The organism is Pandoraea pneumonica, from assembly GCF_049918595.1.
GTDB lineage: Bacteria > Pseudomonadota > Gammaproteobacteria > Burkholderiales > Burkholderiaceae > Pandoraea > Pandoraea pneumonica_A.
In genome coordinates this window covers 691,901-1,152,271 of record NZ_JBNCRZ010000002.1, presented here as the reverse complement: position 1 = coordinate 1,152,271, position 460,371 = coordinate 691,901, and the positions used below count along the sequence as shown (strand labels likewise).

Below are 460,371 nucleotides of genomic sequence, written 5' to 3'. Positions count from 1 at the left end.
TGAAGCCTGCCAACGACTTGGTTGCTGCCACGCATATTTATCCGTATGGCAAACGGGATGCGGCCACGCCGATGAAATTCCCGAACGGCTCGACCGATCCGGCCAACATGCTGTTTGCGCACGATGGTGCGTACTTCGACATGTTGGCGCGCTTTGTCGAGCAGGAGCGTGTCGACCCGGCGGATATGGATTGGCGCGGCATGATGGCGGCGATCGGTATACAGAAGGGAAAGCCGTTCCAGCCGACGGCACGGCAACGTGAGCTGCTGGATAAGGCCGCGCGGACGGCGTTCAAGATGAGTAAGACGGAGATCTGGGATGGCCTGAGCACCCAGCCGGGCGGGCGCTACTATCCGGACCGGCAATGGGAGAACGTGTTCGCGGGGCAGAATCCGAACTTCCAGGCGAGCGGCACGTTCACGAACCTGATTCAGCGCAATGCGTACTTCACGACGGCTTATGCGGCCAGTCCAGGCATGGTGGTGGACATGGTGGAGAAGGGCGCCAAGTACCCGTCGACGTGGCGTGACTCGGACGGCAACTACTTGCAAGGCGGCGCGACGTACCAACTGCACTTGCCGCCCAACGTGCCCGCCGCCAACTTCTGGTCGGTGACGGTCTATGACCCGATCACGGCGTCGGGTCTGGATAACGGGCATCCGTTGCCGTCCCTTAATTCGATGGATAAGCCGGCGCCGAATGCCGACGGCTCGTACGACCTTTTCTTCGGGCCCAAGGCACCCGCCGGGAAAGAAGCGAACTGGGTGCCGACCGTGCCCGACAAGGGCTACTTCATCATCCTGCGACTGTATAGCCCGAAGCAGGCGTTCTTCGATCAAACGTGGAAGCCGGATGACGTGAAGCGCATTTCGCAGTAACTCGTCAGAACCGATGCCGGATGCCCAGACGAACCAGCGTCTGGCTTCCGGTAGTCGACGGTGACGACTGGTTATTGATCGAGGCCACCGCTGGCAAGTTGCGTGAGTCCGTGCCGGAGGCCTGTTGATAAGTGCCGATCAGATACACATCGGTGCGGGTCGACAGCAGATAATCGGCCCCGGCCTGGACTTGCCGATAGATCGCCCCGTTGTTACCACCCGCAGCGCTGGCAACGCGACTGCCCGATGTATACGTATAGGCGACGCCCAGTGACAGGGCTGGTGTCAGCACGTATCGAAGATTGGCCTCCACGAGATTGAAATAGGCACTCCCGCTATATTTGGACGGGTTCGGGCCGTTTGCCGAACTGCCCAAGCCGTCGAAGCCGACGTTGGCGTAGACGAGGCCGAAGGTGAGCGGCCCGAAGGTATAGCGTCCGCCAGCGGAGAACACCTGATACGAATTCGCCGACAGGTAGCCGCTGTAGATCGGATAACTGCTGTTCGACACCGTCGCCGACGGCGTGCCGGTGGTGGCGTTGCCGAAGAACGCCACGTTGGGATTGCGTACGTTCAGGTAACCGACGGCCAACGCCAGCGGGCCGCCGTCGTACCCTGCGCCGAGCGACCATACCTGATTGCGGGCAAAGCTCCCCGCCACGCCGCCGAAACTGTACATCGCGCCGAATGAGGCTCCGTTGAACGAGCGACTGCGGAATTTGACGGCATTGTTTGTGCGCACCGTGTTGTTCAGGTTGTCCAGGTCGCCCGGATGGGCGCCGATATTGCCTGACCATTGATTGCCCGATTCGAGCGGGCCGACGAAATCGGCGCCGCTGTCGTTTTGGCGGCCGATGGTCAGCGTGCCGAAGCCGTTCTGCAAGCCCACGTAAGCCTGTCGCCCGAACAGCAAACCGCCCTGACTTGCCTTACCCGACGAGAGATCGAAGCCGTTCTCCAGCATAAACACGGCGCTCAGACCGCCGCCGAGGTCTTCGCTGCCGCGCATGCCCCAGCGGCTGCCCTGCATCACGCCGCTTTGTACGGCCACCGAGCGGGCACCCCCGGCATTGCTGTTGTAATTCACCCCCTCGTCGAGGATGCCGTAAAGGGTGACATTGGACTGCGCACGTGCGTTCGACGCGACCGCGAGCGTTGCCGCGAGCGTCAGCATGACGGTTTTGTTCATGATTGTCGTTGTCGTTGTCGTTATGGGAGTGCCGGGGCGGTCGGCACGAGCGTGCCGATCCGTCCTGTTTTTATAGGAGTCCTACGGGTTTGCCCGATAAAGGGCCGGTGAAATTGCGCCTCGCTTTTAGCGATTCGCGGGGGTGACCGACGTGACTAGCGCGCCCTTACGTGTCATGTAAAGCATGCACGTGACCGCGGCAACAGCCAGAAAAAGCAGCGGCGTCATGGCCGTGGAGTAGCTGCCGGTGTGCTGTTTGATCTGTGCGACGGCGTTGACCATCAACCCGCCGCCGACCAGATTCGCCGTGGCATTGATACCGGCCAGCCCCGCCGCCATGGTGCCCGGCGACAAGATTTGTGCGGACATCGCCCAGAACGGTCCCTTGAACGAATAGGCGCCTACGAGACAGCACGTCAGGCAAACCAGGACCAAGGGCAACGACGACGGCCCGACACTGATCACCGCAAACCCCGAAGCCGTCAGCAACAGCGGTATGGCGGTGTGCATCCGGCGCTCGCCGGTCTTGTCGGAGTGACGTGACCAGAACACCATCGCCACGATCGTGATGGCATACGGCACCGAGTTGATGAAGCCCGTTTCCACATTTGTCAGGCCGAACGACTTGAGAAACTGCGGTTGCCAGACGGCGAGCACGCTGCTCGTGGCGGAAGCCACCGAAGCCAGCAACGCCATCATCATGAAGTACGGGTTGCGCAGCAGTGCCCAAAACCCGATGTGACCCACGGCCCCCGTTTGCGATCGCTCGCGGGCCAGCGTGGTTTCCAGCCACTCGCGCTCTTCGGTCGTCAGAAAGCGGGCTTTGGACGGACGGTCGACCAGTACGTACAACGCCGCGATGCCGAGCAGAATGGCGGGAATGCCCTCGATCAGGAACAGCCACTGCCACCCACGCAGATCGCCGATGCCGTGCATCTTCAGCAACGCCACCGACAACGGACCGCTGATCAGACTGGCCATGGCGTTGGCTGTCGTCAGAATGCCGAGCACGCGGGCGCGGTAGACCTTGGGCATCCAGTACGTCAGATAGAGGATCGCGCCGGGGAAGAAACCTGCTTCGGCCAGGCCCAGCAGGAAGCGCATCGAATACAGGGAGTACGGACCCGTCACGAACGCCATTAGCGAGGAAATAATCCCCCAGGTGATCATGATGCGGGCGATCCAGCGCCGTGCGCCGACACGCTCGAGTGCCAGATTGCTCGGCACTTCGGCAATGAAGTACGCGAAGAAATACAGACTCGCGGCAAAGCCGAACATGGCGTGGGACAGCCCCAGATCGGCATTCATTTGCAAGGCGGCGAAACCGATGTTGACCCGGTCGAGCAGCGCCATGAAATAGGACAGCATCAGGAATGGCACCAGACGCCAAATCACCTTACGCATTGTCGTCCGCTCGATTGCGGCGACTTGAGAGTTCGCTTGCATTGTCTCCTCCAACTTGTTGTTTTCGCGGACGACACGTCAAGGCGTCATCTCGCGGGCAGCCTTAAACTTCGATGCGCAACGCACGTGGGTCTTTTTTCGCGAGCCTTGCCAGCAGCAGCTCGACCTCGGCCATCGCGGCAGGTGTCAGTTGGCTGGCAGGACGCCGCTGCGTGGCATGGCTGAGCAGACCTCGGCGAGCGAGCACGTATTTGCGCACCGCCAATCCGACGCCCGGTTGTTGCTCGTAACGAAGCAATGGCAGATGCGCATCGAACAAGTCGTGCATCTCGTCGTGGCGCCCTTCGGCGTGCAGGCGGACGGTGTCGCACAACATGTCCGGAAACGCATAGCCGGTGTTGGCACCGTCAGCACCGCGTTCGAGTTCGTGATTGAGGAAAAGGCCACCGTTTCCGCAAAGGATCGCAATATCGCGCATCTCGCCGGTGGCGGCAAGGCGGCGCAGGGCGCTGATCTTCTCCAAGCCTGGCCAGTCCTCGTGTTTGAGCATCACGCACGACGGCAAGGCCGTCACGATGCGGCGAATGACGTCCACCGACATCTGCACGGAAAACGTCAGCGGATAGTCTTGCAAGATGAATGGCACGTCGTCGCCGATGGCCTCGACGGCTTGCCGGTAGTAAGTGACGATCTGGTCATCGGTGCGCAGCGTATTCGGCGGCGCGATCATGACGCCGGCCGCACCGAGCGCCATGACCTCGTGGGTCAGCGTGCGCATGGCCGCGAAACCCGGCGCAGACACGCCGACCACGACCGGCATGCCATGACTGCGCGCCACCGCGCGCGAGGCGACTTGCAGCGCTTCGGCGGCGTCGAGCTTGGCGGCCTCGCCAAGTTGACCCAGCACGGTCACGCCTGTGCAGCCCGACGCGTGATAGAAATCCATCAACCGATCGAGCGACGCGTAATCGATGGCACCGTCTTCGAAGAATGGCGTCGGGACGATGGGAAAGACGCCCTTGGCGTCGGCACTCAACAGCATGGTGTCTCCTCAGTAACGCAGGGCGGAACCCGCGACCCAGCCCGGTAATTGGTCAATGCGCGAGGGCGCGGAAAGCTCGTAATAGCGGGCACCTTGCGGACCCACACCGACGACTGCGTGACGGCTCAGCGACCGGAAGTAGACCAGCTGCCCCGGTCCGGCATGGACCACGTCGTCTTCGATTTGGACCGATACCGTGCCCTCGACCACCAGCAACATCTGCTCGTGCGGGTGATGGTGCAGGCGCCCATCGAAAGGCGTGTCCGGCGAGGCGTCGACCCACATGGCAGACATCTGCTCGCCGCAGACGGTCTTGCGCGACATGCCGGGACGCGGCGCGCTGGCCTGTGGCAATTCATCCCATTGAATCAACATGATTTGTGCGTCTCCCCGGTCAGATGCTGGCGATCAGACCGCCATCGACACGAAGCGTCGTACCGGTGATGTAGGCGGCGCGTTGGCTGGCGAGGAACAGCACGGCGTCGGCGTATTCCTCGGGCAGACCGTAGCGGCCCACCGGAATCGACCCTGTGCTTTCCGTGCGTACGCTTTCAATGGCTCGGTGCTCTCGGGCGGCTTTTTGTTCGTCGAGGAACTGGATGCGGTCGGTCGACACTCGCCCCGGCAGCACGATATTGGCTGTCACGCCGTCGATGCCGACTTCCCGTGCGAGCGTCTTCGACCAGCCCACTAGCGAGAGGCGCAGTGCGTTCGAGATGCCAAGGTTCGGGATCGGGGCAATGACACCGGATGAGGTGCTGGTGATGATGCGGCCCCATCGGCGCGAGCGCATGCCGGGCAACACGGCGTCGGCGATGCCGATGACCGACAGCACCATCGATTGGAAATACTGCTGCCACGCTTCGCGCGATTGTCCGTGGGCGGGCGTCGGGGGTGGCCCACCGGTGTTGTTGATCAAAATGTCGACTGAGCCTAAGCGCGCCGCGATCGTCTCCAGATGCGGCGCTACGATCGTCGGGTCCGCCAAGTCCCACGTCAAAGGCAGGGCGCTGCCGCCCTCGGACACTATCGATGCCGCGGTGCGATCGGCTGCCGCCGGATCGAGGTCTGCCACTGCGACGCGAACGCCTTCACCGGCCAGTGCGCGAGCGATGGCAGAACCTAGTCCGCCGCCACCGCCCAACACCAACGCTGTCTTGCCCTGAATTCCCAAATCCATACGGTGTCGTCTCTCTGTGTTGATGCGCATGTCTTGCGCTTACAGCGAACATTAGCGACACTTCCGGCATCCGTAAAACGCATTTATCGACGCAATTCTTCTGATTTTCAGATTAATGGAATGACCGCCATGACCACCACGACCAAGCCGTTGCCGGGCGCTATCACCGAAATCAACTTGCGATTGCTCCAGACATTCATGTTGGTGGGCAACACTCTGAGCTTCCGGGCGGCGGCGGAGCAGACCCATCGTTCTCAGTCGGCGGTGAGCACGCAGATCAAGCAATTGGAAGCGCAGTTGGGCATAGCACTACTGCACCGGACAACGCGCAGCGTCGAGTTGACGGAGGAGGGCATCGAACTGTTGGCCGGGACGCGGCTTGCCATGCACGAGGTCAACCAGCGGTTGCGCAAGATCCGGGAATCGGCAGACATTCGGCGCGGCCGGGTCTCGCTGGCTTGCTCGCCGTCGGTCGCGGCCACGCAGATGCCGCACATTCTGTCGGCGTTTCAGGCGATGCATCCGCAGGTCAGCATCGCTTTGCTGGAGTTGCATTCGGACGAGATCTTTAAGGCGGTTCGCGAAGGGCATGCCGATTTCGGCATCGGGCCGCGCGTGGCGTCGGCGGGGGACGACATTCGTTTCGAGCCGATTCATGAAGACAAGATCGTAGCGCTCGTGCCGCGAACGTTGCTTCCCAACTTCCGTAAAACCATTTCGCTGGCCGAGTTGTCGGCGATGCCGCTGGTGATGCATGCGAATGGCACCGCCATGCGGAAGATGATCGAGGAGGGGGCCAGCGCGCGAGGTCTCATCATCGAGAGCGCGTATCAATGCATGCAGATGCAAACGCTCGTGTCGATGGCGGCTGCGGGACTGGGGGCTGCGATCTTGCCCGCATCGGTGATCGTCGATGGACCGCCAGCCGGGACGCAACTGCTACGACTGGTCGAGCCGACGATGAGCCGCGACATTTGCGTGAGCACTGTGCGCGGCCGGCCGTTGTCGCCAACCGCTGAGCAACTGCTGGCGCTGGTGCGCGAGCGGGTGGGGCGCATTGATGCCGATTGATTTGATCGTTTGGATGATCTTAAAAACAGAATAATCACTAGATATTTTGCGATTATCAGATCAATGAAATTGCGTCACGCTAGGGTCCTGCGTGTTGCCTGACAGGTTGGCGCACGAACAACACCAAAGGACCCGTTTCATGAAAATCGTACGTTTTGAAGCTCACCACTTAGCCAATATTCCGATTCAACCGCCGCCGTTCCGCAAGTTGCCGAACGTCGAGCACGCGTTGATTTTGGAAATCGAAACATCGGATGGTCACATTGGCTACGCGATGGGTGGCTATACGCACCCGGTCATCGTCGACTTCTTGAACAACCACGCGGCGGCCTTGATGGTGGGCCAGGACGCGACTTGTATCAATCGTGTGACGGCACGGTTCGATCGTCACTCCGTTGTGCGTTTTATGGGGCGTGCGTATCTGTCGGCACTGGGGCTGGTCGACGTCGCCCTCTGGGATTTGCGCGGCAAGGCGCTCGGCGTGCCGGTTCACAAGTTGCTGGGTGGGTCGCGCGACAAGGTCGAGGTCTACATCACGCACGGTGCGGCCTATGGTGGCGCACCGGTCTACGACATCGAGGAACTGGCGGCTGAAGCTAAGCATCTGGCCGAGTTGGGCAATCTGCACCTGAAGAACACGGTGGGTCGCCAGCAGGTACCGGATCCGGCGGACGACTATCGCCGTATGAAGGCCATGCGCGAAGCCGTTGGGCCAAACGTCAAGCTGGCGATGGACGGCAATGCGCGTATGACGGTTTCCGAAGCGACGCGTCTGTGCCAGATGACTGAGGAGCTGGGAATCTCGTTTATCGAGGAGCCGATCATCGATAACGATCCGGTACAGTTGCGCGAGCTGCGCGAGAAGACGTCCATTCCGGTCGCGGCGGCCGAAAATCACAAGTACTCGGCGCGCGACTTGCTCGTGAACAATGCCGTGGACGTGCTCCAGCCCAATGTGACCAACGATGGCGGCTATACGGCTGGCTTGCGCATCGGCATGTTGGCGCAGGCGTTCGGTCGCGGCATCAGTCATGGCAACGGCAGTGGGCCGCACAACATTGCATTGCAGGCAGGGCTGGCCAATGGCGGGCTGGTCGAATACCACTTTCATAAGTGGATGGCCTACAACGCGATCTTCGAGAGCGTGCCGCAACCGGAGAACGGCTATCTGCACGTTTCGCAGGCGCCCGGGCTCGGACTGAACCCGAAGCCGGGTCTGATCAAGGAGTTCAAGCAGGTCGATCGCACGTCGTTGTTGTTCACACAGCCGGGCGCGATGTAATCGGTGGCGGGTGCAATGTTCGTTGGGCGACGCGCGGAGGTGGGCGAGGAGGGCGGGGGGCCCTGTTTGCACTTGGCGTTACCCGGATGTGGCACCCGCCGATGACGTGCGTTTCAAAACCGGGTGAATGGTGACAAAACCTGTCCTCGTCATGAAGTAACTTAGGCGCTCCATCCAACGGACCTAACGACGATGACCGGCGACAACATAGTACGAACGCTGATCCAGCATGGAACCGCCGATTCAGCCATTAAGCCGATACACGTGGCGATCCCCGATGAAGTTATCGATGATCTGCACGCGCGCCTCGGGCAAATTCGTTGGCCCGATCAGATCGAAGGGCAGGATTGGCGGCAGGGGACGGAACTAGGTTTCCTTCAGCGCCTTTGCGAGCACTGGAAGGGGCGCTTCGATTGGCGTTCTGCCGAGCGTGCGCTTAACGCTTTGCCGCAATTCCGAGCGACGATTGACGGGGTCGGCTTATATCTTGTGCATGCCCGATCGCAGCGTCCTGATGGCGTGCCGTTGCTTCTAGTCAACGGGTGGCCAAGTTCAATCTTTGAGTATCTTGAGGTTGTCCCGCGCCTGACTGAGGCTGGCTTTCACGTTGTAATCCCTGCGCTGCCAGGCTATGGATTCTCTGACCGCCCGACGACGTTTGGAATGAATGGCAGTCGGATTGCGGAGCTATTTACCGCACTGATGCGCGAGCTCGGGTACGAGCGATTTTTGGCGCACGGTAGCGATATGGGCGCCCAGGTGGTGAATGCGGTACGGCAGTATCAACCGGATCGCCTGCTTGGCGCGCACTTCAGCAATGTTTACTGGGGCTACCCACGCCCAAGCGATCCGACACCTGAGGAGCAGGCTTTCTTTGGTCGAGCGCAAGGCTGGCAGTTCGTTGAAGGCGCTTACGCCATGCTTCATGGAACCAAGCCACAGACCTTAAGTTACGGACTCAATGACAGCCCAGTTGGGCTCGCGGCTTGGATCGTCGAGAAATTTAAATCTTGGAGCGATGGCGATCTCGAAAACGTCTACGGACTCGATGGCCTATGCGCAAACCTCACCCTATATTGGGTAACCCAAACGCTCGGATCGTCGATTCGGTTGTATGCCGAGTCATTCAGTGACAAAAAGCTCAAGCAGCCACCCGAGCGCGGCGCGGTACCCGTGGGTGTGATTGTGTTTCCGAAGGACATTCTGCCGGCACCAAGAGCTTGGGGCGAGCGCTGGTATAACATCGTTCACTGGACCGAAGCTTCGTCGGGCGGCCATTTTGGTGCCTGGGAAGTGCCCGAACTATTCGTACAAGACTTGCGTGCGTTCGCTAACCAAGTATTCAGTCGCCCAGAGTAAGAGACGCCCACTGGATGTCCAAAAGCCATCGCCTGTTTGATCTCATGCAAATGCTCCGACGACACCATTTGCCGGTGCCGGGACATGAACTTGCGCGTGAAGCGGGCGTTTCGTTGCGAACCATTCGCCGCGATATTGCGAGTTTGCAGGCTTTGGGAGCCGATATCGAGGGGGAAGCCGGGGTCGGCTATGTGTTGAAGCCGGGCTTTTTGCTTCCGCCGCTGATGTTCACCGTGGAGGAGCTTCATGCTTTGATGCTTGGTGGCGAATGGGTTCGTAGACAAACTGACGACAGTTTCGCGCTGGCTGCGCAGAACGCACTCACCAAAGTAGAAGCGGTACTGCCGGCCGAATTGCGGCTGCAACTCCATGACAGCCCGTTTTACATCGATCGTGGGGAGACGCCACCGGAGTCCGTGGACTTAGCAGTGCTACGGCAGGCCTTGCGCGAACAACGTAAGGCGATGATTTCCTATCGGGACTTCAACGGCAAAGCCACGAAGCGCACCATCTGGCCGATTACGCTTGGATTCATCGAAAACGTTCGTTACCTGGCGGGCTGGTGCGAGCTACGGAAGGATTTCCGGATTTTTCGCACCGAACGTATAGAACATTTGGAATTGCTGGCGGATCGTTATCCTGGCCGCAGACGAGATTTGGTTAAGACGTGGCGATCACAGGTCAACGAAGCCGAACGTATGTCTGATGGTCCGCACGAAGGTTGATTGCACTGATTCGTTGGCAATCCTTTATTCGCATAATGTACATTATGTTAAATCGTGTATTTGTGCTGTTTTTGAACACCCACTACTCACTATTAAGGCGGCGGCACGCCAACCACGGCCCCCACGCCTCCCACGGGTAACCCTGCGGCCGCGCCAGGCACCGCACCGCCTGGGACTGCACCCACCGGTGCCACCGCGGCCGGAACCACCGGAGCGACCAGCGGCGGCGCGATGGGCGGTACCGGTCCGCCAGCGATACGGGCGCGAGTATCTGCTGCCCGCTCAGGGAAATCGGTTAAGACGTGGGTTCTGTTGGCCGGTGCCGTCGGTATCGCATGTTGTGCCGCCAGGTGCGTATCCCGCTTCTGTCGAGCCAGCTCCACTCGCATCGCGTACTGAAACTTGGTCTTGCGGGAGCGCCGCTTGCTCGCGAGATCCGGTGCCACGAGGTCCGCATTGATCGCATCTCGATTCGCTGCGTAAATAGCATCCTCATCAGCGGCGCTCGATACATTCAAGCCAATAATGGCATTGACTGCCGCCGGCAAATCCGGCCACAGGAGCGGCGTCACCACCGCCCCGTTGAGCAACGAATTCTCCGCCCCCAGGACATAGGTCGAAACGTGCCGTGAAACTTGGTCGTCACGTACCTGCGCGGCAGTCGCCAGCGAACCGCGATATTCGTCAATTCTGTCGTCGGCCACAGCGCCAGGGGGCTTGCCCAATCCGACGATCAGGCCGCCAAGTTGCGATTTGGTCGATCGCTTGGCGGCGTGCAGTTCGACGGCAGCAGGGTCGCCGTTGAACATAATGATCTCGAGATTGTGGGAAGTGGGATTCGCCTTTTTGAACTTGCTGACGGTCTTGGCGGTGACGTCGATGACGTCGTGCGCGCCGACGTTATGGCCCTTCATCTCGATTTCGACGCGGAAGGCCTTGCGGGTGTGGGCCGCATAAGCCGTCGCCACAGGTAAGGCTGCCGTGAGCAGACCGTTCAACGTCATGAACGCCGAGGCGTCCTCGGCCTCACCGGCGACGTGCACGCGCCGCTTCATGGCCCCTAACTCGGCAGCCGTGTAGTGCTCGATCTTTGCGTTGTGCGCCGTCGTGCCGCCGGGGGCATCGGCAGGTACCGCTTCGGTCTCAAACACCGCGCGTCTGGCGGCCGACATTTGATCGTGGATATTGCTGTCGTGACTGAGCATCGCCACGCCATCCTTCGACAGGAAAACATCGCACTCCACGCCGTCGATGCCATCTAAGTTGTCCGCACTCGCCGCATACGTTAGCGCCGTACGAAACGCCGCCGGCGAGTTTTCGGTCGGACGTGCACGTTCCGGATCGTCATCCGGGATTAACCCCCCGAACGTACGATTGGTCGCTCCCATCGCACGATGCGCAATGATCGACATGCGTGCTCGTTGCATCATCGCGAATCGCAAGTCTTTCAGCTTGGTCGTGATCGCCGGAGTGGGTGTCTCCAGATTGCTCCAATAGTCCAGCGGCCCGAGCATGGCGCATTGGTCCGCTTGCTGTGCCGTTTTGTCGGGATTCGCGATGACTTCATCGAGCACTGTCTCGGAGGCGGCACGAATCGCCCCCTTCTGCGCACCGGCGCCAATCGATGCGGCCGCTACGGGGCTGGCATTGATTTCTGCGATGGCTGCTTCGAGCGGTGCCCTAACGCGGGCCATGATGTCGATGGGAAACAGCACGCCCGCAATCCGGTTGATCTTGTGGTACGACTTATGCGCCATGTGACGCTGGTCGATCTGATGCCCCGCCGGACCCTGGTTCTGTTTCTTCGCCCGGCCATCCGCGTCAAGGCCGGGGTTGTATCGGTCCGCCGCTAATTGCAGTACCGGCTCGCCACCCCTCGCTCGCTGTTGAATGACTTGAGACCCGCGCGGGACGTGAGCGTGCATCAGCGCTCTTAATTGCGCAGTATGTTGCGCATGCGGTGCGCTGGCGGACATTGCATTCAACTCGCGTTGCGCACCCGATGTCGGCCGATTATCGACGAACTGAAATGCCTCGCCGTCACCGCTACGGGCGCCACCTTCCGTCGTCTGTTCAGCTATCGATGCTTGCGGCTTATGTTCGTAGGTACTCATCAGAACCCCATACGTTATTCTTTTGCGCGATCTGGGGCATGATGCCCGACTTCGCTTTGGTATCGCAACCTAACAGGCGCCCTATCCGACATCCCGGCTCGCCACCCTGCCGTGTGCCCGCCCACTATTGACCTGAACTAAAAATGAAATGATAATCAATCGCGTTTAATTTCTATGTTCGGTACCCCGAACCATTCCGTTCGGCCGCAGGCTCTCCGTGCTTTTCTTTGACTTTCGTCGTCTTGTCGCCTTCCGGGCCGGTTCATCCGAGCGCTTTGCGCTGCTCGTTTGATGGCAAGTTCCGCACGCCCTCGGGGGATCTTCGCGTACTACGACGAGTTACTACGTACGTGGACAGGAAAGCTCAGTAACCGGCATCAGGCTGAAGATCTGGCGCAAGACTCGCTGCTGCGGGTGCTGGAGTTGGATAAGCCACCGGATCAACCACGCGCTTACCTGCATCAGACAGCGCGCAACATCGCCATCGATGCCTACCGTCGCGACGGCGGCCGTGAGCAAACGACGCTCGACGCACTCGCGGAATTCGAGGCCACGACTGGCAACCCCGAGGACGAAGTTCACGCCTCGCAGCTCGCGCATGCCATTGAAGCCGCGTTGTCCGAACTTCCCCTGAAGTGCCGACAAGTTTTCATTTGGCAGCGAATCGACGGTTGTACGCAGCAGGAAATCGCCGAGCGGCTCGATCTGTCGAAAAATATGGTCGAGAAGTATATGATTCGGGCGATGAAACATCTGCGCGAACGTCTCGGCCCCTTGGCGCCGCAATGAAGCGCTCGGTCATGTTCCACCTCCCCTATTTCCGGCGGCCCAGCCAACAGCTCTCTCAAATGCGCGGCGTTTTCCCTGCTGATTCCCCTGCCCTTTTCGATGCCAGCCTCTGACCGTATCCGCGAGGAAGCCGCGCTGTGGTTCACCAGAGCGTGCAGCGGCGAATTCTCCGACGCCGACCGCGCGTCGAGAGACGCTTGGTTAGCGGCCGACCCTTTGCACCGCGCGGAATATGTAGCACTAGAACGTGTTTGGCGTGCGGCTGCCACCGTGCCAGCTGAGCGTCTGCGCGCGTTGACCGAACCGGCGCTCGGCGCGTCGGGCATGCCCCGGCCGAATCGCGGCACCGCAACCCGATGGGTGGCCGCCGCATGCGTTGGCATCGTTGGCATCGCACTCGGGACCCTGTTGTTGACTACCACGCGCGACTTGCCGGGAAGTGTCGCCAAGGTTGCACCACCGAACACCTCGCTGGCACGCGTCCAGGAGATGTCGACCCGACCCGGCGAAAGGCGCTCCGTGACGCTCGACGACGGCACAGTCGTGGAGCTCAACACGCGTACACGCATTCAGGTGAACTACACCACTGCGCTGCGCGAGGTGACGTTGCTTAGCGGTGAGGCGATGTTCTCCGTGACGCACGACGCCTCGCGTCCATTTGTCGTGGACGCCGGCTCGGGGCGCATCACGGTCACCGGGACCCGCTTTGACGTACGCCGCGTCGCGACCCAGGTGAGCGTCGCGGTCGAGTCGGGGGCGGTCAAGGTGCAAGGCGTGCCATCACAAAATGCGCCCACGCCAGCGTCGACGTATGTGTTGCTCACGAAGGGCCTCGGCACCACGGTTCGTCCTGATGGCGCCGTGGCCTCGGCCAGTCCGGTCGATCTCTCGACGGCGCTTGCCTGGCGCGACGGCAAATTGGTCTTCCGCAACGCCACGCTCGCCGACGTCGTGAGCGAAGTGTCGTTGTACCGACAATCTCCGGTGATCGTCGACAGCAACACGGTCGGCCAACTTCGCCTCACCAGTGTGTTTAGCGCAGACAACACCGACGAGCTACTAGCCGCATTACCGCAGTTCCTGCCGGTCAAGGTGCAGACGCTTGCCGATGGCAGCGTAAAAATTTCGTCGAAGTGATTCAGGTTTTGGTCCGGCGTTTCGTCTTCTGAGAGTTCGCCTTCGTTGCTGAGTGGCGACTCCATCAAAATTCGAAACGAGACCAATAGCCGTGACAGGTTCTACACACGCCCGCCGTTCCCGATCGCGCCGTCCGCAGACGGCCGCGTCGCTGATTTTCCTCGCCGCACTGGCAACGTTGAGCAGCCAACCCGAGCGTGCCGCAGCGCAGAGCGCGAACTCTGGGACCGCAGCAAAGGCTGGGGCCGCCGTCGAAGTCAACGTACCGGCACAATCGCTGTCCGACGCGCTCGTGCTATTCGGACGTCAAGCGAACCTGCAACTCTTCTTTTCTCCCGACTTGGTGAGCGGCAAGCGCGCACCGGCCGTGCGCGGCGTCATGACCGCAGAAGCTGCCTTGTCGGCGTTGCTTCAGGGTAGCGGCATCGATTTTCGGCGTAGCGGTAATCAGGGTTACGTGCTCGTGCGGGCCTCGGAAAAGCAAGCCGAGGCGCCGGTTTCCGCCCCCCAAAGTCCGATGGCATTGGCACCCGTCGAGGTGACAGCGTCGCGTACGTCGAGCGATCTCGTGCGCCCGACGCGTCAGGCGACCGTCATCGAGCGAGCAGAACTCGACGAGCTCAAGACCGCTTCGGGCAACCTTGCGACCGTGCTCGCCAAAGTCGTGCCGGGGATGGCCGATTCCAGTCATACCGTGACCGATTACGGACAAACGCTTCGCGGCCGAGGAATGCTGGTGCTGCTCGACGGCGTGCCGCTCAACACCAACCGAGACTCGGCTCGCAATCTCGCTAACGTCGATCCGGCGCTCGTCGAGCGCATCGAAGTTTTGCGCGGTAGCAGCTCGATTTATGGCGGGGGCGCTACGGGCGGTATCGTCTCCATCACGACGCGGCCCGCCGGTGGTGAGCCCAAAGCGGATACCACGGTATCGTTGACCTCCCCGCTATCGCGGTTGCGCGCGGACGGCTTGAGCGCCGATATTCAGCAGCATTTCTCCGGCAGCTACGACATGCTCGACTATGCGTTCGACGTTGGCGGCCGTCGTATCGGCAACAGCTATGACGCCCGTGGCAATCGCATTGCGCCGGAGCCGAGCCAGGGCGACCTGTTCTCGTCGAACAATTACAACGTTGGTGGAAAACTCGGCCTGCGATTCGCGCCGGACCAGCGGGTGCAATTGTCGGTGAGTCATATCAATTCGTCGCAGGACACAAGCTATGCGTCCGATCCGTCAGTGGCACGACTGCCGGCTGGCAGCGTGCCTGCCCGCGGCATCGATGGGCTGGTGCTCGACGACCAGAACCAGATTCGCAATACGCTGGTGAATCTCGAGTACGAACACCGCGACCTGCTAGGAAGTCAGGTGTCGGCGCAGTTCTACTATCGTGATTACTTCACGCGGTTCACGCCCTTCGACGCGCGTGCGGTGGCCACGCGGGGTGGCAACGTCGATCAGACGATGCAGGACTCCATCGTCTTCGGCAGTCGTCTGACGATCAAGACCCCCTTTGGCGCCGAGAAGAAGACGCGATTGGTGTGGGGCATGGACTTCGAGCAGGAAAAGAGCGACATGCCGCTCGATATCTTCGACCCAAAGCTGTATGACGCGAGCGGTGGCCGCGTCTTCCGCAAGATTGGCGAAGCGACCTATCTGCCGCCGCTTACCACGCGCAGCTTGGGCGGCTTCGCGCAGCTTCAGCACAAGTTCAACGACCATTGGTCTGCCGAGGGCGGCCTGCGCTATCAATACGCGACGGCGAGCTATAACGACTTCGTGCCGTTGTCGCAGTCCAAAGTCGCGAACCCTGTGAGCGTGCAAGGCGGCACGGTGAACTACAACGCCGTGCTCGGCAATGTCGGCGTGACCTATTCGCCGATCAGGGGCCACGAGTTTTATGCGGCGTTCAGTCAGGGATTCAGCCTGCCGGATATCGGTGTGCAGGTTCGCAACGCGCGTCCTGGGTTCGACATCCATTCGTCCGACCTGCGTCCGGTCAAGACGAACAACTACGAGCTGGGGTGGCGTGGTGTTTTCGGCACCACGCTGACATCGCTGGCGGTGTTCTATACGACATCGGACCTGGGCGACGTGCAGAGCTTCAACAACGGCTTGATACTCACGCGTACCGCCGAGCGGATCGTCGGTGTCGAAGGCGCGGCCGACTATTTGTCGGAAGACGAGCGCTGGGGTTTGGGTGGGACGTTCACCTGGATGCAAGGCCGTGAAACCCCACAGGGGGCGAATAGCCAAGACATGAGTGGCTACCGCATTCCGCCGCTCAAGCTAACCGGTTATGTCCAATTCAAACCCGATCCGAAGTGGAGCAACCGGCTGCAAGTCACCTACTTCTCCGGGCGCGACTATCGCCTGAACGGCGCGAACAGCTTTGGTCGAATGGACGCCACGAGCTACACGACGGTCGACGTGATCAGCCGTTATGAAGTCACAAAGCGAGACACCGCGACGATCGGCATTCAGAATCTGTTCAACCGGTACTACTACCCGCTGTATAGCCAGCTTCTGCGTAACAGCAACAATACGAGCCATCTGCCAGCGCCGGGCATCACGCTTACCGCGACGTATCAACACCGGTGGTAAATCAGCGACCACGCCGAGACCCGGCGTGGTCACACGATCAAGCCGATACCGTCTTCGTGTCGGTCCGGCCGGTGTTCGGGCCCACGCCCGGACGCACTTGCAGCATGGCGAACACGCCCACCGCCGTTGCCACTGCGGTGGCGACGAACATCGATGAATAGCCGTACTTCGCCGACAAAATACCGGCCAGCGTCGGGGCAAGCACGGCGGCGATGTTCGCGATGAAGTGCATCAAACCGCTGAACGTCCCCACGCGCGTCGGCGCTGTGTCGATCACCACCGCCCAATACACCGAGTTTGGCAGCGCGTTGAGGGCGTTACCCAGCGTCATCAGTGCAATCACGGCCCACACGCTCGTCGCCTGCGAAACCATCAGGAAGCACAACGTCGTGCACGTCAGCGCCGCTGCTGCGAACCAGCTACGTGCGATGACCAGCTTGCCCGTCTTGCGATACAACCAGTCGGAAATGCGCCCACCGAGCAGCACCGTCACGCACGCGCCCGTCCACGGAATCATGCCGATGTACCAAAGCGACGACAGCGTGAAGTGAAACTCGTCGGAGAGGTATTTTGGGGTCCAGGTGAGCAGCATGAAGTTCACGTAGACGAACGCGAAATAGCCGATCGAATTGAACACGAGCGTTTTGCTCTTGAAGAAGCTCCACCACGGCATGTCAGTGGCAGCCGTGGCGGCCGACAGCGTCTGCGCCGGACGCCCTGCCCGAATCAGCGCCGCTTCGGCCGCGTTCACACGCGGATTGTCTTCCGGACGGTTCGTATAAACGCGTGCGAACAAGGCGATCAGCACGAAGCCGGCCAAGCCGAGCACGACATACATCGTTCGCCAGCTATCGGTGAGCAGCAGCAGACCGACGGCAACCGGGGCCGTAAGCAGCGCGCCGAGCGGCGTGCTCAACAGCCCGATCGACACCGCGAAGCCGCGCTCCGACGGCGACGCCCACGCGGCCATCGTCTTGTTGATGATCGAGTACGCCGGTCCTTCGGCGAAGCCAAACAGCACGCGAATCGTGGCGAAGCCAGTCAGTGCCGAGCCACCGAATACCGCAATCCCGAGGTCGCCCGCCCAGATCATGGCAATGGCGAACACCGACCACGCGATGCCCGCAATCACCCATACGGTCTTGGCGCCGACGCGATCGGCCAGTGCCCCGCCGAACAGCGCACCGAACATATAGCCGTAGCCGAAGTAGCCAAGGACTGCGCCCCACCCTGCCCGATCGAATCCGTATTCCGACGTGATTTGTGCGGCCGAGTACGAAATCGCGCCGCGGTCGATGTAGTTCACGAGGGCGATCACCACGATCAGCGCAAATATCGCGAACCGATATCGCGTCGCTGCGGCGCTCGGGTGCCCTGCTGTTGTTGGTTCCATGAAGTCTCCTAGGTGTTGATTTCTCTGCAAAGCGCCCGATGCCCTTCGCAAACGATTGTCGATTATATATAATGCACAATGCATATCAACTGAAATCAAAAACCTCTTCTCCTTGCCAACCATGTCCAACTCGCTTCCCGTAGTCGCCGTCGCCTCGCTGGGCGGGACGATCAGCATGACGCCGTCAGACGCTGCCGGTGGTGTCGTCCCTACCCTCGACGCTGCGCAGTTGACGAACTCCGTCCCCGGCTTGTCCGCTGTGGCGACCATCAAGGCAACATCGCTTCGTCAACTGCCGAGTGCATCGCTGGGTTACGGCGATCTGATGGCCGCCCTCACCTGGGCCGAGCAGCAGATCGCTGACGGCGCCAGCGGTGTGGTGCTCACGCAAGGCACCGATACGCTCGAGGAGACGGCGTTCCTGCTGGATCTGTTCTGGACGTTGCCGCAACCGCTGATCGTGACTGGCGCGATGCGTGCGCCTCAAGCCGCCGGCGCAGACGGTCCCGCGAATCTTTTGGCAGCGGTGCGCACGGCTTCGCATCCCGACAGCGTGGGACGTGGCGTGCTCGTGTTGATGAACGACACCGCTCACTACGCGCGTTGGGTCAGCAAGGGCGATGCACTGGCCGTGCAGGCGTTCGTGTCGCACGACGGTGGCTTCGCGGCGCGAATCGTCGAAGGACGCCCGACGTTTTTCCACGCCAAGCCTGCTCGCCCGCAACCGTTGGCGCGCCCGGTGCGTGATTGGCCCAAAGTCGCACTCGTGACGGCGGTGTTGGGTGACGACGGTGAAGTGGCGGAGATGGCCGTCAACGGGGGCTACGAGGCGGTTGTGATTGCCGCGCAGGGTGCGGGCCACGTCTCGTTCGGATTCGCCGAACGTATTAGCCGCCTGACGGCGCAAGTGCCGGTGGTGATTGCCAGTCGTGCGGCAAGCGGGTCGACGGCGTCGCAGACGTATGGCTATGTCGGTGCCGAAATTGATCTCGCCCGGCGCGGTGCGCATCTGTCCGGCTGGCTGTCTGCGCTCAAGGCGCGTTTGTTGGTTGTGGCGTTGCTGGCGTCGGGCGTTGCGCCCGGAGCGCTCGGAGAAGCGCTGGCAAATTGGAGTAAACTCACGCGTCAATAATCTTCACATGGCACCCCTTTGAAAAGCATGTCCACCGCATCTGCCAGCGCGTCCGGCTCGTCTGGCCGTCGTCGACTCACGGCATATCAATATGCCATCGAGACACTCCGCACCGAGATTCTGCAAGGCAAGTTGAAGGCGGGAGACCGCCTTCGGCAGGACGATCTCGCGCGCCGTCTCGAGATGTCGACGACGCCGGTGCGTGAAGCGTTGCGCACGCTGGTCTCCGAGGGGCTGGTGTTTTTCGACGTTCACCGTGGTGCCGTGGTGCGTGGTCTTACGATCGACGACGTCAACGAGTTGTACCACCTGCGTAAAACCCTCGAACCGATGATGGCCGAGCAAGCGATGGCCACGATTCGGGAAGAGGATATTGCGCATGCCGAAGCATTGCACCTCGAGATGGCAGCGACGTCGGACGTCGTCAAATGGACCGAGTTGAATCAGGCTTTTCATGCGGCGCTTTGGGCGTCGCAAGACGATTCGCGTCTGGCCCACCTGATTAAGACGTTGCGTGACGCGTCGGGGCCGTACATCGCACTGTCGTTGTATATGCGCCCCGTGCACGTCGATGTCAGCAATCAGGAGCATCAGAAGATGCTCGACGAATACCGTGCGCGTGATGTTAAAGCGGCTCGGCGTCACACGATCGATCACCTCGACGCCACGCTGCACATCATCATCAAAGCCATCGAGCAGACCGAGGCGGAAGCTGAAGCGGCTGCGCAAAACTGACATCCGGCGGATGTGTGCGACCCAAGGGGATGAGACGGTATTGGAGCAGGTGCAGTCGGTCTGTTTGATCTAGTTAGATACGAAGATCTGCGCTACGCCCGTCCGGTGTGCGACTGACGAAGCCGACTGCCGTCCAAAAGGCGATGATGGGTCTCGTCGAGTCTTCCTCGTCCGCGACCTTTTCCACGCAAACCTTCTGCTTATTCATCTCCCGCGCCGCGTCCACTACTGCGTTACACAGGGCTCTCGCGTTCCCCTTCTTGCGCTCCTTTCGGCGAACGAAGATAGACACTATCTCGATTGCATCCTGCCGAATTTTTAGACGAACCGGCTCGAAGAATGCGCTGTGCTCGACCGAACATAACAGGTTCCCCTGCGCGTCGGTTCCGGTCAGGTTTGCCTGCGCGGTTGCAAGCCGGGTTTGCAAATGGTTTTGAAGTATCTGTAATTGTTGTTGACTCAAGATAGTTCCTTGCGGCCCTGGATTCTTAACCGTGGTGTGCTTGGTTCGGCGCGTCTCACGTTTTCGGGAGTATCGAAATCCCGCTAGCGCTGTGAATATTGCTTTTGTGGCAAGTTGAACACATCACCGCCCCGCATCCCGCCGGCTTTGCTCCTCGACGGTCAGAATCGCCTCCGGCGCCACTTCAAGCCGCCCTTGCGGAATCGGGTCGCCGCTCTCGTCGGAGAGTCCGTAGGTACCCTCCGCGATCTTCGCCAACGCCCGTTCGATATCGGCGATACGGTTGTCGTTGACGTTGCGCAGGTTCTGGTTGACTTCGTCTTGTGCCAGATCCTGCGCGTCGTCTTCGAATTCGTGGGCTTCGTCGCCGTGCTCGGATTGCAACGATGCCTCGTCGGCGATCGTGTTTTCCTCGCCGCCAAGCAATTGCTGGCGCATGGCTTCGAGTCGCTTTCGCTGCTGCTCAATGAACGCGGGGCTGAGTGTCGATGAAGGCTGGGACATGAGGCTCTCCTATCGTCTTACACGGCCGAGAATGGCCTAGTTCGCCGGCAGATATCGGCGGAAATCGCTATCGAGCGACGCCAGCGACCGGTCGATGGTCTGACGGTGCGTATCGATCCATTTGCCGTCGGCATCCAATTCGCTATCGGTACGCGCCAGCATACGCTTCATTTCAGCCGGTTGCGGTCCGCCGGACGTTGCGCGATGCATGACGATTGCCGTCGGGTCGAGCGTCGCGCGGAACTGCGCCTCGGTCATCGGCAGATCGCCGCCGCTCACCTGCATTTCCGTAAGCGTCTGTTTGTAGATGCGCTGCGCTTCGGCGTAGGGGAAGTTGCTCGGACGGAGGTCGTGCGCCTTCGCGTAGTCGACGATCTCCGACGCAAAGTGATGCCCCACGCGGAACGGCAGGCCATGCTCGCGCATTAGCACGTCGGCAACCTCCTGCGACGCGGTCCAGTCGCTGTCAAGCTCTTCGAGTGCGCGTTGCGGATCGATCACCAGCGCGTTCAGCACACGGTCCCAGCGCTTGAGCAGCGCCGTCGTCCGATCCAGCACCGCCATGTTTTCATCGATATGCTTCGCATCGTTCATTCCGGGCGGGATGTTGTGTGCGGCGATCGCACGCCCCACACCGAGCGTCACGACCATCGACGCGGCGGTGCGCGTGTCGTTGAGCAACCCGGGGTTGCGCTTTTGCGGCATCGCGCTTGAGACATAAGTATTGCCTCCCCCTTCACGCAGCAAAATCCATGGCCGCGGCTGCGCGTACTGCACCATCACGTCTTGCACGAAGGCCGACGTATGCAACGCAATGCTCGTCGCCACCGCACCGATCTCGACCGGCAAGTCCGTTGCCGCGATCTGCGACGCATCGTAGGCGTTGTCGACCTTGTCGGCAAAGCCGAGCGCATGCGCCATCTTGTCGCGATCGAGCGGCCAGCTCGTGCCATTGAGCACCGTCGTGCCCATCGGCGATAGGTCGACGCGCGCGTACAGCTCATGCAATCGCTGCGCATCGCGCTGAAGCCCTGCCACATACCCCAGCAGGTAGTGGCCGTAGCTATTCGGTTGCGCAGCTACGCCATTGGTGTAGTTTGGCACGATGGTCGCTTCATATTGCTGGGCAAGCTGACGCAGTGTTGCCGTTGTGGTGCGCAACTGCGCAGCGAGGACGAGCAGTCGGTCGCGATACATCGCCGCACGCACTGTCGCCAGCATGTCCTGACTGGAACGCCCGGCATGCAACAGCGTCGCCTCGACACCCGCCGCCTTGATGAGCAGCGGCTCGAACGTGATGACCAAGTCCGGGCGCGCCCCGCCGGGCTGGTCGCCTGCGCGCAGCACGGCGTCGAGTCCGGATGCGATGTGCGGCGCGAGTGTTTTATCCAGCAATCCCTGGCGGGTATTGATGACCAACGACGCCTTGTTAATCTCACCCAACCAGAAGAATGCATCGCGCTGAGGCGTCGCAGTCGCAGGGGTGGTCGCGGCGGATGCGGTGCCATTGGGCGCGTTCTGCGCCAAGGCGGGAACGGAAACCATCGTCATCAGGCACAGCCCGAACCCAGCAATTTTTTTCTTGTGCACCACATGTCTCCTGATCGTCGAGGCGTCCGAAGGGGGATCGGCGCCGGCGTTATTGTGCAGGCGGATACCTTACTCCGGTCGTCGTCTATGCGCTACATTCGGGGATCTACGAATCGATGAGAACCGCGCAACGCTTAGCGCGAATCGCCGACACCGCGTGCCTCATGAGTAAAATACGCATCTGCCCTGTTAGCGTGCGGTGCGTAAGACCGCCCCATCCAAAAATATGACGCAAAAGAAACGGACGACTCTGAAAGCGCTGGCCGACTCGATTGGCGTTCACTCGTCCACGATCTCGCGGGTGATGAATCCCGAGACGCGACACCTGATCAGCGACGACGTCGTCGAAAAGGTGCTCAAAGCCGCGCGTCAGCTCAATTTCTCACCTAACCGGGTGGCCTCTGCCCTGCGCACCAAGCGTTCCGGAATCATTGGCGTCGTGCTGCCGGATATCGGCAATCCGGTGTTTCCGCCGATTTTGCGCGGTATCGAAGATGAACTAGCCAAGAAGGGCTTCATTCCGTTGATTGCCAACGCGGAAGGCGGAAAAGAGCGACAGCGTTTCGTCATCGACCAGATGGCCGGGCGGCAAATCGACGGCCTGATTCTCGCGACGTCGGGCCGCAAGGACCCCATCCTCGAGCACTGTCTCGAAGAGGGAATTCCGGTGGTCGTGGTCAACCGCAGCGAAGACAGCGGCCGCGCTTCGTGCGTCGTAAGCGACAACCAATTGGCGATGCTCCTCGCGGTCAAGCACCTTGTGTCGCTAGGTCACTCAGCAATTGCGCACGTGGCAGGCCCCAAAGACTTGTCGACGGGTTACGAGCGAAAGGTCGGCTTTCTCGATGCACTCAAGGAGCAAGGTCTCAAAAAGACAAATTGCCCCGTAGTCGAATCCACCGCCTTCGCACGCGCCGAGGGGCGCACAGCATGCGATACCGTACTGGAACGCTATCCCGGGACGACGGCTATCGTCGCCGCCAACGACTTGCTAGCGCTCGGCTGCTACGACGCGATTCGCGCACGTGGCCTCAAGTGCCCGGACGACATCTCCGTGGTCGGCCACAACGATATGCCGCTGATGGACTCCGTTTGGCCACCCATGACGACGGTGCACATCCCCCTCTACGAAATGGGTGTTCGGGCCGCCGCACTGATGCTCGACAGTCTCGACGCCAGTTCGAAGACGCAAATCAACGTCGTGCTGCGCCCCGAGCTCGTCGTGCGCGAATCGACGATCGCACGATAATCTTTGACTGGCGCGACCACCTGTCGCGCTTTTTTGTGCATTGAAATGCAAACGTTTGCGGCAATTTCCGCAGAAGTTGCCGTGGCACGTCCGAGTTTCCCGTCATATTTCCGAATAAACAGCCTTTGACAAACGAAAAATCACCGAATACTATGCAAACGTTTGCATGAACAGGCGAATGAAAATGGAATCTGGACAAAGCGGCAGCATCGTCAGCGATGTTGCGTCGGTAACGGGCATCGTGCTCGCTGCCATGAGCAAGACCGAAGATCCGCGGCTCAAGGAGATCTTGGGCGCACTCGTCGTACACGGCCATGCCTTCCTCAAGCAGGTGAAGCTGACCGACGAGGAGTTCGAGCAAGGGTTGGATTTCTTGCGTCGGGTCGGGCTGACGTGTAACGACAGTCACAACGAGGTGGTGCTGTTGGCCGATGTGCTCGGCATCTCGACCTTGGTCAAGGTACTGAACAACTCCATGCATGAGGAACATACGGGCGGCGCCCTGCTCGGTCCGTTCTTCCGTGGCGGATCGCCCCACTACGCCTTGGATGCGTCGATCGTGCAAGACGACGCGCCTGGTGCACCGATCTTCGTGAGCGGGCAAGTCCTCGATATTCGGCAGCAGCCCATTCCCAACGCGAAAGTCGACGTTTGGCAGGCGTCTCCGGTGGGTCTTTATGAGAACCAAGACCCCGACCAGCCGGACATGAATTTGCGCGGCCACTTCTTCACCGACGGCAGCGGCGAGTTTCGTTTTCGCAGCGTGCGCCCCGCCGGTTATCCGGTGCCCACGCACGGGCCGGTCGGTGATCTGCTGCGCGCGCAGCATCGCCATCCCTATCGTCCGGCCCATCTGCATTTCGTGGTGATTGCCGAAGGTTGCGCGACGCTTATTTCTCAGATCTTTGCCGACGATGCCGAGTATCTCGACTCGGACGTCGTCTTCGGCGTCACGCGCGATTTGGTGGGCAAGTTCGAGCGCCACGAGGCTGGCACCGGTCCGCACGCCGAGCAAACGGTGCCGTATTACACGCTGTTTTGCCGATTCGTACTCGCTGAAGGCGTGCCCACGCACCCGACACCGCCCATCAAATAGGAGCTTCGTATGACAAACGCATTGCATCAAAAGGTTGCCGTCGTGATCGGCGGGACGGGTGGCATCGGCAAAGCCACGGCAAACCGCCTGGCGCAAGCTGGCGCGAGCGTCGTCGTCGTAGGGCAAGACGACATCGCTCAGGCTGAAGCGCTCGCCCAGCAACTCCCCGGCGCGGGACATAGTGCCCAACTGGCCTCGATTACCGACAGCGCGACGCTCGCAGCGGTCGCGGCTGCCGTGCGCGAGCGCTATGGCCGTGCCGACATTCTGGTCAACGCCGCTGGCTTCACTAAGCCGATCAAGCACAGCGACCTCGACGCACTGACGGACGAGTTGATCGACGACATGTTCAAAGTGAACTGGCGTGGCCAGTTCGCGGCGATCCGGGCGTTTCGCGGCTTGCTCGCCGACTCGGGCGATGGGCTGGTCGTCAACGTGTCGTCCATCTCGGCGACGACGGGCGTCGGCAGCAACGTGGCGTACTGCGCCGTGAAGGCTGGCATCGACATCATGGCCGCGTCGCTGGGCCGCGCGTTGGCCCCGCAAATTCGCGTCGTCAATGTCTCACCCGGCGTGGTCGACACGACCTTCGTGCCGGGACGCGGTGCCGACTTCAACGACAAGGTCGCGGCAACCACGCCGCTAGGCCGGATCGGCACGCCGGACGACATCGCCGCCGCCATCGAGGCCTGCGCCACGCATCTGACATTCACGACGGGTGTGACGCTCGTCGTCGATGGCGGCCGCCGCCTGAGCTAACGACACCCCGTTCCGGAGCCTCACATGCACTCACGCAAGACCATCCTCACCTGCGCGGTGACCGGCAATCTGACCAAGCCCGAGCAGCATCCGGGCCTGCCGGTCACGCCGGAACAAATCGCGACCGCATCGCTCGACGCTGCCCGCGCCGGTGCCGCTGTCGTCCACATTCACGTGCGCGACCCCAAGACGGGCCGCCCGTCGATGGACATTGGGCTGTATCGCGATGTCATCGAACGCATCCGCGCAGAAAACACCGACGTCATCATCAACCTGACGACCGGCCCCGGCGGGCGCTTCATTCCTAGCGAGGACGATCCCAAAGTTGCGGCCCCGGGTACTACGTTGATGCGCCCGGAAGATCGTGTGGAACACATTCTTGCGCTGCGTCCGGACATTTGCAGCCTCGATTTGAACACCATGAATTCCGGTGGCGACGTCGTCATCAACACGCCGAAGAACGTCACGCGCATGGCGGCGGTCATCCGCGAGGCCGGTGTCAAACCCGAGTTGGAAATCTTCGATTCGGGCGACATGCATCTCGCATTGGATCTGATCAAGTCCGGCGTTCTCGACGGCCCCGGCCTGTGGACCTTCGTGATGGGCGTGAAGTACGGCTTCTCCGCCTCGCCGGAAACGTTGATGTACGCCCGCAGTCTTTTGCCTGCCGGTGCGCAATGGGCGGCTTTCGGCATCGGGCGTTTCGAGTTTCCAATCGTCGCGCAAGCGTGGCTGGCCGGTGGACACGTCCGCGTGGGCCTTGAAGACAACATCTACATCTCGAAGGGCGTCCTTGCCGAGAGCAACGCGGCGTTGGTGAAGCGCGCCCGCGACATCGTGGAGTCGCTTGGCGGCGAGTTGGCGAGCGCGCAAGAAGCGCGTGAGCAACTGGGGCTGACGCGGTGAATAAGCCTCAGCCCTCCCCGTCCCTTGCGCCGTGGGTCGCCCCGAGCGCCTTCGTCGGTCAAGGCACGCAGCTAATTGGTGACGTGCGCATCGGCACCCAGTCGTCGATCTGGTTCAACTGCGTGTTACGAGGCGACGTGCAGCCCATTGTGATTGGCGAGCGCACCAACCTTCAAGACGGAACCATCGTTCACGGCACCACCAACGGGCTGCCGACGATCGTGGGCGATGACGTCACGGTCGGACACGGCGCAATTCTTCACGCGTGCACGCTGGAAGACGGTGCCTTCGTCGGCTTCGGTGCCCGGGTGCTCGACGGCGCCGTCGTCAAGTCGGGCGGCATGTTGGCGGCGGGAGCCGTACTGACGCCTCACAAGGTGGTCGGTACCGGTGAGCTATGGGCCGGAAATCCGGCTCGCCTGCTGCGGATGCTGTCCGACGACGAGTGCGCCGGGCTGGGTGTCGCCAGCGCGCGTTACGTCGCACTGATCGAGCGCTACAAGCGCAACCAATTCGTTACTTTGACCTTCTAGGAGCAACAAGCATGAAAGCAGTTCGTGTCACGGCGCCGAGCGCCAGTCTGGATGCCCTCGACCTGAACATCGCCTCGCAAACGGTGCCGAGTGTGGGCGAAGGGGAATGTCTTGTTCAGGTGCACAGCGCGGGTGTGAATCCGAGCGATGTGAAGGCGGTACTCGGTGCCATGCCGCATGCCGTATGGCCGCGCACGCCGGGTCGTGACTTCGCCGGTGTCGTGTTGGATGGTCCTGCCGATCTGGTCGGCCAGGAAGTCTGGGGCAGCGGCGGCGAGCTGGGTATTCGCCGCAACGGATCTCACGGGCATTTCCTGAGCCTGCCGGTCGGTGGTGTACGGAAAAAACCGGCCAACCTGACCATGGAAGAAGCCGGTGCGGTCGGTGTGCCGTTCGTCACGGCGTTCGAGGGGTTGCGTCGTGCGGGCGGTGTGAAGGCGAGTGATGTGGTGCTGGTCCTTGGCGCCAACGGCAAGGTCGGTCAAGCGGTCGTGCAATTGGCGACCCACGCCGGTGCGAAGGTGTTCGGCGTCGAGCGTACCGCCCAGGGGTACCTCGGACATGCCAACGGCGAAGTCATCATGATCGACGCGTCGTCGCAAGGCATCGCCGACGTCGTGCGTGAAATGACGGGCGGCCACGGTGCCGACATCGTCTACAACACCGTCGGCAGCCCGTACTTCGAGCAGGCCAACGCCGCGATGGCGAAGCGTGGCACGCAGATCTTCATCTCCACGTTCGAGCGCGCTGTCCCGTTCGACATCTTCACGTTCTTCCGCGGGCAACACACCTATCTCGGCATCGACTCGCTGGCGCTGGATAGCACCGACGGTGCACAGATCCTCGATCAGCTCTATCCGCTGTTCGCGAACGGCACCTTAAAGCCGTATCCGATCCTTAGTGAAGCGATTTTTTCGATCGACGATGCTGCAACGGCCTATCAGGCGGTACTGCGCGGCAGCACCAACCGAGTCCTGCTCAAGCCATGAACATTACGCGATTCGAATCGGCGCCCGAGTACTTCCCGGAGAACCATTTCTCGATGCGCTGCGTGAGATTGCAGGGGCATGAAGCCGGGGAATCGAAGTCGCTTTGGCTCGGCGTCTCGACGATCGAACCCGGTGGGTACACGACACTCTCGGCGTCGGCGCTCGAGAAGCACTACGTCGTACTGTCGGGCGAAGTGACCGTGGAGACTGAGACCGGCAGTGCGATCTTGCGGGCCAACGATTCCTGCCGTCTGGCCCCCGGCGAGGCGCGAGCATTAAAGAACCTCTCCGCAAGTCCCGCGGCGGTGTTACTGGCAATGCCGCTGGCTTAACTGACGGAAACCCGCGCCTTGGGCGGGGCTTCAGGCGTCATCAGCGAGACACATCGACAAGGCAGCCTCTCCCTCACACGGGCGTGTGAGGGAGCGTGCAGATGATCAAGGTGCGAGAAGTCAACGGCAGTCTGGTCGCTTGTGCTTACCAAGGCGATGCCAAGACCCTTTTGGCCTTCAATATCACAGCGCCACAGGATCGTGAGCGCCTCGCGGGGTTCACGATTCAGGTCAAGCCCGACGGCCGCGCGGCGTATTTCCTGTGGAACAAATTGCAGTTCGCGCATCCGGCGCAGCATGCGCAAGATGCCGCGGAGCCAGCGTACTCCACGGTGAATGCGCCGTTACACCGGTTTCGTTGGGTACACGTGCCGGGCAGCGATCATCAAGGATTGACCCCTCCCTTCGGGCGCTATGCGTACACGGCCACGCCGCGGTACTTCGACGACCAACGGCGGCTGATGCCGCTGGACCCAGCGCGCGGAGCCACGGTGGAAATCGAACTCAAGCCGTTTCAGCAGGGCCCGGTTCGACTGGGGTTCACGCGGGGATACGCGCAGTCGCAAGCGTATGTGAACCATTTTGGTCATGATCTCGTGCTGAAACCGCCTTCAGCGCCCTTAGTATTCGATACGCACCAAATCGCAGGGCAGAACGCGCAAGGCAACAACTTCACCTATCTCGATGTTTATAGCTGGGCCGGTGCAAGCACTCGAGAGCGCATCGTCGACGTCTTGAATCTCGTACACGACGGGCCCAATCGCCAGTTGGACGTTTTCGCCTACGACCTGAACGAGCCCGACATCATCACTGCCCTGCTCTCGCTCGGTCAGGAAAAGCGCGTGCGCGTGATACTGGACAACGCCTCGCTGCACAAATCCACCGCCGAGAAACCATCGACTGAAGACGAGTTTGAGGCGCGCTTCGTCGCCGTTGCCGGTCAAGACGCCATGCTGCGCGGCAAATTCGGCCGTTACGCTCACGACAAAGTCTTCGTGGTGTACGCCGACAAGGCTCGCCAGCAGCCGGAACTCGTGCTGACCGGCTCCACCAACCTCTCGATCACAGGCTTGTACGTCAACGCCAACCATGTGCTCGTATTCGACGATCCGGCTATCGCGGGTGTCTACGCGAGCGCTTTCCAAGCGGCCTGGACGACGAAGGTGCAACGTGCGGCCTTCGCCGAATCGGCGCTAGCGACGACCACGCACAGCTTTACGCCAGCGAACACCGGGGCCGTCGACATCGATTTTTCGCCCCATTTGCCCGCAGACAAAGACAAGGTGCTTGGCCGCATCGTTGCCCGTATAGAGCAAGAGAGCCAAATCGCCGAGAACGGCAGTGTTCTGTTTGCTGTGATGACGATGGACGGCGCGACGGCAAAGGGGCAGCCCGCTAAGCCGAACATGGTGTACGACAGCCTGAAGTCGCTGCATGAGAGCGAGACGATTTTCAGCTACGGCATTTCGGACAGTCCCGGGCAGGTGTGGCTGTACGGGGCCGACACCCGAGGCGGTGTGCTGGTGAGCGGTAAGCCGGGCCAGCCGCTGTTGCCGCCACCGTTCGAGCAGGTACCGAGCATCGGCAGCGGCCACGAGATTCACCATAAATTCGTGGTGTGCGGCTTTGGGCGGCCGGATGCGGTGGTGTTCTGCGGTTCGTCGAACCTGGCTGAAGGCGGGGAACTGGAAAACGGCGACAACTTACTGGGTATCCACGATCCGGCCATCGCTACCGCGTTTGCCATTGAGACACTGCTGCTGGTGGACCATTACAACTTCCTCAACCGGCTCAGCACGAAAACTACCGACAGTCATACCTTGCGAAGCGCCGCCGACAATCGTACGGCCGCGAAGGCCGCCGAATGGTTTCTCGGCACCACCGACCAATGGGCACGGCCCTACTTCGTCGAAGGCAGTACCCGCAGTCGCGACCGGCAGCTCTTCACGGCGTGAGTTTGGCGGGGGCGCCGCGCCCCGGCGCGCGGTTTCGTCTGCGTCGATTTGTCTCCGCCGTTTTGTCTCATTTCTCTCACCGTTTTGCCTCAGGTCGTCACCCTCCCCGTCCTTCGCAAGCGGCCCCGGCGTACATTCCGGGTGCCCTTGCCCTAAGACGGAGAAGTGAATGCTTTTCAACCGCACTGGCGGCCTCGTCGCCGCCACGCTCATCGGGGCGCTCTTTGCCCCAACCGCCCACGCGCAGAAGGCCCCCGAGGGCGCCAGCCCAACAAAGGGCTTCAATACCTACATTCCCACGGATGTCCTGACGCCCGCCACGGTGCAGACGCGCATCGGCAAGCTTGATTTTGTCGATGGCGTGCCGACGGAAGACACGGCCAAACGGGCCTTCGACAACCTCGATTTCCTGCGCGGTGTGGAGGTCTTCCTCAACCTGATGCCCGCTGCGAGCATCGAAGCCATCCGTCGCTCGAGCGTCGCACTCGGCGCGACCAAGAGTCATCAAGCTACGATCTACGATCAGCTCGCCGACTCCAATCCGCTCCTGCTCACCGCCAACACCGACACGGTCTATGCCTTCGGTGTGCTCGACCTCGAGACCGACGGCCCCACGGTGGTCGAAGTGCCGCCCGGCAGCGGCCCGGGAACCGTCAACGACGCGTTCTTCCGCTACGTCGTCGATATGGGCGTGCCAGGGCCAGATCGCGGCAAGGGCGGCAAGTATCTGATCGTGCCCGCCGACTACAAGGGCAAGCTCCCGAAGGACGTGAAGGATGGCGGCGAGTACTACATCGCCCGTTCGCCGTCGTACGTAAACATCGTCGTGTTGCGCGGTTTTCTGGTGGATGGCAAGCCGGACGTGGCGTCGAAGATGTTCCGTGACGGTTTCAAGGTCTATTCGCTCAGTCAAGCGAAGCACCCGCCGAAGATGGAATTTATCAACTCGTCGAAGCAGGCGTTCAACACGGTGCACGCCAATAACTTCGCGTTCTTCACGGAGCTGGACCACGTCATCCAGAAGGAGCCGGTCGACTTTATCGACCCCGAACTGCGCGGCCTTGTCGCCTCGATCGGTATTCGCAAAGGCAAACCCTTCGCGCCTGACGAGCGGATGAAGAAGACGCTGACCGAAGCCGTTGCCGTCGGCAACGCCACCGCCAGATCGATCAGCTTCCGTAATCGCGACCCGCGCGCGTGGCTCTATCCCAATAGCCAATGGCGCGTCGGCTTTATCGGCGACGACTATCGTTGGCTTGGCGGCGACGGTGCTGCCGGGCGCGATCTCGATGCACGCACAAGCTTCTTTTACGTCGCCACGGTCAACACGCCCGCGATGGCAGCGAAGTTGGTCGGCAAAGGATCGCAATACGCGCTCTCCAGTGCCGACGCGACGGGCCAACCGTTCGACGGCGCGAAGACCTATCGACTTCGCATTCCGGCGAACGTCCCGGCGAAGGACTTCTGGTCGGTGGTCATCTACGACCCTCAGACCCGCTCCGAGCTACAGACCTCGCAACCGTTCCCGAGTAAGAACAACAAGCGCGACAAGCTGCTGACCAACGCCGATGGGTCGGTCGATCTGTACTTCGGACCCGTGGCACCCAACGGCAAGGAAGCCAACTGGATGCAGACGGTGCCGGGCAAAGGCTGGTTCACGATTCTGCGGCTCTACGGCCCGCTGGAACCTTGGTTCGACAAGACGTGGAAGCCGGGCGAAATCGAAGCAATGGAGTAATATTCTTGCGGACGCAAAAGCGCGCCATCTCAAGCGCGCTTTTGCCATTACCGTTAAGAAAATCCATCGATGACATCCACCCCTGGGTCTGTTGCACAGACAACCACTGGCGTCGCCGCAGGTCTGGCACTCTTGTACTTTCTTCGCCCGGTACTGATCCCGTTTTTTCTCGCCGTCCTGCTGCGCATTTTGATTTCGGGCATCGTCCTGGTGGTCGTTCGACTACTTCCGCGCGCGCCGAAATGGTTGATTCTGTTGGCAACCGCGTTGATTGTGGGCTTCAGCGCCTACAGCATCTTCATCATTACGCTCCAGGGCATCAGCGATCTCATCAAGCAATCCCCTGATCTCCCCGCGCGGCTCGATCACCTCATTCGGACGGCCACGGTAGGCTTCGGGCGAAAGTTCGATCTGGCCTCGGTGCTGGCGTTGATCGATCTGCCCCATTTCGAGCACGCCATCGCCGCTTGGCTGGGCGACGCCGTATCGATGGCGTTTCTGACGCTGATGTTTCTGGTGTTCATGCTGCTTGGGTCGTTGCGAAACTCCGATCCCAAGATTCTGCGCATCACGACCAGCGAGGCTCGCGCGAATTCTCAGCGTCTCGTGCTCAATAAGATCGTGCACGGCGTCCAGGCGTATTTGATTTCGCAGACGGCGATCAATCTGGCGATTGCCGTGATCTCGGCTTTGGTGTTTCGTCTTGCGGAATTGCCGGATACGGCATTCTGGGCAGTGACGGTCTTTCTTCTGGCCTTCATGCCCGTCGTAGGGCCGTTCGTTGCCAGCGTCGTCCCGGCCCTATTCGCGGCGATTCATAGCGAATCGATTTCCGTCCCGCTCGCCGTGTTTGTCATCACGCTGGCCATCTTCCAGATTGCACACAATCTCGTACAACCCAAACTCCAGGCGAAAAGCACCAACACCGATCCCTTGGTGGGCATTTTCGCGCTGGGGATATGGACACTGGTGTGGGGCGTGCCCGGGGCGATTCTCTCGACCCCGTTGACTGTGCTCGTGATGGTGGTCGCCGCCCAGTTCGAGAGCAGCCGGTGGCTGGCCATTCTCATCTCCCACGACGGTGCGCCTGACGTCGTCATAGCACCATCCGCCGACGGGAAATGAGTCCTTCGTCAGCGGATCAATACACCGATGCCATGCCCGCCGGGCGGTGCTTGAAGCGTCGGTGCACCCAGTAATACTGCTCGGGAATTTTGGCGATCTGCTCTTCGAGGAACGCATTCATGCGGCGCGCGTCGACTTCGTCGCTCGATGACGGGAAGTCGGCGAGCGGCTCGAAAATCGTCAACTTGTACCCTTGATAGTCAGGCAGCACCTCGGTCACGAAAGGCACGACCCGGGCGCGTCCGAGTTTCGCCAGACGCGATACTGCCGTCAGCGTGCAAGCGGGTACGCCAAAGAACGGCACGAACACGGAATTGTCGACACCCTGATCCATATCCGCTGCGATCATGACCGGTTTGCCGGAGCGCAACAGTGCAATGATCTTCTTGGCACTGGTGGCGCGCTCGATCATCTCCGCACCGAATCGGCCGCGTTGGCGCTTGGCCAAGTCGCATAGCGACGTGCTCGACATGCGGGTGTACAGCGATGCCACGGGCAGATGCGTCGAATAACGCATGCAGCCGACCTCGATGCCGACAAAGTGAAACCCCATGAAGATCGTAGGCGGCGCGTCGGGATCGTCGAGATCGATCTTGCTGTCGAGTTGCACGATATTCTGGATCGCCTGCGCACTGCCAAACCACTGAATACCCCGCTCCAGATAGCTGCGAACCACGTGACGAAAGTGGGTTCTGGCGAGCTGCTGGTGTTCGAGGGCAGTTTTCTCGGGGAAGCAAAGGCGCAAGTTCACGAGGACGATGTGCTTGCGGCGGCTCGGCAGTGCAAACAGCACCGTGCCGACAGCCATCCCGAGCCTTGCGACCAGTGGATACGGCAGCACGGCGAATACGCGTAGCAACGCCACGACGAGCGAAAAGCTGAGGCGTTTCAAGGCGGGTTCCCTATAACGGGTGAAGTTACGAAGCGAATTCGATTGCCAGGCTGGCGACCTATTGCGGGTCGCTGCTTCGTGGGAAGGCTTTCGCAGGAGCGGCTGAACGCGGATTGCGCAATATTGGGGTTGGTCAGAGGGTGACCAAGTGACCGTTATCGAGGTGACTCGCGAGCCCGGGCAGTGTAACAGGTCACCCGGTGAGAACTTGCCTAATTGTGCGGCTGTGCAGTGCGCCGTTGTATTTCAAAGTCTTGCGGCGTCACGTCATGCGCCCGTGGCAGTGTGCAGTCGATCTGTCGGCGTGTCGCCCAACAGCGTGGTGATGCGCTCGGTCACCAATGCGGCCCAGTGGCGATATTGCCCAAGTCCAGGGTGAAACCGGTCGCGTGCCATGTCGTCAGGCTTTGCCGCCCATTGCAGTGAGACGTAACGGGCTGCCGCATCCCCATTGAGCCAAGCGATGAGCTTTTGATCCAGATGTGCCGCGTATCGGCCGAGATACCAGCGCAACGGATGGGGTGCCGCGGGAAGAATGCGCAACGGCGGCAGACCGGTGACCACCAGACCGACCGCGCCCGTGCGGCGGCGCAAATCATCCACGAGATGGGCGTAGTCGTCCAAAAACTGGCGAGCGGTGCGCTGGGATGTCACGTCGTTGGTGCCGAGGGCCGTCACCAGAATGTCTGCGGGCGCGAGCGCTGCGTTAGAAAGCAATGCCCGCGCTTCCTTGGTATTGACGCCCGACTTGGCGACCAACTGCCACGACACGGGGCGCCCCGTCTGGGTCGCCAGCAACCGTGCCACCGGCTGCGCCAGTGCCTGCGCCTGCTCGTCCACGCCAACCCCCGCCGCCGACGAATCGCCGACCACGAGAATGCGCAATACGGGCAGCGCCGCCGTGTCCCCGACAACTTCCAACCCGCTGCGCGGGCCAGCGGCTTCAGGCAACCGCAGGGCAGTTTGACGCAATCGGCGCGCCTGCATCAGAAGCACCGGGCCGAGCAGGACTTTGTAAAGTGTCAGCATTTGAAGCGGGAATCCTTCGTGATTCCTTATTTGGCATAGCCGAGCATTATGCCTCGTGATTCCCCGCCTTGCGCCCCACTCGCCATGCCGTCAGCACGCCTGCCAGCAGTAGCGCTGCCGCCACGGCAAACGTCACGCGCATCCCGCCGCTAATGGCTTGTGCGGAGGCTGTCTCTAACGACACGCTTCCGCTCGCGGCACTAAACACAGCCCCCATGACGCAGACGCCGGTCACCAAACCGAGGTTGCGGGCAAGGCTCAACATCCCGGCGACGACCCCGCGTTGTGCCGTATCGACCTGGCGCATCACCGCCGTATTGTTGGCACCTTGAAACAAGGCGTAGTGGATCGTCATCCCGACTAGCGGCACCAAATACCCCGCCACGCCGAAGCGCGAAGGCATCACCGCCAGCAAGCCAGCGCCCAGCGACATGCCGGACAACCCGACAACGGTCATGCGTTTTGCCCCGAAACGGTCGACTAGACGCCCCGTCGGCACTCCGGAGAGCGCCGCCGACAGTGGCCCCACCGACATGGTCAGCCCCACCACCGTCGTGGCCAGCCCCAGCCCGTGCGACAGGTAGAACGGGCCAACCACAAAGGTGGTCATGATTACGCAGGCGACCAACGCGCTCATGATCAGGCTGCCGACGAACTGCGGCTGACGCAGTAGCGCTAGTTGCACAAGTGGCGCACGAGCCCGACGTTGTACCCACACGAACACGGCCACGCCGACTAGCGCCACCAGCAACAGCAGTAGATTGAGCGCACCGAACTGCCCGCGTCCCAACGTCATGGCCAATGCGTAGGCAGCCAGCATCAACGCCAGGACCAGCGTACCAGCATGGTCGAAGCGCGGGCGCGGCGTCGTGCGGCGTGCATCTGCCGCCAGATAGCGATACGCGAGCCATCCGGCCAACAGTCCCAGCGGAATTTGAATCAGGAAGATCGCCCGCCAGCCGAGCGCGCCAATGACGATACCGCTCAGCGATGGCCCGAGTGACGTCCCCGCGGCGGACATCGTGCCCAGCAGCCCCATGGCACTTCCCGTGCGTTCCTTGGGAACGGTGGCCCCGACCAGTGCCATGGTCAGCGCCATCATGACCGCACCACCGACGCCTTGGAGCGCACGCGCCGCGATCAGCAGCGGCAGATTGGGTGCGAGTCCGCAGCCGACCGAGGCGAGTGTGAACAAGCCGATACCGCCTAACAGCAAGCGCCGCCGTCCGACCATATCCCCCAGTCGCCCGGCACTGACGATCAGCGACGTGATGGCCAGCAAATACGCCAGCACCACCCACTGCACCGCCTGAAAGCTAGCGTCGAACGCCTGCGCCAGCGTCGGCAGGCTCACGTTGGCGATGCTGGTATCGAGCGACGACATGAGCATCGACAGCGATAAGGCCGCCAATGCCATGCGCGTGCTGGCAGCGACGGGAGGAACAATCGAGGAGGCGGGACTGGCGGTATTGGGTTGCATGGTCAGGTCTGGATCACATTGACGATGCAACAAAGCTTATCGACACCTAAGATATGGCGGAAGACGCAGCATTTGCACTTTATCAATGCATCAGACGCCATATATCAACGCACCGGCAGCACGCTTCAGGTCCCAACCATGCAAAAACCTGACTTCAACCTCCTGCATACCCTCGACGTTTTGCTGGCCGAAGGCAATGTGGCCCGTGCCGCACGCCGGTTACAGCTAAGCCCTTCGGCGATGAGCCGAGCACTGGCCCGCTTGCGTGAGACCACGGGCGACCCGTTGCTGGTGCGCGCCGGACGCGGACTGGTGCCGACACCGCGCGCTCTCGCCCTTCGCGATCAAGTCAGTCAGTTGGTGCAAGACGCGACCATGGTGCTGCGCCCGGCACGTCAGGTCGATCCGGCCCAACTGGAGCGTCGCTTCACCCTTCGCTGTAACGAAAGCTTTGTCGAAACCTTCGGCCCCCAGTTGATCGCCCGCGTGGGTGCCGTCGCGCCGGGCGTGCGTCTTCGTTTCGTGCCCAAGCCGGACAAGCAAAGCACCTCGCTGCGTGAAGGCAGCGTGGATTTGGAGACGGGAGTGATTGGTACAGACACCGGGCCGGAAATCCGCACGCAGGCGCTGTTCCGTGACCGCTTTATCGGCGTGGTGCGCGCGGGGCATGCGTTGACCCGAGGGGCGCTCACCCCAGAGCGCTATGCCGCGGGCGATCACGTGCTGGTGTCGCGCCGTGGACTGGAACGGGGTCCCATCGACGATGTATTGGATGCGATGCACTTGCAGCGGCGCGTGGTGGCCGTTGTCGGCAGCTTCTCAGCCGCGTTGGCGATAGCGCGTGCCTCTGATTTGATCGCGAGCGTGCCGGAGCGTCACACGAACAGCCTGCGTGCCGATATGCACAGCTTTGCGTTACCGGTGTCCACGCCGACGCTTACGGTTTCCCTCTTGTGGCACCCGCGTATGGATGCCGATCCGGCCCATATCTGGCTCCGTGCGCTCGTGCACGACGTCTGTGCGACCCCCTAAGTCCGCGTCGCCAAAACGAGAAAAGGGTTACGAAATCATCCGTAACCCTTTGATTTTCTGCTGATCGCGTCGGTGTTCTGACGCTGCGCTGAAGTTACAGCGCCATATCCGGCACCTTCTTCACCACACCCGGGTTTGCGACGGGGGCGGTGTTCGGGACCACGCCATCGAGACTCGGCGGCGCAATCGCCAACTGCAACGTTTCCGCCGTGCTAGCCCATTCCTTGGCCAGCAGATCCGGGTTCTCGTTGAGCTTCTTGCCGTAGCTGGGCACGATCTCGCGGATCTTCTGCTGCCAGGCGGGCGTTTTCATCTGCTCGGGGAAGACGCGCTCCAGCAGCGACAGCATGATCGCCGGCGAGGTCGAGCCGCCCGGCGACGCGCCCAGCAGTGCGGACACCGAACGGTCTTCCGACACCACGACTTCCGTGCCGAGCTTCAAGATGCCGCCCTTTTGCGGATCGTTCTTGATGATCTGCACGCGCTGACCGGCTTCCCACAGGCGCCAGTCTTCGTCCTTGGCTTCGGGCATGTAATGACGCAGTGCTTGCATCTTTTCCGACGTCGACAGCGCCAATTGCTGCGCAAGGTACTTCACCAGCGCAAATTCATGAGCACCGACTTGCAACTGCGGAATGACGTTGGACGGCGTGGTTGCCTTGGCCAAGTCGAAATAGGAGCCGTTCTTGAGGAACTTGCTCGACCACGTGGCGAACGGTCCGAACAAGATCACCTTCTTGCCGTCGAGCACGCGGGTATCCAAGTGCGGCACCGACATCGGGGGCGAGCCGGTATCGGCAAGACCGTAGACCTTGGCCAGATGGCGCGACGCAATTTCCGGCTTGTCCGTAACGAGGAACTCGCCGCCGACCGGGAAACCGCCATATTGCTTGCCTTCCGGAATGCCCGACAGTTGCAGCAACGGCAACGCCGCCCCGCCCGCGCCGATGAACACATTACGTGCGTCCACGGTCTGGATCTTGGAGCTGTCGTTCATATCGAATGCCGACACGCGCCAGGTGCCATCTTCGTTGCGCGTGATCGAGCGCACTTCGTAGCCCGTCGTGACCTTCACACCCGCGTTGCCGCTGAGGTGCTTGTAGAACTGGCGCGTGATCTCGCCCAGATTCACGTCGGTGCCGAGCGGCGAGCGCGTGGCGGTGACGACTTCGTCGGGCTTGCGCCCTTCCATCATGATCGGAATCCACTCGGCGATCTTTGCCGGGTCCGTCGTCATTTCCATGCCAGCGAACAGCGGCGACGCCTTCAGGGCTTCGACACGCTTCGTGATGAACTCGCGGTTCTCCTGTCCGAAGACAAGGTTCATGTGCGGCGTGGAGTTGATGAATTCGCGCGGATTGCCCAGCACGCCCTTGCGCACTTGATGCGACCAGAACTGGCGTGAGACTTGGAAATTCTCGTTGATGTTGATGGCTTGGGTGATGTGAACGTTACCCTTGTCGTCCATCGGGGTGTAGTTCAGTTCGCACAGCGCCGAGTGCCCGGTGCCTGCGTTGTTCCAGCCATTCGAGCTTTCTTCAGCGACTTTGTCCAGACGCTCGAACACTTCGCACGTCCAGTTCGGCTCCAACTCGGACAGGTAGACACCTAGCGTTGCGCTCATGATGCCGCCACCGATGAGCAGCACGTCGACCTTGCGATCCGCTTTCGCGGCGCGGTACTGGCTGCCGAACAGGTAGGAGTATCCGCCGTATACCGCTGCTGCCCCTACTGCGGCAGCAATGAACTTGCGGCGAGAGAAGGGCTTGCGGCCGCCCGCAGGCGCCGGCTTGTTGTCGGTTTGAGCCATGTAAATCAGTCACCTTCAAAAATTCTGTGTTGCGTCTCCGGACCCAACAGGCCCCGGGGACAACCGATCTCCTCTCACAAGCGTTCTCCTCACATGCGCCCGCAGCGTGTTGGCCTAGCGGGCGTCATAGGGTCGGCGGGTCAAATGCAATGCCAAATGCCGAGTGACGCGAAGGGCGGATTGTAACGCAGACCGATGACAGAACGCTGGGAAGCCGCAGTCGCTAAAAGGGATTCAACGGCGCCAGTGCTGAGGTCGCGGATGCGCGTGCCGTGCCGGAGGGTGTCGCGTCGGCGCATTTTTCGAACGCATTCGCCAGTGGCATGCCGTTCCAATGTGGCGCATCCGCAGTGGTAGCCGAGGCCGAACGGGAGAGCCGAGCAAAAAGGCAGGACTCCAGCGCAGACACGGCATCAATCAAGGCGACATCCCCTGTCGAAGTCGCCCATTCGGCGATCCCGCTACCTTTGAACTCCCGGCTCCAATGCTGCGCCGAACGATACGCCGCCGCGGCGTCGTTCGAGCGGCATGCCTGCATCACTTCGGCGTGCAGGGTTTTCGCGCTGACTTGTGCACTTGAGCGACGCTCACGGTATCGATGACGCAGGGTGCGCCATCGCGGGAGGGTTCGCCAGATTACGAGCCCGAGTACGCCTAGTCCGGCCACGCCAGCCAATACGATCCCGATCGATTCGGCATCCTGAGGTACGGATATCACCCCTTTGCCCGGCGCCAGATCACCGGCGGAGGCCCCTGCCGCCACAACCACGCGTATTGGCGGCGCATCGGAGTGGGATGCGTGGCCTGTCGCGGGATCCGTCCAGTCAAGCGTGATCGCGGGCAAGGTGTAAGTGCCCTTGCGCTCGAACACATACGAGAAGGTATCGATACGCAGCCCGCCTGCCGTGGAACTCGCTGAACTCGCTGAACTCGGTAACACGCCGTCCGATAGCTTTGGATCGGCGGCGAACACGCGCACGCCACGGGGCGGCTCCGATTTTGGCGGCTGGATCAGCATGGCCTGCGTGCCCGTGGCGAATGTCGCTACGGTTCGCACCAGCGTATCGCCGACGCGAAGTTGCACCACGTCGTGCTCGGCAGGTGGCGAGAGTGTTTGCGTGACGTTCAGCGCAGCCACTGGGAGAAGCGCCCCGCCATTCGATGCGCCGCTCGACGAGACCTTGGGCACGCCCCCTGCCCCGACCCGGATTCGCGTTGCCGGGAGTGTGACCGTGGCTTGTTGCGGTGCGCCGTCATTCCCGGCGTAGGTGAGCGCAATCGTCGCCTGTGGCAAAGCGTAGTCGCCGTCTTGTCCGGCAACGAACGCATAGGTCTTGCTGATCGTCGCGAAGGTCACCCCGTCGATGGTCTGCGTGCCATTCAGTGCCCGCGCGTCTGGGAGCGTCACGATGGCACCAGGCACGTCCAACGTGGGAAATACCGGCGCGGACATGAAAAAGTTAGGCGCGAGCACCGTCACATCGACACTGACCTGCTGCCCGGGGCGTATCGGCTGGGGCGCTGCCACATCGACCCGGGCCATGGGCGCGGACGCTGCCATGGCATTCCCGAGCGCCAGCAGCCACATGGCGCAAACGCCGGTCGCCATCGCGCGTCGCCACAGGGTGACGAATCGACTGGAGAAGCGACGCGAGACATGGAGCGCGTCTCCCCCGTACGATGCCCGGATCACTGTGCGTGCCCTCCGCCTGCGCCCTGCCCGTGTTGCAAGGCGAACTCGCGCTGCAATAACGCGGTCGGCGTCGTCTGGATCGTGCGCATCCACGCTTGCGTCTCGAGCGACGGCCCCACTTTCGTCGAACGTTCGCCGGGACCGGTTGGGCGTTTCGCGTCGTACTTGATCTCGTCGGGCGAGACATCCGGCGGAATCTCGTCGTCCCCGGACTTTTCCGGCGGCTTCGGCAATGCCGCGATGAGCTGTCCCATCAACGTCAGATTGGCCCGCGCCGCTGCCCAGTTGGGCGAACGCTTGAGCGCTTGGGTATAGCGAGCCTGCGCCGCCTCGTACTTCCCCATGCGCGCCAGCGCATTGCCTTGATTGAAGTCCGCTTGTGGGGAGTCAACCAGTGCGAAAGTCTGCGCCGCCTGTGCATACTGACCCGCGCGATACTGCGCCACGCCGCGCCACATGGGATCGTCGAAGCGCTCGGCGGCGGTTGCGTAGTCGCCGCGCTCGAAGGCCAGCCGTCCTTGCTGGTCATGCGTTAGCCAGAGATCGGCAAAGCGCCATCGCCGCGGCGTGCTCGCAGGGTCTGGGGTGTCGGGTGTGGCGGTGGCGCTGGTAAGCGACTGTGCGTACGACGGTGTGACGCTCACGTGGAGCGACACGGCGAGCAGCAGACCGACCACCCACCGCACCGACCACCCCTTGCGGAACCAGAGCGCCCCGAGTACCACGAGTGGCAGCGTGAGCCACCATCCCTCGTCACGCCAGCGTGCCGTCGTCCCCGCTTGCGACTGCTCGAGGTGCGATTGCACATGGCGTTGCACCCAGTCGATATCGGCGTCGCTGTCGGGCGTGAAGGTGGCGACCGGCACGTCGCTGTCTTGAGAAAACCGCTTGAGCGCCGTCTCATCGAGACGTGCGAAGACGCGTGCGCCATCGCGTTCCACATAGCTGCCGTCGGGGTTACGCAACGGTCCGCCTTGTGGTGTGCCAATGGCAAGCACGATGGGCTGACTGGCCGATTGACCACCGGCATGCTCGTGAAACGCGCGTGCCGCGCCAAGATCGACCGCGTCGGTGATAAACAGAATGGTGCCTGGGACGGGTTCACGCCGCAGGTCGTTGTCGATCACCTTCAAGGCTTGCCCCATGTCTCGACCCGGCGCGGGCATGATGCTCGTCTGCAACGCGTCCACATAGGTTTGCAGCAAGGCACGGTCATCGGTCAGCGGAATCACCCGATGGGCCGAGCCTGCATAGGCATAAATAGCGGTACGTGCTCCCTCGCGTCGCGCGAGCAGTGCCTTCACTTTGAGCTTGGCTCTCTCCAGCCGGGAGGGCGTGACGTCGACGGCGTCCATGGTCGGCGAGAGATCGATGGCGATGGCCAGCGGCGCTTTGTCGTCGAGAAACGGCGGCAGCTCGCGTTTCCACGCGGGGCCTGCCATACCGATACCGCCCAGCACGAGTACGAGCGCAATGAGATGCACCGGACGTAGCCGAAGCCCGCGCCGTTCATGGATCATCAGCGCGTCGAGCAGGTGCGGTGCGATGGTCTTGCGCCAACGCCTGCGCGCATCGGTTCTCCGACCGACCGCCCAGAGCAGCCATGCGGCGGCCAGCACAAGACACAGCCAAAGCGGTCGCAGGAAGTGAAAATCGGCAACGCTCGAGAAGACGCCGGTCATAACGCCCCCTCGGCACCGATGCCCCCTGCCTTGGGTGTGTCGTCCGGTGCGTCGTCCGTGTCGGCGGCGGCCGGTCCACGTGTGACGTAGGCGGCATGTATCGCGAGCGCGATCTCGTAGAGCAACACGATGATGAGCGCCGCGCCCAAGGGCCACATGAAGAGCTCTCGTTGCGGCCGCCATGAGAGCGTCTTGTGATCGTGCGGTGTGATGCGATCGAGCGTGGCGTAGATCTCGGCCAGCGCCGACTGGTCGGCGCCGAAGAAGTACCGCCCGCCGGTAACCTTGGCCATGCGCTGCAACAGCCCGAGATCGACACGAGCCTCGCCTTGCGCGGCGGGGTCACCGATGCCTACGGTATGTACGATGACCGATTGTTCGTGGGCGACGTCTGCCGCGCGATCGGGCGGCATGCGGCTCGCGGTGTCGTTACCGTCCGTGAGCACGATCATGACCTTCTGCGGCGCTTCGCTGTGCTCGAACATCCGCACGCCTAGTCCGATGGCATCCCCCAGCGCGGTACTGTTGCCCGCCATGCCCGGCAACATATCGTCGAGCAGCGTGTGGATGAGATCGTGATCTTGCGTGAACGGTGCGAGCGGATAGGCGGCGTCGCCGAAGATGACCAGCCCGATGCGATCGTCCGGGCGCTGCGTCACGAAGTCGCCGACCACTTGTTTGACCGCTTGCACGCGCGCGATACGTTTGCCTGACGCATCCGGGAAATCCGGCGTGTCCATCGACTGCGAGAGATCCAGCGCGAGCAGAATGTCCCGCGACGGTTGCATCTTCTCTATGGGGGCTTCCAGCAGTTGGGGCCGTGCGAGCGCGGTGATGACCAATATCCATGCCACCGGGGCGAGCACATGCTGTACCCAGTTGCGCCGGGGTACCACCGCACCTGCCGCTGGGCGCAGGCCCGCCGCTTCGGCCACTTCACCGAAGAACGGCAGCCTCACCGACGGACTCTCCTCCCGATAAGGCGGCATCAACCACCACAGCAACACGGGCAGTGGCAGCAGAGCAAAGGCCCATGGGTATTCAAACTGGAACATGATGGCGCTCGATCCAGTCGCGGCAGGCGTGCACCAGCGCGTCAGTGCGGGGGCCGTCCCATTCGCGACATAGCGATTCGTCGGACCGATATTCGGCACCGGTCACGAGCGACGCTATCGTGTCGGTTCCGGCGCTTCGGTTGTCATGACTCGCGCGCAAGAACGAGGCCCAGTCGTTGCCGGTGAGGCTGGCGACCGCCTCACGCGGCCACGCGCTCAAGGCCACGCGCTTGAGCAGCGCCGCAATCTCGCGCAGTGCTTGTGCGCGTTTTGCGGTATCGCCACCCACAGCGGCATTCGGATTGGATGCACCGAGCGTGACAGCCCACTGCCGCAACTGTGCCAAGGCTTCCCGGCGATAGCGGTTGGCACGATAACGCCGCCATGTCCGCCACGCATACCAAATCAGTCCGACGCTCAGCAATACGGCGACAATCGGCCAGCCGATCGTCTGCGGCATCCACGAGGGCGCGGGCGGTGTCACGATATCGGCCAGCGTCTTAAGCGTCGGCATATCGGCGGCAGGTGCGGCCGTGGCAGCACTGGCCGTCATCGCCCGCCTCCCGCCTTGGCGCGCCTGAAGGCATTGCCGGACGTGGGTGGCCCACCCAGCAGACGCCGCACTTGCGCCGTCGTATCTTCTGCCGCCGAGAGCGGCAGCATCGGCACACCAATCGCCTCGTGCCAATCCACCAAATGCTTGCCGTGGGCCGTGAAGAAGTCGGCGATGCTGCGCCGGAGCGATGTTTTGCCGAAGCTGAGTTCGACTTGAAGCTCCCCGTCACTCACGACGAGATTGCCTGACGTGGGAAGTGCACTCAGAAACGGATCGTGCACCAGCACCGTCAGCACGTCGTTGCGTGCGGCGATGCCGAGCAGCCGTTCGCGTGTGGTCTTGTCGTGCCCGTCGAAATCGCTGATGACGATGACGAGGCTGTCGTGCGTCACCATGCGTGCACACCGTTCCAGCGCTAGATTCAGTTGCCCGGCAGAGCGCCGCGCCTTCGTGTCGGCACGCAACGCGGCATTGTGCCGGGCAATGCCGCCGAGCAATTGTTCGACGGCCGCGCGGCTGCGCTTCGGGGGGAAGGTATCGATCGTCGTGTCGCCGAAGACGACGCCCCCGACGCGATCGCCGTCGGCCAACACTCGCCACGCGGCCAAGGCGGCCGCTTCGGCTGCCGTGACCGACTTCATGGCGCGGCGGCTGCCGAAGAACATATTGATGCGCTGATCGACCACGAGCACTACCGGCCGGTCCTTTTCCTCGGTGTACACCCGCACGTAAGGCTTGCCGGTGCGCGCCGTGACACGCCAATCCATGCTGCGGATGTCGTCGCCCGCCACATACCGCCGCAGTTCCTCGAACGCCAGACCCCGGCCTCGCACGCGCGAGCCATGTCGGCCCGCCAATACGCTATGCACCGGCTGGCCGGGTTGGAAGTGAAAGTCGCGCGCGGCGCCCTCCAGCGCATTGAGGGCCGCAACGTCGATGGTCACGCCCGGCAGCGCGGTATTCGAGGTCGGGTCCGAGCCAATATCCGTGGCCATATGGGAATGCCGTATCAGGCGACCGCGACCCGCTCGACGAGCCGGTCGATCGCGGTGTCGGCGTTGATGCCTGCGGCGTGCGCCTCGTACGAGAGGATCAGGCGATGACGGAACACGTCGTGCACGATGGCTTGCACGTCCTCGGGTGTCACATAATCGCGGCCCCGCAGCCACGCATAGGCGCGCGCCACCTTGTCCAGTCCGATGGCACCGCGCGGGCTGACCCCGACCTGAATCCATCGGCCAAGTTCGTCGTCCAGTGTGCTGGCGACGCGCGTCGCCTGCACCAGCGCAACGAGGTAACGCTCGACCGGGTCACTCACATGGATCTCATGGATTTCGCTGCGCGCGCCCAAAATGACCGCCGGGGCGAGCCGCAGTGTATTGGCCGAACCCGACACTTCACCCTCTTCCGAGCGCGCCAGCCGAACGATCGCTTGCTCGGCGTCCTGCTGCGGATAGCTCACGCTGACGTGCATGAGAAAGCGGTCCATCTGCGCTTCGGGCAACGGATAGGTGCCCTCTTGTTCGATCGGGTTCTGCGTCGCCATCACGAGAAATAACGGATCGAGCTTGTGCGTCACCCCACCTACGGTGACCTGTCGCTCCTCCATCGCTTCGAGCAGCGCGGCCTGCACTTTGGCTGGTGAACGGTTAACTTCGTCGGCGAGTACGAGATTGGCGAAGATAGGACCGGCCTGAAACCGGAACTCGCCTTTGCCGCCTTCCGAGAAATAGACCTCCGAGCCGGTGATGTCCGAGGGCAGCAGGTCCGGCGTGAACTGAATGCGCGAGAGGCGTGCATCGAGATGCCGTGCCAGCACCTTGATCGCGCGCGTCTTGGCCAGACCGGGCAGCCCTTCAACCAGCAGGTGCCCGTTGGCAAGCATGCCGAGCAGCAGCCGTTCGATCATGGCCTTCTGCCCGACGATGGCTTCCCCCATCGCTTGCTCGAGCGCGAGAACGTCGTCGTGATAGCTCATGTGCCGGTGCTCTTCGAGGAAGGTGTCTGACGCTCAGCCGGGCGCTGTACCGAGCGGCCGATGAACCACGCGTAATACGGGTTCTCAGGATCGGCCCCCACGGCGGCCGCGATATGTTCCGCCCACGCCTGACGATCACCACGATAGGCGTCGAGCCCTGCGCGGTAGAACGTGTGGAGCACTTCCCGTTCCGCCCGGATGCTGCGCCACATCGCGTCATCCGCCCCGCGCAACGGCGGCTCGTTTTGCAGCGCCATGAGATTGGTCAGCGTCTGGGGAAAGGCGTCGCGCTTCACCCATCCGGCGTATTCGATACGCGGACGGTCGTCGGTCACTGGCAGTGCATCGGCGGCGTACCATTCCAGCCCGGCCCGATCGGTCACCCAAGTGGCGAGCAATGCTTCGGCCGAGCGCACGCCAACCGCCTGAAGGGCGTCTCGCGTCTTCGGGTCGGCAAATCGGCGCTGAATGCGCTGCACGTCGAGATCCAAAGGCGTGAGAGAACCGATCAGCATGGTTTCGTGCAACTCGGTGGTCCAAAGCGAGGCATAGGGAAACACGTCGAGGAAGCTACGTACAAGTGAGCGCGTGTCTTCGTCGTTCTGCGTGGGCAGCGGCAGCCACTGCGCGACCAGCCCGCCGGGTTGCAGACGTTTGGCGGCCAGACGGTAGAAGTCTGTCGAATACAGACTCGCAACCCCGGCGGCGGACGGCGGCGGCGGCTCCAGCGTAATCAGGTCGTAGGTCTGCTGGCTTTGCAGCAACTCGCGGCGGCCGTCACGCAGTCGAATATCGACACGCTTACTGGACGCTACGTCGAAGTTGCCAGAGAAGTTAGGCGCCGCGCGAGCCACCGCAGGCAGCAGCTCAGCGACGACACGGTACTGGAGCCCCGGGTAGGCCAACATGGCGCCCGCCGTGATACCGGTGCCCAAACCGATCACCAGCGCGGACTTCGGCTCCCCGTTGTGCACGATCAACGGGAGCAACGTCTGCAACCGCATGTAGCGCAGCGACGTCATTGCGTCGCCCGAATTGGAAACGCCTTGAATGTAGAGGCGACGGAAGGTGTTGGACGACGAGCGCTGTTCGAGCACGGCCACCGTGGCCCCTCTTCCCTCTTCGTAAAACACGGCGTCGCCGCCTCGCGACTGGGTGAGTAGCGAAGCAAAGCGTTCGGGCGAGGCGCCCAGCGATGCCACGACGACGGCTGCCGTGAGTCCGGGCACGAGCCAGCGTGAACGCGTGCGCGTGCCTGGGCCCCGCCACACGGCCAGCAACCCGATGGCGCACGCGCTACCGGCCAACACGGCGAGCGTACGAACCAGCCCGATCGAGGGCACCAGCACAAACCCGGCCACCGCTGAACCGGCAATGCCGCCGACGGTGTTCCACGCCACGACGCGCCCGACATCCGTTCCGACACGGGTGCGGTCGACACCGATGCGAAGCACAAACGGAAAGGCCGCACCGAGCAGCAGCGTGGGGACGAACACCACGCAGGCAGCCGCGAGCGCGAAGCTCGCATACATGGCCCATGAGGTCTGCGACGTCGCTGCCAGCACCCACGCTTGAAGTGCCAGTTGCGTGCGCATGAGCCATCCACCGAGCAGAACGATCTCCAACAACGCGACAAGTCCGGCGGCGCTTACCAGCGCGCCAAACACGCTCCACGGATCTCGCACACGGTCGGCATAGCGGGCCGCAACAGCGCTTCCTAACGCCAAACCCGCAAGGTAAGTCGCGAGCACCACCGAAAACGCGAAGGTGCGCGTGCTCATGAACTGCACGATGCTTTGCGACCAGACGACTTCGTAACCCAACGCGATGCCACCGGCAACGGCATATAGGGCGAGCGCGAGGCGCGCTTGGCTGTTGGTGGTTTCGGTCGTTACCGGGTCAATCGCGACGTTAGGCACGGTCGAGCGCTCTTGTTCACCGGTGAAGCGAGGCGAAAGTCGCCATGCCAGCAAAGCGGCGAGGCCGTTCAAACCGCCCGCCACCAACGCGCTGCCAGTCATGCCGAGCGAAGGAATCAAGACGAAGCCGACGAGCAGCGTGCCGACGATGGCGCCGACGGTGTTCGCTGCGTAACAGCGTCCGCCAGTGCGCCCGATCCCGTGCGCCGGTGCCGCGACCAACCGCATGATGACCGGCAACGTGCCCCCCATGCCGATGGCCGGGACGATGACCAATGCGAGCGGCAGCCCCCACGCAAGTGCGCCAAGATGGGCGTCCATCCATGCAAAGGGTGCTGCGGCATACGGGAGCGCGAAGGTCGCGGCCACACCCAGCAGCAGCACGGCGCATTCGAGTTGCGCGTACAGCCGCAGCGGATTCGGCAAACGGTCGGCAACCTTGCCGAAGTACCACCCGCCGAGGGCTAAACCGCCGAAGAAAGCCCCCACCACGAGCGCCACTGCGTGAACGTCCACGCCGACGACGAGGGAGAGCTGCCGAATCCAGACAATTTGATAGATCAGTCCGGCCGCGCCGGAAATGAACAGCAGCGTCGCCGCGACCAGTGTCGCGTTAAGCCAGCTAAAGCGGCTTCGTTCGCGTGAGCGCACCGCCGCCTTCGACACGGCTTTCGATGCTTTTGACGAGCTAGACAACGAAGGGCTTGCCGGGGTGCTTCGCATAGGTCTGCCTTGGTAGAGCGGCGGACGACCGAGGCAATCGGCCGTCCGCCCGGGAACGACAAAGTGATGCGTTGCTTGACGTCTACCGCACTACTTCGATGTCTTCTTGCTCATCGCCGCGGCGATTTGCTTGTCGACCTGCTCGCGCACCTGATCGATGCTGAAGCTAGCTGGACGCTGGCTCGGCGGATAGTCGACGAACGTTTGCAGGAACGCGCTGGCCTTGGCGGTGCCGAGGAACGCCAGATAGTCGTTCTTCGTGAGCCAATCGTCGTATTGATTGGACACGACGTCAGCGCGTTCGTACGGGTCCATTCGCAGGTTAAAGATCTTCGGCACCCGCAGGCACGTGAACGGCTCTTGCCAGACAGCGAACCCGCCCGGGGCCTTCATCTCGCAATAGACCAGCTTCCAGTCGCCAAAGCGCATCGCCACGAGCACGCCGTCGTCGTTGAAATAGTAGAACTCGTCACGCGCGCCCTTCTTCGTCTGGCCCGTGAGATACGGCAACTGGTTGTAGCCGTCCAAATGGACCTTGAACGACGTGCTGCCCACCGACGATCCCTTGAGCAGCTTGTCCTTGATGCCCGTGTCGCCGGCAGCGGCCACCAGTGTTGGGAACCAGTCCAGACCAGAGAACATTTCGTTGCTGACCGAACCTGGCTTGATCTTGCCCGGCCAACGCACGATCGCAGGCACGCGGAACGCCCCTTCCCAGTTCGAGTCCTTTTCGCTGCGGAACGGGGTCGTCGCCGCATCGGGCCAGGAGAACTGGTTCGGACCGTTGTCGGTCGTGTACACCACGATGGTGTTATCCGCAATCTTCAGATCGTCGAGCGTCTTGAGCAGCTTGCCGACGTCGCCGTCGTGCTCGAGCATCCCGTCGGCGTATTCATTGCCGGGCATGCCGCTCTGTCCTTTCATCGAATCGCGCACGTGGGTGTACATGTGCATACGCGTGGTGTTCATCCAGACGAAGAACGGCTTGTTCGCCTGCACCTGCTTCGTAATGAAGTTTTGTGCGGCGGCCGTCGTCTCGTCGTCGATGGTCTCCATGCGCTTGGTAGTCAGCGGGCCGGTATCTTCGATCTTCCCGTCCGCGGTGCTGTGCAGCACACCGCGTGGCGTCATGGCCTTGACCATCGGGTCGTTCTTGTCCTTCGGCCAGTACGGACGCTGCGGTTCCTCCTCGGCGTTGAGGTGATACAGGTTGCCGAAGAACTCGTCGAAGCCGTGTTTGGTCGGCAGGTATTCGTCACGGTCGCCAAGGTGGTTCTTACCGAACTGCCCGGTGGCATAGCCCATCGACTTGAGCACCTGTGCCATGGTGACGTCACGGTCCTGCAACCCGACGGGGGCGCCTGGCACACCCACCTTCGACAAGCCGGTGCGCAGCGGCGACTGGCCCGTAATGAACGACGAACGTCCCGCCGTACAGCTGTTTTCCGCGTAGTAGTCGGTGAACATCATCCCTTCGCGGGCGATCCGGTCGATGTTCGGCGTGCGGTAGCCCACCAGCCCCATGCTGTACGCGCTGATATTCGTCTGGCCGATATCGTCGCCGAAGATCACGAGAATATTCGGCTTAGCGCCGTTGTTGCTGGCCGTGGTGGTCGCGGCACTCGCGTCGGATGCCTGCCCGGACGCCGCTGGCAGATTCGATTCGGCAGGCGGTTGGGCCGGTGTCGCATTGGCGTTCGCCGAGGTGTCAGGTGCCGCAGCAGGTGCTGGGGCCGCCGATGTTTGAGGCGCTTGGGTCTTCTGTTCATCCGACTTTCCGCACCCTGCCAGCACTGCGACTGCCAGCGCCAGTATGGCCAGAGTGCCGCGTGGGATACGCGTGCGCTCACTGAAGCTTCGCATAGGAATCATTACCGCCTCCACAGGAGTTGTGGCGGCCGCTGGCCGCCGGATCGTGCTGACTTGCCCGATTTCTTTGGTTCGCAATCGTCTGACCGGTCTGCCTTGCCTGCGATACGCGCGCTAGTTGGCCGAGCCGCCGTTACGGCTTGCCACCGCGGTGCCGCGGCGCACGGCGGCCCACTGCGCGTCGTCCATCACGAGACGGAAGCCCAGATGCGACATGCTGTTATAGGGGTCGGTGCCGCGACGGGCGCTGGGCCGGTAGCTCAGGCAGTAGTCGACGTTGCACAGGAAAGAGCCGCCACGCGTGACGCGCCTCGGGGCGTCCACGGGCACGCCGGGTTCGCTGGGGTCCCATGACGCCGTCGGACCGGCCGGATCGACGATGGCCTGCTTCTGGCCCGCCTCGCGCCGGAATTGATCGGCGCGGTACCAGTCGGCGACCCACTGCCATGCGTTGCCGGTCATGTCGGAGAGCCCGTAGCCGTTCGGGGGGAACGTGCCTACCGGGCTCGTATCTACGGCACCGCCGGCCTTCGGGCTGACCACCGGGAACGGACGGTTCTGCTGACCCTGCCAGACGTTCGCCATCTGCTTGCCGTCGGGGGTGAACTGGTCACCCCATGCGTAGGTGGCTTGCTCCAACCCGCCACGTGCGGCGAACTCCCACTCGGCTTCTGTTGGCAGCCGTTTGCCGACCCACTTGGCATAGGCCTGCGCATCCTCGTACGAAACCTGTACGACAGGGTGATTCTCTTTGCCTGCGATCGAGGTGCGCGGGCCGCCCGGGTGTTGCCAGTCTGCCCCGGGCATGTAGCGCCACCAACGCGAGTAATCCTGCAACGGCACCGGCGCCGACGTGCCCACGAAGACCATGCCGCCCGCCACCATTGCGCTATCAGGCGGACGCGGCGTGCCCGGCGGGAGTTGCACGCGCAAGGTCTCCCAATCCGGTTTGCGTTCTGCCGTGGTGACGTAGCCGGTGGCCTCGACGAACTTACGGAACTCGGCGTTCGTGACGTGGTGCGTGTCCATCCAGAAGCCGTGCACGCGCACTTGATGCGCGGGACGCTCGTTGGCTTGTGCCAGACGGCTGTCGCTGCCCATCAGGAACTGACCGCCCGGGACATGCACCATACCGATCGGACCGCGTACGCCATCGCCAGCGACCACCGTCGGCACGGCGGGTGCCGCAGTGCGAAGTTTCCAGACGGTGCCCGCCGCGACGGCCATGACGACGGCTGCGAGAGCGATGAACTTGCCGTATCGGGGAATGCGCGGCGCGGTGTCGACCTTCGGAGTGCCAGCTTTCTTCGGCGATGGCGACGATCGCGAGGATTTTGCTTTGGGGGCCGATCCACTGCGATTGGCGTCGACATAGGGCTTCATTGCGCACCTCATAGAAAGCGGACGGCTTCATCAGCCCGGTGAAAGCATCATGTTTTCATCACCCGCGTGGCGCAATTGGTGAGAGGGGCAACCGCATTGCCCTTTCGGGCAGTGTCTGCATTCATCGGCGTCATCCGTAGTGCTACTTGTCTTTGGCCGTGGACATTTCAAACGGGAAAACCACCTTCCAGTCCTGTTGCATGCTCACGACGACCCACCCTGCCCGCTTGGCCTGATCCCATGCTTTGTCGAGTTTTGCGGTCTTTGACGCGCGGTCGTAAGCGAACTCGCGCACGCTGTCGTCGTGATGAATCAGCACGCCCAGCGACGGGCCGTCGCCGCTCGTGGTGTACTCGATCATTTCTCTGTCGCCGTCCGAATTGCCGACCGCGAGCACGGGCCGCCGCCCAATCGCCCGGACGATGCTCACCGGTTTGACCGGGCCGTCGTTGTAGACGTCGAAGCCGGGCTTGCGAATCAGAACCGGTTTGCCGTTCGTGGCCTGGTATTGGAGTTTTTCTTCGCTGCCGACGATTCGCTCGCGCGCGATGCCATAGGCGTCGCTCGCCCAGACACGCATGAATTCGGCGGTGCCGCCCGAGACGATCCATATCTGGAAGCCATTCGCCCGCAGCAACGCCAGCAATTCGCGTTGTGGCTGATAGACCAAATCTGTGTAAGCGCGGCCGAACTTGGGGTGCTTCGCTCGCGCCAGCCAATCGCGGATGGCGGCGTCGTACACCTCGGTCGACATACCGCTATTCGCCTCGGCGATCAGGGCGAACGCGTCCTTTTGGTTGGCGGCGAGCGCTGCGGCGTCGTTGGTCATCAACGCTTTGTAGGCCGGGCGCTTTTTCCACTCGGGATGGTCCGGTGCGGCCGCCTTCACCTGATCGATCATGAAGATCAACTGAAACGGTATGGGCTGCTCACTCCATAGCGTGCCGTCGTTATCGAACACGGCAATGCGCGATTCGACCGGCAGAAAGGCAGGCCCACCCACACGGGTGACGTCGCTCACGAACTTGAGGATGGCGTCACGCGAGGCACCATCGCGCCACGACGGCAGCGATGCCGCCACGGGTTCGACCGGTGACACCGGGGCAACCGAGCGCACTTCCGGCGGCGCGGTGCTCGTCGCGACGTCGGGTGGCGGGGCGGCGCTCTGCGTTGCACAACCTGCGAGCGCGATGACGAGCCAGCCCGCCGCCACGGTTGCCGCGAGGGTGCTGTGCCGTGCGAGTGCACTACGGGAGAGAGTCACCATGGCGAGTTTCCTTGGGGATGACGTTTGTCGAAGCCTTCGGACAGATAAAAAAGCCCGTATGCGGAGTCGCACACGGGCACCGGAGACACACTACGCATCAGAACTCGTCATCGATCAGGGTTCAGCGATCGTGAACCAGAAGTCGAACTTGTCATACAGGCCGAGCATTTCCTTGAACTTCGCCCGGTCGCCGTCGAACTGCACCTGCCCGCTGTCGGCGAGGTTGCCCAGCTTGAGCTTGCCCAGTGCAATGTCGTCGAGCGTCGAACGATTCAGCGTGATATTGGCGTCAGCCTTCTGCAACGTCGCATCCTTGCTGTAGTTCATCACGCCGTTCTTGACCGTCAACGCATACTTTTCCTTCGTGTCCGGGAAGTTGACGTTGAAGGCATAGGCTTTGCCAGCAGCCTTCGGCCCGTTCAGGTGGATGGCGAGGAAGTCCAGGAACATATCGGTGGTCATGCCACGGATGATGTCCGGCGACGAGGTATTGGGCGTTGCGACCTTGTGCACACCACCGCGCAGCTCCTGCGCACCGCTCAGGTAGAAGTTGCGCGCCGGGCCGGATTCGGCCTGATAGCCCAACTGCTCCAGCGACGCCGCTTCGAGGTTGCGGGCGGCCTGATTGGTCGGTTGTGCAAAGACGACCTTGTTCGTCAGTTCCGCTGCCCAGCGATAGTCACCCTTGTCGAAGGCGGCTTTGGCACCCTTGAGCATCTTGTCCGCACCGATCAGGTCCACATAGCGCTTGGCCTCGTCCGTCGGCGCATACGGGTCGAAATTCGCCGGATTGCCGTCCCACCAGCCAAGGTAGAGCTGATACGTGGCGCGCACGTTGTGCTTCAGGTTGCCGTAATAGCCGCGGCTGTAGAACTCCTTGGCCAGCGAGTCCGGTAGCACGAATTTGTCGGCAATCTCGTGCATCGTCATGCCCTGATTGGCCATGCGCAGCGTCTGGTCGTTGATGTAACGATACAGATCGCGCTGCTTTTCCAGATGCTCGACGACACGGTCGTTACCCCATTGCGGCCAATGATGGCTGCTGAATGACACAACGGCGTCATTGCCCCAGAGCCGGATCGTTTCGTCCAAATAGTGCGACCACTTCTGCGCACTGCGGACCTTCGCGCCTCGCAACGTAAGAATGTTGTGGAGCGTGTGGGTGGCATCCTCAGCCAAATCGATGGCTTTGAACTGCGGGAAGTAGAACAGCATTTCCGCAGGCGCTTCGGTGCCCGGTGCCATCTGGAAGACGATGTCTACGCCGTCGATCGTCAGCGTCTCGCCCGTCTTCTTGATGAGCTTGCTGGGTTCGAACAGCGTGATCGTGCCGGCTGCGGTCGTCAGACCGAGGCCGCCGCCGACATTGCCTTTCGGGTCTTTCGGCAGCAGGTTGCCGTACATGTACGAAGCGCGGCGGCTCATCACCGTGCCCGCGAACACGTTTTCGCTGACGGCCTCTTCCATGAACCCTTCTGGTGCAACCAGCGGCACCTTGCCGGAGCGGACATCCTTTTCGTCGACCACACCGCGTACGCCGCCGAAGTGGTCGACGTGGCTATGCGTGAAGATCACGCCGGTGACCGGCAGGTTCTCGACCTTGCTATTGACCAGATCGAGTGAGGCCTTCGCCGTTTCGACCGATGTCAGCGGATCGATGACGATCCAGCCCGTTTTCCCTCGCACGAAGGTGATGTTCGCGAGGTCGACGTTACGTACCTGATAAATGCCGTCCACTACCTTGAACAGCCCTTGCGCCGAGAGCAACTGCGACTGCCGCCACAGACTGGGGTTCACCGTTGGCGGCGCCGTGCCTGCCATATCCTTCTTGAGAAAGTCGTACGCCGAGAGGTCGATGACCGTATTGCCTGCGGCGCCCTTCACTACCGGGTTCGGCAATGCTGCGATAAATCCGCGCTGAATGTCCTCGAAATCCTGTTTGTTTGCGAAAGGAAGGAAGTTCAGCAGTTTCTGATTAGCATCGCGCGTCGCTGCCGTCGCGTCGGCAGGCTGTGGCGGAGACGACTGGGCGTGCACCACTGGCCCACTAAGGGTTGCGGCAACTATGGTAAAGACGGCAAACACAGACGTGCGTTTCATCGAACCCTCCGCAAAAACGCTGTATGCGTGATGCAACATTTGAAAAACGTACGGGAGTCATTTTCAACACCGCGGGCGTTTGATGACATAGGGACTTGGGGCAATCATCACGTCCCTTTCGGGCAAATGAAAAGAAAATTGGCTTTACGAAGGAATTCGAAAGTGCTATCAATTTGTCATTGCGGAGAAATCTAGATTTCCCTGAGAAATCATGATGGTTGGTTGAGGAATAGTTATTTAATTGATTTAAGAAAGTAATTTAAATTACCCGCGTCGGAATTATTCCTACAAGTCGACCGGACATTGATCGCACCGGGGGAGTTTTTTAACGAATCGCGTACTACGCGGACATGCCATGAACGCAAGTCGTGAATCGGTGGTGCACGTCGTTGACGACGACGCCTCCCTGCGCACAGCGCTCACGCGCCTGTTGAGCGCATCGGGTTATGACACGAAGGAATATGCGTCTGCGGGAGAGTTTCTGGTCAGCGAGCCAGATGAACGTCCGGGGTGCGTGCTATTGGATCTGGAACTTGGCGGACCTAGCGGTCTCGACTTGCAGCGCGCCTTGCGCCGTCAGACACCCGCCTTGCCGGTTGTCTTTATGAGCGGTTATGGCGACGTTGCGCGTTCGGTCGAGGCGATGAAGGCGGGTGCCGTGGACTTTCTCATCAAGCCGTTCGGGCGCGACTCGCTGGTCGGTGCCGTGGAAACGGCACTGAGTCTCGTGCAGAAACCGTCGTCTGCCCCTGCGGCCGATTTGACGGAGTCGGCGCTCAGCGGTAGAGAGCAGGTGGTGTTGCAAGGCATTGCCAGGGGACTGCGCAATAAGCAGATCGCCGCCGAACTGGGCCTATGCGAACGGACGATTAAAACGTGCCGGGCCGAGCTCATGCGCAAGTTCAGCGCCACGTCGCTGGCCGAACTGATTCGCAACGCCGATAAACAAACGCCATCCGCTGTTGCACAGATGTCGTGAGCGGTAGATTCACACGCCAGCTCAGAGGCGCCGTCGCGCTAGCGGTATTCGCTGTATACGGTCTCGTCGCGCCCGAAGCCAGCAGTGCCGAGCCGCCCAGAGTCGTACTGCTCACGGGCGGCGATCCCATGCAGGCGGCGGTGTTGATGCAAACACAGGCGATACGCAACGTGTTGAACAACGCGTTGCCGCTTGGTGCCGAGACGTTTCTCGATAGTGTGGACGGCCACCGCTTCAGCGTCGAGCTTCTGACGCCGGAGCTTTTTGCGTTGCTGCGCAAGAAATACGAAGGTCAGCACATCGACCTCGTGATCGCCATCGGCAACTACGCCGCGGAATTCGCGCGTGCGCACCACGACGCTATCTGGCCGGGCACGCCCGTCATTGTGACGAGTGTGCCGGAGGCGTGGCTGGCGATGAACGGGGCGTTCCCGTCGACGTTCGTCGTGATCCCCTACCGCATCGAGATCGAGAAAACGCTCGCCATTGCGCAAAGGCTTCAGCCGGACGCGACCCGTTTAATCGTCATCGGCGGGAGTGCTGCGCTCGATCGGCACTTCTCGGATGAAATTGTCGAAGCGGCACAAATGGGCGACAGAAAGTGGGGGGCCATCGAGCGATGGGAGGGGTTGCCGGTGCCGGAGCTGCGCAGTCGGCTGGCCAAGCTCGATAAGCGCGAGAGTGCCGTGCTCTACGGCACCCAGTACCTGGATCGCGACGGCCGCCGTTACTTTCCCTTCGAAGTCGTCAACAAGATTGCGAACGACGCGCCAGTGCCCATCTATGGCTGGTATGCGAACTATCTGATTCACGGCGCCGCGGCTGGCGCGGTGTACGACATGGAAGAGAACGGCCGTATGACCGGGGCGATTGCCGCACGGATGCTCTCGGGCGACAAGTCTCGGCACGCCGACATGACAGGGCCAATGCTACCGGCGCGATGTATGGCCAATATCGCCGTCCTCAAACGTCTGGGCATCTCCGAACGCTCGCTAGGCCCTGACTGTAAGTGGCTCAATGCGCCGCTTCCCCCGTACCGGGAGTACTGGAAGGAAATTGCGGTCATTCTGTTCGTGATCGGCGCGCAGGGATTCACCATTTTTGCCATGCTCAGGCAGCGACGCGAACGGCGTGCCGCCGAGCGGGAGGCCGCGACACGCCGGGCCGATCTCACGCGCGCCTCACGTATCGCGACGGTCGGCGAACTTAGCGCTTCCATTGCCCATGAGGTCGGCCAGCCACTCGGTGCGATTCTCAGCAATGTCGATGCCGCCGACCTCATGATGCAAAGTGCGGGACACAACGACCCGGAGCTTCAAGAGATATTGAGCGACGTCAGACGCGACGCCTTGCGTGCCAACGACGTCATCGTGCGCTTGCGCACGCTGCTGCAAAAGCAGGCCATTACGTTCACCCCTGTCGTCTTCGACGCCGTGCTCGAACGGGCGACTGCGCTCGTACGACCTGAAGCTCGCCGTCGCGGTATCGTCTTGCGCACGGCTTTCGGCACGCACGACGCCGAGGTGTTGGCCGATCAGGTGCAGTTGCAGCAAGTGCTGCTCAACCTGGCGATCAATGCGATGGATGCGATGGAAAATGCCGAGCAGAAAGATCGCGAACTCACCATTAGCACGCGTGCTGCTGACGACGGCGTGGAACTGGTGGTCGCTGATCGTGGCATTGGCATTGCTGAGGAGAACTTCGAGCAGCTATTCGAGGCTTTCTACACGACGAAAGAGCGTGGTACGGGCCTCGGCCTGTCGATTGTGCGCTCCATTGCAGAGGCGCATCGCGGCAGCGTGGCCGCACGCAATAGAACCGGCAAGGGCACCGAATTCGTTCTCTGGCTGCCGCTGGCACCGGCGATGCCGGAGCCGGTGCATCGCCGCCTGAGTGAGGAAGCGAGCGCCTGATGCGGCGGCAAAGCGAGATAACACCGCCCTGCCCTCAGACGCTCGCATTCTCGTTGCCGCCTTAATACGGGGCGGTAACCACCACGAACTGGCTGCCCTGCGGTTGATACCACGTACTGCCGCACTGCTGGTAGATCATGCCCCGATAGTTCACCGGCACGCAGTTGGCAGGTACCGAGCGCACGATCGAGCCAACCACCGCCGACGTCACAGCCACCGTAGCCGTCACTGCTGCTGCGGTGGCGATCGGGTGATAGTCGTCGTCCCAGCCACCGTGATAGCCGCCGTGATTATCGACGTTGACGTTCACGTTTTTGTTGACGTTGACGTTGTTCGAGCTGGTGTTACGCACGTTACGCGTACGGGAATCGGGCTGCCGGTTACCGGCGTTAGGACGCTGTGCGGCGTGCTGCCCCGCGTTTTGCGCGCGTGCGTGTCCACCACCGCCACCGCCATGCCCGCCGCCACCGCCGCCCCGGCCGACGGCCATCGAGGGCGACATGACGGCGATAGACGCACCGAGTACCGTTGCTGCCACGCAAACGCTCAGCCAAGGGGAGAATCGATTCGTCATGTTGTCACCCCTTGTTGGCAGGAATCTGAACCGCTTCGATCTTCTTCGCACCTGCCGGTGGTTTGAACTCGAAGGTCGCAGGGTTGATCGGAGCGCCCGTCTGCCACGTCACGAGAGACACCGACTGTGGGCGAGCATCGTCATCGGTACGCGTAATGACAACCTTGCGCGGTAACGGCTTATCGCCACTGGTGATCCAGATTTGCCAGTCGACACCGGCTTGCCGGTAGGCGTAGTGGTCACACAGATCGTTGCCCACGTAGTCTTGCCCCGCGTACATCGCCGAGTTGAACTCCGGCGTCTTGGCCTCTGCGTTTCCCCAAAGGAACATGTCGGCCAGGGGTAACTCCACCCCGTAGCGCGAGCGCAATTCACCGATCAACTGCGCCAGTGTCCCGTGATAGGGAACGCTGGAGTAGTACTTCTGTGCAGGCGAATACAAGGTCGCGGTCTTGCCGTCGTAGATGATCTCGCGCTCGTTGCGCGCGCTTTTCATGACAGCGCGGATATGGTCGGGACGGTCGACATCGAGCGTAGCGCGCGCGCTGTGCTGGAGTTTCTGTCCGTCGGCGAGTACGCGCTCGCCCGTGAGATCCGTGGTGACACGAAATCGCTTGAGCGTTTGCAGATAAGTCCCCATCGTGTGCAGTGCCTGCACCGCTTCGGGGTCCACGCTATCGGCTGGCGCGGCTTGCGCGGCAGGAGCGCTCGCTGGCGCACCTTGCGCCCACGCGCTCGTCACTGTCGACGCCGCGCCTGTCGTGAGCAGCATCAAAACGGCTAACGCCTGTCGTCTCATCGTTGTGCCTCGATTCAAGGGGATGTCCATGGCGGGAAGGTACCGGGAGGCATCAACATGAGAAGCGCAATGCGCTGCCGGCACCTTGGATTCAATGTAGCGGGCCTGCTTGGCGAAGCAAAGACCATTGCCCCAAATTGCCCGATGGGGAACCGGCGTTGCCCCAACTCCCGATGGCGGTTCGCGTGGAATCCAAAGAAGAATGCAGCCATATGGACACGGGCATTTCATGACCACTTCAAAGAATCTCATCGCGATTCTGGAGGACGACACAGGGATGCGTCGCGCGGTCGAGCGGCTGCTCAATATCTCGGGCTACCGCACGTGTTCGTTTGCCAGCACCGATGAGATGGGCGTGGTCGAGTCCGTCACGATCGCCTATTGCATGGTGGTCGACGTGGAGTTACCGGGGGCGTCCGGGCCAGCGTTCTACGAGGCGTTGGCGCAGCCCCGCCCGCCGGTGGTGTTCGTCACGGCCCACGACAGCGAAAAAACGCGAGCCGCCGTGCTTCGCGTGGGCGCCAGCGAGTTGCTGACCAAACCCTTTCTAGGCCGCGACCTGCTCGACGCGATCGAACGCGCGACGCGGGTCGCGCATTGACCCGCCCGCGTGCGTGGCACGGCTAAACGCGAAAGTCGGCGGCCATGTCCTCATCGCTACGTGCCACGAGCTTGCCGGAGCGGCAGGCGCGCATAAAGGCGTCGTAGTCTTTATTGTTCTGCACCGCGTAAGCCAGTGCGTAGTCCGTCATGGCGTCCGCCAGGCGCTTCCCATCCCCGATGTAGGACGAAATCTCCAGGGCAAGCCCACCCGACTTCGCGTGAGCGCGTGCGAGCGTCCAACCGCATAACCGGGCATAGCCCTGCAAGATGGTGTCGCTCATGCGCTCGACTTCGGCCGAGATCTTCATGTCGCGCAATTGCCGGAAATAGAAGTGCCGCCCGTTCGGCCCGGTTGTCCAACCAAGGAACGCGTCGCTGGCCGCTTGCAACAGCCGCTGTCCCGCCACGACGCGCAATCCCTGTTGATGCACCTTGCCAGTGGGGAAGTACCGGGAGATGACCGACTCGCGTGCTTCTTTGACTTGCAGAAACAACGGCTTACCGTGCACATCGACAAACAGCATCACGAGACAGAACGTGCCGACGCTGCCGACGCCGACGACCTTGAATGCGATGTCCTGAAGCTGGAACTGCTCGATCAACGCGCGCCGATCCACTGGGAGCGTACCGACATATTCGTTGAATGCCTGTGCCAGCTTGCCTTGCCAGGCTTCGGTGTTCGACCAGGCATGCGCATTGCCCAATAAGGAGTTCGGTCCGGCGGGATGAAACAGTGCGGGCGGCGCATCCTGAATGACCCATCTGTCGTTCTCTCGCTTTGCCATCTTGTCGAGCATCGCTTCGTGCGAGCGGCCGGCGGCTTTCTCGGCTGCCTTGCGAATCATGCGACGCCCTTCTGCGGTGACGGCGGCCTCGGTCATGCGCTCGAACGTGACGATCTCGTGCCAGAGATCGAGCGCGCTATAGTCGGCGTACTCTTGCATGCGTTTGCCGTACTCGAGCACCGCCGTGGCGACGATATCGCGGATCGTGCCGCGATCGACGCTCATGTGTTCCCCGGCGATCGCAAAGCTCGCCACGAGCCGCTTCAGGTCCCATTCCCAAGGCCCCGGCGCCACCTCGTCGAAATCGTTGAGATCGAAGACCAACTGGCGCTCGGGCGTGGCGAAACCGCCAAAGTTCATCAGGTGCGCGTCGCCGCAGATGGGAAAGGTGAAGCCCGTCGTCGTGGTTCTGGCGAGATCGTGCGCCTGAAGCACCGCGCTGCCCCGGTAGAACGTGAACGGCGATACGCCCATTCGGCCATACCGCAACGGCACGAGGTTTTCGACCCGCCCGGCACTGTTCTGACGTAACAGCGCGACCGGATCGCGATCGACATTCCCCATGTCGGACTGCTTCGAACGAGGCGCCCGTTCGCGGGCCAGTTTTCCTGCGGCTTTGCGTTGGTCTAGCGTCATATCGCCGGGCATGGGTCACCTCCTGAATTTGCGTGAATATGGACGCGATCGCGCCCTTCGTGCTTGGCTGCATAAAGCGCTTCATCGGCCGCTTGCAGCAACCGCTCGGGCGTCCCCGTCGGAACAGGGCCGGTCCCCGCGACGCCGATGCTCACGGTGACATGCCTGTGCTGGCTATCCTCATGCGCAATGGCCGCGGCATGCACTGCCGTGCGTACCCGCTCGGCGACATCGCGGGCGCCCATGGCGTCGGTGTTGGGCAGCACCACCATGAACTCCTCACCGCCGTAACGCCCGGCAAAGTCGCCGGGGCGCCGGATCGAATGCGTGATCGCGCCCGCGACGGCAATCAGCGCATCGTCGCCTGCCGGGTGACCGTAGCGATCGTTGAATTGCTTGAAGTGGTCGACGTCGATGAACAGTAATGACAGCGCCGTGCGCTCGCGCAACGCACGCCGCCATTCCCTGTCGTAGGCTTCGTCCAACGTTCGCCGATTGGCTAGCCCCGTGAGCGGATCCGTACTCGCCATGCGCTGCAATGCGGTCTCGGCGACCTGTCGACGCTGGCGCTGGCGGCGCAGCAGGACAGCAAGGATCAGGCACGACACCCCGAGCGTCGCGGTCATGGCGGCGACCCAATACGCCCGCTTACGCCATTCGGCATAGATGTCGCTCTTCGGGGCGCGAATGTCGACCGTCAGCGGCAACCCCTCGATGGATTGCCGAACATAGAGGAAATCGCCGTCGGCACCCGCGCTCGCCCCGGCTTGCGAGGACGTCGCGGGAAGTGCCGGTATCGCCGATGGGGCGGCGTCGCGTGGCGCGCTCCCGCTCACAGGGTTTGAGGTGACAAGCACTGCACCGTCGTTGCGCAAGAGTGACAGCACGCCATGCTCGCCGGGCGTCAGATCCGCAAAGAGACGGGTGAAATAGCGGGCGTCGATCGTGACGATGCCGACCCCGGCAAAAGCGCCATCGTCGCGGTGAATGCTTTGCGCCAGCATCAGGCCGTTGGTCTCCCCGGTGGCGGCTGGGCAAAGTGCCGTCGACGTGGAGACCGACAGGCCGCTAGCGTGGCTTTGCTTGTGGGCGTCGACGATCCGTTGAACGAGCGGCAGGTCGAGACACGCCGTCGAGGGCAATGCTTCGAAAACTGCTTCGCCCATCTCATTGACAATGACGGCCTGTGCGTCGGTCGGGGGGTCTGCGCTGGACGACGGCGCTGCCTGCGCGTATGCGCGAAACCGCTCAAGGCAGTTCGAGAGCTGCTGACTTGGATCCGACCGTCCGGCGACCGCCAGCGCATCAAGCGCGCGCGTACACGCCGAAAGGTCGTCACCGGCCACGCGCGCGGCAAGCAGCGCCACACGCTGGTTCGCTTCGCGGGCGTCGTCTCGTACGGCGACACGGCCTTCATAGAGCAAAGCCGTGCGCACCCCGATCATGATGATCGCCGCCAAAATGGCTGCCACGAGCGTCAAGCCGAGCGCGCCGAACCATGCGCTCGATGTGGGTGACGACGGTGGTGAAGTATTCGGCGAATTCATGGTCCCGCGGGCCCCTTGGCTGACGCGTCCTCATTCTTTTCGTTATCGGTGCGCGCAGCTATCGGGAGAGTGGGCAAGTCCATTGCCCAGTGGGGCAATCCCGTTGCCCCCGACACTAATGGATCACGCCGGTCGCAGACCCGACAATGTCGCTCGATAGCCGGTCAATCGCGATATCAACGACGTGAGTTGGGTATGTCTGTCAACGGACGCACGAGAACGCAATCCCGTCGCAACGTAGCCCGGCACGTCCGTAGGATGGCGCTGTCGGCAACGCTATCGTGCCTCACTGTGGCGCCACTTACGGTGTTCGCCCAGGCACCGCCGCTCCGTATCGGCGGCGACGTGAAAAGCCATGCCAATAGCGTGCTGGCGATCATGAGCTACACCACGGTGCCCGACGTCACGACCAGTTCGCTGTCGATCAATAACGGCTCCACGGGAAACCCCGGTTTCTGGCAAACGCAGTTGGGCGGCGGTTTCACGCTCAGCCGCTCGTTTCCGCTCTATCTGGAAGGCACGCTGGCTTACAGCCGCTACGACCCGACATTCGTGGCGTCTGACGGCACGGAGCATCGGACCTTGCCGGTGCGCTGGAACACGCTGAGCACCACCGTCGGCGTGGGCTGGGATATTCGCCTGGCCGACGAACTCGTGCTGCGCCCGATTCTCAATGGCAGCATTGGCCGGGTGGCGAGCGATTTGCGCATCGGCGAGACGCTGGTCAATCGTGCGGCCGATCTCAATCTGCAATTCCTCGAGAACGGCGCGTTGAACGCTTACGGACTGGGCGGCTCGCTGATGCTCGATTTCGAACACTATCGCGAGTCGTACGAGATCGACGTGGAGCTGCGCTTGACCGATATCCATCTGCACAGCTTCGGTGGCACGTCGGCGGGTGTTCAGGGCAGCGCTAATGCGCAGCAACTGAGTTTGTGGTCGCGCTGGCGTGCCCCGACCGGCTTGAGAGCGCTCGACCGTCCGGTGCGGTATGTGCTGGAAGCGGCCTACTCTCAGTATTTTGGCGACAGTGCCGGTGTGCTTGGCTTCAACAACCTGACGTCGCTCGGCGTCGGTCTGGAACTCGACAGCAGCAAATATCCGGTCGTGGTGACGCGCACCCGTTTGATGGCCCGCTACGTGTTCGGCCATAACGTGCAAGGGGTGTCGCTCGGCTTTGCGATGAGTTTCTGAGCGGCGCCCCGTTAGCCGTCAAATCAGCGCCTTAGCGACCTTGCCTAATATGGCGGACAGCGGCAACTGCATCGCGGCAACGTAGAGCATCGGTAACGCGGCGGGTATGGCGATCGCCGCCACCGACAGTTTGCTGATCGGAATCGAACGCATATGGACGACAGCGTCGTAAATGGCATGCACATCCGCCACGGGGCCGAGCTCCGGCGCATCCAATATCGCGGGCTCACCGATGTCCCGGCGCAGGATCCAACGTTCGTGCACCAGCCGGTCGTGATGTGCGACAAGACTGCCGTATTCGAACGCGGCACGGCGTTTTAGCTGGGCTAATGGCAAAGCGAGCGGCAGTAGCGGAATCAAAAAGATCACGGAGATCAACACCGCGCTCGCAATGAGGAGCCCCTTCATCTGCATGGCACTCGCGCCGTGATACGCCACTTCATGGGCGAAGGACGAGGCGACGACGGCAGAAATGGCGAACGCCACCGGGCTGAACATAAAGGCCATGCGCTCGACAAAGCTCAGTCCGCCCACACGGTCGGGGTGCGATGGCACCAGCGCCAGCGGGAGCTTGCCAATCCTGAAAAGCAGCATGAAGAGCATGCAAGCACGCCAGAGCCACGCCAGCAGCATGACCGTGAACAGTGGGCGAATGACAAGGATGAACCACCAGCCGCCGAAGCTGATGTCGGCAAGCGTGTCGCCATGATTCATCCACGTCATGTCCTCCGAGCGTCCGACGAGCGCCCCGACGGTCGACCACGCCAGCGTCGCGCCAAAGATCACCACCCAAGGCAAGACACGGTCCCGTATGGCGACAAAACGCGCCAACTGTCGGCGGAACTCGGGAAGTGTCTCCTCGGTGACGATGCCGCAATCGACAAAGTACTTGAGCAGTGGCGGAATCAGGTTTTGCGCGACCCCTTCGGCCACCACCATCAATGGGATCGCGACCAGGCAACGCACGTGGATGCCGAAGTGAGCGGCAAGCGTGTCGTCGCCGCCGTGTAACGGCCGTCCTGTGACCAGCGCCCACACGACGAGCGGCAGCCAGCTAACGCCTGCAAAGATTAACGCGCGTCGCAGTGTCCCCATATTGCCGTCGGGGATCAGTCGCATGCGCCGCTGAAGATGGAAGCCGACGTCGCCATGGACGATCGACACATCGTCGTCCGCCTTTGCGCTGTCGCCCGAGCGATTCGTGCTCGGCACCGGACCGCCTTTTTCCATGAGTGTCTCCTTGCCGGTGCGCACGTCGAATCGACGCAGGCTCGTAGTTTTGCGCCGGATGGACGCGCGCACCATCGGGGTTTCGGGCAACGATTTTGCCCCTCGGGGCACGCCGGTTCGCGCGAAAATCGCCAGCAAGCTGGTCGCGCATTGCCGCAAGGAGCCGCCATGTTGACGCGCATCGCACTGCCAAAATATCTATCCGTCATCCTCGGCACTTTTCTCGTGCTACTGACCATGACCTGCGCATGGGCGCAACCGGCCCCGGCATCGGCGCCCGCGCCCGCAGTCGCGGTGTCCGGCCCGCCTGCGGCAGACGTGCGGTTCATGGATCGCCCCATCACGACCTTCCGCGCCTCGTTAAGCGGCGCGACACCACAACAGCGTGCCGATCGCACCTTCGCGGTGCTCGACGGACTGCCCGAAAGCATTCTCGTACTGCCCACGGTCATGGTGCACGCGTCGATGGGCGAGACGCGTGGCGTCGTGTTCCGGCGCGGCGACCGCATTCTCTTTGCGCTGCTCGAGGGTGATGTCGACGCGGCGGACAACCGTCCTTTCGACGTGGTTGCGAACGAGGTACAAGCACAACTCGATACCGCGCTCGCCGCGCGCCAGGCGCAATTGCATTGGCCGAACATCGTCCGAGGGGTGCTGTTCTCCTTGCTGGCAACCGTCATCTTGGCCGCGTTGGTTTGGCTGGTAGGACGTTTGCAAACCCGGCTTCAGACGCGCATTCAATACGCCGTCGAAGCCCATGTCCTTCGGCGCACTTCCAAGACGTTCGATTGGACGGGGTCCGCTTTCCAATTGGCACGGCAGATCGTGCAGTTGCTGTTTCTCTTCTTCGTCGCGGCGCTGATCTATATCTATCTGATCTACGTGCTGGAGCGCTTTCCAGTCTCTCAGCCGATGGGCGACCGGCTCAGCGGTTTTCTGTGGGCGCTGATCAATACGTTTGCTCTCGGTGTGGTCAATGCCATTCCGGGGCTGATTGCTGTGATCGTCATCTTCTTGCTCACGCGCGCGCTCCAGAACCTGATCAACAACGTCTTCGCCGCGATACGCCAGCGTCATTTGAACGTGCCGGGCATGCACCCGGACACGGCAGACGCTTCTCGGCGCATCGTGACCATCGTTGTTTGGGCACTCGCACTTACGTTCGCTTACCCCTACTTCCCCGGTGCGCAAAGCGATGTGTTCAAAGGGCTGAGTGTGCTGCTGGGGTTGATGGTGTCGTTAGGCTCTGCGGGGATCGTGAATCAGTTGATGAGCGGCATCGTCGTGACATACAGCCGAGCCTTCCAGGCGGGCGACATGGTGCAAATTGGCGAGACCGCAGGCGTGGTCGTCAGTGTCGACACACTGTCGGTCAAGCTGACGAACGTCCGGCAAGAGGAAGTCACCATTCCCAATGCCGTGGTGGTCGGTGCGATCGTCCACAACTTCTCCAGCCGCGATGGGAAGGCACCGGCGCTGGTGGTGACGTCCGTGACGATCGGCTACGACACCCCGTGGCGTCAGGTGCAAGCGATGTTGTGTCTGGCCGCAGCCCGCACGTCCAAGGTTGCGCAAACCCCGGCACCGTTTGTGTTGCAGCGCGCGCTCTCTGACTTCTACATCGAGTACGACCTGCATGTGGCCCCCGTCAACCCTGCGCAGCGCCTGATCATGCTCAGCGAGCTGCATAGCAACATCGTCGACGTGTTCAACGAATACGGCGTGCAGATCATGTCGCCGCATTTCGAAGAGCAGCCGGAAACGCAACTCGTTATTCCGCGCGAAGGCTGGGCGCCGGAACCGGCCGCGCCCAATGGCAAACCTGATCCGGTCGCAGGGGCTTAGCCCGGCAGATATCGAGTGCACCACGGGGCAAACGATGTTGCCCCAACTACCTATGGCGATGTGACGTCACAAATCCGACACTCAATCGGCAGTTCATCCACCACGCGGAGACAAACATGCAAACACGTCGTCAATTCTTCAGGGCTGCTGTTGCTACCGGGGCTTTTGTTGTAGCGCTATCGGGATGTTCGACGACGGGGAACACCCCGGCCACGCCGGAGGCGAACAACTCACGCAAGCAGTCGATCGATGCGGCGGCCGACGGCACGCTCTCCCGGCTGTTCTCGACTGTGCCGGGATCGCGCGAACTGGTGGGTAAAGCCCGCGGCGTACTGGTGTTCTCGGGCGTCATTCAGGCGGGTGTGATCGTCGGCGGGCAACACGGCGACGGCGTGCTACGCGTCGGTGGCAGCCCGGCGGGCTACTACAGCGTTTCGTCGGCATCGTTCGGTGCGCAACTGGGGATGCAGTCGAAGGACATGGTCTATCTGTTCATGACGCAGGATGCGCTCGACAAATTCCGTAGTTCGAACGGCTGGTCGGCCGGCGGCGACGCCTCGGTCGCGCTGGTGAAGGTCGGCGCGAACGGTCAGGTCGATACGACAACGTCCACGCACCCGGTCGAAGTCTTCGTACTCACCAACAGCGGGTTGATGGGCGACCTGTCGCTCTCGGGCACGAAGATCACCAAGCTGGATATCTGACGCGCTGAGCGCCTTCTGGACAGACAAGCCGGGCTACGCGCCGAGTGCAAACATTCGGCGCGTAGGTCCCGGGCAGACCGATTACAGCGCGCCCTTCAGTTCGCCAAGATGACCAAGCCGCAGAACTTCCGTCACGGGAACGTCACACAATTGCCATAAAGTCTCCGGCCATCTACCCGACCTGAGACGACCCCATGCGCACGACGCCCGTTGAACCCGCTGGCGCGAGCCTTCCCGCGAGCGCCAGTCGCGTTCTGGTAGTGGAGGACGACGCCAAGGTCGCTCACGAGTTGGTCTCGGCGCTCGGTGAGCACGGCTTTGCCGTCGACCTGGCCTGTGCTGGTGGCGACGGCTTGCAACGGATGCTGCACGGCGAATACGACTGTGTGGTGCTCGATCGCCTGCTGCCCGAGATCGACGGCATGTCGATTCTCACCACCGCCCGCAACGTCGGCATCAAGACCCCGGTGTTGATTCTTTCCGCCCTCGGCGCGACCGACGAGCGCGTGCGCGGCTTACGCAACGGGGCCGACGACTACCTCACCAAACCCTTCAGCTTCGACGAACTGACCGCGCGCATCGACGTGCTACTGCGCCGCCATAGCGACACCGACACGAGCGCCAGCCTACGCGTCGGCGATCTGCATCTGGATCGGGAGAACGGCACGGTCACGCGCGCAGGTGTTCCCGTCGCCCTCAAACCCCGCGAGATGCGCCTGCTCGAATACCTCATGCGCAACGCCAATCAGATCGTCACACGCGCCCTGCTCTTCGAATCGGTGTGGAAATACCAGCACGACGTACAGACCAACGTCATCGACGTGCACATCGCGCGGCTGCGCAAGAAGATTTCGCTCGACGGCACCTACTCGGCCATGATCGACACTGTTCGCGGGACCGGCTATGTTCTCCACGCCAATGACTGAGCGCAGCTTTCTGCGCAGCCTGTGGGGTGCCGGGCCGATCTTCGCGATCTTCATCGTGTCGGTCGTCTCGCTCTTCGCCGTCGTGTATTGGCTCACGATGAGCTATCTGACCGATCTCGTCGACGCCCGCCTTCAGCGCGAAAGCACCCAACTGATCCGTCGAAGCCCTGAAGACGCTCGCACGAACATTACAGAACGCAGCCGCCGTGAAGCCGCCAACATGCGCCCTTACGGCCTGTTCACCGCGAGCGGGCAGCGGCTGGCCGGGAACATCGAGGTCTTGCCGAAGCATCAACCGGACTGGCATGCCTACCGTTACACCCAGACCGTTACGGACAAAGACGGCGATTCCTGGGCGCGCCCCTATCGCGCCATGGTCGCCACCATGCCCGACGGCAACCGTGTGATCGTCGGGCAGTCCGTCGACGATATCGACCGCTTCGACCACATGCTGGTGCGCGTCGCCCTAGGCGGCCTGCTGGCAACGATCTTGCTCGGTGCCTTGTGCGGCTACGCACTGCATCGCGCTGCCAACCAACGCGTTCGCCAGTTGCGGGAGTCGTGTCAGGAAATTATCTCCAGCCACTTCACGCGGCGATTGCCAACACGTGGACGGCGTGACGATATCGATCTGCTGGTCGGCTTCGTCAATACGATGCTCGACGACATCGAGCGTCTGGTATCGGAACTCCGTGGTGTTTGCGCCTGGATCGCCCACGATTTGCGCACGCCGATGACCAGCTTGCGTGCCGGACTGGAGCGCGCCCGCCGGGGTGCGACCTCGGCGCAGGCGTACGACGTGGCCGTCGAGCGGGCGCTTGAGCAGACCGATCACGTGCTCGACCGCTTCTCTGCGCTGCTGCGAATCGCCGAGATCGACGCCCACGCTCGCCGCGAGCATTTCCGGCGGGTGGATCTGGCCCGCATCGCCGAAGACGTCGTGGACCTCTACGAGCCGTTGGCCGAAGAGCGCAAGGTCGTGCTGTCGGTACAAACGCAACGCAGCGCCCCGGTGATGGGCGATGGCGATCTGATCTTCGGCGCGATTCAGAACCTGCTCGATAACGCGCTGAAGTTCACACCCGCCGGGGGTACCGTGCGCTTGCGTGTCATGGCGACACCGGAGCACGCCGTGGTGGAAGTGTGCGACACCGGACCGGGGATTGCGAGCGTCGAGCGTGACGCCGTGCTGCGACCGTTCTATCGCGGTGCGGGCGTGAGCGGTATGCCGACGCCCGGCCATGGGCTCGGGCTGAGCGTCGTCGCGGCCACCGCACGTATTCACAACGCCGTGATGCGCATCGACGATGCCGAACCCGGCTGCCGTGTGGCATTGCGTTTCGCCGCAGCCCCGGCGTCGCACGAGACGCCCACAACGCCCGATTCCCAAGACGCGACGCCCATCGGTACGCAGCCGGTCAGCGTCGCGAGTGTCTGACGGGTTATGGCAACGCAGGCAAGCCGAGCGCGTCGCGCGTCTCACGCGTGGCGCGAACAAGGTCCTCGCGGAAGGCCGGATTGCCCAGCATGGCGGCAGCGATCACCGTGCCGCTGACCTTCCCTGCCTCGACATCGCTCACGTAGTGCACGCCACCGATGGCGCGGCCTTGGGCATAGGCGTCGGCACGCGCAAAGATATCCGCGCGCTTTTCCGGCACGATCTTCGCCAGAATCACCGCACTCAGGTAAGCAAAGGTGGCATGGCCGCTCGGATACCCCGGCGTCACGCCTTCTGTGACGATGCCCGGGTGCACCTCGTTGCTGACGTTATACGGGCGCGGACGCTTCCAGTAGTCCTTAGCCGCTTTGAGCGGCCCGGCGCCCTCTTTCGCCAGACGCTTGAAAAACGCTTCGGTGAACGGCAGACGCTCGGCGCGAAAGTCCGGACCGACGACGTCCGCGAAGCGGAATACGCTCTTGTGCGTGTCGCCATCGGCCAGCGCCAATTGCGCTGCCGTACGGGTCTGTTGAAGTGCCAACACCTGACGCAGGTCGTCTGCTGCCGCAACGCTGCCAGCGACCGGCGGCGGTGCGACCAACACGGTCAAATCGGGTGCTGTCCCGCGCAGATAGTCAGGGTTGGCGGCATCGGCAGCATGCGCGACTTGAAGCGCGCCCAGGAACAGCAGCGCTGCGATGAATGGCCGCGTGGCGCGAGGGGAAGCAGAAAGCATCGGTCGGTTCCTCAGAAGAACGGTTCTTGGGTGATTAAGCGGATGGAGGCTACGAGCCTCTTATGACCCGCCCAAGGCGCAAACCTTTCCATTCAGACAGCTTCGACATTCGCGACATCGGCGGATGTGCGATCTGTTCATGTTGGCAAGTTTTGCTTCATCTGTGCATCACGGGTGGCGCATAAAGTTCGCCTCGCTGATCACCGGCGAGCGAGGCCGGTCCACTCAACCGAGCGCACCGCGCCGAGGATGCATCATCTCCATGAAGCCCAAGAATTTCCGCATCTCCCCGCAGATGACCGCCCGCGTCGTCACCCATGCCGCATTGGCATGCGCCATGCTGGCCGCGACGGCTGCGCAAGCCGACCCACTGGCGCGTGCACCGGCCATCGCACCGGCTGAACGCATCCTGCTGATCAGCATCGACGGGATGCATGAGCAGGATCTCGCACGTTACGTCGCGGCGCATCCCACGTCGGCACTCGCCACCCTTGCACAGCACGGTGTGATGTATCGCAACGCACTGACGCCGGTGCCGTCCGATTCGTTCCCGGGCATGGTGGCGTTGATTAGCGGTGCCAACCCCGTGACATCGGGCGTGTACTACGACGACAGCTTTGATCGCCACCTGTCGCCAGCGGGCGCAGACTGCACCCACGAGAAGCACCGTCTCGGTGCAGAAGTGGTCTACGACGAATCGATCGATCGTGATCCGAAGCGCATCGACGGTGGCGGCGCCATCGACCCGGCCCGGTTACCCCGCGACCCTGCCCGCCAGTGCGCCCCGGTCTACCCGCACAACTATCTGCGTGTGAACACGGTGTTCGAAGTCGTGCGGGCCGCCGGTGGGCGCACCGCTTGGGCTGACAAACATCTGGCCTACGACTTTGTGCACGGCCCGAGCGGGCGTGGGGTCGACGACCTTTACACGCCGGAGATTGCCGCCGTCGGTGAAAAACTGGCCGCCTTCCCTGCCTACGACAACCTGAAGGTCGACGCCCTGCTCCGGCAAATCGATGGCCGTGACAGCAGCGGCAATGCGACACCCGGTGTGCCGCGCCTGTTCGGCATGAACTTCCAGCAATTGAGCGTGGCCCAGAAATCGGGCGACGGCTATCTCGACACCCATGCGATGCCCGGCGTCGCCATTGGCGCCGCACTCGACCAGATCGACGGATCGCTGCAACGCTTGCTCGATGCGCTGAGCGCACGCCATCTCGACGCATCGACGCTCGTGGTGATTGCGTCCAAACATGGCCAATCGCCCATCGCGCCGGGGCAACTTCGCCGTATCGACGGCAAGCGCGTGCTCGATGTGGTGACCCAAAGCGCACCCGATGCCCTCGCCAAGGCCACGCTCGACGACGTGGGCCTCTTGTGGCTCAAGCAGCCGCGCGCGACGCAGGCGGTTGCGGGCGCCCTGCGTGCGAATGCCGATGCGCTGGGTATCGAACACGTCTACGCGGGCAATGACATGCCGCCGGGCTGGGGCCGTGTCGGCCGCGACAGCCGCGTGCCGGACATCGCCATCGAGACGAAATACGGCGTGATCTACACGCATGGCAGCAAGGTCGCCGAACACGGGGGCTTTCATGACGACGACCGTCATGTCGCGTTGCTGATCTCCCGTCCCGACATAGCGCAGCAGGAAATAGACACGCCAGTGTCGACGCGTCAGGTGGCGCCGACGCTGCTCCAAGCGCTGGCGCTCAAGCCGACCGCCCTCGACGCAGTTCGCAGCGAAGGCACGACATCACTCCCGGGGTTGAATTTCAGCAAACGCGCGAATTGAACGGCCCTTGTCTGCCCGTAACGATTTAGCACCCATCCGCACGACCAATCAGGGTTGCCGGCCATACCCGGCCGGCACAACTTCCAAAGAGAACGAACCCAAGTCATGAAACTTCAGTCGACGCATGCACCGCGCCTCAACCGCAAAGTAACGCCGCATCTGACGCTCACGGCCATCGCGCTTGCCGTGCTGGCGAGCACGGCGAATGCCCAGACCACGCCTGCCACCGACATCGGCGACGTCTCGGCGTCCGACGTCGGTGCACCGGTCAACGTGAGCGCTGCCAAGTCGCGCAAGGCACCGACCGCCGCCGCGGCGAAGGCGCTCACGCAAGCACCGCTGGAAGCGACGTCGCCCCAGACGCAGATCAGCAGCGACTACATCGCCAACCAGATCAACCCGCAAGCCGACTACGGCACGATCTTGCGTATTGCGCCGAGCTACAGCAGCTCGTCGCCCAACGGCCTCGGTTTGTCGGAAGCCAAGAACCAAACGCTGCGCGGGTTTCCGGACGGTCAGTTCAACGTCACCTACGACGGCATTCCGTTCGGCGACACGAACGACTTCTCGCACCACACCACCTCGTACTTCCCCGCAGCGACGATCGGCAGCGTGACCATCGACCGCAGCCCGGGCAATGCCACCACGCTCGGCTATGCAACGTTTGGCGGCTCGGTGAACCTGTTCTCGCCGACGCTGAGCCCCACGCGCAAGATCGAGTACTCGCAGACCATCGGCTCACACGCCACATGGCAGGAAAACCTGGGCATCACCACCGGCATCATGCCCGGGCTGCTCGACTCGAACGTCTTCCTGAACATTCAGCGAACCGACTCGAACGGCGCGTTGAGCAACAGTGGCGTGGGTAACACCAACATCTTCCTCAAGGGCGTTACCCCCATCGGCAGCAACACCCTGGTGACGTGGGTCTACGCGTACGACAAGATCCACTTCAACAATCCGGGCGGCGCCACGCTCAATCAGGTGGCGCAGTACGGCTACAACTACGGCCTGAATGCCGACCCGAAGAGCCCGAACTACTACGGCTACAACTATCAGGACAAGAACACCGAGTTCGCGTACATCGACGTCAAACACGACTTCGACAACGGCTGGGGTCTGAGCAACAAGCTGTACACGTATTACTACTACAACCTGAGCCACGAGCTGAACGGCGATAACACCTCGTCCCCGCTCTCGGCATTGAGCGCCGCCAAGCCCTTCGCTGCGGGCCAGTCGGGCACCGATATCGCCGCCGCGGTGAAGCTCAACGAGTACCGCACGTACGGCGACACGCTCGCGGCAACGCATACGGACGCGTACGGCACGTTCACGGGCGGGTTCTGGTTCGAGCACACGCGCAATCCGCGCAATCGTTTCGCCTACGACGCCACGACCGGGCAGTCGGTCAAACAGAACGCCACGTACGGCAACACCTACTACGACATGGTCGACGAGGTGAATACGGCGCAGGCGTTCACGCAGTACGCATGGAAGGCGACCAATGCCCTGACTGTCACGCCGGGCATTCGCTATCAGCACTTCGAACGTTCGTTGACGGCCAACGTGCTTCAGAACAACTTGCCCGGCACCTCGGCCACCAAGTCGTGGGACAGCGTGCTACCGAGTCTTGACGTGAACTATCGCTTCACGTCGCTGTGGTCGGGCTACGCGCAAGTGTCGCGCGGCGCGCTCGGCCCGAACTTGAACACGATGTACTCGGCCAATCCGTCGGGCAACAACAATGTTCAGCCGCAAACGTCGATGGCCTACCAGATCGGGACGGTGCTCAAGGCCGATCGATTTACGTTCAATGCCGATGCCTACCTGATCGAATTCAGCAACTACATCACCAAGAACGGATCGGGCGCGAACGCGACCTACTTCAATGCGGGTGGTGTGCGCTACACCGGCCTTGAAGCCGAGGGCAACGTGTTGCTGGGCAGCGGCTTCTCGTTCTACGCGAACGGCTCGCTCAACAACGCCACCTACACACAGAACGGCACCGGCTCGCAGATTTGGAAGTCCGGCCAGCGCATCTCGTTCGTGCCGCAGTACACGGCCGCCATCGCCCTCAATTTCGATCAGGGGCCGTGGCACGCGGGTATCAACACCAAATTTGTCGGCTCGATGTATCAGGGCAGCAACGGTGCGGCAGACGGCTCGATCTACAAGGTGGGCCCCTACAACGTCACCAGCATGATGATCGCGCGCGACTTCAACAACCTCAGCTCGGTCGTCAAGAAGGTGCGTGTGTCGTTCGGCATCGACAACCTGTTCGACACGCACCGCATCACCGACAACCTCGGCCCTGCCGCGACCGATACGAGCAAGGGGACGGATCCGAACCAGTTCCTCTACTACTTCGTGCCGGGCCGCAGCTTCTACGTCAACCTGCGCGCCGAAATCTAACTGGCAGCCCATTTACCGGCCGCCTGCGCCTGCGCTTGCGGCCGGTGCGCGTTACCTCGAAAGGAGAATTTGCATGGATCTGAGTCAATTCAATCAACTGGCGATGTCGTCGGGCGGCACGCTCTATTTGATGGTGCTGCTGGCATTCGTCGGCATCACTGTCATCGTGGATCGCGGGCTGCGGCTGCGCCGGGCATTCCGTGGCGGTGCCCGGATCGTGACGGCAGTCGGCGCACTGCCGGTGATCGACGCGCACGATGCCGACGAGCTGCGCGCGGCCGCTTCAGGTTTGCCGCACGGCCGTCTGCTCGACGCCTATGCGCACAATCTCAAGCGCGTGCATCACGGCGACATGGAAGCCGCCATCGACGAAGCGATCTATCTGGAAGTGCCGCGTATCGATCGTGGCCTCTGGGTGCTCGACACGGTGATTACCGTCGCGCCGCTGCTGGGTCTGTTCGGCACGATCGTCGGCATGTTTCACGCGTTCGACGTGCTGGGTGCGGCCGGTGGCGACCCCACACAAGTCACCTCGGGTGTGGCTGAAGCGCTGATTGCCACGGCCTGCGGCCTGGCGATTGCCATGACCCATATGTGGTTCTTCAACGGTATGCAAGACACTGTGCGTCAGACCGTCCATCAGATGGATACGCTCAAGCGTCTGCTGCTCAATCGCCACAGCGTCGCGCAGCAGGCGACCGAGCCCACTGGCGTGGTGCTGCGTCACGAACGCGCTTCGGCCTGAGAGCCCGCGATGCGATATTTCGAAACGAAGAAGGCGCGCATCGAAGTCGTGCCGATGATCGACATCATGTTCTTCCTGTTGGTGTTCTTCATCATGATCACACTCAAGATGATGCCGTCGATGGGCATGTCGGCCAAGCTGCCCGGCAGCTCGACCGCTCAGGACTTGCCGCACCCGAAAGTGCTGGTGGCGCTCCACGCCGACGGCAGCATCGAGACCGACCAGCATCCGATCACGCTCGACGCCCTGAGCGCCACCCTGCGCGCCCATGACCCCGCGCACACGGTCGTGACCATTGCCAGCGACAAAGCGGCCAATGTGCAGCAGTTGACGCAACTGATGGACGCTTGCCGTACGGCGGGAGTCACGCAGATCGGCATTGCCGCGAAAGAGGCCCCATGACGACGATTTTGCATTCGGAGGCCTTGCCCGGCACACGCGGCGTAAGCGCTAGGTCGCAATTCCACGATACGGCGGCGCCTGCGCGTTGGCCATGGCGCGCTATGGCAGCGGCGCTGGCACTGGAGGCGATCCTGCTTGGGTTAACCGCAGGATGGCTCGCGCGCAGTACGTCGACACCGAAGCCCGCTCGCGCCGATGCGCCGGTGATGCTGTCGATGGCGGAACCTGAGCCGGTCGCAGCGCCGGTGCCAACGGTCAAACCACCAGAACCGATCAAGGCGCACCCAAAGCCGGTGACGCCGGTGAAGCATGAGCCAGCACCCAAGCCGCAGGCGTCGCACGCCCGTGAGCCGGTCAGCGCCGAGGCACCGCCGATAAAAACGGTGGCCGGTGCCGACGCCCCGCCTGCGCCGTCTGCCGTGGCTGTGCCCGAGCCCGCGATCCCCCCGGTTAGCGCATCGTCGGGACCGGACGAGCGATTTATCGCGAAGCTGCGTGCGGCCGTGCAAGCGGCGGTGGTTTATCCGACAGCCCTTCAGGGGATGGGGCTGGCCGCGAACATCGACGTCGAGTTCGGTTATCAGGACGGGGCTGTGTCGAACGTGCACGTCACACGGCCGGGCCGCGTCGCGACGCTTGATCAAGCCGCCATTGCTGCCGTGCAACGTGCGGCAATGCCGCCACCGCCGCCCAATCTGGCGGGCGCGCTTCATACGTTCAAAGTGAGAGTGATCTTTAGCGAAAATTGACGGGGCAAACTCGCGGGGCTAGACGCCCCCGACCGCTGCTGGGCTGCTTCGCCGATCGCGACCGGTCGACTGCGCGGGTGCCTGATTGCGTTTGGCACGCGCGGTACAGCCTAGTTTGGCCTTGAAGAATGTGGAGAATGCCGAGCCGCGAAATCCGAGGGCATCGGCAATGTCGGTGACCGATTGCCCATTCTCAAGCGCACAAAGCGCGGTGGCAATTTGCACGTCGCGACGCCAATTTGCCATCGACGTCCCCAGTTCCTGATTGAACAGTCGGCTCATCGTCCTCGTGCTCATGCCCGCCGCTGTGGCGGCTTCCATCGGCGTGTGCGTCCGGGTCGGTTCACGCAGTACCGCATCGCACAGCGGCCCAAGCCGGCTGTTTTGCGACGGCATGTCGACAGTCAGTGCCGACGGGCTGAGCGGTGCCGCACGCAACTCGGGGGCGAGCAGGATGCCCAATGCCTCCTTGGCATGGTCGCTGGTCTCGCCGGCGGCATAGGCCGAAAATACGCTGCGCAGTAGCTCGGATCCGTGCAAAAGCGTGACGCTGTCAGGTAAGTCGAGGCACGCCTCACCGGCGATCTGAAGCTCGACGATCGTCGGGTCACCGAGCGCGCAGACCGTGGTGAGGACCCCGGGCGGTACCCAGGCGCCCCACCCTTTCATCACGCAATACGCCCGCCGTCCCGTGCGCAGCCACACGCCACCCTCTGCAACGAATAAGAAGCGTCCTTCGCTGGCAAGGGTTTGCTCGGGAGAAAATGCAATCGTTTGCATCAAAATTCGCTATTTGGCCGGTTTGATCGAGGTATGGGGGGAGCATACGACAGATCCAAATCGGACAAAGTGAAAATAATGGCGCCGAACGTTTGCATTTTTCGATGTTGGCAGCGCGATCGGTAACGTCGGTGTGCCACGGATTACGGCGATGCGGGCGCTGTCGTCGCGGCCAGTTCAGTCGCCAGATTGCGGCGCAGCGTCTCGCGGCTCATCTCCCCTTCCCAGCGCGCCATGACGAGCGTCGCCACCCCGTTGCCAATCACGTTGACCAAGGCACGCGCCTCGCTCATGAAGCGGTCGATACCCAAGATCAGCGCCATCCCGGATACCGGAATCGCAGGCACCACGGCCAGCGTGCCGACCAGCGCGACAAACGAGGCACCTTGTACGCCGCTCGCCCCCTTGGACGTCAGCATCGCCACGCCGAGCACCATTAACTCTTGCGTGAGCGTGAGTTCCGTATTGGTGGCTTGCGCTACGAACAACGCCGCCATCGTCATATAGATGCTGCTGCCGTCCGTATTGAAGACGTAGCCCGTGGGCACCACGAGCCCGACGAGCGGTCGCGAGCAACCCAGCCGCTCCAGCTTTTTCATCAGCGTGGGCAGTGCCGGGTCGGACGAACTGGTGCCCAGCACAATCAACACTTCCTCGCGGATGTAGCGCAGGAACGCAAGAATGCTGAATCCGGCGCCCCACGCAATGAGGCCGAGAACGATGAACACGAAGAAGGCCGACGTCAGATAGAACGCCCCGACAAGTTTCGCGAGCGGCGCCAGCGCGGCAAAGCCGTACTTGCCCACGGTAAAGGCCATTGCCCCGAAGGCACCCAACGGCGCGGCCCGCATCAGCAAATTCACCATGCCGAAGACGACGTGAGACACGCCGTCGAGCACCTCCACCACGGGTTTGCAGCGCTCACCCGCGATTGACAGTGCGAGGCCGAACAACACGGCGACCACGATGATCTGAAGAATGTCGCCAGTGGCGAACGCGTCGATCACGGTGTTCGGGATGATGTGCAGCAGAAAATCAGTGACGTTCTGCGCTTTGGCTTGCGTCGCGTAGTTCATGACTGCGCGCGCGTCGAGCGTTGCGGGATTGACGTTGAAGCCGCTGCCCGGCTTGAGCCAATGGGCGACCACGATGCCGCAGAGCAGCGCCAACGTCGAGACGACCTCGAAGTACAGCAATGCTTTGCCGCCGATACGCCCGACGCGCTTCATGTCGCGCATGCCAGCAATGCCGGTGGCGACGGTAAAGAACACGACCAGTCCGATCACCATACGGATGAGTTTGATGAAGCCGTCGCCAAACGGCTTCATCTCGGTGGCCAGCACCGGCGACGCAACGCCAAGGGCGACACCAAGCGCCACGGCGATCAGCACTTGCACGTAGAGAATGCGATACCAGGGTTTGCGTCCCGGTGCCGTGACAGGCACCTCGAGCGCGTGATCGGGTTGAGTCATCATGTTGTTTCTCCGGAAGGGGCGCCTTAGAAGGCGTGCTTCATGCCCAGGGCGACGAGCGAGAGACTGCCGCCGGTAACGTTCGGAACACTGTTGATCGCCCAGTTGTAAGAGGCGCGCGAACCGTTGGTGATGTGGCTGTAGAAGGCGACGAGCGACGTGCGACGCGAAAGCGCGTAGTCATAGCCGAGGGTGTATTGCATGGCCCCCGTCTCCGAGCCGCTGGAGATGAAGCCGATCGGCGTTTTCGTATTCCCCACGCCGTTGCCAGCCCATGTCACACCGGCCATCAGGTTGCCGGGGCCGAGCCGCTGCACGAGCGACAGGTAGACAGCGTCGCGCCGCACGGCAGTGGTTGGCGTCTGATAGCGCAAGCGCTCGTAAGCCGCAGACACGACCGTGCCTGCGAATAGCCGGTACGACGCGCCGATCTTCGTGCCGTTGTCTTCGGTGTGGTTGCCTTGGTAGTCGCGGTGGTTTTCCTGCGCCGCAGTCAGGACAAGCGGCCCCGCCGTGTAGGTCACCGAAAACGACAAGAGCATCGGGTTGCGTGAGAGCGCGACGCGCTCCTGATTCACCCCCCATTGCGCGGCAGCGGACAGCCCGCGCCAGGTCGGTGAGACGTAGTTCACCGAATTTTGCTGTCTACGGTCGAACGACGTGGTGTTGCTCACGTTATCTGCCGACGGTGCGGAACCGTTCCCCATGAGCGACATATAGCCCGCCGTTGTGGGATAAAACGGATCGAACGCCTTGGTCGATTCGGTAAACGGCGTCGTCCAGTTACCGAGGAAGAACGTGCCGAAGGGGCCGTCGAGGCCGACGCGACTATCGCGTGATGCCATACCGCCCGCGCCGTTCGGCAATGTCAGGTCGCTCTCGATTTGCCAGATGGCGCGATAGCCGCCGCCAAGGTTCTCGTTGCCTCGCAGTCCCCATACGGAGCGGTCGTTCGTCATGCGCGTCGTACTCGGCGTGGACTGGCCGTTATTGCCCGAGCTTTGCCAGTTGTACTCCAGCGTCGTGTAAAGCCTGCCGTAGATTTGCACCTCATCGGCGCAAGCCATGCCGGCAGCTACCACGCCCCCCACCGCCATGACTGCGTGCGCGATCGTCCGTCGTCTCATTCCGTCTCCTAAGCTATCGATTTATGCAAACGTTTGCATTATCGTTTTCAAAATTACGGATGGTCAAACGGTTGGACGTTGGGGTTAACACGCGAGAACGTCGCCGCATCGGAAGCGGCGCATCTGACTTTCGAATCCCGGCCAAATAGGCAGCCGGATTGGGGGATGCGAGCGATCCGGCACGACAGCCGAGGATCGCTCGCGTAAAGATCAGCCGACGGTTGCAGGTTGAGACGTAGGTCCGGATTAGTTCGTCAGCGACACGAACCAAACCTTCTTCACGAATGCATCGACTTCCCAGTGTCCCTTGTAGCCCTCGGGCATCACGAACGGATCGCCAGCGCGCAATGCATGCACGGTGCCGTCCGGGTCGACCACACGGCATTCGCCTTCGAGGATGTAACCGAATTCGATATACCCGGTGGTATCTGCACGAAACTTGCCCGCCGTGCTTTCCCAGATGCCCGACGACGCGCGTCCGCCGTTGCCCTCGAAGCCCGTCATGCTACGAAATACCGTGTCGCCTTCCATCGGGCGGCGCGGCTTGCCGATCTCCGGATTGACCAGCGGACCCGCGCTAAAGCGCACCAATTGCGAATGACTTTCTGCCACAACTCACCTCGTTACGTGATGGAATCAATGTCGGTCGTACTTCGTCAGACGGAAGGCATGCGGATCGACTAACGGCGTGTTCCCTTGCACAAGGTCCGCCATCAGCGCGCCTGCGGCTGGGCCGATGCCAAAGCCGTGCCCCGAGAAACCGGACGCCAGATAAAAGCCGGGCACGCTGTCGACACCGGAGATCACCGGAATCGCATCGGGCGTCACGTCGATGAAACCCGCCCATGCGTGGGCGACCTGCGCTGGCTGGAATTCAGGAAATGCCTGCTTGAGCTTGTCGAGCGCCACACCAATCGACTTCATCCCCGGCGCGGGGTCGAGCGTGCGATGCGCTTCGAAAGGCGTGGCGTCGTCGGCGCTGAAGCGTGTCGGCATCATCAGTTCGTCGAGAAAGCGTTTGCCGACGCGCAGCTTCAGATACTTCTTCTCCGAGAGCCATGCCGGAAAGAACTGGCGGCACAGGCGAATGCTGTCTGGCGTGAGATCGGCGACCGATGCCCCCAACTGCGAAACCGAATAGCCACCGTCGGCGCGCTTGCGGCACGTGAAGTCTTTGCCATTGATCGCAAGATCCAGCCCCGCATCCACCGGCGTGGTGCGCAGCACCGACGCATGCACTTTCAATTGCGGAAAGTTCACCCCTGTATTGCCGCAGAACAGACGCGACCACGCACCGCCTGCCAGCACGACTGCGTCGGCCGACACCCGCCCCTGCTCGGTGACGATGCCGCTCGCGCGTCCGCCTGCACGATCGAGGCAGCGCACGGCGGTTTGCTCGAAGACCTGCGCACCGGCTGCGATGGCCAGCTTCGCAATCGCCTGTGTCGCGCGCTCAGGTTCTGCCACACCATCCACAGGACAATGCAACGCCCCGACCCAGTCGCGCGCCGAGCGCGTCTTGAACAGTTCGGGCAATTGATCGCGCGCCAGCAATTGCGCAGGCACGCCGAGTGGCAACGCCTTATCGAGCCACTTACGGTAGCCGTCCATGTCAGCTTGTGATTCGGCCAGATACGCCACGCCTGTCTGACGGTAGCCCACGTCGTGCTGCGCCTGAATCTCCGTCCACAGGCCAATCGCCTGCATGGCCAGCGGCAGCTCTTTATGGTCGCGGCCGACCGTGCGAATCCAGCCCCAGTTGCGCGACGACTGCTCGCCCGCGATCACACCCTTTTCGAACACCGCGACGCGCAAGCCTGCTTTGGCCAGCGCCCACGCGGTACTCATTCCGATGATGCCTGCCCCGATGATCGCGACATCGACCTGCTTGGGGAGAACGCTAGCCATAAATTACCCATCGACAATTGAAGGAAAAAACGGAGGTCGGCGCGCGAGCTGCGCTCAGACGTAGAAGTGGTTGCTGTTCACGACCATGAACACCGTGGGTTCATCCCACGCGTTCTCCCAACGGTACGGCCGGTTGCCCGTAAAGCCGTAGGTGTCGCCGGGGCCGAGGACCAGCGTGGTGTCGTCGATGAACACGCGCAACTTGCCGGAGAGCACGTAGCCCACTTTGTCGCCGCTTTGCACCAGCAGATTCGAATCGGACGCCGCGCCCGGTTCGAGCTCCATCATGAAAGCTTCGAGCGACGCGCAGTTCGACGGCGTAATGCGTGCCTTCGTCACCCCAGACCCCGCGAGCCGCAGCGGCTTGCGCTGGCTAGCCCAGACGACGAACTCATTGGGCTCGGAGGTGTTCGGGGCGTCCGCTGCCTCAGCCGGTGTCGAGGCGAACAACGCCGCACCATCCACCCCCAGCGCATGGCACAACTGCCGCAGCGAGCGCATCGACGGCGAACTCACGCCACGCTCGATCTGGCTGAGCATGCCGATCGACATGTTGGTGCGCGCTGCAAGGTCCTTGAGCGTGAACTTGCGTTCGGTGCGCATCGCTCGCAAGCGCATGCCCAGCTCCATGTCGCTGGCTTGCACGGCAGGGTCGACCGGCGGGTCGCCATTCAGGCGCGTATCAGGCTCGGAATCGGCGAACGCGGTGGGCTCGGTGGACACGGCGGGTGCTAAGGAATGCGAGGCGGTGACAGTTTTCGGCTTTGAAGGCATGGCGAAGCGGCATCGGGGACACGAAGAGACGCAAACGAGGCGTGTGAAACGTACGCCTCACGAATTTCAATCACACTTCAAAAAGCTTAGAGTGATTTCGATATAGCGTCAATCCGGTACCTTCCCCCATGTCGCATGCGAGACGTCACGCTTTATGCCGCTAGCGGACTGCTGCGCGCGTACGTCCGACCATGCCAGAGCAAGCACCCGGCGTCCGGTGCATTGCCGAGCCGCGTGGCAGCGACGGCCCCCACGATGATCGTGTGCGAATAGCCGTCGTGCGTATCGAGCAACGTGCAATCGAGCGCCACGGCAGCGTCCGCAAGAATGGGCGCGCCCGTCTCCAACTGCGTCCAGCGGCTAGGCTCGAAGCGTGCTGCGCCGCGCTGCTGCTGGAACCGAACGACCAAATCGCGATGTGCGGTCGACAGCAGATTCACGGCAAAGCGCCCGGCGTCGAGGATGGCGTCGTGCACGGATGCACTCTTGTGAACGCAGACGAGAATCGACGGCGGCTCGGCAGACAGGCTGCACACCGCCGTGGCGATGATGCCGATGGGGCCGTCGACGCTGCGCGTGGTCACGGCGGTAATGCCGCCCGGGAACGACGCCATTGCCTGCTGAAAATCCGGGATCTGTACGGTGGAAGTCATGGTGTCGGCCTGCTGGTCTCGTGAAATGGCGACGGAAGGCATTCCGGTCTCAGCCCTGCCGGTAGGTCAGCGGCTTCAGCCCGAGGTTCGCGCGAAGCGTGGTGCCTTCGTACTCGGTACGGAAGAGTCCGCGGCGGCGCAGTTCGGGTACGACCAGTTCTGCCATATCGTCGATGCCGTGCGGCAGTGTGGCCGGGCAAATATTGAAACCGTCGGCGCCCTCGTTGCGGAACCATTCCTCCATCTGATCGGCGATATCGGTCGGCGTACCGATGACCATGCGCACCGTGTACGTGGCTGCCACGCGCTGATATAGCTGGCGGATCGTCAGGTTTTCCTCGCGCGCCATCGCGAGCAGGTTCTCGGCAATGCTGCGGATATTGCGGCTGGGTTCCACGTGCGGCACAGGGCCGTCGACGGGATAACCCGACAAATCGCCCAAGGCGTTGTACAGGCTGGCCAGCCCACTGATCGGGTCGATTAGTTCCTGCAACTGGTCAAACTTGTCCTGCGCTTCCTGCCGGGTGCGCCCGACGAATGGCGTGATGCCGGGCATGATCAATAAATCGTCAGGCGCGCGGCCATGCGCAGCGAGCCGCCCTTTCAGATCGCGGTAGTACGCTTGCGCGTGCTCAAGGTTGTGCGAGTTGCTGTAGACGAGATCGGCTTCGCGTGCCGCCAATGCGCGCCCGGCTTCCGATGCGCCCGCCTGCACAATGAGCGGCCGCCCCTGCGGCGTGCGTGCCGAGTTGAGTGGGCCGCGCACCTGAAAGTGCTTGCCCGCGTGATTCGGCACGTGCAGTTTGGCTTCGTCGTAGAACATGCCGCTCGCCTTGTCGCGCACGAATGCGTCGTCCTCCCAGCTTTGCCAAAGCGATTTGACCACTTCGACAAACTCGTCGGCGCGTTCATAGCGCTCTTCGTAGCCCAGATGTTCATCCCGGCCAAAGTTGCGGGCTTCCTCGTTCGACCATGACGTCACCACGTTCCAGCCTGCCCGTCCGCCGCTGATGTGATCGATCGACGCGTACTTGCGCGCGACATGGAATGGCTCGTTGTAAGTCGTCGACGCCGTGGCAATCAGGCCGATATGGGACGTGTGCGCGGCAATGGCCGCCAGCAGCGTGAGCGGCTCCAGTTCGGCATTGCGCATGTCGCGCGCCAGCGCGCCACGCGGGTTGTCTTCCGCGCGGATGCCCAGCCCGTCGGCGAAGAAGATCATGTCGAACTTGGCCGCCTCGGCCTTCTGCGCGTTGGCGAGGAAGTAGCGATAGTCGAGTGCGCCAGCGGCGGGCACGTCGGGGTGACGCCACGCGGCCACGTGATAGCCGAGGTAGCGCATCGACAAGCCGAGTTTCATTTTGCGATCAGTCGTCATGGGGTGTCTCTTCAAGGGCTGACGGAGGGACGGAGGCAGCGTTCAGCGCGGTGGCTAAACACCGCAGCGCGCCGCGACTTCGGCGAAACACCGGTCGCGGGATTCGCGCATGAAGGCGAGGAAGGTGCGGCACACCTTCGAGAGCGGACGGCGGCGCGGGTACAGCAAGCCCACGCCGAAATCGAGACTGGGCCGCATTGGACGCGCCACCACGCGATCGAGGTTGGCGTGCACCGTGAACGGATCGGCGAGCGCGACGCCCATGCCCAGATGGACGAACTCGCTGACCGCTTGCAGATAGGAGGTCTCCAGCGACGTCACGCGACGCACGCCGTGCGCGTCGAAGAACTGGTCGACGTGATGCCGCACCTGACAGACGCTGGTCATCGAGATGAACGGCAGACCGTCGATATCTTTCGGTTGCAACTCGCGCTTGGCCGCCAGCGCATGCCCGGGCGGCACGATGGCGTAATACGGCACGCGGCAGAATTCGTCGACCGCCAGATCGGTACGCGAGAACGGCAGTTCGGCCAGGCCGAAGTCCGTCTGCTGCGCCGCAATCCAGTCCTCTACGCGTGTCGACGACTGAATTTCCAGCGAGATATGTACACCGGGGTGCTTCTCGCAAAACGCCTTGATGACCCCCGGCAGGAAGCTCAACCCCAACGCGGGCATGCACGAGATGGCGATATGCCCGACGCGGTTTTGCTTCACATCTGTGGCCAACTCGCGGATGCGTTCGTAGGAGCGAAACGCATGCTCGGCCTGCTCGAAGATCAACTGCCCCTCCGGTGTGGCGACCAGACGGCCGTTCGCCCGGTCGAACAGCGGTAGCGCGAGCGAGCGCTCCAGTTGCCCGATCAACCGGCTGACGGTCGATTGCGACGTCTCGAGCATTTCCGCAGCACCGTTGACGGTACCGGCCAAAACGGTGGCGCGAAAGGCTTCCAGTTGTCGAATGTTCATCGTGAACTCCAGAGGGCGCGGCCGCGGGATGTCTCCCGGGCGGTGAATTCATCTTGGCGCAGCACTGGCTTGCAGACAATGACATCAATAAGCGGGGTCATTGCAATTTCTGCATACGGTGGACGTGACACGCCCCATCGATGCGGTGCGTGCTGCCAAGGTCAAAAAGCCCGACGGCCCTGATGGGCCGGTCGGGCGGGAACGGTGATCGGCACAGGCGCGAAGCAAGCCTCGCGTCCGGTGGTCAGATGGTCACGTCACATGCTTGCGGCTGGCGTACAGCCCGACGAGCGCGAACGCGGCGATGATCACGATGTAATACGCCGGGGCCATTACGCTGCCCGTCGCCTTGACCATGAAGCCGACGACCAGCGGCGTGATACCGCCGAAGAACGTTTGGGCGATCACGTAGGCGATCGACACGCCCGTGGTGCGACACGACGTGGGGAACAACTGCGAGAGCAACGAGCCGATCGGCGCGTAGTAGAAGCTGTAGAACACGAGCGACAGCGTGCACTGGAAAACGGCCAGCGTGAGCAGCGACGGCGAACGGGTGAGCATCTGGAACAGCGGAAATACCAGAATCACCCCGAGGATGAGTGCCGTGCGCATGACCTTGACGGTCCCCAGCCGGTCGGCGGTAATGCCCCCGATCATCGGGACGATCGTGCAGACCACGCCACTGCAAATCGAGGCGATGAAGGCGTCGTCTTTGGTCAGGCCGAGATTGTTGATCGCAAACGTCGGCATGTAGAGGTTCAGGAAGCTCGCCACCACCCCGGCCGCCGCGACCACCGCACCGATCATCACGAAGCGCTTGTGCGACTTGAACGTCTCGGCCAGCGGGTTCTGCACCGTAGCTCCCGTGCGTTTGACCTGCTCGAAATCGGCGGTCTCTTCGATCTTCGAGCGGATGTACAGACCGACCGGCCCGATCAGGCAGCCAAACAGGAACGGCACGCGCCAGCCCCAGGAATTGATCTGGTCTTGCGTCAGGAAATGGTTCAGGCAATACGCGAACAACGACGCCGCGAGCACCGCCAGGCCTGACGCCGAGAACTGAAGACTTGCGAAGAACGCCTTGCGCGAGGCGCTCTGCTCCGTCAGGTACGAGTTGGCGGTGCCGAACTCGCCGCCGACCGAGAAGCCTTGCAACAAACGGCCGGTGACCAGAATGACCGGTGCCCAGACGCCAATCACGTCATACGTCGGCGACACGGCGATGAGCACCGTCCCGGCGAGCATCAGCATGGCCGCGAAACTCAACGTGGTGCGGCGGCCCACCTTGTCGGCCATGATGCCCAGCACCACGGCACCGACTGGCCGGATCAGGAAGGAGCTGGCGAACGTCATCAGGCTGAACAGCAGCGCCGATTGCGGGTCGCCCTGCGGGAAGAACAGCTTGGAGATGGTGATCGCGAACATCGCGTACACCAGCAAATCGAACCACTCGAAGAAGGTGCCAAAGTTCGCCGCGATGACATCACGGGTCCGGTTGCCCTTGCGGGGTTGCCGTGCGGTGTAACAGCCAATTTCGGTGGTAGACATATGCGACCTTCCAGGGCGAGACATTGCAATGATCTGAGTCTGCATTCTGGGCAGCCGAAATCCACATCGATATTAGAGATTTCACCTACATGAAATTATTGACCTATTTTCGGTGAAATTGCTTTCTGATTGAAATTTGGAGAAATCGACAGCAACGGGACAACGAGACTTGTCTGTTGATCCGGCGCGGAGTAAAAGTCGATCCACCGACGTCAACCGCAAGGTGTACGCCCATGGATCAACCCGCCAAGCTCAACGCCGACTCGCTGGGCATCGTCGAATCGATCATCATGGGCATCGCCGGGACGGCGCCCGCCTATAGCATCGAAATCACCACCTCCACCATCATCGGCACCGCGGGGACGCTCTCGCCCGCGAGCATTCTGGTGTGCGGGCTCATCATGTTCGGTATCGCGTACGCGTTTATCAATATGAATCGCGCGCTGGCCAGCGCCGGTACGTCTTATTCGTGGGTAAGCATGGTCTTCGGGCGGGCGCTCGGCTTCTTTGCGGGTTGGGCACTGCTGGTGCTTTGCTGTGTCTTCATGGTGTCCGCCATGATTCCGGCAGCGAATGCCACGCTGCTCATTTTCGACCGGCCGCTCATGAATAACGTGCACTACGTGACGCTCATCGCTGCTGCGTGGCTCACGGTGGTCAGCGTGGTGGTGGTCAAGGGGATCAAGCTCACGAGCTACGTGCAGGTGCTGATGACGATCGTCGAGGGCGTGATCTTGCTGGTCATCATCGTGGCCAGCTTCTTCATCTTCCCGCACGCGGCGCAGCACGCGTTCTCGTGGGAGTGGTTCTGGCCTTTCTCATTCACGCCGAAGCTGTTTGCCAACGGTGCGTTAGTGGCGATCTTCTTCTTTTACGGCTGGGATGTGACCATGAACCTCAGCGAGGAGACGCGGGACGCCAATCGCACCCCGGGCCGTGCGGCGTTCTGGTCGATGGTGTTTCTGATGGTGTTCTTTCTGGTGTTCATCGTGATTGCGCTGCTCGGGCTGTCGGATGCCGAGATCCAGCACTACAACACGAATATCATCTTCGCGATCGCCGAGAAGCTATTCGGTCCGACGTGGGGTTACGTCGCGATCATTGCGGTATTGCTGAGCACTGTCGGCACGGTCGAGACGCAGATGCTGCAATTCACGCGCACGCTGTTTGCCAAGAGCCGCGACGGCGCCCTGCACCACCGCTATGCGCGCTTGCATCCGGTTTGGCGCACGCCACACGTGGCAATCTTCTTCATCTGGATCACCGGGCTGGTGTTGTTGCTGATGTCGTCGTACCTGCCGACCATCAACGTCATTCTTCAGGATTCGATCACCGCGATTGGCTTCCAAATCTGCTTTTACCTCGGGCTGACCGGATTCGCGTGTGGCTGGTACTACCGCAAGGTGCTAACGCAGGGGCCGTGGGTGGCGCTCACGCACGTGCTCTGGCCGGTCGCCAGCGGCGTCTTCTTGTTCTTCATTGCGCTGTACAGCATCCCGACGTTCGATTGGGTCACCAACGTCGTCGGGATGGGCGGCATTGCCGTCGGCGCCATTCCCCTGTTGCTCAATCGCAAGCGCATCTGGAGCGCTGCGCCGGGTTGATGCACCGAGCTACTTGAGCCGCAATGCGAGAACGCACCCGATCACAATGCCCCAGAAGGCGCTGCCGATGCCAAAGACGGTGACATCGCTTAGCGTGACGACGAGCGTTGCCAGTGCGCTGAGCGACACATCGGACGTGAAGGCGGTCACGAGCGATTTCTGAATCACGCCGAGCATCGACAGCCCAGCGAGGATCGCGGTGAACGCCATCGGCAGACTCGTGAGTAGGCTGGCATAAGCCGACGACAGCAACCCGATCCCCACAAACAAGACGCTTGCCGTCACGGCACCGATCCAATGCCGCCCTGCTGGCCCGTCGGAAACCAAAACCGCATTGCACGGGCCGGCGAGCACCGACGGGCAGCCGCCAAACGGTGCGGTGAGACACGTCATGATGGCGCTGCTGTAGGTGACGAGACGCGTAGACACCGGATACCCCGCCGAGCGGCCCACAGCAATGCCTTGGGCGTTCTGCACGAACAGAATGGTCACGAGCATAGGCACCAGCAGCTCCGACATGGCGCTGCCATTCCACACGGGAGCGCTCAACTGCGGCGTGGCAAACCAGCTGTCGATACTCGACGACGGCCAGTGAAAGCCCGTGACCGCGAGCGCGATGGCACCTGCCACGGCGGCCCCGATGATCGGCGGCACCCACATGTTGCGAAACTGGTTCAACCACAGCAGACCGAAAAACGCGAGCACCATCGCGGCACCGACGGCCGGTGCGGCAACGCTCTGCGTCACGATAGCGATGGCATAGCGCATGAAGAGTCCGGCAATCATCGCCATGACGATCGGCATCGGCACCCACTTGTCCAGCAACGCAATTGCGTTCGTGAGTGCCAGTAGCACGAGCACCGCCGCACATGCGAGATAGACGCCGATGGCTGCCCCAAGACCGTAATGCGCAATGACGGGGGCGGCTAGCACCGTCCCGGGAATCGTCCAGAGAAAGACGAGCGGCTGCCGTGTCCTCCAACTAATCAACAAACTGGCGAGGCCATTGACACCGAGCGCCGAGAAAATCCACGACGAGGTTTGATGTCCGTTCAACCCGGCTTGCTGCGCGGCAGAAATAATGATCGCGACCGGGCCTGTCGCCGAAAAACTGGCCGCCACCAGCGCCAGCGTGAAATACAACGCAAAGGCACGCCCGGGCGCGAGGGTTACGACGTTTTGTGTGGACATGGCAAGGGACGGCAAAGACTGGACGTTTTGCGGCGAGATCGATCACCTCGTTGACCGTCCTCGTTGGCGGTAGTGGCTGGCCACCGAGGACGGCAACACTGTGCGTGCTAGTTACTCCAGCGCGTCTTCGGGCGGTGCGCGCCACACCAGGCCGATGACAGCACCCAATACACACAACCCGGCGACATACCAAGCCGGTGCCATGGTGATGCCTTGCTTGCCGACCAGAAACGACGCGATCGCAGGTGCCGTTCCGCCAAACACCGCATAGGCCGTGTTGTACGACAGGGCGAAGCCCGTGAATCGAACGCTCGGCGGGAAGCTCTTGATGATGATGTACGGTCCCAGCGTAATCGTGCCGATCAGGAAGCCGCCTGCGATATAGAGCGACCAGATGGGCGTGCCGTCACGCTGCAACCCCAGATAGAACGCGCCGCACACGATAAACATCGCCACGCAGCCAATCGTGTAAGCCCGCCCGCCGCCAATGCGATCCGCCGCCCACCCAGCTACGATGCTGCCGAGAATGAGGCCGAAGATCGACCAAGAGTTATTGGCGAACACCACGTTGGGTGCCAGATGGAATTGCGTCTGAAGGAATGTCGGCGTGTAGAGAAAGTAGATGACGAAGATGCCGGAGAACACCCACGTGGCGAGCATCGAATACACCACCGCACGGCGATGCTGCGTCAGCACGACCGCGAGCGGCAACCGTGCATCGGCGACACGCTTCGCGCGCAGTGCCTCGAACACCGGCGTTTCGTGCAGATAGCGACGCAGGTAGACCGACACCAGACCGAACACGCCACCGGCAATGAACGGCATGCGCCAGCCCCAGCTCTTCAGGTCCTCGGCGGCGAAGTTACCCATCAAGTACTTCGCACTCAGTGCGCCGAGCAGAATGCCCAGACACAGGCCCCCCATCAGCAACCCGCATGCAAGCCCGACCCGATCCCGCTTGACGTGTTCCGCGCAGAAAATCCAAGCGCCCGGCACTTCCCCGCCGACCGAAAGCCCTTGTAGCACGCGGCACAACAAGAACAATAACGGCGCGGCCATACCCACCGTGGCGTAGCTCGGCAGCAGACCGATCAGCAGCGTGGGGGCGGCCATCAGGAACAGGCTCAGGGCAAACATCTTCTTACGCCCGATCCGATCGCCGAAGTGCGCGAAGAAAATACCGCCAATCGGCCGGACCAGATACCCCGCCGCGAAGATACAGAACAGCTCAAGTTGCGCCAGCCATTCCGGCGTCTGCGGTGGAAAGAAAACGGTGGCAAGCAGTTTGGTAAAGAAAACAGCGACGATAAAGTCGTAGTACTCCAGCGCGCCGCCTAAGGACGCTAGCGCAAGCGTCTTTACATCGTTCCTGCGCAGTGATGCTCCACGGATCTCAACGGCATCCGTCGTTGCGGAAGTCGAACTCATGAAAATCTCCAAAACTTTGTCAACCCGGGGCGTCGTTTCGTAGGTGCCGAACGACTTCTAATTAGAGATACGACTACGCTTGCGCTTGCCTCCTCTCGGTCATAGAGAAAGCCTCATCGCGCGTGACCACTGCGGCGTACTTCTGTGCCATATCGAACAGGTTGGCGTCATGAGGGCCGATGGCACGGTCGCCGACACAATCGGACAACACGACCGGCCGGAATCCGTACTGCATCGCGTCGACGACACTCGCGCGGACGCATCCGCTGGTGACCGCCCCCGCAACAAACAGCGTGCGCACGCCATGCTGTGTCAGCCAGGCGGCAAGCCCGGTGCCGAAGAACGCCGACGGCACCGTCTTGCGCACGACGAGCTCACCGGCCTGCGGCGTCAACGCCGGGACGATGGCGCTGCTCGGGTCGTGCTCTTTCAACTTGAGCATGCCCGGCACTTTCAGCGTGAAGACATTGGCATCTGCGTCGTTATCGGCAAACACGATGCGGGTATGGGCCACCGGCCATTTCATGTCACGGGCATGCGCGAGGAAAGGCACGGTGCGCTCGATGGCGTCGGGGATGTTGCCGCCGCCAAAGACTGCCGGATCGGCGAAGCCGTTCACGAAGTCCACGATCAACAGACCGAACGGCGCAACAGGTGTGAGCGCATTGCCGAAGCTTTGGCGCCGGTACGTCTCAAGGTCATCGGTCATGCTTAGCCCCCAAATAGTCAGTGACGACACCACGCTTGACGACGGCGACGCCGTCCAGATAGACGTCGCAATTTCGCAGCGGAATATCGATGTGACAGGCGGTCGTGCGGCTGCCCCCGGCTTCGTTGTTAGGGCCGAGCGAGAACAGGAAATTGCCCTCGAACGCCCGCGCGTCCATGCCGATGGTGGCTTCCCGGTCGTACAGCCCCAGCGTCGACCAGCGCGCCCGGGGTTGCAGGCCCCAGCCGATGTGCGAGATCGCGTACGCCTCGGGGTCTTCGAACGTGGCCATGTAGTTAGCGAGCAGTTGGGCGTCGACACCGCCGGAAATGTCGATCGCATAGCCGCCTTCCACCGTTAGCTCAATCGGGTCGGTGACATACGATTTCTGAGGCAGGAGAATGTCGCCCCGATCGATCACGATGCGCCCGGACGCTTGGCCGTCGTTGGGGAACGTCAGCGCGAAGCCGCTCGGCCAGTGGTCCCAGCGCCCGGGCTCGTCGACATAGCCGTATTCGGCGATAGGTTCGAACTCACCCAACGGACAGCGAAAGTCGGTGCCCGCCACCGAGACGATGTGCATTTCCCTGGCTTCGGCGATGCGAGCGCGCGCCGCAAGTACCCGCGTTCTGTCCTTTTCGCTCGGCACCAGCCGCGTGAGCACTTCGGGCGGCTCCACCGCGAGCAGGATCTTCGTGCCCGACTTGAGAATGTCGAGCTGCTCCGGCGAGAACAGCAACGTCATCAAGTCCAGCACCAAATCGCTTTCCTTGAGCGCCGCAATGGCCGCGCTGTTGCCGGTCAGCGGTGTCGTGCCGAGGTAGGCCAGTTGGTCGCGACTGAGCGACTTCTCGGCATTGACCGGCGGCAGATCGAGGCGGTTGACGATGGCGCCCATGGACTGCGTTGCAATCAATGCCGTCGAAAGCGTCTGCGGGTGCGTCGCAGCGCTGGTCAGAATCGTGACGGTCTGCCCGGCTTCCAACTTTGAAAGCTTGAGGACTTTCGTCCACGCGTCCACCATCTGATAGTCACTGACGGGCATGAGAACCTCCGTACGCCATCGAGTTGAGATGCCGATCGGTAGGTGCGTCGAGCGATGCACCGAGGAAGTCGCCGAAGGCCGCGTAGAAGCCCGTCTCGTTGTCCCACGGAATCATGTGACCGGCGCCTGCGACACGCACGTGGTCAAGGCGTGGCATCGCCTGCCGCATCTCCGTGACGTCGTCATCACGCACGACGTCGCCGCGCTCGGCGGTCATGAGCAATGTCGGGAGGTCCAGCCTCGGCAGGTCGATGTGCACATCGTCGGTGTGAAAGCCGTCGAAGCTCGCGCGGATGGCAATTTCGTTGCACGTCGGCAACCACTGCGCGCGCAGTTGAAGCTGCGCCGGCGTCCACGATGGGCAGAACGCTCGCATCTCGTCACCCGTCATGCCGAGCTGCGACTGTCGGATCGAGTCCACATACCACGGCAGTTGTGCCGGATAAGCACGTCGGCCCGGGCCTGACACGGGCGGATCGACCATCACGAGACGCTTCAGTCCTGCGAGGTGCTTGGATGCAGCGCGGATGCCGATACGCGCGCCCATCGAGTGGCCCACAACGCTGTAGCGCTCAAGGTTCAGTGCCGCAGCGAAGGCGATCAGATCGGCCGCTTGCGCATCGAGGCTGTAGTCCAGATCGTCGGCCGACGACGACAGCCCTCTTCCGCGCACGTCGAGCACATAGGTGTCGAACGTTGCGCCAAAGCGTTCGCCGACGAAGCCCCAAGTCGCGGCAGGGCTGGTGATGCCCGGCACGATGATTACCGGGTCGAGTTGGCTATCGAGCCGCTCTCGGTCACCAAAGCGCAAGTAATGCTGACGGATGCCATTCGCGTGAACGTGACCGCCGTATCGATAAGTGGATTGCATAAGTCCCTCGCGAATCCGTTCGATCAATAGGCGCCGGAGAGCAGCGCTCCGGCACCGGGAACGACGGCCTCGAGCTCAAGCCTTTTGAGCATGGCGTAGGTCGTCGCGACCGCAGCCGTAATCACCGGCTTGCCGGTCATGGCTTCCACTTTCGCAATGGCAGGCAGCGACGGCATTTGCACGCAAGCCGATAGCACAATCGCATCGGCCTCCCGGTAGTTCAGCGATTTGACGATCTCCGGCAGCTTCTCCGGGTCGTGCCGACCCACATCGAGGTTGTCCGGAATTTCGAGTGCGCGGTAGTCGATCACCTCGTAGCCCTCGTTGCGGATGTAATCGACGACGAGTTCCGTGAGCGGCTTCATATACGGCGCGACGACGACGATGCGTTTGGCACCGATGACCCCCAGCGCATCGACGAGCGCACCGGCGCTGGTGATGACCGGTGCTGCGCCCCCGTTATCCACCGTTCGGGCACGCAAGCGCTCTTGCGACACTCGGTGATAGCCGTGCCCCATCGCCATGATCGCCACCAGACACGCATAGCCGAGGACATCGACACGTGCGTCGCTCAACTCGGTCGCGCAGCGATCCGATTCCGCATCCATGGCCGCCAGCTCTTCCTTGACGACCTTCTTCATCCGCATGCGGGCGGAATGAAACGTGAAGCGCTCCGGACGGATCGACTGCCGCGCGAGCAGCATCTGCGGAATTTCCGTCTCCATCGTCGTGTTCGAGCTGGGGACGATTTGCCCGATTCGATAATGCTTGGTCATGCCCTGACTCCCTTGTGATCTTTTGAATTGGCGCGCTATCGCTAGTCAGGCCGGTTGACGGAAACGGTCGACGCAACGACGGGCGTCGTATTCGTAGACCCACTCGGCCTTGATGCCGACCGCGTTCGGGTTGGCCTTCTGCTGCTCCTGCATTTCGCGGTCGCGCTTTTCGAGTTCTTCCGGTGTCGCCAGGTGATAGGTGCGGCCCCGCTCACGGGCTTCGAGCTGCACGCGCGCCGTACGGGGACGTCGCTCCTCCTCGTAGGCAGACAAGGCTTCCTGCAAATCGTCGAAATGGGCGAGTGCCTGTGCGAGCACGTAACCGTCTTCGATGGCCATCGCGGCGCCCTGCGAGAGGAACGGCAACATCGGGTGCGCGGCGTCGCCGAGCAGCGTTACCGCCCCCTTCGACCACTGCGTCATGGGGTCGCGGTCGAAGAGGCCCCACTTGAACGTGGTCGCAGAGTCGGTCATTCGGAACAGATCGACGATGTCGCTGTGCCACCCCGTGAACGCGGCAAGCAGTTCCTCGCGTGAGCTGGGCTCGGTCCAAGATTCCGCAACCCATTTGTCGCTCTCGGCAACGGCGACGATGTTGACTGCCGCACCGCCCTTGACGTAATAAGTCACGATGTGGGATTTCGGGCCCATCCAGAACGAGGCGTCCGGGCTGACAAATGGCAGCGGATGCTGCTCGACCGGCACGAGCGCGCGCCAGCACATATGTCCGGTGAAGCTGGCCGGCGTCTTGCCCCAAAGGCTGTTGCGCACGACCGAGTGAATACCGTCGGCCCCGACAATCAGGTCCGCTTCGAAGGTTGAGCCGTCGGCGAACGACGCCACGGCTTTGCCGTTGCGATGCTCGACGCCGTTACAGGCGGCGTTGAAAGTGACTTTGCTCGCGTCGATACCTTCACAGAGGATGCTGAGCAGGTCGGCACGGTGAACGTGATAGAAGTTCGCGTCAAATAGCTTCGGGCAGACGGCTTTGAGCGGCGTGCGGAACAACTGCCGCGCATCCTCCCAGTTGCGCCCGACCATGGCCTCGGGCAGGAAGCCAACCTTCTGCAACTCCTCGCCCAGTCCAAGTGCCTCGAGGACTTTGACGGCGTTAGGTGTCATTTGCACCCCAGCCCCGATTTCACCGAACGCGGGTGCGCGCTCGAAGATATGGGCGTCGATGCCCTGTTGCTTCAGGGCAAGCGCAAGCGCCGCGCCACCGATACCACCGCCAATAATTCCGACTTTCATGGTTGCTCCTTAATTCGGTGTACTACCTATAGGCGAAGCTATCCCGCTCACCCCGTAGCCACCTGTTTCTTTGTATGGTTTGCTGCGCGCCGGTGTGTCCGGTTGCGTCAAAGGTCCAATACGACCGATTCGTCCTTGGCTCGCGAGCAACAAATCATCATTTTTCGGCCCGCCTCTCGTTCCGACGGCGTCAGAATGCTGTCGCGGTGATCCACCTTTCCTTCGAGAACTGCCACCTCGCAGGCGCCACATACGCCTTCTTCGCACGAGTAGGCAGCATCTACGCCGCTCGCCAGACAGGCTTGCAAAAGTGTCTCGTCCACGCCCACCGTCAGCACTTTGTTCGACTTCTTCAAATAAGCCTTGAAGACGCCGCGCGGCAATGTCTCCACCGGTGCACTGAATCGTTCCCGGTGTGTCGAGCCTTCGGTACGCGACACCGACATGGCGTCGAACTCGTCGAGCATCCTTGCTGGGCCGCAGCAATAAAGATGCGCCTGGGCAGGCAGGCTGCGGATGACGTCAGAAATCATCGTCTGCGGCTGACCGGGGCTGGTCTCAAACATCAGGTGCACACACGGGTCGTTGGCGAGCGCCTTGTGAAACAGCGTTCGGTTCGGATTCGCCGACCAGTAATACAGATCGACACGTTTGCCTGCCTGCTTCAGATACCGGTACATCGAAACGATTGGCGTGATGCCGATACCGCCCGCGAACAATGCGTAACGCTCGGCACCCGGTTGCAACGGAAAGTGATTCCGCGGCGCCGAGATATGCAGCGTCGATCCCACCACGCTTTCGTAGTGCAGCGCCTTCGAGCCACCCCGCCCTGCCTCGGCAACTTGTACCGCGACGACGTAGCTATCCGCCGACGGTGCGGGCCAGATCAACGAGTACTGCCGCCGATGGGCCGTCGAGATCTGCACATCGATATGCGCCCCGGGTTCAAACGCAGGCAACGCAGAGCCGTCGAGCGAGCAAAAGCGGTACAGATTGATGCCAGTCGCGCCGAAGCTCACGCCATCGAGACGTACCGCGATGTCGGCGGTGGTTTTAGATGACGCCATACGAAATCCCCTTGTTGCGCAGCCACATGCGGTAGCGTTGCCCCATAAGGTCCGTGCGATGGTGAAGTTCGTAGCGCAACTCGGTCGGGATGCGCTCGGGCCGCTGCGTCTCGACGATGTCCTTGTCCTGATTGAAGATGATGTCGGCTCGCGCGCGCACGGCTTCGGGGTCCGGTGCGGGCGACACGTTGAGTCCCGCACACACACGCACGATGCAGTGTGTCGCATCGACCATCTGAACGGTGAACAGCGTGCCGAACGTGTCCGAATGGTCGGTGATGGGGTTGCCCTTGTCGTCCGAGCGTTGTGTGCGCTTGCTGAAGTAAGCGATCAGGGGGCTGAATGCGTGGTACGTGTAATAGGCCACGAGCGGATGCCCCGTAGCGTCGCCGATCGGCTGAAAAACCCGCACTTCCGATGACCGCAAGCCGGTTTCCACTTCGTCCACCGTGTAGGGTTCGAGCCGGTCGGCGTTCTCCTTCACACCGTTGAAGCCTGCGTGGACAAACGGAAAGTGCGACGCGTCGATGAAGTTTTCGATCGCGCGATAGCCGTTGCCGTTATAGACATACGGGCCAGAGTGCACCTTCATGTACTGGTCGCTGTGCCACACGGGGAAGTCGGGAATGTCCGACTGCGGTTCGCCGAGGCACACCCACACGAAGCCGAACTTCTCCTGTGCCGAGTACGGGAAGGCGCGTGCTTTTTTCATCGGCGTTTCGTCCGGTGCGGCAGGCATGCGGGTGCACTTGCCGGTGCAGTCGTATTCCCAGCCGTGGTACGGACACACCACGTGGTCGTTGGCGATCCACCCTTTGGATAAACGGGCGCCGCGGTGAATGCAAAGGTCTTCCCAGACGTGAACCTCGCCGGATTCACTGCGCCAGACGATCAGGTCGCGCTCGAGCAGGCGCGTCGGATAAATGGTGCCCGCCTTGAATTCGTCGGCGTAACCGACGACGTGCCATTCGTTCAAGAGCACGGGGTCCTGGCAGCCGTCGAGGGCGGTGATCGGGACAACTTTCATTTCGGTTGGGGCGTTCATGATGTCGTTCTCGTTTGGATGCTGGTGCGTGTTTCGCTGAGTCTCCTGATCAGCGTGGCGCCAGTATTGCGAACCAATTTTTGCTTGTCGTTCTTCAAGTTCGCCAATCGATTATCAAAAACCGCCAACCGTGAGTTCGATCCAATTTGCCCGTTTCTGCGGCATAGATGACGCCTGATGCCTAGGGTTTAACCGTATTTTGATTCGTTGACACGGGTCGTTGACTGTAGATAAATCACTACGCATGTCCCCGAGAATCCGCCCATGTCATTCACGAAGTCGTTAAGCGGGTCGTACGTGCAGTTCGATCCCGACGTTGCCAGTCAGACCGTTGCGTTGCGCGTCAACGTCGTCGGTGCTGAAGACGAGCAACCTGTTCACCAACACCGGAAGGGACAACTGGTGTTCGCCTTGCGCGGCAGCGTGACGTGCCGCGTATCGAATGCGCTGCTGATGGTGCTTCCCCATGCCGGTGTCTGGATTCCAGGCAACTTGCCGCACAGCAACCATGCCAGCGTTGACGCCCAGATTATTTTTCTATTTGTCGAACCCGACGCCTTGGTGCTGCCCTCCCACCCGTCCCTGCTATCGGTCAGCCCGGTGGTGCGCGAGATGGTGATTCATCTGGCCGATCACGGCGATGCATTCCCCGACGCGACGCGTTACGCGCAGTTTTGTCAGGTGCTGCTCGATCAGTTGTCCGGCGCGCCAGCAGAGCACCACACATTGCCGTTGTCATCGCATCCGAAGCTGCGCCATGTGTGCAATGCGTTGATCGAGAATCCGTCCGACCGACGCTCGCGCTCCGATTGGGCGAAAGCCGTCGCCATGAGCGAGCGCACGTTCGATCGTCTGGTCATGAAGGAAACCGGGCTTAGCTTTGGCCGTTGGCGTCAGCAGCTTCAACTGGTGGTCGCATTGCGCGACTTGTCGGCGGGGGTGAGTGTCCAGCAGGTGGCGCTCGCGCTCGGCTACGAATCGACCGCAGCGTTCATCGTGATGTTCAAGAAGGCGTTTGGCGCGCCGCCCGGGCAATACATGCACGAGCGCCGCGCTTGTGCGCAACCGGCGCCGATAGCGGAGCAGCCCTACCCTGTGCTGCCCGCAATCAGCAACTAGCCTTAACGGTGCTTCAGACGCCTGTCGGCGGCCATGAGCAGGCCGTTGCACGTCAGGGCGAATAACGTGAGGAACAGTGCGACCGACATGATCGTGCCAATGTCGCCGAGATTCATCGCATTCGTCAGCAGGTAGCCCAGCCCCTTCTGCGACGCAAACATCTCGCCGATCAACACGCCCAGCAGCGTGAGCGAGAAACCCAACCGCATGCCTGCCACAATCTCCGGGAAGATGGCAGGCAACACGATGCGCCAGACAATTTGCCGAAACGGCATGCGCATGGTGTGCGCCGCACGCAGATAGACGGGCTTCATCTGGCGAATCGCATTCATCGTGAACACGAGGATGGGGATCAAGCCGTGCATCACGCCGAACGCGACCTTTGCCGACAACCCCAGCCCGAAGATCAGCAGCACCAGCGGATACAACGTGACCTTGGGCAGCGAGTAGAGATTGACGAGCAACGGTTCGGCCACGGTGCCCGCCATCCGGTAGATGCCCAGCAACACCCCCAGCACGATGCCGCCCGCCACTGCGATCACCAGCGCGTAGATCAATGCACGGCCGGTCTCGGCCACGTTGTCCCAGAATTCGGCGGTGCCCAACATCTGCCACAACTCGGCGACGGTCTGTGCCGGCGAGCTTAACGACGCGCTCCCCACGGCCAGATGCAACGCCTCCCACGCCAGCACCACTACAAGCACGACGCCTAACGGTCCGATCAGCTTCTTCATGCGAATTCTCCGTTCTGCGCTTAGCGTTGACGCCGCGCCTGAAAGCGCGTGTCGAGGCGGTTGAGCACCACGTTGATGAGCGTGACGGCGACGAGCACCATTAGCATCAACGCATACATGTCGTCGTTTTGGAAGTTGTTGTACGCATAGCCGATGGCGTACCCGATGCCCGAGCCTGACAGGATGAACTCGGACGCAATCACACCGATGAACGCGTACGCGACCGACAGCTTTACGCCGCTGAACAGGTAAGGCAGTGCCGCCGGTAGTTTGACGCGCAACGCCGACTGCCATGGCGAGAGCCGCATCACACTTGCCGTTTTGGTCAGCGAGCGCGGAATGCGATCGAGGCCGGTCAGCGTCGCGGTAATCATCGTCACCACGGCCAGCATGACCGCAATGGCGATGATCGGTAGCGAGCCCACCCCGAACAACACGATAAACACCGGATAGAAGATGAAGGTCGGCACGGCGTAATAGCTCGCCATGATCGGTTCGACCGCACGGCGCACGCTCGGCACCACATGTATCGCTAGGCCGAGCACAAAGCCGAGCACAACGGCCACAATCGACGCCGCCACGATATTGACGAAACTCGTCGCGATATCGTGCATGAAGCGCCCTTCGCGCAGTATCTCGATGGCATGCGCTGCCATCGCGCTGGGGGCGATCATCACAGACACGGGGATTGCCCCCGCACGGCAAAGCACTTCGATGAGCAGCACGAAGCCAATCACCACACCGCTGCGCCACGCAGTTTCCCGCTTGATCATTCGTAGGTTCATCTCGACTCCCTGCGGCCAATGGATCAATGCACCGCGCCATCGGCGCCCATCACCTTGAGCGACTCGATGCGGAGTTTTTCCCACAAACGCGACGTAATCTCACCAAAGCGCGGCGTCGACACGACTTGACTATCGCGATCGCGTTCCCAGCCGGTCTCGACGATATCGATGAACAACCCCGGGCGTGACGACATTACGCCGACGCGGTCCGACAACATCGCGGCTTCGTCGAGCGCGTGGGTAATCAACAGCACAGTGGCCGACGTCTCCCGCCACAGACGCAGCAACTCATCGCCCATCAACAGGCGCGTTTGCTGGTCGAGTGCGCCGAACGGTTCGTCGAGCAGGATCAGACGGGGCTGAATCACCAACGTGCGCGCGATGCACACACGCTGACGCATGCCGCCCGAGAGTTGTGCCGGATAGGCATTCGCGAAATCGCGCAGACCCATGAAGCCCATCGCATAGTCGACGCGACGCTTGACCTCCGCGCCATCGACACCGGCCATGCGCAAGCCGAACGAGATGTTGTCGCGCACCGTCAGCCACGGGAACGAGGCGTCTTCCTGAAACACGACGCCCACGCCATCCGGCACACCTTTGATCTCGCGTCCCTCGAACGTCACGGTGCCGCTACTGGGCTTGGCGAGTCCGGCCAGCGCATCGAGCAAGGTCGATTTGCCGCAGCCCGACGGGCCGACCACGGAGAAGAACTCGCCTTTTAACAACGTCAGATCGATGGGGCCGAGCGCGTGAAACAACTCCCGCTCGCCGGGCTTGTTGAAGTAGCGCGTCACGCCGGTGAGCACTGCATGTGGCTCGGGCTGTGCCGCTGCGATCGCGACCGGTGCGCGTGCGGCCGATCCTTCGACGATGTGCAGCATGGTATTCCCGTACGGCAGGTTCATAGCGTCCCCTTGGTCTTCAGATCGGCGGGCAGGAAGTCCTTGTCGACCAGCTTCGACCAATCGACGTTGTCCTTGATTTCGCCGACGAGCTTGAGCCCGTCGACCATACGATCGAGCTCGGCGCGATCGAACTCGCCCGTGCTCCACATGTGCGAGCGCACCATGTTGTCGACAGCTTCTTTCGCCACGGCAGGTGTGAGCTTGAAACTGGTTTCGAGAATCTTTGCGGCACCCGCCGGATCAGCGTAAGTCGCCTCGACCCCGGCGCGGCGGCCCGCGATAATCGCGCGCAGAACGTCCGGATGCGACTTCGCGAATTCGCGCGTCGTGATGCCCACGGACGTCGTCATCGGATGCAGCAAATCGCCCGCCCGATAGACCACGCGATATTTGTCTTTGCGCACGATCGACAGCGGCTCGATTGCGACAGCACCGGCGACGGCGCCTTGTTCCAACATCGTCATGCCGTTGACGTAGCCGCCTGAAGCCACGCGCGTGACCTTGGATTGATCGATGCCTTTGTCACGCAGTGCCATCAGAAACAGCATTTCCGACACGCTCTTAGGCGACGTGATCGCCACTTTTTTACCCACCAGATCGTCGATCGACTTCACATTGCTGTTGGGCATGGTGACCATCGACGCTTCGGCCACGCTGCGCGTACCGACATTGACGATCACGACGTCCATCCCCTGCCGTGCCGCCGCGAGCGCTGCCGATACCGCGACTTCGCCATACGGGGTTTTGCTGGCGAGAATGTTGCGCACCGTGGTGCCGCCGCCGCCCGAACTGAGGATGCCGGTGATATCGACACCGGCCTTTTTGAACAGGCCCTTGTCCATCGCGACGGCGTAAGGTAGCCCGTACAGACTATTTCCCCACTGCGTGACCGAAATTTCTTCGGCGTGAACCGCGCGCGCCGCGGGTAGCAACATGGCCGCAGCGCCCAACGTCAGGCAAGCGCGCTTGAACAGATTCGTCATCTTCAGCTCCGGGTCAAACTTGCAAAAGGTTCGTCGGACTTTGCGCGCATCTTGCTCACGCAAAATACATTGTAGACACTCAAATTATCATTGCAACGCAATGTTCATGCCATCGCCTAGGGGTTTGCACTCAGCTGCGCCGCACCATGATAAAACCCATGTAAATAAAGGCATAAAGACGCAGGCCAGAGGATTTTCAGCGCACAGAACGTGACTCGATCATCGCGCATTTTTCGATCGGAAAATTAATGTGTACGTTATAAAATATCGCTTTCGCCACACGGCCGTGCATGACGTCCCGGGTTTGGTGCCATGTTGCTCGGCATGCACCCCGATGGCGCGGCGCGTATTTGCAGCGACGTCACCCGTTTGATGTGGCGCAAATACGCGTCAATCGCCGTGTATTGGCGTGCCGGTCTTCACGTTTATCGGGTGTACACTTCACCCACTTCCATCAGGGCATCGCCTCATGACGTCGCGCAAAGACTCTTACGACTTCCACGACCAGATCGGCCATTTGCTACGACGCGCCTATCAGCGTCACGTCGCCATTTTTCAAGATGCCATTCCCGATTCGGATCTGACAGCAGCGCAATTTGTCGCGCTGTGCACGGTCAAGGAAAAGCAGTCGTGCTCGCTCAACGACATCGTCAAGACGACGGCGATCGATCAGGCAACCATTCGGGGTGTTGTGGAGCGCCTGAAGGCGCGCAAGCTGATCGAGGTCAATGCCGACCCCAACGATGGCCGCAAGCTGCTCGTGCAGGCGACCGAGGACGGTCTCGCGCTCATCAATCGCACCGTGCCGTTTGCCAAAGAAGTGACCGAGCGCACTTACGGCACCCTGAACCCGGGCGAGCGCGTTGCGCTGCTTTTCCTGCTGCGCAAGATGATGGATGCCGAAGCCGCGGAGTGAGATTGGCGCACCCGGCGCCGTGCGCTCACGCTTGTGTGGTTGCAGGCGACTGAGGCTGCAATAGCCGCCCCGCTTGCGCCAACGCCGCGCGCACCGTCTCCGGGGTGAACGGCGGCGCGACAATGCGCACGCCCGTCGCGTCGTAAATCGCGTTGGCCAGTGCCGCTGGGCCAGGCACCGAGGCCGATTCGCCAGCCCCCATCGGCGGCTCACCCTGACGGGGCATGAGCACGACATCCAGCGCTGGCAATTCGGCGAACGTCAGGATCGGATAGCCGCCCCACTCGCGACTCGCCACCCGGCCATCGACGAAACGCACGCGCTCCTTGAGCGAGCGGCTCAGCACTTGCACGACATTGCCATGCAATTGATGGCGTACGCCGTCGGGATTAATCATCGTGCCGGTGTCCTGCCCGACGGTTACGCGCTCGACCTTCACCTCACCGGTGACGCGATCGACCAGCACGTCGGCAATCCATGCCGACCATGCCGCACCAAACCCCGGGAATCGACTGTGAACATAGCGCGCATAGGACACGCCGCGTCCGCGCACGTAGCGTTGCGGCGCGTCCCAGCGCGACGAATCTTGTGACCTTGGCGTCCAGCCCGCCCGCGTTGCGACGGCATTCAGCAGCTCAATCGCACGCGCGCCCTTCAGGTGTTGCAACTTGAACTGCAAGGGGTCGACACCTGTGGCCGCCGCCATCTCGTCGGCGAATGAATCATGGGCAAACGAATTGGGGAGTGCAGATACGCCTCGGAACCACGAGGCGCGCACCAGCGGCGCCATGTCGTCGCAAACGAAGCGGCGATTCGCACTTTCATAGGGCGATACTGCCGTGCGGTCTCCCATTTCGAAGACCCCGCCAACCGGTGGCACAACGCCCGTGAGCAAGGACGCCAGAATCGGCGCGTCGTTGGAAGGGTAACGGGCGGCGAAATCGTAAGCGAGCAACTCACCGCCGCGCGTTGCTGCACCCCGCACGTTGACCACCTGCCCCGTCCCCTTTGGCTCCCAAAGGTGTTCGTCGGCGCGCGACAGCTGCACTCGCACCGGCGCGCCGACAGCGCGCGAGAGCAGGAGCGCGTCGCCACACACGTCGTCCGCGCAATTGCGGCCATAACAACCCGCGGCCTCCATGCGCACGACATCGATATCCGACTCGTCGCGGCCGATTAACTGCGCCAGGTCATAGCGCAACGACACGGGGTTCTGCGTGCCCGACCAAACGGTAATTCGCCCGTCGCCAGCAGCGCGATACTCCGCGAGCGCACATGACGGTCCGATGGAACCGTGCATCTGGTACGGCCAGACGTACGTGCGCTCGAGGGTCACGACGTCGTCGCGGGCGAACACCGCATCGACATCCCCCTCATCCAGCAGCGGGCGCCGCTTTGCCGGTGCCGACGCAATCGCTGCCGCCGGGTTATCCATCGCGGGCAGCGGCGGCAGCGCCTTCCACGTCACGCGCAGCTCGCGCGCGGCGCGAATCGCCTGTTCTTCGCGCAACGCAACAACGCCGACAAAGTCGCCAATCACGACAACTGCCCTGATGCCTGGCAGATGCGCGATGGAAGCTTCGTCGACACCGAGCAGCGAAGTCCCCACGAACGCGCCGGTGTCGATGCCGCTATAGGGTGGGCGCACCACGCGGCCGTGCAACATGCCCGGCACGCGCATGTCGTGCACAAAAGTGAGTTGCCCGCTCGCCTTCGCAGGCAAGTCGACGCGCCGCGACGATTTGCCGACAACGCGATAGGTCGCCGGATCTTTAACGGGCGTCTGCAAATCAAGTGTGAGAGCGAGGCGCTCGCCTTGCACGAGTTCCGCGAACGATGCGCTGCACTCGGCGCCGGCTGCGGTCTCGCCGGAAATGCGGGCACCGTCGCAGTGCAGACGCTCGGCGGGAATGCCGAAACGACGGCTGGCCAACTCGATAAGCGCATGACGTGCCTGCGCAGCGGCACAACGCAGCGGAATCGCGGAAATCTGAATGGTGGCGCTCGCGATGGTTGGCCCTTGATTGGGCGTCGCGTCGGTGTGGCCGAGCTGCATCTCGACCTGCGCAGCCGCCACGTCGAGTTCCTCGGCCACGATCTGAGCCAGCGAGGTGCGGATGCCCGTGCCCAGATCGACGTGACCGTTGAAAGCGAGAATGCGGCCGTCGTCGAGCACGGCGACGAACACTTCGGGCACGGCGGCCACGAACGTCGAATGGCTGCCGGGTTGACCGGGGGCGGGCTTGACGGGTGTGGCGGGCTGACGGATCACCGTTAGGCAGCCCTCGCGCGCCAGCAATTCAGTGCGGTTCACGAGCGGAAATTCCTGTGGTTCGGCAGGCGCCATCGCGCCATGTCAGTCGTCACGCTAGAGGGCCAATATTGGCGCGTCAACCGTCGCGCTCGTCACCCTCCTCCGGGTTCGGCGGGCACTTGGCCCGCCGCGCTGTCAGCGAGTGCGCCGCTCGATGGCGTCGATGGCATCCGCCAGCGGCATCACCGCCGCGTACTTTTGCTGCATATCGAACAGGTTGGCCTCGTGCGGCGCAATGGCCCGATCGCCCACGCAGTCCGATAGCACCAACGGCCGGAATCCGTGCGACATGGCGTCGACCACGCTTGCGCGCACACAACCGCTGGTGACGGCGCCGCACACGAGCAGCGTTTGCACAGCCCGCTGCGACAGCCACGGCGCGAGTTGTGTCCCGAAGAATGCCGACGGCACCACCTTGCGCACCACAAGCTCACCGGGGGCGGGCGTGAGCTCCGGCACGATGGCGCTATTCGGATGGTCTTCGGTCAACGTTGCCATGCCCGGCACCTTGAGCGAAAAGACGTTGTCGTCGCTGCCGTCGTCCGCATAAACGATGCGGCTATGCGCCACCGGCCAGCCGTGCTTACGGGCGAGTGCCAGCGCGTCGACCGTGCGCGCAATCGCTTGCGGAATGTTGCCGCCGCCAAACGTCTTGGGATCGGCAAAACCGACCACCAGGTCGATGATTAGCAAGCCGATGTTGCCGTGCACCGGTAGCGGTGTACCGAAGCCTTGCCGCTGGTAGACGTGGGCTTCAGCGTGTTGCGAGGTATCACTCATGTCAGTAGTCTCTAGGCAAGTTTCATTCGTTGACGACGCGACCGTCCTTCACCATGACGGCGTCGTCGAGCATCACCGTGCAGTTGCGCAGCGGAATATCGATGTGGCACGTCGTGGTGCGGCTGCCGCCGCCTTCGTTGTTCGGGCCGAGCGAGAACAGGAAGTTGCCTTCGAACGCGCGAGCATCCATGCCGATGGTCGCCTCGCGGTCGTACAGCCCGAGCGTCGACCAGCGGGCGCGCGGCTGAAGCCCCCAGCCAATGTGCGAAATGGCATAGCCTTCGGGGTCGCGGAACGTCTCCATGTAATCGCGCAGCAGGGCGGCGTCCACGCCGCCTTCGATGCGCGTTGCGTAGCCCTTCTCGACCGTCAGGACGATCGGCTCTGTCACATAGCGCTTCTGCGGCAACAGGATGTCTCCACGGTCGATCACGATGGTGCCGTGCGCCGTGTGATCGTTCGGATACGACAGCGCAAAGCCGCTCGGCCAGTGGTCCCAGCGTCCCGGCTCGTCGACGAAGCCGTACTCGGCCGTCGGGCCGAATTCCCCCATCGGACAAACCAGCGACGTACCGGCGGGCGACGTCACGCGCATTTCACGGGCGGCACCGAGTTTCGCTGCTGCCGCCAGCACACGCGTTTTGTCCGCTTGCGTCGGCACCATGCGCGCCAGCACTTCCGGCGGCTCGACGGCCAAAAGAATCTTCGTGCCGCTTTTGAGAATGTCGTGCTGCTCTGGCGAGAACAGCAGCGTCATCAGGTCGAGCACCAGATCGCTTTCCTTGAGGGCCGCAATGGCTGCACGGTTGCCGGTGAGCGGCGTGGTGCCGAGATAGGACAGCGAATCGCGGCTGAATGCTTTTTCACCGTTGACCGGCGGCAAATCGAGCCGATTGACGATCGCGCCCATCGACTGGGTTGCGATCGTCGCGCATTGCAACGTTTGCGGATGCGTCGATGCGCTGGTGAGGATCGTGACCGTCTGACCGCGCTCGAGCTTCGAGAGCGTCAGCACCGCTTTCCACGCCTCGATCAATTGGTAATCGCTGATGGCCATGAGTTGGCTCCTGTGTCAGGTGGCGTCAGACCGTCGCAGGGGAACCCACGGGCGCCCCCAGGAAGTCGCCGAACGCCGCATAAAAACCTGCCGCGTTGTCCCACGGAATCATGTGACCGGCATTCGGTACGCGCACGTGGCACATCGACGGCGTGGCTTGCTGCAACTCGGCGACGTCTTCATCGCGCACCACGTCGCCGTTTTGCGCCGTCATCAGCAGCGACGGCACTTGAAGACGCGCCGCATCGGCGTAGAAATTGTCGGTATGAAAGCCTTCGTAGGACGCCAGTACGGCGCGCTCATCGCAGGTATGCAGCCATTCGGCGCGCAGCGCCCGCTCGGCGTCGGTCCATGTCGGGCAGAAGGCGCGCATGCCCTCGGCATCGGTGCCCGCGCGTGCGAGGGCCATCGACTCGACATACCACGGCAACTTACCGGGGTATTCGCGACGCCCCGGGCCGGAGACAGGCGGGTCGACCAGCACCACCGACACGAGGCCGCGCGGTTCGCGCATCGCTGCGCGTGCTGCGATGCGCGCCCCCATCGAATGCCCCACCAACGTCACACGTTCGAGCTTGAGCGCCGCGACCAATGCCGCAACGTCGTCGGCTTGTGCATCGAGGCTGTAGTCGAGATCGGGGGAAGCGCTAGACAGGCCGCGGCCTCGTACGTCGAGCACATAGGTATCGAACTCGCGACCAAGCACTTCGCCGACGAAGCCCCACGTGATAGCCGGACTGGTAATGCCTGGGATAAGCACGATGGCCGGGCGGGTGGCACGCGCCCCCTCGGTGCCACCGTAGCGCAGGTAATGCTGGCGAATGCCGTTGGCAGCCACATTGGCGCCGTACTGGAATGTCGAAGTCATAGCGCGGGCCTCACGAGTCGCAGAGTGTCGATCGAGAAATGCCGGGACATCAATATGCGCCCGACAACAGCGCACCGGCTCCCGGCACGATCGGCTCCAGATCGAGCTCGCGCAGCATGGCGTACGTGGTGGCGATGGCGGCAGTAATCACCGGCTTGCCCGTCATCGCTTCGACTTGCGCGACGGCGGGCAGCGACGGCATTTGCACGCAGGCCGACAGCACGATGGCATCGGCGTCTTGGTAGGGCAGCGTTTTGACGATGTCCGGCAGGCGGCTCGGGTCGTGTCGACCGACATCGAGGTTGTCCGGGATCTCCAGCGCGCGATACGCGATCACGTCATAGCCCTCGTTGCGGATGTAATCGACCACGAGTTCCGTCAGCGGCACCATGTACGGCGCCACCACGACGATGCGTTTCGCGCCGATCACGCGCAGCGCATCGACCAACGCGCCCGCACTGGTGAGCACCGGCGCTGCGCCGTCGTTCGCGATGGTCTGCTCGGTCAGGCGTTTCTGCGAGACGCGGTGATAACCATGGCCCATCGCCATGATCGCGACCAGGCAGGCATAGCCGAGCACGTCAACACGCGCGTCGCTCAATTCCAACGCACAGCGATCCGACTCTGCGTCCATCGCGGCCAGTTCTTCCTTCACCACCTTCTTCATGCGCATGCGGCTCGAATGGAACGTGAATCGTTCGGGCCGAATGGCCTCACGCAGCCGCAGCATCGCGGGAATCTCAGTTTCCATGGTGGTGTTGGAACTCGGCACGATCTGGCCGATGCGGTAACGCTTGCTCATGACGACATTCTCCGGAAGGGGTGGACGACGCGGCGGGTGTGCGAGTCAAAAATATCGTGCACACACCACAAACGGTCAGGGTGCGAGAAACTCTAGCGCACACATTGAATTTTCGCAACACAACACAAAAACACAGAGAGCGCCGGAAATTCCGCATAAACCCGCATGCCATCGGAAAAATATTCGATAACTTTGGGGTTAACACTGAGACTGTATTTTTCCGCTTGCGAACGAAATTTATCGTGTGTACGCTACGAATCACCGAACTCAACCAGCCCGGACCTCTCCCCTGTCCACGATGGCGCCGGGCGTACGATCAGGAGCCTCCATGAGCAAACCACGCATCGCCATCATTGGCGCAGGCCTGGGCGGCACGGCCGCTGCCGGCCTGTTGGAACGCAGCGGCTACGACGTCGCGTTGTACGAGCAAGCCCCCGCGTTCTCGCGTCTGGGTGCGGGTATCCACCTGGGGCCGAACGTGATGAAGATCATGCGTCGCCTCGGCATCGAAGACGCACTCAATGTGATGGGCTCGCACCCCGACTTCTGGTACAGCCGTGACTGGAAGACGGCCGAAGCGCTGTCGCAGATTCCGCTGGGCGACTTTGCGCTCAAGACCTACGGCGCGACGTATCTGACCGTGCACCGTGGCGACTTTCATGCGCTGATGACGCAAGCCGTGGCACCGGGCACCATTCGTTTCGGCAAGTGCCTGCAATCGGTGGAAGACGTGGGTAACGAAGTGCGTCTGACATTTACCGACGGCACGGTCGAGACGGCCGACATCGTGATCGGTGCTGACGGCGTCAATTCGAAGATTCGCGAGCATCTGCTGGGGGCAGAACCGCCCCGCTACACCGGCTATGTCGCACACCGCGCGGTATTCCCGGCATCGCTACTGGGCAACAAGCCTTACGACATGTGCGTGAAGTGGTGGTCGGAAGATCGGCACATGATGGTCTATTACGTGACCGAGAAGAAGGACGAGTATTACTACGTGACCGGTGTGCCGCAGAAGGAATGGCCCGAAGGCGTCTCGATGCTGCCGAGCAGCCGCGAAGAGATGCTCGAAGCCTTTGCGGGCTATCACAGCGATGTGCAGCACCTGATCGAAGTTTCGCCGACGATCACCAAGTGGCCGCTGCTCGAACGCGACCCGCTGCCGCTGTGGAGCCGTGGCCGTCTGGTGCTGCTGGGCGACGCGTGCCACCCGATGAAGCCGCATATGGCGCAGGGTGCCGCGATGGCCATTGAAGATGCCGCCATGCTCACGCGCTGCCTGAATGAAGTTGGCGTGACCGAATACGGCAATGCCTTCGCGCTGTACGAGTCGAACCGCGCCGAGCGCGCTTCCGAGGTGCAGCGGGTGTCCCACAACAATACGTGGCTGCGCACCAATGAGGACCCGGCATGGGTATTCGGCTACGATGTGTTCGAGATTCCGCTCGTGCCCGCCGCATCGCACAAGGTCGCGCCGCCGTTGACGGCTGCTGCCTGAGTGGCGGGCATGGGACTTGCATGAACCTGCGGGGTGGCGCATCCAGCACGGGTGGCGCCACCCCGATTCTTCTTCTGCGAGCCTGCCCATGGTTGTATCGAATACCGTTGCGGGGCCCCTCACGCTGTGCGTGAACGGCGCGCGGCACACCGTGCCCGACGCCGCCCCCGACACGCCGTTGCTCTATGTGCTGCGCAACGATCTCGCCCTCAATGGCCCCAAGTACGGCTGCGGGCTGGGCCAATGCGGCGCTTGCACGGTACTGGTCGACGGGCAGCCGACACGCTCGTGTGTGGTGCCCGCGAGTGTGGCGCGCGAGCGCGAAGTCACCACGCTGGAGGGGCTTGGCAGCCTCGACGATCTTCACCCTATTCAGCGCGCGTTCATCGATGAGCAGGCAGCCCAATGCGGCTACTGTCTGAACGGCATGATCATGAGTACCAAGGCCTTGCTCGAACGCAACCCCACGCCCGACGACGCGGCGATATACGACGCGCTGCGCTTCAACCTGTGCCGTTGTGGCACGCACTACGAAATCGTCAAAGCCGTGCATCGCGCGGCGCAATATCTGCAACATGACGCGGCTCGTTGACGTCCCCGCCGTAGAAGGCGGCTCGCATGCCGACTATGGCTGGCCGACGCGCGATGGCGAGGCGAATGCGCGCCTCGAAATCACGGCGCAAACGCATCCTGACGGCAGATTGCGCACCTGGCGCTACCGCGCAGATGTGCGCAGCGATGCCGCCACCGGGGATGACGCCGCGCTAGTTGCTCCGCGCCCGCAAGATCCCGCAACGCTGCCGCCTTCGCTATATCGATTCGACGTTAGCGCCGTGCAGGTGAGCGACGCGGGGCATCGCATTCCGTCGCAAGCGCATACGTTTGCGCGCGAATCGTTCATGGACGAAGTCGCCGCTGAAGCTGCGCAAGACCCCGTCGGATACCGTCTCTACCACCTTGACCCTGAGCGCGACACTGGCGCGCGCGAAGTCATTCGCATGGTGGCGCAGCGCGCCGCTTGGGGGCTGCCCGAGCGCCCCGATGCCGTGAGTGCACCGGACGGCTGGCAACGCGGCCGAGGCTTCGCCTTCGACGGCGAGGCGTCGAACGCTACCGCAGGCGATTCGCCCGACACGTGGTCGGCGTGGGTCGTCGATCTCGACGTTAATGCGCAGACCGGCGAGATCGCCATTCGGCGCGTTGTTGCGGGTCAGGCCACCGGCGAACCCGACGGGGCGCCACATGTGGCTGGCCTGCCGGCATGGCAGATCACCGACGCGATGCAGCGTGCGCTCGGCATGGCATGGAATGCCGAGGCGACGCACGACGAAACCGGTGCCGCGGACGCTGACCAAGCGGCGATGGCACTCACATTGCGACGTGCTTTGACGCAGGCGGCGGCAGCGCCCGATGGTGCCGACGCACCCGATCAGTTGTCGCGCGCCGATGCCGAGCGTTTGGCGCGGTCCGCAGCACCCGCTGCCGCCGCGATTGCGAATGCATTATTCGATGCGACTGGCGTGCGCCTGCGTCGGCCGCCTTTTGATCCGGCAAGTTTGCGTGCCGCCCTGCGCGATCCGCGTGTAGCAGCAGCCGAGGCACCCGCCGAGCAGCGGCGCCCTGCGCGGTGGCGACGTTGGTTGGCGGGCGGTGGCATTGGCGGTGTGGTGGGTGGATTGATTGGACTGGCTTGTGCCATGCTGCCCGGCGCGGCGGAAATCGCGCCCATCACGGCACCGGACAATTCCCTGTGGTCCACCGCAACGCTGGAACGCGGCCGTCAGATTGCACTGGCTGGCGACTGCGCCGTTTGCCACACGGCCGCAGGCGGGGCGACCAATGCGGGTGGCCTTGCACTGGAGACCCCGTTCGGCACCGTCTACTCGACCAATCTCACACCGGATGCCGAGACGGGTATCGGCCGCTGGTCATACGCGGCGTTTGCGCGTGCCATGCGTGAGGGCATTTCGCGCGATGGCTCGCATCTGTACCCCGCATTTCCGTACACATCGTTCTCGAAGATGAGCGAGCCGGACATGCTAGCGCTGTACGCCTATTTGATGACGCAACCGGCCGTGGCCAACACGCCGCCGAAAACCGAACTGCCCTTCCCGCTCAATCAGCGGCGTCTGGTGGCAGGTTGGAACTGGCTGTATCACGACACGACGGAATATCGTCCCGATCCCGCGCAATCGACACTGTGGAATCGTGGGCGCTATCTGGTTGACGGCGCGGGTCATTGCGGCGCGTGCCACACGCCGCGAAACATGCTCGGTGCTGAGCGCACCAAGTTGTACTTGCGCGGGGGCGAAGCGGAAGGCTGGCGTGCACCGCCGCTGGTGGCATCGCCCGATTCCCCGGTGCCTTGGACCGAAGGTGCCCTTTTCGACTATCTACGCACTGGCTTTTCGCCAGAGCATGGTGTTGCCGCTGGCCCCATGGCACCCGTCGTAGCGGGCCTCGCCGCGCTGCCGGAAACGGATGTACGCGCCATCGCGCATTACATTGCATCGCTTTCCCCGCAGCCGGATACCGCACAAGTCGCTGACCTCGCACGCCATCGTGCCGCTGGTGTCGATATCGCCACCACGCTCGGGCTGGAAAATGGGCGACGCACCTTCGAGGCGGCCTGCGCGGTCTGTCACACCGAATCGGGTGGTGTCGGACACTTCGGTGTTCGCCCGCTGATGGGCTTGAACACAAGTGTTAGTCAGGCGACGCCGGATAACCTCATGCATGTGCTGATGAACGGCATCGACCAGCCCGCCACCGAAGCACTGGGCTACATGCCGGGATTTCGCGACGCGTTCGACGATCGTCAGATCGCGGAACTCGCTTCGTACATCCGCGCGCGTTACGCGCCGGATCAGCCTGCATGGCGGGACCTTGATACCGCGGCTGCGCGTGCCCGGGTCGCTCATCCCCACTGATTACTTACTGGTTGCACAGGGAGCCCCCGCCCATGCACAGCGTCGATCACGAAGTCCTTGAAACTGCCTCACGCTGGCTCTCGCAGGGGCGTGGCGTGCAGCTGTATACGGTGGTCACGACGTGGGGATCATCGCCGCGTCCGCCCGGCGCCATGCTCGCAATTCGTGACGACGGACGACTGGTCGGGTCAGTCTCCGGTGGGTGCATCGAAGACGATCTGATCGATCGCATGCAGCGCGATGGCCCGCCCGGCCTACGCCCTGAATTGGTCGAATACGGCGTGAGTGCCGACGAGGCCCATCGTTTCGGCCTGCCGTGCGGCGGCACGATGCGGCTGGTACGTGAGACGTTGTCGAGCGCGAGTGCATTGCCGGGACTGATCGAAGCCATGTGCAATGGCCGCGCGATGCGGCGAACGCTGGACATGGCGACGGGTGCCGTCGCGCTAGCCCCGCTGGCCGAGCATCTCGACGGTGATGCTTGTACGTTCGATGGCGAGCGTCTCGTCACCTCTCATGGGCCGACGTGGCGGTTGCTGCTGATCGGCGCCGGGCAACTCACGCAGTATGTTGCGAACATTGCGCTGACACTCGATTACGCGGTCACCGTGTGCGATCCACGCGAGGAGTACCGCGAGGGATGGCAGATGCCAGGCGTGACGCTGGTACGCACGATGCCCGACGATACGGTCATCGGTATGCGCCCCGACGCCCGAATGGCCGTGGTGGCGCTCACCCACGACCCAAAGCTCGACGATCTGGCGTTGATGGAAGCACTGATGTCTCCGGCGTTTTACGTCGGCGCGATTGGCTCGCGCGTGAACAACGACAAGCGCCGCGAGCGGCTGCGGCTGTTTGGCGTCACCGAAGCTGCGTTGGCGCGTCTGCGTGGTCCGGTCGGACTGCATCTGGGCGGGCGCACGCCACCCGAAATTGCCGTGTCGATTGCGGCAGAGCTGACGGCGCGCCGGCATCGGCTACCCGTGATGTCGCTGATGGACGTGCAGGCTGGGAAGGCACTGGCGGGTTGAGCCTCTGTTGGCTCAACCTGAAACTCGGAAGTCGCCCAACGACGCATGACTCGTTTCTCGATAGGCTCATTCCCCAACATTTATCGCCTGCGCAAATGCGGCGTATTTCTGGGGAATTCCGTTGAACGAACCTCTCGCGAGCGAACAACGATCTGATTATCGACACTCACCGCTGTCGAAATGGCATTGCACCTGTCTACTGGCAACAACCTGCCTGCTCCCCGCTTTTGCAGCAGCAGCGAGCCCCGCGTCTTGTGCTTCACCATGGCCTTCCGTCAAGGTGTTGCTTGAATCCAAAATCGGCTACCTGAACGCGGCAACCAAAGCCACGCCGTTCATTACGCTGGAAATTGACGGCCAGCCTCGTCGATTCCTTCTGGATACCGGCACCAACCTCAACGTGCTCTGGGACGCCTCCCTCGGCGCAGGTGCGATCTCCGGCCAGAACACGATCATTCAGACCGAGGTTGCACAAGCACAGGCCACGCAGGAAGTTCATCGCATCAGCGATAGCCGTCGCGACTCCTTCGAATCAGTGTTTCAACGGATTCCTCAGTCAATCCTCGCTGACGACGGTCTGTCAGGCATTTTTAGCCCACAATTCACTGCCTTTGAAATCTCAGGTAGTGACCGATCATTTGCCGTACTTGATTTCGACCGAGATTGCTTCTTTATCAGCCCGGCATTTGAAATTGACGTAATACCAAACTATCGGCTCGCTAAAGGACGTGCCATACCCAACCCTCACCATGTGATGGCGGCAACGCTCGGTTTTTTCGGCGCGAAGATTCCTGTCGCGGTGGATTCGGGAGCGGATCGAAGCAGCCTTCTCCGGACGTTAGTTTCGGAGCTCCCGAGGATACCCGCGATCACACGTACCGCAGACGTCTGGGGAAACGTACTGACCAACAAGACTTATATGAGGCGGGTCAGCTTCACGCTTAACGGCATTGACCACCCAAACGTTCTCGCGGCGGAACAAGCTGCAGTCCAAGAGGGAGGATCAACAACGCTCGGCAAGATTGGCATGGATATCCTGAGAAATCACGTTGTTATATTGAGTTCTGACGTTCGCGAATTCAACCTGCTTAGACCGGTCGCTCCCGCCCCCACCACACCATAGAGAAAGCCGGCGTCTCGCCGGCTTTCTCGTCTCCCGTTCAACTCGGACGCCTTCCGGCGCCCGCACTTCCATCAGCGATTCACCACATGCTTCGGGTACGAAAGCGCGAGTGCACAACCGATCAGCATGCACACGCCAAAGCCGTAGATACCCGCCGATTGCGAATGGAACGTGTCGCGCAACCAGCCGATGAAGTACGTGCTGAAAAAGCCGCCGAGATTCGCCAGCGAGCAGGCGAATGCAATGCCCGCCGCAGCCGCTGAACCCTTGAGGAACGTCGACGGCAATGCCCACACAACCGGCATCGCGGCGGCGGCGCCCAGATTGATCAGCGAGAACAACACCACCGTCATCGCGGTGCCATGCGTGCCGCCCGCGAAGACGAACATGGCCACGGCCGAGAGCAGAAACGGCAGCACGATGTGCCAACGACGCTCGCGCAGCCGGTCCGAGCGCGCACCCCAGACAAGCACGCCAACAACGGCCAGCGCATTCGGAATGGCCATCAACCAGCCAATCGTGTACGGGTCGCGCACGCCGGTGTCTTTCAAGATCGTCGGCAGCCAGAAGCTCACGCCATACAGGCCCAGCAGTACACACAGATCGACCAGCCCCAACACCCACACCTTCAAGTCGGTGAACGCGGCGCCCAGGTTATGGCGTTTTTTCACGCCGGAATCCTTGTCGAGATTTGCCAGCAGGACCGCCTTCTCTCGCTCGGTGAGCCAGCGCGTCGATGCAATGTCGTTCGGCAAATACATAAAGATTGCAACGCCGAGCACCACCGACGGAATCGCTTCGATCACGAACAGCCATTGCCAGCCGCCGAAGCCATGCGCACCATCGAACATTTGCATGATCCAGCCCGACAACGGACTGCCGATCATGCTCGAGAGCGGCAACCCCACCATGAACAACGCGATGATGCGCGCACGGCGCTCATCGGGATACCAGCGCGTCAGGTACAGCAACACACCCGGCAGGAAACCCGCTTCGGCCACACCAAGCAGAAAGCGCAACACGTAGAACTGCGTGGGCGTGGACACGAACGCGGTGGCGCCCGAAATCAAACCCCACGTAATCATGATGCGCGCGATCCAAAGCTTAGCCCCGACCTTCTGCAAGATCAGGTTGCTAGGCACTTCGAAGAGGATATAACCGGCAAAAAACAGGCCCGCGCCGAGCCCGTAGACGGTGTCGCTGAATTGCAGTGCGTTAAGCATCTGCAACTTGGCCAACCCGACGTTGATCCGGTCGAGATAAGCCGCGAAATAACACAAACAGAAAAACGTGATTAGGCGAACCGTAACCTTGCGGTAGAGCGCATCGGTCTCGGTGGTCGACGCGGCCGCTTGCGTGGCCAGGTCGGGCGTAGAGATGTAGGACATGGCGATTCCCGGTGGCATGAGTGTCTGGGTCGATCGTCCGCCCGGCGAAAATTCGGGCGTGTGCGCTCGGCACTGACGGATGTATAGCACGAATAAAAAGCGTATGCGCTAGAAAAATAAGTGACAAAACAGCCCGGAAAACGCGCTCAATTTCGCGGCGTCTAGTGCCATCAAGGCGGGAAAGGAGCATGAAACCATAGTCCTAGGGTTTTCCTCTATCGATCAAAGGAATTGTTTTCCTTGAAGCGCAAATATTAAGTGTGTACGCTACGAATCAACCCTTCCGAGTCACGACTGAGGAACCGCCATGTACGACCGCTTTGCTGTTGACCGCTTGATCGACCTTTGGCTCACCGAAGACATCGGCTACTGCGACCTCACGGCGCAGACGATGATCGACGAGTCTGCCACCGGCGCTTTTGTGATGAATGCTCGCGAACCGGTGATCGTTGCCGGTATCGAGGTGGCTGCGCGCATTTTCCAACGTTACGACCCGACCCTCAAAGTCGACGTGAAAGTGCGTGACGGAGACCACGCACCGAAGGGGGCCATCCTGTTGCACGTCTCTGGCAACGCCCGCAGCATTCTGACGGCCGAGCGCACCGCCCTGAACATCGTGCAGCGCATGAGCGGCATCGCCAACGAGACTGCGCGCTATGTCGCAGCCATTGAAGGCACTCGCGCACGTCTGCTCGACAGCCGCAAGACCACGCCGGGCCTGCGCATGCTGGAAAAGCATGCGGTGAGCTGCGGTGGCGGGCTGAATCACCGTCTCGGCTTGGACAACGGCGTGATGATCAAAGACAACCACATCGCGGTTGCCGGTAGCATCAAAGCCGCCGTCTCACGTGCACGCAAGCTTGTGCCTGTGCTTACCAAAGTGGAAGTCGAGTGCGATCGCCTCGATCAGGTGGCTGAGGCGCTCGAGACCGATGTCGATGTCATCATGCTCGACAACATGTCGGTCGACGACATGAAGAAAGCGGTTTCGATGATCGGCGGCAAGTGCAAGGTCGAAGCGTCAGGCGGCATTCGTCTCGAGACGATTCGACCGATTGCTGAAACCGGCGTCGACTACATCTCGACGAGCAAAATCATGCAGTCGGCGCCTGCCGTCGACATCGGTTTGGACGACGCCTGATCTCCGGTACCTCGACGATGACGCGCTCCGGCATTTTCTTCTTCGTGGTCGGCCCCAGCGGGGCCGGCAAAGACACGCTGATCGACGGTGCGCGAGCGCATCTTGCCGAGAGCGATCATCGCGATCATTACGTTTTTGCAACACGCACGATCACACGCCCCAATGGGGCCCCAGGGGAAGCGCACATCGGCGTGACCGAGGCCGAGTTCGCCGAACGTGAGGCCGCAGGTGCGTTTCTGGTGACATGGCAGGCGCACGGGCTGCATTACGGGCTCGACGCCAGCCTGCGCGATGTTCTCGCCCAAGGACGCCATGTCGTCGCCAACGGATCGCGGGCGATTCTGCCCAAGCTTATTGGGCGCGTGCCACGGTTGGTCATCGTGGAGGTCAGTGCCCCGGCGGAAGTCCTCGCCGCCCGCATTGCCGGACGCGGGCGCGAAACGCCCGAACAAATCGCGGCGCGGCTTGCCCGCACCGTCACGGCCTATCCCACAGGTATTCCGCTGGTGCGTGTGTCGAACGACAGCACGAGCGACGTCGGCATTGCGCGTTTCATCGCATGCCTGCAAGCGTGCGCTGCGCCGCCCAAAAGTGGCGAGTTGATTGAGGCCAAGCGCTCCGGCGCGACGCTCGATGAAGCCTCATGGGCGCAACTGCTCGATGACCTCATGCATGATCGCTTCGCGCCGGACGAGGGCGAAGCGTTGCTCCAATCGCTCATCGAACACATTGACGACGACGAGATCGTCGCCCTCACCCGAGCACGCGCGCGCCTGATGCCGCGTATCGATTGGGGACGGTCGATGGTGGTCGACAAACATTCGATGGGTGGTGTGCCCGGTAGCCGAATTACGCTTATCGTCGTGCCACTCGTGGTCGCTTACGGGTTGTGCATGCCGAAGACATCGTCGCGTGCGATTACGTCGGCCGCAGGCACCGCGGATGCGATGGAAGCTGCCGCACGAGTGGATCTCGATGCGACAGAAGTGCGAGCTGCTGTCGAACAGGCCGGGGGGTGCATCGTCTGGAATGGGCGGCTCAATCATTCGCGCGTGGACGATGTGACTAACGCCATGGTGCGCCCGCTGCGGCTCGATACGCGCCGCTGGTCGGTAGCATCCATCCTTTCGAAGAAATTCTGCGCGGGTGCGACGCACGTCGTGGTGGATCTCCCGTGGGGGCCGCAGGCCAAAATGGCCAATGAACCCGAAGCGCGAAAGCTCGGGGCGTTGTTCGAACGTGTGGGTGCCGCGTTAGGTATGACCGTGCAGGCGTTCGCCACCGACGGCCGCGCGCCGATCGGACGCGGCATCGGCCCGGCACTGGAACTGCGCGATGTGCTTCAGGTGCTCGACAACGATGCGGCAGCGCCTAGCGACTTGCGCAATAAGGCGCTGACGTTTGCCGCAAGAATCCTGTCGTGGGACCCAGCGCTTGGCGGCGATCTCGTGAAGGCGCGCACCATTGCAGAACAAATACTCGCCAGTGGCGAGGCACGACGCGCATTCGAGCGGATTGTCGATGCACAGGGCCGCAAACGTTTTGCGACGCCCTCCTCCGCCTTTATCGATATCGTGGCGAAATCCGACGGCGTGGTGAGTACGATCGATGGCTGGGAAATCTCCGGCATTGCCCGCGATGCGGGCGCGCCGTTCGATATGAGCGCTGGCGTTGATCTGCGTTGCACCGTCGGCCAGGCGGTGAGCGCTGGCGATGCGTTATTGCGCATTCATGGCGGCGACGCCCAACGACTGGCCGCAGCGGCGGCTCGCGCGCAGACCGAGAGCGGCATCGCCCTTCAGTGATCGTTTCCAGCTTCGTGCAACGCGAAGCCTAGTCTGAATGCAGGATGCGTTCGCGCTTGCGCTCCCTAAAATCTCCCTCATTGCTGTAACGTCCGTGGCCGCGCGATACCGGTGGCCACGGCGAGCCCGATCATTTGAGGAGCGGAGATGAGCGCAATCCTTGTAGCAGTCAAACGCGTCGTGGACGCGAATATCAAAGTGAGTGTGAAGAGCGACGGCAGTGGCGTCGATATCGCGAACGTGAAGATGGCGATGAATCCGTTCGACGAAATCGCGGTGGAAGCCGCGGTGCGTCTGAAGGAAGCGGGCGTGGCGACGGAAGTGATTGCGGTCTCGGCAGGTGTGGCGCAATCGCAAGAAACGCTGCGCACGGCGCTGGCCATCGGTGCGGATCGCGCGATCCTGATCGAATCGGACGAAGAACTGCAACCGCTGGCTGTGGCCAAGTTGCTCAAGGCCATCGTCGACAAGGAACAACCGCAACTGGTGATCCTGGGCAAGCAAGCCATCGACGACGACTCGAACCAAACGGGTCAGATGCTCGCCGCCCTCGCGAAGCTGCCGCAAGCGACGTTCGCTTCGAAAGTGACCGTGGCCGATAACCGCGCACAAGTCACGCGCGAAGTCGACGGCGGTCTGGAAACGATCTCGCTGTCGCTGCCGGCTGTCATCACGACGGACTTGCGCTTGAATGAGCCGCGTTACGTGACGCTGCCCAACATCATGAAGGCGAAGAAGAAGCCGCTCGAGACGGTGAAGCCTGCCGATCTGGGCGTGGATGTGGCACCGCGTCTGAAGACGCTGAAGGTGGCCGAGCCGCCCAAGCGCAGCGCAGGGGTGAAGGTGGCGGACGTGGCAACGCTCGTCGACAAACTGAAGACCGAAGCGAAGGTCCTGTAAGGAGACGACGAGATATGAGCAATCTGGGAAAAGTTTTGGTCGTGGCTGAACACGACAATCAATCGATCAAGGCCGCGACCCTCAACACGGTCACGGCAGCCCTGCAATGCGGTGACGACGTGCACGTGCTGGTCGCTGGCAGCAATGCCAAGGCCGCTGCCGACGCCGCCGCGCAGATCGCTGGCGTGAAGAAGGTGCTGCTTGCTGACGCACCGTACTTCGCCGATGGTCTGGCAGAGAACATCGCCGACGAGGTGGTGTCGATCGCAGGCAACTACTCGCACATCCTCGCGCCCGCCACGGCGTACGGCAAGAACGTCGCCCCGCGCGTAGCCGCGTTGCTCGACGTCGCGCAGATCTCGGAAATCACGAAAGTCGACACAACTGCGACCGACCGTGATGTGTTCGAGCGGCCGATCTATGCAGGCAACGTCATCGCAACGGTGCGTAGCACCGATGGCATCAAGGTCATGACAACGCGCGCCACCGCGTTCGACGCCGCCTCCGCCACCGGCGGCAGTGCGTCCATCGAATCAATTCCGGCGGTTCCGGATTCTTCGCTCGCGTGTTTCGTGGGTCGCGAAGTGACGAAACTGGACCGTCCGGAGTTGACCTCCGCCAAGATCATCGTGTCCGGCGGACGGGGTTTGGGCTCGGGAGAAAACTACCGGAACGTGCTGGCGCCACTTGCCGACAAACTCGGCGCGGCACTCGGCGCGTCCCGAGCGGCGGTCGATGCCGGTTATGTGCCCAACGACTATCAGGTCGGCCAGACCGGCAAGATCGTGGCGCCGGAGGTATACGTGGCGGTGGGCATTTCAGGGGCGATTCAACACTTGGCGGGCATGAAAGACGCCAAGGTCATTGTCGCGATCAACAAAGACCCCGACGCGCCTATCTTTTCGGTCGCCGATTACGGATTGGTCGGTGACCTGTTCACGGAAGTGCCGGAGCTGGCGCGTCAGTTGTAACGGCGGCACGTAAGGCGGGCTTATCGCCCGCCTTGTGCCATCAAACCACCACAACCCCTAGCGGGGCTTGTTGCAGTGCAAGGCTGTTATCGAACGCGGCCCTCACCCCTTCGACGGTCCACGCATCGCACTCATGCACCGGTGCCATGACGGCCGGATGCGACATCAGCGAGAGCTGCGTCCCGTCGATACGCACGATTTGCCCGTTCACTTGCGCGGCGGCATCCGAGAGCAGATACACGACGACAGGCGCATTGTTCTCGGCGGGAATGGCCAATTCAGGCCAAGCCGCTTCCTCCCGCGTCGCGAAATAAGCTTGCACGCGCGCCGACATGCCTGATTTCCCCATCGGCGAGATGGCGTTGACCCGAACGCCCTTTCCCGCAAGATCGACGGCCCAGCCATACGTCAACGAGGCTACGGCCCCCTTGCTTGCCCCGTAAGCCGACAGCCGGGTAATACCGGTCTGTGCCCCCGACGTCACATTGACGATCGCGCCACTGCCGCGCGCCACCATGCGCCGGATCGCATGCGTGCCACAGAACGCCGTGCCCAACACGTTGACCTCGACCAAGCGTCGCAGCGCTGCTTCGTCTTGCTCCTCCGGCAACGCCATGTGAAAGACACCCGCATTGTTCACCAGTCCGTCGATGCGCTCGAACGTCTGCTCGCAGGTGTCGATGAGTCTCTCGGCTTCGTGCCAATCGGAAATGTCGGCGGCAACCGCTTCCGCCTGACCACCCGTCGATCGAATCGCCGACGCCACCCGGTCGGCCATCGCAGCGTCGATATCGTTGACGATGACGCGCCCGCCCGCTAATGCGATGTATTTCGCGTAAGCCTCGCCGATGCCGCTACCTGCCCCGGTCACGACAATGGCCTTCCCCTGCAAGTCATGAGTTCCCTGCATTTCACGCGCCTCCTCGATGAATGTTCGTCGAGAATGCGAGGCGCGGTGGTAAGCAGCATCGTCCAAGCGGACGATGCCCCATCGTGCACGGCACGGTACGTTCATAGCTGACTGTCCCATTCCCTCCGAGAAAGGCCGCCACGTTCAATGCCGTTACCCGATCCCAGACTGCGCTGCCTGCCCGCGCCCCCTTTCTCGCAACCGGTTGCTGTCGTGCCTGGCATCTATTGGTTGCGCATGCCGCTGCCGTTTGCGCTCGATCACATCAACGTGTGGTTGATCGAAGACGGTGAAGGCTGGACGCTCGTCGATACGGGTATGGCCACACCAGAGACGCGCGAGGTCTGGCAGCGCTTGATGACGGACGGCATGTTGAAACGCCCCATTACCCGCATCATCGTGACCCACTGCCATCCCGACCATTTGGGGCAGGCAGCATGGCTCGCGCAGACCTTCGACGTACCGGTCGACATCACACAGGGCGAGTTGGAGGAGGCACAGCGTCCCCACGCGATGAGCGAAGCCGACGCGGATCGCGTCGCGCAGGCGTTCTACCGCACCAATGGCGCCACGGGTCAGTTGCATGCCCATTTAGTCGAACGGTGCGCCTCGTTCCGAGCGCATCGCTGCGCGCTACCTGAACGCACGCGTGAGCTGCGTCACGGGCAAACAATGCAGATCGGTGAAAACACATGGGACGTATTGGTCGGCCGTGGACACTCACCCGACCACGCGATGCTGCATTGCGCCGCGTTAGGCGTGCTGATCTCGGGCGACATGGTGTTGCCCGCGATTTCACCGAATTTGAGCGTCACCATGCACACGCCGGACGCCAACCCTATTCAGGATTACATCGACGCGTTGGATGGGCTCACCGATCTACCGGCCGACACGCTGGTGCTGCCCGCACATGGCGAAGCGTTCCGTGGGCTGCCGGAGCGGCGTCAAGTGCTGCGCGAGAAACTCGACGAGCGAAATCTTCGGCTACTTAACGCGTGCGATGCCCCGCTCACGGCCGTCGATGCCATGCCGATACTCTTCGCGCGCAAGCTCGAAGGCGACGATCTGGTCCTCGCGCTGGGCGAGGCCGCGTCGCATCTCCAATATCTCTTCTACCGGGGATGGGTCGAGCGTCGATGCAGCGCACAAGGCGTCGTGCAATACGTTCGGAAGACGGAAGACGCGACGTCAGCTATTGCCGATAACTCGCAGGCTGCAACATCAGGCCATACCGTCTAATCGTACTCAGGGCGACAACCGTTTGAGTTCCAGATCGCGTTGCTGCCCGAGAATGGCAGCCACCTGAAGCGTACGTGCGGAGGGGGCTTGCTGTGCTTCGGAGGTGACGCTTGCGTTAGCGGATGACGCAGTATTGCTCGTCTGAATACCGGCACAACCGGTGAGCGATACGGTGACGAGCGCCGCGCACAGAGACAGGCGACGCACCTGGGGAAGTGATTTTCCAAACATTTTTTGACCTCCTGCGAGGTCGGGACGGCTGGGCCGGGTGGCACCGGCCGCGCACCCTCGCGAAGGCCATTATAGGACGTTCACTCCACGTTCACAGTCTGCCTCGTCTGTAGCCGTGCCCTCAGCTCAGCCGCCGGGCAAGTGAGCTTGACCTGCCCTCGCTCCAGCACGAGTGCCCGGTCCGCCACCGGCAGCGCGATATCGATATGCTGTTCCACGATCACGATCGCCGTGCCACGTGCCGCCCAGCGCTTCAGAAAATCAAGAATCGGCGGCAATAGCGCCTGCGCGAGCCCCAGCGACGGTTCATCGCTGAGCAACACCTTGGGCTGTGCGACAAATGCCTGCCCCAGCGCCAGCATTTGTTGCTGCCCGCCGCTCAAATTCCGCGCCGGTTGATCGAGCCGTTGGTGCAGTGCGGGAAACACCGAGAACACTTCTTCCACGGCTTGCGAAAACGCCCGCTTATCGCGCTGGATCACGCCGCCGAGCCGCAAGTTGTCCCACACCGAGATTTCGGGGAATACGCGATGCCCGTCGAGGACCAGTCGCAGCCCTGCGCGGGCGTTGTCCTCCGGGCTGCATCCACCAATCTCCCGTCCGTTCAGGCGAATTTTCCCGCGCTCCGGTTTGATGAAACCGCCGATGGTGCGCAGCAATGTCGACTTCCCCGCGCCGTTTTCTCCCGCCACGAGGAGAATCTCGCCAGGCGCCACCGACAACTGAATGTCACGCAATACCGGCACGTTGCCATAGCCGGCGTGCAAGCCTTGAATCTCAAGCATGGGTCGATCCGATAAAGAGTTTTTGCACGATGGCGTTGCCCGCCAATTCCGCAGGACTGCCGCTGGCAATCACCTTGCCCGCTTCGAGCATCGAAATCCGATCGGCAACACTCCAGACCAGATCGAGATCGTGCTCGACGATGACGATGGTCTTGCCTAGGTCGTCTCGCAGGCGCTGTAACAACAGTTTCAGATCCTCGCGCTCGGCAGGCGACAAACCCGCCGCCGGTTCGTCGAGCAGCAACACGTCTGCGCCCTTGAGCACGACACGCATCACTTCCACGAGACGGCGTTGACCATGCGGTACCAGCGAGACGCCATGCCCTTCCAGCGTGTTGCGTAACGACGTCATCGTGCGCGCGTGACCGGGGCCAAGGTCCGGATTCGCATCGAGCCCGATGCAGACGTTCTCCCAGAGGCTCAGCGTTTCGAACATGCGCGGCTTTTGGAAGGTTCGACCCAAACCTAGGCGCGCCACACGGGTGGCAGGCAATCGCGAGACCTCCACGCCATTGAGCCGCACGCTACCCGCATCGAGACGACTGAAACCCGAAAGCACATTGAGCAGCGAAGTCTTGCCCGAACCGTTAGCGCCGACGAGACCATGAATCTCGCCGCGTCGCACAAACAGGTCGGCACCGTCGACCGCCACCACCGAGCCGAAGCATTTGCGCGCGCCTTCGACGCTAATTGCCACGTGCGATTCATCGCCGGTACGGCTGGCGACCCGTGCACATGGCTCGATGGCGCTAAGCATCGATCGGAAATGCAGCACCAGCCGGTCACCGTTCTCTGCACGCGCCCTGCGCCACTTCAACAACGTACCGACCACCCCGTCAGGGAACGCCAGCATCACCAGCAGCGCGACCAGACCGTAGGCCAGCAGTCGGTACTGGACGAGGTCGGCGAGCAGGATATTCGGCAGCAGATACAACAACCACACGCCAACCACCGGGCCGAGAATCTGCCCGCGGCCACCGACCACGACGGCGAAGAAGAACAAAATCGACAAATCCAGACTAAAGGCAGCCGGGCTCACGAAACCGACCACGGGCGGATACAGCACACCCGCGACGCCGGTAATCAACGCGACGATCAGGAACACCACACACCGTATCCAGCCGGGCGATGTGCCAAGCGACTGCGCGGCCTCCGGGCTTGCGGCAGCCACGCGCAGGCGGCGACCGAACGCCGTACGGCGGATCAACACATGCGCCGACAGCGCAAAGCAAGCCAGCAGCGCCAGCGCAATCGACAGCGGCGACACACCGAGCGACGTGCGCGTCTGCCACGACGAGAAGTCCATCGTGATGCCGTTGACCCCGTTCGTATAACTGTCGAACGCCACCAGCATTTCGGGCAATACCGTCGCCGCGCTCATGGTGACGAAGCCGAGGTAGTAGCCCTGCACGCGCAACGCGGGTAACGCGTAAAGCAGCCCTGCGACCAGCGCCCCGGCGACGCCAAGCACGGCCGCCAGCGCGTAAGGCTGCCCATGCACGCCCGTTGCAATGGCGGCCGTGTATGCCGCCACAGCGAAAATGGCCCCCTGACCGAACGACGTCTGTCCGGCGTCGTGCAGCAGCAGGTTCTGCGAGACCGCCACGGCGATCAGCAGATTCACCATGCGGAAACTATGGGTCCAGTAGGCATTGCCGAGCCAATCGGGTACCAGCACCGTGACGCTCACCAGCACACAGCCGAGCAATAGCTGCACATTGTCTGGGGCCCAGCGCGTACGGCGCACTCGGAGACTGGCGTCGGAAGAAAGAGTTTGCATCGTCATGACAGAGTTAGCGGTCCTGTGTCCTGTATGTGCGCAACGTGTTGCGTCGAATCGGCCGCCTTAAACGCGGCGCCCGGCCGCGCGTCCGAACATGCCTTCGGGGCGGATCAGCAGCACGCCGACAAGTAGTGCGAGCGAGACGAGCGACTGGAATTCGCCGCCGACCTGATAGGTGGCAACCATCGCGACAATGCCGACGAGCGGCCCGCCGATGAGGGCGCCAAGGTTGCTGCCCATCCCGCCGAGAATCGCGGCAATGAAGCCGTTGAGCACGTAGCGCACACCGGTGTCGGCCGCGATCGAGACAATCGGCGCGGCGACAAAACCCGCCGAGCCGACCATCAGACCGCTAATACCGAAGGCGATGAGTTGCAGACGGCGCACGCGCAAGCCTGCGGCGCGCGCTGCATCGATATCCTGCGACAGCGCATTGATAGCCAGTCCGGTGAGCGTGCGTGTCAGAAACCAACGCAACGCGAAGTACCAAAAGACAGCGAGCGCTATCGCCCCGAGATAAGGCGCTGGGGTGCGAGCACCGAAGAGTGCTACGGGCGGAATTGGACTACGTGCCGACGATGCCCACGGCCCTTGCGAGAGCAGCATGACCGAGCTGATGATGATCGACGCCGCCATGGTCGTGATCAGCCACGAGTTCTGCTCGACCGAATGGCGCAGCGGCGCGAGCGTGATCCACCCCTGTGCCGCGAGCAGGAAAGCAATGATGATCGCAGCCACCACGATTAGCGCGAGCCAGACCGGCACACCGGTGACCCAGTTCGCGAGCAGCACGGCCAAAAAGCCGCCGAGCACGAACATGTTGCCCTGCGCAAAGTTGAGGATATGGGTCGCGCCGTACACGATGTTCATGCTCATCGCGATGAGCGAAAAGATCGCTCCAAGACCTACACCGCGCACGATGATGATCGCCAGCTCGTTGAGCATTTGTCGTCTCCTTCAATAATTCGGTCGTTCGCTGATCTACTGCGGTACAAAAGCAGGCCCGGCGCGTCACACAATGCCAGGCCTGCCGGTCTCGTTCAGAAACCCATCTGCGAGACAAACATGATGCGGCTGCCGCTGCCCTTGATGCCCGATTCGCTCTTGATGCGGGCATAGATGAACTCCAGCCCGAACAAGGTGCTCTTGATCGGCGACCAGATCAGGTTGGCGTGCATCGATTGCGTCTCGGCGAGCGACATGGCCGGGACGCCAGCCGGGTTGTAAATCTTGTCGCGACCGATACTGATGTTCGAGCGCCAGTTCTGTGCCCACCAGTGCTGATACGTCAGATTCAGACCCAGACCCGACACCTTGTACAGGTTGTTGTTGATGAGGAAGGCCGACGTCGGCGTTTGCGTCAGATAGCGTCCGCCGCCGTTCTCCCAAACCACGTCGTAGTAAATCTTGTCGCGGCCCGGCAGGTTGAACGTGCCTTGATAGTTCACCGCATAGCCGTACGCCGCCGAGCTTAGCCCCATACCGTCGTTGGCCTTGAGCTTGCGCCCGACCACGCCGACCGACTGACGGCCCCACGTATCGAAGTACGTCACACGCCCGGTGAGCTCCGGCGTCTGGTCGATCGAGTTGGTGCTGATGTTGTTCGCACCCGCAGTGAACGCGATGGAATCGGCCCCTGTGAAGTCCTGCACCGGTTCTTCGATCGAAACCGACGCCTGCAAATTGTCGGTAATCAGCTTGGTATAGCGAATCTGCGGCTGACGGTTCACCGCAGGCAAACCGACCGGTCCGCCGAAGTCGAACACTTCCGGGCCTTGGCCCAGGTCACCGAAGTTCGACCAGTACTGACCGAACATCCACGGGCCGATAGTGGCCATCGCATGACGCAAGCGCAGCGAGACGGAGTTCGTCGTGAACTTGGAGCCACCGGCGCCGTAGAAGTCGCCTTCGATCAACGTCGTGAGCGGGCCATACATCGTCGGCGTGCTGGTCTGAATGTTCAGGCGCGACTCGCGCGCTTCGAACTGCACTTGGCCGTTGCGTTTGGCTTGCGGCGTGTTGTCGTACGGCACGCCACCCCAAGCCGTGCTGAACGGCAAGATCACCGTCTGGCTGTTGCCGAGGTTGCCCTTGAGGTCGTCCATGATCTGCAACTGCGCATAGCCGCCGAACTTGATGGCGGTATCGGTGTTGGGAATCATGAACCAGCCGGGCTGCGATGCCATCGGGTTGGTGCTCGCGACCACTGTGGGGGCCGCGCCGCCCTGCACGGCAGCCCCCGCAGCAGCGGCCTTCGGTGCCGTCTGCGCAGCAGCGTCCACAGCGGCTTGCTTGGCTTCGATTTGCTTCTGATTATTCTGGAGCGTGTCGATTTTTCTCATCAGCTCCTGCACTTGCGCTTGCAAGTCCGATAGCTGATCTGCGTGCGCGGCCGGCGAAGCGACTGCTGCCATTCCGAGCACCACGCCCAACATTTTTGCCTGAGCCTTCATACCTTTCGTCTCCTGACTCGTCTCGTCTTTTTTGTCAAAACGTCACGACTACACGGATCGAGTCTTTCGCCCGATCTCTCGGACGAGTGGCACTGCGCACACAATCTCGTCCATTGCGTCGCAGTCTAGGGAGCCGGTATTCCCGCCACATCGTCCAATGAGACTAAGCAACAACACGGGCAGTGAAATTGGCGCGGAATCAGGGCTTTAAAGACGAAGAACGGGTGACGTCAGACGGACCGTCACCCGTGGGGAAGTCACCACGCTTGAGGCCGCGCGGTGATGTGCAACACGACGGCTTAGGGCAAGTGTTAAGCCAGCTCAAACAGCGCCGCAGCGCCCATGCCGCCTGCAATACACATCGAAACAACGGCGTACTTCACGCCGCGCGCCCGCCCTTCGAGCAGCACGTGGCCCGCCATGCGAGCGCCTGACATGCCGAACGGATGGCCGATGGCAATCGCGCCGCCGTCGACATTGAGCAAGTTATCGGGAATGCCCAGCTTGTCGCGGCAATAAATCACCTGACATGCGAACGCCTCGTTGATCTCCCACAGCCCAATGTCCGACACCGAGAGACCGTGGCGCGCGAGCAGCTTGGGGATCGCATACACCGGGGCGATGCCCATCTCGTCGGGCTGGCAACCGGCGACGGCCATCCCCCGATAGGTGCCCAACGGCTTGAGACCACGGCGCTGCGCTTCGCGTCGGCTCATCATTACCGTCGCGCTTGCCCCATCGGAGAGTTGCGACGCATTGCCCGCCGTAATGAAGCGCCCTTCCTTGACCCACTCCCCGCTACGCCAGACAGGCTCCAGCGCTTGCAGCCCTTCGAGCTTGGTGTCGGGGCGATTACCCTCGTCGCGCGTGAGCGTCACGGTCTCGTGTCCGGTGACGCGCCCGGTCTTGTCGAGCAACGCCTTCTGCACGGTGATCGGGACAATTTCGGCATCGAAGCGGCCGTCGCGTTGGGCGTCCGCCGTGCGCATCTGGCTGCGCAGCGAATACTCATCCTGTGCGCGACGCGAGATGCCATAGCGCTCGGAGACGATTTCCGCCGTTTCGATCATCGGGATATACGCCGTGGGCATGGCCGCGATGACCGCTTGCGACTGCGCACGGTAGGTATTCTTGTGCGAGTTCTGCGTGAGCGAGATCGACTCGAGTCCGCCAGCCACGGCGACGTCGTACTCGCCGCACGAAATGCTTTTCGCTGCGGATGCGATGGCCATCAACCCCGAACCGCACATGCGGTCGATGACCATGCCGGGCACGCTGATCGGCAGTCCCGCTGTGTACCCGCAAAGTCGGCCGAGGTTATACCCCTGCGTGCCCTGCTGCGCGGCAATGCCGAGAATGACGTCGTCCACGTCGCCCGGTGCGACGTCGGCGCGCTCAAGGGCTGCACGAATCACATGCCCGCCGAGCACCGGCGCTTCAGTGTCGTTGAACGCGCCTCGATACGCGCGGCCAATCGCCGTACGCGCGGTAGAAACAATGACGGCTTCTTCCATAGTGTGGTGTCTCCTGTTCTATGTTCAGACCGGCGCGCTGGCACCGGTAAAGGTTTCGCCGGGGCCAAGCCGGGCATCATCGGCAAGAATGGCCTGTGCAACACACTGCTTGTGGTGCGCACGGTCACCCCATGCCGCGTCGAGCACCCACGCGCGCTTCATGAAAATTTGCAGGTCCATCTCCCACGTGTAGCCCATCGCGCCGTGCACTTGAATGCCACGCTTTGCTGCGAGCCATGCGGCTTCGCCAGCGGCCAAACGCGCGTGAGAGACGTGCAACGACGCCAACGGATCGTCGTTCGCCACGGCGTAGGCCGCGCGCGAGATCACCGGGCGGGCGAACTCTTGCTTGACGGCAACATCCGCCAGGTGATGCTTGACCGCCTGAAAGCTGCCGATCGCCTTGCCAAATTGCTTGCGCTGCGCGGTGTAATCGATCGACAAGTCGAGCATGCGCTGCGTCAGCCCCAGCAACTGCGCTGCACTCGCCAGCGCGCCACGCAACGCCACCTTGCGCCAGACAGCGGCAGCCGCCTTCGCATCGAGCACGCGTGTCGACGTATCGGGCATCCAATCGACGCGATACAGTCGGCGCGACGGATCGACACTTGCGTTGTAGCTCAGGGCCACCCGGGCGCTCGGCACCGCATGCAACTCACCTTCGTGATCGAGCAGCAGCAATTGGGCAATATGCGCGTCGGGCACCAGCGTTTGGCCAGGTGCCCCGATGGCCACTCGCGCATCGCCTTGAGCAATGCGCGGTAGCCATTCCAACGCCAGCGCATGCTCGGGCGGAAGCTCGCGCAGCACGCTAACGGCGAGATACGCGGTATCGAGCAACGAGTCTTGCAGCGCGTAGTAACCGGCCTCATGGGCCATGAGTACCCATTCGAGGTCACCGCAGCCCATGCCGCCATGGGTTTCCGGCACTGAGAGTCCTGTCAGCCCTTGTTGTGCGAATTTCTGCCAAAGCGTTTCGCTACGGCCGGTCTCGGTCTCCCACAACTCGCGCGTCAGTTCGGGCGTCGCCTCGATCATGAAGAAGCTGCGCATCGTGTCGCGCAGCAGGCTTTGGTCTTCCGTGAAATTGAAATCCATCGTGCTTAACCCCGCGGCATGCCGAGCATGCGCTCGGCGATGATGTTGCGTTGAATCTCGTTGGTGCCCGCGTAAATCGGTCCGGCCTGCGCGAACAGGAAGCCGTCGAGCCAGTGGCCGACGTCGCCCGCGTCCGGTGCTTCGGGCAACAGCTCCGCGGCAGCGCCCAGAATGTGCATCGCCGTTTCGTGCATCTGCTGATCGAGCTCGGACCAGAAAATCTTGTTCGTACTGGCTTCGGCCCCGATCGACCCGCCGCGTTGAATCCGGCTCGCCGTCGCGTAAGTCGCAAGCGCGTAGGCTTCGGCATCCATCCAGGCGCGCATGACAGCGTCGCGCACTGCCGGGTCGCGGTCGGCCTTCTCACGATGCTTGCGATAGAGGTTCACCAGTGCGTGGGCCGTGGCTTGGAAACGGCCCGGCGAGCGCAGCATGAGGCCACGCTCGAAGCCTGCGGTCGCCATCGCGACATGCCAGCCCGCGCCCTCCTCGCTGATGCGATTCGCCACCGGCACGCGCACGTCGTCGAAGAACACTTCCGCGAAACCCGCCTGCCCGTTAAGTTGCCGAATCGGCCGGATCGTGACGCCCGGCGTCTGCAACGGCACTAGCAGGAACGTGAGGCCGTGGTGACGCTGCGAGTCGGGGTCGCTGCGAAAGAGCCCAAACAGCCCATCGGCCCAGACCGCGCGCGTCGACCAGATCTTCTGACCATTGATGACGTACTCGTCGCCCACGCGCGTCGCCTTGCAGCGAATGGCGGCCATGTCAGACCCGGCATTCGGCTCGGACCAGCCTTGCGCCCAGACCGCTTCGCCCGAGGCAATACGCGGCAGGAATCGCTGCTTTTGCTCCTCGGTGCCGAAGTCCATGAGTGTCGGCCCTAGCAGGAACACGCCGTTCTGATTCACGCGCAGCGGCGCACCGGCGCGCCAGTATTCCTCTTCGAAAATCAGCCACTCGATCAGGTCGCAGCCCCGCCCGCCCAGTGCGACGGGCCACGTGACCATGCTCCAGCGCCCCGAGAACAATGTGTGCTCCCACGCGCGATGCTGGGCAAAACCTTCGGGGGTGTCATAGCTGGCCAGCGGCGTTTTCGGTACGTGGGCGGCGAGCCACTCACGAATTTCGGCCCGAAAGGCCCGTTGTTTATCCGTATATCCAAGCTTCATGGTGATGTCGTATGAGTCGTGTCGTGTGTGGCGGGCAAGCTCAAAACGCCGCGCTGCGCTTCTCGACGAACGCCTGACGCGTCTCCGACGAGTCGGGGCTCATGTAGGCCTCGAGCGTGAACCCCTGCTCCCAGCGGTACTTGTCTTCAAGGTTGCCGTCTTCGATACCGTTGAGCGATTCCTTGGCCAACCGGATCATCGCGGGGCTCTTCTCGGCAATGACGCGCGCCATTTCCATGGCCGTCTCACGCAGCGCCTCGCGCGGCACCACGCGCTCGACTGCGCCCAGCCGCCACGCTTCCTGCGCGTCGATGGGAAGGCCGGTGAAGTACATGTGACGTACCTTCTGCACCGGAAACAGTCGCTGCAAATGCGCGCCGCCGCCCATCGCGCCACGGTCGACTTCGGGCACGCCGAACGTTGCACACGTCGAGGCCACCACGATGTCTGCCGCCCCGGCCATACCAATACCGCCTCCCAGCACGAAGCCGTGAACGGCCGCAATCACCGGCACCGGGTTACGGTGAATCGCGCGGAACGTCGCATAGTTGCCCGCATTGACCTTGACGATGCGCTCGGGGTGCGCCGCGAGCTCCTTGATGTCCACGCCTGCGCAGAACCCACGTCCTTCCGAGCGAATCACGATCACGCGAACGTCGTCGCGCGTACCGAGCGTGTCGATGGTGCTGGCGAGTGCGAGCCATGCGTCGCTGTCGAGCGCGTTCACCGGCGGCTGTTGGATCACGACTTCGGCGATACCTTGCTCGATCGCTACATTGAAAGCCGGGTGATGTCCGGCGTTGCTTGCCTGATTCATGCGGGGACTCCCGTCTCGGTAAATTGGCGTACACCGTTCAGGCGCTCGACGGCGGCCGTGACGATGTGCTGGATGATGGTTTCGCAGCTGTCGAGCTGCGCGATGGCGGCGGCGGCTTGGCCGCTGGGCAAGACGCCCTCGTCGGGGTGGCCCTCGACCATCGAGCGTTGAATGAGCATGGGTGCGTTGGCAGCCATGAGTGTCTGCGCAACCGCTGCGCCGTCCTCGCGCAACGCCCGGGAGGCGACGCTTAGCATTTGGCCGGTGCTCATGCCGGTGTGCTGCTGCCAGCGGCGTGCACTTTGCAGCGAGAGCCACACCCGGCGCAACGGGCTGGCTTGCTCCAGCCGCGAGAGAAAGTCGTTGTCGATCATGCGCTGCGGCAATCCGTCCATGACGCTGGACACACGGATATGCGACGGATCGCGCACAGCAACATAGCGCTCGAGCGTCTGCGGCGGCACCGGCGACTCCTTCGACATGAGAAACCGCGTGCCCATCGCGATCCCGACAGCCCCGGCTGCGAGCGCCATTGCCAAACCGCGACCATCGAAGAAACCGCCAGCTGCTACGACCGGCACGTTCACCGCATCGAGGACTTGCGGCAACAAGATACTTGTCGGGACGCTGCCGGTATGGCCGCCCCCTTCGCTGCCTTGAATCGTGACGATGTCCGCGCCAAGCTCCACGGCCTTCACTGCGTGTTTGACGGCACCGACCGTCGGCATGCAGAGCACGCCAGCGTCCTTAAAGCGTCGAATCACCGCTTTGTCCGGCCCACGCCCGTAGCTGACCGCACGCAAGCCGTGGGCAATCGCGAGGTCGATGACTTGCGCCGCGTTGGGCTGGAACATATGGAAGTTGATGCCGAACGGGCGCGCCGTCATCGACTTCACCTTAAGAATCTCGTCCTCCAACTGCGACGGCTCGATGGTCGCGCCCGCGAGAAACGCAAAACCACCGGCGTTGCAAGTCGCCGCGACCAGCCGCGCGTCGGCGACCCAGCCCATTGCCGTTTGCACAATCGGATAGCGGCAGCCCAGCAGGTCGCAAAGCGGCGTATGAAGTGCGCTGGGCTGGCTCATGCGCGCCCCTCGGCTTCGGTGGCCTGTGCCTGCGACGCATCGGCTGCGCCCTCGCCCCCGCGTTGCGACGCTGCCATCGACCGGGCGTCAAAACCGCCAAGCCGGTTGCCCGTGATGAGTTCGTTGTGCGCGTGGGCAAAGTGGTGCCAGGCGAAGGCGGCATCCATAGCGCTGCGTTTGCCTTGCAGGTCTTCCACGTGGTTGATGGCTTGCTTGGTCAGCACGAGACCCATGCGCGGCATCTTGGCGATGCGTTTGGCCATCTCAAAAGTCGCGTCTTCAAGATCGGCGCGAGGCACCACGCGGTTGAGCATGCCCATCTCGTAAGCCCGCTGCGCGTTCATCCGCTCGCCGAGGAACAGAAACTCCTTCGCGATGCGAGGGTTCAATTCGTACGCGTGAGCGAAGTATTCGACACCTGGAATGCCCATGCGCACGACCGGGTCGGCGAAGAACGCATCGTCGGCGGCAACGATCAGGTCGCACACCCACGCGAGCATCAGGCCGCCCGCGATACAGGCGCCATGAACCATCGCGATGGTCGGCTTGGGGATTTCGCGCCAGCGGCGGCACATGCCCAGATAGACCTCTTGCTCGCGGGCATACAGAAACTCGCCGCCCGGCTTGTTGACGTGGTCGTACCACAGCGACGTGCGCGCAAAGCTCTTGTCGACGTCGCGCCCCGGCGTGCCGATATCGTGCCCGGCAGAGAAATGCTTACCGGCCCCGCGCAAAACGATGACCTGCACCGAATCGTCGTCCGCCGCACGACGAAACGCGGCATCGAGCGCATACGTCATCTGCGAGTTCTGTGCGTTGTGGTACTCGGGTCGGTTCATCGTCACGGTGGCCACGCCATGCGCGGCCTCGTACAACACCACCTCCTGGTCTTGCGTTTCCATGTCGTTTCTTGTGTCCGGTTGCGTAGAAGATCGGCTGGACGTGTCCAACCCGTGATGCCATTTTCATGACCGGCACAAGCCCGCACATCGTCCAATGGGACTAAACGTGGACGGTGATTCACGCTTTTTGTGGGGGAGTTGTTACGCGCTGGGGGCTGCGCGACAGCCGGTGGCGTAGATGGGCCGGATCGGTGGGATCGGCGGCGGTAATGCCGGGATAGCGCGAGGGGTGCCGGGGCAGCGGTGCAGACAGCCGTTGCCCCGGGAAGGTGTTGCCTGTTTAAGTCGCGACGCGCCGTGACTCGACCGGCCGCGCCGTAGCGTTGTCCGGCAATGCGACGCAGGCCGGATCGACGGCGGCGAGCGCCAGTTTTCGAAGGTCGCGCTTGAGTACCTTGCCCGACGCGTTGGTCGGATAGCTCGTCACGAAGTCGATATAGCGCGGCACCTTGTAGTTCGCCATATTGGCGCGGCACCACGCCTGCAACGTCTCGCCGTCGAGGCATTCGCCGTGGCGCAGGATGATGTAGGCCCGCCCCACTTCGCCCATGCGCTCATCGGGCACGCCGACCACGGCCGCCTGCGCCACCGCCGGGTGTTCGCAAATGTACTTCTCGATCTCGGCCGGATAGCAGTTGAAGCCGCCGACGATAAAGAGGTCCTTGATCCGGTCGGTCAGCTTCAGATATCCGCGCGCATCCAGGAAGCCGACGTCGCCGGTGTGCAGCCAACCCTCGTCGTCGATGGCTTCGCGCGTCGCGGCGTCATCGTCGTAATAGCCCTGCATGACGTTGTAGCCACGAATAAGCACTTCGCCCGGCTCACCGGCAGGCAGCATTTGCCCTGCCGCGTCGACGATCCGGATCTCGACGTCCTTCACGGCTCGGCCGGACGTGGTCGCCACCGTCTGCGCGTCATCGCCTGGCGAGCTGAGCGTCGCCGTCCCGCAGCACTCGGTCAGACCGTAACCCGTTAGCACGATGTCGAAGCCCAGCGCCTCGCGCATACGGGCGATCAGCGACGGCGCGATGGTCGACGCGCCGGTAATGGTGGCCCGCAGGCTGGACAGATCCGTTTTCTCCAGTCGCGGCGATGCCAGCAAGCTGTAGAACACCGTCGGCGGCCCGGGCAGCACGCTGATGCGCTCGCGCTCGATGCGTTCAAGCACACAGTCGGCCTCGAAGATCTGCTGCGGGAACATCGTCAAGCCGATATAGACCGAGACCAGCCAGCCAACCTTGTAGCCGAATGCATGGAAGAACGGGTTGACCATCAGGTAGCGGTCGCCCTCGTGCAGTCCCATCTCGACTGCCCAGTCGTGAATCGAGCGCAGATTCTGACCATGCGTGGTCATCACGCCCTTCGGGTTGCCTGTCGTGCCCGACGTGAACATGATGTCCGAGAGCATCGTGGGCGTGACGGCTTCGCTGCGTTGGCGCGCGGCAGCTTCAGGAACGGCGTCGCCGCTGGTCAGGAACGCCTCCCATGACGACGCGGCATCCCGCGCAGCAAAACCGTCGAGCACCACGATCTTCCGAAGCGATTCTGGGGCGTGACCATCGAGCAGGTCGGGATAGTACGTGCCAAGAAAATCGCCCGCCACGAAGATCAGCGACGCACGGCTCTTGCCGAGCATGTAGCCGATCTCTGCGCCTTTCATGCGCGTGTTGGCAGGCACCAGTGCTGCACCGGCCAGATGAATACCGAGTGCGGCGATGATCCACGCGGCGCTGTTGGGCGCCCAGAGCGCCACACGATCGCCGGCCTCGATGCCCTGCGCCATGAGCGCACGGGTGACACGCAGCGCCCGGCGTTCGAGTTCGGCGTACGTGAGCGACATGCCGTCTTCGACGATGGCGATGTTCTCGGGACAACGCGCGACAGTCTGCGCCAGAACGCTGGGAATGGTGGGAATAACAGGCAGCATGGTCGTTATCGGGTGATAGGGATTAACGTTTGCGGTCTTCGGGCGCGCGGTCTTCGACTTGCAGACGGCCCGTTTGGGCGGACGGGTCGGTCAATGCATCGACTTCGCGCATGGTTTGCAGGCTGCGCACGGCTAACTGCTGATAGACGCGCGTGCCATCCGACTTCCAATTCACCTCGTCGTCGGAGAGCCGTCGAACGAAGCGCGCGGGCGAGCCGATGACGAGGGTGCGCGGTGCCACCACCATGCCGGTCTTCACGAAAGACCCGGCACCGACCACCGACGACTCGCCAATGTCGGCGTTGTCCATGATGATGGCGCCCATACCGATCATGGCGTTTCGGCCGATGCGGCAACCGTGCAGGATGGCGCCGTGGCCCACGTGACCGTCCTCCTCGACGACGGTTTCTTTGCCCGGATAGCCGTGCAGAATGCAACCGTCCTGAATGTTCGCTCCTGCGCAGATCCGAATGCGGCCGAAGTCGCCGCGCAGGCTGGCGCCGGGGCCGACATAGCAACGCGGGCCGACAATCACGCCACCGATCAGCGTGGCATGCGGATGGACAAAGGCGGCAGGATCCACCACGGGCACCACGCCGTCGATCTCAAAGACTCTCACCATGATCCGGGTGTCTCCTGTCGTTTTATTAATGTCGGATCAGCTTACCCGAACGCCCGGCGGATTGTCCTTGAGGACCTTGGCGCGCAAGTTATGCGGATCGAGGCGGCGAATGATCTCGAGTTGCGCTGCCGTCGGTGCGGCTGTCACGCCAAGATGATCGGCGCGTACCAGCGGGAACCCGGTCGCCTCCTGCACCATGTCGAACGACACGCCCGGGTGCAACGAAATCACGCGAATCGCATGATCGGGGCCATTGAAATCCATGACGCACAGATCCGTCACGATGAGTCGCAGCGACATCAGGTCACGCCGCACGCCATCGGGCCACCGCGCCGGGTTGAAGCCCACGCTCGCCACCATATCGACTTCGCCGGGCACAAATACGCGCTTGCTGTGCGCGGGCACGAACATCGAGTTGGCGTGATTCAGGCTGTTGCCCGGGAAACCACGGGCCCCGAGCATCTGCACCTTCGGACGTGCGAAGTCGCCGAGGCAGGAAATATTGCCCTGCCCCCAACGGTCGATCTGCGTGGGGCCGACCATCGCGTGACGCTTACCGCTCCACACGCAATCGAACACGCGCGAGTACGGCATCCAGCCCGAGGCGCGCGGGGTGTTTTCGTCACGCGGTCCGAGCGGCACCGGTGTTTCCACCAGACACGCCTCACCGTCCGTGAGCAGCACATCCGGGGCGTGCGTGAGCTTCGCGAGGCCCGCCGCCAATCGCGGAATGGTGCCAATGCCCGACGCGAGAATCTCGCCATCGCCGCGCCACGCTTCGGCAGCGGCCACGATTAGCAATTCGGCCAGCGTGAATGCCGGGGTCGTCGTTTGGTTATCGTTGGTCATTTTCTGTACGCTCCTGCCGTCAAATCGCAGCCTGCGGCAACGCTTGGATTGCCTCCAGCCCGCCGACGCGTTGTTGGTAATCCGCTTCGCTGCCTTGCAGGAAGTTCGCGGTGTAGGCCTCCCAACCACCGGTCTCGGTCGCACTGGCGCAGTACGCCTTCAAGTGCGCCATGTCCCAGCCGTACTGGGGCGCGCAGAACGTCGGATGCGCGCCACCGGGGGCGTGCACTACGCCCGTCACCCAGAAGCGCTCGAAGCCGTTGGCGCGCGGATCGCCGGTGCGTGCCGGGTCGGCCAGATCGATGCGTGCCTCGATCTCCTCGCAGCTGACGAAGCAACGTTCGGCGGCGCGCGCGAAGCAGTCGTCGAAGAACGGATCGGGCGAGTGAATCTGCGTGTTGCCGAGCCGGTCGGCCACGTTCACGTGAAGCAATGCCACGTCGAGCGCAATGGCGGGCATGGCGAGCAACAGCTCGTTGTCGGGGTATGGCGAGCGAATCGTCTTGATGTGCGGGTTATGGGTCACGATGTCCGTGCCCAGACCGACGCGCGTCGGCAGGAACGGCAGGCGCATACCGGCGGCGCGCAGGCCCCACTGCAACATGCCCTCGTCAAGTTCGGAAACTTCCACGGCACCGGCCTCGCGGGCTTTGCGGAAGTACGGCTCGAGCGGAATCGCGTCGAGCGACACGAAGCCGTACACCAGCCGTTTGACCTTGCCCGCGGCGCACAACATGCCGACCTCCGGGCCGCCATACGTCACGACCGTGAGGTCGCGCACGTCCGAGCGCAGCAGCTCGCGCACCAGCGCCATCGGTTTGCGCCGCGGCCCCCAGCCGCCAACGCCCACCGTCATGCCGCTCTGAATGTGCGCCACTGCCTGCGCCGCCGTCATCAATTTGTCCATGTCCTCACTCCACAGAATGTCGCGATACCCGGGGCCAATGCCATGCAACCGGGCTCGTCGATCGGTCGGGCCATTCTGGTGGCGACGAATTGCCGGAGCATCGTCCATTGGGACTAGTGCCTCGGTACACGACGGCAGTGCGCCCACGGATCGGGTAGTCCAAACGTAGGATGCAGGCGCGGGACGCCCGCGCTACCTTGGCTCCGGCATCGACCCACATGACAACGCCTCGCGCCGCGTGGCGGGCATTCACCGAAACGAAGGGACATGAGCGACCGCTATCCGGAACAGGCACTGACACAAGCCTCTGCGCAGACACCGGCCAACACACCGGTCACCACGCGCAAGCACGGGCGTATCGCCGTCTTTCAGGTCGACCATCCGCCGGTGAACGCGTTTTCACACGGTGTGCGCGCCGGGTTGTTGGCGGCTTTTCAATCGGCGCTTGCCGACGACTCCGTCGACGCGATGGTGATTGCGTGCGCCGGCCGGACCTTCATTGCAGGGGCCGATATCCGCGAATTCGGCCAGCCGATGCTTCCGCCGTTGGCGGGCGATGTGATTGATGCCATCGCGAAGAGCACGAAACCCGTGGTGGCAGCACTGCACGGCACCACGCTCGGCGGCGGGTTTGAACTGTCGATGGCGTGCCAGTTTCGCGTGGCGGCGTCGGCAACGCGCGTCGGCCTTCCCGAGGTCAAGCTCGGCATTCTCCCCGGCTCGGGCGGCACGCAACGCTTGCCGCGGCTGATAGGCGTGCCGGCGGCACTTCGCATGATCGTCACTGGCGAACCTATCGACGCGAACCGCGCGTTCGAGCTTGGCGCCGTGGACGCGGTCGTTGAGGGGAATGTGATTGAAGCGGCGGTGCGATTCGCCGAGCAGGTCCTCGCGCGAGGGACGCCGCCGAGGCTGCAAGGAGATGCGCCTGTGGCATGCACCGACCCCGAGGTCTTTGAAAAGGCAGCGGCCGATGTTCGACGCGAACAGCCCGGCGTCGAAGCGCCACTCGCCTGTATTCGCGCCGTACGCTTTGCCTGCGAAATGCCACTCGCCGATGGGTTGCGCGAGGAGTATGCGCTGTGTATGACCCTGATGGACTCGGCGCAGTCGCGCGCCTTGCGCTACCTCTTTGCTGCCGAGCGGCAGGCGATGAAAGTCGACGGTCTGCCCAGCGACCCGGCAACGTGGCCCGTTCGCCGGATCGATCGCGTTGGTGTCGTGGGCGCGGGAACGACGGGCACCAGCGTCGCCGCCGCCCTTATCCAAGCCGGTGTGCCGATTGTTCTGCTTGGGCGCGATGACTCTGTCGCTGCCCTGCACGATTGCGATCTGGTGATCGAGGCGATCGACGAGACGCTTGACGGTACTCAGGCGCTGTTTCGCCGCCTAGATGGGATATGCAAACCCGGCGCCATGCTGGTGAGCACCACGTCAACACTGAATATCGACCGCCTGGCGGATGCTGTGACTCGACCGGACAGCGTCGCTGGCCTGCCCTTCTTCGCCACCGCACAAGAAGGACGGCTCGTGGAAGTCGTTCGCACATCCCGCACGGACAAGGCCGTCGTCGCCACCCTCATGCAATTTGCCAAGCGGCTGGGCAAAGCGCCCATCGTCAGTGTTGCGGGCAATGGTTCCATCGCCACGCGTCTGCGAGCGGCATCCCTGAGCGCCGAACATTCAGCGCGCACCCGCGGCAACGATCACACGATTAGCAACGACGAGACTCAGTCACGTTACCTGCTCGCCATCGTCAACGAGGGTGCGCGCCTGCTCGACGAAGGGATCGCCGCACGCCCCTCCGATATCGATGTCGCTGCGGTCTACGGCCTCGGGTTTCCGGCTCACGTCGGTGGCCCGATGTATCACGCCGAGACCCTTAAACAAGGATGAGATGCTATGAACGAATCGCAAGGAACGCTATTCCCCTCGGGGACTGCCCTCGTCATCGGTGGCAGCGGTGGTATCGGAAGCACGATTTGCCGCGAGCTCGCGCGCGCAGGCAGCGATGTGGCATTGACCTATCATCGCAATGAATCGCGCGCAGCTGTTGTGGCACAAGACATTCGAGACATGGGGCGCAGTGCGAGCATTCATGCCATGTCGACACACGACGATGCGCAGGTACGATCGGTCATCGAAACCGTCACCGCGCAGGCCGGACGCATTCACACCCTTGTTTTCGCTGCTGCCGCCGTCACCGAGCAGGTGTACCTGTCGCAGATCGACCGAGCGCAATGGCAGCGTGCGCTGGACGAAGAGGTCACGGGCTTTTATAACGTCGTACAGGCCTCGCTGCCGCTGATGAAGGCGGCGGGCGGTGGCAGCTACGTGCATCTTGGGTCGGCTGGCGACGTGCGTTGGGCGAATCGCGACGCGCTGTCGATTGTGCCTAAAGCGGCCATCGAGGCGATGGTGCGCGGCGTAGCGCGGGAAGAAGGCCGCTACGGCATTCGCGCCAACAGCGTGCTGGTTGGCGTCATCGAGGCGGGCATGTTTCTGGAATTGCGACGTCAGGGGGTGTTCGACGACGCTTGGATCGAGGCGACCTACCGGAATCAGGCACTCAAGCGACTGGGCCGTCCGGAAGAGATCGCCCACGCGGTCGTCTTTCTCGCCTCGTCGAAAGCCGAATTCGTGACGGGGCAGCAGATCGCCGTCGCCGGCGGGTACGGCCTGTAAGCGTCGGCTCGTACCGCAACAGCAACCATCAACATTCACTATTGTTCGGAGCTACACAGCATGAGTTCGAATCAGTCATTTGCCGGCAAGGTCGTGCTTGTGACCGGGGGCGCCAAAGGCGTCGGTCGCGGCATTGCCGAGTGTTATCTCGCCGCCGGGGCCACCGTACTGGTTTGCGGCCGCAATCTCCCCGAGACGCCGCTCCCCGAAGCCGGTGGCCGCCGCGCCGTCTTTCATGCGTGCGATGTGCGTGACGCAGAGGCCGTGCTGGCCCTGTTCGCGCAGATCGTGCAAGACCATGGACGACTCGATGTGCTCGTGAACAACGCGGGCGGCACGCCGTTTGTGAAAGCCGCGCAGGCGTCGCCGAAGTTTCACGAGTCGATCATTCGTCTGAATCTGCTGGCGCCCTTGCAGATGGCGCAGCAGGCCAACGAGATCATGCAGAAGCAGCCAGATGGCGGTGTCATCGTTTTTATCGGCAGCATCGGCGCCAGCCGTCCGCAGCCGGGTACTGCCGCTTATGGGGCAGCCAAAGCAGGCATTCTCAGCCTCACGCAGTCACTCGCCGTCGAATGGGCACCGCACGTGCGCGTGGTGTCGGTCAGCCCGGGATACGTCAACACCGAGCAGTCGATTCAGCATTACGGCGACGAAGCAGGCATCGCAGCCGTGGCCAAGACGATTGCCTTGCAGCGAATGGCCACGCCGGCGGACATCGGCAATGCGTGCGTCTTCGTGAGTTCGCCTCAAGCGTCCTATATCAGCGGCACCGATCTGCTAGTGCATGGCGGCGGCGAGCGCCCGGCGTTTCTCGATGCCGCGAACGTCAACAAGGATTGAGCTGCGGCGCAACCCAACACGCCAACGAAGAAAGCCCATCGAACTTCGATGGGCTTTTTTAATGTTTCGAATGGGATTACCCCAGTTGCGCGACGCTGCTCAGTACCAGCCGAATCAGCGTGGTCTGCCGGGTGACACCTGTTTTAGAGAAGATAGAGCGAAGATGCGCACGCGCGGTGTTTTTGCGCACATCCAGCTCGTCGGCGGCCTCTTCGAGATTCAGCCCGTTTGCCAGCAGAATCGACAGCGCGGCTTCGGCGGGCGTGAGATCGAAAAGCTGTTGCAGGATATCTTGCGACGCCTGCGTCTTGCGCTCGGGGTCACGAAGGAAGATCACCACCGCAGGTCGGCGCTTGCCTTCCGACCACTCGCTGAGCGCCACCGTGCGTAGCACCATGCCCAGCTTCGCTTTGCCCGACGGGCGGGTGATCGAGATCGCTTCCGCCATGACCGGCCCAGCTTCCGACGGCACCGCGAGTGTCTTGCGCAACAGCTTCTGGAATTCCCGCTCTTCGTGCGCGTATTCGATCTTGATGGTGCCTTGCGTCAGGCGGATGCCATCGCGTTCCGCGAAGATCTCGTCGGCCACGGTGTTCGTGCTGACGATCGCCCCTGTTTCGTCCAGAATCACCGTGCCCACCGCCATGCGGTCGACCGCTCCGGCATACAGCTTGCGCTCCGACTCCTTCACGTCGAGCAGCGAGTGCATATGCACCGCGAGCTTCAGATGCGGCAGCAGCATCTCGCAGAATGCGCGATCGGCCTTCGTGAACGGTCCCGCCTCGCGGGAACGGCACAGGCGGAAATGGCAATCCACACCATCGAGCGTGCGAAAGTCCGTGCCCAGCATATATTCCACGTCGGCCGGGGCCAGGAACTGTTTGTAGAATTCTCCGCGTTTGTACTCGGCCTCTTCCATCAATTCATCAAGCGACATGACCTGATCGAGCGGGAGTTTGACGAACGGGTCGAGCGCATAGCCGTATTGGCTGTAGGCCACCGCCGCGCGCACCGGCCGGCCGGTTTTTGCCACTAAGATCAGACCGGCACGGTCCACCACTGGCGGGCGAACCATCAAGGTGACCCAATTCGCCGTAAGCAATTGGCCCACGCGCTGGAGGGCGTCGTGCCACGGCACTTCGTCGAGCGCGCCCCGGTACACCAAATGGAGCAACTCGCTCATATCGTTCGGCGATAGTCCCGGCACTTGCCCGGGTATCGTTTCCTGCACTGCTGCCAGCATTCATTTGTCTCCTACCGCACCTTCGTCAAAAACATCGTCGTTCTTGTTTTTTCTGTTGTCGGAACGAGACCAGATCATACCTTGCAGCCCGCTAACCCTCGCCTGTATTGGCGCTCAGGGTTTTCACCACCCGGCACCGCAGGCTCGTGCCGGGGTAGTGCCATTCGTTATTGCCCGCCTGGTGCCGGGTCGAAGTAATACACGTTGACGTTGTCGACGACGCACGCCGGACGCGCCTCACCCTCGATCTCGACGGTCATGCGAAGCGTGGCGCGCACGCCCTCGCCTAGCGCCTCGGCTTTGACCAGTTCGCATTGCGCCCGCAACCGGCTGCCCACGCGTACGGGTGCCGGAAAGCGCAGCCGGTCGGCGCCGTAGTTCACTCCCATGCGCAGGTTCTCGGTCAGCAGAATCTGCGGCAGAAAGAAGTTCGTGAGCGAGAGCGTCAGGTAGCCGTGTGCGACCGTCGTGCCAAACGGCCCGCTCGCTGCCCGCACCGGGTCGACGTGAATCCACTGGTGATCGCCCGTCGCCTCGGCGAACAAATCGATCCGGCGCTGATCCACCGCAACCCACTCGCTCACACCGAGCATCGTGCCAACGGACGCCAGCATCTGTGCTGCACTGCTGATTACGGTTGCCATACCCGCGAAATCTCCTTAAATCGTGCAATTCTCGTGCTCTCGTATTCGAACCCGTGACGCGTCATGCGCGCTGGCTGCTCGCCGAGATCACTTCGCCGACCAGATAGGACGCATAGTCGCTCGCAAGGAACACGACGATGTTCGCCATCTCCCACACCTCCGCTGGGCGGCCAAACGCCTCCTGCGACGACAACTTATCGAGCAAGGCTTCGTCTGCGCTCTTCTTGAGGAAGTCGTGCATGGCAATGCTGGGGGCAATCGCATTAATGCGAACGCCGTACGCCGCGGCTTCAAGCGCGCTGCAACGTGTGAGCGCCATCACCCCGGCCTTTGCCGCGGCGTAGTGCGCCTGTTCCTTTTGAGCACGCCAGCCAAGCACCGACGCGTTGTTCACGATGGCCCCGCGCCCGCGAGGCTGCATGACGCGCAACATCGCGCGCGTCATGCGGAACGTGCCAGTGAGCGACACGTCGATGACTTTCAGCCATTCGGCGTCGCTCATATCGGTGATCGCACGCTGGCCGCCAAGCCCCGCGTTGTTGAACAGCACGTCGGTGCCACCCAACGTCGCCTCGGCCTCGGCCACCAACGCCGTGACTTGATCCTCTTGCGTGACATCGCATACGACGCCATACACGGCGGCAAGCCCGGTTTCTTCACGCAGGCGTGCAACGGCCTCCTCCAAACGGCGCGGATGAATATCCGAAATCATGAGGGCGCGGCAGCCTTCCTCGGCGCAGCGTCGCGCGGTGGCGTAGCCGATACCGCCGCCCGCCGCTGCGGTGACGAGAACGGACTTGTCTTTGAGCAGGCCGTGACCGGCCGGGTATTGCGGAATAGTGTTGATCATGGCGGACATCGCAGGCGATTCCCCGGTTATGCGCGCGCACGCGCTTCGCGGGGCATGCCCAGCGCGCGTTCGGCGATGATGTTGAGTTGAATTTCGTTCGTGCCTGCGAAGATCGTGTCAGACGGGCTGAACAGGAAAATCTGTTGCAGACGCGTGCGCGAGAAGTCGTCGCCGACGATGTCGCCATCGAGTCCGAGCACGTCCATGGCGAGCTTGCCCAGGTCGCGGTGCCAGTTCGACCAGTAGTACTTGGCGATATAACCCTCTCGCGCCAGACTGCCGTCGCCGCCAGCAGATAGCGTGCGCAGCGTGTTGTAGTGCATCACTTTCAAGCCCATCCACGCCTGCGCAATGCGCTCGCGCAGCGCCGGGCGGCGGTCTGCGCCGTTCGCGCGCGCAGCATCGCAGATCAGCTGCAACTGGTGCTCGAAGTGCATCTGCTGGCCGATCCATGACAGCCCACGCTCGAAGCCGAGCAGTCCCATGGCGACCTGCCAGCCTTCCCCCGGCGCGCCGACCACGCAATCGGCCGCCGCGACGGCACCGTCGAAGAACACTTCGTTGAACTCGCTCGTGCCCGTCATCTGCCGGATCGGCCGCACTTCGATACCCGGCTGGTCGAGCGGCATCAACAGGAAGATCAGTCCCTTATGCCCGACCGAGCCCGGTTCGCAGCGGGCAAGCGCGAACACCCATTGCGATTCGTGGGCAAGCGACGTCCAGACCTTCTGGCCATCGACGATCCAATTGCCCGTTGCCTCGTCGCGCCGGGCGCGCGTCTGTACGTTGGCCAGATCGGAGCCCGCCCCCGGCTCCGAATACCCCTGACACCAGTAATCCGTACCCGCGACGATGCCCGGCAGGAAGCGCTCGCGCTGTGCGGGCGTGCCGAATGCGATCAACGTCGGGCCGAGTAGCGTCTCGCCAAGATGGCCCATGCGCCCCGGCCCGCCTGCGCGTGCGTACTCTTCATGGAAGATGATTTGTTGCGCGACCGACAGATCGCGCCCGCCGTAGCTCGTCGGCCAACCGACACACGTCCAGCCGCCATCGGCCAACCGTTGCTCCCACGCTTTACGTAGCGCCGGAAACGCGTCTTCGTCGCCCGGACCGCCGCGATGACGCAGTACCTCGAACTCACCCTGCAAGTTCGCTTGCATCCATTGCGCCACGTCGGCGCGAAACGCGTCGTCCTGCAAATTGCTCTCTCGTTTCATGTCGCTCTCCTAGCCCAGTAACGCGTGCGCGACATGCTCGCGCTGCAACGACGCGTCGCCGAACCATTGGCTGCCCGCCTGCGCCCGCTTGAAGTACAGGTGCGGGTCGTATTCCCACGTAAAGCCCACGCCACCGTGCAACTGGATGGCTTCGCGTGCACAGAAGACGAAAGCGTCCGAGGCGAACGTTCGCGCGCAGGCGGCGTCGAGCGTGAGCGCTTCGTCATCGAGGCCACCCGCTGCGGCGTGGAATGCGCCATACACCGCCGAGCGCGCAGCCTCAACGCGCACCATCATCTCCGCGCAGCGATGCTTGACCGCCTGAAAGCTGGCGATGGTTCGGCCGAACTGTTTGCGCTCCGCCACATAGGCGACGGTGAGATCGAGACACTGTTGGGCACCGCCGACTTGCTCTGCGGCCAACGCCAGACCTGCCAGGGCGCGGGTGCGCGAGAGCGCGCGAACGGCGGCATCGCCTTGAGCGACACATGCACTCCCGTCGACGTGCACATCGGTAGCGCTCACGGCGGCGACGCGTCGTGTGAGATCAAGGTTGCGCAACGAAGTCCGGGAAAGACCGGCGGGGGTGCCTTCAATCGCAAACAAGCCAAGCGCGCCGTCCGGCAGTCGGGCAGGCAGCAACAGCAGTTCGGCGTGCGCGCCATCAGGCACGTGTCGCCATTCGCCCGAGAGCCGGAATCCGCCATCCGCAGGTTCGGCCTTCGCTTCGAGCGTTGCACCGGTGCCGTCGTCCAAGGCGAGCGTGGCCGTCAGCTCACCGCTCGCAATGCGCGGCAGGAAACTCGATGCCGTCGCCTTCGCGGCAGCGCCTGAATCGACGGCTGCTGACTCTTGAAGCAGCGTCGCGCCAAGGCACACGGTGGCGAAGAACGGCGAGCACAGCAAGCGGCGGCCCATCTGTTCGAGCAACAACGCCAGTGCGACGCGCGACAAACCCAGACCACCATCGGCCTCGGCGATGGCGATACCGCACCAGCCCAGTTCCTGACCGATGCGTGTCCAGAGGGTCGAATCGAAGCCAATTTCGCTGTCCATGGCGGCACGCACCGCCGCCGAGTCGCTGTGCTCGGCGAGGAAATCGTGCGCCACGTCGCGAATCATGGCTTGCTCCTCGCTGAGCGAGAAGTCGATGAGTTCGGGCGAGGCGTTCATGCGCCGTACACCGGTTGGGCGGGCACGCCGCGCTCGATCAGGGCACGCACCACGTCGCCCACTTCACCGGGTTCCCAACGGCTGCCCTTGTCTTGCATCGGGCCCGTACGCCAGCCATCGGCAATCGAAATCTGACCGCCCGCCGCTTCGAAGATGCGGCCCGTGACGTTGCGCGATTCGGCACTGCCCAGCCACACCACCAGCGACGCGACGTTAGCCGGGTCCCAGTAATCGAAGCTGCCGTCTTCCGGCTTGCGAACGCGCTCGGCCATCGCCGATTCGGTCATATGCGTGCGCGCCGCAGGGGCCAGTGCATTGACGGTGATGCCGTAGCGTTGCAACTCGGCCGCCTGCACCAGCGTTAGCGCCGCAATGCCCGCTTTCGCCGTGGCGTAGTTCGACTGCCCGATCGAGCCTTGCAGCCCGGCACCGGACGTGGTGTTGATAATGCGGGCATCAACGGCATTGCCCGCCTTGGCACGATCCCGCCAGTGACGGGCGAGAAGGTTCGACAAGCAGAAGTGGCCGCGCAAATGCACGCGCATCACTTCATCCCAATCGTCTTCCGTCAGACTGACAAACATGCGGTCGCGCAGATTCCCGGCGTTATTGACGAGCGCATGCACCTCGCCGTACGCGCTCACGGCGGCGTCGACGATGCTTTGCGCCGTCTCGAGACGGGAAATGTCGTGCGCACTGGCGATGGCGCGTCCGCCCTGCTCGACAATCGCGCTAACGACGTCGGCGGCCGCCTCGGCACGCACGTCGTTGACCACCACGTTCGCCCCTGCCTGCGCGAAGGCCAACGCGTAGGCACGTCCCAGTCCCCCGCCTGCACCAGTAATGATGACGGTGCGTTGATCACAAATTCCCATAGCTCTCCTGCTCCTGCACGTTATTCGGTGTGTTCTGGTGTGCTGCGATCAATTCAGACGTTCGATGATCGTGACGTTGGCTTGCCCGCCGCCCTCGCACATCGTCTGAAGACCATAGCGGCCGCCGGTGCGCTCCAGTTCATGCAGCAGGGTCGTCATCAGCTTTGCACCCGAAGCGCCGAGCGGATGCCCCAGCGCAATGGCGCCGCCGTTGACATTGGTTTTCTCGTGGGGATACCCCGTCTCCTTGAGCCAGGCCATCACGACGGAGGCAAACGCCTCGTTGATCTCCACGAGATCGATGTCGGCGAGCGTCATGCCCGCCTTCTTCAATGCGGCCTCGGTGGCCGGAATCGGTGCGCGCAGGTGCCAGATGGGGTCGTCGGCGAGCACGCTCATGTGATGAATGCGCGCACGAGGCTTGAGGCCGTAACGCTTGACTGCCGCCTCGGAGGCGATCAGCAGCGCGGCGGCGGCATCGCAGGTCTGGCTCGACACAGCCGCTGTGATGGACGGATATTCCGGCGTCACGGGTTCAAGCCCCGCCATCTTCGCCAGCGTCGTCTCGCGCGTGGTTTCATCCATTTCGAGGCCCGCCAGCGGCACCACTTCGCGGTTGAAATACCCCTGTGCAATGGCATGACGCGCCCGGCGATGACTCTCCAGCGCGAACGTTTCCATATCTGCGCGCGACAGTTGCCAGTGATCGGCAATGCGTTGAGCGGCGTAAAACTGGTTCACCGGCTGGTCACCGAAGCGCTCGCGCCAGCCAGTACTGCCCGAGAACGGATCGGAGAACCCGAGCGGCTGACCGGCCGTCATGGCATAGGCGATCGGCACCATGCTCATGTTCTGCACGCCGCCCGCGATGACGACGTCTTGTGTACCGCTCATCACAGCTTGTGCCGCGAAGTGAAGGGCTTGCTGTGACGATCCGCAGGCGCGGTCGATCACAGTACCCGGCACGTGCATCGGCAGTCCGGCGGCGAGCCACGCCGTGCGGCCGATGACACCGGCGTTCGGGCCAACGGCATCGACACCGCCAAAAATGACGTCGTCGTAATCGTCTGCGGGAATTGCGTTGCGCTCGACCAGCGTGCGCAAAACGTGCGCGCCGAGATCGGCCGGGTGCACGGCTGCCAGCCGGCCTGCGCGCTTGCCCGTGGGCGTACGGAGCGCGTCGATGAGGTATGCGTCTGCCATGGTGTCCTTGTCTCCTCGATTGAGGTGCTAGCGCGACTTGCGGCGCTTGCCCGTGAGTTCAGAATCGATTCTCGATTTCACGCTCGCGCGCCGCATCGTCCATCAGGACTATGGAAGCGCCTCGATCAAGCGGGCGGATAGTCGGTGTAGCCTTGCGGCCCGGTGGTGTACAGGGTGTGGCGGTCGAAGCGCGCGAGTGCGGCGCCGTGCTGCAACCGGGCTACCAGATCCGGGTTCGCAATGAAGTGACGGGCGAACGACACCGCCTGTCCGGTGCCATCGGCCACCGCTGCGCGCGCCGTGTCGCCGTCGAAGCCATCGTTGACGATGAGCGGGCCGTCGAAATGACGGCGCACCAGTGCAAAGGCATCGACTTCCGGCTGCGGCGACCGGCTAACGTGGACATACGCCAGTCCCAGCCCCCGGATCGCCGAGAGCAATGTGCCGTAGGTTTGCGCGGGTGCCGGGTCGTGCATATCGTTGTACGGGTTACCGGGGCACAGCCGCAGCCCCACACGGCCTGCGCCGATGGCCTGACTCATGTGTTCGAGCACCTCGACGGTGAAGCGTGCACGAGCTTGCAGCCCGCCCCCGTAACCGTCGTTGCGTCGATTGCTGCATTCGAGCAGGAATTGCATGGGCAGATAGCCGCTGCTGGCGTGAAGCTCAACGCCATCGAAGCCCGCCGCGCGAGCATTGATTGCCGCCTGACGATACGCCTCGATGGTCGCGGCGATCTCGGCGAGCGTCAGCGCTTCCGGCGTGTCTGTGTCGGCCAATCCGGCAGCGTCCGTATAAATTTGCGAATGCGCGCGAATCGCCGATGGTGCGACAGTGCGTGCCCCCGTCTTGTTGTGGTGCGAGGCGGCACGCCCCACATGCATCAGCTGCATCACGATGCTGCCGCCCTGCGCGTGCACGGCGTCGGTCACACGCCGCCATCCCGCCAGTTGTTGCGGTGTCACGATGCCCGGTGTGCGGCAATAGCCCTTGCCATCGAGGCACGGATAGGTGCCTTCCGTGACGATCAGCCCTGCCGCGGCACGCTGGCTGTAGTAGTCGACATGCAGGTCGGACGGTGCGTCGTTCTCGTCGGCCCGGCTGCGCGTCATCGGTGCCATGACGATGCGGTTGCTAAGGGCGATATCACCCAGAAACGTTGGCGAGAACAGGTCGTTCGGTTCAGCAGCGATTGCAGGGTTATTCACGGCCAGCGCCCTCGACAAAGCTCACGCGAAGCTTTGGCGCCGCACTGCCACGCCGCATCGTCGCGAGAAACTGTTCCAGAGGCGCAGGCGCGGCGACCGCCGGCAGTCCTTCGGGCTTCTCGGCCCAGAAGCTCTGCCACGATGGCCAAAGGTCGTGCCAGTGACCGTCTTCCAACGGACGGCCCGGCCAGCGAATCTTGTGATCGCCGATCGGTGGCTTGTTCAGATCGCTCGCGTACAGGTAGCACGGCAGACGGCGCCGGAAATGCCACCGCCCGTCGATACGCTCGTAGTCGTCCCAGTAGAGCATTTGCATGATGACCCACTCGGGGCCGGTCTCATGCTCGTTCTTCGAGTACACGACACCGCACGCGTGATCCGCGTCCTGAAACTCGATGATGTGCCCGCCGATGTGATGCGAAGTGACAGTGAACTGCTCGCGCAGCGTGCGATCGATCCAGCGTTTGAGCGCAGCGCGGCCGGTCTTGCCCTCGCCCACGGCGACGTCGTGCGCGAACAGATTCACCCATGCATCGAGATCACGCATATCGAGCGCCAGCGAGTACTTGGCGGCGAGCATGCGGATTTCCTCGATCGACTCCAGCCGGTCAACGCGCCGGGCCAGTTGATCCATCTCCATCGGAAGCTCCTGTGCAGAAGGGATTGGTGCAGATGCGCCATGGCCCGCTCACGCGGGCCATGGGGATTGATTGGAGGATTTTGACGACTGCGCCGGGTCAATGGCAGTCGAGGCGCTCGACCAGACCGTCTTCACGCTTGATATCGGGACGCTTGACCATCGTGATGGCATCGGCACCGACAAGGAAGTGGCTGAGTTGGGTCGCCGAAAGCGAGCCGTTCACGCGCCCGCGAATCGACGAGGCGTTTTTCTCGATCCACGACGTCAGCGTGGCACCGTCGAACGACTTCGTGGCTTCGACGGCGGCCTTGAGCACATAGACGCCGTCGTAGGTCATGCTCACAACCTGTGCGTTGAGCTTGTCGACGTTCTTCGGATCGAACGCTTTGAGGCGCGTGACGAACTTGCCGAATTCCGTCTGACCGACCGGGTCCTTCGGGCAATACGTGTACGCCTTGAGCATCGTCGCGTAGATATCGCCTTGCTTGAATACGTCGGGGGTGCTGGCGCGAATGACCAACGGTGCACTCACGCCCGCCACCATGCTCATCACCTTGGTGTTCCAGCCGAGATCCTGCATGGTGCGGAACACCACGCCCGAATCTTCACCGGTGGTGCTGATCTGGAAAACGATATCCGGGTTGCCGCGCTTGAGCGCGAGCACCTGAGCGGTCACGTCGGAGGTGCGCGATTCATGTTCCTGAACGCCGGTGACTTTCACGCCACGCGCGGCCAGCATGCGCTGGAAGATGGCCGTGCCCGCTTTACCCTGTGCGCCGTTATCGGCAATGATCGCAGCCGTTTTCACCTTGAGCTGCTTCACGGCAAAGTCGATCATCGCTTCGCCCTGCGCTTCGATCGACGTCCACATGCTGAACGTGTAAGGCGCGACCTGCGGCGTGAGCGACGTCGAACCCGATAGCGCCACGCTGGCCACGCGTGCCTGTGTCAGCACCGGCGCAATCGCGAGCGTGACCTGACTGATCGTCGGGCCCATCAGCAATTGGACTTTCTCTTTGGACACAAGCCGCTTCACTTCGGCGACGGCCTGCGTGGGATCGAAGGCATCGTCGCCAACGAACAGCTCGACCTGACGCCCCAGAATGCCACCCGCCGCGTTGATCTCCTTGACGGCCATCTTCGTGCCCGTGAGGCTGGCGTAGCCCGTGGCAGCGCCAGCACCGGTAATCGAATAAATCGCGCCAAGCCGGACCGGCTCGCTGCCTTGCGCCCAGACGCCGCCCGCTGCGATGGCGGCGGCAAGCGCCAGCATGCCAGTTGCCGCGTGACGAATTACGCTCCTCGTGATTCTGCTCATGGTGTCTCCGTTTATCGTTTGCTTTTTTGGTTGCTGCGCGCCATCCGGCGCCCGCAAGTCATACTGGCAGCGCGCTGGCGACAGGGCATCGTTCAATCGGACTAGCGCAATGTGCCGAGCGCACCGATGTGTCAGACCATCCAGTTGCCGCCGTTGACGAGCAGCGTTTGGCCCGTTACGTAGCTGCTTTGCACACTGGAGAAGAACGCGACGGCGTTGGCGATATCGTCAGGTTCGCCGATGCGAGCCATCGGAATACCTGCGATGACTTTGTCGAGTTGGTCTTTCGGTGTTTGCTCCAACGCTCGCGTGCGTGTGGCGCCCGGACCGATGGCGTTGACGTTCACACCATACGGGGCGACTTCCCGGGCCAACGCTCGGGTAAAGCCGATCACCCCGGCTTTCGCAGCGGCATAGTCCCAGCACCGCAGTGCACCATTAAGCGCCGCCTCGGTGGTGATGTTGACGATCTTGCCCCGGCGCCGCTCGCACATGCCAGCCACCACTTGATGCGAGCACACGATGACGGTTTTCAGGTTGACGTCGAGCAGGAAGTCGAGCGTCTCGATGTTGGCGTCGACGAAGCTCGACATGCGCTCGCGGGGCCCCTGCCCCACGTTGTTGAGCAGCACGTCCACGGGACCGAGTGTGGCAGCGATATCGGCGAATGCCTCGCGAACATCGCCTTGGTCGGTGCAATCGAGCGCCAACGCGTGGGCCCGGCGGCCGAGCGCTTCGATCTCGTCACGCAGCGACGCCAGCCCTGCGACGTCGCGGTCGAGTAGCGCCACGTGAGCACCGTCTCGCGCAAAACGCAGCGCTGTGGCACGGCCGATGCCGTTGGCTGCGCCGGTCACGACGGCAATCTGGTCCGCCAGTGGCGGAAGGTAGTTCGGGGGCGTCTCCATCAACTTGCTCCTGTCGTCGGTCAAGGTAGATTCGGTAGGTCACCGGCGACCATAACGGGACGAAAATCGGGCGGAATCGTCCAACTGGACGATTACCCCGGGTGCGCCCGCCCGTAGACTGGCGCAACGCCCGTCGAGGGCTCATTGGCAGGGAGACACACATGGAGTTCACAACGCGAAGCGCGCTGTGCGTTGCCGTCGTCGCAACGGCACTGGGCTTAACCGCATGCAGCAGCCCGCTGACGTCGCCGGACCGCCCGCCAGCCGGATCATCAGCGGCGTTCCGCGCGGGCTACACGCTCGGCTGCACCGCCGGGCGTGGCGCTGTCGAGCCAACCATGGTCGAGAGCCGCCTGCCGAAGGACGCTAGCGCTGAGACGCAGGACGGCTGGAAAGTCGGTTATCAGACTTGTTTCGATGACGCCGTGCGTCATGGCAGCCCGTTGAGCAATCGGGGCAGCGGCGCTTGACGGGGTGGTTTTGTCTCCAGCCGCCGCGTTCAAAGCCGCAATAACTCACGCGCCTCAGCACTGTCGTGTAGTAGGCGATTGACCCGACGTGCGATGCGCCATTGCGGCGCCGCAGCACGTGAAACCGGTATGCGCACCAGCTCCCAACGATTGGCGGCAACCCGCCACACGTGAAACCCTGTCTCATCTGCCCGATATACGCGCGAGCAGGATACTGCGGTCGCGCGATCGCCATCGAGGTTGATCTGAGGCAACCCCATCACGTGCGCGCCGCCCTCCCGAATCAATGTCTGATGGATCGGATGCTCGAAGAGCGCGGCGATTTCGGCATGGCCTTTCGCGACGGCACTCGGCCCAAGATCGTAGATGCCATCGGGCGTCCATAGCTCGGCGGCCTCCCGGCAACGGGCCGGTTCGGTCGCGCTGTCCACTAGCGGCCCATATGAGGCAATCAGACGGAAGATGGCCAACTCGTCGGCTAGCGCTGCGACGGTTCGCTCGAGCGTTTCCCAGCGGCGTTGCGATTCGGTGTGTTCCATATCTCTTTGCGGTTGTGGCGCTGGGCTTACTGAACGAACAACTGGCCGTTGTCGATGCGCACTTCCGATCCCGTGATGAATCGCGCGTCGTCTGAGGCCAGAAACGCCACCAGCGACGCAATGTCCTCGGGCATCGCATAACGGGTGCGGGGGTCGTGCCAGTAGTCGGCGGTGTCGGGAGACATATCGCCGGTGGTGGCGGCAATCGCTTGCGTGAGTACCGCACCAGGGATGACCGCGTTGCATCGAATGCGGTAACCGGCGTCGCGGCAGTGTGCGGCGACGGAGCGGGTCAGTGCCGTCACCGCCCCCTTGGATGCGCTGTAAGCGCAATAGCGGCCCAACCCCGTTACAGCAGCTAGTGATGCCAAATTGACGATGACGCCACCCCGTGGATTGGCCTTCATCGTCCGCACGGCATGGTGGCAGCCGAGGAAAACCCCGTCGGCGTTCACGCGCTGCATCGCCTGCCATTGTGTAAGCGAGGTGTCTTCGATGTTTCCCGATGCGATGAGCGCGGCATTGTTCACCAGAATGTCGATCTGGCCGAAATGCTTGAGCGATTCTGCGATCACATCCGCCCAACTGGTCTCGCTGGCAACAGCGTGATGGAGAAACACTGCCGACTCACTGAATCCACGCAGAACATCGTCTTTCGCCCGCAGCTCGATATCGGTGAGAACCAGCTTCGCCCCCTCTTTGGCCAGCCGCCGAGCGATCGCTCGCCCAATACCACCGCCTGCGCCAGTCACAAGCGCGACGTTACCGGCCAGTCCTTCCATGGTTGTCTCCCGTCAGCAGCTTCGAATCGAATTCGCTTAAGGTGCTTGCCGGTTGAGCGGATGTCATCGTCCGAGCGGACTACACAGGGTTAGTCGTGGGTCTCCGTCTGTGAGATCGACGTGTATTCGTCCACTAATTCGTCGGACTGCATAGACGACGATGGCGTCTCGTCATCCGCCGTCAGTTTTGCCATCTCGTCATCGTCTCGTGTCAGGCTCGCCTCAATGTCTTTCAGGTGAGCGGTGAGATCGACATCGCCAATCACCGACCGACCAATGGCCAGCATCTCCTCGAAGTCCGGAACGCTCAAAGTGTCGAAGTTCACCGTCAAGTCGTCTCCCGCGCGCCAGAACTCCCGCATCAGTGACGGGAACGGCATGCCGTCTTTAAACGCTTGATCGCCACAGTGAGCGCGAGCCTCGGTGAACGCCGCTCTGAGCATGCGGTAGTCTTCAGCTCTGTCGCGTACGGCATTGCGCGCCGGGGCACAGATCTGTGTGAACGCATCAACAATCGGCTTACGCGCTGCATCGCTCAAATTTCGTACGGACTGGGCAATTCGATAGATCCGTGCCGTACCTCGCTTAGTGAATGCGACGCTTCGCTTCATGTATCCCTGCATGTCGAAACTTGAAGTCATGGTCGAACCGACGCGCTGGCGCTCTCGAAAATCACTGCCTTGGTGCACATGTGCCAATAGCCGCACGTGCCGCTCGCGCAGCCGATCCGTATACCCACGATCGGTACGAACGTTCCGGCGCAGCCTCAGCCCTTGGGCTTGAAACAGTAGATTCTGGATGGTCAACGGACCACAACTGGTGCCGTCGGTTTGAAGCAATGCGGTCGTGTCCTCGATTTGGGCGCCGGGAAAAACAGCCTGAATTTCCTGAAGCACCGCCCTATGCATTCCTCGCAAATTACCTAGCGGGTCGACATATCGCACAACCGCAGGCGGGACTAAGCCTTGCGGCGATAGCACGATGACGACGCCGACCCAATGGTAGTTGCCGATGTTGAGCGGGACGAGAATCGTGTGTCCCGGTTCGTCATCTTCGCGAAGGGATATCCCCGTCTCCTGCAGCCGTGCCTGCAATTGTCCAGCATGCATATCGTCGGCCGGAGGAACAACGGTCACGTTCGGAAGACCGAGTTGTGCGACCTCGGCGTGCAAAATGCGATACATGTCGACGTCTTCATACTGGTAGGCCGGGTTGACGTCGAGAGTCTCTTCACTTAGCGACGCATCGCTGCCAACGTCGCCTTGCTTACTAGCCGCCTCGCCCGCGTCATCGACATCCATCGAGACGGATGTACCGCTTAGCAGGAACGACGACACGTCGGGTTTTTCCAACAGGGTCGGCGCAATATCTGTCATCGGCGTTGTGCCGGTTTTCGATGTGTCACCTGACGCTTTGTCGAGTGCTGTCTTTCGGACCAATTTCGTATTGGCCCACGCCCGCGGATAGGCCTTGGAGATCAGATCGAAGTGAATCTCGCGGGCTACCGCCTCCTTCTCTTTGCTGTTGGGCTCCCCCTCGAGGACTTTTGTGTCGAGTAGCCCGAATATGGCACTTTCAATTTCCCGCTGAATTGACGTCGAAAGATGATGCTCCGCCTCCAGCAGAATTCGCCTCGATTTCCCCTCGCTCTTCCCCCCCGTGTCGGTCGCTTCCAGGGTTGCGCCCGGAACATTGTTCGTGAAATTGAGCAGCGCACGAAGGCCGTTCTGGAGTAGAGACACTCGCTGAGCATCTCCCTTAGTGGAGGCCAGGCGAGCGACGACATCGGCGATTTCACCGCTTGCCTCCTCTCGATTGCGCTCCCCCGCATCGGTGTCTTCAAACACGTCGGCCAAGCGCTTACCGTTGGCTTCCACCTCTGTCCAAAGCAGCTTCAGAATGGTCGGCGCATCGTCGATCTTGGTGCCGATCAGTGCTTGACGCAGCCGGTCCAGATGCACAATCCATGCGGTGGTGTGTGCGCCCATGCCGCCACCGATCAGTGGCGATGGACTACGACCGGCAAACTCAATCTCGGAGATGATGCCGGTTTGTTGCATCCGAATTTGCACGGCCGGCCCGGCGACGCGTGTTGTCGCTTGCTGACCGGCCAATGCATTGGAAGTCAGCTCGCTTATCGAAGCGTCATCTGCGTCATCTAGCTCATCCTCGGACTGATCCTCGTCTTCGACGTCATGGACTTCGTCGTGTTTTCGCTTCTTCGAATCGTGCTTCGCGCTCTCGTCCGACATATCGGCCATCTTCGTCTGCGCGTTGACGCGTTTCGGGGCGGACGTCTTAGGCTGAGGTTTTTTCTTGGTCTCTGCGTATTGCTCCAGATACTGCCTACACTGAGCGATCTGCTTCTTCGCACTTTCGATGCGCTCGCGATTCCTCTCGATGTCCGTGTTGAGGTCACGTAGTTGCCGGGTAGCCCGTTTTGAGAGCAGACCTCGAGTAGCGGTCCAGTTCTGGATCTGCGTCTCGTAGTCCTGGACTCTGGACGCCAAGTGCTCGACAGTGCTCGCCCACTCTTCACGCATATCGGCCAGCACGAGGTTCGTCAGTTCAACGCGCAACAAGTGTTCACCACCGAGATGTAGCATGACGCGAGGAAAGCTGTGGGCCATCGTCGCAATATGGTGATCGACCATGCGCCCAAGCCGTGCTAATGGATCCGCCCCGTCCTCGAACACCCCCCCCATGCGCTGAACCAAACTCGAATCCAGTTCCGCGGCCACGAGCGCGGCTGCATTGTGGTCGAAGACCCCAGTGAAGTCCTCGAAGAGCGAAAGCCCATCGCTGTCGCCGTCACTGTCGCTTGAAGTCGGCGCGCCCCCGGTATCCGACGCCGAAGTCGAAGCCCTTGCCTGCGTTTCTGCCAGATGGTCTTCCGCCGCGCGCAATCTTCGCAATGGGCCGGATTCGCCTTTCCCCTTGCCGGCCAGCGCCTTCGACTTCGCCGCCACGTTGATGGTCGAAAAGGGAATGAGTTCGACGACATCGAGATACGCGGAAATCAAATCCTGAAGCCTCGTGAGCTCCAATGCGCTGACGGTGCGTGCACGGTCGATAGTCAGTAGCTCATGGGGTGCAGGCAAGGCCAGTCGCAGCGTGCGCATGTGTGTCCAAGCCGCCAGCAGCCGCTTACGTGGTTCGTCGGCCATGGCGGCAATAACCGCGACTCCCGGCAATTCAACGATGCCGCCCACCGTTAGGTCGAGCTGTGCCAGCGCATCCCAGAAGTTCTGATGGGCAAGATCCCGTACGAGCGTTGCCTGGCGCACTGAAAACGCGGTCAAGTGGTCGCCGGCCGATCCCGAATACACGTTCGGCGGGCGCCCCACAATACGCACTGAGATCGCGTTCGTGTCGTCGAGGGTGACCTGTGTGGCAATGCGCTGGATGGCAGGCTCACCCGAAGCGGAGAGAGACCGGAGATTGACCAAAGGGTCATCCAGACCGTTGTTCGCATGTCTATCGACCGATCCGCTGGCGCCCGATTGCAGCGCCTTCTGCCCCATCTCGTCGGCTTCGCGCTCAAGCGCAGCATCGTCGTTGAGCGCTACCCCTTGCTTCATTTGGCGAGTAATCGGCACGCGCCCTTGCTTCTGCTGCACCACGTGCCACGCCTCGTGCGGCAAATGGTGCTCCTGGCCTGGTCCGACATAAACATCGGTGCCCTGCGCATAAGCGTGCGCTTGATGTTGAGCTGGCTTCGGCGAGTGATAATGCACGCTCACATCGTCCATCGACAGGCCAGAGAGCATCTCAATGCCCGTTTTGACGTTATCGGGTAGCCCTGTGGTGTTGGTTCTGACGGGTAACGCGGGCTGTAATTGCATCGCGTCCGGGCTGCCGAGCACCACTTGACGCTGAGCTTCCAACTGCTGCACTCGCTGGCTGCCGTCTGCGATAGCTTGCAGTTGCCTCTGACGGGCGGCCTGGGGCCGAGCATCGACCACGACCGCGCCCGGTCCGGGCTCTGCCGTCCGATCGGCCGATTGCAGCAAGTCGCTGGTGTCGGCTTGCTGAGAACGCGATGCTGTCCCCATTTCTTATCTGATCCCCGTGACGGTCATACGGCCAAACGCAAGATCTCGAATTATGCAGCAACGCTACTGTGGCGCGGCTCTCGTGGCGCGTAAGGCAGTCGCTAAGGGACCCTCAATGGCCGAACGTCATGTTCAACCCAGCAAAGATCTGCCACTTGGGCACATTGCCCAATGTGCGCCACGGAGTACTGCGGTTCGATGAACGCGTTGAGGATGTTTTTGCCGGCGGATATCGCTTTTTGCCACCGACAAGTACGAACGCGTGTTCCCTTCTTCCCCCCCCCCTCAAAACGCCTCGTTGATCTGGAAGTAAGCCCCGCGCGTGCCTTTGCCGAAACCGAGGTCGAGGCGGACGTTGACGCGCGGCTTGAATTCGAACCGGTAGCCGACACCGGCGTTGGGTAACCAGTGCGCCGACGTCAGGTCGCCGGGCTGGTTCGCAATCGCGCCGGTGCCCGCCCACACGACCATGCCGTGGCGACCCACCAGATGGGCGCGGTACTCCAACTGCACAGTGAGCATGTTGCGATCGCGGTACTGACCAAGGAAATAGCCGCGCATGCGCTTGCCGTCGCCGAAAGTCGGCATCATGCTCCACGGCACGTCGCCCCAACTGAATTTGCCGTAGACATCGAGCGCCAGCACGTCGCGCTCGCGAAAGCGGGTGTAGTGGTCGTAAGACATTTCCAGCGACTCGAACGCCGTGCTGCTGCCGAAGGCGCGCCGATAAACCGTCCCCGTCATGATGAACGCCTGCCCCTTGTACGGATTGGGTAGGAAGTCACGGGTGTCGTACGAGAAATTGGCGCTGATGCCGACGCTGCGCACATAGGGACCACCCGGGTCCGTGAGAAACGCGCTGTCGTCGCCCTTGTCTCGATTGACCGCCGAGTCGTAGTGCGCGTCGAGTCCGATGCCGACGTACGTTTGCGGCACTAGCCGCCACAGGAATTTGGGCTGGATGAACACGCTGCGTTTGGTGTACTTCTCCCGGTTCGCATCATCGCTAGCCCGTGCATAGCCCACGCCCCAATACTGTGTCGGCATATTGACGAGCGCACCGGTAAAAACGAAACGATGACCGTCATCGCCGAAAAACGTGGTGTTCTCCACACCGATGCCAGTGGCGCCAGTGACCGTGAAAAAGCCGTGCAACGTCAGGGTGGAGAGCTGCGTGGTTTCCAGTGCGCCGTTGGCGCGATACAACCCCACGGCGGCGGCACCGATACCGAAACCCATCTCGGGGTTGTAGAACGGTCCGGGCATGACGCCCCAATCCATGCCATGACTCACGTCTACCTTGTCGGCGGCGCCTAGCTTTGCCAGCAGACGGTCGAGCCATCCGGCGGGGGCGGCGGCCGGTGCTGTCGACCCTTCCGCTGAATCGGAGGCCGGCGCGCCATACACAACACCGGACAGGCAAGCCCACGTCAGTGCCCCTGCCCTGATCCATGCGCGTACCGGCCCTGTCATGCGGACATGCTCACGTTGGCGAATTGGCGTCGAATTCTGCATCGCGACGTCAGAACCGCAGGAAGGCAGTGAGAATGACATCGCTACGGTTGTAGCCATAGCCGACTTCTGCGAGTAACCCGAAGCGCTTGCTCGCCGCCCAACTCACCCCGACCATGCCGCTCCACGCGCCGGTCACCGACTCGTCGATGCGGTAATCGAGGCGCTGTGTTTGCCCGCCAGCGGCATCGATTGGGATATCGAAGTGCCCGGTCACGGTAGCGCGAGTGCGAAACCATGTGGCCCCGATATAGGGTGTGAGAATGCCAAACCCGCTCAGGTGAATATTCCACCCGATGCGCGGCGCAATATTCCACGACTGAATGCTGCTGTCGGACATCGAAATGTTCGACACGGTGTAGGTCACCGGCAGCGAGAAAAACACGTTGCCGTACGTGCCCACGAGCGTGAAACCCGCGCCGTAGGTGGTGCCGCTGTAGCTGGCTGTCTGCGTCGGCAGGCGGATCGGTTTCGCGCAGTCCGGCCCAGGTCGCCTGCCACCGCACCCGATGTTGATGCCGAAGAACTGTTCAAGGGCGGTCAGCGACGAGAAGCTGATGCCGATATCGCCGCCGCCGTGCACATTGCCGACGATGCCGTAGACATTCATGAACGGGAACAGCCATGCGCCCAACTGAAACTGGTTCGACTGGCTGCGAATGCGCGACTGATCGAACTGCACAAAGTCGGCCGAACGAAGCCCGTTACCGTTGGCACCGACCATCAGGTTCGACATTTGGTAGCGTTGCGTGCCGTTGAAGTACGAGTAGCCCACGTCATACGGATTGGGCAGTTGGTACCCTCGGTCAATCACTCGCTGGGCAAAAAACGGCAGCGCACGATCCCAGTGTTTCTCGGGTTTGGCATCGGTCTGTGCGTCGGGAACCTGTAGATCGACCGGCTTCCCGTCCGCGGGTGTCGCAGTGGGGCCGACGATGCCCCGATACCACCCATGCCGCTCGTTCAACGGAATTTCGGCGCCATCGGCGGCAGTGTCAGGCATCGGCGCCACCACCGTCGCACCGGTCCCGCCCGCAGTCCATGCGAAGGCACAGGAACACGCCGACGAAAGCGCCACCGCTGCGAGTCGTCGCATCAATTCCATGCGCTGCCCACCTGAATATAGAACGCGTTTTCGCCCTTGCTGTGTGCTACGTCGATGCCCACGGCCAGCCCTAACTTTCGCGCAATCAGGTAACGCACCCCCGCCCCGACACTGACGACGGCATCCGCCTCGGAGAACGCCTTCCAACGCCCCCAGGCACGCCCGGCGCCGGTGAAGCCGAGAATCGACCACCGCGGCGTAGCATTCCAGCGCAACTCAGCCTCGACCATCGCCGCGTTGCGATCTTGATATCGCCCCTGCTGCACACCGCGCAGCTTGACGTAGGGCTGCTCGTAGAAAGGGACGTCGCCACTGGAGAACCTGCCGTCCAAACGCAAGCCCAGCACCCATTGATGGGAAATCGGCAGCCACGTGTAGCCTCGGCCGTTGTACGTCTCGAACGATTGCGAACTTCCCGCCCACGGTCTTGCGGCTTGCAACTCCAGCTCCGCATAACTGCCCCGGTTGGGGAAGAACATGTTGTCGCGCGTGTCGTAGTCGATCACAAGGCCAACTTTGCCCACACGCCGCCCAACGTCGGGCACGTTGAGTTCTTGCGCAACTTGTCCTGTGAAATGCGTGTTCGAATCGAAGTAGGTATAGCGCGGCCCGATATACCAATGGGAGTGGCCGATACGGAACAACAACTGCTGTATCGTCAGCCAGCCATTTAGCTGGTACGACCGCGGAGAATTACTCAGACCGTAGTAGTCGGTCTTCATGTTGATCTTGCCGAGCCCGCCGAGATAGCGGATGGCGTCGCCACCCCACGTGTGGAAGTGGACGAGTCCCGCGCCCCATGTGCCGTTCTCGGTCATGGCGCCACCGATACCTGTGATATTCGGGGGTGCCATCTCTCCAGTGGTTTTCGCTGACTCGGCAGCCTCGGCCATCGACTCCGAGAAGAACATCAACATCACCCCGCCGCCGTAGCCGATCGCAGGCTCCGTGATGACGACCGGCACAGGCAATGCCCCTTTGTGGTTGAGCAGGAAATCGCTCGTGTCGAATTTGCCGTCTTCGGGATCGCGCCATACGACGCTGCGCTTGCTCTCCTTCGATTTCTCCGCGTTTGATGGCTCGGTGGCGGGTGTATCGGCGCTTGACTGTGCAAGCGCCGTCGACATCCACGTCATGGCGACCAGCAAGAACACCACGCCCCCGTTCCAAACAACCTTCCGACCACTGCTTATCCGTGCTTGAGAATCGACCACACGCTCTCTCCGAAAGGACGCGGCGTATTCCGGGATGAAATTCAATCTGATTTAAAAGTAATATTTATATTTTCATGAATAATTAAAATTATTGTCATGCCCATAGATGCGATTTCTCTCTTCGAGTTTTTGCGACAATAAGTTAGTTTTTGGCAATCGGTCAAACACTATGGCAAATATATATTCAGGATGTCTATTGAGTTGACAAACAGTTCAATATAGACTTTTCGACAGCAATGGAGGGCTCGGCATAAATTCGGCATTGGCACACCGAATTTCGAAAAATCACTAAATCTGTCGATGCAATGGAAGATGATCGCTATGGCAAAACGCCGCTTCAAGATGGCTCTGTTGTGCGTTGCGATGTTGGGTCTGCGTTGTGCGCCGTCACTGGCCACCGAAGGTGGGTTGGGACGCCCAATTAGCGGGACGGGCGTGCAGCCCGACGCAGGTGTCGTTTCCCCGTCTCCCATGGTGGCCGTCAATTTCGCGGAGATTTATTTCGACGGCAGCATCGGTGGCAGCAAGTCGGTGCCCGTGGCCGGCAAGACATCGCTGGGTCTCGATGGCGAAATTGCCTTCACCCTCGCGACCATTCTGAAGACTTGGGATACCGGAACGGGGAATTGGAATTTCGCGTCCAGTTTCACCTTGCCGTATATCTGGACAAAAGTCTCGGCAACGCTAGGCACTGATCGACGAAGCGCGACGACGTCGCAGAACGCATCCAATCTGTTCGATATCAGCTTTACGCCGTTGACTGCCGGATATCACTTTTCGAAAACCGAGCATATTGCTTTCTCGGTGAATATTTGGGCACCTACTGGCCGCTACGATCCGAACGCCCTCGCCAATCCCAGCCTGAACAACTGGACGTTTATTCCGCAAGTCGCTTATACGAAGATTCTGCCCGCGTACGATCTCGAGTTCGATGTGGTCGCAGGCGTGCAGTTTTATACCCGGAATACCGCGACGAATTACCAGAACGCCCCGTTGTTCACGCTAGACGTCATGGGACTCAAACGCTTTTCCAACGGGCTCGGTGTCGGCCTGATCGTCGGCACGGTGCAACAGCTTGGCAACGACAGTGGCCCAACCGCCGATCAGCTCAACGGCTTTCGCGGGCATGACATTGGTCTCGGCCCGATCGTCACCTACGACACCAAACTCGACGGCAAGCATCCACTGTCATTTTCCGCCCGTTGGGTGCCCACGATCACCAGTACCAACCGCCTCAATAGCACGGCGACGTTCATGGCAACGGCGACGCTCATCTTCTGAACCTTAACGCAATCCCTTTGCCAGCAATGGGAGGTCGCATGAAAACCCTCGTCCTAGTTGCCGGTCTGGCCTGTGCCGGACTGGCCTTCGCGCAGAAACCTGCGGTCTATCCGGCCCACGGCCAGAGCGCCGACAAACAGAGCAGCGACGACGGTGCCTGCTACGCGTGGGCGAAACAGAACACCGGCGTCGACCCGGCTGTCGTCGCGCAGCAAGCCCCGCCCCCGCAAGGCCCGACCGGTGCGCGCGTCGGCGGTGCCGCCCGTGGCGCGGCAGCAGGTGCCATCATCGGCGACGTCGCTCACGACGACCCGGGTCACGGCGCGGCCGTCGGGGCCACGGCCGGTGCCGTCGCTGGCGGTGTGCGCTCTCGGCGCCAGCATGCTGCGCAGGCGCAGGCCGCACAGAACGCGCAGAGTTCAGAGATGACGACGTATTGGCACGCGTACGGCGCGTGTATGGAGGGCCGTGGATACACGGTCAAGTGAACAAGCCCTGGTCGGTTTCGATAGTCTGGCTGGTGCCGCTCGTCGCGGCGCTGATTGGGCTGACACTTGTCGCAAGAACGCTGCTCGAGCGCGGACCGACCATCACCATCGAGTTCAAGAGCGCCGACGGCCTCGAAGCTGGCAAGACCAAGGTCAAGTACAAAGAAGTCGATATCGGCGTGGTTAAGGATATCGAGCTATCCGCCGATCTCTCGTCGGTCCACGTCACGGTCGATTTGACCAAGAACGCCAAGCGATTCGCCGCGAAAGGCTCGACTTGGTGGGTGGTACGCCCGCGCATCGCAGGCGGCAATGTTTCGGGACTGTCTACCCTACTCTCCGGCGCGTATATCGGCGCGGATGCCGGAAAATCGCGCGACGGCGCAACCCACTTCGTCGGCTTGGAAGTCCCGCCAGTCATCTCCAGCGGGCAAGCGGGTAAGACGTTCGTCTTGCACAGCGCGGAAATCGGTTCGTTGGATAGCGGCTCCCCCATCTACTACCGCCGCATTCAGGTCGGTCAAGTCGAGACCTACAGGCTAGACCCCGACGGCAAAGGCGTTACGCTGCGCGTTTTCGTGCGCGCCCCGTTCGATCAATACGTCGGCAGCAACACGCGGTTCTGGCATGCCAGCGGTATCAACTTGCGCCTGGATTCGGGCGGCTTTCAGGTGAATACGCAATCGCTGGCCTCGGTCGTCATCGGCGGCATTGCCTTTCAAGCGCCCGCAGACAATGGCGCAGGCGTGATGGCCAAGCCGGGGCAAGCGTTCTTCCTCGCCGAAGATGAGGCGAGTGCAATGAAATTCCCCGATGCGGATCCGGCACGCGTGGTATTCACGTTCGAGCAGTCGTTACGCGGACTCTCGGTAGGTTCGCCCATCGATTTCCGGGGGATCACGCTGGGGGAAGTCACGTCGATCGGCGTGCAGTTCGATGCCAAGGAAAAACGTCTGGTGATGCCGGTGACGGCCGTGATTTATCCGGAACGCCTGCGCAGGCGTGACCCAACGGGACAACTGCCGGCGGAACAACATGAACGACGTGAGGTATTCAATGCACTGGTTGCCCACGGCCTTCGGGCGCAGCTAAGAACCGGCAACCTGCTGACCGGGCAACTGTATATCGCCTTAGATTTCTTCCCGCATGCGGCACCGGCGCAAGCACCGCAAAACGATGGCGAGACCACGATACCGACCGTACCCAATACGCTAGATCAGTTGCAGATTCAGGTGGCCGACATCGCGGCAAAGCTCAATAAGATGCCGCTCGATCGCATCGGACAGCATCTCGACAGCTCCCTGCGCAAGCTCGACCAGACCATGGAGAGCGCGCAAGGGCTGTTCAAACAACTTGACGCCGAGATCGCGCCCGAAGCGAAATCCACACTCGGCGAGGCGAAAAAGACCTTCGGCACCGCGGAAAAGACGCTTTCCGAGGACGCCCCCATGCAGCAGGACGTCCGCGGTGCAGTCAAAGAACTCAACAGCACCTTGAAGTCGCTCAACGCGCTTGCCGAATACCTCCAGCTGCATCCTGAAGCGCTTATACGCGGGAAGCCGACGGACCCGTCGCCATGAGGGCTTGCCGTGGCCGCACGCCCACAAGCAGGATCCCCATGGCGGCGAGCATGGCCGGAATGGCAAGAATCATGAATAACCCCGCGTTGCTCCATCCGGCACCCAGCAGGAACGCCCCGCCGAACGAGCCGACGACCGCCCCCACCCGGCCGACGCCGAGTGCCCACGCCACGCCGGTGGCGCGATTGGACGTCGGGTAATACGCCGACGCCAGCACGTTCGCGCAAACCTGCGACCCGCTCACACAAAACCCCGTCACAAAAATGCCGAGCGCCAACCACACCGCGCCGTCGGCCACCGCCAACGAAGCCACCGCAACGGCACCCAGCAGGTAGGCCGCCGCCACCACTTTGTAGGGATGAAAGCGGTCGATCAGCATACCCAGCACAATCGCCCCAAGGACACCGCCGCCCTGCAACAAGCCCGCAAACATCGACGCCTGCTTGAGCGTGAGCCCGCTACGCTCGGCCAAAATCGGCAGCCAGTTGATGAGGAGATAGAGCAACAGCAGACTCATGAAGAACGCCAGCCACAGCAGCACCGTGCCACGCCGATAGTCGCGATGGAACAACTGCATGACGGGCGACGCGGGCGAACGCTCGTCAGCCACCGAATAGCGTTGCCCTGGCGCGATACGGCTCGGCGCGACACGTCGCAAAATGGCTGCGATCTGCGCCTGCGTCCCGTTTCGGATCGCCAGAAAACGCACCGACTCCGGCAGCGCGAGCCAAAGCACCGGCACGAGTGCCAACGGTAGCAACCCGCCAATGGCCAACACGCCCCGCCAGCCGAACCCCGCCACGAGATACGCCGTCACCACGCCCCCCAACGCCGAGCCGAGTGAAAAGCCGCAGAACATCAGCGTAAGCAACGTGCCGCGACGCCGTTCCGGGCTGAATTCCGATGTCAGCGTGATGGCGTTGGGCATGGCCCCGCCCAACCCCAGCCCCGTCAGAAATCGCAGCGCGATCAGCCACTCGACATTCGGTGCAAACGCCGCACCGACGCTAGCGGCACCGAACCATGCCACCGACAGAATCAACACGTGACGCCGACCAATGCGATCAGCCATCGGACCACTGCAAAACGCACCGACCATCAGCCCAAGCAGCCCCGCGCTGAACAACGGCCCCAACGACACCATCGACAATTGCCACTCGCTGCGAATGTGCGGCGCAATAAAGCCGATGATGGCGATGTCGAACCCGTCCAATGCCACGATCAGGAAGCACAGCACGCTGATCATGATCTGAAAGCGCGACACGGGGGCCGCGTTGATGAAGTCCCGTACGTCGACCGACGTTTCCCGGGTGCCTTGCTGGTCCATGGCTGTCTCCTGATAGGGCATGTTTGTTTTTATTGAGGTTGTGACGGCAACGCGAACTACGCCGCGTGGCCTCGCAGCGACGGGGCTGCGGCTTGCTCCACTTGCGCGATGAATGCCGGGTCGCGCTGGCGAAGATCTTCGTGACTCACCCGACCGGTACGGCGCATGTAGTCGTAAGCGAAGCTCACGGGATCGAGATGCATGCGGGTATCGACCGATTCGTACCAGTCGAGACTCTTTCGCGCTGCATCCTGAAAGCGGTCCGACGCCGTGCGGCGGCTCTGCTCGAACGCGTCGAACGCCGCGGGAATGTCGTTGCGATGCGCGCACAAGGCTTCGAAGAGTGCGATGGCGTCTTGCATCGCCATACGCGTACCCGAGCCGAGCGAGAAATGCACGCTGCGCAGGGCATCGCCAAGCAACACCACGTTGCCGTGCGACCAACGTGCGTTACTCACCACGCGCGCCTGAAACCAGCTCGAACGATTGGTCAGCAACGAGTGCCCCGCCAGATCGTCGGCAAATACCTGCTCGCACCAGCTGCGGCTCTCGTCCTCCGTCGCGGTATCGAGCCCACAGCGTTGCCACGTCTCGGGGTCGACCTCGACAAGGAAGGTCGACCGATCGGGGCTGTATTGGTAGGCGTGCGCGATGAATACGCCCTGCGGGGTCTGCCGGAAGATCAGCGATACCGGGTGAAACACTTGCGACGTGCCGTACCACGCGAACTTGTTGCGGCGTTCGTCGAACGTCGGTTGGAAGTGCTCAGTCATGCGCGTGCGCACTTCGCTATTCACGCCGTCGGCGGCGATCACCACATCGGCGTCGGGCAACTGGGCCGGATCGACGATGTGGCTGTTGTAACGCACGTCGACACCGGCCTCCGCACAGGCCTGCTGCAACACGCGCAGCATGTCGATGCGGGAGGTGCGCGAAAAATGGTTATTGCTCAGGCGAACCGGCACGCCCTGATGCACGACTTCCATATAGTCGCAGCGCGTGTGATGCGCGGTGAACTTGCGAAAGAAGGCTTCATCCGCGTCTTTCAGAAACGCCAGCGCAATATCCGAGAACACCACGCCCCAGCCATACGTGGCGTCGAAGGCGTTGCGCTCGTGGACGACGATGTGGTCTTCCGGGTGCCGCTGCTTCATCAACAGCGAAAAGTACAGGCCAGCGGGCCCGCCACCGATGACGGCAATTTTCATGTTCGACTCCTGTGTCGGGTATTTCAGGCCAGGCGGGCCTGCGGTTGCGCAGCATCGAGCGCCAGCAGTGCGCCGGCATCGGGCACGACCGGGGCGAGGCCGAGCTGATCGAGCATCTGTCGCACGGTGCTCACGGCAGTCGACGTGACGGGCAAGCCCAGTCGGTCCTGCGCGAGTTGAATCGCTGGCAGCGACGGCATCTGGACACACGCGGACAGCACGACGGCGTCCGCATTGGCGGTGTTCAACCGTTTCACGTCGTCGAGCAATTGCATGGGATTGCGTCGGCCGACTTCGAGGTTGTCCGGTATCTCGAACGACAACGCGTCGAGCACCTCGATGCCTTCGTGTTCGATGTATTCGACCACTGCCTGCGTCAGCGGCTTCATATACGGCGCCATGAGGGCAATCTTGCGGGCACCGAGCGTCTTCAACCCGGCGACCAGCGCTCCCGCCGACGTCATGACAGCGGCTTCGCAGTGGTTCTCGCGCGCCACGCGCCGCAAGTCCGCTTCGACCTGACGGTGATAACCCGGCCCCATCGCCATGATGGCCACTAGGCAGGCCGTGCTCATCACATCCACGCGGGCATCGGCGAGTTCCGCCGCACAGCGCAGCCCTTCCCGGTTCATGGCTTCAAGTTCTTCCTTGACGACGCGATGCATGCGCATGCGGCTGGAATGGAACGTGAATCGCTCGGGCAGCACCTGCTCGCGCGCACGGAACATGGCGGGAATTTCCGTCTCCATCGTCGTGTTCGAGCTCGGGACGATCTGGCCGATGCGAAATAGTGTTTCGGCTGTCGTGAATGTTGCATTCATGAATTCATATCTCCTGCGAGTGAGGGCGCCGCGGCACGCTCGTGTTCTGCGCAACGCGCTCGGTATTGTTCGAGGGCGGACCGTAAAACTTCTGGCATCTCGACAGAGGCACGCTCACCGCGCCGGATGCAGATCGGCGTGAGTCGGGCGACGAATGCGGTCTCACCGTCGGCGCAGCGCGCTGTCATCAGCAGCGTGAAGGTCCGCGTACGGATCTCGGCAACGTCGACGCGCACGTCGAAGATGTCGTCTGGCCAGAGCGAGCGGCGGAAGTCGAATTCGAGCGCTCGCGTCGGTGTGCCGAAGTCGTGGCGGGTCTTGACCGCCTGCGGTGTGCCGCCGAACAGCGATCCGTAGAACAGTTCTGCTACCGAGATGACGTAGTCCGAGAACGTCGCGGTGTAGACCACACCGGCCGGGTCGCACTCCCCCCATCGCACCATGCGGCGCACGGTAAAGGGACACTCGCTCACCACATATTCGGTGCCGGTCATGCGCCCTCCTTTGCCTGCTCGTCGGGGGCGACAGAGGTCACTTCAGCCGCGATCCGGCTCGCAATGGCCGCGCGTAACGATGCCTTGTCGACTTTGCCCACACGGGTGACGGGAAACTCGTCGACCACTTCGACGCGCTCCGGGCATTTGAATTTGGCCAGCCCGTGACCCACGAGGAATGCGCCAAGCTCCGCGATGGAGGGTGCCGAATGGCCGGGCCGCAAGATGAGATAGACACAGCCCTTCTCGCCATAGAGCGGATCGGGCATGGCGACGAGTTTGGCGTCGGCCACGGCCGGGTGGTGGCTGACAAACGCTTCGACTTCCTCGCAGCCGATCTTCTCGCCGCCACGGTTGATGTTGTCGCGCAGGCGTCCTTCGAAGGCGTAGCAGGCCACGCCGTCGATCCGTTTGCGCGTGACCATGTCGCCGGTTCGCACGAAGCCATCGGCGGTGAGGGTCTGCGCCGTCGCCTCGGGCGCCTTGTAATAGCCGCGCAAACTGGACGGTCCGCGGAAGCACAACTCGCCGGGTGTCCCGTCGTCGACCGGCATGTCGGTGCCCGGAAACAGCACGGCGATTTCGTCGTCCGCGCATCCGGACAAGCCCTGTGTGTGGTGCCGCACCGCCGCCGGCAAGTGCGCCCCTGCCCCCATGAGCAAACCTTCCGTCGTGCCGTAGAGGTTGAAGCACGGCACGCCGAGGTGGTCCTCCAGCGAATCGGCCCGGCTCATGGTGCCGAACAGTTGCAGCGACGATAGATCGTGACGCGCCACGTCCTTGTACGCGATCATCTGCGGCGCGACTGGGCCGATCGACAAGCCATGCGTCACGCCGTGCATCTCGATAAGCGTCAGCATCCGCGCAATGTCGACGCGCGGCATCAGGACGGTTGTCATGCCGGTCGCGACCGTCGAAGCCAGCACGTAGAGTTGTCCCGCGTTATGCAGCAGCGGCAACGACCAGATCATGCGGCTGTGCTCGGACATGCCAATGTGCTGCATCCACGCCAGCGAGTGGCCGATGTACTCGGCATGAAAACGTGGAATGATCTTCGGCACGCCCGTCGTACCGCCCGAGAGCTGAAAGCTCAATACGTCTTCGCTGCCGATGCGAATATCGCCCAACACGTTACGGGCGCGCTCCAGCGACATCGCGTCGATGAGTGCATCGATGCTGTGATTTCCCGGCGCAGCACCGGCGTGCCCCGCCCGTGCCACGAGCAGATGCTCGATCGAAGGGTGGCGCGCCATCATCTGACGCGCGAAGGTCACCAGATCGAAGGCGGAGAAATCGGCTTGCACGAAATAGCCGCGCGCCTCGGACTGCGCCGCCAACTGGCCAATCTCGACTTCCCGGTATTGGGGTACGGCGCACACCGGCACGATGCCCGCCTTGTAAGCCCCCATCAACGCGATGACGGTGTCGACCGTCGTGCCCATCTGAAAGATCGCCCGGTCGCCGGGACGCAGACCCAGTGCCAGCAACGCCGCGCCCAACCGTTCGCTGCGCTCGTCGAGTTGGGCGAAGGTCAGCGACGCCTCGTCGCTCAGATATGCGGGACGATCAGGCACCCGACGGGCCGTTGCACGCAGCGCATCGCCCAAGGTCGTGTCCACCCAGGCGTTCGAGGCGAGGTAGCGCTGCGCCAGTTCAGGCGGGCAGTACGTCACCCCGTCGATTCGATGAAAAATACCGCTCATGTTGTCTCCTGCTTTTCTCTGCGCCGCTTATGCGTTCGGGGCAATTCTCACGACGTCGCGCTCGAAGCTTTCGATCCGGCCATCGAGACCGCCGGTGAACAAGCCGTACCAGACCGCGGGTTTCAGTCCTAACGCCCGGCGCTCGAAGGTCACCGGTGTCTCACTGGAAATCACGGTGTAGTCGCCGACCACCGCCAACTGGCACGAAGGCATTTCGCGCGCCGCATCGATCAACGACGAGAATTCAGGCACGTTCAGCACATAGATGTGCAGCGCCTTCGATTTCGCCCCCGGGACGTGTGCGGCCAGTGTCGTCCCAGTCGGGTTGGCTTGCTCAGCTTTGCGTCGCCAGACGCGATCGATGCTAGCGAACGGCTCACCGCCCGCACGCGCCGCATCCTCGATGGCCATGGCTGCGCCGAGCGTCGCAGCGGCGTCACGGGCATCGGTGGCGTCTAACGCGCGCAGCTTGCGCGTGATTTCGATGAAATACCCATTCGGGTCGCGAAAGTAGATCGACTCGATGACCTCATGGGCCGTTTCGGCGGAAACTTCCACACCCTGTGCCTGCAACCGGGCTTTCCAGCGCAGCAGATCCTCCTGGGTATCGACGAGCCACGCGGTGTGGGTGGCGTCGAACACATGGTCGTCGGGCAACGGCGCGCGGCCCGGACGGGTCGAGAGCGCGGCGGGCTCCTCGCTTCCAAGGTAGTAGAAGAACGCAATCGTGCTGCCGTTTCCGCTATCGAAGAAGAAATGCAGGAAGTCCGGGTGCGTCGCTGGCCCCCAGCCGCGGGCGGAAATCGTGTGGATGAGCGGCAAGCCGAGAATGTCGCGATAGAACTCGACGGTTTCTCGCAGGCGCCACGTGGGCCGCGCCGTGTGATCGACGCCGTGCAAGCGCAAGGCCAGATCCGGTGCGGGGATATCGTTCAACTTCATGTCGGGTCTCCCGAGACGTAAGGGTTCGGAGGAAAAGGCATCGTCATTGGGCAAAGTGCTCGCGCAGCCAGTCCTGTAGCAGGCGGCCAGCGATATAGCGACCGGCCTCTTCGCCGTCGGCCAACGCTCGCCCATGGTGGTCGCCGCGTACGCGCCGATGCGTCTTCTGCGTTGCGCCAATGGCGGCATAAATGTCGGCGATCACGCTGGGGAAACACGCCTGATCGCCGGTGTATTCGATAAGCAGCGTGGGTTGTTCGATGGCTGCGGCGGTCTTGGACAGCAGCGCGTTCGACGACAACCCCGACCACGTCGAGAGCCACGCTTCGGGTGAGCACACACGTGCAAACCCCACCGCACCGTAGTTCGAAGCGAACGGATCGCTGCCCCAAAGCGAGCCGTACTTGCGGTCCGAAGGATCGAGCGTCAGGTCGAAGCAACGCAGGTCCGCGTCGGTGCGCCAGATCGTCATCAATGGCGTATGGGCAGCCATGCGACGCAGGCGAGCATCGTTCGCCTCGCCTTCGCGTTTCAATCGTTCACGAGCCCCTTGGCGCGCCGCAATCAGATCGCGCGCCATGGCGTCGATGCGGGCCACGCGTGCGGTTTGGGCGGCGCGATAACGCGCGACGAAATCGGCTTGATAGCGCGTCGACACAGCAGGCGACGTGCCTGCCGCGTTGCGCTGCGGCAGAGCGAAGCCGTTGGCCGAGTCGAACGGATCCAACGACGGGTCGACCGACAGTGCGTCGTACTCGTTCGTCACCGACGGGTCGATACAGGTCTGCAATAACGCGCCCTGCCCCGGATGCGGTGCCACGAATACCATGCCATCGACCGGCGGCATATCCAGCGAGGCGAGCTTCGTCGGGCGCCCGGCGGGCGTGCGCTCGATACGCGATTCAGGTGCGAGATTCGATTGCTGTACGTAGAGCGCATACAACCCGCTGCCGCCGGAGTTGCCGACCAGCACCACGCGTTTAAACCCGAGGTCGCGCAGGTTCCGGATGGCTGCTGCCACGTCGTAGAGCGCAAATTCGTGCTCCAGACGCATGTCGTTACCGACCGAGCGCGGCGCTTGCGTCCACGCCGCGTAGCCCGCGCCAACGATGTCCGGAATCAGGTAGTGGCATGCCATGAACTCACGGGGATGCATGATGCAAACCACGGTATCGGGCGAACCTTCGGGCACATAGAGCGATCCGCTCGTCGCCGCACCATCGGCGGTGCGCAGCACCACATTGCGTGTGGTCGTGTTCGGCGGCAGGTCGCGCGGATTCCAGTCGGTATTCAGAAACCCCGCCGTCGGGCTCTGACGCCCGGCATGACCCGGTTCTGGCTGATGCTGTTGACGCATGTCGTCACCTCCTTTTTCAACATGCTAGTTCATTTTTTTACGAATGAGTAAACATTTCGATGAAAATTTGACGAATGTGTAAAAACACGCCGGCAGCAGTCCCGATAGCCTTTGCGTGTCGATGAAATTTGGTTATCGTTGGGACTTTCTGACGCTTGCGTCAAAAGACGACCAGAGGAGCGGCCATGACGAAGGCACAAACGAAAAGCGACGCGTTGCGGGAGAACATTCTGGAAGTGGCCACCCGGTTGTTCATTGAACGCGGGTTCGACGGCACCAGCTTCAACGACATTGCGGACGTGGTAGGCGTGAGCCGCCCGGCGCTGTACTACTACTTCAAGAGCAAGGAAGCGATTCTCGAAGTGTTGACCACAGTGGTCACGCGAGCGGCCGGGCAATTGGCCTCGGAGGCGCTGCCAAGCGACATGCAGCAACCGGCTGCGATGCTGCGGCATCTGGTGTTGCGCCATGCGCACTTGATCCTGACGCACCCGTTGGCGTTTCGCGTGGTCGAGCGCAATGAAGACAATTTGCCGCCTGAGCAACGCGAGCTCGCCGAACAGTCCCGCCGTGCCGTGCTGGAGCAGTTTCGGCACGCCATCGAACTCGGTATCGAGCGCGGCGATTTTCGTGTGATGGATGCCAAGATTGCCGCGTTTTCGATCATCGGCATGTGCAACTGGACGGCGTGGTGGTTCACGCCTAGCGGGTCGCGCAAGGTGGATGAAATCGCTGAACAGATTGCAGAGATGGCGCTTCGGTCCGTCGGACAGGACGCCGGGCGCGAATTGCACGCACCGAATGCCGCGGGCATTCTCAAGCGGCTACGTGACGATATCGACTTGCTCGAACGGCATGTCGGTAAGGCATAAAGGTAACGCGCGCCGCTGGTGCTTCGTCGCGCTACTTGCGCATCTCGACGCGAAGATGCCGATAGTCGAGTTGCCGCAGGTCGGCCACGTTGACGCCGGGTGCCGCGACCATCAGGATTTGATCCGCGAGCGACGCGAAGTCGGCACGAAAGTGCACCGAACTTTTCAGCGCGAGTACCCGGTAATCGGACGGGTTGGCGCCCACGTGCCGGAACATCGCCTGATCGGCGGCCTGCTGCTTGCGGCTCGACACGACAATGTCCACACCTCGCACGCGTACCCGCGCCATCGGCCCCAAGTCCATTCGACAGCCCTGATAAAACGGCCCCGTGCCGGTGAATTGCCCGTCGCCTAACGCGATCACATCGAACTCGGCGACTAGCGGGCCAGCACCGATACCGCTTGCACCGCCTAGCCCGGAACGCAGCCTCCCGCCAACACCGGCCACGTGCGCAGCGGCGGCAAATACCGGATCGCAAACGACGCCCGCCAGTACCGCCTGGGCATTAGCCGAGACCAACGTGTGAAGCAGATCGGTGGTGTCTCCATTGGCCCCACCACCAGGATTATCTTGCGTGTCGGCCAGAATCACGACACCCGGCCCCGTATGACGGCAGGCAATCTCCACCGCCTCGGCAGATGAATAAAGGGTGCCGTTAAACGCGTCGGCGGACTGCGCGACAGCCGCGGCGAGGTCGTCGGCTAAGCGCTCCGCAGTCTCGGCGGTCTGCGCATAAACCAGCACGCTCGGTGCCGAATCGGGAACGTCGGCTAACGGAAAACCCGGCGCGAAAGCAGCAAACCATACGCCCGGGGTACCACCCGCCTCAATCGTTCGCGCCATCAACGACGCCGCAGGCTCCGTCAGCGTGCTTTGCCATTGCATCGGGATGAGAAACGGCAGGCGTCGCCAGACCTTTGCAGGCCGTTCTCCGGCGAGCACGCGATCCAGAACGTCCGCCGCCCGTCGACCGGTATCCGCCATATCGACGTGCGGATAAGTCCGGTACGGCACCAACGCGTCGGCGTGCCGCACCATGGCGTCGCTGATGTTCGCGTGAAAATCGAGCGCGGCCACGATAGGCACGTCGGGTCCGAGTTGTGCCCGCAGTCGCCGCAACAGTTCGCCTTCGCCATCGACGAGATGCTCGCAGACCATCGCACCGTGCAGGTCCAGAAAGAGCGCGTCCAGCGGCCCCGCATCGCGAATCGCCAGCGATAGCATGAGCGCCACGGCTTCGAAAGCATCCTCCGTCACCGGACCGTTCGGATTCGCCGAACACCAAACGAGCGGCACCCGCGTGTGGGCGGCACTAGCGTCGATGAAGCCCGACAACGCCAGATTCACCCCCGCACACGCCTCGAACATCTCGTCGCCCGACAGCAATCCCGGCCACGCGTCGGCGGCGATGAAGTCTGCCAAGCGCGTGCGCTGCGTTGAAAACGTGTTGGTCTCGTGCAGAAAACCGCCAATGCCGATACGCGCCATCGTCATCCCTTACAAGTCGCCGCGCACGGCCGCGGTGAATAGTCGCGCGTAAGCCGGCGAGTCGAACGCAATGGGATTCGTGCCTGCCGACCCATCGGCCACCGCCATGTCGCCAATGCGCTGTGCTTCGTGCGCATCGATACCGATCTCGGCGAGCGTGTGGGGAATGCCAATCGAGTCGCGCAACGCCAGCACCCAATCAAGGAACCCTTCGAAGCTCGCAGACGGAAGATCGAGATAGCGCGCCAGTGCAGCGATCCGATCACTGATCGCCGACTCGTTGGCGCGCAGCACATAGGGCATGAGAATCGCATTGAGCATGCCGTGATGCGCATCGTACAAAGCCCCCAGCGGATGTGCCAACGCGTGCATCGCGCCCAACCCGCGTTGGAATGCCGTCGCACCCATGCTCGACGCAACGAGCATTTGCTGACGTGCCTCGAGATCCGCCCCGTCTCGCACGGCACGTGGCAAATAGTCCTTGATCAGGCGCATTCCTTCCAATGCGATGCCCGACGCCATCGGGTGGTAGAACGGGGAGCTATAGGCTTCCAAATTGTGCGACAGCGCATCCATGCCAGTCGCCGCGGTCAACTTCGCAGGCAGGCCCGCGGTCAGTTCGGCATCGAGGATAACGACGCTCGGCAACATGCGCGCGTGAAAAATGATGCGCTTCACATGCGCCGCTTCGTCGGTGATGACCGACGCCCGCCCCACTTCCGAGCCCGTGCCTGCCGTCGTCGGCACGGCAACCACCGGTGCCATGCCCGCCACATCCACACGCAAGTAGTTGTCGCCGACGTCCTCGAAATCCCACAGCGGGCGGGTTTGTCCTGCCATCAGCGCAATCGCTTTGGCTGCGTCGAGCGCCGAGCCGCCGCCGAATGCGATCACGCCGTCGTGCTGGCCATCACGGAACGCACGCACGCCGTCGTCGACGTTGGTGCCGGTCGGGTTGCCCTTGATATCGTGAAACAGCCCGCACGGCAGACCGGCAGACTCGCATGCCGCACGGGCCTGTGTGAGCATCGGTATAGCGGCCAGCCCTGGGTCGGTGACGAGCAACGGGCGCGTCATGCCCAGACGCTTGCACCAATCGGGCAGCTCTCGCACCCGCCCAACCCCCACTTTGACGGCGGTCGGGTAGTTCCAATTCACGGCAGCAGGCTTCATCGTTTCTTCCTTGGCAATCGTTCAGTGTTTAGGTGTTGGAACGTTAGAGGGCGCGCAGATGGAACGACTTGGGCTGCGTCAGGTGTTCATAGCCGATGACCGACAACGACGCACCACGCCCGGTGTTCTTCACGCCCGTCCACGCCAATGCGGGATCGAGGTAATCGCATCGGTTCATGAAGAAGGTGCCGGTGGCGACGCGCTCGCCAATGCGCACGGCAGCGTCTTCGTCGCGTGTGAATACGGCGGCCGTGAGTCCGTAAGGGCTGTCGTTCATCCACCGGATCGCCTCGTCGTCGCCCTTCACACGCATAATGCCCACCGCCGGACCGAAGCACTCGTCGTTCATGAGCGTCATGCGGTGATCGACGTCGACCATCAACGCCGGGGCCATGTACGCGGTGCCGTCACGATCGGCGGTGAAACGTGCTGCATCGATCAGATTGCGCGCTCCGCGCTCGAGCGCGTCGGCGAGGATCCCGCGCACGCCTTCCGCTGCCGACACGCGTACCAACGGGCCAAGGGTCGTCTCCGGCTGCATCGGGTCGCCGAGCACATATTGCTGCGTGAGTGCGACGGCCTGCTCGACAAACGCGTCGTAGACCGCGTCGGCCACGTAAATACGTTGAATGCCACAACAAGACTGTCCCGAGTTGAAGAACGCGCCGTCGACGAGCGTCTCGACAGCGTGATCGAGCTTCGCGTCGGCCCGCACGTACGCAGGGTCGTTCCCGCCCAGCTCCAGCCCGACACCGATGAAACGCCCTGCTGCCGTGCGCTCCACCATGCGTCCGCCGTTCACCGATCCGGTGAAGGACACATAACCGATCTCCGGCGCGGCGATGAGACGCTGCGTCATCTCGTGATTGGCGTGAACGAACTGGAACACATCGGCGGGAAGTCCCGCTTCGACAAACGCGCGATGCATCATCTCGGCGCACAACGGCGTTTGCTCCGAGTGCTTGAGGATGACGGCGTTGCCCGCGACCAACGCGGGCACGATGCTGTTCACCGCAGTCAGTAGCGGGTAGTTCCACGGTGCGATGGTGAGTACGACACCTATCGGTTCGCGCTTGATATAGCGAGTGAAACCGGCTTGTGGCGCGACCGCTACGGGTGCTAGTGCCGATTCCGCGATGTCGATCATGTGCCGCGCCCGTGCTGCGAAGCCGTCGACTTCGCCAGGTGTGTAACGCAGTGGCCTGCCCATTTGCAGCGTGATGGCTTGGGCGACCTCGTCGCGCATGGCGACAAAGCGCTCGACCGCGGCACTGACGAGCGCCTTGCGTTCGCTCAATGCGAGTGCGCGCCACGCGGGCTGCGCCGCCTGTGCTCGGGCGAGCATGGCGGCGAGCGTTGCTTCGTCGACGTAGGGACGACGCACGACCTCGCGGCCGTCAATCGGGCTGATGGTAATGAGTTCCTGTTTCATGAGCGCCTGAGAAATAGATCGAGGAGTTCGGAAAATCGGGAATTGTTGGGCCGTCGCAGCTCAGATGATTTCGAAGTACCGTGACAGTTCCCAGTCGGTGACGTGGCGGCGGAATTCGCGCTCTTCCCACTCACGGGTCGCAGCGAAGTGTTCGACAAACGGCGCACCGAAAAGCGTGGTGGCGGCCGTCGAGCTGCGCAGGCGTTGCGCGGCGTCCCACAGCGTGTTCGGCAACTTGAGATGCGGCGAGAATTGCTGTGCGTATGCGTTGCCCTGCACCATCGGCTCGGGTTCCAGCCCCGTTTCGATGCCGTACAACCCTGAGCCAAGCGCGGCAGCCAGTGCAATATACGGATTGGCGTCGGCCGATCCGATGCGCACCTCGACGCGCTGCGACTTTTCGCTGCCGGGAATGAGCCGCAGTGCTGTCGTGCGATTCTCCATGCCCCAGGTGGCATCCAACGGTGCCCAGTAGCCCGGCACCAGCCGCGAGTAACTATTGACCGTCTGCGCGTACATCGCCATGAATTCGGGGAGATAACGCTGCACGCCCGCCATAAAGCTCGCCTGCGTCTTGCTCATGCCGAACGGCTGGCTCTCGTCGTAGAACGCCGAGCGCTGGGTAGCCTTGTCACGCAGCGACAAATGAATGTGACCGCTTTGCCCCGGGTGGTCGTGAGACCACTTCGCCATGAACGTCGCCATCAGACCATTGCGCTGGGCCAGCGCCTTGGTAAAGGTCTTGAAGAGAAAGCCCTTGTCAGCCGCGTTGGCAGCGAGGTCCACCGCCAGTGCTGCCTCTAGCACGCCGGGCCCGGTTTCCGTGTGCAGCCCTTCGATGGGCATGTCCATGGCTTCGCACATCTCGTTCAACTGGCGATAGAACTCAGAGGCGACGGTGCTGCGAAGTACCGAATAGCCGAAGTTGCCGGGCGTCCAGTTCTGGAGATTGCGGTAGCCCTTCTCGCGTACTGACTGCGGCGTCTCGGAGAACATGAAGAACTCATATTCGAGCGCCGCGTAGGCGTCGAAACCGAGCTTGTCGGCCCGGGCGAGCACCCGGTGGAACAACCTGCGTGGGCAGACTTCGGCAGCGGGGCCATCGAATTCGGCGAGGAAGACGAGCATCGGCTCGCCTTCGGGGCCCAGTTCCAGCGGCAAGCGGCGACAGCTCTCTGGAATGATGCGCACTTGTGCGTCGGGATACGCCGTGTGCCAGCCCGTGTATTGAACGTTGTCGTACAGATGATCGTCGAGATCCCAGCCCAGTACGACGTTGCAAAAGGCAAAGCCCGATTTGAGTGCCGACAGGAATTTGTCGCGGCGCAGGTATTTCCCGCGCATGACGCCGTCGATATCGGACAACCCCACTTTGATATGCGTGAGCGCACTTGCCTCGACCAGCGCTATCGCATCTGCCACCGTTTTCACCGCGCGTTCTTGCATCGTTCTACTCACTAGACGTTGTTATGAACCCGTGCGCCGCCGGCGCGCACCCGCTTGCAAAAACTGTTTCGCCGTTGGCGCGAAGCACTACGGCGCCACGTGTCCGATCACTTCCAGCGCGGCGCGATGCAACTCCGCGTTGGCCGCAGCGATCACTCGTCCGCGCGATTCGAGGGTGAGTGCACGTCCATCCCAATCGGTAATCACGCCACCCGCGGCTTCGATGACCGGCGCCAGTGCCAAGTAGTCGTACGGTTGCAGACTCGCTTCCATGACCAGATCGATATGCCCGCTCGCGAGCAACGCATAGCAGTAGCAATCGCCGCCAAAACGCCGCGTCTTTACGGCGTGCGAAAGCCGCGCGAAAGCATCGGCTTCAGCGCCTTGAAAAATATCGGGAGAGGTGGCGTAGACAGTGGCGTCGGCCAGCCGTGTGACGTTGCTGGTCTTACAGGCGCTGCCGTTGAGCCACGCGCCTTGTCGATGCCGACCGACCCAGCGTTCGGCCTGCACTGGCATGTCGATGACGCCGACCACGGGGGTGCCTCGGTGGGTGACGGCCAGTAGCGTTCCCCAAAGTGGGAAGCCGGAAATAAAGCTGCGCGTGCCATCGATGGGATCGATCGACCAGACGAATTCCGCGTCGGCATGCGCTGCGCCGAACTCCTCGCCCAGAATGCCGTGCTCGGGAAACTGCTCGGCAATGCGCCGGCGCAAGGCCTGCTCCACATTTCGATCGGCAATCGTGACCGGGCTTTCATCGGCCTTCACATCGATATCGAGACGGCGCCGAAACCAGCCCAGCGACAACGGCCGCACTTCGTCGGCCAACAACTCCGCAAAGTCGGACAGGGCTTGCAAAGAGGGTTCGAAGACGACGCCCGGGGTATTCGGCATTCGCAAACTCCCATGTGATTCGACGCGTGCAAAGACGCGTCGACAGTGTGGCAGAACCGGTTGATGCGCGTGTCATTAGCGTCGTTTCGAGTCGCTTTGATGACACGCGAAAAATGTTTTTTTTAGTCTAGACACAGATACACAAATTTGCAAATATGCACAAAATAACAAAAATAAGTTGTCGACTAATGGGACACGGGCCCCCGGCGAACACGGCAATCTTGCACCCTGCGCCGCCCCGACGATTGCGAAAACATCAACCGGAGTTCGCCATGCGACGTATCAAGCAACTTGCCGTTTCTGCCTCCTTTGCCCTGACGCTCGGTGTACTGGCCAGTGCCCAGGTACACGCCGGGGAGATCACCGTCTATACCGCGCTCGAAGACGACGAGATCGCGACATACCTGGCCGCGGCGAAACAGGCCATGCCGGATGTCACGGTGCACGTACTGCGTCTGTCGACGGGCGACCTCGGTGCCCGGCTGCTCGCCGAATCGACCAATCCGCGTAACGACGTGATCTGGGGATTTGCGGTCAGCAACATGCTCGACAAGCGCATCGAAGGGCTGCTCGAGCCCTACTCGCCCAAAGGCGTCGACACGCTGCCGGCGCAGTATCGGGACGCCGGCGGAAAGTGGTTTGCCGCGACCGGCTACATGGCCGCGTTCTGCGTGAACACCGAGCGACTCAAGGCCAAGAACCTGCCGATGCCGACGTCGTGGACCGACCTCGCCAAACCCATCTACAAGGGCGAGATCGTCATGCCGAACCCGGCGGCGTCGGGTACCGGTTACCTCCAGATCGCGGCCATCTTGCAAGCACAAGGCAAGGACAAGGGCTGGGCATTCCTCAAGCAACTGAACACCAACATCGCGCAATACACGGACTCGGGATCGAAGCCTTGCAAGATGGCGCGCACCGGCGAGTACGCCATTGGGGCATCGTTCGCGTTCCCGGCGATGCAATCGATCGAAGCGGGCTATCCGGTCAAGATGGTCATCCCGACCGATTGGGATGGTTATGAGCTGGAAGCGTCGGGTCTCATGAAGACGGCGAAGAACAAGGCCGACGCCAAGCGCTTTCTCGACTGGACGATTTCCAGCGGCGTCACGCCGCTTTACAAGAAGTACAAGGAGATCGTGACGGTACCGGGCGTCACGCCGTCCGAAGCCTCGGTCGCCGCGGGTTTGCCCAAGGACGTGACCAAGGTGTTGTATCCGGTCAACTTCCCGCAAGCGGCACAAGACCGCGACAGCACCATCAAGACGTGGCAGGCGTCGATGAAGCGGTAAGCGCCGCGACACCGCCGACCGGGCGGCTTCCTGCTAACGCATCAACGTTACGCCGGAAGCCCCCAAGCCCATTAGCCGTGGAACTGCCGTGGACCAGGAGACGCCGACATGTCGCTTGAAATCACTGACATCTGCAAACGCTTTGACGACTTTGTCGCGCTCGAGCGCATCAATCTCTCGGTCGACGAGCATGAATTCGTCTGTCTCCTCGGCCCGAGCGGCTGCGGCAAGACCACGCTGCTTCGCATCATTGCGGGGCTGCTGCCGTTCGATAGCGGCCGTCTCACGCTAGGCGGGCGCGATCTCGGAGCGGTGCCTGCGAAGAAGCGCGGCTTCGGCATCGTCTTTCAGTCGTATTCGCTGTTTCCCAACATGACGGTGGCCGAAAACATCGGTTACGGCTTGCGCATTCGCGGCGAAAAGCGCGAGCGCATCGACAAACGCGTCGAACAACTACTCACGCTCATCAAGCTGCCGCAACTGGCCAGCCGCTATCCGTGGCAACTCTCCGGCGGCCAACAACAGCGCGTGGCGCTCGCCCGAGCGCTGGCCGTCGATCCGGCGCTCATCCTGCTCGATGAGCCCCTCTCCGCCCTCGACGCACGCGTGCGCACGGAAATGCGCACCGAGATTCACGAGGTTCAGCGCCGTCTGGGCATTCCCACCATCATGGTCACGCACGATCAGGAAGAGGCGCTCACATTGGCCGACAAAGTGGTGTGCATGAACAATGGGCGCATTGAACAGATCGGTACGCCACAAGAGCTCTACTCCCGTCCGGCGACGCGCTTCGTCGCCGATTTTGTCGGCATCAGCAACTTGCTGCCGACCGATTGGGTGCGCGAAGCCTTGCCGCATCTCATGCAAAACCGTCCCAACGGTGAGGACGCCCGCTTCGAAGCCTGCATCCGGCCTGAACACCTGGTCATCCGCCCCGATGCCGCCGCCGACGCACGGGTGCGCGATATCACCTATCTCGGCAATCTGAGCCGCCTGCGCATCGATTGGCGCGGCCGTCATCTGATCGCAGAATGCCATCGCTACGTGGGAGCGCGTCCGGGCGACGCCGTGCGCATCGAGGCCGATCACGACGCCTGTGCATGGGTGAGCGTATGAGCGCCACGCCCGCGAGTCTGCCCCGCCCCACGCCCGAACTGATGCGCCCTAGCCGCCGCAGTGCCGAGCAACTGCTCGTCACTGTGTCGATCTTGGTGCCGCTCATCGGCCTCGTGCTGTTCTTCGTCTACCCGCTGCTAACCATTGCATGGCACAGCCTGATTCTCAAAGATGGCTCGTTCGGGTTCGGCAATTACGCCGCGCTCTCCAGCACCCCCGGCATTGTCACGGCCACGCTCAACAGTCTCGCCGTCAGTGTGGCGACCACAGCGGTCTGCGTGGTCGGTGGCTTTCTTGTGGCGTTCGCACTGGAGCGCACGCGCATGCGCGGTACCCGGGCGATTCGTGGCGCACTCACCTTGCCGCTGCTGGCGCCGTCGCTCGTGCAGGGCCTCGGATTGCTGTTCGTGCTCGGGCGCAATGGCTTGGTGCATAAGTGGACGGGCTGGGATATCAATATTTACGGCTTCTGGGGGCTGCTGATCTCAGACGTCTTCTACGCACTGCCGCAAGCCGTGATGATCTTGCAGGCGTCGTTGAGAAATGCCGACGCCCGCTATTACGATGCCGCCGAGGTCATGGGCGCTTCAGGATGGCGACAGTTCTTTGACATCACGTTGCCCAACTGCAAATTCGGCGTGCTCAGCGCGGCATTCGTCGTCTTCATCGTGACGCTGACAGACTTCGGTAACGCGGCAGTCATCGGCGGCGATTACCGTGTGCTCGCCACAGAGATCTACAGCCAAGTCTCGGGACAGATGGATTTCGGTATGGGCTCGGTCGTCGGCATCCTCTTGCTGCTGCCCTCGCTGGTGTCGATCTACATCGAACGCGTGGCGTCGCAACGTCAGTTCGGCAGCGCGTCGGAGGGGTTGATTCCCGTCAAGCCCATGCCGTCGAAACTACGTGACGGCGCGTTCGGGGCGTTCGCATGGTTGACGGCGTTGCTGATCGTGGGGCTGGTCGGCACGGTGATCTTCGCCAGCTTCGTCAAACTCTGGCCGTACCGGATGACGCTTACGCTGGCGAACTACAACATCACGCTCGCCGACGGCTACACCCCGTTGTGGACTTCGCTGCAACTGTCGGTCGTGTCGGCGTTCATCGGCGTGATCTTGTTGTTCTCGCTCGCCTTCGGTACCAAGCGGCTGCCGGGCGGGTTGTCGAAGGCCGTTTATCTGCTCGCCGTGTTGCCTGTGGGCGTGCCGGGTCTCGTCATCGGTCTGTCGTACATTTTCGCGTTCAACGTGCCGGGCACGCCGTTGTACTGGTTTTATGGCAGCGCCGTGCTCATCGCCCTGTGTAATTTCTATCACTATCACACGCAGGGGTTCCTCACGATGGTGACCGGCATGCGTGCCGTGCCGCCGGCGTTGGAAGAAGTGACGAGTTGTCTCGGCGGCCATATCGGTCAGGTGCTACGCGACGCGGTGCTGCCGTTCATGGTGCCCACGGTACTGTCGGTCTTTTTCTTTCTGTTCATGCGCTCGATGGTCACGCTCTCGGCCGTGATTTTCCTTGTCACGCCGACGTTGAACGTGGCATCGGTGTCGGTCATGAGACTTGACGAATCCGGCTTCGTGTCGCAGGCTGCCGCCTTCTCGACGATTATCATCGCCGTGGTAGCCAGCGCATTACTGATCATGCGCGTCGCGCTCGGAAAGCTGAGCCCGAGGCTGGGTGTGAAGGGATAGACATCATGTGGCAGGAAGAACGTTTTTCACGCATTCGCGCGCTCCTCTCGGCTTACACGCGCGTCTCGACCGACCGTATCGTGGCGGATCTGGACGTGTCCCGAGAGACCGTGCGGCGCGATCTGCTCGAACTCGAAGCGTTGGGCGAGCTCAAGCGCGTGCATGGCGGCGCGGTACTCATTCAAGATGAGGCACCGATCGCCGAGCGGGCCAACACCCGAATCAAACACAAACGTGCCATTGCAAAAAGCGTCGTCTCGCTGGTCACCAGCGGGCAGACGCTTTTTCTCGATGCTGGCAGCACCACGGCCATCCTTGCCGAGGAACTGGCTGCGCTCTCGGGGCTGACCATCATCACGAATTCGTTCGATGTGGCGCTCAACATTCAGCGCGCGAGCGATGAGGGTCGAGGTAATCAGGTGTACCTGCTTGGCGGAGCGTTGGGAGCGAGTTTGCCCGCCACCTTCGGCGACACGACGATCGCAGAACTGCATCGCTACCGGGCTGACATTGCGTTGCTCTCGCCCGTGGGCGTAGATGCGAACTACGGCGCGTCGAGCTTCGACCGGCAGGAAGCCGAGGTCGCCCGCGCGATGGTCAACAACGCGGCACAAACGTTTATCCTCGCGGACTTCAGCAAGATCGGGATTTGCAGCCGCGTCAGCTATTGCCCGAGTGCCAAGATCGACCAACTGATTACGAACCGTCAGGCAGCGGACGAGCCCGCCCTACAGGCCCTTCAGGCGCGCGTGGCAAACGTGACGCTGGCTTAAGCCAGGGCTTTCGTCGGAAAGTGCAACCGAAATTCGGTGCCTAGGATCGCATCGCTATTGGCGGTGACCGAGCCACCATGCAGGTCCATGATCGACTTCACGATAGCCAGCCCTAGCCCGGTGCCTGTCGTCCGCCCCGTCCCGGCGTTATGACGCGACGGATCCACGCGATACAACCGGTCGAAGATTCTCGGCAAATGCACTTCGGGAATCACGTCGCCCACGTTATGGACGGCGATCTCCGCACCGTCCGGAGTCGGCGAGCATCGTATCGACAACGTCGTGCCCGGGCGCGAATGTCGAATTGCGTTGGTCAGCAGATTCGCTAACGCGCGACGCACCAGCCCCCGGTCGACGGCACATACGACGTTGCCGCTCACCGCCACCGTCAGCCCTCCCTCCTCCGCCATTGGCGCGAAGTCTTCCGCAATCGACGCCGCCAGTTCGTGCAGTGCCGTCGGTTCCCGTTGCAGCTTCGTGTGCGCTGCATCGGCGCGCGCGAGGAATAGCATCGAAGTAATCATGTGCGACAGCCGCTCGCACTCTTCGATATTCGACGCGAGAATCGCCTTGTACTCTGCGGGGGTGCGCTCGCGTGAGAGCGCCACCTGCGACTCGCCCATCAAGTTCGACAGCGGGGTGCGCAGGTCATGCGCCAGATCGGAAGAAAACTGCGACAGGCGCGTGAACGACTCGTTCAGCCGCCCAAGCATGCGATTGAATGCATGCGACAAGTCGCGCAGTTCCGCAGGCGTGTCGTCATCGGTCAGGGGCTGACCGAGACGCTCGCTCGACACCTGCTCGGCGGCTTGCGTCAGCGTGCGCAGTGGCTTAAGCCCAAGCGTGACCAGCCAGTAAGCCATGCCCGCCACCAGCACCGTGCCCACGATCAATGCCAGTAAGGCCGTGAGTGCGAAGCTCGCCAATACGTTGACCTGATCTCTCGGATCGAGCTGCACCACGATCATCACGTGTTCGCCGCCCTGCCCGATCACATCGTCGGCCGCCACATAGCGCAGACGAACACCGAGTTCCGGGTTGGCGATCTTCTGCACATGACGCTCATGGGGAATGTTCTTGCTATCGACGTACGTCAGCGTCGTTGCCGGTGGCCGATAGCCCCGGCTCGCAATCAACGTCTTCCCGCTGGCATCGAGTACGGCGAAATCGAGGTTCTGATGCCCGTGCGTCGCGTCGTACCACCGGCGCGGGTTCGCCCCGATCTCCGACTTGTCCGAAATGCCGCGCAATTCGGAACGCAACGAACTGACGGTGCCGAGCAAATCTTGATAAGCGCGCGCACGCAGTTGTTCGGCCAGCGCAAAGTACAGATACAACCCCATGAGCGCGAGCACTGAGAACATGCACCCGGCGATGAATAGCGTCAGCCTGGCGCGCATGGATCGCGCGCGCTGCGCGGGTTCTGCGGTCGTCGTCATGACTCGCGCGGCTCACGAAGTTCCAGCACGTAGCCCATCCCTCGCACGGTATGAATCAACTTGGTGGCGAACGGGTCGTCGATCTTGACGCGCAACCGGCGCATCGTCACGTCGACGATATTGGTGTCGCTATCGAAGTTGACATCCCAGACCTGAGAGGCAATCAGGCTTCTGGGCAGAATCTCGCCCTGACGGCGCATCAGCAGCGCCAAGAGCAGAAACTCCTTGGCGGTGAGCGCGATGCTGACGCCTTGGCGAATCGCTTTGTGACCGAGCAGATTCAGTTCGAGATCGCCGATCTGCAACACATCCGGCTCCCGGGTACGGCCGCGTCGCAGGATGGTCCGCACGCGGGCCAGCAACTCGGCAAACGCGAACGGCTTCGTCATGTAGTCGTCCGCGCCGAGATCCAAGCCCTTGATGCGGTCGTCGAGATCGTCACGCGCCGTCAGGAACAGGACCGGGGTATGGCGCTGCGCCCGCAGTTCGGAGAGCACCTGCCAGCCGTCTTTGCCCGGCAGCATGACGTCGAGGACAACGAGGTCGTACGTGAGCGTCGTGGCCATGTGAAGGCCGTCCACACCATCGACCGCGAGGTCCACGACATAGCCTGCTTCCGTCAGCCCCTTCTTCAGGTACTGCCCTGTCTTATGCTCGTCCTCGACGACAAGTATGCGCATGCCGATCCTTTCCTGATCTCGATACAACGTTGTTCGACTACACCTGCCGCCGGAATTTTCTTCCGATCCAGGCGCCCCACCCATTGGCCCCGCCGCCTTGCGATTCGCGTCGGCATACGGCGCGGTAAAGCACCGGCAGCACCAGCAACGTCAGCATTGTAGAAGACAGAATGCCGCCGATGACGACGGTGGCCAAAGGCCGCTGTACCTCCGCGCCCGTGCCCGTGGCAATGGCCATCGGGACGAAACCGAGCGACGCGACAAGTGCCGTCATCAACACGGGCCGCAGACGGGTCAGCGCACCATCGCGCACGGCCACGTCCAGCGGGCTGCCGCCGTCTCGCAGATTGCGAATGAAGGATATCAGCACCAACCCGTTGAGCACCGCCACGCCTGAGAGCGCAATGAAGCCCACGGCCGCAGTGATCGAGAGCGGAATGCCCCGCAACCACAACGCGACCAGCCCGCCGCTCAGTGCGAACGGAATGCCGGTGAACACAATCAAGCCATCGCGCACGTTGTTGAACATCGCGAACAACAGCGCAAACACCAGCAACAACGCTACGGGCACGACGATCTTCAGACGGTCGGACGCCGACTGGAGCTGCTCGAATTGACCGCCCCACGCCGTCCAGTAACCGGCAGGCAGCGTCACCTTATCGATCTCGCCGCGCGCCGCTTCGACAAACGATCCCAGATCGCGGCCCCGCACATTGGCGCTCACCACGATTCGGCGTTTGCCGTTCTCGCGGCTGATCTGGTTCGGCCCCGGACTCAGGTCCAACGTCGCCACTTCAGACAACGGGATAAACGCCGCGCGCAGCATCGACGCCTCTCCCGTCGCCCCGGTGGTGCTGGAGGTTGCGCCCGAAGTTGCAGCAGGCAGCGCGATAGGCAGCCGCCGGATAGCGTCGATGTTCTCGCGCACCGCGTCGGACAGCCGCACGACGATGCTAAAGCGCCGATCACCTTGAAACAGCGTGCCTGCCGTTTGCCCGCCGAGGGCGGCAGCCACCGTATCCTGCACGTCGGCGACGTTGATGCCGTAACGGGCAATCTTTGCGCGGTCGATATTGATCGTCAGCATCGGCAAGCCGGACGTTTGCTCGACCTTGACTTCGGTCGCGCCCGGAATCGCCTGCAAACGGGTACTCATGCGGTTCGCGACTTCGTTGAGCACGTTCATGTCGTCGCCGAAAATCTTCACCGCGACGTCGCTGCGCACGCCGGAGATCAACTCGTTGAAACGAAGCTGAATCGGCTGCGAGAACTCGTAGCTGCTGCCCGGAATCGATTGGGCGATCCGCGTGACTTCCTCGATCAGCTGTTCGCGCGACTTGTTAGGGTCGGGCCACGCGCTTTTCGGCTTAAGCATGATGTAGCCGTCGGAGATATTCGGCGGCATGGGGTCCGAGGCAACTTCGGCAGTCCCTGTGCGCGCGAACACGCGCTCCACTTCCGGCAGTTGCGAGACCAGCGCCTTCTCCAATTGCTGCTGCATCTGCACCGACTGCGTGAGGCTGGTGCCGGGAATGCGTAGCGCCTGAATCGACAGGTCGCCCTCGTTGAGGTTGGGCATGAACTCGCTGCCCAGACGCGACGCCAATGCAAACGTCGCCAAGACTGCGATCACCGCACCGGCAAGCACGACACGCGCGTTGCCGAACGCCCAGTCGAGCGCTGGCTCGTACAGGCGGCGTGCCGCCCCCATGATCCGGTTTTCCTTCTCGTCGACGCGGTTGCCGATGAAAGCCGCCACGGCCGCGGGAATAAACGTCACGGACAGCACCATCGCAGCACCCAGCGCCATGACTACGGTCATCGCCATCGGATGGAACATCTTTCCTTCCACACCAGTGAGCGCAAAGATCGGCAGATAGACCACCATGATGATCGCCTGTCCGAATAGCAATGGGCGTCGGGCTTCGCGTGCCGCGGCGAACACTTCATGCAAGCGCTCCTGCAACGTGAGCGCCCGGCCGTGCGCACGCTGCGCATGGGCGAGCCGCAACACACAGTTCTCGACAATCACGACCGCGCCGTCGACGATGATGCCGAAGTCGAGCGCGCCCAAACTCATCAGATTCGCACTGACGCGGCTCGCCGCCATGCCGGAGAACGTCATGAGCATCGATAGCGGAATGACCAGCGCGGTAATCAACGCCGCACGCAGGTTGCCCAAGAACAGGAAAAGAATCGCGATCACTAACGCCGCGCCTTCGAGCAAGTTCTTCTTGACCGTCGCAATGGCCTTTTCCACCAGCACCGTGCGGTCGTACACCGGAATGGCAGATACACCGGGCGGCAGGCTCTTATTGATGGCGATCATCTTTTCCGACACCGCACGCGACACCGTCCGGCTGTTCTCGCCGATCAGCATGAAGACCGTGCCGAGCACCACCTCACGGCCATTTTCCGTTGCGGCACCGGTACGCAGCTCCCGGCCGATGGAAACTTCTGCGACGTCTTTCACACGCACCGGAACACCGGTGACGTTGTTGAGCACGACGTTGCCGATATCCTCGGCGTTCTCCACCTGCGCAGGCACGCGTACCAGATATTGTTCGCCGCGCCGCTCGATGTACCCGGCCCCCACGTTGGCATTGTTCCGATCCAACGCCCGTACGACGTCGGCAAACGTCAGGCCGTACGCCATCAGTCGCGCTGGGTCCGGCGCGATCTGGTACTCCTTGGCGAAACCCCCAATGGTATTGATCTCGGTCACGCCCGGCACACTGCGCAGTTGCGGCTTGATGATCCAGTCTTGCACTTCGCGCAGATCCGTGGTCGTGTAAGGCGTGTTATCCGGCTTGCGCGCCTCGGGTGTGGCTTCCACCGTCCAAAGATAGATTTCACCCAGTCCAGTGGAAATCGGCCCCATCTCCGGATTGATCCCGCTGGGCAGCTTCTCGCGCGCCTGCGCAATGCGCTCCCCGACGAGTTGGCGGGCGAAGTAGATGTCCGTGCCGTCTTTGAAGATGACCGTGACTTGCGACAGGCCGTAGCGCGACATGGAGCGGGTTTGCTCCAACCCCGGCAAGCCGGACATGGCGGTCTCGATCGGATACGTGACACGTTGCTCGGCCTCGAGCGGCGAGTATCCGGGGACGTTCGTGTTGATCTGCACCTGCACATTGGTAATGTCAGGCACCGCGTCGATAGGCAGCCGTTGATAGGCAAAGACACCCGCGATAGCGACCGCGAGCGTGACGATCAGCACCAGCCAGCGGTGCGCAATCGAGAATTGGATGATGCGTTCGAACATGCGTCAGGCTCCGGCGGTCAGTGGCTATGTTCGGCGGTGCTCTTGCCGAGTTCGGCCTTGAGCACGAAGCTGTTGGCGGCGACATAAGGGGTATCGGCAGCCAGACCGCTGACGATCTCGACGTGCGTGCCATCCTTGCGGCCAGTCTGCACGGGCGTCGCAACAAACCCCTGTGCCGTTTTCACGAAAACGACCGTACGGCCTTCGACGGTTTGAATCGCGGCGTCGGTGACGGCAACCGGAACGTTGACCTGACTCGTGCCGATGAAGACGTTCACGAATACGCCGGGCCGCCACATGCGCTCGGGGTTCTCGAGCGACACGCGCGCTTTGGCGGTGCGGGTTTGCTCGCCGAGCAGCGAGCCGACGTACGCGACAGTGCCCTTGGCTTGCGAATCGAAGGCAGTAGAGCGCACCGTCACCGGCGTGCCGACGCGTACCGCGCCAAGCGACTGCGCCGGTACGGCAATCTCCGCCCACACCGTGCCCATGTCCGAGAGCGTGAACAAGTTGGCCGTCTCGGTCACGGCTTCGCCCAACGCGGCGTGCTTCTCGACGACGGTGCCGTCGAACGGCGCACGCAGCTCGATGCGGTTCAACCCATCGCTCGAACCTGCACCCGCGCCCACGGCGCTGAGCTTCTGCCGCGCGTTGCGCAGCGCGATATCGGCCTCGCGCAACACCTGCTGCGCACCGATGAAGTCCTGCTCCGCCGAAATCTTTTCTTCCCACAGCATCTTTTCTCGCTCGTACGTCTTGAGCGCACCGGTTCGGCGTTCCTGCGCGGTGAGCAGTTCCGCCCGCTGTTCGGAGACCTGCGTGCTGGATAACACCGCCAGCACATCGCCGCGCTTCACCTGTTGCCCGAGACTCACGTTGACCCGTTCGACGACGCCCGGCACACGCGGCACCACGTGCGCGGTTCGGTCTTCATTGAATCGGACCTCGCCGGGTAATTCCATCTGCTCGGAGATTTGTGCCGCCCCTGCCGACTTGATTTCGATACCTGCGGCGGCTTGCTGGGCCTCGGTGAGGCTCACGCGTTCTTCTCCCGCCTCTTTACCTTCGTCGTCGTCATGATCGGCATGGTCATCGGGAGCCGCTGCCTTCGCGACCTGCTTTTCAGTCGCGGCATTGGCTTGCCGCCCTTCGGAAAGCATGAAACCCGCGCCGACACCCAGGCCAAGCACGGCGACGCCGCCCAGAACCATCCACTTTTTTGTTCGTTGCACGACGATTCCTCACTGAATTTGCGATTGGGTCAGAAGCTCGGGGGATAGCAGCGATACCCCGTCGACACTGCCTCCGACGGCGAGGCCGACGGTGGCGTACGCGCTATAGGCGCTGGCGACGGAGGTGATGTATTGGGAGCGCGCCTGCGCGAGCGTGCGCTGTGCATCGAGCACATCGAGGAAGCCGAACTTCCCGAGCAGGAAACCGCGACGCGTGGCGTCGTAGGCACTCTGCGCTTGCGGCAGGATGTCGTCCCTGAGTCGGCGGGTGGCCTCACGTGCTGCCGTAAATTCGGCATACGCGCTCGTGAGCGTGGCTTGCTGTTGCTGGCGCACCCCGAGGTACGCGTCGCGCGCGATATCGGCGCGCTGTGCTGCCTCCAGCGTGGCGCCACGGCGCGTGTCGAAGATGGGCAGCGGTATCGAGAGTCCAACGACCGCTTGGTTATCGGTGCGTGCCCCATCGGTCACGCGCTTCAGACCCAGCGTGACGCTCAGGTCGGGAATCCGCTGCGCACTTTCCAGTTTGGCGAGTGCGTCGCGACGCTGAATTTCCTCGCTCGCCGAGCGCACCGCAGGCGTGATGTCGAGCGCCGCCGCAAGACGCGACCATTCGGGCAGCGCGGGCAACGTATCGAGGCTGCCGGACAACGTGCCGGGCAACTGTGCTTCGCCAATGCTGAGCACCTGTGCGAGCCGCGCCCGCGCGCGATCGCGTGCGGCATTGGCGCTCGCCAGCTCGATCTGGGCGTTATTCGAGGCAATCTGCGCGCGGCCCTCGTCTACAGGCGAGACTTTGCCCGCCTTCACCCTGCGCTGTACGGCGACGTGCGTGTCTTGCGCAATGCTGGCCGTCTGCGTCGCGAGTTCCACGAGCTCAGCGCTTGCCAGCGTCTCGAAGTAGCGGGCTACGACCTCGCTACGCACGGCGGCTTCGCTGGCTTGCGCATCCAGCTCGGCAGCCCGTTGCGCGGCCGAACCGGCTTCGACACGCCACTTGCGCTGACCGCCCAATTCGATGGGCTGCGTCAGTTGCGCCGTGGTCGTGCGTGAGGTACTGCGGAAGTCTTCTTGAAGCACCGAAAGCTCGGGATTCGGTCGTGCACGTGCCTGTAGCAGCGCCCCAGATTGCGCGTCGATTTCTCGCCGCGCCACCTTCAGGCCGATATTGTTATCGAGCGCGCTGCGCATGGCTTGCGCCAGCGTTAGCGCCGCCACGGGGCCGACTGCGCGATCCGTCGGACCGACGGGAGACTGTGCACTTGCCGTGGCGGTGCCAAGCAGCAGCATGGCAACGCCTGTTGCATAGAGGGTGATCTTCATGGGCGCAAAGAGGGCCGGCGCGCTGGCTGGGGGGAGATCGTGGCCGATCGGCCAGCGCGGCCGGACGAGAAAAGGGGGAACCGTTCTTGAGGAACTGGTCAGCGGGCATCCTAAGGACCGGCCGCGATCAGCAACATGAAACGGGGATTACATTTTTGTCATCTTCGGATGCGGTGCGCTGTCATTCATGCGGGCTCCCAGACGACGCCCGCGTGAGACGGGAAGCCGCGACGGCTCGCCGCCCATCGTCTTCCGGCATCGGTTCGATGGCGCCGTACATGGTGTTTAGCCATTGCGTCAGACGCAGCTCGGCGAAATACGTTTGGCCCCCTTCAAAGCGCAAACTGCGCCCGAACGGTCCATCGGCTTGTGCCGTGAGCTGGTGTTCACCGGGCGGCAGGTCGAGCACCAGATACGTCATCGGTGCGAGGTCGCCCGCATGCGTCGCGCCCACGTCGACCGGCGTGACGCCACGCGGGTTGGTGGTGCGTTGACGCACGAGATAGACGCGGGCGACATCGGATGGCGGCGAAGCGAAAGCTTTGGCTCGCGCATCGGCGTCGGCGCTCTCCAGGGGCACCGACACACATTGCGACGGCTTGCCGAGCCAACGGCACGGAACGAACTCGGCGCCCTGCGCAGTGCTAACCGCACCCGCCGTTGTCAGTACGACGGCGAATGCAGCAGCAACGGCGGGCACAAAAGCAAGGAGACGCCGGCGCATGTCGTCAGTCCACTTGCGGCAGCTTCGGATACACCGAATCGGGCTGATTGAGCAGCCCCTGCGACGCAGCCGCCTCGAGCTCCTTGCGCACTTGCTCGCGCGTCATCTTCGACGGCGATTGGGTCGCCTGCAATGCCTTGAGGGTGGTCGGAACCGGTACGCCGTTGGCATGCGCCTCGCCCAGTTGTTTGGTCACGTCGTCACGAGCCACCGTGGACCCGGTCGCTGACTCGAACGGCGGCATGTTGTTGTCGTATCGAGCGGTCGCCTGAACCGACATCGACACCAAGGCGCCGGCGCTGAGGGTGGCAATAAGCAGAGTGCGTTTCATCATGGTGATACCCCTTTTGGTTGAGATGACTCGGGAAGGCGTCAGTCCCTGTGGAACTGTTGGGTACCATCGTAAGAAGCTGCGGCAAACAGCAAGATGAAGCGCGCATTACTTATTTGTCATGCGTTCGTAACAGTGCGGGAGACACGTCGTCGACGCGGCATGACATATCTCACGCGCGACGAAATCGTCACCTATAGTCGTTACTCCGGGACGCCGGATAGCCTCGACTCGCCGGCAGGCTATGCACTGCAAACGCGCTGGCGAAGGGTATCGACTAGGAGCAAAGCATGAGCGACAAACCAACGGTCATTCTGGTTCATGGTTTCTGGGGAGGCGCGGCGCACTGGGCGAAAGTCATCGTCGAGCTGACACGCAAGGGATATACGTCGATTCACGCGGTCGAATTACCGCTGACGTCGCTTGCCGACGACGCAGAGCGTACGCGCAAGATGATCGCGCAGCAGCGCGGCCCCGTGCTGCTTGTCGGGCATTCGTACGGTGGCGCGGTGATTACCGAAGCGGGCAATCAGCCAAACGTCGTTGGGCTTGTCTACGTCGCGGCGTTTGCGCCGGATGCTGGCGAAAGCCCGGGCGGCATTACCGAGCAGCATCCGCCCGTGGCCGTCCCGAATCTGGCGCCCGACAGCGATGGCTATTTGTGGATCAAGCCCGATAAATTCCATGAGAGCTTCTGTCAGGACCTCACGCCGGACGAGGGCCTCGTGATGGCCGTCACCCAGAAAGCCCCTCTCGCCTCGACCTTCGGCAACACCATCTCCACCCCCGCCTGGAAGTCGAAACCCTCGTGGTACCAGATCTCCAGCGAGGACCGAATGATTTCCCCGGAAAACGAGGCGAAGATGGCGGCACGTCTGAACGCGAAGAAAGTCGTTACGCTCCCGGCAAGCCACGCGTCGTTGGCGTCCAAGCCTGTGGAGGTTGCCGCACTCATCGATGAGGCCGCCGCGACACTGGCCAATACCTGAGCACTTCCCACCATGTCATGCCCGGCGCGCTACCGATGGCGCCGGGCATCCCCCCTGCACACCGGGGTTAACGTTAGTTCCTCCCAGCAACAGAGAACGTGTCAAAGGCTCCTAATCGTCGGGTTTTGTCGGGCACTACCATGACTTCACCAAAAACGAAATCACAGGAGACATGGCATGCTTCACGACCTTCCCGCACGGCCGGAAACCGTGCATTGGGGCTACTTCGACGCCACCCAGCGTCCCGCGCTGACGGTGAAAAGCGGCGACCTCATTCGCGCCGAAGCCGTCACGCACCACGCAGGCGATGCCCCCGATCTGATGATGGACGCCGCCGTGCGCGCCATCTACGACACCATTCCCCACGAAGACCGCAACCCCGGTGTGCACATCATGACCGGCCCGATTTACGTGGAAGGCGCGAAACCGGGCGACATGCTTGAAGTGCGCTACCTCCAGATGATTCCGCGGTTTCGCTACGGCGCAAACGTGGCGGCGCATTGGGGGCAACTCTACGAGGACTTCAAGAAAGAGCGCGTGACCATCTACGAGCTCGACAACCGCTCGAACACCGCCCACGCGCTATTTGCCTTCGACTACCCGGGCAAGCTCACCACGCCCGGCAAGGTCGTCGACCATCGCGAATGCTGCAAGCAACCGGCATTGGCGGGTGTGCGCGTGCCGGTGCGTCCGCATCTGGGCACCGCCGGGGTTGCCCCCGATGCCAAAGGGCGTGTGACCACGGTGGAACCCGGGCTGCACGGCGGCAATATCGACAACTGGCGGATCGGCGCAGGCGCCACCATGTATTACCCGGTGCAGGTCGACGGTGCGCTCTTCTCGATTGGTGACCCGCATATTTCTCAGGGCGATGGCGAGATCAGCGGCACCGCCATCGAAGCGTCGCTCAATGTGTTGTTCCAGATCGTGCTTCGCAAGGACTTCCAGTTCCCGTCACCACTGCTGGAGACGCCGGACTGCTGGATCGTCCACGGCTTCCACCCCGATCTCGACGAGGCGGGCAAGAACGCCGCGCGTGACATGGTGCAACTACTCACGGAGCAACAAGGTCTCTCGCGCGATGACGCTTACTCGCTAATGAGCGTCGCCGCGGACTTCGGCGTCACGCAGGTGGTCGACGGCACGCAAGGAATTCACTGCACGATGCCGCGCAGTCTCTTCCCGCCGGAACAGACCGACGCCATGGAAGCCGCTTCGAAATTGACGAAGCCATAAGGAGCCCACGCCATGCAATACGTCTATGTCGGGCGCAACGAAATCGTCGCCCTGCTCGTCGGGCTGGTCACGGGCACGCTTTACTCGTGGCTCAATCTGCCAATTCCTGCACCGAATGTGGCCGGTGGCATCTTTGCCATCGTGTTCACGTACCTCGGTTATCTCATCGTGCAGGCGTGGCGGCGTTCGGTAACGTTCGGTCGCCCGCCCACCGATGACCTGCCGCCCGCGCGGCCGGCCCGGTCTTCCTGAGGAGCGCGTCATGGTAGAACTCACGCTCGGCGCCACCGAGCTTCAGGCGGCCGCCGTCGGCCTTGTGACCGGCATCGTCTACACAAGCGTACGGGCACCGATTCCCGCACCCAATGTGCTCGGTGGAATCTTTGCTATCTTTGGCACTTTCGTCGGGTTCGTTCTCGTCGCCGCGATGCGGGGCCAGTTGCACATCGGCTAGACGCACGAGCGCATGGACGGGCGGTTGGCGGCATCTTCCGGGCCAGTGTTCATACCTAGAGCACTGGCCCGGGCTTCAGTCACTTATGCAGGAGGCAGGCCTTGGATCGCGCGCATTTTTCTACCGAGTCCTACGCGCATGACCAGCGAGGCCCGGCTTGGCAAGCCAAGCTGCTCGACGCGCGCTTGCACTTTCGCTCGCCCGCGTTGGTGCAACCGCTGCACGGCACGCTGATCTCGCATCGCACGCCTGCGGGCATTGAAGTATCCGTGATCGCCGCGACCCCGCAGGTCGTGTCCGCGCGCGCGGGCGGCGAGCGCGGTTATCTGCTCATCATGCTGCTCGACGGGCAAGCAGAACTCAGCGGGAGCGTTATCGACGAACCGCTGTCGGCCGGCGAGATCGTTTGCATTCCCGGCATGGAAAACGTCGATTTCGTCGCTCGAACGCCCTTTCGTATCGTCACGCTGCATATTCGGCATGCCCTGATTGCACCGCGACTGGCCAATGCGCCGCTCGTCGGCACCTGCAAGCTGCCGCCCTCGGTCGGCGGACTCTTCGGCGGCTTGCTCCGCACCCTTGCCGATCAACTTGACGCCATGCCGGAGCCCGATGCGCACGCGCTCGAACCGGTCGAAGGCGTGCTGCTCGAATTGCTAGCGTCGGCACTGGCAAGCGCCAAACCCCATAGCGCGTCGGGGCTATCGTCATCGCGCTCGACCGTCTTCGCACGTATCTGCCATCGCATACAGGCGCGCCTTGCCGAACCCGATCTGTCCCTCACCGCCATCGCCAACGACGAGCACGTCTCGGATCGCTATCTACGCAAACTGTTCGAGGACTCGGGTCACAGCTTTTCGACGTATCTGCGCAATAGCCGATTGGAGCGCTGCCACGCCGATCTCGCCAACCCGGCGTACGACCAGCTAGCCGTGTCGGACATCTGTTATCGATGGGGCTTTAACGATCCGTCGTACTTCAGCCAGGCGTTTCGTGAACGATTTGGCGTGTCGCCTAAAGCCTATCGCGAGCAAAGCGTGCAAGCGCGCAGCTTGCCCGCCCGAGCACGGATATCGCGAGGTCATCCCGACTTTCCGTCCGCTGCGTTGCAGCGCAGCGCCGCTTCTGTCGCAGACGCCTCGCCCACCGGAACACGACGCTCTGGGCATCGACTGCTCGCCGAAGCGCCGAATGCAAGCGACGCTCACGACAACGGGGCTCACGAGGCGGGCCAGCACCATTACCTGCGGGCAACCCGTGAATCGGTGCATTGGGGTTATCTGAGCCATGATCTGCCGCCAGTGCTCACCGTTGAGTCGGGCGATACGGTGACCATCGAGACCCTGACCCAGCACGCGACCGATGACTGGGAGCGCATGGTACAGGGCGACCCGGGCGCCGAGAGCGTGTTCCACTGGACGCCCACGCAGAAGAACGTCGACCGGCGGGGCGCAGGCCCGATGGATGCATCGGTGTACGGTCGCGGTGCCGGGGAAGGCTTCGGCGTCCACATCTGCACAGGACCTATCGCCATCGAAGACGCCATGCCGGGCGACGTGCTCGAAGTCCGAATCCTCGATTTGCAACCACGCCCCAGCGCCAACCCGGCGTATGCAGGCAAGGCGTTCGGCGCACACGCGTCGGCGTGGTGGGGCTTTCACTATCAAGACATGCTCACAGCCCCGCGCGAGCGTGAAGTTGTGACGGTTTTCGAGATCGACTGCGCGCGCAACGACGGTGTCGCGCGCGCGATCTATAGCTTTCGCTGGACACCCCAACGCGACCCGTTCGGCGTGGTGCATTCGACGATCGATTACCCCGGCGTGCCTGTCGATCACACGAAGATCACTAAGAACCACCGGGCGCTAAAGGACATCGAGATTCCGTTGCGGCCGCACTTCGGTGTGCTCGCGGTGGCACCGGCGCAAGACGGGTTGATCGACTCGATCCCGCCGTCGAGCTACGCAGGCAATTTGGACAACTGGCGTGTCACGCGGGGATCGAGCGTGTTTCTGAAGGTCGCCGTGCCCAACGCACTGTTGTCGATCGGTGACCCGCACGCGTCGCAAGGCGATGCAGAACTCGGCGGCACCGCCATCGAATGCTCGCTCACGGGCAACATCCAGTTGATCTTGCACAAGAAGGCCGCCATCGCCGCCAACGCGCCGTTTGCCGATCTGACCTATCCGTTGGTGGAAACCGCCGACGAATGGATAGTGCACGGCTTCAGCTCCCCCAACCATCTCGCCGAGTTGGGGCAGAAAGCGCAGAGCCAGATCTATATGAAGTCAACACTGGATAGCGCCTTGCGCGACGCCTTCTACAAGGCCCGCCGGTTCTTGATGCAAGTTCACGGACTGACGGAAGACGAAGCCAACGCCATACTTTCCGTGGGCGTCGATTTCGGCGTCACGCAGGTCGTGAACGGCAATTGGGGCGTGCACGCCATCATTCGCAAACGGCTATTTTTGTCCTAGGCCCCTACCGCAGCACCGCCACTAACAGCGCCGTGAGCGCCGCAACGGCGAACGCGACGCCCGCAAGACTGACGATATGCGCCGTCACCAACTCCCTTGCCGATAGCTTGGATTGCACAGGTTTCAGACACTGAGACATCGATTCGCTCCTTGAATGGAGCCATCGTAATTAGCACTCGACCATTCGAACAGCGCATGGCAGCATATTTCAATGATGACAAAATCGAATGATTAATCATGAATACGCTGGATATCGATGCGGTACGCGCCTTCGTGCTGACGGTTGAACTCAAGAGTTTTACGCGCGCCGCCGAAGTGCTGAATTCCACTCAGTCGGCCGTGAGCGTCAAGATCAAGCGGCTGGAAGCGATGTTGGGGCATCGGTTGCTCGATCGCACACCACGACAGGTGCGGCTTTCAGCGAGCGGACTTGCATTCCTCACACCGGCACGGGCGCTCGTTGCCGCACACGAGAACGCGCTGCAAGCGTTCAGTGCGCAGACGCGAAGGCTGGTCATCGGCATCAGTCATCATCTTGTCGGGACGAATCTGCCCACGTTGTTACGACGGATGCACGACGCCGACCCCGGCGTCATTGTCGAACTGCGCGTGGCGCCCTCGCGTGAACTGCTCGAAAGTTACGACGCTACGGAAATCGATGCGTGTATCGTCTTGCGGCACGACACACGGCGTCTCGATGGCGAGCGCGTGATGGCGCAGTCGTTCGGCTGGATGGCAGCGACCGACTTCGCGCCAAGGGCGACGGGTGGCCTGCCGCTCGCCACACAAGCCCAGCCGTGCGCTGTGCGCGCGATGGCCGTGAGCACGCTGGACGCAGCGGGTATCGCCTGGCATGAAGTGTTCGTTGGCGGTGGCGTCGGCACCATTGGCGCCGCCGTGTCCGCCGGACTGGCGGTCGCCGCGCTCGCCCATCGGGTGGCCCCGCCCGGCACGGTCGACGTGGGTCAACGACTTGGCCTGCCCGCGCTGCCGGTTCGCGATGTTGTGATGCACACCGGGCTTACCGATGGACAGGCCCGACGTACCCTTCAGACGCTGTGCGCCGCTTTGCGGTCTGCGTGAGCTAGCGGCTGGCGCGCACGTCGAAGGCGCCACCCGTCAACGTGCGATCGCGCAACGTCACCGGCTGTTTCCCTGGGATCAACGGAAAGACCAGCTCGGCAAAACGTATGGCCTCTTCCAAATGCGGGTAGCCGGAAAGTACAAAGGTATCGACGCCGATATCGGTGTACTCCTTGAGCCGTGCGGCCACCTCTTCGGCATTGCCCACTAATGCCGTGCCCGCGCCGCCGCGCACCAGCCCCACGCCCGCCCACAGGTTCGGCCCCACCACCAGTTGATCACGACGCCCGCCATGTAAAGCGGCCATGCGTGCCTGTCCTACCGAATCCATACCAGCGTAGTTCCGCTGTGCCGCCGCAATGTCGTCGTCGCTCAGGTGGCTGATGAGACGGTCGGCATCGGCCCACGCTTCTTCGCTTGTCTCACGCACGATCACGTGCAGCCGAACGCCGAAGCGTAAGGCGCGGCCATGCTTTTCGGCGCGCGCCCGCACGTCGGCAATCTTCGCCGCGACCGCCTCCGGCGGCTCGCCCCAACTGAGATAAGCATCGACATGTTTCGCGGCCAGTTCGTGCGCGGCCTGCGACGACCCACCGAAATAGAGCGGCGGGTGCGGTTGCGTCGCGGGTTCGAAGAAATTCTGCGCGCCGCTCACCTTCAGGTGCTGCCCTTCGAAGTCCACCTTCTCGCCTTGCAGCAAGCGCCGCCAGATCGTCAGGAATTCGTCGCCTGCCGTGTAGCGCTCGTCGTGCGCATAGAACACGCCGTCGGCGGCGAGTTCTGTGGCGTCGCCCCCGGGCACGACGTTGAGCAGCAAGCGCCCTGCCCCCAACGCCTGATCCAACGTTGCAGCCTGCCGGGCCGATGCCGTGGGATTGCCGAGCGACGTGCGCAGCGCGACCAGCAGCTTGATGCGCTGTGTGACCGGCACGAGACTCGCCGCCGTCACCCATGGATCAAGACAGGAACTGCCGGTAGGAATGAGTAGACCGTCGAAGCCCAGCCGCTCCGACGTTTCCGCGATTTGCCGCATGTAGACGTTGGTCGCCGGGCGACCGAAGTCCGACTTACCGAGATAGCGCGTGTCGCCCGAGGTGGGCAAGAACCAAAATATTTCAGGATTCATGGTGAATGGCGGCGTGTGGTCGTGCGTCTTGGCTGTGTCAGGCACTCGTTGCTGTGTGACGCGGCCTCGCGCCAGCGTGATTTGCAGGCAGACGGTCGCCGCGACCGAACAATTGCTGGCGCAGTGTGCCGGTCTCGTATTCGGTGCGATAGCGGCCACGACTTTGCAGTTCGGGCACCACGAGGTTCGCGAAGTCTTCCCACGTTTCGGGCACAACGATGCGCGTCAGATTGAAGCCGTCGATCTCGCCGACGTCCACCCAACGTTCGAGCTCGTCGGCCACTTGCGACGCATCGCCGACAATCGTGTGATAACGGCTGCCGAGTGCGAACTGCTCCAGCAGCTTGCGACGCGTGGTCCAACCCTGTTGTTGTGCGGTTTTCGTCGCGGACTGGATGGCGTTGCCCGCACCGAAGTCGATGGGATCGTCCAGCCCATACCGGGCGAAGTCCACACCAGTACTCGCCGCGAAGTGCGCCAACCCTCCCTCCGCGCTGGCGTGCGCGAGATACTCCGCATACTTCTCACGCGCTTCGGCTTGCGTTTTGCCCGGCACCACGGCAATGCCCGCGTAGATCTTGATATCGTCCGGACGGCGTCCGGCATCGACTGCCGCCTGGCGCAATTTGCGCGACGCTGCCCGCGCCGCTTCCGGCGTATTCGCGCCGATGAAGATACCTTCGGCGTGCTGGCCCGCGAAGCGAAGGCCGCGCGACGATGTCCCCGCCTGAAACAACACTGGTGTGCGCTGCGGCGACGGGGCGCTCATATGAATGGCGTTGGCTCGGTAGAACGGTCCTTCGTGCACGACCGGCCGGACCTTCTCGGGCAGCGTGTGGATGCGTCGCGCCTTGTCGGCGACCACCGCACCATCGTCCCAACTGCCTTCCCACAGCTTGTACGAGAGGTCGAGAAAATCCTCTGCGCGGTCGTACCGGCTGTCGTGCTCGGCAAGCCCTTCCTGCCCCAGACCTCGCGCGCCACTGTCGACATAACCGGTGACGATGTTCCAGCCCAGACGGCCATTGGTGAGTTGGTCGAGCGTGGAGACGTCCCGCGCAAACGTGTAGGGGTGATGGGCGCTCACCGATGCCGTCAGACCGAAACCAATATGCTTTGTCACCGCCGCCATGGCCGATACGATCAGCCACGGATTGTTCACCGGCAGTTGGATGCCTTCGCGCAGCGTCAGGTCTGTGCTGTCTTGGTAGACGTCGTAGTAGCCGATCACGTCGGCGATGAAGATGCCGTCGAACAGGCCGCGCTCCAGCACCTGCGCGATGTGCGTCCAGTATTCCAGCGTGTTGTACTGCGTCGAACGATCGCGCGGATGGGTCCACAACCCGTGATGGATATGCCCGACGCAGTTCATATTGAACGCGTTGACGTGAATGTGCCGCTTGGCTTGCGTCATGGTGGATTCCTTGCGCTCAAAGGGCGCCGTGACGCGGCGGACGCACGCCATTGAGCACGTAGTTGCCAACCGCGTGATACTTCCAGCGCACCGGGTCGTGCAACGTATGCGTGCGCGCGTTGCGCCAGAAGCGGTCCAGTCCGTGGCCAGCCAATGTCGCGCCTGTTCCCGCTAACTCGAACAGCTTGTTGCTCGCGAGCAAACTGGCGCTGGTGCTAAGCGCTTTGGCCTGTGCGACGGCAATCGAGGCAGCGGCGACGCTGTCGTCGTCGGGTTGACGCTGCGCGGCGTCCACCACGCGCGCGGCACGCGCGATTAGCGCATCGGCGGCGCGCAGGCGCAAATGAACATTGCCGATCTGCGAGAGCAGCAGTGGATCTTGCGCGGCGGTGGCAACCCCCGCATCGATCCACGGACGCGAGTGCTCGCGGATGAACGGCAGCGTCGCCTGCAACGCGCCGTGTCCGATACCCGCGTCGAGTGCCGCGTGGATGATCTGTGCGAACGGGCCAATGGTCGTCGGCCGCTCGAACGAAGCGGTGAACGGCACCACCCATTCCGGCTCGACGCGCACACGTTCGAACTGCACCGACCCGCTGCCGGTCACACGCTGGCCGAAACCGTCCCAATCGTCGGTAATCGTCAGACCCGGCGCACTGCGGGGTACGAACACCAGATAGGCGCGCTCACCGGTCGCCTCGTGAGCAACGGCGAGTGTGGGTATCCAGTGCGCGTAAATCGCACCGGTGCAATAAAACTTGGCGCCTTGAACGAACCAGCCATCGGGCTCACGCAATAGCTGCGTTCGGCGCTTGAAGTCGCGCTGCCCGGTTTCTGCCAACGCGTTGCCCAGACGTTCCCCGCGCAGCACTCGGTCGTAGAAGAACGCTTTCTGTTCGTGCGTGCCTCCCACACGCAGCACTTCCAGCGAGTAATAGTGATTCTGCGGAATGTGACCGAAATTGCCGTCTGCTGCTGCAATCACGTTGACCGCCTGCGTCAGGACGCCGGTCGACACGCCCGCCCCACCGTATTCCTTCGGCACCGTGATGCCCCAAAGCCCGCTTTGGCTGAATTGTTCGACCTCTCGCCATGGCAGTCGGCGGTCGCGGTCGCGCTGGCGGGCGCCTTCGGCGATGTTGCGCGCAAACTCGCTCGCGACTTGCAGCGCTTGTGCTTCGTCTCGGATGACCTGTGCGGGCTCAAGCGGCAAGGAAGCGGGTTCGGGCTGCGTGCCGAGTCCACCGACATGCACGTCTTCGCGCTGCGCCGTGCCTTGCGGGGAAATCGTTGTCAATGCTTGCGTCATGCCAATTCCTGAAAGTCGGCCACTCAGTTCCACTGATGGCGCGCCGGCAGTGCGCCATTGAGCACGTAGTTGCCGAGCAAGTGGTATTTCCAGCGCACCGGATCGTGCAGCGTATGCACGCGGGCATTGCGCCAATGGCGGTCTAGGTTGTGCGTCGCACGGCTCGCGGCGGAACCGGCCAGTGCGAAGAGTTGTTCGCTGGCGAGGAGCGCGGCTTCCGTGGTCAGAATCTTGGCTTCTGCCACTGCCACCGAGGCGCGGGCGCTGAGTTGCTCGTCGAGCGGATGCTGGGCCAGTGCGTCGAGAACACGCGCCGCCTCGAGCAATACCGCATGCGCTGCGTCCACCTCGATCTGCAATTGGCCGATCTCGTGGATGATGTACGGGTCGGCACTGGCGCTCGGTGCGCCGGAGTCGATCCATGGGCGGCTCTTTTCACGCACGAAATCCAATGCATCGCACAGCGCCCCTTGGGCGATGCCTGCATCGATCGACGCCTGAATCAGTTGCGACACCGGTCCGGAAAGCGTCGCCACTTTCTCGAACTGCCATACCGGAACCACATCGGCGTCGGTCACCACCACACGGTCGAATACCACACCGCCGCTCGCCGTCGTGCGCTGTCCGAAGGCATCCCAGTCGTCGAAGATTGTCACGCCCGGCGCGTCGCGGCGCGCCCAGACTTGTACGGCACGACCTTCTTCATCCAGCGCCCGGAATGGCACCCAGTGCGCAAAAGCGGAACCCGTTGAATAGAACCGCGTGCCGCTCACGCGCAGTACGCCATCCGTATCGCGGTGCAGACGTGCCGTTGCCGCGTACAGATGCGCTGCCTTGGCTTTGCGCTCAGGACCGGCATTGCCCAGCCGATGACCCGCCAGTACATCGGCAAACCAACGCTGCCGCTGAGCTTCGCTACCCATGTCCCGAAGGTTTTGCAGCACCGCGAAGTGGTTCTGTGGAATCTGCCCCAGCGCCGGATCGGCAGCACACACCGTCACGAACAGTTGTGCCAGCGTTTCGTACGATACGCCCAGACCGCCGTACTCCTTGGGCACGGTGATCGCCCACAGCCCGCTCGCGGTATAGCGCTCGATTTCGTCCCAGGGCAGTTGTCGCTCGCGGTCACGCTCGGCCGCACTGATGCGAAATGTTTCGGCTAACGTCGCGGCAATCTGTAGCGCCTCGGCTTCGCTGGTAATACGGTGCGGTGCGCTCGGTGGCAACGGCAAGCGGTCGATCACACGAGGCCTAGGCGGCTCGTGAACATCCAGTGTTTTCGTTACGTGAGTCATGACTGAATCAAATGTCGGGAAATCCGGTGCGGCCTGCTTCAGCGGCTGCGCAACCAATGGGCGTATCTGTCGCCGATGACTTGCACCACGCTCACGAGCACGATCAACGCAGCGATAACGATCAACATCACCTGCGTGTCGAAACGTTGGTAGCCATAGCGAATGGCCAAATCGCCCAATCCGCCTGCGCCGACGGCACCGGCCATGGCCGACGCACTGATCAAGGCCACGAGCGTGATGGTGAAGCCGCCGATCACGCCGGGCAGCGCTTCGGGGAGATAGACGTGGCGCACGATGTCCCACTTCTTGCAGCCCATCGCCTGCGCCGCTTCGATCAAGCCGGGATCGACTTCACGCAGTGAGACCTCGACGATGCGAGCAAAGAACGGCGTCGCACTGACCGCCAGTGGCACGATTGCGGCCCACACGCCGATGGTGGTGCCCGTGACAAGACGCGTGAAGGGAATCAACGCGACCAGCAACACGATGAACGGTGTCGCGCGGAAGCCGTTGATTACGCTACCTACGACGCGGTTGACCCGGGGCCACGCGAGGAAACCGCCTGGTGCTGTGACGATGAGCAGTACGGCGAGCGGGACGCCCGCCAAAAACGCGATGCCGCCGGATACGCCGACCATCATGAGCGTGTCGATCAGTGCGTTGCCGTAACGTTCAATGGGGATGGACAGCGTCAGCGACATATCCCAATACCTCGATGTCATGCGCAATGGCCTCGGGCCCGTGCGTCAGGGTTTTCCAGTCGGCAGTGCTGCGCCGGGCGGCGGCATCGCGCAATGCGATGACCAATTGGCCTTGTGCGTGTCCCTGAATGCGATCCACGCCGCCGTGCAACAGCCGTACGTCGCCCTGCAACGCGCGGGCGATGCGGGGCAAGTCCGGCTCCAGTCCATCAGCGCCGCGATAGGTGAATTGCAGAATCTGCGCGTGGTGCCCGGACGGCGCCTCAGCCTGCAATGCCTGCTGGAGATCATCCGGCAGCCCATGCTGCAAGGGGGCAAGCAGCGCCTTCGTCGCCGGGTGCACCGGCATGCCGAACACTTGCCACACGTCACCCAATTCGGCGATGCGCCCTTGCTCCAGCACCAGCACCTTGTCGGCGATTTCGCGGATCACGCTCATCTCGTGCGTGATGAGGATGACCGTGATGCCGAGCTTGCGATTGATATCGCGCAGCAATTGCAGGATGGACTGCGTGGTTTCCGGGTCCAGTGCCGATGTCGCTTCGTCGCACAACAGAATCTCAGGCCCGGTCGCCAGCGCCCGCGCAATACCGACGCGCTGCTTCTGGCCGCCCGACAATCGGCCCGGATACGTACTCGCTTTCTCTTGCAGCCCGACGAGGGTCAACAGTTCGCGCACGCGCGCTTCGATCTGCGCCTTCGACACGCCCGCCACTTGCAACGGCAGCGCTACGTTGTCGAAGACCGTCTTGGCGGAGAGCAAATTGAAGTGCTGGAAAATCATGCCGATGCGGCGGCGAAGCTGTACCAGTTGCGCTTCATCCAACGTGGCAATGTCGATGCCGTCGACTAACACCTGACCGCTGGTGGGCCGCTCCAGCCGGTTGATCGTGCGCAGCAGACTGGATTTACCTGCGCCACTTCGCCCGATGATGCCGAAGATGCTGCCCGGCGCGATGTCGAGCGAGATGGCGTCAAGCGCCGTGACTGGGCCAGCCGCCGACACGTAGGTTTTGGCGACGTCTCGAAACGCCACGGCGCCTTTGTCGTGACGCGGCGCAGGCTCGTGTGAGGCAATGGTCTGCGGCGCCCGGCCCTCGGCTTCCCGAGCGGCAGCACTCGCCAGCGGCTGCCTTGCTGCAACGGTGACTCCCACGGGGAAGCTCCTTAATCCGGCGAAGAATTACGGCTTGACCCAAGCCAGCGTGTACAGGCGCTTGTCGTCGTTGAACGAGTGGAGAATTGTCGTCTTCACCGCGTCGGAGTTCTGGTAGATGCGAATAAACTTCTGCACGACGGGGTCTTGCGTGCGGTTGGCTTTGACGACGAATTGAATGGCGAAGCGCGAGTCTTCAATCCCTGAGTACGCCAAGCCGCTCGACGGATCGAACGCCTTCGACGACACGATGAAGTGCGGGTAGCCTTGTGCGATATCGACGTCGCCGGTAATGCGAACGAGTTGCGGCCCTTCCACCTCGACGAAGCGAAGCTTCTTGGGGTTTTCGGTGATGTCGTTGAGCGTGCCGAGGAAGCCGACGCCGCTCTTGAGTTTGATCAGCCCAACCTTTTGCAACAGCAGCAGACCACGGCCCTGATTGACGGGGTCGTTGGCGATGCCGACCTTGCCGCCTTGCGGCACCTCAGCGACGGTTTTGTGCTTGAGCGAGTACAGGCCCACGTTAGCCAGAATGCCGGTACCGGCGCTGGCCAGCTTGAAACCATTCTTCTGAATCGCGTTGTCGAGGAACGGCTGGTGCTGGAAGTAGTTGATATCCAGATCGCCTGCGTCGACCGCGATGTTCGGCGTCGTCCAGTCGGTGAACTCGACCACGTCAACGTCGATGCCCTGACGTTTCGCTTCCTTAGCGGCTACGGCAATCGAATCGCCGTAGGCCCCTGCCATGACACCGATACGCAGCTTATCGGCTGCGTGTGCGTTGAACATGACGAGTGCCGCCAGCGGGGCGAGAATCAGGCTGGAAAACTTCATGGATAACTCCGGAAACAGATGACGTGTGGATAAGCGTGGTGTCGAGTGACTTCGTGTGCACCGAATCGCTATTAAAACCTCACACGCATCCGCTTACTACGAAGCAAAACGGGTATGCATATGCGCATTCGAGCGCTAGTGTTAGCACTGGAATTTCTAAGGCGGGGAATCGCGTTTTCGCGATAGAAACAGCGAGGCAGGCGCGAGCTTAGTGCGCGCGCTCCAGCAGCCGCGGTAGCGAGGACACCAGCAGCGTCACGCCTGAGGCAGTAAGCAGCCCCAGCACGACTTGGCGAAAGCGGGCCTCGCTGATGCCGATATAGAGTTTGGCGCCAAGCAATGTGGGGATAGGCATCGCCAACGCAACGACGCCGAAGAACGGCAGCATCTCGCGGGTGACGATGCCGGTGGCCAGATAGGTGCCCATCGTGACGAGCAACATCGACAAATTGAAGTTCTGAATGACGGCGCGCTGCACGTCCTTGTCGACACCTCGCAGCGTGCACCACAGCGTCGGGAGCGTCCCCGCGAAGCCGCCGACACCTCCGAGTACCCCTCCCGCCATGCCCACAAGCGCATCCGCTGCGCGACCACCGGAAGAAATCTTCGGCAAGTTCCGGGCGAACAACATCGTCGGACACCAGACCACCAGCAGCGTCCCGAGGATGGCCTTGAACCAATCCATGTCCAGTCGCGGTAGCAGCGCAACGCCTAACGGGATGCCAAGCAGGCCACCCAATACGAACGGCAGCAAACGCTTGAGATCGACGCCGCGCCGCACCGTAATGGCGGCCAGAATCTGCCCCGACAAGGCGCCGAACACGGCCAACGTGGCAGCGAGTCGTGGGTCGAGCACCCAAGCCCAGAACGACATCGCAGCGAGCCCAAACGCAAACCCCGACAAGCCTTGAATGAAGCCCGCCACGATCGTGCCCAGAATCACTACCAGATACACCGAATCCATCACCGCCCCCATCTGCATTGTTCTGCTTGCATTGTGAGCGCGGCAGCCTACGGTGCTAATCGCACTTAGCTATGCAGCGATATGGATTTGGTTATGCGTTCTGGCATATCGACGCCGTCGGCGTCATGCCGTGCCTTTTACTCTGAAGATGAAGTCCACTTCGACAACAGCGCCCTTGGGCAACTGAAGCACACCAACCGACGTTCGCGTGTGGATACCCGCCTCGCCAAGCACTTCGAACAGGACGTCGGAAGCCCCGTCGGCCACTTCGCTTTGCAGCGTGAAGCCCGGAGCGCTTCGCACGAACACGCTGATGCGGGGGACCGACACGATCGCATCGAGACTGCCGCACGCGCGGTGAATCAACGTCAGAGCGCGCAACGCCGACACGCCTGCCGCCTGACGCGCATCTTCCAGTGGGATCATGTCGCCCGCGCTGCCGATGAAGTGCACGGTCTCGCCAATTCTCGGGATCTGCCCGGCGACGTAAGCCATGTCGCCATCGATCAGCACCGGCGTATATTTCCCACCAATCTTGATCTCGTCATCTACCGGAAAGCCAAATCGATCGGCAACGAGCCGCCACTGCTTATCTCTATTCATTCCGTCCTCGCGTCGTAGGTTGATTGGCGTGCGCCTATCTTAAGGGATCGCCCTACTTTTGCGCTCGCGAGCGTTGGTAACGGCTGTCAGAACAGGAACCGCGCCCCGACATTGAGCAGCCAGCCGCGGATACCTGCGTTGCCAATATCCTTCGACCACGAGGCGCGCCCGTAGAGGGACATTCGCTCGCTCATGGTCGCGTTAGCGCCGACCGAGAACCGCAAGGCATCGCCGAGTTTGCCGCTGATGAAATCGACACCGCCCACATTAACGTGCGTGCCATCGGTGAACGCATGCAAGTAATCCACGCCGATATACGGCGTCACTCGCCCTTTGCCCACCTCGAAAGCGCGCGTCAGGCGCATGCCGACACGCCCCAGCAACTGATTCTGGCTGCCGATATTCACCGCCAAATCGTCAGCGTCGACTTGATTGTTAAAGCCGACATGTTGACCCACGAGTTGCACCTGCGGTTCGAGCTGCAACCCCGCACCAATGCCGAACGGGTATCCCGCTTCCACGGACAACGCGACGTCGCGGCCTTTCAAGTCAGACGCTGTCGTATGCGCATTCGTACTCACGCGGCCATCGAACCAGCCGAACGACAACACATTGTCGACATACCACCCTTGCGTGCTCTGGTAGGTCGCATAGCCCGATATCCGATAGGTGTTGCCCGCCCCGCTGCTGTACCCGTCGACCGCATCGGGTTCGAAGTGTAGCCACCCGATGGCGCCCGCCACGCCGAAGCGCCACAGCCCGTCTTCGTTGCGTCGCTTGAACAGATTCCCGCCGAACTGCACAGCGCTGTAGTCGCCATCCGCGTTGTAGCCGTACTGCTGGAACGAGCGGTTGCTGCGGTAGTTGAAATGGCCGCCGTAGACGCGCACGAACGCTTCGCTGTCCCCGTTGTCGCGCCCGAGGTCGCGGTCGTCCCGAATCTCGCCAAGCCGGCGGTGCAACGTGTCGATGTCGACCAAGCCGGCATACAGGAGCGCCATCGGCGCGCTCAGGTACGCAGCTACCTGCGGTACGACTTCGGGACGGGCACTGGGCGGAATCGGCTCCGGGACGCCCGGGTCGATGGGATCGGGCTCCACTTCGCCGCCCGGATCGACGAACGCGGTTTGCAACCGGAAATCCCAGAACGTGCCCGTCGCCCCGACCAACGACTGCCCCGGACTCGCGGCCCCAAACTCGGACCCCGGGCCGTAAGCGTACAGGTGGTATTGGAACGGCAAGTTATTGGCGGTGACATAGCCGTTCTTCAACACGAATGCGTTTTGGCTCGACGTCCCCGCCACCTGAATGAGTGAAATACCGTCGGTCGCCGAGAACAAATGTGGCGTGGGTGCGCCAAGCAAACCCCGGTTCAGATGCGCCTGATAGGTCGCCACCGGCCCCGGGCTCGAATCGACCGCACGCACATCCACCAACGTCGTGCCAGTGGCGTTGCCCCCGATCAACAAGCGGTCGGTGAATTGGTTCGACAACGCTCCGCCAGCATTGAGGTATGTGTTGAGTACCAACGTGCCGTTATTACCCGTGTAATTGCCCGTTGTATTGATGCTCGTATAGGACGACGCCGAGGTCGGCAGGGTCGCCTGCGCGGACGTGGGTTTCACGTTGATCGTGCTGGCGGTGTTCTCCAACGTGGTCATATTCGAGTTGCCGGTAACGTTCCACACGCTGGCGTTGCGCAACGCCACCTGTGCCGTACTGACGGCGTCGGTGAGAATCGTGCCCGTCAATGTCGATGCGTCGGACGACAGTGTCACATTGCCCGCCGATGTGCCGTCGGCATTCACGTTGAGCGCCGACGCACCCGGACCAGCGATAAGCGACGAACCCGACGTCATGGTGACGGTGCCGTTCGGGCCAGTGACATGGATGGCATCCGACTGGTCGCTGTGAACCGTTGAGCCAGCGAGCGTGACGACCTCGTTTGATCCGGGCACGCCGGTGAGATACATCCCGTACGCGCCGCTGCCTTGTGCGTGAAAAGTGGTCCCAGAGGCGGTCAACGTTGCTATGTCACCAGCGAAGAGATTGACCAGCATGACCGCATGCGCGTTAGTGCCCGATGTCGTCACTGTTGACGGTGTGCCGCCCGCATCGGATGAAATGGTGACTTCGGGGCTGCCCGTCGACACACTGCCGAAGTCCGAATCCACCAACCGAATCCCGTAAGCGCCGTTGCCGCTCGTGGTGATCGTCGTGTTGTGTAACACAGTGCCACCGTTGCCTTCTGCGTCCACACCGTGGGCCGATGCGCCACTAGTCGTGATGGTGCCGTTTCGATACGACAGCGCAGCCGTACCCTCGTAGGCGCCGTGGCTGGCGCGGTTCAACAACCCGTACGAACTTGCGCCCACGGTGGTGATCGACGAATTGGTGAGCGAAATTGCACCGCCCCCGACAGCACCAGCCCCCTGCGCCGACGGCCCTGCTGTGTTGATCGTGACCGCATTACCGGTGATGGTGCCGCCCGTGGTCGCCCAAAGACCGGCACCGCCCGACCCGCCGCTGGTGTTGATCGTTGTGCCCGAGCCGAGGTCGGCAGTCGATTGCCCGCCATTCGTGCCGCTGACCACAACACCGAATGAGAAATTGCCAATACCGGCGATCGCAACGCCGAATCCACTCGATGAATTGATGGTGAAACTCGCGGTCGACCCAGCGCCTGAAGCGCCCACTTGAATTGCCGTGTTCGTCGGACTGGTGACCGACATCGCACTCGCGGGGGCGAAGGTCAATGACGCGGAATTGCCACCGGTAGACGACACGCGCACAGCGGTCGAGACATTCATTGAGCCGTCGGTGTAAGTCAGCGATTTGCCGTTACCAACACTCAATGCGGTCGTGGGCAACGTCTGCGCTTCGGCTTGGCCCGACGCCAGCACAACGCATAGCAGACTCGCCATTGCAATGACGGACGGCTCAAGCGGCCGGACGGTTGACAGACCTCGCGCACGTACGAGCATGACGCAGCCCCCCTAGATGCCTCGCCAAAGGATGCGATCGACCGAGAGCTTTAATTAATACTTCTAATCAATAAATCTCCGTCGATGCCTTGAAAGCATGGACGATTCTAGGGGTCTGTAGTTTTAGATAGCAAGGATTTCCGCCGCCGAATGGCGATTAGATTATTTTAATAATCGGAAATACCTTTTAATTCTCTTTAATACTCGTCCGGCACCTTAGCGTGCCATGTGATCGAGATAATATTGCGCGGCCCGGGTGACGTGGCGCTCGGCCAGCAAGGCGGCGAAAGCGGCATCGCCCGACTGCACTGCCCGCAAAATGGCCGCGTGCTCTTCCCACGTGATGCGCACCTCTTCGTCATTAGCGTTGACGAAAAGCATGCGCGAGCGGTCGCGCATCGAACGCATCAGATCGGCAAGCATCGAATTCGCGCCTGCGGTGTAAAGCAAATCGTGAAAGCGCGCGTTGAGTTCGAGCAGACCGGCGGTCTCGCCTGCGGCAACTTTGGCATTGCCTTCCTGCAAGACTTTTTCGATGCGTTGAACCAACTCAGGCGTGCAACGCTCTGCGGCCAGACGTGCGTTCAGTCCTTCGAGGGTGGCGCGAATCTGCACCAGCTCGCGTGCCGACGCGGGGTCGAACGACGCGACGACGGCGCCGTGACGCGGCCGCACCTCAACCAAGCCTTCCACCGCCAGCGCGCGAAGAGCCTCCCGAACGGGCACCCGCGAAACGTCGAGCTCTTCGGCAATGCGGCCTTCCACAAGCCGGTCGCCCGGTTTGTATTCGCCCGATGTAATGGACGCCCGCAAACGGCTGATCACCAGATCCGACAACTGCTGATGCATGATCGGCTCGCGTCCGTTTGCCCCTGTGGCTCCCCGCACCATATTCCAATCTCCACAAACCTGTCGTTACGACGATGTACCGCCGCATTCTAGCAGCGCACGGCATTTTGTAGACTGTACACGATGCAGGGTATGCCCGTGGTTTCAGGCACGGCGGGGCACTGAAGCCATAAACGCCAGAATTTCCTTTCCCAGCCAATCCTCCCCGGAGTTGAAGTGCGCCACGATCGACGTGTGGTTGTGCCCGCGCACTTGCACGAACCGTGGTGCGACGCCTCGGTGGTGCAGTAGCCGCTGAAAGAACGCAGCGCCGTAGCCGTCGAGAAACCGGTTCTCATACTCGGCGATGGCGATCATGGTCGGCACCGGACTATTTGCAGCGTGCGTCAGCGGCGAGCGCTCCACATAGCGAGCTTCATCGGCACCGAAATAGGCCTGCACCGGTTTGGCGTTCGGATTGCGCGGGTCGACATCGGCGAACAGGCGCGCACTGATCAGCACCAGTCCGGCGACGTCCTCCCGACGCTGCGCCGGGTCGGAAGCCAATGCGGGATCGAACAAACACCCCGCCGCATGCGTGCCGCCCGCCGAATGCCCGATGACGAAGATACGCGACGGGTCGATCCGCCAATCGGCGGCGTGCGCGCGCACCCAGTCGATCGCCATGGCAACGTCCTGCGCACCGCCCGGCCACGGCGCATCGTCGGCCAGACGGTATTCCACGTTCAGTGCGACAACGCCTTGCCGCGCAAACCAGTGGCAGACGTTGTCGTAGACCTCGCCGTTCACGCTCTTGCTGCCGCGCACGAACGCGCCACCGTGGACAAATATCACCGCGTCTCGCAGCGCGTCGGACTGCCCGGCAACCGCCTCACCCACGGGCGCGAAAACATCGAGCACCTGCCGCGCATGGTTGCCGTAAGCCAGATCCCGCTCGACATGCGGGCTCTTGGGCGCCGCGGCGAGTAGCGGGGAATAGCAGTCGATAACCGCCTTGCGATGCGCAATGATGTCGTCGTTCCAACGGGGTCCGAGATCGAGCATCTGACGCCGCTGCTCGGCGGGGAGCGCACCAAATGGTGCCGAAAAGTCGCGCATATCGCTCACCATGACACGCTCACATCGCCGTTGATAAAGGTCTGGCAGGCCATGCGATAGCCGTTTTCCAGGTCCTCCGGGCTCAAGTGACGACGCTCCTTCGGCTTGACGGCGTCGGTATGTTCGAGACCGGTCTCGACCCGGCAGCGGCAGGTGCCGCACAGCCCGCCGCCGCACTTGAATGGGATACCGCCCTTCTCGCGCAACGACACACGCAGCAAGTTGCTGTTCGGCGGTGCCTCGACACGCTTGCAACCATTGCTCAGAAACGTGATCTGCACGGTCGCCGCAGCGGGTGCCACCGGCTCGCGACGGCTAAGACGCGCTTGCGCATGTTCGCTGCCGACGAGTGCTTCGAGCGAGGCCACCGCTTCGGTCACACTCGAGAACTTTTCGAAGAACTTGGTCGGCACCAGATTTTCGCCATGCGGCGGCGCGTCCTCGATGATCTTCACGCGCGCCGCGCCGTCGAGCTTTGCTACAACGAACGCTGCGACGTGACGCGCGCCGTAGTAGTAGTCATGTGTTTCCACCGGCGTGATGCCCGGGGTCGGTTCGCTGCGATACTCGCCCGGCCGACTTGTCAGTACGATGTACATTCGTTTTCCTCGTTACGCGTGCTTGTCGGCCACTGTCAAAGCGCTGCCGGCGCTTCGTCGGCCTGCTCCAGCTCGATGTCGTGCTCGATCCACAGTTGGCAGACCAGCCGGTATCCCGCTTCGAGACGCTCACCCAATTGCTTCTTCTCCTTCCAGTTGGGCGCTGGTAGATGCGCTTCACCAGCTAGTACCCGGCAAGCACAGCGCGCGCATTTCCCCATGCCGCACTCGTAACGTAGATGCGGAAACGGAAACTGCTTGATCCCTGCGCGTACGACGAGATTGGTATTGGCTTTCACTTCTTCCCGGTACGTTTGCCCGTTTCGATGGAATACGACGACTGGCATGCATCCTCCTCAGACGCTGCTGCAACTGCGTATACTGTATACCGTTATTTTTGCCGCTGTACAACGAAACGTTGACCCGACGAGGACCTACGCGGCGGCTTCGACCGGCGAGTGCTGAAACGTGAAGCTATCGACATAGAGGTAGCGCACGCTGGCACCGTTGGCGAGAAACGCGTGGCGCGCGTCGCGAATCATTACCGGCGAGCCGCAGAGGTACAACGCGTGTTCCGACAAGTCGGGATGATCTGCCAGCACGGCGTCCTGCACGTATCCGCGCGCGCCCTGCCACGCGGCGTCCGGTCGCGACAAGACCGGTACGTAGCGGAAGTCGTCATGCTGCTGCGCGAGTTGCGTCAGTTCTTCGTGCAAGTAGAGCGCGGCTTGCGTTCGCCCGCCCCAATACAGATCCACCGGCGGCGTATCGCCACTGGCCAGCATCTCGGCCAGCATGCTGCGTATTGGCGCGATGCCTGTCCCCGTGGCGACCATCACGATCGGCCGATAGTCGTCCTCGTGGTAGCCGAAGCCGCCCAAGGGCGCTTCCACATCGAGGGCATCGCCGGGGCGCAGCGCGCTCAGGCGTGTCTGCGTGAAGTAGCCGCCCTCAATACGGCGGATATGGAGCTCTAGCGAGACCGGCCCGTTCATCGCATTCGCCGCGCTCGCGTCGTCAGGACGGGAGGCGATGGAGAAACTACGCGGCCCGGTATCCCCCAACAGCACGTTGAGGTATTGCCCCGGACGATAGATCCATGGCTCGCCGTCGGGGAATGTCAGCACAAGACGCGTCACGTCCGGGCTCATCGCTTCGGTGTGCAGCACGTGGGCCTTGCGGCGACGTGACGGTGCTGGAGCGTGCAGCATGCGCTCGGTGCTGATAACCAAATCGGTGCGCGCATGCGCCTGACACATCAGCGCGTCCCCGGCGTCCGCTTCTTCTTGCGAAAGCGCGGACGGCAGCTCGTCGTAATGCACACGTCCCTGCTGCACCGTGACGCGGCACGTGCCGCAACCGCCGAACTCACACTCGGACGGCAGCGCCACACCGGCGCGCCGTGCGGCTTCGAGCACCGTTTCGTCAGGGCCAGCATCGAAGCTTCGCTGCGCTTCCAGCCAGGTGATTCGATAACTCACTGGCAACCTCCGGTCAAAGCTTGATATCGGCCTGCACGAGCACTTCGCGCCCGCTCTCGCGCAGCAATGCCTGCAAAGCGGCCAGACCGGCGAGTCCGGCTTGGGTGTCCTGTTCGCCGTTGCCGCCGGACAGGCCGATGCCGCCCACCACTTGCTTATCGACCACAATCGGGAAGCCGCCGACGAACGCAGCGAACTTTCCTTCGAAGCTCCACTGAATGCCGAAGGCTTCGTTGCCGGGCAACGCCGGACCGTTGGGCGGCGTGGTGAACAGGTGCGTCGAGCGCTTATGCCCGGCTGCGGTAAAGGCTTTATTCCATGCGATCTGCGGCCCGGTGATCCGGCCACCATCCATGCGCTCCAGTGCCAGCGGGAATCCGCCTTCATCGACCACGCAGATCGATTCGAGGACGCCGATTTCCTGGGAACGGGCAACCGCGGCGGCAATCATGTGCCGGGCTTCGGCAAGTTCAAGTTTGAAAAATGGCTTCATGGCGAGTGAGAGATTTCGTGAGTAGGTGGGCGTCAGACGCCGCGGTAAACCGTCTTGATCTGCTGATAGAACTCGAGCCCGTCGCGGCCCGACTCGCGGAACGTCGCCGTACTCGATTGCTTGAGGCCGCCGAACGGGGCGTTGATGAGATTGCCCGTGGTCGTGCGGTTGATCTTGACGGTGCCCGCCTCGATGTCGTTGGCGAACCGATGCATCAGGCGCGCGTCCTGCGTGACCAGCGAAGCCGCAAGTCCGTAGTCGCTGTCATTGGCAACCGCGATGGCGTCTTCGTAGCCATCAACATCGATGACGGCAATGACCGGCCCAAAGATTTCTTCGCGCGAGATGCGCGCATGCCTCGGCACATCGGCAAAGATGGCCGGTGTGACGAAATACCCGTGGGCATAAGCGTCGTGCGTAAGTTGCTGTCCGCCGCAGACCAACGTGGCTTCGCTTTTACCGATCTCGATGTACTCAAGCACAGTGCGCAATTGCCCTGCCGTCGCCAGCGGACCAATGTCGATGCCGGGTTGCAAGCCGTTGCCGATCTTGAGCGCAGCCGTCCGGGCCGCGAGGCGCTCGACGAACGCTGCCCGAATCTTGCGCGCCACCAGCACGCGGCTCGTGCCGGTGCATGCCTGCCCCGTCAGCGATAAGCCACCCTTGATCGTGAGATCGACGGCACGGTCGAGGTCTTTCTCGTCAAGTACGATCAACGGGTTCTTGCCGCCGAGTTCCATTTGCGTACGCGTGGACATCGACGCGGCACGGTGGATTTGCTCGCCAGCAGAGGTCGATCCCGTGAATGAGATCGCCTTCACTTCACGGGCACTCACCAGTACCGGCCCGACGGCAGAGGCGCTCCCGGTGACGAAGTTCAGCACGCCCTTGGGAATGCCCGCCTGCACGAGCGCTTCCGTCAGACGCAACCCGCTCAACGGCGCATCCGTCGCCGGTTTGAACACCACGGTATTGCCGCAGATCAGCGCGGGGGCGATCTTGCGCGCGGGAATCGAGACAGGGAAATTCCACGGCGAAATCACCGTCACGACGCCTAACGGCTCGCGCACCGTGTACACCGCCATGTCGGCGTCATCGTTGGGAAACGTGTCACCGCCATACGACTGCGCTTCGACGGCGTAGTAGCGCAGCGTCTGCGCGGCGCGCAGAAATTCGTCGCACGCGAGGTTTTTCTGCTTCCCTTCTTCGCGCGTGAGTTCTTCGCCAAAACGCTCGGAATGCTGTTCCAGATAGGCACTGGCGGCCAGCAAGATCTTGGCGCGCGCGCCCAGCGAGAGGCGCTTCCAACTGGCGAACGCCGAGGCGGCGGCACGAACGGCCGCCTGTGCGTCGGCTTCGCCCGAGGCTTGAAACTGGCCGACGACATCACGCGTATCCGCGGGATTGACGTTCTCGAAAGTGGCGCCCGATCGGCTCGCACACCATTCGCCGTCGATGTAATTCAGAAACGTGGGCACGGTTGTCATGAATGCAACTGTCCTACAAGTGGGCTGGAAGACCCGCGCCGCACGGGCGCGGGGTTACCGGTGTCGCTTAGGCCGCGAGCCCGAGCTCAGGCAGCGGAATTTCCTTTTCGACGTAGTCGTAGTACAGCGCCGTCGTGTAGAGCAGACGCATTTGCGCACCGATCTCGCAAATCTTCAGGCAGCGCTGTTGCAGCTCCGGCGTGTTGGCGTTCTCCAGCACGATTTGGTAGCCGCGCTCGCCGTGAATCTCATCCGAGACGATGTGCAGGTCGAAGAACTCCACCTCCTCATCGGTGAACTTGTAGGTGTCGCGCAGCGTCGGCGTTTGCTTGCGATAGATCGACGGCACCTGCGACTCCAGCCCGACGACGAGCCCGGCGACCGCCACTACCGGGTCTTCGCGCATCGCCACGGCGTAGCACCAGCTTTGCAGGCCGCGCGTGGTCGGCGACATGTTGTCCGGGTCCACCACGCGCTCACGCGTCGTGCCGCACGCTTCGGCGAAGCGGATCAGCAGATCGGTGTGACGGTCGCCCCCAATTTCTTCCTCGTACATGTTGGCGAGCAGAAAGTCCTTCGCCTCCGTCATGTGATCGGGCGTACGGGCGTAGAGGTAGCCGAGGTAATCGGCGAACGGCCCCACGTAGTGGTAGTGGTTTTCGGCCCAACGGGCGAGATGCGCGCGCGTCAGCTTGCCGCTGGCCCACGCCACGCTGAACGGTGCCTTGTTCGCGCTCTTGCCCTTGATTGCTTCTTCGAGTGCCGCACGGAAAGTCTCGCGGTCCATCAGCTCTGCCATTTCAGACTCCTTGGTTCCAAGTGGATAAGCCTATGCATCGGGGATGCCGGGCTTCGTTTCGTCATTTTTGTACACTGTATACAGTTTTTGCAAAAATGCCAATGCAGTGAATTACGGTGTGCGGGGAGATCCCGCGAAAACGGTTGAGATTAGTCGGTGGCTTTTTGAACGGTGACAGGAACGGCGCGTGCCATCGCGTGGTCGACCGTGGCGGAAGGCGATGCAGCGCCTGCGGTACCGGCATGAGCAGGTTCAATGGCGTCGAGCGCGATGCCATTCGTCTCGGGCAACAACCATGCTGCCACGATCACCATGCCGTAGCCCACAGCAGCGACGATAGGAATGGCGAGCGTAAGCGTCGTGTGTCCCGTGGCAAGCCAGCCAGCCATGAACGGGAAGAACGAGCCGATGACACGCCCGGCGTTATAGGCCACGCCGTAGCCGGTCGCCCGAATTTCATGCGGATAGGTTTCCGAAATCGTCGCGGCGACGCCCGCAAAGGTACCCTGCATCAGTACGCCCATCAGAAAGCCGAGCACCATCATGACGGGCATGGGGGCCGGAATCAGCATGTAGGCAATGCTCATCACGAACGCACCGAGCGCAAACAGGATGTACGTCGGACGACGGCCGAGCTTGTCCGTACACCATGCGCCGACGGCGTATCCGACGATCGAGCCAACGATGGTGATGGCGAGCCACATACCGGTGCCGGTAACCGACAAACCCCGTTCCGTCTTGAGCCACGTCGGCATCCACGTCGCAATGGCGTAGTAAGCACCGAGCATGCCGCCCGAGAGCAAGCTGCACAGGAACGTACGCGCCAGCAGTTTCCCGCTGAATACCCCTTGCAGCGTCTTGAGCGGGCTCGTTGCACCGCGTTCGGCGAGCGTGCGCGTGAAGGCTTCCGGCTCTTCGAGATTACGACGCAGCCAGAACACGAGCAGCGCAGGCGCTACGCCGATGAACAGACACACACGCCACGCCCATTCAGGCGGCAACCAGTTGAAAATCACGCTGTAGGCAATCGCTGCCAATGCCCAGCCGAACGAATAGCTGCTCGCGGTAAAACCCGAGAACTTGCCGCGATGGGCCGGGTTACGGATGGTTTCCATCACCAACACCATGCACAACGACGACTCGCCGCCGAAGCCTAGCCCCTGAATGATGCGGAACACAGCGAGTTGGGTAGGCGAATTGGTCAGGCCACAGGCAAAGCACGCAAGCGCGAACAATGCGATCGTCCAGCGCAGAATCCGCACGCGGCCATAACGGTCGGCAAGCAGCCCTGCGCCAACGGCGCCCACCAGCGAAGCAATCAGCGTGTAAGTCACGATGCTGCCCGCCGTTGCCTTGCTCATGCTCCAGGTCGTGAGCAGCACCGGGATGAGAAACGAATAGATCATGAAGTCGTAGACGTCGACCGTATGGCCGATGAAGGTGCCCGCAAAGGCACGCTTCTCGTTCTTCGACAGTGAATTCAGCCAGGACATAACGGTGTCCTCCTTAGGTGTCGTGGGTTTTGTGGGTAGATAAAGTGGGCGTTGGTGTCGGCGTTTCAGATGGGTGGTACGAAGGTGTAGCCGGCGGCTTCGAGCAATCTGGCTACGTGGATCGAGCGCAGGTCGTGGTACAGCGGAGCCACGATCTGAACGCCCACTGGCAGCCCCTGTGCCGTGCGCCCTGCGGGGGCGACGGTCGAGGGCAAACCGCACAGACCGGAGTGCCCGGCCCAGAAAAGCTGCGTGGTGAGCGGCTGCGCCCGCCCATTCACATCGAGCGTGCGCTGCCAAGGCGCGCCCTGCTCGTTCAAGGGAAAGGCTGCGGTCGCCGCCACGGGGCACAGCAGCACGTCGACCTGTTCGAACAGCGCACGCCACGCAGCGGCAAATTGCTCCCGTAAGGGTTGCAGCTTCAACCAGTCGCGATGGCGCATGACGGCACCCACGTGTTGCAGCGATGCGTATCGCAAGTCGTCGGCGGCCACTTCTGCCGCACTCGAAACCGATGCAGCGAAGGCCTCCTCGCCGAGGTACCCGCTAGTGGCAGCACGCAACAACAGCATGTAGACGCGGAGCAACTCGGCCGCATCGAGCGCCGGACGGGCGTTCCACTGCACGTGGGCACCGCGCCGTTCGAGGTCCTTGCCGAGCGCCACGATGCACTGCTCCACCTCGGCGTCGACTTCAGCGACCGGATGCGTGGGCAGAATGCCGAAGCGAATCTCGCGCAGATCGGTGGCATGACAACGCGGCAGTTCGAGGCGCAAGGCGCAGGCGGCGTCGGCGGTGGGACCGGCGATAGCCGCGAGTACCGATTCCAGGTCGTCGGCACTGCGCGCGAGCGGCCCTGCCACATTGATATCGGGGAAAGTAGCGCCGCCCGGCAACCCATGCCCGTCAAGGGGAACCAGGCCGTGCGTGCTCTTGTGAGAAAAGATGCCGCAATAGTGAGCCGGGTTACGGATCGAAGAGCCGATGTCCGAACCGACGTCGAAGAAAGACATTCCGGCACAGACCGCCGCGGCGCTGCCGCCCGACGAGCCCCCCGGCGTTCGCGTGACGTCGTGCGGGTTGCGGGTTGTGCCATACACATCGTTGTAGCTTTGCCAATCGCGCAGCCAGATCGGCACATTCGTTTTGCCGAGCAAGATGGCACCGGCGTTTTCCAGCCGCTGCATCACGGTCGCGTGGCGCTTGGCGATATTCCCTTTGAACGCCGGGTCGCCAACGGTCGTCGGCCAACCCTCGACATCGAACGATTCCTTGATCGTGAACGGCACGCCGTGTAGCGGGCCTCGCACGTTGCCAGCGCGGCGCGCGGCGTCTAGCGCTCTCGCTACGGCGTGGGCGCGCTCGAAATCGCTGACCACCAGCGCGTTCAGGCGGGGGTTCTCGCTGCGCCAGGCCGCTTCGCAAGCCGCGACCAGCACGGTCGAAGTCACCTCTTGCCGCGCCAGTGCTGCCTGAGCGGCACCTATCGACGCGTACTGCCACTGCGTTTGCACCGCCTCCGATCCTGAGGGCGTATCTGCATTGCGGGTATCGACCGTGGAATCTGACATGCTGGAATGTCCGTTTCAGTATTCTGTATACCATCGGTCGACAAATTAGCGCTGTCAAGGCTCCTGCGGATTAGGGTTTGTGCTTAAGGGAGCGCAAATTCAATGCTGATGCGGCTCTCACACCATTCGCGCCACGGATTGACCGCTTTACGCCGTTCGCTCCCCGTTGGTCGCACGCCCGTAGGCTGTGGCGGCCCACGCCCCTACTGTCTCCCACAAGCCGCGCCGTCTGCGCGCCGTCCATCGCTAGCGGGAGCCTTTCGTGCCAACGTACATCATCGTCGTGCTGTCTCATTTCGTAGCTGCTGCGCTAATCGTCGCCGGGCTTGTCGTTTTCGGTGGTCCTGGCGCACTCACGCCGATGACCGGTGTCGCCGACCAGTTCAAAAGCGTGGACTATTCAGACCTTCCCCCTGTCGCAAGTGTGATTGCCCGAGACGGCACACCGCTCGCCTATCGTCGATACGGCGGCAAAGAAGACGGAACTGCGTCCGTGGGCGCGGCCATTCTGGTTCACGGCTCATCCGCCGACAGCAAGAGCCTGCATGTGCTGGCGAAAGACATCGCATCGCGGGGTTTCACGGTCTACGCACTGGATATTCGCGGACACGGCGCGACCGGCCTCAGGGGGAACATCGCCTATGTGGGCCAGTTGGATGACGATCTGGAGGACTTCGTTGCCGGTATTCATGAGCCGTTGCCAAAAACACTCGTGGGCTTCTCCTCCGGCGGTGGATTCGCGTTACGTATCGCTGGCGGACGATTGCAGTCCCTGTTCGATCGCTACCTCCTCATAGCGCCGTTCATCAGTCATGACGCCCCCACGTCGCGGCCTCGCAGCGGCGGTTGGGTCAGTGTGGGAATGCCACGCATGATCGTGCTGACGATACTGAATCGCTTCGGGCTTCACTGGCTGAACAGCTTGCCTGTGATTCGTTTTGCCCTCAGCGACGCGGCACGGGGCCGATTGACTGAAACGTATTCGTACAATCTCATGACCAACTTTCGCGCGTTGCCCGACTATCGCCAGAACATCGCCGCCGTCCATCGTCCGCTGCATGTCGTTGCTGGGGAAGACGACGAGTTCGTGATACCCGGACGTTACGCGAGTGTTTTCGCCGAAGCCAAAGGCCCGGTTGCCATTTCGTTATTGCCCAACACCGGACACATTGCGATGACCGTAGACCGACATGCCACGCAAGCGATTGCCGATACGTTGGCGAAGGCGTTGGATTCGTCGGGTAAAACGGTGCTAAAAGACGCAGTCTCAGCTACACACGGATAGCCCAAGCGAGCCGCAGATCGGGCGGAACATTCCGTGACTATAGGCGTAATAAATGAATCCGCACGACATCAGCAAGCCAATCGCCGAACCCAGAATGTATTGATTCCGGTCTGACATCGGCGGCGCTTTCTTAGGCGTGCGCATATCTACGACCTGCGGGCGCTTCCTCACCCACAATGCGAAGAGCGCAAGCGCGAGTATGGTGAGCCGGGAAACCCATTCCATGGTTGTCATTGGCGTATGGCGTCTATTAGATTTCTGGTTAAACAACGCACATCGAGAACGACGCGGCATGACGAAATACCTCATGCCGCGCGCCAACTGATTTGGCCCGCTAAATACCCCGAACGCAACGCGTTAGTTGCGAGAGATGACCTCAATCGACCGTTTAAATTCGGCGCCGCTATCTACCCTTCGCGTGGTCTCCCCGCAGCGTCATCACCGCGCTGTCCACCCGCGCCACCACCTTCCCATCATCGCGTTTGATTTCGCATAGGTAGTGCGAAACCGTCCGTCCCTGATGCGTCGCCCATGCGTGCGCCTCAAGCCGAGACACCCAAACCGGGCGCAGAAACGTCGCCTTCAGATCGATGCTGGTGAAGGTCTCCCCTTCGCGCATCAGCGTCGAATGCGCGGTGCCAATCGCGGCGTCGGCCAACTCGCACAGCAAACCGCCGTGCACCGTACCTTGCTGGTTGCCATGAATTTCCGCATTCGCATCCAACGCAATGACCGCCATCGCTTCGTCGATCGCAACGATGCGAAAGCCAAGCAGGTTGGAGATCGCTGTCGGATAGCGCATATGCGTCTTGTCGTCTAGGCGCAGCGTTCCCGCTAACTGGCGGCGCAGAAAATTCAACACGGGCAAGTCGTTCGATTCGTTGTCGATATCGGACATGGCAAACAGGGGCCTCATTCTGAGATTGCTCTGCGCAGTCTGTCTGCCTAGAATCGGACAATCAAGAAATTGTCCTACGTACAATCATGGCCGAATCTCCTGTGACCGCAGTGGTTGAGCATCTCTCCAACGAAATCCGGCGTGGTGCACTGCCGCCCGGCACCGCGTTGCCGACACATCGGAAGTTGGCCGCCCAACACGGCATTGCGATTGCTTCGGCGAGCAAGGTCTATGCGCGGTTGCAGGCCATGGGGCTTGTTGTCGGCGAAATCGGCCGCGGCACGTTCGTGCGCGATCGCCCAATGCAGCGGGAGTGGGACGCAGACGATGAGGCACGGCTCAGTTCCCATTCCGTCGACCTCTCGTTCAACCATCCGACATGGGCAGGCCAGAGCGACCTGTTGCGTGCGACGCTCAGAGACCTCGCCTCATCTGGCGATCTGAGTGCACTAATGCACCAGCAGCCGCCGGGTGGACGCCTGCACGAGCGGCAAATCGTTGCGGATCATCTGCTGCGAACACGCAAGATACGAACGACTGCCGAACAGGTCTTTCTCGTGGGCGGCGCACAACAAGGGCTGGATGTGACGGTGCGCGCCTTTCTTCAGCCCAATGATTCGGTGGCAGTCGACGCCCTCACCTACCCTGGCTTCAAAATGGCGGCTGCGTTGTCGTCACTAGCCCTCAAGCCCGTCACCGCCCTCAACGACGGCCCCGATCTGAACGCGTTAGACGATCTTTGCCGCCGCAATCTCATCCGCGCCATCTATGTCATGCCCACGCTGCATAACCCGCTTGGCTGGGTGCTGAGTGCGACGCAACGCAAGCAACTGGCCGAAATGGCGCGCCGCTACGATTGCCTCATCATCGAAGACGCCACCTACGCCTACCTCGTGGACAACGCAGCCCCCCCCATCGTCACGCTTGCGCCCGAGCGCACGATCTACGTGTCAAGCCTGTCGAAGAGCGTGGCTACCGGGCTGAGATTCGGCTACGTCGTAGTGCCACAAAGCCATGCGGCACGCGTTAAAAGCGTGGTCCGCGCCAGCGTTTGGAGTCTGCCGAGTCTGGTGACCGCGATGGCGACGCGATGGTTGGCCAACGGCACTGTCGCGCAACAGGAACAGTTCCAGCGTGAAGATGCGCGCCAACGCCAATCTGTCGCGCGCGAAGTCCTGCATGGCATGGGAATGGTGGCGCATCCATCGTCACAGTTCCTCTGGCTACCATTGCCCGAGGGCTTGCGTATGGATCAGGTCGCCGCTGCGCTGACAGCGCATGGCATTGCGGCATCGAAGGCTGAAGCCTACGCCACGACGCCGCATGCGCCGCATGCCTTACGGCTCGGGCTGAGTTCAATGCCCGTGGAGGACGTTGGCCCGGTACTGGCGCAAGTTCGCCACATCATCGAGCATCTGCCGATCTGAGCGCGAGGCGCACGGAATGCGCCCCGCTACCGACGCGTCAATCGTAAGCGCGGGCGTCTTCGACCAGCTTGCCGTCGTCGGGCAGTGTTCCGGCCGTGACGAAATCGATCTCGGCACGCAACCGCGTCACATCCCGCAGCGTTTCTTGCAAGCGGGCTGCAAGCCCCTCAGGCGGCGTCGCGGTGGTCTCGCACACCAGCGTCATGCGGTCGTCGCCCACCCGGCCCTCGACACGCAGACGCATGCGCCCCAGCTCGGGATACCGTTTGCCGATCTCGCCGATTTGCCCCGGATGCACGAACATGCCGCGCACCTTGACCGTCTGATCGGCGCGCCCCAGCCAGCCCTTCAGCCGCATATTGGTACGCCCGCACGGGCTGATACCTTCGGCGACTGCCGACAAATCTCCTGTGGCGAAGCGAATCAACGGATAGTCGGAATTGAAGTTCGTGACGACGACTTCACCTGTCTCTCCTTCAGCCACCGGTTTTGTGCCGCCTGGTTCCACAATTTCCACCAAGACGTTTTCGTCGACGATCAGCCCCGCCTGCGCATCGCTCTCGAAGGCAATCAAGCCAAGATCCGCCGTGCCGTACAACTGACGCGCACTGATCCCGCGCGAGTTGAACCACTGACGCAGCGACGGCGGCAATGCCTCCCCCGAGAGCGAGGCGCGTCGAATGCTGCTGATATCGGCGCCGATCGACTCGGCCTTCTCAATCAGAATCTTCAGGAACGACGGAGTGCCCGCGTATGCCCCGGGTTGCAAGTGCTGAATCGCTTCGATCTGCTGCGTCGTCTGTCCCACACCCGCGGGGAACACACAGCACCCCAGACGCGCCGCGCCCGTCTCGATCATCATCCCGGCCGGCGTGAAGTGATACGAGTAGGTGTTGTAGACGAGATCGCCGGAGCGCAAACCCGCCGCGTACAACGCTCGCGCAAAACGCCACCAGTCGCTGCCACGCCCATCGGGTTCGTAAATGGGGCCGGGAGATTGATACACATGGGCTAGCCCACCCACAGGCGTAGCGTTCAATCCGCCGAGCGGCGGCACCCGCAGTTGATAGGCCGACAGATCGGATTTGCGCGTCACCGGCAAGTCCGCCAGCGCCGCACGCGAGTCGATGCCGCGCGCATCGAACGCGCCGAGCACCTCTGTGAAATACGAGGCGTTCGTGCGAGCATGCGCGACGTGTGTCGGCAACGCCGCCAGCAGCGCCTTCTCGCGAGCTTCCGGGGCACGGGTTTCAAGCGCGTCGAAGTAATCGTTCATAGAGACGAAGGGACGGAATGGGTTGATAGCCGAAGGGACAGCCGGGTTGATGCTCAGCGGCAAGCTCACGCAATCCAGCGCTTGCGTCGCCGATAGCTCTTAACGTTGCGAAAGCTTCCCTCGCTGCTCGCACCGTCTTTGGCGATACCCAGATAAAACTCTTTGACGTCCTCGTTGTCGCGCAATGACGCGGCGTCGCCATCCATCACCACACGCCCGTTTTCGAGAATGTAGCCATAGTCCGCGTAGCGCAGGGCCGCCATGGTGTTCTGTTCAGCGAGCAGAAAGCTCACGTTTTCCCGCTCGTTCAGATCGCGCACGATGGCGAAGATCTCTTCCACGATTTGCGGCGCCAGTCCCATCGACGGCTCGTCGAGCAGCACCATCGACGGTTGCGCCATCATCGCGCGCCCGATGGCACACATCTGCTGCTCGCCGCCGGACGTGTACCCCGCTTGCGACTTGCGGCGCGTTTTCAAGCGCGGGAAATACGCATAAATGCGCTCCAGCGCGTGTTGCTGCGCGCTGCGCGACGCGTGACGGACGTACGCACCGGTAAGCAGATTTTCTTCGATGGTCAAGTGCCCGAAGCAATGCCTACCTTCCATCACCTGAATGACACCGCGCTTGACCAGCCCGTTGGGCGTGAGCTTCTCCACACGCTCGCCGCGATAGTCGATGGTGCCTTTGGTCACCTCGCCGCGCTCGGCCTGAAGCAGATTGGAGATGGCCTTGAGCGTCGTACTTTTGCCCGCGCCATTCGCGCCGAGCAATGCCACGATCTTGCCGTCAGGCACGACCAGCGACACCCCTTTGAGCACCAGGATGACGTGGTCGTAAATGACTTCGATATTGTTGACGCGCAAACTCGCTTCCATGCCGCGTAACTCCGGGGTCGTTGTTGCCGACGCTCTGCCGCGCCGCTGATCGCAGAGCGGCAGAGCGTTCCGATCACATCTGCTGATAACAGGCAGGCGTCATGCCCTTTTCCTTGGCGTACTGCTTGGCCGAGGCTTCGAACAACGGGTGAATCAGGCGGCGATTGCCCTCGATCCAGTCGGACACCATCACCCACTTGGTGCCGTCCCACTGTTGAATGCGAACCTTGCCCGAGCCCTCGTGGTCCTGGCAGCTCGTCTTGATATCGGGCAGCAGACCGGTCGCGCCCAGCGTCTTGAGGCGCGCGCCGTCGATGTTCAGGTTCTCGAACGCCCAGCGCACTTGCACCGGCGTCATGACCTTGCCCTTGCCGAACTTGTTCTGCGCCGTGGTGAGCGCTTCGACGGTCGCCACAGCGGCGGAAACCCCACGGTTATAGAGCACCGACCCAACCTTCGACGGGTCTTGCATATTGCCCTTGCCTGCGCCGTACACCACCTTGTCGATATCGGCGATCAGCGGCACTTGCTTGCCCGCCACGTTCCACGTCGCGCTCATGTAGCCCTTGGCTGCCGGGCCCGCCGGAATCGTGTCTTCCTCCGAGCCTGCCCACCAGCTGCCGATGATCTTCTCGCGCGGATAGCCGACCTTCTGCGCGGCTTTGAGCGCCGTCTGGTTCATCACACCCCAGCCCCAGAACACGACATAGTCGGGGTTTTCCTGACGAATGCGCAGCCACTGGGCGCCCTGCTCGTTGCCCGGGTGGGCCACCGGAATTTCGATCAGGTTGAACTTGTTGATCTTCGACTCCGCCTGCATGGCGACGATCGGCTCTTTACCGTAGGCCGAGTCGTGATAGAGGAATACGATTTTCTTGCCATTGAGCGAGCCGCCGTTCTTGTCGGCGAGGAACTTGATGATGGCCGAGGCCTGCATCTGATACGTCGTCACCAGCGGGAAGGCCCAGGGGAACACGGTGCCGTCGACGGCATCGGTACGGCCGTAACCCATCATCACGAGCGGCACTTGATCGGTCGCCGTCTTGTCGATTAGCGCGTACGAAATGCCGGTGGCCATGGTGTGGTACGCCGTGCCCTTGGTCACGGGGTTACGGCCCTTCAGGCGCTCGTAGCACTCGACACCCTTGGCGTTGTTGTACTCGGTTTCGCACTCTTCCCACGACAGCTTCACGCCATTCACGCCGCCGTACTTCATGTTCACGTATTGCAGGTAGTCGATGAAACCGCCGTAGAACGACTGTCCGTTGGCCCCATACGGTCCCACGCGATAGTCGGCCAGCGCAATGAACTGATCGTTGGTCTGGGCGAGTGCCGTCCCCGCCGAGCCCATGCCGAGCACCAGACTCATGCCTAGCGATACCGCCAGTTGTTTCGTGTTCATGCTGTGTCTCCTTGTGGTCTTATCGATAGCGATACATGGTCAGCCGACGCCCGTTTGCCGGTGCGTCAATACATCGAAATCAGTGCGGGAACGGCCAGATGCGCAGCTTCTCCTTGGTGATTTGCCAGAGTCGCGCCAGACCGTGCGGCTCGACAATCAGGAAAAAGATGATGAGGCCACCGAACAGCATCAACTGGATATGCGAGACCGTTGCGTTGGTGAACGGCAGGTGGAGGAACGTGGCGAGCGGCGGCAGGGTGAAGTCGAGCAAGATCGGCAGCAGCAGGATGAACGCCGCGCCGAGGAAGCTACCGAGAATGCTGCCCACGCCACCGATGATGATCATGAACAGGATGCGGAACGACAGGTCGAGCGAGAAGCCGTCCGGTTCTACAGAGCCGAGGTAGCAGTAGGCATAAAGCGCACCGGCCACGCCGCAATAGAACGAGCTCACGGCGAACGCCAGCAGCTTCACTCGCATCAGCGGAATGCCGATGACTTCGGCAGCGACGTCCATATCGCGCACGGCCATCCACGCCCGGCCGATGTGCGAGCGCACGAGGTTCTTCGCGATCAACGCCATCACGCAGACGATGCCCAGCACAAACAAGTACTTGCGCACGGGCGTGTTGACGTCGACGCCGAGAATCGAAATTTTCTGTGCCGTAATCACGCCGGACGAGCTGTTGTTCGAGAGCCAGGGAAACTTCGTCAGCACCCACAGCACGAAGAACTGCGCGGCGAGCGTTGCCACTGCGAGGTAAAAGCCCTTGATGCGCAGCGACGGCAGACCGAACGCGATGCCCACGAGGGCGGCACACACGCCACCCAGCGCAAACGAGGCAAGGATCGGCATGCCTTCGATGCGCAGTTGGAAGTTGTATGACGCATAGGCACCGACGGCCATAAATGCCGCCGTCCCCAACGACAACTGCCCTGCGTAGCCCGTGAGAATGTTCAGGCCGAGCGCGGCGAGTGAAAACACGAGGAACGGCACGAGAATGGCCGTAAGCCAGTATTCGGAGGCAATCCACGGCAAGATGCCGAAGGCGATCACCAGCACCGCGCTCACCGTCAGGCGGTCCTGACGGATCGGGAAAATCTGGCTGTCGGCGACGTACGATGTCTTGAACTGTCCCGCTTCGCGATAAAACATGAGTGGCCTCTGCGTTAGATGTCAGACACGGTCGATATGGCGCTCGCCGAACAACCCCTCAGGGCGCACGAGCAGGAACAGCAACGCAAAGACATACGGGAACCAGCCCTCGATCCCGCCGAAGTTGCCGCCGAACTGGCTTTGCAGTAGCTGCGGCAGATAAATCTCCGCAAGCTTCTCTGCGGCGCCGATAATCAGGCCGCCGACAATCGCGCCGGGAATCGACGTGAAGCCGCCAAGGATTAACACAGGCAGCGCCTTGAGCGCGGTCATCGTCAGCGCGAATTGCACGCCATTGCGCGAGCCCCAGAGCATGCCCGCCACGAGCGCGACGAAACCCGACACGCTCCACACCACCACCCAAATGCGCTGCAACGGGATACCCAGCGACAGCGCCGCCTGATGGTCGTCCGCGACCGCGCGCAGTGCCCGGCCGATGCTCGTGGCTTTGAAGAACAACGCCAGCAGTGCAACGAGTACGGCGGCGATTCCGGCGGCGGCCAAATCGAAGCTGCTCACCAGCAGCCCCGTCGAGTCCATGATCGACGCGATCGGCTCGTCGACGATACCGAGCGACAGCGGACGCACCTCATTGCCCCAGAGCAGCGGTGCCAAGCCTTCGAGGAAGAACGACAGACCGATGGTCGCCATGAACAGCGTGATCGGCGACTGGTTCACCAGCTTGCGCAACACGAAGCGCTCGGTCGCGGCACCCACCAGCACCATGACGCCGAACGCGCCGATGGCTGCCGCCCACAGCGGCAAGCCCCGCTCCATCAAGCCAACCACCGAGAGCGCCGCGAAGTACACCATCGCGCCCTGTGCAAAGTTGAATACCCCGGACGCTTTGAAGATCAGCACAAAGCCCAGCGCCACGAGCGAATACATCACGCCCGAGAGCAGCCCGCCGATCAGAATTTCGAGAAAGAACTGCATCGATGTCTCCAAGTCGCAATTGCCTGACCGAACCCTGTGCGGCTCAAGCCGCAGCGGGTACACCGTGCGCCGATCCGAGATACGCGCGGATCACTTCGGGGTCTTGTTTGACTTCCGCTGGCGGGCCATCGCCGATCTTCTTGCCGTAATCGAGTACAACGACGCGATCCGAGATATCCATCACCACGCCCATGTCGTGTTCGATGAGCACAATCGTCGTGCCGAACTCCTCGTTGACTTCGAGAATGAAGCGGCACATGTCGCGCTTTTCTTCGAGATTCATGCCCGCCATCGGCTCGTCGAGCAGCAGCAATTCAGGTTCGGCGGCGAGCGCGCGAGCCAGCTCGACGCGCTTTTGCAAGCCATACGGCAAGCGACCGACCGGGGTCTTGCGGATATGTTGGATTTCGAGAAAGTCGATGATCTCTTCGACCTTTTCGCGATGCTCGGTCTCTTCACGGCGCGCCGGGCCCCACCAAAGTGCATTGGCGAGCAGCCCCGAACGCATGCGGGTATTGCGGCCCGTCATGATGTTGTCGAGGACCGTCATGCCCTTGAACAACGCGATGTTCTGGAAGGTGCGCGCCACCCCTTGCCGCGCGGCGGACGTGGGGTGCATGCGTTGGCCTACCTGTCCGCGAAAGACGATGGTGCCTTGTTGCGGGTGATAGACGCCGTTGATGACATTGAGCATCGAGCTCTTGCCCGCACCGTTCGGTCCGATGATGGCCCGGATTTCATGCTCGCGCACATCGAACGAAATGTCGGTCAGCGCCTTGACGCCGCCGAACGACAAGCTGATGTGCTGCAAGTCGATCAACACGTCGCCGGCCTTGCGTTTGTCGTTCATGCCTGCTCCTGCGGAATTCGGATGACGTTGTGAGTGACGTGTTCGCTTTGGAGCGCCCGCCTTACGTTCAACTACGCGGCGCAGCGCAATCCCACGGGCGCAGGGTCATCGACAGGCGCACGCGTGCCGAGTACCCGTGCCGGATGAATCGTCAACGTCGCGCTCACACTGCCCTCGCGCCCGTCTTCGAACTTCACACGCGTCTCGATAAACTGCGCCGTCTTGCCCGTATAGAACGCGTCGATCAGCACGTCGTACTTCTGCGCGATGAAGGCGCGCCGCACCTTGCGTGTGCGCGTCAGCTCGTCGTCATCGGGATCGAGTTCTTTGTGCAAGATCATGAAGCGATGAATCTGCGCCGCAGCAAACGCCGACTCTTTGGCCAGATCGGCATTCACCTGCTCGATGCAGCCCAGAATCAACTCGGCGACTTGTTCGTTGCCCGCCAGGTCGATGTAGCCCGCGTACGGCAAGTTGTGGCGCTCCGCCCAGTTGCCGACAGCATCCATGTCGATGTTGATGAACGCGCACACCTTGTCGCGGCCATCGCCGAACGCCACGGCTTCCTTGATATACGAGAAGAACTTGAGCTTGTTCTCGATGAACTTCGGTGCGAACAACGATCCGCACGTCAGCTTGCCCACGTCTTTGGCGCGATCGACGATGCGCAGATGCCCGTCGGCATCGATGATCCCGGCATCGCCGGTGCGGAAATAGCCGTCCTCGTCGAAAGCTTCGCGCGTCGCGTCGGGGCGCTTGTAATACTCCTTGAGCAACCCCACGCCACGCACCAGCACTTCACCGCTCTCACCGATTTTGATTTCCATCCCCGGCGCGACCGGGCCGACGCTATCGAAGCGCACTTGACGGTCGGGTTGCAGGCAAACGTAAGCGCACGTCTCCGTTTGTCCGTAGAACTGCTTCAGATTGACGCCAATCGCACGGTAGAACTTGAACAAGTCCGGACCAATCGCTTCACCAGCGGTATACGCCGTGCGGATACGGCTCATGCCGAGCGTGTTACGCAACGGCCCGTAGATGCAGAGGTTCCCCAGCGCGTATTGCAGGCGATCGACCATCGATACCGGCTGGTCATCGAGCACTGCCGCACCGCAGCGCTGCGCAACGTTCATGAAATGCGAGAACAGCTTGCGCTTGATCGCGCTCGCGTCTTCCATGCGGATCATCACTTGCGTCAGCACGTTTTCATACACGCGCGGCGGAGCGAAGTAATACGTCGGGCCGATCTCGCGCATATCGGTCGCTACCGTTTCGGGCGACTCGGGGCAGTTGACCGTGAACCCGGCCACCAGCGCCTGCGCGTACGAGAAGAGGTGATCGCCGACCCATGCCATCGGCAGATACGAAAGCACTTCATCGCCCGGGCCGAGTTTGTCGAATTGACTGCCGTGATGCGCAGCACCGATTAGCCCCGCGTGCGAGTGGCAAACGCCTTTCGGCTTTCCGGTCGTGCCCGACGTGTAAAGAATCGTGGCGGTATCTTCGGGGTCGCCCGCTGCCACCGCATCGTCGTAATAGCGCGGATGCTGCGCGTCGAAGGCGCGTCCCTGCTCCACCATCGAGGCATACGATTGCAGGCCCGGTGCGTCGTAGTTGCGCAGGCCGCGTGGGTCTTCGTAAATGATGTGCGCCAGATGCGGCACGCTGTCGCGCAACTCCAGCAGCTTGTCGACTTGCTCTTGGTCTTCGACGATAGCGAAGTTGATCTCGGCGTCTTCGAGCACGTGAATCATTTCTGCCGCGACGGCATCTTGATACAGCGGCACGGCAACCCCGCCGAGCGCTTGTGCTGCCGTCATCGCCCAATAGAGGCGTACTCGGTTATTGCCGATGATGGCGAGATTGTCGCCACGCGAGAATCCGGCGGCGGCCAGTGCGCAGGCGAGCAGGCGCACTTCATGCGCAGCTTCCTGCCAGCTCCAGCGCTGCCAAATCCCGAGATCTTTTTCCCGGTACGCGGTTGTGGCGCCACGTGTGGCGGCGTGTGCCAACAACAATCGCGGGAAGGTGGTCCGCTCCTGCATGCCTGTCTCCTGTGTCTCGCCACGTTTCGACAATCGTCGAGGGGGACGTGGCGTGGCTCGGTCGGCGGGCGCGTGATGAGATGCAATGCGCGCCCTATCCTGCTGGCGTCAACTTTTGGTGACGCTTCTTGGTTGGCTTGTAGTGCAGTGACGATCGCTTTGCCGCGCGGCAGGCAGCTTCTATACTTGTGCTTCGGCGTCGTGTAGCAACACCGTGGATGCTTGTCTCACCCTGCGCATGGCAAGGCGAAGATACCCCATGACCCACGACGGATTTGTCACCCGGATGACAATCAAGGGAAAGTCCCTATATGTCGCTAGAGACCCTGTTGCAGCGCAGCGTATGGGCACAAGGACTCACGCCAGCGCAGCGCGAACGCGTGACGGCAGAGATTCAGGTGCGGCCGGTCGAAAATGGTCGTTATGTGTGCCGCAAAGGCGACCCGTCGCACGCATGGTTTGGGGTCATCGAAGGGCTGGTGAAGATTGCGACCGCGTCGGCTAGCGGCAAGTCGGTGACATTTACGGGGGTGCCTGCGGGCGCGTGGTTCGGCGAAGGCTCGCTGCTCAAGCGCGAGATTCGTAAGTACGACGTATTGGCACTGCGAGATTCGGTCGTCGCGCACATGCCGATCGCCACGTTCGATTGGCTGCTCGACACGAGCATCCCCTTCAATCGTTTTCTGACACTGCAACTCAACGAACGGCTCGGACAGTTCATTGCCGCCGTCGAACACGAGCGCCTGCTCGACACCGATGCACGTGTGGCCCGCTCGCTGTCGTCGATGTTCAACCCGGATCTCTATCCGAGCGACGACACGACCATCCAGATTTCACAGGAAGAATTGAGCTATCTCGCCGGGGTGTCGCGCCAGCGTGTCAATCTGGCGCTCAAGGTGCTGGAACAGGCGGGGCTAGTGAAGGTCGATTACGGTGTCCTGACCATTCTCGACCTTGAGGGATTGCGCGAATTCGGTATGTAGTCGCTGACCCGGCAGCTTATTTCGCGACCGGCAAATGTGCGTGGACGAAACGCACGACTTCCGCACGGAGTTCCTGATCTTCCGGCGCCCCCATGAACCCGCCATGCGGCATTCCTTCGAAAATATGCAATTCGCAAGGGACTTCGGCCCGCCGCAGTGCCCGATGCATCCGTACTGCATTCGACAGAAACAAGTCACGCGTGCCGCTCTGAATGAACGTCGGCACGAAGCCCCGAGAGAAGTCGCCGAACAACGGTGAAAGATAGGGATGCGCCAAGTCGGCATCCCCCGCGTATAAAACGTTGTTCGGCATCAGCGACTTTGGCAACAACACATCCACGCGCTGATTGAGCTCAAAGCTGTCGCCCGATTCGGTGAGGTCGACTTCAGGCGATAACAACACTAGCGCGGCAGGCAGCGGCAGTCCCTCGTCCCGTGCGCGAAGCACCATTGCCGCCGCCAGATTGGCCCCCGCCGACCGACCGCCGATCACGATGTGAGTTGCCGGATAAGTCTCTAGCAGGCAACGGTACGTCACCAGGCAGTCATCCAACCCTGCCGGATACGGATGCACCGGTGGCATGCGGTAGTCGATACCCCAGCAGGCCATACCCAACTGAGCGGCCTGCATCTGCGCGCCGATACGGCAAACCTCGCCGCCGCCAAACACCAGCCCACCGCCGTGCAGGTCGACATAGACGACACCCTCGACGACGCCATCGACCGGCGTGGCGACGTGCACAGTCGCGCTCCCGATCAAGCGTGTCTCCACTGCCGCAGTCAATTGACCTGCCATCTGCGCCATCGCTGCGCCGTATTGGGCATCGGCGTCGGTCTTAAGGCGCATCCAGCCATCGAAGTCATCCGGCGGCGGGGCTGTGTGCATCGCATTGAACGGCTCGCCGTCGGCGTTCACCAAACGGCGTAACGCGGCCTGCGCCTGCGCGCTAATACTGCGAGGAAAGGGAATGACGCGCGCCGGAACACGCACGCCGTCGATGGCTTGAGTCATGACTGGATTCGATTAAGCAGGGAGAGAAGCGGCAGGCCAGTGCCGTAGTGAGGTATCGAGCGCCTCAAGACAACGCTGCCACGAGATGTCGGCGTCCGGTGCACTGTGGGCGAAAGCGCTCGAGGACGTCAACGTGATGTAGCCCATGAAGAAGCCGCCGAGAAAGCGAATGGCGTGCACTTGTTCGGCCTCGGGTACGGCATACCCATGCAACACCGCTCGCATCAACTGAGCGAGTTGCGGCCCCGCACTGGCCGCAGCCAACTCGGGCGACAACGGGTGACGCGCAGCGGTAAAACGCCCCGGGCAGCGCAGGGCGTAGTCGCGATGGGCATTCGCCAGCGCAATCAATGCGTCCTTGCCAGCGCGCCCCGCCATCGCTTGCGCCGTGGCATCTGCCAACTGGCGCAATGCCAGCAACGCGATCTGCGATTTGAGTTCGTCGAGATTCTTAATGTGGGAATAGAGGCTGGCGAGCTTTACGTCGAACTTGCGAGCCAATGCAGCGCCGGTCAAATGCTCGAAGCCAATCTCGTCAGCCAGTTCGGCACCGCCCTCCACCAACCGGTCAAGTGTCAGTCCGGCTCTAACCATGGCTTACCTCGCATGAAAACTAATTGATTATGCTATTTTCCTAATCATATTAGTTTTCATGCGGAGGATCAAGACACTTACTGGGAAACGGCCTCACGCTCGATGCTCAGACGTTCGACCGACTTTGACGCGCGATTCACGTCGGCGTTGTCGTGCCAAAGCGGCTTGCGACCGAACGTGGTGTACATCTCCACTTGGTCGGCGTAATGCGGCGAAGGCGTGCCGTCCGGCGCAACGAAACCGCTTTGGCCCGGCGCGACCACGTCGTAGGCCGTCACCTTGCCGCGTGCTCCCGACGCCCCGAAGACGATCAAGTCGTTCTCTGTCCCTCGATTCATATAGACCGGCGTACGCACGGCTTCAGCGGCATTCGCCTGCGGCACACCGAAGAAGTTGTTAGCGCGGAACGTCAGTGGCACCGTCGGTGCACGCCATGCCGTCATATCCGGGCCGAACTTCGTCTTGAGCGCGGTCACCGTATCGTCCAGCGCCGCCAGAATCACGTCATCCGGGCGCTTGCCATTGAAGATGTCGAACGTCTGCGGCACACCGGCTTTGTCGCCGCGCAGGCCTTCGTAAAGCACCTTGCTGCCGTTGCCGATATTGGCGGATCCCGTCGGACCGTCTTGCGGCGTGGCGTATCCACTAGCCAGGAACCATTTGTCGTACGGTGCGGGCACCACCTCGCCCAACGTGCGCTTGAGCATTGCCGTGAGCCACGCGTCCATAATGGCCGGACCTGCCGTGTCGTAATGGCCGGTGTGTTGCGGGTCGCGGTTCAAGCCGTCCCACTTCGCCAGTTGCAGGGCGAGTTGGCGGCGCGCATCGGTGGCGGGCAAGTTGGCCGTCGCGCGTTCGATGAACGGCAGGAAGTGACGACGATTCACGTCCACCGCACTCGTCTGCTTCAGGATCTGCCACATGTCGTCGACGCCGAGCTTGTCCTGCGCCTTGATGCGCTCGTCGATTTCCACCACGCGGTCGGCACCGCCCCACACGAACGCAAACAGGTCGCTCGCCGGATAGCCCTTTTGCGGCGAATTATTCCAGTTGGCGATCCAGCCTTGCTTTGGGTTGTAGACCTTCGGGTTGGTCGAGAACGGCAACAATCCCTTCCAGTCCCATTCGCCCGTGCCCGGCACCGGCAGACGCGGATCATGCCCCGGGCGACGATCGGGATACGCGCCTGTATGCACGTAGCCGATGTTGCCCGCCGTATCGGCGTAATACCAGTTGATGGTCAGCGCATGACGTGCGGCCTGTGCGGTCCACGACTTCCAGTCTTGCGCCTGTGCTTGATGCGTCCATGCGAGCAGCGATTGCACTTCGAGGCCATCCCATGCACGCGCTTTGGCGTAAGCGATGTTCTGCTTGCTGTCGCGCTGCATCACGACACCGTGCACCGTGCGATACACCTCCTGAACGACCGGCTCGCCGCCCTTCACGCGGATGATCTCGACGCGCTTTTCCATGTCGTGCCATTGGCCGTTGTGGAAGTAGCGATTCGGATTCGCGGGATCGAGCTTCTCGGCATACATGTCGATGTCGTCGCCGAACCCCGCCGTGGAGCCCCACGAAATCTTGCCGTTGTGGCCGAACAGAATGCAGGGGTAACCGAACGGCGTATTGCCGACGAGATCGAAGCCCGCGCCGTGCAGGCCGATGCCATAGGTGTACGCCGGAGCAAACCAACCGAACTGCGGGCCATTGAGCATGATGGCGCTGGCATCGCGCACTTTGTTTTTCCCGACGATCCACATATTGCTCGTAGTGGGAAAACCGGCAGGACCGGGTTGCCCGTATTGCGCGAACTGGGCGAGCATGGTGGCGGCATTGTCGTCGGTGGACTGATGCAGCAAGGCACCGTCGCCACCGCGTGCGAGCCGCGCCAGCATCGGTGCGGGGCCGTCGTAGCGCGCGAGCGGCTGCATCGTCGAGGTGATGTCCATCGGCTGTCCTGCGGCGGCCGTCTTAGCGTTCGCGTTCAACAACGGCCCCACCTTGACCGGATAGACGCCCTCAGACGCTGGAATCGTCGTGGGCGCATCGGGGTTCACGAGCCACTTCAACTCGTTGAACAACGCCATACCCTTGTCAGCGCCGTACTTGTCCTTGAGTGCAGTCACCAGCGCGAGATTGTCGATTTCGCTGGTCGCATCGGAGAACCGGTTGGCCATGGTGCCAACGAAGACCATCGCAACGTCGAAGGCATCCCAGTTGGCTGGCTGGAAACCGAAGTCGTTGAACTGCTTCGGCATGCGCGTGTTGGGTTGTGCGCGCACCTGCGCAATCCACGCGTTCATGCCCGCGGCATAGCCTTCGAGAATATCGCGCTCACGTTGCGGCAGATCGGCGAGCTGGCGGCGGATCGACGCCGGCCAGTAATTCCCTCGGATCGATTTATCGAAGTCGACGAACTTCTCGCCCAGCACCTCCGCCACGGTGCCCTGTGTGCTGCGTCGCGCCATCTCCATCTGGAACAGACGGTCTTGTGCGACGGCGTATCCATAGCCATAGAACAGCGCGTAGGTCGTCGCGGCATAGATGTGCGGCACACCAAACTCGTCGCGCTTGATGGTGACGTCGGTACGCCCGGGCACCGCCTTGCCGTCCACGGCTACAGCATGCTGCCCGCCTTCGACCGCTTTGGCTGCCACAGGCCCCGCCAGCGAGAGACTGAGCAGCGACACCGCCAGCGCGACCGGCAGCCGGTGGGAAACACGGGTCGCCAGGTTGGCAAAGGAATGGGCAGACGCAGCCGACGACGCGCGCGGCGAGCGAGTGAGCAAAGTCATCAATGTCTCCGTAGTTCTTATGGATAGAGACCATTGACGTTATCACAACAAAAACCGACCGGTCGGTTAATTAATTCACCGACCGTTGATATGTTAAGTATCGGTTTAACGGGTGTGGCTGCCTGCGAGCTTCTGCAAGAGCATGGCCTTTACTTCGGGCCATTCGGTATCGATGATGCTAAAGCGCACCGAATTGCGTTTGCGGCCGTCGGGCATGATGCGCTCGTGCCGAACGATGCCCTCTTGCGTGGCCCCGATGCGCAAGATTGCGGCACGCGATTTTGCGTTCGTTTCGTCGGTGGTGAACTGCACGCGCACGCATTGCATGACTTCGAACGCGTGAGTCAGCAGCAAATACTTGGCTTCGGTATTGATGCTGGATCGTTGTACGGATTCGCTTAACCACGTATGACCGATCTCTAGCTTCCGGTTGGCGCGGTCGATCTTCCAGAAGCGCGTGCTGCCGACCACCCGGCCGGTGTCGCGTCGCACGATGACGAACGGCATCACGGTGCCGTCTTGCCGTCCCTGCACCGCTTTGTCGATATAGGCGTCGATGGTGCTTTCGCCGGGCACCACGGTGACCTTCAAATTCCACAGCTCGCCGTCGGTGGCCGCATCGACAAGGGCCGAACGATGGTCGGCCTCAAGGGGATGCAGTTCAACGCCGGAGCCAATCAGTGTGGTGCGCAGTTCATCGACTTCTGTGCTGCTCGTTGCCATCGGAAATTCGATCCTTCAGTGCGTTCGTAAGCCCGACGTCAATGATCATCGAAACGGTTCTGAGAGCGCAAGACCTCTTCGATATGGTTTTCCGCCCATGCCACCAGAGGGTCGACGAGCGTCGAGAGGGTATGGCCCAGGTCGGTCAGTGAGTATTCGACCGTCACCGGCACAGTGGCGAATGCTTCGCGATGGACCAGCCCGTCCCGCTCGAGCTTTTGTAGCGTCTGGCTCAATGCCTTAGGTGAGATGCCGCCGATTTCGCGGCGCAGTTGATTGAATCGTTGTGCATCGTCGCGAAGAATCTTCACGATCAACAGCGACCATTTGTCCGCCAGTCGGCTGAATACGAGACGGGCCGGACAGCCTTCCATATAGACGTTGTAACGACTCTCGATGTCGCAAGACTTCGTGAGCGCGGCAGTGCGCGGCATGATATCCCTCCGGTAACCAGTTACCACTAGGTAACTTCTTGTTAGGCTGCTATACAAAATATACTATCGACGCTCCAGTGCCAATCCGGCATTTCTCGGTGTGTAAGGAGTTGTCATGGCAAAAACGGCCATCGTTTATTTTTCGGGTTACGGACATACCAAGCGTGCTGCCGAAGCGGCTGCACAAGGCAGCGGTGCCGAGCTGATCGAGATCAGTGAAGACGGCAACGTGAGCGATGCCGGTTGGGACACCTTGGCGCAGGCTCAGGCCATCATCTTCGGCACGCCCACGTACATGGGTTCGGTGCCGTGGCAGTTCAAGAGATTTGCCGACGCCTCGTCCAAGCAGTGGTTCGGACGTGGTTGGCAAGACAAGGTGTTCGGCGGCTTCACGAACAGCGCGAGCCTGAACGGCGACAAACAAGTCACGCTGATTTACTTGCAGACGCTCGCCTCGCAGCACGGCGGCATCTGGGTCAGCCTCGGCTTGTTGCCCGCCAACACCAAAGCCGCGACGCGTGAAGATGTGAACAATCTGGGCGGTTCGGTCGGCGCACTGGTGCAGTCGCCGGCGGACGCCACGACGGAAGAAATCTCCAGCGGCGACCTCGAAACGGTCAAGCGCTATGCAGCGCGCGTGGCGCAGGTGGCCGCCCGCCTGCACGCTGCGACGCACTAAAGCGCCGCAGCGCGGTTCCCCGCCGCCTAGGGCTGTTCATCTCGCGCCTTCAACTGGTACTGATACCAGGCGATCAGCGCGATGATGAACAGCACGAGGAAGATCGGAATCATGTAGCCGCGGGCGAGCCATCTCAGGAACGGGTCGCAGAACAGCAATGCCAGCGCGAGCAGGAGCCAGACGACTGCCACCACGAGTGCAGGTGCGTGGTAGTACCGCGCCATCAGTTCGCGCCAGCGGCACGACACGTAGTACGCCACGCCGCACCCAATCAGCAGCAGCAACATGATCTTCGTCGCCAGCCGGAACGCGTACAGGTTTTCACATACCGTTTTGCAAACGGCTGACGATTGCGCACCGGCAGGCTTTTGGAAGTAATCCGCCAGACACTCGCTCACGCTGCGCGTCACGGTGCACTCTTGCACACCCGGCGTCGGGTCGACTGCGGCGATGATGGCGTCTGCTCCGCTAGCCCCGCCCGTACCCCCAGTCTTGTCCCCTGCGTTTGCCGTCGCCCCATCGCCGCGCAACGGTATCGGCCAGAACCCGATGCCGCCGAAGTTGTCCTGCGCGTACACGATGTCGTCCTGAAGCTGCTGCCAGTTGTCGTGATCGAACGTGATGACCGGCACGATCTGACGCAGCACAATCTGGCGCTCTTCGCCGTGCAACCCCTCCTCCACCGAGAGACGAAGCGCCTTCTTCGAGTCGGTGGTCGGCTCATCGAGCAGCACTAGAAAATGGGGGCGCCGGTTGCGCTCGCGCGTGACCTTCGCCAGCATGTCGGTCGACGGATTCTGGTCGTTCTCCATGATCAACCGGAATAGATTGCCGTAGTCGTAGACGCCATGCCCCACGCGGTCGTGACGCATCATGATGTCGATTCGCTCGCCCGCCCCCGCCTTCCTGAGATCGGTGCGCAGTTTGTCGATGAATTGGTTAAATATCCCCACCGACACCGGATCGTCCGGATAGCCGTCGAAGAAGATCACCACCCCGCCGCCGTTGGTCGGTGCGAAGCGTGCGCCGAACGGCAGATGGTTCGAGACCTCGGCTGTCCAGTTTTTCAGGCGCGTGGCCAGCAGTCGAACAATGTCGTCGCTCACGCGCTCCAGCACTTGCGCTTTGCGGTTTTTCTCTAGCCGCGCCCACGTCCGCCAGTCGTTGCGCTGAATCACCCACAGCACGTTGCTCTGATGGCGTTGCGCAACGCTCACGAAATCGTCCGATAACCCGACGCTCGCTTGTGCAAGGTCGACAAAGCTGCGTCCGTCGTTCGCTTGCTGCAGCTTGCCGCTGTCGTCAAAGGTCGCGCCGTAATAGCCGACGCGCGAGATGGTGCTGAAGTCGACGATCTGCTTGGGGCCAGCCATCCAGAACGGGAAGAAGCCATAGACCTCGCCTTGCAGCGCGTCGAGCACGCAGCCGCAGCCAGCGCCGTTCCAAAGTACTTGTTTCGTCGGGTCGAATGCGGGACGCTTGCGCGCCGTGGCCACCAGCGACGGCCGGAACCGGTCGTACAGCGTTTGCATTAACTGCGGCAACGTCAGCACATCGACATTGCTGCATTCGCCCTTCTTCCACAGCGCATCGAGTTGGGCGAATAGCGCCGGGTCCCGCAGCACCGCCGAGAGTTGCTGCATCTGCTCGGCGGAAATCTTGCGGGCATCGGCCACGCTGCCCGGAATACCCGTCGGACAGGCGCCCACGCCTTGACGCAAGCGCGCCATGACCGCGTGATCGAACAGCCACAACTGCGGGTATTGCAGGCCCTGCAAACCCTTAAGCATGTCGAGCACCACTGGCGGTACCGCCTCGTTTCTACGGCTCGCCGACAGTTCTGCCAGTGCCTGCGCCGTGAGCACATAGGTGGTTTGCGTTTGCGCCGCGCGAATGATGTCGGGCACGTACGGGTCGACCGGCGTCTTGACGTCGGACGTCGCGTCGAGAATCGCCTCGTTGAAATCCGCCTGACTGGCGTATTCGTCAGTCAGCCCCGCCACGGCGTCGATGACCGGTGCAGGCACGCGACCCGCTTGCCGGAGTTGCTGCACCGAAACGTCGGTGAGTTGGTAGGTCGTCGTGACGGCGGCCGCGCGGGCCTCGGGCAGATATGCCTCGGCTTGGGTGCCCAAATCCTTGAGCGCATCGAGCACCGCCGCGTCGAATAACGGCTGGTTCAGATAGACCTTGTCCTGAAGCGCCGAGAGTTTGTCGATCACCTTCGACTTCGAGGCGAGCAATCGGAAATCATTCGCTTCGAGCGTGTAGTTATAGATCGTCAGCAACGCGCGGTCCGGATCGGGGCCCGCGTTGCGGCGTCCATCGGTATCGAGGTGATACAGCCAAAGCATCGCTGCAATTTCGTCGTCGGTGCCAGCGAGCCGAATTTGGTAGTAGCGGGCTTGTTCGCGCGGCTCGAAGCTGTCGATCCAGCGCCCGAGATCGGCGCTCACGAGATCGGTCTTCCACTGCGGATGTGCCCGCACAATACTTGCGAACTTCAGGAGGGCTTGCACCGACGCGTTGGTCAAATTACCCACTGGCTGCATCTTGAAATCGAGCCAGAAGCGGTTGAGCCACGAGAGCGTAATCGGGCCGACCAGATTGTCGGATAACGGCCGGGTGCTTTCGCGGTACGCCTGCAAATACGCCGGGTCGTCCGAATAGATCGTCAGCAACGCCTGCTGAATCGCTCGACGCGTGGCGGGAGCCAAATGACGCACCACGTCGGCCGAAATCAAGACTGCGCCAACGCCGTTCGTCGGTTCCGGGGCGACCTGCACGGTGCCCACGATGCGAAGCGCGTCTTGCGGCGTCATTGGCTTGCCGTCGCTGCCCACGGGTGGCGCCATGGTCGTCGTGCGGACGACGGGCGGGACGGTGGCGGGAGCGGCGACAGGTTCGGTGGGCACTGTGGCTGCCGCTGCCGGTTGCGATGGCACCGGTGCGACCTGACGCGGGGCGACAGGGGCCGACGCCGCGGGCGCCATGGACGGTGCGGCAATTGGCGCGACTGGCGCACTGGCGGGTGCTGCCGAGGCGGGCGTGGGCGCAGTCGCGTGCGCGTTTGCTTGCGGCGAAGACGCTGCGCTTGCGGGTATTGCCGCCGCGGCAGTCGAAGCCGTCGCATGGCTCAGCACCGGCAAGATCACGCCAATGAGCGCGACGCTCATCGCCGCAAGTCCAGCGCGCGTCAATCTGTGGGTGGAGAACAGAAGGCTCATATCAGATCGTCCGTCCTTCCTTGATCAGTTCGCGTCGCACGCCGCGCAGCAAATCGGCCTGACACACCGTGTCGCGTCCCTCCCGCTCGGCGCGCATCGCTGCATGCTGGGCAACGTTAAGTAGCGCACCACCCGAGAGCACATGATTTTCGGCAAGCGCCACAAGATCCACATCCGCCCCTAGCCCTTTCCCCTGTGGGAACAGGCTCTTCCACAGGCGCAAGCGTTGTTCGCTATCGGGCAACGGGAAGTGAATCGCGCTCTGAAAGCGGCGCGCGAACGCTTCGTCGATGTTGCCCTTCAAGTTCGTCGCCAGCAGCACGACACCGGGGTAGTCCTCGATCCGTTGGAGCAGATACGCGACTTCCTGATTCGCGTGACGATCGTTAGCGCTACTGCCCTCCGTACGCTTACCGAAGAGCGCATCGGCTTCGTCGAAGAACAGAATCCAGCGCTTGTTCTGCGCCTGATCGAACACGTTGGCCATATTTTTCTCGGTCTCGCCAATGTACTTCGAGACGATCTTCGACAGGTCGATCCGATAGACATCCACGTGCGCCGCCTTACCGAGCAACGACGCCGTGAGTGTCTTGCCGGTGCCTGGCGGTCCGTAGAACAAGGCACGGAAGCCCGGTTTGACCATCCGGTCGAGTTGCCAACGGCGCATGACGGCTTCGCCGCCGTCGAGCCATTGCCGAATCTGGTCGATCTCGTCGATCACCTCCGGCGCCAGCACGAGGTCTTTCCAATCGCGTAGCGTGGTGATGCGTTTGGCCGGGAAGCCCGCGCTGTAGTCGGGCTTGTGTTCGCTGCCCGAGGTGCAACGTTCGAGAAAGTCGCGCTCGACGTGAAGTGCGGCGGCCAGCGCGGGTTCGCCTTCGGCCCGGCGCTCTAAGCGCAAGATCGATTCGCGCGCAAACGTGTGCTCTGCGTCGAACAGTTGCAGAATCTCGAACCGCCGTGCGAGGTCGTCACCTGCAAGGATGAAGGCCGCCGTCTCGCAGGTCGGTAGCAAGCCGCTGTGGTGCTGACCGCGCCAGCCCCCGAACTCGGTGAACTGTCGTTCGGTGTTCTTGTTTTGGGTAAAGAGCAAATCGAGTGCCTGCGGCCGGACATGCGGCAGCATGGCGAGCATGAGCACCACTCGGGCGTCGAAATGCTTGGCAAGCCCCAGCGCCAGTAACGTCTTGGCAAATGGCGACGGGTCGTCGGCCAAGTCAGGTGGCGTGTGCGTGTGAATGTCGTGCGGGCCGCCTTCGTGCATGAAGTAGGCGTGCATGCGCGTCTCCAGCACCGCGTTGAACCACGCGATTTCACGCGACAAGCTTTCGGCGTTGGCCGTCAGTGGCGTTATCGGGTCGGTCATGACCATTGCACCCATATCGGTTGCGGCATACACGAAAGCTGCACGGTCGAAATGCCCCACGGCAAGCGCGTGAGCAGCACGTCGAAGGCACGATGCTCCACCTTGAGGTGCCAGCCGTTTTCGCCCAGTGACAACGTACCCGGCCGTTGTAAGAAAGCCTCCCGCAGTCCGTCCGGGGATGTATGACCGAGTGCCGACCAATGCTGGATCGTGGAGCGCAGCAATCCGTCGATGGTCGTTTCTTCCTGTCCGGCGACCTCGATGTGCCGCGCGACCGGCACGCTCGATGGCACGCCGCAAAGCAGCTTATGCATCACCAAGTCGTACTCCGGCACCTCCGTGCGCCCGCTTACCACATAGTGAAGCAGCAAGACCGCCCGCTCGGCAGCGGCCTCGTTGACAAAACGGCTGTCTCGCCGCCCATCGTCCCAATGCACTTCCATGAGTCCAAGCACCTCCCAGAGACGAGACAGGAACGGCCACAGCAGCACGGCACCGGCATGCACCACTCGGGTTGGCGTGTTCGACAGGTCGGTCGAATCGGCGCCACGAACGGCGATGTCGATGCCGGTTTGCTCCCGTATGCGGCTGGCCAGTGCAGGTGGAATCTCGCTGGACGTCGCTTTGGACAGACGGGCGACAAGCGCAGAAGCCAACGCTGCACCCGCGTACGCGCGTTGTGGCGCGAACAGCCAGGCGAACAGCGTTAGCCAGCGCACGCGCGCCAACTGTGCGGGCGTGCTCGTGTCGAGACTCAGTGCAAATAGCTCGGTGACGTCCGCAGAGAGGCGAAGCATCCGGTCGATCTCATCGGTGTCGCGCGACGACACGCGGGCAAATCCTAGCCAGAGATCGGGCGGAACCAGATCGAGCCAGCGCCCGGCGAGATCGTCATCGGTAGCGGCAGGTGTGAGCACTGAACGCAACGCCAGCGCGCCCGTCTGCATCGCCTGATGCAACCAGACCGACAATCCCGGCGGATGCGCTCCGCGCCCATTGCGAAAGTCCGCTGATGCGAGGTAGTCGAGAAAATCGGTAGGCTGCGTGGATGCCATATCGGGGCCACTTTCTTGAGGGTGATGTTGGGTCAGTCGTTGGCGCACGGACGACGCCGAGACAGACGTCGGGCGCGACGCATGATCGGTGACGGGGCGCGATGTTTGGTTTGTGACTTGATGCGATGGGTGAGTCTGTGTGTCGCGTGACGCGTTTTGCGGTACGGCATGCGAATCGGGGTTGGGTGACGTCTTCGATGCAGCACGGGTTGGCGCTGCCTTATCCCCCCGAGGCGTCGACGCGTGCGACGACGGACGCCCGTCATGAAGTGTCGAGCGTTCAACGACGGTCCCGTCCGCCGTCGTATCGCGGTGCCCTTGGCTGGCGTCGAGCCCAGTCGATGCTCGCTCTTCGTCGAGTGCGCTATCCGTCAACGCCGTTTCGCTCAACGCTTCGAGGTCCAACATCGAACCTTGCAACAATGCGGTGACAACACTGGCGTAGTAGCGCACAACGGCGTGGGACGCCTCGGTCGACACGTCAGGGGTGTGGGCAACGATGGCCTCATAGAACGACTCGCGGTGCGCAGACGGAATCTCTGCGCTCACGGCGACGACAACATCCACCACTGCGGCCCAAGCCTGCTGCGTGAGCGTTCCGGCCCCGGAGGTCAGTATTGCGCGGCTCAGGCCGAGGTCGCGCTGTAACGCGGCGCGCGCCTCGTGCGATAAGCGCCCCGCCCCACCGACCAACGACGTACCGCCGGAGATCATCGTTCGGTGAGCGTGTAATAACCGTTGCAACGCGTCCGACGCACTCGCGCCGCTGGTACCGACGGCAATGTCCGATGGTTCCGCGGCGATATCGCTGTCTAATCTGCCTTGAACCGCCGAACCACCGACCGTGGCCGGTGTGACCGACGTGCGGTCAGCTTCGTTCACACCTCCGCTATCGATAAGCGGCTCTCCGGCTTCCATCGCTGACGAGGAATCGGAATCTTGCACAGCCTCCGTGAGACGGTGGTCGCCGCGTTGCTCATGGAAAGCGCCTGATGAATCGAAGCGGCGGGCGGTCCCAGAAGCCAAACGTTCGCGGTGAGTTTCGCCATCACCGACGCGCCCTTCGCGACCAGCCTCGGTCACACCGGCCACGGACGTCGTTTGTCGAATGCTCACGTCTTGGCTGTCGCTAGCTTGTCCGTCATCCCTTCCGACGAATGTAGAAAGAGACTCACCGCCGCGTTGGGTTGGGTCAACAGCAACATCGCCCGCGACTGCCGAACGCTGCGAGCCGCTGCGCCCAACAGCGACGGTTGGCGGTTTTTTCTCATCGATCTGCTCGACCGAATTCCCAAACACACTGGACTCCCAGACCTGCATGAGCCGAAGCTGCCAACCAGAAAGTCGCTCGTCAGGCGCCATGCCGCGCGTCTCATCTAGGGTCAAAGGCTGGACAGGCGACGTCTGGAGCAACCACTCGAACACTCGCTTCCAGATCACCCGCTTCCACGCATCCACTGAAGCGTGTGTCGGCACAGTAGCTTCATGTTGTGGCGGCGCGGGAGGCAACACGCTCGGCGTTATGTCGTTAAGGGTCTGACCAAAAGCGTCGATATCGTCGGCGTTCAGTTCGGCCCTCACGAGAACTCGCTGATCCGCCAACACATCCGCTCCGGCGAGTGCCCGGAACGCCTGCCAATGCACAGCACTGGCCGGGTGTAGCAGCGTTGCCAAATCCGCCAGCATGGTTTCGGGAAACCCCACGACGATCCGCGTCAACACATCGTCGTGACGCCCGTATTGGCGAAGCGCGCTGGTCAGCATTTCACCGTTCGCCGATATCCACTCCGCCCAATCGTCGTATAGCGGCGCAGACGCCCCACTGAGTAGCGCGTCGATCAACCGACTTCGCGCGCCGACTGGCTCGCCTGAGGCCCCGGTTGCAGCTTCGGGATATGCCGAATCGAAACCAGCGCCGTGTTCCGACGGTGCCTCGGAGGTCGCTTGCGTATCGCCAGACTCGACGGCATGCGGCTGCGATGAAGATGCGTCGCGTTGGATCGTCGCGGCGAAGGCCGTTGCCGTTACCCCGGGGTCAATGAACGGGGACGAGTCCATCGCGCCATCGTGCAAGTGCAACTCACCCGATGAAGGGTTTGACGCCACTAGCCCCGTCGACGAAAGTTGGCGCTTAACCGAAACGCCTGTGGCATCGTCGCTCACGTGACGCCGCGCTTCGTTGACCACGGACGATGGCGGGTAACCGTCGACGGTCTCTTCCTCCTCGACTTCCACGGACGCTCCGGCAAGCGCGACCGTGACAGCTTCAGACCATGCACGCCGTCGTTTCCATCCAATCGGTGCAGCGTGCTCACTTTGGGCGATCGATGTCGCGTTGCCGTCGCTATCGCTTTCTCTCGCGACTTGCGCCGAGAGCAACGACAACATGTCCTCCAACAACGACTCTGGAAGCGACATCGCCATGCGGTCGCGTAAATCCGGATATGCCGCGTAGTGACGCAGGGCATCCCCGACAAGCATCGGTGCCTCGCGCATCAACTGCGGCCAAATATCGTAGAGCGCCTGTGCTTGCCCACTTGCGAATGCATTAGCCAACAGTGTCCGAGTTCGGGCAAGTGCGCGGTCTGAATAGGCTGCGTCCCGAAGCGCTTCCGTCGCGCCATCCGATTCGTCTTGCTCGAAGACGACATCCAGCCTGTGTCCCGTGCTATCCGCCGAAGGCACGTCGGAGGACGTCGACCGGTTGGCTCCACGAGCCACGCTATCCGTCTCGCCCAACATACCTGGTGATGCGGAACGTTTCGTGCCCGGTGTTTGGGCAAGTGCACTCGTCCCCGCATACCGGTGCAACACTGCCAGCATGAGCGGCGCAGCAGTGAATCCCGCTCGCTTCCCCTGCGTCAGTACATGCGCTGCCCGTGTTGCGATGTTGTGATCCGTATGCACCGTGTCGGTACCCGCAACACCGGCCTGCGCGCTGGCCAGGACCGCCTGCCACACCGCATGCCACGGCATTTGCAGCCCACCGGCACTCAGCGGCGTCAGCCCGGCCAATAGCACCTTCTCACGCGCGGCAAGTTGTGCCGTTTCGCGCTCGCTTACCTTCCACCCAGCGACGGCAAGCGTGTCGTCAAGCAAAAGCAAGTCCGCCAACCAGCGCTGCGCTTCCGCGGGCCTGAGCGCATGGAGCATCACATCGATCTGGGCGCCGGGAAACTGCCGCACCAGCCGCGCGATCTGGACGTTGCGTGAATTGCTGTTCAACAACAACCGTCGCATCGGCTCGACATCCCCCGCTAGCACCCGAGCGAACAACGTTTCCAGTGGTGCGCTCGATACGCCGGATTGCGTGGCCGACTGCGCGTCGGGCCACGTCTGCTGCTTAGTCCTTTGGTGTACCGGTTGCCTCTGCTCACGAACCGCATCGCCGCGGGCTTCACCACGGCTGCCGCGTTCAGTATCCGTTGCGGCCGCGGATGCGGATGCGGATGCGGATGCGGTCTCCGTCGCTGTCGCCAACCTATCCGGCAGCCGCCCCGACGTCAGGAATCCCATGAGCGACGCCGTGTCGGCATCGGCTGCCGATTCGTAGCGGGTCACTACCGGCGCGGCCTGTCCCGGCACGTGGACGTCGCGCCCGGTTAGCGCCTGTTCAAGCGCATCCGACAAACTTTCCGCGAGCGCTTCCGGCAAATCCGCTGCCTTGACACTGCCCAAATCGATATCGAGCCGATCGATACGAATCACCGCCTCGCCGGGCGCTCGGCTATCGAACACCGCAGACACCACCGCTAACAACCGACCGACGACCAGTGCGTGCAACGCATCGCTTTGCGACATGTCCAGCCCGCCCGCCGTGAAGGTCAGGTCGAATGCCAGGTGATCGATCCGGTGGCGCGTATCCATCGCTACACCCACAACGTCAAATTGCGCTCACGCCGCTGGCGCATGAGCAACGACGCAAGGCTCGCGCTGGTCGCATCGAGCCGACGCGAATCGGCACGTGTAACGTCGTCGCGCAAACGGGTACGCCACAAGTCGTAACGATGCTCGAAGTCGCGCATCGTCACAAAGTCCAACCAATGAAACTCCGGCAACAGATGCGCGGGCAGATTGCGACACACCGTCTCCTGCGCAAGATTACGGAAGTCGGGGTCACTGAACCGTGCCGACCACGCCGGAAACACCAGGCTTACGCGGGCGCCAAAAAACGCATCATCCACAGCGCCGGCGCCCGGTTGCCGTGGCCGCAGCAACACGTGCTCGACCAGATAGAAACCCTCCGATTGCACATTCAACTCGCAGAGGAAATCTCGCAGCGTCTGCACATAGCGATCGGCATGCGTCACCGCGCCCGCACGCCTGAACTTCGCCAAACGCACATTGCCGAGCCGGTCATCGTGGGTCTGGAAATGCACATGCACTTCATCGCCGTGCTGCTCCAGTACGTAGTTCTCCAGCCTGACGCCATGCACCAGCAACCCAACTGGAAGCATGTCGTCACGACCGCCGTCCCGAGCGGCTTCGTCCTGCGTCCCACTTCCCCTCGCCGCACCCCGCCCTGCCATCACCACCAACCGGGCAGCGGCGCGCTCGTAGTCTTCGACCTTCGCAACGTTATCCGCCCGCAGGCGAAGCCGCCAACGCAACAACGCCTCGCTCAATGGCTGCGTCGATGGCTGTGCGGGAAGCCCCAGCAAGATCGCAATCTTGGCGTGCACCCCCGCAACGTTCGGCCGCTTGTCAGCCCGCAAATCGGGCATGCCCACATCGAACGCCGTAGCCCGGTCGCGCGACAGTGCTGCGATATGACGCAAGAACTCAAGCTTGTTGTTCACCAGCCAATGCGTCGCGTGCTTGTCCTGGTAGTCGTCGAACCGCCGCAACGACTTCTGCGAGAACGTCTCGCCATACATCGCGAGCAACACGTCGAGCAGGCGGCTGCGCCGGTCTTCCGCCCGGTCCTTGCGCGAGACGATACGCGTGAGCGCGCTGCGCACGTCGTCCGGCGCTTCGACGTAGAGCGATTCGATATCGGGCAACGCATCGTCACCGATCCATTGCGAGAAGTACGTCTGATGCAAATCGTCGACAGAGAACATGCGGCCGACCGATTGCAGATTCTCGAGGTAATTGGCCATCAGTTGCTCGGCCAGATACAAATAGCCCTTCAACTGCTTGGCACTGACGTGATGCGCCAGCGGTGCCGAGGGCAGCACACCGAAATGATTGATGCCGTAGATCGCTGGAAACTGATGCTGTATCGAGAAGTAATCGCGCAACGCGCGCGTCTCGCCCTGCGGCGCTGGCACGATACCGACAACCGACTGGGGCGTATTGCGCAACGTATCGAATTCGAAACGCGCCTTGGCGAGCGCTACGCGGGCGTCGTCGAGCACGACACGCGCCTTGTCTTCGCGCCGTTGTTCGACGGCGTGAGCCACCGGCGCCGCCACACCACCGACCGCACTACTCGCGAAGTGAAGGCGGAGAAAAGCGCTCTGCGCATCCCCCGGGAACCGCAACCGCAGTACGGCACCGGCAGCCATGTCGGCCCCCACGGGGTTGCCATCGGCGTCGCAAAGCGCCAGCCGGTGCACATGTGCCACACCGTCCACGTCCTGCACCAGCCCGACCAGCTTCGAGATCGCAATCGGCGAACCGGGTGCCTGTGCGCCTGTACCGGCAATAAACCCGTGAACCGTGCGCGGCCCGGAGAACAAGGTATCGAGCGGCACCCCGGCGGCAAACGCTTTGACGTAACGCTCGACCTGAAACCCCGAGAGCACGGCCTGCGCACATCGAAAGTAGATATCGGCAAAGATCGACGCAGGATCGCGCTCGCTGTGAATCTGAACGTCACCGCTCAAATAGACCGCCTGTGCAGGTACGACTTGCACGTCAGCCAGATCCTCGCCGAGGTTGCGATGCGCGTTGAAGACTTCGAAGATGCGCTTGCGCACACCGGCTTCCATCGCGGCCTGCGCTTCCCCTGACAACTCACCCGATAACGTCTCGCTGAGTTTGACCAGCACGCGATACAGCCCACGCACCCCGCCCGCCGCCGCGCTGGTTTCCGGCTCGCAACTCAGCCAGACGTCTTCCAGTTCGGGAATCGAGTCGTAGAACAGCTTTCGGTAGTCGTCGACCGTGAGCACCTGACTCGGCAGAATCTCGTCCGCCGGATGCAGTGCGTGGCGACGGTAATCGATGGTGCCTTCCGGGCCGACCAGATAGTCTTCGGGCGCAAAGTCCGAGCGATACGCAAGTTCGGTGATCGCGTAACAAAGCTGCTCGAGAATCGTGACGCCCGGATCGTGCAGGTTGTAGTCGGTCCAACGCTCGCCGCACAAGGCTTGCAACGTGGTGATACCGGCGCGGCGCAGCGCATCGAAATCCAGCCCATACGGGTCAGGGGCCAGCCGGGCGATCGACTCGGGTGCGCTCATCGGCCGACCACGCCCCGAATGCCGCTCGTGCGCGGCATGTCCTCGGCGGCCTCGACCAACGCCATACGAGCACCGTGCAGTTGCGCCTTCATCGCATCGATCAGTCCATGGACTTGGCGATAAGGCAGATAGCCAAGTGCTTCAACGATCAATGCGAACGCTTGTGTGTCGAGCGCGCACGTAATGGCCCCGCCCTCTGGCGCATCGACGGCCTGACGATTGAGCAAGCCAATGAGCTCGTACACCCGCTTGAACGGCAGCTCTGCGAGCGCAGCCATCACTTGTTGGGCGGCTTGCGCCTCGAACACGATGTCGAAGGTGGTCGGCGGCGCGCTCATGCTTGCACCTTCGGCTCGGGATCGATGGCGCTCGTCTGCATATCCGGGTCGAACCAGAGATTGGTCAGGTAGTAGGTCACCCACGTGCGGTCGGCACCCGCGCTGTCGCGCGAGCTGTCGTACGGGCAACCCACGCGCATTTGCAGAATGTAGTTGTGCTTCGCGCCGTCCGGCGCGTCGACCCACTGCAATTGCAGCCGGTTGCACTTGCTGCCGAAGTGAGACTGGCGATAGTCGATGTCGCCTTTACCGTTGAACGCCATGACGGCGTACGCATGCATCAACGCGTACTTACCACTGCCTCGCTTGCCCACCCCCGCCATGATCTCGAACGCATTGCAACCGGTGAGCGTGTCGGTAATGTCGTGCCATTTGCCGTCGGCAGGCACGCTGCGGCTGCCCGGCCGTCCGCGCCGGCCATCGGCCACGATGCGCCCCGCCATATCGAGTTCGAATTCGGCGGTAACGCCGGACTTTCCAGACGTTTGGGTATTCTGCTGCCCCGGCAGCTGACGCAACGTCAGCGCCGTGGGGTTGTTCTCGTTGCCGAACGCCAAGCCACCACCCGGACCGTCGAGTTGCACCGACCAAATGGGGCTCTTCACATCGATGTTCTGATAAAAGCTGAGGAGCTTGCCCTGATTGAGCTGCGACACCTTGAGGCCATCGACGGGCGTCTTGTCGAAGCCCTCATCGACGATATTGAGCATCGAGTCGATCAGTTCGGAGAAGGCCGTCGCCGACGGCATCTCGCCATTGCCGAACTTGCGCCGGAGCGTGTCGCGATTGCGGCGGGCCATGGGCTTATTGGTCATTGGAGTCATCCGAGATGATGAAGGTGGCGCCGATTTCGAGGCGGCTGAGCGTGGTGCGCACGCCCGGGTAGTCGATGCCGTCGTCGACCGCTTCGATCGCGTGGCGTGCGACCGGAATGGCAATGCTCCACGGGTAAAGCGGCGTGATGTCGGCTTGCCCTTTTGCGGGCGAGGCACTGCCCAAGTCGGCCGGGTTGGCCGTGTCGAACAACGAATACGTCTGCACATCCGCCGATGACCACACTGCCGGGGCGGCCATCGCCGTCGGTACCGATGACACCGAAGGCGCTGCGGGCGGCTTCGCAGCGATGCGCAGCATCGAAAAGCCCGAGACGTTTTGCACATACGGCAGCGCGCCAATGAAGGCTTCCAGATCGTGTTGCCGGATACGCCACCCGAAGTGCGTTCGATAGCCCACGTCGTCTTGCCACGGCGTGAGGTAGCGCGAGATTGCCGCATTGAGCATCGCGATGTAGCGGCCGTTACCTGACACATCGGTAAAGCGCACCTTGCAGCGCACTTGAATGCGCTCGTAGACCGGGTTCTCTACCGAAACCTGTGCCCACGGCGATGACAGCGTGTTCACAAACGCCGCAATTTCCTGCATCAGATTGCCGTCGAGCATCGGCATTTGCTCATCGGCTTGGACCGCAGGCCAGTAAGGCAGCGGCACGACAAGCGCGTGGCCCGGCCGAACACAATCGAAGGGCCCGTTCGACGTGGTCAGATTCGCAAAGCATTTGACCTTATAGACATCGGTGAATGCTTCGAGAATCAGCGATTCGAAGTCGGCTGGCGAAATGGCGCGCTGCTTGTGCCGCAACCGCTCGCTAACACGCGTGCGCATCTGGTCGCGCGTTTCCGCCGCGCGGCCGCCGCACGACGGCAGCGGCTGCACCAAACCGATAATCCCCGGCAATGGACGACGGCTGCGAGTGATCGACGCCGCAGGCAGCACCATCGGGACTTCCGGCGGCACGTCCGGGCCGCGGTGCACTTGCACGGCCTGTGCATGCACGGCATAGAGGCTGCAATACTTCTCCATGTCGCGATCAGCGCTCACGCGAAACCAGTACAAGCCATCGGGCATCACGGTGTTGTTGCACCCAATGTCCGCCGGTACACGCAGTGTCACAATGCCGGACGTCATAAAGTGATGCGTGCCGTCCGCCACAATGAAGCGCCGCGACAACGGCTTCCACACGTTGTTCACGAGATAGCTCCAACGCAGCCCGGCGCTATTGGCGGGGCCTTCGTCGGTATCTTCGTTGGTCGGTGGCACGGGTTGTGAGTCCTCGCGCAACTCGAAGAGCAACGTCAGCGTCTTGCCAAGATCGCTCGCGGCGATACCCACGTACAGATTGCCCGCCGCATTGATGCGCGGCAGCAACGCCGGTGCCGGATAGCTCGTGAGTCCCAGCGCCTCCCAGCCGGACGGGAACAGGTGCAGGAAGCGCCCGTCGTCGTCGCCGTTCGGCACCCGATCGACGCTGATGGCCCCGGTGGCGCAATAGTCGACGGAAATGGCATTGATGATCGGCGTATACGGCGCGCGCGGCACGGCGCTGGGCCGACGCCAGCGGCGGCGCCTCGCGTTGGCCATCATGGTCGTCGAGAGCGCTTGCGCGTAAGTCTCGTGCCCAAATGCGAAGGCTGGCGCGGCAAATGTGAACTTGAAGAATCCGTTCTTCGCACCCGGCCCCCACGTGAGCGGCTGTGCGGTGCTCACGCCCGCATCGGGTTCGAACAAGTGCGCCAGTTGACCGGCGCGCCACACGATCCGGTTGTCGATGCGCTCGCCCTGCCCCGGTTGCACGCGTGTCTGGAACAGCGGCACGCTGGGGCGCGACAACTCACTGGCAGGCGACCACACACCCTTCGCTAACACCGCGACGGTGGCCAGGTAATCCTCGTTGGCCACACGCACGTCGTAGCCGTCGTACCACGTGCTGAATCCGCCCGTGGTGCGTGGCAAATCCGCCCATTCGATCTCCACCCGAAAATCGGTGATGCGCTTGGATGCCATCTCGGTGCTGCCGACCACGAGATAGCTGCCCAAGCGCGCGAGCGGGCCGAACGGTGCAAAGGGTGTCGCCGCACTCAGTTGACCGATGTTGTTGTGCAGCACCAGATCGCGGCATCCGCGCGCCTCGATATCAATGCGAGCGCCCGTGACCGCCAGATCGCGCAGCATGCCGTACGGAAACAGATACGCCCCCGGGTTGATCACACAGCGCAGCAATGGCGTATCGATATCGAACTGCTCGCCATGCAACGCGGGGGAATAAGCCACCACGCTCGGCGATTGGGGCGGCAACTCGAAGCTGAGCCGCAACACATTGTCTTTGAAGAACGGCACGTAGCCCGGAATGTCGATCCAACCGAACTCTCCCGTCAGCCCCACCACGAAAATGCTGCGGAAGATCTTCAGGAAAATGTCGTTGCGCCGCAGTTCCAAGGCCTTCGCGTCGCGTTTGGCGGCAGCCTCCGCACTCTCGCTTTCGACGTCCGCCGACCTGCTGGCCTCTGGCGGTGTCGGCGCCGTCCCGAGCATCGCGTCGGCCACCTTGTCGAGCCGTTGCATGAGCGTGTCGTCTGCAAAGGTGATCGTCACACTGATGCGTCGATCGCCTTCCTTGAGCAGAAGGACCTTGCTCGCCAGCGCAAAGCCAATGCGCGCGTCGCGATGCGCTCCGTTGCCCATGCCCGCCTTTGGCGCACCGAGCACCGGCCAGGCCTGCGTGTGAACCGCCCCCGGCGGCGCCACCGGCACCGCCTGAAACCACGCGGCTGTGGGCCACGTACGACCGGTGACCGGCGCGCCGGCTGCCACGCTGTCGTCTTCCGCCAGCAAGTTTTCCGGTGCGCTGTAGCCGTTGTGATCGAGATAGAGCGTCTGCACCTGACTTACGACGGCGTCGGAGACGCGAAGCTCGTTGTCGGCCACATACAGAATGTCCCGACTCTGCGCGTCGACACCCGCGGGAAACTCGGTACCCGCCGGCACCATCACGTCACGCGCATCCGGCGTGCGCTTGATCACCAGCCACGTGTGATCTGGCACCGTCGCGCGCGGCACACTGCCGAGCATGCGGTCGTAGTAAAAGTCGATAAAGCGGCGGGTGTAGCCGTTGAGCTTGCCTTGCAGCTTCTGGAACTGCTGTACAAAGGCGATCAGCAAACCGATAGCCGGGTCGTGAATGCCGTTGTGAAGCGAGGCGGGCAAGCGCGCGAGCGCCTCCTTGCGCACCATTTCGATCGCCTTCATATACGCATGGAAGTCCGTGCGCACATCGGTCTTGGTCAAATGGGCACCGGCGCGGGCGATACCGTCGGCATTCGGCGTCGCCACTTCGGCGGACCAGATCGGGTCGAGCGGGAGCTGCGCGCCTGCGGTACGCAACGCACCAAGAATGCCGGACCGGTCGACGCTCAACTGCACGATGACAGCCCGCAGAACGGTGCGCAGCCCCAGCCCGTTGTCGCTCTGCGCTTGCGCCAGCGCGACATACCAATCGTTGAGTGTCGCCACGAGTTCGGCAACGGGAGACGCTTCCAGCGTCCATCCGGCGCTCTCGCCGTTGGCGCTGACGCCGACGTGCTCTGGCGTGTTGCGCCACCACGCGGCGAAACGCGCTGTCTCGCGGGCCAGGTCGAAGGCCAGAATGCGGCTCATCACCACGGTTTCATCGGCCCGGAAGAACGGTGTCCAGTCGCCCTCGGGCACGTTCTCGGCGTTATGAAATCGCACCAGCGCCGCGAATTCCGTCACGATGGCGAGCAACTCGTGAAACGACAACTCATCGAGATGGAAATAGCCGTCCTGCAACGCGGGCAGTGCCCGCATCGCCTGACTGGTGCCATCGCGAATGATGAGGTTGTACATCGGGTTGTCGTCTCGTCTTCAGTCGTATCAGCGCGGCATCTGCTTATCGGGCAGATTGGTGCCTTCAAGGAAATAGAAGGGATAGACCATGTTGCTGCGCGTGTTCGTCCCCCGTACCGTGTAATCGATCAACACGTCGATACGTCCCTCCATGGCCGCCGACGAATCGATCACAATCTGCTCGACGGTGATCCGCGTCTCGAAAAACAGAATGGCCCGCTCGATGGCATCGCGTATCTCGGTGAGTACGCTTTCGCTGATTTCGTCGAACACGTAGGTCTTGATGCCGCAGCCGAACGTGGGCTGCATGATCCGCTCGCCAGGCACGGTCGAGAGGATGATGCGCAAGCTCTCGTGAATGTCGGCTTCGGCCTCGACCATCTGCGTGCGCCCTTGCGTCGCGTGGTCGCCGAAACGTGGCGGAAATGCCCAACCTGTCCCGAGAAACGATTTATCGGTGCTCACGCGTCCTGCCCCCTTGTTACGTTCGCTGTCTCTTTTTATGCCGCTTTCGCGACCGGTTTTGCTACCGCACTCAACCGCCGATGAGTACCGTCGGGCATCCCATTGAAATCGCACCACCATGCGCACAGGTGTCGCCCACTCGGGCGGCGGGCTTGCCGCCGATCAACACGCTCGTCGATCCCATCACGATCGAGTCGGGCGGCCCGACGCATAAACAGTTGTCCGTCACCACCGCTGCGGGCAGCTTGCCGATCAGCACCGTCGGCACACATGGGCCGAGGATGGGACCCCCTACATGCGGAATCGGCACCGGGACGGCGGGTGTCTGCATCGGACACAGATGCATGTCGGTGAGTCTTGCGGCCAGCGGCATGGTCGGGTCTCCTGGTTATCGATGTCGCGTCAGTTAATCATCACCAGTGCGCCCTTGACAGTCGTCTGGCCGCTGGCAGAAAGCTCCGCTGTCGCCGATCCCTTGGCGACGATGCCGACCTTGGCCGTGCTGTTGATGTTGAGCGCCTCGCTCTTGATATCCGCCTGCGCGGTCTGCTCGATGTTCGACACGGCGGTGATGCTGACTTTGCCTTTGGCGTTGATGACGATGTCCTTCGGGCTGTCGAGCGTGATGCCATCAGGCGTCATCTGAATCTTGTTGTTGTTCTGATCGGTCAGGCAGATCGACTTGGCGTCGTCGCTCATCTCAATGGTGTTCTTCTGTGGCGTGATGACGGTAATCACCTTCTTGTCGTCGTCGAAAATGATCTTGAGCAGCCCTTTTGTCCACAACGCCTTGGTGTAGTTGTCGGCCGTCAATTCGTACGGCATCTTGCGCTGGCTGCTGTAGACACTGCCCAGCACAATCGGATGCGACGGGTCGCCGTTGAGATAGCCCAGTATCACTTCGTCGCCGATCTCGGGGATGAAGAATGCCCCGACGCCCGACGAGCCGTAGAAACTCGCCAGCCGCGCCCACACCCCCGCCGTCTCCGCTTGCAAGACCTGCACCGCCACCTGAATGCGGTACTGCCCCTCGGGGTCGGCATCGAGCTTCGTGACAACACCGATTTGCAGCCCGCCCACGCCCGGCACGAGCCCCGACGCCATGACGTCCCCCGCGCCGTGCCGCTCGCTGTGGGTCTCTGGCGACAAGCCAAACTCCACCTCGGAAATCCAATTGCCGTCGGCAATGCGGTGCTGCACCGCGCTCACGTACACGCTGCCGCTAAAACGTTTGCCAACACCCACCAGTTCGATCATCACGCCGGGCTTGGCCGACGCGTTGCCCTGGAAGGACATACGGCCGCGAATGCACGCGAGCGCCGCGCGCATTTGCCGCGCCTCGCTCCACGATTTCAACTCGTCGCTGATCAACGGCACCGTCGATTGCAGCCGGAAGGTGGACGGGCTAGCCACCTGTGCCAGCTTCCCGGGCGCTAGGTTGCCCTGTTCATACAGTGATTTGGCGGGCGCCGTTTGCTGCACCATCGCCTGCGTGCCCGGGTCCCACGCGGCGGCGACCACGCTCTGCAACTGCGTGCGCGCATCGATATCGGCGGAGAACGACATCATGTCGATGCCATAGGTCACCTTGAGCACGGCATCTGCGCTGGTCTGCGGCGGCTTAACGCTCACCGTGCCGTTGTCATCGGCGATAACGAGCGCGCCATTGGCTTCCGCACGCAGCGCCATGAAATCCCAGTCGGTGCTGTAAAACTGCACGATCTCCTGATGCTGAGTCTGCGTCGTGGTCACGTCGGCCGTGAGACCGGCATTGGAAATGAGCTGACTGATGATCCCGCTGTCTTGCTGCTGCACATAATTCGCGTTCTTGCAGCCGATGGTCATCGCGACGGCCTGATGCTTGCACTCCACGATCAGCCTGGCGTCGTTGTTGCCGAGAATCTTGATGCCGTGCCGCACGACAACGCCGTCGAAGATGGGCTTCGTCGTACCGCCGTAACCCGCACTGATGACGATGGCGTTGCCCGGGACAAACGCATCCAGGTCGCTCACCGGGAAGTCGTCGTTGGGCATGTCGCCGTCGCGCAGCACAATGCGAGCGCTACCTACGCGCCCCACCGCACGATCGATCTCGACGGAGATCACCTCCGCGGTATCGGGGATGGGGCTGCCTGCGCTCGTGATCGTGAGCGTCAGGACACCATCGGCGTTGAGGGCGGGAGAATCGGCCATGGCGTCAGACGAGCGGCGGAAAGCGCAGCACCATGCCCGGCTCCAACTTGCGGAAACTGGTCAGGTTGTTGATACGCGCGACCTCGCGGTAGTAAGACGGGTCGTTATAGATACGATTGCACAGCAGCGGCAGCGTATCGCCCGCCGTCACCTCGACAAGATGGCTCAGGTCGGGGGAACTGAGATTGGCGCGTAACGCGCTCTCGGTCGCACTCACCCAGCCGACGATACCCAGCGTGACGCGTGCACGCAGCGGTTCGCCGGTCGGCTTGAACATGGTGTAGTCGAGCGCAATCGACTCCACCCGGCCGAAAAAGATGAACGTACCCCACAACAAACGGATGTAGTTCGGCTCGTGCTTCTTCCCGTCGTATTGGTAAATCACGGCGAGCAACGCGTCGATCATGTCTTTGACGCTGCGCGAGCCGGTGCCGTCGACCACGCCCGTGCCGTCGAGCACGAGGTTCTCGATAGTGATGGTTTCCGGGCGAATCGCACTGAAACGCGGTGTCGCGCTCGGCTGCCCGAGCGTCTGCTTCTTGTTGTACTCGATGCTCAGCTTGCGCTTGTAACCCACCGGGTTGATCAGCGCCTCGAACGCCGTGCGGCTGGTGTCGACCGAAATCTGACCGCCCGAAACCTTGCACGGGGCGATATTGAATTTTCTGCGATTCAGACTGGCCGCCACGGATCAGCGCTCCTTTGCACGTTCGAGCAAATCGAGCACGAGCGCACGACACTCGGCGAGCAAGTCGGCGCGCGCCTGTGCGTCGAATCCCGATACGGTCTCCGGCGCATCGTCGGCCGAAGGCAAGGCGCTGCTTTCTCCGGGCGCCTGCTGTATGACGTTCGATTTGATACTCAACTGGCCGATTTCAATCGACATTGGATTACTCCATGCGGCTCGCGTAGGTATAGCTCAACGCGATCTTCTCGATCGCCACCTCATTCTTTGTCGATCCAAAACCTTCGATTTCCCACTTCACCGGATAGGCATTGGCAAACGTCCAGATGCGGATCGGGATATGCATCTCATCGAGCAGTTGCACCATCAACGACTGCGGCCGTATCGGCACGATGAACTCGCCTTCGAATACCGAACGGCACCACATGACCAGCGGCGACGACAGTGAAGCGACCCCGCGCTTGAGCTCGAGATGCGGGTGCTTCACGCCCTTCGGCAACGTGTGCACGAAGCGGTTTTCCCCGCCCTCGGGGACCGATTCGGTGTCGAGCTCAGTGCTGATGCCGGAGACTTCCTGAAACGACGCATCGACGGCACCGCCAGTCGTAGCGAACATCACGCGAAAGTGGAAGGCTGCAGGCGGGTACGGATCGAAAGGCGATGACGGCATGTCGGACAGGTGCGCGGGCCGGTCTCGATGCGCCCGACTACAAGCGCGCCGAGACCGGTGACCGGTGGTTAGCTGTTGGCGATGGTCAACCCTTCGTGCACGATCTCAATCGTCTCGATGGCGACTTCGTTGCCTTCGGACTTCAGATCGGTGCCCGTGATCTTGGTCGGCCACGCGTTGGCGAGCGTCCATACCATCGTCGGCTTGCCAGCCTCGTCGAGCAGGCTGATCGTCACCGGCACCCGCTTGATGGTGTTCATCTTGATCTGGTTGAACCAGTCCCAGAACTTGTTATCGGACTTGAACACGCCCTTCTTCATCGTCACATTGCCGTACTTCTTCATGCCCGGCATCTTGATCACGGAGAATTCGGGGCTGTCGCCGTGGCGATACTTGATTTCTTCGGACTGCACGTCCAGACCGCTCACTTCCTGAAACGACATGACCTGCGAGTCCCACTTCACCTGGAAATAGAACTTGGGAAGCGGCCACACTGTGGTGGATTGTTTCGAGCCGTCGTCTGCCATCACACACCTCGTCTAAAGATTGCATGCGGAAAATGCTGCGCCAGGCCAACGGCCTCAGGACTTCTGCATTTGTTGTTCGAACGTGAGCTCGATGAATTCGGCCGGACGGCTCACCGCCACCAGCACCGACACTTTGAGCAGACCTTCGAGAATGTCGTCGCCGGTCATCGTCTCGCCCAGCCCGACAAAGACCTGGAACGCGTCGTCCGGGCTCGCCCCGGCCAGACCGCCACGCTTCCACACGCTGGTGAGGAAGTTGCGCACCATGCTCTTGATCGTCACCCACGTGTTGGCCGTGTTCGGCTCGAACACATAGGCCTTACACGCGAGGCGCAGCGATTCCTCGATCATGATCATCGTGCGGCGTACGCTCAGGTAGCGCCAGTCGAGGCTGTTGCCATCGAGCGTACGCGCGCCCCACACCATCACGCCTTCGCCGATGAAGCTGCGAATCGCGTTGACCGACTTGCCGTTGGTCGGCGCGTTGAGGTCTTCCTGATCGGCGTTGGAAATGCTCACGCTCGGCGAGACCACCCCGTTCAGGCTGACGTTCGCCGGAGCCTTCCACACGCCACGCGTGTTGTCGACGAGCGTGTACAGCCCCGCCATCCCGGCAGACGGCGGCAGCAGGTTGAGCTTCTTCTGCAACGATTGCAGCACCTGCACGTAGACGTTGCTCAGTGCGGCGAGCGTCTTGTGCAGCGTTTCGATGTCGTTGGCGGACATCGCGGCGGGCTTCGGCGCAGCCGCAGGTGCGGCGGCCGGTGCTGCGGCAGGAGCATCGCCACCGGCGGGTGCGTCTGCTGCCGGTGCGTCGCCGCCCGCAGGCGCGGCGGCAGCCGGTGCTGCGGGTGCGGCCGCAGCGGCACCACCGGTCAGCTTCGCCAGCACTTCCTTGACCTGCGCGGCCTTCGCCTGTGCGGCGGGCGACGACGGCACCGGGTTGAGCACCGGGTCCAGTTCCGCAGTAACCAGCGTTTGCAGTTGTGCCGGGTTCGAAATCTTCGTGAAGTCGAGATCCTTCTCGGTCACGATCGACGTGTTCACCCACGGGTAATACCCGGCGCCGAAATCCAAGAATTCCGAGCCGACCGAATCGCGGAACGCCGTGATGGCATCGCCGCCCGGGGCCTGGCGGTCCCAGTAGCCGTCGAACACGTCGAGAATCGCAAAGCGATTACGCATCGTGTAGCCGCAGTGCATGAGCATGGCGCGCTGCACGGTCGTGCAGTCCTGTGCGGACAGGCGCACGGCTTCGGGCACCACGACCATCGTCGGCTCCTGCTCTTTGACGAGCGTGTCGATGCCCTTGGTCAGCTTGCCCGGATCGATTTCGTTTTCGGCATACGTGCCGACCGAGACCACATAGCACGGGCCGCCGCCGTTCTGGAAGAACAGCAGCATGCTGTAGTACAGCAAGTACTCCGTGCCTTGCGCGGTGAGCTTGAACGGCTTGCGCGCGCCGGTCGGGCCGACGAAAAGATCGGTCACGACGGGACGTTGCGGTGCGGCCCCCGCATCGGCTGCCGGGGCTGCCGGAGCTGTCTGAGGCACCGCGTCGAGCGAGTAGCTCGTCGTGGGTGCACCGCCGAAGTACGTCAAGAACTCCGCCATCGAGCTGATACGCCACGGCGTATTGGCCAGCGGCGTGCCTTTGTTATCGGCGAACTGGGTGTAGCCGATAAAGGCCGGCACGGCCGTGGCGACTTCCACCACGGAGTTGGGAAATGCATTTTGTTCGACTACGTATACGCCTGGTGTTTTGTATTGCGCCATGGTTCACCTCGGTCAACGATCAATTGATGTAGATCTCGGACACCCAAACTGCCCGGCTCTGCGCCGCTTCCTGCCGTTCCTGCCGTTGCTTTGTCTCCATCCCCTGCTGAATCACGCTGCCAACTTCGGCATTGGGCAGTCTTCGGATCAACACACGTTCACCCGACCGGCCCCGTTCCCGCAGTTGAAATCGCTGCGGATATTGCTGCTGCATTGCAATGTCTTGTTCGCTCTCGAAGACCAGCGCACGACGCCCACCACTGCGCGGCTCGCTGCCCGCCGCGACGAACGTCACCGTCTCGTCGAGATCGGTAATCGCCAACGCATCGTTGTCGGCGTCGCTCACGTAGTAGTAGCGCCAGCGCGTCGCGCGCACGTCGAAATGCACCGTGTAGTCGATACAGGTCTGCGTTTCGGAAGCCGTGGCGACGTGATCGGCGAGGTCGATCTGCACGACCAGCACCGGCGGAGAAAGCCGGTCGGCTCGCGCAATATGGGCGGCGAGCGCAGGTGCTGTCACGGGCAGCGCATGGGTCGCGTCGATGGCATCGCCGACATGCAAGCGCCGCGTGATCGCGTTGACGTCAGGTGCCGTTTCGCGCGCTTGTGCATTCGTTTCGGCGACCGGCACACTCGCTGTGCTTTGCAGGAAATACACGTTGCTGCCGTTCAGCACCGGTGCGGTATAGCGCGAAAAATGCGCGTCTTGTGCATACCACTTGATCGTCGCGACGGCCTCACCCGGTTTGATATCGCCTAGCAGCGCATCTCGTCGCGCCGCATCGCAAAACACGGCGACGCCACGCCGGTGCGCGCGCACGAGCAGATCGCGCCGCCGCGCCCAATCGAGGGTCTCGGGCGTGAGCTCGTGACGCACCCATGCGTGCGGTTGCGACCAGTACGCATGGGTGAGATCGACGGTGAATAGCCGCGTGTAGCCTGACACGGCGGTCCCGTTGGACGTGGCGGACATCGGACGCGCTCCGGGCCGGGTCAGTGATTGAGCGCCGGTACAGGCGTTCGCACCGTGGGCACGGTACCGACGATATCGCCGGTATCGGGGGCCATCAGGCGCACCTTGTACAGCACCGACGGCAAATACTTGCCGCCTAGCATCGTCCAGAGATTGCTGAGTTCGCGGATATTGAGATTCTCGATTTCGAGCACCAGCCGGTCGATACGCGCGTCGAGCGACGGCGAAGACTGGTGGTCGAAGACCGGATAACGCTGGAAGAAGGTGATCGCGCCTGAGATGAGCTTGAGCGAATCTTCGTAGTTACCGCCGGTGTAATTGGCGGCCACCATCACGTAAAGATTCAGATAAAGCGGTGCGACGGTTGTCGTCGTGCGCGATGCGCCCGCTTCCCCAGGCAGTGACTGACGATACGGCCCCGTGTCTCGTTCGATATGCGTGAGGAACACAACCAAACGGTTGTTCGTGTCCGCAACGGCATGGCCGTGCATATCCACCAGACCGGACATCGTCACGATGTCTTCGGTGAGTGTGTAGGCTTGTTTTAAGTACTCATTGAGCCGCCCCGCTAGGTGGCCCACAGCAGCGTTAATCATGGTTCCCCGATACCGTTCGCAATCCAATTGCTTATCTGATTCGGTACAACACTGTCGACTACCGGTACTGCTTTGTCGTAATTATTCCTACGCCGTCTCGTTGGCCGAAACGTATCGCTCTGCATTCCTGAGCGTTTTTTTGTATCTGGCTTTCATTTTTTGCAGCGGAACTGTAGCACATGCGCACAGCGATTGGCGCGGCGATAGAAAAACGAAGGCCGGCGACGTTTCCGTGCCGGCCTTACCAAACATTACCGAACCTTTCCGTAACTTGAGTGACCGCGACGCTCGCGCAATGGCGTTGTCAGTCGAGCAGCGCCTGCAATGCCGGTGGCAAGCCGGTGTTGTCTTTGCGTGGTGGTCGCTGGAAGCTGCCACCGGTTGCCACGCCTGGCTGCAACGCCATCAGCGACTCGCAGTGCTTGACGGCACTGGAGACGCCGTCGACCACGGGCACCGAAATCTGGCCGCGCAACTGGCGCGCAAGTCCGGCTAGCGGCGCACCGGCCACGATGATGACATCGGCACCGTCTTGCTCCACCGCCATCTGACTCAGTTCCACGAGCCTTGCCGCGTGATCTTCCTGCACCGTAGCGATGTCGCGCAGCGGCGACGTAAGGCAGCGAATGCTGGCAAGACGCGACGACAAACCATTCGCCGCGACGCATTCGCGATACCACGCCTGAATACGGTGGGAGATGGCGATGATCGAGAAACGGTTACCGAGCAGGCACGCACTGGCCAGTGCTGCCTCGGTCATACCGACCACAGGCACGTCGAACAACTCTTTGATACCGCCTAATCCGGGGTCGCCGAAGGCTGCCACGACAAGGCCATCGAACGTTCCGGCCCGCTCTGCCGCTGCGCAGGCCGTCGCATAGCCGCCGGTTAGCGCTTCGAAGCGCGTTTCGATATACGCCACACCGAACTGTGCGGTGGCAAACGACAGCGACGTTTGCGGCGAGGCGGCGCGGCGGGCTTCCGCCTCGATCAGCGCGGTCACACTGGTCGAAATATTGGGGTTGATCACGAGCAAGCGCATTGCATCGTCTCCTTATCTCCTTTTCTACGCGTCACACGAGCGACGGCGCATCGGCCGGCAAGAATTGACCGCGCCCCGGCGCCGGCTCGAGATACTTCCGGTTGGCGACAAGTTGCTCGCCACGCGAGAAGCAGTGCACCGGCCATCCCGTCACTTCCCTGCCCTCGTACGGCGTGTAGTCGACCGCGTGATGCAAGGCATCGTTCGCGATCTGCACCTTTGCGTCCGGGTCCCACAGCACGATGTCGGCATCCGCACCGATGGCGATCGTGCCCTTGCGCGGGTACAGACCATACAAGCGCGCCGGGCGATACGACGTCAGTTCGACGAACTTATGCAGCGACAGCCGCCCCTGACGCACACCGTCGAACAACAGCGGCAGTCGCGTTTCAATCCCGGGAATGCCATTCGGAATGTGTTCGAACGACGGCGTATTTCCTCCGGGCTTCTTGCCTTGCGGATCGTCGTAGTTGAACGGCGCGTGGTCCGAGGAGAACACCGAGAACACCCCCTGCTTCAACGCTTTCCAGACAGCTTCCTGATTGTCGGTATCGCGCGGCGGCGGGCTGCAAACGCATTTGGCACCGGCATACCCATCGTCGCCAGGATGCCCCATGTCGTCGGCCGTCAGATAGAGATACTGCGGACACGTCTCGGCAAGAATGGGCATGCCGCGTCCCTGTGCCCAGCGAATTTGGCCGATGGCGTCCTTGCCGGACACATGCACGATCAGGATCGGCACATCGACCAGCTCGGCAAATGTGATGGCCCGATGCGTCGCTTCGCGCTCGACGGCAGCTGGGCGCGCGAGCCCGTGGAACTTCGGTGCAATGCGCCCTTGCCCGACCAGCTTGTCGGTCAGCCACGCGATGCAATCCGAGTTCTCGGCATGCACCATCACCAGTGCCCGATGCTCGCGTGCCACCGACAGCACCTCAAGAATTTCTCGGTCCGAGAGCTTCAGATCGTCGTAGGTCATGTAGATCTTGAACGACGTGTAGCCTTCCTGAATCAACTGCGGCAACTCTTCTTTCAGCACCTTTTCGGTGGGGTCGGCCACGATGAGGTGAAAGCCGTAGTCGACCACGGCGCGTCCATTCGCACGTCGGTGGTAGTCCTCGACGGCTGCACGTAACGAACCGCCTTTCTCTTGCGCCGCGAACGGAATTACCGTCGTCGTGCCGCCGCATACGGCCGCGCGCGTGCCGGTGAAGAAGTCGTCGGCCATGCGCAAGCCATCCGGCATCGGCTGATCGAGATGACAATGACCGTCGACGCCACCCGGCATGGCCAACAGGCCCGTGGCATCCACCTCCCGCCGCCCCGGCCCGAGGCGGCGGCCCAACGCCACGATGACACCATCGCTCACGCCGATATCGGTCTGAAAGCGATCGGAAGCGGTGACGACATCGGCATTGCGGATGACAAGATCAAACGGCTGCACGCCCGAAAATGCATGGGTCATGGCGTCACCCCCCTCGCGCGAACAGTTGTCCCCACTCGGACAACGCGCGCGTGTCGAGTCCGGCGAGCTTCATCGATTTCCAGATCACCGTCGAAATCGTGTCGTACACGGGAATGCCGGTTTGCGCTTCGAGCGCACGCGCCAGTGGCGCGGCATGCAGGTTGGTGCAGAACGTGGTGATCGCTTGCGGGCGCTGCTCGGCCACTTCCTTCACCAGTCGGTTGAGTGTGTCGTCGTCGACCTCGGAGAATTCGAAGTTCTTGCGCAAGTCGAGATGGCGCTCTGCCGTGCATTGAATGCCGCGCCGCGCGTAGTTCGCGATGATTCGTTGCTGAACATCTTCGAGATACGGCGTGACCAGCCCCAATTCCTTGACGCCAGTCTGTTCAAGAATTTCGTTAAGCGCCAACACAGAGGTCGTCGCCGGGATACCGGTCGCCTCGGTAATTTGCCGACAAAGTGCTTCGTCGGTTTCGAAACCCAACCAACCGGCCGACGTCCCGTTCCAGGCGATAACGTCGACTTCGGCATCGGCGAGCAGCTTCGCGGCGTCGAGAATCTTCTCCAGATCGAATTGGCCCAACGCGGTCGACCCGAGCGAAATCTCGGTCACGCGAAAGCGGGAAAAATGGACACTGACATTGGGCAGTCCTGCGACCATCGCGCTGGTGATCGGTTCGAGCGCGGTGTTGGAGGACGGCGTGAGCATGCCAAGCAAAGTGCGGGAGTTTTTTGTCATTGTCGTTCCAATACAAAAAGCAAAAGACAGCGACCGGCCGCTGCGAGCGCGTGCCGGTCAGGTAATTCAGTGAATCAGACAGGGAGTTTTCGTTCGTAATCGATCAGCGTGGAGCACACGAACAACCCCACACCGGCTGCCGCAAAGAACATCAGCGCGAGGAAGTACGAGCCGGTGGTTTGCACGATCAGGCCGACGATCAACGGCACGCTGATACCGCCGATGTTGCCGCCGAGATTCATCACGCCGCCGAGAAAACCGATCTTGTTGCGCGTGCCGAGGATCGACGGAATGCACCAGTACAGGCCACACCAACGCAGGAAGAAGAGCGTCGACGACAGCAGCACGACCGTGACCACATCGCTCGTGACGTAAGCCACCGAGAAAATCGACGCGGTTGCGATGACCGCAGCGATGCCGAAGAGCGTGCGCATCACCTTATTGGGCGCGCCACCCGCCGCTTTCCACTTGTCGCCGATCCAGCCACCGATCAACTCACCGACGAAGCCGCAGAAGAAGATGATGAAGCTGGCACCGCCCATTTGCTTGATATCGAAGCCGTGCACTTTGTGCAGGTAGTTCGGCATCCACGTCAGCAGGCCATAAAACACGGTGTTGAAGCACATCCAACCGAGCGCCATGCACCAGACCGAGCGGTATTTGAAGAAGTCCAGCGAGCGGCCCGACAGGTTCTCCGGCTCGGCGCGATGCTCCGACGCTTGCGCCATCTCGATGTAATTGGCTTCGTCTTCGTTGACGTCCGGATGTTCGCGCGGTGCATTACGGATGTAACGCCATGCGACGTAGCCCGCGAGCATCGTGCCCACGCCCGCCACCACGAACGCCAGACGCCACGAGCCCAGTACGGTGATCAGCCACGTGATGATGATGGCGCCCAGCGCGGCACCCAACGGTGCGCCGCCGTCAAGCAGCGTGGCACCGCGGCCACGTTCGTTCTGCGTCATCCAAATGGCATTGAGCTTGCCGCCCGCCGGATAGATCGGCGCCTCGGCCGCGCCCAGCCCGAAGCGGGTCAGGAGCAGTGTCGTAGCGCTCGTGCAAAACGCTGCCGCCGCCTGGAACAGGCCCCAAAAAACGGTGGCCAGTGCGATGACGATGCGTGGCTTGTACTTGTCGGCCAGCATGCCGCCCGGAATCTGCATGACGGCGTAGGTCCAGAAGAAGCCGCTAAGAATCAGGCCCTCCATCGCTGGCGTCAGATCGAACTCTTTCGAGATCAACGGCATCGCCACCGACAACGACGCGCGGTCGATGTAGTTCACGGCGATGAGGAACAGCATCAGAAAAAAGATCTTCCAGCGAACCGTGCTCTTCGCACCGGTCAGCGTTGCGGCCCTGCTTGTCGACTGCATGGTGAATCTCCCGATTAGATGACTTGAGTACCGTCGTCGCGCAACTTGGGAGTGAGTATAGAATCTGTAATCTGTAATTACAACGTCGGTAAATAATTGATTTTATTGATATGATACGTAGGGATTTCCCTATATGGTAGGATCTTTTCGACACTGATAATCGATAACGAGACACCGTGGCCCTTCCCCTCCAACAGTCCCCCAGACTCCGCACGCTCGGTATGTCCGCCGAGATCGCTGCACGCCTTCGCGTCATGATCGAAGAAGGCGAATTACCCCCGGGCGAGCGCATCGACGAGAAAGCGCTTTGCGAACTTTTCGACGTCTCGAAGACACCCCTACGCGAGGCGTTAAAAACGCTGGTTTCCGAGGGGCTGGTGTTACATCGCCAGTACATCGGCTACCGTGTTGCACCGCTCGATCTGGAGGAGTTGCGTGCCACGTTCGAAACGCTGCATGGGCTGGAGCGTCTGGCGGGCGAATTGGCCGCAGTGCGGCTGACGGATATCGCGCTGCGCACCCTTGAGAAGAAGCATCTTCAGATGCTCGATGCGCACAGCAAGGGGCATCGCACCGATTACTTCCGCATCAATCAGGAGATTCATCAACTGATCGTCGATGGCGCGGCCAACCCGGTGTTGTCGTCGATTTACGCGGCACTGATGAGCAAGGTGCACCGCGCGCGTGGCGCGGCGAATGCCGATCACTTACGTTGGCAGGAGTCGCACGAAGAGCATGAACAGATCATGCGTGCGCTACGCGAGGACGGGCGTCCTCGCTTGGGCGATGTGCTCAAGGCGCACTCGGAGAACACGGCCACAGAAGTGCTGAGCGTCGTGGCAGAAGCGATTCGCAAGGGCGAATGACGGTGATGAACGCCACGCGATTTACGCGCTGGCGTCGTGCCCCGGCACCGTGAATCCGGTTTGACGTGTGGCAGCAAGACTCGCGTCGTAGCGCTCACCCATGCCGCCCAGTGCGACGGTCGCGCGGCGCGCGCCGTCGAGTAGCGCCGTCAATGCCTGCTTCACCGCCGACGCCATGTCGAAGCGCGCCTTCGGCCCAGACAGCGTGAGCGCACCAACGAACTCCCCACTGGCACCGAACACCGGCACTGAGACTGACGCTGTCTCCGGATCGCGCTCGCCGAACGAGACGGCCCAAAGGCGCTCACGCACGTCGGCCCAACGTGGGTCGTCGGACTCTGTGAAAGCGAGCAAGACCTTGCCCGACGCGCCCTTCGAAATCGGAAATTCTTCGCCGATCCGAATCGACACGCGCACCGCCCGCGAAGGCTCCACTCGGTACAGCACCAGCCGTTGATCGCCCTGACGGACATACAACGATGCAGTTTCGCCCAGCTCCCGGCTCAACTGCTGTAGTACCGGCTCGATCACCGGCCCCACCTGAAACGACCGCTGATAACGCGCCGCGAGCCGCAACGGTTGCGGACCGATGGCGTACCGGCCGTCGCCGAGTTTGCGAATGAAGCCGCCGTGTTCGAGCGCACCGAGCAAGCGAAGCACCGTGCTCTTGTAGAGATCGGTACGCAGCGCAATTTCGGTGAGCGTCAGGCCATCTTCGGTCGGACCGAACGCATTGAGAATCGAAAACGCGCGGTCCAACACTGCGACCCCGCTGCCGCTATCGGCATTGCCACCGCCCTCCGCTGCCTGCCCTTGCGTGCTGAATGCTTCTTCGGCCACCGGCCTCTCCTGTCGTGCGTTTCGTTATGTTCGGCCACTCTACAGTTCTACCGGACAGAACACAAGTTCCACAAAATGAGTGAAATACGGGTTTACCCAACTTAAACACCAGCAATCTTGCTCGTATAGTTCTACCAAACAGAACTTAGTTCTTTCTGATAGAACTTCAGGAGATTCCGAATGACACAATCCGCTGCTCCCCGAGTGCTGGTGAGCGAAGTTGGACCGCGCGACGGGCTGCAAAGTCTGAAGCGTGTGATGCCGACCGCCGCCAAGCTGCGCTGGATTTCTGCACTGGCCGCTGCCGGTCTTAAAGAAATTGAAGTCGGTTCGTTCGTGCCGGCCAAGTTGCTGCCTCAGATGGCAGACATTCACGAAGTCGTTGCGCACGCGCTGGCGATTCCCGGGCTGCGCGTCGCCGTGCTTGCGCCGAATCTGCGCGGATCGCAGGCCGCCTTCGAGGCCGGTGTGCACAAGCTGACGTTGCCCGTGTCGGTGACCGACGAGCACTCGATGGCAAATATCCGCAAAACCACGGCGCAGATGATCGAAGAAGTCCGCGCCATCGTGGCGCTTCGCGACGCGCAATTCCCGGATGTCGAGATCGAAGCGGGAGTATCGGTCGCCTTCGGTTGCACAATCGCGGGCACCGTCACCGATGACCAGGCGATGCGTATGTGCCTTGCGATGGCCGAGTGCGGCGTCGATGAAATCGGTTTGTCCGATACCAGCGGCTATGCCAATCCGGTGCAGGTGCGCCGGCTGTTCCGTCGCTTGCAAGCCGAGGTCGGCAGCAAAGCGGGCGGCGCGCACTTTCATAACACGCGAGGTCAGGGTCTGGTCAATGTGGTCGCAGCACTCGATGCGGGCGTGACGACCATCGACGCGAGTCAGGCCGGGCTGGGCGGATGTCCCTATGCTCCCGGTGCGACAGGCAACATCGTCACCGAAGACCTCGTGTTCCTGCTCGAAGCCATGGGCTACGACACCGGTGTCGATGTCGACGCACTCGCCGCAGCGCGCACCGTGCTTGCAGAAGCGTTGCCGGGCGAAGCGTTGTACGGCCACGTACAAAATGCAGGACTTCCGAAAGGCTTCCAATACGCGGATGGACGCGCCCCGAGCGCCCCGCAACCGGAAGGATGTCTGCTGGGAGAAGCGCAATGAGCGAAGTAAAAAACAGCGCACAAAGCGATCGGTCCCTGCCTTACAGCGGCGTGCGCGTCGTCGAGATGACCCACATGGTGATGGGCCCCACCTGCGGGATGGTGCTGGCCGACCTTGGCGCAGAAGTCATCAAAGTCGAGCCGATGACGGGCGACAGCACGCGGCAACTGCGCGGTTCGGGCGCGGGGTTCTTCAGCACGTTCAACCGCAACAAAAAGAGTTTGGCCGTCGACCTGAAAGACCCGCGCGGCGTCGAAATCGTGCATCGGTTGCTCGCCAACGCCGATGTCTTCAGCGAGAACTTCAAGAGCGGCACGATGGAAAAGCTCGGGCTGGGTTACGAGACGTTGTCCCGGCTCAACCCGCGACTCGTCTACGTATCACATAAGGGCTTCTTGCCCGGCCCCTACGACCATCGCACAGCGCTCGATGAGGTTGTGCAGATGATGGGCGGTCTGGCTTACATGACCGGACCGGAAGGCAAGCCGCTGCGCGCAGGCGCGAGCGTCAATGATGTGATGGGCGGTATGTTCGGCGCCATTGGCGCAATGGCCGCCTTGGCGCAGCGCGAACGCACCGGTCAGGGGCAGGAAGTACAGAGTGCGCTGTTCGAGAACAACGTCTTCCTGATGGCCCAGCACATGATGCAGTTCGCCGTGACCGGCCGCCCCGCCGCACCGATGCCGAGCCGCATCTCTGCCTGGGCCGTCTACGACGTCTTCACCGTCAAAGATGGCGAGCAGATCTTCCTCGCCGTGGTGTCCGACACGCAGTGGGCACTCTTCTGCGATGCGTTCGGGTTGCATGCGTTCAAGGCAGACGAGCGACTCGCCACGAACAACCAACGCGTGCAAGCACGTGAGTGGCTGATGCCGAAGCTTCGCCAACACATGGAGGCGTTCAGCGCCGCCCATATCGGCGAGATTTTCGAGCGAGCCGGACTGCCCTACGCACCGATCACGAAGCCGCAGGCGTTGTTCGACGACCCGCACCTGCTCGCTACCGGTGGTCTGGCGGAAGTCACGCTGCCCGCAGATGCGAGTGCTGCGGGCGAACCGGTGAACACCCGTACCGCACTGCTGCCGATCACGCTCGCGGGCGAGCGTCTGCCGCTACGCGCAGCGCCGCCTTCGCTGGGTCAGGACACGCAGGCTTTGCTCACCGAACTGGGTTACACGCCCACCGACATCGCGCAGCTCGCCGATGCCGGTGTGGTTCGTTGCGCGCAAGCGCAAGCGGCTGATGCCGCCGCTGCACAGCCGTCGCCCGTGGAGCTGGCCAGCGCCTGAATTCGCTGAACGATCTGAATCCGTAAGGCACACACAAGAACGCCGGGCTGTGCAGACCGTTGCACGGCAAGCCCACCCGGCAATATGCAGGAGACAACCATGACATCGTTATCCCGTACCACGTCGGCGCCTATGCCGACGAGCGACACGCTGGAGCATAGCGCGGTGCAAAAGGCCGCGTGGCGCTTCATCCCGTTGCTTGCCCTCGCTTACTTCTTCAATTACCTCGACCGCACCAGCGTGGGGTTTGCAGCCCTCACGATGAACCGCGATCTTGGCCTGACGGCCACGCAGTTCGGCTGGGGCGCGGGCATCATGTTCGCCGGTTACTGTCTGTGCGAAGTGCCGAGCAACCTCGCGTTGTACCGCTTTGGCGCGCGACGCTGGCTGGCCCGCATCATGATCACGTGGGGCATTTTCGCGGCGGCGACGGCACTGGCAGTCGGGCCGATGAGCTTCTACGCGATTCGACTTCTGCTCGGCATCGGTGAGGCGGGCTTCTTCCCCGGCGTGATCTTCTTCCTTGCGGTCTGGTTTCCTGCCAACTACCGCACACGAGTACTCGCGTGGTTCACGGTATCGACGCCGTTGTCGTCGCTCATCGGCGGCCCGCTGTCGACGTGGCTGCTGCAAATGGACGGCGTGCTGGGCCTGGCGGGTTGGAAGTGGATGTTCATCATCGAGGGCTTGCCTGCGTGTTTGCTGGGTTATCTAGTGTTGAAGTTGCTCGCCGATAAACCAGCCGACGCCAAGTGGCTCACGCCGGATGAGCGGCAAGCGCTGCAACAAGCGTTCGAGCGAGAAGGTTCGTCGACCAAGAAAAAGAAGGACTTCGGTGCAGCCCTCAAGGACGTGCGCGTCTATCTGCTCGCCTCGATCTCGTTCGGTTTCACGATGGGGTCGTACGGTATTGGGATCTGGCTGCCGCAGATGCTCAAAGCGCATGGCATGAGCGTGACGCAGACGGGCTGGCTGTCGGCCGTGCCGTATTTCTTCGCCACGATTGCGCTGCTCTGGTGGGCTAAGCGTGTAGACCGTCGCGGCGGCCACATCGCGAATCTGGCGGCGGGGTTGCTGATCGGGGCCGTCGCGCTGGGCGTGTCGACGTACTTCGACCAGTTGGTGCCTGCGATGACCGGCATCACGCTCGCCCTCATCGGCACGATTGCTGGCCGCACGATCTTCTTCACGTTGCCCGCGCGGTTCCTGTCGGGACAAGCGGCAGCGGGCGGCCTCGCGCTCATCAATTCGATCGGTGCTTTGGGTGGCTTTGCCGGGCCCTATCTGGTGGGCTATCTGAAAGACAGCTTCGGCACATTCACGGCGGGCATGCTGGGTCTGGCCGTCGTTCTCGGCGTGACCACCCTGCTCACCCTCGCCCTGTTCGCCTTCCCGCAGGAGGAGAAATAATGCACCGTATTCCATCACCGTCGCGCCGCAAGCTCTTGCAGGCAGTTGCAGCATCGGCTGCGCTCTCTGCCACGCGCGCGTTTGCCAAGGAGGAATCCCGCCCTATGACGGCGACCAGTAACTATCTGCCTGTACGCGCCGAATGGCTGGCGTCGGGCAACGAAGCCGCACTTGAACCGGCGCTGCCGATCATTGATGCGCATCACCACTTCTACGAGCGCCCGGGCTGGATTTACCTGCTCGACGAGTATCTGGAAGATGCCCGTGGCGGGCACAACATTACGGCGTCGGTGTTCATGCAGGCGCTCACGCGTTATCGCCAGTCCGGGCCGGAGGCATTGCGGCCGGTTGGCGAGACGCAGTTCGTGGCCGATATCACTGTGCCGTTGCAACATTCGTCGCCACGCGTGGCGCAGGGCATGGTGGGTTATGCCGATCTGCGGCGCGGCGCGGCGGTCCGCGATGTGCTCGAGGCGCATCTCGCAGCGGGGCAAGGCCGGTTCAAGGGCGTGCGCCATCTGGTGACGTGGGACGCGGACCAGACGCTCGTCAATCCGTTGTCGGCAGCACCGCGCGGGTTGTTGCTCGATAAGGACTATCGGGCGGGCGTGGCGCAGTTGGGGCCGCTCGGGCTTTCGTACGATGCGTGGCTGTTCTTCCCGCAGTTGCCGGAGCTATTCGATCTGGCCAAGGCGTATCCGCAGACGCCGTTCATCGTCAATCACTGCGGTGGCGTGGTGCGCATTGCCAGCTACGAGAACGCAAGAGACGAGGTATTCACGCGCTGGTCGCGCTCGATGCGCGAGCTGGCGCAATTGCCGAACGTCTACGTGAAAGTGGGCGGATTGGGCATGCGGATCAACGGCTTCGACTTCGAGAAAGGCGAGAAGCCGCCCACGTCGCAGGCGCTGGCCGACGCGTGGAAGCCGTGGATGCACACCTGCATCGAAGCGTTCGGTGCAGAGCGCTGCATGTTCGAGAGCAATTTCCCGGTCGATAAAGGTTCGTACTCGTTCAATAACGGATGGAATGCCTTCAAACGTCTGACGGCACAGGCGAGCGCAACGGAACGTGCCAGCCTGTTCCGCGAGACGGTGTCGAAGGTTTATCGGTTGGGGTGAAGCATCGCCGGGTTCATGCTGTCGACCATCGACGACGGCATGAGGATGGTGGCGCCTCGCTCTTTGGTCGTCTCGTAGATGATGTTCATCGCGCGCAACTGCAACGCCTGCGGATGACCCTCATAGATCGTGGCCGCTTCGACGAACCGCGCTGCGATCACCGCTTCGGCCGAGCCGAGAATCATACGGGCCTGCTTTTCCCGCTCGGCTTGCGCCTGTCGGGACATCGCATCTTGGAGCGCCACCGGAATCGCCACGTCCCGTACCTCCACCGAGATCACCGCAATGCCCCATGCGGCTGTCTTGGCACCGATATCCGCGCGCAACTGCTCATCGGACGCCTTCCGGTCGGAAAGCAACGTCGAGAGCATTGACGCGCCAATCATTTCGCGTAACGACGTCTGCGCCACACGGTCGATGGCTTGCCGGTAGTCCGTGATGGCGAGCGCCGCCCGTTCCGCGTCGTGGACATGCCAAAAGATGATGGCGTCGACATTGACCGGCACGGTGTCCTTCGTCAGCGCCTGTTCGGCGTTAAAGGCCGTCGTTTGAATACGCGTATCGATGATGGCGGTCACGTTATCGACGACGGGCAAGATCATAAATAGCCCCGGCCCCTTCACGCTTTGAAGCTTCCCCGCCCGCAAAATCACGAACTTCTGCCACGCGTTCGCCATCTTCAGCGTGGAAGCGAGCAACATTGCCGCCACCACGAAACAGGGTGCCAAGTAAGGATTGATATACAGACCGGCTGCCGCACCCAGCAGCAAAAGGACCAATACGAGAAACGATGTGATCGGGTTCATGAAAAAACGCCTCCTGCGGGCGTCTCGTCATCACTCTCGGTCTCGGTCCACCCGCGATATAGACGCCCGCCCGGTTTGGGCAGGCCGTCCTTACGCCAGACTTCTGCGGCTATGTGTCAGCACCCTTCTTCTGCTGATTGATTGGGTCTTTATTCATCATAGGTTGTGCACGCAATAGCGTTTGATCTCGGATAGCACTGACGGTGCGATATCTACGAAGTCGAGACAATCGGCCCGCCCAGCCACATAAATACCTTTGGCGGACAATCGCTCGACCTGAAGCGCCATTCTGTCGGGAAAGTCCGGGGCGAGCGCTGCCGGGTCGATCGCGACGATGCATAATCCAACGCCCGGCGAGCCTTCGCCACGCTCGAACGAAGGCGCGTCCAGCGACCAATTGGCGCCCGTCAGGCCCACGGACAGTACCTCGACCATCAAAGCAATGTTGGCGCCCCGCGCGCCACCAAACGCAAGCAACATTCCCTTGAGCGCGTCGTTGGCGTCGGTCGTGGGGCGACCTCCGGCATCCAGCGCCCATCCCTCGGGGATCGCATCACCACGCGCGGCCGCTTCGCGAATGTTGACGAACGCCGTCGCACTCGACGCCTGATCGATCACCATCGGGGCACCGCCCGCAATCGGGGCCGCAAACGACATCGGGTTAGTGCCGAATACCCGTTGGCGGCTTTGCGGTGTGCTCACGAGCGCGGGGCCATTCGATGTCGCAAGACAAACCAGACCGGTGTCGGCCAGACGCCGCGTGTAATAGCCCAACTCCCCGGCGGTGTAGCTATTGGCCTGCGCGAACAGCGCAACGCCGTACTGCTTCGCTTTCTCGACAAGCGTCTCGAACGCCATGTCGAAGCCGAGTTGCGCAATGCCTTGCTTGGCATCGACCTTGAGGGTCGTCAGCGTGGGGAACAGGATGCCCGGCTGAACCGACCTCGCAATGCGCCCCGTTGAGAAGCCGTCCAGGTAATCCACCAGATGCGCAAAGCCCACCGATGGATGGCCTGACAGTTCTGCGGCCACAGTGGCATTGGCGAGTGACGTGGCAGTCGGCTCGTCAGCGCCAACCGCCATGACAGCACTGCGGGCGAATTCCTTAGCCTGTTCGATTTCCAGTCGCATGAGTTCCTCGTAGTCGTCCGCTCATCCATCAAATGAAGGATGGAGACGGGATTCGCTTGTGCTGTAATTCCCGACGATTCTCGCGAAACAGCGTTGAACGCCATTATCAGAGGGGAAGGAAAATGCACACGTCCATCACGAACGTCATCACCGCTGTAGCGTTGGCCGCTACGCTCACCTATGCACCCGTCGGCGTCACGTTCGCCGCGGGTTTGGCCACCACTGCCGCCACGCAGGCACCGCCGCCCTCGACACCGTCGAATGCAAACAAATCGGGCGGGAACGGTAACGCGAACGTCAACACGCAGATTCTCATGAACACGCTAAACGCGCTCTCGAAACCTCAGAGTGCGCCTGCGCAGCAGAATGACGACCCCGCGCCGTCGTATCAGGCGCCCACGCCACGCCCTGCTGCCCAACAGTACCAGCCCGCCGCGCAGCAAAAGCAAGCGCTGGTGACCAATGCCGGTTACAACTGCGAAGACTCCCTGCGCGACTCCTTGGTCGCCTCCCGCCCGGATATGACACGCGCCCGGCTGACCGACCTGGCGCGCAGCTTCTGGGAAACCGATTACCGAGACATCAACCTCGGCAACGCACCACGGTTACGCGAGCGGCTCCACAAGCTGAACAGCGACCTCGCCGACCCCGCACAGCTCGACAGCAAACAAGCCAACCAGTGCGTTGCCGGTGCTATCGCGGCGCGACTGGACGAACTTGGCTGGAGCGCCGACGCCATCGACCGCACCCATCAAACCAAATTTGTGGAAATTACGGCAAAGTCGACGGCAGCCCATGACGAAATCGCCGGCAACAGCAAAAAGCGCCTCGTCCTCAAGCAATCGCCGAACTGCCTGAAGATCGTGGACGTCAAGCTCGACGATACGGTCAAGAACATGTACTGGTACGGCATCGCCAATACGTGCGGCGAAACCGTTCAGGCGCATTGGTGCGAGGGCAAGGGCTGCAACCCGACGGACCGCGCCGCCGATATCGCCGCTGGCAGCAAAGAGGAAAGTTGGATGCGCGCGCAATCACCCGGTGACGTGCGCTTTCGCGGCACCGCGTGCCCGACCGAATACAAGGGACACAACGTGCTGTACGACAACCGACGTAACGAGTGCTGGGTCTCGATGGAATAAGGACGTGCTGACGGGTCGCTGCTCGGTGCTCAGCCCCGTTTGCGCGCGCGCCCATTCGTGAGCGGTGGGTCCACCGGGGTGTTGCGCAGCGATGTCAGCACCCGCTGGGCCGCCTCTCCACAGCCCTCCCCCTCACCACGCTGCTCGATCGCATCGATCAGCGCCGAGATGTTGTGCTTGCTCTGCGCCAGACTTTGCTCCAGCCGCTCGATCTCCGCGACCTTTCGACGTAGCACCTCAAGTAGTGTGTCGTGGGGCCACGCGGTCAGATCGGGCGGCAAAATCGCGCGAATCTCGTCGAGCGAGAAGCCTGCGTTCTGCGCCCGGCGAATGATGTCGAGCCGTGTGAGCGCGTCGTCGCCGTACTCCCGATACCCGTTAGCCTGCCGCTGTGCGTCGGGCAATAACCCCTGCGCCTCGTAGAAGCGAATTTTCGACGCCGCCAGGCCGCTGACTTTCGCCAGATCACCAATTTTCATCGTCCGCCTCCGCAGCGCTTGACATTAAAGTGAACTTTAAGGTTATCGTGCCCTCATCGTCAACAGAGGAGGCGACACAATGACGCTCTTCACCCCCCTTACCCTGCCAAACGGCACCCAAATTCCGAACCGCCTGGCCAAGGCCGCCATGGAAGAAAACATGGCCGACGCCAACCATGCGCCGTCCGACGCGCTGCTCCGCCTTTACGACGCTTGGGCGCGCGGCGGTGTGGGGTTGATTCTGACCGGCAACGTCATGATCGACGCGCAGGCCATGACCGGCCCTAACGGCGTCGTGCTGCAAGACGACGCGCATCTCGAACGCTTCCGGCGCTGGGCGGACACCGCACGCTCGCAGGGCGCGCAAATTTGGATGCAGCTCAACCACCCCGGGCGTCAAATGCAGTCCGCGCTCGGCCAGCCTACGGTTGCCCCGTCGGCCGTGGCCCTGGATCTCGGTGCGTTATCTAAGCGCTTCGCCGTCCCCAGAGAAATGACACCTGACGACATCGCCGACGTACAAACACGCTTCGTCCGGAGTGCCGAACTCGCCGAGCGCAGCGGCTTTACCGGTGTGCAAATCCATGCGGCACACGGCTATTTGCTGAGTCAGTTCCTGTCCCCGCTGACGAACAAGCGGCGGGACGCATGGGGGGGCAGCCTGGAAAACCGTGCTCGCTTGCTGCTCGATGTCGTCCGGTCCGTGCGCAAAGCCGTCTCACCGGGGTTTGCCGTCGCGGTGAAGCTCAATTCGGCGGACTTCCAACGTGGCGGCTTCAGTGCCGAAGACGCTAAGCGCGTGGTCGAGTTGCTCAACCCGTTGGGTGTCGATCTGGTGGAACTCTCGGGCGGCAGCTACGAAGCGCCTGCGATGCAAGGGCAAGCGCGCGACGGACGCACGCTGGCGCGGGAAGCTTACTTTCTGGAATTTGCCCGCGAGATTACGGGCGTGGCTCGCATGCCGCTGATGGTCACGGGCGGTATTCGCCGCCAAGCCGTCGCAGAACAGGTCGTCAACGACGGCGTGGCGATGGTCGGCATTGCCACGGCCTTGTCTATCGACCCGGCCCTGCCCACCCGCTGGCGAGACGGCAAGCACAGCGAACCGAACCTGCGCCCGATCACATGGAAGAACAAGGCGCTCGGCTCGCTGGCGAACATGGCCGTCGTGAAGTTCCAGCTCAATCGTTTGAGTGCAGGCCGTAGGACGCAGCCGGACGTATCGCCGCTCAAGGCATTGATCCTGCAACAGATCTCGACGGCCTGCCAAACACGGCGCTATCGGCGGTGGATGTCGCGTGGCGCCGCCCAATAACGCCGTCGCAGTTTATTTGGCTGGCAGCTCGAACGCCGGGTCGATCGGCACCCGGTAGCCGACTGCCAGCCGATTGGTTTCATTGGCCATGCCGACCACGGCGAGCAACTCGCCGAACATCTCGTCGGTCATGCCCGCACGCCGTGCGGCAGCCGTATGGCTCGCCACGCAGTAGCCGCAATTGTTGGTCACACTCACTGCGACATAAATCAATTCCTTGATCAGCGGATCGAGCGCGCCCGGCGCCATCACATCCTTGATGCTGTCCCACGTGCGCGTCAGCGTCGGCGGGTGCTGCGCAATAAACTTCCAGAAATTGTTGACGTCGGGGACACCACGTGTCGTCTTGATGTCATCGAAGACGGCCTTCACTTCCGGCGTGGCGTTTGCGTATTCGACAGGGGCTTGCTGACTCATGAGATAGGCCTTTGCGGTGGACGTTGGGCGAAGCGCTAGATTACAAGCTTTCGCCTATGACTTGCGCGACACGCCATCTTGCATAAAATGCAAGACATAATCGCAAATGAGAATCATTTTGATTTTTCCAGAAGAATCGCGGATGATGGCTGATCTGCTTCTGGAGAATTTGTGATGGGTACGACCACCGATTTTGCTAGCCCGGTCAATGCATCGCGTCAGTTGGCGCTCGATGCGTTGCTTTCGCGTCAATCGCATTGGCCGTTGTCCGAACCGGCCCCAAGCGACGTCGAGCTCAATCTGGTATTCGATGCGGCATTACGCGCGCCGGACCACGGCCGCTTGCGTCCGTGGCGCTTTGTCGTCGTGCGCGACGAGGCGCGCGAGGATCTTGGGCAGGCGTTAGTGGAAATCGCCGCCAAGCGAAATCCCGACGCAGGTCCCGAGGCCCACGAGCAGCGCCGTCGCAAGGCGTTTGCGGCACCGCTCATCATCGTGATCGCGGCGTCTGTGTCGACGCAGACGAATGTACCGGCGGGCGAGCAATTGCTGGCCGTCGGCGCAGCAACGATGAACATGCTTAACGCGTTGCATATCCTCGGTTACGGCGGTTTCTGGGCCACCGGCCCCGACGCGTATGACAAGGATTTGCATCAAGTGCTGGATTTTGAACCGAACGAGCAAATTCTTGGATTCCTGTTCGTCGGCACGCCGCCAGCCGATGCTGAAGTCAAGCCGCGTGCAGAACGTGCCAATCACGTGCGCGAATGGCTGGGGCGTTTGTCCATCTGATTTGATCTCACTTTAGTGAAAAATACCCTCGGGCGCTTCGGCGCCCGTTTTGCTATTTCGTTTCAAGACGGGCGTGATAGAGTCGCTGATCGTTCTTTAGAACACGCCCATCGTGCGCACAATGACTATGCCGATTCCGGACATTCATCCCGAGAAAACTGCTCTGCTGGTCATGCATTACCAGACCGATATTCTGGATTTGTTTCCCTCGGTTGCCCCTACCCTGCTTTCCAATACCCGCCAGTTGTGCGATGCCGCCCGTGTTAAAGGCGTCGATGTCTATTTCGCCAAATTCCATTTCAGCCCCGGTTATCCGGAAGTCAGTCCGCTCAACAAGAATGGTCAAGGCGTCAAGCAATTGGGGTTATTCGTTGACGACCGAGTCTCACCGGAATTAGGCCGCCGGGAGAACGAAACCGTTGTCGTCGCGCACCGGGCCAGCGTGTTCTACGGCACCGACTTGCAAGTGCGGCTTTCTGCCCGCGGGATCGACACGTTGATCATGGTGGGCATCGCGTCGACCGGCGTGATGCTGTCGTCGATCGCTTATGCCAGCGATGCCGACTTTCGGCTATTCACTGTCAAAGATTGCTGCTACGACCCGGATCAAGTCGTACACGATCATTTGTTTTCGACGGCGTTCGAATCGCGAACCACCGTACTCACCCTTGTCGACGCATTGGCATTACTCGCCGCTTGACATATCCGCGGCTTCAAACGCAAGTATGAAACTGCGTTTCCCAATGTGTCATTTCAATACGATTGGCATCCCGAATTAGCATGAATACATAAGTGCTTAACTTCGCACTATAATCCGCTCAATCGGGACGAATTATCCGAATTCAGCCGGGTACCAATCCGGCAGAAATAACGCAAAGCGTCACTCACGGGGCTTCTCTTGTTCGAACGTACCACGGTCTGTGTTGACCGCCGTACGCTTCGTGTCTGCACGCATGCAAACGCTTCCCGAAGTTTGTCGATAGCGCCGCTTTCAGGCGAGGAGACCACTGATGAAGTGTCCCCCTGTATTGCCGATGGATACCGAGAGACTTGCCGCGTTGGCGGAATACGGCCTGGGCAGCGACCGTCCGCTACCGAGTCTGGATGTCGTCGTTCGTATTGCGGCGCACATGTTCGACGTCCCTGTGGCGGCGGTCAATATGGTCGGCAGCGATCATGTATTTTTTGCTGCTGCGACGGGGTTTTCGGGTGGCGACGTCGATATGAGCCGGGACGCATCGTTCTGCGCTCACGCGATCCTTCAGGACTCCGTGCTAGTGGTGCCCGACGCCACCCGCGACGACCGATTCCACGATAACCCGCTTGTCACCGGCGACTCGCAAGTGCGCTTCTACGCGGGCGTGCCGCTTATGTCGGTGGGGGGGCATGCGCTTGGCGCGCTATGCGTCATCGACAACAAACCAAAACACGATTTTTCTGCCGTCGATTGCGAGCGTCTGCGCGAGCTTGCGCGAATGGCCTCGGATCGGCTCGAATTGCGGCGCGTGGAACTCTTTGTCGAGCGCGACCGGCGCACGTTCGCGGAGCCTGAACGGCGCTCGCCCACGGCGATGATCCGATTCGATGAGAGCGGCAAGATTCTCGACTGGAATCTAGCGGCCTCTACGCTCTACGGCTATGACATCAAAGACGCGCCGGGTCTGACAATTGAAGCCTTAGTGCCCGAACACGGGCGACCTGCGCTGCGTGATCGGATCTCGCAGGTGGTCACCATGGGTTCGGTCGATGGGTTGACCATGCCGTCTGTGGTTTATGGGTTGCGGAAAGACGGCGCAGAGTTTCTGCTGAGTGCATCGTTGTTCTGCTGGCGCGAGAGCGGCGTACTGACCTTCAACGCGCATGTGCATGACCTGAGTACGTTGCGCGACGAGAAAGATGCGCTTAAGCGGCTTGCTAGCACCGACGTGCTGACCGGCGTCGCCAATCGCGCAAGCTTCTATCGCAACACGGAAGTCACGTCGGCATGCCTGACCGGCGCTGCGGTCGTGATCATCGATCTCGATAGCTTCAAGGACGTCAACGACACGCTCGGGCATTCAGTGGGTGACGGCATTCTTTGCGAAGTCTCGCGCCGGTTGAGCGGCCTCGCGCGGCCCGACGACACCGTTGCTCGGATTGGCGCGGATGAATTTGCGCTGTTGCTGCCGGGGGTGACGAACCCTGCGGACGCGCGATTGATGGCGGATGCCGCAGCCGCAGCCATCGCCGAACCGATGGTCATCGGCGGCTTCGACGTACGTGTGACGGCCTGTTGCGGCATCGCCGTCGCGCCACAGCACGCGCACGAAGCGCTCAGCCTCATTAGCAACGCCGACCTTGCGCTCTCGCGAGCCAAGCGGCATGGGCCGGGACAGGTGTTCGTGTTCGTTGAAGCGTTGCGTATGGAGGCAGTGGAGCGCCGTGTGTACAACATCGAGTTGCACCGCGCGGTCAACGACGGCGAGTTTGTGCTGTTCTATCAACCGCAGGTGGATTTTGCGGATGGGTCGTTGACGGGTGCTGAGGCGCTGATTCGATGGCGACACCCGCAGCGTGGGTTGCTGTCCCCTGCGGCGTTCCTGCCTGCGCTCGAGCGAGGACCGTTGGCGGCGGCAGTGGGTGCATGGGTGTTGGATGAAGCCTGCGCGCAAGCGGCATTCTGGCGACGTAACGGGGCACCGTCGTTTCGCATTGGCGTCAACTTGTTCGGCTTGCAGTTCCGCATTGGCAGCATCGTCGACGAAGTGATTGCAGTGCTCAATCGGCACGGTTTGCCGCCGCAAGCGCTCGAACTGGAAGTCACAGAGAGCATCGTTCTTGACGACGACGTCGTGCTCGATGCATTGCAGCGTCTGCGCGATTACGGTGTCGGCATTGCATTTGATGATTTCGGCACGGGCTATGCGTCGATCAGCTTGCTGCGACGTTATCCACTTAGCCGCATCAAGATCGACCGATCGTTTGTGCAGGCGATGGTGGAGTCGGAGCGAGATGCGTCCGTCGTGCGGGCGCTCGTCGATATGACGAGAAGCTTCGATTTGCGCACGACGGCGGAAGGTGTGGAGACCGCAGAACAGAGAGACAACTTACGCCGGTTAGGTTGCGACGAAGGCCAGGGTTATCTCTTCGGGAAACCAATGCCAGCACTGGAATTTGGGGCGACGTTCGATGTCGGGCGACGTGGCGACTGGGGTGGGCGGCAGTTGAATCGCGCTTAACGAGATGTCTACAGCAAATCGATGGATAGTCACGACTCGTTAGAGCTTAGCGCGTTGACGAAGTCGCGCGCTTTCGGCACAACATGATTGAGAAAGCATTCTGCGATCCCGAAGATGCTTATCGTGACTTCTGAAAATTTGTCGGTTTCAACTCTTATGTAAGTAGTCATCAAGTTTGACTGAGCTTGAAGAAATATCCTTCGGTGGTCGGCGTGCGCATGTCCCAGCACAAACGATTTCATATGCATCAACGCATTAAGTGCATTTCGGTAGCTCTCCTCCCAGCAACCAGGATCACCTTCAGAAAAGGTCAGAATCTTTGTGTTTATTGAGGGAAAGGGGTGGTTCATTAGCCCACAGAACTCACTCACTTTTCTGGCATGAAATCCAAATTCGAGGATATCTGGAACGACAACTTCCGCCCAACTATCGCTCCACTCGCCGGGGAACACTGCCCCCGTAAAGGCGATAAGACGTAGAGCACGCGACTGAGCCTGCTGCATATGTATTTGAATAAGTCTTTTTCGACTTTTCACCACACTCTCCTTTACAGATACTTCTCGTTAGTCCTCTCGCGCTCACTCAGGTACTCATCAGAAAGATGGCATTCAAGATTTTTGACCCCGAAGCAAATTTCTCGTCGGCTAGCGGCCCCCGAAGTATTTGTTTTCACGCACTCAAGACACCACCGAATGCAACCGCCCCCGTGCCGTTGCTGCGGTTGCCGCCGAGGCGTGACCGAGCGCGCTAAAACTCGGCATGCTCGGCTCGTCGGACTGCGCCAATTGAAACACCGCCACCGCTTGCTTCAACGACTCCGCCTGCTCTGCCAGTGACTGCGCGGCTGCCGAAGCTTGCTCGACCAGTGCGGCATTTTGCTGCGTCACCTCATCCATCTGCGTGACTGCGCGCGCCACCTGATCGATCCCGGCCGTCTGCTCTTCCGATGCTGCCGAAATCTCGGCCATGATGTCGGTCACCCGGCGCACGCTGCCCGCGATCTCCTGCATGGCAGCGCCCGCTTCACCGACGATACGGCTGCCCGCCGCCGAGCGCTCGGCCGATGTCTCGATCAACGTCTTGATATCGCGCGCCGCACTTGCCGAACGCTGCGCCAAGGTGCGCACCTCGTTAGCCACCACCGCAAAGCCACGCCCCTGCTCACCTGCACGCGCCGCTTCCACCGCGGCATTCAGCGCAAGGATGTTCGTCTGAAACGCGATGCCGTCGATCAACGAAATAATCTCGCGAATCTTCGCCGAGCCCGCATCGATCTGACGCATCGTGTCGGTCACCTGTGCCATGGCGCTGTCGCCCGCACCCGTCTGCTCGCTCGCCTGACGCGCCAACTGATTCGCCTGATGTGCATGCTCCATGTTCTGGCGCACGGTGCCGGTCAATTGCTCCATGCTCGCCGCTGTCTCTTCCAGCGACGCTGCCTGCTGCTCCGTACGCGACGACAGATCCAGATTGCCCGCGGCAATCTCGCGCGCACTCGCCGCAATGGCCTCACCGCTCTTGCGCACCTTGGCCACCGTGTCGCCCAACTGCGCTTTCATTGCACCAAGCGCCTCCAGCAACCGCCCCATCTCGTCCGTCGACGTGATCTGAACGGCGCGGCGCAGGTTGCCATCAGCAATTTCCTGGAAGTGTTCGAGCACGTCCTCCAGCGGACGGGTAATCGCCCGGTTCAGCGCGCGCGCCGTCAGGAACGCCGCAATCACGGCAAACCCAATGGCACAGAGCGTCAACACCAGTTGCCGGTCGTAGGCCGACTCGGCCGATTCGAAGCTCGTCTTGGCGCGTCCATCGTAAAGCTGCTTGAGGGCGTCATTGGCATTCACGTAGGACGTATAGCGCTTGCCAAGGGCCGCCGCCTGCTCGTAATAAGCGTCGGTCTGGCCGGACGAGATGCCGTTCTGCACCAGCGTGAGCGCATCTTTCAACGCCTGCCGCGCGCTGGTCACCTGCGCCGCCAGACGTTGCTCGTCGGTGTCGGCGGGCAACGCCAGATAGGCTTGCCATGCCTTCTCCGATTCGCCCCAGTAGACCGTTCCCTTCTTGATGTCGTCGGCCTTGAGTTCCGCCGTGGGCGCCTGCGGCGCTCTGAGCACCACCGCACGGGCGCGCCCGATCTGAATCTCCGACTCGCCGAGCAGCCGTGTGCTGGCCAGTTCCTTGTTGTAGACCTCTCGAAGACTGCCCACCGTCTCGCGCAAGCCTGCAAGGGTCAGGCCACCCACCACTACGACCAGCGTGGCAAGCCCTGCCACCGCAAACCGTAACCGCCAACGAATCGTCCAATTCTTCAACATTTGCGCTTTCGCCTTTCTTTCGGGAGAGCAGCCTCCGGCCCCGGAGGTCGCCGCCCGCCATGCTGCCCGAAATGCATGACAAACGCACGCGTGTCATCGTTGCCTGGGCTTGCCGCGCAACAGTCTCGTCGCCCGGCTGGCATGGCAGGTTCAAGGGCCGCAATGGCCCCTAAGGGCTCCAACGGCGCAAAGGTGAAAAACTTGAGAAAACAGCCGGTTACGGTCGGGTGCCCCCCGGTTGCGAGCAGCCCAACCCTAGCCGCGGGCTTGCGGCACCGGGGCAAGCCCGTTAGTCGCCATCACTTCAACGATCCAATCGATGAACACACGAAGCTTAGCGCTGACGTGCCGGTTAGGCGCAAACGCCACGTACATCGGCATGACGTCCAACGACCAGTCTTCAAACAGCGGTACCAGCGCCCCACGGGCCACCGCTGCCGTCGCCATGTACGCCGGCAACCACAGCACGCCCATCCCCGCCAGCCCGGCCGCGAGGTAGGCGTTGCCGTCATCGACCGCCAGCGCGTACTTGCCATGCACCGTCACTCGCTCATCGCCTCGGTGCATGGCGTACGGCAGAGGTTTGCCGATGCGCGACCAGCGAAAACCCACGATCCGATGATGCGAGTCTTCCAAATCACGCGGATGCGACGGCACACCCGCATGTGCCAAATACCCCGGCGCGGCGTACACGCCCAAGCGCAAATCGCCAACGTGCCGCGCCATCAGCGACTGATCGGTCAGTTCGCCGCCGCGAACTACACAATCGACGTTCTCGCCAATCAGATCGACCATGCGGTCGCTCACGCCCATGTCGAGTTGGATATCCGGATAGCGCGCGTGAAAATCGGGCAACGCGGGCACGAGAATCATGCTGGCAAACGGACTCGGCACATCGACACGCAAGCGCCCACGCGGAAGCGTCGATGCATCGGAAAGGCTAGTTTCCGCGTCGTCCATATCGGCGAGCAGCCGGACAGCGCGGTCGTAATACGCCGCCCCGTCGGGCGTCACGTTGACCCGGCGTGTCGTCCGATGGAGCAGCTTCACCCGCAACCGCGCCTCCAGTTGCTGCACCAGTTGCGTCACGCTCGTCTTACTCATGTGCAGCGTTTCGGCGGCCTTGGTAAAGCTGCCCGCCTCCACCACGCGCACGAACGCCTGCATGGCATCGAATCGGTCCAAGGGAACCTCCTGACAGTCGAAAACACGGCATTGGGGGACTTGCGATTGTTTGCATTTTACAAACAGTGATGGGTGCAGTTGCTCGTTTATCGCGGTCCCGCCCCCGCTTAAAGTGCATTCACCGTGAACCCCGGGCCGACACCGGCCCACCGATGGAGAAGATGCATGACGAAGCGTGACGTGGTATTTCCCCCGGGCCGTCAGGCGCTGTATGACCGCAACCGCTACTCGCCTGCTGTGCGTGCCGGCGGCTTGCTGTTCGTTTCAGGGCAAGTGGGCAGCCGCGAAGACGGCTCGCCCGAGCCCGATCTGGAAGCGCAAGTGCGACGGGCGTTCGAGAATCTCAACGCCATATTGAAAGCGGCAGACTGCACGTTCGACGACGTGGTCGATGTGACGGTGTTCATGGTGGACCCGGCGGCCATCTTCGAGCGCGTGTGGAAAATCGTGCCCGAGTACTGGGGCAATGCGCCTCATCCGACGCTGACCGCCGTGGGTGTGACGTGGCTGTACGGCTTCCAGTTCGAGATCAAGGTGATCGCGAAACTACCGGCGATGTGATGCTGTGAGCTACGGCAATCACATGCGGGGCACAGCGCGACGGCGCACTCCTGCTCCCGCCTCACGCTAAATATCAACCTGCATCGGCAGCTCCGGCGCACTCCCCCATTCACCCAGCGAAGCGTCGTAAAGCCGCACATCCGGGTGACCCAGTTTCATGAGCGCAAAGACCACCAAACTTGCGGACACACCGCCACCGCAGTAAGCAATGACGGCGCGCTCCGGCCCGATACCCGCTGCGGAGAAGCGCTCGCGCAACGCGGCATCGTCGAGCAACGCTCCGGAGGCATCATCGAGCAGACTTGCCGCCGGGACGTTGACGCTGCTGGGAATATGGCCCGGACGCCCTTTGCGCGGCAGCTCCTCGCCGCTGTACTGTGCCGGACGCAGCGCGTTGACCAGACGCACGTCCGACGCGTGCAGTCCCCGCTCAACGTCGTCGCGCGTTGCGACATAGGGCAACGGCTGCGCCACGCTGAACGCGCCGGGCGCGGGTGCATTCACCGGACCCTGTTCGACTTCACGCCCTTCCGCCAGCCACTTTGCCAAGCCGCCATCGAGCAAGTGCGCATTCGTAAAGCCATAGACACGCAGCATCCACCACACGCGAGTGGCCCACCAAGGCGTGCCGGTGCTGTAGATGACGACGAAGCTGTCGCGACGAATACCTAGTGCTTCTACCGCCGTCTTGAACGCGTCGGGCGGCGGCAACATCAGATGAATCGGGTGATGCCGATCCGACAGCTGCGCATCGATATCGATGAACTGCGCGCCGGGAATATGTGCGGCTTCGAACGCTTCGCGCTCCGGATGGACGCGCTGCTTGATGACAGGGTCGACCACCATGGTTGCGCTGCAATCGAACAGGCGTAGGTCCGGGCGGTGCAGATGCGCCGCCAACCATGCGGTGTTCACGAGAAAGCCGGGCTCGATCACCGGCGTAGCAGCATGAGTTGTCATTTTTGAATTCGAAAGTCTGAACACGGCCCTGGGCCGAAACGCTCACTCGGTGGCCCACGCAGCAAAACGCCGCTGCAATGCTGCGATGCCAGCGTCGGCGAGATATCCGACGACCATGGTGACGATCACGTAGGCATATACCTGCGGCGATTGGAAGTAACGCTGTGCTTGGACGATGGCTTCACCAAGCCCGCCGCCTGTCACCATCTCGGCAGTGAACACAGTAATGAGCCCGATCGGCAGCGCGATGCGCAGCCCCGAAAGCATCGCTGGCACCGTGGCGGGTAGCAGGATCAACCGGAACAACTCGCCCCGCTTCGTGCCGAGCGAAAGCGCGGCCCAGCGCAGCTTTTGCGAAACCAATGTGGCCCCTGCGTGTGCTGCCACGATGAACGGAAACACGCACGTGGCAAACACGAGCACGACTTTCGACAAGCTATCCATCCCGAACCATGCGGTGAACACGGGGATCAGCGCGATTTTGGGCAACGGAAAGCCAAAAGCAATGTAAGGCGAGAGCCACCAGCGCGCAAACCGCGACTCGGCCATCAGGAACCCCGCCGGAATTCCCACCAACGCTGCCAGCGCGACACCGGCAAACGCGCGCCAAAGACTCGTGCCCAGCGTGACGAACAACTCTCCCGTCCCGATGAGTTGCCACAACGTGTGCAGGACAACCGTCGGCGATGGTAGAAAAACAGCCCGCACCCATCCGTAGTGCGCGGCGGCTTGCCAGAGCGCAAGCAAGATGACGAGCGCAATCCATCGCTCTGCCCAGCGAAGCCCTTCCGATGCCCGCTTCATTGCCCGCTTCGTTGGCCGGGCGTCGACGGCCTGTGTCGCCGTCGCAGCATTCAATACGTTGGCTTTAGTCATGATGTTGAGTCGCCTCGTGCCAACGCAGCCAGAACTGACTGACGTTGCGAAGCGCAAGGTCGGCCAAATAAGCGATGACCGTCGTCGCGAGCAGCGCCGCGAACAGGTAGTCATAGCTGCCCTGATCCCCGTACTGCGAAATCAATTTGCCGATACCTTGATTCGCCACGATCATCTCGCACGAAATCGCAACAAGCAGCGTGAAGCCGAACGCCACGCGTACGCCAGTGAGAATCTGCGGCATGGCACCCGGCAACACCACACGCCAGAGCAACCCGCCACGCGACGTGCCGAGCGAGCGTGCGCTCCATAGCAAAACGCGCGGCACCTCCTGCGCACCGCGCAAGGTATAGACGATGAGCGGCAGCGTGGTCGTCACGGCGATGACCACGATGTTGGTCATGCCGCCCACACCGAACCACAGCACAAGCAACGGGATCAGCGTCGTCTTGGGCAACGCGTACGTGGAGCGAACTACGGGCGCCACGATGCGCTCGAATCGGTTCGACGTCGCCATGAGCAAGCCCGTCGGCACGCCGATTAGCAATCCTGAAGCCAACCCCCAAAAGCTCGCACGAAGCGTGGCGGCAAGGTTGTCCCAGAGCTCGCCGGTTCGCGCCAGATGCGCCGCCGCGCGCCAAACATCGGCCAATGGCGGCACAAAGCCTTCGGGCAGCCAGTGCCACCGTGTCGTGGCGTGCCAGACGACGAACAACAGGCCAACCGACACGACGCCGGTCACCGTCTTCGCGCTGGGCAAGCGCCGGACAGCCAACCCGGAGAGCACGCGACCGTTCATGCGACCGCCTCGTACTCAGCCCCGCGCACTTGCTCTCGCACGGTGAGCCACACGTCGTTGCGCAACTGCGCGAAGCGCGGCGAAAGCATCGTGGCCTCGCGGCCGAGCGCCCGATCCAGATCGACGTCAATGCGTTTGACGATGCGCCCCGGGCGGCGCGACATGACGTAGATCGTGTCCGACAGGTACACGGCTTCGTCGATATCGTGCGTCACGAGGACGGCCGTCTTACCGGACGCGGACCAGAGGCGCAGCAACTCGTCTTGCATGAACTCGCGCGTTTGCGCGTCGAGCGCGCCGAACGGCTCATCGAGCAGCAGAATTTTCGGATCGCTCGCAAACGTGCGAGCCAGTGCCACGCGCTGACGCATGCCGCCCGACAACTCGCGAGGAAACCTGTGCTCGAAGCCCTTCAGATGAATCAGCGCGATGTAGCGCTCAACGGTCCGGGCTACGGTGTCGGCATCCGCACCATTGCGGCGCAAGCCATAGGCAATGTTGTCGAACACCGTGAGCCAAGGAAACAATGCGTATTCCTGAAACACGATGCCGCGGTCGACGCCCGGGCCAACGATGGGCGCGCCAAACGTCGAGCACGTGCCCTGCGACGCCTGCACGAACCCGCCAAGGATATAGAGCAGCGTGCTCTTGCCGCAGCCTGACGGCCCGACCAGCGACACCAGCTTGCCCGCAGGTACGTCGAGATCGATGTGATCGAGCGCGAGCACCGACTCGCCGCTCTTGTCGAACGACTTCGACAATCCGGCGACGTGAATCGCCGGCGAGTCGTCGTGGGAAGCGATGGGACTCATGCGCGACGCGGGAGATAAGACGCGTCGACGTACGGCGCAATCGTGACCGGCTTGGGCAACAAACCCAGCTTGGCCATGGCGTCGATCGGCGGCTGCAAGCTCGCGGCCGAAATCGTCGCGTTCGGATCGCGATAGAAGTCCTTCGGGGTCAGGAAATACTCGTCGAGCGACGCCGCCGGTGTTTTCGCCAGATCGGCCGTCAGTGCCACAACCTGCTTACGGTTTGCCGGGTCGTAGATCCAACGTTGTGCATCGACATAGTCGGCCAGCCAAGCGCGCACCGCCGCAGGCTGCGACTTGAGAAACTTCGTGCGGGCGCTTTGAAACAGCACCGGGTATGGCGGCACGACTCCCACCGCGTCGAACACGGTGCGAATACCGCCCTTCTTGGCTTCGTCCACCTGAAACGGCATGGCCAGTACGCCGACGTCGATGCGCTTCTGGCGCAACGCCGGGCCGATGTTGCCAAACGGCATTTCCACCACGCGCACGTCCTTGCGCGGGTCGAGACCGTGGGCTTGCAGCGCAATACGCAGAATGATGTCGACGCTGCCATTGAACGCATTGACCGCCACCGTCTTGCCTTTGAGATCGGCAATCGTGCGAATCGGGCTGTCCGACAGTACGACGAACGGGTTCGACGCATACCCCTGCACGGCGTCGCGGTGAATTTCGGCAATTGCCGTCACGCCGCCCGGCACCGCTTCCTGCGCAATCGTCGTCGCCAGGCTCGTAAAGGCGAGCGTACCGAGATCCGCCTGCTCGGCAGCCAGCAGCGTAGCCACGCCGGGCGTGCCGCGCGCGGTCGTCGTCTCGATGACGTAGTCCTTGCCGTGGCGCTTCAGCACATTCGCTTTGAACCAGTCGCTGAAGATCACCGTCTCCAACTCACCCGGCCCGACCACGCCCGCGCTGGCGTAGCGAATCACAGGCGGCGCCGCACGGGCAATCATCGGGAAGGACAATGCGGCGGCAACGGCCGCGCCTTGCTTGATAAAGCGGCGTCGGCTTTGGCTCGACGAATGACGCGAAGAAGAATGGGTAGGCATGGCAGTGTGCGAGAAGTCGTTGTTATGTAGGCGTTAACAGGACGTTTAATGCGCCGGACGCGCAAGACCGAGGTGGTCGCGCAACGTCTCGCCGCCGTACTCGGCGCGGAAGCTGCCGCGCGCTTGCAGTTCTGGCACGACGAGCCGGACGAAGTCTTCGACGCCACCCGGCAGATAGGGCATCTGCACCATGAAGCCATCGCAGGCGCGAGCGTCGAACCATTGCTGCATCGTGTTCGCCACGGCCGCCCCCGAGCCGTTGAAGTCGCGCAACGGGCCGATGCCGTAGCGCTTGCCGATCTCGCGCAACGACAAGCCCTGCTTGCGCGTGAGTTCGGCCACCTCCTTGTAATGCCCCTGCACGCCGCCGACTTCCAGATCCGGCAGCACGCCGTCTTGCGGGAATGGCGACAGGTCGATGTCCAATTGGTACGACAGCGTGGAGAGCCCGGCCTCCGGATCGCACAAGTCGTCGAGCAATGCTTGCTTATCGCGTGCGATGGCATCGGTCTCGCCGACGACAGGCACCATGCCCAACAGAATCTTCACGTCGTCGGGGTTGCGACCGTGATGCACCGCGCGTGCTTTGATGTCTTGATAGAAGTTCTGGGCCGATTCCTGCGACGAGTGCGTGACGAAAATCACATCGGCCCACTTCGCGGCAAAGTCTTTACCGCGGCTTGATGCGCCTGCCTGGATAAACACCGGGCGGCCTTGCGGCGGACGGCTCACGTTCAGCGGCCCCTCCACATCGAACCACTTTCCGTGGTGAGCAATCGGTGCCACACGCGACGGGTCGGCGAATTGTGGCGCGGCACGGTCGAGCGTCAGAGCGTCGTCGTGCCAGCTATTCCAAAGCTTGCATGCGACTTCAACGAATTCGTCCGCGCGGTCGTAGCGGTCTTCGCGCGAGAGTTGTTCGGCCAGACCGAAATTGCGTGCTTCGGCGTCTTGGAACGACGTCACGATATTCCACGCGACACGGCCAGCGCTCAGGTGGTCGAGCGATGCCAGCGCACGGGCGACGTGAAACGGCGTGAAGTAGGACGTGGAAATGGTGGCGGCCAATCCAAGCTTCTCTGTGCTCGCAGCAAGTGCGGAGAGCACGACCAGCGGATCGAGGCGCAACGCGCCCAGCGCGCCGTGACGCAATTGCGAATCGAGACTGTCGCCCAGACGGCGCGGCAGCGCCTGAATGTCCGGCAGGAAGATCATGTCGAACTTGCCGGCTTCGAGCAGACGCCCGATGTCGCGATAGAACTTGACGTTGAGAATGTCGTGCTGGGCGGACGGATAACGCCAGCCGCCGTGATGACCGGACACTGGACCCGCCATGACATAGGCGGCCAGATTCATTTGACGCGGGGCATTCGTAGGCATGCGAGGTATTCGGGAAAACGAAGTCAAAGACCGGCGCGGGTAACTTCGTTGGCAGCGCCTGCTCAGTCGTCTTCCCGGACCACATTGACCGCGGCGCAGGCGGCAAACGCCGCCTCGCCCACAGTCGCAACCCAGTATAAAGTTCGGCTGCCTGATGACAAATTCGAATATCTGCTAAGCAAATTCACACAGACAGCACCACTTCTTCAGCCCCTACGGATATCGACGACTGCCTGTCGCACGTCGACTGCGCGCGGGATCAGGCGAGTCTGGAACGCCAGGTCGGCATTCGCCTGCTGTGCCTTGATGACGTCGGGAGCGATCGGGTACTGCACACCCCACTCCAAACGCGGGATAGCGCGCTTCCACACGTCGAGCGGCACGCCGGTGTTTTGCGCGAGCAGCTCGGCAGTCTCGTCCGGCTTGGCCAAGCGCGCGGCAATATCGGTGCTCAACGTGTCGAACAGGGTGCGCAGCGTCGCCGGATATTTCTCGGCGTAGGCGCGCGGGCCGATGTAGAAGGCGTATTGCGGCACCGATAAGTCGCCGATCTTCACGAGCGTGCGTACGTGGCTGGCGATTTCGGCATCGGCATAACGCGGGTCAGGCACCGACCATGCGTCGACAAAGCCGCGCTCGATGGCCGCACGGGCATCGCTATACGAGAGATAGGCAAACTGCACGTCCGAGGGCGCAATGCCCGCATCGGCCAGCGCGCGCAGCACGAACAAATGCCCTTGCGACCCCTTCGCGAAGGCGATCTTCTTGCCGCGCAGGTCTGCGATGTTGCGCGCAGGTGAGTTGGCAGGCACGACGATGGCGTAACCGTCTTGATAGCGGCTGCCCGCCGCCAAATACACGACGGATGGCGCGGCGCCCGCTTGCGCGAGAATCGGCGGCGGCGAACCGACAACGCCGACGTCGACATCGCCTGCGTTGATCGCCTCGACCATCGGCGCGCCGTAGACGAACTCGATCCACTTCACGGCTACACCATGCGGGCGAAGGGCTGCTTCGAGCTTGCCAGACGCGCGCAGCGCTACCAGTGGGTCGCCCTTCTGAATGCCGATACGGATGGCGCCGGGCCATGCAGCGTCGGCGAGCAAACGCGGCGCGTGGGCCACGGCGAGCGTCGCAGCGGCAAGCGTGCCTAGCCGGGACAGTGCGGTACGTCGAGAAATTGCCATGTCAAACCTTGGAATGCTGTTCGGCCGCGTCAGACGATGCGGCGGCGAGTCGTGATTTCTACGGATGAAGTCAGCGCGTGAAGTGCCGGTTCTCCGGACGATCGAGTCCGTAGTGGCCGCGCAATGTCTGGGTGTCGTACTCGGTACGAAGTCGTCCTCTGCGTTGCAGAATCGGCACGACATGCTCGACAAAGAGATCGAGTTGCGCAGGCAACACCGGCGGCATCAGATTGAACCCGTCCGCCGCGCCATCGTCGACCCAGTCTTCAATAACATCGGCAATGCGCTCGGGCGAACCGGCCAACGTGAAATGCCCGCGCGCTCCGGCCAATTGATGGAGCAGACGGCGCAACGTCGGGCGCTCACGCGCGACGAGACCGACAATGACTTCCGCTCGGCTCTTCGCGGCTTGCACCGTTGCGGGATTCGGGAAGTCGTCCACGGACAAGGGTTGATCGAGCGGCAGACGCGAAAAGTCATACCCGCCGAAACGATCGGAGAGCCGCGTGAGCCCCACGCTGATGTCGGTCAGGCCATTGAGTTCTTCGAGCAGTGCGACGGCTTCGGCATCGGTCGCACCGATGGCTGCGCTCAAGCCCGGCAGGATGACGACTTGATCGGCACGCCGTCCACGTGCAACGGCCGCGCCCTTCAAGTCGCCATAAAAATCGCGCGCCGACGCCTTGTTCAGATGGGCGGTGAAGATCGCTTCGCCGAAACGCGCAGCAAACGCCTTACCGTCCGGCGATGACCCAGCCTGCACCAGCACCGGCCACCCTTGCGGCGAACGCGGCAGATTCAACGGGCCGGCTACGCGGTAGTAGTCGCCTCGGTGATCGATGCTGCGCACTTTGCCCGGATCGACGAATCGCCCTGCGGCGGCGTCGTCAACGATGGCGTCGTCGGCCCAGCTATCCCAAAGACCGGTCACAACTTCGAGATATTCATTCGCGCGTGCATAACGTTCGGCGTGGCTGATCGGCTGATCCAGACCAAAGTTCTTCGCGGCGGCACCGACCCATGAGGTGACGATGTTCCAGCCGATACGGCCCTTGGTGATGTGGTCGAGCGACGCGAACTGACGTGCGAGATTGAACGGCTCGGTATAAGTCGTCGACGCCGTAGCGATCAAGCCGATGTGCTGCGTGGCGAAGGCCAGTGCAGCGAGTGTGGTGATAGGTTCGAGTGGCGCAGTGGCGACGTGCTCGGCAGCTTCGGCGAGCGCCAGCGCATCGGCGAGAAACACCGAGTCGAAGCGCCCCGCTTCTGCTGTGCGCGCCAGACCGGCAAAGTAGTCGATGTCCGTGAGCGGCAGACGCGTCGCGCCAGCATGCCGCCAACCGGCCTCGTGGTGGCCACGACCATGAATGAACAGATTGAGACGAACGCGTTTTGCCATCTTGCCTGCCGTCGGTGAGATCACCGGGCCGGGTGGCCCGATGCCGGCAGCAAGACGCCAGCCAGCCGCACCCGGCGGGCTCGCACATCCGTCTACACAACCGTGGCAGCGACTATAGGCATGCGTTCAGCGAAACGGAACCAACGGCTTTTCATTAACATATTCACGTTGATTGATACCGTTTCGCCAGGTACAACTAGCAGATATTGCAGTGACTTGCGGTGGCTTAGAGTGCCTTCTTCACCGTGCGCGCAGCACCCGAGATATCTTGGCCGACGCCATCCACCGTATTGCAGCCCGCGAGTGCGAGCAACGAACCGACCAACAAGAAAAACGCCAGGCAACGCGACAGCATATCGACCTCTTCGATACAAGAAACGGATGGGGAACGAGGGTTCGGGAAAACGAACACCCGCATTTCTGCATAACGCCCAGACGCACTCGCGCACGCTGAAGCAACCCGCAATTGTCTATCAAATGCTAGTCGCCGGGCGATGAATTTGCCCTAGGCGAGGGCCAGAATCGGCTTTTTTTACCTTCGGTTACAACATCGGCAGCACATGCCGAATGTGCTCGGCAAAGGCCAGCGACAAGTGATTCGGGCGAGCCCGGTCGAACTTTACCGTAATCCCGACCGACGGCAGCGGCGGCAGCCCGGGGGTGCCGCTCAGCACGTGCAGGTCTGGCGGCACTGCCGTCTGTGTCATGACGGCCAGCGCCTGACCGGAACGCGCCAGCGCCGTCAGCCCGGCCAGATTGCTACTGGCATAGGCGATACGGTACGGCCGCCCCGCCGATTGCAACGCCTCGCAGGCAGCGATGTGGTCAAGCGTATCGGGATCGGACAACGCCAACGGGATAGGCGCACGCAAATCCACCGTATCCGACGAGTTCAGCGGATCGAACAGCGTCGCGGCCAACCCCGGTGTGCCGATCCAGACCAGCGGCTCGCGGCGAATGATGCCGTCGGAGGACGTGCCCACAGGCGATGCATCCGGCAAAGAAATCAGCGCCAGATCGAGCGCGTGCCGCGCCAGTTGTTCCAGCAGTCGCGGCGTCGGCTCGCAAATCACTTCGACAAGGGCTTGCGGGTGTTGACTCGCGAACTGGCGCAGCAAATCAGGCAGGAACGCCGCAGCATAGTCGTCGGGGCAGCCGAAACGGATCGTCCCGCTCAGGCCCCTGCCCGTCATATCGGCCATGGCTTCGTCGTGCAGCCGCAACAGGCGCTGCGCATGACCGAGCAGCCGCTCTCCGGCGCTCGTGAGGATCACGCCTCGCCCGGTGCGCTGCAAAAGCGGCTGGTCGACGACCTCTTCGAGCCGCTTCATTTGCTGGCTCAACGCCGACTGCGTGCGGGCGATGCGCTGGGCTGCCCGGCTGAGCGACCCGGCCTGTGCGATCGCAACAAACGAGCGCAGGAGATCGATATCGAGTGAGAGGTTCAAGGTATTAGCTCTGCTTCTATCTTTCATTAGCATTATTCGCTTCTATGAAAGCAGAGCGCTGCTTAGACTGCAAGCGATTGTTCTCTCACTCCTTTTGCCGCTCGCCTCGGAGACCTCACGTGTCCAAGAACCAAGACGCCGCCTTCTGGCACAACGCCCAGCAGCATCTGATCCGCTACGGCGGGACCTTCGAGGCGGCCATCATCGAGCGCGCACAGGGCAGTTTTGTCTACGACGCGGACGGCCGCGCGATTCTCGACTTCACGTCGGGACAGATGAGCGCCGTGCTCGGGCATAGCCATCCCGACATCGTGTCCGTGGTCACCGAATACGTTGGCAAGCTGGATCATCTTTTCAGCGGGATGCTCTCGCGTCCGGTGGTCGATCTCGCCACGCGGCTGGCCGACATTACACCGCCCGGGCTCGACCGGGCGCTGTTGCTCAGTACCGGGGCCGAATCGAACGAAGCCGCCATCCGCATGGCGAAGCTCGTGACGGGTAAATATGAAATCGTGGGCTTTGCGCAGTCTTGGCACGGGATGACCGGCGCGGCGGCATCAGCAACCTACAGTGCAGGCCGTAAAGGCGTCGGGCCAGCGGCAGTCGGCTCGTTCGCGATCCCTGCCCCGTTCACTTATCGCCCGCGCTTCCTGCGCGACGGGCAATACGACTATCTGGCGGAACTCGACTACGCCTTCGATCTGATCGACCGGCAGTCGAGCGGCAATCTTGCCGCCTTCATTGCGGAGCCGATTCTTAGCTCCGGCGGGATCATCGAACTGCCGCCGGGGTATCTCGCCGCGCTCAAACGCAAATGCGAGGAACGCGGCATGCTGCTGATTCTCGACGAAGCCCAGACCGGTGTGGGTCGAACGGGCACCATGTTCGCGTTCGAGCGCGATGGCGTGACGCCGGACATTCTCACGCTATCCAAAACGCTCGGCGCTGGCTTGCCGCTCGCCGCGGTCGTGACCTCTGCGGAAATCGAGGAGCGCGCGCACGAACGCGGCTACTTGTTCTATACGACGCACGTCTCTGATCCATTGCCCGCAGCAGTCGGCCTGCGCGTGCTCGACGTCGTGGCGCGCGACGGCCTCGTCGCCCGAGCCAACGTCATTGGCGAACGGCTGAGAAACGGTTTGCTGAATTTGATGGAGCGCTTCGAGTGCATCGGCGACGTGCGGGGACGCGGCCTGTTGCTGGGGATGGAGATCGTCAAAGACCGCCGCACCAAGGAGCCTGCGGACGGCCTCGGCACGCGTATCACGCGCGAATGCATGAACCTCGGCCTAAGCATGAACATCGTGCAACTGCCCGGTATGGGCGGCGTATTCCGTATCGCGCCGCCGCTCACCGTGAGCGAAGGAGAAATCGATCTCGGCCTGTCCCTGCTGGAACAGGCCATCGAGCGATCCCTGCGCGCTTGACCTAACAGCAATCTGGCAGTGACTTAGTCTTGACGCTGCGGGCGTTGCACGTCGCGGAAGATGTACTTCAGCGCGTCGGGCAGCGTGCTCGACCAGACCGGCCATTCGTGTTTGCCGTCGACGATGCGAAGCTCGGCCGGCTGCTTGTTCGCCCGCAGCAACTCGTAAAAGCGCGTGGCTTCCGACTCGATATTGAAGTCGTCGTCATCGCCCGAGTTGATGTACATCGGCACCTTGATGCCCTTCTTCAGGAAGGCATCGAAGAACACCGGATAGTTGTTCGCCTGCCAGACGCGCGCGCTGTACTCGCCGCCCGTATTGGGCTCGGCGAACACCTTCACGAAACGTGCCGACGAATCCTTAGGCGGCTCCGGGTTGTAAATCGCCGGGCTGAGCAGCGCCGCCGCCTTGAACTTCTCCGGGTACTTGAGCACATAGCGCAGGGCGCCATAGCCGCCCATCGACAGACCACCGATCAAGCGACCATCGCGGGTCGTGATCGTGCGATAGGTTTTCTCGACGTGCGGAATCAGGTCGCTGAAGAACGCCGTCTCCATACACTCTTTCAGATCGACGTACCAGTTGGTATTGGCGTCCGGCATGATCACGATGGCCGGCGGAATGTCGCCGTGGCTGATCAGCTTATCCATCGTCGACTGCATGTGCCCTTTCACCACCCAGTCGTTACGCACGCCGTCGTTGCCGTGCAGCAGGTAGAGCACCGGATAGGTGGTCTTGCCCGACGACTCGTAGCCGGTCGGCAGATAAACGTTGTACGTGAGCGGGCGCGCCAGATTCTTGCTGTACACCTCGCTGGAAAGGACTTCGCTTGCGTTGGCAAACGAACTGCCGAGGGCTGCTGCTGCAATCACACCGGTTGCAATCTGCCGCGCGAATGTCGCGCCACTTTGACCAAACATCTTGAACACATACCCTCCTGGGGGAAAATCATTGTCTCGTTATCCACAACACCCCGCAGTGAATGCCGGGCGCCCGAAAGATTAACATTTGAAATGATTTTCAGGGTATCGATTCGATGTTCAGTACACCGTGTCATCCGCGCCCGCGGTTCGCCGATGACTGCGGCGCGCTCGCATCAGCACGATAATCGGCAACGGTAGCGCCACCACAAGCAGCAACCAGAGCAGCGCATACACCGCGCCCAGTCCGTCGTTCTGCAAGTTGACGTAAAGCTTGACCGGGATGCCCTGCGGAAAGTACGCGAAGATCATCACGATGCCGAACTCGCCGATCACCCGCACCCACGCGATGACCAGCCCCGCCGTGAGGCCGCCGCGCGCGAGCGGCAGCGTCACGTGCCGGAAGACACGCCATGGCGTCGCGCCCAAGGTGCTGGCCGCCATCGGCAGTACAGGGGGTACTGCCTCGAAGGCGGCACGAGCGGCGAGGATGAAATAAGGCAACCCGCCATACACCTGCGAAAGCACAAAGGCCGGGGCATTGTTGCCCAGCAGGATCCCGGCACGGGAGAGCCATGTGCCGAACGGGCCGACTGGCCCATAGGCGGAGGCGAGCAAAATGCCCATGGCGAGCGGCGGGGTCATAAGCGCCACGAGCACCAGCACTTCGGCCATGCGTGCGGCACGAGACCGAGTCGTTGCCAGCCACAAGGCCACGCGCGTGCCCAATGCCACCACGATCGCCATCGACAGACACGACAATCCAAGCGATACGGCGATCGCATCCCAATCGCCATAGGCAAGGCGGAAATGACGCCATGGGGTTTCGGCCACCAGCGCCGCGAACGGAATGGCGAGCAGCGCCCATGTCACGGCCTCGCCCGCCCGCGCCAACGCACCAATCCCGGTGCGCGGCACGTCACGCATCCACGTCAACACGCGTCTGACCGACTTAGTGATACAACGACTCACCCTTCGGCTTGCCGTAACCGTTCGCATCGAACAACTGCTGGCCTTGGGCCGAAGTCATGAACGTGATGAATCGTTCGGCAGCTTCAGGGTGGGCCGCGTTTTTGAGCTTGGCCGCGTAGAACACCAGCGGCTGCGGGCGCACGGTTTTCGTCTTGCCATCCGCGCCAGGCAGCGAAAAGTCTACGGTGTCGTACCAAGTCTTCGCGAAAGCTGGGTTGCTCAGATTGATTTCCTCGGGCAACGCGACGTACGGCAACTTGGCCGAGCGGGTGGCACTCTCGTACCCCGACGCAGCATCGACTTGCCCCGCTTCCAGCCGCGTCAGCAGTCCGCCCTCACCGAACACTTGCTGCGGATTGCGAATCTCGCCGAGCACCGATTGCGCGAGCCCCGGCTGGTCGTAATACTTCTGCGCGAGCAGCATCGTGAACACGATGTTCTGCCCCTGCGGATCGGTCGCCGGGTCGGTTCGCCCGAAGCGCAGGCCCGGCGTCTGCAACACCTTCCACCACGCCGGATGTAATGCATCGCTGCCTGCAAGACGCAGTGCCTCACCGAAACGGCCCTTCGGGTTATACGCGATCACCATGCGTGTGCTGGCAACCGGCACGGCGTCGTCGATCAACCCGGCGTCTTTAAGGATCGCCATCGGCCCGGGCGTAATCGACACGAAGACGTCGGCACTGGAGCGCCCCGACGCGAGCAAACGGGCGAGTCCGTAGGCGCCCTCGCCTTGCCCCTGATAGGTCACATGCTCGCGCTGCGCAAACGTCGGCCCCAGTGCCTTGTCCATCACCACGCCCATCGACCCCGCGTAGGCCACGCGGAACGTGTCGTCCGCCTTAGCGTGTGCGACAACCAGCGCCGCCGCCGCGAGACACAGGGTATGCTTCACCGTCGCGGTAACGCGCGCAGAAATCCACTTCATCTTCACAGCCGGAACTCCGTTATATAGATTGTTATATAACGAATATCATATATCAGACTGTCATGAGCGATCTACCGTATCTCGATCACACGGCATTACTCGCACTCGCCCATTCCGCGGATGCCCTCGCCGCGGACGCAGCGCCGTGCACCTGTACGCGCACGCCCCTCGATGGCTGGGCAACGCTGCCCAATTCGCTACCGGATACGCAGTTGGAACCCGTGGCAACGCTGCTGGCGCCGGGCGACACGTTGGAGCCCACCTTCGCCGAATACCATCCCGACGGCACGTCGTACTGGGCAGCGCAAGCGCCGATTGCGCCGCAATACTTCCCGTACAACCGGAGCAATGTGTGCCGTTGCCGTGATTGCGGGCGGCTATACCTGCGTTATCAGGAAGGCGGTGGATACTTCGTCGATCAGCGTGTACGTCGGCTCAACCCCGCACTCATCGTCGACGCCGCCAGCGACGTCGATTGAATTTTTGCATGACGATTCGCGCGGTCCGGCGCAGAATTGTGTCTATCGGTTTTCATTCGTTTTGATGTGTTTTCGTTTGTGAATCTGCGTGAGCGAAACCCGCAAGTCGACGGCCAGAGAAAGCGCTAAAAATCCAATTAGAACAACGCGCTTCGCCCATTTTCTCAGCCAATTTATCTGGTTCGGATTGCCAAATAACTCCACGAACACTTTCGCGCGCGTTGCATCCAAGCGCCCATGCGAAAAACTGATACTTCCGCTCCGAAATCTGTACACCCCTCTGCCTCGCTGGCACCCGGCCTGAGCGCCAGCGGCATAGGCGATCTATCGTCATGTGCACGAACTGAAACGCTGCCCTCGCCCAGCGTCAGACCCTTTGCCGCCACTTGGCGATCTCCTGCCGCCTATGTTGCGCTTTACGCCCTGATCTGGTCGTTGGTCAGCGCCATGCTTGATCCGACCGTGCCGTTCGATGCGGTCGAGGCGTACAACTGGGCACGCAATGCCGAATGGGGCACCCCCAAAAATCCGTGGCTTGTCGGTTTCTCCATGTGGCCTGCGCTCGGGCTGCAAGGCAATGCACTGAGCGCCTACTGGTATCTGTCGCACTTCGCGGGGGTCGCCATTGGCATGCTCGGTGTCTGGCATCTTGCGCACCGTTTGTCGGGCAGCCGCCGACTCGCGTGGCTCGCCATGTTGAGCCTGCATCTGTCCGGGGCGATCAACATCGACATCCTCCCGTACAACGACAACTATTTGCTGGTCATGCTCTGGCCATGGATGCTGTGGCTGTTTATCCGTGCGATGTTCGACACGCCCCGGTTTTGGCCCGCGTTTGCGGTCGTCGCGGGCCTCGCCGCCATGACGAAGTACTCGACGTTCGCGCTGCTTGGCATGATGTTCGTCGTCACGGTCTGGACGCCGCAGACGCGGCGCCACTATCGGCATCGGGCGTTTCTCTTAGGGCTGGCGATCTTCGTGGCGATGCTCGTGCCAAACATCGTCTGGCTCGCGCAACACGACTTTGCGGCGTTTCGATGGGTCGACGACCAGATCAAACCGCATCTGAACGCGCGCGCACTTCGCGGTGCGCTCAGTGCGTTTTATCCGCTGATTGTGCTCGCGTTGATCGTGCGCTTAAGCGGCTGCCGATTGGCATGGCCGTGGCGCGTGACGTCCGATTCGCCAAACACCAACACACCAGCATGTTCGCCGGTCGCCATCGCCGCCGTTGTGTTAGTGCCACCGCTGCTGCCAATCCTGCTCTACTTCACATGGCACGAGGGCGGGCGCATTGCCGAATGGCTGCAACCGTTCGCCGTCCCTGCCCCGGCGCTTCTTGTCGCGTGCCTAAGTCCCAGCAAGCCTGATATTCAGGCCCGCATATGGCGAGCCGCACGATGGCTGCCCGCCGCGGGTGCACTCGTGTTGCTGGGCTACGCCGTTTTTTTGAGCGCCAACATCCGTAACGCCGGTCAGAAATTCGTGGGGCTAAAAGACGCGAGTGTTTCGCTCGAACAACGCTGGCAAGCGCGGTATCACACCCCGTTGCGTTACGTCGGTCACGACAACGTCGCGAAATGGCTCACGTTCTATGCGCCCGGCCACCCGCATTGGCTAAAGCGCTGGTCCACCGAGCTCCGCCCCAACATCTACACGAAGGACATCGACGACGCGAGCGTGCGCAAGCAAGGTGTCATGCTCCTCGGGCACCCGGGGCGGCCGTGTCGCCGCGCCGGTTTCGGCAAGACCCTGGTGCAATGGCCCGATCTGCAAATCGACGCCTACGAGACGGTGCCGTTCAGCTATCACGGCAACGGCGAGCCGGTACCGATGTGCGTCGCCTACATCGCCCCGCAACCCTGAATATCTAAAGCACTATCGCTTCGTTGCCGACGCGAGACCGGTATGGATAATCGGACGGCCCGATCCGTGTCGCCGATGCGACACTTCCCAACACCATCGGGTAACCCGCCCGCCAAAGCGGCTTTTCGCTTGGCAAAGCCCGCGCGAATGTGACAGAATTCGCAACTCAGTTGCATTGCAATTGAGTTGCATTTTGTTGTGTATCCCTTACGGGATGGCACTGTCCTGTCACCGACTTCGTTCGCGATTGCGCGCTCCGGCCCATGTTTCGCCGCTGGCTTCCTTTATGGCTTGTCGTTTGTCTGCTTGTCTCGCAAGCGGCACTCGCACGCCATGTGGTCACGCACACTGCGGCGGCGTTGGGCATCAGCGCCGCTGACAGTCCGGGTAACGAGCGGCATGACAAGCTGCACGAAGACGGCGTCTGTGAAGAATGTCTGGCGTTTGTCGCCGTCGATGTCGCACTCACAAGCCTGCCCGTCGTCCCCCCTATTGCGGCGATACGCGACTGGCATTACCCGCCGACTCCGCCGGTACATGCGCGCTCGGTATCTCCCGGCCCCACGCGTAATCGCGATCCGCCCGCCCTCTGCGTGTTGTTTGACTGAACCAGAACATTCGCCGTCGTCGACTACGTGAGGCATGCCGCACGCGCATGCGCTCGCGCCCTCGCTCGATTGCACGGCGTCCACACGTCAAGCCCATTGAGGATCGGCATGATTGCCATCGCCAAAAACGCGCGGGTCGCCGCGCTCACCCGTCATGCCTTCGCTGCGGCCGCAGCCTCGGCATTCGCTATCAACGTTCACGCACAAAGCGCCCCGACGTCGACCAGTACTGCTGCGCCGGCATCCGACGGCAGCACCTCGCTGTCGAGCACCACGGTGTCCGCCAAACGACTCGACGCTGCGCGCAATGCCCTCTCGCCCGACACAGGCAGCTCGGTCTATAACTTCGACCGCACCGATATCGAGACGCTGCCGCTCGGGGCCAATACGCCGCTTAATCAGGTGTTGTTGCAAGCGCCCGGTGTCGTGCAGGACTCTTACGGACAATTGCACGTGCGCGGCGATCACGCGAACCTGCAATACCGGATCGACGGCGTGATCATTCCCGAGGCCATCAGCGGTTTCGGACAAGCCATCGACGCGCGCATCGCCTCCCAGATCAACTTGATTACCGGCGCCTTGCCAGCCCAATTCGGCTATCGCACCGCAGGTGTTGTCGACATTCACACGAAAGGTTCACCGGGCGAAGCGGATGAGAGTGGCGAGCCGCCCAAGGCCTTCGGCGGCGAGGTCGGTGTCGTGTTCGGCAGCCACGCCGACCGCGAGGTCAACACCCAGTTGTACGGCACCAAGGGGGCGCTGTCGTACTACTTCAGCGCCCGTGTGTCGGCCAACGATCTGGGCATCGAAAACCCGACCGGCGATCGCAACGCCATTCACGACCACACGAACCAGACCAACGCGTTCGGCATGATGTCGTACCTGCTCAATGCCGATAACCGCGTGTCGTTCATGTTCGGCACGTCCAACAACCGCTTCCAGATTCCAAACCTGCCCGGTGTTACGCCAGCGTTCACGCTGGACAGCGGCGTTGTGCCCGACTCGGCCAGCTTGAATGCCAATCAGCGGGAGCTGAACGACTTTCAGGTGCTGTCGTGGCAAAGTCACCTGTCGCCACAACTCGACACGCAGATCTCGCTGTTCCATCGCACGACACGCGTCGACTACACGCCCGATCCCATCGGCGATCTGGTCTACAACGGCGTGGCCGCCGACATTACCCGCCGCAACGAGGCCTATGGCGTGCAAGCGGACAGCAGCTACAAGCTCAACGATCGGCACACGCTGCGCTTCGGCTTGTTCGTTCAGCAGGAACAGTTCAGCGTGAACAACACCTCCAGTGTGTTTCCCGCGATCGATGGTCAGCAGACGAGCGGCACTTCCTTCACCATCGTGGACAATTCGAGCGACCGGGGCACCACCTACGGCCTGTATTTGCAAGACGAATGGAAGGCCACCGAGCGCCTCACGATCAACTACGGCGCGCGTTACGACCACGTGAACACGGTGACGGACGAGGGCCAGCTCTCCCCCCGTTTGGGACTGACGTACGACCTGTCGAGCCGCACACGGGTGCATGCCGGCTACGCGCGGTACTTCACACCCCCCGCCACCGAGAAGATCGATACGACATCGGTCGCAAAATTCCTGAACACGACGAATGCCCTGCCCTCCGATGCGAATACCGCCGTGAAGTCGGAGCGTTCGGACTATTTCGACGTAGGTATCTCGCACCAGTTGACCTCGTCGATCACTGTCGGGCTAGATGCCTATTACCGACATGTGCGCCACCTTCAGGACGAGGGACAGTTCGGCAACGCGCTGATCTACTCCACGTTCAACTACGACAAGGGCCGCATCTATGGCGTGGAGGGCACGGTGAACTATCGGCAGGGCAATCTCGGCGCGTACTTGAACGTGTCGGTGTCGCGTGCGATGGGCGAAGGCATCGAAACGGGGCAATTCAACTTCGATGCCGACGAGTTGGCCTACATCAACAGCCACTGGGTGCATCTGGATCACGACCAGCAGCTCACGGCGTCAGCGGGTGTGTCGTACCAATGGGGCGCCACACTGCTCTCGTCGGATGTGCTGTTTGGCTCTGGCTTGCGCAGCGGCTTTGCCAACAGTGAGCATCTGCCCGCGTACTTCCAGGTCAATCTAGGCGTGGGCCAGAAGATCAACCTGCCGGGTCTGGGGCGGTTCGACGCGAAGTTCTCCGTCATCAATCTGTTCGACCGCGTGTACGAATTGCGCGACGGCACCGGTATCGGTGTAGGCGCGCCGCAATTCGGGCCGCGCCGCACGTTCTATGTCGCCATGTCGAAGCCGTTCTGACAGTCGGTGTGGTCGGGATGCGTGGCGCACAGTGCGCCACGCATCCCGCCTCAATCAGCGTCTCGCGGGTGCCCCTAACGTCTCGTCCAGAAAAGCCATTAGCGCTTGCAATCGCGCCGTACGGCCACGGCGTGTCGGTACCAGCAAGGTCACCGGTGCGCTATCGAACGTCCAGTCCGCTAACACGCGGACCAACCGACCCGCCGCCACTGCGTCGCGGGTGTCCCACTCCGAGCGCAGCACAAGCCCCAAGCCTTGCTCCGCCCACTCGCGCGCGACGCTGCCGTCATTGCTCGTGTAAGCGGGCACGACTCGCACGCTGTCCCGGGCATTTGTGCGATGACCTCGCGCCGTGTTGGACGTCTGCGGACGATGAAAGCGCCATAGCGTCACGTCCTCGTCGTTCTCGCGAATGCAGATGCACCGGTGACGCAACAGATCGTGTGGTTCGGTAGGCGTGCCGAAGCGGCGCAGGTACGCCGGGCTCGCGCATAGCCAGCGGTCGTTCGGCACCAATGGTCGGGCGATCCATGACGAATCGCGCACCGCGCCGACGTGGATGACCGCATCGGCGTCGTGCTTGTCGGGCCACGGCGTTTCGCGCAAGTCCAGTTGCAGATGCAGATCGGGATGCCGTTGCGCGAAGCGCGCCAGCGCGGGAGCGACGTGATGACGACCATAACCGAACGGCGCTGCCACGCGCAGGGAACCTGTCAACCGGCTGTCGTCGCGGCGGAACGATTCGGGCAGTGCATCGAGTTGCGCAAGCAGCGCGGCCCCCTCTCGTGCGAGGCGCTCCCCTTCCGCCGTCAGGCTCAATTGGCGCGACGTTCGGGTAGCCAACGCTACACCCAGCGTCGCTTCGAGCTTACGCAGCCGGGCCGACAAAGCGGGTGGCGTGACATTGAGCAACCGTGCGGCCGCGCTAAGTGACGGGGCCTGTGCGAGCGCTTCGACGAGCCGTAGGTCTTCGATCTGGATCATTAACCTGTGCTTAAGCATTGATGTTCCGAGATTTAACCACGGCTAACGATATCGTTTCTACACTGAAGGCCTGTGAGGATGCTGTGAGCCGCACCGCCCTCAACGATCCGCTCTCGAAACCGTACCGACAAAAGGCCCTCAGATGCCCGCACATGACGTTTCCGCCCCCGCTGTTCACGCCACGCCCGACGCGTGGCCCCGCGCCGTTTTGTTTGACCTGCTGACCGCGTTGCTCAATTCGTGGACCGTGTGGAACACCGCGGCCGGTAGCGAGACTGCCGGGCGCACCTGGCGCGCCGAGTATCTGCGCCGTACCTACGGTTGCGGTGCCTATGTGAGCTACGAACAACTGGTGCGCGAAGCCGCTGAGCATGTCGGCCTGCCAGCGTCAGCACCGGACGCACTCGAAGCGCAGTGGGCAACGCTCCCGGCATGGGACGGCGCGCGGGAACTGCTGCAATCGCTGCGTGCGCATTGCAAGCTGGCCGTCGTCACCAACTGCTCGGAAAAGCTCGGTCAGCAGGCCGCCGCGTTGCTCGGGATCGATTGGGATGTGGTCGTGACCTCCGAGCAAGCGGGCTTCTACAAACCCGATCCGCGCCCCTACCAACTGGCGCTGACGCAATTGGACGTCTCGGCGAGCGAAGCCGCCTTCGTTGCGGGCTCCGGCTACGACTTGTTCGGCACGTCGAAAGTCGGCATGCGCACGTTCTGGCACAACCGCATCGGTCTGACGTTGCCCGAGGGGGCGCCCGCGCCTGAGCGCGAAGCCTCGACGCTTGCCCCCGCGTTGCCGTGGCTACGCACGTTCGGCGCTACCGCCTAAGGAGACCCGTCATGACCGCCATTCAAGATCCGTCGCCCCAAACGATGCTCACGTTGCAAACACTCGAAACTCCCGCTGCTGTCATCGATGTCCCGCGCATGCAGCGCAACATTCGCCGGATGCAAGACCGGATGAACGCGCTCGGCGTGCACTTTCGCCCGCACGTGAAGACCAGCAAGTGTACGGAAGTGGCGCGTGCGCAAATCGAAGCGGGTGCGGCGGGCATCACCGTCTCGACGCTAAAAGAAGCGGCACACTTCTTCGACGATGGGGTCACCGACATCCTCTACGCCGTCGGCATGGTGGCGAGCAAGTTGCCCGCGGCCCTGGCCCTGCGCCGTCGCGGTTGCGATCTGAAGATCATCACCGACAGCGTGGCCTCGGCGCAGGCCATCGTGGCGTTCGGTGCCGAGTACGGCGAAACCTTCGAAGTGTGGATCGAGATCGATACCGACGGACACCGCTCCGGCATTCGCCCGGACGAAGCCGCCCTGCTCGATGTGGCGCGGGTGCTGCACGCGGGGGGCGCAGCACTGGGCGGCGTGATGACGCATGCAGGTTCCAGCTATGAACTCGACACCCCTGAAGCCCTCGCGGCCATGGCGGAACAAGAGCGTGCCGGGTGCGTGCTGGCGGCAAACCGGCTACGGGAGGCAGGCTTGCCCTGCCCCGTGGTCAGTGTCGGCTCGACACCCACCGCGCTCGCGGCAGCGCATCTCGAAGGCGTGACGGAAGTGCGCGCGGGCGTGTACGTCTTCTTCGATCTCGTCATGCACAACATCGGGGTTTGCACGACAGATGAACTAGCGCTCAGCGTGCTCACGACGGTGATCGGCCATCAAGCTGACAAAGGCTGGGCCATTGTCGATGCGGGCTGGATGGCCATGAGCCGCGACCGGGGGACAGCGAAGCAGAAGCATGACTTCGGCTACGGACAGGTCTGTCGTGTCGACGGTACCGTGGTGCCGGGGTATGTGTTGAGCGGCGCCAATCAGGAACATGGCGTACTTTCGCGCGAAGGCGACGCCGATCCCGATATCGTGTCGCGCTTTCCCATTGGCACGCTCCTGCGCATTCTGCCGAACCACGCTTGTGCCACTGGCGCGCAGTTCCCGCGCTATCACGCCATCGATCCCGACGCCGATAGCGGCACCTGGCCGCGTCTGCACGGGTGGTGATGCCAAGCGAATCGGGATGCTTATGCGATGACACGGCATAACGTATCCCGATTTGCTTCGTTCACGGCGCGGTAGTGCGCCCGCTACGCTAAGCGCTTGCATTGGAGCGCAACTATGAGCGTAGAAATTATCGGCATGATCACGGCAGCCCCGGGCTCCGAAGTCGACCAACCCGCCGGCGCAGCCGTCGACCCCGCTTTCGTCACGCGCATGGCGCAAGCCCACGAGACCGCCGGTTTCGACCGCGCCCTCATCGGCTACTTTTCCAACGGCCCGGAAGGCGCGATTGTGAGCAGCTATGTCGCCGCCGCCACCCAGCGACTCGGCATCTTGCTGGCCTATCGGCCGGGCGTGATCGCCGCACCGCTCGCCGCGCGCCAACTCGCCACGCTCGACCAGTTCTCGCGCGGTCGCGTTGCGCTCAACGTGGTGTCGGGCGGCAACGACGCCGACCTTCGCCGCGATGGCGACTTCCTCGAACATGACGCACGCTACGCGCGCACCGACGAATATCTCGACGCGTTGAAGCGCATCTGGACCGCCGATGCCCCCGTCGATTTCGAAGGCAAACACTACCGCTTCGAACAAGCATCACCCGCGGTGAAGACATGGCGACAACCGCATATCCCGATCTACTTCAGCGGTGCTTCGGACGCGGCCATCGATGTGGCCGCGCGCCACGCCGACACTTACATGCTGTGGGGCGAACCGCTCGATGCCGTCGAGCAATTGATTGGGCGCGTGCGCACCGCCGCACGCCAACATGGCCGCACGCCGCGCTTCTCGATCTCGTTCCGCCCCATCGTCGCCGATACCGAGGCACAGGCTTGGGCACGCGCCGACGATGTGCTTCGGCAAGTGAAAGCCACGCGGGCCAGTCTCGGACTGAGCGTCGAAGCGCCTGAAAATGTCGGCTCGCAACGCCTGCTCGCAGCAGCACAACAAGGCAATGTGCTCGACGAACGTCTCTGGATGGGCGTCGCCAAAGCCACCGGCGCACGCTGGAATTCCACGGCGCTGGTCGGCACCCCCGAGCAAGTCGCGCACGCGCTCGGACGCTATTACGCACTCGGCGTCGATACCTTTCTCATTCGCGGCTTCGATCCGTTAGGCGACACGATTCGTTATGGCGAAACGCTCATCCCAGCGATCCGCAGTCACATTGCGGGCCTCGGCGGCGTACGTCGCGCGGCCTGACCTCCTCTCTCAATCACGTTTTACAAAGGTGTCATGATGCTGTTGCGTTGGATTCGCCGCGCCCGCTTTACCCTGCCCGCGCTCTCGCTCGTCGCGCTCGCCGCTGTGCACACGTCTGCCGCCGTGGCACAGACGGCGCAACCGGTCACATTGCGTATCGGCGACCAGAACTACTACAACGTACGCGCCTCCATCGAGGCGTCTGGTGCGCTGGACGGCGCTAACTACCAGGTGGAGTGGAAACACTTCCAATCGGCCGCCCCCGTTGCCGAAGGGCTCAACGCCGGGGCCCTTGACCTCGGGTTTCTCGGTGATTCCGGTTTCCTCTTTCTTGCCGCCAAAGGCGCACCGGTCAAACTGATCGCCGTGTCGCGGCAGAACCCCGACACCATCGCACTGCTCGTGCCGAAGGATTCCCCGGTCAAAACGATTCAGGATCTCAAGGGCAAGAAGGTTGCCTATTGGCCCGGTGCGTGGAGCCAGCAACTGACCCTGCGTGCGCTCGAAAAGGCCGGTTTGCCGACGGACTACGTGCAGTTCGTGAAGCTGATGCCGGTGGATGCCGCCGTCGCGTTGCCCAACGGCGCCATCGACGCCTTCCCCGTGTGGGAGCCGTACATCTCGCAGCAGGTGGTGCATAACGGCGCACGGCCCGTGCTCACCGCGCGCAACCTGATGCCCGGCTTGAGCAGCGTGGCCGCGTATGCGCCGTCGGTCACTGAAAAGCGTGCGGCGATTGCCGACTTTCTCGTGCGCTTGCAGAAAGCGCGGGCGTGGGTCGAGACGCACAAGGAGGCCTATGCCGATCAATGGGCGAAGAAAGCCGGACTGGATCGCGACGTGGCCCGTCACTGGATCGGACAAGCGGGCATGACGGTGGAAGCCATCGACAAACAAGCCGTTGCCGACTATCAGGGCACCAGCGACTTTCTGACGCAAACAGGCGCGTTGCCGAACCGGTTCGATGTCAGCAAGGTGATCGACACGTCGTTCACCCCGGTGCTGCAAGCGCAGGGGCAACCTTCCCGTCAAACGGCCGCACGCTGAAACGGATGACATCCACCTAGTGCGTCAAACGCCTACGGGGCATGCAATACCCAAGTGGTGCCTGCATGCCCCGCATTGTTGTCGACGTATTTGTCGTATTACTTGCCCGACTTCGGCACGACGTTCAGGGCCGACCCCGCGTTGAACCACTGAAGCTGCACGTCGCTGTAGCTATGCTTCAACGACACGGATTCATGGGTGCCATCCGCGTGATGCAACACGCACTCGACGTCTCGCCCCGGCGCCAAGTCGGCTAACCCGAGCAAGTCGATACGATCGTCGGCCCGCACGCGTTCGTAGTCGTCTGGGTCGGCGAAGGTCAACGCCAGCAACCCTTGCTTCTTCAGATTCGTCTCGTGAATACGCGCGAAGCTGCGAGCGATGACTGCCATACCGCCGAGCAGGCGCGGCGAGAGTGCCGCGTGTTCGCGACTGCTGCCTTCACCGTAATTGAAGTCGCCCACGATGACCCACGGCACCCCGGCCGCCCGATAGGCCCGCGCAGCTTCCGCGGGTGTGACGTCCTGCGCACCGCTCAACAGCTCGACGGTACGCCCTGTCGCACCGGTGTAAGCATTGGTCCCCCCCGAGAGCAAGTTGTCGCTGAAACGTTCCAGGTGACCCCGCAGCTTTAGCCACGGCCCTGCCGGGGAGATGTGATCCGTCGTTGTCTTGCCACGTGTCTTGATCAGCACGGGCATGCCCTTCGGATCGCTGCCGTTCCATGCTGGCCACGGCTTCAACACCTGAATGCGCTCGCTATTTGGATCGACGCTTACCTCGACCGACGTTCCGTCCTCGGGCGGTGCGATGTAATGCGTTGCCCCTCGGGTGAAACCTTCCGGCGGGACTTCCGGCGCGACTGCGGGTGGCGTCAGGCGGAATGGTTTGCCATCGGCGCCCGTGAGCGTGTCGTGTTGCGGATCGAACGAGAGGCGCCCTGCCAACGCCCATGCCGTCACGATTTCCGGGCTCGCGATCAGGTTGACCGTGTTGGGTGATCCGTCGTTACGGCGCGGGAAATTGCGGTTGTATGAAGTCACGATCGTGTTCGGCGACGCAACGGCTGCCGACTCGCGCCGCCACTGCCCGATACACGGACCGCAAGCATTCGCGAGCACGGTGCCGCCCATGGCCGCGAGGGCGTCGAGTTGTCCGTCGCGGGCAATCGTGGCTCTGACCTGCTCCGACCCCGGCGTCACCATGAACGCTACGGCCGCCTTGACGCCATGCGCGTGCGCCTGCTTCGCCACATCAGCAGCACGGCTCATGTCTTCATACGAGGAGTTGGTGCAACTGCCGATCAGCGCCGCCGACAAGTGGTCGGCTTCCACGTCATGCGCGGCCAGCCCCTCGCCCGGCTGCGCGTGCTTCATCTGTGCCGCCAGTTGCGACACGGTGCGCGCGCGGTCCGGCGAATGCGGGCCGACGACATGCGGCTCCAGCGTCGACAAATCGATACGAACGACGCGGTCGTAGAAGTTTTCCGGATTCGCTTCGACTTGCGGGTCGGGCGCCAGCAACGACAGATTGGCCTCGATCACCGGTACGAGATCGGCTCGCCCGCTGGCACGCAGGTACGTGAGCATGCGTTCGTCGGCCGGGAACATCGACGTGGTGGCGCCGAGTTCTGCGCCCATGTTGGTGATGGTCGCCTTGCCCGTCGCGCTGATCGTGCGCGCCCCGGGGCCGATGTATTCGACGATGGCATTCGTGCCGCCCGAAACGGTCAGCTCGCCTGCGACACGCAGAATCACGTCTTTCGGTGCCGTCCAGCCGCTCAACGCCCCCGTGAGGTATACCGCAATGCGCTTGGGGTACAGCACTTCCCATGGCAACCCAGCAAGTGCCTCTACGGCGTCGGCACCACCCACGCCGACAGCACAAGCGCCAAGCCCGCCACCGTTAGGCGTGTGCGAATCCGTGCCAATGATGAGCGCGCCGGGAAACGCGTAGTTCTCCAGCACCACCTGATGGATGATGCCTGCGCCCGGCTCCCAGAACCCCAGCCCATAACGGGCGGCTGCGCTGCGCAGGAAGGCATAGACCTCGCGGTTCTCGTCGATGGATGCACGTAAATCGGCGCGGCCTTCGACGCGGGCTTGAATCAGATGGTCGCAGTGGATGCTCGCGGGAACGGCAACACGATCACGGCCCGTTTGCATGAACTGGAGCATGCCGGTTTGACCGAGCACATCTTGAAACACGACGCGATCGACCATGAGCGCGAGATAGCTTTGCCCCGGGACCAAGGCTTGATTTTCAGGGTCGGCGAGATGGCCGAGCAGTACTTTTTCGGCCAGCGTGAGCGGATGGCCAAGCCGCTGACGGACGATGGCAAGCTTGTCGTCCATGGCCGCATACAGACGCGTGAGCGCCTGCGCAGAGATGAATTGGGACATCGATCACTCCTTTTCTAAACTCTTTTCAATGCATTTGTGGGGTGGATGGGTGCGATCGCAGGACGGATTCTGAAACCGTCTTTCTCTCCGGTAAAATGAATTTATCTGTCCGATTACTCAATTTTTCTTATGAAAATCGACATCCTTGGTGTGCAAGCGTTTGTTGCCATTGCCGATCGCGGTGGCTTTCAGAGTGCTGCCGATGCACTGTCGGTCACGCAGACCGCGATCACGCAGCGGCTGCGAAAACTGGAAGACTATTTGGGCGTCGTGCTCTTCGAGCGCACGACGCGCTCGGTGTCGCTCACGCAAATTGGGCGAGACTTTCTGCCGCAGGCGCGGCGCTTGCTCGATGAACTGTCCGACGCGCTCACCGAGATCAAAGAAAGTGGTCAGGCCGCACGCGGCGACGTCTCCATCGCGTGTGTGCCAACGGCGGGCGTGCAGTTTTTGCCGAGCATTTTGCAAACCTATGCGCAGCGTTTCCCGCACAACCGAGTACGCGTACTCGACCACTCGTCGGTGGCTGTCACCGATGCAGTGCTGCGACGCGAAGCCGAGTTCGGCATTCATATCGCCGGGCCGGGTCATGGCGATCTGGTGGGATTGCCTGTGGCGCAAGATCAATTCGTGCTGATCTGCCACGAGACACATCCGCTGGCGCGCCGCCGCCGCGTGCCGTGGCGAAATCTCTCGCCGTATCCGTTGATTTTTGCCGGACAGGTCAGCGCCAATCGGTCATTGCTAGACGGCGCATTGGCAGACGTGAATCTGCAACCGCACTTCGAAGTGCAGCGCAGTTCCACCGCGGTGGGGATGGTGGCGGAAGGTGTGGCGGCGGCCGTTGTGCCGCGCCTGGCGATTCAGAAAGGCGCTTACCCGCACATTCGCGTCGTCGATCTGATCGAGCCGGTGATTGCGCGCACGCTGGTGCTGGTAACGCGCCGCGGTGCGCAGCTCTCTCCCGCGGCGCAGGCGCTCTACGATTTGATCGTCGCCAGCACGACGCGCAGTTAAGGGGCGGAAGGCGGATCGATATCAACGCAGGTCAGTGAGTCGGCACGATGCCGTGTTGCGCCATCCATGTCAGGTTGCCGCCCATGCGCGGATCTTTGAACGGCGCGAAGGCATGCATGCCGTCGTACCGCTCGGGGTGTGGCGACCGCAGCCGGTAAAACTCCACCCAGCCACTCGACCCGCGTGGTTGCGCAGTCTCTTGCGTCACACCCGCCTGCGCATTGAACCACGCAGGATCCCGGTAGCCGTCGGCCACCCGTGCGGTAAGCCGCTCGATGGCGCCTTGACGATACGCGTACCAGTCTTCGCCGTGCAGCCGTGCGAGTTCCGCCATCAGCACCAGCGGCGCCGTGGCGTAGTCGTGATAATGCAGCGCGCGCCGTTTGCGGGCCATCTCCATCGGCAAGCTGCCATCAGGTTGAATCGCATCGATACCGGTGCGGTAAATGCCGTGCGCCGTCGACAGTAAGGCGTCGTCATGCGTGGCAACCGCCGTCGCCATCATCCCGACGCCGGTCCAGTAGTAGTGGTTATTCCGCTTGTGCTTTGGGTTGCCCCAATAGGCGAGATTCGCGCTCGACAGTTGCCGCAGCCACGCCTCGATCGCCTGTCGCTGCTGCGGCGTAGCCAATGACTGTGTTCGCAGATAGGCGATGGCGGCGGCCCCATGCGTCCATTGGCGCATGTAATCGGACTGATCGTTATTCACGTGAATCATCTGACCAAGCATCGCGCCACTATTGGCCCACGCCTCCAGCCATGAAAGTGCGCAACGTCCTTCGGCCTCACCCTCTTTGCCTGCCGCGTGAGCATACGCGTCGGTCATCTTGGCAATTTGTGCGGTGAAATCGTTCAGCGGCTTCACCGCTGCTGCGTTCTGCGCCTGCAATTGCGGGTCGATGGTCGATTTGGCCGAGTCCGAGTAGTACCCAAGCGCGCGAATGTCGGGGTTGCCCGGCGGCGGCGCGGGGCACTCGTGCGGCGCTGCGGCGGCCGTGAGTTGAAATGTCATGGTGAATGCGCCTGCGATCGCCGTCATGCGCAGGCTTCGTCGACTGATGCGTTGATGTGACATACGTCTCTTAACCCTTAACCTTCCATCCTTAACGCCCGACCCTCAGCCCTTCACACCGGCAATTGTCCCGCCTGCGCCAGCATCCACGCACGGAAGTGCTGCAAAGCGGTGCGTTGTTGCAACCGCTCTCGCGGATAACACAGATAGTGACCGTGGTGCGGCACGTCGACGCTGGCGTCCGCCGGCTCGACCAGTCGCCCTGCCGTCAGTGCGTCGCACGCGAGAAACGCGGGCACCAGGCCAACGCCCATGCCCGCCTCCGCCGCCTGTAACAGCACCGAATATTGCTCGAATCGCGGCCCGGTACGCTGTGCCTGGTCGGCCACGTCGTAACGCCTCGCCCACGTTCCCCAAACATCCTCGGCCTGACTGTGCACCAGACGCGGCGCACGCGCGATATCGCTTACATCGACCAGCGTATGGCGCTCGAGCAACGACGGTGCACACACGGGTACGAAGCGGCGGCCATCGAGATACTCGCTCACCACGCCCTCCCATTCGCCGTCGCCGTAGCGGATGGCCGCATCCAGCGAGAAAGGAAACGCGTCGCCATGCGAGAGGTGGCGGCTAAAGCTAAGCGTCACCCCCGGCGTTTGCGCCAAAAAACCGGGCAGCCTCGGAATCAACCACTTCGTCGTAAACGTCGGCACGCTCGCAATGGTCAGCAGGTCGCTCTCGCCCCGCGAAGTCATCAACTCCAGCGAGGCGTTGCCGATTTCGCGCAGCGGTTCGGCCACGCGCTCATGATAGCGGCGCCCCGCATCGGTCAGTGTCAGATTTCTGCCCTCGCGAACGAAGAGCGGTGTGGCGACCAACGCCTCGAGCGCCGCAATCTGGCGGCTCACAGCGCTCGGCGTGAGACCCAATTCACGGGCAGCACGAGAAAAATTCAAGTGCCTTGCGGCGCTGATAAAGGCAAGCAGCTCGGCAGTATTCGGGTAGCAATGACGTAGCGCAGGCATAGGAGCGACGGGGGTTTGCGGGCAATGACAGGCTGGGGCCGCTGGCTTTCGATTGTTCTGTTTTCGCACAGCACAATGCCCGATTTGTGTGTTTTCTTCATGACGATGACACGCCGCAACGTGACACTGGCGCCCAATGCAAAACCTGCGGCCCGCCGTTTCTTGTCAGGGAAATCAAGGCTTCAGCCACGCAATCCGCCCTTTGTCATTGTCTGCTGATCAGGTTCACCCGATGTCCGACGTTCACACCGAGCGCTTCGCCCCAGCTGTGCCATCTCGGCACAGCCCCGCCCCTGCCGATGCAGGTCAGGCGGGAGGTGCGCCGCAACGCGCACGCACCGGCGTCCTGCTGTGGATCGTGCGCGCGGCCGCTGCCCTCTTTCTCATCTATCTGTGCCTGCCGGTACTCCTGCTGCTCGTGGGCGCATTCGGGCAAGCGTGGACGAACACCGTGTTGCCGACGGGCTTCACCTTGCATTGGTTTGCGGAACTGGCAGGCGATCCGTCGTTTCGGCGCGCCTTCTCCACGAGCCTCATCGTGGCACTGAGCTGCTGCGTGATGACGGCTTTCGTGGGCCTGCCGCTCGCCTACGCGCTGCATCACGGTTCGCGCACCGGGCGAGGTGCGATTGCCCGTCTCGTCACGTTGCTGCCCGTGGCCGTACCGGCGCTCACACTCGGCTTCGGTTACATCGCCGTCTTTAGCGGCGATACGCTGCCGTGGCTCGGTTCTCTCTGGCTGCTGGTGCTGGCGCACACGGTACTCACACTGCCGTATCTCACGCAAACGCTGCTCGCCGATCTGCGGCATCTCGACATCGCACGCCTTGAAGACTGTGCCGCGACGCTCGGCGCTTCGCCGCTCAAGCAGTTCCTGACGGTTGCCGTGCCCAACCTCACGCACAGCCTCGTCGCAGGACTGGTGATGGTGGCCGCGCTGTCGATAGGCGAATTCCAGATTTCCAATCTCATCGCGGGTTTCCGCTATCGCAACTATCCGGTCGTGTTGCTTCAAGCGTTCTATGGCGCCACCGGGTTTGCGTGCGCCGCGACGGTCGTGCTGCTCGTACTCGCGTTGGTCGCGACAGGCGTGTCGATCGTTGCGGCGTCTCGTCAGAAGGTCAGTTCATGAGTCTTACGCTCGAAAACGTCAGCTTCCGTTATCACGGGGCACCGCAAGGGCTCGACGACGTCAGTCTTCAAGTGCGTCAGGGCGAGTTGCTCGCCGTGATGGGCCGCAGCGGCTCCGGTAAGTCGACCGTGCTTCGGCTGGTCGCCGGTCTGCTCGACGGCTATCGCGGACGCATCGCTATCGGCGGTGAAGACGTGGCCGGTGTGCCCGTCTGGCGGCGACAGGTCGGCATGGTGTTTCAGCAATACGCGTTGTTCCCGCACCTCTGCGTGCTCGACAACGTGGCCTATGGCTTGCGCATGCGCCGCGTCAGCGCCGCTGAGCGTCAGCGAACGGCACTCGACATGCTCGCCCGCGTGGGACTGGCCGATTGCGCGGGGCGGCGTCCTGCATCGCTCTCTGGCGGTCAGCAGCAGCGGGTTGCGCTGGCGCGTGCGCTCGCCGTATCGCCCCGCGTGCTGCTGCTCGATGAGCCGCTTGCCGCCCTCGACGCCGGTATTCGTCAGCAACTACGCGATGAGATTCGCGCGTTGCAACAGGCCAGCGGCGCGACCACGCTCATCGTGACGCACGATCGCGACGAAGCGCTCAGCTTGGCCGATCGTGTGGCCGTGATCGATAGCGGACGCCTCCTGCAAATCGATACGCCGCAACGCCTGTATGACGCGCCTGCCTGTGCCACGGTGGCCAGCTTCACCGGCTTGTCGACGGTGTTGCCCGCCCGCGTCACGCGCCCCGGCGCGGTCGATGTCGGCTTCGCGGAGTTGCTCGCCGACACGGGCGCATGGCGCAGCGGCGACGCCGTGAACCTGCTCGTACGCCCCGAGCATGTCGACACCGATCCGCCGCCGCATGCGATCAATCGCCTGCCCGGGCGCGCCGGTGCCGTGCGTTTCTTCGGTGCGACGTGCCGCTACGACTTCCTGCCCGACGGTGCCACGTCGCCGCTACTGGGTGAACACCGGCGTCCGGCCACGCACGCCGTGGCGCTGGACCCCGCGCATCTGCGCGTGCTGCCGCCGTCTACGAAATGAGCGAACCGAATTTCCCGATCCCCTACCCCATGCCCCCGATGGAGCTATGTCGATGACTCGCTTTACCCCTTCGCTGCTGTCTCGTGCCGTTTTGCCGGCGCTCTCTACGCTCGCCGTCTCGTTCGCGCTGCTCGCTGGCACCAGTGCTGCGGTACACGCGCAAACGCAAGCGAGTCCGCCGCTTTATCCCGGTGAAGCCGAGCTGTACGCCAAGGCTGCGGAAGAAGGCCTCGTGGTGTCGTTCGATACCGGCCCCGAGTGGGCCAACTGGAAGGCGCTGTTCGCCGAATTCCGTAAGCGCTATCCGAAGGTCGAGATTACGTACAACGATATCGGCTCGGCGGCCACTGTCGTTGCGCTCGACAAGTCGCGCCGCCGTCCGCAAGCCGATACTGCTTACTACTTCGCTGGCTCGGCGCTCGATGCGGTGCAGAAAGACGTGGTGGCGCCGTTCAAGCCCATCAACTTCGACACGCTGCCCAAGGTGTTTCGCGATAACGATGGCCGCTGGTTCACGATCCACTCGCTCAACATCGCGTTTCTCGTGAACACGAAACTCGTGAAAAACGTGCCGCAGTCGTGGGCGGACCTGCTCAAGCCGGAGTACAAGAACGCCGTGGTCTATCTCGACCCGCGCTCGACGGGTCAGGGTCAGGTCGCCGTATTTGCTGCGGCGTATGCCTACGGCGGCAACGTCGACAACCCGAAGCCCGGTGCCGATTTCTTCGGCAAGTTGCGCGAAGCGGGCAACGTGATGCGCGTGGAAGGCACCACGCCCTATGCCAAGTTCGTGAAGGGCGAGATTCCGATTCTGATCGGCTACGAGAACGACGGCCTGAAGGCGAAGTACACCGACGGCATGGGCGACGCTGCCCAAGTGGTCATTCCGAAGGAAGCCACCGTTTCGGCCCCCTACGCCATCAGCCTCGTGAAGAACGGCCCGAACCCGGACGCCGCCAAGCTGTGGCTGAACCTCATCATGAGCCCGGTCGGTCAGGCGCTCTTCGCGCAGGGCTACGTGCGCCCGGCCGTGCCCGGCGTGCCGCTCTCGCCTGAAATGCGCGCCCGCATGCCGGACGCGCCGCAAGTGCATCCGCTCGATGTCGCGCGTGCCGCTGCGCAGAAGGCCGAAGTCGACCGGCTGTGGGCTGCCGCCGCACTCGCCAAGTGAGAGCGCACGACATGACGCCCAATCGCGCCAACCCGGTCCCCGCCATCGAGGCTTCTGGACAAACCCCGCGCGGGTCGCTTGCGCCGCGTGGCTGGGTTCGCCGCTTCGGCGGCTTACCGGCCGCCGTGTTGCTCGCACTGGGTTTCGGGTTGCCGCTCGGCGCGCTGGTCGTCGCCGCGTTCGACGGACATGGCGAAGCGTTTCTCGCCATCGCTATCGATCCGCTGGTGCGCGACGCCTTGGTGAATTCGCTGGCGCTCGCCATCGGGGCGGGCACCGTCTCGCTGATCGTCGGCGCGTTGCTTGCCGTTACCCTCGCACGGCAGACGCCTCGGCGGCGTCGCTTCTGGCTGGCAGCGATGGGCGTGCCGCTCGCGTTCTCGGGACTCGTGATCGCTTACGGCTTCATTCTCGCGTTCGGCCGTGCAGGGTTCGTCACACTCGGGCTGGCGTCGCTGGGGGCTGACCCGGCACGCGTCGGTGCGCTGATTTACACGGCACCGGGCCTCATCGCTGCCTACGCGTACTACTTGATTCCGCGCGTCGCCCTGATGGTCTACCCATCCATCGCCAACCTCGATCGTCGTCCGCTCGAAGCCGCGCTCACGCTGGGGGCACACCCGTTGCGCGCGCTCGTCGACGTGGCGCTGCGCGAACTCTGGCCGACCTTCGCCGCCGCGTGGTGCCTCGTCACCGCCATTGCCATGGGGACCTACGGCACGGCGCTTGCGCTGGCCGGTACCCAAATCAACATCCTGCCGTTGCTCATGTTCCTCAAGATGTCGGACGGGCAAACGGATTTCCCACAAGCCGCCGCGCTGTCGCTCGTATTGATGGCGGTATGCAGCGGTGTGCTCGCGCTTGGAGAGTGTCTTGTACGGCGTCATCCTCAATGAGTGGTCGGCTGCGGCCCGCCACGCCCTCGACCAACTGGCCGCGCGTCAGGAAAGCACCCACCGGCACGTGACGCCGGTCGGGCTGATCGGCCCGCGTGATGCCTCGCCAGCGCAGCTCGAAGCCGCGCACTGCGTCGGCGAAGCGCTCGCTGCCGCCGGTGTCGCGCTCGTGTGCGGTGGCAAGGGCGGCGTCATGGAAGCGGCGTCCGCCGGTGCCGCCGCAGCAGGCGGCATCGTGATCGGCTTGCTGCCGGAGGACCACGCCAACGACGCCAACCCTCACCTGAGCGTGGCGCTGCCCACCGGTCTGGGCATTACGCGCAACGCGTTGATCGCACGCGCTTCGGTGTGTCTGGTCGCCATCGGCGGCGGACTGGGCACGCTCTCGGAAATCGCGCTTGGTTTGCAATGGCGCAAGCCCGTGTTCACCGTACTCGATGCACCGGCCGTGCCGGGCGCCGAGAACTTCGACGATATCGACGCGCTGGTCGTGGCTGTCGCGACCTGGCTGAGCGTCACCGGACTTCCCGGAGGTGACGCCCCCCGGTAAGCCACGCCAGCGGCACCCCGCTGCTCGACAAGCTCCCGTCCCACACAGGGAATGGCGGGGATCGCAGGCGAGTTCTCGTGACGTTCCTGTCACATATATTTAGGATTACTAATATTATGAAGCGTATTTTTCTCGCGGCGCTTGGGCTCGGCGGCTTCGCCATCGCGGCACACGCACAAAGCAACGTGACCCTGTACGGCATCGTCGACGCTGGCGTGGGTTACACCAGCGGTCAGCGCACCGCCACGACCAAAGGCAGCGTGGGCAACCCGATTGTCTACAGCAACGCCTCGAACTGGGGCTTCGCCAGTGGCACGTGGTCGGGCGATCGCTGGGGCCTGAAAGGCGTGGAAGATCTGGGCGGCGGCAACTCGGCCATCTTCCAGCTCGAGAACGGGTTCAACATCGGCAACGGCCAGTCGGGTCAAGGCAACCGCCAGTTCGGCCGTCAGTCGTGGCTCGGTCTGCAAAGCGCCACGCTTGGCAAGATCACCTTCGGACGTCAGTACGATCCGATCGTCGACTACGTCGGCGCGATCAGCGCGGGCACGTTCGTCACTGGCATGGGCGCACACCCGGGCGATATCGACAACATCGATAACCAGGCCCGTGTGAACAACTCGGTGAAGTGGGCCAGCCCGGTATATGGCGGCTTCCAGTTCGGCGCGATTTACGGCTTCGGCGGCCAGCCGGGTAGCGTGAAAAACCAGAACGCTTGGGGGCTTGGCGGTCAGTACGCCAGCGGCCCGCTCGCGCTCGGTGTGGCTTACTTGCAAGCCACCAACGCTTACGGCAACACGGGCGGCGCATGGAACGGTGCCTATGACGGCACGTTCGCGTCGTCGATCAACGAGGGCTTCGCCTCGGCCGCTAGCCAGCGCATTCTCGCCGCCGCCGGTACGTACACGTTTGGCAACACGCAGGTCGGCTTGTCGTACGGCAACGTGCACTACACGCCGGGCTCGTTCTCGACGTTCGCCAGCGCCATGACGTTCAACTCGATCGGCGCCACCGCGGCCTATCAGTGGACACCGGCGGTGCGTCTGGCGGCGGCTTACAACTTCACGCAAGGCAGCGACGTGAAGGGTGCCAGCGGTCCGAAGTACCACCAGATCAACCTGGCCACGTACTACGCGCTGTCGAAGCGCACGTCGCTGTACGCGCTCGTGGGTTACCAAAAGGCATCGGGCAATACGCTCGACACCTTCGGCAATGTGGTGTCCGCGACGGCCTCAGTCGGCGACGTGGGTAACGGTATCTCGTCGGCCACCTCGACGCAGACGCTCGTGCGCATGGGTATCCGCCAGACGTTCTAACAGTTCGGTAGTCCCCCCTCGGTCACCCTTGGCACGCCCCCGCACAACGTTGTTTCGTGCGATGGCGTGCTTTTTTTCGTTTGACCTTCCCGCCGACCCTCTCACGCCGCCCATGCGCGCAGATTCGTACAAACCCTAATACAGCTTTACCTGTCTATACAATACTGTACAGCCCATTACTTGGTCTGAAAGAAAGGAATGCTGTGAGCCACCCCACCCGATACCGCGATGTGACGATCCGCGCGCCGCGCGGCACCCAACTCAATGCCCGCAGCTGGTTGACCGAAGCGCCGCTGCGCATGCTCATGAACAACCTCGACCCGGACGTGGCCGAGAACCCCAACGCGCTCGTAGTCTACGGTGGCATCGGCCGCGCCGCGCGCAACTGGGAATGCTTCGACAAGATCGTCGAAACGCTCAAGACCCTCGCCGACGACGAAACGCTGCTGGTGCAATCCGGCAAGCCCGTCGGCGTGTTCAAGACTCACGCCGATGCGCCGCGCGTGCTGATCGCCAACTCCAACCTCGTGCCGCACTGGGCCACGTGGGAACACTTCAACGAACTCGACGCCAAGGGTCTCGCCATGTACGGCCAGATGACCGCTGGCTCGTGGATCTACATCGGCAGCCAAGGCATCGTGCAAGGCACCTACGAAACGTTCGTGGAAGCCGGCCGCCAGCACTACGGCGGCAAGCTCGCCGGTCGTTGGGTACTCACCGCCGGGCTCGGTGGCATGGGCGGCGCACAGCCGCTGGCCGCCACGCTCGCCGGTGCCTGCTCGCTGAACATCGAATGTCAGCAAACCAGCATCGACTTCCGCCTGCGTACGCGCTATGTCGACGAGCAAGCGACCGATCTCGACGATGCGTTGGCCCGTATCGCGAAGTACACGGCGGCGGGTCAGGCCGTGTCCATCGCCCTGTGCGGCAACGCGGCCGAAATTCTGCCGGAACTGGTGCGTCGCGGCGTGCGCCCGGACATGGTCACTGATCAAACGAGCGCGCACGATCCGCTCAACGGTTATCTGCCTATCGGTTGGACCTGGGATGAATACCGCGAGCGCGCCCGCAGCAAGCCCGCCGAAGTCGTCAAGGCCGCCAAGCAATCGATGGCCGTCCACGTCAAGGCCATGCTGGACTTCAAGGCGATGGGCGTGCCGACGTTTGACTACGGCAACAACATCCGCCAGATGGCCATGGAAGAAGGCGTGGAGAACGCGTTCGACTTCCCCGGCTTCGTGCCCGCCTATATCCGCCCGCTCTTCTGCCGTGGCGTGGGCCCGTTCCGCTGGGCAGCGCTCTCCGGCGACCCGGAAGATATCTACAAGACCGACGCGAAGGTTAAGCAACTGATCCCCGACGACGCGCACCTGCACCGCTGGCTCGACATGGCCCGCGAACGCATCAGCTTCCAGGGGCTGCCCGCCCGTATCTGCTGGGTGGGCCTCGGCCTGCGCGCCAAGCTCGGCCTGGCGTTCAACGAAATGGTGCGCTCGGGCGAGCTCTCGGCGCCGGTCGTCATCGGCCGCGATCACCTCGACTCCGGCTCGGTCGCCAGCCCCAACCGTGAAACCGAAGCAATGCGCGACGGCTCGGACGCCGTCTCCGACTGGCCGCTGCTCAACGCCCTGCTCAATACCGCCAGCGGCGCGACGTGGGTGTCGCTGCACCACGGCGGTGGTGTCGGCATGGGCTTCTCACAACACTCGGGCGTGGTGATCGTCTGCGACGGCACGGATGCTGCCGCTGCCCGTATCGCCCGCGTCCTGAACAACGATCCGGCAACCGGCGTGATGCGCCACGCCGACGCCGGCTACGACATCGCCATCGACTGCGCCCGTGAACACGGCCTGAACCTGCCGATGCTGAACACCTCGAAGTGAATCTCACCATGACGAATCAACACAACGCCCCCATGAATTCCCTGTTCGTCACCCCCGGCACGCTCACGCTGGCCCAGTTGCGCGCGGTCTATGAACAACCGACGCAGATCAAGCTCGACGAGACGGCCTATGCCGACATCAATCAAAGCGTCGCCTGCGTCGAAGCGATCGTCGCCGAAGGCCGCACGGCATACGGCATCAACACCGGTTTCGGACTGCTGGCTTCAACGCGTATCGCTCACGACGATCTGGAAAACCTGCAACGCTCGCTGGTGCTCTCGCACGCTGCCGGTGTGGGCCAACCGATCGACGACGCACTGGTGCGCCTGATCATGGTGCTCAAGATCAACAGCCTGGCGCGCGGCCTGTCGGGCATTCGCCGCAAGGTGATCGACGCGCTGGTGACGCTGGTCAACGCGGAGGTTTATCCGCGCATCCCGCTGAAGGGATCGGTCGGCGCGTCGGGCGATCTGGCACCGCTCGCGCACATGTCGCTGTTGCTGCTGGGTGAAGGTCACGCCCGCTATCGCGGTCAGTGGCTCGACGCTCGCGAAGCGCTTGCCGTGGCCGGGCTCGAACCGCTCACGCTCGCCGCCAAGGAAGGGCTGGCACTGCTCAACGGCACGCAAGTCTCGACGGCTTACGCCCTGCGCGGCCTGTTCGAAGCCGAAGACCTGTACGCCGCCGCCAGCGTGTGCGGCGCACTGACCGTCGAAGCCATGCTCGGCTCGCGCGCACCGTTCGACCCACGCATTCACGCCGCTCGTGGCCAGCGCGGTCAGATCGATGCCGCCGCAACGTACCGTCACCTGCTCGGCGAGACCAGCGAAGTCGGCCAATCGCACGCCAACTGCGAGAAGGTGCAAGACCCGTACTCGCTGCGCTGCCAACCGCAAGTCATGGGCGCTTGCCTGACGCAGATTCGTCAGGCCGCCGAGGTGCTGGGCGTCGAAGCCAACGCGGTGTCGGACAACCCGCTCGTGTTCTGGGAACAGGGCGACGTCATCTCCGGCGGCAACTTCCACGCCGAACCGGTGGCGATGGCAGCCGACAATCTGGCCTTGGCATTGGCCGAGATTGGCGCGCTGAGCGAACGCCGCATTTCGCTGATGATGGACAAACATATGTCACAATTGCCCGCTTTTCTCGTCGCCAACGGCGGCGTGAACTCCGGCTTCATGATCGCGCAGGTCACGGCAGCCGCCCTCGCCTCCGACAACAAGGCCTTGGCACATCCGGCCAGCGTTGATAGTCTCCCGACCTCGGCAAATCAGGAAGATCACGTCTCGATGGCCCCCAACGCCGGTAAGCGGCTTTGGGAGATGGCCGATAACGTCAAAGGCATCGTCGCGATCGAATGGCTCAGCGCCTGTCAGGGCCTGGACTTCCGCGAAGGCGTGAAGAGCACCCCGGTGTTGGAACGCGCCCGTGCCCTGTTGCGCAGCGCCGTCCCGTTCTACGATAAGGACCGCTATTTCGCGCCGGACATCGAAGGGGCCAGCGCCTTGATCGCGCAGCGCCAACTGAGCGCCCTCGTGCCGTCTGGCACCCTGCCGAGCGTTTGATTCGCGTTTGATTCGTGCCGTGCCGGTGCGAAACGAACGCTGATTCGCGCACCGGCAACCCGGCTGATCGTGATACTGCCTGCCCGCTCGGGCAGGCCGTTTCATGACGCAATTTGCGCGTTGGCTCATGCATCGAGTGATGCATCGAGTTACGCATATTCCGCATTCAGGAGACAGCTTGAAAAACCTGCAACGCAATCTGAGCGCGCGGCACATCCGCTTTCTGGCGCTCGGCTCGGCCATTGGCACCGGTCTCTTCTACGGCTCGGCGTCGGCCATTCAACTGGCCGGTCCGGCCGTCATCCTCGCCTACATCATCGGTGGCGCCGCCGTCTATATGGTCATGCGCGCGCTCGGCGAAATGGTAGTGCGCCAGCCGGTGTCGGGCTCGTTCGGCCGTTACGCCCGCGACAACCTCGGCCCGCTCGCCGGTTTTCTGACTGGCTGGACGTACATCCTCGAGATGGTCATCGTCTGTCTCGCCGACGTGACCGCCTTCGGTATCTACATGGGGTTCTGGTTTCCCGACGTGCCGCAGTGGATCTGGGTGCTGGGCATCGTGATGCTCATTGCCGGTCTGAATCTGTGCAACGTGAAGGTGTACGGCGAGATGGAGTTCTGGCTGGCACTCGTGAAGATCGTCGCCATCGTGGCAATGATTGTCGGCGGCGGCGTGATCCTCTTCACGGGCGTGCAGTTGCATAGCGAACATGCCCCGGCGGTGAGCAACCTCTGGTCGCATGGCGGGTTCCTGCCCAATGGCTGGGGTGGCTTGATGGCATCGCTCGCGGTGGTGATGTTCGCTTACGGCGGCATCGAAATCATCGGCATTACCGGCGGCGAAGCGAAGAACCCGGAGAAAGTGATTCCGCGTGCGATCAACGCCGTGCCGCTGCGCATCTTGTTGTTCTACGTGCTGACGATGTGCGTGCTGATGGCCATCTTCCCGTGGACCGGCATCGGCAGCCAAGGCAGCCCGTTCGTGCAGATTTTCTCGGGTCTGGGCATCAAGTCGGCCGCGGCGATCCTCAACGTCATCGTGATTTCGGCAGCGATCTCGGCCATTAACAGCAACATCTTCGGCGCGGGCCGGATGATGTTCGGCATGGCGGAACACGGACAGGCACCGGCAGCCTTCTCCGCGACGTCGCGTCATGGCGTGCCTTGGGTGACGGTGCTGGTGATGACAGCCGCCCTGCTCGGCGGCGTGGTCCTCAACTATCTGATTCCCGAAGGCGTGTTCCTGATCATTGCATCGATCGCCACCTTCGCCACGGTCTGGGTGTGGCTGATGATTCTGCTCTCGCAGGTCGCCATGCGCCGCCGCTTGTCGGCTGACGAAGTCGCAGCGCTCAAGTTCAAAGTGCCGTTGTGGCCGGTCGGCCCGGCGCTCGCCATCGCGTTCATGCTGTTCGTGATCGGCGTGCTGGGTTACATGGAAGACACGCGCGTTGCCCTGTATGTCGGCGCAGGCTGGATCGCGCTGATGTCGGCGGCCTACTGTTTCGGCGTCAAACCCAAGGCGTTGCGCGAAATGCGCGACGACGCAAGCCAAACGAGCCTCTCATGAAACGTATCCACTGGAAGCACTGCCATGTCGCCACCCTGCGCGACGGCCGCTACCACGCGATCGAAGACGCCGAAATCGTCACGCTCGGCAAGCACATCGAATGGGTCGGGCCGCGCAGCGAACGGCCTGCCATCGCAGTCGACGAATGCGTCGATTTGCAGGGCGCGTGGGTCACGCCCGGACTGATCGACTGTCACACGCATCTGGTCTTCGGCGGCAACCGCAGTCTTGAGTTCGAGCAACGTCTGCAAGGCGTGAGCTACGCCGAAATCTCGGCGGCAGGTGGCGGCATCAAATACACCGTACGGCACACGCGCGATGCCACCGAAGATGCCCTCTTCGAGTCGGCCCGCAAGCGGCTTCTCACGTTGATGCGCGACGGCGTGACCACTGTCGAGATCAAATCCGGCTACGGACTCGATCTGAACAGCGAGCGCAAGATGCTGCGCGTGGCGCGGCGGCTTGGTGAAGCGCTGCCGGTGACGGTCAAGACGACGTGTCTGGCCGCGCATGCTGTGCCCTCGGAGTTCGCGGGCAAGGCCGACGAATATGTGAACTACGTCTGCTCGGAGATTCTGCCCACGCTCGCCGACGAGCGACTGGTCGATGCGGTCGATGCGTTCTGCGAGACGATTGCCTTCTCGCCCGCGCAAGTCATGCGGGTGCTGCTGCGTGCGCAGAAGTTGAAGCTGCCGGTGAAGCTGCACGCCGAGCAACTGTCGCCGCTGGGTGGCGCAAGCCTGGCCGCAGAGCTGGGCGCGCTGTCGGCGGACCATCTGGAATATATGACGGCAGAAGACGCGGCGGCGATGGGCCGGGCTGGCACGGTCGCCGTGTTGTTGCCGGGTGCGTTCCACATGCTGCAAGAGTCGCGCCGCCCGCCGGTGGATCTGCTGCGCCGCTATGGGGTCGACATTGCCGTGGCGTCCGACTTGAACCCTGGCACGTCGCCTGCGCTATCGTTGCGGTTGATGATGAACATGGCATGCACCTTGTTCGGCCTGACGCCCGAAGAAGCACTGGCCGGTGTGACGCGCAATGCCGCCAAGGCCCTCGGCATGCTCGATACCCACGGCACGATCGAAGCAGGCAAGATCGCCGATTTCGTCGCATGGGAAATCGAACGGCCTGCTGAACTGGCGTACTGGCTCGGTGGCGAATTGCCTTGCCGCACCATTCGCCATGGGCAATGGCGCGACGCGTCAGACGCTGCATAACCTCGTTACTTCATCCCCTCCCCATGCCCAATTCAGCGACCGCCCTTCACGCGCAGATGGCGATACCGACCGTCTGGCAAGGCCGTACCGATGCGAACGAGCGCGGCGACACACGCAGGCTTTTTAACGTCGTGCAGGTACTCGACGGTCCGGCGCACCCGGCGGCTTCTGGCGCGCCGGTGTTGCTCGGCTTCGCATGCGACGCCGGTGTCAAACGAAATCAGGGACGCGTGGGCGCGGCCGAAGGGCCGCAGGCCATTCGCCGTGCGCTCGCGAACTTGCCCGCTCACGATATCGCCCCGCTCTACGACGCTGGCGACGTCGTCTGCGAAGGCGATGCGCTTGAAGCCGCGCAAACGGCGCTCGCCACGGCGGTGCGACTTCAGTTGGATGCTGGCGCATGCCCCGTGATACTCGGCGGCGGTCACGAGATTGCATGGGGGACGTGGCAAGGCCTGCGTGCGCATCTCGACGCCAAAGGCGACCGCGAGCGTGTGCTGATTCTCAACCTGGACGCCCACTTCGATCTGAGGACGGCTCGCCCCGGCACATCGGGGACACCGTTCGATCAGATCGCGCAAGCGAACGAGCAAGCGGGGTTGCCCTTCGATTACGCGTGCCTCGGTGTCAGCCGGTTGAGCAACACGGCATCGCTTTTCGAGCGCGCCCGCGAATTGGGTGTGACGTACGTCGAAGACACTGAAATGCAGGACAGGCATCTCGACGCCCGTCTCGCAGAGATCGATGCCTTGATCGCGGACGTGGCGCACGTTTATCTCACCATCGATCTGGATGTGCTACCCGCGCCGGTCATGCCGGGCGTGTCGGCACCCGCGGCTTACGGGGTGCCCATTACGGTGATCGAGGCCATCGCCACGCACGTGCGCCGCTCCGGCAAACTGCGCGTGGCCGACCTTGCGGAATACAACCCGCACTTCGACGTGCAGGGTTTGGGCGCGCGAGTGGCCGCCCGGCTCGCTTACCGTTTGCTTTGAAGAAATCTTGCTGGGGCTGCCGTCGATCGCCATCGGCGCGCCCCGCAAAACCTGGTCGCGCCAACACCCCGCCTCACGCGTTAATCGTCTCGGACGGCGATTCATCGAACGCTTTGCGATAGCTCTTCACCAAGGCCGAGCGGCTGGTCACCCCCCAGCGATTGGCGGTGCCGAGCACCGACCCGCTCACGCGAGCGTCGTCCATCAACTCGTTTCGAATACCTTCCAGCCGGAGTTTGCGGATCAACGCGCCCGGCGACATGCCCAGCGAGCGCTTAAACACCATTTGCAACGCGCGTTCGGTCACGTTGACTTGTGCGGCGACCTCGCGCGTGGTCAGTTCACTGCGCGCAAGGTGCTCGATGATGTAGCGATAGGCTTTGCGGTACTTGGCAGGCAGGCGCGTGGCGATATCGTCGCTGCGTGCCATTTGTGCGGCGTCCGTCTGCGGATCGAGACTTCGTGTGGGCACGATTTGCGAGCGCAGGCAGAACAACGCCTGCAAGGAATAGCGCGTGTACAGCGTTAAGCCCTGCTGCATCTGTCCGCGCTGAAATGCCAGCTTCGCGCTGACATACAGCCATTCGAGATCGGAATGCCGCGCGGCGTGGTGCACGTCGCGTGCGGCAATGTCATCGAACAGCCGCGCCGCGAGGTCGCCTTGTCCGCCAGCAAACGCGGCGAGGACGGCGTTAAGCCGCAAATGCATCAACACCTGCGGGCTGGCGCAGGATCGCAACGCGTCGAACAAATCGGTCAGCGCACCCGCGTTGGCGCGTGCGCCCTTCGACAATTCCACCAGATGCCGCATATACGCCCGATATCGGCGCACTAACAGCCCATCGGCCACCGGGGTCTCGTCCGCCGGTGAGGCGCGATTGGCGAACACATCGAGACCGTCGGTCGCCTCCGAGGGCCCCGGCATGCCTTGCGCAGATTCCGCGCCCAACCACGCGGATTGCCAGAACACGTGATCGGACAACGCCGACGAGCGACGAATTTGGGTATGGAGAGCAATGTCCGACAGCAATAACGCGACGATGCTATGCCAGACCGGCAACACGTCTGCCGCTGAGCGGTCGATCTGTAAGAGCACTTGCATGGCCGCGTGCGGGCGCCCCAGCCGATGATCGACGATGGCCAATCCCACCCGTGCCTCAATCGCCTGTGCGGCATCGCTTGCGCGGTCGCGAACAATGTTGACGAAGCAGTTGCGCGCCACCGCCAGCCGCTCGCGCAATAAGGCCTGCCAACCCGCATTGCGGGCGGACATTAACCGCAGCGCGTCGCCGCCTGAGCGGCAACTGCGTTGCGCGCGCGAATAACTCTGCTCGGCCTCCTCTTCCAGTTCACGCAATAGCTGAACGTCGGCCAACGCGCAGAGGTTGGCGCCGTGCGTGTCTTGCCAATGCTTTTCGTTTTGGTCGGCGGGACCGCAAGCCAGCGTGTAGGCACGCGGCCAGTCGCCCGCGAGTAGCGCCTCGGCACAGCGTGGCAGGGTGTGATGGGTACGCGCACTGACGATCAATGCGAAGTAGATCCGTGCGTTCATGAAGTTCGCGAGGCGAGAGGAAGTCGGCGTGAGTCCGGTCGAATTATTCCTACGAGCGTGAATCGGAAAAAAATAGATTGCTTCAACCCCAGCCGTCGTCAGATTCATCGGCTCCGCCAAGCCAGCACTGGCTTGACGCTCCCATTGCACGGGACTGCCGCGCTGTCGGTGTTTCGCCACACATCTCTCGACAATCGAGAGAAATTCGCATGCTTGCTCCCTCTCCCGCATCGGTCTACGCCCCCCCGTCTTGATCCGCAGTTTCCCCTACGCCGTTTCTCACGCCCTAATACAAAGTATTAGTTTTGCTTAATTTGTTTTCGTTTTAAGCACCTCAATCCCTACAATCCACACAAATTCTTATATCGATGCATCGCTGCGCACCGGAAAACGCCTTTTCGCGCCACCGGCACGCACCGCCCGACCGGAGACAGTCCGATGAAAAAGCGTGCAGACCTCGACGTCAGATCGCTGCGAATTTTTGAGGCCGTCGCGTCGGCGGGCAGCCTCTCGGGCGCCGCCAACACGCTGGGTGTCACGCAGTCGGCCATCTCGCAAGCGATCGCGCAAATCGAGCAAACCGTCGGCACGCGGGTACTCGACCGTTCGCGCCGTCCGCTCAAGCTCACGCCCGCTGGGTTGGCACTCTCGCGTCACGCCCGGCAGATCGTCGACGACATGGACCGTCTGATTGCACAGGTGCAAGACGCCGATGTTGCGAGCCGCGCCGCCGTGCGCGTCGGGATGATCGACTCGTTTGCCGCCACCGTCGGCCCGTCGATCGTTCGGCAGATGTCGGGCAGCACGAGCGAACTGCTGCTTTGGTCGGGGCTTGCCAATGGACACGCGCAAGCGTTGCTCGCGCGTCAATTGGATCTGATTGTCACCAGCGACCCCATGCACGACATGGAACGGCTGGTACGCCGCCCGATTTTCACCGAGCCGTTCATCGTCGTGGTGCCCAAGGCCCGCGAAGCCGAACTCGCGCATGCCGATCTGACCGACCTGATTCGCACGATGCCGCTCATCCGATTTTCAGGGCGCTCGCACTTCGGCGCCGTCATCGAACGACATCTGCGCCGCACGGGCCATTCGCCGCGCATGCATCTGGAAATCGACACCTCCGACGTCGTCATGTCGATGGTTGCCGCCGATCTGGGTTTCACCATCGCCACGCCGCTCTGCTTGTTGCAAGGCCGCGCATCGCTGTCGCAAGTGGCTGCCCTGCCGCTACCCGGCCCGGCGCTGTCACGCACGATTTATCAGGTCTCTCGCGAGGGCGAAGTCTCGGAGATGGCTTCGCAATGCTTTCTCGCGGGGCGTCTCGCCTTGGCACAGGAGGCCTTCCCGGAGTTGCAGCGCCTCATGCCGTGGCTGGGAGAGCGACTTGCTTTGTGCTGAATCGCGCTTCTCGCTACCCAGCACCCGACACCGACCACAACAAAACACATATCCAACAGGAGACACGCATGAACCCGTCACGACGCAAATTCCTTCACACCAGCGCCGCCATGTCGGCCGTGGCTGCCACCGCCGGTCTGACCGTGCCCGGCATTGGCCGTGCTGCCGACGCAGCCACCGTGCAGTACGGCGGCTCGGCATGGCTGGGGCACTACCCGGCGTATCTCGCGATGAAGTCGGGCGCGTTTGCCGCGGCGGGCATCGACCAGCAATGGCAATCGTTCGGCACGTCGTCCGCGCGCATGAGCGCCGTGCTCTCGGGCGGCATCGACATTGCTTGCACCGGCATCGTCTCGGCACTGGCGTTGATGGCGCGTGGTTCGAAGCACTTCTCGATCGTTGCCGTGCCGGAGAGCTTCGGACGCGTCGAAGGGCTGTTCGTGCGTGAGGGGGTGAATTCGCTGCAAGACCTCAAGGGCAAGAAGTTGGGGGTGACGTTCGCCTCGAGCGCCCATCTGCTGGTACTCGACTTGCTGGGCAGCGCCGGTTTGTCGAACGACGTGACGGTGCTCAACGTCCCCGCCCCGGAGATTCCCGGCGCCATCCAGTCGGGTCAGATCGACGCCGCTGCCGCATGGACACCGCAGTTCAATCGCATTCGCGCCATGTCGGGCATGAAGCTGTTGGCCGACGACACGCAGTTCTCGCTCTACAAGCGTTACAACGTCACGCCGGGGCCTGACGTGCTGATCGTGCGCAATGCATGGGCCGAAAAGAACGGCGATGTGGTGCGCAAGTACCTCAAGGTTTATTTCGACGCTTGCCAGACGTTGCGCGACAAGCCTGACGAAGCCGCCCGTTCGCTGATCGGGCTGACGGGCATGTCGGCGCTCGATCAGATCGAGACGATCAAGGGTGCGGAGTGGTACAGCCTTGCGCAGCAAACGCAGTTGCTCAAATCGCCGGGCAGCTATGTCGACGGCCTTCAGCGTCTGGCCGAAATGCTCGTGACGTACAAGCAGATAGATAAGGCCCCGGCCGTGCGCCAGTGGATCAACACGTCGTATCTGTAAGCCCTGCGGCATTGCCGTCGCGCCGGTGTCCGTGGTTGCACAAGGTTGTGCATGGGACCGGCGCAAGATCGAGGAGTCTGATTGTGAATCATCGTCAACCGTCTCGCGCCACGTTGCTCGGCGTGGGGTTTGCGTCCATCGTCGTCTTCCTGCTTGCGTGGGAAGTCGCCTGCCGCACCGGGGCTATCGACCCCCTGTTCCTGCCGCCCCCGTCTGCTGTGGGTGAACGCATTCTGGCCATGCTCAGCGACGGCACGCTCGTCTCGAACGTGCTGGCTTCCACCCGCCGCGTGATGACTGGCTTCATTGCGGCCACCCTGGTCGCGATTCCGCTGGGCATCATCTTGGGCACGTCGACCTACGCCCGCGCTGCGTTCGACCCCATCCTGTCGTTCCTGCGCCCGCTGCCGTCGATGAGCTGGATTCCGCTCTCGCTGCTGTGGTTCGGCATTTCGGAGACGCAGAAGTACAGCATCGTGTTCATGGGCACGTTTGCCCCGGCGCTCGTCTATGTGATCGAAGCCACGCGCAATGTCGATCCGCTGCTCGTTCGCGCTGCCAAGAATCTGGGCGCGAGCAACTGGCAAGTCATGCGTGAAGTGATTCTGCCCGCCAGCCTGCCGCAAATCCTCTCGGGCATGAAGATCATTCTCGGCCTGTCGTGGACGTGCGTGATCTCCGCCGAGCTGGTGGCCGCGCGCGAAGGTCTGGGCTTTCTCATCATGAATGGCAAGGAGTTCTTTCAGACGGAAGTCGTCGTGCTCGGCATGGTGATGATCAGCGTCACCGTGCTGGTGACGGACGTGGTGTTTCGCGCCATCGAGCGCAAAGTGTTGAGGTGGCAGGCATGAACGATCGCATTGATTCGCAAGTTTCCGCAACCCACGCGTCGCCTTCCTCCGGCAACGGTGAAACGATGATCGCCATCGAGGGCATCTCGAAGCGCTATGGCGATTTTCAGGCGCTGGAGCGTGTCGACATGAACATCGCACGCGGCGAGTTCGTGGTGCTGCTGGGGGCGTCGGGCTGCGGCAAGTCGACCCTGTTGAACCTGATCACCGGTTTCGACGAACCGACGACTGGGCGCATTGTGGTTGCCGGCCGCGAGGTCAAGGGCATCGATCCCCACTGCGGCATGGTTTTCCAACAATACGCCCTGTTCCCGTGGCTCAGCGTGCTCGATAACGTAGCGTTCGGGTTGAAGATGAAGGGCGTCGATAAAGCCACCCGTTACGCGACGGCACGCCGTTATATCGAAATGGTCGGCTTGACGGGCTTCGAAGATCGCTACCCCAAGGCGCTCTCTGGCGGGATGCGTCAGCGCGTGTCGATTGCCCGCGTGCTCGCCAACGACCCCGACGTGATTCTGCTCGACGAGCCGTTCGCGGCCCTCGACGCGATGACGCGGCAGGTGTTGCAGGAAGAGCTCTTGCAGATTTATCAGAAGAGCGGCAAGACCATCGTGTTCATCACGCACTCGATCGACGAGGCGCTAATGCTCTCGACGCGCATGGTCATCATGAGCGCGCGCCCCGGGCGCGTGGCGTGCGATCTGCCGAACGACCTGCCGATGCCACGCAACGCGCAAGTACAGCTCTCGCCCCGTTACAACGAACTCAAATCGCAAATCTGGAACACCGTGCAAACGGAGGTCATGCGCAGTCTGGAGAGCCGCGCCGCGTAAGCCGCGCGCGTTCCGCACCGGCTTATCCGGTCTGCCGCGAGAATTCCTATGCATGTCAGCACACGTATCGTCATGTCCAATCAAGTTAACGCCTCTCGCGCTGCTCGCAGCCGTTTTCCCGCCTATCAGGCCGGAGCAGGATGGAACGCCCTGCTCCCCGCCCGCGTGCCGCGCACCCAACCACCCATTGCACGGAGTTTCGACGTCATCGTCATCGGTGCCGGTTTCACCGGTTTAGCGGCGGCACGACGCGTGGCCGAATTGCGCCCCGAAGCCAGCGTGCTGGTGATCGATGCCACCACAGCGGGCAACGGTTCCTCCGGGCGCAACTCGGGGTTTCTCATCAACCTGCCGCATAACACCGGCATGGGCGGTCACGGCAGCCCCGTCGAAGTGGCGCGTAAGCAGATTCGCCTCTACGACATTGGGCTGAAGTGGTTGCACGAGCTAGTGACCACGCACGGCATCGATTGCGGCTGGAACCCTGTGGGCAAGTACCACGCGGCGGCCACCCCCGATGGCGAACAGCGCTTGCGCGACACGCTGGCGCAATACCGCGAATGGGGCGTGTCGTTTCGCGAACTGTCGCGCGATGCGTTGCAAAGCGAGATCGGCACGGACTATTACGGCTACGGGTATCACTCGGATAACAACGTCTTCGTGCAACCCGCCGCGTTGGTGCGTGGGCTGGCGGACAGTCTGCCGCCGAATGTGCGTCTTTGGGAAAACGAAGCCGTTGTATCGCTGGATGGCAATGGGCCGTTCAAGGTGACGACGGCCACCGCCGAGTTGAGCGCGGCACAGGTGATCGTGGCGAATAACGGCTTCGCCCGGAAACTGGGCCTCGCGCGCGACCGCGTCTTCACCATCTATACGTATGCGGCGATGACACCGGCCCTCGCTACGGAAGAACTCGCCAAACTCGGCCCGGCGCAGGAATGGGGTGTAATTCCGGCGAACCGTTTAGGTACGACGTTACGCAAGACGCTCGGCGGCCGATTTGTCGTGCGCAGCGCCTATTCGTATGAGAAAGAGCGTCCGATGGCCGATGTCACGGCGATGCTCACCGATGCCTATCGTCGGCGCTATCCGCAGATGGCCTCGCACAAGTTCGAGCACGTGTGGGGCGGCGTCACTGCGCTCACCCGCAATGGTGCGTTGTACTTCGGTGAGGTGCGCAAGGGGTTGTACACGTCGCTCGGTTGCAATGGCGCGGGCGTACTCAAAGGCAGTATGTTCGGCAAGTTGCTCGGCGAAATGGCCTGCGGACATCAGTCGCCGGAGCTTGCCGACGCGCTGGGCTTCGAGCGCCCTTCCTGGCTGCCGCCCGAGCCGATCCGGCGCGTGGCGATCGTATCGGCGATTCAGTATCAGAAGCACCGTGCGGGGTTGGAACGGTAATCGGGCATAGGCGTTCGGCGGTTGTCAGAACAGGACAACCCTGACGAAAAATGCAAGCTCCCAAAATCAATCGAAATGGCGATATTTGATTTCGCCACCCCCATGGGTCACCGTAGTCTTCAATGACTAGATCTCTTTAAAGCTCACCACGGCCGATGAGATCTAGCGTCTTCCGTCATGTTGTTAATGGCGGATCATTGTGGTTACTTTATGATGTGACTTATGAACATGATCTTCTCGCTGGACACCCTTCGCTCGACCCTGACTCAAAAAGTAGTGCTTGCTAAACTTCTGGAAAACCAAGTTGTAGCCTGGTGCAAACCGTCGGCCTAATCACACAGCGAACAAAGGCTGCCAAACATGGCAGCCTTTTCCTAGGTCGTGGAATATTCATGATTTCCAAAAACAATGTTCGCGATTTCGCACCGCAATCGCTTATCGCTCATCTCTGTAGAAAGCTGGCGGATCTCCCCGAGATTGAACGGGATATCCGTATTGACGAATGCCTGAAATTTCTATTTCTCGCCTCCGTTCGATCAAAAACATCCCAAGACACCTATGCCGTCGTCAGTCAATCAATTGACGACGTATGGCATGAATGCATCCTTCAAACGCGAGAGTACGCGTTGCTATGCGAGCGCCTTCCGGCGCAATGCTTTGTTCATCACAGCTCGTCAGCGGAAGGGTACCGGGGCCACGTATTGACCCGCGGCGCGCACGCTGCGGCGGACGAGCATGTGTGGTGGCTCGAAAACTACTATGCACACTTTGGTGATCTGACGGCGGCGGCGGCGAAACACTGGAGCGGAGTGACGTTCTTGATGGATACATTTGACCTGTCGATTGACGACATCAACCGTATAGCCAGCGGTGAAGTTGTTCAGAAATCAGTGACAGCGAGTTTCCAAAGAGCGTGATCGAGACGCCGATTAGCATCACGAACGCCCCGGCCAGCTTCACCGCCGATACCTGACGCGTGACCACACCCACCAGCCCGAAGTGATCGATAGCGAGCGACGATAGCAGCTGCCCGGCAATCACGAGCGCCAGCATGTTCGCCAGCCCGATGCGCGGTGCGAGCAATACCGTGCAGAAGATCGCGCCCGCACCCAACAAGCCACCGGCAAAGCGCCACACCGGTTGCGACGGCACACTCGCGATGGCCGCCGCCAAGCCGCCCTTCCCGATAGCAATCGCGGCCAGTGCGGCCGTGCCGATGGCAAACGAGACAAGTCCCGCCGCCACCACGTTGCCACCCAACCCGCCCGCCAACTGACTGTTGACGGCAGCCTGCACCGAAATCGCAGAACCAGCGGCAAACGCCAGCGCAAACAGAATGAAGTTCATGGTCATGGACTCGTTCGGCTGATGCTCACGCTTGCGCCAATTGCGGGGGCGCATCGGCAAAGATGTCTGGCGTATAGCCGACGCGTGCGAACAAATGCATGCGCGAGGCTTCCGTCGCCTGTTTGAGTGCCTGCGTGTCGAGACCGAGCAACTTCCCGCCAGACTTCCGAATCCGCCCGCCGACGATGACCGTGTCGACGTTGCTGCGCTCTGCCGCGTGAACAATAGTGCCGATGGCGTTGTTCGACGGGTAGAGATTGATGTCGTCAGCACGAATTAAGACGATATCGGCTTGCTTGCCGGGGGTGAGCGAGCCGGTGACGTTAGACAGACCGGCGACGCGTGCGCCGTCAATCGTGGCCGACGCGAGAATGCTGCGCACCGGCACGGGCGCCGGGGCCGACGCGTCGCCGTGGTACCGGCGATGCTGCGCGAAGCCGCGTTGCATGACGTACGCCGCGCGCATTTCAGCGAACATGTCGCCGCCGTAAGACGCCTCGACATCGATGCTAATGGCAGGCGCGATGCCGTGATCGACGGCGCGCTGGAAGACCGTCAACCCCTCCTCCAAGCCGTACTGTGCATCGGAGCGCGGGCAAACGTTCACGCTCACGCCGGTGTCTCTCAGAATCTCCCACTGCGCGTCGGTCAGGCCCGTGCAGTGATTGAAGATGTTGTCCGGCCCGAGCAGGCCGTCGGCTTTCAGTTCAGGCAACAGTTTGCCCATGTCCGCACCGAGAAACTCCGTGACGATGCGCAAGCCCAGGCGGCGCGCTTCGGCCCACGTCTCGCGATCCCATTGCGACATCATCGCCATCGTCACCAGTGCATCGTCGTTTTCCTCGAAGCGCTCTTGCTTGAGCCGCGCCAGATCCTGCGGCCAGTGCTGCGCCCATTCACCCGCCAGCGGTTTGCCGGGCGCATAGACCGCACGAAGTCCTGCGTCTTGAAGCGCGTCGATGGACGCATCGGAGTGCGCCGGGCTGCGCGCGTTGTGCGAGTTGTCGACCAGCGTAGTAATGCCCGCGTCGAGCGCGCCCAGCGCTGTCAGCAAGTTGCCGACGTACATGTCTTCCGGGCGGTAGTGCGTCGCCACGGAAAAGTGAGTCGAGCGTAGATAGTCGAGCAGCGTCGGGGAGTTTGGATCGAGACGGCGCAGTTGGCCTTCCCACGCGTGGCGATGGGAATCGACGAAACCGGGCATCGCGATCATGTTCGACGCGTCGATGACTTCGGCACCGGCCACCACGTCAGCGCTGAGCTCGGGCGCAATGGCGGCAATACGGCTGCCTTCGATCAACAGATCGCCGCGCGCGAGATCGCCCACGGCGGGGTCCATGCTGACGATGACCGCGCCCTTGATAAGCAGGCGTTGGTGGCTCGCCACCGGCGCTAGCGGCGCCACGATGTTACGCAGGGTGTCCCATGACGTCGAAGGGTATGAATTGGCTGGCATTGTGCTTCCTGATCGAATAATCGGCGAGAAGGCGATTTCATCGTCAGGCGCCGCCGCCATCGTTGTGTGGCGGCGCACTGCCGGTCATGAAACGCTGTCTTGCCTTTAAGGGCGGGCATTCCCGACTCTCGGTCGGTGCTCGCATTGGCGACAGGGTTCACTGTAAAGACCGGTGTGTGCGGCAACAATCACCTATACTCCACATACTTTGTGAAGCTGGGAATACATAATGCGAGGCAGCGAATTTGCAGATATCCGGGCGTTCGTGACGGTTGCCGAGCAAGGTGCGTTCGCGCGTGCGGCGAATGCACTCGCCGTCTCGCCCTCGGCACTGAGTCAGACGATTCGGTCATTGGAGGAACGGCTGGGTGTGCGCCTCTTCAATCGCACCACCCGCAGCATCAGCCTGACCGAAGCGGGCAACGCGCTCTTCGCCCGCATGCAACCGTTGCTCGTGGAGTTCAGTGCTGCGCTCGACGAGGTGAATCACTATCGCGACCGGCCAGCGGGCACGCTGAAGGTGTGTGCCCCGCAAATGGCGATCATCCATTTGCTCCGGCCGATGCTTGGCGTATTTCAGGAGAAATACCCCGACGTGGTGCTGGATCTCACGAGCGATGAAAGTCTCGGGGATATCGTCGCGCGTGGGTTTGATGCCGGGATTCGGCTGGGCAGACACGTCGATCAGGACATGGTCGCCGTGCGCGTCGGCCCGGACCTGCGTCAGATCGCCGTCGCCTCGCCCGAGTACCTGAGCAAGTACGGCCGACCGGAGACACCGCACGACCTGCATCGCCACAAGTGCATCAACTGGCGTCGCGCGGGACAGACGGGCGTGTATAGCTGGGAATTTGCGAAGGATGGGCAGTGGTTCGACATCAACGTCACCGGCACGCTGATCGTGAACGACTGCGCTGTGGCGTTGCAAGCCGCGCTCGACGGGCTGGGTGTGACCGTCTGGACGGAAGACTGGATGAAACCGCACTTGCAATCGGGACGACTGGTGCCGCTGCTCGAAGCGTGGTCGCCGCTCACCCCGGGCTTTTATCTCTATCACCCCAGTCGCGTGCGCATGCCCGCCGCACTGCGCGCATTCATCGACGTCGCGAAAAGTGTGTCGATGGAAATGGCGCAGGCGAACCGGGTGCCCGCTGCTGGCGCTTAAGCCGCGTCAGTCGGCGAGCGGCTACAGCGACATCAGGAATCGCAGCAGGTCTGCACGGGCCTGCGACGACATTGCACGATAACGCTCACGGGCGACGTACCCTTCGCCGCCGTGCCAAAGTATCGCTTCCTGCACCGTGCGGGCGCGGCCATCGTGAAGATACGTTGCGTCGGGATTCACCAGTGCCGCCAACCCCAGCCCCCACAACGGCGGCGTGCGCCAATCGCGCGGTCCGGCGAGAAAGTCTGGGCGCCCATCCGCGAGCCCTTGCCCCATGTCATGCAACAAGAGGTCGGTGTACGGTGCGATATCGCGATTGGCCATCGCTGCCAGCGGCGGGAACGCCCCGGTGCGCAGGCTCGGCGTGTGACAGGCCGCGCAGCCGGTTTGTGAGAACAACCGCTCGCCCCGTTTAACTTGTGCGTCATCGACATCCCGACGCGGCGGCACTTCCAGCGTGCGTTGGAAAAACTCGATGGCGTCGAGTTGAGCGCTCGTCAGATCCGGTTGCCCGTCGGTTGGCGCCTTGCGGCATGCCGTCTGCACTGCCGGGCAAGTCTTCTGCGGAAACAACGGCGACGTGATGCCGAGATCGCCGACGAAGGCACTTGCAATCTGCTGGCGTATCGACGGCTGGTTGGCCTTCCAGCCGAAGCGCCCGACAACCTGCCGTTTCGTCGCCACATCCCATACTCGATTGACACGCCCACGCACACCGTCCGGCAAACGACGGGCGGCCAACGCGTGGAGCGTGGCATCGTCGATAGCCTCCAGCCAGCCGAGCCCATAAACCGGGGAGCCGACGCGTGCCGACGTCATCGTGCCGTGGCTCAGCGGACCAAATGCCAGATCGCTGAACACCAGTTGCGGCACGCGCAGGTGAACCGTTTCGCCGCCCACCAATCGCTCGACACGCTCGGTGTAATGCACGCGAACTTGCCCTTCTGCGGGCACCCCAGGAATGGCCTTGTCGCCGAGTTGGTCGCCGTAGTTCGGATGCTCTCGTGGCGCACCCGTCGGCGTGTTGCCCGGCACGCTTAGCCGCACGAGCAGGCCGCGTGGCGCTTCGTCCGGTCCGAGCGGTGCGTTGCCGCGGCCGAACTTCACGTGACAGGCGATGCACGAAATCTGGTTGTACACCGGGCCGAGGCCAGCGATGCGCCGGTCAGCAGACGGATACACCACCCAACTCTGCCGAAACAGCGAGCGCCCCTCAGCAAACTGCGCGAGCGATGCATCGTCGTCGGCCACGAAAGTCATCGGCATGCCGAAGGCGTCACGCGTTACAGGCGGCGTCATCGTCTGCGACATGGCCGCGGGTGATAGCAAACTGACCGCTACACCCACCGCCGCTGCCAGACTCACTCGCCATCGCGGTGCGCTTGCCGGCTTCACTTGCCCGAACATACCGCCCCATCGGCCAGCCATTCACGCACTTGTGCCGTGCGGGCATTCAATGTCTGCGACCACGAGCCCTCAAGCGCCGTTGCCTGCGCCTGCGCTTGCGGGTCTTGGCGTCGACGGTCGAACGTCGCACGCAATGTCGGATCGGCAGCGGTGCTGGCGTCGATTGGCGCTTGCGTCAGCAGGACTCTCGCCCTCTCAAGACAGGTGGCGTCAGCATTCACAGTCGGGCGTGGGGTCCCGTTGCCTTCCGTTCCGGCCAGTTGGTGCCATCGCGTCCATAGTTCCGTGAGCTCTGCTTTGCGGCGCGTGATGAATACGTCGAACAACGCGTTGTCGAGCGAGTAGCGTGCGAGTCCCAGCGTCTCTTCATACGTCACGCCAGCGGTTGCAGCATTTGCTGCGAACGGGTCGTAGGTACCCCTCGGCGCATCACGATACACACTCGGGCGTACCGGCAGCTTACGCACGTCCGGCGCAAACAGCAGCTTCTGTCCAGCATCGGACAGCACAAACGTGACGAACGTGCGGGCCGCTGCCAGATGGGGTGTATCACGCAAGATGCCGATATGGGCGGGGGAATATCCGGTGTTGGGCGGGTACACGAACGTCAGCGGCGCGCCGTTTGCTATCGCAGAACTCGCGAAGAAATCGATGGTGACGGCAATCGAGATCGGTGCGCGCATGCCGTGCGACAAGCTGGCAAATGCACCACCGGTCTCGGCGAACACAAAGTTCGCACCGGCTTCCGAGAGTGACGCCCAGCCTTTGTCCCAGCCGTCGGCTTGCAGCACCACGTCGAGCAATGTTGGCGAGAACCCCACGCGGCTCGGCACCGGGAACATGATGTGTCCGCGATATCGAGGTTGCGTGAGGTCCTGCCACGTCTTAGGCGCGGGCAGTCCCTGACGCGCCAGCGCCGCCGGATCGAGCATGAAGCCGAACCCTGCGATTTCCGATGCGACGAAACGACCGTCCGGATCCGAGATGCGGAACTTGCCGACGTGCGACGGCAAGCCCGTCAAGTCGACGTCGAGCTTGCGCAGCGACCCTTCTTGCCCGAGATCGGCGAAGTTGCGCACGGCCGGGGACCAATAGACATCCACCCCGCCCTGCTTCGGGCCTTGCAGGTAGTCGTAGGCATCGCGATGCTGGCGCCACAGAATTTGCAGGGCGATTTCTGGATGCTGTTTCTCGAACGCACGCTCGAAAGTCGCGACCACTTCTTCCGGATAGCTCGTGAGTACCGTCAACGTCTCGCGTTGCGTCGCACTCGCCGGTTTCGCGACGGCGGCCGTTGCCGGCGCGTCTGCCGCGATGGCGGGCGCCACCCCGCTCGATAGCACTGCCAGTGCCACCCATACCGCCGAGGTGAGCGCCCGAATCGTCTTGCCTGCTACTGCCTGCATGCCCTGCTCCTTCTCATTACCTGATTCAGAATGCGTAGTTCAGATTCACGTAGTAGTTACGGCCCGGTTCCGGGTACCCCTCGGTATAGGCGTAGTTGCGATCGAAGATATTGCGCACGCCGAATTCTGCCGTCACGTTGTGCACCACCTTCCACGCGAGCTTCGCGTTCGCGATACCGAACCCGGCTGCCACGCGGCGCCCGTCACTGGAACTGAAGCGCGACGACGTGAATTCCGTGTCGCCGCTCACGGCGACCTTCGACGTGATGTTCCACTTGCCGTACAGGAACAGCTTATGGCGCGGCACGTCGGTGAGCACAATCGTCGGATCGCTGCGGTTCTGGCGGTTGATGTACGTGTAGTTGCCGCCGATTTCGATGTCGTCGCCAATCTGAGTATTGACCGAGGCTTCGATGCCCTGCGCGACCACATGACCGACGTTCTGCATCTGCGTGCAAGGCGGGCTGCTGCAAGCGCTTGCCGGAATCGATGCGGCCTGAATCAGGTTGCGAATATCGCTATAGAACAGGTTCAACGTGCCCATCGTGCCCGGCGCAATACGCTCGCTGTAGCCGATCTCCACGTTCGTGGCGTGTTCCGGGCGCAAGCCAGCGTTGGGGATCGCCGTACCCATGCGGTAGGAATAGCGATCTTTGATCGTGGGGAAGCGGCTCTTCTCAGCCACACCCAGATGCAGTTTGCCGGTCGGCGAAGTCTTGTACACCATGCCGAGTTGCGGATTCCATGCGTCGACGTTGTCCTTCGGGAACCCGATGATCTGGTTCGCGGCGTTCACGTCTTCGGCACGGCGCGTGATGCGCTTGTCGTAGCTCACGCCGCCCTGCACCGAGAACTTGTCGGTGAATTCGTGCGTGTCTTCCAGACCGAACGAGAGCGTGGCGTCTTCGAAATGCTGATCCGGTTTGCCCGGATTGATTTCGTGGTGGTAGTCGTTCTTGATGTGCGCCGCGAACTTTAGCGTGTTGGCCGTGAAGAGTTTCGTACCCACTTCCGCGCTCGCGCCCCACGTGTGATCGTCGTAGGACGAGTTGGACGAGGACTTCTTGAGTTGCGTCGAGTACGTGGCGTCGTCGTACATGCTCAGACCGTTCTTGTAACGGTCGTAATAGGCGCGCACTTTCAGGTAGCTATCGCTGCCCAGTTGCGTGCGCGAGATGTAGTACAGACTTTCCTTATCCCAGTAGGGCCAGCGCCAGTAGCGGATGTTCTGCGTCGGGTCGGTGCCCGCGTACGGCGGGTTGCCTTTTTCGCCGACCTGGTTGATGTAGTTCAGCGAGTATTCGTCGGTCGCGTTCGGCGTGAAGCCGATCTTGACGTTGATCTTCTTGTCGCGATTGTCCGAGTTGTTGCGCCGCCCCGGGGCTTGCGCGGACGTGCCCTTGAAAGCGTCGGACAAGGTGTAGAAATCGCGTTCCAGATACGAGCCGCTGATCTGGAAGTACCACAGGCCTTGATTGCTGCCGATGTTGAAGTTGCCCTGATAGCCGTTGTTGGCGAACTGGCGATCGAACACGAGGCCGCCGCCGATATTGCCTTCGAACTTGCTCTGGGGGCGGCGACTCACCAGATTGATCACACCGCCCAGCGTGTTCGGGCCTGCCAGCACGGAGCTGTAGCCCTTCTGGACTTCGATGGTGCCGATATCGAACGTGGTGAAACGCGCGAGGTCGACGTAGCCGTCGTACGACACGTAGACGGGAATGCCGTCGATGAGCAGCGGCACTTGCCGCATGTCGAAGCCGCGCACGTAGACCATTTCTTCGTTACGCGGGCCGACTTTGGAGATGTTTACGCCCGGGAGCATGTCGAGTGCAGCGCCGACCGTCACGCGATTGGCTTGCTCGATTTGGTCGGCATCGAGCGTCTGGGTGCCGACCGGGATACGGTCGCTCTTGGCGGTCACGTCGACGCGACCTAGCTCGAACACCGGTTCTTCTGCGGCGTAGCCCAGGGTGGATGACATCGCTGCCGCAACAACCAGCGGGAGCTTACGCTTGGACAACTTCTTCATCGTAAAACGCACTGCTATGTCCCCTTCTTCGTCTTGTTGTTCGTCGCTATATAGCGACTTATATAACGATGGTCGCGCGAAATGCCGGACGCGAAGCGACGCAACGGAGCCTTTAAGGGGATCCGGTATGGGCAAATCGGGAGCGGGTCGCGCGAACGCGGTTGCGCCGTATGAAACCAATGACGGCGGAGGGAGCGTAGGGGAAAGTAAAAATCTTGGCAAGCAAATGACGGTCTATGATGGTCATTCGTCCGCCGTGATACTGGTTTTCGGGACACTCGTCAGGCGTACGAATCAATCCCCCTCGTCGTGTCCCCCTATCTTTCAGCGGTCAATTCCTTGCCGGGTTTGTATCGCTATGTATCTGACGCTGGCGCGGACACAAAGCGTTGCCAGCGAGCGTTAGGCAGACACATCGCCGATACAGCCGCTTTGTTCAATGCGGGAAGTGGATGTTGCACAGGCCGGTCGCTCCGGCATCGACATCGTTTCCCGCGTCGGCACACGGCGCATTACTCAGCAGAGGCAACACATGACCCAACTCGACAAAGTTCTTTATACCGGCCGCACTCACACGACTTCCGGTGGCCGCGACGGCACCGCTCGCAGCGATGACGGACGGCTCGATATCGCGCTGTCATCGCCCGGCTCGAAAGGTGCTGGCACAAATCCGGAGCAGTTGTTTGCAGCGGGTTGGTCGGCTTGCTTCATTGGCGCGATTGGACTGGCAGCTCAGGCCACTAAGGTGACGTTGCCAGAGGATTTGTCGGTGAACGCTGAAGTGGATCTCGGGCGCATCGGTGACGGGTATGCATTGCAAGCTCGCTTGCTGGTGAATCTGCCGGGCGTGCCGCGCGACACGGCGCAAGCGTTGATCGAGGCTGCTCATAACACCTGCCCGTACTCGAAGGCCACACGCGGGAATATCGGCGTGACGATTACGCTGGCTTGATGTAGGGGCGATGTAGGGTTATCTGGTGTGCGCTGAAGGATTCACGGCACCGGATAGCTTTTGCACTGCACCGCCGCAAGTAGAAAGGGCGGGGCGACATGGTTTTCATGTCGCCCCGCCCTTTTCGTTCTTGGTGGTAGCAGGTGGTTGCTGCACTCGCAACCACCTGCTGCCATCGCGATCGCTCACGCGCCCTTGTACAACGTCATGTTCAGATGATCAATCTGTCCCGACGTTTCGGCCGTCACGAGTTGGTTGCGCACTTGCGACGCGCTAAGCGCCGGGCCGCTTTCCGGCGTCCAGTGCGAAGCGTGAACGGCATTACCTGCGCTCGTCAAAACTGCGTCAGTGCCAGCGGCATAAGCTGCACCGGCTGTACCGAGGGCGGCCAGGGAAACTGCGATCATCAGTGCTTTCATGGTGATTCTCCAAAAGGTTTCAGGACTAGCAACGCGCGGATGTTGGGTTGCTTTGCGATGCGTCTGCATCGATCCGCCGTTGAAGCCATTACACCGTCTGGAGGTATCTGGGGTTTGTCTGGGACGCCGTCCGGTGTAATGACAAGTACCGGAGGCGCCAGAAGATACGTGGCGATACAAAGTCACTGGCTCGCGCCACTGAAAACATCACTTCGGGAAAAGGAACGTCACAATCAACCGAGCACCCCAGCCATGCGGCCCGGAATCCGGGCTGGCGGCGTAGTAGCGCACCCCGCCGCCTATGCTCATCCGCTGTCCACCGACCTTGATCAGCTTGGTTACGGTGGCGTTGATCGGGGTCGTCCACTGCCGGCGCGGCCAGTCATAGGTCGATTCGGTGTCTAGGCCGAATGTCCACGCGTCTTTCGTCGTGTAGTTGAGGAACGGCTGCAAGAATGTCGAGGAGACCGATGCGCGGTCGCCTTCGCCTGCGAAGGACCAGATGTGATTGGCGAGTAGCCCGTACGTCCAGCCGTGCGACTGCATCAACACAACGCCTGTGGGACCTGCGCCCCATTTCCGGCTCGACAAAAGCGCGGACGTGCCGGTGGGTACGAGAAACGCCGGGCCGACACCCCAGATCAGACCGCTCGCCGTAGGCGCTCGAGGCGAAAAGAACACGCTTTGGACCACGTCGCCCAGCCCCGTTTGCGTGCCCGAACCGGGCGAGATGTCGGTTTGCGACGTGATCGGGACGATCGTTCGGGAGATGATGTTCCAGTTCTCATTCAACTGAATCGGAACGACCGGCTGAAAATTCAGCAGAAATTTGTGACCGTCGCGGCCGGGACCGATGTTGTCGTCGTAATTGAACTGGAACGGGACGCTGATCAATGCCGCGACAGGATTGCTCAATTGCTTGGCAAGCTCCTCGTCGCTTTGCGCATGCCCCATCGCCGGCACGCATGAAAGGGCCAACGCAACAATGCCGACCAGCCGACTTCGGCCGCTACGCTGACACTTCGTCGTGAACATGGTGCGCTCCGGTATGGCGATTTGACTGCCGCTCGGCCTTCTCGGCCAAAGCGGTGTGAAAACCCGACGTTAGTCTCTTGGAAAAATCCGACGGAGGCGATTGGTAGTTCGGGCAAAAACGATTGCCCTTTCGGGCATGACGCGCTAAGTTGGCGTCGGTTTTCGCGAGTCGCCGTTAAAATGACGGTTTTTCGCCGGAACTCCCCATGTCTTTTGCTTCCCTTGGCCTGATCGAGCCGTTGCTGCGCAATTTGCAGGACATCAAGTACGAGACACCTACGCCGGTGCAGGCCAAGGCGGTTCCTGTTGTGCTGAGCGGCAAGGATGTGATGGCAGCGGCCCAGACTGGGACTGGCAAGACAGCAGGTTTTGCGCTGCCTCTGCTGCAACGGCTCGTGCAACAAGGCCCAGCCGTCTCCAGCAATCGCGCCCGCGTTCTCGTGCTTGTGCCCACGCGAGAACTCGCCGAGCAAGTGCTGCAAAGCTTCGTTGAATATGGCAAAGGTCTCAACTTGCGCTTTCTCGCCGCGTACGGTGGCGTGAGCATCAATCCGCAGATGATGAAGCTGCGCAAAGGTGTAGACGTCCTCGTTGCCACGCCAGGTCGCTTGTTAGATCTCAATCGCCAGAACGCCGTCCAGTTCGATCAAGTCGAAACCCTGGTGCTCGATGAAGCCGATCGCATGCTTGATCTGGGTTTCGCCCGAGAGCTCAACGCCGTCTTTGCCGCCCTGCCCGCGAAGCGCCAGACGCTGCTCTTCTCCGCCACGTTCACCGACGACATTCGTGCGATGGCTGAAGGAATTCTGCGCGATCCGGTCAACATCAGCGTCAGCCCGCCCAACGTCACGGCTAGCAAGATCAAGCAGTGGGTTGTGACCGTCGACAAGAAGAACAAGCCCGACCTTTTCATGCACCTCGTGGCCGAGAACAAATGGACGCACGCGCTGGTGTTCGTGAAAACGCGCAATGGCGTGGACTATCTGGCGGGCGTTCTGGATGAAGCCGGGTATTCAGTCGACACCATTCACGGCGACAAGCCGCAGCCCGCGCGTCTGCGCGCGTTGGAGCGTTTCAAAGCCGGTGAAGTCGGGATGTTGGTCGCCACCGATGTGGCTGCGCGCGGGCTAGATATCGATGACCTGCCGCTGGTGATTAACGTCGATCTGCCGATCGTGGCGCAAGACTATGTGCACCGAATTGGCCGCACTGGCCGTGCAGGCGCGAGTGGCGTTGCGGTGTCGCTCGTGTGCGCCGACGAAGCGCCGCAGTTGGCCGCGATTGAAGCATTGATCGGGCAGACGCTGACCCGCGAGGAAGAACCGGGTTTCGAAGCCGAACACCGTGTGCCGCAAACCAGCGCGACGGGCCAGATCATCAAGAAACCGAAGAAGCCCAAGAAGCCGAAGGTATTCCATAGCGCACCAAGTGCGCCCGCCAATACCGCAAGCGCTCCCGGCAATCCCTTCGGCTACGCAGCGCAACAGCGGCGCAACAAGCCCGCCAGCAAGTCAGCGGGTTCAGGCAAAACCGCGACCAAACCCGCAGGCGGCCGCGGCAAACGCTAATCGTTGCCACCGCTAGTGCAGCGAAAGTCGGGCCTCCAGACCGCCCTCCTCACGATTACGCAACGTGAGCGTTGCATCCATCGCCTGTGCTAACTGCCGGGCGATGGCCAGCCCCAATCCGGTTCCACCGGTATTGCGATTGCGCGACGTTTCCAAGCGAACAAACGGCGCAAACACCGCGTCAAGCATGTCGTCAGGAATACCGGGGCCCTTGTCGCGAATCACGATATCGACACCCTGTGCGTGCGTCGAAACTTCCATCGCCGCCTCACCGCCGTACTTAATCGCGTTATCCACCAAATTGCCGACGATACGGCGCAACGCCTGCGGACGCGTCACCATCGGCTGACCGACCTGCCCCGCGAGCGTCACCGGCTCCCCCGCATCCACGTAGTCATACACCAGACTTTCCAGCAGCGAATCGAGGTCAACCTTACAAGGCGCTTCCGACGCACCATGCAATGTGCGCGCGTACGTCACGCCCTCCTTGACCAGCGTTTCCATCTCGCGCAAGTCTTGCTGTAAACGAACCGCTGACGTCTGATCGTCCATCGTGTCGACACGCAAGCGCATACGGGTAATCGGCGTCTGCAAGTCGTGCGAAATCGACGCCAGAATCTGCATGCGTTCGGTCATGTAACTGCCAATCCGATCCTGCATCGCATTGAACGCGCGCGCGGCTCTCGCCACCTCGGACGGCCCTGTCTCGTTCAACCGCTCGGCCCGCAGATCCGGCCCCAGCGTGTCCGCCGCCTTCGCCAGCGCATTCAATGGCCGTGTCGCCAAACGCACTGCCAGCCAGCAACACGCGGCAATCATCAATAGTTGCAGCACCAGCACAGCCGGAAGCCAACCGGACAACGGCAACGTCGGCATCGGCAACACGTCGATGGTCAGCGGCGATCCGTCCGTGAGCCGCAGATGCACTTGCAGTCGATCGGGGTCCCCGGGCACGCTATTGACCGTCAGCGGATACGTCACGCCGATCGCATCCTTAATCACCGTCGCGACCTGCATTGCGAGCGCCGAATCGGGATGACCACCCGGAACACCCTGCCCCAGCTCGAACCGATAGCTGCGCCGCGCCAACCGCGGCAGCCACTGCGCGCGCTCGGCCGCAGGGAGATGATCGAGTAGCGCCACGGAGCTCGCCACTTCGCTCTCGATATAGATGCTCATCATGCTGGACGTCACGCGATTGCGCTCGGTCATGGTGAGCCAGAACGAGAGCCCCTGAGACAACGCCAACCCGATAAAAAGGATCAGCGCCAGACGCGCAAAGAGCGAGCGCGGCCAATGCCAGAACGTCTGGCGAATTGTGGTCGTTTCAGTCATTCCGGTGCCGCCACAACCGTCACGTTCGCGCAAAACACATAGCCTTCGTTGCGGAGCGTCTTGATATAGCGAGGCTCACGCGCACCATCGCGCAATCGTTGGCGCAAACGGCTAATCAGCAAATCGATCGACCGGTCGAACGCATCTGCCTGCCGCCCCTGCGTGAGATTCAACAATTGATCGCGCGTCAGCACCCGTTGCGGATGATCGAGCAACACGCGTAGCAAGCGATACTCCGCACCGCTGAGCGCCACCTGCGTGCCGTCGGTATCGAGCAAATGCCGCGCCGTCGTATCGAGCTGCCATTCACCAAAGCCGAGCACTTCTGCCGTCTCGGTGATCTGCATCCCCGGCGGCAACATACGCGTGCGGCGCAGCACCGACTTGATGCGGGCGAGCAACTCACGCACGGCAAACGGCTTGGCAAGGTAGTCGTCGGCCCCCATTTCCAAGCCGACAATGCGATCCGTTTCTTCACTGCGCGCCGTGAGCATCAGCACCGGCACCGCCCGGAACTTGCCCGCGCGCAGCTCGCGGCAAAGCACCAAACCATCGTCGCCGGGCAGCATCAGGTCCAACACGATAAGGTCGGGCGCACCGTCAGCCAACACCGCGCGCATCTCGCGACCATTAGCGGCGACGCTCACGCGCATGCCGTTCTTCTCGAGATAATCCGCGAGCAGCTCTCGAATGCCGCGATCGTCATCGACGATCAACACATGATCGATTTTGTCCATGCGGGCGATTATAGCGACGAGTCTTTCACAGGTTTACCGTTCGGATCCAGCGGCGTGCGGCGACGCCCACGCTCCGGTACCGGCTGCATTCCCCGGCTGGCGGGTGCCAGGTTGCATTGCAGCGGATGCGTCAGTTCCGCACACACGCCGCCCGCCAAAAACGCGAACAAACTCAGCAGGCGTCTCATGCATCCTCCACCACCGACAGCGATCGACCGTCGGCAACCGACGCCTCGATGGCATACGGATCGATCCCCTCAAGGCACCCGATATTCACCCGCCACATGCCGGGCGATGTGCGCGACGCGTGGAACGTGTAGATACCGCAATGCTTGCAGAAGTAATGACGGGCGACACGCGTATTGAACTGATAGCAGGTCAGGTCATCCTCGCCGTTGAGAATGTGCAGGTTTTCCGCCGGAAACGCCGGTGACATCAAGGCACCTTTGCGACGGCACAGGCTGCAATTGCAGCGCGCGGCAGGTTCCACCGGCGTCTGCACTTCAAAACGGACCGCGCCGCAGTGGCAGGACCCTTGTAACGGTTGGGACGACATCGCTTGCCTCCTGATGTTGATGGGGTAGGGCGCACCTGTGGCGCACTCGATGTCTGCTTTATAGCCCAAACAGAAAACCGGTTTGTATCACTGTGTATCTGGCTTGTACGCCGATACATGACATTGCAGGAATGGGGGGTGGCGCACACATGCCGGATACGCGTGGGCGGTGAAATGGCGTCACTGATTCAACCGAATCGATTCACTGTCCGCCATCGCGGCAGCGACCTCATCACCCACGGAGACTCACGCCATGCTTACGCTGCTCAGAAGTGCCTTTGTCGCCCTCGCCCTCACCGGCCTTGCCGCCAGCGCCCCCTCACAAGCCGCCCCCGCGCGCAACACCGTCGCGCCGGAATTCACCGGCATCGAGACGTGGCTTAACAGCCCGCCGCTCACGCTGTCGCAACTGCGCGGCAAGGTCGTCCTCGTCGATTTCTGGACGTACTCGTGCATTAACTGCATTCACACGCTGCCGTACGTGCAGCAGTGGTATCAGAAGTACAAAGATCAGGGGCTGGTCGTCGTGGGCGTGCACACCCCCGAATTTGCCTATGAGCGCGACACCGGCAACGTACGCGACGCCATTCGCCGTTTCGGCCTGACCTACCCGGTCGCGCAAGACAATCGTTATGCCACGTGGAAGGCCTACGACAACATGTACTGGCCGGGCTTCTATCTCGTCGACAAGACCGGCAAGATCGTCTACACGCACTTCGGCGAAGGCGACTACGACAAGACCGAGGCAGCCATCAAGGCGCAACTGAGCGCAGCGCAGTAGGTCGCGCTACGCCAGCGCTTAGGCGTGAGGCCAGCCCGCGTCTCGGCAGATCGCGTCGAAATTCTGCGCCAGATCGGCCAGCGTAATCGCACCGAGACGCTTAATCAGAATGGCCTCCGCCTCTCGCAACGCCCCGTCGAGCGCCGCGTTCACCGTGCGCTCGACGGCACATTCGGGGTTGTCGCTCTCCACGCCGATGGCGAAAAGATGGGGACCGCCCACGGCACGGTGAATGTCCAGCAATGTGATGTCTTGCAGATCGCAAGCAATCGACCAACCGCCGCCATGCCCTTTGCCCGAGCGCACGTATCCGGCGTCGCGCAGCCCCGCCATCGTGCGTCTGACAACGACCGGGTTAGTTCGCAACATCTGCGCTAATTGCTCGGACGTGAACGGCGCATCGTGTCGCGCCATATGCAGCAGCACGTGCAGCATGCGCGAGAGTCGGCTATCGCTTCTCATCGTGCCCTCACGCCGCTAACGCCGCCAGCGCCTGACGCGCGTACCAACCGTGGATCAAACCGCTTTGGAAGCAGCGCACTGGCAAGTCGAAACCGCCTGACGCGATGATCTCGCTCACTGACTCTGGAGGCACAACGGCCACCTGCCGCCCGTACATTTCCCGCGAACGATCACGCACTTCCGGGGCGACCGACATCATGTTGAACCACACGTCGAGCAGGCTCCTACCCGTGTCTGACGTCATATCGCAAGCCAGATCGGCACTCGCCAAATAAGCCCCCGGGCGCAGGCGATCCGCAATGCCGCGGAAGAAGCCGCGACGGCTGTCCGGGTCCGTGATGAACTGCGACACCAGCAATGACGTCGCGGCATCGAACGGATCACCCGGCGGCAACGTGTCCAGATAGCCCGAGTGGAACACGCATCGGTGGGCAATCCCCGCCGCCTCGGCCTTCCGGCGAAACACTTCGAGCATCGGGGCAGACGGCTCGACCGCCGTAAAGCGCCAGCCCGGATGGCGCTGAGCAAAATACAGAATCTCTGCGCCCGTCCCCGTGCCGACGCTCAACACGTGCGCATCCGCAGGCAGCCCGGCAAACACATTGCCGATCACCAGTTGCAGTGCATCGCGTAGTGGCGACATCGCGCGCCACGTGTCGTCGTAGTTCGCGGCGTGTTGGTCGAACATCGCAATCGTCGCTTCCTGATTGGCTTTGTGATCCATTTTTGCCCTCGGCATCGGGTTTACGTAACTTTCAATGTTGCATAATGCCACGCATCGACGCCCTGTGACAAGCAGGCTCGTCGCACGAGCTCACGCATCTAATTCACTCGCGAGTGAGTCGATTTCATGGACGGCCCCCTAAATAACGACTGGCATATGTCGTTAAGCCATTTGGGTGCCCCACTTCCTTACCGGGGCTTACAAACATCGCACCATCCCTGCGAAGCGCGCCAACACGCGCGTGCCGCCATTCCCCCTAATGACGTCACTGACAAACTTAAGTAGTCCGAACGCTCTGAATGTCCTCAGCACCGTGAACACTGGCACGGTCGCGTCGCGCGCCGCCGCGAGCGCCGTGCCGTCGGCCGTTCAGAATGCCAACGCCGCCGTTGCGGAATCGACGCGCGTCACGCTCTCACCCGCCCCCGTCGTCGCCAACTGGCCCACGTACCGCCAGCCCACGGCCAACGGCGCGTCACTGATCTGGCAGCACGCGCCGTCGGATCCGCTCTCGTTGCTGATGTCGGGCAACGTCTCGACCGCTGCGCTGGGGAATCGTCTCGATAACTTGGGCTCAGGTCTGTTGACGGCCATTGCGAACGGCGGCACCTCATACAACCAGACCGTGCTCCGCTCCGGCTTAACCGGCGCGGCGACCGACGCAGAACTCGCCGTGCAACAAGTGGAGTTGCAGACCCACGCCGACAATCGGTTTGCCATGACAATCACCACGGCAAGCGGCGCGAAGGTCAACATCAATCTGGGAAGTAGCGACGACGGCCTCGCGGCGTCGTTCTCGGTCGCCAATGGCACGCTGACCGATGCGGAACGCAACGCCATCGGCCAACTGGCCGATGCGTTCCAAAGCGCCATCACCGGGCTGGCGAAACAACCGCCAGTGGTCGACTTCAGCGGATTGACGGGCGTCGATGCGTCAGTTCTGACGTCGGTCGATTTCAACGCCACGTTGGGTGCCAACAGCACCGCCGCGCAAACGTTCTCGTTTCAAGCCGACGCCACGCAACGCTCGCTGAGTGCAAGCGGCAAGGCAGGCACGTTCGACGTCAAAGTCGATCTGTCGAATCTTCAGGTTGTCGGCAGCAAGCAGGCACAGGCTGATGCGCTCGACGCTTGGCTGACGCGCTTCGATGCCGCACAAACGCGCGGCAACGGCGACGCGTCGCTCATGACCATGTTCAAGTCGGCGTTCTCCGCGTTGAACAGCCATTACCCGCCAACACCGTCGATGCCGCGCATTGCGCTGTCCGGTGCCGACCGCACGGCGCTTAGCGGTTTAGCCGACTTCTCGGCATCGATCTCGCAAGCGAACAGCTCACCGAACCCGATGCGCCCGAGCGAAGTCGATGGGTTCAACTATCAAATTTCGCAGCAGACGGCCATCGGCGGCAAAGACTGGCTCAACCGCACCATTTCGCAACAGACGCAGGCGGATTTGAGCGCGACGTATCACCGCTCGCTCTGGCCCGGCGTGCCGCTCAATCTCACGACCGACCCGAAGACGCAGAATTACGAGTACGTGACGGTCCAGGATTCGGCACAGAGCACCACGAACATCGGCTATCGCGACGGCTTGCTCGCCCTCGCACAGTCGACCCGCTCGGCCAACCAGTCGATGAACGTCAAACGCTATGAGTTGAACAAGCTCGTGAGCGACGTCACCACGCCCGCCTCGGCCTCGCACGTCAGCAATCTCATGACGCTCTTGCAGTCGGCCATGCAGCAGGAAACCGGCAAGTCGGCCAACAGCAACGCTAAGGGAACCACCGACAACGCAGCGCGTCAGGCCGTTCAGGCACGCACCGCGCTGGAAATCGACCCGGCCAAGCTCTCGTAAGACTGGCCGGGTTTTCACATCACAGGGGAAACGAAGACGCGCGTCAGTTCCCTTGTCCCTGCATTTCACCGGCCGCCGTGGCAGCCACGGCACGCTTGCGATACCAGATGAAATACACCACTGACAGCGCCACGATGAATGGCACGCCGTAGACCAGCGTCATGCGGAACTCGTCGGTGAAGTACGTCGTGACAAGCGTTGCGAGCATCAGCAATGCGCCCGTCACGCTCGCATACGGATACCCCCACATGCGGAACGACAGCGATTTCGCCTCGTGGCGGCGACGGAAGTACAGATGCGTCACAAAGATCATCAACCACGTGAACATCGCGCCGAACATCGACACCGACATCATCAGCGTGAACGACGCTTGCGGCGCCATGACGTTGAGCGCCACCGCCAGTGCGATGCCGATGGTCGACAGCAAGAGCGCTGCGACCGGCACGCCATTGCGGCTCACTTCACCGAAGCGGCGCGGGGCATACCCGGCACGCGACAGACTGAACATCATGCGCGTGGTGATGTACAGCTGGCTGTTCATGGCGGACAGCGCCGCGACCAGAATCACCAGATTGATCACCCCCGCAGCACCCGGGATATGCGTGGCGGCCATCACCTTCACGAACGGGCTGCCATCTTCGCCCGCCGCATTCCACGGCACGATGGCAAGCGTGAGCGCCAGCGTCAGAAGATAGAAGAACACCAGACGGAACATGGTCGCGCGAAACGCCTGCGTGATTGCGCGTTGCGGGTCTTGTGCCTCACCCGCCGCCACGGCAATCATTTCGATACTCAGGTAGCTGAAAATCGACACAATCACCGCCACCCACATGCCCCAGGCGCCCTTCGGGAAGAAGCCGCCGTGCGACGTGTAGTTGGCAATGCCGATGCCGCTCTCGACCGGCGCACGGAACACCACATAGGCGCCGAGCATCAGGAACGCGACGATGGCCACGATCTTGAGCATCGAGAACGCATACTCGACCGCGCCGAACACTTTCACGCTGGCCGCATTGATACCGATCAGACCCGCCGAGAAACCGACGATCCAGTACCAGCCCGGTACCGCCGGGAACCAGTACTTCATGTACACGGCAATGGCTGTGACTTCCGTGCCCACCGCGAACACGATCGACGACCAGTACGCGTAGCGCACCAGAAAGCCTGCCAGCGGCCCGATGTAGTGTTCTGCGTAAGCGCCGAACGAGCCCGAGGTCGGGTGCTTGACGGTCATCTCGGCCAGGCACCCCATCAGCAACAGCGCAATTGCGCCGCCGATGGCATAGCTCAGCAGCACGCTCGGGCCTGCAAAGCCAATCGCAAAGGCGCTGCCCAGAAACAGCCCCGTGCCGATAGCCCCGCCAATGGCGATCATCGACAACTGGCCGCTCGTCAGGCCGCGATGCAGGCCTTTCTCGCGCTCGACAATGCTGTCGAAGCCCGGTTTGGTTGTACTCAATTTCGTCTCCTGTTCTTCTGTCTTTCAGTACTCACGCCTGTGCGGCGTCAGGTTGCTGCGTGGCGGGCCATCGCATCATCGATAAGGAATGCGAATGAAATTCGCGCACTACCGTGATGGCAAGTCTAGTCAGCCGTTTTCGCTCTGTACAATCAACAAATCGTCGGTGGGTATGGGGTTTGGGAATAGCTGACGTCAGCCGTTTTTGCGCGTAAAACCCGCGCTCAAAAACTGTGTTCGATGCCCACGCCCACGCCCCGGTAATGCACGCCCGGTGGCGCATTTCCCCCGTTGCCGGAGATCGGGCGCGGCGAGAATCCATAGCTGCCCCACGCACGGTTAATTACTTGGTAATACGCGACATAGACGTCTGTGCGTTTCGAGAAGTCATAGCGATAGCCAAGGTTCATTTGCGTCGCACCCAGCGCGTCGGTACTGCACGCCACACCGCCCGTGCGCGAACACGAGCCATTCATCGCGTAGCCCCCGCCTATCCACACGGAATGGCGCCCGCCGCCGAACCAGTGCTGCACCATCGCGTAGACGGCGTCGCGCCGATAACGACTTAGGTTGCCCAAAGTGCCGTCGTCGGTGCGATACGTCAGGCGGTCCCAGCCCGCGACCCATTTCGTTCCCGCGTACGTGAACGTGATGAGCACCTTGTGCGCGTCGTCGCTCGACCCGGTCGCCTTTGAACCCGCATTGGATGGGTTGCCCGATGCCGGTGCGCCCAACCATGCCAAGCCGAAGTAGTCCTTGTGCAACTCGTAGGCATAGCGCACACGCAGCGGTCCGTTCAGGTATTCGAGACCTGCGCCGAATACCTGCGGGGAGATGTCCCCTGCTGGTGTTGCCACTTTCCCATTCGATGGCGAGTACGAGAACCGCAGATGCAAGCCCGCCCAATCTGGCGTCCAGTACTGAATGCTGTTGCCTTGGCGGCGGTTGAACGTCGCGTCGGCCGACGTGTTGGTGCGCCCGGAAAGCGAGGTCGTGTTCGGCACGTTGAACCCGGGGTTGCTCAGAATCGTGCTCAGGTCCCCCGTGTACGGATTACGCACGGGCGAACCGACCGACAGCGTGGACCATTGGTACGGCGTATCCCAGTTGCCCAGAAACACCGTGCCGAATGGCCCTGCCAACCCCACGTTCGTGTTGCGGCCTGCAATGGCGACGCCCGACTGCTTGCCGTCGATGGACACCGGCGTCTCGATCTGCCAGATCGCAGAATACCCATCGCCGAGGTCTTCCTTACCGCGCATGCCGAAGTACGAAATGCTCGACAGCATGCGCGTGCTGGTCGCCTCACCCACGTTGATCGGGCCAGCCGGGGCCTGCGTCGGACGCGGGGTCCCGGCGGGCACGTGGCGTCCGCTCACGCTGACCCAATCGGTCATAGGTGTGAGCAAGCCGTAAATTTGCACTTGCGCGTGCGACATCTCGTACGCGCTCATGCCAAGCACGACACCCAGTACGCGTGCCCCAGCGCGCCGAGCCACCGCGCGCCGACGCCCATGTCCACTTTGATACCGCAACGCGCCGCGCATGACCGATCAGCCCGGCAACGCGAAACCGCACGCCGCGAGCTGTGCGTGCAGTGCCGCGTGTTGTGCCTCGCTCAGCGGCGAGAGCGGCGGACGTAGTTGCTCCCATGCCGCATCGTCGCGTTGCGATGCCAGCACCGCCTTGAGCGCCGGAATCATCGGGAACGACTGCACGACACTGCGCACCGCATCGGCCTGTGCTTGCAACGCGGGGCCGTTTTCATCCGACCAGTCGCGACACAGTTGTCCGATCACTGCGGGATTGATATTCACCGTTGCGGAAATACAGCCCTTTGCCCCCTTCGCCGAGGCGCGCGACACGAGCGACTCCGAAGCGGGGAAGATGCCGAAGCCCGGGAATGCATCGAGCATCGCGCTCAGGTTCTGCCAATCGCCCGAACTATCTTTAATACCGACGACGGTGTCAGGGAAGTCGCGAATCAATCGCTCGATCACAGGTAGCGTGATCGGCACGCCCGACAACGCGGGGATGTGATAGAGGTACAGCCGCAGGCGAGCGTCGGCCACCGCGTCGATCACACGCGCGTAGTAGCTATACAGCCCGTCGTCGGTAATGCCTTTGTAGAAGAACGGCGGCAGCATCAGCACACCTGCGCAGCCGCGCTCGACGGCGTGACGTGTGAGCGCTACCGTCTCGGGCAACGAGCAGCAACCGGTACCCGGCAGCATGCGGCGCGTGTCCAACCCCGCGTCGATCAGATGATCGAGCAAGGCGATACGCTCTTGCGTGCCCAATGAGTTCGCTTCGCTATTCGTGCCGAACGGTGCCAGACCGACGCCGTGAGACAGCAGCCATTCGCAATGCGCGAGAAAACGGGGGGCATCCGGCGTCAAATCCGCGTGAAACGGCGTGACGACGGGCGCAAACGCCCCGGTCAATGCTTGATCGACCATGACAGTTCCTTGGAGGTAGGGAGAGAGGTGTTGCGCTGCCTGAGCGTTCAGCTCAGGCAGACGCGGACCGCATCAAGGCGATGGGTTGAGTTCGTGCAGGAATTGCAGGATTTCGCGACCGAGGGCGTCGTCCCCCGTGTCGATATGGGCAACCACCGACGTGTGGTTGTGATCGCGCACCTGCACCAGACGCGGCGCGCGTTTGTCGCGTTGCGACACGCGATGACAAAACTCGAGCGCGTACGTGTCGAGATGGGGATTCTCGAATTCGGCGATGACGACCAGCGCAGGCACTGGCAGCGCATCGGCATGCGCCATGGGCGCGTCCGCCTCATAACGCGCTGCATCCGCACCGTAATAGGCCACCACACCGGGCGCATTCGGATTGTCGGGCAACACGTCTGCACGCAGGCGCGCACTGATCAGCACAGTACCCGCCACTTCCGGCGTGGCAGGACGCAGCCGCGGATCGCACAAATAGCTGGCTACATGCGAGCCGCCCGCCGAATGCCCGATGAGCAGAATGCGCGACAAGTCGGCACCGCCCGGCCCCGCGTACTCGCCGATGTGCTGACGCACCCAACGCATCGCATCTGCCACATCTTGCGCACCGCCCGGGAATGCCGCTTCCGGTGCCAGCCGGTATTCCACGTTCACGGCGATGCAACCGTGACGCGCGAAGTAGCGCGGCACGTTGCCATAAATCTGCGCGTTGGCGTTCATGTCCCCGCGCACGAATCCGCCACCATGCACGAAGACGACGATCGGCATCGGCGCATCGGGTAGCGGATTGGGCCGGTACACGTCGAGCCGGTGCCGTGCGTGCGCACCGTAAGCGAGATCACGCACCACGTCATAGCCGTCGGTGTTCGACTTCGCAAGCAGCGGCGTGTACGCGTCGAGTACAGCGCGCCGCCCGGCGCCAATGTCGTTCGCCCACACCGGCCCGAGCGCGCGCATCAACTCACGCACCACTTGCCAGTCAGTCGCAGCAGACGTTACCGGCGGCATCAATACACTCCCATCAGCTGCGAAAGCTGGGCGATATACCCGGCGTAGCGCGGATGCTGCTTGATCGTCTGCGGTGCGCGCGGGCGCGGCAGGTCGATCGTCACTTCTTCGACGATCTTGCCCGGGCGTGCCGACATCACGATCACGCGATCCGACAGGAACACGGCTTCTTCGATGCTGTGCGTGACCAGCAACACCGTCTGCCGATGTTCTTGCCAGATGCGCAGCAACTCGACGTTCAGGTTGTCGCGCGTCAGGGCATCGAGTGCACCGAACGGCTCGTCCATCAGCAAGACCTTCGGCTCCAAGGCGAGAATCTGACCGATCGACGCGCGTTGACGCATGCCGCCCGACAACTCGTGCGGATGATGGTCAGCGAACTGCGACAGACCGAGCATGTCGAGCAGCGCCGCCACACGCGGCTCGCTCTTTTCCTTGGGAATCTTGCGCAGGCTCGTACCGAGCAACAGGTTCTGACGCACGGTCAGCCACGGCAGCATATTGCTCGTCTGGAACACCACGCCGATCTCCGGCACCGGACGCGACACGCGCTGCCCCGCCACGCGAATCTCGCCGCCGTCGTGCGGCACCAGCCCGGCGACAATGCGCAACAACGTGCTCTTGCCGCAACCGCTCGCGCCAAGAATCGACACGAACTCCTGATCGGCAATCGACAACGACACGTCGTCGAGAATCTTCACCGGTGCCGACTTGCGCGCCTTGCCCGCGAAGGTTTTGTCGATGTGGCGAATCTCAATCATCGCATCGCCGGTCTGGGCCGACGGTGCGCGCTCGGTGCTTGCCGAGTGGGCGGCCTGCGCCGCCGTGTGCAGTTTCGTCACGGTATTCATACGTTGATTCCTCGCCACCAAACCATGCGCGCGAGGCGCTCGATTCCCCAGTACAGCACCACGGCCAACAGCGTCACCATCAGGATGGCTGCGAACATCACATCGGTGCGAGCCGCCGCCGATGCGAACACGATCAAGTGCCCAAGCCCTTCTTCCGAGCCGATGAACTCGCCGACGATGGCACCGATCACCGCGAGCGGCATGGCGATCTTCAGACCGTCGGCAAACGCGGGCAGCGCCGCCGGCAGGTAGAGCCGCCAGAAGGTGTCCCACGGGCTGGCGCCCAGCGCACGGAAGTGCTCGTCGAGGTTGCGTGCCACCGACGCCAGCCCCCCCATGGTGGCCACCACCACCGGGAAGAAGGCGAACAGGAACGTGGACGCGAGCTTGGACGCGAAGCCATAGCCAAACCACACGATCATGAGCGGTGCGAGCGCGATCTTCGGCATGCTTTGCAGCGCCGTGACCAACGGGTACAGCGTGCGGCGCGCGAAGGCGCTGTAGCTGATGACCACGCCAATTAGCAAGCCACCGGCGACTGCGGCCACGAAGCCCGTAAGCACTTCAACCGTCGTGACCCACGTGTCGGACAGCATCTGCGGATGCACTTCCCAAGCGGCGCGAAAGATCGCTGACGGCGGCGGCATCAGGTACGACTGCACCTTGAAGTACGACACGGCCAGTTCCCACAGGGCGAGCAGTACGCCCCAAAATACGATCGTCTGTGCGATGCGTTTCATGTGATGTCTCCTCCAGATTGCCGGCGCGTTATGCTTTGCCGCCCGACTTATCCTTGACCATCCCCGGCGGGGGCGGCACCACGAAACGCTCGAAGCGGAACCGGTCGAAGCTCTCGATGTTGCGCTCCCACACTTTCGCTTCGTACGGATGCTCGGCGTCGATCTGCGTCATCTCGCAATACAACTCGACGTTGTTGCCATCCGGATCTTTGAACACGAGGAAGTAATTCGCGCCCGGGCCGTGGCGGCCAATGCCGCGCACGATCTCGACGTTGTGCGCACGCAGCACGTCGACCGCTTTCTCCATCTCGTCCACACTCTCGACGAGGTACGAGAAGTGCTCCATGCCCGGACGGCTGTAACGCGGCAGATCGTCGATGTCGGGCGAGTTCTTCGGAATTTGCGAGAGCGCCAGATCGTGGTGATCGGTGCCGGCACGCAGGAACACCATCTGATCGTCGATCCAGTCGGATACGGTCAGGCCCAGCACTTCGGTGTAGAACTTCACCGATTTCTGGATATCGCGCACGACCAGCACCAGATGGCCGAGACGCTTGGGTTTGAGGCTTGTCATCTCCACTCCTTGCTTTGCTTCTATTCGGGGGCTTGCGAGGGGTATTACGTAACTTCGCGAGGATTACCGGGGTGCCTCACTCGACGAACTGGTTGGTATAGATATCCGTCGCCTTGAGCGTCGCGGGCAAGTTGAAGGCTTCGCGCACGAACTTCGCGGTTGCCTCCATACGCGGCACGGGCAGCCAGCCGAGTTTGTGACCCTTGGTCTCCGCGTCGCCCTCAAGACCGTTGATCTGCTTGACCTGTTCGAGCATCACCTGCTTGTCGAGCATCGGGTATTGCGAGGCGATGACGGCCGCCGACTCTTCCGGATGCTCACGCAGCCAGGCGTAGCCGCGATACGTCGCCTGCACGAAGCGGCGCACGACGTCGGGCTTCTGCTTGATCATCGTCTCGGTGGTCACGAGACCGTTGCCGACCATATCGAGCCCGAAATCACGGTAGCGCAACATACCGATCTCGCGGCCCTGCTTCGCCGCAAGCGAGCGCAGCACCGGCAGGTTCGCGCCTTCCCAGCATTCGGTCAGATCGACGCGGCCTTGCAGGAACGACGGGTTGATGGTCGACGGATCGAGGCGCAGCAACTTCACCGACGTGGGCGGCAGGCCATTGGCCTTGAGCCATGCCGGAACGATGTTTTGCAACGGCGATGCCCCGCCGCCGCCCATCGTCAGACCCTTGAGGTCGGCCGGTTTGGTAATGGTGCGTCCCGGCTTGACGAGGTAGCAGATGGCGCCGGGCCACGCCACGTTGACCGAGCCGACCATGACCGTCTTGCCGCCCTGCGCGCGATTGAGCATCACGCTGATCGGGTCGCCATAGCCGAAATCGAACAAGCCCTGATCGACTTCGTTGACGGTGCGTTGCCCGCCGTGACCGACCACAGCCGAGACGTCGAGCCCGGCTTCCCGGTAAAAGCCCTTATTGATGGCGACCAGCACGCCGCCGGTACTGCCCTGCGGCAGCCACGAGAGGTTGAACTTCACTTTCTCCTGCGCGGCGACGGGGGTCGCCCACAGGGCGCTCACGCCCACAGCTCCGATGCTTCCGACACATGCGAGCGCCGTCCACCAGCGCTTAGCCCACTGCCACTGCTGCATTGCTGCCTCCTCCTGGCCGCCGCTCGAGCGGCCTTTTTTATTGACGCTGTGCCACGACGCGGTTCTCGATGGCGCCAATGCCCTCGATACCCGCCACCATCACGTCACCCGCCTTGAGATACACGCCACGTCCCATGCCCACGCCGGTCGGCGTGCCCGTGGCGATCAGGTCGCCGGGCTTGAGCGTAAGGATGCCTGACAGGTAAGCGATCTGCTCCGCAATGTTGAAGATCATCCCTGCCGTCGTGTCGTCCTGCATCGACTCGCCGTTGACCGACAGTGTCATGCGCAGGTTCTGGGGATCGCGAATGACGTCGCGCGGCACAAACCACGGCCCCAGAGGTGCGAAGGTATCGAAACTCTTGCCGCGAAACCAGTCGTGCGTAAACGGATAGTCGGTGCGGCGGTTGAGATCTCGGGCGCTCACGTCGTTAATCACCGTGTAACCGGCGATCCACTCGTGGGCTTGCTCCACCGAGATGTGGCGGCCCGGACGGCCAATCACCACGGCCAGTTCGACCTCCCAGTCGACGCGCTCGGCATGCGGGGGCAGCACCACGTCGGTGTTGGTGGCGGTCACGCTCGTCTCGGCTTTCATGAACATGTACGGCGAGCTTTCGCTGCGCGGCGCGAGCTTCGTGCCCATTTCCGCGGCATGTTCGTAATAGTTCGAGGCCGTCGCGAAGATGCGGCCCGGCTGATACGGCACGCACAAGCGGTACTGGTTTGTCTCCAGCGCGCCGACCTTGCTCACGACACCGGCGTCGAGCGCCTGACGTACGGCCGTCATCACGGTCTCGCCATGGACATACCAGTCGGAGAGCAGCGCCGTCAGATCCTGCGCAGCCAGCAGGCCGTCGTCGTTGCCCGCGCCCGTGTGGCGCAGCACAGCTTCCAGATCGTAAAGACGGCCATGTTGCACCAGCGCCGTACGGCGATCGGCGCCCGCACCCGGGGCCAGCGATTCATAAGTTGCGATACCAAACCAAGTCACGCCTATCTCCTTGTCTTCTTACTTAGATTCGATGTCCTTAACACACATCGGTTGTCTTTCTTGTTGCTCTATGAACATACAATACATAGCATATGTATACATGGCAAATGATTTGTATTTTATTTTTCAATCCTTCACTACGTAGCGATTAAGGCACCCATGACCGATGCTCCCCTGATGCTCAATCTCATCGCGCTGGCCCCGCAGGCACGTGCGCAACTGCTCGCGGCTGGCGTGCGCTTGCACGACCTCGACGTGCGCCGACCGTCGATCGAACCGGTCGATTTGGCGGCCCTCGCATCGGCCCGCCTGGTGCTCACTAACGGCACCACCGGCCTCACGGCCGCGCAGATGCAAGCCATGCCGAAGCTCGAACTCGTTTGCGCGTTCGGTGCCGGGTTCGAGAACATCGACGTGGCCGCTGCCACACAACGCGGCATTGCTGTCGGGCACGCCCCCAACACGAACGGCGAGACCGTGGCCGATCACGCGCTGGCGCTGATGCTTGCTGTTTCGCGCGGACTGGTGACGCTCGACCGCGCCGTCAAGGCCGGTGGCTGGGAATCACACCGAGCCCCGCGCCCGACGCTCAATGGCGCGCGGCTCGGCATCGTGGGCCTTGGCAACATCGGTCAGGCCATCGCGCTGCGCGCGGCGGGCTTCGGCATGTCGATCGGCTATCACACGCGCTCGGCACGCACGGACTGTGCGTGGCAGCACTACGGCAACGTCGGCGAGCTTGCGCGCGATAGCGACTTCCTCGTACTGGCTTGCCCCGGAGGCCCGGCGACGCACCATCTGGTGAACCGCGACGTACTCGCGCAACTTGGCCGCAAGGGCTTTCTCGTGAACGTGGCGCGCGGCAGCGTGGTCGATACCGTGGCGCTGATCGAAGCGCTGTGCGACGGCGTGATTGCCGGTGCCGCGCTCGATGTGTACGAGACCGAACCCGAAGTACCGTCCGCGCTGCGCATGCTCGAAAACGTGGTGCTCACGCCGCACGTGTCCGGCCGCTCGCCTGCGGCGTTACAAGCCCAGATCGATGTCCTGCTCGGCAACGTGCGCGCCCATCTCGCCGGCTCGCCGTTACCCGCTGCCGTGAACGCCATCGTTCCCGTTCACAGCAACAAAACGTTCGGATAAAAAAAGAAGCGGGCAACCGGGAGACCATCGGAGGTTGCCCGCCTCAACACTTCACTTTGGAGGCCCTGTGAAGTCGTCAGCGGTGGAGGCACGCATTGCCGGTCTTCGCCGGTGCGTGCCCCACGTCACGCTAAATCGCACGTAAGACTTATCGTGCAGGCCAAGGCTTTGCGGGGGCACCCATCACCGGCTCGCCCAGCAGCGGGCTCGACAGCGCGTAGGCACCGTTCTCGGTGAAGGCCCACATGATGTTGCGGTCGTACTCGGTGTACATCGCGAACACACCCTTACCCAGCGTGTAGACCGGCAGTTCGGTCTCGTCGGCCAGGCCCGGCACGAAGTAACCGGCGATGGTCGGCTTGGCCGGATCCTTCACGTCGAAAATCTGCACGCCTGCGCTGTAGAACGAATACGGCACGATGCCCTGACGCCACGTGCCCGGCTGCCCGATCGAGTTCGAGCGCTTCGGACCGTAGTTGCCGCCACGCTGGCAGAAACTGGTGAACGGCGCGCCTTCGGGAATTGCCGGCTCCGGCAGCTTGGCCGCGACCTTCATCTTGGCCGGGTTACGCGCGTCGACCACGAAGATGTCCTTGTACGGCTCGTAGCAGTCGCGGTTCATCGGGTAGCCGCTCGTGAGCACGTAGCCGGTGCGCTCGTATTGGCTCACGTCGGCGTTGTCGTACTCGGTACCGGCAAAGCTCGGCGGCGTGTTGACATTGCCCATCACCTTCGGGTGTGCCGGGTCGGAAAGATCGAACGACCACAGCCCCAAACCGCCCATCGCGCCGAAGCCCACCTTGCCGCCCTTCTCCAGCGGCTTGGGCAAGAAGATCGGCATACGCGAACCCATCCACGACGTGCGGTTGCCTGCGCGTGCGTTCTGGAGGTACGCCTGCTCATGTTCCGTGTTGCCGAGAATCTGGCCCGGGACCGAAATCTGCGAGACGAACTTCGGGTTGGCAGGGTCCGACATGTCCCACACCTGATAGCCCGGCGAGTACAGATAGTTCGGGTATTCGGTGAGCGCGTAGCTGTCGTCCGGCGCGGCCGACAAGATCATGTACTTGCCGCCGTAGAACTCCGGCGAGTCGAGCGAACCCGAGCCACGCTGTTCGCCGACGGGGGCGTTAGGGCGCGTGTAATCGGTGGTGCGCGTAGCAATCAGCTTCCAGTCGGACGGCAGCGGGCCGTCCATCTCGAACACCTTGAAGCCCTTCAGATCGTTGTAGTTACGCTGTGCGGCAACCTTATCCGGTTGCTTCGACTTGTCCGTCATCAGGCCGTAGCGGCCAATTTCGAACGACGCCACGAGGATCGGCTTGCCGAGCTTCTTGCTCCAGACGATGGTCGCGCCGCCCAGATAGTCGTGCACGTTGTTCGGGTCGAACTTCTCGCTCGATCCCTTCGGGCCCCACACGCCACCCTTCGAAAACACGACCTTGCCGTTGGCCGGGTCGGTCACGTCCATGATGCGCAGGTAGTCGCGGTCGTGGATGTACAGATAGCGCTTGCCGTTGAAGTCGGCGATGTTGTTCCATGCGTGGAACGGCGAGTCGACGCCCGGATAGAAGGCGAGCACCTTCACGTTCTTGGTGTAGCTCTTCTTATCCCAGTACGGCAGTTCGCCCGGGAATTTCTGGCCCGTGTGCACTTCCGGCGTGGCCTTCGGCCAGATGAACTTGCCAGTGGCCGGGTCCATGCCGTAGTCGACGCCGGGCTTGAGCGGCTTGGGCGAACGATCGGGCGTGAGGCTCAACCATCCCGCCAGATACGGGTCTTTGACGTTCGGCGTGCCGGGCGTGCCCGTGGGTTGCGCTTCGGGTTGTGCGGCGGATGCGGCAGCAGGTGCGGCTTCCGGTGCAGAAGCGTGAGCGGCCAGCGTCATCGTCAGCGCAGCGAGTACCGCCGTGGCGGTGAGCGATACGCCGAGTGTGGGCTTGCGAAACATGTCTTCCTCCTTCGTTTCAAAGTCTTCTCGCCAGCACATCGCGTGCCGGCGGCGTGGATTCAGGTAGTGCGATCAGAAGGCGTGCCGGATACCCAGTTGCAGACCGGACGGGTTCTGGTTGCCCAGCGGCGTGACCTGGAACGTGACCGGGTAATGCACGGTGGTGTCGTTGCTGTGCTGAATGTGGGCAAACGTCGCGTAAAGCGTGGTGCGCTTGGACATGCCGTACATGTAGCCGATCACGAAGCCATTGGCGTTCGAGAGCGCCTTGTTGTCGTCGTCCTGACGGTGGACAAAGCTCGCGTAGAAGCGATGGCGATCGGTCAGTGCGTAACGCACACCGGCTTGCACGTCCCAGCCGCGCACGTTGAATGCGACATACGGCGGGTAGGCGTAGTAGCCGTTGTACGTGTGATAGATCAAGGTCGGCTCGACGCTGCCCCACTTGTACGTCGCAGCAAAGTAGTTATCGCGCGACGAATGGATCTGGCTCGCCGAGTAGATGTCGCGGGTGTATTGCAACTCGCTCACGGCACCCAGGAAAACACCGCCGTTGCGGTATTCGAGCGCGGCCGACAGGAAGCGCCCGGCACGCGTGGTATCGCCCACGCCCGTGGTGGCCATGAAGCGCGCCGTCAGGCCGTAAAAGGTCGGCGATTTGTACTGAATGGAGTTGTCGACGCGGTACGACGCGTAGAAGAACTCCATGTTGTTGACCATACTGAAGTCGGCCGCCCAGCTCGGGTCGGCGTAGCCTGCGATCCAGTACGACGGCGTGAATTGACGGCCCAGCGAAATTTCACCCCACGGGCCTTTCAGGCCGACAAACGACTGACGCGCCTGTGCCGACTGCGTACCGTTGTTCGCCGAGAACATCGGCTCGTAGGTGAAGAAGGCGCGATTGCCGCCGCCCAGTTCTTCGAAGCCGCTCAAATTGAAGCGAGAGTTGTTCAAGCCGCCGCTCGACATGCGCGTGACCTTGCCGCCATTCGCGCCCGATTGCCACAACTGCTCGATGTTCAAGTCCACAAAACCCGAGAGCGTGACGCCTCCGGATGCTTGCGCGTAGGCGCCCCCCTGCATTGCGCCCAGTAGCAATGCACATAACACTCGCTTCTTCATGCCGTCTCCTGAGAATTCTCGTTTTATTTGCGGCGCCCCTTGCTGGGTGTCTGCCGCTCGCCCGTTGTATGTATACAATCTTTCGAATGATTATACATAGCAAAGAAATTGAATTTCTACCGCTATTTGCTTATACAAACGGGCTATTTTTTTATAGCGGGTTACCCCTGATATGCGATGGCCGCCGCCGGCACGCGATGGCCGGCGGGGAGATTGCGCCCCGGTAATGGCGGCGCGCGGTGCGAATCAAAGCCCCTTGCGGTCGGCTTGCAGACCTTCGTGGCGCAGCTTGGGCGCGTCGTCCTTGCCCGTGCCGTCTTTCGAGGCGCCGCCCCAGCCGTGCGCGGTGACGTCGAAGATCACGCCGTTCGGGTCGAAGAACTTCACTTCGTAGAAGATGTTGCTCTTCACCGGCACTTCGCCCATGTAGTAACGCCCGCCTGCGGCCTCGATCTTCGCGCGCGCGGCTTCGACGTCTTCCACCCAAATGCCCATGTGGTGCAGACCCACGAACTCGCGGCCACGGTCGCCCGCCGCTTCGTCGTTCTTGTAGTTGAGCAGCGCGAGGTTAATGACGCCGTCGGACAGGTACACGCCACGGGCGAGCGACGAGTCGGTTTCGCCAACCTTCTTAAAGTCGAACGCCTGCATATAGAACTCGGCCGCCTTCCACGGATCGGGTACGGAAAGCGCGATATGACGCAGTTTGGCCATGATGGAATGTCTCCTTCTGATGGATAGGTCACAGCTGTGACGAAATGGGGTTTGCCGAATGCCAGCAAACTCACATGTATACTATCTCAGCAAATTGCATCCCAAAATGCATTTTTGAATACAACAACATCACAACCCCCAACAAATACCCCCGCCGTTCCCTTGGAATGCGGCGTCAGGCCACAAATCCGGGAAAAAATACCCTTATAATCCGCATGTATACAATCCGAGCCAACTCAAGAAAAAAATGCACGTCCACGGAGCGAGATAACTAACCATGGCCGAAACCATTGCCGCACGAATCTGCCGGGAGCTGACCGACGAGATCATCGACGGTCGTCTGCCGCCAGGACGCAAGCTGGAAGAAGTTGTGCTGGCCGAGCGCTTCAAGGCTTCGCGCACGCCGATTCGCGAAGCGCTGCGCGAGCTCAACGCCCGCGGCCTGATCGAACTCACGCCGCACAAGGGCGGCGTCGTCGCAAGCATCAGCGTCGACGATCTGTCCGACATGCTCGAAGCGATGTGCGAACTCGACGCGCTGTGCTGCCGCCTGAGCGCCCAACGCATGAGCGCCATGCAGAAGAAACAGCTGGAAATGCTGCACGTCCAAAGCAAGCAATGCATGGATGCCGGTGACGAAGCCGGTTATCTGGCGCTGAACCGCGAGTTTCACCAGTTGCTCAGCGCCGGTACGCAGAACAAGACGCTCATGGCCCTCATCGACAGTCATCGCGAACGGCTGGCCCCGTTCCGGGCCGCGCAATCCGACGTCGAAGAACGTTTCACCGTGTCATTCGACGAGCACGATAAAGTGGTCGAAGCAGTGCTCGCGTCAGATGCTGAAGGCGCCTATAACGCCATGCGCAGCCACACCGCACGGTTGAGCATTCATGTGCTCGACCGCCTGCAACACAGCCGCAAGCCGTAATTCCTCCTCAATACCCGCCCGGGCCCTACAGGTAGTACAGGTCCGGGCGGCGTCGTTTCAATCCGCCGTTTTGTAGTTTTTGACGGACTGCCTCCCACGACTCGCGAAGCCAACGTTCTCCACGTACTACTCGCAAACGTCGCCTATGAGTTACAGCGCAGTGCAACGCCGATAGGTTGTCGCGCCCCTTCACGCCTTCTAGCTTCCACAAATGAAACGCGAGGCATCGCTTTTGCCGCGCGTCGTGCCCGTCGTCATTCGGACTGACGGCATCTCGCTCTGCCCTTTTGTGGAGATTCAAATGTCTGAAGTTACTGATGTACTCGTCGCAATCGACACCAAGGCGGTTCTCGATCGGTATGGCAGGAACAGCAGCATGTCTAACCCGCCGTTGATCGACGCCAAGCACGTGTTCATGATCGTCACGCAGAAGAACGTGGTGAGCGGCCAAGCGGGTGGCGAACTCGATGTCGCCGCACGCATCGGCGACGTGATTCGCTGGCGCGAGAACTCCCTCTCGCTGGGCTTCGAAGAGTCGTGCATCTTCTACAAATTCGTCAGCAGCCAGGTCAAGTTGATCTCCGACCCGTCGCCGCGCGAGGCCGAAGTCAAGATTCCCGTGCCCAACCCGGACGACCCGTCCCATCCGAAGAAACAACAGGTCTCGAACTACTTCTGGTCTTGCGAAACGCTCAAGACGGGCCGTGTGACGTATCACTTCCAGTTCCAGATTCTCGATCGCAGCGGCAATCTCTGCGGCTGCTATCAATGGGATCCGTTTATCAGCATCCGTAACGACTGAGTCCCATCAGGCGGCGATCCACCGCCCGGTGGATCGCGAGCCTCCACACCGCACGGCAAGGAAGCCACCATGTCCAAAGACCAGCCGCCTCATTCGTGTGAGCCAAGCGCCACCGGTGTCTCGGTATTGCTCGTCATCGATACCGCTGCGCTTCTCGCCGGGGAGTCCGAGGCCACTTGTTGTTACGCCCTGTGCACGGGGATGGATTCACTGCTGACTCGCAACGACGGACAACTCCATCTGAACGCCCTGCCCGGCGAACAGGTGCGTGTCAGGTGGTCGCCGACCGCCCTGCGCGGCGAGCAGGCCGTACTGCTCACCTTGCAGTTGGCCAGCGACGATGTGCTGACGAATCTAACGCTGCAAACCAACCCGGACGCCACCGTGCGCGTGCCGCAGATGGAAGACCCCGCCACGCTTGACGAACAACCTGCCCACGACGCCTTCTGGCAACTCGACGTCGCCGCCGAAGGTAGCGTGGAATTGACGCTTCAGGCGATCGTGACGGACCGCGACGCCGGAGTCGTCGGCACGTTCGATTGGCCGTTGAGTCTTGTGGTCGCCTGAGATGGTCGGCCGAGACGTCCGAGCATCGCTCAGCTATTTAGAAATCGAATGCTGTCCATTCTGATATTTAATTTGTCGATGTTCGGTCCGTTCGCTATCTTGTAAGTCTTTCCCCGCAGTTCATTACCCCACGAGACCCCGCGGCGCGATTGCGCCAATTCTAGCCAACGCTATCCGACTGGAAGGCAGGCAGCGCCAGCGAGGCCCCGGGCAGCACAGAGGCCCCTCAATGACTCACCGTGTTTTCGTTGGCGCCGTTGGTGCCGACGGCCAACCCCTCCACCTCGCCACGCGCGACGGACGCTTCACCTACGTCGGCCCTCAGGCACCGGAAACCCACGGCGCGCAAGTCATCGATCTGCAAGGCAAGCTGGTCTTGCCCGGTTTTGTCGACGGCCATATTCACCTCGATAAGAGCTTCCTCGGCGACCGCTGGCGCCCGCATCGCCCCGCCGCGACGTTGCGCGAGCGATTGGCTGCGGAAAAAGAGGAAATCGCTGCTGCCGCGCCGATGACGCAACGTGCCGACGCCCTCATGCGTCAATGCGTCGCGTTCGGCACCGTGGCCATGCGTTGCCACGTGGATGTCGATGCGAGCACGAATCTCACCCACCTGCATGCCGTGATGGCCATGCGCGACCAATGGCGCGATCTGCTCGATATCGAGCTCGTGGCATTTCCGCAGGCAGGCGTCATGACATGCCCCGGCACGGCAGACGTGCTTGAAGCCGCCGTGCGCGAAGGCGTGCAAGTGGTCGGCGGCATCGACCCGACCACGCTCGACGGCGACGCGCAAGGGCAACTGAGCGTGGTGTTCGGCATTGCCGAGAAGCACGGCACGAAGATCGATATTCATCTGCACGAACCCGGCGAAACGGGGCTCGCGCAATTGCACCGCATCGCGGCACGTACGCAGGCCGCTGGTTTGCAGGGCCGCGTGTCGGTGAGCCACGCTTACGGGCTGGGCGATATCGGCCTCGCAGAACTTGACGTCATCGCGCGTGCGCTGGCCGATGCCGGTGTCTCGATCATGACGAACGCCCCCGGCGATCGCGCGTTCCCGCCGATTCTGCGACTGCGCGAAGCCGGCGTGCGTGTGTTCACCGGCAACGACAATATTCAGGACAGCTGGTGGCCGTATGGCAACGGCGACATGCTGCAACGCGCGATGCTCATCGGCTATCGCTCGGGCTTCTATACCGACGACCACCTGCAAGTCGCGCTCGACATGGCAACGCATGCCGCCGCCGCTGTGATTGGCAAAACCGATTACGGCCTGCGCGAAGGCAACGAAGCGAGCTTCGTCGTGTTCGATGCGCCGAACGGCGCCGCTGCGGTGGCGGCTGCCCCGGCAGCGCGCGCGGTGATTCGTCACGGACGTTACTGGGGCGGCCCGGCGCAGCTTGCGCTCGACCCCGCCCTGTTGAAGGACACAGCAGGGTCCACCCCGACCTGACTGTCATGCGCGATGCCGGGCCTGCGCGAGGTCACGGCGTCGCTAGCGTTCGTCGCGCCGAGGTGAAGCCCGCTGTGCGCGCCCCCAAGCGCAGCGTGTAACCCCGGCAATGAAAGGCGAACGATGGGGAGAAAAACTAGCGTCATCAGGAGTCACTAGCAATGTCGAAGACAACGTATTACGCGCCGCACGGCGGGCATCCGGCACAAACGGAACTGCTCACCGACCGCGCCATGTTCACCGAAGCGTACGCCGTCATCCCGAAGGGTGTGATGCGCGACATCGTGACGAGCCACCTGCCGTTCTGGGACAACACGCGTCTGTGGGTGCTGGCCCGTCCGCTCTCGGGTTTCGCCGAGACGTTCGCGCAATACATCATGGAAGTGGGCGCCGGCGGCGGTAGCGACAAGCCGGAGCAAGACGACAAGGCCGAAGGCGTGCTGTTCGTCGTCGAAGGTGAAATCACCGTCACGATTCAAGGCAAGGCCAACAAGCTGACGCCGGGCGGCTACGCGTTCATCCCGCCCGCCACCGACTGGCAAGTGCGCAACCAGAGCCAGAGCACGGCGCGTTTCCACTGGGTTCGCAAGCACTATCAAGCCGTGGAAGGCCTGCCGTATCCGGAGCCGTTCGTGAAGAACGAGCAGGACGTGGAACCGATCCCGATGCCGGGCACCGATGGCCGTTGGGTCACCACGCGCTTCGTCGACATTCAGGACATGCGCCACGACATGCACGTGAACATCGTGACGTTCCAGCCTGGCGGCGTGATTCCGTTCGCCGAGACGCACGTGATGGAACACGGCCTGTATGTGCTCGAAGGCAAGGCCGTCTACCGTCTGAATCAAGACTGGGTGGAAGTCGAAGCCGGTGACTTCATGTGGCTGCGCGCGTTCTGCCCGCAAGCTTGCTACGCAGGCGGCCCCGGCCCGTTCCGTTACCTGCTGTACAAAGACGTCAATCGTCACATGAACCTGACGCTGGGCGCACAGCCGCGCTAAGCATCGCACGGCATCACGTGTCCGAGCGTTAGCTTCGATGCAAAAAGCCGGTCGGCAATCTGCCGCACCGGCTTTTTTTATGACCTGACAAAACGCAGCGTCACTTCGCTGAGCGCGTCTTCGATTCCAGCATACCGACCAGCACCTTCGCCAAGGCTTTGACCATCGGGTCGGCCGTCGGTCGATGAAAGATCGCCAGCTCGAACGTATCGACCACCGGCAACCCCTGTGCGCGCCCCAACACGACATGGCCCGGCAACACCGCACGCGGCGGCACCAGACTGATGCCCATGCCGTCGGCCACCGCCCCCTGAATACCGCTCAGGCTTGAACTTGTGAAGCTGATGCGCCAGTTGCGCCCCATCGCTTCGAGCGCATTGATCATGTCGTCGCGATAGAGGCCGCGTGTGGGAAACGTGACGAGCGGCACAGGGTCGAGGGCAAACGAGGGATGTGTTGCGCTGTCGATCCACGCGAGCTTTTCGGGTCGGCAAGCTACCGATTCACGGCTGTTGCGCCGCTGCTTGACCAGCACGAGGTCCAGTTCGCCATGATCGTAGCTGCCGAGCAAGTCGCGGCTCAAACCACTCGTGACTTCGAGTTTGACTTGCGGATACTGCCGGTTGAAGCCCGCGAGCACCTGCGTCGTCGCGCCCGTGGCGAAATCCTCAGGCACACCCAGACGCACCGTTACCGCCACCACTGCGCCGGAAAGCGCTTCGAACATCTGATCGTTAAGCGCCAGAATCTGACGGGCATAGCCGAGCAGCATCTCACCGGCATCGGTGGCGTGCACTTCGCGATTGCCCCGGTCGAGCAACTTGTGTCCAACCATATCTTCGAGCCGCCGCACCTTTTGGCTCACGGTCGATTGTGTCGAGTGAAGGCGCGCGGCCGCTGTGGTGAAACTGCCGCAGTCGGCCACCATGATGATCGAGCGCAACAGATCCAGATCGAAAAGCGGTCGATTCGATTTCGCACTGCCAGCCATAGTCACTATTTGATTTATCGATAGGCAGTCGTTCTTGTATCACGCACTATGAGTGCCCGACAACTGGGGTTTCCGGCGTTGTCGGGCACGTCGTCATACGTTTGTTGATGTCATCAGCTCACACACCCAATGCCCGCCCGTCGCTGCGCGGGTCGTGCGCCCCGCTCATTTGCCCTTGCGCGCTGATGCGAATCGCCCCGGGATGCCCGGCAAGCTGGCTTTGGGGCGGCAAGGGGCTCATTTCGTGGCCGCGGGCGGTCAGCGCCGTGAACACCGCGGCTCCGGCATCCTGTTCGAGCTTGAGACTGTCGCGGCTATCCGAGAATGTTTTGCCCAGCAGGAAGCGCGGGCGGCCGAGGGCGGTCAGCGGGTCCATGCCGTAGTCGATCAACCGCGTCAACACTGCCGCCAGCGTCTGCGGCTGACCATCGGCACCTTGCGTGCCGTACAGCAGGCTCGGACGCCCCTGCTTGAGGTAGATGCCGGGATTGAGCGTGTGGAACGGGCGCTTGCCCGGTCGCAACACGTTCGGACTGCGCTCGTCGAGGCTGAACGATGCGCCACGGTTGTGCCACAGCACCCCGGTGTCACCGAGCACCACGCCGCTGCCCCAGTCGAAATACACCGTTTGCAGCATGCTCACGCAGTTCCCTGCGCTATCCGTCGCGCCGATATACACGGTGTCGCCCGTCTTGTAGACGTGCGGCCACGGCATCGCACGATCCATGCGGATGCTACGTGCGTGCGCGTCGAGCGACGCACTCGATAGCATGCGATCGAGCGGCACGTCGACAAAGTCCGGGTCGGCCACGTAGCGGTTGCGATCGATGAAGGCGAGTTTCACCGCTTCGACCAGCACGTGGTAGTAATCCGCGCTCCCCTCCGGCATCGACGCCAGATCGAAGCGGTTAAGAATGCCCATGATCTCCAGCGTCGTCACCCCTTGTGTGGGCGGACGCAGACCCAGCAATTCGCCGTCGCGATACGCCACACGCAGCGGCACTTCCTCGCGAGCTTGGGTGCGTGCGAGATCGTCCAACGTCAGGGGCGAGCCAACGCGCTTCAGCCCGGCAGCGACACGCGCTGCCAGATCGCCTTCGTAGAACTCGCGCCCGCCGTGCGTTGCAATGCTATCGAGGCTGCGCGCCAGCGCAGGCTGAACAAACGGTTCGCCTGCTTGCGGAATGCGGCCGTTCGGCATGTACACCGAAGCGAAGCCTTCCCAACTCGCCAACTCGTTCGCGCGAAGCGTTTGCCAGAAGTGCTGCGACGGGGTGACGGGGAACCCATTGGCTGCATATTCGGTGGCGCGTGAAAACAACGACGACCACGACTGCTTGCCGCCCCACTGCGTGCGGCCGAACTCGTACGCTTTCTCCCAGATGGCGACGGTCGCAGCCGTCGTCAACGCGGCGCTCGGGCCGCGCACGGGAATTTCTCCCTGATAGGCAGGCAGCTTGGCCGCCGACTGACCGATGCCGGAGAGCGTGCGCACGTTGCCGTCACGGTCGCTGATGACCATGAACGCGTCGCCGCCCAGCCCGGTGAAATGCGGATATGTCACGGCAAGCACCGCGCCGATGGCGATGGCGGCTTCGATGGCATTACCACCGGCTCGCAACACTTCCAGCCCGGCCTCGCTAGCCAATTCATGCGGACTGGTGACCATGCCGCGCGTCGATTGCGCCAAGCGCGGATCGCCACGGGAGGCGGGCACTGCCACCACCGCGTCGGCAACGCCCGCTGCTTCGGCTGTCGCGACAGGTAACACTGCGCTGCTCGCCAGCGCCGCCGTGCTCATCAGAAAATCGCGGCGCGTGGTGCCGCCGTCTTTTGTCGTGCCCAAGTGTGTCGTCGACGGCCCTGTGGCCGCTTTCCCTGCGAACGTCATACTGCCTCCCTGCGTGGTGTTTTCTTGCCGCGAGGCGCGCCCGACACTGGTAAGCGCCCCGCGGCTATCCGCGATGTCATGCACCGCTCAAGTGACTCAGACTTCGGCTTTCCAGCCCTTCCAGTTGCGGTGATGCGTGACTTCCGGTGCCGAGTAGCGCTCCTTCACCCATGCGTAGACCGGGCCGAGCGCATTCATCGCAACGGCCGCACCGAGCGCCGCCATCGGGTCTTGCGGCACCGGGCCGAAGCCGCCGAAGAGCGTGGCGAAATACGTGGCGAAGCCGAAGAACATGCCCGGAATAAAGTTCAGGCCCGGGAACACGCGAGCGAGCGCCATCATCGTGCCGTTGCCGGTGAAGAGAATGACCATCTCGGCGAGCACGAGCGTGTTGCCGGTGAATTGTGTCGAGGCCTGTTTGAAGCCCAGCACGATCAGGAACGCGAAGAACGATCCGACCGGCAGCGTGGCCCAGATGCGTTTGAGATTGACGAAGGTCGGCCCACCCATCGCAAACGTGGCAGCCCAACTGATGAAGATCGCCCACGGCGGCAAGTGCAGCGGCAGCATGGCAATCGGGATGGTCGTGACAGCAAGTAACGAGGCAACAACTTCCGCAGGCAGCTTCTTCATGATTGTCTCCTTGAGTTTTATAGGAACTTCATTGCGCACAACAACATGAATGCCGATGGATCTCGCAGTGATGCTGCGTAACCACCGTAATGCGCCCGCGCTTGATCACCCACGCGCGCGGCGGGATGTCGAGTAGCGCATCGGCAACTTTGAACGTGTCGAGAATGACGAGGTCGGCCTGCTTGCCCACGGCAATGCCGTAGTCGTGCGACAGCCCGATGGCGCGCGCCGCGTTGTGCGTGCCCATGTCGAGAATGGCCTGCTGATGTTCTGGCACGCCGAACTGCGCTACGTGCGCGAGCAGGTTGCCGATGAGCAGCATGTCCGCCTTACCGAACGGCGTGAACGCGTTGCGCACGTTGTTCGACGAGTAGGCCACGTTCACGCCTGCGCTGTGCAGGGCTTTGACGGGTGTGAGGCCGCGGCGCTGGTTCTGTTGATCTTTGCGCCCGCCCAGATAGAGGTCGGTCGCGGGCAGCGTCACGATGCTGATACCCGCAAGGCGGATCTGCTCAATCAGGGGCGTGAGCGCGTCGGCGTCTAGCGCGCCGAGACTTGTGACGTGGCCCAGCGACACGCGGCCCTGATAGCCCGTCTCGATGGTCTTCTGTGCGATGTAGGAGATCGCGGCGAAGCGCTGGTCGCTCGTGTCGTCGGCAAAGTCGGCATGCATGTCGACCGGTGCGTCGAAGCGTTGCGCCAGTTCGAACACGATGTCGATGTGACGCTTGGTGTCTTCCCAGTTCAACTCGTTGTACGGGCAGCCACCGACCACGTCCGCGCCCATGCGCAGCGCATCGATCATCAGCTCGTACGTGCCCTTGGACTTGAGAATGCCTTCTTGCGGAAACGCCACGATCTGCAAGTCGAGCAGGCTGTTGTACTCGTCCTTGAGCGCGAGCAGCGTTTCCACGCCGATCAGGCCCTGAATCAGATCGACGTCGGGGTGCGCGCGCACCGCGACCGTGCCGTGCTTGACTGCCATGTCGAGCACTTGGCGCGAGCGGTCGAGCACGTCCTCGCGCTCCTGCTTGCTCTTGAGAATGCCAGTGACGCGAATGGCCTCGTCGAGTGTGCCGAAACGCGCGGGCAACCGGCGATGCAGCAACGCTTTGTCCAAATGCAGGTGAGACTCGATGAGACCGGGGATCGCGGCGCGTCCTTGCGCGTCGATGATCTCATCGGCCGAGGCGTCGATGCCCGGCTCCAGCGCCACGATGCGCCCGCCTTTGATGGCGATATCCACGAGCGGCGCTTCGTCGCGCACGCACACGTTGTTAATTAGCAAGTCCACATGCATGGTGCCGTCTCCTAGGGTCTCGAATGGTGTCGATGTTGTTGTGTTGAAGTGCGTTGTGTTGCTTGTCGCTTCGTTGCGATGGCGGCCGGGGTGGCATTCGGCATTTGCCCCTTAGTCGGACTGAGGGGGCTGAATCATGCTGAGAATCAGGTTATGGGAGTGCCTGCGACTGGGGCATCGGGATTTGCTGGTTTTCGTCTAAGAATTTCCCTAGACGCGGTGCAGCAATTGCCGATGCGAGGCAATGGCTGCGGGAAAACGCGGACGCGGCGACGCCGCCGATGGCGTTCGGCACGCAGTGGAGGCGTTTGGAAAACCTGCGGCAAGTGCGCGCAAGGAAGCGCTTAGGCGTCGGTGCCTGCGACGATTAACCCATGCTCGATGGCGTAGTGCACGAGACCGGCGGTCGACGCGATATCCATCTTGGTCAGGATGTTGGCCTTATGGGTGCTGACCGTCTTGCTCGAGAGCGACAGGCAACGCGCAATGTCGTTGATGCCACTGCCCTCGACGAGCATCTGGAAGATCTGGAATTCGCGCGCGGTGAGCCGCGTGTGCGGCAGCACTTCGGCGGGTTGCTGCAATTGCCGCACGAGCTTATCGGCGACCAGTGGCGACACTACCGTGCCACCGCGCGCGACGCGCCGGATTGCACCGATCAACTGCTCGGACTCGGCGTTCTTCGTCAGATACCCTGCGGCCCCTGCTCGGATAGCTTGCACCGCGTACTGCGATTCGCGGTACATGCTCAGCACGAGTATCGGCAACGCCGGATAGGTCGCCTTGAGCTGTTGAATGAGCGCGATGCCGCTCTTACCCGGCATCGACATATCGAGCAGCAGCACGTCGACCGTGGTCAACCGTAAGCGATTGAGCACGTCTGCGCCATCGACCGCCTCGGAGACCACGCACATGTCGGGCGAGGTCGAGATGATCTTTTTCAGGCCGTCGCGAATGATCGCGTGATCGTCGGCAATCATGATGCGCATTATTGGGGCGCTCCGTCTGCGCCCGCCGGATGCTGCGGGATACGCGCGATCACGCGCGTGCCCTGCCCCGGCTGACTGTCGATTTCGAATGCGCCGCCGAGCATTAGGGCGCGCTCGCGCATGCCCATCAGACCGAGCCGCTGGCCGTGTCCGGCGCGCGTGGTGTCCATGCCGCGGCCGTCGTCGGCGATGGTGACGTGGCAGTGGCCGTCGCGCAGATCGATGGAAACCGTCACCTGCGACGCCTGCCCATGCCGGCTCGCGTTGGTGAGGGACTCTTGCACGATACGGAAGATGGCCGTGCTGCACTCGCTATCGAGGCCGACGGTCACGTCTTCAGCCATATGCAGTTCACACGGCAAACCGTGCCGTTGTGTGAAGGATTCTGTGAGCCATTCCAGCGCAGCATGTAACCCGAGTTCGTCTAGCACTGCGGGGCGCAGATCGGCAGCAATACGATGTACCGCGTCGATGGTGGCGTCGACCAGCTCCTTGAGCATCTGCACGTGCGCGGGCTGATCGGGCGGCACGGTGCCCGGCTGGGCTTCGAGATAGCTCAAACCAAGGCGCAAACCGCCGAGCCATTGCCCAAGTTCATCGTGAAGTTCACGCGATAGGCGGGTGCGCTCGGCTTCGCGCACCGATTGCAGGTAAGCGGACAGCTGCCGCAGTTGCGCGCGCGAGTCGAGCAGCGCCATTTCGGAGCGCTTTCGATCGGTGATGTCGCGTGAGATGCCGACGGTGCCGACGATGCGGCCGTTGGCGTCGCGCACGGGCATTTTGACGGTGTCGAACCAGCGCGGTGCGCCGTCGGCCCCAGGGCGGCTTTCTTCGTAGCGTCGACGCTTGCCGCTGACGACCACGGCACGGTCGGTGGACAGATAGACGCGGCCCCAGTCGGACGACCAGACCTTGTCGGGGGTGTTGCCGATGATTTCCTTCTCGGTGCGCCCGCACGCGGCCATGAAGGCGTCGTTCACGAGGATGTAGCGCGACTCGGTGTCTTTGAGCCACGCCTGATCGGGAATGTTGTTCAGTATCGCCCGGTGCAGTTCGCCATGCGTTTCCACTGCGTCTCCTCGCCGGACCGCCCTCATGGCGGCCCCGGTCTGGCTTCAATATATCCAGACCGGCGGCGGCGCGCGCCTCTAGTTTTCCCGCATATCGGGTTGCTGCGGCGTTTCATGAGTTCTTGTTATGAGCCGCAAATGGGGATGAGGCATGCGCCGGGGACCTCGTTAGGCGCAGCGCATCAACGCTTCCGGCCAGCCCACAATCTGCTTACGGCGCGGCGTCGCATACGTGCGCACCTTCGACGTGCGCAAGCCGAGGCGCACCAGCGACTCCGCCAGCGCGACCGCAGCAGAGACGCCATCGACGACCGGCACGCCCGTGCGCTCACGAATCTTGGCGTCGAGCCCAGCCATGCCGCCGCAGCCCAGACAGATGACTTCGGCGCGATCGTCGCGCACCGCCCGTTCTGCCTGCTGCACCACCGCTTCCACCGCACGCACCGGGTCGCGCTCCAGTTCCAGTACGGGCATACCGCTTGCCCGCACGGAGGCGCATCGCGCGTCGAGTCCGGCGAGCTTCAGACGGTCTTCGATCAGCGGCACGGTCCGGTCCAACGTGGTCACCACCGAGTACCGGTGCCCCAGCAGCATCGCGACACTCGCGGCAGCTTCAGTGATATCGACCACGGGCACGTTCAGCAGCTCTTGCAAGCCTTCGCGGCCATGCTCGCCGTAGCCCGCCTGAATCACGGCGTCGTACGGCTGATCGTAGCTAAGCACGCGTTGCATCACGGCAATCGCGGCAAGATAGCTCTCGAAATTGCCCTCGACCGATTCCGCACCGAAGTGTGGCGTCAGGCCGACGATTTCTGTTCCGGGCGACGCCGCCGTGCGTGCATGATTCGCAATGGCGTCGGTGATGGCGGTCGTCGTATTGACGTTCACGACCAGAATTTTCATGAAGCACTCCTTGGGGGTAATTCAGTGCGCGGCGCTGTCGACGGCGAAGTGTTCGCCCGAGCAGTCTTCGAACGGCTGGCGGCGGTCGGAGATCGCGTAATAGACACCACCGGCAATCGCGGCACCCAGCAGCCACGAGAACGGCGTGAGTGCGCTGAATGCGGGCACAAGCGCCACGGTCACCGCAGTGATCGCCGACGGCACGAGCGCGACGATCGCTTTCGGATTTACGCCGCGGGCGTAGTGATAGGTGGCGTCGCGGGCTTCCGTGTAGAGATGCGGCACGTGCACACAGGTCTTGCGCAGCAGCCAGTAGTCGACGGTGATGATGCCGTACAGCGGCCCGAGCAACGCGCCCAGTCCCGAGAGGAAATACACGATCACGATCGGGCTGTTATAGAGATTCCACGGCAGGATCAGCACGGCAATCGTGGCGCTGATGAGGCCCGCGCGGCGGAACGTCAACCGATGCGGTGCCAGACTCGTGAGCACGAAGGCCGGGGCGACGAAGTTCGCCATGATGTTCACAGCCACCGTCACGACGAGGAAGGCAAGACAGCCGAGCACGAGAAACGTCTTGTCGGGAATGGTCGCGATGATTTCCGTCGGGCTGTGGATGATCTGGCCGTTCAGGCTGAACTGCGCACCGGCCAGCACGAAGCTGATGACGGCGAAGATCAGGATGTTGACCGGCAAGCCCCAGAAGTTGCCCGTGCGAATGACCTTGCGGCTGGGCGATGCTCGCGTGAAGTCGCAGAAGTTGAGTACCAGCGTACCGTAGATCGCCAGCCACAACGCGCCGCCTGCGAAGACCTTCGTCCACATCTTCACGCCGGTCAGCGGCTCGCCGATGGACATGGCGATGTGGCCGCCCGCACGGTGATACATCCACACTGCCAGCGACGTGACGGTCACGAGAATGATCGGCCCGGCAAAGGCCTCGTACTTGCGCACCATCTCCATGCCGTACGCCAGAATCGCGATCTGCACGAGCCAGATGGTAACGAAGCTCGCCCAGCCGAGCGTCGAAAGCCCGAGGATGGCGTTGTGATCGAAGGCGTCGAGTGCAGGCCAAACGGCGACGAGCAGTACCCGCAACACAACCGACGCGAGATAGGTCTGAATGCCGAACCACGCGATCGCAATGACCGCGCGAATGATGGCGGGCAACTGCGCGCCGTACACCCCGAAGCTTATGCGGCTGATGACCGGAAACGGCACGCCGGTCTTGTGCCCCATGTACCCGGTGAGGTTCATGAAGAAGTACACGAGCGCCGCGCCGATGGCCAGCGACGCCAGCATCTGCCACCCCGACAAGCCGAGCGCGAACAGCCCGATAGCGAAGGAATAGTTGGCGATGTTGTGCACATCGTTGGTCCAGAGCGCGAAGATGCTGTACCGGCCCCAGCGCCGCCCTTCCGACTTCGTGGGCGCCAGATCGTTGTTATGCAACTTCGGGCTCAGCCCGTGGGGATTTTGGGCATGAGCGTGCGCATGCGTGTGCGCCTGCCCGGTCGAAGGCATCGCGCCCAGGACCTCGTTCGAAACATCCAATTGCATCCGCATCGTCTCCTTGAATGAAGCAGGGGTCGGCGGACCGCTTATCGGCGCAGTCTTTCTGCCTCGCCTGCTGAATGCGTGTTGGCGATTTGGAGTATGGGCAGGACGTTTCGAATTGGGAAATTAAATGTTTGGTTGGGTGGTATTTGGAAATTGGATGGATTCGGGTGAGCCGTTCGCGAAAGCGCTCACCCGTACGCGATGGCTGCCGCCTTACCCCGGATACCCCCGGAACAACCCGCACAGACGGAACACATCCTCGGAATACGTCAGCCCCCTCACCTTGCAGTAGCGGCTGGCGAGCTTCATTAGTTCCTTAATATCGCGCCCGCTGGCATCGGGGTAACGGCTGGCTAACGTTTCGATCAGTCCGTCGTCGAGATACGCGCCGACTTGCTCGGCCTGCATGCGCCACAAGCGGCGTGCATCGGCAGGCGATGGCGTCTCGTAATGAATGGTCGCAATACAGCGCGAGAGAATCGCGTCGTCCACGTCACCGATGCGGTTGGTCGTCATGAACAGCAAGCCGTGGAAGTACTCCAGCGAGCGCAGAAACTCCGCCACGATGGCGTTGTGTTCAAGATCGTTATCGCGGCGACGAATGTAGACGTCCGCTTCGTCGAGCAGCAGAATCGCGTTCCAACGCATGGCACGACGCAGGATGCTCATGAGCGTCGCGCCGACCGATGCTGCCGTGGTACCGAGTTGTCCCGAATGCACGCGATACAGCGGCTTGCCGACGACTTCCGAATAGATCTCCGCGGTGAGCGTTTTACCCAGCCCCGGCGCGCCTTGACAGAGGATCGTCGCACCGCCCGATTTGCCCGGTACGAAGTCGGGCATCATCGCATCCATGTTCGACGTCAGAATGTCGATCAGGTCGTGATGATGGGCAGGCAATACCAGCTTGTCGCGCAACGCCGGCTGGTATTCGTACTCGCTGATGTTCTGCACGTGCACCCACAAATTGCGATGCCAATCCAGATGGAACACATGCACGTAGCAGTGCAACGGAATGGTCTCGAAAGCCGCCCCGATCTCGGCATTGCGCCAGAAGTCGGCATCGCAGGCCATCTCGAAATTGCGCTCCAGACGCTCTTCGTCGTTCACGCATTTGGCCGTTGTGCCGTCGACCACACGGATCAGTTCGGTCACGCCCTTGGGGTCGACCGAGAACGCCGCGCGCCGCATCACAAACTGCGCACCGAACGCACGCTGCACCTTGAGAAAGCGCTGGGCGTGTTGCTCGTACTCGTGCTTGAACTCCGCACATTCCTTGTAGAAGCCGAACTCGGCGAGTAATTCGGGAATGGTGCGATTGGCAATGTCGTCGCGCGTGAACACCAGCGACGTCGTCATGCCCGAGCGGCGTGGCCTGTGTTCCGACGCGCTCAAGTTGGCCGACTGCATCGTGTTGGCCAGCATGTCCATCACGACATACGGCGAGCCCTGCTCCGGCTCCACATAGCGCAAGCGCCGCACGAGCCACGGCAGCAGTGCACCATCCCGATGCCGCTGGTATAGCCAGCCGTCGATGACATCTCGCGCGAGATACGCGACGAGGCCCGGCACGAGCTTGTCGAGACTCGGGATCACGCGCGCCTGCGGGGCGTTGTAGACGTTGTCGAGCGCCAGCATCTGAAACATCAGCGCGCGCTCGTTCTGCGATTTGCACAGCACGTAAAGCGTGTTGAGCGACTTCGCGTCGAACCATTCGCTCGACACGAGCATGTTGCCGCGGCACACCCCATACGCCGTCATTTGTTTGCCGAGCGGCGAGTCTGGGCCGATCAGTTGCAGCAGCGGGTGAATCAACGACTCAGGAATTTCGAAATCCATGTACGGCACTCCCCGAAATGCGTGACGCCAGCGCGCGCTTGGCCTCGCGGCCGCGAGCGTTCAGGCAAGGAAGAAGTCGATGGCGCGTGCCACCACACCCGGCTCGATGATATGCAAGCCGTCGAATTCCACATACTCGACGTCGTACCCCACCGCCTTGAGCTTGTTGGCGTTATGGCGCCCGCTCGTGGCAATCGGCAATTGTTCGTCGATCAGCCCGTGTGCGATGAACACGCGCGGCTGCCCTTCTTGCACGAAGATCGACATGAAGCCGCCGGAAAACGCGATGACATGACTCGCAATATCGCCATTGGTCACACCAATGGACAGCGCGTAGCTGGCCCCGTCGGAAAACCCGGCAAACGCGACGCGCGACGTGTCGATCTCATACCGCGACGAGACGATGCTCAGCGCCTGCTGCAAGCGCTCGAGATCGGGGCCGTTGCCGCCGATCACGATGTCCCACGTCGGAAACGTCGAGTGCGGCGCGAGCACCAGAAACCCATGCTTGTCGGCATGTGGCTCGATAAACGGCAAAACCTTCTCGGGAAATCCGCCCGCGCCGTGGAACATCACGAACAGCGGTACCCGTTTATCCGTCGGCAGATTCGGTGGCACGTAAAGCACCGCGTCACGCGTGTCGCTCAACCCGATGGGGTGACGGCCTGCGGATAGCGGCGATCGTTGGGATTCAAGGGGTAACAAAGAACGCCCGGGCGTGAATACCCCGGGCGACATCCGACCGAACAATGCGGGATCGAACATGGCGCAGTGAGTGTCTCGTGATCGTTAAAATTATTGATATATTGTATATCACTAAATATAACGGCTGACACGCGATATTTGGGCTCAAACGGCCATGTAGGCAGACAATCCGGCCACTAGCGCGTCGAACGTGACTTTGCAGCGCGGGCTTTGTCGCAGGTCTTCGTGCATGGTCACCCACGTGACGAGCTTGAAGCGAAAGGCGTTGGTCAGCACGCGCACGAGCCGTGTGTCGCGCCGGGCGAGCGGCACCTGACAGCCACCGATGCCATACCCTGCGCGGATCATGGCGAGTTGCGCCAGATCGTTGTCCGCACGAAACGCGAACGCGTCGCGCGACCACTCGGGCACCCCCGCCGTCGCCGCCCGGATAAACGGCGTCACGCTGTCGAAGCCGATGAGGGTGTGGTTGGCAAGATCGGCCAGCGTCGCCGGGGCGCCGTAACGCGCCAGATAGTCGTCACGCGCGTGCAGGCCGATATCGATGCTGCCGACGCGGCGCGCGATCAGGGCGTCTTGCTGCGGCGGCGCCATGCGCACGGCAATGTCGACCTCGCGGTGCAGCAGATCCTGTATCCGGTTGGTCGGCACGAGTTCGACCGAGAGCAGCGGATGCGCGCGGCGCAGCGCCGTCAGAATCGGCGGCAGCACTTCCACGCCGACCACTTCACTCGCCGAAATACGCACAACACCGTTCACCCCGTCATCGCGGCTGGCCGCCGCGCGCTCGAACGCAGACGCGGTGTGCTGCATCGCCTGCGCATGCGGGCGCAACGACTCGGCCGCATCGGTTGGCATCAGCCCCGTTTGCGAGCGCGTGAAGAGCGTCTGGCCCAGCGCTTCCTCCAGTGCGGCGATATGACGGCCCGCAGTGGGCTGTGTAATCCCCAATGCCCGGGCGGCGCCGGAGAGCGACCCTTCGGTCAACACGGCGAGGAAGGTCCGGCAGAGATCCCAGCTAAGATTTGAAGTCATACAAAAATGTATAGCTGATGGACAGATTTAGGCAATTTTATTTGAAGTCGTTCGCGCGGAGAATGCCTCCATCGACATCGTGTTGGGAGCTTCAGGATGAACCGCGAAAACGTATCACGTGCGCTGGTGTTGGGCGCCACAGGTGGCATTGGCAGCGAAGTTGCCCTGCAATTGCTGGCGGCTGGGTGGCACGTGCGGGCAATGCGGCGCGGTGGTGCACCGAAGACCGATGCGCCGGATATCGGCATCGAGTGGACCGATGGTGATGCGATGAACGCTGACGACGTCCTCGTCGCCGCGCGAGATTGCGAAGTGATCGTGCATGCCGTCAATCCGCCGGGGTATCGCAACTGGGCAAAGGTGGTACTGCCGATGCTCGATAACACCATTGCAGCGGCGACCGTACACGGCGCGACGATTGTGCTGCCCGGCACGGTGTACAACTTCGGGCCGGACGCGTTCCCCGTGTTGCACGAAGAGGCCGAGCAACGCCCGGTCACGCGCAAAGGCAAGATTCGTGTGGAAATGGAGTCACGTCTGCGCGCCGCTAGCGCACAAGGCGTACCGACGATCGTCGTGCGCGCCGGCGACTTCTTCGGGCCGCAAGCGGGCAACAGCTGGTTCGGTCAGGGGCTGGTCAAGCCGGGACAAACGGCACGCGTGGTGCAAGTGCCGAATGCGCCGGGGGTCGGGCATCAGTGGTCGTATCTTCCTGATGTGGCGCGCACGATGGTAGCGCTCATCGAGCGCCGAGACACGTTGCCGCCCTTCTCCAACTTCCATATGGCCGGGCATTGGGACAACGACGGTGGTCAGATGGCGGGGGCCATTACTCGCGTGATGGAACGCCAAGGTGTGACCGTCAAAGCGCGGCGCTTCCCGTGGTGGATCGTGTGGGCCGCAGCCCCGTTCGTCACGACGCTGCGCGAACTGCTGGAGATGCGCTATCTCTGGTCGCGCCCCGTGCGCATGGACAACACGCGACTGCTCGATGTGCTTGGACGCGAACCGCATACACCGCTCGATGAGGCGGTGCATGCGACGCTGAAAGGGTTGGGGTGTTTGCCGCAGAAGACGTCGGCTTAGAATCGAGGCTTTATTCCCGATCGACGTCCGATGCTGACACTGCGTCTGCTTTCCAACGAATCGTCTGAAGACCGCGCAAACGTCTTGCGCGTGTTTTCCGAGGCGAGTTCTTACACAGAACTGGTGAGTGGGCGTGCGCCCTGCGCAGACGATGTCGACGACTTTTTTTTCGGCAAACCCGTTAGCAAATCTGCGGCCGACAAGTCGGGCTTCGGGCTGTTTCTCGGGGAAACGATGATCGGCTGTGCCGACGTGATTCGCGGGTATCCGACAGATGACGATGTCTGGATCGGGTTGCTGCTAATCGCCGAAGCCTATCAAGGCCAACGCTATGGCACCGTCGCACTCGAAGCGCTGACCGAGATGGCAAGCGAATGGGGTTACCGAAACATCCAACTCGCCGTCGTCGCGACGAACCCGCGCGCACACGCCTTCTGGGAACGAGAAGGTTTCGAAGAAATTCGGCGTACGGCCAACGCCAAATTCACCGGCGAGATCGTCGTGTTGCGGCGACGCATCCCCTAGCTGGTTCACTCTGCCGGCGGCCCCGCCAGATACTGTGCATCTGTCACATGCTCCAGCCACACGACGTTCTTGCCGTCGAGGGCTTCCTGCACGGCGATATGCGTCATTGAGGTCGTCGGCGTCGCGCCGTGCCAATGTTTGTGACCCGGCGGGCACCAGATCACATCCCCCGCTCGGATCTCGACGATGGCCTCCCCTTCGCATTGGGTCCAGCCGCACCCCGCCGTCACGATAAGCGTCTGTCCGAGCGGATGCGTATGCCATGCCGAGCGCGCGCCGGGTTCGAAGGTGACGCTGGCGCACGATACTCGCGCAGGAGGCGGCGGATTGTTCAACGGGTCGATACGGACAGTGCCGGTAAAAAACTCGGCAGGACCTTTGACGGAAGCCTGAGATCCAGCGCGCTTCAGTTCCATGACTAACTCCTCGGTAATGTGAGATTTGCGCATGGCTTCCACAGTCAGGTGGGTCATGCAGCACATACCCCCCAATGTATAAGCGCACCAATTGTTTGATAAGACAGTAAAATCCGCACACGATGGTGCAACAGGCTCACCAATGCAAAGCGAGAATCTGAACGATTTACAGGCGTTCGTGCTGGTCGCGCGAGAACGGAGCTTCACGCGCGCCGCCGCGCATCTGGGCGTTTCGCGCTCGGCATTGAGCCATGCAATGTCGGCGTTGGAAGCACGGCTGGGCGTGCGTTTACTCACACGGACCACGCGCAGTGTTTCGACAACGGACGCCGGTGCAAGACTGCTGGACACGCTCGCCCCGCGTCTCGACGAGATCGAGGCGGAGCTGACGTCGTTGATGTCGTTGCGAGACAAACCTGCCGGTAGCGTGCGCATCACCGCGCACGACCACGCTGTCGCCACCGTGCTTTGGCCACGACTGACATCGTTGCTTCACGACTATCCGGACATTCGTGTGGAATTGAGTGTCGACTATGCGCTCACCGACATTGCCGCACATCGTTTCGATGCGGGCGTGCGCGTCGGCGACCAAGTCGATAAGGACATGATTGCGGTGCGTATCGGGCCCGACTTTCAGATGGCCGTCGCCGCTTCGCCCGATTATTTGGCAGGAAAAAAGAAGCCTCTCAGCCCGCGCGACCTGACCGCCCATCGCTGCGTCAATTTGAGACTGCCCACGCACGGTGGTCTCTATGCGTGGGATTTCGAGAAAGACGGCGAATCGCTCAGCGTTCGCGTAGACGGGCAAACCGTCTTCAACAACACCTTTCTGATGGTGCAAGCGGCACTGGATGGCATGGGTTTCGCGTACGTACCGTTCGATCTCATCGCCCCGCATATCGAAGCAGGTCGACTCGTGCCGGTGCTTCAGAAATGGTGGCCAACCCTGCCCGGCTATCACCTCTACTACGCGCACCGTCGCCAACGCTCCCCGGCACTTTCACTCGTCATCGACACGTTGCGTGTCGATCGCTGAAGTTCAACCGCCTCGCTCGGCACCCAACAATCGTGAAATACGTTTGGCGGCCTCGGTCAGTGCCGCGACCGTCTGCGGGTTCGGGTGTGCGGGCAGGTAGTGAATCGAGCCGACGATGGCCAGTGTGCCGAACAACGAACCGTCGTCTTGCATGATGGGCGCAGCCAACGCGTTCACGCCCAGAAACACTTCTTCCGGCGCATCCGCCCAGCCACGCTCCCGCACCAAAGCCAATTCGTGCGAGAGGCGCATGGCATCGGTAATCGTGTGCGGCGTACAAGCTTCGAGCGGTGCAGCCAGCGCTGCCTCGCGCCGCGCCGGTGCACCGAATGCCAGCGCGATCTTGCCCTGCGCCACCGTATGCAACTTGAACTGCGTGCCCGGGTGCAACAGGATTTCCAGCGGACTACGCCCGCGCATCACATCGAGCACGACCACATCGGTTTCCGTGAACGAGCTGATGACGATGGTCTGACCCACGGCGTCACGCAGTTCCTCCATCACTGGCCGCGCAAGTCCGACCACGTCGAATTGCTTGACCAGCTTCTGCCCCAGCAGGAACAAGCGCCAACCAATGCGATAACGGCTCGTGCTCGGGTTCTGCACCACATACCCCTCCTGACGCAGCGCCGTCAGGTGCCGGTGCACACGCGCTTTGGGTACGCCGAGCGCCGCGGCGAGATGCGTAACGCCACACTCGGCATTGCGCTCGGCCAGCAACTCCAGAATGCGCAGCGAAATGACCGAAGTCGACGACGTGTTGGGTTCATCGCCGCCGCTGTCAGCCGTCATCGCGCCGCTCTGCTCGAGCGCGCTTGCCGATGCCATGCTTTGCGGCGCCAAGGTGACGTCTGCCGGAGTGTCCTTCGATCGTTTCACTGCATGTCCTTTGTCACTGTCGCGCAGCGGCTATTGGGCGTCGAGCGAGATGAAACGCTCGCCGAACACGTGATAGCGCTGCGGCTTGTTCTTGTTCGCATCCTCGGCGTTCACGTAACGAATCGAACTGCGATTGCGGCACGCCCGCGGCAGGATGAAGCAACGGATAAACGTCGTATCCCGCGCCTCGGTTGTCGGGGCCAGCACCGGCGCGTGACCCAGTTCGAGCCAAGCGTCGCCCGGCCCATGGGTATGCGACGCACCGAGCGTCTCGATCGTGATTTCGCCTTCGAGTGTGCATCGCACGCCGGGGCCCTGATGCACGTGCGTATGCGCTACGCCGCCGGGGGGGAATTGTACCTTGTCACAACGCATGAGCCAGTGTTGGCGCGGGTCCAATTCAATGGGCGCCGCGAGCTTGAGCGTGGACGACGCGCCCGGTGCGGATGCCATCTCGCCGGGCGTCGGCGCATCGCCCGACATCAACTCCCAACGCCACAACGTCACCCCTTCGCTACCCGCGACGAGCGCGACATCGTCCTCACCCAGCCACGCAGTTTCGGCCACGTGATGTTGCGCCCCCGTGTCGAATTCGATCGCGACGTCGCCACGCACGACATAGATCGCCCGGCGCGCCGACGGCAAATAGACCGGCGCATGGTTGGGGGCGATGACATCTTCATACAAACGCAATTGAAACGGCTTCACTTCTCAATCTCCTAAAACCTGCCCGCAGGGCGACATGCCTGCACAGCACCAAAGACTTTCGAATCGCGACGGATCGACTTCGCGAGACAATCTTGGCACAGAGTATCGATCATCGATACGTAAAGCACCATTTATGGTTTACCAGAAGACACTGTGTCGCAATGACCTGCTACCATTCAAACGAAATTATTCCCATTGGTATCGATAGTCGATACACGAGGAATAACAATAGGATGAGTTCCATGAAGGAGACAAGAATGGACACTGGTACGACCGCCCTGAAACCGGCGGGCGCAACGGGCCGGGCGTGGTATCGCGGCGCGAGCCCGGCGCAATGGCGGGCATTCGGATCGGCCTATATCGGCTGGATGCTCGACATCATGGATCTGATGCTGTTTGCGATGGTGATTCGCTACATCAGCGTCGATCTGCATTTCGATAAGGGCGTCGCGGGAATGATTGCGTCGCTCACGCTGCTGGCGACCGCGTTCGGCGGGTTGTTCTTTGGCTTTCTCGCCGATCGCATCGGCCGCACGCGCTCGATGATCCTCTCGATCTTGTGCTACTCCATCGGCACGGCGCTTTGCGGCTTCGCCGATTCGGTCACGCAACTGCTCGTGTTCCGCTTTCTGCTGGGGCTGGGGATTGGGGGCGAATGGTCGGCCGGTGCCGCACTGATTACGGAAACGTGGCCTGCTGAGCACCGCGCGAAAGTGATGGCGTGGGTGCAGAGCGCATTCGCCGTCGGCTACGCAGTCGCTGCGATTGTGGCAGCAGTGATCCTGCCCCACTTCGGCTGGCGCTGGGTGTTTGCCTTCGGTCTGCTGCCGACCGTGCTCGCCTTCTGGGTGCGACGTCATGTAGAAGAACCCGCCATCTGGCGCGAACAGCGTGTGCGTCTCACGCTGGGCCAGACCATCGCCATGCTATTCGGCCCGTATGCGCGCAGCACGATCGTCGGGCTCGCCTTCACAGCCGCGGCAATGTGCGGCTACTGGGGCTTGTTCACGTGGATTCCGGCGTATTTGTCTACGCCGATCGATCAGGGTGGCCCGGGCTTCGACCTGATGCGCTCGACGACATGGATCGTGATCATGCAGATCGGTGCCGCAGCGGGCTTCATCTGCTTCGGCTATATCGCCGACCGCATCGGTTGCCGCAAATCGTTCCTGCTGTTCTTCCTTGTCTCGGCGGTCACAGTGCCGCTTTACGTGGCGATTCGCGAACCGATGCTGCTGCTCGCGTTCGGCCCGGTCGTAGCGTTCTTCGGCACGGGCTTTTACAGCGGCTTCGCACCGACGTTCGCAGAGATGTTCCCCACGCAAGTGCGGGCCACGGCACAGGGTTTCATCTACAACACGGGGCGCGCTGCTAGCGCACTGGCACCGGCAGCCGTCGGCCTGCTCTCACGCGGTGAAAACGTGAGCGCTGCACTTGGTGCGACGGCGGGGTTCTTCCTGCTCGCCGCGATCATCGTCTACTTCTTCCTGCCGGAAAGTCACGGCGAAGCCTTGGCCTGATCGTCCGCCGCACGCGACTTCGCGCGCCGACGGCGTTGTTTGCCGTCGGCGCGCTGTCGCTTCTGCCCCACTTCCCCCAACAATCTTTCCCGTTGCGTTCGTGCCTGCGCTAAAGCGCGAGACGAATGACCGACGTGCAATCGGAATACAACCGCGCGACGTCCTCGGCACGCAAGTTCAGCACCGCGCGCTGATTGACGTAGCCCTTATCGGTAATCTCGCCCTGCTCCAACGACGGCGGCGACGAGAGAATTGCCGCACGCGCGGCACGCTGCGAAGACCCCGCATCTTCGGCAAGTTGCGCAAGCGCCTGTGCCACGAGTGCCCGCACGCCCTCGTGCGATGCCAACGTCTGCCCCGAATGCTGTGCTGTCGTATCGCCCGCCGTCTGACGCAACGCCGGTGACGGGAAAATCAGCAGCCCGATCTCGTCGCGGTCGTGCCCCGCAATGACGACATCCGATGCATAAGGCGCCAGCGCACTCACGGCACGCAAGCGCAGCGCGCCCACCGAGACCCATGTGCCGCTCGTCAGCTTGAAGTCTTCCGACACGCGGCCATCGAAAATCACCCCCGCGTTCGGATCGGTCGTATCGCACAACCGACCGGCGTCGCCCGTGCGATAGAAGCCCTCGTCGTCGAACGCATCAGCGGTGGCCTGCGGATCGCCCGCATAACGTTTGAACACCGACGGGCCGCGCACGCGCATCTCCAGCTTGTCTCCGTTGGGCACGAACTTGAGCTCGTTGCCCGGCGCGGGCACACCAATATTCCCCGCTCCCGGAATCGGGAAATGCACGCTCGTGATAAGCGGTGCGGTCTCCGTTGCGCCCCAGGCAGAAGTGAAGAACGGCAACGCATGACCTGCCCGGCAATGCCGCGCCGCCAGCCGTTCGAAACGCTGCCACACCGCGGGCGGCAAACTCGCTGCCGCATAGAACAACACTTGCAGACGATCGAAGAATCGCGCGGCAAATTCGTCGTCGCTCTCCAGATACGGTGCCAGCGCCTCGAACCCTTTGGGCACGTTGAAGTGCAGCGTGGGCGAGACGTCGCGAAGGTTCTCGACCGAGCGACCGATCAATTCGGGCACCGGACGGCCATCATCAACATAGAACGCCCCGCCATTGCGCAACGCCATATGAAAGTTGTGATTCGCACCGAACGTGTGACTCCACGGCAGCCAGTCGACCACTACGGGGGCCGCGTTGTCGATGAAGTGCCAGCACTGCGCAATCATCTGCTGATTCGCGGCAAGCATGCGGTGCGTGTTGACGACGATCTTCGGCTTGCCCGTCGACCCCGACGTCAACAACAACTTAGCCGTATCGTCTGGCGTCACTTGCGCGAAGGCGGCGTCGAGTGCGGGCGTCGCAGGAGTTTCGGCGAGGGCCTCGAAACGCAACCAGCCATCGCGCACGTTGTGCGTGGCAACCACTGGGCAGCGAATCGGCGCGCCGTCGAGCGCACGGGCATAGGTCTCGCCATCTTCGACATAGACCAACGCCGGGTCGAGCCGCGCGAGAATACCGTGCAGCTTGCCCATGTCGCGAGCCACACGCGAATACGCCGACGACACAATCGCCGTCTGACGCCCCGCCATCATCGCGCCCAGTACCAGCAGCGCATGGTTCACGCTGTTGTCCGAGAGAATGACGACGGGTTGCTCGCGGGGCACGTTCATGTCCAACAGCGCCTGACCAATGCCGCGCGCGGCGGCGAGCGCTTCCCGGTACGTAACACGCCGCCACAAACCGGTGCCCGCATCGCTGCTGCGCCAGCGCTCGGCCACGAACACGGCATCCGGTGTGCGCGCCGCCCATTGCACAAGCCAGTCGGCCGGGCTGCGCGAAAACTCGCCGAGCGTGGCGCGCGAGCGGATCACAAAGCTCCCGTCCGCGCGCGTTTCCCGTTCGATGTCCGGCGTAGCGAGACGCCGCAGTCGCGCATTCATCTCACCCACGCCACTCAGTCGATGGTCCACTTGCCACCTTTCACCGTGACGAGCACGCGACCGTCTTCGCCATACGCCGAGTGGTCTTGTGCGTTGATGTTGATCATGCCGTGCGTGGCAGCCAGCCCCTTCGTCTGCTCGATGGCGGCAACCAGTGCATCGCGAAACGCCTGCGTGCCCGGTTGTGCCTGTTTTGCGGCAACAGCGACAGCGTGATCGAGCACCAGATAAGCGTCGTAGGCATAGCCCGCGAACAGATTGCGCGACCCGGCGCCGTATTGCGCTTCGTAGCGCTTGGCGAAGTCGGTCGCGACCGCCTTGCCCGGATGGCTGCCCGGCAGTTGCTCGGCCACAAGGATGTTGCCGACCGGCAGGATCACCCCTTCCGCACTCTTGCCCGCCACGCGCAGGAAGTCGTTATTGGCTACGCCATGCGTCTGGTAGATGCGCCCTTTGTAGCCGCGCTCGCGCAACGTGCTCATCGGCAGCGCGCCGGGCGTGCCACTTGCGGCGACGATCACCGCGTCCACGTTGGCGGCTTGCAGCTTCAACACCTGCGCGGTCACCGATTGATCGTTGCGGCCATAACGCTCGACCGGTGCGACTTGAATCTGCCGAGCCGCAGCCCGCGCCTGAATGTCCTTGAGCCACGCCTCGCCGTACGAATCGGAGAAGCCGATAAAGCCGAGCGTCTTGACCTTGTGCGCCTTCATGTCGTCGAGCACCGCGTCGGCCATCACCGCCACCGACTGCGGCAACGAAAACACATAGCGCATTTGCGCCGCACTCGGCACGAACGGGCACAGCCCCAGTTGCGGCGTGCGGGTGTCGAGCGCCACGGCTGCAACGGCCAGACACGCCGGTGTCGTGGACGAGCCGATGATCGCGTCGGCTTTATCTTCGGTCGCCAGACGGCGCGCGTTCTTCGTCGCCATCGTCGGATCGGTGGCATCGTCGAGCACCACATAGCGCGCGGGCAAGCCGCCCAGCGTCGGCGGCAGCATGCTGATCGCCTGCTTTTCCGGAATGCCGAGCGACGCACCCGGCCCCGTCGTCGACAACGTCACGCCGATGGTGACAGTGCCCTGCTGCGCACGTGCCGGTGTCGGCACTGTGAGCACCGCCGCACAAAGCGACAGCGCCGACAATGCGCCTAACGAACGGAACGAGAACCTGCGTGTGAACCTGTTTGCCGCCATGTGACATGTCTCCTTGTCTTGTATTTTTGGGGCCGTACAGCTTGCGACGCGCGATCGGAAATCAACGCACGGCAAACTCCGGCAGTACTTCACGATTGCGCGGCAGGCCCATGATTTCCCGAGCTTCGGCAGGCGTGGCCGGCTCGTAACCCATCTCACGCACGAGGCGCACGATGCGCTCGGTCAACTGCTGGTTCGTCGCCAGCACGCCTTGCTCGTAATACAGGTTGTCTTCCAGCCCCACACGTACGTGACCACCGAGCAGCAGCGAATTCATCGCCGACGGCAGTTGTGCCGGGCCGATGCCGCTCACGCAGAAGATGCTGCCCTTGGGCAAGAGATCGACCATCGACTGCAACACGCGCGGCGTGTACGGCATGGCGTTTTGAAAGCCGCGATGCACGCCCAGCACCAGATTGACGAAGAACGGCTCGTCGTCGAAACCGGCTGCGGTGAGCGTGGCCAGGTCCTGCACGATGTGCGTCGGACTGAAAACTTCCCACTCCGGCTTGATGCCGCGCTTCTTCATCTCGATGGCCAGATGCTTCGAGCGCTCCGGCGAGGTGTGCATCAGCAGTTCCTTGCCGCCGAAGCTCGCGATGATGGTGGTCGCGTCGAGCGTGCACATCTCGGCCCCCGCATCCATGCCCTTCAGTCGCTCTTCCCAGAGAATTTCCCAATAGCCGCTGTCGCGCTGCCCGATCATGTCGCCGTGCACGCCACCACCGGTGGAGTTATTGATGACGATGTCGCACTTGTCGCGAATGCGGCGGTTGATGTCGCGATAGATCGCCGGATCGCACGTGGCGCCGTCGTCGCCCGGGCGGCGCGCATGAATGGCCACCACGCTCGCGCCCGCGTTGTAACAGTCGTAGACGTCGCGCGCGATTTCGTCGGGTTGTGTGGGCAGGTGCGGGTTCTGCGACTTGTATGCCATGCCGCCCGTGGGCGCGATGGTGACGATGACCTTCGGTTTGCTCATGCCTGTCTCCTAAGATGCCGGTTCGCGAGGGCTTGTCGACACCGCCCTCGCCAATGACGTTTGACTTGTGACTTACGGCTTGCTGGCGAGAATGCCGAGAATGACGGCGTCGCGCTGCGCTTCGATGCGGGCATTCCCGCGCCCGGCCAGTTCGGCCTCGACACCGGCGACGATGCGCGCCTTGAGATCGTCTGTGAGCGTCGGTTCGCCGAGGTCGGCCCACCACGATTCGATGGGCGGGCCAAGGTGGTCGAGCAAATGCCCGATGCCGCCTGCGCCGCCCGAGAGATGCAGATTCAGGAACGGACCGAACGCCGCCCAGCGCAACCCCGGACCGTAGGCGATGGCGTCGTCGATGTCGGCCACCGATGCCACGCCGGTATCGACCAGATGAATTGCCTCGCGCCACAGTGCCGCCTGCAAACGGTTGGCAATGTGGCCCTTGACCTCTTTGCGCACGTGGATCGGGCGCTTGCCGATAGCGAGATAGCACTGCATCGCCGTCGCGATGGCTTCGGGTGACGATTGCTCGCCGCCGATCACTTCGACGAGGGGAATCAGATGCGGTGGGTTGAACGGATGGCCTAACACCACGCGGCCCGGGTGCTCGCACACCGACTGCACACGGCTCATCAACAGCCCGGACGAGCTTGAGGCAATCACGACCGACGGCGGCAATGCCGCGTCCATCTGACGGAAAAGATCCTGCTTCAGGTCTTCACGCTCGGGGCCGCTTTCTTGTACGAAGTCGGCGCCCTGCAATGCGCCTTCGAGCGTGTCGTGGAATGTCAGCGCATCGCGTGACGCGTCGGCAGCGAGGCCAATGCGTACCAGCGTCGGCCAGTGGGCATCGACGGCTTCGCGCAAACGCTCGCGCGCGCCGGGCGCCGGGTCCCATGCGGAGACACGCAGCCCGCGCGCCAGAAAATAAGCGGCCCAACTCGCACCGATGACGCCGGTGCCGATGACGGCAACCTGTTCAATGCTGTCGTATTTCACTTTCATCTCCTGAATATCATTCGGTCCGGACCCTGCGCGATACGACACGTCTCAGCGCTGGGCCCCACCCAGAAACCGCTCCATGCGCTCGCGCGCTTCGGGGGTAGCCAGCATCAATGCGCTGGTGACCGACTCGGTGAACAAGCCGTCGGCCATCGACATATCGTGAATGCGCGAGAGCGCGTGAATCGTCGCCCAGTTCGACAGCGGACTGTTGGCCGCCGTCTCGCGAGCGAGTTGCGTGGCGAGCGCGAGGCCCGCCCCTGCATCGACCAGATAATGGCCAAGGCCGAGCCGTTCGCCGTCTGCGGCGTCGTAGCGGCGGCCGGTCAGCATCATTTCCGTCATCCGGTCAGGGCCAAGAATACGCGCGACACGCACCGAGGCCCCGCCGCCGACGAAGATGCCGCGCTTGCCCTCGGGCAGTTGGAAGAATGCGTTGCGTTCGATGACACGCACATGCGCGGCCAACGCGAGTTCGAGACCACCGCCGATCACCGCCCCTTGCAGCACCGCCACGATCGGACGCCCGCCGAACTGCATGTCGTGAAACACCTTGTGCCAACGCTGCGAAACACGCAGGACGTCGAGCGGATCGCGGGTGCTGTTCTCGGCCAGATCGAGGCCAGCGCAGAAGTGTTCCCCCGCCCCGGTGAGCACCACCGCGCGCACGCTGTCGTCGAAGTCGCGGAATGCCGCTTCGATCGAATCGATGGCGGCGTTACTCAGGGCATTGCGCTTGTCGGCGCGGTCGAGTTCGACATACGCGATGGCGTCGTCGACGCGCACTCGCAGGTGGGGATAGGTCATGTTTTGCATTGGCTCCAAATCGTGAAAGTATCTTATAAGATATTTTTCACGTTGCGTGACTTGTGCAATGCAATTCAGGGTTAACAGGGATAACTTGGCTAATTAGGCAATTTATTGCATTTATAGTGCCGATAGTCGTGACCATCCACCAGATTGCGCATCGCACCGGTGATATCTCATAGTATATTTATCGGCATCGTTCAAAGACGCCGCTCCTCCCTATCCATCATGGTCAATCGCCCGCCGCTCAACGCGACTGAGACTGCCGAAGCCGACGATGCCGATGTCTCGACACGGCTGAACGCACTCGCCCAGCGCGTGCGCATGTTGCGCGCACAGCGTGGGATGACCCGCAAGCAACTCGCTGCGCAATCGGGGGTGTCGCTGCCATATCTCGCCCGCGTGGAAGCCGGTACCGGCAACGTGTCGCTCACGGTGCTCCATAAACTGGCGGACGCGCTGAACGTCGCCGTCGAGACGCTGGTTGCCGAGCGCACGGCGTACGACGGCGATCTACTGATCCTCGTGGAATATCTGCGGCAACAATCGCCGGAGACGCTCTCACGCTTGCGGCGGCAGATCGTGACACCCGGCGCGGCAGGCGCCGCCACGCGCGGCCATCGTATTGCGCTCATCGGTCTGCGCGGTGCGGGCAAATCGACGCTCGGGCCACGGCTGGCGGAGGCTATCGGGGCGCCGTTCATCGAACTGGATAAGGAAGTGGAGCGCGAAGCAGGCATCGCCATCGGCGAAGTCATCACGCTGTACGGTCAGGCGGCCATGCGACGCATCGAGCGTCAGTGCATCGAGCGGATCGTCGCCGAGCATGAACACGTGGTGCTCGCCACCGGCGGAGGCATCGTCTCCGAAGCGGCCACCTACGAGCGAATCCTGCGCACGTTTCGCACGGTCTGGTTGCGGGCACGGCCGGAAGTCCACTTCCAACGTGTGATGCAGCAAAACGATGCCCGCATTGCCACCGAAGCCCTACGCAAGGAAGCGCTCGACCACATCCACCGCATGCTCGACGCCCGTGAAGCGCTGTACCGGTTGGCCGACGTCACCGTCGATACGTCGGAGATGACGCAAGACGATGTCCTGGCGACGCTCACACGACAGTTGGCACCGGCACGGGCGGCGTGATTCACCGCTACACCGCCACGCCGCCACGCCGCCACGCCGCAAATAATCTCCCGCTTTTCCCCGGTCGCTCCGAATAGAAGGTATCGACACCTTCTACACGTGAAACTTCATGACCGACGGCCTTCGCAAGACCCTTCGCCAACAACCCCAATATCGGTTGCTCGACAGCGCCATCGACAAGGCCATCGCCACGCTCTCGCGTGAGCACCCCGACGCGGCCGACGCCCCAGTCGTCGCCCTCGCTCAACTCGCACTGCTCACGCTCGTGCGACTGCAAGACATGATCGGCGCGGCGGTGAGTGCACCACCCGCCATTCATCTCACGCCGCGCGAGACCGAATGCCTGCAATGGGCCGCCGCGGGCAAGACCGCGTGGGAGACCTCGCGCATTCTCGCCATCTCGGAGCGCACAGCCACCTTCCACCTCACCAACGCCGTCAAAAAGCTCGGCGCCACCAATCGCCGCGCCGCCGTGGCGCGTGCCATCGGGCTCGGCTTGATCGCGCCTTGATGATCGCCTGTCACGCCTATTGCGTCGCCCCGTCATTCCCGCTTAGAATAAATAAGAATCATTATCATTCGCAGAGAAGCGCTATCCCTCGTGGGCCGGACGCGTTACGCGTCTGCCTCGTGCACGCCAAGGCGTAGCCCGTGGAATTCGCGCCATGCGAACACGGGGAATCATGGAAAGTCATTTTCAGCGCGAGGTGAGTGCGCTCTACAGCGATCATCACGGCTGGCTGCGTGGGTGGTTGCGCAAGAAGCTCGGCAGTACGTTCGACGCCGCCGATCTGGCGCACGACACCTATTTGCGCGTGCTTTCGAGTGGACGTGCGCCGCAGCCCGAAGACTCCCGCCGCTATCTCGCCCGTATCGCCAACTGTCTGGTGATCGACCTGTTCCGTCGCCGGGATATCGAGGCCGCATATCGCGAAACGCTGGCGGCCATGCCTGAGCCTATTGCGCCGTCGCCCGAGACACGCGCACTCGTGCTCGAAGCGCTGATCGAAATCGACACCCTGCTATCACGCTTGCCAACCAAGGCGCGTACCGCGTTCTTGTTGTGCAAGCTCGAAGGGTTGGAATACCGCGAGATTGCCGAACGTCTACAAGTCTCTGTGTCGTCCGTGGAGAAGTACGTCGCGCATGCACTGCGCGAGTGCTATGCCGTGCAATACGGGAGCGCCGCGTGAGCGCAGGACATTCATCTTCAAGCGCCACCGCGACAGTACAAGCCCCGCTCTCGCCCGAAATCGTCGAGCGAGCGAGCCTGTGGCTGGCTCGACTATGGTCCGGCTCGGCGAGCGCGGACGATATCGCGGCATGCGATCGCTGGCGAGCCGCGCATCCCGATCATGAGCGCGCGTGGCAACGGCTCGGTGCCATCGATCAGAAGTTCGATGCCTTGCACGCCGTGCCTCCACGCGTCGCGTTCGACACGCTCACCGCCCGCGCCGCACCGCGCGTCACGTCGGCCGGACGCCGCCGCGCGCTTGGGATATTCGGCGGCATCGTCACACTCGCTGGCGCCAGTTATGCACTTCAACGTTCGTCGGTCTGGGAGTACGCCGCCGCCGATTACACCACCGGCGTCGGCGAGGTGCGCAGCCTGTTGCTTGCCGACGGCACTCGCCTGTGGCTCGACACCGCGTCGGCCGTCGACGTCCGCATCACATCCGGCGAACGGCGCATTACCTTGCGGCGCGGACAGATCTGCGTCGAAACCGCACCCGGCAATGCACGGGCGCCGCTTGTCGTTGCGACACGCCAAGGCGAGATTCGCGACATCGGCACCCGCTTCTCGGTACGCGACGAGGGCGAGCGCACACAGGTCGCCGTCTACGACGGCATCGTGCTCGTGCGCACCGCCGATGCCGGCCGCACACAACGGCTCGACGCCGGTCAACGCGCGCGGTTCTCATCCGCAGCGATCAGCCCACTGGAGACTGCCGAAACCGATGCCGACGCTTGGACACGCACGCAACTGATCGTCGAGCGTATGCGGCTTGGCGATCTCGTTGACACGCTCGCCCGCTACCGGCACGGCGTGTTGCGATGCGACGCCGCCGTTGCCGACCTGCGCGTGAGCGGCGTCTTCTCGCTCGCCGACACCGACCGTGCACTGGCCAGTCTGGCCGTCGGCCTGCCCGTCGAAACGGTCTATCGCACGCGCTACTGGGTCACCGTCAAGGCGAAGTAGACGGATGTGAGCGGACGCCGGTGCCACATCGAAATCCGCCTTCAAAAATATTTCAACTTTTTTGCATTTTCGATTGCGGGTTTGCCGATCTCGTTCGGAATACCAAGCATGCACCGGCGCGCACGGGTCACCTCTGCGCTCACCGGTATCCCTTGATCCGAACCAACAGGCATTCCGATGGTGTTGATTTCCGAAGCCGTTCCCTTGCGCCCCACCGACTCTACCGCCGCGCTGCGCCCTGCAATTGCGCTGCTCATCGCCTTCGCCGCGGCCAGTGCCGCCACGCACGCGAGCGCCGCCCCCGCCCCCGAGCCGTCGACACAAAGCGCGTCCGAAGTCCGCCGTGCATGGCAAGTCGCACCGGGCACGCTCGACGCCGTGCTCAATCGCTTTGCGAGCGCTGCGGGTATCGAATTGGCCGTGGACGCCTCTCTCACGCAAGGGCGGCAAAGCCCCGGCATTACCGGCGAATACACGCTGAACGATGCCTTGCATCGACTGCTCGCGCCGCATCAATTGCAAGCGATGCGTGGCAGCAACGGCGTGTACACGTTGCGCGCGGCGGCACCCGACAATGCCGCCGCAACACCTGGCGCGGATGGCGGGGTACTGCTGCCGACCACGAACGTGGTGGCACAGGCCGTGGGGTTGCCCGAGGCCTACGACGGCGGACAGGTCGCACGCGGCGGCCGTCTCGGTCTGCTCGGCAACAAAGACTATATGGACGTGCCGTTCAGCATCACGTCGTACACCGCGAAGACGATTCAGGATCAGCAGTCGACCACGCTGGCCGACGTGCTCGATAACGACCCTTCGGTGCGCTTTACGACATCGAGCGGCCACATGTACGAGAACTTCAGCATTCGCGGCTTCCCGCTGACCGCCGACGAGGTCTCGCTCAACGGCATGTATGGCCTGTCGCCGTACGGCCACGTACCGGTCGAGTTCATCGAACGCGTGGAAGTGCTCAAAGGGCCGAATGCGCTGCTCAATGGCATGTCGCCGTCGGGCGCAGTCGGTGGCGCGATCAACGTGGTGACGAAGAAGGCCGAGAGCACGCCGCTGGCACGTGTCACTGCCGATTACATGTCCGACTCGCAATTCGGCGTGCAGGCCGATCTCGGGCGACGCTTCGGCCCCAACGAGGAATTCGGCATCCGCTTTAACGGCTCGCTGCGCGACGGGCGTACCACGCTCGACGGTCAGAACAAACAGCGCCAGTTCGGCTCACTGGCCCTCGACCTGAAGACCGACCGCGTGCGCTTCGGCCTCGACGCCTATACCGATACCGAGAAGTTCACCGGCGGCAGCCCCTGGATGGCGACCTTCGCGAGCACAGTCGTCGCGCCGCCCAAGCCCGGCACCAACGTGTTGCGCGGCGAGTTCGGCAACTTGGAAAGCAACGGTGTGCAACTGCGCGGCGAAGTCGACGTGACCGATGCAATCACGGCCTACGCTGGCATCGGCGCACTCAACTACCGCTACTCCGGCTTCATCACCGGCACGCGGACCGGCCCCATTAAGGCCGATGGCAGCTACACGGGCGCAACGTACTTCCAACGCGGCTGGACCGAGACGTTCTCGCTCGATGCTGGCGTGCGCACCAAATTCCGCACCGGCCCGCTCAAGCATGAGCTGACGCTCTCAGCTACGTCGCTAGACATCACCAGCGGCAACGTCTTCACGACGAGCGCCAACTACAACTCGAACATCTACTCGCCGGTCAGCCCTGCCCTTGCCAAAGACCCGGGCAGCGCGCCGAAAACATCGGGCACCACGCTCTCGAGCTTCGGTCTGGCCGATACGATCTCGCTCTGGCAAGACCGTGTGACCTTCATCGCAGGCGTGCGAAGCCAGCGCGTGCGCGCACAGGCATTCGCCGCGGCGACCGGCAAACAGACGTCGAGCTACGACGAGAACGCGATTACTCCGGCATTCGGCGTGGTGCTCAGGCCGTTCGGTCCTAACGTCTCGCTCTACGCGAATTACATCGAAGGGCTCACGCAAGGCGGGATGGTGACGGACGTGAGCGCCGCCAACTATGGCGAAGTCTTCGCCCCGTACCGTAGCAAGCAGGCCGAAGTTGGCGTGAAGTGGGACGCTGGCAGCTTCTCGAACACGCTGTCGCTCTTCCAGATCACCAAGCCGGGCATGATCAAAGACGTGGCGACCAACACCTACAACCCGAATGGCGAGCAGCGCAATCGTGGCGTGGAGTGGAATCTCTTCGGCGAGTTCACACCCCACTGGCGCGTGCTGGGCGGCGTGGCTTATACGCGCGGCGAGCTGACCAAGACCGCAGGCAATCTGTACAACGGCAACACCCCGTACGGCGTACCCAAGTGGACCGCCAACCTCGGCACCGAATGGGATTTGCCGTGGGTGCCGGGCGTAACGCTTTCGGGCCGCATGATCTCCACGAGCGCCCAATACGTGAATTCGTCGAACACGCAGCGTATCGGCGGCTGGACGCGGTATGACGTCGGTGCGCGCTACGCCACACGCGTCTACGGCAAGGTCGTCGTGTTCCGTGCCGCGGTAGAAAACGTGACCAACCGCATCGCTTGGTCGGGCACGTTCAACGACGGTTACGTGATTCAAAACGCGCCGCGCACGTTCAAGCTCTCGACGAGCATCGACTTCTGAGGTTCGACATGACATATCCGATGCCTCGTGCCGCGCTCGCGGCCCGTGCTGCCGTTGCTACGCTGTTCGTTTCGTTTGCCCTCAATGCGGCCCACGCGGTGCATGCGGCTACGGTCGCCCCGGCCGCGCCTTCCGAGCCTTCCGAGCCACGGGGCGCATGTGCTGGCGACCCAACCGCGCCCAAGTACCGACTGGGTCTGGTGAGTCCGCGTCTGCTGGCACTCAATGCAGCGCTCTGTGCCGGTGGCAATTCCGACGCCTTCTGGCAGGCGGTCAGCGTGGAAGGCACGCCGACGATCGAGTCCGTGCCACCCGGCTCGGTGACGGGCGACGAACCCGCGTCGTTGCTTGGTCGCGAGACGGAGAACACATCGCTGGTCACGTTCCTCTGGCGCGGCCATCCGCGCAGCGTGCGTATTCTCGGCGCGCCGTCGGGTGATTACGACGACTTGCGCCAACTTGGCAACAGCGACGTCTGGTACCGCAGCTATGTCGTGCCCGCCAGCACCCGGCTCTCGTATCAGCTCGCACCTGACGTGCCCGAGATCGAAGGCACTGCGATGGAGCGCCGCCGCGCCATTCTGAAAACGTTGCAGGTCGACCCACTCAACCATCATCCGTTCGACGTCGAGGGCTTCGACGGTAAGCGCAACGCGAAGTCGTCCGTCACCTTACCCGGCGCACCGCCGCAGCCATGGATCGAGCGGCGGGCGAACGTGCCTGCGGGGACGGTGCAAGCGACGCGCTTCACGAGCGCCGCGCTCGGCAACACGCGCGATGTCTACGTCTATCGCCCCGCAAGCTACCAAGCCGGTGACGATGCACAGGGCCTGCTCGTGGTGTTCGATGCGCACGCGTATGTGAATACCGTGCCCACGCCAGTCATCCTTGACAACCTGATTGCTGAAGGCCGCATTCCACGCACCGCGGCGCTGATTGTCGGCGTCATCGATGGGACCACACGGGGCAAGGAGCTTCCCCCTAACCCCGCCTTCGCCCGTTTTCTCGCCGACGAGCTGATGCCATGGGCCAAGGCACAGGGCGTGTCGGCCCCTGCAGCGCGCACGGTGGTGGCTGGGTCGAGCTATGGCGGACTTGCTTCGGCATGGGCGGCGTCGCAAGCACCGCAGTGGTTCGGCAACGTGCTGTCGCAGTCGGGGTCGTATTGGTGGTCGCCGTCGCAGGGCGATGCGGCGACGCGCGAGACTGGCTGGCTGATTCGTCAATATGCGAACGGCCCGCGCCTGCCGGTAACGTTCTACCTAGAGTCGGGACAGTTCGAAGACCGGCGCGGGCCGACCGGCATCGGCACTTCGGGCAGGCACATGCGCGACGTGCTGCGTGCGAAAGGCTATCGCGTGATGTACGCCTCGACGCCGACCGGCCACGACTACTTCCATTGGCGCGGATCGCTGGCCTGCGGGTTGATGGCGCTCATCGGCACGCCCGCCACACAAACCGCACTGCATGCCGCGCCAGAGGCGCCGGGAAGTCTTGCGAACGTTTGCCCGATGCAATCACCGTAACGCGGGCGGCACGACATGCGGGAATATGCCGCACTCATTAGGTCGACGCGCTTGAGCTGTCACACGCGCCGTACTATAGTGGCCGACGCCATGTCTCGCTTAGCGAAGCATGGCGCCTCACCCGGATGTCAAAGCCACTATAAGGAACAGCTGCCCCATGGAAACCACCGTCATTTCGAGCTGGAAGGATTTCATGGAGTTGTCTTCCCGCTTCGAAGGGTGGGCCTTTCGCGGACAGCAGGACGCGCGTTGGCATCTTCAAAGCTCGCTATCGCGTTATCTGCACGCTTATGTCTCGGACAAGGAGCAATGGCGCAGCCGCGAGGCGCGGGCGATTCGCATCTTCCGCCGTAAAGCGCTCAATCACGTGACCGGCCCGGAAGTGCTGCGCGACGACCTGCGCTGCCTCGGCCTGATGCAGCACCACGGCGCACCGACGCGCCTGCTCGACTTCACCAAATCGCCCTTCGTGGCCGCGTTCTTCGCGCTGGAGCGCACGACCAGCGACGCCGCCATCTTCGCCCTGAACACCCCCGCCCTTTACGACGACAGCGCCCGCCCGCGTCATGCGCCGTGGCTCACGCGCGATACGATCGACCCGCGCGTGAAGGGAAACATGGAGAAGTACTTCCTCAGTAACGACAACGAGGTGGTGTGGTTCGGCGAACCCGAGGAAATGGACGGGCGCCTGATCGCCCAATCGGGCACGTTCGTCGTACCCGGCGTGATAGACCGCCCGCTGCATCGCATTCTCGACGGCTATGAAAGCGAAGAGCCGCTGCTGCGCAAGATCGTGCTGCCCGTAGCGCTGCGTGCGGAAGCCATGAAATGGCTATACCGCATGAACGTCACCAACGCGTCGCTGTTCCCCGATCTCGACGGGCTGGCACGTTCCATCGCCGTCGAAATCGAGATGGTCTGGCCGACGCAGACGCTGGGGTAAGCCCCCGCGGCTGTCACGCCTCACGCGCTCACTGGCGCATACCGATCGCCAGACGGTTGAACGCGCTCATCAGCGCCACGGCGAAGCTCAGGTCGGCAATTTCCGCGTCGTTGAAGTATTGCTTCAGCGGCGCGAAGTCTTCATCGGGCGCATGGGTATGCGCCACATCCACCAACGACTCCGTCCACGCCAGCGCGGCCCGCTCGCGTGCGTCGAAGTGCGAGCTCACGCGCCATCCGGCCAGACTGTCGATCTTGGCGTCGGGCATGCCATCGGCGCGCAGCGCTTTCGAATGCATCTCCAGACAGAACGCACAGCCGTTGATTTGCGAGACGCGCAGGTAGACCAATTCGACCAGCGGCTTGCCGAGCGTGCTCTTGGCCAGCGCCTTCTTGGTCGCAGCGAACCCCTGATAGGCCTCTGCGGACAACGTGTAATACGGCAAACGAAGGGTACTCATCACTCACTCCCGTTGAGAATTGCTTGTCGCGGAACCCATACTTTAGGAAAATCATGTCCCATCGAACAGATACAAGAATTGACTGATCGAATAGGACATCGCGCATGGAACTGCACGACCTCACGCCAAGCCGGGAGCAAGACGCCCCGATCTATTTGCAGCTGTACCGCCGCTATCGTGACGCCATCGCCACGGCCAAGCTGCGCCCCGGTGAGCGCGTGCCTTCCGTGCGCAGCCTCGCCAGCGAACTGAATCTGGCCCGGGGCACCGTCGAACTGGCCTATCAGATGCTGACCAGCGAAGGCTACTTCACGTCGCGCGGCGCCGCAGGCACGTTTGTCTCGCCAAGGTTGGAGAGTCTTGGCGAGCCGACACACACGCCCGCCCCGGCGGCCGCCGTGGCAGCACAACACGCGTCGCCAAGCGCATCCGCCATCGCGATGCCGCGCCCTTTCCAGCTTGGCTTGCCTGCGCTCGATGCCTTCCCGCGCAAGACATGGTCGCGGCTCGCTGGCCGGAATGCCCGCGCCATGGACACCGCCGCGCTGATCTACCCGGACATCGCCGGATACGATCCGTTGCGACGCGCGATTGCGACCTATCTCGGGATCTCACGCGGCATTGCCTGCACGCATGAGCAGGTTTTCGTCACGGCGGGGCATCCTGGCACGCTGGAACTGGTGTGCCGTGCCCTGCTGCAATCGGGCGACACAGGCTGGTACGAAGATCCGGGTTACCTGATTGGACGCCATCTCCTTGAGCGCGCCGGGATGCGATTAGCCCCCGTGCCGGTAGATGAGGAAGGTCTCGAAGTGGCCGCCGGGCGTAAGCGCGCCGCCGATGCCCGCTTCGCCGTCGTCACGCCAACGCACCAGAGTCCGACGGGCGTCACGCTCTCGCTGCCGCGCCGTCTCGAACTGCTGGAGTGGGCCAGTCAACGTGAAGCCTGGATCGTGGAGGACGACTACGACAGCGAATTCCGCTATCACGGCCGCCCGCTCCCCGCGCTCAAGAGTCTGGATCGTGACGACCGCGTGCTTTACACCGGCACGTTCAGCAAGGTGCTGTTCCCGGGGCTTCGACTGGCCTATCTGGTTGTGCCAGCGTCGCAAATCGAACGCTTCCGTGAAACGGCACGGCACTTGCCCGGCCCCGGTTCGATTCTGTTGCAAGCGACCGTCGCCGACTTCATGACACAGGGACACTTCGCTCGGCACCTGCGCAAGATGCGCGCACTTTATGCGCAGCGGCGGGGGTTTCTGGTGGAGGCGCTCACGCACGTGTTCGATGGCGACCTCATGGTTGCGCCGCAAGCGGGCGGCATCCATGCGTTGGCGAGTTTGCCGCGCGGGCGCGATGACAAGGCACTTGCCGCCGCCGCGCAACAACGCGGGCTGGCAGTGCAGGCGGTGAGTCAATGGCAAATGCGACGAGCGTCAGGTGCCGGTCTTGCGGCGCGCAGCGGTTTGCTCATCGGCTTCACGAATATCGTCACCCGCGACATGGCGACGCGCTTGTGCGAGCAACTGCTCGCGGCCACTCGCGACGTTTGAGGGCTGCGCGTGCACCGGCAGCGTCGTACGCAACGACGCCACCAACGGCAGATGGTCGGAGGCGATCCGTGCGAGGGGTGTCGAATGACGACGCACGGCGTTGAGGTGCGCGCGCGGTGAAGTCCAGATGCGATCGAGCGCAAACACCGGCCAGCGTGACGGAAACGTCGCGACATGCGGCGCCCGTTCGAAGTAGCGATGCAGCCATCGCAGCGGCCGCCCCCAGAGGAACCACTCGTTGACGTCCCCCAGCAGCACCATGGCGGAGCGGGGCTGGTTCGACAAGCATTGCAGCAAACGATGCACCTGCTCGCGGCGCTCGCCCGGGCGAAGGCCGAGATGGGTGGCGATCACGCGCAATTGCATCTCGCGGCCCTGCCCGTCGTGCCACGCGAGCGTCGCATCGATGGCGCCACGCGGCTCCCGGCCCGCCACGCTTAAGTCGATATGACGCACCGCCACGGGCGCGAAACGGGTCATCAAAGCGTTGCCGAATGTCACGCCGTCACGGTTGAGCGTCGGCCCCGGAATCACGTGCATCCCGCGCGCTTCGGCAAACGACGCCAGCAACCCCACGCCGGGTGCATTCGATGCGACCTCCTGCAACGCCACGATATCGGCATCGATTTCGTCGAGCACACGCGCAATGCGTTCGGGGTCGTGACGCCCATCGATGCCCACACTGCCATGCACGTTGTAGCTGGCGACCACCATCTCGCGGCTGACGGTTTCTGCCGCGTTACCGGTGATGTCCGCACAGTCTGGCGAACTGGGTGACGGTGTGACCAAGCGCGGCTTTGCCGCCGACGGCGCGCGCTTACCCCCCATGCGCCGCTTCAGCGCGACGATGCCCAGCCCCGGGATGACGAGCACGACGGCAAACAGCACGGCCGTCCAGCCGTTCGGGCGCTGTGCCAACGCGGTCACCCGGTCGACGAGCGCCGCTGCGATCAAGATGCCCGGCGTAATCCCGATGACCGTGCCGAGCAGACAGTCACGCAACCGAATGCGCGACGCACCGACGACAAGGTTCACCAGCGTGAACGGCGCGAGCGGCATCAAGCGCAGCACGATCATGGCCAGCAAGCCGTGATCGCCAATCTGACGGCTAAGCGCGTTCAAGCGACGTCCACCGAAGCGCTGCACGGCATCGCGGCCCGCGAGGCGTCCCACGCTGTACCCGGCCATGGCCCCCAGCGTCGTCCCGGCCAGCGCATAGAGCGCGCCCATCACTGGCCCGAAGACGACCACGGTCACGACGATCAGCACGGTGACCGGCACCATGAGCAATGCGCCCACGACATACACCAGCATCATGGCGAGCGGCGCGAATCGCATGTGCTGGATCGTTTCGACAAACCCCAGCACCCGTTGCATGTCGGCCCACTCCCGCAGCGGCGTATAGCGCCACGCGAGCCCAAGCCCCGCCAGCACGACCAGCAACATGACAAGCGCGGTGATGCGCCCGATCAGCCGCGGGCGCGCTTCGTGCGCAATAAATGTTTCCATCACGTTTTCGAAGTCGATGGGCTCCATCGGATCGAGCACCACGGCCCCCGGCGACGCCGCATCGTCCGCTTCGTCCAATTCGGGGACGAAGGCTTCGAGCGTGCGCTCGCCCTCGCGGTGCAACGCATCGATCGCGTCGTGCAGGCCCGGCTCGCGCGCGAGCGTGGTTGCCACGGCAGATTCAGTGACGTCGAGATGCTCGGCCAACAACCGATTGCGCGCGCGGGCGATGCCCGCCGCGACGCGCGCATCGCCATTCGCCGCGACGGCCAAGTTGCACTCGGTGTCGAGACCCATCGACCGATTATTTAAGTTGGCGGAGCCTATCACGAGCAACGCGTCGTCCATCACCATCACTTTGCTGTGCACGTTCACACACGCAGGTGCAATGCCGGGCACCTCCGGGCAATACAGACGAAAGCGCGCTTGTGGATCGACCTCTCGCAAGCGCCGGTACAAACGCGCGCGCAACACCCCCATGCTCTGCTCCTGCAACCAGCCGCTCTCGGCACGGCGCGACACGACGGCGATATCGGGGCAATCGTCGGCGGCAAGGCGAGCAGCGAGTGCGTCGCCGATCGAGGTCGCTGTGAAATATTGGTTCTCGAAGTAGAGACGCTCGCGTGCGGCGGCGATGGCATCGAGATACAGCGTCTGAATCTCCTGCACCGCACCGCGTCCTTCGAACGCCGGTGCCGTGCGCGAGATCCCGACCTCGATATCGGTGAGGTCAGGTGCCACCGAAGCGGGCCATGGGTCGAGCGGTTCGTACGGGGCGTCGCGCGTATCGCGATGACGTAAGTCGACGTGCATGCCTGTTGCGCGATACCACCGCGCCTCGGCAAGCTGCGCGAGCGCGCGGGCGGCCTCGCCATCGACCATGGCATGCACGTCGTGAAACGGTGGATAGACGTGACCCGACGGGTCACGACGGCCGGGAGCCTCGGGGGCATGTTCGGGCGTATCCCAGCGACAGCGTGTGAGATCGAGACCGCCGACGAAGGCGAGGCGCTGATCGATCACCACGACCTTCTGGTGATGCGACGCACCCGTCGGATGCCGTCCGTCGAGTCGGAAAGACAACCGGCGATGGGTTTGCCAATCGAGCTTGACCGCTGGCAGCCACTCACGCTCCAGTGCGTAAAGCATGGCGAAGTCCCAGCTCAGCGCGTAAATGCGCAGCGACTTGTTTCGCTGCACCAGCGCATCGAGAAAATCGCGCAGTCCGGGCGGCAAGCCGTCGTCCGGGCCTTCGGGCGTGAGTTGCATGCGGCTGTCGATATCCCAGCCGAGAATGAATACCGTGTGCCGGGCATGCTGCAATGCCTCGCGCAGCGCGCTAAAGTACGCTTCACCGTCGACGAGCATGCGCATACGCGCCGCGGGCTCGATGCGCCAGCAATTGCGGCCTTCACGTAACAACGGCTCGACAACACCTGTCGTGGATTGGGCGGGCTTCATGTCCTGTGTGACTCGAAGCGCGTCGCACGAGTTGCAGGCCGGACATGGCGGGAAGCTTTCGGGAGGTTTCTGAACGGTGGCCGGTATTGCCGAAACGTCGTGACGACGGTGGCGGTCCGGCGGGCGGATTTCGTCGTTATTTCGACGCTACTCGCGACGAAATCCGCTGATATTGTGTCGAAGCTGCCTTATTTCCCCATTTCGACTTTGGCCGAAACTTCGCGAGCCTCGCTCAGATGATGGCGAATTGTAGGCAACGTCTGACGCGCGAATCCGCGCAAGTCTGAGTCCTGTCCCTTGTCCGCTTCCATGGAAAAAAGCTGCACGGCCTGCTCGTGCGCATCCGGCCCGGCCAGTGCCATATACGCCACATCGAACTCGCGTCCCTTCTTCTGCTTGAGCGCCTCGATGTCGGGGTTCACGGCGGCGTCGTTCGGCACGCTCACTCCCTTCTTCGCCGCGAGTTGGCGCAGCGCTTCATTGGCCTTGCTGTGATCGGTGACCATCTGCTGCGCAAAGCGCTTCACCGCCGGATTGGTGGAGCGTTGCACCGCGACCTGACTGGCCTGCACTTCCGCGCGACCGGCTTGCTGTGCCTTGTCGACAAACTCGGCGTCGAGTCCGGCCGTCGGTTGCGCAGTGCGCGGCGCTTGGGCTGCGGCGTGTGTCACGTCGACGCCGCCACCGGCGATACCCACTTCGTCACCGCCGCCTTGTGCGGGCTCTCCTTTCGGTAGTTCTTGCGCAAACGTCCACGTGCTGAACAACAAGGTTGCGGCGGTGAGGCACACGCCGGAGATTTTGGTGTGTCGTGTTTGCATTTCGACCTCCCAAGGTGGATGACAACGGTTGACGACGCCAGATGGTCGTTCGACTGCGCGCTCGGCGGCACCGTTCGTCGCAACGTCATCGGACTTTCCTATGCGCTGCCGCAATCCGCTACGAAATTTCAATGCCGATGGTTCGATACGCGGGGGCCAGCGCATGACACTTTTAAAACGACGCGCTTGACGTCACTCACGCACAGCGTATAAAGTCACCGCATGATGAATTTCAACGCCCTTCGCTCGCAAGTTGTGAACGTTGCTGCCACGCAGCAACCGGGCGCGTTCGTCAAAGCCAAAAAACAGTCGCTCAACTGACCGGAGCGTGCTGTTCCGTCAGTTGAGCGACGGAATAGCCACGTGGACCCGGCAGTCCCGCCCGCGCGCTTGCGCACCTCGCCCGCCTGCCCTGTAACTCCCACGCGTCACAAAATTCGCGTCGCCCCACTGAACGGTTTGCCGTACAGGTCATCACACGTTCGTCGCTTTCGATGCTTTCGATGCTTTCGAACGAATTTGCTCTGACAGGGAGACAGTCATGCAGGACACGCAATCGAACACATCGCACACCGCCACACAAACCACCACTCGACTCGTATCGCGCGGCCACGCGAGCGGGTTTCGCGGGATCTGGCTGCCGCTCGTCACGCCGTTTCTGCCCGGTAGCACGAACACCGCCGACGCGCCGGTCGATCATGCGGCGCTGCGCCGACTCGTGGCGCACTATCGCCGCTCAGGCATTGCCGGGTTGGTGATCTGTGGCACGACCGGCGAAGCGGCTGCGCTCGACGAAGCCGAACAACTCGCGGTGTTCGACACGGTGCTGACCGAAGCGGGCGACGTGCCCGTGATCGCCGGGCTAGCCGGCAATCACCTGAATCACACGCTCTCGCGGCTGGACGCCTTCAATGCCTTGCCGCTCGCCGGGGTCCTGACGCCTGCCCCGTACTACATTCGTCCGTCGCAAGCCGGTCTGACGAGTTGGTTTCAAACACTGGCGGATCGATCGCGTGCACCGCTCGTGCTCTACGACATTCCGTATCGCACCGGCGCGACGCTGACGCTCGAGACACTGCTGACGCTGGCCGGGCACGACAACATTCGCGGCATCAAGGATTGCGGCGGCAACGCCACCACCACGCAGGCGCTGATCGCCGATGGCCGCCTGTCGGTGCTGGCGGGTGAAGACCACCAACTGCTTTCGACGCTGTCGATGGGCGGACATGGCGCAATCATCGCGTCGTCGCATTGCCGTCCGTCGCATTTCGTCGCGCTGTACCGTGCTGTGCAGTCGCAGCAGTTAGACGTGGCGCGTGTGCTATTCCACGCGTTGATGCCAGTGGTTCGGTTGCTGTTCGCCGAGGCGAACCCGGGGCCGGTGAAGGCATGGCTCGCCCGCGAAGGCTTACTGGCGGATGTGCTGCGCGCGCCGATGACCAGCGCGTCGTCTTCGTTGGCACAGCAATTGGTGGACGCCGTCGCCGCCGTCGATGCGCAATTCGGGGCGAACGCCACGAATGCGCCGATCTCCGTCAGTGCGGCATGACCGCAGTAGCGTGATGTCACGCGGGCAAGCTCATGAACCGACGGCTTGCCCCGCGACCGACTTCACCGGCGCGCTCGTGCCCCACTGCACCACGAGCATGCCGGCGACGATCAACCCGACACCGGCAATACGCGCAAGGTTGGCGGGTTTCTGCGCGAGCCCCATCAATCCGAAGTGATCGATGACGAGCGACGCGACGACCTGCCCCGCCACCACACAGACGATGAAGTTCGCGGCACCGAGGCGGGGTGTCAGGATCAACGCCGCCGTAATGTAGGCCACGCCAGCAATGCCGCCGATCCATAGCCACCACGGCCCGCTGGCCGCCCGGCTGATGTCGGGCACCCCGGCACGCATGGCGATCAACACCGGTGCAATGACGATCAGACTCACCATCAACGACGCCACCGTCGCCCACAGCGGATGACCTAATGCGCGGCCGAGCGCCGCGTTGCTGCCCGCCTGAAACGGCACGACGGCACCCGCCAGCATGGCAATGGCCAACGGCAGAAAGACCGTTGGCGAGAACGAGGGAGTGAACGATGCGTTCATGAAGTGACCTCCTTTGGCGTAAATCATGACTTGCCTTGAGGGTGCATCATCCATTCCAATAATGGAAATTCGAAATTCGCACACAAACTATTCGCCAGATGGATAGCTCATGGATGATTTGCGCCGGATCGACCTCAACCTGCTGTTGACGCTGCACGCGCTGCTCGCCGAGCGTCATGTCTCGCGTGCCGCCGTACGGTTGCACCGCAGTCAGCCTGCGGTGAGCCATGCGCTCGGGCAGCTCCGCACGATCTTCGACGACCCGCTCTTGGTGCGGCGCGACGGCGCGCTTTGTCTGACCGCCCGTGCACAAGAGTTGCAACGACCGCTCGATGACGCACTCGCGCAGTTACAGGGGCTGTTGCACGCGCCTGCGTTCGACGCGAAGCGCGCCAAGCGGACCTTTCGACTGGCGTTGTCGGACTACGGCGCCCGCGTCGCCCTGCCTGCCCTAACGCGATGTCTGCGCGAACAAGCCCCGGGGGTCGATCTCGCCATCTCGCAGACCAGCCGCGAAGCGATGGTCACGCAATTGCTCGACGGGGAAATCGATCTGGCGCTGGGGGTCTTTCACGATCTGCCGGAGGAGTTACAAGCGCAGACGTTGTTCGACGAGTCGTTTGTTTGCGTCGCCGATCGGACGACGCTGCCTGCGCGCGGCGCACTGACGTTGGAGGCGTGGCTAGCAAGGCCACATGTCCTCGTGGCGATGCGCCCCGACACCGCCAACGAAATCGATCTGGCGCTGGCCGATCAGGGGCAGACGCGTCGCATCGCCGTGGCGATGCCGCATTGGAGCGTCGCGACCGAGTTGATCGCGGGCACCGACCTCGTGCTCACTGTCGCCGAGCGGGCCGTCGCGCATTTGCGACATGACCGGCAGTTGCGACGCTTCGCACCGCCCTTTCCAATCCCGCCCTTTGCCTTTCAGGCGGTATGGCATACCCGGCGTGATGTGGACCCGGCGCATCGCTGGCTTCGCGACCTCATTGCCCGTGTTTGCGGCAACGGCGATTGAACGCAGTTACATCGTGGCCGTGAGTGAGGCCACCAGATCGAGAAATGCGCGCGTCTTGGCGGGCGGATGATGTCGCGAGGGATGGTAGACGTATAGCGGGAATCGCTCGTCCGGCCAGTCGGGAAACAGGTCGACTAGTTGCCCACTCTCTAGCAACACATCGGTGCCGAATGCCATGACTTGCGCGATGCCGTAGCCTGCGAGACAGGCGCTGAGCAAGGTACCGGCATCGTTGACGACGAGGCGTCCGTGCGTGGGCACCACCAGCCGTTTGCGCTTGCGATGAAACTCCCACGGAAACGGCCGCCCCGTCTGAGGGTCGCGGAATTCGATACACGCGTGCGTATCGCCCGACAGGTCTTCCGGCTTGAGCGGTCGTCCACAGCGCTTCAAATAACTGGGGGCAGCGACCGTACGAATCGGCGTATCGAGTAGTTTGCGCGCCACGAGCGTCGAGTCAGGAGGTATGCCGAAACGCACTGCTAGATCGAAACCGTCGGCAATCAAATCGCCGAGACTGTCTCGGGTAATCAGTTCAAGTCGCAGTTCGGGATATTCCGTGAGGAACGCCTCGAGACTCGGCCCGAGGATCAGTCGCGAGAAGAACGGGTCGATGTTCACACGCAACCGACCGCGCACGGCTGTCGCGCCGCCGGAGGCCGTCGCCGCCGCATCTTCCAGCCCGGCCAGCAACGGGGTGACTTGTGCGTAGAAACGCCGCCCCTCATCCGTCAACGAGACCACGCGCGTCGTCCGGTCGAACAGGCGGATGCCCAGCCGCGCCTCAAGCCGCGCCACCGCCCGACTAACCCCGGGCTGGGACATATCGAGCCGCTCGCCCGCTGCCGCAAAACTCCCCGCTTCAACGATGGCCACGAAGACGCTCATGCCGTTGAGCATGCGTTCGTCGAATCCGCTCATCTCGCCCTCCACTTATTACATGCCATTTTGGCATTAATCAAATGCCACTCATGTTATCGCGAAATGTGGAGCAGATACCCACAATGGCGTCCAGTGCGGTGTGGACCGCCGTTTCCAAAGGATTTGAGATGTACGCCATTACAGGAATTACCGGACAAGTCGGCAGTGCGCTCGCCGAAACGTTGCTCGCCCAAGGCGAACCAGTGCGCGCCGTCGTGCGCGACGCTGCGAAGGGGGCGCGTTGGCAGGCACGCGGCTGCGACGTCGCGCTCGCCGATATGACCGACGCCGCCGCACTCACCCGCGCCTTTGCCGGTGCGCAAGCCGTGTTCGTGCTGCTGCCGCCTACATTCGACCCGTCGCCCGGCTTTGCCGAGTCGCGCGCGCTCATTGCCTCAATTTGTGAAGCACTGATCGCCGCCCGGCCTTCGCGCGTGGTCTGCCTGTCGACCGTCGGTGCGCAAGCCACGCAAACCAGCCTGCTGTCGCAGTTATCGATGTTGGAGGAAAGCCTCGGTGCACTCCCGATGCCGGTCACGTTCCTGCGCGCGGCATGGTTCATGGAGAACGCCGCGTGGGACATCGCTCGCGCCCGTACCGACGGCGTGCTGGAGAGCTATCTCACACCGCTCTCGCGTGCCATTCCGATGGTGGCCACGGCCGACGTCGGTAGCACGGCGGCGGGCTTGCTGCGCGAGACATGGGAAGGCAAGCGCGTGGTCGAGTTGTGCGGCCCCGCGCCCGTCTCGCCCGAGCAACTGGCCAGCACAATGAGTCTCGTACTCGGCCGCCCTGTCGAAGCACACGCCCTGCCGCGCGCCGAGTGGGAAGCGCGGTTCCGTGCGCAAGGCATGCACAACCCCACGCCGCGCATGCAAATGCTCGATGGCTTCAATGCAGGCTGGATGTGCTTTGAAGGCACGCCACGTCAAGGCACCACGCCGCTGATCGATGTCGTGCGTTCGCTCGTGGCTTGCCACTAAGTCGTCATTTCGCCGACACTGAGGGCACTGCAACGCTGCGCGGGACGATGGTGCATACCATGCCCGCGCAGTGTGCCTTCAGGGAGCTGACGACATGGCAAACGGCAAGCACCGGAAAAAGCATAAGTGGGCAACGCCGGAAGCGCGGCTGGCGCGACTGGGCAGCGAGCGCGCACGCAAGATGGCGCGCTCGCCGCACGCGTACGTGCGCGGCAGCACGATCCGGTTCTACGAATGGCTAAGCGAAGCCGACGTCAACTTGCCACAGGGTCCGGCCATCTGGATCTGCGGCGACTGCCATACCGGCAATCTCGGGCCACTGGCGAATGCGCGTGGTCATGTCGAAATCCATATCCGCGATCTCGATCAAACCGTCATCGGCAACCCGGTGCACGATCTCGTGCGACTGGCGTTGTCGCTGGCGAGTGCCGCACGCGGCTCGTCGCTGTCTGGCCTCACCATCATCCATATGCTCGAAGCGCTCACGCATGGCTACGAGTCTGCGTTCGAGCGGGAAGACAAAGCCGCAGACGAGGCGGGGAACGGCGGCAAGCGTAATGGCAAGAAGCACGGGAAGTCTTCAGGCAAAACCAAAAAGAGTGCCCCCGAGGAAGAGGAATACACCCGCCCGAAGGTCGTCGATCTCATCATGCGGCAGGCCACCAAGCGGTCGTGGAAGCACCTCGCGCTCGAACGCATCGAAGACATCCGTCCGACCATCCCATTGGGCCGACGCTTCTGGCCGCTAAGCAAGAAAGAGAAAAACGAGATCGACGCGCTCTTCCAACGCGACACCATCGCGCGCCTCGCGACCGAGTTGCGCGGGCGCCCAGACGACGGTCATGTCGAAGTGCTCGACGCCGCGTATTGGGTCAAGGGTTGCAGCTCGTTGGGGCGCCTGCGATATGCGGTGCTGTTAGACGTGGACGGGGGTGTCGTGCAAGGCGACGACCTCTGTTTGATGGACTTGAAGGAAGGTGTAAAGGCCGCGGCCCCGCGTTATCCAGGGGTGCGCATGCCGCGCGACAACGCCGAGCGCGTCGTCAAAGGGGCGCAGCATCTCTCGCCGTTCCTGGGCGATCGTATGCGCGCCGCACGCATGATGGACCGCTCGATCATCATCCGCGAACTCCTCCCGCAGGATCTCAAACTCAGTATCGACACGCTCACGGTCAACGACGCGTCGGAGATCGCACACTACCTTGCACGCGTCGTGGGGCAAGCGCACGCGCGGCAAATGGACGATGCCACCTGCCGCACATGGCTGACCGAGTTGCAACGCAATCGTTCGAAGTCGATCGACGCCCCCGTGTGGCTCTGGAACAGCGTCGTGCAACTTATGAGCGAGCATGAAGCGGCGTATCTCGAACATTGCAAGCGCGTGCTGTCGGGCGAGGCCTGACAGCACTGCAATGCACCTCAGACGCTGAGGACGCCTCAGAACATCGAGTTGCCGCTGACCGTCTTGGCGGGCACTTGTTGCGACACATCCCAGTGTTCGACGATCTTGCCTTTGTCGAGCCGGAAGATGTCGACGATGGCGATAGGCGCATCGCCTGGGTGCGGCACCTTGCGCACGTGCAGAATCACGTAATCGCCGTCGGCGAAGGCACGCACGATATCGCTGTGCGAATCCGGCTGATTCTTACGAAGGAACTCGAGAAACTTGCCGAAGCCTTCCACACCATCGGCCGCGTTCGGATTGTGTTGGATGTATTGCGAACCCAGATACTGACGCGCCGCCTCGAAGTCCTTGCGATTGAGGCCCGCATCGTAGAACGCAAGCACGGCCTGTTTGTTCGCGGCCATCTGCGCGGCAGATGTGGTGGGCACGGGCGTGGCCGATGGGTTCAGCCCTTCGGCACCGGCTGCCGACAATGCCGCGCCGGGTACGGGCGGCATGCCTTCAGCGGCATGGATGATTGGCGTCATGGCGACGGCGGCAGTAGCAAGCAACGAAGCGACAATGGTTTTCATGATGATTAGCTCAGCAGTTCATAAGGACCGCCGCGTTCGAGTGCGCGCCGGTAGTCGTCACGAGCATGAATGCGTTTGAGAAAGTCTTCAATGGCAGGCCAACGGCCCTTGGCGTCTCCGCGCGCGGCGGCGGCCTCCAGCGGGAAACTCATTTGAATATCGGCTGCACTGAAGCTATCGCCGACAAACCAGCCAGTCTTCGCAAGGGCATCGTTCACATAGCCGAAATGCAGCGCGAGCTGGGGGTCGACGAAGCTCGATTGCAGCGTCGCACTGATCTTGCGTGCCACCGGGCGAACGAAGAACGGCATGGGGGCGCTAGCGATACGCAGCGCGACTAGCTTGAGCAGCAACGGCGGCATGGCGGAGCCTTCGGCGTAATGCAGCCAGTACGTCCATCGCAAGCGCTCCGGCGTGTCGCGCGGCGGGGCGAGCCGCCCCTCCCCATACCTGTCGACCAGATACTCGATGATCGCGCCCGACTCGGCCAGTGTCAGGTCACCGTCGGTCAGCACCGGCGACTTGCCAAGCGGATGCACCTGCCGCAGTTCGGGTGGCGCGAGCATGGTGTTGGGGTCGCGTTGGTAGTGACGTAGTTCGTATGGCAGGCCAAGCGCTTCGAGCAACCAGAGCACGCGCTGCGAGCGCGAGTTGTTCAGGTGATGGACGGTGATCATACGTTCGGACTCCGGCGGTTGATCCGATCGCCATTGTCGCCGGATTGGCGGGTTTCGGGGTAATCTTGCCCAACACGTTACCCCCGCCCCGCTCATGGACAGAATCGATGCGATGAAGGTGTTCGTCGCCACCCTCGACGAAGGCAGTTTGGCTGGTGCCGCCCGGCGTCTAGGGCGTTCGGCCGCCGCCGTCAGCCGCGCCATCGCGTATCTCGAAGCGCACACCGGTACCGCCCTGCTCCACCGCACCACACGCACCCTTCGGTTAAGCGCCGCCGGGGAGCGCTATGCCGCGGCTTGCCGACGCATTCTGCTCGATCTGGACGAAGCCGATGTCCTTGCCGCCGGTGAGCGGTCAGCCCCGCGTGGTTTGTTAACCGTCGCGACGTCGCTGGCCGCGGGGGAAACGTTGATGCGAGAAATCGTTGAAGCGTTTATCGAGCGCTATCCGACGGTCACGGTACGGCTTGCGCTAAGCGACGTGCCCGTCAACATGATCGACGAAGGCATCGACGTCGCTTTGCGGGTCGCACACCTGCCCGACTCGTCGCTCGTCGCCACACAAGTCGGCGAAGTGCGCAGGGTGATTGCGGCGTCTCCCGACTATCTCGCGGCGCACACGCCCATCGCAACGCCCGCCGATCTCTCCAAACATCAGATCGTGTCGATGACCTACTTCGGCATCGACTCGTGGCGCTTTCCGCCGAGCGGGCGGGCCTCGGTGCCGCAAGTGGTGCAGTTCACACCGAGACTGATCGTCAATTCGATACGCGCGGCCATCGCGTCGGCGGTCGCCGGTCACGGTGTGGCCCGCATGCTGACCTATCACATGGTCGACGAGATCGAGCGCGGCTCGCTGCGCATCGTCCTGCGCGACTTTGAACACCCACCCATGCCAGTGCACGTCATCACGCCGCAGGGACGCCTCGCCGTGCCCAAAGTGCGCGCATTCGTCGACTTTGCAGTGCCACGGTTGCGCAAGCACTTTGCGCGCGTGAGCAAGGTGGCGGAGAAAGGCTGAGCGCCCTGCGCACCGCCGCCACGGCGTTGATTCGTACGCTGCGCGGAAGAATGACTTCCGGGGCGTGGCCGTTCTCTCTCGTGCGCGTGACTTCTAAACTGACTCCATCGCTTTTGTGCGCGTCGGGCCATTCCGGCATCGGGCGCGCGCCTCGGAGTCCTCATGCAAAACGCAACACTTGGCGGCACACAGGCCGCGCCTTTCAATGCGTGGCGTGCCACGCTTTCCGCCGCCAGTGCCAGCCTGATCGGCATCGGTTTCGCACGGTTCGCCTATACCGCGTTATTGCCCGCCATCATCGGCGCCCAGTGGTTCGCGGCATCGACCGCCGCCTATCTCGGTGCCGCCAATCTTGGTGGCTACCTCGCGGGCGCACTTGGCGCACGAGTGCTGGCACGCTACGCGCCGACCGTCACGATTCTGCGCGCCATGATGCTGCTCGCCGCCATCGCGTTTCTCGCGTGCGCGTGGCCGATCTCGTTTCTGTGGTTCGTCTCGTGGCGGTTCGCATCGGGCTTTGCCGGTGGCGTACTGATGGTGCTGGCGGCACCGTCGGTGCTTGGGCATGTGCCGCCGTCACGTCGCGGGATTGTGAGCGGCGCCATCTTCGCAGGGATCGGATTGGGGATTGCAGCGTCGGGTACGCTCGTGCCGCTGTTGCTGCGCCAAGGGCTGTCGCAGACGTGGATCGGGCTGGGCGTCGTCTCACTCGCACTCACCGTCGTGGGATGGCGTGGATGGCCGTCGGGTACCCCCACGGTTGCCGCTTCATCGACGCACGCCCATCGCCCCACGGCCAGCCCGCTCATGTTGCGCGCGCTCTATCTCGAATACGCGCTAAACGCGGTGGTGCTTGTGCCGCACATGATTTTTCTGGTGGATTACGTGGCACGCGGTCTGGGCAAGGGGGTGGATGCCGGGGCGCACTTCTGGGTGCTGTACGGCCTCGGCGCCATTCTCGGTCCAATCTTCGCGGGTCATCTGGCGGATCGCATCGGGTTTGGCCGTGCGCTTCGCGTCGCCTATGTCTCGCAAATCGTCGCTGTGGTGCTGCCAGTGCTAGGGCTCGGGTTGCCGGGACTGATCGTGTCGAGTCTGGTGATGGGGGCGTTCACGCCGGGCATCGTGCCACTCGTATTGGGCCGAGTGAACGAGCTGCTTGCGCACCATCCTTCCGCGCAAAAGGGCGCATGGAGCACCGCGACGACCAGTTTTGCAACGTTGCAAGCCGGGGCCGCTTACGGCATGTCGTTCCTGTTTGCGGCGACGCATGGCAACTATGCGTTGCTGTTTGTCGTTGGCGGATCGGCGATGACGCTGGCGTTGGTGGTCAATTTGATCGTTGCACGGCGCGTCGGCGTTGCTGGATAACGCTCACTGCCATGCGGCGCTCAACATCACGCCGCCCGACACCACGAGCATCGTGTCGAGCAGCCGCTGGAACACCTGCGGCGACAGGCCCAACACGAAGCGCTTACCCAGCAATGTGCCGAGCATGAGCGCCATGCCGACGATCAGGCCGTTGGCCCACGCCTGCGGCGGCAACGCGCCGAGGTCGGAGAACATGAGCACTTTCGCCACGTAGATCAGCATCGAACTGGCGGCTTCCGAGCCGAGGAACGCACCACCCGACAATCCGTACGCGGCAAACGCGGGCACACTCAGCGGCCCGGTGGACAACACGATGCCAGTGAGAAACCCGATGACGGCGCCGACAATCGCCATTTGCCAAGCGCCTAGCCTGAACTGGCGACGTCGCAGCCAATGACGGACCGGCACCATCGCGATGAAGAAGGTGCCGAGCGCGATATCGACGGCCGTTGCAGGCAAGCTCCAAAGCGTGCGCGCACCGAGTGCTGCCGCTGGCGCCCCGGGGATCGAGTAGGCCAACACGCCCCGCCAATCGATCTCGCGCCACCACGCCAACACCTTCGAGACGTTACCGACGATGGCCGCTACGGCCATGATCGGCACGGCCTGCTTAGGGCCGTAGGTGTACACCAGCACCGGCAATAGCATCATCGACGAACCCGTGCCCACCACGCCGCTGACCGCGCCCGCCGCGGTGCCGACGAGCGCCACCATCACCATCCCCCACGCGTGCCCTGCCACCAGTCCGTCGAACATGCCCGTGTCTTGTTGAGCGCCATCAGCGCGATTCGGTAACGATAAAGCATGATGAAACGTCACACCATCGACAAATTGATAGCATTCCCGTGATAAAAAGTCACAGTTCTGCCGAATGGCTGCCCATCTTGTGAGTTCGTCATGCCCCGTCGCCCATTGCCGCCGTTAAATGCCCTGCGTGTTTTCGAGACCGCCGCACGCGCGCCGAGTCTGAGCGCCGCGGCGCAGGAACTGTCGATTACTCACGGCGCGGTGAGCCGCCAGATCGCGCTGCTCGAAGACTGGTTGGGTCAGCAGTTGTTCGTGCGGCAGGGGCAACGTAATGTCGCCACCGATCACGCGCGGGCTTTTGCAGCGGAAATCAGCGCCGCCTTCGATCGCATCGGTGACGCCGCCCTGCGCTTCGGCAAAGCGCCGCAAACCCGCACCGTTCGCGTCAATGCGCAGACCACGCTCGCCATGCACTGGCTGATGGCACGACTGCCCGCGTTTCATGCGGCGCACCCCGACGTGCAGATCGTCGTGACGACATCGAGCAGCGCCGATCCTGCATTCCGGGGCGGCTTCGATGTGGCCATCCGTCGTGATCCGCCGCCCGGCGCCGAATGGCAGCCCTACGAGAAGACGCCGCTATTCACTGAGCGTGCGACGGTCGTGGCGTCGCCATCGCTCTTGCAGAAGCCGCCGCTACGCCGATTGAAGGATCTTGCGAAGCACACGTTTATTGCCACACAGACCCGTGTCGGTGCGTGGGAGGAATGGTTGGCTGCGGCGGGAGTCCCGGACGTGCGGCCGGTGCGCTTTCACCGGTTCGATCACTATCACGTGAGCTTGCAGGCGGTGATCGACGGACTGGGTATTGGCATTGGCTGCACGCCGACGCTGGATCGAGAGTTGGCCGCTGGGCGGCTCGTCATGCCGTTCCCCGAGATTCAGGCCGCGGGGGCGACCTACGTCACGCTCGTGCCGCGCGATGCCGACAAGTCGCGGCCATTGCACGATTTCCTGTCGTGGGTTCACGCGCAGGCCGCCTAAACGCCTAGCGGGATCAGGTGCCGTCGCCCTCGCGCCACTTGCCGGGCGACACGCCGAACGTGCGCCGGAAATAGCGGGTGAAGTGAGACAGGTCGTTGAACCCCTGTGCGAGCGCGACTTCCGTCGCCGAAGCCCCGCCACGCAGCGCCGGTAGCGCGCGCGCAACGCGCAATTGATTCCGCCACGCATGCGGTGCCAGACCGGTCTCGCGTGAAAACAGGCGCGCCGCGTGAAACGGCGAAAGCTCCACCGCTTCGGCCAACGTGGTCAAGGTCAGCGGTTCCGTCAAATCGGCAGACAGCCGCGCTTTCATCGTCTCGACACGCATGGCGTCGCGATGCACCGGCATGTCGGGGACACGAAGTTGCGCATGGCGCGCGAGCATCATCGAAACAGCATCGACCAGCGCGTGTTCGGCGGCCAGCGGGTCGGCCTGCGCTTCGAGCAGTCGGTGTGCGGCCAGTAGCCGATGCATCGCCTGCGGGTCGCGCACGACGTTCTCGCCGAACCACGGCAGCGCTTCGTCGGGCGAGGCCAACCCGGCGAGCGGGCTTGTCAGTTGCTGCTGCACGCCCTTCACAAAGCCGACCGGCAAATAGAACACCCGGTAGCGCCAGCCGAAGTCGGTCTCACGTGCGCCGGTGTGCAATTCCCCCGGATGGATGATGGCGACCGACCCGGCGTCGGCCACGTGCTCGCCGCCCAGATAGTCGTAACGCTCCGCCCCCGCCACGATGCACGCGAACGTGTACGCATCGTGCCAGTGCGGCGCGAAGGTATGGTCGTTGTACTCGGCCGTCACCATATCGCCATCGGGCACGAGCGACGAGCGCCAGTACACCGGGGCGTTACGGAACGGCTTAGTCGGCCGGGAGGGGGGAACGGAGCGGAAATCCATTCCGCTACTTTACACCGGAGCGCCCGCCGCCTTTTGCCTCCCCGTTTTGGCGCCCGCCTCGTCAGACATCGGCCCACATCCGTAACAGGTTGTGATAACTGCCGGTCAGTTGCACCAGCGAATCGTTGTCAGCGCCCTGCTGCGTGAGCCGCTGAATGGCGATGTCCATATCGAACAGCACGCTGCGCTGTGCGTCGTCCCGAATCAGGCTCTCGATCCAGAAGAACGACGCCAGCCGAACACCCCGCGTCACCGGGTTGACCTTGTGCACGCTGGTGCCCGGATACAGCACCATGTGCCCGGCAGGCAGCTTCACGGCGCGCTCGCCGAAGCTGTCGCGCACAACCAGTTCGCCGCCTTCGTAACTGTCCGGGTCTGCCAGGAACAACGTGGCCGACAGATCGGTGCGCACCCGCTCACGCACGCCCTTGATGCCGCGCACGGCGTTATCGACGTGATACCCGAAGGCTTCGCCGCCTTCGTAGCGATTGAACAACGGCGGATAGATGCGGCGCGGCAAGGCGGCCGACATGAACACGGCGTCCTGACTCAAGCGGCGAAGTATCTCTTCGCCGATGCGGCGTGCCCACGGGTCGTCTTCGGCTAGTTGGCGATTTTCCTTGGCCTGCGCCGACTGCATACCGGCGGTCGCCTTGCCGTCCACCCACGACTGCGCCTGCAATTGCTGGCACAACTGGCGCGCTTCGTCGCCGCTGAACACACCGGGAATCTCGATCATCATGTTGCGGTTCTCCTGCTATGTCTCGCGCGAAGGCGTCACGCGCTGCGGTGACGCCCTCGCTATCACTTCGTGCTTAAAACGCGATATCGGCACTTACCGTGACCGTGCGCCCTGCCCCCGGCACGCCATACAACTGGAAGCCGTCGAGCGACGCCCCGATGCGCGAGAAATAGAACTTGTTGAACACGTTGTCGAGATTCACGTTCACGTGCACGTGTCGGTTCACGCGATAACGCGCCGCGAGGTTATGCACCCAGTAGCTCGGCGCCTTCTCGCCATCCTTCACGTAGATGGCATACACACCCGACGGCCCCTGCGCGTAGCTGCTGTTGTTGTTCTGCCCACCCACGTAGGCGTTGTCGGTATAGCGGCGGCGGCCCACGTACTGCACGCCGTAGCTCAGCGACAGGTCCGGCGTGACCTTGTACGACGTCCACAGCGACCCGCTCCAGTCGGGCACATTGGCCGCCTGCGCGCCTTCGTTGGCGCCCTTGGTGATGCGACTCCACATGCGCGTTACCCCGGCGAACACAGACCATTTGTCGGTGATGTTGCCCTGCATGCCCAGCTCGATACCGTCGACACGCTTGGCGGGCAATGCGCGCACGGGCGACGTGTCGTCGCTCGTGTATTCCCACGAATTGCTCAACTCCGTGCGGAAGAGCGCTGCGGTCACGCCAAGCGCGCCGCCAGCCAGATCCCACTTGGTACCGAGTTCGTAAGTCTGCGAGGTGGCAGGCGTGTAGTTATTGGTGGTAGCCGTGCCGTAGATCAGGTTGTTCGTGCTGGCGCCAATGGCCGTCGGCTGCGTCGCGCGGCTGTACGACACGTAGATGCTGCCCGGCTCCACCGGCTTGTAGACCAACCCGGCGCGTCCGCTCCACGCGCCGTCGGTGCTTGAGGTCGTCGCACCGCCCCCCGCCGCCGTGGTCTCGGCACGCCAACGGTCGTAGCGCAGCGAGGTCAGCAGTTGCCAGTGTTTCGACAGCGTGATGGTGTCGCTCGCAAACAGCGCGGCGTCGTTGACCACCGAGCGCGCCTGATTCGTCCCCTCCATCGTCCACGTGCCCGCGAACGCATTGGACGGATTCGCCATGTTGAAGAACATATCGCCCGCAGGAACGTACGCCGAGCGCGGCAAGCCGCCATATGTCTCGCGATACAACTCGAAGCCCGTCACCACGTCGTGCTTAAACGGCCCCGTGTGCGCCGTGAAGCGCAGGTCGGTCTGGTTGTCGAGGATTTGATACCGGGTGGAGTTGCCGAAGTTACTGCCGCGCAGGATGCCGTAGCCCGGCGACGTCAGCCCGTAGTTGGTATAGGCATTCACACCGCCGATGCTCGACAACGGCCCCACGCCGGAATAGCCGAGCGTCGCACAGCGCGTGCCCGTGCAGGTCTTGCTGCCGTCGGCATTGGCCGCGAAGAATCGCGCGGGCGAAAGCACCGAGAAGTTGTCGGTCTGCTGCCAGCGCAACTGGCTACGCACACGCGTGGTGTCGTTGAAATCGTGCTCGACGCGGCCCGACAGCGACGTGCTTTCCGTCTGTTGTGTGTAGATACCGGCCGCGCCGTACCAGTTGCTGGTCTTCACACCCGGCATGACTTGCCCGCCCGTACCGCGTTGAATCGGCAAGCCGGTATCGGGCACGTTGTTGTCCTTCTGATGGAACACGTCGAGGAACACGCGCGTGCTCGTCCCTAACCCGAGGCCGAGCGACGCGGCGATACCGTAGCGATCGTTCTTGACCTCGTCGCGCCCCGCTACGCCGTTGTGATGCGACATCAGGTTCAGGCGCAGTGCGCTCGAATCGCCCAACTGCTGATTCAAGTCAGCCGTCATGCGCCGGTAGCTATCGCTGCCCAGCCCGAACGACGAGCGGTAGAAGCTGCCCAGCTCCGCCTCTTTGCTGACGAGATTGACCGAGCCGCCCAACGCGGCCACGCCCGATTCCACGGAACCGGTGCCCTTGTAGACTTCCACGCGGTCGATATCGAACGTGTCGTTGCGACTGGAAAGACCCGCATCGCGCACGCCATCGATCGTGATGCTCTGCTCGCCCGAGAAACCGCGAATCGAGAAGAGATCGCCCCAGCCCAGATTGCCTTCGCCCGACATGAAGGTAATGCCCGGCACGTTCTTGAGGATGTCTTGCAGCGACTGCGCGTTCTGCTCGTCGAGTACCGCTTTCGGCACCACAGTGATGCTCTGCGGAATATCGCGCAGCGGCGCAGTGTACTTGGACGACGAAACGGTCTCGGCCTTGTACGGCGCGTCGACGGTGGCAGTCACCGACGTGGCGGGAAGCATGACGCCGCCGACGGTGGCTGGCAGCGTAGACGGCGGCACTTGCGAGGTCTGTGCCGCAGCGTGAAGCGATGTTGCGGCAAGCGCCGCCGCAAAGGTCAATCGCGTGTTCAGACGGGAATTCGACGGGTTCAGGTACTTCATCTGGTGTTGTGCGTTATGAGATGAAAAGACAAAAAGCGTCCCCGCCCGCGAGAGGCGCTTGAGAGGTTTCAAGCGCTTCAGGCGGGTTTCTGACCGCAAGGGTCATCGTTGGACAGACAGGAAAGACCGACGCGGCCGGCGTGGCGTTATGGCTGGGCACGCCGGTGCGAGAGACCGGCGGGCCGCGTCGGGGTCACGGAGCGTCTAGACGGACGTCACGACGTCATCCACGATCAGTTGCGGCAAACCGCGCGAGCAACGCTCCACGCGCGCTTGCACATCGAACACTTGCGCAATGGCCGGTGCCGTGACGACATCGTCGACACCGCCCGCCGCGACCACGCGCCCTTCGCGCAGCAACACGGCGGCATGCGCGTGGCGCATGGCGATCGACAAGTCGTGCATCACCACGACAGTGACCATCTGACGCGCCGCGGTCTCGCGCGCAATCAGACGCATGACTTGAAACTGATGATGCAAGTCGAGCGCCGAGAGCGGTTCGTCGAGCAGCAGGATGCGCGGCGCACGAATGAGTGCTTGCGCCAGCCCCACGAGTTGTCGCTGCCCGCCGGAGAGTTCGTCGAGAAAGCGCATCGCCAGCGCTTCTACGCCGAGTTGCGTGAGCAGCGTCATGACGACGGCGGGCGTCGGGGCCAGCGCACTCGTCGATTCGCGTGACGCGTGACGCGCGCCGTGCCCCGCCGCGAGGACCGATTCCAGTACCCGCAGATGGACGCCTGCGGGCAGCGCCTGCGGCAGATAGACCACGTCGCGCGCCGGGGCGCGGCCCGTGCAGCGATGCAATACGTCGTTGCCGAACGTGACTTCGCCGCGCCCGGCGACGAGTCCGGCCAACGTGCGCAGCAGCGTCGACTTTCCGGAGCCGTTGGGACCGAGCAGTGCTGTGACGGACCCCGCATGCAACGCGGGCAACGACACACCGTGCAGGATGTGACGGCGGCCGATCGACACGTCGATATCGCGTGCCGACAGCGCGAGCGATTGCGTGGGTGCGCTCATAGCGACCTCCCGCTGGCGCGAACGACGATCACGAGGAAGAACGGAATGCCCACCAGCGCTGTGACGATCCCGACGGGAATAATCACGCCCGGCAGCAAGGTCTTCGACGCAATCGAGGCGAGCGACATGACGAGCGCGCCGACGATCAAACAACCCGGCAGATAGAAGCGATGGTCTTCGCCGAACAGCCCGCGCGCGATATGCGGTGCGACCAAGCCGACGAAGCCGATGGTGCCGACGAACGAGACTGTCAGCGCCGAGAGCAGCGACACGCGCAGGAGCGTCATCAGCCGCAGTCGTCCGACGCGGATGCCGAAACTGGCCGCACGTTCTTCGCCAAGACGCAACGCGGTCATCGCCCACGATTGCCGCCACGCGACGACGGCCATGATCGCGAGCACCGCAGCAAGCACGCGCACCTGCGTCCAGTCGCTGCGCGTGAGGCTGCCGAGCGTCCAGAACACGAGGCCCTGCAACGCGTCTTCCGTGGCGACGAATTGCATCAGCGAGACCAGCGCGTGGAACACGAACACAAGCGCAATGCCCATGAGCACCACGCCGGAGGTGGGCAACCCACGCCAACGTGCGACACCGTCGAGAATCAGCGCGGAGGCCAGCGCAAAGAGAAACGCGTTGACCGGCACGACCCAGCTATCGGGCACGCCCGGCACATGCAGATTCAGCACAATGGCGAGCGCTGCACCGAACGCGGCCGCTGCCGACACGCCCAGTGTGTACGGGCTGGCGAGCGGATTGTCGAGAATGGTCTGCATCTCGCCGCCCGCAAGTCCAAGCGAGCCGCCGACGAGCACGGCCATCAGCGCATACGGCAAGCGGATTTGCCAGACGATGACTTGCGCGTCCGGGCTGGCCAGCACGGGCGTGACCAGCGTGCGCCACAAATCGCGCCAGCCAAGCGCCGACGGACCGTGCGTGAAGTCCATCGCCAGTGCCAGTACGATCAACCCGGCCAATGCCAACAGCCATAACGCACGGCGCAGGTTGAGCTGGCGATACCCGCTTGCCACACCGGCTTGCAATGCATCTTCGGCGGCCAGTTTGGCCGACGAGGCGGGCGCGGTTGCCGCGTGGGGTGCGTGGGACGCGTCGGTCACGTTATGCATGTCGCCCGCGAGACTCACGGCTTGTCTCCGTCGACCCAGTAGGTACCGTGATAAGGCACGGCGAGAAAGCGTTGATGGATCTCGGCGAACGTGGCGTTGGCGTCGATCTGCGGGAACCGGCCCGGATAGAACCAGTTCAGCATGGCCTCGACAGCCACGATGTTGTACGGGGAATCGTAGAAGTTGTGCCACAGGCCATGCGTACGCCCTTCACGCACCGCCTTGATCGACGCGATGCCCGGCGTTTTTAGGAAGGCGTCGAGCGAAGCGCGCGCATCGGCTTGCGTCGTCTCGGCCCCGACGTGAATGCGCAACTGATTCGCGTTACCGCGAGTGCCCGTGCCGATATAGACGTCCGGTTGCGATGCCAGCACGTGTTCGAGGTTCAAGTCGCCGATGACACCCGGCAGCAAATCGCGCGCGATGTTCTCGCCACCGGCGGCGTCGACGAATTCGCCGATATTGCCGCGTCCGACCGTGTGGCAGCAGCCCGGCCAGACACCTGCGAGCATCTGCACGAAGACCTTGGGCCGCGCATTGGCAGGAATGGTCGCAACAGCATCGCGCACGGCTTTCAAATGGGATTGGTAGAGGGAGATATACGCCTCGGCCTGCGACTCACGCTGCATCGCCTTGCCCATCAGTCGCAAACTCGGGACGGTGTCTTCGAGCGGCTGCTGACGGAAATCGACGAAGATCACCGGCACGCCTGCCGCGGCGAATTCCTTCACCAGTGCGTTGTGACGCCCGGGACCATGGCCGCCGATGCTGAAGATCGCAAGATCCGGTTTGAGCGCCAACGCCTTTTCGGCACTCACCGTGGCCTCCGACGATTGGCCGATCTTCGGAATCGTGTCGATCTGCGGGAAGACCTTCTCGTATTGCTGCCACGTTTGCGGGTCGAGGGACTGCAATTCCCCCTGCCAGCCGACAATGCGTGCCAGCGGCTGCTTGCCTTCGAGCAGCGCCACCGCATACAACAAACGCCCCTCGCCAAGCAGAATACGGTTGACGTGGTCCGGCAATGTGACCTGCCGCCCCGCCATGTCGGTCACGGTCTCGCCGGCTTGCGCGGGCGCAGCGATCACTGTCGCGGCCAGCGCTGTGACGAGGGCGATCGACGCCACACGCATCGAGCGCATCAATTCCAAAGAAAACTTCCACATATCGGTGATACCCGGCGTTGAATTAATAACAATTCTCATTTCCATTAAAATGTAGCGCCGGGGTGTGTTGGCTTCGTGTTGACGGGATGTCGTTATGTATTGGTTTGTATTGAGATGTATCGGTGTGTGGGCGGCGAGCGCAAAGATGGCGCGCGCCGGTAGACTGCCATTCTTTGTCGTGTTGCCGTGATGTCCTCCGCTCTCCCGCCCAGCGCGATCCCGCGCCCTGCCGCCCGTCTGCTCGTCGTCGACGACGATCCCCAAATTCGCGATCTGCTCAGCGATTACCTGCGTGAATCGGGTCTGGACGTGCTCACGGCTGCCGACGGTCAACAGATGTGGGCGCAGCTTGCACAGGCCAGCGTCGACGTGGTGGTGCTGGATTTGATGTTGCCGGGGGAAGACGGCCTGTCGCTATGCCGTCAGTTGCATGCGCGTGGCGACGTGTCGGTCATCATGCTGACCTCGCGCGGCACCCTGCTCGACCGCATCGTCGGGTTGGAAGTCGGCGCCGATGATTACCTGCCCAAGCCGTTCGATCCGCGCGAGTTGCTGGCGCGCGTGAAAGCGATTCTGCGGCGCGGGCCGCGGTTGCCTGCCGGGGGTGTGGCTAGTGGTTCAGCGTTGGCGCAGACGGTGGAAAGTGGCGGCGTGGGTGGCGTGGGTGGCGTCGGCAACGTCGGTGCAAGCGTTCGGCAAGCGCCACTCAACGCGGCACCGAGCACAGCACCTCAGCGCGCTCAGCCCGCGTTCTTCGATTTCGATGGCTGGCGGCTCGACACACTAGCGCGTCAACTGATTTCCCCCGAGGGCCGCGTGATTACGCTGGGCGGCTCCGACTACCGCACGTTGCAGGCGCTGGTGATGCATCCGCATCGTCCGCTCTCGCGCGACTTTCTTCTCGATTGCGCTTTCGGTCGGCATGGCGCCGCCAACGACCGTGCGATCGACGTCTGTATCAGCCGCCTGCGCGCGCACCTCGATACGCGGGCGCGGCCGTCGCCGCTCATTCGCACGGTGCGCAACGAGGGCTATATGCTCGCGGCGGATGTGACGAGTGCTGGTGTCTGACGTGCCACACGAGACTGCTAAGCGCGACCGGGCGTCGCTTGCTCGCGCAGGTCGCTATTTCAAATGGCTTGGCTGGCCGCGCACGCTCTCGGGCCGACTCGCGCTGATTCTCGTCGTCGGTATGCTCGCCACGCAATTGGTGACGGGCACGGTCTGGTTCGATGCGCGTTATGGACGCGTGGCCGAAGTGCCGGTGCGCACGGGCGGCGCGCGCATTGCCGATGCCGTCAAACTCTTCGACGTGGTGCCGGTGACAGAGCGGGCCGCGCTGATGCAACGGTTGCGCGCTGCCGGTATCGATGTGCACCCGATCGACACGCCTGCCTCCGCCCGTGCGATGGAGCACTTTTCCGATGATCTGTTCGATGGCGTGCTGCGTGCGCAACTGGGTGACGATCATCCCTTTGTCGCGCGCCCGGTGGTGCTTTACGACGATGCCAGCGAGCCGCTGACGCTCTCGACGCTGCTGCGGGCGCATGCCCCGACGGCGCATCTGGCCGCCGACGTGCAGCTTCGTGATGGTCAGTGGTTATCGGTCGCCGTGGTGGCAGGACAAGCCGGACTCGATCTGCGCCCGGGCGCGGCATTTGCCGATTACTTCGTGCGCATCTACCTGATGCGCATTCTCGCGGTGGTGCTGATTGCGGTGGTAGCGGTGCGTATTGCGTTGCGTCCGCTTGCGCGGTTATCGGCGGCGGCCGATCGGCTTGGACGCGACATTCACAGCCCGCCGCTCGACGAGACGGGTCCTGCCGAGGTGCAACGTGCGGCGCATACGTTCAACGCGATGCAGCGCAGCCTCATCGATGCGATGCAGGCACGCACGGCGTTTCTTGCAGCGGTGTCGCACGATTTGCGTTCGCCGCTTACGCGTTTGCGATTACGCGCTGAAACGCTTGCCGAGCCGACGCAGCGCGAGCGCTTTCGCCACGATCTGATGGAGATGGAAGCCATGATCGCCGCGTCGCTCGATCACGTGCGCGGTGTGCCGAGTGGAGAAGCATTGCGTGAGGTCGATGTCGATGCGCTACTGCGAGCCGTGGCGGAAGATGCTCGCGAAACGGGTAGCGATGTGCGCGTGCGTGAGCAGAGTGTGACTGGGGACGCGGGGCTGGTTCGTGGGTATCCGCGCACGTTGCGGCGCTGTGTGCAGAATCTGGTTGATAACGCAGTGCGGTATGCGGGTGGTTGCCGTCTGTCGGCCAACTTGTCCCCGCTAGGGACGCATCTCGAAATTGTGGTCGAGGATCGCGGGCCGGGGATTCCGGAGGCGGAGTTGGGTGCGGCGATTGAACCGTTTGTGCGTGCTGGTGTGGGGCGTCGCGGGGCGAGTTCTGGCGCGCAGGCGGCTTCGTTCGGGCCTGACAACCCGGACGGTGTGGATGGCGTCGGCCTCGGACTCGCCATCGCCCGCACCATCGCACAGGCCCACGACGGCACGCTCATGCTCTCGAACCGGCCCGGTGGCGGGCTGCGGGCGGTCTTGAGTTTGCCGGTGAATGGGCCGGTGACGCACTGAGCCGCTACTTGAACCGCTACGCTCTACGGAACGTAAGCACGCCTCGTCCGATGGGGTTGCCGGGCACCAACGGATTCGGCATCCAAGCCGTATGGACGACGAGTTTGTCGCCATCGATCTGGTAGAAACGCTCCTGCTCGGTGCCGTTCCACGCCTCATGCCAAGAGGCATCGACTTTTGTGACGAATCGATCGCCCTCTACCCGGTATCGCCCTGTATAAGCCATGGCAGTGCGGAAAAGTGCGGCCATTTGCTCGTCGGTATTTCCGGGCGCACGTTCCTTTGCGGTTAGCAACACCATCATTCGCCCATCGGCACCGAAGATGATGTGCCCGTTCGGATCTGTACCCCACGGTTGACTGCGTTCCTTTGAATCCTGAAGTTCGGTTTCGAAAGCAACCAGCCGCCAGGTACCTTGGAGCTTGGTGTCGTGTTCAGACATATTGCCTCCTGTCTTATCCCGCCAGTCGAATGCTCAGGTAACGGTCAATTTCGACGGGGTTCGCGAATGTAATGGATGTCCCACTCGGTTTCATGGGTCTGCATGAAACCGTGGCGTTGATAAAAGCGGTTGGCGTCGCTGCCACGCAGCGCACCTAGCCGAATGGGCATACGGTTGGCGTCCGCATCGTTGCATACCGCCCGCAGGACTGCCGCGCCGACGCCCCGGCCTTGGTGTTCCGGCAGGAGATAGAAGTGATCCAGCAGCCAGTGGTCTTCTTGTGGGCGAATCAGAACGAAGCCCGTCACTTCGCCATCGACTTCAATGAATCGGCATAGCGCCGGGTCGAAACCATCTAAGAAACGCGCCCGGGCGCGCTGTGGATCGAAGCGCCCGACACGCTCAAGACTCTCGCGCATGGCAGCGATACGGATGCTTACTAGTGTTTCGGCATCGGATTGTGTTGTCGGGCGAAACGTTAGGTTCATGGGGGGCAGTTAGCTGATGGCGTGTGTCGTCGATCATAGCGATACGCGCCCTGTCCGTCAGCTTTCGGGGTCGTCTCCAAACTCGCGGAGTTCTTGCGAGCAGCGGCAAGCGTTGGCGATCTTTGCAGCCCACAGAATCGCGGCTTCGCGCGACGGGAGTTGAAGAACACAAAAACCGCCGTCGAACGCCTTCGTCTGGGGATACGTTTCGTTGGTAACCGTGCCGTTCACGGCGACCATGAACGGTGCCACGTCGCCGTTGACGCCCCCACCGAACACGTACACGCCCGCAGCCTTCGCTTCGCGAATGACTTCATGGGCGGCCTCGCCCACGGCTGGCAAGTCCTCCGCAGGGACGTTCATGGCACTTGCTGGAAAGGAAATCAGGTACTTCTTCATTGCTCGCTCCCAACGTTCACGCATCACGCATGTTCACTGGCAATGCAGATCGTCGCGTGGCGCTCCACCGCTGCGGCAAAACATGATGACGTTGGGCGGGTTGCCTTGCGGCGTATCGAGTGTAATTCCGACGGCCACATTCTGACGCGGCTGTGCCATACCAGCCAAATGCCATTGCCCTTGGTGCTTCACCCAAACGAAGGTGAGGAACGCGCAGGCGTTGTGATACCCGTAGGCGAAAATGAGTTGGTTCGAGCCCGTGTACAGATAGCTCGCGCTTTCCGTGCCGGGCTGGATGCACACGGCCGCTTCGCCCGTACTGTTGGTGATGGGCAGGATGGTGTTTCGTTCGCAGTTGGGACTGGTGCAGCCCTGATCCATCTGCGCAAGAATGCTCGCGTCATCGACGCCGTAAGTGGCACCCGCCCAAGCTTGACCGGACACACCCAGCCCGGCAGACAAAACCAGCGCAGCTAACACCCGCAGCAGATATGCGTTCATATGACGTGAGCCCCAAAGGTGGAATGCCTGAACGGATTCTAGTCACGAGATTCAGGAAGATCCATGCCTCAATTGGGGGACGTTGGTCGGCGAGTTTATGCGGTATGGGTGCGAAGCTGACGTTCAAACAAATCCACAGGGCGGGTTGTTAACGCAATGCCTGCCGGATTCCCAGCGCGATCATTAGCCCGCCACAGGTGAGGTCGATCCACGCCTTCGCGCGGCGATATGCCTTCGCGATTGCTGCATGCGATAAAACGAGCGCGACGGCTCCGTACCAGCAAGTCGCTGAAGCGGCGACAGTCGCCAGCAGCGCGAAGAACGTCTGCGTGGAAACGTGGGTGGGCACCGCTGAGGAAAACACCGCCGCATAAAAGGCGATGGACTTCGGGTTCGCGATATTGGTCGCGACACCTTGCAGGAACGCACCGCGAAACCAAGGCGCCTTCGGTACGTGACCGGCTTCCAACGACGTTGCCCGTGCCGACACCACGAGCCGCAGTCCGAACCAGATCAGATAGGCCGCGCCCGCAAGCCTGACGCCGACAGAGAGCCACGGGAACATAGCAAACACCACGCCGATACCAAGGACGGCGCAAGTCGCCCAGAACAGATTCACCGCCACGATTCCGGCGACGAGCGCAAGCGCATCGGCGCGCGTGCTGGTGACTGCCTTATGAGTGATGGCGACGAAGTTCGGCCCGGGTATGACGACGGCAGCCGCATAGACAGTAAAGACTGTGACAACCGCAGACCAATCAACCATTTGTCGCCTCAGTGGGTCGTGGTGGTACCAAGCTCGGCGCTATCCGCCCATTAATAGACGTCGCCCAACCCTGCGAGAATCGCTCGAATGCGAGCATAAGCTCTCCGCCTACGATCAGCGAACTCCCCCGAACCCGCGATTTGAATAGGGGCGCCCGTTGCAGGCCCACCACTTTCTTTGATGTGGGCAAATCGTATCACGGGTCGAAATGCTCCCCAGACATGCAGTCCGGGCGTGTGCCACAATCCGTGGGCGCATGCCTGTATCTCTGTGCGAAGGAGTCTCCAATGACTGCATTAGCTGCTGTTTTCGCCGTTCTCGTCGCGCTGTGGTTAGGCGCCATGATTCCGGGACCTAGCTTCGTGCTCGTTGCACGTAACGCCATCGGCGTGTCTCGTCGTGCGGGGCTAGCCACGGCGCTCGGGATGGGTGTTGGAGGAATTTTCTTCGGCGGCGTTGCGCTCGCCGGGCTCTACACGCTTTTGCAGTCCGTCGAATGGCTCTATATCGGCCTGAAAGTCGCGGGCGGTGCGTATCTAATTTTTGTGGCGTTGAAAATATGGCGCGGTGCTGGCAGCCCGATCACCGTCGATCGAGCCTTTGCTGCCCCGTCTGGCAGCGTTCGCAAATCGTTCTGGATTGGCCTTAGCACACAACTAAGCAACCCCAAGACGGCCATCTGGTACGGCAGTATTTTTGCTGCATTGCTCCCTCAACATCCCCCGCTTTGGTGCTATTTCGTCCTGCCCCCGATGGTGTTTTTGGTCGAATGCGGTTGGTACACCATCGTTGCGCTGTGCTTTTCAAGCAAGGGGCCGCGCGAAGTGTATCTGCGCGCAAAGCAATGGATCGATCGGATTGCTGCCGTCGCTATCGCAGCGCTCGGTCTGCGGTTAATCCTTAACGCTTCCAAGGCTGGTATTTGACGTTCGACAGATCGGGCGTTGCCCCGCATGTGCCGACAACCGACATTCATACGAAATAATCATAAATTACAACACAACATTCATTTCTCTTATGCTGCGGCGCGCCATACACTCCGGGTATTCCCTGACCCCAGAGTGGAAACCGCAGCATCATGGATTCGAAGCAAGTCCCTCAACTCCCCGCCCACACGCCGTCTCCGGCCGCTGACCGGGCCGCAGAACGCTCACCCCAAGCCGTTGCGCCGTCGCTCGCTACGCTTGTCGTCGTCACGCTGATGACCGGCGTCGGTGCCGGTGTCGCCGGCACCCTGCTCGCCGCCCTGCTCCATATCGTTCAGCACTTCGCGTTCGGTTACGCCACCGATACCGTGTTCGGCGCGCAGAGCTTTCTCAGTGGTGTGGCCGAAGCATCGCCCGAGCGGCGCTTTGCCGTGCTGACCCTCTGCGGTGTCGTCGCCGGTCTCGGCTGGTTCGCCGTGTATCGCTTCGGCGCCAAACTCGTCTCGATCAAAGAAGCCGTCTTGCGTGGACGTGCCATGCCCGTCGGCAGCACGCTCGCGCACGCCCTACTGCAAATTGTCACCGTCGCACTCGGCTCGCCGCTCGGCCGCGAAGTGGCCCCGCGTGAGCTCGGCTCGCTCATTGGCGACCAATTGGCACGCCGCGCCAACCTCACGCCGGAACAATGCCGCCTGATGGTCGCTTGCGGTGCAGGTGCTGGTTTGGCCGCCGTCTACAACGTCCCGCTCGGCGGCGCGATCTTCGTCCTCGAAGTGTTGCTCGGCACGTTTGCATGGCGCGCCGTGTTGCCTGCCTTCGCCACATCGGCTATCGCCGCCGCCGTCGCATGGATCGGCATGGGTGCCGAACAGCAGTACACCATGCCCACCTTCGACGTCAGCGCACCGCTCATCGGCTGGGCACTCGTTTGCGGTCCGCTCGTCGGCGTCGCCGCCTGGGCCTACGCTCGCTTCACTGAACAAGCACGCGCCAACGCACCGCGCGACTGGCGTCTGCCGGTGTTCGCGCTGGCGAATTTCATGATCTTGGGGTTGGTGATTGCGTGGTACCCGCAATTGCCGGGTAACGGAAAGGGACCCGCCGGGTTGGCCTTCAATGGCGAACTCACGATTGCCCTCGCGTTCGCCCTGCTTGCCCTGCGTGTGCTCTTCACGTGGAGCAGCCTGCGTGCAGGCGCTGCCGGTGGCTTACTCACGCCGGGTCTGGCCAACGGCGCACTGCTTGCTGTGGTGTTGTGCGGCCTCTGGAACGGCGCCCTACCCGACGTGATGACCGTGCCGCTGGGCGCGGCGGCACTCGTCGGTGCCACCGCATTTCTCGCCGTCTCGATGCGCATGCCGATCACGGCCGTCGTGCTCGCCCTCGAATTCACCCACGTGAATCAGGACTTCCTCGCACCGATGCTGCTCGCCGTCGCCGGTGCCGCATGCACGGCACGCTGGATCGATCAACGCGTGGCCACGACGAAGAGCCGCGGGAACGGCAGCAGCACTGTGCCGTCGGCCAGCGCCGGATAAGCCTTCGCAATCTCGTCGGTGTAGCGCGCGAGAAACGCTTCGCGCGACGCATCGTCGAGTTTGGCCAAAAACGGACGCAAAGCGCTGCCCTTGAACCACTCCACCACCGCCGGTGCCCCGCCTGCAAGCGGGTGATGATAGGTGGTGCGCCAGACGTCGACGCGCGAACACGTGGCCTTCAGCAACGGGTAGTAGAACGACGCCCCATGACGTGCCGTGCGCTCTACGCCCTTCAACGTCGCCGCCCATGGGCCGTCGGCAGCCACTTCGCGCATCAGACGGTGCGCCGGCTCGTCGAGATTGTCAGGAGTCTGCACCGCCAACGAGCCACCCGGTGCCAAGCGCTCGATCAGATGCGGATACAACGTCTCGTGATCGGGTAGCCATTGCAACACGGCGTTGGCCAAAATCACGTCGAACGGACCATCCGTCCAGCCCGCGATATCCGCGACATCGAAGCGAAATTGCGGCAGACGTTTGCGCGCGGCATCGACCATGTCTTGCGAACTGTCGAGGCCCAGCACGTCGGCCGTGGGATAGCGCGCGGCCAGCACTTCGGTCGAATTGCCCGGGCCGCAGCCGATATCGACCACTTTGCCCGCTTCGGTATTTGGAATCGCGGCGACGAGGTCGCGCACGGGGCGCGTACGCTCGTCTTCGAACTTCACATATTGCGAGGCTTGCCACGCCGGATTCACTGGCGCGTTGGACGACGGCACTTGCGTCATGACTCACTCCCTCAGGAACACAGAGAACAGGTCGTCACGATATCAGGTCGCGGCTTGCATTGCCTCCACGAACACCCGCAAATGCGAGGCCTCGGCGTCGGTAATCGCCCAGTACGTCATGCCGTCGCGACGCCAGCGTGCGATGGTGTAGCCATCCACGCCCGTCAGGCTCGGCGCTGTCGACGCCTTGTCTCGCGAAGGAAAAACGTACAGATCGATGGGATGCTTGTCAGTGTGATAAACCAACACGCCAACCGTGCGTCCGCCCACGTAATCGAGCCGACCACCTGCAAGCGGAAAACCCTTCGCAGCGAGATCGACCACCGGTGGCGCGTAATCGAGGCGGCCGTTGAACCACGGCTTGACGGTGTGCTGATCGGTCGAGATCACATCGATCGGATGTTGCGACAGCAACGCCCGCACGTGACTCGCGACAATCTCCTGCGGTTGCAACCCCGTCGTCGCCTGCACGCTAGCCGTCTCCGGCGGTGCAGGCGGACGCGCGACGAGCAATGCCATCGCCACCGCCATGCCGCCAAGAATGGCCCCGCCCGCGCCGCCGAAAAACCATGGCGCAAGCCGTGAACCCCACCCAGCGTCGGACGACGTCTCTTTCGCGCGCGCTGGCTTCGCGCGTGGCTGTGAAGTCTGCGGGGACTGTGGAGACGGTGACGGGGTGTGCCCACCAGCGCGTTGTTCGGCATGCGTTAGATCGGCCTGAATGCGCGCGCGCAAAGACGCCGGAGCGTCGTGCCGCAATGAACCATCGCGCAATACCTTGCCGAGCGTGGTATCTGCCGTAGCCGATGCAACTGGCGAGCCGGTCGACGCAGATGCCGTCGGTGTGCCACTGGCAGGCGCCGTGGCTCGTGGCGAATCGGCATCATGATCCGGCTGTTGCGGATCGTTGGGATGCTTGGGATCGTCAGGCTTGTTCATCGCGTCCTCCGCGTGGGTTGCCGCCCAGGGGCAGACGTGTGACCTGTGCCGTCGACGTGGGGACCGAAGTGCGTCCTGCATCCTGCTTCGCTCGCACAGCTGCCGCGAGCATCTGCCTGCCACGGGCCAGCCGCGACATCACGGTACCGGCCGGCACGCCGACAATGGTTTCGATCTCCCGGTAGCTCATATCCTCCATCTCTCGCAACACGAGTACCTCGCGAAACACGACCGGCAACGCCGCCAGCGCGTCGCGCACCATCGCGCACTCGTCGCGCCGCACCGCCAGCAACTCCGGGTCCGCACCGCTCGCGTCGTCCCATCCCGGCAGCCGCGTGTCGCCATGCAAGCCGTGCAACGTTTCGTCGAACGGCGTGCCATCCGCCGCATCGGAACGGCGGCGCCATTCCGTAAGCCACGTGTTGCGCACGATCGCCAGCAACCACGCGCGGGCGTTCTCGCCGCGAAAACCGTCGAAGAACCGTAACGCCCGCAGGTACGCCTCCTGCACGATATCGTCGGCGTCGCTCGCACTGCCCGAAAGCCAACGGGCAAGGTTGTACGCGGCGTCGAGATGCGGCAACGCCAGGGCTTCGAACCGCCCCGCGAGCGTCGCGTCTGGGACGTATGTCGAGGCTGACGGGTCAGAATCGGAGTGCGGAGCGTCGTTCACCGGGGTCTCCCGAGGGCGGGCACGTTCGCCATGTTCGACGTGCCCGGGTTAGCCGCATTGGCAGAGGTTGCTTCGGGTGAATGGTGTCCATTGAAACACATCTGCGCGCGCATGCTCGTTCATCGTTTTCGATCTGGTTACCGCCTTCGCGACTCATTTCACGACGATGGTCCCAGTCATATGCGGATGAATCGCGCAGTAGTACGTGTACGTGCCCGGTTTGTCGAACGTGCGCACGAAGGTGTCGCCGGTATCGAGCGCGCTGGAGGCGAACTCACGCGGGTTCGCCTGGCTCGTCACGGTATGCGGCTCGTTATCGTGGTTGACCCACGTCACCTTGGTGCCGACAGCCACGGTCAGCGTGGCCGGGGCAAAGGTGAAGTTATCGATGCGCACGGTGTTGGGCTCGGCAGGCGCCGCCGTGTTGCCCGCCGAGAATGCGGGACTCGCGGGCATGCCGACGACGGCACAAACGGTGACGAGGCCCGCGCAGAAGCGGCGCACGGCATGAGATGGCAAATGCATGATGTCTCTCCTGAATCGATTGGCGGGTCATCTCACGATGCCAACGTGGTATCGGCAAGCAGCGGCGTGCCGTCGAGTGCCGTGAAGTCCACGCGCCGGATGCCCAGCGTTTGGCGCAACTGCGACGGGTCGACCTGCTTCGGTCCCGGGGCGGGACCATCGCCCGGTGCGGGCTGCGGAAATGCCGTGGACATAGCCGTCTGCAAACGCACATTGCCTTCGACCTTCTGCAACACCTGATGGATGTGCCCGTTAAGCACGGTCACCGAACCGAACGGGCGCAGCAACGCCAACGCACGGTCGCCGTCGTCGGTGCCCCAGCCCCACGCGGGGTAGACCGTCCACAACGGCATATGGGTAAAGACAACGATGGGGGTGCTAGATGAACGGGCCTTGAGATCGTTGGCGAGCCACGCCAACTGTGTGTCGCCCAAATAGCCCATGCCGCCCGCCTTCAGGTTGAGCACGTTCACCAGCGCGACGAAGTGCACGCCGTTCTGATCGAAGCTGTACCAGCCGAGGCCCTTGGTATCGGGGGAAAAGCGCGCAAAGAAGGCACGGCCGTCATCGCCGATGACGTCGTGCTCGCCGGGCACGTAATGCGTCTCGAGGCCAGCGCCGGTCACAATTTGCTGCGCTGTGTCGAATTCTGCGGGGCGGGAAAGATGGCTCACGTCCCCTGTGTGCAACATGAACGCGGGACGTTGCGGCGCGTTGCGAATGCGATCGATCGCCGATTGCAGCGTCGATGCCGGGTCAGGATTGGGGGCTTTATTGAAACCGATATGGCTGTCGCTGATCTGTACGAACGACAGTGCGTTGCCGGATGGCGCCGTTGTCGCCGCCTGCGCCTGCGAGCCGAAGGACACGCCGCGCGGCACACCACCGTCGAGCGTCCAAAGAATCCCCGCGCCCGCCCACGCGAGGCAGGTCATTGCGCGGCGGCGGGACATGCCGGGACTGCCGGATGCTCCGTGTGCCGCCTCGGCCTGCGCCGAATCCGATGGCGCAGCGATTGCCTCGCTATCGACGCCCCCGTGCTTTGCTTCGTCCGTCGTTCGACCGCCCATGACGCACCTCCCTCGCAATACTGACCGGGGCGCGTCCGTCACGGCGACGGACGTTCGCAAGCACCGGTATCTGTATTACGGGTTGACGCGTCGATTTATTCCCGAAAATCCTTCCTCGAAGAATCGGGCGCCGCCATGCGGCCTCCCGGGGCGCTCCGGTGCCACCGGCGCAGCAGGAAGCAACGCCGCCGCGCCCGCGTGATGCGGGCCGTGCAAACCATGTCTGTGCGGCACCGGTGTGTGTTCAAACCCCACCGTCAGACACCCTTCGTTCGGCCGCAGCGGCATTTGATCTTGCTCGTCGGCCACGGCCTCGCGCAGCAACGGCATCGGATCGACCGAGCGCCCATGGCGCCGAAGTTCGAAATGCAGATGCGGCCCCGTCGCCATGCCCGTGCTGCCCACCGCCCCGATCCGCTGACCGGCATTGACCGCCATACCGACGCGCAAGTCGCTCATCGTCGACGACAGATGACCGTAGATGGTCTCACTGTCGTAGCGATGTTTGATGACGACGTAGCGCCCGTAACCGCGACGCTCGAAGCCGACAAACGTCACCACGCCCTGCGCCGCCGCCTTTACGGGGGTGCCCGCCGGCGCGACCAGATCGACGCCAGAGTGACCGTGCCAGACGCCGCGAACCGGATGACGCCGGTAACCGAACGCCGACGAAACGCGGACATACGACACCGGCATCGTGAACTGCTTGCCTCCCGAGGACGCATGAGCCTTACGCAACGAGGTCGACGACGACTGGGATGTCGCCCCGATCCGTTGATGGCCCACCGCCACCGCTTGCGGTGCGAAGAACATGGACACCGACTTGTGACAGACGGGAATCGCCCGGTGCGACGTGGCGTTCGTGGAAGTGTGCGGCGGCACCGTTGCGGCAAGCGCCGTCAACCGTTGATGCCACGGCATTGCGGGAATGTCGCCGGCGGCTGCCATCGCAACACCCGGCAACGGAAGCGATGCGCATAGCCCCAAGCCCGCGGCTAAACGACAAAAGGGTCGTAAATACATAGCGTGCGATACCAGATCAAGAGCAGCGCAGTCTACGAGGGCTATCGACTAAAAAAGATGGGAAAAAGCGCAAACGGCACGCAACTTGCGTGCCTTTTGTGGGTATTTGGGACAATTCGCGCGCGATAGGTGACATATCGCGAGTGTCGGGGGTGTCGATCCGATGTTTCGACGAGAGGCATCGATCCCCCAATCGACCGGGCCGTCGCAGCCCGGTGAGTCGCAGCCCTGTGACTCGAACGCTTAGCCTCGTGTCGTCGGACGTGTGCGTTTGACGGCGTACATCGCCTCGTCGGCGCGGTCCATCAATTGCGTCATCTCCGTGCCGTCGTCGGGCAGTATGGCGATGCCTACACTCACGCCGAGTTCGAGCGCGTTGCCCTCGAATTCGAACGGCGCGCCGACTTGCTGAATCAGGCGCTGCCGATGCGCCTCGGCATCTTCACGCGAATGCAGCCCCGGCAAGATCATCCCGAATTCGTCGCCCCCGACGCGGGCTACCGTGTCGGACCGGCGCGCGGAGGCATACATGCGCTCGGCCGCTGTGCGAATCGCGGCATCGCCCGCGCGATGGCCGTACCGGTCGTTGATCGGTTTGAGGCCATCCATATCGATATTGAAAATGCCGAGCCGTTGCGACGAACGCAATGCCAGATGAATCGCCTGACGCAAGCGGTCGTAGAACAACGCGCGGTTGGGCAAACCGGTAAGCGCGTCATGCGTGGCTTGCAGATAGAGCTGACTCGTCTCGTAGCGCGCCGCGTGAAACATGGCGGCGGCGATAAGTTCGCTCATGAGTTCAAGCGTGCGCACGTCGGCGTCGGGGAATGCGCTCGGTGTCGGCGCGAAAACTTTCAACACGCCGACGGTGGTGTCGAGATGCCGCAGCGGTGTGACGATCATCGAGCGCAGCCCGACGCGGCGGCACGCTTCGCGATCGACACGCGGGTCCGTCTCCGAATCGTCACAGCGCAGAATGCTGCCCGTCTTGACGCATTGCCCGGAGAGCGAGCCGTCGCGAGACAACCGCATGCCGAGCAGATCGGCGGCCACCCCCGATGCGGCGCGATACACCATGTCGTCGCCTTCCGCTAACTCGACGACGGCGCCATTGGCCTGCGTCAAGTCTTGTACGCGCTCGGCAACGAACGACATCACGCCCCCTAAATCGAGGCCCAGCTTGGCGATCTCAGTCTGCGCACGTACGATCTCCAGCAGCGTGGCACTCTCGGGCATGACATTGGCGACGGGTTGGCTCACTACGCTTCCTGTTCAACAAAATGCGGGAACCGAAAATGTACCATTGCCCCGCATCCCTGCGAATTGAAATCAGCAGGTGAACGCCTTACAAGACCCCGGTCGCCACTGGCGTCGGTGAGCGCCCGACGAGACGCCGCGCGGCAGGGCCGCTCACATAGCGATGCAATGCCGCACCAAGCACGGTGCAAACGGCCACGACCGGCACGTAGGCGAGGAACGTCCAGCGCATATCGCCGCCGGTGAACGCGAGGTACGCAGGCGTCACCGCCAGCACCACGAACATGTGGCTCAAATAAATCTCATAGCTCCAGCGGCCCATCGCGGTTAGCCAACGAAGTCCACGCGGCACGGTGCGGTAGGACCCGTGTGCAGCGGCAAGCCAGCACGCGGCGCTCAGGCAGAGCAGCAACATGATGAAGTCGTGCAGCAGCCGCCCCAGCACGTCGCCGAAGAATACGACGGCGAGCAGCCCAGTCACCGCCAGCCCGCCCACAACGCGCGCCCACTGACGCGGCAACGTCACGCGCTGCACGAACAGCGCCGTCAACACGCCCCATGCAATCGCCGCCATCCCCGGCAGATACGCCTTCTCTTGCCAGATCTCGTTGCCCTGCAATGCCGCTCGTGTCCACGGCAGCGACAGCGCCAGCACGATCAATGCCATCACGCGCCACGGCCCCCGTACGATCAGGCAAAACAGTGGAAACGCCAGATAGAAACACTCTTCGATCGATAGCGACCACAGCACGTCCCAAGCACCGGGTAGCCAGTTGGTGCGACCTTCGTACCAATTCAGCGTCATGGTGAGTGCCGAGAGCAGCGCACCGCCCAGCGACTGACCCGGTTTATTGATGATGAAACCCGGCACGGCGAGCCAATGCATCACGGCAAGTATCGCGAGCAGGAGCAGGAGCAGCGGGAAGATGCGCGTCGCACGCAGCGCATAGAAATTGCGCCAGCGAAACGCGTCGAGCGAACCATAGCGCTCGAGCGAGCGGCGCGTGATGACGAAGCCTGAGATGACGAAGAACACGAAGACCGCTTCGTATCCGTTGAAGCTCAACCCGTCGATGATCCGCTTGGGCAGCACGTCGCCCAGCAGGCTCGGCCCTAGCGGCAGGCGGAACCTGAGCGCAAGGTGGTGCACGACGACGAACAGAATGGACAGGCCGCGCAGTAGATCGATACCGTCGTTGCGGTGGGTCGGTGAGATTGCGGGCGCGGCGCGTGCGGGGGGCGCAGGCAATGGCGGCTTGCCCGTCTGGTTGAACAGCATGAAGTCTCCGGATGCGATGTGTCGGGGCCACATTCGCGGCCATCGTACTATGGCCACGTGTGCGCTAAAACCCATCAGATCCATGAGGTTACGACGACCTTCGCGACGGTCGTCGTAACTTTGGCAACTTACGTGGCGTGGCCGGGCGCCGCTTAGCCCGACATCCCGCGGTGAAAAGTCCGAACGATTCTGTGCGCCCCGGGTCGGACGCGAAGCATGCGGTCTTTGCCGCCAGCACTGTGGTCCGAGCGCAGCGTCACGCGTAAGATAATGTTTTCGCCCGAGGCCCCCTGCTCTCGGGCCGCTTTTTGGTAGTCATGTCGAACTTCTGGATCACCATCACCAATTTCGGTAGTGCCGCAGTGACCGTGCCTGCGGCAGCCGCCCTCACCGTCTGGCTGCTCGCGGCGCGCGCGTGGCGTACGGCTTTCATCTGGGTAGCGCTCTTCGGCGTTGCCGCCCTGCTCGTTGTCATCACCAAGGTCATGTTTCTCGGCTGGGGCTTGGGTGTGCGCGAGCTGGACTTCACCGGCGTGAGCGGCCACACGATGCTCGCCGCTACCGTCTATCCCATGATTGCGTGGCTGTTGCTGCGCCGGGTCGCGTGGCCATGGCGCGCACTCGGCATGGTGCTGGCCAGCGTGGGGAGCGTCGCCGTCGGGGTGTCGCGCGTGGCGCTCTCGGCGCACTCGGTGTCCGAAGCCGTGGCGGGTTGTGCGGTGGGCTTCGCGGTATGTGCGGCATTCGCCTGGCTCACGCGTCACGACGAGGCGCCTAACCTCAAGACGCTGCCGATGGCCGCGAGCCTCTTCATCCTTGTGATGTGGCTGCATGGCGAGCGGGTGCCGACGCAGCGCTGGATCACTCACATCGCGTTGAATCTATCGGGTCGGGAACATCCGTTCCGCCGCGCGAGTTGGCAGGCTCGCAAGCCCGTCGTGCCGCCGGTCACGCCATCGATCACGCCGTCGTCCACCCCCGGCAACAATTCCACGCCCGTCGCGCCCGCGACGGCACGCTGAACACGCTGATCGCGCAGGGCAGCAGCGAACGCGTCGCCGCCCCCTGGCCGCCAGGACGCGATCTGGGTGATGCGCCCGGAACTTACGTGCTCGAACGGTGAGCGTGACCGCCGCGCTTCGGTGGCACACGGCCATTGAGCGGCGACTGACTCGACACGGCCGCCTCGGTCGCCTGTTGCGCTTCCGTCGACATGCGGCGCCAGGCATCCATGGTGCCCTGTGTCGCTTCGTTGAACGCCTGGAACCACTTTTGTAGCGGCGCTTCTGCGGCCTTTGCAGCCTCGCCAGCGGCGGTGCCAGCACCGATCAGGTCGGGCAACGTCATCGCGCCCGCCATGCCGTGCTGCAACTCCTCGCCCGTGGTCCGGCAATGCTCGGCCCACAGCATTTGGTTATTCGCACACACCGCGAGCCATTCGCGCCAGAACGTGTTTTGCTGCGCGAGCTGGCCGTTGAGCAATTGCAAGTTCGCGGTGAACAGCGCATTGAAATCTTGCGCGCCGCCGAGCGACTTGGCCGCTTCGGAATGCGCTTTGAGCAACTCGGTATCCCGCTGTGCCTGCAATTGGTGCATGCGCTGCGCGGCTTCGAGCATGATGCCGTAAGCCCCCAGCGCACTTGCCGTGCTGAGTTTGACCAATGCCAATGCCGGATTCGTTTCCTTGGACATCTTCACTCTCCTGAATAAAACACCTGTGAGCGCGACCATGGCGAGCTCGCCACTCACTCCATGTGCATACCGCCGTTGATTGCCAGATTGCTGCCGGTAATGAAGCCCGCGTCGTCGGACACGAGAAAGGCGACCAGCGCCGCCACTTCATCGGGTCGCCCGAGTCGGCCCACCGGAATTTGCGGCAGGATGCGCGCTTCGAGCACGTCTTGCGGTACCGCCGTGACCATCTTCGTTGCGAGATAGCCGGGCGACACCGT

Annotated in this window: 408 protein-coding genes (2 of these 408 only partly in view); 142 read left to right on the top strand and 266 right to left on the bottom strand. The window is 62.4% G+C overall.

The annotated features are described in order from the left end of the window. A protein-coding gene (locus ACPWR9_RS11645) for a DUF1254 domain-containing protein (protein WP_426296795.1) crosses the window boundary here: on the top strand, nt 1-878 show its 3' portion. Its footprint begins 676 nt before the window's first position; only the last 878 of its 1,554 coding nucleotides appear in the window; its start codon lies beyond the left edge, outside the window; its stop codon occupies nt 876-878. A gap of 4 nt (nt 879-882) precedes the next feature. Here the strand turns inward: ACPWR9_RS11645 and ACPWR9_RS11640 are convergent, their stop codons facing one another. The 5 genes from ACPWR9_RS11640 to ACPWR9_RS11620 form a co-directional block, all read right to left on the bottom strand. Continuing rightward, nucleotides 883-2,067, bottom strand: coding sequence for a porin (locus ACPWR9_RS11640; protein ID WP_426296796.1), 1,185 nt, complete (start codon nt 2,065-2,067; stop codon nt 883-885). A 126-nt stretch (nt 2,068-2,193) separates the two neighbouring features. Beyond that, entirely contained in the window at nt 2,194-3,471 is a 1,278-nt protein-coding gene (locus ACPWR9_RS11635) for an MFS transporter (RefSeq protein ID WP_426296797.1), read from the bottom strand. Nucleotides 3,472-3,574: 103 nt separating this feature from the next. After that, nucleotides 3,575-4,513, bottom strand: a complete 939-nt coding sequence (locus ACPWR9_RS11630) for a dihydrodipicolinate synthase family protein (protein ID WP_426296798.1) — start codon at nt 4,511-4,513, stop codon at nt 3,575-3,577. Nucleotides 4,514-4,522: 9 nt separating this feature from the next. After that, nucleotides 4,523-4,888, bottom strand: a complete 366-nt coding sequence (locus tag ACPWR9_RS11625; protein WP_426296799.1) for a cupin domain-containing protein — start codon at nt 4,886-4,888, stop codon at nt 4,523-4,525. Between the two features lie 19 nt (nt 4,889-4,907). Further along, nucleotides 4,908-5,693, bottom strand: coding sequence for an SDR family oxidoreductase (locus tag ACPWR9_RS11620; protein ID WP_426296800.1), 786 nt, complete (start codon nt 5,691-5,693; stop codon nt 4,908-4,910). 129 nt (nt 5,694-5,822) lie between these two features. On the opposite strand from ACPWR9_RS11620, the gene ACPWR9_RS11615 reads away from it, so the two are divergent. From ACPWR9_RS11615 to ACPWR9_RS11600, 4 genes are all read left to right on the top strand, one after another. Further along, nucleotides 5,823-6,764, top strand: a complete 942-nt coding sequence (locus ACPWR9_RS11615; protein ID WP_426296801.1) for a LysR family transcriptional regulator — start codon at nt 5,823-5,825, stop codon at nt 6,762-6,764. A 139-nt stretch (nt 6,765-6,903) separates the two neighbouring features. Further along, nucleotides 6,904-8,046: a mandelate racemase/muconate lactonizing enzyme family protein gene (locus tag ACPWR9_RS11610; RefSeq protein WP_426296802.1), complete on the top strand. Its 1,143-nt coding sequence runs from the start codon at nt 6,904-6,906 to the stop codon at nt 8,044-8,046. Nucleotides 8,047-8,238: 192 nt separating this feature from the next. Further along, nucleotides 8,239-9,405 carry an epoxide hydrolase family protein gene (locus ACPWR9_RS11605; protein ID WP_426296803.1) on the top strand — a complete coding sequence of 389 codons (1,167 nt, stop codon included), beginning with the start codon at nt 8,239-8,241 and terminating at the stop codon, nt 9,403-9,405. A 14-nt stretch (nt 9,406-9,419) separates the two neighbouring features. After that, on the top strand, nt 9,420-10,130 hold the full coding sequence (locus ACPWR9_RS11600) for a helix-turn-helix transcriptional regulator (protein WP_426296804.1): 711 nt from the start codon (nt 9,420-9,422) through the stop codon (nt 10,128-10,130). 92 nt (nt 10,131-10,222) lie between these two features. Here the strand turns inward: ACPWR9_RS11600 and ACPWR9_RS11595 are convergent, their stop codons facing one another. Beyond that, complete coding sequence (locus ACPWR9_RS11595) at nt 10,223-12,244, bottom strand: glycerophosphodiester phosphodiesterase (protein WP_426296805.1); 2,022 nt, start codon at nt 12,242-12,244, stop codon at nt 10,223-10,225. 291 nt (nt 12,245-12,535) lie between these two features. Between ACPWR9_RS11595 and ACPWR9_RS11590 the strand changes: the two genes are divergently transcribed. The 3 genes from ACPWR9_RS11590 (at nt 12,536) to ACPWR9_RS11580 (ending at nt 16,772) form a co-directional block, all read left to right on the top strand. Continuing rightward, entirely contained in the window at nt 12,536-13,033 is a 498-nt protein-coding gene (locus ACPWR9_RS11590) for a sigma-70 family RNA polymerase sigma factor (protein ID WP_426296806.1), read from the top strand. A gap of 99 nt (nt 13,034-13,132) precedes the next feature. Further along, nucleotides 13,133-14,170: a FecR family protein gene (locus tag ACPWR9_RS11585; RefSeq protein WP_426296807.1), complete on the top strand. Its 1,038-nt coding sequence runs from the start codon at nt 13,133-13,135 to the stop codon at nt 14,168-14,170. A 151-nt stretch (nt 14,171-14,321) separates the two neighbouring features. After that, nucleotides 14,322-16,772 (top strand): TonB-dependent siderophore receptor, encoded by a 2,451-nt coding sequence (locus ACPWR9_RS11580; protein ID WP_426297943.1) that lies wholly within the window; start codon nt 14,322-14,324, stop codon nt 16,770-16,772. Nucleotides 16,773-16,809: 37 nt separating this feature from the next. Here ACPWR9_RS11580 and ACPWR9_RS11575 read toward each other — a convergent pair whose 3' ends face one another. Then, entirely contained in the window at nt 16,810-18,165 is a 1,356-nt protein-coding gene (locus ACPWR9_RS11575; RefSeq protein ID WP_426296808.1) for an MFS transporter, read from the bottom strand. Between the two features lie 121 nt (nt 18,166-18,286). Between ACPWR9_RS11575 and ACPWR9_RS11570 the strand changes: the two genes are divergently transcribed. After that, nucleotides 18,287-19,297: an asparaginase gene (locus ACPWR9_RS11570; RefSeq protein WP_426296809.1), complete on the top strand. Its 1,011-nt coding sequence runs from the start codon at nt 18,287-18,289 to the stop codon at nt 19,295-19,297. Between the two features lie 27 nt (nt 19,298-19,324). Continuing rightward, complete coding sequence (locus ACPWR9_RS11565; RefSeq protein WP_426296810.1) at nt 19,325-20,032, top strand: GntR family transcriptional regulator; 708 nt, start codon at nt 19,325-19,327, stop codon at nt 20,030-20,032. A 73-nt stretch (nt 20,033-20,105) separates the two neighbouring features. On the opposite strand, the gene ACPWR9_RS11560 is transcribed toward ACPWR9_RS11565, so the two are convergent. From ACPWR9_RS11560 to ACPWR9_RS11550, 3 genes are all read right to left on the bottom strand, one after another. Then, nucleotides 20,106-20,495: a GNAT family N-acetyltransferase gene (locus ACPWR9_RS11560; protein ID WP_426296811.1), complete on the bottom strand. Its 390-nt coding sequence runs from the start codon at nt 20,493-20,495 to the stop codon at nt 20,106-20,108. 123 nt (nt 20,496-20,618) lie between these two features. Further along, nucleotides 20,619-20,999 carry a TraR/DksA family transcriptional regulator gene (locus ACPWR9_RS11555; protein WP_426296812.1) on the bottom strand — a complete coding sequence of 127 codons (381 nt, stop codon included), beginning with the start codon at nt 20,997-20,999 and terminating at the stop codon, nt 20,619-20,621. A 36-nt stretch (nt 21,000-21,035) separates the two neighbouring features. Continuing rightward, a complete protein-coding gene (locus ACPWR9_RS11550) occupies nt 21,036-22,550 on the bottom strand; it encodes a lyase family protein (protein ID WP_426297945.1) in 1,515 nt (504 codons plus the stop codon). Between the two features lie 265 nt (nt 22,551-22,815). Between ACPWR9_RS11550 and ACPWR9_RS11545 the strand changes: the two genes are divergently transcribed. The 10 genes from ACPWR9_RS11545 (at nt 22,816) to ACPWR9_RS11500 (ending at nt 33,271) form a co-directional block, all read left to right on the top strand. Continuing rightward, nucleotides 22,816-23,838 carry a LacI family DNA-binding transcriptional regulator gene (locus ACPWR9_RS11545; protein ID WP_426296813.1) on the top strand — a complete coding sequence of 341 codons (1,023 nt, stop codon included), beginning with the start codon at nt 22,816-22,818 and terminating at the stop codon, nt 23,836-23,838. A gap of 184 nt (nt 23,839-24,022) precedes the next feature. Next, nucleotides 24,023-24,934, top strand: a complete 912-nt coding sequence (locus ACPWR9_RS11540) for a dioxygenase (protein ID WP_426296814.1) — start codon at nt 24,023-24,025, stop codon at nt 24,932-24,934. Nucleotides 24,935-24,943: 9 nt separating this feature from the next. Continuing rightward, nucleotides 24,944-25,693: an SDR family NAD(P)-dependent oxidoreductase gene (locus ACPWR9_RS11535; protein WP_426296815.1), complete on the top strand. Its 750-nt coding sequence runs from the start codon at nt 24,944-24,946 to the stop codon at nt 25,691-25,693. A gap of 24 nt (nt 25,694-25,717) precedes the next feature. Beyond that, nucleotides 25,718-26,599 carry a 3-keto-5-aminohexanoate cleavage protein gene (locus tag ACPWR9_RS11530; RefSeq protein WP_426296816.1) on the top strand — a complete coding sequence of 294 codons (882 nt, stop codon included), beginning with the start codon at nt 25,718-25,720 and terminating at the stop codon, nt 26,597-26,599. Next, nucleotides 26,596-27,132: a gamma carbonic anhydrase family protein gene (locus tag ACPWR9_RS11525; RefSeq protein WP_426296817.1), complete on the top strand. Its 537-nt coding sequence runs from the start codon at nt 26,596-26,598 to the stop codon at nt 27,130-27,132. Before ACPWR9_RS11530 ends, ACPWR9_RS11525 begins: the two co-directional genes overlap by 4 nt. An 11-nt stretch (nt 27,133-27,143) precedes the next feature. Then, nucleotides 27,144-28,121, top strand: coding sequence for a quinone oxidoreductase family protein (locus ACPWR9_RS11520; RefSeq protein WP_426296818.1), 978 nt, complete (start codon nt 27,144-27,146; stop codon nt 28,119-28,121). Continuing rightward, the gene (locus ACPWR9_RS11515) at nt 28,118-28,453 is read left to right on the top strand and encodes a cupin domain-containing protein (protein ID WP_426296819.1); all 336 of its coding nucleotides are present in this window, start codon (nt 28,118-28,120) and stop codon (nt 28,451-28,453) included. The genes ACPWR9_RS11520 and ACPWR9_RS11515 overlap by 4 nt, the downstream gene beginning before the upstream one ends. A gap of 101 nt (nt 28,454-28,554) precedes the next feature. Continuing rightward, a complete protein-coding gene (locus ACPWR9_RS11510) occupies nt 28,555-30,408 on the top strand; it encodes a phospholipase D-like domain-containing protein (protein WP_426296820.1) in 1,854 nt (617 codons plus the stop codon). A 169-nt stretch (nt 30,409-30,577) separates the two neighbouring features. Then, the gene (locus ACPWR9_RS11505; RefSeq protein ID WP_426296821.1) at nt 30,578-32,146 is read left to right on the top strand and encodes a DUF1254 domain-containing protein; all 1,569 of its coding nucleotides are present in this window, start codon (nt 30,578-30,580) and stop codon (nt 32,144-32,146) included. A gap of 69 nt (nt 32,147-32,215) precedes the next feature. After that, a complete protein-coding gene (locus ACPWR9_RS11500) occupies nt 32,216-33,271 on the top strand; it encodes an AI-2E family transporter (protein WP_426296822.1) in 1,056 nt (351 codons plus the stop codon). Nucleotides 33,272-33,287: 16 nt separating this feature from the next. Here the strand turns inward: ACPWR9_RS11500 and ACPWR9_RS11495 are convergent, their stop codons facing one another. The 3 genes from ACPWR9_RS11495 to ACPWR9_RS11485 form a co-directional block, all read right to left on the bottom strand. After that, the gene (locus tag ACPWR9_RS11495; RefSeq protein ID WP_426296823.1) at nt 33,288-34,163 is read right to left on the bottom strand and encodes a lipid A biosynthesis lauroyl acyltransferase; all 876 of its coding nucleotides are present in this window, start codon (nt 34,161-34,163) and stop codon (nt 33,288-33,290) included. 267 nt (nt 34,164-34,430) lie between these two features. Beyond that, nucleotides 34,431-35,192 (bottom strand): SGNH/GDSL hydrolase family protein, encoded by a 762-nt coding sequence (locus ACPWR9_RS11490; protein WP_426296824.1) that lies wholly within the window; start codon nt 35,190-35,192, stop codon nt 34,431-34,433. A 46-nt stretch (nt 35,193-35,238) separates the two neighbouring features. Beyond that, nucleotides 35,239-36,672: an MFS transporter gene (locus ACPWR9_RS11485; RefSeq protein ID WP_426296825.1), complete on the bottom strand. Its 1,434-nt coding sequence runs from the start codon at nt 36,670-36,672 to the stop codon at nt 35,239-35,241. 138 nt (nt 36,673-36,810) lie between these two features. Here ACPWR9_RS11485 and ACPWR9_RS11480 point away from each other — a divergent pair, with 138 nt between their 5' ends. Continuing rightward, on the top strand, nt 36,811-37,704 hold the full coding sequence (locus ACPWR9_RS11480; protein WP_426296826.1) for a LysR family transcriptional regulator: 894 nt from the start codon (nt 36,811-36,813) through the stop codon (nt 37,702-37,704). A 94-nt stretch (nt 37,705-37,798) separates the two neighbouring features. Here ACPWR9_RS11480 and mqo read toward each other — a convergent pair whose 3' ends face one another. The 12 genes from mqo to ACPWR9_RS11420 all read right to left on the bottom strand — a co-directional run bounded on the left by mqo (nt 37,799) and on the right by ACPWR9_RS11420 (nt 55,739). Continuing rightward, entirely contained in the window at nt 37,799-39,514 is a 1,716-nt protein-coding gene (mqo, locus tag ACPWR9_RS11475) for a malate dehydrogenase (quinone) (RefSeq protein ID WP_426296827.1), read from the bottom strand. Between the two features lie 223 nt (nt 39,515-39,737). Next, entirely contained in the window at nt 39,738-41,123 is a 1,386-nt protein-coding gene (locus ACPWR9_RS11470) for a BatD family protein (RefSeq protein ID WP_426296828.1), read from the bottom strand. Between the two features lie 80 nt (nt 41,124-41,203). Further along, the gene (locus ACPWR9_RS11465; RefSeq protein WP_426296829.1) at nt 41,204-42,889 is read right to left on the bottom strand and encodes a VWA domain-containing protein; all 1,686 of its coding nucleotides are present in this window, start codon (nt 42,887-42,889) and stop codon (nt 41,204-41,206) included. Further along, nucleotides 42,886-43,944, bottom strand: coding sequence for a vWA domain-containing protein (locus ACPWR9_RS11460; protein ID WP_426296830.1), 1,059 nt, complete (start codon nt 43,942-43,944; stop codon nt 42,886-42,888). The genes ACPWR9_RS11465 and ACPWR9_RS11460 overlap by 4 nt, the downstream gene beginning before the upstream one ends. Next, nucleotides 43,931-44,497, bottom strand: coding sequence for a DUF4381 domain-containing protein (locus tag ACPWR9_RS11455; protein ID WP_426296831.1), 567 nt, complete (start codon nt 44,495-44,497; stop codon nt 43,931-43,933). The genes ACPWR9_RS11460 and ACPWR9_RS11455 overlap by 14 nt, the downstream gene beginning before the upstream one ends. Beyond that, on the bottom strand, nt 44,494-45,495 hold the full coding sequence (locus tag ACPWR9_RS11450) for a DUF58 domain-containing protein (protein WP_426296832.1): 1,002 nt from the start codon (nt 45,493-45,495) through the stop codon (nt 44,494-44,496). Before ACPWR9_RS11450 ends, ACPWR9_RS11455 begins: the two co-directional genes overlap by 4 nt. Nucleotides 45,496-45,509: 14 nt before the next feature. Then, nucleotides 45,510-46,478: an AAA family ATPase gene (locus ACPWR9_RS11445; protein ID WP_426296833.1), complete on the bottom strand. Its 969-nt coding sequence runs from the start codon at nt 46,476-46,478 to the stop codon at nt 45,510-45,512. Next, the gene (locus ACPWR9_RS11440) at nt 46,475-49,048 is read right to left on the bottom strand and encodes a fused MFS/spermidine synthase (protein ID WP_426297947.1); all 2,574 of its coding nucleotides are present in this window, start codon (nt 49,046-49,048) and stop codon (nt 46,475-46,477) included. The genes ACPWR9_RS11445 and ACPWR9_RS11440 overlap by 4 nt, the downstream gene beginning before the upstream one ends. 162 nt (nt 49,049-49,210) lie before the next feature. Further along, the gene (locus ACPWR9_RS11435; RefSeq protein ID WP_426296834.1) at nt 49,211-50,983 is read right to left on the bottom strand and encodes an arylsulfatase; all 1,773 of its coding nucleotides are present in this window, start codon (nt 50,981-50,983) and stop codon (nt 49,211-49,213) included. A 120-nt stretch (nt 50,984-51,103) separates the two neighbouring features. Then, nucleotides 51,104-52,216 (bottom strand): formylglycine-generating enzyme family protein, encoded by a 1,113-nt coding sequence (locus tag ACPWR9_RS11430; protein WP_426297949.1) that lies wholly within the window; start codon nt 52,214-52,216, stop codon nt 51,104-51,106. Nucleotides 52,217-52,514: 298 nt separating this feature from the next. After that, nucleotides 52,515-53,639: an HAD family hydrolase gene (locus ACPWR9_RS11425; RefSeq protein ID WP_426296835.1), complete on the bottom strand. Its 1,125-nt coding sequence runs from the start codon at nt 53,637-53,639 to the stop codon at nt 52,515-52,517. A gap of 114 nt (nt 53,640-53,753) precedes the next feature. Further along, the gene (locus ACPWR9_RS11420; protein ID WP_426311975.1) at nt 53,754-55,739 is read right to left on the bottom strand and encodes an alkyl/aryl-sulfatase; all 1,986 of its coding nucleotides are present in this window, start codon (nt 55,737-55,739) and stop codon (nt 53,754-53,756) included. Between the two features lie 355 nt (nt 55,740-56,094). Here ACPWR9_RS11420 and ACPWR9_RS11415 point away from each other — a divergent pair, with 355 nt between their 5' ends. Next, nucleotides 56,095-56,718, top strand: a complete 624-nt coding sequence (locus tag ACPWR9_RS11415) for a response regulator transcription factor (protein WP_426296837.1) — start codon at nt 56,095-56,097, stop codon at nt 56,716-56,718. Then, nucleotides 56,715-58,631, top strand: a complete 1,917-nt coding sequence (locus ACPWR9_RS11410; protein ID WP_426296838.1) for a sensor histidine kinase — start codon at nt 56,715-56,717, stop codon at nt 58,629-58,631. Before ACPWR9_RS11415 ends, ACPWR9_RS11410 begins: the two co-directional genes overlap by 4 nt. 61 nt (nt 58,632-58,692) lie before the next feature. Here ACPWR9_RS11410 and ACPWR9_RS11405 read toward each other — a convergent pair whose 3' ends face one another. Next, nucleotides 58,693-59,205 carry a hypothetical protein gene (locus ACPWR9_RS11405; protein ID WP_426296839.1) on the bottom strand — a complete coding sequence of 171 codons (513 nt, stop codon included), beginning with the start codon at nt 59,203-59,205 and terminating at the stop codon, nt 58,693-58,695. A 4-nt stretch (nt 59,206-59,209) separates the two neighbouring features. After that, nucleotides 59,210-60,004, bottom strand: a complete 795-nt coding sequence (locus ACPWR9_RS11400; protein WP_426330726.1) for a DUF2092 domain-containing protein — start codon at nt 60,002-60,004, stop codon at nt 59,210-59,212. 229 nt (nt 60,005-60,233) lie between these two features. Between ACPWR9_RS11400 and ACPWR9_RS11395 the strand changes: the two genes are divergently transcribed. Then, nucleotides 60,234-60,605: a response regulator gene (locus ACPWR9_RS11395; RefSeq protein ID WP_426296841.1), complete on the top strand. Its 372-nt coding sequence runs from the start codon at nt 60,234-60,236 to the stop codon at nt 60,603-60,605. Between the two features lie 22 nt (nt 60,606-60,627). On the opposite strand, the gene ACPWR9_RS11390 is transcribed toward ACPWR9_RS11395, so the two are convergent. Both ACPWR9_RS11390 and ACPWR9_RS11385 read right to left on the bottom strand, forming a co-directional pair. Next, nucleotides 60,628-62,040 carry a DUF2252 domain-containing protein gene (locus tag ACPWR9_RS11390; protein WP_426296842.1) on the bottom strand — a complete coding sequence of 471 codons (1,413 nt, stop codon included), beginning with the start codon at nt 62,038-62,040 and terminating at the stop codon, nt 60,628-60,630. Continuing rightward, the gene (locus tag ACPWR9_RS11385; protein WP_426296843.1) at nt 62,025-63,575 is read right to left on the bottom strand and encodes a sensor domain-containing diguanylate cyclase; all 1,551 of its coding nucleotides are present in this window, start codon (nt 63,573-63,575) and stop codon (nt 62,025-62,027) included. Before ACPWR9_RS11385 ends, ACPWR9_RS11390 begins: the two co-directional genes overlap by 16 nt. Nucleotides 63,576-63,833: 258 nt before the next feature. On the opposite strand from ACPWR9_RS11385, the gene ACPWR9_RS11380 reads away from it, so the two are divergent. Next, nucleotides 63,834-64,769, top strand: coding sequence for a hypothetical protein (locus tag ACPWR9_RS11380; protein ID WP_426296844.1), 936 nt, complete (start codon nt 63,834-63,836; stop codon nt 64,767-64,769). 18 nt (nt 64,770-64,787) lie between these two features. Here the strand turns inward: ACPWR9_RS11380 and ACPWR9_RS11375 are convergent, their stop codons facing one another. Then, complete coding sequence (locus tag ACPWR9_RS11375; protein ID WP_426296845.1) at nt 64,788-65,999, bottom strand: hypothetical protein; 1,212 nt, start codon at nt 65,997-65,999, stop codon at nt 64,788-64,790. 168 nt (nt 66,000-66,167) lie between these two features. Here ACPWR9_RS11375 and ACPWR9_RS11370 point away from each other — a divergent pair, with 168 nt between their 5' ends. From ACPWR9_RS11370 to ACPWR9_RS11355, 4 genes are all read left to right on the top strand, one after another. Continuing rightward, nucleotides 66,168-67,844: a mechanosensitive ion channel family protein gene (locus ACPWR9_RS11370; protein ID WP_426296846.1), complete on the top strand. Its 1,677-nt coding sequence runs from the start codon at nt 66,168-66,170 to the stop codon at nt 67,842-67,844. Nucleotides 67,845-67,960: 116 nt separating this feature from the next. Next, nucleotides 67,961-68,548 carry a BPSL1445 family SYLF domain-containing lipoprotein gene (locus tag ACPWR9_RS11365; protein WP_426296847.1) on the top strand — a complete coding sequence of 196 codons (588 nt, stop codon included), beginning with the start codon at nt 67,961-67,963 and terminating at the stop codon, nt 68,546-68,548. Nucleotides 68,549-68,742: 194 nt separating this feature from the next. Beyond that, nucleotides 68,743-69,474, top strand: a complete 732-nt coding sequence (locus tag ACPWR9_RS11360) for a response regulator transcription factor (RefSeq protein WP_426296848.1) — start codon at nt 68,743-68,745, stop codon at nt 69,472-69,474. Continuing rightward, nucleotides 69,452-70,912, top strand: a complete 1,461-nt coding sequence (locus tag ACPWR9_RS11355) for a sensor histidine kinase (RefSeq protein ID WP_426296849.1) — start codon at nt 69,452-69,454, stop codon at nt 70,910-70,912. The genes ACPWR9_RS11360 and ACPWR9_RS11355 overlap by 23 nt, the downstream gene beginning before the upstream one ends. A 4-nt stretch (nt 70,913-70,916) precedes the next feature. Here the strand turns inward: ACPWR9_RS11355 and ACPWR9_RS11350 are convergent, their stop codons facing one another. Continuing rightward, entirely contained in the window at nt 70,917-71,648 is a 732-nt protein-coding gene (locus tag ACPWR9_RS11350) for an acid phosphatase (protein WP_426296850.1), read from the bottom strand. A gap of 262 nt (nt 71,649-71,910) precedes the next feature. Here ACPWR9_RS11350 and ACPWR9_RS11345 point away from each other — a divergent pair, with 262 nt between their 5' ends. The 5 genes from ACPWR9_RS11345 (at nt 71,911) to ACPWR9_RS11325 (ending at nt 77,748) form a co-directional block, all read left to right on the top strand. Continuing rightward, nucleotides 71,911-73,440 carry an alkaline phosphatase family protein gene (locus ACPWR9_RS11345; RefSeq protein WP_426296851.1) on the top strand — a complete coding sequence of 510 codons (1,530 nt, stop codon included), beginning with the start codon at nt 71,911-71,913 and terminating at the stop codon, nt 73,438-73,440. A gap of 105 nt (nt 73,441-73,545) precedes the next feature. Then, a complete protein-coding gene (locus ACPWR9_RS11340; RefSeq protein WP_426296852.1) occupies nt 73,546-75,852 on the top strand; it encodes a TonB-dependent receptor in 2,307 nt (768 codons plus the stop codon). Between the two features lie 73 nt (nt 75,853-75,925). Then, the gene (locus tag ACPWR9_RS11335; protein ID WP_426296853.1) at nt 75,926-76,597 is read left to right on the top strand and encodes a MotA/TolQ/ExbB proton channel family protein; all 672 of its coding nucleotides are present in this window, start codon (nt 75,926-75,928) and stop codon (nt 76,595-76,597) included. 9 nt (nt 76,598-76,606) lie between these two features. Next, a complete protein-coding gene (locus ACPWR9_RS11330; protein WP_426296854.1) occupies nt 76,607-76,999 on the top strand; it encodes an ExbD/TolR family protein in 393 nt (130 codons plus the stop codon). Further along, nucleotides 76,996-77,748, top strand: a complete 753-nt coding sequence (locus ACPWR9_RS11325; protein ID WP_426296855.1) for a TonB family protein — start codon at nt 76,996-76,998, stop codon at nt 77,746-77,748. Before ACPWR9_RS11330 ends, ACPWR9_RS11325 begins: the two co-directional genes overlap by 4 nt. An 18-nt stretch (nt 77,749-77,766) precedes the next feature. Here ACPWR9_RS11325 and ACPWR9_RS11320 read toward each other — a convergent pair whose 3' ends face one another. The 10 genes from ACPWR9_RS11320 to ACPWR9_RS11275 form a co-directional block, all read right to left on the bottom strand. Then, complete coding sequence (locus ACPWR9_RS11320) at nt 77,767-78,528, bottom strand: helix-turn-helix domain-containing protein (protein WP_426296856.1); 762 nt, start codon at nt 78,526-78,528, stop codon at nt 77,767-77,769. A 143-nt stretch (nt 78,529-78,671) separates the two neighbouring features. Continuing rightward, complete coding sequence (locus tag ACPWR9_RS11315; RefSeq protein ID WP_426297951.1) at nt 78,672-80,000, bottom strand: dicarboxylate/amino acid:cation symporter; 1,329 nt, start codon at nt 79,998-80,000, stop codon at nt 78,672-78,674. A 26-nt stretch (nt 80,001-80,026) separates the two neighbouring features. Next, nucleotides 80,027-81,127: a porin gene (locus tag ACPWR9_RS11310; RefSeq protein WP_426296857.1), complete on the bottom strand. Its 1,101-nt coding sequence runs from the start codon at nt 81,125-81,127 to the stop codon at nt 80,027-80,029. Between the two features lie 246 nt (nt 81,128-81,373). Continuing rightward, nucleotides 81,374-81,739: a cupin domain-containing protein gene (locus ACPWR9_RS11305; RefSeq protein ID WP_246182389.1), complete on the bottom strand. Its 366-nt coding sequence runs from the start codon at nt 81,737-81,739 to the stop codon at nt 81,374-81,376. 24 nt (nt 81,740-81,763) lie between these two features. After that, nucleotides 81,764-83,035 (bottom strand): NAD(P)/FAD-dependent oxidoreductase, encoded by a 1,272-nt coding sequence (locus ACPWR9_RS11300; protein WP_426296858.1) that lies wholly within the window; start codon nt 83,033-83,035, stop codon nt 81,764-81,766. A 54-nt stretch (nt 83,036-83,089) separates the two neighbouring features. Further along, nucleotides 83,090-83,758 carry a helix-turn-helix domain-containing protein gene (locus tag ACPWR9_RS11295; protein WP_426296859.1) on the bottom strand — a complete coding sequence of 223 codons (669 nt, stop codon included), beginning with the start codon at nt 83,756-83,758 and terminating at the stop codon, nt 83,090-83,092. Nucleotides 83,759-83,961: 203 nt separating this feature from the next. Next, nucleotides 83,962-84,462, bottom strand: coding sequence for a flavin reductase family protein (locus ACPWR9_RS11290; protein ID WP_426296860.1), 501 nt, complete (start codon nt 84,460-84,462; stop codon nt 83,962-83,964). Between the two features lie 49 nt (nt 84,463-84,511). After that, nucleotides 84,512-85,840: an LLM class flavin-dependent oxidoreductase gene (locus tag ACPWR9_RS11285; RefSeq protein ID WP_426296861.1), complete on the bottom strand. Its 1,329-nt coding sequence runs from the start codon at nt 85,838-85,840 to the stop codon at nt 84,512-84,514. 54 nt (nt 85,841-85,894) lie between these two features. Next, nucleotides 85,895-86,806 carry a LysR substrate-binding domain-containing protein gene (locus tag ACPWR9_RS11280; protein ID WP_426296862.1) on the bottom strand — a complete coding sequence of 304 codons (912 nt, stop codon included), beginning with the start codon at nt 86,804-86,806 and terminating at the stop codon, nt 85,895-85,897. 252 nt (nt 86,807-87,058) lie between these two features. Further along, nucleotides 87,059-88,354: an MFS transporter gene (locus tag ACPWR9_RS11275; protein ID WP_426296863.1), complete on the bottom strand. Its 1,296-nt coding sequence runs from the start codon at nt 88,352-88,354 to the stop codon at nt 87,059-87,061. A gap of 233 nt (nt 88,355-88,587) precedes the next feature. Between ACPWR9_RS11275 and ACPWR9_RS11270 the strand changes: the two genes are divergently transcribed. Beyond that, a complete protein-coding gene (locus tag ACPWR9_RS11270) occupies nt 88,588-89,958 on the top strand; it encodes an APC family permease (protein WP_426296864.1) in 1,371 nt (456 codons plus the stop codon). Nucleotides 89,959-89,967: 9 nt separating this feature from the next. Here ACPWR9_RS11270 and ACPWR9_RS11265 read toward each other — a convergent pair whose 3' ends face one another. The 9 genes from ACPWR9_RS11265 to ACPWR9_RS11225 form a co-directional block, all read right to left on the bottom strand. Then, nucleotides 89,968-91,149 carry a benzoate/H(+) symporter BenE family transporter gene (locus ACPWR9_RS11265; RefSeq protein ID WP_426296865.1) on the bottom strand — a complete coding sequence of 394 codons (1,182 nt, stop codon included), beginning with the start codon at nt 91,147-91,149 and terminating at the stop codon, nt 89,968-89,970. A 111-nt stretch (nt 91,150-91,260) separates the two neighbouring features. After that, nucleotides 91,261-92,577, bottom strand: a complete 1,317-nt coding sequence (locus ACPWR9_RS11260) for an MFS transporter (RefSeq protein WP_426296866.1) — start codon at nt 92,575-92,577, stop codon at nt 91,261-91,263. A 73-nt stretch (nt 92,578-92,650) separates the two neighbouring features. Beyond that, on the bottom strand, nt 92,651-93,286 hold the full coding sequence (locus tag ACPWR9_RS11255) for an isochorismatase family protein (RefSeq protein ID WP_426296867.1): 636 nt from the start codon (nt 93,284-93,286) through the stop codon (nt 92,651-92,653). Further along, entirely contained in the window at nt 93,276-94,331 is a 1,056-nt protein-coding gene (locus ACPWR9_RS11250; protein WP_426296868.1) for a 2,5-dihydroxypyridine 5,6-dioxygenase, read from the bottom strand. Before ACPWR9_RS11250 ends, ACPWR9_RS11255 begins: the two co-directional genes overlap by 11 nt. Further along, nucleotides 94,318-95,202: an alpha/beta fold hydrolase gene (locus tag ACPWR9_RS11245; protein WP_426296869.1), complete on the bottom strand. Its 885-nt coding sequence runs from the start codon at nt 95,200-95,202 to the stop codon at nt 94,318-94,320. The genes ACPWR9_RS11250 and ACPWR9_RS11245 overlap by 14 nt, the downstream gene beginning before the upstream one ends. A 23-nt stretch (nt 95,203-95,225) precedes the next feature. After that, nucleotides 95,226-95,978: a maleate cis-trans isomerase family protein gene (locus ACPWR9_RS11240; protein WP_426296870.1), complete on the bottom strand. Its 753-nt coding sequence runs from the start codon at nt 95,976-95,978 to the stop codon at nt 95,226-95,228. A 45-nt stretch (nt 95,979-96,023) separates the two neighbouring features. Then, the gene (locus tag ACPWR9_RS11235; protein WP_426296871.1) at nt 96,024-97,229 is read right to left on the bottom strand and encodes an FAD-dependent monooxygenase; all 1,206 of its coding nucleotides are present in this window, start codon (nt 97,227-97,229) and stop codon (nt 96,024-96,026) included. A gap of 107 nt (nt 97,230-97,336) precedes the next feature. Further along, on the bottom strand, nt 97,337-98,296 hold the full coding sequence (locus ACPWR9_RS11230; protein WP_426296872.1) for a PDR/VanB family oxidoreductase: 960 nt from the start codon (nt 98,294-98,296) through the stop codon (nt 97,337-97,339). Next, on the bottom strand, nt 98,283-99,341 hold the full coding sequence (locus ACPWR9_RS11225; protein WP_426296873.1) for a Rieske 2Fe-2S domain-containing protein: 1,059 nt from the start codon (nt 99,339-99,341) through the stop codon (nt 98,283-98,285). The genes ACPWR9_RS11230 and ACPWR9_RS11225 overlap by 14 nt, the downstream gene beginning before the upstream one ends. A gap of 264 nt (nt 99,342-99,605) precedes the next feature. On the opposite strand from ACPWR9_RS11225, the gene ACPWR9_RS11220 reads away from it, so the two are divergent. Further along, a complete protein-coding gene (locus tag ACPWR9_RS11220) occupies nt 99,606-100,460 on the top strand; it encodes an AraC family transcriptional regulator (protein WP_426296874.1) in 855 nt (284 codons plus the stop codon). Between the two features lie 2 nt (nt 100,461-100,462). Here the strand turns inward: ACPWR9_RS11220 and ACPWR9_RS11215 are convergent, their stop codons facing one another. From ACPWR9_RS11215 to ACPWR9_RS11200, 4 genes are read right to left on the bottom strand one after another with little or no spacing between them, the layout of a single operon-like run. Beyond that, nucleotides 100,463-101,194 (bottom strand): ABC transporter permease, encoded by a 732-nt coding sequence (locus ACPWR9_RS11215; RefSeq protein ID WP_426296875.1) that lies wholly within the window; start codon nt 101,192-101,194, stop codon nt 100,463-100,465. A 20-nt stretch (nt 101,195-101,214) separates the two neighbouring features. Further along, nucleotides 101,215-101,979, bottom strand: coding sequence for an ABC transporter permease (locus ACPWR9_RS11210; protein WP_426296876.1), 765 nt, complete (start codon nt 101,977-101,979; stop codon nt 101,215-101,217). Nucleotides 101,980-102,002: 23 nt separating this feature from the next. Next, complete coding sequence (locus ACPWR9_RS11205; RefSeq protein ID WP_426296877.1) at nt 102,003-102,887, bottom strand: ABC transporter ATP-binding protein; 885 nt, start codon at nt 102,885-102,887, stop codon at nt 102,003-102,005. Beyond that, nucleotides 102,884-103,870 (bottom strand): ABC transporter substrate-binding protein, encoded by a 987-nt coding sequence (locus ACPWR9_RS11200; protein WP_426296878.1) that lies wholly within the window; start codon nt 103,868-103,870, stop codon nt 102,884-102,886. The genes ACPWR9_RS11205 and ACPWR9_RS11200 overlap by 4 nt, the downstream gene beginning before the upstream one ends. Nucleotides 103,871-104,339: 469 nt before the next feature. Between ACPWR9_RS11200 and ACPWR9_RS11195 the strand changes: the two genes are divergently transcribed. Beyond that, nucleotides 104,340-104,786 carry a MarR family winged helix-turn-helix transcriptional regulator gene (locus ACPWR9_RS11195; RefSeq protein ID WP_426296879.1) on the top strand — a complete coding sequence of 149 codons (447 nt, stop codon included), beginning with the start codon at nt 104,340-104,342 and terminating at the stop codon, nt 104,784-104,786. 25 nt (nt 104,787-104,811) lie between these two features. On the opposite strand, the gene ACPWR9_RS11190 is transcribed toward ACPWR9_RS11195, so the two are convergent. From ACPWR9_RS11190 to ACPWR9_RS11170, 5 genes are all read right to left on the bottom strand, one after another. After that, a complete protein-coding gene (locus ACPWR9_RS11190) occupies nt 104,812-107,100 on the bottom strand; it encodes a molybdopterin cofactor-binding domain-containing protein (RefSeq protein ID WP_426296880.1) in 2,289 nt (762 codons plus the stop codon). Nucleotides 107,101-107,235: 135 nt separating this feature from the next. Further along, entirely contained in the window at nt 107,236-107,880 is a 645-nt protein-coding gene (locus tag ACPWR9_RS11185; RefSeq protein ID WP_426296881.1) for an isochorismatase family protein, read from the bottom strand. A gap of 22 nt (nt 107,881-107,902) precedes the next feature. Continuing rightward, nucleotides 107,903-108,937 carry a 2,5-dihydroxypyridine 5,6-dioxygenase gene (locus tag ACPWR9_RS11180; RefSeq protein ID WP_426296882.1) on the bottom strand — a complete coding sequence of 345 codons (1,035 nt, stop codon included), beginning with the start codon at nt 108,935-108,937 and terminating at the stop codon, nt 107,903-107,905. 25 nt (nt 108,938-108,962) lie between these two features. Beyond that, nucleotides 108,963-109,805, bottom strand: coding sequence for an alpha/beta fold hydrolase (locus tag ACPWR9_RS11175; RefSeq protein WP_426296883.1), 843 nt, complete (start codon nt 109,803-109,805; stop codon nt 108,963-108,965). 49 nt (nt 109,806-109,854) lie between these two features. Then, complete coding sequence (locus ACPWR9_RS11170; RefSeq protein WP_426296884.1) at nt 109,855-110,607, bottom strand: maleate cis-trans isomerase family protein; 753 nt, start codon at nt 110,605-110,607, stop codon at nt 109,855-109,857. A gap of 328 nt (nt 110,608-110,935) precedes the next feature. On the opposite strand from ACPWR9_RS11170, the gene ACPWR9_RS11165 reads away from it, so the two are divergent. The 5 genes from ACPWR9_RS11165 (at nt 110,936) to ACPWR9_RS11145 (ending at nt 117,189) form a co-directional block, all read left to right on the top strand. After that, on the top strand, nt 110,936-112,105 hold the full coding sequence (locus ACPWR9_RS11165; RefSeq protein ID WP_426296885.1) for an FAD-dependent monooxygenase: 1,170 nt from the start codon (nt 110,936-110,938) through the stop codon (nt 112,103-112,105). An 88-nt stretch (nt 112,106-112,193) separates the two neighbouring features. After that, nucleotides 112,194-112,697: a (2Fe-2S)-binding protein gene (locus ACPWR9_RS11160; protein ID WP_426296886.1), complete on the top strand. Its 504-nt coding sequence runs from the start codon at nt 112,194-112,196 to the stop codon at nt 112,695-112,697. Then, nucleotides 112,681-115,035, top strand: a complete 2,355-nt coding sequence (locus ACPWR9_RS11155) for a c-type cytochrome (RefSeq protein WP_426296887.1) — start codon at nt 112,681-112,683, stop codon at nt 115,033-115,035. The genes ACPWR9_RS11160 and ACPWR9_RS11155 overlap by 17 nt, the downstream gene beginning before the upstream one ends. Before the next feature lie 32 nt (nt 115,036-115,067). Then, nucleotides 115,068-116,066, top strand: a complete 999-nt coding sequence (locus ACPWR9_RS11150; protein ID WP_426296888.1) for an XdhC family protein — start codon at nt 115,068-115,070, stop codon at nt 116,064-116,066. Nucleotides 116,067-116,187: 121 nt separating this feature from the next. Continuing rightward, entirely contained in the window at nt 116,188-117,189 is a 1,002-nt protein-coding gene (locus tag ACPWR9_RS11145) for a hypothetical protein (protein WP_426296889.1), read from the top strand. A gap of 71 nt (nt 117,190-117,260) precedes the next feature. Here the strand turns inward: ACPWR9_RS11145 and ACPWR9_RS11140 are convergent, their stop codons facing one another. Further along, nucleotides 117,261-118,568, bottom strand: a complete 1,308-nt coding sequence (locus ACPWR9_RS11140) for an MFS transporter (protein WP_426297953.1) — start codon at nt 118,566-118,568, stop codon at nt 117,261-117,263. A 316-nt stretch (nt 118,569-118,884) separates the two neighbouring features. Here ACPWR9_RS11140 and nadC point away from each other — a divergent pair, with 316 nt between their 5' ends. The 4 genes from nadC to ACPWR9_RS11120 all read left to right on the top strand — a co-directional run bounded on the left by nadC (nt 118,885) and on the right by ACPWR9_RS11120 (nt 123,394). Continuing rightward, complete coding sequence (gene nadC, locus ACPWR9_RS11135) at nt 118,885-119,718, top strand: carboxylating nicotinate-nucleotide diphosphorylase (RefSeq protein WP_426296890.1); 834 nt, start codon at nt 118,885-118,887, stop codon at nt 119,716-119,718. Between the two features lie 17 nt (nt 119,719-119,735). Next, nucleotides 119,736-121,523, top strand: coding sequence for a phosphonate metabolism protein/1,5-bisphosphokinase (PRPP-forming) PhnN (gene phnN / locus ACPWR9_RS11130; RefSeq protein ID WP_426296891.1), 1,788 nt, complete (start codon nt 119,736-119,738; stop codon nt 121,521-121,523). A gap of 147 nt (nt 121,524-121,670) precedes the next feature. After that, a complete protein-coding gene (locus ACPWR9_RS11125) occupies nt 121,671-122,423 on the top strand; it encodes an electron transfer flavoprotein subunit beta/FixA family protein (protein ID WP_426296892.1) in 753 nt (250 codons plus the stop codon). A 14-nt stretch (nt 122,424-122,437) separates the two neighbouring features. Beyond that, on the top strand, nt 122,438-123,394 hold the full coding sequence (locus tag ACPWR9_RS11120) for an electron transfer flavoprotein subunit alpha/FixB family protein (RefSeq protein WP_426296893.1): 957 nt from the start codon (nt 122,438-122,440) through the stop codon (nt 123,392-123,394). Nucleotides 123,395-123,434: 40 nt separating this feature from the next. On the opposite strand, the gene ACPWR9_RS11115 is transcribed toward ACPWR9_RS11120, so the two are convergent. Further along, the gene (locus ACPWR9_RS11115) at nt 123,435-124,304 is read right to left on the bottom strand and encodes an SDR family NAD(P)-dependent oxidoreductase (protein WP_426296894.1); all 870 of its coding nucleotides are present in this window, start codon (nt 124,302-124,304) and stop codon (nt 123,435-123,437) included. A 213-nt stretch (nt 124,305-124,517) separates the two neighbouring features. Between ACPWR9_RS11115 and ACPWR9_RS11110 the strand changes: the two genes are divergently transcribed. Continuing rightward, entirely contained in the window at nt 124,518-125,543 is a 1,026-nt protein-coding gene (locus tag ACPWR9_RS11110; protein ID WP_426296895.1) for an MBL fold metallo-hydrolase, read from the top strand. Between the two features lie 6 nt (nt 125,544-125,549). Here ACPWR9_RS11110 and ACPWR9_RS11105 read toward each other — a convergent pair whose 3' ends face one another. From ACPWR9_RS11105 to ACPWR9_RS11035, 15 genes are all read right to left on the bottom strand, one after another. Then, nucleotides 125,550-125,774: a hypothetical protein gene (locus ACPWR9_RS11105; protein ID WP_426296896.1), complete on the bottom strand. Its 225-nt coding sequence runs from the start codon at nt 125,772-125,774 to the stop codon at nt 125,550-125,552. An 80-nt stretch (nt 125,775-125,854) separates the two neighbouring features. Continuing rightward, entirely contained in the window at nt 125,855-126,559 is a 705-nt protein-coding gene (locus tag ACPWR9_RS11100) for an ABC transporter ATP-binding protein (protein ID WP_426296897.1), read from the bottom strand. Beyond that, nucleotides 126,552-128,345 (bottom strand): ABC transporter permease subunit, encoded by a 1,794-nt coding sequence (locus ACPWR9_RS11095; RefSeq protein ID WP_426296898.1) that lies wholly within the window; start codon nt 128,343-128,345, stop codon nt 126,552-126,554. The genes ACPWR9_RS11100 and ACPWR9_RS11095 overlap by 8 nt, the downstream gene beginning before the upstream one ends. A 60-nt stretch (nt 128,346-128,405) precedes the next feature. Further along, entirely contained in the window at nt 128,406-129,287 is an 882-nt protein-coding gene (locus ACPWR9_RS11090; protein ID WP_426296899.1) for a branched-chain amino acid ABC transporter permease, read from the bottom strand. A gap of 95 nt (nt 129,288-129,382) precedes the next feature. Continuing rightward, nucleotides 129,383-130,795 (bottom strand): DcaP family trimeric outer membrane transporter, encoded by a 1,413-nt coding sequence (locus ACPWR9_RS11085; protein ID WP_426296900.1) that lies wholly within the window; start codon nt 130,793-130,795, stop codon nt 129,383-129,385. 311 nt (nt 130,796-131,106) lie between these two features. Then, a complete protein-coding gene (locus ACPWR9_RS11080) occupies nt 131,107-132,309 on the bottom strand; it encodes an acetyl-CoA C-acyltransferase (RefSeq protein ID WP_426296901.1) in 1,203 nt (400 codons plus the stop codon). Between the two features lie 24 nt (nt 132,310-132,333). Beyond that, nucleotides 132,334-133,407: an acyl-CoA dehydrogenase family protein gene (locus ACPWR9_RS11075; RefSeq protein WP_426296902.1), complete on the bottom strand. Its 1,074-nt coding sequence runs from the start codon at nt 133,405-133,407 to the stop codon at nt 132,334-132,336. 5 nt (nt 133,408-133,412) lie between these two features. Then, nucleotides 133,413-134,579: an acyl-CoA dehydrogenase family protein gene (locus ACPWR9_RS11070; RefSeq protein WP_426296903.1), complete on the bottom strand. Its 1,167-nt coding sequence runs from the start codon at nt 134,577-134,579 to the stop codon at nt 133,413-133,415. A gap of 40 nt (nt 134,580-134,619) precedes the next feature. Next, nucleotides 134,620-135,396, bottom strand: a complete 777-nt coding sequence (locus tag ACPWR9_RS11065) for an enoyl-CoA hydratase family protein (RefSeq protein WP_426296904.1) — start codon at nt 135,394-135,396, stop codon at nt 134,620-134,622. Next, on the bottom strand, nt 135,393-136,481 hold the full coding sequence (locus ACPWR9_RS11060) for an NAD(P)H-dependent flavin oxidoreductase (protein WP_426296905.1): 1,089 nt from the start codon (nt 136,479-136,481) through the stop codon (nt 135,393-135,395). The genes ACPWR9_RS11065 and ACPWR9_RS11060 overlap by 4 nt, the downstream gene beginning before the upstream one ends. Further along, nucleotides 136,478-137,383, bottom strand: a complete 906-nt coding sequence (locus ACPWR9_RS11055; RefSeq protein ID WP_426296906.1) for an enoyl-CoA hydratase — start codon at nt 137,381-137,383, stop codon at nt 136,478-136,480. Before ACPWR9_RS11055 ends, ACPWR9_RS11060 begins: the two co-directional genes overlap by 4 nt. 280 nt (nt 137,384-137,663) lie before the next feature. After that, the gene (locus ACPWR9_RS11050) at nt 137,664-139,310 is read right to left on the bottom strand and encodes a FadD3 family acyl-CoA ligase (RefSeq protein WP_426296907.1); all 1,647 of its coding nucleotides are present in this window, start codon (nt 139,308-139,310) and stop codon (nt 137,664-137,666) included. A gap of 22 nt (nt 139,311-139,332) precedes the next feature. Beyond that, entirely contained in the window at nt 139,333-139,932 is a 600-nt protein-coding gene (locus ACPWR9_RS11045; RefSeq protein WP_426296908.1) for a transferase hexapeptide repeat family protein, read from the bottom strand. Between the two features lie 36 nt (nt 139,933-139,968). Beyond that, nucleotides 139,969-140,781 (bottom strand): CoA-transferase subunit beta, encoded by an 813-nt coding sequence (locus ACPWR9_RS11040; RefSeq protein WP_426296909.1) that lies wholly within the window; start codon nt 140,779-140,781, stop codon nt 139,969-139,971. A gap of 19 nt (nt 140,782-140,800) precedes the next feature. Next, nucleotides 140,801-141,688, bottom strand: a complete 888-nt coding sequence (locus tag ACPWR9_RS11035) for a CoA transferase subunit A (protein WP_426296910.1) — start codon at nt 141,686-141,688, stop codon at nt 140,801-140,803. Between the two features lie 267 nt (nt 141,689-141,955). Between ACPWR9_RS11035 and ACPWR9_RS11030 the strand changes: the two genes are divergently transcribed. The 3 genes from ACPWR9_RS11030 to ACPWR9_RS11020 are packed head-to-tail and all read left to right on the top strand — an operon-like array spanning nt 141,956 to nt 145,216. Beyond that, nucleotides 141,956-143,584, top strand: a complete 1,629-nt coding sequence (locus ACPWR9_RS11030) for an enoyl-CoA hydratase-related protein (RefSeq protein WP_426296911.1) — start codon at nt 141,956-141,958, stop codon at nt 143,582-143,584. Between the two features lie 6 nt (nt 143,585-143,590). After that, nucleotides 143,591-144,373, top strand: a complete 783-nt coding sequence (locus tag ACPWR9_RS11025; RefSeq protein ID WP_426296912.1) for an SDR family NAD(P)-dependent oxidoreductase — start codon at nt 143,591-143,593, stop codon at nt 144,371-144,373. A gap of 60 nt (nt 144,374-144,433) precedes the next feature. Next, complete coding sequence (locus tag ACPWR9_RS11020) at nt 144,434-145,216, top strand: SDR family oxidoreductase (RefSeq protein WP_426296913.1); 783 nt, start codon at nt 144,434-144,436, stop codon at nt 145,214-145,216. A 76-nt stretch (nt 145,217-145,292) separates the two neighbouring features. On the opposite strand, the gene ACPWR9_RS11015 is transcribed toward ACPWR9_RS11020, so the two are convergent. From ACPWR9_RS11015 to ACPWR9_RS10965, 11 genes are all read right to left on the bottom strand, one after another. Beyond that, nucleotides 145,293-146,459: a helix-turn-helix transcriptional regulator gene (locus ACPWR9_RS11015; RefSeq protein WP_426296914.1), complete on the bottom strand. Its 1,167-nt coding sequence runs from the start codon at nt 146,457-146,459 to the stop codon at nt 145,293-145,295. A 167-nt stretch (nt 146,460-146,626) separates the two neighbouring features. Next, nucleotides 146,627-147,103: a MaoC family dehydratase gene (locus ACPWR9_RS11010; protein WP_426296915.1), complete on the bottom strand. Its 477-nt coding sequence runs from the start codon at nt 147,101-147,103 to the stop codon at nt 146,627-146,629. 61 nt (nt 147,104-147,164) lie between these two features. After that, complete coding sequence (locus ACPWR9_RS11005; protein WP_426296916.1) at nt 147,165-147,953, bottom strand: SDR family oxidoreductase; 789 nt, start codon at nt 147,951-147,953, stop codon at nt 147,165-147,167. A 26-nt stretch (nt 147,954-147,979) separates the two neighbouring features. Then, nucleotides 147,980-149,170, bottom strand: coding sequence for an acyl-CoA dehydrogenase family protein (locus ACPWR9_RS11000; protein WP_426296917.1), 1,191 nt, complete (start codon nt 149,168-149,170; stop codon nt 147,980-147,982). A gap of 9 nt (nt 149,171-149,179) precedes the next feature. Next, complete coding sequence (locus tag ACPWR9_RS10995; RefSeq protein WP_426296918.1) at nt 149,180-150,343, bottom strand: acyl-CoA dehydrogenase family protein; 1,164 nt, start codon at nt 150,341-150,343, stop codon at nt 149,180-149,182. Then, on the bottom strand, nt 150,340-151,218 hold the full coding sequence (locus ACPWR9_RS10990) for an SDR family oxidoreductase (RefSeq protein ID WP_426296919.1): 879 nt from the start codon (nt 151,216-151,218) through the stop codon (nt 150,340-150,342). Before ACPWR9_RS10990 ends, ACPWR9_RS10995 begins: the two co-directional genes overlap by 4 nt. 48 nt (nt 151,219-151,266) lie before the next feature. After that, complete coding sequence (locus tag ACPWR9_RS10985) at nt 151,267-152,421, bottom strand: acetyl-CoA C-acetyltransferase (protein ID WP_426296920.1); 1,155 nt, start codon at nt 152,419-152,421, stop codon at nt 151,267-151,269. Between the two features lie 125 nt (nt 152,422-152,546). Then, nucleotides 152,547-153,629 (bottom strand): alkene reductase, encoded by a 1,083-nt coding sequence (locus ACPWR9_RS10980; RefSeq protein WP_426296921.1) that lies wholly within the window; start codon nt 153,627-153,629, stop codon nt 152,547-152,549. After that, the gene (locus tag ACPWR9_RS10975; protein ID WP_426297955.1) at nt 153,622-154,263 is read right to left on the bottom strand and encodes a nuclear transport factor 2 family protein; all 642 of its coding nucleotides are present in this window, start codon (nt 154,261-154,263) and stop codon (nt 153,622-153,624) included. The genes ACPWR9_RS10980 and ACPWR9_RS10975 overlap by 8 nt, the downstream gene beginning before the upstream one ends. Nucleotides 154,264-154,366: 103 nt before the next feature. Further along, a complete protein-coding gene (locus ACPWR9_RS10970) occupies nt 154,367-155,587 on the bottom strand; it encodes an ABC transporter substrate-binding protein (RefSeq protein WP_426296922.1) in 1,221 nt (406 codons plus the stop codon). Nucleotides 155,588-155,718: 131 nt separating this feature from the next. Continuing rightward, nucleotides 155,719-156,495, bottom strand: a complete 777-nt coding sequence (locus tag ACPWR9_RS10965; protein ID WP_426296923.1) for an SDR family NAD(P)-dependent oxidoreductase — start codon at nt 156,493-156,495, stop codon at nt 155,719-155,721. 161 nt (nt 156,496-156,656) lie between these two features. On the opposite strand from ACPWR9_RS10965, the gene ACPWR9_RS10960 reads away from it, so the two are divergent. Further along, nucleotides 156,657-156,965 (top strand): hypothetical protein, encoded by a 309-nt coding sequence (locus ACPWR9_RS10960; protein WP_426296924.1) that lies wholly within the window; start codon nt 156,657-156,659, stop codon nt 156,963-156,965. Between the two features lie 29 nt (nt 156,966-156,994). Here the strand turns inward: ACPWR9_RS10960 and ACPWR9_RS10955 are convergent, their stop codons facing one another. The 6 genes from ACPWR9_RS10955 to ACPWR9_RS10930 all read right to left on the bottom strand — a co-directional run bounded on the left by ACPWR9_RS10955 (nt 156,995) and on the right by ACPWR9_RS10930 (nt 166,094). After that, nucleotides 156,995-157,504: a nuclear transport factor 2 family protein gene (locus ACPWR9_RS10955; RefSeq protein WP_426296925.1), complete on the bottom strand. Its 510-nt coding sequence runs from the start codon at nt 157,502-157,504 to the stop codon at nt 156,995-156,997. A gap of 26 nt (nt 157,505-157,530) precedes the next feature. Further along, the gene (locus ACPWR9_RS10950) at nt 157,531-158,286 is read right to left on the bottom strand and encodes an SDR family oxidoreductase (protein WP_426296926.1); all 756 of its coding nucleotides are present in this window, start codon (nt 158,284-158,286) and stop codon (nt 157,531-157,533) included. An 89-nt stretch (nt 158,287-158,375) separates the two neighbouring features. Continuing rightward, nucleotides 158,376-162,341 carry an eCIS core domain-containing protein gene (locus ACPWR9_RS10945; RefSeq protein WP_426296927.1) on the bottom strand — a complete coding sequence of 1,322 codons (3,966 nt, stop codon included), beginning with the start codon at nt 162,339-162,341 and terminating at the stop codon, nt 158,376-158,378. A 285-nt stretch (nt 162,342-162,626) separates the two neighbouring features. After that, nucleotides 162,627-163,814, bottom strand: a complete 1,188-nt coding sequence (locus tag ACPWR9_RS10940; protein ID WP_426296928.1) for a BamA/TamA family outer membrane protein — start codon at nt 163,812-163,814, stop codon at nt 162,627-162,629. 49 nt (nt 163,815-163,863) lie between these two features. Beyond that, on the bottom strand, nt 163,864-164,856 hold the full coding sequence (locus ACPWR9_RS10935) for a hypothetical protein (RefSeq protein ID WP_426296929.1): 993 nt from the start codon (nt 164,854-164,856) through the stop codon (nt 163,864-163,866). 92 nt (nt 164,857-164,948) lie between these two features. Then, nucleotides 164,949-166,094 carry a BamA/TamA family outer membrane protein gene (locus ACPWR9_RS10930; protein ID WP_426297957.1) on the bottom strand — a complete coding sequence of 382 codons (1,146 nt, stop codon included), beginning with the start codon at nt 166,092-166,094 and terminating at the stop codon, nt 164,949-164,951. Nucleotides 166,095-166,493: 399 nt separating this feature from the next. On the opposite strand from ACPWR9_RS10930, the gene ACPWR9_RS10925 reads away from it, so the two are divergent. The 3 genes from ACPWR9_RS10925 to ACPWR9_RS10915 are packed head-to-tail and all read left to right on the top strand — an operon-like array spanning nt 166,494 to nt 169,521. Further along, complete coding sequence (locus ACPWR9_RS10925; protein ID WP_426296930.1) at nt 166,494-167,453, top strand: SphA family protein; 960 nt, start codon at nt 166,494-166,496, stop codon at nt 167,451-167,453. Between the two features lie 38 nt (nt 167,454-167,491). Beyond that, the gene (locus ACPWR9_RS10920) at nt 167,492-167,941 is read left to right on the top strand and encodes a glycine zipper domain-containing protein (protein WP_426296931.1); all 450 of its coding nucleotides are present in this window, start codon (nt 167,492-167,494) and stop codon (nt 167,939-167,941) included. Beyond that, complete coding sequence (locus tag ACPWR9_RS10915; RefSeq protein ID WP_426296932.1) at nt 167,938-169,521, top strand: intermembrane transport protein PqiB; 1,584 nt, start codon at nt 167,938-167,940, stop codon at nt 169,519-169,521. Before ACPWR9_RS10920 ends, ACPWR9_RS10915 begins: the two co-directional genes overlap by 4 nt. Here the strand turns inward: ACPWR9_RS10915 and ACPWR9_RS10910 are convergent. Genes ACPWR9_RS10910 through ACPWR9_RS10880 form a run of 7 tightly spaced genes read right to left on the bottom strand, consistent with a single transcriptional unit; the run spans nt 169,487 to nt 177,373 of the window. Beyond that, nucleotides 169,487-170,848 carry an MFS transporter gene (locus tag ACPWR9_RS10910; RefSeq protein WP_426296933.1) on the bottom strand — a complete coding sequence of 454 codons (1,362 nt, stop codon included), beginning with the start codon at nt 170,846-170,848 and terminating at the stop codon, nt 169,487-169,489. The two genes, ACPWR9_RS10915 and ACPWR9_RS10910, sit on opposite strands and share 35 nt — an antisense overlap. A gap of 56 nt (nt 170,849-170,904) precedes the next feature. Further along, nucleotides 170,905-172,056, bottom strand: a complete 1,152-nt coding sequence (locus tag ACPWR9_RS10905) for an FAD-dependent monooxygenase (RefSeq protein WP_426296934.1) — start codon at nt 172,054-172,056, stop codon at nt 170,905-170,907. A 23-nt stretch (nt 172,057-172,079) separates the two neighbouring features. Further along, the gene (locus tag ACPWR9_RS10900) at nt 172,080-172,877 is read right to left on the bottom strand and encodes a maleate cis-trans isomerase family protein (protein ID WP_426296935.1); all 798 of its coding nucleotides are present in this window, start codon (nt 172,875-172,877) and stop codon (nt 172,080-172,082) included. Beyond that, a complete protein-coding gene (locus ACPWR9_RS10895; protein ID WP_426296936.1) occupies nt 172,874-173,371 on the bottom strand; it encodes an acyl-CoA thioesterase in 498 nt (165 codons plus the stop codon). Before ACPWR9_RS10895 ends, ACPWR9_RS10900 begins: the two co-directional genes overlap by 4 nt. Then, nucleotides 173,368-175,074 carry an AMP-binding protein gene (locus ACPWR9_RS10890; RefSeq protein WP_426296937.1) on the bottom strand — a complete coding sequence of 569 codons (1,707 nt, stop codon included), beginning with the start codon at nt 175,072-175,074 and terminating at the stop codon, nt 173,368-173,370. Before ACPWR9_RS10890 ends, ACPWR9_RS10895 begins: the two co-directional genes overlap by 4 nt. A 27-nt stretch (nt 175,075-175,101) precedes the next feature. Next, nucleotides 175,102-176,016 (bottom strand): VOC family protein, encoded by a 915-nt coding sequence (locus ACPWR9_RS10885; protein ID WP_426296938.1) that lies wholly within the window; start codon nt 176,014-176,016, stop codon nt 175,102-175,104. A 43-nt stretch (nt 176,017-176,059) separates the two neighbouring features. Then, nucleotides 176,060-177,373 carry an alpha/beta hydrolase gene (locus ACPWR9_RS10880; RefSeq protein ID WP_426296939.1) on the bottom strand — a complete coding sequence of 438 codons (1,314 nt, stop codon included), beginning with the start codon at nt 177,371-177,373 and terminating at the stop codon, nt 176,060-176,062. Nucleotides 177,374-177,558: 185 nt separating this feature from the next. On the opposite strand from ACPWR9_RS10880, the gene ACPWR9_RS10875 reads away from it, so the two are divergent. Then, the gene (locus ACPWR9_RS10875; RefSeq protein ID WP_426296940.1) at nt 177,559-178,245 is read left to right on the top strand and encodes a TetR/AcrR family transcriptional regulator; all 687 of its coding nucleotides are present in this window, start codon (nt 177,559-177,561) and stop codon (nt 178,243-178,245) included. A gap of 31 nt (nt 178,246-178,276) precedes the next feature. On the opposite strand, the gene ACPWR9_RS10870 is transcribed toward ACPWR9_RS10875, so the two are convergent. The 5 genes from ACPWR9_RS10870 to hisN all read right to left on the bottom strand — a co-directional run bounded on the left by ACPWR9_RS10870 (nt 178,277) and on the right by hisN (nt 184,682). Continuing rightward, nucleotides 178,277-179,740, bottom strand: a complete 1,464-nt coding sequence (locus ACPWR9_RS10870; RefSeq protein WP_426296941.1) for a M81 family metallopeptidase — start codon at nt 179,738-179,740, stop codon at nt 178,277-178,279. Nucleotides 179,741-179,743: 3 nt separating this feature from the next. Further along, nucleotides 179,744-180,907 (bottom strand): iron-containing alcohol dehydrogenase, encoded by a 1,164-nt coding sequence (locus ACPWR9_RS10865; protein WP_426296942.1) that lies wholly within the window; start codon nt 180,905-180,907, stop codon nt 179,744-179,746. A gap of 43 nt (nt 180,908-180,950) precedes the next feature. Further along, nucleotides 180,951-182,339, bottom strand: coding sequence for an aldehyde dehydrogenase family protein (locus tag ACPWR9_RS10860; RefSeq protein ID WP_426296943.1), 1,389 nt, complete (start codon nt 182,337-182,339; stop codon nt 180,951-180,953). A 60-nt stretch (nt 182,340-182,399) separates the two neighbouring features. Then, on the bottom strand, nt 182,400-183,785 hold the full coding sequence (locus tag ACPWR9_RS10855; RefSeq protein ID WP_426296944.1) for a glutamine synthetase family protein: 1,386 nt from the start codon (nt 183,783-183,785) through the stop codon (nt 182,400-182,402). Between the two features lie 87 nt (nt 183,786-183,872). Next, complete coding sequence (gene hisN / locus ACPWR9_RS10850) at nt 183,873-184,682, bottom strand: histidinol-phosphatase (RefSeq protein WP_426296945.1); 810 nt, start codon at nt 184,680-184,682, stop codon at nt 183,873-183,875. A 272-nt stretch (nt 184,683-184,954) separates the two neighbouring features. Between hisN and ACPWR9_RS10845 the strand changes: the two genes are divergently transcribed. From ACPWR9_RS10845 to ACPWR9_RS10830, 4 genes are all read left to right on the top strand, one after another. Then, nucleotides 184,955-185,974: an extracellular solute-binding protein gene (locus tag ACPWR9_RS10845; RefSeq protein ID WP_426296946.1), complete on the top strand. Its 1,020-nt coding sequence runs from the start codon at nt 184,955-184,957 to the stop codon at nt 185,972-185,974. Between the two features lie 108 nt (nt 185,975-186,082). After that, entirely contained in the window at nt 186,083-187,090 is a 1,008-nt protein-coding gene (locus tag ACPWR9_RS10840; protein ID WP_426296947.1) for an ABC transporter ATP-binding protein, read from the top strand. Further along, nucleotides 187,087-188,784, top strand: a complete 1,698-nt coding sequence (locus ACPWR9_RS10835) for an ABC transporter permease subunit (protein ID WP_426296948.1) — start codon at nt 187,087-187,089, stop codon at nt 188,782-188,784. The genes ACPWR9_RS10840 and ACPWR9_RS10835 overlap by 4 nt, the downstream gene beginning before the upstream one ends. A 5-nt stretch (nt 188,785-188,789) precedes the next feature. Further along, nucleotides 188,790-189,557 carry a DeoR/GlpR family DNA-binding transcription regulator gene (locus ACPWR9_RS10830; RefSeq protein ID WP_426296949.1) on the top strand — a complete coding sequence of 256 codons (768 nt, stop codon included), beginning with the start codon at nt 188,790-188,792 and terminating at the stop codon, nt 189,555-189,557. Here the strand turns inward: ACPWR9_RS10830 and ACPWR9_RS10825 are convergent. From ACPWR9_RS10825 to ACPWR9_RS10795, 7 genes are all read right to left on the bottom strand, one after another. Continuing rightward, on the bottom strand, nt 189,554-190,996 hold the full coding sequence (locus tag ACPWR9_RS10825; protein ID WP_426296950.1) for a heavy metal sensor histidine kinase: 1,443 nt from the start codon (nt 190,994-190,996) through the stop codon (nt 189,554-189,556). The two genes, ACPWR9_RS10830 and ACPWR9_RS10825, sit on opposite strands and share 4 nt — an antisense overlap. Continuing rightward, nucleotides 190,993-191,676, bottom strand: coding sequence for a heavy metal response regulator transcription factor (locus ACPWR9_RS10820; protein WP_426296951.1), 684 nt, complete (start codon nt 191,674-191,676; stop codon nt 190,993-190,995). Before ACPWR9_RS10820 ends, ACPWR9_RS10825 begins: the two co-directional genes overlap by 4 nt. A 37-nt stretch (nt 191,677-191,713) precedes the next feature. Continuing rightward, nucleotides 191,714-194,941 carry an efflux RND transporter permease subunit gene (locus tag ACPWR9_RS10815; RefSeq protein ID WP_426296952.1) on the bottom strand — a complete coding sequence of 1,076 codons (3,228 nt, stop codon included), beginning with the start codon at nt 194,939-194,941 and terminating at the stop codon, nt 191,714-191,716. Nucleotides 194,942-194,958: 17 nt separating this feature from the next. Beyond that, the gene (locus tag ACPWR9_RS10810; RefSeq protein ID WP_426296953.1) at nt 194,959-196,173 is read right to left on the bottom strand and encodes an efflux RND transporter periplasmic adaptor subunit; all 1,215 of its coding nucleotides are present in this window, start codon (nt 196,171-196,173) and stop codon (nt 194,959-194,961) included. A gap of 9 nt (nt 196,174-196,182) precedes the next feature. Further along, nucleotides 196,183-197,496, bottom strand: a complete 1,314-nt coding sequence (locus tag ACPWR9_RS10805) for a TolC family protein (RefSeq protein ID WP_426296954.1) — start codon at nt 197,494-197,496, stop codon at nt 196,183-196,185. A gap of 181 nt (nt 197,497-197,677) precedes the next feature. Beyond that, nucleotides 197,678-198,220: a hypothetical protein gene (locus ACPWR9_RS10800; RefSeq protein WP_426296955.1), complete on the bottom strand. Its 543-nt coding sequence runs from the start codon at nt 198,218-198,220 to the stop codon at nt 197,678-197,680. Nucleotides 198,221-198,224: 4 nt separating this feature from the next. After that, entirely contained in the window at nt 198,225-198,554 is a 330-nt protein-coding gene (locus ACPWR9_RS10795) for a DUF4148 domain-containing protein (protein ID WP_426296956.1), read from the bottom strand. A gap of 287 nt (nt 198,555-198,841) precedes the next feature. On the opposite strand from ACPWR9_RS10795, the gene ACPWR9_RS10790 reads away from it, so the two are divergent. The 5 genes from ACPWR9_RS10790 (at nt 198,842) to ACPWR9_RS10770 (ending at nt 203,707) form a co-directional block, all read left to right on the top strand. Next, nucleotides 198,842-199,540: an alpha/beta hydrolase gene (locus ACPWR9_RS10790; protein ID WP_426296957.1), complete on the top strand. Its 699-nt coding sequence runs from the start codon at nt 198,842-198,844 to the stop codon at nt 199,538-199,540. Nucleotides 199,541-199,717: 177 nt separating this feature from the next. Beyond that, nucleotides 199,718-200,776, top strand: a complete 1,059-nt coding sequence (locus ACPWR9_RS10785) for an acetamidase/formamidase family protein (protein ID WP_426296958.1) — start codon at nt 199,718-199,720, stop codon at nt 200,774-200,776. Between the two features lie 12 nt (nt 200,777-200,788). After that, entirely contained in the window at nt 200,789-201,028 is a 240-nt protein-coding gene (locus ACPWR9_RS10780; RefSeq protein ID WP_426296959.1) for a XapX domain-containing protein, read from the top strand. Nucleotides 201,029-201,038: 10 nt separating this feature from the next. Then, nucleotides 201,039-201,230, top strand: coding sequence for a DUF1427 family protein (locus ACPWR9_RS10775; protein WP_150678083.1), 192 nt, complete (start codon nt 201,039-201,041; stop codon nt 201,228-201,230). Between the two features lie 101 nt (nt 201,231-201,331). After that, nucleotides 201,332-203,707 (top strand): acetamidase/formamidase family protein, encoded by a 2,376-nt coding sequence (locus ACPWR9_RS10770; RefSeq protein WP_426296960.1) that lies wholly within the window; start codon nt 201,332-201,334, stop codon nt 203,705-203,707. 4 nt (nt 203,708-203,711) lie between these two features. Here the strand turns inward: ACPWR9_RS10770 and ACPWR9_RS10765 are convergent, their stop codons facing one another. Further along, nucleotides 203,712-203,846, bottom strand: coding sequence for a hypothetical protein (locus ACPWR9_RS10765; protein ID WP_426296961.1), 135 nt, complete (start codon nt 203,844-203,846; stop codon nt 203,712-203,714). A gap of 98 nt (nt 203,847-203,944) precedes the next feature. Between ACPWR9_RS10765 and ACPWR9_RS10760 the strand changes: the two genes are divergently transcribed. Next, entirely contained in the window at nt 203,945-204,790 is an 846-nt protein-coding gene (locus ACPWR9_RS10760; protein ID WP_426296962.1) for a LysR family transcriptional regulator, read from the top strand. A gap of 1 nt (nt 204,791) precedes the next feature. Here ACPWR9_RS10760 and ssuD read toward each other — a convergent pair whose 3' ends face one another. The 20 genes from ssuD to ACPWR9_RS10660 form a co-directional block, all read right to left on the bottom strand. Continuing rightward, nucleotides 204,792-205,916, bottom strand: a complete 1,125-nt coding sequence (gene ssuD, locus ACPWR9_RS10755; RefSeq protein WP_426296963.1) for an FMNH2-dependent alkanesulfonate monooxygenase — start codon at nt 205,914-205,916, stop codon at nt 204,792-204,794. A gap of 37 nt (nt 205,917-205,953) precedes the next feature. Continuing rightward, nucleotides 205,954-207,330, bottom strand: coding sequence for an LLM class flavin-dependent oxidoreductase (locus ACPWR9_RS10750; protein ID WP_426296964.1), 1,377 nt, complete (start codon nt 207,328-207,330; stop codon nt 205,954-205,956). A gap of 16 nt (nt 207,331-207,346) precedes the next feature. Continuing rightward, a complete protein-coding gene (locus ACPWR9_RS10745) occupies nt 207,347-208,639 on the bottom strand; it encodes an SfnB family sulfur acquisition oxidoreductase (protein WP_426296966.1) in 1,293 nt (430 codons plus the stop codon). 23 nt (nt 208,640-208,662) lie between these two features. Beyond that, entirely contained in the window at nt 208,663-209,934 is a 1,272-nt protein-coding gene (locus ACPWR9_RS10740) for an SfnB family sulfur acquisition oxidoreductase (RefSeq protein WP_426296968.1), read from the bottom strand. A 38-nt stretch (nt 209,935-209,972) separates the two neighbouring features. Continuing rightward, a complete protein-coding gene (locus ACPWR9_RS10735) occupies nt 209,973-210,635 on the bottom strand; it encodes a methionine ABC transporter permease (protein ID WP_426297959.1) in 663 nt (220 codons plus the stop codon). Beyond that, nucleotides 210,607-211,713, bottom strand: coding sequence for a methionine ABC transporter ATP-binding protein (locus ACPWR9_RS10730; RefSeq protein WP_426297961.1), 1,107 nt, complete (start codon nt 211,711-211,713; stop codon nt 210,607-210,609). Before ACPWR9_RS10730 ends, ACPWR9_RS10735 begins: the two co-directional genes overlap by 29 nt. A gap of 105 nt (nt 211,714-211,818) precedes the next feature. Next, nucleotides 211,819-212,625 carry a MetQ/NlpA family ABC transporter substrate-binding protein gene (locus ACPWR9_RS10725; protein WP_426296969.1) on the bottom strand — a complete coding sequence of 269 codons (807 nt, stop codon included), beginning with the start codon at nt 212,623-212,625 and terminating at the stop codon, nt 211,819-211,821. Nucleotides 212,626-212,833: 208 nt separating this feature from the next. Further along, nucleotides 212,834-213,589, bottom strand: a complete 756-nt coding sequence (locus ACPWR9_RS10720) for a sulfite exporter TauE/SafE family protein (RefSeq protein ID WP_426297963.1) — start codon at nt 213,587-213,589, stop codon at nt 212,834-212,836. 123 nt (nt 213,590-213,712) lie between these two features. After that, on the bottom strand, nt 213,713-214,192 hold the full coding sequence (locus ACPWR9_RS10715; protein WP_426296970.1) for a RidA family protein: 480 nt from the start codon (nt 214,190-214,192) through the stop codon (nt 213,713-213,715). Between the two features lie 86 nt (nt 214,193-214,278). After that, nucleotides 214,279-217,116 carry an autotransporter outer membrane beta-barrel domain-containing protein gene (locus tag ACPWR9_RS10710; RefSeq protein WP_426296971.1) on the bottom strand — a complete coding sequence of 946 codons (2,838 nt, stop codon included), beginning with the start codon at nt 217,114-217,116 and terminating at the stop codon, nt 214,279-214,281. Nucleotides 217,117-217,392: 276 nt separating this feature from the next. Further along, nucleotides 217,393-218,067 (bottom strand): GntR family transcriptional regulator, encoded by a 675-nt coding sequence (locus ACPWR9_RS10705; protein ID WP_150678070.1) that lies wholly within the window; start codon nt 218,065-218,067, stop codon nt 217,393-217,395. A 102-nt stretch (nt 218,068-218,169) separates the two neighbouring features. Then, a complete protein-coding gene (locus tag ACPWR9_RS10700) occupies nt 218,170-219,135 on the bottom strand; it encodes an alpha/beta hydrolase (RefSeq protein WP_426296972.1) in 966 nt (321 codons plus the stop codon). Beyond that, nucleotides 219,129-219,425, bottom strand: coding sequence for a 2Fe-2S iron-sulfur cluster-binding protein (locus tag ACPWR9_RS10695; protein WP_426297965.1), 297 nt, complete (start codon nt 219,423-219,425; stop codon nt 219,129-219,131). The genes ACPWR9_RS10700 and ACPWR9_RS10695 overlap by 7 nt, the downstream gene beginning before the upstream one ends. A gap of 332 nt (nt 219,426-219,757) precedes the next feature. Then, a complete protein-coding gene (locus ACPWR9_RS10690; protein ID WP_426296973.1) occupies nt 219,758-220,069 on the bottom strand; it encodes a 2Fe-2S iron-sulfur cluster-binding protein in 312 nt (103 codons plus the stop codon). Between the two features lie 87 nt (nt 220,070-220,156). Then, nucleotides 220,157-221,203, bottom strand: a complete 1,047-nt coding sequence (locus ACPWR9_RS10685; RefSeq protein ID WP_426296974.1) for a 2Fe-2S iron-sulfur cluster-binding protein — start codon at nt 221,201-221,203, stop codon at nt 220,157-220,159. A 13-nt stretch (nt 221,204-221,216) separates the two neighbouring features. Further along, nucleotides 221,217-221,696: a GlcG/HbpS family heme-binding protein gene (locus tag ACPWR9_RS10680; protein WP_426296975.1), complete on the bottom strand. Its 480-nt coding sequence runs from the start codon at nt 221,694-221,696 to the stop codon at nt 221,217-221,219. Nucleotides 221,697-221,728: 32 nt separating this feature from the next. Beyond that, nucleotides 221,729-223,183 carry an aldehyde dehydrogenase family protein gene (locus ACPWR9_RS10675; RefSeq protein ID WP_426296976.1) on the bottom strand — a complete coding sequence of 485 codons (1,455 nt, stop codon included), beginning with the start codon at nt 223,181-223,183 and terminating at the stop codon, nt 221,729-221,731. Nucleotides 223,184-223,250: 67 nt separating this feature from the next. Further along, on the bottom strand, nt 223,251-223,982 hold the full coding sequence (locus ACPWR9_RS10670; RefSeq protein WP_426296977.1) for a TenA family transcriptional regulator: 732 nt from the start codon (nt 223,980-223,982) through the stop codon (nt 223,251-223,253). 149 nt (nt 223,983-224,131) lie between these two features. Beyond that, nucleotides 224,132-225,475 (bottom strand): MFS transporter, encoded by a 1,344-nt coding sequence (locus ACPWR9_RS10665; RefSeq protein ID WP_426296978.1) that lies wholly within the window; start codon nt 225,473-225,475, stop codon nt 224,132-224,134. 65 nt (nt 225,476-225,540) lie between these two features. Further along, nucleotides 225,541-227,046, bottom strand: coding sequence for an amidase (locus ACPWR9_RS10660; protein ID WP_426296979.1), 1,506 nt, complete (start codon nt 227,044-227,046; stop codon nt 225,541-225,543). A gap of 361 nt (nt 227,047-227,407) precedes the next feature. Here ACPWR9_RS10660 and ACPWR9_RS10655 point away from each other — a divergent pair, with 361 nt between their 5' ends. Next, on the top strand, nt 227,408-228,331 hold the full coding sequence (locus ACPWR9_RS10655) for an alpha/beta hydrolase (RefSeq protein ID WP_426296980.1): 924 nt from the start codon (nt 227,408-227,410) through the stop codon (nt 228,329-228,331). Nucleotides 228,332-228,734: 403 nt separating this feature from the next. Here ACPWR9_RS10655 and ACPWR9_RS10650 read toward each other — a convergent pair whose 3' ends face one another. Then, entirely contained in the window at nt 228,735-229,313 is a 579-nt protein-coding gene (locus ACPWR9_RS10650) for a PaaI family thioesterase (protein WP_426296981.1), read from the bottom strand. Nucleotides 229,314-229,315: 2 nt separating this feature from the next. Between ACPWR9_RS10650 and ACPWR9_RS10645 the strand changes: the two genes are divergently transcribed. Next, a complete protein-coding gene (locus ACPWR9_RS10645) occupies nt 229,316-230,656 on the top strand; it encodes a PLP-dependent aminotransferase family protein (RefSeq protein ID WP_426296982.1) in 1,341 nt (446 codons plus the stop codon). Nucleotides 230,657-230,693: 37 nt separating this feature from the next. Here ACPWR9_RS10645 and ACPWR9_RS10640 read toward each other — a convergent pair whose 3' ends face one another. The 7 genes from ACPWR9_RS10640 to ACPWR9_RS10610 all read right to left on the bottom strand — a co-directional run bounded on the left by ACPWR9_RS10640 (nt 230,694) and on the right by ACPWR9_RS10610 (nt 239,199). After that, nucleotides 230,694-231,932: a phenylacetate--CoA ligase family protein gene (locus ACPWR9_RS10640; RefSeq protein WP_426296983.1), complete on the bottom strand. Its 1,239-nt coding sequence runs from the start codon at nt 231,930-231,932 to the stop codon at nt 230,694-230,696. Between the two features lie 65 nt (nt 231,933-231,997). Continuing rightward, complete coding sequence (locus ACPWR9_RS10635; protein ID WP_150678056.1) at nt 231,998-232,810, bottom strand: ABC transporter ATP-binding protein; 813 nt, start codon at nt 232,808-232,810, stop codon at nt 231,998-232,000. 73 nt (nt 232,811-232,883) lie between these two features. Then, the gene (locus ACPWR9_RS10630; RefSeq protein WP_426297967.1) at nt 232,884-234,179 is read right to left on the bottom strand and encodes an ABC transporter substrate-binding protein; all 1,296 of its coding nucleotides are present in this window, start codon (nt 234,177-234,179) and stop codon (nt 232,884-232,886) included. A 112-nt stretch (nt 234,180-234,291) separates the two neighbouring features. Beyond that, the gene (locus ACPWR9_RS10625; protein WP_426296984.1) at nt 234,292-235,368 is read right to left on the bottom strand and encodes a branched-chain amino acid ABC transporter permease; all 1,077 of its coding nucleotides are present in this window, start codon (nt 235,366-235,368) and stop codon (nt 234,292-234,294) included. Between the two features lie 21 nt (nt 235,369-235,389). Beyond that, nucleotides 235,390-236,304 (bottom strand): branched-chain amino acid ABC transporter permease, encoded by a 915-nt coding sequence (locus ACPWR9_RS10620; RefSeq protein ID WP_058378630.1) that lies wholly within the window; start codon nt 236,302-236,304, stop codon nt 235,390-235,392. 43 nt (nt 236,305-236,347) lie between these two features. Then, entirely contained in the window at nt 236,348-237,244 is an 897-nt protein-coding gene (locus ACPWR9_RS10615; protein ID WP_426297969.1) for an ABC transporter ATP-binding protein, read from the bottom strand. Next, nucleotides 237,226-239,199, bottom strand: a complete 1,974-nt coding sequence (locus tag ACPWR9_RS10610; protein ID WP_426296985.1) for an AMP-dependent synthetase/ligase — start codon at nt 239,197-239,199, stop codon at nt 237,226-237,228. Before ACPWR9_RS10610 ends, ACPWR9_RS10615 begins: the two co-directional genes overlap by 19 nt. 311 nt (nt 239,200-239,510) lie before the next feature. Here ACPWR9_RS10610 and ACPWR9_RS10605 point away from each other — a divergent pair, with 311 nt between their 5' ends. Further along, nucleotides 239,511-240,182, top strand: a complete 672-nt coding sequence (locus tag ACPWR9_RS10605; protein ID WP_426296986.1) for a Crp/Fnr family transcriptional regulator — start codon at nt 239,511-239,513, stop codon at nt 240,180-240,182. A gap of 16 nt (nt 240,183-240,198) precedes the next feature. Here the strand turns inward: ACPWR9_RS10605 and ACPWR9_RS10600 are convergent, their stop codons facing one another. The 5 genes from ACPWR9_RS10600 to ACPWR9_RS10580 all read right to left on the bottom strand — a co-directional run bounded on the left by ACPWR9_RS10600 (nt 240,199) and on the right by ACPWR9_RS10580 (nt 245,740). Then, the gene (locus tag ACPWR9_RS10600) at nt 240,199-241,194 is read right to left on the bottom strand and encodes an alpha/beta hydrolase fold domain-containing protein (RefSeq protein WP_426296987.1); all 996 of its coding nucleotides are present in this window, start codon (nt 241,192-241,194) and stop codon (nt 240,199-240,201) included. A gap of 12 nt (nt 241,195-241,206) precedes the next feature. Next, the gene (locus ACPWR9_RS10595; protein WP_426296988.1) at nt 241,207-241,788 is read right to left on the bottom strand and encodes a TetR/AcrR family transcriptional regulator; all 582 of its coding nucleotides are present in this window, start codon (nt 241,786-241,788) and stop codon (nt 241,207-241,209) included. Between the two features lie 77 nt (nt 241,789-241,865). Further along, entirely contained in the window at nt 241,866-244,583 is a 2,718-nt protein-coding gene (locus ACPWR9_RS10590) for a penicillin acylase family protein (protein WP_426296989.1), read from the bottom strand. A gap of 105 nt (nt 244,584-244,688) precedes the next feature. Continuing rightward, the gene (locus tag ACPWR9_RS10585; protein ID WP_426296990.1) at nt 244,689-245,306 is read right to left on the bottom strand and encodes a GNAT family N-acetyltransferase; all 618 of its coding nucleotides are present in this window, start codon (nt 245,304-245,306) and stop codon (nt 244,689-244,691) included. A 38-nt stretch (nt 245,307-245,344) separates the two neighbouring features. Beyond that, on the bottom strand, nt 245,345-245,740 hold the full coding sequence (locus tag ACPWR9_RS10580; protein WP_426296991.1) for a winged helix-turn-helix transcriptional regulator: 396 nt from the start codon (nt 245,738-245,740) through the stop codon (nt 245,345-245,347). Between the two features lie 115 nt (nt 245,741-245,855). Between ACPWR9_RS10580 and ACPWR9_RS10575 the strand changes: the two genes are divergently transcribed. Beyond that, a complete protein-coding gene (locus ACPWR9_RS10575; RefSeq protein WP_426296992.1) occupies nt 245,856-246,419 on the top strand; it encodes a flavodoxin family protein in 564 nt (187 codons plus the stop codon). A 26-nt stretch (nt 246,420-246,445) separates the two neighbouring features. On the opposite strand, the gene ACPWR9_RS10570 is transcribed toward ACPWR9_RS10575, so the two are convergent. From ACPWR9_RS10570 to ACPWR9_RS10470, 21 genes are all read right to left on the bottom strand, one after another. After that, a complete protein-coding gene (locus ACPWR9_RS10570) occupies nt 246,446-249,646 on the bottom strand; it encodes a hypothetical protein (protein ID WP_426332222.1) in 3,201 nt (1,066 codons plus the stop codon). Between the two features lies 1 nt (nt 249,647). Next, nucleotides 249,648-251,012 (bottom strand): ATP-binding protein, encoded by a 1,365-nt coding sequence (locus ACPWR9_RS10565; protein ID WP_426296994.1) that lies wholly within the window; start codon nt 251,010-251,012, stop codon nt 249,648-249,650. Next, complete coding sequence (locus ACPWR9_RS10560; RefSeq protein ID WP_426296995.1) at nt 251,009-255,934, bottom strand: contractile injection system tape measure protein; 4,926 nt, start codon at nt 255,932-255,934, stop codon at nt 251,009-251,011. The genes ACPWR9_RS10565 and ACPWR9_RS10560 overlap by 4 nt, the downstream gene beginning before the upstream one ends. Nucleotides 255,935-255,936: 2 nt before the next feature. Beyond that, nucleotides 255,937-258,477 (bottom strand): hypothetical protein, encoded by a 2,541-nt coding sequence (locus ACPWR9_RS10555; RefSeq protein ID WP_426296996.1) that lies wholly within the window; start codon nt 258,475-258,477, stop codon nt 255,937-255,939. Next, the gene (locus ACPWR9_RS10550) at nt 258,474-258,815 is read right to left on the bottom strand and encodes a hypothetical protein (protein ID WP_426296997.1); all 342 of its coding nucleotides are present in this window, start codon (nt 258,813-258,815) and stop codon (nt 258,474-258,476) included. The genes ACPWR9_RS10555 and ACPWR9_RS10550 overlap by 4 nt, the downstream gene beginning before the upstream one ends. After that, nucleotides 258,812-259,630 carry a hypothetical protein gene (locus ACPWR9_RS10545; RefSeq protein ID WP_426296998.1) on the bottom strand — a complete coding sequence of 273 codons (819 nt, stop codon included), beginning with the start codon at nt 259,628-259,630 and terminating at the stop codon, nt 258,812-258,814. The genes ACPWR9_RS10550 and ACPWR9_RS10545 overlap by 4 nt, the downstream gene beginning before the upstream one ends. Next, the gene (locus tag ACPWR9_RS10540) at nt 259,620-263,516 is read right to left on the bottom strand and encodes a hypothetical protein (protein ID WP_426296999.1); all 3,897 of its coding nucleotides are present in this window, start codon (nt 263,514-263,516) and stop codon (nt 259,620-259,622) included. Before ACPWR9_RS10540 ends, ACPWR9_RS10545 begins: the two co-directional genes overlap by 11 nt. Nucleotides 263,517-263,543: 27 nt before the next feature. Beyond that, nucleotides 263,544-263,981 (bottom strand): GPW/gp25 family protein, encoded by a 438-nt coding sequence (locus tag ACPWR9_RS10535; protein ID WP_426297000.1) that lies wholly within the window; start codon nt 263,979-263,981, stop codon nt 263,544-263,546. Nucleotides 263,982-264,051: 70 nt separating this feature from the next. Continuing rightward, nucleotides 264,052-264,354: a PAAR domain-containing protein gene (locus ACPWR9_RS10530; protein WP_426297001.1), complete on the bottom strand. Its 303-nt coding sequence runs from the start codon at nt 264,352-264,354 to the stop codon at nt 264,052-264,054. Between the two features lie 29 nt (nt 264,355-264,383). Further along, nucleotides 264,384-266,174, bottom strand: coding sequence for a type VI secretion system tip protein VgrG (gene vgrG, locus ACPWR9_RS10525; RefSeq protein ID WP_426297002.1), 1,791 nt, complete (start codon nt 266,172-266,174; stop codon nt 264,384-264,386). A gap of 4 nt (nt 266,175-266,178) precedes the next feature. Then, a complete protein-coding gene (locus tag ACPWR9_RS10520) occupies nt 266,179-266,862 on the bottom strand; it encodes a CIS tube protein (RefSeq protein ID WP_426297003.1) in 684 nt (227 codons plus the stop codon). A gap of 3 nt (nt 266,863-266,865) precedes the next feature. After that, nucleotides 266,866-267,060 (bottom strand): DUF5908 family protein, encoded by a 195-nt coding sequence (locus tag ACPWR9_RS10515; RefSeq protein ID WP_426297004.1) that lies wholly within the window; start codon nt 267,058-267,060, stop codon nt 266,866-266,868. Nucleotides 267,061-267,064: 4 nt separating this feature from the next. Then, entirely contained in the window at nt 267,065-267,529 is a 465-nt protein-coding gene (locus ACPWR9_RS10510) for a phage tail protein (RefSeq protein WP_426297005.1), read from the bottom strand. Between the two features lie 68 nt (nt 267,530-267,597). Further along, complete coding sequence (locus ACPWR9_RS10505) at nt 267,598-268,056, bottom strand: phage tail protein (RefSeq protein WP_039398341.1); 459 nt, start codon at nt 268,054-268,056, stop codon at nt 267,598-267,600. Between the two features lie 54 nt (nt 268,057-268,110). Then, a complete protein-coding gene (locus ACPWR9_RS10500; protein WP_426297006.1) occupies nt 268,111-269,832 on the bottom strand; it encodes a phage tail sheath family protein in 1,722 nt (573 codons plus the stop codon). Between the two features lie 19 nt (nt 269,833-269,851). Continuing rightward, the gene (locus ACPWR9_RS10495) at nt 269,852-270,805 is read right to left on the bottom strand and encodes a hypothetical protein (RefSeq protein ID WP_426297007.1); all 954 of its coding nucleotides are present in this window, start codon (nt 270,803-270,805) and stop codon (nt 269,852-269,854) included. 20 nt (nt 270,806-270,825) lie between these two features. After that, a complete protein-coding gene (locus ACPWR9_RS10490; RefSeq protein WP_426297008.1) occupies nt 270,826-271,401 on the bottom strand; it encodes a DUF4255 domain-containing protein in 576 nt (191 codons plus the stop codon). Between the two features lie 304 nt (nt 271,402-271,705). Beyond that, complete coding sequence (locus tag ACPWR9_RS10485; protein ID WP_426297009.1) at nt 271,706-272,443, bottom strand: aspartate/glutamate racemase family protein; 738 nt, start codon at nt 272,441-272,443, stop codon at nt 271,706-271,708. A 31-nt stretch (nt 272,444-272,474) separates the two neighbouring features. Next, nucleotides 272,475-273,908: a dihydropyrimidinase gene (gene hydA, locus ACPWR9_RS10480; RefSeq protein WP_426297010.1), complete on the bottom strand. Its 1,434-nt coding sequence runs from the start codon at nt 273,906-273,908 to the stop codon at nt 272,475-272,477. A 4-nt stretch (nt 273,909-273,912) separates the two neighbouring features. Next, complete coding sequence (locus tag ACPWR9_RS10475) at nt 273,913-274,647, bottom strand: maleate cis-trans isomerase family protein (RefSeq protein WP_426297011.1); 735 nt, start codon at nt 274,645-274,647, stop codon at nt 273,913-273,915. Nucleotides 274,648-274,721: 74 nt separating this feature from the next. Beyond that, nucleotides 274,722-276,020: an MFS transporter gene (locus ACPWR9_RS10470; RefSeq protein ID WP_426297012.1), complete on the bottom strand. Its 1,299-nt coding sequence runs from the start codon at nt 276,018-276,020 to the stop codon at nt 274,722-274,724. A gap of 221 nt (nt 276,021-276,241) precedes the next feature. Here ACPWR9_RS10470 and ACPWR9_RS10465 point away from each other — a divergent pair, with 221 nt between their 5' ends. Beyond that, nucleotides 276,242-276,886: a GntR family transcriptional regulator gene (locus tag ACPWR9_RS10465; RefSeq protein WP_426297971.1), complete on the top strand. Its 645-nt coding sequence runs from the start codon at nt 276,242-276,244 to the stop codon at nt 276,884-276,886. 21 nt (nt 276,887-276,907) lie between these two features. Here ACPWR9_RS10465 and ACPWR9_RS10460 read toward each other — a convergent pair whose 3' ends face one another. Further along, the gene (locus ACPWR9_RS10460) at nt 276,908-277,726 is read right to left on the bottom strand and encodes an IclR family transcriptional regulator (protein ID WP_426297013.1); all 819 of its coding nucleotides are present in this window, start codon (nt 277,724-277,726) and stop codon (nt 276,908-276,910) included. A gap of 180 nt (nt 277,727-277,906) precedes the next feature. On the opposite strand from ACPWR9_RS10460, the gene ACPWR9_RS10455 reads away from it, so the two are divergent. From ACPWR9_RS10455 to ACPWR9_RS10440, 4 genes are all read left to right on the top strand, one after another. Beyond that, nucleotides 277,907-278,893 (top strand): hydroxymethylglutaryl-CoA lyase, encoded by a 987-nt coding sequence (locus tag ACPWR9_RS10455; protein ID WP_426297014.1) that lies wholly within the window; start codon nt 277,907-277,909, stop codon nt 278,891-278,893. After that, nucleotides 278,890-280,182 carry a CaiB/BaiF CoA transferase family protein gene (locus ACPWR9_RS10450; protein WP_426297016.1) on the top strand — a complete coding sequence of 431 codons (1,293 nt, stop codon included), beginning with the start codon at nt 278,890-278,892 and terminating at the stop codon, nt 280,180-280,182. Before ACPWR9_RS10455 ends, ACPWR9_RS10450 begins: the two co-directional genes overlap by 4 nt. Nucleotides 280,183-280,281: 99 nt before the next feature. Then, entirely contained in the window at nt 280,282-281,592 is a 1,311-nt protein-coding gene (locus tag ACPWR9_RS10445; protein WP_426297017.1) for an MFS transporter, read from the top strand. Next, nucleotides 281,592-282,713 (top strand): amidohydrolase family protein, encoded by a 1,122-nt coding sequence (locus ACPWR9_RS10440; RefSeq protein ID WP_426297018.1) that lies wholly within the window; start codon nt 281,592-281,594, stop codon nt 282,711-282,713. The genes ACPWR9_RS10445 and ACPWR9_RS10440 overlap by 1 nt, the downstream gene beginning before the upstream one ends. On the opposite strand, the gene ACPWR9_RS10435 is transcribed toward ACPWR9_RS10440, so the two are convergent. Next, nucleotides 282,698-283,519: a slipin family protein gene (locus ACPWR9_RS10435; protein ID WP_426297019.1), complete on the bottom strand. Its 822-nt coding sequence runs from the start codon at nt 283,517-283,519 to the stop codon at nt 282,698-282,700. The two genes, ACPWR9_RS10440 and ACPWR9_RS10435, sit on opposite strands and share 16 nt — an antisense overlap. 156 nt (nt 283,520-283,675) lie before the next feature. Further along, entirely contained in the window at nt 283,676-284,650 is a 975-nt protein-coding gene (locus tag ACPWR9_RS10430; RefSeq protein WP_426297020.1) for an Ldh family oxidoreductase, read from the bottom strand. 122 nt (nt 284,651-284,772) lie between these two features. Between ACPWR9_RS10430 and ACPWR9_RS10425 the strand changes: the two genes are divergently transcribed. Then, nucleotides 284,773-285,792 carry a hypothetical protein gene (locus tag ACPWR9_RS10425; RefSeq protein ID WP_426297021.1) on the top strand — a complete coding sequence of 340 codons (1,020 nt, stop codon included), beginning with the start codon at nt 284,773-284,775 and terminating at the stop codon, nt 285,790-285,792. Between the two features lie 29 nt (nt 285,793-285,821). Here the strand turns inward: ACPWR9_RS10425 and ACPWR9_RS10420 are convergent, their stop codons facing one another. Then, entirely contained in the window at nt 285,822-286,271 is a 450-nt protein-coding gene (locus ACPWR9_RS10420; protein WP_426297022.1) for a MerR family transcriptional regulator, read from the bottom strand. A gap of 79 nt (nt 286,272-286,350) precedes the next feature. Between ACPWR9_RS10420 and ACPWR9_RS10415 the strand changes: the two genes are divergently transcribed. Further along, the gene (locus tag ACPWR9_RS10415; protein WP_426297023.1) at nt 286,351-287,586 is read left to right on the top strand and encodes an NADH:flavin oxidoreductase/NADH oxidase family protein; all 1,236 of its coding nucleotides are present in this window, start codon (nt 286,351-286,353) and stop codon (nt 287,584-287,586) included. Between the two features lie 12 nt (nt 287,587-287,598). Here the strand turns inward: ACPWR9_RS10415 and ACPWR9_RS10410 are convergent, their stop codons facing one another. Beyond that, nucleotides 287,599-288,003: a carboxymuconolactone decarboxylase family protein gene (locus ACPWR9_RS10410; protein WP_426297024.1), complete on the bottom strand. Its 405-nt coding sequence runs from the start codon at nt 288,001-288,003 to the stop codon at nt 287,599-287,601. A 174-nt stretch (nt 288,004-288,177) separates the two neighbouring features. Here ACPWR9_RS10410 and ACPWR9_RS10405 point away from each other — a divergent pair, with 174 nt between their 5' ends. From ACPWR9_RS10405 to ACPWR9_RS10395, 3 genes are all read left to right on the top strand, one after another. Continuing rightward, the gene (locus tag ACPWR9_RS10405; RefSeq protein WP_426297025.1) at nt 288,178-288,795 is read left to right on the top strand and encodes a nitroreductase family protein; all 618 of its coding nucleotides are present in this window, start codon (nt 288,178-288,180) and stop codon (nt 288,793-288,795) included. 121 nt (nt 288,796-288,916) lie between these two features. Next, complete coding sequence (locus tag ACPWR9_RS10400) at nt 288,917-289,495, top strand: isochorismatase family cysteine hydrolase (protein WP_426297026.1); 579 nt, start codon at nt 288,917-288,919, stop codon at nt 289,493-289,495. Nucleotides 289,496-289,805: 310 nt separating this feature from the next. Beyond that, nucleotides 289,806-292,013: a putative bifunctional diguanylate cyclase/phosphodiesterase gene (locus ACPWR9_RS10395; protein ID WP_426297027.1), complete on the top strand. Its 2,208-nt coding sequence runs from the start codon at nt 289,806-289,808 to the stop codon at nt 292,011-292,013. A gap of 29 nt (nt 292,014-292,042) precedes the next feature. Here ACPWR9_RS10395 and ACPWR9_RS10390 read toward each other — a convergent pair whose 3' ends face one another. From ACPWR9_RS10390 to ACPWR9_RS10380, 3 genes are all read right to left on the bottom strand, one after another. Continuing rightward, nucleotides 292,043-292,549: a hypothetical protein gene (locus ACPWR9_RS10390; RefSeq protein ID WP_426297028.1), complete on the bottom strand. Its 507-nt coding sequence runs from the start codon at nt 292,547-292,549 to the stop codon at nt 292,043-292,045. A gap of 141 nt (nt 292,550-292,690) precedes the next feature. Then, nucleotides 292,691-294,328: a methyl-accepting chemotaxis protein gene (locus ACPWR9_RS10385; RefSeq protein WP_426297029.1), complete on the bottom strand. Its 1,638-nt coding sequence runs from the start codon at nt 294,326-294,328 to the stop codon at nt 292,691-292,693. A 255-nt stretch (nt 294,329-294,583) separates the two neighbouring features. Further along, nucleotides 294,584-295,513 (bottom strand): LysR substrate-binding domain-containing protein, encoded by a 930-nt coding sequence (locus ACPWR9_RS10380; protein WP_426297030.1) that lies wholly within the window; start codon nt 295,511-295,513, stop codon nt 294,584-294,586. 165 nt (nt 295,514-295,678) lie between these two features. Between ACPWR9_RS10380 and ACPWR9_RS10375 the strand changes: the two genes are divergently transcribed. Next, nucleotides 295,679-296,074, top strand: coding sequence for a RidA family protein (locus ACPWR9_RS10375; protein WP_426297031.1), 396 nt, complete (start codon nt 295,679-295,681; stop codon nt 296,072-296,074). Nucleotides 296,075-296,140: 66 nt separating this feature from the next. Here ACPWR9_RS10375 and ACPWR9_RS10370 read toward each other — a convergent pair whose 3' ends face one another. The 10 genes from ACPWR9_RS10370 to ACPWR9_RS10325 all read right to left on the bottom strand — a co-directional run bounded on the left by ACPWR9_RS10370 (nt 296,141) and on the right by ACPWR9_RS10325 (nt 306,011). Then, nucleotides 296,141-297,034: a sulfurtransferase gene (locus tag ACPWR9_RS10370; protein ID WP_426297032.1), complete on the bottom strand. Its 894-nt coding sequence runs from the start codon at nt 297,032-297,034 to the stop codon at nt 296,141-296,143. Nucleotides 297,035-297,076: 42 nt separating this feature from the next. Next, nucleotides 297,077-297,910, bottom strand: coding sequence for an ABC transporter permease (locus ACPWR9_RS10365; protein WP_426297033.1), 834 nt, complete (start codon nt 297,908-297,910; stop codon nt 297,077-297,079). Beyond that, nucleotides 297,903-298,709, bottom strand: a complete 807-nt coding sequence (locus ACPWR9_RS10360; protein WP_426297034.1) for an ABC transporter permease — start codon at nt 298,707-298,709, stop codon at nt 297,903-297,905. The genes ACPWR9_RS10365 and ACPWR9_RS10360 overlap by 8 nt, the downstream gene beginning before the upstream one ends. Next, the gene (locus ACPWR9_RS10355) at nt 298,706-299,521 is read right to left on the bottom strand and encodes an ABC transporter ATP-binding protein (RefSeq protein WP_426297035.1); all 816 of its coding nucleotides are present in this window, start codon (nt 299,519-299,521) and stop codon (nt 298,706-298,708) included. The genes ACPWR9_RS10360 and ACPWR9_RS10355 overlap by 4 nt, the downstream gene beginning before the upstream one ends. Then, entirely contained in the window at nt 299,518-300,570 is a 1,053-nt protein-coding gene (locus ACPWR9_RS10350) for an ABC transporter substrate-binding protein (RefSeq protein WP_426297036.1), read from the bottom strand. The genes ACPWR9_RS10355 and ACPWR9_RS10350 overlap by 4 nt, the downstream gene beginning before the upstream one ends. A gap of 45 nt (nt 300,571-300,615) precedes the next feature. Further along, nucleotides 300,616-301,950 carry an LLM class flavin-dependent oxidoreductase gene (locus ACPWR9_RS10345; RefSeq protein WP_426297037.1) on the bottom strand — a complete coding sequence of 445 codons (1,335 nt, stop codon included), beginning with the start codon at nt 301,948-301,950 and terminating at the stop codon, nt 300,616-300,618. Between the two features lie 206 nt (nt 301,951-302,156). Next, nucleotides 302,157-303,137, bottom strand: coding sequence for an aliphatic sulfonate ABC transporter substrate-binding protein (locus ACPWR9_RS10340; protein ID WP_426297038.1), 981 nt, complete (start codon nt 303,135-303,137; stop codon nt 302,157-302,159). Between the two features lie 70 nt (nt 303,138-303,207). Then, entirely contained in the window at nt 303,208-304,536 is a 1,329-nt protein-coding gene (locus ACPWR9_RS10335) for an LLM class flavin-dependent oxidoreductase (protein WP_426297039.1), read from the bottom strand. Nucleotides 304,537-304,762: 226 nt separating this feature from the next. Continuing rightward, a complete protein-coding gene (locus ACPWR9_RS10330) occupies nt 304,763-304,891 on the bottom strand; it encodes a hypothetical protein (protein ID WP_281350936.1) in 129 nt (42 codons plus the stop codon). A 187-nt stretch (nt 304,892-305,078) separates the two neighbouring features. After that, the gene (locus ACPWR9_RS10325; RefSeq protein ID WP_426297040.1) at nt 305,079-306,011 is read right to left on the bottom strand and encodes a LysR family transcriptional regulator; all 933 of its coding nucleotides are present in this window, start codon (nt 306,009-306,011) and stop codon (nt 305,079-305,081) included. A gap of 92 nt (nt 306,012-306,103) precedes the next feature. Here ACPWR9_RS10325 and ACPWR9_RS10320 point away from each other — a divergent pair, with 92 nt between their 5' ends. Further along, on the top strand, nt 306,104-307,411 hold the full coding sequence (locus ACPWR9_RS10320; RefSeq protein WP_426297041.1) for an aspartate aminotransferase family protein: 1,308 nt from the start codon (nt 306,104-306,106) through the stop codon (nt 307,409-307,411). 23 nt (nt 307,412-307,434) lie between these two features. Here ACPWR9_RS10320 and ACPWR9_RS10315 read toward each other — a convergent pair whose 3' ends face one another. The 3 genes from ACPWR9_RS10315 to ACPWR9_RS10305 all read right to left on the bottom strand — a co-directional run bounded on the left by ACPWR9_RS10315 (nt 307,435) and on the right by ACPWR9_RS10305 (nt 310,231). After that, nucleotides 307,435-308,331 carry an alpha/beta hydrolase gene (locus tag ACPWR9_RS10315; protein WP_426297973.1) on the bottom strand — a complete coding sequence of 299 codons (897 nt, stop codon included), beginning with the start codon at nt 308,329-308,331 and terminating at the stop codon, nt 307,435-307,437. A gap of 120 nt (nt 308,332-308,451) precedes the next feature. Then, nucleotides 308,452-309,270, bottom strand: a complete 819-nt coding sequence (locus tag ACPWR9_RS10310; RefSeq protein WP_426297042.1) for a molybdate ABC transporter permease subunit — start codon at nt 309,268-309,270, stop codon at nt 308,452-308,454. Nucleotides 309,271-309,283: 13 nt separating this feature from the next. Beyond that, nucleotides 309,284-310,231, bottom strand: a complete 948-nt coding sequence (locus ACPWR9_RS10305; protein ID WP_426297043.1) for an extracellular solute-binding protein — start codon at nt 310,229-310,231, stop codon at nt 309,284-309,286. 62 nt (nt 310,232-310,293) lie between these two features. On the opposite strand from ACPWR9_RS10305, the gene ACPWR9_RS10300 reads away from it, so the two are divergent. The 4 genes from ACPWR9_RS10300 to ACPWR9_RS10285 all read left to right on the top strand — a co-directional run bounded on the left by ACPWR9_RS10300 (nt 310,294) and on the right by ACPWR9_RS10285 (nt 315,482). Continuing rightward, on the top strand, nt 310,294-310,710 hold the full coding sequence (locus ACPWR9_RS10300; protein ID WP_426297044.1) for a hypothetical protein: 417 nt from the start codon (nt 310,294-310,296) through the stop codon (nt 310,708-310,710). 447 nt (nt 310,711-311,157) lie between these two features. Further along, entirely contained in the window at nt 311,158-312,576 is a 1,419-nt protein-coding gene (locus ACPWR9_RS10295; RefSeq protein ID WP_426297045.1) for a glycosyltransferase family 39 protein, read from the top strand. A 263-nt stretch (nt 312,577-312,839) separates the two neighbouring features. Next, nucleotides 312,840-313,184, top strand: a complete 345-nt coding sequence (locus tag ACPWR9_RS10290) for a hypothetical protein (RefSeq protein ID WP_426297046.1) — start codon at nt 312,840-312,842, stop codon at nt 313,182-313,184. 108 nt (nt 313,185-313,292) lie between these two features. Beyond that, entirely contained in the window at nt 313,293-315,482 is a 2,190-nt protein-coding gene (locus ACPWR9_RS10285; protein WP_426297047.1) for a TonB-dependent receptor, read from the top strand. A 54-nt stretch (nt 315,483-315,536) separates the two neighbouring features. On the opposite strand, the gene ACPWR9_RS10280 is transcribed toward ACPWR9_RS10285, so the two are convergent. Next, entirely contained in the window at nt 315,537-316,466 is a 930-nt protein-coding gene (locus ACPWR9_RS10280; RefSeq protein ID WP_426297048.1) for a LysR family transcriptional regulator, read from the bottom strand. A gap of 142 nt (nt 316,467-316,608) precedes the next feature. On the opposite strand from ACPWR9_RS10280, the gene ACPWR9_RS10275 reads away from it, so the two are divergent. From ACPWR9_RS10275 to ACPWR9_RS10260, 4 genes are all read left to right on the top strand, one after another. Beyond that, on the top strand, nt 316,609-317,292 hold the full coding sequence (locus ACPWR9_RS10275; RefSeq protein WP_426297049.1) for an HAD family hydrolase: 684 nt from the start codon (nt 316,609-316,611) through the stop codon (nt 317,290-317,292). Between the two features lie 11 nt (nt 317,293-317,303). Then, nucleotides 317,304-318,470, top strand: a complete 1,167-nt coding sequence (locus tag ACPWR9_RS10270; RefSeq protein WP_426297050.1) for a DSD1 family PLP-dependent enzyme — start codon at nt 317,304-317,306, stop codon at nt 318,468-318,470. Between the two features lie 114 nt (nt 318,471-318,584). Continuing rightward, on the top strand, nt 318,585-319,667 hold the full coding sequence (locus ACPWR9_RS10265; protein WP_426297051.1) for an LLM class flavin-dependent oxidoreductase: 1,083 nt from the start codon (nt 318,585-318,587) through the stop codon (nt 319,665-319,667). A gap of 36 nt (nt 319,668-319,703) precedes the next feature. Beyond that, nucleotides 319,704-320,714, top strand: coding sequence for an ABC transporter substrate-binding protein (locus ACPWR9_RS10260; protein WP_426335079.1), 1,011 nt, complete (start codon nt 319,704-319,706; stop codon nt 320,712-320,714). A gap of 98 nt (nt 320,715-320,812) precedes the next feature. Here ACPWR9_RS10260 and ACPWR9_RS10255 read toward each other — a convergent pair whose 3' ends face one another. Then, nucleotides 320,813-323,116, bottom strand: a complete 2,304-nt coding sequence (locus ACPWR9_RS10255) for an aconitate hydratase (RefSeq protein WP_426297053.1) — start codon at nt 323,114-323,116, stop codon at nt 320,813-320,815. Between the two features lie 129 nt (nt 323,117-323,245). Here ACPWR9_RS10255 and ACPWR9_RS10250 point away from each other — a divergent pair, with 129 nt between their 5' ends. Further along, complete coding sequence (locus tag ACPWR9_RS10250; protein ID WP_426297054.1) at nt 323,246-324,133, top strand: LysR family transcriptional regulator; 888 nt, start codon at nt 323,246-323,248, stop codon at nt 324,131-324,133. A gap of 31 nt (nt 324,134-324,164) precedes the next feature. On the opposite strand, the gene ACPWR9_RS10245 is transcribed toward ACPWR9_RS10250, so the two are convergent. Together ACPWR9_RS10245 and ACPWR9_RS10240 are read right to left on the bottom strand one after the other, a co-directional pair. Beyond that, the gene (locus tag ACPWR9_RS10245; RefSeq protein ID WP_426297055.1) at nt 324,165-325,145 is read right to left on the bottom strand and encodes an alginate lyase family protein; all 981 of its coding nucleotides are present in this window, start codon (nt 325,143-325,145) and stop codon (nt 324,165-324,167) included. 113 nt (nt 325,146-325,258) lie between these two features. Continuing rightward, entirely contained in the window at nt 325,259-326,170 is a 912-nt protein-coding gene (locus ACPWR9_RS10240; protein WP_426297056.1) for a LysR substrate-binding domain-containing protein, read from the bottom strand. A 232-nt stretch (nt 326,171-326,402) separates the two neighbouring features. On the opposite strand from ACPWR9_RS10240, the gene ACPWR9_RS10235 reads away from it, so the two are divergent. The 11 genes from ACPWR9_RS10235 to hutG all read left to right on the top strand — a co-directional run bounded on the left by ACPWR9_RS10235 (nt 326,403) and on the right by hutG (nt 339,499). After that, a complete protein-coding gene (locus tag ACPWR9_RS10235) occupies nt 326,403-327,302 on the top strand; it encodes an ABC transporter permease (RefSeq protein ID WP_426297057.1) in 900 nt (299 codons plus the stop codon). Next, nucleotides 327,299-328,336: an ABC transporter ATP-binding protein gene (locus ACPWR9_RS10230; protein ID WP_426297058.1), complete on the top strand. Its 1,038-nt coding sequence runs from the start codon at nt 327,299-327,301 to the stop codon at nt 328,334-328,336. Before ACPWR9_RS10235 ends, ACPWR9_RS10230 begins: the two co-directional genes overlap by 4 nt. 52 nt (nt 328,337-328,388) lie before the next feature. Continuing rightward, nucleotides 328,389-329,507 carry an extracellular solute-binding protein gene (locus tag ACPWR9_RS10225; RefSeq protein ID WP_426297059.1) on the top strand — a complete coding sequence of 373 codons (1,119 nt, stop codon included), beginning with the start codon at nt 328,389-328,391 and terminating at the stop codon, nt 329,505-329,507. A gap of 11 nt (nt 329,508-329,518) precedes the next feature. Then, complete coding sequence (locus ACPWR9_RS10220) at nt 329,519-330,403, top strand: ABC transporter permease (RefSeq protein ID WP_426297060.1); 885 nt, start codon at nt 329,519-329,521, stop codon at nt 330,401-330,403. Further along, the gene (locus tag ACPWR9_RS10215) at nt 330,381-330,953 is read left to right on the top strand and encodes a TIGR00725 family protein (RefSeq protein WP_426297061.1); all 573 of its coding nucleotides are present in this window, start codon (nt 330,381-330,383) and stop codon (nt 330,951-330,953) included. The genes ACPWR9_RS10220 and ACPWR9_RS10215 overlap by 23 nt, the downstream gene beginning before the upstream one ends. Nucleotides 330,954-331,069: 116 nt before the next feature. Continuing rightward, nucleotides 331,070-332,269, top strand: coding sequence for a porin (locus ACPWR9_RS10210; protein WP_426297062.1), 1,200 nt, complete (start codon nt 331,070-331,072; stop codon nt 332,267-332,269). Between the two features lie 203 nt (nt 332,270-332,472). Next, nucleotides 332,473-334,152: a urocanate hydratase gene (gene hutU / locus ACPWR9_RS10205; RefSeq protein WP_426297063.1), complete on the top strand. Its 1,680-nt coding sequence runs from the start codon at nt 332,473-332,475 to the stop codon at nt 334,150-334,152. An 8-nt stretch (nt 334,153-334,160) separates the two neighbouring features. Beyond that, on the top strand, nt 334,161-335,717 hold the full coding sequence (gene hutH, locus ACPWR9_RS10200) for a histidine ammonia-lyase (RefSeq protein ID WP_426297064.1): 1,557 nt from the start codon (nt 334,161-334,163) through the stop codon (nt 335,715-335,717). Between the two features lie 178 nt (nt 335,718-335,895). Further along, nucleotides 335,896-337,287: an amino acid permease gene (locus tag ACPWR9_RS10195; protein WP_426297065.1), complete on the top strand. Its 1,392-nt coding sequence runs from the start codon at nt 335,896-335,898 to the stop codon at nt 337,285-337,287. Then, nucleotides 337,284-338,504, top strand: coding sequence for an imidazolonepropionase (gene hutI / locus ACPWR9_RS10190; RefSeq protein ID WP_426297066.1), 1,221 nt, complete (start codon nt 337,284-337,286; stop codon nt 338,502-338,504). Before ACPWR9_RS10195 ends, hutI begins: the two co-directional genes overlap by 4 nt. Nucleotides 338,505-338,527: 23 nt before the next feature. Continuing rightward, nucleotides 338,528-339,499, top strand: a complete 972-nt coding sequence (hutG, locus tag ACPWR9_RS10185) for a formimidoylglutamase (protein WP_426297067.1) — start codon at nt 338,528-338,530, stop codon at nt 339,497-339,499. A 73-nt stretch (nt 339,500-339,572) separates the two neighbouring features. Here the strand turns inward: hutG and ACPWR9_RS10180 are convergent, their stop codons facing one another. Next, the gene (locus tag ACPWR9_RS10180) at nt 339,573-341,051 is read right to left on the bottom strand and encodes a helix-turn-helix transcriptional regulator (protein ID WP_426297068.1); all 1,479 of its coding nucleotides are present in this window, start codon (nt 341,049-341,051) and stop codon (nt 339,573-339,575) included. A gap of 438 nt (nt 341,052-341,489) precedes the next feature. Here ACPWR9_RS10180 and ACPWR9_RS10175 point away from each other — a divergent pair, with 438 nt between their 5' ends. From ACPWR9_RS10175 to ACPWR9_RS10150, 6 genes are all read left to right on the top strand, one after another. Then, nucleotides 341,490-342,452 (top strand): LysR family transcriptional regulator, encoded by a 963-nt coding sequence (locus ACPWR9_RS10175; RefSeq protein ID WP_426297069.1) that lies wholly within the window; start codon nt 341,490-341,492, stop codon nt 342,450-342,452. Between the two features lie 68 nt (nt 342,453-342,520). Continuing rightward, nucleotides 342,521-343,525, top strand: a complete 1,005-nt coding sequence (locus tag ACPWR9_RS10170; RefSeq protein ID WP_426297070.1) for an ABC transporter substrate-binding protein — start codon at nt 342,521-342,523, stop codon at nt 343,523-343,525. An 83-nt stretch (nt 343,526-343,608) separates the two neighbouring features. Further along, entirely contained in the window at nt 343,609-344,376 is a 768-nt protein-coding gene (locus tag ACPWR9_RS10165; protein ID WP_426297071.1) for an ABC transporter permease, read from the top strand. 65 nt (nt 344,377-344,441) lie between these two features. Continuing rightward, a complete protein-coding gene (locus tag ACPWR9_RS10160; protein ID WP_426297975.1) occupies nt 344,442-345,209 on the top strand; it encodes an ABC transporter ATP-binding protein in 768 nt (255 codons plus the stop codon). Between the two features lie 72 nt (nt 345,210-345,281). Continuing rightward, nucleotides 345,282-346,610, top strand: coding sequence for an NAD(P)/FAD-dependent oxidoreductase (locus ACPWR9_RS10155; protein ID WP_426297072.1), 1,329 nt, complete (start codon nt 345,282-345,284; stop codon nt 346,608-346,610). A 392-nt stretch (nt 346,611-347,002) separates the two neighbouring features. Further along, a complete protein-coding gene (locus tag ACPWR9_RS10150; RefSeq protein ID WP_426297073.1) occupies nt 347,003-347,527 on the top strand; it encodes a hypothetical protein in 525 nt (174 codons plus the stop codon). On the opposite strand, the gene ACPWR9_RS10145 is transcribed toward ACPWR9_RS10150, so the two are convergent. Then, nucleotides 347,463-347,957 carry a DMT family transporter gene (locus tag ACPWR9_RS10145; RefSeq protein ID WP_426297074.1) on the bottom strand — a complete coding sequence of 165 codons (495 nt, stop codon included), beginning with the start codon at nt 347,955-347,957 and terminating at the stop codon, nt 347,463-347,465. The genes ACPWR9_RS10150 and ACPWR9_RS10145 overlap by 65 nt on opposite strands. A 25-nt stretch (nt 347,958-347,982) precedes the next feature. Next, nucleotides 347,983-349,413, bottom strand: a complete 1,431-nt coding sequence (locus tag ACPWR9_RS10140) for an amidohydrolase family protein (RefSeq protein WP_426297075.1) — start codon at nt 349,411-349,413, stop codon at nt 347,983-347,985. A 229-nt stretch (nt 349,414-349,642) separates the two neighbouring features. Here ACPWR9_RS10140 and ACPWR9_RS10135 point away from each other — a divergent pair, with 229 nt between their 5' ends. Beyond that, entirely contained in the window at nt 349,643-350,578 is a 936-nt protein-coding gene (locus ACPWR9_RS10135) for a LysR substrate-binding domain-containing protein (RefSeq protein ID WP_426297076.1), read from the top strand. Between the two features lie 21 nt (nt 350,579-350,599). On the opposite strand, the gene ACPWR9_RS10130 is transcribed toward ACPWR9_RS10135, so the two are convergent. Genes ACPWR9_RS10130 through ACPWR9_RS10120 form a run of 3 tightly spaced genes read right to left on the bottom strand, consistent with a single transcriptional unit; the run spans nt 350,600 to nt 355,423 of the window. Then, nucleotides 350,600-352,006 carry a di-heme oxidoredictase family protein gene (locus ACPWR9_RS10130; RefSeq protein ID WP_426297077.1) on the bottom strand — a complete coding sequence of 469 codons (1,407 nt, stop codon included), beginning with the start codon at nt 352,004-352,006 and terminating at the stop codon, nt 350,600-350,602. After that, on the bottom strand, nt 351,970-353,391 hold the full coding sequence (locus tag ACPWR9_RS10125) for an ABC transporter substrate-binding protein (RefSeq protein WP_426297078.1): 1,422 nt from the start codon (nt 353,389-353,391) through the stop codon (nt 351,970-351,972). Before ACPWR9_RS10125 ends, ACPWR9_RS10130 begins: the two co-directional genes overlap by 37 nt. Before the next feature lie 25 nt (nt 353,392-353,416). Further along, the gene (locus tag ACPWR9_RS10120; protein ID WP_426297079.1) at nt 353,417-355,423 is read right to left on the bottom strand and encodes a TonB-dependent receptor plug domain-containing protein; all 2,007 of its coding nucleotides are present in this window, start codon (nt 355,421-355,423) and stop codon (nt 353,417-353,419) included. A 532-nt stretch (nt 355,424-355,955) separates the two neighbouring features. On the opposite strand from ACPWR9_RS10120, the gene ACPWR9_RS10115 reads away from it, so the two are divergent. Further along, nucleotides 355,956-356,375, top strand: coding sequence for an organic hydroperoxide resistance protein (locus ACPWR9_RS10115; protein ID WP_426297080.1), 420 nt, complete (start codon nt 355,956-355,958; stop codon nt 356,373-356,375). A 185-nt stretch (nt 356,376-356,560) separates the two neighbouring features. Here ACPWR9_RS10115 and ACPWR9_RS10110 read toward each other — a convergent pair whose 3' ends face one another. Both ACPWR9_RS10110 and ACPWR9_RS10105 read right to left on the bottom strand, forming a co-directional pair. After that, nucleotides 356,561-356,794 carry a hypothetical protein gene (locus ACPWR9_RS10110; protein WP_426297081.1) on the bottom strand — a complete coding sequence of 78 codons (234 nt, stop codon included), beginning with the start codon at nt 356,792-356,794 and terminating at the stop codon, nt 356,561-356,563. 207 nt (nt 356,795-357,001) lie between these two features. Further along, a complete protein-coding gene (locus tag ACPWR9_RS10105) occupies nt 357,002-357,829 on the bottom strand; it encodes a transporter (protein ID WP_426297082.1) in 828 nt (275 codons plus the stop codon). 206 nt (nt 357,830-358,035) lie between these two features. On the opposite strand from ACPWR9_RS10105, the gene ACPWR9_RS10100 reads away from it, so the two are divergent. Further along, the gene (locus ACPWR9_RS10100; protein ID WP_426297083.1) at nt 358,036-359,397 is read left to right on the top strand and encodes a DEAD/DEAH box helicase; all 1,362 of its coding nucleotides are present in this window, start codon (nt 358,036-358,038) and stop codon (nt 359,395-359,397) included. Nucleotides 359,398-359,409: 12 nt separating this feature from the next. On the opposite strand, the gene ACPWR9_RS10095 is transcribed toward ACPWR9_RS10100, so the two are convergent. From ACPWR9_RS10095 to ACPWR9_RS10080, 4 genes are read right to left on the bottom strand one after another with little or no spacing between them, the layout of a single operon-like run. After that, nucleotides 359,410-360,732, bottom strand: coding sequence for an ATP-binding protein (locus ACPWR9_RS10095; RefSeq protein ID WP_426297084.1), 1,323 nt, complete (start codon nt 360,730-360,732; stop codon nt 359,410-359,412). Further along, nucleotides 360,729-361,469 carry a response regulator gene (locus ACPWR9_RS10090; RefSeq protein ID WP_426297085.1) on the bottom strand — a complete coding sequence of 247 codons (741 nt, stop codon included), beginning with the start codon at nt 361,467-361,469 and terminating at the stop codon, nt 360,729-360,731. Before ACPWR9_RS10090 ends, ACPWR9_RS10095 begins: the two co-directional genes overlap by 4 nt. 8 nt (nt 361,470-361,477) lie before the next feature. Further along, complete coding sequence (locus ACPWR9_RS10085; protein ID WP_426297086.1) at nt 361,478-361,657, bottom strand: hypothetical protein; 180 nt, start codon at nt 361,655-361,657, stop codon at nt 361,478-361,480. Beyond that, complete coding sequence (locus ACPWR9_RS10080) at nt 361,654-362,025, bottom strand: GFA family protein (protein ID WP_426297087.1); 372 nt, start codon at nt 362,023-362,025, stop codon at nt 361,654-361,656. Before ACPWR9_RS10080 ends, ACPWR9_RS10085 begins: the two co-directional genes overlap by 4 nt. Before the next feature lie 253 nt (nt 362,026-362,278). On the opposite strand from ACPWR9_RS10080, the gene ACPWR9_RS10075 reads away from it, so the two are divergent. Next, nucleotides 362,279-362,806 carry a thioredoxin family protein gene (locus ACPWR9_RS10075; RefSeq protein WP_426297088.1) on the top strand — a complete coding sequence of 176 codons (528 nt, stop codon included), beginning with the start codon at nt 362,279-362,281 and terminating at the stop codon, nt 362,804-362,806. Nucleotides 362,807-362,824: 18 nt separating this feature from the next. Here ACPWR9_RS10075 and ACPWR9_RS10070 read toward each other — a convergent pair whose 3' ends face one another. Both ACPWR9_RS10070 and ACPWR9_RS10065 read right to left on the bottom strand, forming a co-directional pair. After that, on the bottom strand, nt 362,825-363,268 hold the full coding sequence (locus ACPWR9_RS10070) for an Rrf2 family transcriptional regulator (protein WP_426297089.1): 444 nt from the start codon (nt 363,266-363,268) through the stop codon (nt 362,825-362,827). A 7-nt stretch (nt 363,269-363,275) separates the two neighbouring features. Beyond that, a complete protein-coding gene (locus tag ACPWR9_RS10065) occupies nt 363,276-363,992 on the bottom strand; it encodes a class I SAM-dependent methyltransferase (RefSeq protein WP_426297090.1) in 717 nt (238 codons plus the stop codon). Nucleotides 363,993-364,305: 313 nt separating this feature from the next. On the opposite strand from ACPWR9_RS10065, the gene ACPWR9_RS10060 reads away from it, so the two are divergent. Further along, entirely contained in the window at nt 364,306-365,847 is a 1,542-nt protein-coding gene (locus ACPWR9_RS10060) for a hypothetical protein (protein WP_426297091.1), read from the top strand. A 43-nt stretch (nt 365,848-365,890) separates the two neighbouring features. Here the strand turns inward: ACPWR9_RS10060 and ACPWR9_RS10055 are convergent, their stop codons facing one another. From ACPWR9_RS10055 to ACPWR9_RS10015, 9 genes are all read right to left on the bottom strand, one after another. Continuing rightward, nucleotides 365,891-367,306 (bottom strand): amino acid permease, encoded by a 1,416-nt coding sequence (locus ACPWR9_RS10055; RefSeq protein WP_426297092.1) that lies wholly within the window; start codon nt 367,304-367,306, stop codon nt 365,891-365,893. Between the two features lie 224 nt (nt 367,307-367,530). After that, entirely contained in the window at nt 367,531-368,760 is a 1,230-nt protein-coding gene (locus tag ACPWR9_RS10050) for a porin (RefSeq protein ID WP_426297093.1), read from the bottom strand. Between the two features lie 99 nt (nt 368,761-368,859). Beyond that, nucleotides 368,860-369,765 (bottom strand): dihydrodipicolinate synthase family protein, encoded by a 906-nt coding sequence (locus tag ACPWR9_RS10045; protein WP_426297094.1) that lies wholly within the window; start codon nt 369,763-369,765, stop codon nt 368,860-368,862. A gap of 72 nt (nt 369,766-369,837) precedes the next feature. Then, complete coding sequence (locus ACPWR9_RS10040; protein WP_426297095.1) at nt 369,838-370,776, bottom strand: alpha/beta hydrolase; 939 nt, start codon at nt 370,774-370,776, stop codon at nt 369,838-369,840. Continuing rightward, a complete protein-coding gene (locus tag ACPWR9_RS10035; RefSeq protein WP_217426930.1) occupies nt 370,776-371,537 on the bottom strand; it encodes an ABC transporter ATP-binding protein in 762 nt (253 codons plus the stop codon). Before ACPWR9_RS10035 ends, ACPWR9_RS10040 begins: the two co-directional genes overlap by 1 nt. Nucleotides 371,538-371,623: 86 nt before the next feature. After that, a complete protein-coding gene (locus tag ACPWR9_RS10030) occupies nt 371,624-372,367 on the bottom strand; it encodes an ABC transporter permease (RefSeq protein WP_150677949.1) in 744 nt (247 codons plus the stop codon). Nucleotides 372,368-372,395: 28 nt separating this feature from the next. Further along, entirely contained in the window at nt 372,396-372,941 is a 546-nt protein-coding gene (locus ACPWR9_RS10025; protein WP_426297096.1) for a VOC family protein, read from the bottom strand. Between the two features lie 76 nt (nt 372,942-373,017). Next, entirely contained in the window at nt 373,018-374,043 is a 1,026-nt protein-coding gene (locus tag ACPWR9_RS10020; RefSeq protein WP_426297097.1) for an ABC transporter substrate-binding protein, read from the bottom strand. Nucleotides 374,044-374,080: 37 nt separating this feature from the next. Further along, entirely contained in the window at nt 374,081-375,037 is a 957-nt protein-coding gene (locus ACPWR9_RS10015) for a fumarylacetoacetate hydrolase family protein (RefSeq protein WP_150677946.1), read from the bottom strand. Nucleotides 375,038-375,196: 159 nt separating this feature from the next. On the opposite strand from ACPWR9_RS10015, the gene ACPWR9_RS10010 reads away from it, so the two are divergent. Next, nucleotides 375,197-376,180 (top strand): 2-hydroxyacid dehydrogenase, encoded by a 984-nt coding sequence (locus tag ACPWR9_RS10010; protein ID WP_426297098.1) that lies wholly within the window; start codon nt 375,197-375,199, stop codon nt 376,178-376,180. 148 nt (nt 376,181-376,328) lie between these two features. Here ACPWR9_RS10010 and ACPWR9_RS10005 read toward each other — a convergent pair whose 3' ends face one another. The 3 genes from ACPWR9_RS10005 to ACPWR9_RS09995 all read right to left on the bottom strand — a co-directional run bounded on the left by ACPWR9_RS10005 (nt 376,329) and on the right by ACPWR9_RS09995 (nt 379,967). Further along, complete coding sequence (locus tag ACPWR9_RS10005; RefSeq protein ID WP_426297099.1) at nt 376,329-378,131, bottom strand: hypothetical protein; 1,803 nt, start codon at nt 378,129-378,131, stop codon at nt 376,329-376,331. A gap of 72 nt (nt 378,132-378,203) precedes the next feature. Beyond that, nucleotides 378,204-379,253, bottom strand: a complete 1,050-nt coding sequence (locus tag ACPWR9_RS10000) for a porin (protein WP_150677943.1) — start codon at nt 379,251-379,253, stop codon at nt 378,204-378,206. A gap of 246 nt (nt 379,254-379,499) precedes the next feature. Beyond that, a complete protein-coding gene (locus ACPWR9_RS09995; protein ID WP_246182371.1) occupies nt 379,500-379,967 on the bottom strand; it encodes a VOC family protein in 468 nt (155 codons plus the stop codon). 277 nt (nt 379,968-380,244) lie between these two features. On the opposite strand from ACPWR9_RS09995, the gene ACPWR9_RS09990 reads away from it, so the two are divergent. The 5 genes from ACPWR9_RS09990 (at nt 380,245) to ACPWR9_RS09970 (ending at nt 384,721) form a co-directional block, all read left to right on the top strand. Further along, nucleotides 380,245-380,895, top strand: coding sequence for a GntR family transcriptional regulator (locus ACPWR9_RS09990; RefSeq protein ID WP_426297100.1), 651 nt, complete (start codon nt 380,245-380,247; stop codon nt 380,893-380,895). A gap of 301 nt (nt 380,896-381,196) precedes the next feature. Next, on the top strand, nt 381,197-381,697 hold the full coding sequence (locus ACPWR9_RS09985; RefSeq protein ID WP_150677940.1) for an inclusion body family protein: 501 nt from the start codon (nt 381,197-381,199) through the stop codon (nt 381,695-381,697). 69 nt (nt 381,698-381,766) lie between these two features. Further along, the gene (locus ACPWR9_RS09980; RefSeq protein WP_426297101.1) at nt 381,767-382,264 is read left to right on the top strand and encodes an AidA/PixA family protein; all 498 of its coding nucleotides are present in this window, start codon (nt 381,767-381,769) and stop codon (nt 382,262-382,264) included. Between the two features lie 229 nt (nt 382,265-382,493). Then, nucleotides 382,494-383,720, top strand: coding sequence for an amidohydrolase family protein (locus tag ACPWR9_RS09975; RefSeq protein WP_426297102.1), 1,227 nt, complete (start codon nt 382,494-382,496; stop codon nt 383,718-383,720). A gap of 161 nt (nt 383,721-383,881) precedes the next feature. Further along, a complete protein-coding gene (locus ACPWR9_RS09970; protein ID WP_150677937.1) occupies nt 383,882-384,721 on the top strand; it encodes a bifunctional allantoicase/(S)-ureidoglycine aminohydrolase in 840 nt (279 codons plus the stop codon). Nucleotides 384,722-384,821: 100 nt separating this feature from the next. Here ACPWR9_RS09970 and ACPWR9_RS09965 read toward each other — a convergent pair whose 3' ends face one another. From ACPWR9_RS09965 to ACPWR9_RS09915, 11 genes are all read right to left on the bottom strand, one after another. Next, nucleotides 384,822-385,712, bottom strand: coding sequence for a LysR substrate-binding domain-containing protein (locus tag ACPWR9_RS09965; protein ID WP_150677936.1), 891 nt, complete (start codon nt 385,710-385,712; stop codon nt 384,822-384,824). Between the two features lie 118 nt (nt 385,713-385,830). Then, nucleotides 385,831-387,513 carry a gamma-glutamyltransferase gene (gene ggt / locus ACPWR9_RS09960; protein ID WP_426297977.1) on the bottom strand — a complete coding sequence of 561 codons (1,683 nt, stop codon included), beginning with the start codon at nt 387,511-387,513 and terminating at the stop codon, nt 385,831-385,833. Nucleotides 387,514-387,699: 186 nt separating this feature from the next. Further along, the gene (locus ACPWR9_RS09955; protein WP_150677935.1) at nt 387,700-388,236 is read right to left on the bottom strand and encodes a DUF1097 domain-containing protein; all 537 of its coding nucleotides are present in this window, start codon (nt 388,234-388,236) and stop codon (nt 387,700-387,702) included. 28 nt (nt 388,237-388,264) lie between these two features. Next, nucleotides 388,265-389,536 (bottom strand): amidohydrolase family protein, encoded by a 1,272-nt coding sequence (locus tag ACPWR9_RS09950; RefSeq protein ID WP_426297103.1) that lies wholly within the window; start codon nt 389,534-389,536, stop codon nt 388,265-388,267. Nucleotides 389,537-389,880: 344 nt separating this feature from the next. Next, nucleotides 389,881-390,528: a response regulator gene (locus tag ACPWR9_RS09945; protein ID WP_426297979.1), complete on the bottom strand. Its 648-nt coding sequence runs from the start codon at nt 390,526-390,528 to the stop codon at nt 389,881-389,883. Beyond that, on the bottom strand, nt 390,525-391,595 hold the full coding sequence (locus tag ACPWR9_RS09940; protein ID WP_426297104.1) for a PAS domain-containing protein: 1,071 nt from the start codon (nt 391,593-391,595) through the stop codon (nt 390,525-390,527). The genes ACPWR9_RS09945 and ACPWR9_RS09940 overlap by 4 nt, the downstream gene beginning before the upstream one ends. Nucleotides 391,596-391,763: 168 nt before the next feature. Next, entirely contained in the window at nt 391,764-392,498 is a 735-nt protein-coding gene (locus tag ACPWR9_RS09935; protein ID WP_426297105.1) for an aspartate/glutamate racemase family protein, read from the bottom strand. 21 nt (nt 392,499-392,519) lie between these two features. After that, nucleotides 392,520-394,022 carry an NCS1 family nucleobase:cation symporter-1 gene (locus ACPWR9_RS09930; protein ID WP_426297981.1) on the bottom strand — a complete coding sequence of 501 codons (1,503 nt, stop codon included), beginning with the start codon at nt 394,020-394,022 and terminating at the stop codon, nt 392,520-392,522. 249 nt (nt 394,023-394,271) lie between these two features. After that, nucleotides 394,272-395,897, bottom strand: a complete 1,626-nt coding sequence (locus ACPWR9_RS09925) for an AAA family ATPase (RefSeq protein ID WP_426297106.1) — start codon at nt 395,895-395,897, stop codon at nt 394,272-394,274. Nucleotides 395,898-395,957: 60 nt separating this feature from the next. After that, complete coding sequence (locus ACPWR9_RS09920; protein ID WP_426297107.1) at nt 395,958-396,662, bottom strand: alpha/beta hydrolase; 705 nt, start codon at nt 396,660-396,662, stop codon at nt 395,958-395,960. Nucleotides 396,663-396,746: 84 nt separating this feature from the next. Further along, nucleotides 396,747-397,637: a LysR family transcriptional regulator gene (locus tag ACPWR9_RS09915; protein WP_426297108.1), complete on the bottom strand. Its 891-nt coding sequence runs from the start codon at nt 397,635-397,637 to the stop codon at nt 396,747-396,749. Between the two features lie 96 nt (nt 397,638-397,733). Between ACPWR9_RS09915 and ACPWR9_RS09910 the strand changes: the two genes are divergently transcribed. Then, entirely contained in the window at nt 397,734-398,723 is a 990-nt protein-coding gene (locus ACPWR9_RS09910) for an NAD(P)H-binding protein (RefSeq protein ID WP_426297109.1), read from the top strand. Nucleotides 398,724-398,753: 30 nt separating this feature from the next. After that, nucleotides 398,754-399,248 (top strand): GNAT family N-acetyltransferase, encoded by a 495-nt coding sequence (locus tag ACPWR9_RS09905; RefSeq protein ID WP_426297110.1) that lies wholly within the window; start codon nt 398,754-398,756, stop codon nt 399,246-399,248. Nucleotides 399,249-399,253: 5 nt separating this feature from the next. Here the strand turns inward: ACPWR9_RS09905 and ACPWR9_RS09900 are convergent, their stop codons facing one another. Next, nucleotides 399,254-399,664 carry a (R)-mandelonitrile lyase gene (locus tag ACPWR9_RS09900; RefSeq protein WP_426297111.1) on the bottom strand — a complete coding sequence of 137 codons (411 nt, stop codon included), beginning with the start codon at nt 399,662-399,664 and terminating at the stop codon, nt 399,254-399,256. Nucleotides 399,665-399,806: 142 nt separating this feature from the next. On the opposite strand from ACPWR9_RS09900, the gene ACPWR9_RS09895 reads away from it, so the two are divergent. Continuing rightward, entirely contained in the window at nt 399,807-400,700 is an 894-nt protein-coding gene (locus tag ACPWR9_RS09895; RefSeq protein WP_426297112.1) for a LysR family transcriptional regulator, read from the top strand. Nucleotides 400,701-400,703: 3 nt separating this feature from the next. Here the strand turns inward: ACPWR9_RS09895 and ACPWR9_RS09890 are convergent, their stop codons facing one another. Both ACPWR9_RS09890 and ACPWR9_RS09885 read right to left on the bottom strand, forming a co-directional pair. Continuing rightward, nucleotides 400,704-401,579 (bottom strand): IclR family transcriptional regulator, encoded by an 876-nt coding sequence (locus ACPWR9_RS09890; protein ID WP_426297113.1) that lies wholly within the window; start codon nt 401,577-401,579, stop codon nt 400,704-400,706. A 30-nt stretch (nt 401,580-401,609) separates the two neighbouring features. Then, nucleotides 401,610-402,287 carry a hypothetical protein gene (locus ACPWR9_RS09885; RefSeq protein ID WP_426297114.1) on the bottom strand — a complete coding sequence of 226 codons (678 nt, stop codon included), beginning with the start codon at nt 402,285-402,287 and terminating at the stop codon, nt 401,610-401,612. A gap of 257 nt (nt 402,288-402,544) precedes the next feature. Between ACPWR9_RS09885 and ACPWR9_RS09880 the strand changes: the two genes are divergently transcribed. After that, entirely contained in the window at nt 402,545-403,807 is a 1,263-nt protein-coding gene (locus ACPWR9_RS09880; RefSeq protein ID WP_426297115.1) for an MFS transporter, read from the top strand. Between the two features lie 109 nt (nt 403,808-403,916). Here ACPWR9_RS09880 and ACPWR9_RS09875 read toward each other — a convergent pair whose 3' ends face one another. The 5 genes from ACPWR9_RS09875 to ACPWR9_RS09855 all read right to left on the bottom strand — a co-directional run bounded on the left by ACPWR9_RS09875 (nt 403,917) and on the right by ACPWR9_RS09855 (nt 409,751). Continuing rightward, nucleotides 403,917-405,761 (bottom strand): feruloyl-CoA synthase, encoded by a 1,845-nt coding sequence (locus ACPWR9_RS09875; protein WP_426297116.1) that lies wholly within the window; start codon nt 405,759-405,761, stop codon nt 403,917-403,919. 14 nt (nt 405,762-405,775) lie between these two features. Continuing rightward, on the bottom strand, nt 405,776-406,960 hold the full coding sequence (locus ACPWR9_RS09870) for an ABC transporter substrate-binding protein (protein ID WP_426297117.1): 1,185 nt from the start codon (nt 406,958-406,960) through the stop codon (nt 405,776-405,778). A 61-nt stretch (nt 406,961-407,021) separates the two neighbouring features. Next, a complete protein-coding gene (locus ACPWR9_RS09865; protein ID WP_150677918.1) occupies nt 407,022-407,942 on the bottom strand; it encodes a 3-keto-5-aminohexanoate cleavage protein in 921 nt (306 codons plus the stop codon). A 72-nt stretch (nt 407,943-408,014) separates the two neighbouring features. Next, nucleotides 408,015-408,941 carry a 3-hydroxyacyl-CoA dehydrogenase NAD-binding domain-containing protein gene (locus ACPWR9_RS09860; RefSeq protein WP_426297118.1) on the bottom strand — a complete coding sequence of 309 codons (927 nt, stop codon included), beginning with the start codon at nt 408,939-408,941 and terminating at the stop codon, nt 408,015-408,017. Between the two features lie 51 nt (nt 408,942-408,992). Then, complete coding sequence (locus tag ACPWR9_RS09855) at nt 408,993-409,751, bottom strand: crotonase/enoyl-CoA hydratase family protein (protein WP_426297119.1); 759 nt, start codon at nt 409,749-409,751, stop codon at nt 408,993-408,995. A 228-nt stretch (nt 409,752-409,979) separates the two neighbouring features. Here ACPWR9_RS09855 and ACPWR9_RS09850 point away from each other — a divergent pair, with 228 nt between their 5' ends. The 7 genes from ACPWR9_RS09850 (at nt 409,980) to ACPWR9_RS09820 (ending at nt 418,209) form a co-directional block, all read left to right on the top strand. Continuing rightward, entirely contained in the window at nt 409,980-410,894 is a 915-nt protein-coding gene (locus tag ACPWR9_RS09850; RefSeq protein WP_426297120.1) for a helix-turn-helix transcriptional regulator, read from the top strand. 109 nt (nt 410,895-411,003) lie between these two features. Further along, on the top strand, nt 411,004-411,405 hold the full coding sequence (locus ACPWR9_RS09845; RefSeq protein WP_426297121.1) for a helix-turn-helix domain-containing protein: 402 nt from the start codon (nt 411,004-411,006) through the stop codon (nt 411,403-411,405). A 172-nt stretch (nt 411,406-411,577) separates the two neighbouring features. Further along, complete coding sequence (locus ACPWR9_RS09840) at nt 411,578-412,087, top strand: sigma-70 family RNA polymerase sigma factor (protein WP_426297122.1); 510 nt, start codon at nt 411,578-411,580, stop codon at nt 412,085-412,087. Next, complete coding sequence (locus tag ACPWR9_RS09835; protein ID WP_426297123.1) at nt 412,084-413,094, top strand: FecR domain-containing protein; 1,011 nt, start codon at nt 412,084-412,086, stop codon at nt 413,092-413,094. The genes ACPWR9_RS09840 and ACPWR9_RS09835 overlap by 4 nt, the downstream gene beginning before the upstream one ends. A 177-nt stretch (nt 413,095-413,271) precedes the next feature. Further along, nucleotides 413,272-415,740, top strand: coding sequence for a TonB-dependent siderophore receptor (locus ACPWR9_RS09830; RefSeq protein ID WP_426297124.1), 2,469 nt, complete (start codon nt 413,272-413,274; stop codon nt 415,738-415,740). Nucleotides 415,741-415,748: 8 nt separating this feature from the next. Further along, a complete protein-coding gene (locus ACPWR9_RS09825; protein ID WP_426297125.1) occupies nt 415,749-417,266 on the top strand; it encodes an enterochelin esterase domain-containing protein in 1,518 nt (505 codons plus the stop codon). A gap of 157 nt (nt 417,267-417,423) precedes the next feature. Continuing rightward, nucleotides 417,424-418,209 (top strand): FRG domain-containing protein, encoded by a 786-nt coding sequence (locus tag ACPWR9_RS09820; protein WP_426297126.1) that lies wholly within the window; start codon nt 417,424-417,426, stop codon nt 418,207-418,209. A gap of 28 nt (nt 418,210-418,237) precedes the next feature. Here ACPWR9_RS09820 and ACPWR9_RS09815 read toward each other — a convergent pair whose 3' ends face one another. Further along, nucleotides 418,238-418,669, bottom strand: coding sequence for a carboxymuconolactone decarboxylase family protein (locus tag ACPWR9_RS09815; protein ID WP_426297127.1), 432 nt, complete (start codon nt 418,667-418,669; stop codon nt 418,238-418,240). A gap of 104 nt (nt 418,670-418,773) precedes the next feature. Here ACPWR9_RS09815 and ACPWR9_RS09810 point away from each other — a divergent pair, with 104 nt between their 5' ends. Continuing rightward, a complete protein-coding gene (locus tag ACPWR9_RS09810) occupies nt 418,774-420,222 on the top strand; it encodes a PLP-dependent aminotransferase family protein (RefSeq protein ID WP_426297128.1) in 1,449 nt (482 codons plus the stop codon). Here the strand turns inward: ACPWR9_RS09810 and ACPWR9_RS09805 are convergent. Together ACPWR9_RS09805 and ACPWR9_RS09800 are read right to left on the bottom strand one after the other, a co-directional pair. Next, complete coding sequence (locus tag ACPWR9_RS09805) at nt 420,106-423,192, bottom strand: VTT domain-containing protein (protein ID WP_426297129.1); 3,087 nt, start codon at nt 423,190-423,192, stop codon at nt 420,106-420,108. The genes ACPWR9_RS09810 and ACPWR9_RS09805 overlap by 117 nt on opposite strands. Before the next feature lie 188 nt (nt 423,193-423,380). Further along, nucleotides 423,381-424,013 carry a DUF4142 domain-containing protein gene (locus tag ACPWR9_RS09800; protein ID WP_426297130.1) on the bottom strand — a complete coding sequence of 211 codons (633 nt, stop codon included), beginning with the start codon at nt 424,011-424,013 and terminating at the stop codon, nt 423,381-423,383. A 541-nt stretch (nt 424,014-424,554) separates the two neighbouring features. Between ACPWR9_RS09800 and dapA the strand changes: the two genes are divergently transcribed. After that, nucleotides 424,555-425,562, top strand: a complete 1,008-nt coding sequence (dapA, locus tag ACPWR9_RS09795) for a 4-hydroxy-tetrahydrodipicolinate synthase (RefSeq protein WP_426297131.1) — start codon at nt 424,555-424,557, stop codon at nt 425,560-425,562. A 30-nt stretch (nt 425,563-425,592) separates the two neighbouring features. Here the strand turns inward: dapA and ACPWR9_RS09790 are convergent, their stop codons facing one another. After that, nucleotides 425,593-426,114, bottom strand: a complete 522-nt coding sequence (locus tag ACPWR9_RS09790) for a DMT family transporter (RefSeq protein WP_426297132.1) — start codon at nt 426,112-426,114, stop codon at nt 425,593-425,595. 109 nt (nt 426,115-426,223) lie between these two features. Between ACPWR9_RS09790 and ACPWR9_RS09785 the strand changes: the two genes are divergently transcribed. After that, entirely contained in the window at nt 426,224-427,132 is a 909-nt protein-coding gene (locus ACPWR9_RS09785; protein ID WP_426297133.1) for a LysR family transcriptional regulator, read from the top strand. Nucleotides 427,133-427,138: 6 nt separating this feature from the next. Here the strand turns inward: ACPWR9_RS09785 and ACPWR9_RS09780 are convergent, their stop codons facing one another. After that, complete coding sequence (locus ACPWR9_RS09780) at nt 427,139-428,053, bottom strand: LysR family transcriptional regulator (RefSeq protein WP_426297134.1); 915 nt, start codon at nt 428,051-428,053, stop codon at nt 427,139-427,141. 128 nt (nt 428,054-428,181) lie between these two features. Between ACPWR9_RS09780 and ACPWR9_RS09775 the strand changes: the two genes are divergently transcribed. Together ACPWR9_RS09775 and ACPWR9_RS09770 are read left to right on the top strand one after the other, a co-directional pair. Beyond that, nucleotides 428,182-429,036: an NmrA family NAD(P)-binding protein gene (locus ACPWR9_RS09775; protein ID WP_426297135.1), complete on the top strand. Its 855-nt coding sequence runs from the start codon at nt 428,182-428,184 to the stop codon at nt 429,034-429,036. Nucleotides 429,037-429,130: 94 nt separating this feature from the next. Then, complete coding sequence (locus ACPWR9_RS09770; protein WP_426297136.1) at nt 429,131-430,438, top strand: DUF2252 family protein; 1,308 nt, start codon at nt 429,131-429,133, stop codon at nt 430,436-430,438. A 35-nt stretch (nt 430,439-430,473) separates the two neighbouring features. Here the strand turns inward: ACPWR9_RS09770 and ACPWR9_RS09765 are convergent, their stop codons facing one another. Continuing rightward, the gene (locus ACPWR9_RS09765) at nt 430,474-430,938 is read right to left on the bottom strand and encodes a nuclear transport factor 2 family protein (RefSeq protein ID WP_426297983.1); all 465 of its coding nucleotides are present in this window, start codon (nt 430,936-430,938) and stop codon (nt 430,474-430,476) included. An 80-nt stretch (nt 430,939-431,018) separates the two neighbouring features. Then, on the bottom strand, nt 431,019-431,690 hold the full coding sequence (locus ACPWR9_RS09760; RefSeq protein WP_426297137.1) for a glutathione S-transferase: 672 nt from the start codon (nt 431,688-431,690) through the stop codon (nt 431,019-431,021). Nucleotides 431,691-431,784: 94 nt separating this feature from the next. On the opposite strand from ACPWR9_RS09760, the gene ACPWR9_RS09755 reads away from it, so the two are divergent. Both ACPWR9_RS09755 and ACPWR9_RS09750 read left to right on the top strand, forming a co-directional pair. After that, nucleotides 431,785-432,711 carry a LysR family transcriptional regulator gene (locus ACPWR9_RS09755; protein WP_426297138.1) on the top strand — a complete coding sequence of 309 codons (927 nt, stop codon included), beginning with the start codon at nt 431,785-431,787 and terminating at the stop codon, nt 432,709-432,711. 162 nt (nt 432,712-432,873) lie between these two features. Further along, entirely contained in the window at nt 432,874-434,082 is a 1,209-nt protein-coding gene (locus tag ACPWR9_RS09750; protein WP_426297139.1) for a YbfB/YjiJ family MFS transporter, read from the top strand. A gap of 3 nt (nt 434,083-434,085) precedes the next feature. Here ACPWR9_RS09750 and ACPWR9_RS09745 read toward each other — a convergent pair whose 3' ends face one another. Continuing rightward, nucleotides 434,086-434,838, bottom strand: coding sequence for a sulfite exporter TauE/SafE family protein (locus ACPWR9_RS09745; protein ID WP_426297140.1), 753 nt, complete (start codon nt 434,836-434,838; stop codon nt 434,086-434,088). A gap of 141 nt (nt 434,839-434,979) precedes the next feature. Here ACPWR9_RS09745 and ACPWR9_RS09740 point away from each other — a divergent pair, with 141 nt between their 5' ends. Then, nucleotides 434,980-435,873 (top strand): LysR substrate-binding domain-containing protein, encoded by an 894-nt coding sequence (locus ACPWR9_RS09740; protein ID WP_426297141.1) that lies wholly within the window; start codon nt 434,980-434,982, stop codon nt 435,871-435,873. 13 nt (nt 435,874-435,886) lie between these two features. Here ACPWR9_RS09740 and ACPWR9_RS09735 read toward each other — a convergent pair whose 3' ends face one another. The 6 genes from ACPWR9_RS09735 to ACPWR9_RS09710 form a co-directional block, all read right to left on the bottom strand. Further along, the gene (locus tag ACPWR9_RS09735; protein WP_426297142.1) at nt 435,887-436,771 is read right to left on the bottom strand and encodes an AraC family transcriptional regulator; all 885 of its coding nucleotides are present in this window, start codon (nt 436,769-436,771) and stop codon (nt 435,887-435,889) included. A gap of 61 nt (nt 436,772-436,832) precedes the next feature. Then, complete coding sequence (locus ACPWR9_RS09730) at nt 436,833-437,513, bottom strand: Fe2+-dependent dioxygenase (protein ID WP_426297143.1); 681 nt, start codon at nt 437,511-437,513, stop codon at nt 436,833-436,835. A 73-nt stretch (nt 437,514-437,586) separates the two neighbouring features. Beyond that, complete coding sequence (locus ACPWR9_RS09725) at nt 437,587-439,965, bottom strand: TonB-dependent receptor (protein ID WP_426297144.1); 2,379 nt, start codon at nt 439,963-439,965, stop codon at nt 437,587-437,589. 204 nt (nt 439,966-440,169) lie between these two features. Continuing rightward, complete coding sequence (locus ACPWR9_RS09720; RefSeq protein WP_426297145.1) at nt 440,170-440,985, bottom strand: ABC transporter ATP-binding protein; 816 nt, start codon at nt 440,983-440,985, stop codon at nt 440,170-440,172. Continuing rightward, nucleotides 440,982-442,109, bottom strand: coding sequence for a FecCD family ABC transporter permease (locus ACPWR9_RS09715; protein WP_426297985.1), 1,128 nt, complete (start codon nt 442,107-442,109; stop codon nt 440,982-440,984). The genes ACPWR9_RS09720 and ACPWR9_RS09715 overlap by 4 nt, the downstream gene beginning before the upstream one ends. 14 nt (nt 442,110-442,123) lie before the next feature. Further along, nucleotides 442,124-443,275, bottom strand: a complete 1,152-nt coding sequence (locus ACPWR9_RS09710; RefSeq protein ID WP_426297146.1) for an ABC transporter substrate-binding protein — start codon at nt 443,273-443,275, stop codon at nt 442,124-442,126. Between the two features lie 189 nt (nt 443,276-443,464). Between ACPWR9_RS09710 and ACPWR9_RS09705 the strand changes: the two genes are divergently transcribed. Together ACPWR9_RS09705 and ACPWR9_RS09700 are read left to right on the top strand one after the other, a co-directional pair. After that, nucleotides 443,465-444,346, top strand: coding sequence for a response regulator (locus tag ACPWR9_RS09705; protein ID WP_426297147.1), 882 nt, complete (start codon nt 443,465-443,467; stop codon nt 444,344-444,346). Beyond that, nucleotides 444,339-445,865: an ATP-binding protein gene (locus ACPWR9_RS09700; protein ID WP_426297148.1), complete on the top strand. Its 1,527-nt coding sequence runs from the start codon at nt 444,339-444,341 to the stop codon at nt 445,863-445,865. Before ACPWR9_RS09705 ends, ACPWR9_RS09700 begins: the two co-directional genes overlap by 8 nt. 16 nt (nt 445,866-445,881) lie before the next feature. Here the strand turns inward: ACPWR9_RS09700 and ACPWR9_RS09695 are convergent, their stop codons facing one another. The 5 genes from ACPWR9_RS09695 to ACPWR9_RS09675 form a co-directional block, all read right to left on the bottom strand. Beyond that, on the bottom strand, nt 445,882-446,307 hold the full coding sequence (locus ACPWR9_RS09695; protein WP_426297149.1) for a lipocalin-like domain-containing protein: 426 nt from the start codon (nt 446,305-446,307) through the stop codon (nt 445,882-445,884). A gap of 44 nt (nt 446,308-446,351) precedes the next feature. After that, nucleotides 446,352-446,795: a GNAT family N-acetyltransferase gene (locus ACPWR9_RS09690; protein WP_426297150.1), complete on the bottom strand. Its 444-nt coding sequence runs from the start codon at nt 446,793-446,795 to the stop codon at nt 446,352-446,354. 57 nt (nt 446,796-446,852) lie between these two features. After that, the gene (locus tag ACPWR9_RS09685) at nt 446,853-447,194 is read right to left on the bottom strand and encodes a YciI family protein (RefSeq protein ID WP_426297151.1); all 342 of its coding nucleotides are present in this window, start codon (nt 447,192-447,194) and stop codon (nt 446,853-446,855) included. 33 nt (nt 447,195-447,227) lie between these two features. Continuing rightward, nucleotides 447,228-447,695, bottom strand: a complete 468-nt coding sequence (locus tag ACPWR9_RS09680; RefSeq protein ID WP_426297152.1) for a hypothetical protein — start codon at nt 447,693-447,695, stop codon at nt 447,228-447,230. Between the two features lie 148 nt (nt 447,696-447,843). Then, a complete protein-coding gene (locus ACPWR9_RS09675; RefSeq protein ID WP_426297153.1) occupies nt 447,844-448,461 on the bottom strand; it encodes a LysE family translocator in 618 nt (205 codons plus the stop codon). A 287-nt stretch (nt 448,462-448,748) separates the two neighbouring features. Between ACPWR9_RS09675 and ACPWR9_RS09670 the strand changes: the two genes are divergently transcribed. Both ACPWR9_RS09670 and ACPWR9_RS09665 read left to right on the top strand, forming a co-directional pair. Then, nucleotides 448,749-449,387, top strand: coding sequence for a LysE family translocator (locus tag ACPWR9_RS09670; protein ID WP_426297154.1), 639 nt, complete (start codon nt 448,749-448,751; stop codon nt 449,385-449,387). 152 nt (nt 449,388-449,539) lie between these two features. After that, complete coding sequence (locus ACPWR9_RS09665; RefSeq protein ID WP_426297155.1) at nt 449,540-450,925, top strand: chloride channel protein; 1,386 nt, start codon at nt 449,540-449,542, stop codon at nt 450,923-450,925. On the opposite strand, the gene tam is transcribed toward ACPWR9_RS09665, so the two are convergent. The 8 genes from tam to ACPWR9_RS09625 form a co-directional block, all read right to left on the bottom strand. After that, complete coding sequence (gene tam / locus ACPWR9_RS09660; protein ID WP_426297156.1) at nt 450,856-451,653, bottom strand: trans-aconitate 2-methyltransferase; 798 nt, start codon at nt 451,651-451,653, stop codon at nt 450,856-450,858. The genes ACPWR9_RS09665 and tam overlap by 70 nt on opposite strands. 42 nt (nt 451,654-451,695) lie before the next feature. Beyond that, entirely contained in the window at nt 451,696-452,592 is an 897-nt protein-coding gene (locus ACPWR9_RS09655; protein ID WP_426297157.1) for an anti-sigma factor family protein, read from the bottom strand. Beyond that, nucleotides 452,579-453,265: an RNA polymerase sigma factor gene (locus ACPWR9_RS09650; RefSeq protein WP_426297158.1), complete on the bottom strand. Its 687-nt coding sequence runs from the start codon at nt 453,263-453,265 to the stop codon at nt 452,579-452,581. Before ACPWR9_RS09650 ends, ACPWR9_RS09655 begins: the two co-directional genes overlap by 14 nt. 153 nt (nt 453,266-453,418) lie before the next feature. Beyond that, on the bottom strand, nt 453,419-453,790 hold the full coding sequence (locus ACPWR9_RS09645; RefSeq protein ID WP_426297159.1) for a cupredoxin domain-containing protein: 372 nt from the start codon (nt 453,788-453,790) through the stop codon (nt 453,419-453,421). A 32-nt stretch (nt 453,791-453,822) separates the two neighbouring features. Continuing rightward, nucleotides 453,823-454,743: a metallophosphoesterase family protein gene (locus ACPWR9_RS09640; RefSeq protein WP_426297160.1), complete on the bottom strand. Its 921-nt coding sequence runs from the start codon at nt 454,741-454,743 to the stop codon at nt 453,823-453,825. A 192-nt stretch (nt 454,744-454,935) separates the two neighbouring features. Next, the gene (locus ACPWR9_RS09635) at nt 454,936-455,808 is read right to left on the bottom strand and encodes a M23 family metallopeptidase (RefSeq protein WP_426297161.1); all 873 of its coding nucleotides are present in this window, start codon (nt 455,806-455,808) and stop codon (nt 454,936-454,938) included. A 318-nt stretch (nt 455,809-456,126) separates the two neighbouring features. Then, nucleotides 456,127-457,119: a diguanylate cyclase domain-containing protein gene (locus ACPWR9_RS09630; protein ID WP_426297987.1), complete on the bottom strand. Its 993-nt coding sequence runs from the start codon at nt 457,117-457,119 to the stop codon at nt 456,127-456,129. 109 nt (nt 457,120-457,228) lie between these two features. Then, entirely contained in the window at nt 457,229-458,419 is a 1,191-nt protein-coding gene (locus ACPWR9_RS09625; protein ID WP_426297162.1) for an acyltransferase family protein, read from the bottom strand. Between the two features lie 317 nt (nt 458,420-458,736). On the opposite strand from ACPWR9_RS09625, the gene ACPWR9_RS09620 reads away from it, so the two are divergent. Then, complete coding sequence (locus ACPWR9_RS09620) at nt 458,737-459,441, top strand: phosphatase PAP2 family protein (protein WP_426297163.1); 705 nt, start codon at nt 458,737-458,739, stop codon at nt 459,439-459,441. 82 nt (nt 459,442-459,523) lie between these two features. On the opposite strand, the gene ACPWR9_RS09615 is transcribed toward ACPWR9_RS09620, so the two are convergent. Further along, on the bottom strand, nt 459,524-460,111 hold the full coding sequence (locus ACPWR9_RS09615; RefSeq protein WP_426297164.1) for a hypothetical protein: 588 nt from the start codon (nt 460,109-460,111) through the stop codon (nt 459,524-459,526). Between the two features lie 53 nt (nt 460,112-460,164). Then, nucleotides 460,165-460,371 carry the end of an acetoacetyl-CoA reductase gene (phbB, locus tag ACPWR9_RS09610; RefSeq protein ID WP_426297165.1) on the bottom strand. The gene runs 537 nt beyond the window's last position, so the window shows 207 of its 744 coding nt (coding positions 538-744); its start codon lies beyond the right edge, outside the window; its stop codon occupies nt 460,165-460,167.

Excerpts from the sequence above, each read along its gene's own strand:
- ACPWR9_RS09965 (WP_150677936.1), bottom strand. The coding sequence starts at position 385,712 with ATGGCTGGCAGTGCGAAATCGAATCGACCGCTTTTCGATCTGGATCTG.
- ACPWR9_RS09875 (WP_426297116.1), bottom strand. The coding sequence starts at position 405,761 with ATGAATGCGCGACTGCGGCGTCTCGCTACGCCGGACATCGAACGGGAA.
- dapA (WP_426297131.1), top strand. The coding sequence starts at position 424,555 with ATGCAGGACACGCAATCGAACACATCGCACACCGCCACACAAACCACC.
- ACPWR9_RS10905 (WP_426296934.1), bottom strand. The coding sequence starts at position 172,056 with ATGAAAATTGCCGTCATCGGTGGCGGGCCCGCTGGCCTGTACTTTTCG.
- ACPWR9_RS10765 (WP_426296961.1), bottom strand. The coding sequence starts at position 203,846 with ATGTCTCAGTGTCTGAAACCTGTGCAATCCAAGCTATCGGCAAGGGAG.
- ACPWR9_RS10710 (WP_426296971.1), bottom strand. The coding sequence starts at position 217,116 with ATGGCGAGTCTGCTATGCGTTGTGCTGGCGTCGGGCCAAGCCGAAGCG.
- ACPWR9_RS10500 (WP_426297006.1), bottom strand. The coding sequence starts at position 269,832 with ATGGCGCAATACAAAACACCAGGCGTATACGTAGTCGAACAAAATGCA.
- ACPWR9_RS10890 (WP_426296937.1), bottom strand. The coding sequence starts at position 175,074 with ATGAGCGGTATTTTTCATCGAATCGACGGGGTGACGTACTGCCCGCCT.
- ACPWR9_RS09615 (WP_426297164.1), bottom strand. The coding sequence starts at position 460,111 with ATGTCCAAGGAAACGAATCCGGCATTGGCATTGGTCAAACTCAGCACG.
- ACPWR9_RS11435 (WP_426296834.1), bottom strand. The coding sequence starts at position 50,983 with ATGCGAAGCTTCAGTGAGCGCACGCGTATCCCACGCGGCACTCTGGCC.
- ACPWR9_RS09845 (WP_426297121.1), top strand. The coding sequence starts at position 411,004 with ATGACCGACGGCCTTCGCAAGACCCTTCGCCAACAACCCCAATATCGG.
- ACPWR9_RS10885 (WP_426296938.1), bottom strand. The coding sequence starts at position 176,016 with ATGAAGTTGAACGATATCCCCGCACCGGATCTGGCCTTGCGCTTGCAC.
- ACPWR9_RS11085 (WP_426296900.1), bottom strand. The coding sequence starts at position 130,795 with ATGAAGGCTCAGGCAAAAATGTTGGGCGTGGTGCTCGGAATGGCAGCA.
- ACPWR9_RS11020 (WP_426296913.1), top strand. The coding sequence starts at position 144,434 with ATGAGTTCGAATCAGTCATTTGCCGGCAAGGTCGTGCTTGTGACCGGG.
- ACPWR9_RS10090 (WP_426297085.1), bottom strand. The coding sequence starts at position 361,469 with ATGGACAAAATCGATCATGTGTTGATCGTCGATGACGATCGCGGCATT.
- ACPWR9_RS09800 (WP_426297130.1), bottom strand. The coding sequence starts at position 424,013 with ATGCAAACACGACACACCAAAATCTCCGGCGTGTGCCTCACCGCCGCA.
- ACPWR9_RS10095 (WP_426297084.1), bottom strand. The coding sequence starts at position 360,732 with ATGACTGAAACGACCACAATTCGCCAGACGTTCTGGCATTGGCCGCGC.
- ACPWR9_RS11095 (WP_426296898.1), bottom strand. The coding sequence starts at position 128,345 with ATGACGATGCAAACTCTTTCTTCCGACGCCAGTCTCCGAGTGCGCCGT.
- ggt (WP_426297977.1), bottom strand. The coding sequence starts at position 387,513 with ATGAGCACGGCGGCGCTGGCGAGCAGCGCAGTGTTACCTGTCGCGACA.
- ACPWR9_RS10805 (WP_426296954.1), bottom strand. The coding sequence starts at position 197,496 with ATGAAGATCACCCTCTATGCAACAGGCGTTGCCATGCTGCTGCTTGGC.
- ACPWR9_RS11315 (WP_426297951.1), bottom strand. The coding sequence starts at position 80,000 with ATGACTCAACCCGATCACGCGCTCGAGGTGCCTGTCACGGCACCGGGA.
- ACPWR9_RS11075 (WP_426296902.1), bottom strand. The coding sequence starts at position 133,407 with ATGGATTTCAATTTCACGGAAGACCAAAGCCTGCTGCGCGACACGATG.
- ACPWR9_RS10845 (WP_426296946.1), top strand. The coding sequence starts at position 184,955 with ATGCGACGTATCAAGCAACTTGCCGTTTCTGCCTCCTTTGCCCTGACG.
- ACPWR9_RS11595 (WP_426296805.1), bottom strand. The coding sequence starts at position 12,244 with ATGAGTACCTACGAACATAAGCCGCAAGCATCGATAGCTGAACAGACG.
- ACPWR9_RS10880 (WP_426296939.1), bottom strand. The coding sequence starts at position 177,373 with ATGCGTCAACAGCATCAGCCAGAACCGGGTCATGCCGGGCGTCAGAGC.
- ACPWR9_RS11405 (WP_426296839.1), bottom strand. The coding sequence starts at position 59,205 with ATGACGAATCGATTCTCCCCTTGGCTGAGCGTTTGCGTGGCAGCAACG.
- ACPWR9_RS11215 (WP_426296875.1), bottom strand. The coding sequence starts at position 101,194 with ATGAAGAAGCTGATCGGACCGTTAGGCGTCGTGCTTGTAGTGGTGCTG.
- ACPWR9_RS11195 (WP_426296879.1), top strand. The coding sequence starts at position 104,340 with ATGACGTCGCGCAAAGACTCTTACGACTTCCACGACCAGATCGGCCAT.
- ACPWR9_RS10175 (WP_426297069.1), top strand. The coding sequence starts at position 341,490 with ATGAAAAAGCGTGCAGACCTCGACGTCAGATCGCTGCGAATTTTTGAG.
- ACPWR9_RS09635 (WP_426297161.1), bottom strand. The coding sequence starts at position 455,808 with ATGGCAGCCGCCGGCGACATTCCCGCAATGCCGTGGCATCAACGGTTG.
- ACPWR9_RS10705 (WP_150678070.1), bottom strand. The coding sequence starts at position 218,067 with ATGGTGCGGGGAGCCACAGGGGCAAACGGACGCGAGCCGATCATGCAT.
- ACPWR9_RS11010 (WP_426296915.1), bottom strand. The coding sequence starts at position 147,103 with ATGGCAACCGTAATCAGCAGTGCAGCACAGATGCTGGCGTCCGTTGGC.
- ACPWR9_RS11610 (WP_426296802.1), top strand. The coding sequence starts at position 6,904 with ATGAAAATCGTACGTTTTGAAGCTCACCACTTAGCCAATATTCCGATT.
- ACPWR9_RS10670 (WP_426296977.1), bottom strand. The coding sequence starts at position 223,982 with ATGGCAGAGCTGATGGACCGCGAGACTTTCCGTGCGGCACTCGAAGAA.
- ACPWR9_RS10155 (WP_426297072.1), top strand. The coding sequence starts at position 345,282 with ATGTCCAATCAAGTTAACGCCTCTCGCGCTGCTCGCAGCCGTTTTCCC.
- ACPWR9_RS10580 (WP_426296991.1), bottom strand. The coding sequence starts at position 245,740 with ATGCCGCGCACTGCCGCGCTCACGAAGTCTTGCGACATCGAGAGTCGT.
- ACPWR9_RS10640 (WP_426296983.1), bottom strand. The coding sequence starts at position 231,932 with ATGAACGATTACTTCGACGCGCTTGAAACCCGTGCCCCGGAAGCTCGC.
- ACPWR9_RS10655 (WP_426296980.1), top strand. The coding sequence starts at position 227,408 with ATGACCGGTGTCGCCGACCAGTTCAAAAGCGTGGACTATTCAGACCTT.
- ACPWR9_RS11540 (WP_426296814.1), top strand. The coding sequence starts at position 24,023 with ATGGAATCTGGACAAAGCGGCAGCATCGTCAGCGATGTTGCGTCGGTA.
- ACPWR9_RS10400 (WP_426297026.1), top strand. The coding sequence starts at position 288,917 with ATGACTATGCCGATTCCGGACATTCATCCCGAGAAAACTGCTCTGCTG.
- ACPWR9_RS10385 (WP_426297029.1), bottom strand. The coding sequence starts at position 294,328 with ATGTTGAAGAATTGGACGATTCGTTGGCGGTTACGGTTTGCGGTGGCA.
- ACPWR9_RS10870 (WP_426296941.1), bottom strand. The coding sequence starts at position 179,740 with ATGACGATGGCGCGTATCGGCATTGGCGGTTTTCTGCACGAGACCAAC.
- ACPWR9_RS10975 (WP_426297955.1), bottom strand. The coding sequence starts at position 154,263 with ATGGATCAACTGGCCCGGCGCGTTGACCGGCTGGAGTCGATCGAGGAA.
- ACPWR9_RS11165 (WP_426296885.1), top strand. The coding sequence starts at position 110,936 with ATGAGCAAACCACGCATCGCCATCATTGGCGCAGGCCTGGGCGGCACG.
- ACPWR9_RS09925 (WP_426297106.1), bottom strand. The coding sequence starts at position 395,897 with ATGGATTTCGAAATTCCTGAGTCGTTGATTCACCCGCTGCTGCAACTG.
- ACPWR9_RS09850 (WP_426297120.1), top strand. The coding sequence starts at position 409,980 with ATGGTCAATCGCCCGCCGCTCAACGCGACTGAGACTGCCGAAGCCGAC.
- ACPWR9_RS11070 (WP_426296903.1), bottom strand. The coding sequence starts at position 134,579 with ATGAAGCTTGGATATACGGATAAACAACGGGCCTTTCGGGCCGAAATT.
- ACPWR9_RS09780 (WP_426297134.1), bottom strand. The coding sequence starts at position 428,053 with ATGAGCGGATTCGACGAACGCATGCTCAACGGCATGAGCGTCTTCGTG.
- ACPWR9_RS11575 (WP_426296808.1), bottom strand. The coding sequence starts at position 18,165 with ATGGAACCAACAACAGCAGGGCACCCGAGCGCCGCAGCGACGCGATAT.
- ACPWR9_RS11090 (WP_426296899.1), bottom strand. The coding sequence starts at position 129,287 with ATGCTCAACGAGCTGGCGATCATCATCGTGCGCGGTGTAGGTCTTGGA.
- ACPWR9_RS11300 (WP_426296858.1), bottom strand. The coding sequence starts at position 83,035 with ATGGCTAGCGTTCTCCCCAAGCAGGTCGATGTCGCGATCATCGGGGCA.
- ACPWR9_RS11485 (WP_426296825.1), bottom strand. The coding sequence starts at position 36,672 with ATGCAACCCAATACCGCCAGTCCCGCCTCCTCGATTGTTCCTCCCGTC.
- ACPWR9_RS10830 (WP_426296949.1), top strand. The coding sequence starts at position 188,790 with ATGTGGCAGGAAGAACGTTTTTCACGCATTCGCGCGCTCCTCTCGGCT.
- ACPWR9_RS09900 (WP_426297111.1), bottom strand. The coding sequence starts at position 399,664 with ATGGAACTGAAGCGCGCTGGATCTCAGGCTTCCGTCAAAGGTCCTGCC.
- ACPWR9_RS10715 (WP_426296970.1), bottom strand. The coding sequence starts at position 214,192 with ATGAATAGAGATAAGCAGTGGCGGCTCGTTGCCGATCGATTTGGCTTT.
- ACPWR9_RS09865 (WP_150677918.1), bottom strand. The coding sequence starts at position 407,942 with ATGAGCAAACCGAAGGTCATCGTCACCATCGCGCCCACGGGCGGCATG.
- ACPWR9_RS10545 (WP_426296998.1), bottom strand. The coding sequence starts at position 259,630 with ATGACCAATAAGCCCATGGCCCGCCGCAATCGCGACACGCTCCGGCGC.
- ACPWR9_RS10440 (WP_426297018.1), top strand. The coding sequence starts at position 281,592 with ATGCACCGTATTCCATCACCGTCGCGCCGCAAGCTCTTGCAGGCAGTT.
- ACPWR9_RS09805 (WP_426297129.1), bottom strand. The coding sequence starts at position 423,192 with ATGAAGCCCGCCCAATCCACGACAGGTGTTGTCGAGCCGTTGTTACGT.
- ACPWR9_RS10375 (WP_426297031.1), top strand. The coding sequence starts at position 295,679 with ATGACGAAGCGTGACGTGGTATTTCCCCCGGGCCGTCAGGCGCTGTAT.
- ACPWR9_RS10930 (WP_426297957.1), bottom strand. The coding sequence starts at position 166,094 with ATGACGTGGATGTCGACGGCGCTTGCACAGTCAAGCGCCGATACACCC.
- ACPWR9_RS10335 (WP_426297039.1), bottom strand. The coding sequence starts at position 304,536 with ATGGCAAAACGCGTTCGTCTCAATCTGTTCATTCATGGTCGTGGCCAC.
- ACPWR9_RS10575 (WP_426296992.1), top strand. The coding sequence starts at position 245,856 with ATGGCAAAAACGGCCATCGTTTATTTTTCGGGTTACGGACATACCAAG.
- ACPWR9_RS10725 (WP_426296969.1), bottom strand. The coding sequence starts at position 212,625 with ATGAAGTTTTCCAGCCTGATTCTCGCCCCGCTGGCGGCACTCGTCATG.
- ACPWR9_RS10855 (WP_426296944.1), bottom strand. The coding sequence starts at position 183,785 with ATGCAAGAACGCGCGGTGAAAACGGTGGCAGATGCGATAGCGCTGGTC.
- ACPWR9_RS09790 (WP_426297132.1), bottom strand. The coding sequence starts at position 426,114 with ATGAACGCATCGTTCACTCCCTCGTTCTCGCCAACGGTCTTTCTGCCG.
- ACPWR9_RS09730 (WP_426297143.1), bottom strand. The coding sequence starts at position 437,513 with ATGATGATCGAGATTCCCGGTGTGTTCAGCGGCGACGAAGCGCGCCAG.
- ACPWR9_RS11280 (WP_426296862.1), bottom strand. The coding sequence starts at position 86,806 with ATGAACATTCGACAACTGGAAGCCTTTCGCGCCACCGTTTTGGCCGGT.
- ACPWR9_RS09990 (WP_426297100.1), top strand. The coding sequence starts at position 380,245 with ATGGCCGAAACCATTGCCGCACGAATCTGCCGGGAGCTGACCGACGAG.
- ACPWR9_RS10105 (WP_426297082.1), bottom strand. The coding sequence starts at position 357,829 with ATGTTCACGACGAAGTGTCAGCGTAGCGGCCGAAGTCGGCTGGTCGGC.
- ACPWR9_RS11460 (WP_426296830.1), bottom strand. The coding sequence starts at position 43,944 with ATGTTCCAGTTTGAATACCCATGGGCCTTTGCTCTGCTGCCACTGCCC.
- ACPWR9_RS10295 (WP_426297045.1), top strand. The coding sequence starts at position 311,158 with ATGCTTGATCCGACCGTGCCGTTCGATGCGGTCGAGGCGTACAACTGG.
- ACPWR9_RS11265 (WP_426296865.1), bottom strand. The coding sequence starts at position 91,149 with ATGTCCACACAAAACGTCGTAACCCTCGCGCCCGGGCGTGCCTTTGCG.
- ACPWR9_RS10415 (WP_426297023.1), top strand. The coding sequence starts at position 286,351 with ATGACGCTCTTCACCCCCCTTACCCTGCCAAACGGCACCCAAATTCCG.
- ACPWR9_RS11185 (WP_426296881.1), bottom strand. The coding sequence starts at position 107,880 with ATGAGTGATACCTCGCAACACGCTGAAGCCCACGTCTACCAGCGGCAA.
- ACPWR9_RS10660 (WP_426296979.1), bottom strand. The coding sequence starts at position 227,046 with ATGTCAGATTCCACGGTCGATACCCGCAATGCAGATACGCCCTCAGGA.
- ACPWR9_RS11175 (WP_426296883.1), bottom strand. The coding sequence starts at position 109,805 with ATGACTTCGACATTCCAGTACGGCGCCAATGTGGCTGCCAACGGCATT.
- ACPWR9_RS11565 (WP_426296810.1), top strand. The coding sequence starts at position 19,325 with ATGTCCACCGCATCTGCCAGCGCGTCCGGCTCGTCTGGCCGTCGTCGA.
- ACPWR9_RS10170 (WP_426297070.1), top strand. The coding sequence starts at position 342,521 with ATGAACCCGTCACGACGCAAATTCCTTCACACCAGCGCCGCCATGTCG.
- ACPWR9_RS09630 (WP_426297987.1), bottom strand. The coding sequence starts at position 457,119 with ATGCCCGAGAGTGCCACGCTGCTGGAGATCGTACGTGCGCAGACTGAG.
- ACPWR9_RS11040 (WP_426296909.1), bottom strand. The coding sequence starts at position 140,781 with ATGACCAACGATAACCAAACGACGACCCCGGCATTCACGCTGGCCGAA.
- ACPWR9_RS10840 (WP_426296947.1), top strand. The coding sequence starts at position 186,083 with ATGTCGCTTGAAATCACTGACATCTGCAAACGCTTTGACGACTTTGTC.
- ACPWR9_RS10210 (WP_426297062.1), top strand. The coding sequence starts at position 331,070 with ATGAAGCGTATTTTTCTCGCGGCGCTTGGGCTCGGCGGCTTCGCCATC.
- mqo (WP_426296827.1), bottom strand. The coding sequence starts at position 39,514 with ATGGCTCAAACCGACAACAAGCCGGCGCCTGCGGGCGGCCGCAAGCCC.
- ACPWR9_RS10495 (WP_426297007.1), bottom strand. The coding sequence starts at position 270,805 with ATGTCCGCCACGTCCAACGGGACCGCCGTGTCAGGCTACACGCGGCTA.
- ACPWR9_RS10150 (WP_426297073.1), top strand. The coding sequence starts at position 347,003 with ATGATTTCCAAAAACAATGTTCGCGATTTCGCACCGCAATCGCTTATC.
- ACPWR9_RS10835 (WP_426296948.1), top strand. The coding sequence starts at position 187,087 with ATGAGCGCCACGCCCGCGAGTCTGCCCCGCCCCACGCCCGAACTGATG.
- ACPWR9_RS10065 (WP_426297090.1), bottom strand. The coding sequence starts at position 363,992 with ATGGATCACAAAGCCAATCAGGAAGCGACGATTGCGATGTTCGACCAA.
- ACPWR9_RS10900 (WP_426296935.1), bottom strand. The coding sequence starts at position 172,877 with ATGAATGCAACATTCACGACAGCCGAAACACTATTTCGCATCGGCCAG.
- ACPWR9_RS10860 (WP_426296943.1), bottom strand. The coding sequence starts at position 182,339 with ATGAAACAGGAACTCATTACCATCAGCCCGATTGACGGCCGCGAGGTC.
- ACPWR9_RS11390 (WP_426296842.1), bottom strand. The coding sequence starts at position 62,040 with ATGCCCGGCGATATGACGCTAGACCAACGCAAAGCCGCAGGAAAACTG.
- ACPWR9_RS09745 (WP_426297140.1), bottom strand. The coding sequence starts at position 434,838 with ATGTTCGACGGACTGGTGGCAGGGCACGCGTGGGGGATGGTGATGGTG.
- ACPWR9_RS11420 (WP_426311975.1), bottom strand. The coding sequence starts at position 55,739 with ATGAAACGCACGTCTGTGTTTGCCGTCTTTACCATAGTTGCCGCAACC.
- ACPWR9_RS10345 (WP_426297037.1), bottom strand. The coding sequence starts at position 301,950 with ATGCCTACGAATGCCCCGCGTCAAATGAATCTGGCCGCCTATGTCATG.
- ACPWR9_RS11200 (WP_426296878.1), bottom strand. The coding sequence starts at position 103,870 with ATGACGAATCTGTTCAAGCGCGCTTGCCTGACGTTGGGCGCTGCGGCC.
- ACPWR9_RS11325 (WP_426296855.1), top strand. The coding sequence starts at position 76,996 with ATGACGACGATTTTGCATTCGGAGGCCTTGCCCGGCACACGCGGCGTA.
- ACPWR9_RS10420 (WP_426297022.1), bottom strand. The coding sequence starts at position 286,271 with ATGAAAATTGGTGATCTGGCGAAAGTCAGCGGCCTGGCGGCGTCGAAA.
- ACPWR9_RS09975 (WP_426297102.1), top strand. The coding sequence starts at position 382,494 with ATGACTCACCGTGTTTTCGTTGGCGCCGTTGGTGCCGACGGCCAACCC.
- ACPWR9_RS10350 (WP_426297036.1), bottom strand. The coding sequence starts at position 300,570 with ATGCCTACCCATTCTTCTTCGCGTCATTCGTCGAGCCAAAGCCGACGC.
- ACPWR9_RS10960 (WP_426296924.1), top strand. The coding sequence starts at position 156,657 with ATGGAGTTCACAACGCGAAGCGCGCTGTGCGTTGCCGTCGTCGCAACG.
- ACPWR9_RS10910 (WP_426296933.1), bottom strand. The coding sequence starts at position 170,848 with ATGGACCAGCAAGGCACCCGGGAAACGTCGGTCGACGTACGGGACTTC.
- ACPWR9_RS10865 (WP_426296942.1), bottom strand. The coding sequence starts at position 180,907 with ATGAAGCCTGCTGCCGTGAATTGGAACTACCCGACCGCCGTCAAAGTG.
- ACPWR9_RS10665 (WP_426296978.1), bottom strand. The coding sequence starts at position 225,475 with ATGTCCTGGCTGAATTCACTGTCGAAGAACGAGAAGCGTGCCTTTGCG.
- ACPWR9_RS10325 (WP_426297040.1), bottom strand. The coding sequence starts at position 306,011 with ATGAAAGATAGAAGCAGAGCTAATACCTTGAACCTCTCACTCGATATC.
- ACPWR9_RS10735 (WP_426297959.1), bottom strand. The coding sequence starts at position 210,635 with ATGTCGCTGACGCTGTCCATCCCCATTGAACGTTACGGCAACGCACTG.
- ACPWR9_RS10455 (WP_426297014.1), top strand. The coding sequence starts at position 277,907 with ATGACACAATCCGCTGCTCCCCGAGTGCTGGTGAGCGAAGTTGGACCG.
- ACPWR9_RS10630 (WP_426297967.1), bottom strand. The coding sequence starts at position 234,179 with ATGAGTCTGGTGCTCGGCATGGGCTCGGCGGGGACGGCACTCGCCCAG.
- ACPWR9_RS10570 (WP_426332222.1), bottom strand. The coding sequence starts at position 249,646 with ATGAGCCTTCTGTTCTCCACCCACAGATTGACGCGCGCTGGACTTGCG.
- ACPWR9_RS10425 (WP_426297021.1), top strand. The coding sequence starts at position 284,773 with ATGCACACGTCCATCACGAACGTCATCACCGCTGTAGCGTTGGCCGCT.
- ACPWR9_RS09625 (WP_426297162.1), bottom strand. The coding sequence starts at position 458,419 with ATGCTGTTCAACCAGACGGGCAAGCCGCCATTGCCTGCGCCCCCCGCA.
- ACPWR9_RS11625 (WP_426296799.1), bottom strand. The coding sequence starts at position 4,888 with ATGTTGATTCAATGGGATGAATTGCCACAGGCCAGCGCGCCGCGTCCC.
- ACPWR9_RS09690 (WP_426297150.1), bottom strand. The coding sequence starts at position 446,795 with ATGAACCTAACGTTTCGCCCGACAACACAATCCGATGCCGAAACACTA.
- ACPWR9_RS10550 (WP_426296997.1), bottom strand. The coding sequence starts at position 258,815 with ATGAGCGCGCCGCCGACCACCTTCGACATCGTGTTCGAGGCGCAAGCC.
- ACPWR9_RS11310 (WP_426296857.1), bottom strand. The coding sequence starts at position 81,127 with ATGAGACGACGGACGATCGCGCACGCAGTCATGGCGGTGGGGGGCGTG.
- ACPWR9_RS10790 (WP_426296957.1), top strand. The coding sequence starts at position 198,842 with ATGAGCGACAAACCAACGGTCATTCTGGTTCATGGTTTCTGGGGAGGC.
- ACPWR9_RS11340 (WP_426296852.1), top strand. The coding sequence starts at position 73,546 with ATGAAACTTCAGTCGACGCATGCACCGCGCCTCAACCGCAAAGTAACG.
- ACPWR9_RS10515 (WP_426297004.1), bottom strand. The coding sequence starts at position 267,060 with ATGTCGATTGAAATCGGCCAGTTGAGTATCAAATCGAACGTCATACAG.
- ACPWR9_RS11355 (WP_426296849.1), top strand. The coding sequence starts at position 69,452 with ATGTTCTCCACGCCAATGACTGAGCGCAGCTTTCTGCGCAGCCTGTGG.
- ACPWR9_RS09765 (WP_426297983.1), bottom strand. The coding sequence starts at position 430,938 with ATGCCGCCCGTACCCGGCGCGGCATTGTCGGCAGCCGGTGCCGAAGGG.
- vgrG (WP_426297002.1), bottom strand. The coding sequence starts at position 266,174 with ATGGCCGATTCTCCCGCCCTCAACGCCGATGGTGTCCTGACGCTCACG.
- ACPWR9_RS11065 (WP_426296904.1), bottom strand. The coding sequence starts at position 135,396 with ATGAATCAGGCAAGCAACGCCGGACATCACCCGGCTTTCAATGTAGCG.
- ACPWR9_RS10260 (WP_426335079.1), top strand. The coding sequence starts at position 319,704 with ATGCTGTTGCGTTGGATTCGCCGCGCCCGCTTTACCCTGCCCGCGCTC.
- ACPWR9_RS11235 (WP_426296871.1), bottom strand. The coding sequence starts at position 97,229 with ATGAAAGTCGGAATTATTGGCGGTGGTATCGGTGGCGCGGCGCTTGCG.
- ACPWR9_RS11370 (WP_426296846.1), top strand. The coding sequence starts at position 66,168 with ATGTTGACGCGCATCGCACTGCCAAAATATCTATCCGTCATCCTCGGC.
- ACPWR9_RS10920 (WP_426296931.1), top strand. The coding sequence starts at position 167,492 with ATGAAAACCCTCGTCCTAGTTGCCGGTCTGGCCTGTGCCGGACTGGCC.
- ACPWR9_RS10430 (WP_426297020.1), bottom strand. The coding sequence starts at position 284,650 with ATGCGACTGGAAATCGAACAGGCTAAGGAATTCGCCCGCAGTGCTGTC.
- ACPWR9_RS10795 (WP_426296956.1), bottom strand. The coding sequence starts at position 198,554 with ATGATGAAACGCACTCTGCTTATTGCCACCCTCAGCGCCGGCGCCTTG.
- ACPWR9_RS10680 (WP_426296975.1), bottom strand. The coding sequence starts at position 221,696 with ATGAAGCCATTTTTCAAACTTGAACTTGCCGAAGCCCGGCACATGATT.
- ACPWR9_RS09915 (WP_426297108.1), bottom strand. The coding sequence starts at position 397,637 with ATGACTTCAAATCTTAGCTGGGATCTCTGCCGGACCTTCCTCGCCGTG.
- ACPWR9_RS10085 (WP_426297086.1), bottom strand. The coding sequence starts at position 361,657 with ATGAGACGCCTGCTGAGTTTGTTCGCGTTTTTGGCGGGCGGCGTGTGT.
- ACPWR9_RS10130 (WP_426297077.1), bottom strand. The coding sequence starts at position 352,006 with ATGGCTGGCCGATGGGGCGGTATGTTCGGGCAAGTGAAGCCGGCAAGC.
- ACPWR9_RS10995 (WP_426296918.1), bottom strand. The coding sequence starts at position 150,343 with ATGAACGCCTCGCCCGAACTCATCGACTTCTCGCTCAGCGAGGAGCAA.
- ACPWR9_RS09710 (WP_426297146.1), bottom strand. The coding sequence starts at position 443,275 with ATGTGGAAGTTTTCTTTGGAATTGATGCGCTCGATGCGTGTGGCGTCG.
- ACPWR9_RS09855 (WP_426297119.1), bottom strand. The coding sequence starts at position 409,751 with ATGACCTATCCCCACCTGCGAGTGCGCGTCGACGACGCCATCGCGTAT.
- ACPWR9_RS11255 (WP_426296867.1), bottom strand. The coding sequence starts at position 93,286 with ATGACCGATGACCTTGAGACGTACCGGCGCCAAAGCTTCGGCAATGCG.
- ACPWR9_RS09785 (WP_426297133.1), top strand. The coding sequence starts at position 426,224 with ATGGATGATTTGCGCCGGATCGACCTCAACCTGCTGTTGACGCTGCAC.
- ACPWR9_RS10245 (WP_426297055.1), bottom strand. The coding sequence starts at position 325,145 with ATGACATTTCAACTCACGGCCGCCGCAGCGCCGCACGAGTGCCCCGCG.
- ACPWR9_RS10285 (WP_426297047.1), top strand. The coding sequence starts at position 313,293 with ATGATTGCCATCGCCAAAAACGCGCGGGTCGCCGCGCTCACCCGTCAT.
- ACPWR9_RS11600 (WP_426296804.1), top strand. The coding sequence starts at position 9,420 with ATGTCCAAAAGCCATCGCCTGTTTGATCTCATGCAAATGCTCCGACGA.
- ACPWR9_RS10250 (WP_426297054.1), top strand. The coding sequence starts at position 323,246 with ATGAAAATCGACATCCTTGGTGTGCAAGCGTTTGTTGCCATTGCCGAT.
- ACPWR9_RS11530 (WP_426296816.1), top strand. The coding sequence starts at position 25,718 with ATGCACTCACGCAAGACCATCCTCACCTGCGCGGTGACCGGCAATCTG.
- ACPWR9_RS10030 (WP_150677949.1), bottom strand. The coding sequence starts at position 372,367 with ATGAAACGCATCGCACAGACGATCGTATTTTGGGGCGTACTGCTCGCC.
- ACPWR9_RS10955 (WP_426296925.1), bottom strand. The coding sequence starts at position 157,504 with ATGGAACACACCGAATCGCAACGCCGCTGGGAAACGCTCGAGCGAACC.
- ACPWR9_RS10275 (WP_426297049.1), top strand. The coding sequence starts at position 316,609 with ATGCCCGCACATGACGTTTCCGCCCCCGCTGTTCACGCCACGCCCGAC.
- ACPWR9_RS10820 (WP_426296951.1), bottom strand. The coding sequence starts at position 191,676 with ATGCGCATACTTGTCGTCGAGGACGAGCATAAGACAGGGCAGTACCTG.
- ACPWR9_RS10075 (WP_426297088.1), top strand. The coding sequence starts at position 362,279 with ATGCTTACGCTGCTCAGAAGTGCCTTTGTCGCCCTCGCCCTCACCGGC.
- ACPWR9_RS11585 (WP_426296807.1), top strand. The coding sequence starts at position 13,133 with ATGCCAGCCTCTGACCGTATCCGCGAGGAAGCCGCGCTGTGGTTCACC.
- ACPWR9_RS11155 (WP_426296887.1), top strand. The coding sequence starts at position 112,681 with ATGACGCGGCTCGTTGACGTCCCCGCCGTAGAAGGCGGCTCGCATGCC.
- ACPWR9_RS10410 (WP_426297024.1), bottom strand. The coding sequence starts at position 288,003 with ATGAGTCAGCAAGCCCCTGTCGAATACGCAAACGCCACGCCGGAAGTG.
- ACPWR9_RS10360 (WP_426297034.1), bottom strand. The coding sequence starts at position 298,709 with ATGAACGGTCGCGTGCTCTCCGGGTTGGCTGTCCGGCGCTTGCCCAGC.
- ACPWR9_RS11570 (WP_426296809.1), top strand. The coding sequence starts at position 18,287 with ATGTCCAACTCGCTTCCCGTAGTCGCCGTCGCCTCGCTGGGCGGGACG.
- ACPWR9_RS10625 (WP_426296984.1), bottom strand. The coding sequence starts at position 235,368 with ATGTTTTATCGCGAAGCGGGACAGTTCAAGACATCGTACGTCGCCGAC.
- ACPWR9_RS11035 (WP_426296910.1), bottom strand. The coding sequence starts at position 141,688 with ATGGACAAATTGATGACGGCGGCGCAGGCAGTGGCGCACATTCAGAGC.
- ACPWR9_RS10235 (WP_426297057.1), top strand. The coding sequence starts at position 326,403 with ATGTCCGACGTTCACACCGAGCGCTTCGCCCCAGCTGTGCCATCTCGG.
- ACPWR9_RS10265 (WP_426297051.1), top strand. The coding sequence starts at position 318,585 with ATGAGCGTAGAAATTATCGGCATGATCACGGCAGCCCCGGGCTCCGAA.
- ACPWR9_RS10740 (WP_426296968.1), bottom strand. The coding sequence starts at position 209,934 with ATGACTCACGTAACGAAAACACTGGATGTTCACGAGCCGCCTAGGCCT.
- hutG (WP_426297067.1), top strand. The coding sequence starts at position 338,528 with ATGCCCAATTCAGCGACCGCCCTTCACGCGCAGATGGCGATACCGACC.
- ACPWR9_RS11385 (WP_426296843.1), bottom strand. The coding sequence starts at position 63,575 with ATGAATTCGCCGAATACTTCACCACCGTCGTCACCCACATCGAGCGCA.
- ACPWR9_RS11320 (WP_426296856.1), bottom strand. The coding sequence starts at position 78,528 with ATGCAAACGATTGCATTTTCTCCCGAGCAAACCCTTGCCAGCGAAGGA.
- ACPWR9_RS10405 (WP_426297025.1), top strand. The coding sequence starts at position 288,178 with ATGGGTACGACCACCGATTTTGCTAGCCCGGTCAATGCATCGCGTCAG.
- ACPWR9_RS09725 (WP_426297144.1), bottom strand. The coding sequence starts at position 439,965 with ATGAAGTACCTGAACCCGTCGAATTCCCGTCTGAACACGCGATTGACC.
- ACPWR9_RS10590 (WP_426296989.1), bottom strand. The coding sequence starts at position 244,583 with ATGACTTTGCTCACTCGCTCGCCGCGCGCGTCGTCGGCTGCGTCTGCC.
- ACPWR9_RS10045 (WP_426297094.1), bottom strand. The coding sequence starts at position 369,765 with ATGGTCGATCAAGCATTGACCGGGGCGTTTGCGCCCGTCGTCACGCCG.
- ACPWR9_RS09955 (WP_150677935.1), bottom strand. The coding sequence starts at position 388,236 with ATGAAGAAGCTGCCTGCGGAAGTTGTTGCCTCGTTACTTGCTGTCACG.
- ACPWR9_RS10945 (WP_426296927.1), bottom strand. The coding sequence starts at position 162,341 with ATGGGGACAGCATCGCGTTCTCAGCAAGCCGACACCAGCGACTTGCTG.
- ACPWR9_RS09680 (WP_426297152.1), bottom strand. The coding sequence starts at position 447,695 with ATGAACGCATATCTGCTGCGGGTGTTAGCTGCGCTGGTTTTGTCTGCC.
- ACPWR9_RS09995 (WP_246182371.1), bottom strand. The coding sequence starts at position 379,967 with ATGGCCAAACTGCGTCATATCGCGCTTTCCGTACCCGATCCGTGGAAG.
- ACPWR9_RS10240 (WP_426297056.1), bottom strand. The coding sequence starts at position 326,170 with ATGCCTGCGCTACGTCATTGCTACCCGAATACTGCCGAGCTGCTTGCC.
- ACPWR9_RS09950 (WP_426297103.1), bottom strand. The coding sequence starts at position 389,536 with ATGCATGTGGACTTGCTAATTAACAACGTGTGCGTGCGCGACGAAGCG.
- ACPWR9_RS09825 (WP_426297125.1), top strand. The coding sequence starts at position 415,749 with ATGACATATCCGATGCCTCGTGCCGCGCTCGCGGCCCGTGCTGCCGTT.
- hutH (WP_426297064.1), top strand. The coding sequence starts at position 334,161 with ATGACGAATCAACACAACGCCCCCATGAATTCCCTGTTCGTCACCCCC.
- ACPWR9_RS10815 (WP_426296952.1), bottom strand. The coding sequence starts at position 194,941 with ATGTTCGAACGCATCATCCAATTCTCGATTGCGCACCGCTGGCTGGTG.
- ACPWR9_RS11260 (WP_426296866.1), bottom strand. The coding sequence starts at position 92,577 with ATGAGTTCGACTTCCGCAACGACGGATGCCGTTGAGATCCGTGGAGCA.
- ACPWR9_RS11045 (WP_426296908.1), bottom strand. The coding sequence starts at position 139,932 with ATGGTGAGAGTCTTTGAGATCGACGGCGTGGTGCCCGTGGTGGATCCT.
- ACPWR9_RS10255 (WP_426297053.1), bottom strand. The coding sequence starts at position 323,116 with ATGTCCCAATTCATCTCTGCGCAGGCGCTCACGCGTCTGTATGCGGCC.
- ACPWR9_RS10745 (WP_426296966.1), bottom strand. The coding sequence starts at position 208,639 with ATGACGCAAGCATTGACAACGATTTCCCCGCAAGGCACGGCGCAGCGC.
- ACPWR9_RS11400 (WP_426330726.1), bottom strand. The coding sequence starts at position 60,004 with ATGAGACGACAGGCGTTAGCCGTTTTGATGCTGCTCACGACAGGCGCG.
- ACPWR9_RS11505 (WP_426296821.1), top strand. The coding sequence starts at position 30,578 with ATGCTTTTCAACCGCACTGGCGGCCTCGTCGCCGCCACGCTCATCGGG.
- ACPWR9_RS10040 (WP_426297095.1), bottom strand. The coding sequence starts at position 370,776 with ATGCCGCCGGTAACGTCTGCTGCGACTGACTGGCAAGTGGTGCGTGAG.
- ACPWR9_RS11555 (WP_426296812.1), bottom strand. The coding sequence starts at position 20,999 with ATGTCCCAGCCTTCATCGACACTCAGCCCCGCGTTCATTGAGCAGCAG.
- ACPWR9_RS10800 (WP_426296955.1), bottom strand. The coding sequence starts at position 198,220 with ATGCGCCGGCGTCTCCTTGCTTTTGTGCCCGCCGTTGCTGCTGCATTC.
- ACPWR9_RS09640 (WP_426297160.1), bottom strand. The coding sequence starts at position 454,743 with ATGTCCCGCCGCCGCGCAATGACCTGCCTCGCGTGGGCGGGCGCGGGG.
- ACPWR9_RS10465 (WP_426297971.1), top strand. The coding sequence starts at position 276,242 with ATGTCCGCCGAGATCGCTGCACGCCTTCGCGTCATGATCGAAGAAGGC.
- ACPWR9_RS10110 (WP_426297081.1), bottom strand. The coding sequence starts at position 356,794 with ATGAAAGCACTGATGATCGCAGTTTCCCTGGCCGCCCTCGGTACAGCC.
- ACPWR9_RS09740 (WP_426297141.1), top strand. The coding sequence starts at position 434,980 with ATGCCCCGTCGCCCATTGCCGCCGTTAAATGCCCTGCGTGTTTTCGAG.
- ACPWR9_RS10565 (WP_426296994.1), bottom strand. The coding sequence starts at position 251,012 with ATGACCGACCCGATAACGCCACTGACGGCCAACGCCGAAAGCTTGTCG.
- ACPWR9_RS11205 (WP_426296877.1), bottom strand. The coding sequence starts at position 102,887 with ATGAACCTGCCGTACGGGAATACCATGCTGCACATCGTCGAAGGATCG.
- hutI (WP_426297066.1), top strand. The coding sequence starts at position 337,284 with ATGAAACGTATCCACTGGAAGCACTGCCATGTCGCCACCCTGCGCGAC.
- ACPWR9_RS11445 (WP_426296833.1), bottom strand. The coding sequence starts at position 46,478 with ATGAGCTATCACGACGACGTTCTCGCGCTCGAGCAAGCGATGGGGGAA.
- ACPWR9_RS10445 (WP_426297017.1), top strand. The coding sequence starts at position 280,282 with ATGACATCGTTATCCCGTACCACGTCGGCGCCTATGCCGACGAGCGAC.
- ACPWR9_RS09735 (WP_426297142.1), bottom strand. The coding sequence starts at position 436,771 with ATGGATTTCCGCTCCGTTCCCCCCTCCCGGCCGACTAAGCCGTTCCGT.
- ACPWR9_RS11605 (WP_426296803.1), top strand. The coding sequence starts at position 8,239 with ATGACCGGCGACAACATAGTACGAACGCTGATCCAGCATGGAACCGCC.
- ACPWR9_RS09970 (WP_150677937.1), top strand. The coding sequence starts at position 383,882 with ATGTCGAAGACAACGTATTACGCGCCGCACGGCGGGCATCCGGCACAA.
- ACPWR9_RS10070 (WP_426297089.1), bottom strand. The coding sequence starts at position 363,268 with ATGAGAAGCGATAGCCGACTCTCGCGCATGCTGCACGTGCTGCTGCAT.
- nadC (WP_426296890.1), top strand. The coding sequence starts at position 118,885 with ATGTACGACCGCTTTGCTGTTGACCGCTTGATCGACCTTTGGCTCACC.
- ACPWR9_RS10690 (WP_426296973.1), bottom strand. The coding sequence starts at position 220,069 with ATGCCAGTCGTCGTATTCCATCGAAACGGGCAAACGTACCGGGAAGAA.
- ACPWR9_RS10080 (WP_426297087.1), bottom strand. The coding sequence starts at position 362,025 with ATGTCGTCCCAACCGTTACAAGGGTCCTGCCACTGCGGCGCGGTCCGT.
- ACPWR9_RS10935 (WP_426296929.1), bottom strand. The coding sequence starts at position 164,856 with ATGCCTGACACTGCCGCCGATGGCGCCGAAATTCCGTTGAACGAGCGG.
- ACPWR9_RS11635 (WP_426296797.1), bottom strand. The coding sequence starts at position 3,471 with ATGCGTAAGGTGATTTGGCGTCTGGTGCCATTCCTGATGCTGTCCTAT.
- ACPWR9_RS11415 (WP_426296837.1), top strand. The coding sequence starts at position 56,095 with ATGAACGCAAGTCGTGAATCGGTGGTGCACGTCGTTGACGACGACGCC.
- ACPWR9_RS09935 (WP_426297105.1), bottom strand. The coding sequence starts at position 392,498 with ATGAAAATTCTGGTCGTGAACGTCAATACGACGACCGCCATCACCGAC.
- ACPWR9_RS11545 (WP_426296813.1), top strand. The coding sequence starts at position 22,816 with ATGACGCAAAAGAAACGGACGACTCTGAAAGCGCTGGCCGACTCGATT.
- ACPWR9_RS11225 (WP_426296873.1), bottom strand. The coding sequence starts at position 99,341 with ATGAACGCCCCAACCGAAATGAAAGTTGTCCCGATCACCGCCCTCGAC.
- ACPWR9_RS09695 (WP_426297149.1), bottom strand. The coding sequence starts at position 446,307 with ATGTCTGAACACGACACCAAGCTCCAAGGTACCTGGCGGCTGGTTGCT.
- ACPWR9_RS10135 (WP_426297076.1), top strand. The coding sequence starts at position 349,643 with ATGCGAGGCAGCGAATTTGCAGATATCCGGGCGTTCGTGACGGTTGCC.
- ACPWR9_RS10315 (WP_426297973.1), bottom strand. The coding sequence starts at position 308,331 with ATGTTTGGTCAAAGTGGCGCGACATTCGCGCGGCAGATTGCAACCGGT.
- ACPWR9_RS10025 (WP_426297096.1), bottom strand. The coding sequence starts at position 372,941 with ATGACAAGCCTCAAACCCAAGCGTCTCGGCCATCTGGTGCTGGTCGTG.
- ACPWR9_RS09670 (WP_426297154.1), top strand. The coding sequence starts at position 448,749 with ATGACTGCATTAGCTGCTGTTTTCGCCGTTCTCGTCGCGCTGTGGTTA.
- ACPWR9_RS10180 (WP_426297068.1), bottom strand. The coding sequence starts at position 341,051 with ATGAACGCACGGATCTACTTCGCATTGATCGTCAGTGCGCGTACCCAT.
- ACPWR9_RS10785 (WP_426296958.1), top strand. The coding sequence starts at position 199,718 with ATGCTTCACGACCTTCCCGCACGGCCGGAAACCGTGCATTGGGGCTAC.
- ACPWR9_RS09760 (WP_426297137.1), bottom strand. The coding sequence starts at position 431,690 with ATGATCACCGTCCATCACCTGAACAACTCGCGCTCGCAGCGCGTGCTC.
- ACPWR9_RS11240 (WP_426296870.1), bottom strand. The coding sequence starts at position 95,978 with ATGACCAAGCATTATCGAATCGGGCAAATCGTCCCCAGCTCGAACACG.
- ACPWR9_RS10225 (WP_426297059.1), top strand. The coding sequence starts at position 328,389 with ATGACTCGCTTTACCCCTTCGCTGCTGTCTCGTGCCGTTTTGCCGGCG.
- ACPWR9_RS11100 (WP_426296897.1), bottom strand. The coding sequence starts at position 126,559 with ATGCTTGAGATTCAAGGCTTGCACGCCGGCTATGGCAACGTGCCGGTA.
- ACPWR9_RS11180 (WP_426296882.1), bottom strand. The coding sequence starts at position 108,937 with ATGGCCATCAGCGATTACCAATTGATCGAGGCGTGGAAAGCGGTGCTG.
- ACPWR9_RS09815 (WP_426297127.1), bottom strand. The coding sequence starts at position 418,669 with ATGAGTACCCTTCGTTTGCCGTATTACACGTTGTCCGCAGAGGCCTAT.
- ACPWR9_RS09770 (WP_426297136.1), top strand. The coding sequence starts at position 429,131 with ATGGCAAACGGCAAGCACCGGAAAAAGCATAAGTGGGCAACGCCGGAA.
- ACPWR9_RS09715 (WP_426297985.1), bottom strand. The coding sequence starts at position 442,109 with ATGCATAACGTGACCGACGCGTCCCACGCACCCCACGCGGCAACCGCG.
- ACPWR9_RS11365 (WP_426296847.1), top strand. The coding sequence starts at position 67,961 with ATGCAAACACGTCGTCAATTCTTCAGGGCTGCTGTTGCTACCGGGGCT.
- ACPWR9_RS10605 (WP_426296986.1), top strand. The coding sequence starts at position 239,511 with ATGTCGCTAGAGACCCTGTTGCAGCGCAGCGTATGGGCACAAGGACTC.
- ACPWR9_RS10220 (WP_426297060.1), top strand. The coding sequence starts at position 329,519 with ATGACGCCCAATCGCGCCAACCCGGTCCCCGCCATCGAGGCTTCTGGA.
- ACPWR9_RS09985 (WP_150677940.1), top strand. The coding sequence starts at position 381,197 with ATGTCTGAAGTTACTGATGTACTCGTCGCAATCGACACCAAGGCGGTT.
- ACPWR9_RS10125 (WP_426297078.1), bottom strand. The coding sequence starts at position 353,391 with ATGCAGGCAGTAGCAGGCAAGACGATTCGGGCGCTCACCTCGGCGGTA.
- ACPWR9_RS11115 (WP_426296894.1), bottom strand. The coding sequence starts at position 124,304 with ATGCAGGGAACTCATGACTTGCAGGGGAAGGCCATTGTCGTGACCGGG.
- ACPWR9_RS10000 (WP_150677943.1), bottom strand. The coding sequence starts at position 379,253 with ATGAAGAAGCGAGTGTTATGTGCATTGCTACTGGGCGCAATGCAGGGG.
- ACPWR9_RS11060 (WP_426296905.1), bottom strand. The coding sequence starts at position 136,481 with ATGAGCCAGCCCAGCGCACTTCATACGCCGCTTTGCGACCTGCTGGGC.
- ACPWR9_RS10305 (WP_426297043.1), bottom strand. The coding sequence starts at position 310,231 with ATGAAGTGGATTTCTGCGCGCGTTACCGCGACGGTGAAGCATACCCTG.
- ACPWR9_RS09895 (WP_426297112.1), top strand. The coding sequence starts at position 399,807 with ATGCAAAGCGAGAATCTGAACGATTTACAGGCGTTCGTGCTGGTCGCG.
- ACPWR9_RS09930 (WP_426297981.1), bottom strand. The coding sequence starts at position 394,022 with ATGCCTTCGACCGGGCAGGCGCACACGCATGCGCACGCTCATGCCCAA.
- hisN (WP_426296945.1), bottom strand. The coding sequence starts at position 184,682 with ATGCCGAATACCCCGGGCGTCGTCTTCGAACCCTCTTTGCAAGCCCTG.
- ACPWR9_RS10145 (WP_426297074.1), bottom strand. The coding sequence starts at position 347,957 with ATGAACTTCATTCTGTTTGCGCTGGCGTTTGCCGCTGGTTCTGCGATT.
- ACPWR9_RS10675 (WP_426296976.1), bottom strand. The coding sequence starts at position 223,183 with ATGACAACCGTGCCCACGTTTCTGAATTACATCGACGGCGAATGGTGT.
- ACPWR9_RS10950 (WP_426296926.1), bottom strand. The coding sequence starts at position 158,286 with ATGGAAGGACTGGCCGGTAACGTCGCGCTTGTGACTGGCGCAGGCGGT.
- ACPWR9_RS10985 (WP_426296920.1), bottom strand. The coding sequence starts at position 152,421 with ATGGCAGACGCATACCTCATCGACGCGCTCCGTACGCCCACGGGCAAG.
- ACPWR9_RS11480 (WP_426296826.1), top strand. The coding sequence starts at position 36,811 with ATGCAAAAACCTGACTTCAACCTCCTGCATACCCTCGACGTTTTGCTG.
- ACPWR9_RS10435 (WP_426297019.1), bottom strand. The coding sequence starts at position 283,519 with ATGAACCCGATCACATCGTTTCTCGTATTGGTCCTTTTGCTGCTGGGT.
- ACPWR9_RS11515 (WP_426296819.1), top strand. The coding sequence starts at position 28,118 with ATGAACATTACGCGATTCGAATCGGCGCCCGAGTACTTCCCGGAGAAC.
- ACPWR9_RS10555 (WP_426296996.1), bottom strand. The coding sequence starts at position 258,477 with ATGAGCGCACCCGAGTCGATCGCCCGGCTGGCCCCTGACCCGTATGGG.
- ACPWR9_RS10875 (WP_426296940.1), top strand. The coding sequence starts at position 177,559 with ATGACGAAGGCACAAACGAAAAGCGACGCGTTGCGGGAGAACATTCTG.
- hydA (WP_426297010.1), bottom strand. The coding sequence starts at position 273,908 with ATGACCCATGCATTTTCGGGCGTGCAGCCGTTTGATCTTGTCATCCGC.
- ACPWR9_RS10540 (WP_426296999.1), bottom strand. The coding sequence starts at position 263,516 with ATGTACAACCTCATCATTCGCGATGGCACCAGTCAGGCGATGCGGGCA.
- ACPWR9_RS11380 (WP_426296844.1), top strand. The coding sequence starts at position 63,834 with ATGGCGCTGTCGGCAACGCTATCGTGCCTCACTGTGGCGCCACTTACG.
- ACPWR9_RS10365 (WP_426297033.1), bottom strand. The coding sequence starts at position 297,910 with ATGACTAAAGCCAACGTATTGAATGCTGCGACGGCGACACAGGCCGTC.
- ACPWR9_RS10760 (WP_426296962.1), top strand. The coding sequence starts at position 203,945 with ATGAATACGCTGGATATCGATGCGGTACGCGCCTTCGTGCTGACGGTT.
- ACPWR9_RS11425 (WP_426296835.1), bottom strand. The coding sequence starts at position 53,639 with ATGGTGACTCTCTCCCGTAGTGCACTCGCACGGCACAGCACCCTCGCG.
- ACPWR9_RS09820 (WP_426297126.1), top strand. The coding sequence starts at position 417,424 with ATGGAAACCACCGTCATTTCGAGCTGGAAGGATTTCATGGAGTTGTCT.
- ACPWR9_RS10485 (WP_426297009.1), bottom strand. The coding sequence starts at position 272,443 with ATGCGCTTGCTCGTGATCAACCCCAATATTTCGACCAGTGTGACCGCG.
- ACPWR9_RS10895 (WP_426296936.1), bottom strand. The coding sequence starts at position 173,371 with ATGACCGGCACCGAATATGTGGTGAGCGAGTGTCCCTTTACCGTGCGC.
- ACPWR9_RS11620 (WP_426296800.1), bottom strand. The coding sequence starts at position 5,693 with ATGGATTTGGGAATTCAGGGCAAGACAGCGTTGGTGTTGGGCGGTGGC.
- ACPWR9_RS11430 (WP_426297949.1), bottom strand. The coding sequence starts at position 52,216 with ATGGCCGTCGCGGCGGGCACCGTCTGGAAACTTCGCACTGCGGCACCC.
- ACPWR9_RS11335 (WP_426296853.1), top strand. The coding sequence starts at position 75,926 with ATGGATCTGAGTCAATTCAATCAACTGGCGATGTCGTCGGGCGGCACG.
- ACPWR9_RS11455 (WP_426296831.1), bottom strand. The coding sequence starts at position 44,497 with ATGACGGCCAGTGCTGCCACGGCCGCACCTGCCGCCGATATGCCGACG.
- ACPWR9_RS09645 (WP_426297159.1), bottom strand. The coding sequence starts at position 453,790 with ATGCATTTGCCATCTCATGCCGTGCGCCGCTTCTGCGCGGGCCTCGTC.
- ACPWR9_RS10600 (WP_426296987.1), bottom strand. The coding sequence starts at position 241,194 with ATGACTCAAGCCATCGACGGCGTGCGTGTTCCGGCGCGCGTCATTCCC.
- ACPWR9_RS11350 (WP_426296850.1), bottom strand. The coding sequence starts at position 71,648 with ATGCTTTCTGCTTCCCCTCGCGCCACGCGGCCATTCATCGCAGCGCTG.
- ACPWR9_RS10010 (WP_426297098.1), top strand. The coding sequence starts at position 375,197 with ATGACCGATGCTCCCCTGATGCTCAATCTCATCGCGCTGGCCCCGCAG.
- ACPWR9_RS10940 (WP_426296928.1), bottom strand. The coding sequence starts at position 163,814 with ATGACAGGGCCGGTACGCGCATGGATCAGGGCAGGGGCACTGACGTGG.
- ACPWR9_RS10395 (WP_426297027.1), top strand. The coding sequence starts at position 289,806 with ATGAAGTGTCCCCCTGTATTGCCGATGGATACCGAGAGACTTGCCGCG.
- ACPWR9_RS10560 (WP_426296995.1), bottom strand. The coding sequence starts at position 255,934 with ATGGATACGCGCCACCGGATCGATCACCTGGCATTCGACCTGACCTTC.
- ACPWR9_RS09620 (WP_426297163.1), top strand. The coding sequence starts at position 458,737 with ATGTCGAACTTCTGGATCACCATCACCAATTTCGGTAGTGCCGCAGTG.
- ACPWR9_RS11230 (WP_426296872.1), bottom strand. The coding sequence starts at position 98,296 with ATGGCGTCATCTAAAACCACCGCCGACATCGCGGTACGTCTCGATGGC.
- ACPWR9_RS10530 (WP_426297001.1), bottom strand. The coding sequence starts at position 264,354 with ATGCCGCTGGCCGCAAGACTCACCGACATGCATCTGTGTCCGATGCAG.
- ACPWR9_RS10965 (WP_426296923.1), bottom strand. The coding sequence starts at position 156,495 with ATGGAGACGCCCCCGAACTACCTTCCGCCACTGGCGGACCAGATTGCC.
- ACPWR9_RS10925 (WP_426296930.1), top strand. The coding sequence starts at position 166,494 with ATGGCAAAACGCCGCTTCAAGATGGCTCTGTTGTGCGTTGCGATGTTG.
- ACPWR9_RS10825 (WP_426296950.1), bottom strand. The coding sequence starts at position 190,996 with ATGACGACGACCGCAGAACCCGCGCAGCGCGCGCGATCCATGCGCGCC.
- tam (WP_426297156.1), bottom strand. The coding sequence starts at position 451,653 with ATGACGCAAGTGCCGTCGTCCAACGCGCCAGTGAATCCGGCGTGGCAA.
- ACPWR9_RS11055 (WP_426296906.1), bottom strand. The coding sequence starts at position 137,383 with ATGGAAACGCAAGACCAGGAGGTGGTGTTGTACGAGGCCGCGCATGGC.
- ACPWR9_RS09755 (WP_426297138.1), top strand. The coding sequence starts at position 431,785 with ATGGACAGAATCGATGCGATGAAGGTGTTCGTCGCCACCCTCGACGAA.
- ACPWR9_RS11270 (WP_426296864.1), top strand. The coding sequence starts at position 88,588 with ATGGATCAACCCGCCAAGCTCAACGCCGACTCGCTGGGCATCGTCGAA.
- ACPWR9_RS10775 (WP_150678083.1), top strand. The coding sequence starts at position 201,039 with ATGGTAGAACTCACGCTCGGCGCCACCGAGCTTCAGGCGGCCGCCGTC.
- ACPWR9_RS09910 (WP_426297109.1), top strand. The coding sequence starts at position 397,734 with ATGAACCGCGAAAACGTATCACGTGCGCTGGTGTTGGGCGCCACAGGT.
- ACPWR9_RS09920 (WP_426297107.1), bottom strand. The coding sequence starts at position 396,662 with ATGTTCGATCCCGCATTGTTCGGTCGGATGTCGCCCGGGGTATTCACG.
- ACPWR9_RS10645 (WP_426296982.1), top strand. The coding sequence starts at position 229,316 with ATGGCCGAATCTCCTGTGACCGCAGTGGTTGAGCATCTCTCCAACGAA.
- ssuD (WP_426296963.1), bottom strand. The coding sequence starts at position 205,916 with ATGAATCCTGAAATATTTTGGTTCTTGCCCACCTCGGGCGACACGCGC.
- ACPWR9_RS10230 (WP_426297058.1), top strand. The coding sequence starts at position 327,299 with ATGAGTCTTACGCTCGAAAACGTCAGCTTCCGTTATCACGGGGCACCG.
- ACPWR9_RS11375 (WP_426296845.1), bottom strand. The coding sequence starts at position 65,999 with ATGGAAAAAGGCGGTCCGGTGCCGAGCACGAATCGCTCGGGCGACAGC.
- phnN (WP_426296891.1), top strand. The coding sequence starts at position 119,736 with ATGACGCGCTCCGGCATTTTCTTCTTCGTGGTCGGCCCCAGCGGGGCC.
- ACPWR9_RS10750 (WP_426296964.1), bottom strand. The coding sequence starts at position 207,330 with ATGACGCAAGCCAAGCGGCACATTCACGTCAACGCGTTCAATATGAAC.
- ACPWR9_RS10990 (WP_426296919.1), bottom strand. The coding sequence starts at position 151,218 with ATGGGAATTTGTGATCAACGCACCGTCATCATTACTGGTGCAGGCGGG.
- ACPWR9_RS11520 (WP_426296818.1), top strand. The coding sequence starts at position 27,144 with ATGAAAGCAGTTCGTGTCACGGCGCCGAGCGCCAGTCTGGATGCCCTC.
- ACPWR9_RS11170 (WP_426296884.1), bottom strand. The coding sequence starts at position 110,607 with ATGAGCAAGCGTTACCGCATCGGCCAGATCGTGCCGAGTTCCAACACC.
- ACPWR9_RS11590 (WP_426296806.1), top strand. The coding sequence starts at position 12,536 with ATGGCAAGTTCCGCACGCCCTCGGGGGATCTTCGCGTACTACGACGAG.
- ACPWR9_RS11550 (WP_426297945.1), bottom strand. The coding sequence starts at position 22,550 with ATGACGATGGTTTCCGTTCCCGCCTTGGCGCAGAACGCGCCCAATGGC.
- ACPWR9_RS11220 (WP_426296874.1), top strand. The coding sequence starts at position 99,606 with ATGTCATTCACGAAGTCGTTAAGCGGGTCGTACGTGCAGTTCGATCCC.
- ACPWR9_RS11290 (WP_426296860.1), bottom strand. The coding sequence starts at position 84,462 with ATGACTTCCACCGTACAGATCCCGGATTTTCAGCAGGCAATGGCGTCG.
- ACPWR9_RS10475 (WP_426297011.1), bottom strand. The coding sequence starts at position 274,647 with ATGACAAAAAACTCCCGCACTTTGCTTGGCATGCTCACGCCGTCCTCC.
- ACPWR9_RS09905 (WP_426297110.1), top strand. The coding sequence starts at position 398,754 with ATGCTGACACTGCGTCTGCTTTCCAACGAATCGTCTGAAGACCGCGCA.
- ACPWR9_RS11050 (WP_426296907.1), bottom strand. The coding sequence starts at position 139,310 with ATGCTGCCTGTTATTCCCACCATTCCCAGCGTTCTGGCGCAGACTGTC.
- ACPWR9_RS10020 (WP_426297097.1), bottom strand. The coding sequence starts at position 374,043 with ATGCAGCAGTGGCAGTGGGCTAAGCGCTGGTGGACGGCGCTCGCATGT.
- ACPWR9_RS11470 (WP_426296828.1), bottom strand. The coding sequence starts at position 41,123 with ATGGCGACCGGCGTTTGCGCCATGTGGCTGCTGGCGCTCGGGAATGCC.
- ACPWR9_RS09775 (WP_426297135.1), top strand. The coding sequence starts at position 428,182 with ATGTACGCCATTACAGGAATTACCGGACAAGTCGGCAGTGCGCTCGCC.
- ACPWR9_RS11450 (WP_426296832.1), bottom strand. The coding sequence starts at position 45,495 with ATGGCCACGGATATTGGCTCGGACCCGACCTCGAATACCGCGCTGCCG.
- ACPWR9_RS10505 (WP_039398341.1), bottom strand. The coding sequence starts at position 268,056 with ATGGCAGACGACGGCTCGAAACAATCCACCACAGTGTGGCCGCTTCCC.
- ACPWR9_RS10115 (WP_426297080.1), top strand. The coding sequence starts at position 355,956 with ATGACCCAACTCGACAAAGTTCTTTATACCGGCCGCACTCACACGACT.
- ACPWR9_RS11395 (WP_426296841.1), top strand. The coding sequence starts at position 60,234 with ATGACCACTTCAAAGAATCTCATCGCGATTCTGGAGGACGACACAGGG.
- ACPWR9_RS11500 (WP_426296822.1), top strand. The coding sequence starts at position 32,216 with ATGACATCCACCCCTGGGTCTGTTGCACAGACAACCACTGGCGTCGCC.
- ACPWR9_RS10120 (WP_426297079.1), bottom strand. The coding sequence starts at position 355,423 with ATGAAGAAGTTGTCCAAGCGTAAGCTCCCGCTGGTTGTTGCGGCAGCG.
- ACPWR9_RS10610 (WP_426296985.1), bottom strand. The coding sequence starts at position 239,199 with ATGCAGGAGCGGACCACCTTCCCGCGATTGTTGTTGGCACACGCCGCC.
- ACPWR9_RS11630 (WP_426296798.1), bottom strand. The coding sequence starts at position 4,513 with ATGCTGTTGAGTGCCGACGCCAAGGGCGTCTTTCCCATCGTCCCGACG.
- ACPWR9_RS10370 (WP_426297032.1), bottom strand. The coding sequence starts at position 297,034 with ATGACAACTCATGCTGCTACGCCGGTGATCGAGCCCGGCTTTCTCGTG.
- ACPWR9_RS11000 (WP_426296917.1), bottom strand. The coding sequence starts at position 149,170 with ATGAAACGAGAGAGCAATTTGCAGGACGACGCGTTTCGCGCCGACGTG.
- ACPWR9_RS09665 (WP_426297155.1), top strand. The coding sequence starts at position 449,540 with ATGGATTCGAAGCAAGTCCCTCAACTCCCCGCCCACACGCCGTCTCCG.
- ACPWR9_RS11015 (WP_426296914.1), bottom strand. The coding sequence starts at position 146,459 with ATGCTGGCAGCAGTGCAGGAAACGATACCCGGGCAAGTGCCGGGACTA.
- ACPWR9_RS11120 (WP_426296893.1), top strand. The coding sequence starts at position 122,438 with ATGAGCAATCTGGGAAAAGTTTTGGTCGTGGCTGAACACGACAATCAA.
- ACPWR9_RS11030 (WP_426296911.1), top strand. The coding sequence starts at position 141,956 with ATGAGCGACCGCTATCCGGAACAGGCACTGACACAAGCCTCTGCGCAG.
- ACPWR9_RS10780 (WP_426296959.1), top strand. The coding sequence starts at position 200,789 with ATGCAATACGTCTATGTCGGGCGCAACGAAATCGTCGCCCTGCTCGTC.
- ACPWR9_RS11465 (WP_426296829.1), bottom strand. The coding sequence starts at position 42,889 with ATGACCGGCGTCTTCTCGAGCGTTGCCGATTTTCACTTCCTGCGACCG.
- ACPWR9_RS09675 (WP_426297153.1), bottom strand. The coding sequence starts at position 448,461 with ATGGTTGATTGGTCTGCGGTTGTCACAGTCTTTACTGTCTATGCGGCT.
- ACPWR9_RS10300 (WP_426297044.1), top strand. The coding sequence starts at position 310,294 with ATGAGCGATCTACCGTATCTCGATCACACGGCATTACTCGCACTCGCC.
- ACPWR9_RS10270 (WP_426297050.1), top strand. The coding sequence starts at position 317,304 with ATGACCGCCATTCAAGATCCGTCGCCCCAAACGATGCTCACGTTGCAA.
- ACPWR9_RS09830 (WP_426297124.1), top strand. The coding sequence starts at position 413,272 with ATGGTGTTGATTTCCGAAGCCGTTCCCTTGCGCCCCACCGACTCTACC.
- ACPWR9_RS11080 (WP_426296901.1), bottom strand. The coding sequence starts at position 132,309 with ATGGAAGAAGCCGTCATTGTTTCTACCGCGCGTACGGCGATTGGCCGC.
- ACPWR9_RS10100 (WP_426297083.1), top strand. The coding sequence starts at position 358,036 with ATGTCTTTTGCTTCCCTTGGCCTGATCGAGCCGTTGCTGCGCAATTTG.
- ACPWR9_RS11535 (WP_426296815.1), top strand. The coding sequence starts at position 24,944 with ATGACAAACGCATTGCATCAAAAGGTTGCCGTCGTGATCGGCGGGACG.
- ACPWR9_RS11640 (WP_426296796.1), bottom strand. The coding sequence starts at position 2,067 with ATGAACAAAACCGTCATGCTGACGCTCGCGGCAACGCTCGCGGTCGCG.
- ACPWR9_RS09705 (WP_426297147.1), top strand. The coding sequence starts at position 443,465 with ATGTCCTCCGCTCTCCCGCCCAGCGCGATCCCGCGCCCTGCCGCCCGT.
- ACPWR9_RS11510 (WP_426296820.1), top strand. The coding sequence starts at position 28,555 with ATGATCAAGGTGCGAGAAGTCAACGGCAGTCTGGTCGCTTGTGCTTAC.
- ACPWR9_RS10700 (WP_426296972.1), bottom strand. The coding sequence starts at position 219,135 with ATGGTGAGCGATATGCGCGACTTTTCGGCACCATTTGGTGCGCTCCCC.
- ACPWR9_RS10450 (WP_426297016.1), top strand. The coding sequence starts at position 278,890 with ATGAGCGAAGTAAAAAACAGCGCACAAAGCGATCGGTCCCTGCCTTAC.
- ACPWR9_RS10290 (WP_426297046.1), top strand. The coding sequence starts at position 312,840 with ATGTTTCGCCGCTGGCTTCCTTTATGGCTTGTCGTTTGTCTGCTTGTC.
- ACPWR9_RS11345 (WP_426296851.1), top strand. The coding sequence starts at position 71,911 with ATGAAGCCCAAGAATTTCCGCATCTCCCCGCAGATGACCGCCCGCGTC.
- ACPWR9_RS10330 (WP_281350936.1), bottom strand. The coding sequence starts at position 304,891 with ATGCTGTCGCGTTGCCTGGCGTTTTTCTTGTTGGTCGGTTCGTTGCTC.
- ACPWR9_RS11150 (WP_426296888.1), top strand. The coding sequence starts at position 115,068 with ATGCACAGCGTCGATCACGAAGTCCTTGAAACTGCCTCACGCTGGCTC.
- ACPWR9_RS11025 (WP_426296912.1), top strand. The coding sequence starts at position 143,591 with ATGAACGAATCGCAAGGAACGCTATTCCCCTCGGGGACTGCCCTCGTC.
- ACPWR9_RS09720 (WP_426297145.1), bottom strand. The coding sequence starts at position 440,985 with ATGAGCGCACCCACGCAATCGCTCGCGCTGTCGGCACGCGATATCGAC.
- ACPWR9_RS10050 (WP_426297093.1), bottom strand. The coding sequence starts at position 368,760 with ATGAGCGCGTACGAGATGTCGCACGCGCAAGTGCAAATTTACGGCTTG.
- ACPWR9_RS10005 (WP_426297099.1), bottom strand. The coding sequence starts at position 378,131 with ATGTTTCGCAAGCCCACACTCGGCGTATCGCTCACCGCCACGGCGGTA.
- ACPWR9_RS11615 (WP_426296801.1), top strand. The coding sequence starts at position 5,823 with ATGACCACCACGACCAAGCCGTTGCCGGGCGCTATCACCGAAATCAAC.
- ACPWR9_RS10595 (WP_426296988.1), bottom strand. The coding sequence starts at position 241,788 with ATGGTTAGAGCCGGACTGACACTTGACCGGTTGGTGGAGGGCGGTGCC.
- ACPWR9_RS10510 (WP_426297005.1), bottom strand. The coding sequence starts at position 267,529 with ATGCCGTCATCGCCTTTCGATCCGTACCCGCCTGCAGCCTTCCACTTT.
- ACPWR9_RS10140 (WP_426297075.1), bottom strand. The coding sequence starts at position 349,413 with ATGCCAGCCAATTCATACCCTTCGACGTCATGGGACACCCTGCGTAAC.
- ACPWR9_RS09655 (WP_426297157.1), bottom strand. The coding sequence starts at position 452,592 with ATGAACAAGCCTGACGATCCCAAGCATCCCAACGATCCGCAACAGCCG.
- ACPWR9_RS11360 (WP_426296848.1), top strand. The coding sequence starts at position 68,743 with ATGCGCACGACGCCCGTTGAACCCGCTGGCGCGAGCCTTCCCGCGAGC.
- ACPWR9_RS10970 (WP_426296922.1), bottom strand. The coding sequence starts at position 155,587 with ATGAGCAGAATCACGAGGAGCGTAATTCGTCACGCGGCAACTGGCATG.
- ACPWR9_RS10635 (WP_150678056.1), bottom strand. The coding sequence starts at position 232,810 with ATGGAAGCGAGTTTGCGCGTCAACAATATCGAAGTCATTTACGACCAC.
- ACPWR9_RS09810 (WP_426297128.1), top strand. The coding sequence starts at position 418,774 with ATGGAACTGCACGACCTCACGCCAAGCCGGGAGCAAGACGCCCCGATC.
- ACPWR9_RS09750 (WP_426297139.1), top strand. The coding sequence starts at position 432,874 with ATGCAAAACGCAACACTTGGCGGCACACAGGCCGCGCCTTTCAATGCG.
- ACPWR9_RS11275 (WP_426296863.1), bottom strand. The coding sequence starts at position 88,354 with ATGTCTACCACCGAAATTGGCTGTTACACCGCACGGCAACCCCGCAAG.
- ACPWR9_RS11330 (WP_426296854.1), top strand. The coding sequence starts at position 76,607 with ATGCGATATTTCGAAACGAAGAAGGCGCGCATCGAAGTCGTGCCGATG.
- ACPWR9_RS11210 (WP_426296876.1), bottom strand. The coding sequence starts at position 101,979 with ATGAACCTACGAATGATCAAGCGGGAAACTGCGTGGCGCAGCGGTGTG.
- ACPWR9_RS10160 (WP_426297975.1), top strand. The coding sequence starts at position 344,442 with ATGATCGCCATCGAGGGCATCTCGAAGCGCTATGGCGATTTTCAGGCG.
- ACPWR9_RS11105 (WP_426296896.1), bottom strand. The coding sequence starts at position 125,774 with ATGTTTGGAAAATCACTTCCCCAGGTGCGTCGCCTGTCTCTGTGCGCG.
- ACPWR9_RS11245 (WP_426296869.1), bottom strand. The coding sequence starts at position 95,202 with ATGCAATCCACTTATCGATACGGCGGTCACGTTCACGCGAATGGCATC.
- ACPWR9_RS10355 (WP_426297035.1), bottom strand. The coding sequence starts at position 299,521 with ATGAGTCCCATCGCTTCCCACGACGACTCGCCGGCGATTCACGTCGCC.
- ACPWR9_RS09840 (WP_426297122.1), top strand. The coding sequence starts at position 411,578 with ATGGAAAGTCATTTTCAGCGCGAGGTGAGTGCGCTCTACAGCGATCAT.
- ACPWR9_RS11490 (WP_426296824.1), bottom strand. The coding sequence starts at position 35,192 with ATGCTGACACTTTACAAAGTCCTGCTCGGCCCGGTGCTTCTGATGCAG.
- ACPWR9_RS11005 (WP_426296916.1), bottom strand. The coding sequence starts at position 147,953 with ATGATCAACACTATTCCGCAATACCCGGCCGGTCACGGCCTGCTCAAA.
- ACPWR9_RS10035 (WP_217426930.1), bottom strand. The coding sequence starts at position 371,537 with ATGATTGAGATTCGCCACATCGACAAAACCTTCGCGGGCAAGGCGCGC.
- ACPWR9_RS09685 (WP_426297151.1), bottom strand. The coding sequence starts at position 447,194 with ATGAAGAAGTACCTGATTTCCTTTCCAGCAAGTGCCATGAACGTCCCT.
- ACPWR9_RS11285 (WP_426296861.1), bottom strand. The coding sequence starts at position 85,840 with ATGACGACTGATCGCAAAATGAAACTCGGCTTGTCGATGCGCTACCTC.
- ACPWR9_RS09880 (WP_426297115.1), top strand. The coding sequence starts at position 402,545 with ATGGACACTGGTACGACCGCCCTGAAACCGGCGGGCGCAACGGGCCGG.
- ACPWR9_RS11125 (WP_426296892.1), top strand. The coding sequence starts at position 121,671 with ATGAGCGCAATCCTTGTAGCAGTCAAACGCGTCGTGGACGCGAATATC.
- ACPWR9_RS09980 (WP_426297101.1), top strand. The coding sequence starts at position 381,767 with ATGTCCAAAGACCAGCCGCCTCATTCGTGTGAGCCAAGCGCCACCGGT.
- ACPWR9_RS09870 (WP_426297117.1), bottom strand. The coding sequence starts at position 406,960 with ATGGCGGCAAACAGGTTCACACGCAGGTTCTCGTTCCGTTCGTTAGGC.
- ACPWR9_RS10280 (WP_426297048.1), bottom strand. The coding sequence starts at position 316,466 with ATGATCCAGATCGAAGACCTACGGCTCGTCGAAGCGCTCGCACAGGCC.
- ACPWR9_RS10720 (WP_426297963.1), bottom strand. The coding sequence starts at position 213,589 with ATGGATTCGGTGTATCTGGTAGTGATTCTGGGCACGATCGTGGCGGGC.
- ACPWR9_RS10340 (WP_426297038.1), bottom strand. The coding sequence starts at position 303,137 with ATGGCAATTTCTCGACGTACCGCACTGTCCCGGCTAGGCACGCTTGCC.
- ACPWR9_RS10490 (WP_426297008.1), bottom strand. The coding sequence starts at position 271,401 with ATGATTAACGCTGCTGTGGGCCACCTAGCGGGGCGGCTCAATGAGTAC.
- ACPWR9_RS10620 (WP_058378630.1), bottom strand. The coding sequence starts at position 236,304 with ATGCAGTTCTTTCTCGAAATTCTGATCGGCGGGCTGCTCTCGGGCGTG.
- ACPWR9_RS11160 (WP_426296886.1), top strand. The coding sequence starts at position 112,194 with ATGGTTGTATCGAATACCGTTGCGGGGCCCCTCACGCTGTGCGTGAAC.
- ACPWR9_RS10470 (WP_426297012.1), bottom strand. The coding sequence starts at position 276,020 with ATGCAGTCGACAAGCAGGGCCGCAACGCTGACCGGTGCGAAGAGCACG.
- ACPWR9_RS10585 (WP_426296990.1), bottom strand. The coding sequence starts at position 245,306 with ATGGCAACGAGCAGCACAGAAGTCGATGAACTGCGCACCACACTGATT.
- ACPWR9_RS11250 (WP_426296868.1), bottom strand. The coding sequence starts at position 94,331 with ATGCCCGTCAGTGACTATCAGATGGTGGACGCGTGGACGAAAGTCCTC.